This is a genomic window from Acidovorax sp. GBBC 1281, assembly GCF_028473645.1.
Taxonomy (GTDB): Bacteria; Pseudomonadota; Gammaproteobacteria; order Burkholderiales; family Burkholderiaceae_C; genus Paracidovorax.
The window spans coordinates 3,713,663-4,162,574 of sequence record NZ_CP097269.1 but is presented as its reverse complement, the minus strand read 5'-3'; the positions used below and the strand labels follow the sequence as shown (position 1 = coordinate 4,162,574).

Annotated in this window: 422 protein-coding genes, 3 tRNA genes and 5 pseudogenes (2 of these 430 cut by a window edge); 222 read left to right on the top strand and 208 right to left on the bottom strand. The window is 67.3% G+C overall.

What is annotated here, in order from left to right:
* Positions 1-49: the final stretch of a ChrR family anti-sigma-E factor gene (locus M5C96_RS19460; RefSeq protein WP_272564810.1), read on the top strand. The gene continues 611 nt to the left of window position 1, outside the view; only the last 49 of its 660 coding nucleotides appear in the window; the start codon falls outside the window, past its left edge; it ends in the stop codon at positions 47-49.
* A 41-nt stretch (positions 50-90) separates the two neighbouring features.
* On the opposite strand, the gene M5C96_RS19455 is transcribed toward M5C96_RS19460, so the two are convergent.
* From M5C96_RS19455 to M5C96_RS19410, 10 genes are all read right to left on the bottom strand, one after another.
* On the bottom strand, positions 91-510 hold the full coding sequence (locus M5C96_RS19455; protein WP_272564809.1) for a DUF2177 family protein: 420 nt from the start codon (positions 508-510) through the stop codon (positions 91-93).
* A 21-nt stretch (positions 511-531) separates the two neighbouring features.
* A complete protein-coding gene (locus M5C96_RS19450) occupies positions 532-1,197 on the bottom strand; it encodes a DUF6134 family protein (protein WP_272564808.1) in 666 nt (221 codons plus the stop codon).
* A complete protein-coding gene (locus M5C96_RS19445) occupies positions 1,194-2,000 on the bottom strand; it encodes a DUF1295 domain-containing protein (RefSeq protein ID WP_272564807.1) in 807 nt (268 codons plus the stop codon). Before M5C96_RS19445 ends, M5C96_RS19450 begins: the two co-directional genes overlap by 4 nt.
* Positions 2,001-2,010: 10 nt before the next feature.
* Positions 2,011-3,054 (bottom strand): SAM-dependent methyltransferase, encoded by a 1,044-nt coding sequence (locus M5C96_RS19440; protein ID WP_272564806.1) that lies wholly within the window; start codon positions 3,052-3,054, stop codon positions 2,011-2,013.
* Positions 3,055-3,172: 118 nt separating this feature from the next.
* Positions 3,173-4,810, bottom strand: a complete 1,638-nt coding sequence (locus M5C96_RS19435) for a histidine kinase famiy protein (RefSeq protein ID WP_272564805.1) — start codon at positions 4,808-4,810, stop codon at positions 3,173-3,175.
* 119 nt (positions 4,811-4,929) lie between these two features.
* Positions 4,930-5,931, bottom strand: coding sequence for a cytochrome d ubiquinol oxidase subunit II (locus tag M5C96_RS19430; protein ID WP_442867400.1), 1,002 nt, complete (start codon positions 5,929-5,931; stop codon positions 4,930-4,932).
* A 16-nt stretch (positions 5,932-5,947) separates the two neighbouring features.
* Positions 5,948-7,315: a cytochrome ubiquinol oxidase subunit I gene (locus M5C96_RS19425; protein ID WP_272564803.1), complete on the bottom strand. Its 1,368-nt coding sequence runs from the start codon at positions 7,313-7,315 to the stop codon at positions 5,948-5,950.
* A gap of 6 nt (positions 7,316-7,321) precedes the next feature.
* Positions 7,322-7,909 (bottom strand): GbsR/MarR family transcriptional regulator, encoded by a 588-nt coding sequence (locus tag M5C96_RS19420; protein ID WP_272564801.1) that lies wholly within the window; start codon positions 7,907-7,909, stop codon positions 7,322-7,324.
* A 110-nt stretch (positions 7,910-8,019) separates the two neighbouring features.
* Entirely contained in the window at positions 8,020-8,940 is a 921-nt protein-coding gene (locus M5C96_RS19415) for a ZIP family metal transporter (RefSeq protein ID WP_272564800.1), read from the bottom strand.
* Positions 8,941-9,017: 77 nt separating this feature from the next.
* On the bottom strand, positions 9,018-9,983 hold the full coding sequence (locus M5C96_RS19410) for a ferritin-like domain-containing protein (RefSeq protein WP_272564799.1): 966 nt from the start codon (positions 9,981-9,983) through the stop codon (positions 9,018-9,020).
* Positions 9,984-10,226: 243 nt separating this feature from the next.
* Here M5C96_RS19410 and M5C96_RS19405 point away from each other — a divergent pair, with 243 nt between their 5' ends.
* The 7 genes from M5C96_RS19405 (at position 10,227) to M5C96_RS19375 (ending at position 14,726) form a co-directional block, all read left to right on the top strand.
* A complete protein-coding gene (locus M5C96_RS19405) occupies positions 10,227-10,562 on the top strand; it encodes a DUF6172 family protein (protein ID WP_272564798.1) in 336 nt (111 codons plus the stop codon).
* Positions 10,563-11,080: 518 nt separating this feature from the next.
* Positions 11,081-11,605, top strand: a complete 525-nt coding sequence (locus M5C96_RS19400) for a sigma-70 family RNA polymerase sigma factor (RefSeq protein WP_272564797.1) — start codon at positions 11,081-11,083, stop codon at positions 11,603-11,605.
* 156 nt (positions 11,606-11,761) lie between these two features.
* Positions 11,762-12,001 (top strand): DUF4880 domain-containing protein, encoded by a 240-nt coding sequence (locus tag M5C96_RS19395; RefSeq protein ID WP_272564796.1) that lies wholly within the window; start codon positions 11,762-11,764, stop codon positions 11,999-12,001.
* Between the two features lie 126 nt (positions 12,002-12,127).
* Positions 12,128-12,511, top strand: a complete 384-nt coding sequence (locus tag M5C96_RS19390) for a thioesterase domain-containing protein (RefSeq protein ID WP_272564795.1) — start codon at positions 12,128-12,130, stop codon at positions 12,509-12,511.
* On the top strand, positions 12,489-13,181 hold the full coding sequence (locus M5C96_RS19385; protein WP_272564794.1) for a 4'-phosphopantetheinyl transferase family protein: 693 nt from the start codon (positions 12,489-12,491) through the stop codon (positions 13,179-13,181). The genes M5C96_RS19390 and M5C96_RS19385 overlap by 23 nt, the downstream gene beginning before the upstream one ends.
* Positions 13,182-13,314: 133 nt before the next feature.
* Positions 13,315-13,521, top strand: coding sequence for a hypothetical protein (locus M5C96_RS19380; RefSeq protein ID WP_272564793.1), 207 nt, complete (start codon positions 13,315-13,317; stop codon positions 13,519-13,521).
* Positions 13,522-13,667: 146 nt separating this feature from the next.
* A complete protein-coding gene (locus tag M5C96_RS19375; protein WP_272564792.1) occupies positions 13,668-14,726 on the top strand; it encodes a formylglycine-generating enzyme family protein in 1,059 nt (352 codons plus the stop codon).
* 94 nt (positions 14,727-14,820) lie between these two features.
* Here the strand turns inward: M5C96_RS19375 and M5C96_RS19370 are convergent, their stop codons facing one another.
* On the bottom strand, positions 14,821-15,216 hold the full coding sequence (locus tag M5C96_RS19370; protein WP_272564791.1) for a hypothetical protein: 396 nt from the start codon (positions 15,214-15,216) through the stop codon (positions 14,821-14,823).
* A 65-nt stretch (positions 15,217-15,281) separates the two neighbouring features.
* Positions 15,282-16,322, bottom strand: coding sequence for a hypothetical protein (locus M5C96_RS19365; RefSeq protein WP_272564790.1), 1,041 nt, complete (start codon positions 16,320-16,322; stop codon positions 15,282-15,284).
* Between the two features lie 208 nt (positions 16,323-16,530).
* Here M5C96_RS19365 and M5C96_RS19360 point away from each other — a divergent pair, with 208 nt between their 5' ends.
* From M5C96_RS19360 to M5C96_RS19310, 11 genes are all read left to right on the top strand, one after another.
* Positions 16,531-16,752 (top strand): hypothetical protein, encoded by a 222-nt coding sequence (locus tag M5C96_RS19360; protein WP_272564789.1) that lies wholly within the window; start codon positions 16,531-16,533, stop codon positions 16,750-16,752.
* A gap of 249 nt (positions 16,753-17,001) precedes the next feature.
* Positions 17,002-18,045 carry an alpha/beta hydrolase gene (locus M5C96_RS19355; protein WP_272564787.1) on the top strand — a complete coding sequence of 348 codons (1,044 nt, stop codon included), beginning with the start codon at positions 17,002-17,004 and terminating at the stop codon, positions 18,043-18,045.
* A 423-nt stretch (positions 18,046-18,468) separates the two neighbouring features.
* Positions 18,469-18,747, top strand: coding sequence for an MbtH family protein (locus M5C96_RS19350; protein WP_272564786.1), 279 nt, complete (start codon positions 18,469-18,471; stop codon positions 18,745-18,747).
* A gap of 5 nt (positions 18,748-18,752) precedes the next feature.
* Positions 18,753-19,490: a thioesterase II family protein gene (locus M5C96_RS19345; protein ID WP_272564785.1), complete on the top strand. Its 738-nt coding sequence runs from the start codon at positions 18,753-18,755 to the stop codon at positions 19,488-19,490.
* The gene (locus tag M5C96_RS19340; protein ID WP_272564784.1) at positions 19,468-19,791 is read left to right on the top strand and encodes a hypothetical protein; all 324 of its coding nucleotides are present in this window, start codon (positions 19,468-19,470) and stop codon (positions 19,789-19,791) included. The genes M5C96_RS19345 and M5C96_RS19340 overlap by 23 nt, the downstream gene beginning before the upstream one ends.
* Positions 19,728-20,156, top strand: a complete 429-nt coding sequence (locus M5C96_RS19335; protein WP_272564783.1) for a 4'-phosphopantetheinyl transferase family protein — start codon at positions 19,728-19,730, stop codon at positions 20,154-20,156. The genes M5C96_RS19340 and M5C96_RS19335 overlap by 64 nt, the downstream gene beginning before the upstream one ends.
* Positions 20,153-21,142 (top strand): TauD/TfdA family dioxygenase, encoded by a 990-nt coding sequence (locus M5C96_RS19330; RefSeq protein ID WP_272564782.1) that lies wholly within the window; start codon positions 20,153-20,155, stop codon positions 21,140-21,142. The genes M5C96_RS19335 and M5C96_RS19330 overlap by 4 nt, the downstream gene beginning before the upstream one ends.
* Positions 21,143-21,162: 20 nt before the next feature.
* Positions 21,163-26,532 (top strand): non-ribosomal peptide synthetase, encoded by a 5,370-nt coding sequence (locus M5C96_RS19325; RefSeq protein WP_272564781.1) that lies wholly within the window; start codon positions 21,163-21,165, stop codon positions 26,530-26,532.
* Positions 26,532-31,148 (top strand): type I polyketide synthase, encoded by a 4,617-nt coding sequence (locus tag M5C96_RS19320; RefSeq protein ID WP_272564780.1) that lies wholly within the window; start codon positions 26,532-26,534, stop codon positions 31,146-31,148. The genes M5C96_RS19325 and M5C96_RS19320 overlap by 1 nt, the downstream gene beginning before the upstream one ends.
* A gap of 7 nt (positions 31,149-31,155) precedes the next feature.
* Entirely contained in the window at positions 31,156-36,939 is a 5,784-nt protein-coding gene (locus tag M5C96_RS19315; RefSeq protein ID WP_272564779.1) for a non-ribosomal peptide synthetase, read from the top strand.
* Positions 36,940-36,973: 34 nt separating this feature from the next.
* Positions 36,974-38,068: an IS630 family transposase gene (locus tag M5C96_RS19310; RefSeq protein WP_272563777.1), complete on the top strand. Its 1,095-nt coding sequence runs from the start codon at positions 36,974-36,976 to the stop codon at positions 38,066-38,068.
* Here M5C96_RS19310 and M5C96_RS19305 read toward each other — a convergent pair.
* From M5C96_RS19305 to M5C96_RS19285, 5 genes are read right to left on the bottom strand one after another with little or no spacing between them, the layout of a single operon-like run.
* Complete coding sequence (locus M5C96_RS19305) at positions 38,036-38,863, bottom strand: hypothetical protein (protein WP_272564778.1); 828 nt, start codon at positions 38,861-38,863, stop codon at positions 38,036-38,038. The two genes, M5C96_RS19310 and M5C96_RS19305, sit on opposite strands and share 33 nt — an antisense overlap.
* 33 nt (positions 38,864-38,896) lie before the next feature.
* Positions 38,897-39,205, bottom strand: coding sequence for an IclR family transcriptional regulator (locus tag M5C96_RS19300; RefSeq protein ID WP_272564777.1), 309 nt, complete (start codon positions 39,203-39,205; stop codon positions 38,897-38,899).
* Complete coding sequence (locus M5C96_RS19295; protein WP_272564776.1) at positions 39,205-39,432, bottom strand: hypothetical protein; 228 nt, start codon at positions 39,430-39,432, stop codon at positions 39,205-39,207. The genes M5C96_RS19300 and M5C96_RS19295 overlap by 1 nt, the downstream gene beginning before the upstream one ends.
* On the bottom strand, positions 39,429-39,635 hold the full coding sequence (locus tag M5C96_RS19290; RefSeq protein ID WP_272564773.1) for a hypothetical protein: 207 nt from the start codon (positions 39,633-39,635) through the stop codon (positions 39,429-39,431). The genes M5C96_RS19295 and M5C96_RS19290 overlap by 4 nt, the downstream gene beginning before the upstream one ends.
* Entirely contained in the window at positions 39,632-39,868 is a 237-nt protein-coding gene (locus M5C96_RS19285) for a helix-turn-helix domain-containing protein (protein WP_272564771.1), read from the bottom strand. The genes M5C96_RS19290 and M5C96_RS19285 overlap by 4 nt, the downstream gene beginning before the upstream one ends.
* Before the next feature lie 83 nt (positions 39,869-39,951).
* Here M5C96_RS19285 and M5C96_RS19280 point away from each other — a divergent pair, with 83 nt between their 5' ends.
* From M5C96_RS19280 to M5C96_RS19205, 16 genes are all read left to right on the top strand, one after another.
* Positions 39,952-40,455 carry a helix-turn-helix domain-containing protein gene (locus M5C96_RS19280; protein ID WP_272564768.1) on the top strand — a complete coding sequence of 168 codons (504 nt, stop codon included), beginning with the start codon at positions 39,952-39,954 and terminating at the stop codon, positions 40,453-40,455.
* Positions 40,456-40,670: 215 nt separating this feature from the next.
* Entirely contained in the window at positions 40,671-40,829 is a 159-nt protein-coding gene (locus tag M5C96_RS19275) for a hypothetical protein (RefSeq protein ID WP_272564766.1), read from the top strand.
* A complete protein-coding gene (locus M5C96_RS19270) occupies positions 40,826-41,317 on the top strand; it encodes a DUF4124 domain-containing protein (protein ID WP_272564763.1) in 492 nt (163 codons plus the stop codon). Before M5C96_RS19275 ends, M5C96_RS19270 begins: the two co-directional genes overlap by 4 nt.
* A gap of 133 nt (positions 41,318-41,450) precedes the next feature.
* A complete protein-coding gene (locus M5C96_RS19265) occupies positions 41,451-41,726 on the top strand; it encodes a DUF6232 family protein (RefSeq protein WP_272564762.1) in 276 nt (91 codons plus the stop codon).
* A gap of 18 nt (positions 41,727-41,744) precedes the next feature.
* A complete protein-coding gene (locus tag M5C96_RS19260; protein WP_272563652.1) occupies positions 41,745-42,695 on the top strand; it encodes an IS5 family transposase in 951 nt (316 codons plus the stop codon).
* A gap of 39 nt (positions 42,696-42,734) precedes the next feature.
* A complete protein-coding gene (locus tag M5C96_RS19255) occupies positions 42,735-42,932 on the top strand; it encodes a hypothetical protein (protein WP_272564761.1) in 198 nt (65 codons plus the stop codon).
* A gap of 155 nt (positions 42,933-43,087) precedes the next feature.
* Complete coding sequence (locus M5C96_RS19250) at positions 43,088-43,591, top strand: glycoside hydrolase family protein (RefSeq protein WP_272564760.1); 504 nt, start codon at positions 43,088-43,090, stop codon at positions 43,589-43,591.
* Positions 43,588-44,094, top strand: a complete 507-nt coding sequence (locus tag M5C96_RS19245) for a hypothetical protein (protein WP_272564758.1) — start codon at positions 43,588-43,590, stop codon at positions 44,092-44,094. The genes M5C96_RS19250 and M5C96_RS19245 overlap by 4 nt, the downstream gene beginning before the upstream one ends.
* Entirely contained in the window at positions 44,091-44,441 is a 351-nt protein-coding gene (locus tag M5C96_RS19240) for a hypothetical protein (protein WP_272564757.1), read from the top strand. Before M5C96_RS19245 ends, M5C96_RS19240 begins: the two co-directional genes overlap by 4 nt.
* A complete protein-coding gene (locus M5C96_RS19235) occupies positions 44,438-44,758 on the top strand; it encodes a hypothetical protein (RefSeq protein WP_272564754.1) in 321 nt (106 codons plus the stop codon). Before M5C96_RS19240 ends, M5C96_RS19235 begins: the two co-directional genes overlap by 4 nt.
* A 21-nt stretch (positions 44,759-44,779) precedes the next feature.
* A complete protein-coding gene (locus M5C96_RS19230) occupies positions 44,780-45,307 on the top strand; it encodes a DUF3486 family protein (RefSeq protein ID WP_272569784.1) in 528 nt (175 codons plus the stop codon).
* A gap of 38 nt (positions 45,308-45,345) precedes the next feature.
* Positions 45,346-46,767, top strand: coding sequence for a terminase large subunit domain-containing protein (locus M5C96_RS19225; RefSeq protein ID WP_272564753.1), 1,422 nt, complete (start codon positions 45,346-45,348; stop codon positions 46,765-46,767).
* 5 nt (positions 46,768-46,772) lie between these two features.
* The gene (locus tag M5C96_RS19220; protein ID WP_272564751.1) at positions 46,773-48,266 is read left to right on the top strand and encodes a DUF935 domain-containing protein; all 1,494 of its coding nucleotides are present in this window, start codon (positions 46,773-46,775) and stop codon (positions 48,264-48,266) included.
* On the top strand, positions 48,259-49,464 hold the full coding sequence (locus tag M5C96_RS19215) for a phage minor head protein (RefSeq protein ID WP_272564750.1): 1,206 nt from the start codon (positions 48,259-48,261) through the stop codon (positions 49,462-49,464). Before M5C96_RS19220 ends, M5C96_RS19215 begins: the two co-directional genes overlap by 8 nt.
* A 99-nt stretch (positions 49,465-49,563) precedes the next feature.
* A complete protein-coding gene (locus tag M5C96_RS19210; RefSeq protein ID WP_272564749.1) occupies positions 49,564-50,109 on the top strand; it encodes a phage virion morphogenesis protein in 546 nt (181 codons plus the stop codon).
* 227 nt (positions 50,110-50,336) lie between these two features.
* Positions 50,337-50,741: a glutaminase gene (locus M5C96_RS19205; protein WP_272564748.1), complete on the top strand. Its 405-nt coding sequence runs from the start codon at positions 50,337-50,339 to the stop codon at positions 50,739-50,741.
* Positions 50,742-50,960: 219 nt separating this feature from the next.
* Here M5C96_RS19205 and M5C96_RS19200 read toward each other — a convergent pair.
* The 8 genes from M5C96_RS19200 to M5C96_RS19165 form a co-directional block, all read right to left on the bottom strand.
* Positions 50,961-51,048: transfer RNA gene (locus M5C96_RS19200), tRNA-Ser, on the bottom strand.
* A 49-nt stretch (positions 51,049-51,097) separates the two neighbouring features.
* On the bottom strand, positions 51,098-51,769 hold the full coding sequence (ureG, locus tag M5C96_RS19195; protein ID WP_272564747.1) for an urease accessory protein UreG: 672 nt from the start codon (positions 51,767-51,769) through the stop codon (positions 51,098-51,100).
* Positions 51,766-52,506 carry an urease accessory protein UreF gene (locus tag M5C96_RS19190; RefSeq protein ID WP_272564746.1) on the bottom strand — a complete coding sequence of 247 codons (741 nt, stop codon included), beginning with the start codon at positions 52,504-52,506 and terminating at the stop codon, positions 51,766-51,768. Before M5C96_RS19190 ends, ureG begins: the two co-directional genes overlap by 4 nt.
* 11 nt (positions 52,507-52,517) lie before the next feature.
* Entirely contained in the window at positions 52,518-53,189 is a 672-nt protein-coding gene (gene ureE, locus M5C96_RS19185) for an urease accessory protein UreE (RefSeq protein ID WP_272564745.1), read from the bottom strand.
* Between the two features lie 8 nt (positions 53,190-53,197).
* A complete protein-coding gene (ureC, locus tag M5C96_RS19180; protein WP_272564744.1) occupies positions 53,198-54,940 on the bottom strand; it encodes an urease subunit alpha in 1,743 nt (580 codons plus the stop codon).
* Positions 54,941-54,990: 50 nt separating this feature from the next.
* The gene (locus M5C96_RS19175; protein ID WP_272564743.1) at positions 54,991-55,323 is read right to left on the bottom strand and encodes an urease subunit beta; all 333 of its coding nucleotides are present in this window, start codon (positions 55,321-55,323) and stop codon (positions 54,991-54,993) included.
* Positions 55,324-55,355: 32 nt separating this feature from the next.
* Positions 55,356-55,961: a HupE/UreJ family protein gene (locus M5C96_RS19170; protein WP_272564742.1), complete on the bottom strand. Its 606-nt coding sequence runs from the start codon at positions 55,959-55,961 to the stop codon at positions 55,356-55,358.
* A gap of 53 nt (positions 55,962-56,014) precedes the next feature.
* Positions 56,015-56,317: an urease subunit gamma gene (locus tag M5C96_RS19165; protein ID WP_272564740.1), complete on the bottom strand. Its 303-nt coding sequence runs from the start codon at positions 56,315-56,317 to the stop codon at positions 56,015-56,017.
* A gap of 134 nt (positions 56,318-56,451) precedes the next feature.
* Here M5C96_RS19165 and M5C96_RS19160 point away from each other — a divergent pair, with 134 nt between their 5' ends.
* Together M5C96_RS19160 and M5C96_RS19155 are read left to right on the top strand one after the other, a co-directional pair.
* Complete coding sequence (locus tag M5C96_RS19160; RefSeq protein WP_272564739.1) at positions 56,452-60,102, top strand: ATP-binding protein; 3,651 nt, start codon at positions 56,452-56,454, stop codon at positions 60,100-60,102.
* An 11-nt stretch (positions 60,103-60,113) separates the two neighbouring features.
* The gene (locus tag M5C96_RS19155) at positions 60,114-61,175 is read left to right on the top strand and encodes a response regulator (protein WP_442867399.1); all 1,062 of its coding nucleotides are present in this window, start codon (positions 60,114-60,116) and stop codon (positions 61,173-61,175) included.
* A 41-nt stretch (positions 61,176-61,216) separates the two neighbouring features.
* Here the strand turns inward: M5C96_RS19155 and M5C96_RS19150 are convergent, their stop codons facing one another.
* The 4 genes from M5C96_RS19150 to M5C96_RS19135 form a co-directional block, all read right to left on the bottom strand.
* Entirely contained in the window at positions 61,217-62,038 is an 822-nt protein-coding gene (locus M5C96_RS19150; protein ID WP_272564737.1) for a hypothetical protein, read from the bottom strand.
* Complete coding sequence (locus M5C96_RS19145; RefSeq protein ID WP_442867327.1) at positions 62,028-63,941, bottom strand: potassium transporter Kup; 1,914 nt, start codon at positions 63,939-63,941, stop codon at positions 62,028-62,030. Before M5C96_RS19145 ends, M5C96_RS19150 begins: the two co-directional genes overlap by 11 nt.
* Positions 63,942-64,163: 222 nt before the next feature.
* Positions 64,164-64,853, bottom strand: a complete 690-nt coding sequence (locus M5C96_RS19140; protein ID WP_272564735.1) for a DUF3334 family protein — start codon at positions 64,851-64,853, stop codon at positions 64,164-64,166.
* A gap of 62 nt (positions 64,854-64,915) precedes the next feature.
* Positions 64,916-65,593 (bottom strand): GntR family transcriptional regulator, encoded by a 678-nt coding sequence (locus M5C96_RS19135; RefSeq protein ID WP_272564733.1) that lies wholly within the window; start codon positions 65,591-65,593, stop codon positions 64,916-64,918.
* Positions 65,594-66,059: 466 nt separating this feature from the next.
* On the opposite strand from M5C96_RS19135, the gene M5C96_RS19130 reads away from it, so the two are divergent.
* The 12 genes from M5C96_RS19130 (at position 66,060) to M5C96_RS19075 (ending at position 81,444) form a co-directional block, all read left to right on the top strand.
* A complete protein-coding gene (locus M5C96_RS19130) occupies positions 66,060-66,833 on the top strand; it encodes a DUF969 domain-containing protein (RefSeq protein ID WP_272564731.1) in 774 nt (257 codons plus the stop codon).
* Between the two features lie 2 nt (positions 66,834-66,835).
* Complete coding sequence (locus M5C96_RS19125; RefSeq protein WP_272564729.1) at positions 66,836-67,792, top strand: DUF979 domain-containing protein; 957 nt, start codon at positions 66,836-66,838, stop codon at positions 67,790-67,792.
* Between the two features lie 18 nt (positions 67,793-67,810).
* Positions 67,811-68,506 carry a pyroglutamyl-peptidase I gene (gene pcp / locus M5C96_RS19120; protein WP_272564727.1) on the top strand — a complete coding sequence of 232 codons (696 nt, stop codon included), beginning with the start codon at positions 67,811-67,813 and terminating at the stop codon, positions 68,504-68,506.
* Between the two features lie 85 nt (positions 68,507-68,591).
* On the top strand, positions 68,592-69,362 hold the full coding sequence (locus tag M5C96_RS19115; RefSeq protein ID WP_272564726.1) for a LamB/YcsF family protein: 771 nt from the start codon (positions 68,592-68,594) through the stop codon (positions 69,360-69,362).
* On the top strand, positions 69,362-70,981 hold the full coding sequence (gene pxpB, locus M5C96_RS19110) for a 5-oxoprolinase subunit PxpB (RefSeq protein WP_272569782.1): 1,620 nt from the start codon (positions 69,362-69,364) through the stop codon (positions 70,979-70,981). The genes M5C96_RS19115 and pxpB overlap by 1 nt, the downstream gene beginning before the upstream one ends.
* A 51-nt stretch (positions 70,982-71,032) precedes the next feature.
* Positions 71,033-72,775 carry an acetyl/propionyl/methylcrotonyl-CoA carboxylase subunit alpha gene (locus M5C96_RS19105; RefSeq protein ID WP_272564724.1) on the top strand — a complete coding sequence of 581 codons (1,743 nt, stop codon included), beginning with the start codon at positions 71,033-71,035 and terminating at the stop codon, positions 72,773-72,775.
* Between the two features lie 470 nt (positions 72,776-73,245).
* Positions 73,246-73,809, top strand: a complete 564-nt coding sequence (locus M5C96_RS19100) for a cytochrome b (protein ID WP_272564723.1) — start codon at positions 73,246-73,248, stop codon at positions 73,807-73,809.
* Between the two features lie 98 nt (positions 73,810-73,907).
* Positions 73,908-74,483: a YceI family protein gene (locus tag M5C96_RS19095; RefSeq protein ID WP_272564722.1), complete on the top strand. Its 576-nt coding sequence runs from the start codon at positions 73,908-73,910 to the stop codon at positions 74,481-74,483.
* A 77-nt stretch (positions 74,484-74,560) separates the two neighbouring features.
* Positions 74,561-75,139, top strand: a complete 579-nt coding sequence (locus M5C96_RS19090; protein ID WP_272564720.1) for a YceI family protein — start codon at positions 74,561-74,563, stop codon at positions 75,137-75,139.
* Between the two features lie 163 nt (positions 75,140-75,302).
* A complete protein-coding gene (locus M5C96_RS19085) occupies positions 75,303-75,770 on the top strand; it encodes a hypothetical protein (RefSeq protein WP_272564719.1) in 468 nt (155 codons plus the stop codon).
* Positions 75,771-75,845: 75 nt separating this feature from the next.
* The gene (locus M5C96_RS19080) at positions 75,846-76,001 is read left to right on the top strand and encodes a hypothetical protein (RefSeq protein ID WP_272564717.1); all 156 of its coding nucleotides are present in this window, start codon (positions 75,846-75,848) and stop codon (positions 75,999-76,001) included.
* Positions 76,002-76,257: 256 nt separating this feature from the next.
* On the top strand, positions 76,258-81,444 hold the full coding sequence (locus M5C96_RS19075) for a hypothetical protein (RefSeq protein ID WP_272564716.1): 5,187 nt from the start codon (positions 76,258-76,260) through the stop codon (positions 81,442-81,444).
* A gap of 262 nt (positions 81,445-81,706) precedes the next feature.
* On the opposite strand, the gene M5C96_RS19070 is transcribed toward M5C96_RS19075, so the two are convergent.
* Together M5C96_RS19070 and M5C96_RS19065 are read right to left on the bottom strand one after the other, a co-directional pair.
* Positions 81,707-82,099 carry a CARDB domain-containing protein gene (locus M5C96_RS19070; protein ID WP_272564714.1) on the bottom strand — a complete coding sequence of 131 codons (393 nt, stop codon included), beginning with the start codon at positions 82,097-82,099 and terminating at the stop codon, positions 81,707-81,709.
* Positions 82,100-82,222: 123 nt separating this feature from the next.
* Entirely contained in the window at positions 82,223-83,176 is a 954-nt protein-coding gene (locus M5C96_RS19065; RefSeq protein ID WP_272563677.1) for an IS5 family transposase, read from the bottom strand.
* On the opposite strand from M5C96_RS19065, the gene M5C96_RS19060 reads away from it, so the two are divergent.
* From M5C96_RS19060 to M5C96_RS19050, 3 genes are all read left to right on the top strand, one after another.
* Positions 83,163-83,555 carry an HNH endonuclease gene (locus M5C96_RS19060; protein WP_272564210.1) on the top strand — a complete coding sequence of 131 codons (393 nt, stop codon included), beginning with the start codon at positions 83,163-83,165 and terminating at the stop codon, positions 83,553-83,555. The genes M5C96_RS19065 and M5C96_RS19060 overlap by 14 nt on opposite strands.
* Positions 83,530-83,991: a DUF4265 domain-containing protein gene (locus M5C96_RS19055; protein WP_272564211.1), complete on the top strand. Its 462-nt coding sequence runs from the start codon at positions 83,530-83,532 to the stop codon at positions 83,989-83,991. Before M5C96_RS19060 ends, M5C96_RS19055 begins: the two co-directional genes overlap by 26 nt.
* Before the next feature lie 69 nt (positions 83,992-84,060).
* Positions 84,061-85,011, top strand: a complete 951-nt coding sequence (locus M5C96_RS19050; RefSeq protein ID WP_272563652.1) for an IS5 family transposase — start codon at positions 84,061-84,063, stop codon at positions 85,009-85,011.
* 18 nt (positions 85,012-85,029) lie between these two features.
* Here the strand turns inward: M5C96_RS19050 and M5C96_RS19045 are convergent, their stop codons facing one another.
* The 5 genes and pseudogenes from M5C96_RS19045 to M5C96_RS19025 all read right to left on the bottom strand — a co-directional run bounded on the left by M5C96_RS19045 (position 85,030) and on the right by M5C96_RS19025 (position 91,933).
* Entirely contained in the window at positions 85,030-86,121 is a 1,092-nt protein-coding gene (locus tag M5C96_RS19045) for an RHS repeat domain-containing protein (protein WP_272564712.1), read from the bottom strand.
* 370 nt (positions 86,122-86,491) lie between these two features.
* A pseudogene (locus tag M5C96_RS19040) lies at positions 86,492-87,633 on the bottom strand (DUF2169 family type VI secretion system accessory protein).
* Positions 87,630-88,985 (bottom strand): hypothetical protein, encoded by a 1,356-nt coding sequence (locus M5C96_RS19035; protein ID WP_272564710.1) that lies wholly within the window; start codon positions 88,983-88,985, stop codon positions 87,630-87,632. The pseudogene M5C96_RS19040 and the gene M5C96_RS19035 overlap by 4 nt, the downstream one beginning before the upstream one ends.
* Before the next feature lie 118 nt (positions 88,986-89,103).
* Positions 89,104-89,616, bottom strand: coding sequence for a hypothetical protein (locus M5C96_RS19030; protein WP_272564709.1), 513 nt, complete (start codon positions 89,614-89,616; stop codon positions 89,104-89,106).
* Positions 89,606-91,933, bottom strand: coding sequence for a type VI secretion system Vgr family protein (locus M5C96_RS19025; RefSeq protein ID WP_272564707.1), 2,328 nt, complete (start codon positions 91,931-91,933; stop codon positions 89,606-89,608). Before M5C96_RS19025 ends, M5C96_RS19030 begins: the two co-directional genes overlap by 11 nt.
* A 222-nt stretch (positions 91,934-92,155) precedes the next feature.
* On the opposite strand from M5C96_RS19025, the gene M5C96_RS19020 reads away from it, so the two are divergent.
* On the top strand, positions 92,156-92,812 hold the full coding sequence (locus M5C96_RS19020) for an SGNH/GDSL hydrolase family protein (protein ID WP_272564705.1): 657 nt from the start codon (positions 92,156-92,158) through the stop codon (positions 92,810-92,812).
* Between the two features lie 178 nt (positions 92,813-92,990).
* Positions 92,991-93,809: an HDOD domain-containing protein gene (locus M5C96_RS19015; RefSeq protein ID WP_272564703.1), complete on the top strand. Its 819-nt coding sequence runs from the start codon at positions 92,991-92,993 to the stop codon at positions 93,807-93,809.
* Between the two features lie 105 nt (positions 93,810-93,914).
* Here M5C96_RS19015 and M5C96_RS19010 read toward each other — a convergent pair whose 3' ends face one another.
* Together M5C96_RS19010 and M5C96_RS19005 are read right to left on the bottom strand one after the other, a co-directional pair.
* Complete coding sequence (locus M5C96_RS19010) at positions 93,915-95,267, bottom strand: dicarboxylate/amino acid:cation symporter (RefSeq protein ID WP_272564701.1); 1,353 nt, start codon at positions 95,265-95,267, stop codon at positions 93,915-93,917.
* A gap of 286 nt (positions 95,268-95,553) precedes the next feature.
* Entirely contained in the window at positions 95,554-96,162 is a 609-nt protein-coding gene (locus M5C96_RS19005; protein ID WP_272564699.1) for a glutathione S-transferase, read from the bottom strand.
* A gap of 189 nt (positions 96,163-96,351) precedes the next feature.
* On the opposite strand from M5C96_RS19005, the gene M5C96_RS19000 reads away from it, so the two are divergent.
* From M5C96_RS19000 to urtE, 6 genes are all read left to right on the top strand, one after another.
* Positions 96,352-96,810: an Lrp/AsnC family transcriptional regulator gene (locus M5C96_RS19000; RefSeq protein WP_272564697.1), complete on the top strand. Its 459-nt coding sequence runs from the start codon at positions 96,352-96,354 to the stop codon at positions 96,808-96,810.
* Between the two features lie 161 nt (positions 96,811-96,971).
* Positions 96,972-98,240 carry an urea ABC transporter substrate-binding protein gene (gene urtA, locus M5C96_RS18995; RefSeq protein ID WP_272564695.1) on the top strand — a complete coding sequence of 423 codons (1,269 nt, stop codon included), beginning with the start codon at positions 96,972-96,974 and terminating at the stop codon, positions 98,238-98,240.
* A 186-nt stretch (positions 98,241-98,426) separates the two neighbouring features.
* On the top strand, positions 98,427-100,004 hold the full coding sequence (gene urtB / locus M5C96_RS18990; protein WP_272564694.1) for an urea ABC transporter permease subunit UrtB: 1,578 nt from the start codon (positions 98,427-98,429) through the stop codon (positions 100,002-100,004).
* A gap of 65 nt (positions 100,005-100,069) precedes the next feature.
* The gene (urtC, locus tag M5C96_RS18985) at positions 100,070-101,230 is read left to right on the top strand and encodes an urea ABC transporter permease subunit UrtC (RefSeq protein ID WP_272564692.1); all 1,161 of its coding nucleotides are present in this window, start codon (positions 100,070-100,072) and stop codon (positions 101,228-101,230) included.
* Positions 101,227-102,102, top strand: a complete 876-nt coding sequence (urtD, locus tag M5C96_RS18980) for an urea ABC transporter ATP-binding protein UrtD (RefSeq protein ID WP_272564690.1) — start codon at positions 101,227-101,229, stop codon at positions 102,100-102,102. Before urtC ends, urtD begins: the two co-directional genes overlap by 4 nt.
* A 738-nt stretch (positions 102,103-102,840) precedes the next feature.
* The gene (gene urtE / locus M5C96_RS18975) at positions 102,841-103,545 is read left to right on the top strand and encodes an urea ABC transporter ATP-binding subunit UrtE (RefSeq protein ID WP_272564688.1); all 705 of its coding nucleotides are present in this window, start codon (positions 102,841-102,843) and stop codon (positions 103,543-103,545) included.
* Positions 103,546-103,554: 9 nt separating this feature from the next.
* Here the strand turns inward: urtE and M5C96_RS18970 are convergent, their stop codons facing one another.
* Positions 103,555-104,481: a LysR family transcriptional regulator gene (locus tag M5C96_RS18970; protein WP_272564687.1), complete on the bottom strand. Its 927-nt coding sequence runs from the start codon at positions 104,479-104,481 to the stop codon at positions 103,555-103,557.
* Between the two features lie 223 nt (positions 104,482-104,704).
* On the opposite strand from M5C96_RS18970, the gene M5C96_RS18965 reads away from it, so the two are divergent.
* From M5C96_RS18965 to M5C96_RS18930, 8 genes and pseudogenes are all read left to right on the top strand, one after another.
* Positions 104,705-105,718, top strand: a complete 1,014-nt coding sequence (locus M5C96_RS18965; protein WP_272564686.1) for a porin — start codon at positions 104,705-104,707, stop codon at positions 105,716-105,718.
* The gene (locus M5C96_RS18960; RefSeq protein WP_272564685.1) at positions 105,708-106,739 is read left to right on the top strand and encodes a Bug family tripartite tricarboxylate transporter substrate binding protein; all 1,032 of its coding nucleotides are present in this window, start codon (positions 105,708-105,710) and stop codon (positions 106,737-106,739) included. The genes M5C96_RS18965 and M5C96_RS18960 overlap by 11 nt, the downstream gene beginning before the upstream one ends.
* Before the next feature lie 21 nt (positions 106,740-106,760).
* Positions 106,761-108,677: a CocE/NonD family hydrolase gene (locus M5C96_RS18955; protein ID WP_272569780.1), complete on the top strand. Its 1,917-nt coding sequence runs from the start codon at positions 106,761-106,763 to the stop codon at positions 108,675-108,677.
* Between the two features lie 267 nt (positions 108,678-108,944).
* Positions 108,945-109,940 (top strand): adenylate/guanylate cyclase domain-containing protein, encoded by a 996-nt coding sequence (locus M5C96_RS18950; RefSeq protein ID WP_272564684.1) that lies wholly within the window; start codon positions 108,945-108,947, stop codon positions 109,938-109,940.
* Between the two features lie 28 nt (positions 109,941-109,968).
* Positions 109,969-110,289 (top strand): hypothetical protein, encoded by a 321-nt coding sequence (locus M5C96_RS18945; protein WP_272564683.1) that lies wholly within the window; start codon positions 109,969-109,971, stop codon positions 110,287-110,289.
* A 4-nt stretch (positions 110,290-110,293) separates the two neighbouring features.
* Positions 110,294-110,395 (top strand): annotated as a pseudogene (locus M5C96_RS18940) (IS5/IS1182 family transposase); the annotation flags it as partial.
* Between the two features lie 67 nt (positions 110,396-110,462).
* Positions 110,463-111,557: an IS630 family transposase gene (locus tag M5C96_RS18935; RefSeq protein WP_272563777.1), complete on the top strand. Its 1,095-nt coding sequence runs from the start codon at positions 110,463-110,465 to the stop codon at positions 111,555-111,557.
* A pseudogene (locus M5C96_RS18930) lies at positions 111,554-112,405 on the top strand (IS5 family transposase); the annotation flags it as partial. The gene M5C96_RS18935 and the pseudogene M5C96_RS18930, both read left to right, overlap by 4 nt.
* A 184-nt stretch (positions 112,406-112,589) precedes the next feature.
* Here M5C96_RS18930 and M5C96_RS18925 read toward each other — a convergent pair.
* Complete coding sequence (locus M5C96_RS18925; RefSeq protein WP_272564681.1) at positions 112,590-113,300, bottom strand: haloacid dehalogenase type II; 711 nt, start codon at positions 113,298-113,300, stop codon at positions 112,590-112,592.
* Between the two features lie 172 nt (positions 113,301-113,472).
* Between M5C96_RS18925 and M5C96_RS18920 the strand changes: the two genes are divergently transcribed.
* Positions 113,473-114,714, top strand: coding sequence for an MFS transporter (locus M5C96_RS18920; protein WP_272564680.1), 1,242 nt, complete (start codon positions 113,473-113,475; stop codon positions 114,712-114,714).
* A 183-nt stretch (positions 114,715-114,897) separates the two neighbouring features.
* Here the strand turns inward: M5C96_RS18920 and M5C96_RS18915 are convergent, their stop codons facing one another.
* Positions 114,898-115,743, bottom strand: a complete 846-nt coding sequence (locus M5C96_RS18915; RefSeq protein WP_272564679.1) for a phosphatase PAP2 family protein — start codon at positions 115,741-115,743, stop codon at positions 114,898-114,900.
* A 353-nt stretch (positions 115,744-116,096) separates the two neighbouring features.
* On the opposite strand from M5C96_RS18915, the gene M5C96_RS18910 reads away from it, so the two are divergent.
* The 5 genes from M5C96_RS18910 (at position 116,097) to M5C96_RS18890 (ending at position 123,028) form a co-directional block, all read left to right on the top strand.
* Entirely contained in the window at positions 116,097-117,185 is a 1,089-nt protein-coding gene (locus tag M5C96_RS18910) for a diacylglycerol/lipid kinase family protein (RefSeq protein ID WP_272564678.1), read from the top strand.
* Positions 117,186-117,208: 23 nt separating this feature from the next.
* Positions 117,209-118,018, top strand: coding sequence for a metallophosphoesterase family protein (locus M5C96_RS18905; protein ID WP_272564677.1), 810 nt, complete (start codon positions 117,209-117,211; stop codon positions 118,016-118,018).
* A gap of 48 nt (positions 118,019-118,066) precedes the next feature.
* Positions 118,067-119,038, top strand: a complete 972-nt coding sequence (corA, locus tag M5C96_RS18900; RefSeq protein ID WP_272564676.1) for a magnesium/cobalt transporter CorA — start codon at positions 118,067-118,069, stop codon at positions 119,036-119,038.
* 199 nt (positions 119,039-119,237) lie between these two features.
* Positions 119,238-120,353, top strand: coding sequence for a TRAP transporter substrate-binding protein (locus M5C96_RS18895; RefSeq protein WP_442867326.1), 1,116 nt, complete (start codon positions 119,238-119,240; stop codon positions 120,351-120,353).
* Positions 120,353-123,028 carry a bifunctional diguanylate cyclase/phosphodiesterase gene (locus M5C96_RS18890; RefSeq protein ID WP_272564675.1) on the top strand — a complete coding sequence of 892 codons (2,676 nt, stop codon included), beginning with the start codon at positions 120,353-120,355 and terminating at the stop codon, positions 123,026-123,028. The genes M5C96_RS18895 and M5C96_RS18890 overlap by 1 nt, the downstream gene beginning before the upstream one ends.
* A gap of 144 nt (positions 123,029-123,172) precedes the next feature.
* Here the strand turns inward: M5C96_RS18890 and M5C96_RS18885 are convergent, their stop codons facing one another.
* The gene (locus M5C96_RS18885; RefSeq protein ID WP_272564674.1) at positions 123,173-124,081 is read right to left on the bottom strand and encodes a DMT family transporter; all 909 of its coding nucleotides are present in this window, start codon (positions 124,079-124,081) and stop codon (positions 123,173-123,175) included.
* Between the two features lie 134 nt (positions 124,082-124,215).
* Between M5C96_RS18885 and M5C96_RS18880 the strand changes: the two genes are divergently transcribed.
* From M5C96_RS18880 to M5C96_RS18855, 6 genes are all read left to right on the top strand, one after another.
* The gene (locus tag M5C96_RS18880; protein WP_272564673.1) at positions 124,216-125,202 is read left to right on the top strand and encodes a quinone oxidoreductase family protein; all 987 of its coding nucleotides are present in this window, start codon (positions 124,216-124,218) and stop codon (positions 125,200-125,202) included.
* Complete coding sequence (locus M5C96_RS18875) at positions 125,199-126,020, top strand: NUDIX hydrolase (RefSeq protein WP_272564671.1); 822 nt, start codon at positions 125,199-125,201, stop codon at positions 126,018-126,020. Before M5C96_RS18880 ends, M5C96_RS18875 begins: the two co-directional genes overlap by 4 nt.
* 359 nt (positions 126,021-126,379) lie before the next feature.
* Positions 126,380-127,609, top strand: coding sequence for a hypothetical protein (locus tag M5C96_RS18870; protein WP_272564670.1), 1,230 nt, complete (start codon positions 126,380-126,382; stop codon positions 127,607-127,609).
* A 109-nt stretch (positions 127,610-127,718) separates the two neighbouring features.
* Positions 127,719-127,859: a hypothetical protein gene (locus tag M5C96_RS18865; protein ID WP_272564669.1), complete on the top strand. Its 141-nt coding sequence runs from the start codon at positions 127,719-127,721 to the stop codon at positions 127,857-127,859.
* A gap of 236 nt (positions 127,860-128,095) precedes the next feature.
* Positions 128,096-128,227 (top strand): hypothetical protein, encoded by a 132-nt coding sequence (locus tag M5C96_RS18860; RefSeq protein WP_272564668.1) that lies wholly within the window; start codon positions 128,096-128,098, stop codon positions 128,225-128,227.
* Positions 128,228-128,513: 286 nt separating this feature from the next.
* Positions 128,514-128,690, top strand: a complete 177-nt coding sequence (locus tag M5C96_RS18855) for a hypothetical protein (protein WP_272564667.1) — start codon at positions 128,514-128,516, stop codon at positions 128,688-128,690.
* Between the two features lie 53 nt (positions 128,691-128,743).
* On the opposite strand, the gene M5C96_RS18850 is transcribed toward M5C96_RS18855, so the two are convergent.
* Positions 128,744-129,688 (bottom strand): LysR family transcriptional regulator, encoded by a 945-nt coding sequence (locus M5C96_RS18850; RefSeq protein WP_272564666.1) that lies wholly within the window; start codon positions 129,686-129,688, stop codon positions 128,744-128,746.
* A gap of 96 nt (positions 129,689-129,784) precedes the next feature.
* Between M5C96_RS18850 and M5C96_RS18845 the strand changes: the two genes are divergently transcribed.
* Together M5C96_RS18845 and M5C96_RS18840 are read left to right on the top strand one after the other, a co-directional pair.
* Positions 129,785-130,855 (top strand): bile acid:sodium symporter family protein, encoded by a 1,071-nt coding sequence (locus M5C96_RS18845; protein ID WP_272564665.1) that lies wholly within the window; start codon positions 129,785-129,787, stop codon positions 130,853-130,855.
* A 361-nt stretch (positions 130,856-131,216) separates the two neighbouring features.
* Positions 131,217-132,659, top strand: coding sequence for a YopJ family acetyltransferase (locus M5C96_RS18840; RefSeq protein WP_272564664.1), 1,443 nt, complete (start codon positions 131,217-131,219; stop codon positions 132,657-132,659).
* A 54-nt stretch (positions 132,660-132,713) separates the two neighbouring features.
* On the opposite strand, the gene M5C96_RS18835 is transcribed toward M5C96_RS18840, so the two are convergent.
* Both M5C96_RS18835 and M5C96_RS18830 read right to left on the bottom strand, forming a co-directional pair.
* Positions 132,714-132,869: a hypothetical protein gene (locus tag M5C96_RS18835; RefSeq protein ID WP_272564663.1), complete on the bottom strand. Its 156-nt coding sequence runs from the start codon at positions 132,867-132,869 to the stop codon at positions 132,714-132,716.
* Positions 132,870-132,952: 83 nt separating this feature from the next.
* Positions 132,953-133,312 (bottom strand): HPF/RaiA family ribosome-associated protein, encoded by a 360-nt coding sequence (locus M5C96_RS18830; protein ID WP_272564662.1) that lies wholly within the window; start codon positions 133,310-133,312, stop codon positions 132,953-132,955.
* Positions 133,313-133,723: 411 nt separating this feature from the next.
* Between M5C96_RS18830 and M5C96_RS18825 the strand changes: the two genes are divergently transcribed.
* Complete coding sequence (locus M5C96_RS18825; RefSeq protein WP_272564661.1) at positions 133,724-134,680, top strand: BclA C-terminal domain-containing protein; 957 nt, start codon at positions 133,724-133,726, stop codon at positions 134,678-134,680.
* 45 nt (positions 134,681-134,725) lie between these two features.
* On the opposite strand, the gene arsC is transcribed toward M5C96_RS18825, so the two are convergent.
* Positions 134,726-135,118: an arsenate reductase (glutaredoxin) gene (arsC, locus tag M5C96_RS18820; RefSeq protein WP_336297867.1), complete on the bottom strand. Its 393-nt coding sequence runs from the start codon at positions 135,116-135,118 to the stop codon at positions 134,726-134,728.
* A gap of 80 nt (positions 135,119-135,198) precedes the next feature.
* A complete protein-coding gene (locus tag M5C96_RS18815; protein ID WP_272564660.1) occupies positions 135,199-136,869 on the bottom strand; it encodes a Na/Pi cotransporter family protein in 1,671 nt (556 codons plus the stop codon).
* Positions 136,870-137,135: 266 nt separating this feature from the next.
* On the opposite strand from M5C96_RS18815, the gene M5C96_RS18810 reads away from it, so the two are divergent.
* On the top strand, positions 137,136-138,488 hold the full coding sequence (locus M5C96_RS18810; RefSeq protein ID WP_272564659.1) for a hypothetical protein: 1,353 nt from the start codon (positions 137,136-137,138) through the stop codon (positions 138,486-138,488).
* Between the two features lie 56 nt (positions 138,489-138,544).
* Here M5C96_RS18810 and M5C96_RS18805 read toward each other — a convergent pair whose 3' ends face one another.
* From M5C96_RS18805 to M5C96_RS18775, 6 genes are all read right to left on the bottom strand, one after another.
* Positions 138,545-139,387, bottom strand: a complete 843-nt coding sequence (locus M5C96_RS18805) for a phosphodiesterase (RefSeq protein ID WP_272564658.1) — start codon at positions 139,385-139,387, stop codon at positions 138,545-138,547.
* A complete protein-coding gene (locus M5C96_RS26930; RefSeq protein WP_349816795.1) occupies positions 139,384-140,448 on the bottom strand; it encodes an ABC transporter ATP-binding protein in 1,065 nt (354 codons plus the stop codon). Before M5C96_RS26930 ends, M5C96_RS18805 begins: the two co-directional genes overlap by 4 nt.
* Positions 140,438-141,235: an ABC transporter permease gene (locus M5C96_RS18790; protein ID WP_272564657.1), complete on the bottom strand. Its 798-nt coding sequence runs from the start codon at positions 141,233-141,235 to the stop codon at positions 140,438-140,440. Before M5C96_RS18790 ends, M5C96_RS26930 begins: the two co-directional genes overlap by 11 nt.
* A 13-nt stretch (positions 141,236-141,248) precedes the next feature.
* Entirely contained in the window at positions 141,249-142,067 is an 819-nt protein-coding gene (locus M5C96_RS18785) for an ABC transporter permease (protein ID WP_272564656.1), read from the bottom strand.
* A gap of 4 nt (positions 142,068-142,071) precedes the next feature.
* Positions 142,072-143,085: an ABC transporter substrate-binding protein gene (locus M5C96_RS18780; RefSeq protein WP_272564655.1), complete on the bottom strand. Its 1,014-nt coding sequence runs from the start codon at positions 143,083-143,085 to the stop codon at positions 142,072-142,074.
* Between the two features lie 67 nt (positions 143,086-143,152).
* Positions 143,153-144,145: a LacI family DNA-binding transcriptional regulator gene (locus M5C96_RS18775; RefSeq protein ID WP_272564654.1), complete on the bottom strand. Its 993-nt coding sequence runs from the start codon at positions 144,143-144,145 to the stop codon at positions 143,153-143,155.
* 482 nt (positions 144,146-144,627) lie between these two features.
* Here M5C96_RS18775 and M5C96_RS18770 point away from each other — a divergent pair, with 482 nt between their 5' ends.
* On the top strand, positions 144,628-145,572 hold the full coding sequence (locus M5C96_RS18770; protein WP_272564653.1) for a hypothetical protein: 945 nt from the start codon (positions 144,628-144,630) through the stop codon (positions 145,570-145,572).
* A 54-nt stretch (positions 145,573-145,626) separates the two neighbouring features.
* Here the strand turns inward: M5C96_RS18770 and lspA are convergent, their stop codons facing one another.
* From lspA to M5C96_RS18755, 3 genes are all read right to left on the bottom strand, one after another.
* Positions 145,627-146,136 (bottom strand): signal peptidase II, encoded by a 510-nt coding sequence (lspA, locus tag M5C96_RS18765; RefSeq protein ID WP_272564652.1) that lies wholly within the window; start codon positions 146,134-146,136, stop codon positions 145,627-145,629.
* On the bottom strand, positions 146,136-149,030 hold the full coding sequence (gene ileS, locus M5C96_RS18760; protein WP_272564650.1) for an isoleucine--tRNA ligase: 2,895 nt from the start codon (positions 149,028-149,030) through the stop codon (positions 146,136-146,138). The genes lspA and ileS overlap by 1 nt, the downstream gene beginning before the upstream one ends.
* A gap of 109 nt (positions 149,031-149,139) precedes the next feature.
* Positions 149,140-150,180 carry a bifunctional riboflavin kinase/FAD synthetase gene (locus M5C96_RS18755; RefSeq protein WP_272564649.1) on the bottom strand — a complete coding sequence of 347 codons (1,041 nt, stop codon included), beginning with the start codon at positions 150,178-150,180 and terminating at the stop codon, positions 149,140-149,142.
* A 166-nt stretch (positions 150,181-150,346) separates the two neighbouring features.
* On the opposite strand from M5C96_RS18755, the gene M5C96_RS18750 reads away from it, so the two are divergent.
* The 4 genes from M5C96_RS18750 to M5C96_RS18735 all read left to right on the top strand — a co-directional run bounded on the left by M5C96_RS18750 (position 150,347) and on the right by M5C96_RS18735 (position 153,940).
* Entirely contained in the window at positions 150,347-150,904 is a 558-nt protein-coding gene (locus M5C96_RS18750; protein ID WP_272564648.1) for an HNH endonuclease, read from the top strand.
* A gap of 112 nt (positions 150,905-151,016) precedes the next feature.
* Positions 151,017-152,000, top strand: coding sequence for a TRAP transporter substrate-binding protein (locus M5C96_RS18745; protein ID WP_272564647.1), 984 nt, complete (start codon positions 151,017-151,019; stop codon positions 151,998-152,000).
* A gap of 120 nt (positions 152,001-152,120) precedes the next feature.
* Positions 152,121-152,636 (top strand): TRAP transporter small permease, encoded by a 516-nt coding sequence (locus M5C96_RS18740; protein WP_272564646.1) that lies wholly within the window; start codon positions 152,121-152,123, stop codon positions 152,634-152,636.
* 20 nt (positions 152,637-152,656) lie between these two features.
* On the top strand, positions 152,657-153,940 hold the full coding sequence (locus M5C96_RS18735; RefSeq protein WP_272564644.1) for a TRAP transporter large permease: 1,284 nt from the start codon (positions 152,657-152,659) through the stop codon (positions 153,938-153,940).
* Positions 153,941-154,017: 77 nt separating this feature from the next.
* Here the strand turns inward: M5C96_RS18735 and M5C96_RS18730 are convergent, their stop codons facing one another.
* A complete protein-coding gene (locus tag M5C96_RS18730) occupies positions 154,018-155,331 on the bottom strand; it encodes a tetratricopeptide repeat protein (protein ID WP_272564643.1) in 1,314 nt (437 codons plus the stop codon).
* Between the two features lie 215 nt (positions 155,332-155,546).
* Complete coding sequence (locus M5C96_RS18725; RefSeq protein ID WP_272564642.1) at positions 155,547-156,854, bottom strand: glycoside hydrolase family 18 protein; 1,308 nt, start codon at positions 156,852-156,854, stop codon at positions 155,547-155,549.
* 177 nt (positions 156,855-157,031) lie between these two features.
* Between M5C96_RS18725 and M5C96_RS18720 the strand changes: the two genes are divergently transcribed.
* On the top strand, positions 157,032-158,159 hold the full coding sequence (locus M5C96_RS18720) for an esterase-like activity of phytase family protein (RefSeq protein ID WP_272564641.1): 1,128 nt from the start codon (positions 157,032-157,034) through the stop codon (positions 158,157-158,159).
* Between the two features lie 23 nt (positions 158,160-158,182).
* On the opposite strand, the gene M5C96_RS18715 is transcribed toward M5C96_RS18720, so the two are convergent.
* From M5C96_RS18715 to M5C96_RS18705, 3 genes are all read right to left on the bottom strand, one after another.
* Entirely contained in the window at positions 158,183-159,298 is a 1,116-nt protein-coding gene (locus M5C96_RS18715; protein WP_272564640.1) for an acyl-CoA dehydrogenase family protein, read from the bottom strand.
* A gap of 48 nt (positions 159,299-159,346) precedes the next feature.
* A complete protein-coding gene (locus M5C96_RS18710) occupies positions 159,347-160,552 on the bottom strand; it encodes an acyl-CoA dehydrogenase family protein (RefSeq protein WP_272564639.1) in 1,206 nt (401 codons plus the stop codon).
* Positions 160,553-160,615: 63 nt separating this feature from the next.
* The gene (locus M5C96_RS18705; RefSeq protein WP_272564638.1) at positions 160,616-161,329 is read right to left on the bottom strand and encodes a YceH family protein; all 714 of its coding nucleotides are present in this window, start codon (positions 161,327-161,329) and stop codon (positions 160,616-160,618) included.
* Positions 161,330-161,350: 21 nt separating this feature from the next.
* Here M5C96_RS18705 and purN point away from each other — a divergent pair, with 21 nt between their 5' ends.
* Positions 161,351-161,935: a phosphoribosylglycinamide formyltransferase gene (gene purN, locus M5C96_RS18700; RefSeq protein ID WP_272564637.1), complete on the top strand. Its 585-nt coding sequence runs from the start codon at positions 161,351-161,353 to the stop codon at positions 161,933-161,935.
* Positions 161,936-161,962: 27 nt separating this feature from the next.
* Here the strand turns inward: purN and M5C96_RS18695 are convergent, their stop codons facing one another.
* Positions 161,963-162,988 (bottom strand): sensor domain-containing diguanylate cyclase, encoded by a 1,026-nt coding sequence (locus tag M5C96_RS18695; protein WP_272564636.1) that lies wholly within the window; start codon positions 162,986-162,988, stop codon positions 161,963-161,965.
* Positions 162,989-163,341: 353 nt separating this feature from the next.
* Positions 163,342-164,397, bottom strand: coding sequence for a XopAW family type III secretion system calcium-binding effector (xopAW, locus tag M5C96_RS18690; RefSeq protein ID WP_272564635.1), 1,056 nt, complete (start codon positions 164,395-164,397; stop codon positions 163,342-163,344).
* A 256-nt stretch (positions 164,398-164,653) separates the two neighbouring features.
* Between xopAW and M5C96_RS18685 the strand changes: the two genes are divergently transcribed.
* Positions 164,654-165,382, top strand: a complete 729-nt coding sequence (locus M5C96_RS18685) for a response regulator (RefSeq protein WP_272564634.1) — start codon at positions 164,654-164,656, stop codon at positions 165,380-165,382.
* Positions 165,379-166,545 (top strand): ATP-binding protein, encoded by a 1,167-nt coding sequence (locus M5C96_RS18680; RefSeq protein WP_272564633.1) that lies wholly within the window; start codon positions 165,379-165,381, stop codon positions 166,543-166,545. The genes M5C96_RS18685 and M5C96_RS18680 overlap by 4 nt, the downstream gene beginning before the upstream one ends.
* 98 nt (positions 166,546-166,643) lie before the next feature.
* Here M5C96_RS18680 and M5C96_RS18675 read toward each other — a convergent pair whose 3' ends face one another.
* Entirely contained in the window at positions 166,644-167,321 is a 678-nt protein-coding gene (locus tag M5C96_RS18675) for a hypothetical protein (protein ID WP_272564632.1), read from the bottom strand.
* Between the two features lie 192 nt (positions 167,322-167,513).
* Positions 167,514-167,780, bottom strand: a complete 267-nt coding sequence (locus tag M5C96_RS18670; protein WP_272564631.1) for a DUF1653 domain-containing protein — start codon at positions 167,778-167,780, stop codon at positions 167,514-167,516.
* 39 nt (positions 167,781-167,819) lie between these two features.
* On the opposite strand from M5C96_RS18670, the gene M5C96_RS18665 reads away from it, so the two are divergent.
* The 3 genes from M5C96_RS18665 (at position 167,820) to M5C96_RS18655 (ending at position 172,413) form a co-directional block, all read left to right on the top strand.
* Positions 167,820-169,676, top strand: a complete 1,857-nt coding sequence (locus tag M5C96_RS18665) for a M48 family metallopeptidase (RefSeq protein ID WP_272564630.1) — start codon at positions 167,820-167,822, stop codon at positions 169,674-169,676.
* A gap of 52 nt (positions 169,677-169,728) precedes the next feature.
* On the top strand, positions 169,729-171,051 hold the full coding sequence (locus M5C96_RS18660) for an RsmB/NOP family class I SAM-dependent RNA methyltransferase (protein ID WP_272564629.1): 1,323 nt from the start codon (positions 169,729-169,731) through the stop codon (positions 171,049-171,051).
* Between the two features lie 138 nt (positions 171,052-171,189).
* The gene (locus M5C96_RS18655; protein ID WP_272564628.1) at positions 171,190-172,413 is read left to right on the top strand and encodes a DesA family fatty acid desaturase; all 1,224 of its coding nucleotides are present in this window, start codon (positions 171,190-171,192) and stop codon (positions 172,411-172,413) included.
* Positions 172,414-172,477: 64 nt separating this feature from the next.
* Here M5C96_RS18655 and M5C96_RS18650 read toward each other — a convergent pair whose 3' ends face one another.
* Complete coding sequence (locus tag M5C96_RS18650; RefSeq protein ID WP_272564627.1) at positions 172,478-172,894, bottom strand: hypothetical protein; 417 nt, start codon at positions 172,892-172,894, stop codon at positions 172,478-172,480.
* Positions 172,895-173,115: 221 nt separating this feature from the next.
* Here M5C96_RS18650 and M5C96_RS18645 point away from each other — a divergent pair, with 221 nt between their 5' ends.
* A complete protein-coding gene (locus M5C96_RS18645; RefSeq protein ID WP_272564626.1) occupies positions 173,116-174,621 on the top strand; it encodes an aminotransferase-like domain-containing protein in 1,506 nt (501 codons plus the stop codon).
* Positions 174,622-174,744: 123 nt separating this feature from the next.
* Here M5C96_RS18645 and rpmG read toward each other — a convergent pair whose 3' ends face one another.
* The 3 genes from rpmG to trxB all read right to left on the bottom strand — a co-directional run bounded on the left by rpmG (position 174,745) and on the right by trxB (position 176,314).
* Positions 174,745-174,915, bottom strand: coding sequence for a 50S ribosomal protein L33 (gene rpmG / locus M5C96_RS18640; RefSeq protein WP_008904999.1), 171 nt, complete (start codon positions 174,913-174,915; stop codon positions 174,745-174,747).
* 11 nt (positions 174,916-174,926) lie between these two features.
* Positions 174,927-175,160 (bottom strand): 50S ribosomal protein L28, encoded by a 234-nt coding sequence (gene rpmB, locus M5C96_RS18635; protein WP_087496789.1) that lies wholly within the window; start codon positions 175,158-175,160, stop codon positions 174,927-174,929.
* A gap of 194 nt (positions 175,161-175,354) precedes the next feature.
* Positions 175,355-176,314, bottom strand: a complete 960-nt coding sequence (trxB, locus tag M5C96_RS18630) for a thioredoxin-disulfide reductase (RefSeq protein WP_272564625.1) — start codon at positions 176,312-176,314, stop codon at positions 175,355-175,357.
* Between the two features lie 225 nt (positions 176,315-176,539).
* On the opposite strand from trxB, the gene M5C96_RS18625 reads away from it, so the two are divergent.
* Positions 176,540-178,882 carry a DNA translocase FtsK gene (locus M5C96_RS18625; RefSeq protein WP_272564624.1) on the top strand — a complete coding sequence of 781 codons (2,343 nt, stop codon included), beginning with the start codon at positions 176,540-176,542 and terminating at the stop codon, positions 178,880-178,882.
* A gap of 49 nt (positions 178,883-178,931) precedes the next feature.
* Complete coding sequence (lolA, locus tag M5C96_RS18620; RefSeq protein WP_272564623.1) at positions 178,932-179,564, top strand: outer membrane lipoprotein chaperone LolA; 633 nt, start codon at positions 178,932-178,934, stop codon at positions 179,562-179,564.
* 110 nt (positions 179,565-179,674) lie between these two features.
* Here lolA and M5C96_RS18615 read toward each other — a convergent pair whose 3' ends face one another.
* Positions 179,675-180,031 carry a DUF1304 domain-containing protein gene (locus tag M5C96_RS18615; RefSeq protein ID WP_272564622.1) on the bottom strand — a complete coding sequence of 119 codons (357 nt, stop codon included), beginning with the start codon at positions 180,029-180,031 and terminating at the stop codon, positions 179,675-179,677.
* Between the two features lie 251 nt (positions 180,032-180,282).
* Between M5C96_RS18615 and M5C96_RS18610 the strand changes: the two genes are divergently transcribed.
* From M5C96_RS18610 to M5C96_RS18590, 5 genes are all read left to right on the top strand, one after another.
* Positions 180,283-181,587, top strand: coding sequence for a replication-associated recombination protein A (locus M5C96_RS18610; RefSeq protein ID WP_272569777.1), 1,305 nt, complete (start codon positions 180,283-180,285; stop codon positions 181,585-181,587).
* Positions 181,588-181,959: 372 nt separating this feature from the next.
* Positions 181,960-182,889, top strand: coding sequence for a branched-chain amino acid ABC transporter permease (locus M5C96_RS18605; RefSeq protein WP_272564621.1), 930 nt, complete (start codon positions 181,960-181,962; stop codon positions 182,887-182,889).
* A gap of 13 nt (positions 182,890-182,902) precedes the next feature.
* A complete protein-coding gene (locus M5C96_RS18600) occupies positions 182,903-183,982 on the top strand; it encodes an ABC transporter permease subunit (protein ID WP_272564620.1) in 1,080 nt (359 codons plus the stop codon).
* A gap of 19 nt (positions 183,983-184,001) precedes the next feature.
* Complete coding sequence (locus M5C96_RS18595; RefSeq protein WP_272564619.1) at positions 184,002-184,784, top strand: ABC transporter ATP-binding protein; 783 nt, start codon at positions 184,002-184,004, stop codon at positions 184,782-184,784.
* 2 nt (positions 184,785-184,786) lie between these two features.
* Positions 184,787-185,515 carry an ABC transporter ATP-binding protein gene (locus M5C96_RS18590; RefSeq protein WP_272564618.1) on the top strand — a complete coding sequence of 243 codons (729 nt, stop codon included), beginning with the start codon at positions 184,787-184,789 and terminating at the stop codon, positions 185,513-185,515.
* Between the two features lie 128 nt (positions 185,516-185,643).
* Here M5C96_RS18590 and M5C96_RS18585 read toward each other — a convergent pair whose 3' ends face one another.
* On the bottom strand, positions 185,644-186,243 hold the full coding sequence (locus M5C96_RS18585; protein ID WP_272564617.1) for an outer membrane beta-barrel protein: 600 nt from the start codon (positions 186,241-186,243) through the stop codon (positions 185,644-185,646).
* A 291-nt stretch (positions 186,244-186,534) separates the two neighbouring features.
* Here M5C96_RS18585 and M5C96_RS18580 point away from each other — a divergent pair, with 291 nt between their 5' ends.
* On the top strand, positions 186,535-187,182 hold the full coding sequence (locus M5C96_RS18580; protein WP_092740846.1) for a DUF47 domain-containing protein: 648 nt from the start codon (positions 186,535-186,537) through the stop codon (positions 187,180-187,182).
* Positions 187,183-187,218: 36 nt separating this feature from the next.
* Complete coding sequence (locus M5C96_RS18575; RefSeq protein WP_272564616.1) at positions 187,219-188,229, top strand: inorganic phosphate transporter; 1,011 nt, start codon at positions 187,219-187,221, stop codon at positions 188,227-188,229.
* Positions 188,230-188,317: 88 nt separating this feature from the next.
* Here the strand turns inward: M5C96_RS18575 and M5C96_RS18570 are convergent, their stop codons facing one another.
* Together M5C96_RS18570 and M5C96_RS18565 are read right to left on the bottom strand one after the other, a co-directional pair.
* On the bottom strand, positions 188,318-188,764 hold the full coding sequence (locus tag M5C96_RS18570; RefSeq protein ID WP_272564615.1) for a hypothetical protein: 447 nt from the start codon (positions 188,762-188,764) through the stop codon (positions 188,318-188,320).
* Between the two features lie 7 nt (positions 188,765-188,771).
* Positions 188,772-189,290, bottom strand: coding sequence for a GNAT family N-acetyltransferase (locus M5C96_RS18565; protein WP_272564614.1), 519 nt, complete (start codon positions 189,288-189,290; stop codon positions 188,772-188,774).
* A 124-nt stretch (positions 189,291-189,414) separates the two neighbouring features.
* Here M5C96_RS18565 and rpsP point away from each other — a divergent pair, with 124 nt between their 5' ends.
* From rpsP to M5C96_RS18530, 7 genes are all read left to right on the top strand, one after another.
* Positions 189,415-189,666: a 30S ribosomal protein S16 gene (rpsP, locus tag M5C96_RS18560; protein WP_272564613.1), complete on the top strand. Its 252-nt coding sequence runs from the start codon at positions 189,415-189,417 to the stop codon at positions 189,664-189,666.
* Between the two features lie 86 nt (positions 189,667-189,752).
* Positions 189,753-190,325 carry a ribosome maturation factor RimM gene (rimM, locus tag M5C96_RS18555; protein ID WP_272564612.1) on the top strand — a complete coding sequence of 191 codons (573 nt, stop codon included), beginning with the start codon at positions 189,753-189,755 and terminating at the stop codon, positions 190,323-190,325.
* Between the two features lie 69 nt (positions 190,326-190,394).
* Entirely contained in the window at positions 190,395-191,162 is a 768-nt protein-coding gene (gene trmD, locus M5C96_RS18550) for a tRNA (guanosine(37)-N1)-methyltransferase TrmD (RefSeq protein ID WP_272564611.1), read from the top strand.
* A 112-nt stretch (positions 191,163-191,274) separates the two neighbouring features.
* Positions 191,275-191,661 (top strand): 50S ribosomal protein L19, encoded by a 387-nt coding sequence (gene rplS / locus M5C96_RS18545; protein ID WP_272548681.1) that lies wholly within the window; start codon positions 191,275-191,277, stop codon positions 191,659-191,661.
* A 122-nt stretch (positions 191,662-191,783) separates the two neighbouring features.
* Positions 191,784-192,482: a CoA pyrophosphatase gene (locus tag M5C96_RS18540; protein ID WP_272564610.1), complete on the top strand. Its 699-nt coding sequence runs from the start codon at positions 191,784-191,786 to the stop codon at positions 192,480-192,482.
* Between the two features lie 66 nt (positions 192,483-192,548).
* Positions 192,549-193,526 (top strand): CobD/CbiB family protein, encoded by a 978-nt coding sequence (locus M5C96_RS18535; RefSeq protein WP_272564608.1) that lies wholly within the window; start codon positions 192,549-192,551, stop codon positions 193,524-193,526.
* Between the two features lie 104 nt (positions 193,527-193,630).
* Positions 193,631-194,716, top strand: coding sequence for a hypothetical protein (locus M5C96_RS18530; protein WP_272564607.1), 1,086 nt, complete (start codon positions 193,631-193,633; stop codon positions 194,714-194,716).
* Between the two features lie 19 nt (positions 194,717-194,735).
* Here the strand turns inward: M5C96_RS18530 and rsgA are convergent, their stop codons facing one another.
* Genes rsgA through M5C96_RS18515 form a run of 3 tightly spaced genes read right to left on the bottom strand, consistent with a single transcriptional unit; the run spans position 194,736 to position 197,383 of the window.
* A complete protein-coding gene (rsgA, locus tag M5C96_RS18525) occupies positions 194,736-195,710 on the bottom strand; it encodes a ribosome small subunit-dependent GTPase A (RefSeq protein WP_272564606.1) in 975 nt (324 codons plus the stop codon).
* A gap of 18 nt (positions 195,711-195,728) precedes the next feature.
* Positions 195,729-196,067 carry a 4a-hydroxytetrahydrobiopterin dehydratase gene (locus M5C96_RS18520; protein ID WP_272564605.1) on the bottom strand — a complete coding sequence of 113 codons (339 nt, stop codon included), beginning with the start codon at positions 196,065-196,067 and terminating at the stop codon, positions 195,729-195,731.
* Positions 196,064-197,383, bottom strand: a complete 1,320-nt coding sequence (locus M5C96_RS18515; protein ID WP_272564604.1) for a M48 family metallopeptidase — start codon at positions 197,381-197,383, stop codon at positions 196,064-196,066. The genes M5C96_RS18520 and M5C96_RS18515 overlap by 4 nt, the downstream gene beginning before the upstream one ends.
* A gap of 37 nt (positions 197,384-197,420) precedes the next feature.
* Between M5C96_RS18515 and orn the strand changes: the two genes are divergently transcribed.
* From orn to M5C96_RS18500, 3 genes are all read left to right on the top strand, one after another.
* Entirely contained in the window at positions 197,421-197,999 is a 579-nt protein-coding gene (orn, locus tag M5C96_RS18510; protein ID WP_272564603.1) for an oligoribonuclease, read from the top strand.
* A 327-nt stretch (positions 198,000-198,326) separates the two neighbouring features.
* On the top strand, positions 198,327-200,237 hold the full coding sequence (locus M5C96_RS18505; RefSeq protein WP_272564602.1) for a DEAD/DEAH box helicase: 1,911 nt from the start codon (positions 198,327-198,329) through the stop codon (positions 200,235-200,237).
* A gap of 130 nt (positions 200,238-200,367) precedes the next feature.
* The gene (locus tag M5C96_RS18500; RefSeq protein WP_272564601.1) at positions 200,368-201,840 is read left to right on the top strand and encodes a sensor domain-containing diguanylate cyclase; all 1,473 of its coding nucleotides are present in this window, start codon (positions 200,368-200,370) and stop codon (positions 201,838-201,840) included.
* Positions 201,841-201,885: 45 nt separating this feature from the next.
* Here M5C96_RS18500 and M5C96_RS18495 read toward each other — a convergent pair whose 3' ends face one another.
* A complete protein-coding gene (locus tag M5C96_RS18495; protein WP_272564600.1) occupies positions 201,886-203,136 on the bottom strand; it encodes a multidrug effflux MFS transporter in 1,251 nt (416 codons plus the stop codon).
* Between the two features lie 231 nt (positions 203,137-203,367).
* On the opposite strand from M5C96_RS18495, the gene cobW reads away from it, so the two are divergent.
* From cobW to M5C96_RS18475, 4 genes are all read left to right on the top strand, one after another.
* Entirely contained in the window at positions 203,368-204,417 is a 1,050-nt protein-coding gene (cobW, locus tag M5C96_RS18490) for a cobalamin biosynthesis protein CobW (RefSeq protein ID WP_272564598.1), read from the top strand.
* 33 nt (positions 204,418-204,450) lie between these two features.
* Positions 204,451-208,290 (top strand): cobaltochelatase subunit CobN, encoded by a 3,840-nt coding sequence (gene cobN / locus M5C96_RS18485; protein WP_272564597.1) that lies wholly within the window; start codon positions 204,451-204,453, stop codon positions 208,288-208,290.
* Between the two features lie 121 nt (positions 208,291-208,411).
* Complete coding sequence (locus M5C96_RS18480; RefSeq protein ID WP_272564596.1) at positions 208,412-209,554, top strand: ATP-binding protein; 1,143 nt, start codon at positions 208,412-208,414, stop codon at positions 209,552-209,554.
* Between the two features lie 110 nt (positions 209,555-209,664).
* Positions 209,665-210,213: a vWA domain-containing protein gene (locus tag M5C96_RS18475; protein WP_272564595.1), complete on the top strand. Its 549-nt coding sequence runs from the start codon at positions 209,665-209,667 to the stop codon at positions 210,211-210,213.
* A gap of 136 nt (positions 210,214-210,349) precedes the next feature.
* On the opposite strand, the gene M5C96_RS18470 is transcribed toward M5C96_RS18475, so the two are convergent.
* From M5C96_RS18470 to M5C96_RS18460, 3 genes are all read right to left on the bottom strand, one after another.
* The gene (locus tag M5C96_RS18470) at positions 210,350-211,219 is read right to left on the bottom strand and encodes an ABC transporter substrate-binding protein (RefSeq protein ID WP_336297866.1); all 870 of its coding nucleotides are present in this window, start codon (positions 211,217-211,219) and stop codon (positions 210,350-210,352) included.
* Positions 211,220-211,392: 173 nt separating this feature from the next.
* The gene (locus M5C96_RS18465) at positions 211,393-211,869 is read right to left on the bottom strand and encodes a copper chaperone PCu(A)C (RefSeq protein WP_272564594.1); all 477 of its coding nucleotides are present in this window, start codon (positions 211,867-211,869) and stop codon (positions 211,393-211,395) included.
* 138 nt (positions 211,870-212,007) lie between these two features.
* Positions 212,008-212,367: a hypothetical protein gene (locus M5C96_RS18460; RefSeq protein WP_272564593.1), complete on the bottom strand. Its 360-nt coding sequence runs from the start codon at positions 212,365-212,367 to the stop codon at positions 212,008-212,010.
* A gap of 246 nt (positions 212,368-212,613) precedes the next feature.
* Here M5C96_RS18460 and M5C96_RS18455 point away from each other — a divergent pair, with 246 nt between their 5' ends.
* Positions 212,614-213,711, top strand: a complete 1,098-nt coding sequence (locus tag M5C96_RS18455; RefSeq protein ID WP_272564592.1) for an SDR family oxidoreductase — start codon at positions 212,614-212,616, stop codon at positions 213,709-213,711.
* Positions 213,712-213,801: 90 nt separating this feature from the next.
* Here M5C96_RS18455 and M5C96_RS18450 read toward each other — a convergent pair whose 3' ends face one another.
* From M5C96_RS18450 to M5C96_RS18385, 14 genes are all read right to left on the bottom strand, one after another.
* The gene (locus M5C96_RS18450) at positions 213,802-214,218 is read right to left on the bottom strand and encodes a pyridoxamine 5'-phosphate oxidase family protein (RefSeq protein WP_272564591.1); all 417 of its coding nucleotides are present in this window, start codon (positions 214,216-214,218) and stop codon (positions 213,802-213,804) included.
* Positions 214,219-214,237: 19 nt separating this feature from the next.
* Positions 214,238-214,453 carry a DUF3606 domain-containing protein gene (locus M5C96_RS18445; RefSeq protein ID WP_272564590.1) on the bottom strand — a complete coding sequence of 72 codons (216 nt, stop codon included), beginning with the start codon at positions 214,451-214,453 and terminating at the stop codon, positions 214,238-214,240.
* A 627-nt stretch (positions 214,454-215,080) separates the two neighbouring features.
* Entirely contained in the window at positions 215,081-215,830 is a 750-nt protein-coding gene (drmC, locus tag M5C96_RS18440) for a DISARM system phospholipase D-like protein DrmC (protein WP_272564589.1), read from the bottom strand.
* 13 nt (positions 215,831-215,843) lie between these two features.
* Entirely contained in the window at positions 215,844-217,700 is a 1,857-nt protein-coding gene (drmB, locus tag M5C96_RS18435; RefSeq protein WP_272564588.1) for a DUF1998 domain-containing protein, read from the bottom strand.
* Between the two features lie 2 nt (positions 217,701-217,702).
* Positions 217,703-221,653 carry a DISARM system helicase DrmA gene (gene drmA, locus M5C96_RS18430; RefSeq protein WP_272564587.1) on the bottom strand — a complete coding sequence of 1,317 codons (3,951 nt, stop codon included), beginning with the start codon at positions 221,651-221,653 and terminating at the stop codon, positions 217,703-217,705.
* 11 nt (positions 221,654-221,664) lie between these two features.
* Positions 221,665-222,729: a PDDEXK nuclease domain-containing protein gene (locus M5C96_RS18425; protein WP_272564586.1), complete on the bottom strand. Its 1,065-nt coding sequence runs from the start codon at positions 222,727-222,729 to the stop codon at positions 221,665-221,667.
* A 12-nt stretch (positions 222,730-222,741) separates the two neighbouring features.
* Positions 222,742-224,679 carry a BbrUII/HgiDII family restriction enzyme gene (locus M5C96_RS18420; RefSeq protein WP_272564585.1) on the bottom strand — a complete coding sequence of 646 codons (1,938 nt, stop codon included), beginning with the start codon at positions 224,677-224,679 and terminating at the stop codon, positions 222,742-222,744.
* A 13-nt stretch (positions 224,680-224,692) separates the two neighbouring features.
* Positions 224,693-226,564 carry a DUF4209 domain-containing protein gene (locus M5C96_RS18415; protein ID WP_272564584.1) on the bottom strand — a complete coding sequence of 624 codons (1,872 nt, stop codon included), beginning with the start codon at positions 226,562-226,564 and terminating at the stop codon, positions 224,693-224,695.
* Positions 226,561-230,925 carry an Eco57I restriction-modification methylase domain-containing protein gene (locus M5C96_RS18410; RefSeq protein WP_272564583.1) on the bottom strand — a complete coding sequence of 1,455 codons (4,365 nt, stop codon included), beginning with the start codon at positions 230,923-230,925 and terminating at the stop codon, positions 226,561-226,563. Before M5C96_RS18410 ends, M5C96_RS18415 begins: the two co-directional genes overlap by 4 nt.
* On the bottom strand, positions 230,922-232,943 hold the full coding sequence (locus tag M5C96_RS18405) for a DUF2075 domain-containing protein (protein ID WP_272564582.1): 2,022 nt from the start codon (positions 232,941-232,943) through the stop codon (positions 230,922-230,924). Before M5C96_RS18405 ends, M5C96_RS18410 begins: the two co-directional genes overlap by 4 nt.
* Positions 232,940-236,062: a DISARM system SNF2-like helicase DrmD gene (gene drmD / locus M5C96_RS18400; RefSeq protein WP_272564581.1), complete on the bottom strand. Its 3,123-nt coding sequence runs from the start codon at positions 236,060-236,062 to the stop codon at positions 232,940-232,942. The genes M5C96_RS18405 and drmD overlap by 4 nt, the downstream gene beginning before the upstream one ends.
* 17 nt (positions 236,063-236,079) lie before the next feature.
* On the bottom strand, positions 236,080-236,547 hold the full coding sequence (locus M5C96_RS18395) for a very short patch repair endonuclease (protein WP_272564580.1): 468 nt from the start codon (positions 236,545-236,547) through the stop codon (positions 236,080-236,082).
* 20 nt (positions 236,548-236,567) lie between these two features.
* Complete coding sequence (locus M5C96_RS18390) at positions 236,568-237,614, bottom strand: DNA cytosine methyltransferase (RefSeq protein WP_272564579.1); 1,047 nt, start codon at positions 237,612-237,614, stop codon at positions 236,568-236,570.
* A gap of 105 nt (positions 237,615-237,719) precedes the next feature.
* Positions 237,720-238,055 carry a helix-turn-helix domain-containing protein gene (locus M5C96_RS18385; RefSeq protein WP_272564578.1) on the bottom strand — a complete coding sequence of 112 codons (336 nt, stop codon included), beginning with the start codon at positions 238,053-238,055 and terminating at the stop codon, positions 237,720-237,722.
* 55 nt (positions 238,056-238,110) lie between these two features.
* Here M5C96_RS18385 and M5C96_RS18380 point away from each other — a divergent pair, with 55 nt between their 5' ends.
* From M5C96_RS18380 to M5C96_RS18355, 6 genes are all read left to right on the top strand, one after another.
* The gene (locus tag M5C96_RS18380; RefSeq protein WP_272564577.1) at positions 238,111-238,791 is read left to right on the top strand and encodes a hypothetical protein; all 681 of its coding nucleotides are present in this window, start codon (positions 238,111-238,113) and stop codon (positions 238,789-238,791) included.
* A 135-nt stretch (positions 238,792-238,926) separates the two neighbouring features.
* Positions 238,927-239,877, top strand: a complete 951-nt coding sequence (locus tag M5C96_RS18375) for an AAA family ATPase (protein WP_272569774.1) — start codon at positions 238,927-238,929, stop codon at positions 239,875-239,877.
* Positions 239,874-240,518, top strand: coding sequence for a hypothetical protein (locus M5C96_RS18370; protein WP_272564576.1), 645 nt, complete (start codon positions 239,874-239,876; stop codon positions 240,516-240,518). Before M5C96_RS18375 ends, M5C96_RS18370 begins: the two co-directional genes overlap by 4 nt.
* Positions 240,519-240,698: 180 nt before the next feature.
* On the top strand, positions 240,699-241,778 hold the full coding sequence (locus M5C96_RS18365) for a ParB/RepB/Spo0J family partition protein (protein ID WP_272564575.1): 1,080 nt from the start codon (positions 240,699-240,701) through the stop codon (positions 241,776-241,778).
* 291 nt (positions 241,779-242,069) lie between these two features.
* Positions 242,070-243,164, top strand: a complete 1,095-nt coding sequence (locus tag M5C96_RS18360) for an IS630 family transposase (protein ID WP_272563777.1) — start codon at positions 242,070-242,072, stop codon at positions 243,162-243,164.
* A 103-nt stretch (positions 243,165-243,267) separates the two neighbouring features.
* Positions 243,268-243,930, top strand: coding sequence for a hypothetical protein (locus M5C96_RS18355; RefSeq protein ID WP_272564574.1), 663 nt, complete (start codon positions 243,268-243,270; stop codon positions 243,928-243,930).
* Here the strand turns inward: M5C96_RS18355 and M5C96_RS18350 are convergent.
* Complete coding sequence (locus tag M5C96_RS18350; protein WP_272563777.1) at positions 243,898-244,992, bottom strand: IS630 family transposase; 1,095 nt, start codon at positions 244,990-244,992, stop codon at positions 243,898-243,900. The genes M5C96_RS18355 and M5C96_RS18350 overlap by 33 nt on opposite strands.
* Before the next feature lie 69 nt (positions 244,993-245,061).
* Between M5C96_RS18350 and M5C96_RS18345 the strand changes: the two genes are divergently transcribed.
* Positions 245,062-245,589, top strand: a complete 528-nt coding sequence (locus M5C96_RS18345) for a hypothetical protein (protein ID WP_272564573.1) — start codon at positions 245,062-245,064, stop codon at positions 245,587-245,589.
* 14 nt (positions 245,590-245,603) lie between these two features.
* Here M5C96_RS18345 and M5C96_RS26855 read toward each other — a convergent pair whose 3' ends face one another.
* Positions 245,604-245,792: a helix-turn-helix domain-containing protein gene (locus tag M5C96_RS26855; protein ID WP_336297865.1), complete on the bottom strand. Its 189-nt coding sequence runs from the start codon at positions 245,790-245,792 to the stop codon at positions 245,604-245,606.
* Between the two features lie 266 nt (positions 245,793-246,058).
* On the opposite strand from M5C96_RS26855, the gene M5C96_RS18335 reads away from it, so the two are divergent.
* The 6 genes from M5C96_RS18335 (at position 246,059) to M5C96_RS18310 (ending at position 250,068) form a co-directional block, all read left to right on the top strand.
* Positions 246,059-247,177, top strand: coding sequence for a hypothetical protein (locus M5C96_RS18335; protein WP_272564571.1), 1,119 nt, complete (start codon positions 246,059-246,061; stop codon positions 247,175-247,177).
* Positions 247,178-247,259: 82 nt separating this feature from the next.
* Positions 247,260-247,721 (top strand): hypothetical protein, encoded by a 462-nt coding sequence (locus M5C96_RS18330; protein WP_272564570.1) that lies wholly within the window; start codon positions 247,260-247,262, stop codon positions 247,719-247,721.
* Positions 247,718-247,957, top strand: a complete 240-nt coding sequence (locus tag M5C96_RS18325; RefSeq protein WP_272564569.1) for a hypothetical protein — start codon at positions 247,718-247,720, stop codon at positions 247,955-247,957. Before M5C96_RS18330 ends, M5C96_RS18325 begins: the two co-directional genes overlap by 4 nt.
* A 62-nt stretch (positions 247,958-248,019) precedes the next feature.
* The gene (locus M5C96_RS18320) at positions 248,020-248,391 is read left to right on the top strand and encodes a hypothetical protein (protein ID WP_272564568.1); all 372 of its coding nucleotides are present in this window, start codon (positions 248,020-248,022) and stop codon (positions 248,389-248,391) included.
* A gap of 308 nt (positions 248,392-248,699) precedes the next feature.
* A complete protein-coding gene (locus tag M5C96_RS18315; protein ID WP_272564567.1) occupies positions 248,700-249,011 on the top strand; it encodes a DUF4224 domain-containing protein in 312 nt (103 codons plus the stop codon).
* Positions 248,995-250,068, top strand: a complete 1,074-nt coding sequence (locus M5C96_RS18310) for a tyrosine-type recombinase/integrase (RefSeq protein ID WP_272564566.1) — start codon at positions 248,995-248,997, stop codon at positions 250,066-250,068. Before M5C96_RS18315 ends, M5C96_RS18310 begins: the two co-directional genes overlap by 17 nt.
* A 97-nt stretch (positions 250,069-250,165) precedes the next feature.
* On the opposite strand, the gene M5C96_RS18305 is transcribed toward M5C96_RS18310, so the two are convergent.
* From M5C96_RS18305 to M5C96_RS18285, 5 genes are all read right to left on the bottom strand, one after another.
* Positions 250,166-250,241 (bottom strand) — tRNA-Lys (locus tag M5C96_RS18305).
* 126 nt (positions 250,242-250,367) lie between these two features.
* Positions 250,368-251,345, bottom strand: coding sequence for a GMP reductase (locus M5C96_RS18300; RefSeq protein ID WP_272564565.1), 978 nt, complete (start codon positions 251,343-251,345; stop codon positions 250,368-250,370).
* Positions 251,346-251,524: 179 nt separating this feature from the next.
* Positions 251,525-252,244: a hypothetical protein gene (locus M5C96_RS18295; protein ID WP_272564563.1), complete on the bottom strand. Its 720-nt coding sequence runs from the start codon at positions 252,242-252,244 to the stop codon at positions 251,525-251,527.
* A 130-nt stretch (positions 252,245-252,374) separates the two neighbouring features.
* Entirely contained in the window at positions 252,375-253,400 is a 1,026-nt protein-coding gene (locus M5C96_RS18290; RefSeq protein WP_272564562.1) for a Bug family tripartite tricarboxylate transporter substrate binding protein, read from the bottom strand.
* Between the two features lie 61 nt (positions 253,401-253,461).
* Positions 253,462-254,658, bottom strand: coding sequence for a M20 family metallopeptidase (locus M5C96_RS18285; protein WP_272564561.1), 1,197 nt, complete (start codon positions 254,656-254,658; stop codon positions 253,462-253,464).
* Positions 254,659-254,795: 137 nt separating this feature from the next.
* On the opposite strand from M5C96_RS18285, the gene M5C96_RS18280 reads away from it, so the two are divergent.
* Together M5C96_RS18280 and M5C96_RS18275 are read left to right on the top strand one after the other, a co-directional pair.
* Entirely contained in the window at positions 254,796-255,701 is a 906-nt protein-coding gene (locus M5C96_RS18280) for a MurR/RpiR family transcriptional regulator (RefSeq protein ID WP_272564560.1), read from the top strand.
* 54 nt (positions 255,702-255,755) lie between these two features.
* Positions 255,756-258,218 carry a UvrD-helicase domain-containing protein gene (locus tag M5C96_RS18275; protein ID WP_272564559.1) on the top strand — a complete coding sequence of 821 codons (2,463 nt, stop codon included), beginning with the start codon at positions 255,756-255,758 and terminating at the stop codon, positions 258,216-258,218.
* Positions 258,219-258,264: 46 nt separating this feature from the next.
* Here the strand turns inward: M5C96_RS18275 and M5C96_RS18270 are convergent, their stop codons facing one another.
* The 13 genes from M5C96_RS18270 to M5C96_RS18210 form a co-directional block, all read right to left on the bottom strand.
* Positions 258,265-258,795, bottom strand: coding sequence for a phage tail protein (locus M5C96_RS18270; RefSeq protein WP_272564558.1), 531 nt, complete (start codon positions 258,793-258,795; stop codon positions 258,265-258,267).
* Between the two features lie 12 nt (positions 258,796-258,807).
* Complete coding sequence (locus M5C96_RS18265; protein WP_272564557.1) at positions 258,808-260,052, bottom strand: ABC transporter substrate-binding protein; 1,245 nt, start codon at positions 260,050-260,052, stop codon at positions 258,808-258,810.
* A gap of 7 nt (positions 260,053-260,059) precedes the next feature.
* The gene (locus M5C96_RS18260) at positions 260,060-261,109 is read right to left on the bottom strand and encodes a sulfotransferase family protein (protein WP_272564556.1); all 1,050 of its coding nucleotides are present in this window, start codon (positions 261,107-261,109) and stop codon (positions 260,060-260,062) included.
* Positions 261,097-261,942 (bottom strand): aspartyl/asparaginyl beta-hydroxylase domain-containing protein, encoded by an 846-nt coding sequence (locus M5C96_RS18255; protein ID WP_272564555.1) that lies wholly within the window; start codon positions 261,940-261,942, stop codon positions 261,097-261,099. The genes M5C96_RS18260 and M5C96_RS18255 overlap by 13 nt, the downstream gene beginning before the upstream one ends.
* A 34-nt stretch (positions 261,943-261,976) precedes the next feature.
* Positions 261,977-262,873 carry a hypothetical protein gene (locus M5C96_RS18250; RefSeq protein WP_272564554.1) on the bottom strand — a complete coding sequence of 299 codons (897 nt, stop codon included), beginning with the start codon at positions 262,871-262,873 and terminating at the stop codon, positions 261,977-261,979.
* A gap of 128 nt (positions 262,874-263,001) precedes the next feature.
* On the bottom strand, positions 263,002-264,204 hold the full coding sequence (locus M5C96_RS18245; RefSeq protein ID WP_272564553.1) for a DUF1513 domain-containing protein: 1,203 nt from the start codon (positions 264,202-264,204) through the stop codon (positions 263,002-263,004).
* A 4-nt stretch (positions 264,205-264,208) separates the two neighbouring features.
* Positions 264,209-265,315 (bottom strand): imelysin family protein, encoded by a 1,107-nt coding sequence (locus M5C96_RS18240; protein WP_272564552.1) that lies wholly within the window; start codon positions 265,313-265,315, stop codon positions 264,209-264,211.
* Complete coding sequence (locus M5C96_RS18235; protein ID WP_272564551.1) at positions 265,312-266,781, bottom strand: di-heme oxidoreductase family protein; 1,470 nt, start codon at positions 266,779-266,781, stop codon at positions 265,312-265,314. The genes M5C96_RS18240 and M5C96_RS18235 overlap by 4 nt, the downstream gene beginning before the upstream one ends.
* A 7-nt stretch (positions 266,782-266,788) precedes the next feature.
* Positions 266,789-267,988 carry an imelysin family protein gene (locus tag M5C96_RS18230; protein WP_272564550.1) on the bottom strand — a complete coding sequence of 400 codons (1,200 nt, stop codon included), beginning with the start codon at positions 267,986-267,988 and terminating at the stop codon, positions 266,789-266,791.
* A gap of 497 nt (positions 267,989-268,485) precedes the next feature.
* Complete coding sequence (locus M5C96_RS18225) at positions 268,486-270,429, bottom strand: PhoX family protein (RefSeq protein ID WP_272564549.1); 1,944 nt, start codon at positions 270,427-270,429, stop codon at positions 268,486-268,488.
* 324 nt (positions 270,430-270,753) lie between these two features.
* Entirely contained in the window at positions 270,754-271,587 is an 834-nt protein-coding gene (locus M5C96_RS18220; RefSeq protein WP_272564548.1) for a BPSS1780 family membrane protein, read from the bottom strand.
* A gap of 78 nt (positions 271,588-271,665) precedes the next feature.
* Positions 271,666-272,616 (bottom strand): homoserine kinase, encoded by a 951-nt coding sequence (locus M5C96_RS18215; RefSeq protein ID WP_272564546.1) that lies wholly within the window; start codon positions 272,614-272,616, stop codon positions 271,666-271,668.
* A gap of 134 nt (positions 272,617-272,750) precedes the next feature.
* Positions 272,751-273,104 carry a hypothetical protein gene (locus M5C96_RS18210; protein WP_272564545.1) on the bottom strand — a complete coding sequence of 118 codons (354 nt, stop codon included), beginning with the start codon at positions 273,102-273,104 and terminating at the stop codon, positions 272,751-272,753.
* Between the two features lie 60 nt (positions 273,105-273,164).
* Between M5C96_RS18210 and polA the strand changes: the two genes are divergently transcribed.
* Positions 273,165-275,975, top strand: a complete 2,811-nt coding sequence (gene polA, locus M5C96_RS18205; RefSeq protein WP_272564544.1) for a DNA polymerase I — start codon at positions 273,165-273,167, stop codon at positions 275,973-275,975.
* Positions 275,976-276,018: 43 nt separating this feature from the next.
* On the opposite strand, the gene M5C96_RS18200 is transcribed toward polA, so the two are convergent.
* From M5C96_RS18200 to M5C96_RS18185, 4 genes are all read right to left on the bottom strand, one after another.
* Positions 276,019-276,309, bottom strand: a complete 291-nt coding sequence (locus tag M5C96_RS18200) for a hypothetical protein (RefSeq protein WP_272564543.1) — start codon at positions 276,307-276,309, stop codon at positions 276,019-276,021.
* Positions 276,310-276,442: 133 nt separating this feature from the next.
* Positions 276,443-277,075 carry a peptidoglycan recognition protein family protein gene (locus tag M5C96_RS18195; protein ID WP_272564542.1) on the bottom strand — a complete coding sequence of 211 codons (633 nt, stop codon included), beginning with the start codon at positions 277,073-277,075 and terminating at the stop codon, positions 276,443-276,445.
* A gap of 73 nt (positions 277,076-277,148) precedes the next feature.
* A complete protein-coding gene (locus M5C96_RS18190) occupies positions 277,149-277,769 on the bottom strand; it encodes a hypothetical protein (protein WP_272564541.1) in 621 nt (206 codons plus the stop codon).
* Positions 277,770-277,791: 22 nt separating this feature from the next.
* Positions 277,792-278,334 carry a hypothetical protein gene (locus tag M5C96_RS18185; RefSeq protein ID WP_272564540.1) on the bottom strand — a complete coding sequence of 181 codons (543 nt, stop codon included), beginning with the start codon at positions 278,332-278,334 and terminating at the stop codon, positions 277,792-277,794.
* A 263-nt stretch (positions 278,335-278,597) separates the two neighbouring features.
* Here M5C96_RS18185 and M5C96_RS18180 point away from each other — a divergent pair, with 263 nt between their 5' ends.
* Entirely contained in the window at positions 278,598-279,524 is a 927-nt protein-coding gene (locus tag M5C96_RS18180) for a LysR substrate-binding domain-containing protein (protein ID WP_272564539.1), read from the top strand.
* 48 nt (positions 279,525-279,572) lie between these two features.
* On the opposite strand, the gene M5C96_RS18175 is transcribed toward M5C96_RS18180, so the two are convergent.
* Entirely contained in the window at positions 279,573-280,796 is a 1,224-nt protein-coding gene (locus M5C96_RS18175) for a D-amino acid dehydrogenase (RefSeq protein ID WP_272564538.1), read from the bottom strand.
* Positions 280,797-281,070: 274 nt separating this feature from the next.
* On the opposite strand from M5C96_RS18175, the gene M5C96_RS18170 reads away from it, so the two are divergent.
* Both M5C96_RS18170 and M5C96_RS18165 read left to right on the top strand, forming a co-directional pair.
* Entirely contained in the window at positions 281,071-281,958 is an 888-nt protein-coding gene (locus M5C96_RS18170) for an amino acid ABC transporter substrate-binding protein (RefSeq protein ID WP_272564537.1), read from the top strand.
* Between the two features lie 35 nt (positions 281,959-281,993).
* Positions 281,994-282,794 carry an aspartate/glutamate racemase family protein gene (locus M5C96_RS18165; RefSeq protein ID WP_272564536.1) on the top strand — a complete coding sequence of 267 codons (801 nt, stop codon included), beginning with the start codon at positions 281,994-281,996 and terminating at the stop codon, positions 282,792-282,794.
* A 7-nt stretch (positions 282,795-282,801) separates the two neighbouring features.
* On the opposite strand, the gene M5C96_RS18160 is transcribed toward M5C96_RS18165, so the two are convergent.
* The 5 genes from M5C96_RS18160 to M5C96_RS18140 are packed head-to-tail and all read right to left on the bottom strand — an operon-like array spanning position 282,802 to position 285,648.
* Positions 282,802-283,278, bottom strand: coding sequence for a DUF2269 family protein (locus M5C96_RS18160; RefSeq protein WP_272564534.1), 477 nt, complete (start codon positions 283,276-283,278; stop codon positions 282,802-282,804).
* Positions 283,275-283,643 (bottom strand): DoxX-like family protein, encoded by a 369-nt coding sequence (locus M5C96_RS18155; protein WP_272564533.1) that lies wholly within the window; start codon positions 283,641-283,643, stop codon positions 283,275-283,277. The genes M5C96_RS18160 and M5C96_RS18155 overlap by 4 nt, the downstream gene beginning before the upstream one ends.
* Positions 283,640-284,542, bottom strand: coding sequence for an NAD-dependent epimerase/dehydratase family protein (locus M5C96_RS18150; RefSeq protein WP_272564532.1), 903 nt, complete (start codon positions 284,540-284,542; stop codon positions 283,640-283,642). The genes M5C96_RS18155 and M5C96_RS18150 overlap by 4 nt, the downstream gene beginning before the upstream one ends.
* 33 nt (positions 284,543-284,575) lie before the next feature.
* Entirely contained in the window at positions 284,576-285,046 is a 471-nt protein-coding gene (locus tag M5C96_RS18145; protein ID WP_272564531.1) for a thiol-disulfide oxidoreductase DCC family protein, read from the bottom strand.
* 53 nt (positions 285,047-285,099) lie between these two features.
* Complete coding sequence (locus tag M5C96_RS18140; RefSeq protein WP_272564529.1) at positions 285,100-285,648, bottom strand: GbsR/MarR family transcriptional regulator; 549 nt, start codon at positions 285,646-285,648, stop codon at positions 285,100-285,102.
* 188 nt (positions 285,649-285,836) lie between these two features.
* Here M5C96_RS18140 and M5C96_RS18135 point away from each other — a divergent pair, with 188 nt between their 5' ends.
* Together M5C96_RS18135 and M5C96_RS18130 are read left to right on the top strand one after the other, a co-directional pair.
* Positions 285,837-286,745: a dienelactone hydrolase family protein gene (locus M5C96_RS18135; RefSeq protein ID WP_272564527.1), complete on the top strand. Its 909-nt coding sequence runs from the start codon at positions 285,837-285,839 to the stop codon at positions 286,743-286,745.
* Between the two features lie 133 nt (positions 286,746-286,878).
* Positions 286,879-287,739 carry a ZIP family metal transporter gene (locus M5C96_RS18130; RefSeq protein ID WP_272564526.1) on the top strand — a complete coding sequence of 287 codons (861 nt, stop codon included), beginning with the start codon at positions 286,879-286,881 and terminating at the stop codon, positions 287,737-287,739.
* A gap of 111 nt (positions 287,740-287,850) precedes the next feature.
* On the opposite strand, the gene M5C96_RS18125 is transcribed toward M5C96_RS18130, so the two are convergent.
* Positions 287,851-288,597: a LytR/AlgR family response regulator transcription factor gene (locus M5C96_RS18125; protein ID WP_272564525.1), complete on the bottom strand. Its 747-nt coding sequence runs from the start codon at positions 288,595-288,597 to the stop codon at positions 287,851-287,853.
* Between the two features lie 22 nt (positions 288,598-288,619).
* Complete coding sequence (locus tag M5C96_RS18120) at positions 288,620-289,681, bottom strand: sensor histidine kinase (protein WP_272564524.1); 1,062 nt, start codon at positions 289,679-289,681, stop codon at positions 288,620-288,622.
* Positions 289,682-289,731: 50 nt separating this feature from the next.
* Here M5C96_RS18120 and argH point away from each other — a divergent pair, with 50 nt between their 5' ends.
* The 3 genes from argH (at position 289,732) to M5C96_RS18105 (ending at position 293,810) form a co-directional block, all read left to right on the top strand.
* Positions 289,732-291,201, top strand: coding sequence for an argininosuccinate lyase (argH, locus tag M5C96_RS18115; RefSeq protein WP_272564522.1), 1,470 nt, complete (start codon positions 289,732-289,734; stop codon positions 291,199-291,201).
* A 45-nt stretch (positions 291,202-291,246) separates the two neighbouring features.
* A complete protein-coding gene (locus M5C96_RS18110; protein WP_442867325.1) occupies positions 291,247-292,251 on the top strand; it encodes a Bug family tripartite tricarboxylate transporter substrate binding protein in 1,005 nt (334 codons plus the stop codon).
* An 83-nt stretch (positions 292,252-292,334) separates the two neighbouring features.
* Positions 292,335-293,810: a rhomboid family protein gene (locus M5C96_RS18105; RefSeq protein ID WP_272564521.1), complete on the top strand. Its 1,476-nt coding sequence runs from the start codon at positions 292,335-292,337 to the stop codon at positions 293,808-293,810.
* 118 nt (positions 293,811-293,928) lie between these two features.
* On the opposite strand, the gene M5C96_RS18100 is transcribed toward M5C96_RS18105, so the two are convergent.
* From M5C96_RS18100 to M5C96_RS18090, 3 genes are read right to left on the bottom strand one after another with little or no spacing between them, the layout of a single operon-like run.
* Entirely contained in the window at positions 293,929-294,873 is a 945-nt protein-coding gene (locus tag M5C96_RS18100; RefSeq protein WP_272564520.1) for a tetratricopeptide repeat protein, read from the bottom strand.
* 20 nt (positions 294,874-294,893) lie between these two features.
* On the bottom strand, positions 294,894-295,988 hold the full coding sequence (locus tag M5C96_RS18095; protein WP_272563777.1) for an IS630 family transposase: 1,095 nt from the start codon (positions 295,986-295,988) through the stop codon (positions 294,894-294,896).
* Between the two features lie 34 nt (positions 295,989-296,022).
* Positions 296,023-296,427, bottom strand: a complete 405-nt coding sequence (locus tag M5C96_RS18090; RefSeq protein ID WP_272564518.1) for a hypothetical protein — start codon at positions 296,425-296,427, stop codon at positions 296,023-296,025.
* Between the two features lie 113 nt (positions 296,428-296,540).
* Here M5C96_RS18090 and M5C96_RS18085 point away from each other — a divergent pair, with 113 nt between their 5' ends.
* Entirely contained in the window at positions 296,541-297,371 is an 831-nt protein-coding gene (locus M5C96_RS18085; RefSeq protein WP_272564516.1) for an SGNH/GDSL hydrolase family protein, read from the top strand.
* Positions 297,372-297,565: 194 nt separating this feature from the next.
* Here the strand turns inward: M5C96_RS18085 and opgC are convergent.
* Positions 297,566-298,540 (bottom strand): annotated as a pseudogene (opgC, locus tag M5C96_RS18080) (OpgC domain-containing protein); the annotation flags it as partial.
* Between the two features lie 243 nt (positions 298,541-298,783).
* Between opgC and M5C96_RS18075 the strand changes: the two are divergent.
* The 3 genes from M5C96_RS18075 (at position 298,784) to M5C96_RS18065 (ending at position 306,385) form a co-directional block, all read left to right on the top strand.
* Complete coding sequence (locus M5C96_RS18075) at positions 298,784-304,765, top strand: alpha-2-macroglobulin family protein (protein ID WP_272564514.1); 5,982 nt, start codon at positions 298,784-298,786, stop codon at positions 304,763-304,765.
* 59 nt (positions 304,766-304,824) lie between these two features.
* Positions 304,825-305,145, top strand: a complete 321-nt coding sequence (locus M5C96_RS18070) for an STY0301 family protein (protein WP_442867324.1) — start codon at positions 304,825-304,827, stop codon at positions 305,143-305,145.
* 298 nt (positions 305,146-305,443) lie between these two features.
* Positions 305,444-306,385 carry a TRAP transporter substrate-binding protein gene (locus M5C96_RS18065; protein WP_272569771.1) on the top strand — a complete coding sequence of 314 codons (942 nt, stop codon included), beginning with the start codon at positions 305,444-305,446 and terminating at the stop codon, positions 306,383-306,385.
* Positions 306,386-306,433: 48 nt separating this feature from the next.
* On the opposite strand, the gene M5C96_RS18060 is transcribed toward M5C96_RS18065, so the two are convergent.
* Positions 306,434-306,844 carry a hypothetical protein gene (locus M5C96_RS18060; protein ID WP_272564512.1) on the bottom strand — a complete coding sequence of 137 codons (411 nt, stop codon included), beginning with the start codon at positions 306,842-306,844 and terminating at the stop codon, positions 306,434-306,436.
* Positions 306,845-306,952: 108 nt separating this feature from the next.
* Between M5C96_RS18060 and M5C96_RS18055 the strand changes: the two genes are divergently transcribed.
* Positions 306,953-307,846, top strand: coding sequence for a LysR substrate-binding domain-containing protein (locus tag M5C96_RS18055; protein WP_272564510.1), 894 nt, complete (start codon positions 306,953-306,955; stop codon positions 307,844-307,846).
* A 28-nt stretch (positions 307,847-307,874) separates the two neighbouring features.
* Here M5C96_RS18055 and M5C96_RS18050 read toward each other — a convergent pair whose 3' ends face one another.
* Positions 307,875-308,306 carry a TerB family tellurite resistance protein gene (locus M5C96_RS18050; RefSeq protein ID WP_272564508.1) on the bottom strand — a complete coding sequence of 144 codons (432 nt, stop codon included), beginning with the start codon at positions 308,304-308,306 and terminating at the stop codon, positions 307,875-307,877.
* 43 nt (positions 308,307-308,349) lie between these two features.
* Positions 308,350-308,526: a hypothetical protein gene (locus M5C96_RS18045; RefSeq protein WP_272564507.1), complete on the bottom strand. Its 177-nt coding sequence runs from the start codon at positions 308,524-308,526 to the stop codon at positions 308,350-308,352.
* Between the two features lie 230 nt (positions 308,527-308,756).
* On the opposite strand from M5C96_RS18045, the gene M5C96_RS18040 reads away from it, so the two are divergent.
* Positions 308,757-309,098 (top strand): HPF/RaiA family ribosome-associated protein, encoded by a 342-nt coding sequence (locus tag M5C96_RS18040; protein ID WP_272564505.1) that lies wholly within the window; start codon positions 308,757-308,759, stop codon positions 309,096-309,098.
* 172 nt (positions 309,099-309,270) lie between these two features.
* Positions 309,271-309,759, top strand: coding sequence for a nuclear transport factor 2 family protein (locus tag M5C96_RS18035; RefSeq protein WP_272564504.1), 489 nt, complete (start codon positions 309,271-309,273; stop codon positions 309,757-309,759).
* A 66-nt stretch (positions 309,760-309,825) separates the two neighbouring features.
* Here M5C96_RS18035 and M5C96_RS18030 read toward each other — a convergent pair whose 3' ends face one another.
* Both M5C96_RS18030 and M5C96_RS18025 read right to left on the bottom strand, forming a co-directional pair.
* Positions 309,826-310,320 carry a T6SS effector amidase Tae4 family protein gene (locus M5C96_RS18030; protein ID WP_272564502.1) on the bottom strand — a complete coding sequence of 165 codons (495 nt, stop codon included), beginning with the start codon at positions 310,318-310,320 and terminating at the stop codon, positions 309,826-309,828.
* On the bottom strand, positions 310,317-310,688 hold the full coding sequence (locus tag M5C96_RS18025) for a Rap1a/Tai family immunity protein (RefSeq protein WP_272564500.1): 372 nt from the start codon (positions 310,686-310,688) through the stop codon (positions 310,317-310,319). Before M5C96_RS18025 ends, M5C96_RS18030 begins: the two co-directional genes overlap by 4 nt.
* A 630-nt stretch (positions 310,689-311,318) precedes the next feature.
* On the opposite strand from M5C96_RS18025, the gene pbpC reads away from it, so the two are divergent.
* The 9 genes from pbpC (at position 311,319) to M5C96_RS17980 (ending at position 320,523) form a co-directional block, all read left to right on the top strand.
* Positions 311,319-313,628: a penicillin-binding protein 1C gene (gene pbpC / locus M5C96_RS18020; RefSeq protein ID WP_272569769.1), complete on the top strand. Its 2,310-nt coding sequence runs from the start codon at positions 311,319-311,321 to the stop codon at positions 313,626-313,628.
* A gap of 94 nt (positions 313,629-313,722) precedes the next feature.
* Complete coding sequence (locus M5C96_RS18015) at positions 313,723-314,583, top strand: DMT family transporter (protein ID WP_272564499.1); 861 nt, start codon at positions 313,723-313,725, stop codon at positions 314,581-314,583.
* 190 nt (positions 314,584-314,773) lie between these two features.
* Positions 314,774-315,934: an alpha-hydroxy acid oxidase gene (locus tag M5C96_RS18010; protein WP_272564497.1), complete on the top strand. Its 1,161-nt coding sequence runs from the start codon at positions 314,774-314,776 to the stop codon at positions 315,932-315,934.
* A gap of 254 nt (positions 315,935-316,188) precedes the next feature.
* Positions 316,189-317,022 (top strand): MipA/OmpV family protein, encoded by an 834-nt coding sequence (locus tag M5C96_RS18005; RefSeq protein WP_272564495.1) that lies wholly within the window; start codon positions 316,189-316,191, stop codon positions 317,020-317,022.
* 1 nt (position 317,023) lies between these two features.
* Positions 317,024-317,533: a hypothetical protein gene (locus tag M5C96_RS18000; protein WP_272564494.1), complete on the top strand. Its 510-nt coding sequence runs from the start codon at positions 317,024-317,026 to the stop codon at positions 317,531-317,533.
* A gap of 55 nt (positions 317,534-317,588) precedes the next feature.
* Positions 317,589-318,275 (top strand): response regulator transcription factor, encoded by a 687-nt coding sequence (locus M5C96_RS17995; RefSeq protein WP_272564492.1) that lies wholly within the window; start codon positions 317,589-317,591, stop codon positions 318,273-318,275.
* Positions 318,244-319,650 (top strand): sensor histidine kinase, encoded by a 1,407-nt coding sequence (locus tag M5C96_RS17990; protein ID WP_272564491.1) that lies wholly within the window; start codon positions 318,244-318,246, stop codon positions 319,648-319,650. The genes M5C96_RS17995 and M5C96_RS17990 overlap by 32 nt, the downstream gene beginning before the upstream one ends.
* A gap of 139 nt (positions 319,651-319,789) precedes the next feature.
* Entirely contained in the window at positions 319,790-320,404 is a 615-nt protein-coding gene (locus tag M5C96_RS17985) for an MlaA family lipoprotein (protein WP_272564490.1), read from the top strand.
* Positions 320,380-320,523 (top strand): hypothetical protein, encoded by a 144-nt coding sequence (locus tag M5C96_RS17980; RefSeq protein ID WP_272564489.1) that lies wholly within the window; start codon positions 320,380-320,382, stop codon positions 320,521-320,523. Before M5C96_RS17985 ends, M5C96_RS17980 begins: the two co-directional genes overlap by 25 nt.
* 28 nt (positions 320,524-320,551) lie before the next feature.
* Here the strand turns inward: M5C96_RS17980 and M5C96_RS17975 are convergent, their stop codons facing one another.
* Complete coding sequence (locus M5C96_RS17975; protein WP_272564488.1) at positions 320,552-320,728, bottom strand: hypothetical protein; 177 nt, start codon at positions 320,726-320,728, stop codon at positions 320,552-320,554.
* A gap of 176 nt (positions 320,729-320,904) precedes the next feature.
* On the opposite strand from M5C96_RS17975, the gene M5C96_RS17970 reads away from it, so the two are divergent.
* From M5C96_RS17970 to M5C96_RS17945, 6 genes are all read left to right on the top strand, one after another.
* The gene (locus tag M5C96_RS17970) at positions 320,905-321,480 is read left to right on the top strand and encodes an RNA polymerase sigma factor (RefSeq protein ID WP_272564487.1); all 576 of its coding nucleotides are present in this window, start codon (positions 320,905-320,907) and stop codon (positions 321,478-321,480) included.
* A 9-nt stretch (positions 321,481-321,489) separates the two neighbouring features.
* Complete coding sequence (locus M5C96_RS17965) at positions 321,490-322,308, top strand: anti-sigma factor (protein ID WP_272564485.1); 819 nt, start codon at positions 321,490-321,492, stop codon at positions 322,306-322,308.
* 107 nt (positions 322,309-322,415) lie between these two features.
* On the top strand, positions 322,416-323,366 hold the full coding sequence (locus tag M5C96_RS17960) for a DUF3034 family protein (RefSeq protein WP_272564484.1): 951 nt from the start codon (positions 322,416-322,418) through the stop codon (positions 323,364-323,366).
* Between the two features lie 30 nt (positions 323,367-323,396).
* On the top strand, positions 323,397-323,939 hold the full coding sequence (locus tag M5C96_RS17955; RefSeq protein WP_272564482.1) for a group I truncated hemoglobin: 543 nt from the start codon (positions 323,397-323,399) through the stop codon (positions 323,937-323,939).
* A 260-nt stretch (positions 323,940-324,199) separates the two neighbouring features.
* Positions 324,200-326,152, top strand: a complete 1,953-nt coding sequence (locus M5C96_RS17950; protein ID WP_272564481.1) for a methyl-accepting chemotaxis protein — start codon at positions 324,200-324,202, stop codon at positions 326,150-326,152.
* A gap of 70 nt (positions 326,153-326,222) precedes the next feature.
* Positions 326,223-327,455 carry a DNA polymerase Y family protein gene (locus M5C96_RS17945; protein ID WP_272564480.1) on the top strand — a complete coding sequence of 411 codons (1,233 nt, stop codon included), beginning with the start codon at positions 326,223-326,225 and terminating at the stop codon, positions 327,453-327,455.
* Positions 327,456-327,516: 61 nt separating this feature from the next.
* On the opposite strand, the gene M5C96_RS17940 is transcribed toward M5C96_RS17945, so the two are convergent.
* Together M5C96_RS17940 and M5C96_RS17935 are read right to left on the bottom strand one after the other, a co-directional pair.
* Positions 327,517-327,921 carry a ribosomal maturation YjgA family protein gene (locus M5C96_RS17940; RefSeq protein WP_272564479.1) on the bottom strand — a complete coding sequence of 135 codons (405 nt, stop codon included), beginning with the start codon at positions 327,919-327,921 and terminating at the stop codon, positions 327,517-327,519.
* A 204-nt stretch (positions 327,922-328,125) separates the two neighbouring features.
* Complete coding sequence (locus M5C96_RS17935; protein WP_272564478.1) at positions 328,126-329,016, bottom strand: LysR family transcriptional regulator; 891 nt, start codon at positions 329,014-329,016, stop codon at positions 328,126-328,128.
* Between the two features lie 82 nt (positions 329,017-329,098).
* Between M5C96_RS17935 and argC the strand changes: the two genes are divergently transcribed.
* Positions 329,099-330,034, top strand: a complete 936-nt coding sequence (argC, locus tag M5C96_RS17930; protein WP_272564477.1) for an N-acetyl-gamma-glutamyl-phosphate reductase — start codon at positions 329,099-329,101, stop codon at positions 330,032-330,034.
* Between the two features lie 46 nt (positions 330,035-330,080).
* Here the strand turns inward: argC and M5C96_RS17925 are convergent, their stop codons facing one another.
* Positions 330,081-331,157, bottom strand: coding sequence for a porin (locus M5C96_RS17925; RefSeq protein WP_272564476.1), 1,077 nt, complete (start codon positions 331,155-331,157; stop codon positions 330,081-330,083).
* 44 nt (positions 331,158-331,201) lie between these two features.
* Entirely contained in the window at positions 331,202-331,624 is a 423-nt protein-coding gene (locus tag M5C96_RS17920) for a MoaF-related domain-containing protein (RefSeq protein ID WP_272564475.1), read from the bottom strand.
* Positions 331,625-331,816: 192 nt separating this feature from the next.
* Here M5C96_RS17920 and M5C96_RS17915 point away from each other — a divergent pair, with 192 nt between their 5' ends.
* The gene (locus M5C96_RS17915; protein ID WP_272564474.1) at positions 331,817-332,251 is read left to right on the top strand and encodes a winged helix-turn-helix transcriptional regulator; all 435 of its coding nucleotides are present in this window, start codon (positions 331,817-331,819) and stop codon (positions 332,249-332,251) included.
* Between the two features lie 144 nt (positions 332,252-332,395).
* Here M5C96_RS17915 and M5C96_RS17910 read toward each other — a convergent pair whose 3' ends face one another.
* The 3 genes from M5C96_RS17910 to M5C96_RS17900 form a co-directional block, all read right to left on the bottom strand.
* The gene (locus M5C96_RS17910) at positions 332,396-333,391 is read right to left on the bottom strand and encodes a GlxA family transcriptional regulator (RefSeq protein ID WP_272564473.1); all 996 of its coding nucleotides are present in this window, start codon (positions 333,389-333,391) and stop codon (positions 332,396-332,398) included.
* Positions 333,388-333,696, bottom strand: coding sequence for a DUF1272 domain-containing protein (locus M5C96_RS17905; RefSeq protein WP_272564472.1), 309 nt, complete (start codon positions 333,694-333,696; stop codon positions 333,388-333,390). The genes M5C96_RS17910 and M5C96_RS17905 overlap by 4 nt, the downstream gene beginning before the upstream one ends.
* A 62-nt stretch (positions 333,697-333,758) precedes the next feature.
* On the bottom strand, positions 333,759-334,325 hold the full coding sequence (locus M5C96_RS17900) for a cysteine hydrolase family protein (RefSeq protein ID WP_272564471.1): 567 nt from the start codon (positions 334,323-334,325) through the stop codon (positions 333,759-333,761).
* 232 nt (positions 334,326-334,557) lie between these two features.
* On the opposite strand from M5C96_RS17900, the gene M5C96_RS17895 reads away from it, so the two are divergent.
* The gene (locus tag M5C96_RS17895; protein ID WP_272564470.1) at positions 334,558-335,634 is read left to right on the top strand and encodes an extracellular catalytic domain type 1 short-chain-length polyhydroxyalkanoate depolymerase; all 1,077 of its coding nucleotides are present in this window, start codon (positions 334,558-334,560) and stop codon (positions 335,632-335,634) included.
* A 78-nt stretch (positions 335,635-335,712) separates the two neighbouring features.
* Here the strand turns inward: M5C96_RS17895 and M5C96_RS17890 are convergent, their stop codons facing one another.
* Both M5C96_RS17890 and purM read right to left on the bottom strand, forming a co-directional pair.
* The gene (locus M5C96_RS17890) at positions 335,713-336,891 is read right to left on the bottom strand and encodes an AI-2E family transporter (RefSeq protein WP_272564469.1); all 1,179 of its coding nucleotides are present in this window, start codon (positions 336,889-336,891) and stop codon (positions 335,713-335,715) included.
* Positions 336,892-336,916: 25 nt separating this feature from the next.
* On the bottom strand, positions 336,917-337,990 hold the full coding sequence (gene purM / locus M5C96_RS17885; protein ID WP_272564468.1) for a phosphoribosylformylglycinamidine cyclo-ligase: 1,074 nt from the start codon (positions 337,988-337,990) through the stop codon (positions 336,917-336,919).
* A gap of 321 nt (positions 337,991-338,311) precedes the next feature.
* Between purM and hda the strand changes: the two genes are divergently transcribed.
* From hda to folK, 4 genes are all read left to right on the top strand, one after another.
* Positions 338,312-339,010 (top strand): DnaA regulatory inactivator Hda, encoded by a 699-nt coding sequence (gene hda, locus M5C96_RS17880; RefSeq protein ID WP_272548576.1) that lies wholly within the window; start codon positions 338,312-338,314, stop codon positions 339,008-339,010.
* A 61-nt stretch (positions 339,011-339,071) separates the two neighbouring features.
* The gene (locus tag M5C96_RS17875) at positions 339,072-339,773 is read left to right on the top strand and encodes an HAD family hydrolase (protein ID WP_272564467.1); all 702 of its coding nucleotides are present in this window, start codon (positions 339,072-339,074) and stop codon (positions 339,771-339,773) included.
* Positions 339,770-341,434, top strand: a complete 1,665-nt coding sequence (pcnB, locus tag M5C96_RS17870) for a polynucleotide adenylyltransferase PcnB (RefSeq protein ID WP_272564466.1) — start codon at positions 339,770-339,772, stop codon at positions 341,432-341,434. Before M5C96_RS17875 ends, pcnB begins: the two co-directional genes overlap by 4 nt.
* A gap of 17 nt (positions 341,435-341,451) precedes the next feature.
* Complete coding sequence (folK, locus tag M5C96_RS17865) at positions 341,452-341,961, top strand: 2-amino-4-hydroxy-6-hydroxymethyldihydropteridine diphosphokinase (RefSeq protein WP_272564465.1); 510 nt, start codon at positions 341,452-341,454, stop codon at positions 341,959-341,961.
* A gap of 63 nt (positions 341,962-342,024) precedes the next feature.
* Here folK and M5C96_RS17860 read toward each other — a convergent pair whose 3' ends face one another.
* Positions 342,025-342,663 (bottom strand): cysteine hydrolase family protein, encoded by a 639-nt coding sequence (locus tag M5C96_RS17860; RefSeq protein WP_272564464.1) that lies wholly within the window; start codon positions 342,661-342,663, stop codon positions 342,025-342,027.
* Positions 342,664-342,793: 130 nt separating this feature from the next.
* Between M5C96_RS17860 and M5C96_RS17855 the strand changes: the two genes are divergently transcribed.
* Positions 342,794-343,762: a GlxA family transcriptional regulator gene (locus M5C96_RS17855; protein ID WP_442867398.1), complete on the top strand. Its 969-nt coding sequence runs from the start codon at positions 342,794-342,796 to the stop codon at positions 343,760-343,762.
* 93 nt (positions 343,763-343,855) lie between these two features.
* Here M5C96_RS17855 and M5C96_RS17850 read toward each other — a convergent pair whose 3' ends face one another.
* A complete protein-coding gene (locus tag M5C96_RS17850) occupies positions 343,856-344,827 on the bottom strand; it encodes a tripartite tricarboxylate transporter substrate binding protein (RefSeq protein ID WP_272564462.1) in 972 nt (323 codons plus the stop codon).
* Between the two features lie 156 nt (positions 344,828-344,983).
* Between M5C96_RS17850 and M5C96_RS17845 the strand changes: the two genes are divergently transcribed.
* The gene (locus M5C96_RS17845; protein WP_272564461.1) at positions 344,984-345,340 is read left to right on the top strand and encodes a four-helix bundle copper-binding protein; all 357 of its coding nucleotides are present in this window, start codon (positions 344,984-344,986) and stop codon (positions 345,338-345,340) included.
* A gap of 415 nt (positions 345,341-345,755) precedes the next feature.
* On the opposite strand, the gene M5C96_RS17840 is transcribed toward M5C96_RS17845, so the two are convergent.
* Positions 345,756-346,856 (bottom strand): CDP-6-deoxy-delta-3,4-glucoseen reductase, encoded by a 1,101-nt coding sequence (locus M5C96_RS17840; RefSeq protein ID WP_272564460.1) that lies wholly within the window; start codon positions 346,854-346,856, stop codon positions 345,756-345,758.
* Between the two features lie 45 nt (positions 346,857-346,901).
* Here M5C96_RS17840 and M5C96_RS17835 point away from each other — a divergent pair, with 45 nt between their 5' ends.
* Complete coding sequence (locus tag M5C96_RS17835) at positions 346,902-347,849, top strand: NAD-dependent epimerase/dehydratase family protein (protein WP_272564459.1); 948 nt, start codon at positions 346,902-346,904, stop codon at positions 347,847-347,849.
* An 18-nt stretch (positions 347,850-347,867) separates the two neighbouring features.
* Here M5C96_RS17835 and M5C96_RS17830 read toward each other — a convergent pair whose 3' ends face one another.
* From M5C96_RS17830 to M5C96_RS17820, 3 genes are all read right to left on the bottom strand, one after another.
* Positions 347,868-348,551 (bottom strand): DUF4124 domain-containing protein, encoded by a 684-nt coding sequence (locus M5C96_RS17830; RefSeq protein ID WP_272564458.1) that lies wholly within the window; start codon positions 348,549-348,551, stop codon positions 347,868-347,870.
* A gap of 50 nt (positions 348,552-348,601) precedes the next feature.
* Complete coding sequence (locus M5C96_RS17825; protein WP_272564457.1) at positions 348,602-349,168, bottom strand: hypothetical protein; 567 nt, start codon at positions 349,166-349,168, stop codon at positions 348,602-348,604.
* A 157-nt stretch (positions 349,169-349,325) separates the two neighbouring features.
* Positions 349,326-349,658, bottom strand: a complete 333-nt coding sequence (locus M5C96_RS17820; RefSeq protein ID WP_272564456.1) for an antibiotic biosynthesis monooxygenase family protein — start codon at positions 349,656-349,658, stop codon at positions 349,326-349,328.
* A 140-nt stretch (positions 349,659-349,798) separates the two neighbouring features.
* On the opposite strand from M5C96_RS17820, the gene M5C96_RS17815 reads away from it, so the two are divergent.
* Positions 349,799-350,281, top strand: a complete 483-nt coding sequence (locus tag M5C96_RS17815) for a hypothetical protein (RefSeq protein ID WP_272564455.1) — start codon at positions 349,799-349,801, stop codon at positions 350,279-350,281.
* Positions 350,282-350,336: 55 nt separating this feature from the next.
* Here the strand turns inward: M5C96_RS17815 and M5C96_RS17810 are convergent, their stop codons facing one another.
* The 4 genes from M5C96_RS17810 to M5C96_RS17795 form a co-directional block, all read right to left on the bottom strand.
* On the bottom strand, positions 350,337-351,296 hold the full coding sequence (locus tag M5C96_RS17810; RefSeq protein WP_272564454.1) for a chemotaxis protein: 960 nt from the start codon (positions 351,294-351,296) through the stop codon (positions 350,337-350,339).
* A gap of 193 nt (positions 351,297-351,489) precedes the next feature.
* Positions 351,490-353,067 carry a methyl-accepting chemotaxis protein gene (locus M5C96_RS17805; RefSeq protein WP_272564453.1) on the bottom strand — a complete coding sequence of 526 codons (1,578 nt, stop codon included), beginning with the start codon at positions 353,065-353,067 and terminating at the stop codon, positions 351,490-351,492.
* A gap of 201 nt (positions 353,068-353,268) precedes the next feature.
* On the bottom strand, positions 353,269-354,531 hold the full coding sequence (locus tag M5C96_RS17800) for a CaiB/BaiF CoA transferase family protein (RefSeq protein ID WP_272564452.1): 1,263 nt from the start codon (positions 354,529-354,531) through the stop codon (positions 353,269-353,271).
* 136 nt (positions 354,532-354,667) lie between these two features.
* Positions 354,668-355,864 (bottom strand): acyl-CoA dehydrogenase, encoded by a 1,197-nt coding sequence (locus tag M5C96_RS17795; protein ID WP_272564451.1) that lies wholly within the window; start codon positions 355,862-355,864, stop codon positions 354,668-354,670.
* Positions 355,865-356,050: 186 nt separating this feature from the next.
* Between M5C96_RS17795 and M5C96_RS17790 the strand changes: the two genes are divergently transcribed.
* The 6 genes from M5C96_RS17790 (at position 356,051) to M5C96_RS17765 (ending at position 358,767) form a co-directional block, all read left to right on the top strand.
* On the top strand, positions 356,051-356,947 hold the full coding sequence (locus tag M5C96_RS17790) for a LysR substrate-binding domain-containing protein (protein ID WP_272564450.1): 897 nt from the start codon (positions 356,051-356,053) through the stop codon (positions 356,945-356,947).
* Positions 356,948-357,085: 138 nt separating this feature from the next.
* A complete protein-coding gene (locus M5C96_RS17785) occupies positions 357,086-357,304 on the top strand; it encodes a hypothetical protein (protein WP_272548552.1) in 219 nt (72 codons plus the stop codon).
* Between the two features lie 237 nt (positions 357,305-357,541).
* Positions 357,542-357,718: a hypothetical protein gene (locus M5C96_RS17780; RefSeq protein ID WP_272564449.1), complete on the top strand. Its 177-nt coding sequence runs from the start codon at positions 357,542-357,544 to the stop codon at positions 357,716-357,718.
* Between the two features lie 278 nt (positions 357,719-357,996).
* Complete coding sequence (locus M5C96_RS17775; RefSeq protein WP_272564448.1) at positions 357,997-358,134, top strand: hypothetical protein; 138 nt, start codon at positions 357,997-357,999, stop codon at positions 358,132-358,134.
* Positions 358,131-358,343, top strand: a complete 213-nt coding sequence (locus M5C96_RS17770; protein WP_272564447.1) for a hypothetical protein — start codon at positions 358,131-358,133, stop codon at positions 358,341-358,343. Before M5C96_RS17775 ends, M5C96_RS17770 begins: the two co-directional genes overlap by 4 nt.
* A gap of 244 nt (positions 358,344-358,587) precedes the next feature.
* Positions 358,588-358,767, top strand: coding sequence for a CsbD family protein (locus M5C96_RS17765; protein WP_272564446.1), 180 nt, complete (start codon positions 358,588-358,590; stop codon positions 358,765-358,767).
* A 375-nt stretch (positions 358,768-359,142) separates the two neighbouring features.
* Here M5C96_RS17765 and M5C96_RS17760 read toward each other — a convergent pair whose 3' ends face one another.
* The 7 genes from M5C96_RS17760 to M5C96_RS17730 all read right to left on the bottom strand — a co-directional run bounded on the left by M5C96_RS17760 (position 359,143) and on the right by M5C96_RS17730 (position 363,099).
* A complete protein-coding gene (locus tag M5C96_RS17760; RefSeq protein ID WP_272564445.1) occupies positions 359,143-359,784 on the bottom strand; it encodes an integrase in 642 nt (213 codons plus the stop codon).
* A 382-nt stretch (positions 359,785-360,166) separates the two neighbouring features.
* Positions 360,167-360,397, bottom strand: coding sequence for a DUF4224 domain-containing protein (locus tag M5C96_RS17755; RefSeq protein ID WP_272564444.1), 231 nt, complete (start codon positions 360,395-360,397; stop codon positions 360,167-360,169).
* Positions 360,388-360,912 carry a hypothetical protein gene (locus M5C96_RS17750; RefSeq protein WP_272564443.1) on the bottom strand — a complete coding sequence of 175 codons (525 nt, stop codon included), beginning with the start codon at positions 360,910-360,912 and terminating at the stop codon, positions 360,388-360,390. Before M5C96_RS17750 ends, M5C96_RS17755 begins: the two co-directional genes overlap by 10 nt.
* Positions 360,902-361,333, bottom strand: a complete 432-nt coding sequence (locus M5C96_RS17745; protein ID WP_272564442.1) for a hypothetical protein — start codon at positions 361,331-361,333, stop codon at positions 360,902-360,904. Before M5C96_RS17745 ends, M5C96_RS17750 begins: the two co-directional genes overlap by 11 nt.
* Positions 361,330-362,007 (bottom strand): hypothetical protein, encoded by a 678-nt coding sequence (locus M5C96_RS17740; RefSeq protein ID WP_272564441.1) that lies wholly within the window; start codon positions 362,005-362,007, stop codon positions 361,330-361,332. Before M5C96_RS17740 ends, M5C96_RS17745 begins: the two co-directional genes overlap by 4 nt.
* Positions 362,004-362,840: a hypothetical protein gene (locus tag M5C96_RS17735; protein ID WP_272564440.1), complete on the bottom strand. Its 837-nt coding sequence runs from the start codon at positions 362,838-362,840 to the stop codon at positions 362,004-362,006. The genes M5C96_RS17740 and M5C96_RS17735 overlap by 4 nt, the downstream gene beginning before the upstream one ends.
* A gap of 79 nt (positions 362,841-362,919) precedes the next feature.
* Positions 362,920-363,099 carry an Arc family DNA-binding protein gene (locus M5C96_RS17730; protein WP_272564439.1) on the bottom strand — a complete coding sequence of 60 codons (180 nt, stop codon included), beginning with the start codon at positions 363,097-363,099 and terminating at the stop codon, positions 362,920-362,922.
* Between the two features lie 119 nt (positions 363,100-363,218).
* On the opposite strand from M5C96_RS17730, the gene M5C96_RS17725 reads away from it, so the two are divergent.
* Positions 363,219-363,866, top strand: a complete 648-nt coding sequence (locus M5C96_RS17725; RefSeq protein WP_272564438.1) for an Arc family DNA-binding protein — start codon at positions 363,219-363,221, stop codon at positions 363,864-363,866.
* Positions 363,867-364,084: 218 nt separating this feature from the next.
* Here the strand turns inward: M5C96_RS17725 and M5C96_RS17720 are convergent, their stop codons facing one another.
* The 9 genes from M5C96_RS17720 to M5C96_RS17680 all read right to left on the bottom strand — a co-directional run bounded on the left by M5C96_RS17720 (position 364,085) and on the right by M5C96_RS17680 (position 368,573).
* The gene (locus M5C96_RS17720) at positions 364,085-364,900 is read right to left on the bottom strand and encodes a hypothetical protein (RefSeq protein ID WP_272564437.1); all 816 of its coding nucleotides are present in this window, start codon (positions 364,898-364,900) and stop codon (positions 364,085-364,087) included.
* Positions 364,897-365,151: a hypothetical protein gene (locus M5C96_RS17715; RefSeq protein ID WP_272564436.1), complete on the bottom strand. Its 255-nt coding sequence runs from the start codon at positions 365,149-365,151 to the stop codon at positions 364,897-364,899. The genes M5C96_RS17720 and M5C96_RS17715 overlap by 4 nt, the downstream gene beginning before the upstream one ends.
* A 29-nt stretch (positions 365,152-365,180) precedes the next feature.
* A complete protein-coding gene (locus M5C96_RS17710) occupies positions 365,181-365,318 on the bottom strand; it encodes a hypothetical protein (RefSeq protein WP_272564435.1) in 138 nt (45 codons plus the stop codon).
* Positions 365,315-365,572, bottom strand: a complete 258-nt coding sequence (locus M5C96_RS17705) for a hypothetical protein (protein ID WP_272564434.1) — start codon at positions 365,570-365,572, stop codon at positions 365,315-365,317. Before M5C96_RS17705 ends, M5C96_RS17710 begins: the two co-directional genes overlap by 4 nt.
* A gap of 50 nt (positions 365,573-365,622) precedes the next feature.
* Positions 365,623-365,835 carry a hypothetical protein gene (locus M5C96_RS17700; RefSeq protein WP_272564433.1) on the bottom strand — a complete coding sequence of 71 codons (213 nt, stop codon included), beginning with the start codon at positions 365,833-365,835 and terminating at the stop codon, positions 365,623-365,625.
* Positions 365,832-366,110, bottom strand: a complete 279-nt coding sequence (locus M5C96_RS17695; RefSeq protein WP_272564432.1) for a hypothetical protein — start codon at positions 366,108-366,110, stop codon at positions 365,832-365,834. The genes M5C96_RS17700 and M5C96_RS17695 overlap by 4 nt, the downstream gene beginning before the upstream one ends.
* Before the next feature lie 22 nt (positions 366,111-366,132).
* Positions 366,133-367,227, bottom strand: a complete 1,095-nt coding sequence (locus tag M5C96_RS17690) for an IS630 family transposase (RefSeq protein WP_272563777.1) — start codon at positions 367,225-367,227, stop codon at positions 366,133-366,135.
* Between the two features lie 76 nt (positions 367,228-367,303).
* Positions 367,304-367,705: a hypothetical protein gene (locus tag M5C96_RS17685; RefSeq protein WP_272564431.1), complete on the bottom strand. Its 402-nt coding sequence runs from the start codon at positions 367,703-367,705 to the stop codon at positions 367,304-367,306.
* A 115-nt stretch (positions 367,706-367,820) separates the two neighbouring features.
* Positions 367,821-368,573 (bottom strand): LexA family transcriptional regulator, encoded by a 753-nt coding sequence (locus M5C96_RS17680; RefSeq protein WP_272564430.1) that lies wholly within the window; start codon positions 368,571-368,573, stop codon positions 367,821-367,823.
* Between the two features lie 73 nt (positions 368,574-368,646).
* Between M5C96_RS17680 and M5C96_RS17675 the strand changes: the two genes are divergently transcribed.
* Positions 368,647-368,877 (top strand): hypothetical protein, encoded by a 231-nt coding sequence (locus tag M5C96_RS17675; protein ID WP_272564429.1) that lies wholly within the window; start codon positions 368,647-368,649, stop codon positions 368,875-368,877.
* Positions 368,878-368,996: 119 nt separating this feature from the next.
* Here M5C96_RS17675 and M5C96_RS17670 read toward each other — a convergent pair whose 3' ends face one another.
* Positions 368,997-369,263 carry a hypothetical protein gene (locus M5C96_RS17670; RefSeq protein WP_272564428.1) on the bottom strand — a complete coding sequence of 89 codons (267 nt, stop codon included), beginning with the start codon at positions 369,261-369,263 and terminating at the stop codon, positions 368,997-368,999.
* Positions 369,264-369,338: 75 nt separating this feature from the next.
* Positions 369,339-369,590 carry a hypothetical protein gene (locus tag M5C96_RS17665; RefSeq protein ID WP_272564427.1) on the bottom strand — a complete coding sequence of 84 codons (252 nt, stop codon included), beginning with the start codon at positions 369,588-369,590 and terminating at the stop codon, positions 369,339-369,341.
* Positions 369,591-369,619: 29 nt separating this feature from the next.
* Between M5C96_RS17665 and M5C96_RS17660 the strand changes: the two genes are divergently transcribed.
* The 15 genes from M5C96_RS17660 to M5C96_RS17590 all read left to right on the top strand — a co-directional run bounded on the left by M5C96_RS17660 (position 369,620) and on the right by M5C96_RS17590 (position 385,247).
* On the top strand, positions 369,620-370,075 hold the full coding sequence (locus tag M5C96_RS17660) for a hypothetical protein (protein ID WP_272564426.1): 456 nt from the start codon (positions 369,620-369,622) through the stop codon (positions 370,073-370,075).
* The gene (locus tag M5C96_RS17655; protein WP_272564425.1) at positions 370,072-370,542 is read left to right on the top strand and encodes a hypothetical protein; all 471 of its coding nucleotides are present in this window, start codon (positions 370,072-370,074) and stop codon (positions 370,540-370,542) included. Before M5C96_RS17660 ends, M5C96_RS17655 begins: the two co-directional genes overlap by 4 nt.
* Before the next feature lie 34 nt (positions 370,543-370,576).
* Positions 370,577-371,671 (top strand): IS630 family transposase, encoded by a 1,095-nt coding sequence (locus M5C96_RS17650; protein WP_272563777.1) that lies wholly within the window; start codon positions 370,577-370,579, stop codon positions 371,669-371,671.
* 407 nt (positions 371,672-372,078) lie between these two features.
* Positions 372,079-373,077 (top strand): YdaU family protein, encoded by a 999-nt coding sequence (locus M5C96_RS17645; RefSeq protein WP_272564424.1) that lies wholly within the window; start codon positions 372,079-372,081, stop codon positions 373,075-373,077.
* A 28-nt stretch (positions 373,078-373,105) separates the two neighbouring features.
* Positions 373,106-373,945: an ATP-binding protein gene (locus M5C96_RS17640; protein ID WP_272564423.1), complete on the top strand. Its 840-nt coding sequence runs from the start codon at positions 373,106-373,108 to the stop codon at positions 373,943-373,945.
* 139 nt (positions 373,946-374,084) lie between these two features.
* Complete coding sequence (locus tag M5C96_RS17635; RefSeq protein WP_272564422.1) at positions 374,085-374,579, top strand: hypothetical protein; 495 nt, start codon at positions 374,085-374,087, stop codon at positions 374,577-374,579.
* 161 nt (positions 374,580-374,740) lie between these two features.
* Positions 374,741-375,790: a terminase small subunit gene (locus tag M5C96_RS17630; RefSeq protein WP_272564421.1), complete on the top strand. Its 1,050-nt coding sequence runs from the start codon at positions 374,741-374,743 to the stop codon at positions 375,788-375,790.
* Positions 375,787-377,361, top strand: coding sequence for a terminase (locus tag M5C96_RS17625; protein ID WP_272564420.1), 1,575 nt, complete (start codon positions 375,787-375,789; stop codon positions 377,359-377,361). Before M5C96_RS17630 ends, M5C96_RS17625 begins: the two co-directional genes overlap by 4 nt.
* A gap of 2 nt (positions 377,362-377,363) precedes the next feature.
* Positions 377,364-379,478 (top strand): portal protein, encoded by a 2,115-nt coding sequence (locus tag M5C96_RS17620; RefSeq protein ID WP_272564419.1) that lies wholly within the window; start codon positions 377,364-377,366, stop codon positions 379,476-379,478.
* A 12-nt stretch (positions 379,479-379,490) separates the two neighbouring features.
* Complete coding sequence (locus M5C96_RS17615; protein ID WP_272564418.1) at positions 379,491-380,417, top strand: hypothetical protein; 927 nt, start codon at positions 379,491-379,493, stop codon at positions 380,415-380,417.
* 171 nt (positions 380,418-380,588) lie between these two features.
* Positions 380,589-381,689: a N4-gp56 family major capsid protein gene (locus tag M5C96_RS17610; RefSeq protein ID WP_272564417.1), complete on the top strand. Its 1,101-nt coding sequence runs from the start codon at positions 380,589-380,591 to the stop codon at positions 381,687-381,689.
* Between the two features lie 66 nt (positions 381,690-381,755).
* Entirely contained in the window at positions 381,756-382,157 is a 402-nt protein-coding gene (locus M5C96_RS17605) for a hypothetical protein (protein WP_272564416.1), read from the top strand.
* An 82-nt stretch (positions 382,158-382,239) separates the two neighbouring features.
* Positions 382,240-382,590, top strand: a complete 351-nt coding sequence (locus M5C96_RS17600) for a hypothetical protein (protein ID WP_272564415.1) — start codon at positions 382,240-382,242, stop codon at positions 382,588-382,590.
* A 3-nt stretch (positions 382,591-382,593) separates the two neighbouring features.
* The gene (locus M5C96_RS17595; RefSeq protein WP_272564414.1) at positions 382,594-383,265 is read left to right on the top strand and encodes a phage adaptor protein; all 672 of its coding nucleotides are present in this window, start codon (positions 382,594-382,596) and stop codon (positions 383,263-383,265) included.
* A gap of 77 nt (positions 383,266-383,342) precedes the next feature.
* Positions 383,343-385,247, top strand: a complete 1,905-nt coding sequence (locus M5C96_RS17590) for a hypothetical protein (protein ID WP_442867323.1) — start codon at positions 383,343-383,345, stop codon at positions 385,245-385,247.
* Here M5C96_RS17590 and M5C96_RS17585 read toward each other — a convergent pair whose 3' ends face one another.
* From M5C96_RS17585 to M5C96_RS17575, 3 genes and pseudogenes are all read right to left on the bottom strand, one after another.
* A complete protein-coding gene (locus M5C96_RS17585; protein WP_272564413.1) occupies positions 385,248-385,652 on the bottom strand; it encodes a hypothetical protein in 405 nt (134 codons plus the stop codon).
* Positions 385,653-385,741: 89 nt separating this feature from the next.
* Positions 385,742-386,692, bottom strand: a pseudogene (locus tag M5C96_RS17580) (IS5 family transposase).
* A 4-nt stretch (positions 386,693-386,696) separates the two neighbouring features.
* Positions 386,697-386,825 (bottom strand): hypothetical protein, encoded by a 129-nt coding sequence (locus M5C96_RS17575; RefSeq protein WP_272564412.1) that lies wholly within the window; start codon positions 386,823-386,825, stop codon positions 386,697-386,699.
* A 57-nt stretch (positions 386,826-386,882) separates the two neighbouring features.
* Here M5C96_RS17575 and M5C96_RS17570 point away from each other — a divergent pair, with 57 nt between their 5' ends.
* From M5C96_RS17570 to M5C96_RS26925, 3 genes are all read left to right on the top strand, one after another.
* On the top strand, positions 386,883-390,407 hold the full coding sequence (locus tag M5C96_RS17570; protein ID WP_272564411.1) for a PLxRFG domain-containing protein: 3,525 nt from the start codon (positions 386,883-386,885) through the stop codon (positions 390,405-390,407).
* Between the two features lie 282 nt (positions 390,408-390,689).
* A complete protein-coding gene (locus M5C96_RS17565) occupies positions 390,690-391,040 on the top strand; it encodes a DUF1902 domain-containing protein (protein ID WP_336297904.1) in 351 nt (116 codons plus the stop codon).
* Positions 390,950-391,222 (top strand): type II toxin-antitoxin system HicA family toxin, encoded by a 273-nt coding sequence (locus tag M5C96_RS26925; RefSeq protein WP_442867322.1) that lies wholly within the window; start codon positions 390,950-390,952, stop codon positions 391,220-391,222. Before M5C96_RS17565 ends, M5C96_RS26925 begins: the two co-directional genes overlap by 91 nt.
* A gap of 269 nt (positions 391,223-391,491) precedes the next feature.
* Here M5C96_RS26925 and M5C96_RS17560 read toward each other — a convergent pair.
* A tRNA-Leu gene (locus tag M5C96_RS17560) sits at positions 391,492-391,576 on the bottom strand.
* Positions 391,577-391,619: 43 nt separating this feature from the next.
* Between M5C96_RS17560 and cysM the strand changes: the two genes are divergently transcribed.
* From cysM to M5C96_RS17545, 3 genes are all read left to right on the top strand, one after another.
* On the top strand, positions 391,620-392,525 hold the full coding sequence (cysM, locus tag M5C96_RS17555; protein ID WP_272564409.1) for a cysteine synthase CysM: 906 nt from the start codon (positions 391,620-391,622) through the stop codon (positions 392,523-392,525).
* Positions 392,526-392,633: 108 nt separating this feature from the next.
* Positions 392,634-393,179, top strand: coding sequence for an NUDIX hydrolase (locus M5C96_RS17550; RefSeq protein WP_272564408.1), 546 nt, complete (start codon positions 392,634-392,636; stop codon positions 393,177-393,179).
* A gap of 30 nt (positions 393,180-393,209) precedes the next feature.
* Positions 393,210-393,437, top strand: coding sequence for a sulfurtransferase TusA family protein (locus tag M5C96_RS17545; RefSeq protein ID WP_272548545.1), 228 nt, complete (start codon positions 393,210-393,212; stop codon positions 393,435-393,437).
* 126 nt (positions 393,438-393,563) lie between these two features.
* On the opposite strand, the gene galU is transcribed toward M5C96_RS17545, so the two are convergent.
* Both galU and M5C96_RS17535 read right to left on the bottom strand, forming a co-directional pair.
* Entirely contained in the window at positions 393,564-394,454 is an 891-nt protein-coding gene (gene galU / locus M5C96_RS17540) for a UTP--glucose-1-phosphate uridylyltransferase GalU (RefSeq protein WP_272564407.1), read from the bottom strand.
* Between the two features lie 68 nt (positions 394,455-394,522).
* Entirely contained in the window at positions 394,523-397,417 is a 2,895-nt protein-coding gene (locus M5C96_RS17535; protein WP_272564406.1) for a valine--tRNA ligase, read from the bottom strand.
* 295 nt (positions 397,418-397,712) lie between these two features.
* Here M5C96_RS17535 and M5C96_RS17530 point away from each other — a divergent pair, with 295 nt between their 5' ends.
* Positions 397,713-399,563, top strand: coding sequence for a M48 family metallopeptidase (locus M5C96_RS17530; protein ID WP_272564405.1), 1,851 nt, complete (start codon positions 397,713-397,715; stop codon positions 399,561-399,563).
* A gap of 51 nt (positions 399,564-399,614) precedes the next feature.
* On the opposite strand, the gene M5C96_RS17525 is transcribed toward M5C96_RS17530, so the two are convergent.
* Positions 399,615-400,241, bottom strand: a complete 627-nt coding sequence (locus tag M5C96_RS17525) for a VOC family protein (RefSeq protein ID WP_272564404.1) — start codon at positions 400,239-400,241, stop codon at positions 399,615-399,617.
* 222 nt (positions 400,242-400,463) lie between these two features.
* Here M5C96_RS17525 and M5C96_RS17520 point away from each other — a divergent pair, with 222 nt between their 5' ends.
* Positions 400,464-402,218 (top strand): ATP-binding cassette domain-containing protein, encoded by a 1,755-nt coding sequence (locus tag M5C96_RS17520; RefSeq protein ID WP_272564403.1) that lies wholly within the window; start codon positions 400,464-400,466, stop codon positions 402,216-402,218.
* A 94-nt stretch (positions 402,219-402,312) separates the two neighbouring features.
* On the opposite strand, the gene M5C96_RS17515 is transcribed toward M5C96_RS17520, so the two are convergent.
* From M5C96_RS17515 to hemC, 4 genes are read right to left on the bottom strand one after another with little or no spacing between them, the layout of a single operon-like run.
* Positions 402,313-403,590, bottom strand: coding sequence for a heme biosynthesis protein HemY (locus tag M5C96_RS17515; protein ID WP_272564402.1), 1,278 nt, complete (start codon positions 403,588-403,590; stop codon positions 402,313-402,315).
* Positions 403,591-403,612: 22 nt separating this feature from the next.
* Positions 403,613-404,719, bottom strand: a complete 1,107-nt coding sequence (locus M5C96_RS17510; RefSeq protein WP_272564401.1) for a uroporphyrinogen-III C-methyltransferase — start codon at positions 404,717-404,719, stop codon at positions 403,613-403,615.
* A complete protein-coding gene (locus tag M5C96_RS17505) occupies positions 404,716-405,561 on the bottom strand; it encodes a uroporphyrinogen-III synthase (RefSeq protein WP_272564400.1) in 846 nt (281 codons plus the stop codon). The genes M5C96_RS17510 and M5C96_RS17505 overlap by 4 nt, the downstream gene beginning before the upstream one ends.
* Before the next feature lie 31 nt (positions 405,562-405,592).
* Positions 405,593-406,531: a hydroxymethylbilane synthase gene (gene hemC / locus M5C96_RS17500; RefSeq protein WP_272569768.1), complete on the bottom strand. Its 939-nt coding sequence runs from the start codon at positions 406,529-406,531 to the stop codon at positions 405,593-405,595.
* A 175-nt stretch (positions 406,532-406,706) separates the two neighbouring features.
* Between hemC and ppc the strand changes: the two genes are divergently transcribed.
* From ppc to M5C96_RS17485, 3 genes are all read left to right on the top strand, one after another.
* Positions 406,707-409,574: a phosphoenolpyruvate carboxylase gene (gene ppc, locus M5C96_RS17495; protein WP_272564399.1), complete on the top strand. Its 2,868-nt coding sequence runs from the start codon at positions 406,707-406,709 to the stop codon at positions 409,572-409,574.
* Positions 409,575-409,712: 138 nt separating this feature from the next.
* Positions 409,713-411,908 carry a YccS family putative transporter gene (gene yccS, locus M5C96_RS17490; RefSeq protein ID WP_272564398.1) on the top strand — a complete coding sequence of 732 codons (2,196 nt, stop codon included), beginning with the start codon at positions 409,713-409,715 and terminating at the stop codon, positions 411,906-411,908.
* Positions 411,909-412,011: 103 nt separating this feature from the next.
* Positions 412,012-412,410 (top strand): hypothetical protein, encoded by a 399-nt coding sequence (locus M5C96_RS17485; protein ID WP_272564397.1) that lies wholly within the window; start codon positions 412,012-412,014, stop codon positions 412,408-412,410.
* A 37-nt stretch (positions 412,411-412,447) separates the two neighbouring features.
* On the opposite strand, the gene M5C96_RS17480 is transcribed toward M5C96_RS17485, so the two are convergent.
* Positions 412,448-413,074, bottom strand: coding sequence for a LysE family translocator (locus M5C96_RS17480; RefSeq protein WP_272564396.1), 627 nt, complete (start codon positions 413,072-413,074; stop codon positions 412,448-412,450).
* 233 nt (positions 413,075-413,307) lie between these two features.
* Complete coding sequence (locus M5C96_RS17475) at positions 413,308-414,768, bottom strand: AI-2E family transporter (RefSeq protein WP_442867321.1); 1,461 nt, start codon at positions 414,766-414,768, stop codon at positions 413,308-413,310.
* Between the two features lie 173 nt (positions 414,769-414,941).
* Here M5C96_RS17475 and M5C96_RS17470 point away from each other — a divergent pair, with 173 nt between their 5' ends.
* Both M5C96_RS17470 and M5C96_RS17465 read left to right on the top strand, forming a co-directional pair.
* On the top strand, positions 414,942-415,658 hold the full coding sequence (locus M5C96_RS17470) for a hypothetical protein (protein ID WP_272564395.1): 717 nt from the start codon (positions 414,942-414,944) through the stop codon (positions 415,656-415,658).
* Positions 415,655-416,200: a FlgO family outer membrane protein gene (locus tag M5C96_RS17465; protein ID WP_272564394.1), complete on the top strand. Its 546-nt coding sequence runs from the start codon at positions 415,655-415,657 to the stop codon at positions 416,198-416,200. The genes M5C96_RS17470 and M5C96_RS17465 overlap by 4 nt, the downstream gene beginning before the upstream one ends.
* A gap of 188 nt (positions 416,201-416,388) precedes the next feature.
* On the opposite strand, the gene flhC is transcribed toward M5C96_RS17465, so the two are convergent.
* From flhC to M5C96_RS17440, 5 genes are all read right to left on the bottom strand, one after another.
* On the bottom strand, positions 416,389-416,931 hold the full coding sequence (gene flhC, locus M5C96_RS17460) for a flagellar transcriptional regulator FlhC (protein ID WP_272564393.1): 543 nt from the start codon (positions 416,929-416,931) through the stop codon (positions 416,389-416,391).
* A 67-nt stretch (positions 416,932-416,998) separates the two neighbouring features.
* Positions 416,999-417,328, bottom strand: coding sequence for a flagellar transcriptional regulator FlhD (gene flhD, locus M5C96_RS17455; protein WP_092740590.1), 330 nt, complete (start codon positions 417,326-417,328; stop codon positions 416,999-417,001).
* Positions 417,329-417,561: 233 nt separating this feature from the next.
* Positions 417,562-418,461: a sulfurtransferase gene (locus M5C96_RS17450; protein ID WP_272564392.1), complete on the bottom strand. Its 900-nt coding sequence runs from the start codon at positions 418,459-418,461 to the stop codon at positions 417,562-417,564.
* 129 nt (positions 418,462-418,590) lie between these two features.
* Positions 418,591-419,502: a DMT family transporter gene (locus M5C96_RS17445; protein ID WP_272564391.1), complete on the bottom strand. Its 912-nt coding sequence runs from the start codon at positions 419,500-419,502 to the stop codon at positions 418,591-418,593.
* Positions 419,503-419,590: 88 nt separating this feature from the next.
* A complete protein-coding gene (locus M5C96_RS17440; RefSeq protein ID WP_272564390.1) occupies positions 419,591-420,730 on the bottom strand; it encodes an aromatic ring-hydroxylating oxygenase subunit alpha in 1,140 nt (379 codons plus the stop codon).
* A 297-nt stretch (positions 420,731-421,027) separates the two neighbouring features.
* On the opposite strand from M5C96_RS17440, the gene xseB reads away from it, so the two are divergent.
* The 4 genes from xseB to M5C96_RS17420 all read left to right on the top strand — a co-directional run bounded on the left by xseB (position 421,028) and on the right by M5C96_RS17420 (position 425,618).
* Positions 421,028-421,270, top strand: coding sequence for an exodeoxyribonuclease VII small subunit (gene xseB / locus M5C96_RS17435; RefSeq protein WP_272564389.1), 243 nt, complete (start codon positions 421,028-421,030; stop codon positions 421,268-421,270).
* A gap of 8 nt (positions 421,271-421,278) precedes the next feature.
* Positions 421,279-422,220 (top strand): polyprenyl synthetase family protein, encoded by a 942-nt coding sequence (locus M5C96_RS17430; protein ID WP_272569765.1) that lies wholly within the window; start codon positions 421,279-421,281, stop codon positions 422,218-422,220.
* Positions 422,221-422,354: 134 nt separating this feature from the next.
* Positions 422,355-424,244, top strand: coding sequence for a 1-deoxy-D-xylulose-5-phosphate synthase (dxs, locus tag M5C96_RS17425; protein ID WP_272564388.1), 1,890 nt, complete (start codon positions 422,355-422,357; stop codon positions 424,242-424,244).
* Positions 424,245-424,538: 294 nt separating this feature from the next.
* Entirely contained in the window at positions 424,539-425,618 is a 1,080-nt protein-coding gene (locus M5C96_RS17420) for a TRAP transporter substrate-binding protein (RefSeq protein ID WP_272548513.1), read from the top strand.
* 250 nt (positions 425,619-425,868) lie between these two features.
* Here the strand turns inward: M5C96_RS17420 and M5C96_RS17415 are convergent, their stop codons facing one another.
* The 11 genes from M5C96_RS17415 to modA all read right to left on the bottom strand — a co-directional run bounded on the left by M5C96_RS17415 (position 425,869) and on the right by modA (position 441,448).
* Positions 425,869-426,396: a hypothetical protein gene (locus tag M5C96_RS17415; RefSeq protein WP_272564387.1), complete on the bottom strand. Its 528-nt coding sequence runs from the start codon at positions 426,394-426,396 to the stop codon at positions 425,869-425,871.
* Entirely contained in the window at positions 426,393-427,979 is a 1,587-nt protein-coding gene (locus tag M5C96_RS17410; protein WP_272564386.1) for a TRAP transporter large permease, read from the bottom strand. Before M5C96_RS17410 ends, M5C96_RS17415 begins: the two co-directional genes overlap by 4 nt.
* 48 nt (positions 427,980-428,027) lie before the next feature.
* A complete protein-coding gene (locus M5C96_RS17405) occupies positions 428,028-428,567 on the bottom strand; it encodes a TRAP transporter small permease subunit (RefSeq protein ID WP_272564385.1) in 540 nt (179 codons plus the stop codon).
* Positions 428,568-428,935: 368 nt separating this feature from the next.
* Entirely contained in the window at positions 428,936-429,859 is a 924-nt protein-coding gene (locus M5C96_RS17400) for a hypothetical protein (protein ID WP_272564384.1), read from the bottom strand.
* Positions 429,860-430,335: 476 nt separating this feature from the next.
* Positions 430,336-431,058, bottom strand: a complete 723-nt coding sequence (locus M5C96_RS17395) for a mechanosensitive ion channel family protein (RefSeq protein ID WP_272564383.1) — start codon at positions 431,056-431,058, stop codon at positions 430,336-430,338.
* Between the two features lie 63 nt (positions 431,059-431,121).
* On the bottom strand, positions 431,122-434,523 hold the full coding sequence (gene treS / locus M5C96_RS17390) for a maltose alpha-D-glucosyltransferase (RefSeq protein ID WP_272564382.1): 3,402 nt from the start codon (positions 434,521-434,523) through the stop codon (positions 431,122-431,124).
* 15 nt (positions 434,524-434,538) lie between these two features.
* Positions 434,539-436,698, bottom strand: a complete 2,160-nt coding sequence (locus M5C96_RS17385) for an alpha-1,4-glucan--maltose-1-phosphate maltosyltransferase (protein ID WP_272564381.1) — start codon at positions 436,696-436,698, stop codon at positions 434,539-434,541.
* Positions 436,685-438,610, bottom strand: coding sequence for a 1,4-alpha-glucan branching protein GlgB (gene glgB / locus M5C96_RS17380; protein WP_272569764.1), 1,926 nt, complete (start codon positions 438,608-438,610; stop codon positions 436,685-436,687). Before glgB ends, M5C96_RS17385 begins: the two co-directional genes overlap by 14 nt.
* Positions 438,611-438,835: 225 nt before the next feature.
* On the bottom strand, positions 438,836-439,954 hold the full coding sequence (gene modC / locus M5C96_RS17375) for a molybdenum ABC transporter ATP-binding protein (protein ID WP_272564380.1): 1,119 nt from the start codon (positions 439,952-439,954) through the stop codon (positions 438,836-438,838).
* Positions 439,951-440,637 carry a molybdate ABC transporter permease subunit gene (gene modB / locus M5C96_RS17370; RefSeq protein WP_272564379.1) on the bottom strand — a complete coding sequence of 229 codons (687 nt, stop codon included), beginning with the start codon at positions 440,635-440,637 and terminating at the stop codon, positions 439,951-439,953. The genes modC and modB overlap by 4 nt, the downstream gene beginning before the upstream one ends.
* A 46-nt stretch (positions 440,638-440,683) precedes the next feature.
* Positions 440,684-441,448, bottom strand: coding sequence for a molybdate ABC transporter substrate-binding protein (modA, locus tag M5C96_RS17365; RefSeq protein WP_272564378.1), 765 nt, complete (start codon positions 441,446-441,448; stop codon positions 440,684-440,686).
* An 82-nt stretch (positions 441,449-441,530) separates the two neighbouring features.
* On the opposite strand from modA, the gene M5C96_RS17360 reads away from it, so the two are divergent.
* Positions 441,531-442,292, top strand: coding sequence for a TOBE domain-containing protein (locus M5C96_RS17360; RefSeq protein WP_272564377.1), 762 nt, complete (start codon positions 441,531-441,533; stop codon positions 442,290-442,292).
* A 22-nt stretch (positions 442,293-442,314) separates the two neighbouring features.
* Here the strand turns inward: M5C96_RS17360 and M5C96_RS17355 are convergent, their stop codons facing one another.
* The 3 genes from M5C96_RS17355 to M5C96_RS17345 all read right to left on the bottom strand — a co-directional run bounded on the left by M5C96_RS17355 (position 442,315) and on the right by M5C96_RS17345 (position 444,224).
* On the bottom strand, positions 442,315-442,962 hold the full coding sequence (locus M5C96_RS17355) for a hypothetical protein (RefSeq protein WP_272564376.1): 648 nt from the start codon (positions 442,960-442,962) through the stop codon (positions 442,315-442,317).
* Between the two features lie 53 nt (positions 442,963-443,015).
* Complete coding sequence (locus tag M5C96_RS17350; RefSeq protein WP_272564374.1) at positions 443,016-443,597, bottom strand: hypothetical protein; 582 nt, start codon at positions 443,595-443,597, stop codon at positions 443,016-443,018.
* A gap of 258 nt (positions 443,598-443,855) precedes the next feature.
* On the bottom strand, positions 443,856-444,224 hold the full coding sequence (locus M5C96_RS17345; protein ID WP_272564372.1) for a hypothetical protein: 369 nt from the start codon (positions 444,222-444,224) through the stop codon (positions 443,856-443,858).
* A gap of 149 nt (positions 444,225-444,373) precedes the next feature.
* On the opposite strand from M5C96_RS17345, the gene M5C96_RS17340 reads away from it, so the two are divergent.
* Together M5C96_RS17340 and M5C96_RS17335 are read left to right on the top strand one after the other, a co-directional pair.
* On the top strand, positions 444,374-445,015 hold the full coding sequence (locus tag M5C96_RS17340) for an ABC transporter ATP-binding protein (RefSeq protein ID WP_272564371.1): 642 nt from the start codon (positions 444,374-444,376) through the stop codon (positions 445,013-445,015).
* A 135-nt stretch (positions 445,016-445,150) separates the two neighbouring features.
* Positions 445,151-445,783 (top strand): LysE family translocator, encoded by a 633-nt coding sequence (locus M5C96_RS17335; RefSeq protein WP_272564369.1) that lies wholly within the window; start codon positions 445,151-445,153, stop codon positions 445,781-445,783.
* Positions 445,784-445,854: 71 nt separating this feature from the next.
* On the opposite strand, the gene M5C96_RS17330 is transcribed toward M5C96_RS17335, so the two are convergent.
* From M5C96_RS17330 to M5C96_RS17320, 3 genes are all read right to left on the bottom strand, one after another.
* Positions 445,855-446,694, bottom strand: coding sequence for a LytR/AlgR family response regulator transcription factor (locus M5C96_RS17330; protein ID WP_272564366.1), 840 nt, complete (start codon positions 446,692-446,694; stop codon positions 445,855-445,857).
* The gene (locus tag M5C96_RS17325; protein ID WP_272564364.1) at positions 446,691-447,761 is read right to left on the bottom strand and encodes a sensor histidine kinase; all 1,071 of its coding nucleotides are present in this window, start codon (positions 447,759-447,761) and stop codon (positions 446,691-446,693) included. The genes M5C96_RS17330 and M5C96_RS17325 overlap by 4 nt, the downstream gene beginning before the upstream one ends.
* Positions 447,762-447,835: 74 nt before the next feature.
* A complete protein-coding gene (locus M5C96_RS17320; RefSeq protein ID WP_272564362.1) occupies positions 447,836-448,144 on the bottom strand; it encodes a 2TM domain-containing protein in 309 nt (102 codons plus the stop codon).
* A 258-nt stretch (positions 448,145-448,402) separates the two neighbouring features.
* Here M5C96_RS17320 and M5C96_RS17315 point away from each other — a divergent pair, with 258 nt between their 5' ends.
* On the top strand, positions 448,403-448,912 hold the 5' end (the start) of the coding sequence (locus tag M5C96_RS17315) for an efflux RND transporter periplasmic adaptor subunit (RefSeq protein WP_272564360.1). 930 nt of this gene lie beyond the right edge of the window; the window shows 510 of its 1,440 coding nt (coding positions 1-510); its start codon is at positions 448,403-448,405; its stop codon lies off the right edge, out of view.

Below are 448,912 nucleotides of genomic sequence, written 5' to 3'. Positions count from 1 at the left end.
TTTCGATGGTGCCATCGCGCGTTGGGTCGGTGCGCTCGCCGGCATGTGAGCGGATGCGCGCCCCGTCGAAGGGCGCGCCGCGAAAACCAATCAGCGCAGCGGACCGCCCCAGCGCAGGGTGGCCAGGCAAGCGGCCGTGGCGGCTGCGCCCGTGACGAAAGCGCCCCAGCACATGTCGGCGATCGTCACGCTCCACGGCCAGTCTTTCAGGGTGGCCTGGTTGGTCAGGTCGTAGGTGGCGTAGGCGATCAGCCCCAGCAGGGCGCCCATGCCCAGGGCCGATGCCCAGCTGCGCTGCTCCACCGCAGGCAACACCGCCATCACGACCACGCCGGCGACGTAGATCAGGTAGAACAACGCCGCGGGCGCCACCGAAAACTTGTCCTGCATGAGGTGCCCGATGGCGGGGCGGTAAAGGCGGTCAGCCATGGTGGAGAGCCATACGGCGTCGAGCGCCAGGAAGACCAGGGCTGTGGATGCATAGGCGACGGCAAGGGGGCGGATCATCATGGGTGTTCTCCTGGGGGGCGGTTATTTCAATCGGTAGCTGAGTCGGCGGCCGCTGCCCACGGTGGAATCGAGGCCGATCCACGCGCCGTCGGCGGCATACCAGAGGTCAATCGGGTGCGGCAGCCCGGTGATGCGCCAGCGCACTGCCGCCACGGTTTCGCCCCGCACGTCGAGTGTGCCTTCGCCCTGCCGCACCACTTGCACGGCATCGATCTTGCCGGTCTGGGCATTGAGCAACTGCGTCGAGCTGCGGATGGCCGGGTTCCAGTAGGCAAAACTCAAGGTGCACGCGGGCATGCCTTCGGCGGGCGGAGTGGTGCTGCCCGGTGCGGGAAAGCGCAGGTCCACTTTGTTGACCTTGCCGTCGTCCTGCGTCTCCGCGGTGATGGCTTCAAGGCATCCATCTCGCCAAAGTTCACGGGCATCGTGCCGGTAGCGATAGACCACCAGGCCGAGCAGCTTGACGGCAAAGCGTGCTTCGCTGGTCAGCACACGCTCTTGGGCCGCAGGCGCCGACAGGCGAAAGCGGTGTTCGCCGATCGGCGTGCCATCCAGGGCCACCTGGAAATTCCACTCGTTGGCCGCCGGCATTGCCGCGGCTGCAGGCATGGCCGTGGCGGTCCACAGCAAGGCGGCGGCAATGCACCAGGCGGTTTGCCGGCCGCAGGATGCAAGGCGGCCGGTCATCGGGGGCCTCCGGTGCGCGGTGGTCCCGGAATGAAGGCATTGGTGCGCAGCATGTACTCGCGGTAGGCCGGGCGCCGCTCGGCGATGTCTTTTTCCAGCAGCGCCACGCCCGACACGCGCAGCAGCAGGACCGTCATGAGCGCGGGCGACACGATGGTCCACACGCCCGCCCAGCCCGTGCCTGCGAGCGCCAAGAGCCAGAGGCCCCACCAGACGCAGGCTTCACCGAAATAGTTGGGGTGGCGCGTGAACCGCCACAGGCCCCGGTCCATGACCTGCCCCGCATGGGCGGGATCGGACTTGAAGCGCGCCATCTGCGCATCGCCCACCGCCTCGAACACGATGCCGAATCCGGCCAGGGCGATGCCGATCGCATCGATCGTGCCCAGCGGGTGGGGCGATGCCGCCAGACCCGCCAGCAAGGGCGCCGAGACGATCCAGGCCAGCACGCCCTGCAGGCCGAACACGAGGTACAGGCTCTTGAAGGCGAAGTTCGGGCGGTTGCGTTCGCGCATCGCGCGGTAGCGGTGGTCTTCGCCATGCCCCCAATTGCGTGCGGTGATGTAGGCGCACAGCCGCAGTCCCCAGATCCCCGACAGCAGCAGCAACGCAATGCCCCGGGCCCCGAGGCTCGGGGCCAAGGCCCCATACACGGCGCCGCAGCCGGCAATGAGTATGGGCCAGGCCCGATCGGCCAAGCTGGCATCCTTGCGGGCCAGGCTCACCAGCCATGTGGCAATGGACGCGGACAGGGCCCAGGCGAGGCCGTACAGGGCCCAGGTGACGGTAGCCGATGCATTCATGCCGTTCCGATCAGTCGCGCCGGTCGAACAGGTAGTGACTCACCCACCACTGCTGCCCGCCGTCAAAGCCGAAGAGCTCTTCCACCGACAGGAAAAACAGGCGCCACCGGCTCCACCACGCCGGGGCGTCCTCTCCGTAGGTGCGGCGGAACAGTGGCATGAGCGCATCGTGTTGCAGATCCATGTTGTCCAGCCAGGCGCGGGCCGTGCGTTCGTAGTGCGTGCCGTCCCAGCGCCAGCGCCGCCGCAACTGCAGATCGTCCTGGCAGTGCAGGGCCAGATCGTCGCTGGGCATCATGCCACCGGAGAAGAAATGCTTGCTCATCCAGTCACTCGCATCGCGTTCCTCGAACGGATAGGGTGCCTCGCGGTGGGCGAACACGTGCATGAAGAACCGGCCCCCGGGTGCGAGCCAGTGCGATACGTTGGCGAAGGCCTGCGGCCAGTTGCGAAGGTGCTCAAACATCTCCACCGAAACGACGCGGTCGAAGCGGGCCGCAATGTCGAAGCGGTTGAAATCGCAGGTGATCACCTGCACGTTGGACAGACCGCGCCTGGCCGCCTCTGCATCGATGTAGGCGCGCTGCGAGTGCGAATTGGAAACGGCGGTGATGCGGCTGGCGGGGTAGCGCTGCGCCATCCACAGCGTGAGGGACCCCCAGCCGCATCCCAGCTCCAGAATGCGCTGCCCGTCGACCAGTCCGGCGTGCTCGCACGTTCGAAGGAGCGCCGCTTCTTCTGCCTGCGCCAGGGTGGCGGCTCCGTCGCCCCAGTAGCCGCTGCTGTACTTGCGATGCGGGCCGAGCACCGCGCCGAAGAATTCGGCCGGCACCTCGTAGTGCTGCTCGTTGGCCTTGTCGGGCAGCGGTGCCAGCTCGGCCTTGCGCATGGCATCCACGAAGGCCTGCGTCTGCTCTGCCGTGGCTTCGGCATCGCCGCTTCGCATTTCCTGAAGGCGTTCTTTCAGAAGCCGGCGAATGCCGTACCGCACCATCTGGTCGGGCACGATGCCCTGCTCGGCCCATCGAATGGCATTGGCGGTGCTTTTCGGCATGTGCGGCTCCTGGAATGCCGCGTCGGAATGTGCGGCCTGCTTTCTGTACGCAGGCTTGTGGCCGTTGGATTGCTGGCGGCGCGAAATTTCACTGCATAGCGCACCCGGTTTCATGCCGTCAGGTCCGGGTGCCGGTGGCGCCGTCCAGCACCATGCGCACGCTGCGTGCCAGGTCCGCCAACCGATAGGGTTTTTTCAGGATCTCGAACTCCGTCGGCGCCACGTTGGCCAGGCTGCCCATGTCGCGGTCGAACCCTGTAGTGAGCAGGATGTGGATGCCCGCCACGGTCTTGCGCATCTCCCGCGCGAGTTCGTAGCCGTTCAATCCCCCGGGCATCACCACGTCGGTGAAGAGCAAGTCCGGCAGCGCGTCCTGCGGCAACGCCCGCACCAGTTTCAGCGCGGCATGGGCGCTGTGCGCCACGTGCACGGTGTAGCCCAGCCCCTCAAGCATGGCCTGGGCCAGTTCGGCCACCTCGACCCGGTCGTCCACCACGAGGATGGTTTCACTGCCTCCCCGGTTTTTCGGGGTCAGCGATTCGGCCAGATCGGGATGGGGGCGGCCGTGCACGGCAGGGAAATACATGCGCACCGTGGTGCCCAGGCCCACTTCCGAATAGATGGTGACGGCGCCGCCCGACTGCTTGGCAAAGCCATACACCATCGACAGGCCCAGGCCCGTGCCCTTGCCTTCCTCCTTGGTGGTGAAGAAGGGGTCCATCACGCGCGACACCACTTCGGGCGGGATGCCGGCGCCGGTGTCCGTCACGGAGATGGTGGCGTAGTGACCGGACTGCAGTCCGGAGAAGGTGTCGCCATCCTGCGCATCCAGGTGGATGCCCTGGGTTTCCACGCGGATGCGGCCTCCGTTGGGCATGGCATCACGGGAGTTCAGCAACAGATTGAGCACAGCCACTTCGAGCTGCGTCGTGTCCAGCTCGCAGTTCGGCAGGTCTTCGCCGAGCACGTATTCCATCTCGATGGCTTCGCCCAGCGTGCGTTCGGCCAGCGTGGCCATGCCCCGGACGAGGCTGTTGAGATTGACCACCCGACCTTTGAGCTTTTGCTTGCGCGAGAAGGCCAGCAACTGCTGGGTCAGCGTGGATGCCTTGGATACCGCACTGCGAATGCTGTCGATGGAGCGGTCGATGTCCTGCGGCCCCAGGCGGTTGTTGCGGTTCTTGACGCGCATGACGTCCAGGTGCCCGGACATCACTTGAAGCAGGTTGTTGAAGTCGTGGGAGATGCCGCCGGTGAGCTGGCCGAGGGCCTCCATCTTCTGCGCCTGCGAGAGGGCTTCCTCCGCATCGCGCCGCCGGCTCACGTCCAACTGCGAGGCGAAGAAATAGACAAGCTCGCGCCGGCTGTTGTAGACCGGTGAGATGAAGAGGGCATTCCAGAACGAGGAGCCGTCCTTGCGGTAGTTGAGCAGCTCCAGCGAAATTTCGCGCCGCTGTTCAATGGCTTCGCGGATGGCAGCAATGGTGTTGCGGTCGGTCGCCGGGCCCTGCAGGAATCGGCAGTTGTGCCCCATGATCTCCTGGACGGAGTAGCCCGTCATCGCCACGAAAGCCCGATTGCAGAACACGATGGGGTTGTCGGGCTGGCGGGGGTCGGTCACCAGCATGGGCATGCGGGTGGTTTCGATGGCCGCAAAGAAAATGTCGTCCTTGTGGTCGGACACTTCGCCGGGGGCGCCTTCGGCCACGTAGGCTTGCCACGGGCCGGGTACGGGGGGCTTTTCGCTGCTGCTCATGTTGCGGGAATGCTAATGCAATCGTCTTCGCAACGGCCGGCCAAATCTGCCCGGCCGGTGTAGGTGCACACGCCGCCATGGCCCTGATTGCCATGGCGTGACGTGCCCGGGCAGCGATCTCAAAGCCCGTACGTCAGCGCTTTCGCCTTGCCCCAGAACACCCGGTACATGAAGATGGTGTAGGCGACGATGGCCGGCAGTGTGATGCCCACGCCCACCGCCACCACCGCGAGCGATTCGGTCGCGCTCGCCGCCTGCCACACCGTGATGCGGTCGATGACGATGTAGGGATAGAGGCTGTACGCCAGCCCGAAGAACGCGAGGAGGAACACCGCGACGGTGGCGACGAACACGATCCAGCCGTAGCCTGCGTTCACGATGCGCGGGGTGTGCAGCACGTGGTGGATCGCGAACAGCGCCGCGGCGCAGGCCAGGGGAATGGGCAGCAGCACGAAGAGCTGAGGCAGCGCGAACCATTTCTCGAACACCGTGTGGCTGACCAAAGGCGTCGCCAGCGAAATGGCGCCCAAGGCCAGGGCCATGGGCCACAGCACCGCGCGGCCCCACGCCAGCGCCTTGCGCTGCAGGTCGCCCTCGGTCTTCATGAGCAGCCAGCCGGCACCCAGCATGCAGTAGGCCGCGGGCAGCGTGGCGGCAATGCCGGCGGCGAACAGCGTGGGCCACAGGCCGCCTGCGAAGCCGGTCACGTAGGCGCCCAGCATCCAGCCCTGCGCGAGCGTGGTTACCAGCGAGCCGGCGGCGAAGGTGCGGTTCCAGGCGGTCTTGTGGGCATCGCGCGCCTTCACCCGGAAGTCGAACGCCACGCCGCGCAGGATGAGGCCCAGCAGCATCACGGTGGCCGGCGCATAGAGCGCTGAAAGCACCACGCCGTGGGCCATCGGAAAGCACACCAGCAACACGCCCACGCCCAGCACCAGCCAGGTTTCGTTGGCATCCCAGAACGGTCCGATGCTGGAGACCATGGTGTCTTTTTCGGCATCGCTGGCGAAGGGCAGCAGCATGCCCACCCCCAGGTCGTAGCCGTCCAGCACCACGTACGCCAGCAGGGCCAGGCCCATGACCGCCATGAAGGCGAGGGGCAGAACATTGGCAAGGGTCATTTCCATGGCGGGCACCTCAAACGGCTTGCGGTGCCGGCGGGCGGACCGCCGGCGTGGGCATGGCCGCGTGTTCGGCCATGTACTTGATGACGGCGACATAGCTCACCAGCAGCGTGACATACACCGCCAGATAGGCGGCGAGCGACATCGCCACGGTTGAGGGTGGGTGCTGCGCCACCGTGTCGGCGGCGCGCAGCAGGCCGTACACCAGGTAGGGCTGGCGTCCGATCTCGGTCACATACCAGCCGGCCAGCGTGGCCACCCAGCCCGAGAAGGTCATGGCCACCAGGGTGAACAGCAGGGCGCGCGGGAGCGACGCCACGGGCGAGGCCTCCTTGCGGCGGCGCCACAGCGCGAAAGCGCCCCACCATGCCACCGCCAGCATGAGCATGCCCATGCCGACCATCACCCTAAAGCTCCAGAACACGGGCGCGACGGGCGGATGCGCGCCTTGGAATTCGGCGAGGCCCTTGAGTTCGGCCTCGCTGTCGTGCGCCAGGATCAGGCTGGCGGCCTTGGGGATCTGCACGGCGTAGTCGGTGCGGCCCTCTTTCTCGTTGGGCCAGCCGAACAGCGTGAGCGGCGCGCCCTTTTCGGTGTGCCAGATGCCTTCGATCGCGGCGATCTTGGCGGGCTGGTGCTGCAAGGTGTTGAGGCCATGCATGTCGCCCATCAGGATCTGCGCGGGGATGGCCACGGCCACCGCGACGAGGGCGGCGCGCAGCGCCAAGGGCGTGCCGAGCGTGGCTGTGCCGCGGATCAACTGCCAGGCGCTCACGCCGGCCAGCAGGAAACCGGCGGTCAGCGTGGACGCCAGCAGCTTGTGGCCCAGGCGGTAGGGGAAAGAGGGGTTGAAGACGATGGCCAGCCAGTCCACCGCGTGGAACTTGCCGTCGATGATCTCGAAGCCCGCAGGCGTCTGCATCCAGGAGTTGAGGCTCAGGATCCAGAAGGCCGACAGGGTGGTGCCCCCGGCCACGAGCAGGGTGGCGATCAGGTGCACGCGGTCGCTGACGTGCTGGCGGCCGAACAGCATGATGCTCAGGAACGTCGCCTCCAGGAAGAACGCGGTGAACACCTCGTAGCCCAGCAGTGGGCCTGCGATGTTGCCGGCCCGCTCCATGAAGCCGGGCCAGTTGGTGCCGAACTGAAAGCTCATGGTCACCCCCGACACCACGCCGAGGGCGAAGGTCAGCGCGAAGACCTTGGTCCAGAAGTAGTAGGCCTGCTCCCAGCCCTGCGCGGCCGGTGTGCCGGCGGCGGCCCGGTGGCGCAGCCGGAAGTACACCAGGAACCAGCACAGCGCGATGTTGATGGTGGGAAACAGGATGTGAAAGCTGATGTTGGCCGCGAACTGGATCCGCGAGAGCATGAAGGTGTCCATGGCGATCTACCGGTCCTTTCCGCCCTGCTTGCCGGTGCCGCCCTTGCCGGTGAGCCGGTCCTTGAACTCCAGCACCCGCGTGACGGCGGTGCCCATGCCCATGAGCTGCATTGCGGTCTCCGGGGCGAGGCGCTGCACGTCGTCGAACCAGGTCATCAGGCGGTCGATGAGGTCGTGCATGTCCTGCATGCGCTGCTGCGCATGGCGTTCGTCCTCGGACGTGGGCTCTTCCAGCAGGGCCATGCGCAGCATTGACAGCGTGGGCTCGATCTCGCGGCGCCGGCGCTCTTCGGCCAGGGTGCGGAAGATCTGCCACACGTCCTGCGGCGCTTCGAAGTACTCGCGCCGGTCACCTGGCTGGTGGCGCAACTGGACGAGCCGCCAGGCCTGCAGTTCCTTCAGGCCCATGCTCACGTTCGAGCGAGAAAACTCCAGCGTCTCGGCGATTTCATCCGCATTGACAGGGCGCGGCGATAGGTAGAGCAGGGCGTAGATCTGCCCGACGGTGCGGTTGATGCCCCAGCGGCTGCCCATTTCGCCGAAGTGGGCCACGAATTGTCGATTCAGGGAGGGGAGCGGCTTGATCTGTGTCATGCCGCGATTGTGCCTCGGGTTTATTGAATTTTCAGGATTTACTGAAAATTCAATAAGTACATCAGGGCCGAATCATAGGCAGACAGCGCTGCAAAGCCGGAATGGGCCGTTCATCCCAGGGCGGTATCGAGCAGCATCATCACCACGAAGCCCAGCATCAGCCCTCCCGTGGCGAAAGCCTCATGACCCTTGCGGTGGGATTCCGGAATGATCTCGTGGCTGATGACGTACAGCATGGCGCCCGCGGCCGCGGCGAGCCCCCAGGGCAGCAGGCTGGCCGACAGGCCGATCAGTGCCACACCCATGACGGCCGCCACCGGCTCGATCAGGCCGGACACCACGCCCAGGCCCGCGGACATCCAGCGGCCGTAGCCCACGCCGCGCAGGGCCAGCGCCACCACCATGCCCTCGGGAACGTCCTGGATGGAGATGCCCGCGGCCAGCGCCTTGGCCCCCACGCCGTCCGGGCCGGCGAAAGCTACCCCGATGGCCAGGCCCTCGGGCAGGTTGTGAAGGGTGATGGCGAGCACGAAGAGCCAGGCGCGCTTGATGGCGCGGGCCTGCGGGCCTTCCAGCCCTTTCACGAAATGCTCGTGCGGCACGGCGCGATCGATCAGCAGCAACAACAGGGCCCCGCCCAGGATGCCCGCGCCCACGATGCCGCCCGCCCCCCACGGCCCGGCGCCCTGGGACTTCGCCGCGGCCAGGGCGGGAATGACGAGAGAGAACGCACTGGCCGCGAGCATGACCCCGGCGCCGAAGCCGAGCATGGTGTCGTGCGTGCGTTGCGAGAACTTCTGCGACAGCAGCACGGGCAGCGTGCCCAGCGCCGTTGCTGCAGCCGCCATCAGCCCGCCCAGCAGGGCGCCGTGCAGCCGGTCGTCTCCGCTGACCAGGCCACCCATGGCCTGTGCCGAGAGGATGGCCAGGCCCGCGGCCACGATGCCCAACCCCAGCCATTGGCGCCAGGACAGGGCGTGATGCGCGGGCACTTCGGCATGGCTTGCTGGATCATGGGAATGCAATGGCATGGCAAGGACTCCTGCAAGGATGGGCGGGGTGGGCGGAGACCACGGCGGCACGACGCCGCGGCGGTGCCTTCGGGCGGCTACATGTACACGCTACTCAGCCGCAGGCTGCCATTCACGCCGGCCGGAAAGAACCCGCCCTGGCTGGCCGCGTTGGGCGTGAGATAGACGATGTTGAGCACGTCGTCCGGAGAGCGGCTGTAGGCGATGCCGTTGGCGTCCAGCGGAACGATGTTCGATGCCCCGCTGGCGTCGGGCGCGATGCCTTGGTCCAGGTCCTTGGAGTTGTCCAGGGTGTCGCGCGCGTCGGAAATCTTGCCCGCCGCCGCCTGGGCATCGATGCCCTTCGAATACAGCACCGTGCGCACCAGTCCCGCGTGGTAGGCCTCTGCGGCCAGGATGCCGGCAGCGGCCTCCAGGTAGGTCTTGTTCTGGATCAGCGGCGCGGCGCCCTTGTAGGCCGTGACGCCCACGTCCTCGAAGATGAACGCGCCCAGCAGAAAGCTCAGATCGTCCTTGTAGGGATTGAAGGCCGTCCCGGCCGGGATCAGCCCGGAGGCCTGCGCCGCCTTGGAGAAGGCACCGTTCGGGTCGGTGCCGCCCACGTCGATCGATGGCATGGCGACGGCGGACGATCCCAGGGCGGCCCGCAGGAAATTCACATGGGCCAGCTCGTCGGCGGCGATCTCCTTGGCGTAGGCTGCCACCACCGGGTCGGAGAAGGGCACCTTGGTGCCACCGATCACGGTGCCGCGCGTGCCCGTGCCGGTGGTCTGCGCATCGGGCAGGCCGGCGCCGGTCGTGGCGTAGAGGTAGAACTGCGCCTCCAGGTACTCCAGGTTCAGCGCGAAGTTGAGAATCTCCGGGTCGGTGGGCGCGTCGGCGCCGACGGCCGGGCCCGATCCGCCGCCGCACGCGGTGAGGATGGCGCCTCCCGCCATGCCAGCGGCAAAGCCCCCGGTCTTGCGAAAGAACATCCGACGCTCTTTGAGCTTGTCGGAGCGGCGTTGCAGGATTTCAAGGGGCGATGCAGGGATGTCGATCATGGTGGTTCCTGGTGGTGTGCGAAGCACGAAGGTCACATGTCGGTCCAGCGGCAGGGAGCCGTTGCCGGAGAGGCAGGAAAGCGGGGCCGGCCGATGCCCGGCACTGCATGCCATGGATCGCCTCCGCCGTCTTCCTGTGGTGGGGGTACGGGGCTGGTGCAGCAACGGATTCAAGTTTCTTTGCCATGCCGGCCATGCGGTGGCACGGGCATGGCGGGCGGTCCACTGGGGCTACCATCGCCCATGCGAAAAAACTTCACCCTCATTTCCCCCAACAAGCAGCGCGAGCGTGTTCTGGATGGCGTCAAGCATGAAATCCGCCAATACCTGCGCCGCGAACGCAAGCGCGAACTGCCCGCCGGATCGAACTACTGGGACTTCGATTGCCGCTTCGGCCTGACGAAGGAGTCTGCGGAAACCGTGCCGCTGGCCGACTTGATCGATCGCGTGGGCGCTGCGGCGGCGGACGGGGCGGATGCCTTCTATGTGGAGGTGCTGGCACGCCCGGCCGTGAAGGCCGTGCACGAGCGGCGTGCCGCCCCGGACGACGAAGGGGACGACGAGGGCGCGCAGGGGTAGGCCGAAGCAGCGGAGAAGGTCCGCTGGCTGCCATTGGCAGTCATGGCAGTCAAAAGCCTCTCATGCCGGCGGATTGTTTGCCGTTGTTGCTATAAATTCAGTAGCAAAATCTGAAATGAGCGCTCCCGGCTCTGGCTCTGCGGAAGGCGTCGCCCGCCTTCCGAGGGCCCGGGATCGGAGGCGATCCCCGCGCCGCTGTGGCGGCTCGCAGCATTTTCTGACCGAGGCCATGCAGCAGGACGCGTGCGTTGGCGCCTTCCCCCTGTCTTCATCTTCCGCGCTCGCACGTCTTCATGGGTAAGGTCAGTCACCGCGGATTCGCGGTTTCTTTCCGTCACCAATTAATAATAATTCTCATTAACATTTCATGGATGATCGATGAAATAGTTCATGAAAGACCTCTGGTTCCTTCGGCGCTCGATGGGGACGGGAGGCGGGGCGACCTGCCGGGCCTGGGATAAGGCGGCCAGCCGCCCCGGACCATGGCGATTTATTCAGTTCACTGGGAGGTGCTGTACATGTCTTTGCATTCGTCCGGGCCATCGCTCGGAGAGGTGTTCGTGGCCAACCGGGCGCAGCTTTTGCGCGTGGCGCACAAGATCGTTCGCACGATGGATCTGGCGGACGACATCGTGCAGGACGCCTATCTGCGCATCGTCGGCGGTGCGAGCGAACGCAAGATCGACCAGCCCATCGGCTACTGCTGCCAGGTGGTGCGCAATCTGGCGCTCGACCATTGCCGGCGGCAGGCCGTGGAGCGCAACTGCGTTGCCTCCGGCATGGATGTCGAAGCCCTGGAGGTGGCCGGGCCCGAGTCGCCCGACCGCCTGATGCGCGATCGGCAGCTCGTGGGCCTGATCGAAAAGGCGCTGGCGGACCTGCCCACGAGAACCCGCGTGGCATTCCAGCTGTACCGGCTCGACGGCATGACGCAGCGCGACATCGCCATCTCGTTGGGCTGCGCCCTGGGGCTGGTCAACCGGCTGATCGCCGAAGCCACCCAGGCCATTGCCGCCTTGCACCACCTGCTCACGGACGATTGAGCCGTTCGCCACGGCGCCATCGAACTCCGCACTTTCCGAAAAAGCGCTTTGCCCCGCGAGGCCTACTTGCGGTAAGGTGGCCGTCAGCCAGGGCCGGTGCATCCGCATCCGGTCGGTTGGTCCACCGATGCGCCGCGGCGCGAGCGAGTTTGAGGCATGACACAAGCCGACCCCCATTGGGCCGTGGCGTGGGATTGGGTGCAGCGCGAGTACGACCGTGAGGGTTTCGACCCGGCAGCCCGCGAGGCGATGATGCGCTGGCTGACGGCCGACGAGGCGCACCGCAAGGCGTACGACAAGGCGGCGCGGCTCTGGCTGCTGGCCGGTCTGACGGCACCCATGAGCGACCTGCGGGAGACCACCCCGGCGCGAGCCCTGCCCAAGGCGCAGGACTGATCCGTCTGTCTGGCTGCCGGCGTCGTGCGGCCATTTCCTCTCCACCGCCCAAGGACGTATCCATGTCAACCAGCGGCCTCGACTGCGACGACGAGACTTTCCTCGATGCGTGAACCGAATCGGTTCATGGACAAAGGCAACAATGCCGCGCTGATCGCCGACTTGCGGGATCCAGGCGGTACACCGGAGGGGGCCTGGAAAAGCGCCGGGCTGTTGCGCCTCACGCTGGATGCGCTCGCGGTGGCTTACCGGGTGTGCCAGAGCTTTCGCCACACCGAGCCAAGCGCTTTACCCGTGCGGTGGCACGTGTTGGCCGGGCGGCAGGACCGCATCGATCCGTCGAGCATGCAGGCTGGGTCGGCAGAGTCGAGCGCGGCGTGCACGCGCTGCTGGCTAGACGGCGGGCACTTCTCTTCGCGACCACAGGAAAGCCCCTTTCTGGCGTCGTTCGTGTGCCGCCTGGCGCAGACCACAGTGGGGGGTGCGCGTGCCGCTGCAGCGCTTGCTTGAGCCGTTGCCGACGGGCATCGAGGGCTACCGCCTCGACTTCGATCTGGAAAGCGATGGCGCATTGCCCCTGGACGTTCTGAGTCCGGCAGAGCGGGTGCGCACCAGCCGGTTCCTGCGGGCGGCGGATCGCCGGCGCTTTGCCGAAACCCGCGCGGCCACCCGGCGCTTGCTGTCCGACCGCCTGGGCTGCGGGCCCGCCGAGGTGCCGCTGGCGCAGGATGCCCATGGCAAGCCGTTCGTTGACCGGCGTGGCGAGGTGCCGCTGTTCAACGTGTCGCATTCGGGAGGCCATGCCCTGATCGCCGTGGCGGACCCGGGCGCCGTCAGTGTCGTAGGCATCGACATCGAGCGATGCCGCGGAGGACTGGACATCGATTCCCTGGCGCAGACCGTCCTGACCGATCGGGAGCGCGTAGCGGTGGCCCGGGCGACCGATCCGCAGCGCGCCCTTTACCAGTGCTGGGTGGGCAAGGAAGCGGTGCTCAAGGCCATCGGCGTGGGCATTGCCGAACACCTGCGTTGCGTGGGCATTCATCCCGGCCGGGACGGCCGGTGGTCGGTTGAAAGCACCGTGCCGCAATGGTCCGGGCTGGAGGCCATGGCGCTCGCGGCACCGCCGGGCTATGTGGCGGCGCTGGCATGGCGCAGCAAGCTGCCGGCTCCCGTTTAGAAGGCCGAGGTCTACCGCATCCGCCCGCCGCTCGCTGCCTTCAGGGCATGAACGGGCCGGTGCACACCATGGGAATGGACGGGCAGCGCAAGCGGCTGGCGCTGGTGCCTGTCTCGCCGTGGAGGGGGCCCCGATGCTGATGCCCGACGGATGGGTGGACGACCGAGACCTCACCTTTCGCCGCCTTTTCTACACCGAACTGCGCTCGGGCGGGCACCTGCTGGACGTCATCTCCCGCGACAACCGCGACGTCCACCTGGCCGACCGCGTGGTGGCCAGGCAGGCAGGTGGCGTGGCCCAGGCAGGGCAGGGCGGGGTGGAAGGGCGGCGGGCACGGTGAATCGATGAAAATTTGCTCCTATTTTTGTAGCAATATGCCTTAGTGATATATGCCGTGGAAGCCAATTTGGCTTGAACCCTTCGCAGGCCACCCCCGCCCGCATACACTGATCCCCTCCGGTCTCCGGGACCCTTCAGGGAATCGCCATGCGCCCTTCCACGCTCCGTGTTCTGTCTTCCCTGTCGGCGGTGCTGGGGCTGGCGGTTCCGACCTTCGCGCGTGCGCAGCCGCCCGCCGCCGTGGTCTGGACCAATTCGATCGGCATGCCCTTCGTGCGCATCCCGGCCGGCCGCTTTCGCATGGGCAGCGACGAATCCCCCGAGGCCCTGGCGGCGTCCTACCCGCTCATGGAGCGACAGCGCTTCACCCTGCTGGCGGACGAGGCGCCCGTGCACACCGTGCGCATCCGCCGCGCGTTCTACCTGGGCCAGACCGAGGTGACCGTGGGCCAGTTCCGCCGCTTCATCGAGGCATCGGGCTACCGCGCCGAATCCGAGGCCGACGGCACGGGAGGCTATGGCTACAACCCCGGCTACGACCCGGCCAGCACCGCGCGCGGCGACGCCTTCGAGGGGCGCGACCGGCGCTACTCCTGGCGCAACCCGGGCTTTGCGCAGGGCGACGACCATCCGGTGGTCAACATCACCTGGCACGACGCGCACGCGCTGGCGGCATGGCTCAGCAGCACCGAAGGCCACCGCTACCGCCTGCCGACCGAGGCCGAGTGGGAATACGCCTGCCGCGCCGGCAAGCGCACCCGCTATCCGCACGGCGACGATCCTGAAGGCCTGGTGCGCCATGCCAACACGTTCGACCAGGACGCCGTGCCCTACTGGCCCCGCTGGCAGGCCCAGGCGCTCCAAGGCCACGACGGCCATGCCTTCACCGCGCCGGTGGCCAGCTACCCCGCCAACGCCTTCGGCCTGCACGACATGGTGGGCAACGCGTGGGAATGGGTTTCGGACTGGCACGGCGACACCGCCTATGCTGAGTCGGCGCGCGACGATCCGCAGGGCCCCGCGCAGGGCGACGTGCGCGTGCGCCGCGGCGGCTCCTGGCACACCTGGCCGCTGTATGCGCGCTGTTCGTACCGCAACTGGAACAGCCCGGACACGCGCTACACGCTGGTGGGGGTGCGGCTGCTGCGGGAGATCGACGGTGCGGCGGCGTCCCGAAAAAAGGCCGTGCCGCCCACTGCGCGCTGAGGGCCATGGCGGCCCCCGGCCGTGCGCCGCTTGAATGGCGGGCCATCCGCAGCACGGCGACTGTCGGGCAGCGTGGCTTCACGCTGCCATGCCGTCAGTCCGCGGGTGCGGGCTCCTGCACGGATTGAAGAATCGCCAACAGCGGATCGTTCGGGTCGGGCCGATGGGTTTCCGGCCGGGCCGGGTCCCAATCCGGGTTGTTGCGGTTGAGCCATGCGTCGACCACGATGTCGCGCGCCAGCGCCCTGCGCTCCTCGGCCAAGGCTTCCAGGGCCTCCTGCGTGGGAGGGGACTCCGACGACGCATCGGGAGCGGGCTCGGATTCGTACAGCTGCTGTTCCACGTTGGCCACGGCTTGCTCGAAATCGCGCAGCACATAGTGCGCCAGCAGGGCCCGTTCGTCGAACGGGGGCGGCGGTGCATCGCCAGCGGTTTCAAGGGGCGATGCGTCAGAGGTCACAGGGGTTTCGGCGAGGTATTCGGTGGTCATGGCAGGTATTGCGAGATGAGGTGGCCGAGGCGGCGATCAGGTTCGTTGTGAGCAATCGACCGGCATCACCAGCTGGACTGGTATCGCTGGTATTGGTTTGACATGCGGTAAGGGTCGAAATGCGCCATGTCGTGCTTGAACACCGATGCCGCATGCGCGAGTGACTGGTAGGTCTGCGCCGCCGCATGGAACGGGTAGGCTGCCTGGTTGAGCGCGGTTTGCACCCTGTGCTCGGCCCGATAGACGGCCGACTGCACCGCTTGGTCGATGCGATGCCCCATGTTCTGGATCTTGTGTTCCGCCCGGTGCAGTGCGTTGTCCATGCGGTGCAGGCCGGAGTGGACCGCGTATTCCGCACGGTTCACGGCCGACTGGATGGCCTGATCCGCCCGGTACATGGCGTGGTCCACCCTCTGGGCGGCGGAGTGCGCGACCTGTCCCACCTTGTGCCGCGCCGCATTCACGCCATGGGCCACGGCCGCGCCTGCGAGCAGCGCGCCGCCCACGCCCACCATGGCCACCTGAGTCGCCTGGTGCAGGGCTGCGTTGCCATACCGCTTGGCTTGATGGGCCAGCCGGCGCGGATCGAACCGTTCCATCGTCGATGCCAGGGAGGACGCCGCCTGGCGCGCCCCTTGCGACATGCCATGGGCCGTTTCCCCGAAAAACGCACGGGCATGGCCTGCCGCCTGGGAATAGGCTGCCTGCGCGCGTTGCCGATGGTCGGCCTGTGCCAGGCGATGTTCCCCCGCCAGTTGGGGATAGCTGAAGTTCGGACGAGACGCGGCATGGGACTCGGCGCGGAATGCCGAATAGCCGTTCTTGAGCTTCTGCACGTCGTTCTGCATGCCCTGCGATGCTTGGTGCACGGCCCCGTGGGCGTGCATCGCGGCGTTGGAAAACGCCTGCATCATCGGCGAGCGGCCGCGCGGGGCCATGCCACCGCTCTGCGCCGGGTTCTCGCGGCCCTGCAGCCCGTTGAAACCGCTCGAGGACTTGCTTTTGCCGCTCGGCGTGCCGGGTGTGGCGGAAGGTGCCGGGTCGGCCGAAGCGCCTGCTGAACCCATGGCGGTCCGCAGCTTGTTGAAGCTGAATATCGATGTCATTTACCGTATCCCATGCAAAAAGAGGGGGCGACTGCAACCGGACGGCCGGCTTTGTGTCGTGGCTGAAGGGGATGGTGCCGCCTGGCTGCCCGCGTCGCCTGGCGAGGGCCGAACCGATCGGCGTGCAAGCGAAGGCCGTTCAGGCCCCGCGGACTTTTTGCGGCCGCGCCCCGCCACCCGCGGGAACACCGTTTGCCAGGGCATCGGCATGTCCACGCAAGACGACGAAGACCCCATCCAGCGTGCGCGCCGGCTTCGATCGGCCGCGGTGGCGCTGCGGCAATCCCTGCACCAGGCGGCCGAGCGCCTGCATCTCGCGCGCACGGCCCTGGCCGAGCAACAACGCCAACGCGTGGCCCCCGACCGGGTGGAAGGAGGCCCGCGCGCCACGCGGTTACCACACGACCCGACACGGGGCGGGTTCCGCTGAGGCCGGCAGGTCAGGCACGGGCCAATGCCATCGATCCTTTCTTTTTCGCGCATCCCTTCGCGCCCTGGCGTGGCCTGCGTGCGCCCCGTGACCGGGCGCACGGCGCGTGGCTCTGCCCTTGCCGTAAAACTTGCCGTCAAACGCGCCTCCTGTGGCCGCACGCTGCCCCGGCGTGGCGTCTGACGCGGCACTGCCCAAGCCCTCCATAGAGTGGCCGCTCATCCATTCACTGTCTCGAAGGAATGTCCCATGAGCGACGAAAAGCACGGCGAGCCCAACCCCATCGTCAACGCACTGTCCAACACCATCGCCGCGATCCGTGCCGACGATGACCAGCTCGAACTGGCCAAGGCCCACGAAGCCCTTCACCCCAAGGCCATCGAGAAACTCAGCGTGCAGGAAGCCCGCAGCCAGCCCACCGTGGCGGATGCCGTGAAACACCTGCTGACCCAGCAGGGCCGCGCCACCGATCCCACCGCGCTGGTGCCCGGCGTGCGCGCCACGCCCCTGTCCATCGACACCGACCACGGCCCACTGCAGGCCACTGTCTATGCACCGGAAGACGCCACCGGCCAGGGCACCGAGCTGCCCGTGGTGCTGTTCTTTCATGGTGGCGGCTGGGTCATCGCCGACAAGGAGGTCTATGACGGCGGTGCCCGGGGCCTGGCCAAGCAGGCGCACGCCATCGTCGTGTCGGTGGACTACCGCCAGGCACCGGAGCACAAGTTCCCCGCCGCCTGGGACGACGCCCTGGCCAGCTACCGCTGGCTCACCCAGTTTGCCTCCCGCATCGGGGGCGACGCCCGCCGCCTGGCGCTGGCCGGAGAGAGCGCCGGCGGCAACCTGGCCGTGGCCACCGCCATTGCGGCCAGAGACGCCGGCCTGCCGTTGCCCCGGCACGTGCTGAGCGTGTACCCCGTGGCGCAGACCAGCCTCAGCACCGAGTCGTACCTCGAAAACGCCATCGCCAAGCCATTGAACCGCGCGATGGTGAAGTGGTTCGTCGACCATCTGGTGCGCACGGAGGACGACCTGGCCGACCCCCGCCTGTCCCTCATCAACGCCGACCTGCGCGGCCTGCCGCCCGTGACCATCATCAACGCCCGCCTGGACCCGTTGCGCAGCGATGGAGCGAAGCTGGAAGACGCCCTGCAAAAGGCCGGCACTCCGGTGGAGCGCCGGGAATACGAAGGCGTGGCGCACGAGTTCTTCGGTGCGGCCGCAGTGCTGGAGAAGGCGCGGCTGGCGCAGGCCTACGCGGGGGATCGTTTGCGGGAGTCGCTTGCCGTTTGAGTGCCATGCGTGAACACGGCCGCATCGTGCATGAGCGGGTGTGAGAACTCTTTGGATAGGTGGCTTGGGGGAGCCTGATGCGTTCCTCACCGCCTGCACGCCGAACCCGTCGTTCGCAGCATCGATGGCCGGGCAGATGAGGTCTTGCGAGTCGCGGTTGTCAATGCCTGTTCCCCACCGAGAGACAGGAGGGTCGCTGGGGAGGCCCCGCAGAAGCACTCATCCCGGTGCGGTCGAGGAGGGCGGGACGTGCAATTGTGCCCGCTACAGCCCGACCTGCAGCGTGGTCATTTTCCAGCGCGACAAGGCCGGCCAGCCTTGGATGCCTGACTCGGCATGAACAAAAGCAATCTCCGATCGTCTCGTTAGACAAGCGTTGGCCTTGCCGACTCCATCACTGTTTAAGTGCATAAGGACGATCTCATGTCTACAAGCTGCTTCGACCGCGAAGACGAAACCTTCATCGTGCTGGTCAACCATGAAGAGCAATATTCCATCTGGCCCCATTGGAAAGCCGTCCCGGGCGGCTGGACCGCGGTGGAGGGTGTCAAGGGCGACAAAAAGACGGTGCTCGAGTATGTAGACCGGACCTGGACTGACATGCGTCCCAAGTCCTTGCGGGTATGGATGCAAGAGCAGGAGCGTGCTCGTTCGGATGCCGGCTCCCTTCGGCTGGAGACGTCTGATTCTGCTGCCGGTTGACCGGCATGGCTGCCCCCCTGAACCTGCTCTGCCTGCCGTGCGCCGGCGCCAGTGCCACGATGTATTTGCGCTGGCGCCGGCAACTTCCGCAGTGGATGCATCTGGTTCCCGTGGAGTTGCCTGGGCGCGGAGGTCGTTTGGGCGAGCCGGCCGTCGAGGACTTCGCACAGATGGTGGCGTTGGTGTGCCGCGAGCAACGCAGTGCCATGCAAGGACGCTTCGTCCTGTTCGGGCACAGCATGGGCGCGCTCTTGGCCTTCGGCATGGCGCGCCATCTGCGTGCCACGGGGCGCGAACTGCCACTGGCCGTGGTCGCTTCTGGCAGTTCCGCGCCCTCACGCCGCGATCCGGAGCGATTTGCGCGCAAGGGCGACGATGAGGCATTGATCGCCGATCTGCGCAAGCAGGGCGGCACACCCGAAGACGTCTTCGCCAGTCCGGAGCTCATGCGCATCACGCTGGACGTGCTCGGGGCCGATTACCGTGTCTGCGAGAGCTTTGCCTATGCGGCCGAGCCACCGCTGCCCATGCCGCTGCATGTCTTTGCGGGGCGTGAGGATGACATCGCGGCCGAGCGCATGGACGCCTGGTCCGCCGAGACGGCAACGGGCTTCTCGCTCGACTGGTTTGATGGCGGCCATTTCTTCATCAAGCAGCATGAAGCCAGGGTGCTGTCCGCACTGCAGCAACGCTTGGCATGGTCGGTGGCAGGAGAAAGCCATGCATCTCACGCCCATGCCTGATGCGCTGCCGGCGGGCATCGAGATCTTTCGCCTGGATCTCGATCTGCAGGCCGACGCGCAACAGGCACTGCAGCACCTGACACCCGAGGAGCGCAGCCGCGCCTGGCGCTACGTGCGGCGGGCCGACCGGGTGCGCTTCGCGCAAACCCGCAACGCTGTGCGTTGCCTGTTGGGCAGCGGCTGGGCTGCTGTCCTTCCGAAGTACCGCTGTCCATGGGGCCCCATGGCAAGCCTTTCGTGGATGAGGCGCCGCAGTGCGCACCGGTGTTCAACGTCTCGCATTCGGGAGACCACGCATTGATTGCTCTGGCTGATCCCTGCGGCGTCATGCACCTGGGTGTGGACATTGAGCAGCAGCGCAGCGATCTCGATGCGGATGTGATGCTGGGCGTCGTGTGCACGGCTCAGGAGCGCGACAGCGTGCGCCGCGCCCCCGACGTGCTCTCGGCTTTTTACCAGCGCTGGGTGGGCAAGGAGGCCGTGCTCAAGGCCATCGGCATCGGTGTGGCCGAGCACCTGTGCTCCATCGACATCAGTCCCCAAGCGGATGGGCGGCTGGCAATTGCCAGCGAAGTCCCCGAGTGGAATGGTTTTCAAGCAATGGCGCTGCCAGCGCCGCCGGGCTACGCGGCAGCTCTTGCGTGGCGTACCAAGGAATCGACATGAACGAAACCCTTCAGCGCTTCGAGCGCAAGGCACCTGCCGGATCTCTTCTTCCTCTGCTCATGACGCCGGCCCACCGAGGCCAGGACCTGCTTGCCGCGCTGCAGTCGCTGCGCCGCGACATCGGCGAGGCGCTGCTGACCACGGGCGGCGTGCTGTTGCGCGGTTTTTCCGTGCCCGATGTGGAGACCTTCCAGCGCTTTGCTTCCGCCTTCGGCCATCCGTTGCTGAAATACGAATTTGCCTCCACGCCACGCAGCGCGGTCGAGGCATCCAGCGGCGCGGGCGTCTACACCTCCACCGAGTACCCGGCCCACCAGAGCATCCCCCTGCACAACGAGCAGGCCTATACGCGCGAGTGGCCCATGAAGATCTGGTTTCACTGCGTCACCGCGTCGCCCGAGGGCGGAGAGACGCCGATTGCCGACAGCCGCGCGGTCTACCGGCGCATTCCGGCGCATATCCGAGAGCTGTTCAAGCCCGGCATTCTCTACGTGCGCAATTTCGGCGAAATGGACGTGCCCTGGCAGAAGGTCTTCAACACCGAAAGTCGCGCCGAGGTCGAGGCTTTCTGCCGCCATGCGCGCATGGACTGGGAGTGGAAGGAAGACGACGGCCTGCGAACGCGCCAGCTTTGCCAGGCCATGGAAAGCCATCCCGTGACGGGCGAGATGGTGTGGTTCAACCAGGCGCACCTGTTCCACATCTCGGCGCGCGAGCCCGAAGAGCGCGAGGTGCTGGAAGAAATCTACGGCATCGAGAACCTGCCGCGCAACACCTTCTTTGCCGACGGATCGACGATCAGCGACGACATCTTTGCCGAGGTGCGCACCGCACTCGACGCCGAGACCGTCAGCTTCCCCTGGGAGCAGGGCGACGTACTGATGCTGGACAACATGCTCGTGGCCCATGCGCGTTCGCCCTTCAAGGGACCGCGCAAGGTCATCGTCGCCATGGCCGAGCCGCGCAGCAATCTGGATCGTTTCTGAGAACCCGGGAGGCAGCTGACATGCTGAGTGGACAAAGTGCAATCGCAGCAGAGGGGCAGGCGCCGGCCAGCCTGGTCGAGCATCTGAGGGGGCTGGCGCAACAGCGGCCCGATGACATCTGGCTCACCGTGGCCGCCATGCAGGACGGCCACCTGGTCGAGCGCCACCACAGCTATGGCGACTTCGAGCGCCGCGTGCGAGCGCTGGCCGCCCATTTGCAGCACCGTTGTCCTGCGGGCGCGCGTGCCTTGGTGATGATGGACAACGACGAGCACTATGCCGCCAGCATGCTCGCCTGCTTCTACGCCGGCGTCATTGCCGTGCCGGTACCGCCGCTGGAATCACTGCGCGCACAGCATCTGGAACGGCTTTTGGGCATCGTCGGCGACGCTGGCGCCGCCTGCGTGATCAGCACGGCCGAAGTCATTGAAGCCCTGCCCGGGGCCGATGCGCGCTTTGCCGGCATCGCCGCCATGGCCGCCGATCGCATAGACCCCGCTGATGCCCCCGCATGGGTCCCCCATGCACCCACCGGCGCTGACATCGCCTTCCTGCAATACACCTCGGGCTCGACCTCGGCGCCCAAGGGCGTGATGGTCAGCCACGGCAACCTGATCGCCAACGAGGCTGCCATACAGCAGCGCATGGAAATAGGCGCGGGTGATCGCTTTGTCTCATGGGCGCCGCTCTACCACGACATGGGCTTGATCGGCGGCCTGCTGCAGCCCCTGTACCGCGGGCTGCCGCTGGTGCTGACTTCGCCGCGCCTCTTTCTTGAAAGCCCGGTGCGCTGGCTGGAGCTGATCTCGCGCCACCGCGCCACCATCAGCGGCGGCCCCGACTTCGCCTACCGGATGTGCCTGGAGCGCATCAAGCCATCGCAGCTGGCGCAACTGGACCTGTCGAGCTGGCGACTGGCCTATACGGGCGCCGAGCCCGTGCGCGCAGACACGGTCTCGGCCTTTGCGCAGCGCTTTTCCCCCTGCGGCCTGCGGCCCGACGCGGCCTATGCCTGCTACGGCTTGGCCGAAGCCACCCTGTTCATAACGGGCGGCGCACGGGGCGCGGGCGCTGCCGTCACGGCCTTCGATACCGACGCCCTGGGCCTGGGCAAGGCGGAGCCTGCCAGCAACGCTGCTGAGGGTCCCGAGTCTTCCCAGACCTTGCTCGTGGGCTGCGGCCCTGCCGTTCCCGGCCATGCCGTGGAAATTGTCGACCCCGACAGCCTGAAGGTTCTGGAATCCGGCCGCGTGGGTGAAATCTGGGCGCGCGGCCCCAGCATCAGCCAGGGCTACTGGGGCAAGCCGCAGGAGACGCAACAGGCCTTTGTCGAACATGCCGGCCAGCGCTGGCTGCGCACGGGCGACCTGGGCTTTGTGCACGGCGGCCAGGTCCATGTGGCAGGTCGCATCAAGGACCTGATCATCGTGCGCGGCCACAACCTCTATCCGCAGGACATAGAGCGTGTGGTCGAGGCCGAGGTGGAAGCCGTGCGCAAGGGACGCGTGGCGGCCTTTTCGGTGGATGGACCTGCGGGTGAGGGCATAGGTGTGGCGGCCGAGATTTCACGCGGCTTGCAAAAACTGGTGCCACGCCAGGCCCTGGTCGATGCACTGGCCGTAGCCGTGGCCACGGCCTTTGGCGAGGCGCCGGCCGTCGTGGTCCTGCTCGAACCCGGCGCCCTGCCCAGAACATCAAGCGGCAAGCTCCAACGCCAGGCCTGCAAGAAGGGCTGGGCGCAGCGCAGCTTGGACGTCTATGCGGTCTGGGAGCACGGGGCCTTCGTGGAGGCAGTGAATTCCGCGACCAATGCGAATGGCGATGCGGACGCGTCCGGAACGGCCTCCATCGCGCCGCGCGACGAAACCGAGACTGCTCTGGCAGCGATCTGGTGCGAGACCCTGCGCTGCGCCGAGCTGCCTGAGGGTGATCCCCATTTCTTCCTGCTGGGCGGCAACTCCCTTTCGGCCGCGCAACTGGCCGCATGCGTATCGGCGCATTGGGGTGTGGACTTCGCGCCCGGCCTGCTCTTTGACCGGCCCCGCTTCTCCGAATGCGCGGCTGCATTGCGTGAGTTGCATCAGGCGACTGCCCACGCCAATCGCACCACGTCAGGCCCACGCCCAGGCCCCGTGGCGCGCGACCGCGGCGAGGCGCAGCCCCTCTCCCATGCCCAGCAGCGGCAGTGGTTTCTCTGGCATCTGGATCCTGCGGGCACGGCTTACCACGTGGCGGTGGAACTGCGGTTGGGCGGCCTGCTGCATGCGCAACGGCTGCACGCGGCCCTGGAGCGCCTGGTGGCGCGTCATGACGCGTTGCGCACCGTGTTCCGGCCTGCGGCCGATGGCTCTGCCGAACAGCATGTGCTTGACGCGGGCGGCCTGGAATTCAACCTGCTGGACCTGGGCGCCGATCCACAGCGCGCTGGCGACGAGGCGCTCCGCCTGCGTGCCAGGCCCTTCGACCTGGGCCTTGGCCCGCTGTTGCGCGCGCTGCTGATGCGGCTTGGGCCGCATGACCACCGCCTCGTGCTAGTCATGCACCACATCGTGTCCGACGGCGTGTCCATGCAGAACCTGCTGGACGAACTCGCGCAGCAGTATCTCCATCTGCGAGATCCTGCGGCCGCCGCCGAGCCTGCGGCCCCTGCATTGCAGTACGCCGACTACGCGGCCTGGCATGCGGCCTGGCTGGATGGCGGGGTGCGAGAGCGGCAACTGGCCTACTGGCGCCGGCAACTGGGCAGCGATCATCCTGTGCTGGCCCTGCCCAGCGACCGGCCGCGCGCCGCAGTGGCCAGCTACTCGGCCGCCCAGCATGGCTTTGCGCTGCGTGCACCGCTGGTGGATGCGCTGCGCATGCGCGCCGCCGAGTCTGGCGCCAGCCTGTTCATGGTGCTGCTTGCAGGGTTCCAGGCTGTGCTGCACCGCTACACGGGCCAGCCGGTGCTGCGGTTGGGCGTGCCCGTGGCGGGCCGCCAGCATGCGGGCACACAGGGCTTGATCGGCTTTTTCGTCAACACCTTGGTGCTGCAAGCCGAGATCGACGGCCGTACCCCGCTGGCCCAGGTGCTCGCCGCAGCCCGGCGCGCCACGCTGGAGGCTCAGGCCCACCAGGACCTGCCTTTCGATCAACTGGTGGAAGACCTGCAGCCTCAGCGCAGTCTGTCGCACCCGCCGCTGTTCCAGCTGCTGTTCAACCATGTGCATGAGGATCTGCGCGGCTTCGAGCGCATGACGGGCTGCGCGACTGAGGCGGTCGCAGTGCCTGGAGGCGCCGCGCAGTTCGAGCTCTCTCTGGAAGTCCGCGAGCGCGCGGGCGGTGCCGTGCGAATCTGTATGGACTATGCGGCCGAGCTGTTTCTTCCCGCCACCATGGAGCGCCTGGGCCAGCACTATGTGCGCATGCTGGAGGCCTTGGCCTCTGGCCCGGAGGTTGCCGTGGGCGAGGTGGATTTGCTATCGGATGCAGAACGTGCCCAGCTCGTTTCCTGGCAGACGGGACAGGGCGGCCATGCCGTGCCCGAGCTGGTACACGCTCAGTTCGAGCAGCAGGTGCGCCGCGACCCACAGGCAACGGCCCTGGTCTTCGGGGACGGCGCCTGGAGCTATGGCGAACTCAATGCGCGCGCCAACCGATTGGCGCACCACCTGATTGCGCTCGGCGTGCGCCCCGAAGTCCAGGTCGGCATCGCAATGGAGCGTTCGCTGGAGATGGTCGTCGGCCTGCTGGCCATCATGAAGGCCGGTGGTGCCTATGTGCCCATGGACCCTGAGCACCCGGCCGAGCGCCTGCGCTATATGGCCGAGGACAGCGGTATCGGCGTGCTGTTGATCCAGTCGGGCCTGATGGTTCGGCTGCCGCGTGAACTGCAGCCGCTGTGCCTGGCCGTGGATGCTGTCGACCTGTCCACTCAGCCAGCCCATGACCCTGCGGTCGCCATGCAGGGCGAGAACCTGGTCTATGTCATCTACACCTCGGGCTCCACGGGGCGGCCCAAGGGCGCGGGGAACCGCCACCGTGCGCTGTGCAACCGCCTGGCCTGGGACCAGCGACACCACCCGCTGGATGCGCAGGACACCGTACTGCAGAAGACGCCGTTCAGCTTCGACATCTCGTTCTGGGAGTTCTTCTGGCCGTTGTCCACGGGCGCTCGCCTAGCGCTGGCAGGGCCTGGGGAGCACCGCGATCCTGCGCGCATTGCGGCCCTGGTCGAATGCCACGCCGTCAGCTGCATTCACTTCGTGCCTTCCATGCTGCAGGCCTTTCTGTCCAGCGGCCATGCCCAGGCCTGCTCGGGGCTGCGGCACATCGTCTGCAGCGGAGAGGCGCTGTCGGCCGAACTGCGTGACCGTGCGCTGGCCATGCTGCCCGGCGCCCGCCTGCTCAACCTCTACGGGCCCACTGAAGCCGCCATCGAAGTCACCTACCACGATTGCAGCAAGCCCGGCCCTCAGGCAGTGCCCATCGGGCGGCCGCTGGACCATGTGCAGGTGCACGTTGTCGACGCCGGCTTCCACGCCGTGCCGCGTGGCGTGGCCGGCGAGTTGCTGCTGGGCGGTCTGGCGCTGGCACGGGGCTACTGGGGCCGGCCCGCGCTCACGGCCGAGCGCTTCGTGGCCAGCCCCTCGGCCGAGGCCGGCGAGCGTGCCTACCGCACGGGCGACCTGGTGCGCTGGAACGAGCAGGGCGAGATCGAGTACCTGGGCCGCCTGGACCACCAGGTCAAGATCCGCGGCTTCCGTGTCGAGCTGGGCGAGATCGAGGCCGCCCTGCTGGCCGTCGAAGGTCTGCGCGAGGCGGTGGTGGTCGCGGCGCCGACCGAAGGTGGCAGTCGGCTTGTGGCTTATCTGACCGGCGAGGGCGCTGCGCTGCAGGACCCGGGCACGCTCAAGGCGCAGCTGGTACGCAGCCTGCCCGACTACATGGTGCCGGCCCTCTTCGTGCGTCTGGACACGTTGCCGCTCAACAGCAACGGCAAGGTGGACCGCAAGGCGCTACCGGTGCCCACGTTTGCACATGGCGACGGCACGCGGCCGTTCGAGGCGCCCGAAGGTGGCGTGGCCAAAACCATTGCAGCCATCTGGCGCGAGCTGTTGCAACTCGAACGCGTAGGCGCCAACGAAAGCTTCTTCGACCTGGGCGGGCATTCGCTGCTGCTGATCCGCGCGCACCGGCTGATCGAGGATGCGTTGGGTAGCGGTCTCTCGGTGATCGACATGTTCCAGTACCCAACCGTGGCCACGCTGGCGCGTCGCATCGAAGCGCAACGTGGCGCCGGTGTCGGATCTGTGTCTGGCGCTGCGCAGGACCTGCAGGCCGACGAACGCGCCCAGCGCCGTCGCGCGGCGTTGCTGGGCCGCCGCGGCCTGACCGAGGAGGTGAATTGATGCGTGCTCAGGATGCGGGCTACAGTGGCGTGGAAGTCGCCATCATCGGCATGGGCGGGCGGTTTCCGGGTGCGGACGGTGTGGACGCGCTCTGGCGCAATATCCGCGAAGGCCGCGAATCCGTGACCGTTTTCAGCGATGAAGCGTTGCGGGCCCATGGCGCGGACCAGGCCTTGCTGGACGACCCGGCCTGCGTGAAGGCCGGTGTGGTTTTCGAGGGCATGGACTGGTTCGATGCCGGCTTCTTTGGCTACACGCCGCGCGAGGCTGGCCAGATCGATCCCCAGCAGCGAATCTTCCTCGAAAGCGCCTGGCAAGCACTGGAGAACGCGGGCTACGACGCCGAGCGGCTGGATGTGGCGGCCGGCGTGTTCGCGGGTGCGGGCGCCAATCTCTACCTCATGCGACATCTGCTTGGGCGTGCACAGTGGAGCGGCGGCATTGCCGAACTGATCGCCTTGCTCAACGGCAATGCGGCCGATGCGCTGTGCACGCGCGTGGCCTACAAGCTCAACCTGCGCGGCCCGGCAGTGACGGTGCAGACGGCCTGCTCCACCTCGCTGGTGGCCGTGCACATGGCCTGCCAGTCGCTGCTGGGCTTCGAGTGCGACATGGCCCTGGCCGGCGGTGTCTGGCTCAACTTGCTGCAAGGCGCGGGCTACCTGCACCAAGCGGGCGCCATCCTTTCCTCGGACGGCCATTGCCGTGCCTTCGACGTGCGCGCCGATGGCACCATGCTGGGCAGCGGTGCGGGCGTGGTCGTGCTCAAGCGGCTGGACGACGCGCTGCGCGACGAAGATACCGTCCATGCCGTGATCCGTGGCAGTGCCGTGAACAACGACGGCGCACGCAAGATCGGCTACAACGCGCCCAGCGTGGACGGTCAGGCCGAGGCCATACGCGCAGCCCAGGCCATGGCTGGGGTCGATGCGGCTTCCGTGGGCTACATCGAGGCCCATGGCACGGGCACGACGCTGGGCGATCCCATCGAGATCGCAGCCCTGACCCAAGCCTTTGGTAAGACAGGGCGCGCGCCTGGCTACTGTGCCCTGGGGTCGGTCAAGACCAATGTCGGTCATCTGGACGCAGCGGCCGGCGTGACCGGCCTGATCAAGGCCGTGATGGCGCTGCGCCACCGCACGCTGCCACCCAGTCTGAACTTCGCTACACCCAATCCGCGCGTGGACTTCGCCACCAGCCCTTTCCGCGTCCAGACCGAGGCGCAGGATTGGCCTGCCGGCCCGTTTCCCCGGCGTGCAGGCGTGAGCTCCTTCGGCATGGGCGGTACCAATGCGCATGTGGTGCTGGAGGAGGTCCCCGCAACGCTGCAAGCCTCTCCACCTGGGGCAATCGAACAGGCCCCTCAATTGCTGCTGCTATCGGCCCGAACACCCCAGGCGTTGCAGGCTTCGGTCAGCCAACTGGCCCGGCATCTGGAGCAGCACCCGGGGTTGGCCCTGGCCGATGTGGCGCACACGCTGCGTGTGGGCCGCAAGCGCCATGCGCATCGACTGGCCGTGCTGGCTCAGGACGTGCCCCAGGCCATCGAGGTACTGGGCCGTCCGGCGGCCCCGGTGCATTTCAAGGGCAGCGTGCTTTCGCCGCAGCCCGGCGTGGCTTTTCTGTTCCCGGGCCAGGGTGCACAGCATGCGGGCATGGCGCGCTGCCTGCACACGCAGGAGCCCGTGTTCCGCGACATCGTGGACCGCTGCTGTGACACGGTGAGGGGACAGACCGGCATGGACCTGCGGCCCTGGCTGCTGGCGCATGCGTCCGACGAGCAGGCAGCGCGGGCGCTGGCCCGGACCGAAGCCACGCAGCCCGCGCTGTTCATCGTCGAATACGCCATGGCGCGGTTGTGGATGTCCTGGGGCCTGCAGCCCGAGGCCATGCTGGGTCACAGCATTGGCGAATACGTGGCGGCCTGCATTGCGGGGGTTTTCACGCTCGGCGATGCGCTGGATCTGGTCGTTGCGCGCGGCCGCATCCTGCAGTCCACGTCGCCTGGCGCCATGCTGGCGGTCGGCCTGCCCGAGTCTGCCTTGCAGGACTGGCTGGGTCGAGGCTGCGATCTCGCCGCCGTCAATGCGGCCGATCTGTGCGTGCTCTCGGGTCGGCCCGAAGCCGTTGCGGCAGCCGAGCAGGCACTGGCAGGCACAGGCGTGCTGCTGCGCAGGTTGCAGGTGTCACACGCCTTCCATTCTTCGCTGCTCGATCCCGCTCTTGACGCCTTCGCTCAGAAGCTGGCCCGGGTTGCGTTCAGCCGGCCCGCCATTCCCTTCGTCTCCAATCTCAGCGGCCGCTGGATCGGTGACGAAGAGGCCCAGGACCCGCGCTATTGGTTGCGACACCTGCGTGGCACGGTGCGCTTCGCCCAGGGGCTGGACACGCTGCTGGAAAAAAGCGACCGCATCCTGCTGGAAGTCGGCCCCGGCCAAAGTCTCACCAGCCTGGCCCGGCGCCATCCCCAGGCCGGCGCGCGTCCCGTGCTGGCCTCGCAGGCCGGAGTCAATCGCGAGGAGCTCCAGTCCGACCAGCCAGCGCGCTGCTTGGCCCAGCTCTGGACAGCGGGCCTGGAAGCGGCCCAGGCGCCACTCCTGCGCAGCGCGCAGGGTGCGCGTCGGGTGCCTTTGCCTGGCTATCCGTTCGAGCGTGAATCGCACTGGGTTGCCGCTGCAGGACGAGGCCAGGAGACAACGGCGTCTCCGATGTCTTCCATGACGGAGGCCCGCCGCGATCCCCTCGACTGGCTGTATGCCCCGGTCTGGCAACGCGCCTTGCCTAACTCCCAAGCCGCGGTCGCACAGGCTGGCGGCTGCTTGCTGCTGCTGGCCGAGTCCGGATCGGCGCTGGCTGAGTCTTTGGCGCAAGTCTGGTCCGTCACCCAGTCCGCCCCGCTGGTGCGCATCGAGCCCGGCCTGCGCCACGAGCGTCTGGGCGCTGGGCACCATGGGCTGCGCATGGCCGAGCGTGGCGACTGGATGAGCGCACTGGAGCAGATTGCGGCCGAGGTCGGCCCCGTGGCACGCATCTGCCACCTTTGGAGTCTGGGCGCGTTAGATGACGCACAGGCTGCCGAGCGCTGCCTGCTGGCCCCACTGGCCCTGGCCCAGGCGTTGGACTCCCTTCCTGCGGCGCATGCAGCCGATGGGCTGCAGATGCTGCTGGTCACGGACGGGTTGGAGGACGTGACAGGCACCGAGGCCTTGCAGCCTGCCAAAGCCCTGCTTCATGGCCCCTGCCTCGTGATTCCGCAGGAACTGCCGGGCATGGCCTGTCGCATCGTGGATGTGTTGCCTGCGCAGGAGTGTGCGGCTGGTGAAGCCACTGCGCTGGCGCATCGCATCCTCGCGGAGTTCAGCGAGCCCGCACAGGCCTGCGTGGCCTTGCGCGGCCCACACCGCTGGGCCAAGCGCTACGAGCGAATCGCGATGCAGACCTCCTCCACGCCCGCGCCGCGCCTGCGCCGTGGCGGCTGCTATGTGATCACTGGTGGCCTGGGCGGCATGGGGCTTGCGTTGGCCCGGCACCTGGCGGAGCACTGGCAGGCCAGGCTGGTGTTGCTGGGCCGCTCGCCGCTGCCTGCGCGTAGCCAGTGGCAGGCGCTGGTGCAGGATGCGCAGACGGCACCCGCGCTGCGCGCCCGGCTGCAGCAATTGCTGGACATCGAAGGCCTGAGCGCGGAGCTTTGCCTGGTGGAAGCCGATGTAGCCGAAGAATCCCAATTGCGCGCCGCGTTCGCTCAGGTGCGGTGCGCGTTCGGCGAAATCCATGGCGTCATTCACGCGGCCGGTCTGGCTGGCGAAGGCATTCTTGCAGACAAGCTGGCACCCGCCGTGATGCAGGTGCTCGCACCCAAGCTCCAGGGAACGCGGGCCTTGCTGGCGGCCCTGGACGGGCAGCCGCTGGACTTCATGCTGCTGTGCTCTTCGCTGGCCGCCGTGGCGGGTGGCCTGGGCCGCATCGACTACGCGGCTGCGAATGCCTGTTTGGATGCCCTGGCCGTCGCGCATGGCCGCGGGGCCCGCTGGCCGCTGATTTCTGTGGGCTGGGACGGGTGGCGCGGTGTGGGCATGGCTGCGGAGACGTCCATGCCCGAGGGCGTAGGCATCGGGCCGCAGCAGGGCGTGCGCCTGTTCGAGCACATCCTGGCCAGCCCGGTGCGGTCCCATGTCTGCGTATCCACCACAGACCTCGAAGCGCGCCGCCATGCCGACCTCGCCGCGTTGCTGGCTCAGGCACTGCCTGTGGCCTTGGCAGTGGCGGCCGAGTCGCCATGCGTCCAGGCGCGGCCCGGTGGTTTGGCCGGCTTCGTAGCACCTGAGGGCGAACTGGAGACCGGGCTGGCCGCGCTCTGGAGCGGGTTCCTTGGCGTGGCTCCTGTGGGCGCCGAGGACAACCTGTTCGAGCTCGGCGGCGACTCCCTCATGGCCATCCAACTGCTGGCGCGCGTGCGCCAGGCCTATGGCGTCGAAATCCATCCTGCGGCCTTGCTGCGCACGCCCACGGTGCGGCGGCTGGCCGAATTCGTTGAAACCCGGTTGATCGAGGAAATCCAGTTTCTGGACGCCGAAGCCGAGCCCAGTCCGACAACCGCCTCGCCGCTCTATTCGTAAGATTGCCATGACAGCACCGCAAGATATACAGTCCCTGCGCGCCCGGCTCAGCCCCGAGCAGCGCGCCCAACTCGATGCCCGCCTGCGCGGCGGTGGTCGCGCAACGCCACGTGGGGGTCAGGACATTCCGCGCCGGGACCCGGCCACCCCCGCGCTGCTTTCCCATGCGCAACGCAGCCTTTGGTTGACCTGGCAGCTTGCGCCCGAGAGCCCGGCCTACAACCTGGCAGGCAGTCTGGAAATGGACGGCCCCCTCGACGCGTCGGCGCTGAGCGCAGCGCTGGGTGACCTGGTGGCGCGGCACGACATCCTGCGCACGCTGATCACGATCGGTGGCGACGGTCAGGCGCTGCAGGTCGTGCAGCCGCAGGCGAGTGTGCCGCTGCAACTGCCAGTGGTCGATCTGCGGGAGCAGGCCAGGATCGAGGACGCGTTGGCCGACTTCGCGCAGACGCCCTTTGCCCTTGACCGGGAGGTACCGTTGCGCGCCTGCCTGTACCGCCTGGGCGAACAGCACCATGTGCTGGCGCTGTCCATGCACCATATTGCGGCGGATGGGTGGTCGTTGCGCATTCTCGTGGACGAGCTTTTGCAGTGCTACGCCGCCAGGCTCGGCGCCCGTCCGCATGCGCTGGCGCCGCTGCCCATACAGTTCACCGACTACGCGGCCTGGGAACGCCAGCGCCTGGACGGCGGTGAGCGCGAACGACAACTGCGCTACTGGCGCGATCGCCTGGGCAGCGTGCATGAGCCGCTGGAACTGCCCCTGAGCCATGTACGCGGCGCGGTAACGGATGCGGCCGAGGGCCGCCACCGTTTCGTCTGGCCCATTGAATTGTCCGATGCGGTGCGTGCCATGGCGCGAGCGCGTGGTGCCTCGCTGTTCATGGTGATGACGGCATTGCTCGACCTGTTGCTGTACCGCCTGAGCGGCCAGCGCCGCATCCGCGTGGGGACGCCCATCGCCAACCGGGGAAAGGCCGAGACCCATGGGCTGATCGGTTATCTGCTCAACCTCCAGGTGCTGCAGGTCGATGTCGCGCCACAGATGGGCTTTGGCGAGCTGCTGGAGCAGGTGCGGCATGCTGTGCTCGACGCGCAGCAGCATTCCGACCTGCCGTTTGACATGTTGGTCGAGGCGCTCGTGCCGGAGCGCCAGCCGGGCGTGCATCCGTTATTCCAGGTCAAGTGCACGCAACAGGACGCGATGGAGCGCGAGCGCAGCGTCGCCGGGTTGCGCGTGCGCATTCAGGCCATGACCGCAGGCCATGCGCACTTCGATCTGAGCCTGGATTTCACCGACCGGGCCGAAGGCATCGAAGGCGTTTTCATCTACGACACGGGCCTGTTCGATGCGCAGCGGGTCGCGGTCTTCGCGGAAGGCCTGACCCGTTGTGCGCAGCAGGTGGTGACGGCGCCCGACAGGGCATTGGCGGCCCTTGCGCTGACTGACCCGGCCGAGGGCCTGCAGATGGTTGCCGTGCCGCAGCCCGCAAGTCCGCAGGCCACGACGGTGCTTTCCCTATGGGATGCCGCCGTGGCCCGCCAGGGCCAGGGCATGGCGGTGCGTGCCGAATCGCGCACTGCATCGTTCGGGCAATTGGACAGGGCGGCAAACCAGCTTGCGGCACGACTGCGCGCGCAAGGTCTGGGGCCGGAAACCCGCGTCGGGGTGCTGGCACCGCGCTCGCCGGAAATGGTGCTGGGTATGCTGGCCGTACTCAAGGCCGGCTGCGTCCATGTGCCGCTGGACCCCGAGCTGCCGGCCGACCGGCTGGCCTATCAGCTGCGCGACAGCGGCGCCCGCCTGGTGCTGGCCATGCAGCCTCCTGCATGGCAACCGGGGATCCCGGTATGGCCGCTGGCGCTTTCTGAACCTGCAGACCTCGATACCGATGCGTTGGAGACCGCCACCCTTCACCGGGACCAGGCCGCTTACCTCATCTACACCTCGGGCTCCACGGGCCAGCCCAAGGGGGTCGTGATCACCCATGGCGCGCTGGCCAACTATGTGCAGGGTGTGCTGGCCCGGCTGGACCTGCCGGTCGATGCGTCCAGCATGGCCATGGTGTCGACGGTGGCTGCAGACCTGGGGCATACGGTGCTTTTCGGCGCGCTGTGCTCTGGGCGTCTGCTGCACCTCATGTCCCCTGAGCGCGCTTTCGATCCAGACGCCTTTGCGGACTACATGCACACGCACCAGGTCGATGTGCTCAAGATCGTGCCCAGCCATTTGCAGGCCCTGCTGAGCGCTGCCCGGCCTGAGCAGGTCCTGCCGCGCCATCGCCTGGTGCTGGGCGGTGAGGCCACGGGCTGGCCTTTGTATGCACAGATCGCCGCCCTGAGCCCCCTTACCAGAGTGCTCAACCACTATGGCCCGACGGAAACCACGGTCGGGGTGCTGACCCAGGAGGCCGATGCAGCCGTCCGTGAGGCAGGCACGGTGCCGCTGGGCCTGCCGCTGCGCAACAGCTGCGCCCATGTGCTGGACGAATGGCTGAGCCCCGTGCCGCAGGGCCTTGCCGGCGAGCTGTACCTGGGTGGGGCAGGTTTGGCACGTGGCTACGAAGGCAGGCCTGGCCAGACCTGTGAGCGCTTCGTGGCGGACCCCTGGTGCGCGGGCCAGCGCCTGTATCGCACCGGGGACCGCGTGCGGCAACTCAAGGATGGCAGCATCGAGTTCCTGGGCCGGAACGACGACCAGATCAAGCTGCACGGCTACCGCGTCGAGCTCAGTGAAGTGGCCCAGGCGTTGCGAAAGCTGCCCCGTGTCGCGAGTGCCGAAGCCATTGTGCGCGAGGCTGAAAACGGTCAGCAACGCTTGCTGGCCTATGCCGTTGCGCAGGAAGGGCAGGTGATCGATGTGGCCGCGTTGCGCGAGACCCTGTCGCGCACCCTGCCGCCCTACATGCTGCCAGCGGCCATCGTGGTGTTGCCGCGCCTCCCGTTGACCATGAATGGCAAGGTCGATCGCCATGCCCTGCCGGAGCCAGAGACGGCCGAGTGCGGCGGCCATGAGGCGCCGGTGGGGCCGACCGAGCAAACGCTGGCAGCGGTCTGGTCGGAGGTGCTGGGGCGCGAGCACGTCAGCCGCGGGGACAACTTCTTCGAGATCGGCGGAGACTCCATCCTGGCCCTCAAGGTGGTGGCCAAGGCGCGAAAGCACGGGCTCAAGCTGGTGCCCAAGCAATTGTTCGAGCAGGTCAGCCTGCAGCAATTGGCCGAGATGCTGCAGGCACCTCCAGTGGCAGGACAGTCCACGGTGGCCTGTCCGGTGCAGGACCATGACCAAGCGATCCCTGTGCTGGCCCCGGAACTGCGCAACAAGCCGCTCGTGCCGTCGCACGCCCAACTGCGCCAGTGGTTCCTCTGGCAACTGGACCCTCACAGCAGTGCCTACCATATCGCAGGCGCTCTGAAGCTGGCCGGTGAGCTGGACCTGGACGCCCTGCGCATGAGCTTCGATGAACTGGTGGCACGCCACGAATCACTGCGCACGGTGTTCAGCGCAGATGAGCAGGGTCAGGTGTGGCAGCAGGTCCAGGCGCCTGCCGAGTTGCCTGGGGCCGCGATGCCATTGATTGATTTCTCGGCCCTGCCCGAGGACCAGCGTGATGCTGCCGTGCAGCGGCAGGCACTCGACACCATCGCCACGCCTTTCAATCTGTCCCGTGGGCCGCTATTGCGGCTGGCGCTGATCCGCGCGGCACAGCACATGCATGTGCTGGTGGTGGTCATGCACCACATCGTCTCGGACGGCTGGTCCATGCAGATCATTGTCGAAGAGTTCGCGCAGCGTTACCGAGCGCGCCTTGCGGGGCAGCGCCTGACCCTGCCGGCGCTGCGCCTGCAATATGCGGACTACGCGGCATGGCACAAGGGATGGCTGGAAGCCGGCGAAGGGCCGCGGCAGTTGGCGTACTGGAGGGATAGGCTGGGCAACGAGCACCCTGTGATGCAATTGCCTGCCAGCAGGCCACGCCGAGCCGATGGCCGCTACCGGGCAGCTCAGCACGCCATCACGCTGTCCGCAGACCGGGTGCGAGGCCTGCAGCGCAGAGCACAGGCCCAGGGCATGAGCCTGTTTATGGTGCTGCTCGCAGGGTTTCAGGCGCTGCTTCACCGCTACGCGGGCTTGCAGGACATCCGTGTGGGCGTGCCCACCGCCAATCGGCACAGGGCGGAGAGCCAGGGCATCGTGGGCTTTTTCGTCAATACGCAGGTGATGCGGGGACAGCTGCATGGCCAGTTGACGCTGTCCGAATTGCTGGCGCAGGCCCGGGATGCCGTGGCGCAGGCCCAGGAACACCAGGACCTTCCCTTCGAACAGTTGGTGGAGGCGCTGCATCCGCAGCGCAGCCTGAGCGTCAGTCCCCTGTTTCAGGTGATGTTCAACCACCAGAGAAAAGGCCATCAGGTGCTGGAGCAGCTTCCCGGGCTGCGGTTCGAGGGCTACCTGGACATCGAAAGAGCGACCATCTTCGAGTTCATGCTGGACACGGTCGAGTGGGAGGATGGCCGCCTCAGCGCTCAGTTCAGCTATGCGCAGGAGCTGTTCGATGCGCCGATGGTCGAACGCCTGGCGTGCAGTTTTGACCAGATCTTGACGGCGTTGGTGGAAACGCCTGGAGCGCGGCTGTCCGAGATCGGCATCCTCGGTGCCACCGAAATTCGCAAGCTCGATGCGTGGAGCCGGGCAGGTGAGCACGGCGCCGGCCCTGCCTCTCTCGTGAAGATGATCGAGAACCAGGTAGAGCTGCAGCCGCAGGCGGTCGCCATCGAATGCGCGGGGCAAAACCTCAGCTACGGCGAGTTGAACTTTCGTGCCAACCGATTGGCCCATCTGTTGCTGGAAAGGGGCATCGGCCCTGAGCGTCGCGTGGCCGTGGCGCTGGAGCGCGGCGTCGATTCGGTGGTGGCTTTGCTGGCCATCCTCAAGGCGGGCGCCGCCTATGTGCCGCTGGACCTGGAGTACCCGGCCGACAGAATCGCCGTCATGCTCGAAGACAGCCGGGCCGATGCCTTCATCCACCACGCGGACGTGGGGGCTGCTCTGTCGGGTGTCTTCGACGGGTTGGTCGCCATCGACCTTCGCCGCGTGGCATGGGAGCATCTGTCGGGAAGCAATCCGACCGTTGCGCTGAATGCGGACGGTCTGCTGTACATCCTGTTCACATCCGGCTCCACCGGGCGGCCCAAGGGCATTGCGATGCGGCAAGGCGTGCTCTCGCAATTGGCCGCATGGCAGATCGACCGCATGCCGGGGGCCGCGCGCACGCTGATGTTCGCCTCGCCCTGCTTCGATGTGGGCTACCAGGAGGTCGTCGTGACCCTGTGCTCAGGCGCTACCCTGGTCCAAACGGACGCCGCCCAGAGAAGGGATTTTTCCTTGCTGTTGGCCTTGATGGACGAGCGGGTGGTGGAGCGCGTGTATCTGCCCTATGCCGTGCTCCAACTGTTGGCCGAAGCGGCGCTGCGCCTGGACAGAAACCTGCCAGCGCTTCGGCAGATCATCACGGCCGGCGAGCAACTGAAATTGACCGAGGAACTGAGGGCGTGGCTGCAGCGGATGCCCCGGTGCCGGCTGGTCAACCAATACGGCCCCACGGAAACCCACGTGGTCAGCAGCTTCGATGTGGATGCCGGCGATGGCCGGACGCTGCCTCCCATAGGATCGCCCGCCTCGACGGCCATCCTGCGCGTGCTGGATACCGCGCTGCAGCCGGTGCCGCCGGGCGTGGTCGGCGAGCTGTACCTAGTGTCCTGTCCCGTTAATTCGCAGGCACGATAGCTGCATGGTTTCGGGCCATCCTTGAGGTGCCGCCATGCCCAATGCAACGACCCGAACAGAAATTGCGCTTAGTGAAGTGGAGCGCGCGGAACTGACGTCCATGGCGCGATCACGTTCGCTGCCAGCGGCGTTGTCGCTCAGGGCGCGCATCGTGCTGACTTGCGAAGGCACAGATAAAGCCAGCACCGCGGTTGCGCAGGCTCTGGGGATCAGTCGTAGCACTGTCACCAAGTGGCGCGGGCGCTATGCGCGCCATCGCATTGCAGGGCTTTACGACGAGTTGCGCCCGGGTCGCCCCCGCACGGTAGATGACGAGCGTGTTGCTGAGTTGATTACCAAGACGTTGCACACCAAGCCTGCTGATGGGGGTACCCACTGGAGCACCCGCACGCTGGCCGCCGATACGGGCATCAGCAAGAGCACGGTGGCGCGCTATCTGCAGACCTTCAACCTCAAGCCGCACCGGGCCGACAGCTTCAAGCTGTCGACCGATCCGCTGTTCATCGAGAAGCTGCGCGACGTTGTGGGGCTGTACCTGAACCCACCTGACAACGCGCTGGTGCTGTGCGTGGACGAGAAGAGCCAATGCCAAGCTTTGGAGCGTACGCAGCCGATGCTGCCAATGGGGTTTGGCTATGTCGAAGGTGTCACGCACGACTACGTGCGCCACGGCACCACCACCTTGTTCGCGGCCCTGAACGTGATGAATGGCCAAGTGATCGCGCAGTGCCGGCCCCGGCATCGTCATCAAGAGTTCCTTGCCTTCCTGCGCGCCATCGACAAGGCAGTGCCCGACGAACTGGATGTGCACTGCATAGCTGATAACTACGCCAGCCACAAGCATCCAAAGGTGCGCGCTTGGTTGGCCGAGCGGCCTCGCTGGCACATGCACTTCGTTCCGACCTATTCAAGCTGGCTCAATCAGGTCGAGCGCTTCTTCTCGATCATCACCACGCGGGCAATCCGCCGTGGCTCGTTCACCAGCGTGAAGGATCTGATCAACAAGATCGACACATTCATCGCGAATTACAACCAGTCCTGCCAGCCGTTTACTTGGACAGCTACAGCAGACTCCATCCTCGAAAAACTCGCCAGACTATGCGGGCGAATTAACGGGACAGGACACTAGGTAGGCAGCGCTGCTGGCTTGCTCCACCTCCGTTACCAGCGCTTGCTCGGTGGCAGTACGCGCCACCGAACCGGGCAGTGGCTTGAACTTGCGCGAGGCTTGTTCTTCCAGCCGGGTGAGACGGTCGCTTTTGTCGGCCAGGACGCGGTCCTTCGCTTCCAGGGTGGCCTGGGCTTCTTCAACCTGCGTGACGAGGGCTTCTTTTTCTTTGGTGTGGCGAGCGATGATTTCCTCGGCCAGGTCCAGGAAGCCATCCTTGTCCCCCGCCTTGGCCACCTCGATCAGGGCTTGCTTCTGGTCTTCGGGCAGGCGGCGGTACTGGCGCAGTTCGCGGTAGCCGATGCCCATGCGGGACATGGATTCGAGGGCTTCTTCGCCGAAGGCGTTGAGGTTTGCGATGTCGAGATCTGCCTTCTCACGCGACAGACCAAGCAGTCCGCAAAATTCATCCCAGGTACCTGTTAACTGGTAACCGTTACCACTTTCGCGCCCCTTGAGCGCTTGATAAAGCCTTTTTTCCTTCACAAAGGCCAATTTGGAAGTGGTAACCGTTACCGAGAATTTGGCGAACGCATCCGCCATCTGCGCCTGCCCCAGCAACTGGTTCAACAGATCACGCTCCTGTCCATAGGCCGCCTGCACTGCTGCCATTTGGTCCGCTGCCTGGCTGACCTCGGTCAATGCTGCAGGGTGAACGTCAGGAACTTGGGTAGCTGCAGGCGCAGGCTTGCGACCGGGCTTTCCCTTGAGAAAACGGTCTTCGATTTGTGCGTCAGTGGGTTGAGGGCGCGTCATGGTTGTTGGTTTTCTTGAATGGATCGGTGAGGGTCAGGTGCGGCTGTAGCGCTGCACGATGTCGTCGAAGGCCCGGCGTGCCGTGTCCAGGGCCACGGCATGGCGCAGGGATATCTGGATGAGGTGTGGGCTGAGCCGCCAGCGGCCGCCCTGGGGCGTTTGCTCCCCCCAGCCGGCGGTGCGCAGGTTGTCCAGGTCGCGGGTGACGACGCTTGGGGATGCGTTGAGCGCCTTCGCAATCTCGGCGGGTGCCAGCCCCTGCAATTCATGACCCGCCAGCAAGTCGATGAGCTGCAGCAATCGCTGCTGGGCGGCATTGGTGTAGTCAGTGGTGCGGGACATCAGTACGTCCCGTCCCGGCTCACTGTGAAGCCAATGTAGATATGGTTCATGGTGGTGTTAGCCCAGGCATCGTGCGAACCCTGGGGCAGGTTGCATGGCGCATCCAAAGGCGCGAAGTCATCGCGCCAAGGCCAGTCTTCACGGCCCACCAGCACGCTGAGCGCGCGGGGGTGGCCTGTGATGGCATGGCCTGCCGGCTGCTTGACGATGTCGGACGGGCTGGTCATTGCTGCGCCTTGCCCTCGGCCAAGCCGTAGTCGTAGCCGGCGCGCCACGCGTCGTCTTGTGCGCTGCCAATCGGATAGGTGCTGGGCTCCGGCTCGGTGCCGTCGATCGCCTTCTCCAGGCCACGCAGAGCGCCGGTCTTCCACTCCGGGCTGCGTGGGCAGCGCCGGATTTTGGCGTTGTAGATGTGCTGAGCGGACTTCATGCCGATGCTCCAGCGCGATCGCGGCGCAGCTTGGGAGCGGCCGCCTTGGTGGGCCAGATCTTGTCCGCCGGCAGGCCGATAACCTGGACGATGCGGGTGGCGATCCGGGCGCTCTTGGCCTTGCCGTTGATGACGTGCGACACCATCGAACGCGACACCTTGAGCTCGTCAGCAAGCGCAGTAGGCGTCGTGCCCTTCATTCGGATGGCTGCTTTGATTTCTTCTGGGTGCATGGTCTGTTACCCTTCGACTCAACTTGTTTAGGTGCAGCAGGGATTTGCTGCGTTGAGTCGATTATGGGAAAGAAATCTTTCCCTTGCAACTAGTCAGTGGGAAATATTTCATGACCATCGGGGAGAGACTCCGTTCCGAGCGAGAACGTCTGGGGTTAAGTCAGCCCAGCTTTGCCGCAACTGTCGGTACGACCAAACAAACACTGTTTTCTTGGGAGACAGGAAAGACAGCGCCTGACGGTTTTCAACTCGCAGCGCTTGGAGCGATTGGCGTGGATGTGCTCTATGTCGTGAGCGGTGAGAGAAATCCCGCCGCGCCGGCATTGGATGTGGCGGAGCGTCTGCTTATCGATAACTACCGGCGTTGCAACAGGGACGCAAAGGCGCACCTTGTGCAGACCTCTGCACTCTTGGCTGCAGGTATCTCTGCGCCTGAGAAGCCAACCCGTCGCAAGCCGCCAGCTGAACCAGCTGCACCAGCGGCGGCCGCAAACATGAGCAACATGACGATGACCAACAACTCTCCGGGTAGCGTTCAGGTCGGTTACGCCGGAGGCAAGGTTTCAATCAAAAGCAAAGGGAGATAGACCTTGGGAGAGCTACCTAAGCAACTGTTGGCGTGGGTCGCTAAGCTGTTGCCAAAGATGAACAATGAGGGAGCCGGTGCAGTGCAGATCGCAAAGGTTGAAGGTGACGTTTCAACGAACCACTTCACCATCAATCTGATCACGCCGCATCAAGAGCCATCGGCCGACGCCCCACCCGCTCTTTAACTTCGCCGGAGCAACGGGAAGTTTTGCGCTTGATCCGCCAGTTGCACGACAACAAGGGGGTATTTCTTTTCATGGAGAAAACCTTTGGCACTCGCATGGTGATCGATCTGGCCCCCGCGCAGCTATTGCGCGTGCGGCGTTACGTCGAGACAATCCACCGCCGAACTCAAGGGAGGGAAAAGGCATGATCAAGCACGCCGTGCTGCTGATCGCAGCAGTTGCAATTACACCTGCCTGGGCCATTAACAAATGCACCAGCGCAGATGGGAAAACCGTGTTTCAGGACGCCCCTTGCGCGGGGAAAGGCGAAATCATCGACGTGAAACCAGCGAGTGGTAAGGCACCGTTGGCGCCAGCTCAGAGCCAGATCAATGCATTACAAAAAGAAGGCGCGTTCGGGGAGACATGGCGCCGCAAGACTGATCTGGAGCAGCATCTGATCCGCAATGCAAGGGCCGATTTGCAGTCACACTTCACCCGTTGTGAGCAACAGCAGCAAGCTCTTTCGCAGCGCAAAGCACTAGCCAACAACAATCTCGCTGGTGCAACCTTTGAGCAATCTATTTCGGCTGAAATGCAGGCAGCGGCGACAACCTGCGACACGAGGGCGAGAGACCTCCGCGCTAGCTTGGAAAGCCTTGAGAAGGAACTGCGCGAATTGACAGCATCGAAGTAGCCGGCAATCACTGCCACGACATAACCAGAATCTACAAGGGGGGAATTCAACAATGGAAGAACAAGTTTTTTTTGAGCACGGGGGTGTCAAGGTCACGAACGCCAGGTTCGTCGTGGACGCACAAACCTTCGCCATGAGCAACGTCACCTCGATCAATCCGGTGACAGAGCGACCGAGCCGCTTTGCACTCATCGCGTTCCTGATCATCGGAGTACTGATCGCTTTCGCATCCCCGGTTTTCGGCATCATCTTGGCCTTGATCTGCGCGATATTCTTGTACCTGCAAAAAACCAAGTATCACGTGATGCTGCGTACCGCTGGCGGCGAGACCAAGGCGCTGACCACTGATGAGCGAGAGTATTTCAATCAGGTGGTTGGCGCGGCTTTGTTGCACAAATCGCGATGCTGATGCCCGTAGACTGACTGCGTGACAGAGACGAAGAACAGGCAGCGGAGCAAGTACCGCACGACGAACTGGAAGGCGTACAACGCGGCGCTGAAAGCGCGAGGCTCGTTGACGATGTGGCTAGATGAGGGCATGCAGTGGTTTGGCACGCCGACCGGCAGGCGTGGACGCAGCCGAACCTTCTCGGACGCAGCAATCCAGTTCTGCCTGAGCATCAAGTGCCTGTTCGGCCAGCCCTTGCGACAGGCGCTGGGCATGGTGCAGAGCCTGCTGCGGCTGGCAAAGCTGGACTGGCCGGTACCTGACTTCAGCACTGTTTGCCGGCGCCAAAAGACCTTGCAGGTCGAACTGAGCTACCAGCGAACCAACTCGCCGCTGCAGTTGCTGGTGGACAGCACCGGCATCAAGTTCCTGGGCGAAGGAGAGTGGAAACGCAAGAAGCATGGTGCTGAATACCGGCGCGAATGGCGCAAGGTCCATCTGGGCATCGACGCGCAGACGCTGGAAATACGCGCCATCGAGGTGACCAGCAACGCCATTGGGGATGCGCCGATGTTGCCCGGGTTGCTGGCTCAGATTCCCACTGACGAATCCATCGAAAGCGTCAGTGCCGATGGCGCCTACGACACGCGCGCCTGCCTGGACGCCATTGCCGAGCGGCACGCGATGGCGGTGATCCCGCCCCGCAAGAACGCCAGCCATTGGAAGAAGTCGAGTCCGGGCTCGGCGCATCGTAATGAGGCCATTCGGGCGTGCCAGCGCCTGGGTCGCGGCATTTGGAAGAAGTGGAGCGGCTACCACCGGCGCAGCCTTGTGGAGACGAAGATGCACTGCTTCAAGCGACTGGGCGAACGGGTGATCGCGCGCACGTTCGACCGCCAGGTTGTGGAGCTGCATGTCCGCGTGGCCTTGCTCAATCGGTTCAGTCAGATCGGCCGTCCTCACACCGTGTCGGTGACTGCTGTGGCATAGGTCCGTCTGGGGTTGGGGTCATGCCGTCTGCAATTCGATTTGTGCAACAGCGCCATCGCAACCGGAAAGCTGCAGCGCGCGTTGCGAGCCGTCGATTTAAAAACGGTGACAGGTGCGGCGAACGACTGGAGACGGGCTTACACCGCGCTGGAATTAGACGTGGCGGCCTTTGCCGATGGTGTTGTGAACGTTGAGGTTCCTGCAGGCGATTTTCCGGACACGTTGACGCGACATTGAATGCCCTTGCATGGGCTTGGTGCAGTGCTTCAAGATTCATGTCAGTTCGAAGTTCGGCAAATAATGAAGATGCCCGCAGCGTAGGTCTATCGCGCGCACTCTTGACTTTTAAGCGCTTTACTTTTCGCACTCGCGCGCGCGGCATCCTGCCGTGCATGGATAAAAACCGCACCACCGTCGCCGCTCTGGTCGTCTCCGCCGCTTCGCTGGTGGGCATCGCGGGCTATGAGTCTTATCGGGGCAACGCCTACCTCGATTCGGGCAATGTCGCCACCATCGGCTACGGTGCTACGGCGGGCGTCAAGCTCGGCGACACAACCACGCCGGCCCGTGCCCTGATCAGGCTGCACGGCGACGTTTCCGAGCACGCCCGGGCCATTCAGCGGTGCATCAAGGCACCGCTTTTTCAATACGAATTCGATGCGTATCTGAGCCTGGCCTGCAACATCGGCGCAGGCGCCTTCTGCAATCCCGCCAAGCCGGCCGCGCCGCCGACTCTGATCGATCTGATCAATGCGCAGCGCTACGCCGAAGCCTGCGCCCGTATCCGGGAATTCAACAAGTATCGGAACCCCAAGACCGGACAGCTGGAGCCACTGCGTGGGCTCACCAACCGCCGGGAGCTGGAATACCGCACTTGCGTCGGGGATGCACCATGAAGCTGCGCATCGCCGCGGCCGTGGCGCTCACCCTGGCCGTTGTCCTGGGCGTGCGGGCCTGGAATGCACATCTGCTCCAGCAGGGGGATTCGCAGGGCTCTGCACGGGTGCAGTCGGCCTGGGACAAACAAGAGGCCGACCGCAGCGCGGCCACGGCGCGTGACAACGCCACCAAGTTTAGAAACTCCGAAAGGGTTGCAAATGAAGACGCCAAACGCGAGGCCGCGCGCCTGGTGCGTGACGCTGCTGCTGCCGCTGCTGTGCGCGGCCTGCACCACGAGATTTCCCGCCTCAACAAGCGCACCGATCCCTACCCAGCAGGTGATGCCGGCATTGCCGCCTGCACTCGCGATGCCGCCACCGCCCGAGAGCTTTTCGGACACAGCGCGCAAGCGTATTCAGATCTGGCAGCAGCAGCTGACGGACTCCGCGACCAAGTGACTGGGTTGCAGGACTTTGCGCGCAGCGTCTGCCGTGCGCCCATCACCGAGATCGCCCGATGATTTTTGAGCTGACGATGACCAACCTCATCTCTTTGGCAGGCCTGTTCCTGGGGGCGCTGTGGGCGCTTCTCAAGGTGATCGGGCTGCAGGCGGAGAAGCGGGCGAATGAGAAGTTTGAAGCCCTGCAGGTGTCCATCGGCAAGCTGGGAGACGACTTGCGCCGGGAGGCAGATGCAGCGAGGCAACTGGAGACGTCGTTTCTTCGATTCCAGGCCGAGCTGCCCCGTGACTACGTGCGCCGCGATGACTTCGTGCAGGCCGTGGGCGGCATCAATACCCGTATCGATAACTTTGCGCTTCGCATGGAGCGTGCGCTGGACAACAACCGCAGGGGGGAGCATCTGTGAGCCACTATTCGCCTGACATTCTCAAGGTGCGCCGCGAGGCCATCCGCTGGCATTTGCTGTCGGCCATCAATCTTTCGCGCCCAGTGGGCATCTACACCGAGGCCTTGCTGCCCATCGTGCAGTCGGTGTATGTGGATGCCACCCACCAGGAGATCCGGCGCGAACTGGACTACCTCGAGGCCCGCGAGATGTGCGCCATCGTGCGCGATCCGCTGGACCGCTGGTCGGTTGATCTGACGCGCACGGGCATTGACTTCGTGGAGTACACGATCAATGCGCAGCCGGGAGTGGCGCGCCCTCGCATCACGCAGGGTTGACCGATGGCGCCGCGTAGCAAGGTGCACACGTTGCCGCCACAGCTTAAGGAGTGGCTGGATGCCGAGCTCGTCAAGCGCGGATTCAGCGACTACGTGCAGTTGGCGGCGGACCTGCAAAGCCAGGGCGAGAGCGTCTCCAAGTCCGCGCTGCACCGTTACGGCTCGCAGTTCGAAAAGCGCATGGCGCAACTGAAGATGAGCACGGAACAGGCCCGTGCCCTGGTTGACGCGGCGCCTGACGACGAGGACAAGCTGGGCGCGGCCGTCGTGCGCATGACTCAGGAGCGCATCTTCGGCCTGTTGATGGAACTGGACATCGACCCCGAGAGCGTGGACGTGAACAAGCTGTTCAAGAACGCGGCCGAGATCGGCAAGGCGTCGGTGACCCAGAAGAAGTTCAGCCAGTCCGTGCGCAAGGAGATCGAAGAAGCGGCCCGCAAGAAAGCCCTGGAAGACGCCGCGCAGCAGGCCGGTGAAACCGGCCGCCAGCAGGGACTTTCCACCAGCGGCGTCGAAGCGCTGCGCGCGGCGATCATGGGGCAGCTGTGATGCAACCGACCCAGATTGCGCAGGCCACGCGCATCCTGATGCAGTACCAGGTGGACTGGATCGCGGACAAGTCGCAGGTCAAGATCATGGAGAAGTCGCGCCGCATCGGTATCAGCTATGCCGAGGCGGCCGACGATGTGCTCTACGCAGCCAGCGCCGAGGGCGCCAACGTCTACTACATCTCGTACAACAAGGAGATGACGGCGGGCTTCATCCAGGACTGCGCCACATGGGCCCGGGCTTTCAACGCGGCCGCGGGTCAGATCGAAGAGTCGGTGATCGAAGAAGAGGACAAGCAAATCCTCACCTACACGATCAAGTTCGACAGCGGCCACATGATCCAGGCGTTCACCAGCAGCCCGCGCAACTTGCGCTCCAAGGGCCGGCCTGGTGAGCGCCTGGTCGTGGACGAAGGCGCTTTCCTGGATGACATCAAGGAGGTGCTCAAAGCTGCCATGGCCATGACGATGTGGGGCGGGCAGATCCGCATCATCAGTACCCACGACGGCGACGACAACCCGTTCAATGAGCTGATCAACGACGTGCGGGCCGGCAAGTTCCCCTACAGCGTTCACCGCGTCGATCTGGACGATGCGCTGCGCGACGGGCTCTACCGCAAGATCTGTGCGGTCACTGGCCAGGAGTGGTCCCTGGAGCGCGAGGTGGAGTGGCGCCAGACCATGATCAACCGCTACAAGCCCAACGAGGACGAGGAGCTTTTCTGCATTCCGTCCAAGGGCGGCGGCGCCTGGCTGAGCCGCGCACTGATCGAGGCTCGAATGCGCGCCGCACCGGTGATTCGCTTCACGGGCACCGCAGATTTCAACAACGCTCGGCCCGATCTGCGCGAGCGCGAAATGCAGGATTGGATCGATGAGCACCTGATGCCGCTGCTGCGGTTCGTTCCCGAGTTGCGGCATGCACTGGGCATGGACTTCGGGCGCAGCGGCGACTTGTCTTGCATCGCCCCGGCCGAGATCGCCTCTAACCTGCGGGTGCGCATCCCATTTCTGGTGGAGCTCAAGAACGTCCCTTACAACCAGCAGTTGCAGGTGTTGTACGCCATTGCCGATGCACTGCCGAGGCTATCAGGCATGGTGATCGACAGCCGGGGCAATGGCAGCTATGTGGGGGAAGCCGCGCACGACAAATACGGCTCGGTGGTCCAGCGGCTCATGCCCACCGAAGGCTGGTACCGCGACAACATGCCGCCTTACAAAGCGGCCTTTGAAGACGACACCGTGGAGATCCCCAAACATGACGGCCTGCTGCAATCCCACCGGGCCATCCGGCTGGTCCGCGGGGTGCCACGCATGCCCGAGGGCAAGACGACCGATGGCGGTCACGGCGACAACGCAATGGCCTGCGTATACGCGCACGCGGCGACACGCATGAATTTTGGCCCGGTGCACGCCGCGAGCCGTCCCCGCCGCAGCGCGCTATCTCTTGAAGGCTATTGAGCATCATGTCCCGAGGCATCTATGTGTCCCCCACCGAGTTCGTCTCGTTCGCCGAGGCTCGGCAGGGTCCGACCTTGTCTAAGCAGATCGCAACGCGCGAGCGCAGCACCGACTTGGCAGGCTTCGGCTTCCTGTTGCCCAACCCCGACCCGATCCTGAAGCGCCAGGGTAAAGACATCAGCGTATACCGCGATCTGCGCAGTGATGCGCATGTGGGCGGCTGCATTCGTCGACGCAAGGCCGCCGTGAAGGCGCTGGAGTGGCGGGTGCAGCGTGGCAGGGCCAGCGCACGCGCAACGCGCCTGGCGAACGATCTGCTCGCCACCTATGACATGGACACGCTGATCAACGAAATCACCGAGGCGGTGCTGTTTGGCTGGCAACCCCTCGAACTTGTGTGGGGCACGCGCAATGGGGCGAACGTACCGCTGCAGGTAATCGGCAAGCCACCGGAGTGGTTCTTCTTTGACACCCAGGCGCAACTGCGTTTTCGCAGCCGCGAGCAGCCTATGCTTGGCGAGACGCTGGAGCCGCGGAAATTCCTACTCGCACGCCAAGAGGCCAGCTACGCCAATCCCTACGGACATGCGGATCTGTCCATGTGCTTTTGGCCGGCGATTTTCAAGCGGGGCGGGCTCAAGTTCTGGGTGACGTTCACCGAGAAATACGGTACGCCCTGGTTGGTGGGCAAGCAGCCACGTGGCACGCCTGGGACCGAGGTGGATGCGCTGCTGGATAAGTTGGAGGCCATAATTCAGGACGCGGTGGCGGCGATTCCTGACGATTCGAGCATCGATATCCTGGAGGCCGGCGACAAGGGGGCCAGTGCTGACCTCTACGAACGGCTGCTGATGTTCTGCCGCTCCGAGATCAGCATCGCGCTGTTGGGCCAGAACCAAAGCACGGAATCCAACAGCAATCGCGCCAGCGCGGAGGCAGGATTGGAGGTGGCCAAGACGATCCGCGATGGTGATGCCACTCTGGCGGCGGCCACCATCAACCAATTGCTGCGGTGGGTGACCGACGTGAACGAGGGCGAGCAATCACCAGCCCCCACTTTCGAGTTGTTCAAGGAGGAAGACGTCAACACGGAGCAGGCCACGCGCGATGAGACGCTGAGCCGCGCAGGGGTGCGCTTCACGCCGGCTTACTGGCAGCGTGTTTACAAGCTGGAAGCTGGCGACCTCGAAGTGGCTATGCCGCTCGAGCCAGCGACTGGCGAGCTACCCGTGGCATTTGCCGAGCGCGACGTGAAGCAGGCCACCAGCGACACTTTGGCAGCGCTTGGCACGGCAGGCGCGCCGGTGGTGGACAACTGGGTCAAGCAACTGCGCGAACTGGTGGACACGTACGACGAACCCCAGGCGCTGCAGGACGCCTTGCTGGATGCCTATGCCGATCTGTCCACGGCTGACCTGACCGAGCTAATTGCGATGGCTTTCGAGCTGGCCCATTTGCGTGGGCGCGATCAAGCGGCGCAGGAGGCTGGCCGTGGCTGAACTCGGATCTGTGGCCCGGAGCACGGTGGAAGGAGCGCGCCAGCAGTTCCAGGAACAGATCGAGTTCCTTCGGCGCAAGCTGAATCTGCCCAGCGAGTCCTGGCGTGACATTCAACGCGCGGCCCACGACCGCGCTTTCATGGTGGCCGGTGCCGCCAAGGCCGACCTGCTGGCGGATTTGCGCAAAGCGGTGGACCAGGCAGTTCAAGGCGGCAGCATCGGGGAGTTCCGCAAGCAGTTTGCCGACATCGTTGCAAAGCGCGGCTGGACTGGCTGGACGGGCGAAGGAAGCCAAGCTGGTGAAGCGTGGCGCACGCGGGTGATCTACAAAACCAACCTGGCCACGTCCTACGCGGCCGGGCGCCGCGCGCAGTTGCTGGACCCTGCATTGCTTAAGCGCCGCCCGTTTTGGCGCTATGTGCACAGCGACAGCGTGGTGCACCCCAGGCCAATCCATAAGCAGTGGGGCGACATGCGGCTGACCCTGCGCCACGACCACCCTTTCTGGCAAAGCCATTTCCCACCAAATGACTTTGGATGCGAATGCCGCGTGGTGGCAGTGGCAGCGCCTCGCGAGGGCGACTCCAGCGAGCCGCCGGACGGGTGGGATGCCGTTGATCCGCGCACGGGCACGCCTGCTGGGGTTGGCGAAGGCTGGGACTACGCACCAGGTGCGCGGACTGACGACGATCTGCGATCGTTCGTACAGGACAAGCTGATCGACTATCCCCCAGCCATCGGCAAGGCACTGTCGGCCGATGTCAATCGCTATATCAACGTCGAGGATCTGGTGCCCGACTTCGTGCGTAATGTGCTTGCAGATCGACAGCGGCGCGACCCGCTGTGGCTGGGGTTTGTGGAGCGTGCCGACTGGGTCGGCTCCGCAGCTGGTGCCGACGTGCGCGGCTACACGATCCTTCTTCCTGCCGAGGCGCCTCGGCATGTCGATGCTTCGCACGGCTTTGATGGCTCAGGCCAACGCCCTGCCATGCCGCAGGACTATGGACAGCTTGAGTCGGTGCTCAACGATCCCGATGCGCTGCGCGCAGGCGAGAAATCGCGCAACGGCAATCCCACGGTGGTGGCCACCAAGGCGATCAACGGAGAAACGTTCAGGGCGATGTGGGAGGTGTTGGCAGGCAAACGTAATCGGTCGCTGCAACTGAGCTCGCAGGTGATCAAAACGGCTCAGAAATGACAAGGCCTCGCGCTCCGACCACAACGTTCAAGACGAAACCGGTGTTGACTACCGGAGGTCGATGCACAAGGCAGTGCGGATCTTACGAGGAGTGCTTCGATGGCGCAAATGATTGAATTGACCAGCCGCAACGGGCTGGATTACCTGCATGGCCTGCTGGAGAGGGGGCAGGACATGCGGCCTTTGCTGCTGGAGATCGGCGAAGACTTGACCGAATCCACCAAGCAGCGGTTTTCCTCGGCCACGGGCCCGGATGGCACGGCCTGGGCACCGAACAGCGCGCTCACCCTGGCCCGGTACAGCTCAATGTTTGCACGCAAGAAGGATGGCGATTTGACAAAGAGGAGCGCGCAGAAACTGGCCGGCAAGAAGCCATTGACCGGGGAGACCAGAGCACTGGCCACGACGATCAACTACCAGGTCCGCGATGTTGGCGCGGTAGGCATCGGCAGTCCCATGGTCTACGCGGCCACACAACAGCACGGTGCGAAGTCGGGTGAGTTCGGCTTCGGGCTGTACACCACCCGTGTGGGGAGCTTCCCGATCCCGTGGGGCGACATACCCGCCCGGCCATTTCTGGGCGCATCGGATTCAGACAAGGCAAACATCGTCAGTCTGGTGCAGAGCTACCTGATGGAAGGCTGATTGCGGTCCGAATTGGAAAAAGGCGCCAATCCAGCGCCTTTTTTTCTTGAGCTCCGCTATTTCCCGTCAGGAAAGAGAATTGCAGAGTTCCGGGCCCACCTCGCCCCAGTTCTTCCCGGAACTTCCCATTTATCGCACCTCCCTCTCTTCCTTTATCTCACTCCCGTTCAGATGTGGCAAAAGGCGAGTTCGCGTGCGCGCACAGAAACCTGGCGGCTGCGCACCTGATGAAGAGTTTTGGCAATTTCCGCAACCCGGTCGAGGACGTCGTGAAGGCGTATTGCGCCCAATGCGCGATCGCAGCCAGCTGCAAGGACCTGGCGGTGGCCGCGCTGTTTCTTGCCAATGGCGGTGCTGACCTGCGCATGCGCAATGTGCTGGAAGCCCGCCAGGCCCAGCAGGTGTGCGCGCTTATGATGAGCAGCGGGACCTACGAAGCCTCCGGTGAAACCGCATTCAGCATAGGGTTGCCGATCAAGAGCGGAGTCGGTGGTGGCGTCCTCGCCGTGATCCCCCGATTTGGCGCGGTGTGCTCCTGGTCGCCGCCATTGGACGAGAAGGGAAACTCTGTCGCCGGGTTGAAAGCCATCGAGCTTGTTGCCGCCGAACTGGACAGAACGGTTTTTTCTTAACGAAAACCGCAAGCAAACGGGTTGAATCTTCGCCTGGTTCATCCCTGCGCCATGGATGGCGAGCTGCATCGCACCGGCCGTGCCAGACCATGTTTGATCCGATCACCCTACGAAGATGAGTGGTCCCTCACCAGGCCGTTGAGCTTGAAGTTTGCACCCGCGCGCTGAGTGCAAGTCCATGCTTCAAGTCCCAATGCATGGGGTGCTGCTTTTTCGTTGTGGCGGAGACTGTGAGATTCGAACTCACGGACGGTTGCCCGTCGGCAGTTTTCAAGACTGCTGGTTTAAACCGCTCACCCAAGTCTCCGCAAACTGGCGCGTATTCTAGCCGGCCTCCACACACCCGCCCCCGCGCGTCAGGCCGCCTGCAGCAGGCCCTTCTTCTCGATGAAGGCCACCACCTCATCCAGCCCCTGCAGGGTTTTCAGATTGGTCATCACGAAGGGCTTGGTGCCGCGCATGCGCGTGGTGTCCGCGGCCATCACGTCCAGGTTGGCGCCCACGTGCGGGGCCAGGTCGGTCTTGTTGATGACGAACAGGTCGCTCTTGGTGATGCCGGGGCCGCCCTTGCGGGGGATCTTCTCGCCGGCGGCCACGTCGATCACGTAGAGCGTGAGGTCGCTCAGCTCGGGGCTGAACGTGGCCGCGAGGTTGTCGCCGCCGCTTTCGATGAAGACGACGTCGGCGTTCGGAAACTGCGCCAGCATGCGGTCGATGGCCTCCAGGTTGATGGAGGCGTCTTCGCGGATGGCGGTGTGGGGGCAGCCGCCGGTTTCCACGCCCAGGATGCGCTCCGCGGGCAGGGCGCCGCTCACCGTCAGCAGGCGCTGGTCTTCCTTGGTGTAGATGTCGTTGGTGATGGCGATGAGGTCGTGCTTGTCGCGCATGGCCTTGCACAGCATTTCCAGCAGGGTGGTCTTGCCCGAGCCGACGGGGCCGCCGATGCCCACGCGCAGCGGGGGCAGGGGCTTGGTGCGGTGGGGGATGTGGTGCAGTGCGGTGGTGCTGCCGGTGGTGGTGTTGTTCATGATCGGAAGAGGCGGGAGTATTGGGTTTCATGCTGCGCCGACAGGATGGCGAGCATGGGCGAGAAGGCCTGGCGGTCCGCGTCGCCGGTGTGCAGCGCGGCGTCGGTGGCGGCGGGAATGGCGGCGGCCAGCCGGGCCAGGATGCGCTGGCCGGCGCTCTGGCCCAGCGGCACGGCCTTGAGCGCGGCCTGCACCATGTTCTCGGCCCAGCCGAAGGTGTAGGCCAGCAGCACGTCGCGCGCGCCGGCTTCGGTGCCGGCGGCGGCCAGGGCGAAGGCGACAGGGTAGGTGGGGGTGGGCGGCAGGGCGGCGAGCGCGGCCACGTCGTGCAGCCGGGCGGCGTCGCCCGCGTGCTGGTTGCGCAGCCAGTCGGCGAGCGACCGGCCCATCTGCTCGGTCTGCAGGCGCATTTCGCTGGTCTCGCGCGTTTGCAGCACCCAGTCGTTCAATTGGCGCACGCGGGCGTGGTCGGCGGCGCGCCAGGCGGCCAGGGCCTGCTGCAGCACGGCCATGTCGCCGCGCGCCTGGGTGAGCTGCAGTTGCACGGCCAACCATTCGGCGGCGGCGGCTTCGGTGGTGACGCCGGCGCGCTCCACCGCCACTTCCAGCCCTTCGGAGTACGAGAACCCGCCCACCGGCAGCGCCGGCGAGGCCAGCCAGATGAGCTGCAGCAGGCTGGCGGCGGGCAGGGCCGTGGGGGCTTGGGGTGGTGGTGCGTTGCAGTCGGGGGCTGTCATCCCGGCGTCAATCAAGGGTTGTGGTGCGGGTGATCGCACTTCGCATGGTCATGGTCGTGACCATGGGCGTGCGCATCGCCGTGATCGTGGCCATGGCTTGCATGGCTGTGCCCATGGTCATGCCCATCGCCGTGCGCGGGGCCGGCGGCGTCGTGCGATGGGGCTGCGTGGTCGTGGCCATGGGCGTGGCCATGGTCATGACCGTGGTGCCCGTGCCCAGGGTGCCCGCCCGCCGCATAGGCGCCACCCTCGGGCTCGAAGGGGGCGTCGATCGCGTTCACGATGAGGTGCATGGCGCGCAGCATGTCGGCCAGCACGTGGTCGGGCTCGATCTGCAGGTGGGTGGGCGTGAGTTCGATGGGCACGTGCCGGTTGCCCAGGTGGTAGGCGGCGCGGGTCAGATCGAAGGGGGTGCCGTGGTGGGCGCAATGGGTGATGCGCAGCACCGACTGGGGCGCGGCGATCACGCGGACCAGGGCGCCGTCCTCGGCCACCAGCACGTCGCCGCCGCGCACGGCGGTGCCCCGGGGCAGGAAGATGCCCAGTTCCCGCCCGTTGGAGTCGGTGGCGGCGAAGCGGCTTTTCTGGCGCGTGTCCCAGTCGAGTTCGAGGGTGGCGGCGCGCTTGACGAGCACGGGCGCGAGGCCCTTGCCCTGGGCGATGAGTTTGGAGACTTGAAGCATGCGTGCGATCAGAACAGAAAGTAGCGTTGCGCCATGGGCAGTACGGTCGCGGGCTCGCAGGTGAGCAACTGGCCGTCGGCGCGCACGGTGTAGGTCTGCGCGTCGATCTCCATGCGCGGCGTGTAGTGGTTGTGCACCATGTGCTGCTTGCGCACGCCGCGCACGCCGCGCACGGCGCTGAGCTGCTTGGCCAGGCCGAAGCGCTCGCCGATGCCCGCGGCCAGCCCGGCCTGCGACACGAAGGTGAGCGAGGTGCGGGCCAGCGCCCCGCCGAAGGCGCCGAACATGGGCCGGTAGTGCACGGGCTGCGGCGTGGGGATGGAGGCGTTGGGGTCGCCCATGGCGGCCATGGCGATGAAGCCGCCCTTCAGGATCATGGCGGGCTTGACGCCGAAGACGGCGGGCTTCCAGATCACGATGTCGGCCCACTTGCCCACCTCCAGGCTGCCCACCTCGTGGCTGATGCCGTGGGCGATGGCGGGGTTGATGGTGTACTTGGCCACGTAGCGCTTGATGCGCGTGTTGTCGTTGCGAGCGGTGTCGCCATCCAGCGTGCCGCGCTGGGCCTTCATCTTGTGGGCCGTCTGCCAGGTGCGCAGGATGACCTCGCCCACGCGGCCCATGGCCTGGCTGTCGCTGCTCATCATGCTGATGGCGCCCAGGTCGTGCAGCACGTCTTCGGCCGCGATGGTTTCCTTGCGGATGCGGCTCTCCGCAAAGGCCAGGTCTTCGGCGATGGAGGCGTCCAGATGGTGGCACACCATGAGCATGTCCACATGCTCGTCCAGCGTGTTCACCGTGTAGGGCATGGTGGGGTTGGTGGAAGACGGCAGAAAGTTCGCCTCGCCCACCACGCGCAGGATGTCGGGCGCATGCCCGCCGCCCGCGCCTTCGGTGTGGAAGGCGCAGATGCCGCGGCCCGCCACGGCGGCGATGGTGTTCTCGACGAAGCCGCTCTCGTTGAGCGTGTCGGAGTGGATGGCGACCTGCGTGTCGGTGGCGTCGGCCACGTCCAGGCAGTTGCTGATGGCCGCGGGCGTGGTGCCCCAGTCCTCGTGCAGCTTGAGGCCGATCACGCCCGCGTCGATCTGCTCGTGCAGCGCGTCGGGCAGGCTGGCGTTGCCCTTGCCCAGAAAGCCGAGGTTCATGGGAAAGGCGTCGGCCGCCTGCAGCATGCGCTCGATGTTCCAGGGCCCCGAGGTGCAGGTGGTGGCCAGCGTGCCGGTGGCCGGGCCGGTGCCGCCGCCCAGCATGGTGGTCACGCCGGAGGCCAGGGCTTCTTCGATCTGCTGCGGGCAGATGAAGTGGATGTGGCTGTCGATGCCGCCCGCGGTGACGATGTTGCCCTCGCAGCTGATGATCTCGGTGCCGGGGCCGATGACGATGTCCACGCCGGGCTGCGTGTCGGGGTTGCCGGCCTTGCCGATGGCTGCGATGCGCCCGCCTTTCAAACCGATGTCGGCCTTGACGATGCCCCAGTGGTCCAGGATGAGCGCGTTGGTCAGTACCGTGTCCATGGCGCCCCCGGCCGTGGGGCCGGTGCCTTGGCCGTCGCGCGTGCGCTGGCCCTGCGCCATGCCGTCGCGGATGGTCTTGCCGCCGCCGAACTTCACTTCTTCGCCATAGGCGCCGGCGCGCAGCGTGTAGTCCTGCTCCACCTCGGCGATGAGCCCGGTGTCGGCCAGGCGCACGCGGTCTCCGACGGTGGGGCCGAACATCTCGGCATAGGCGCGTTTGGACACAGTGGCCATGGGAATGCTCTCCAGCTCTCGGGCGGTTCGAAAAGGGATGGGGTCGGACTTCAGGCGGCGGCCGGGGCCGGCGGCTCGCCCAGCGGCCCCTGCGTGAGGCCCCGAAAGCCGTACACCGTGCGGTCGCCCGCGTAGTCCACCAGCTCCACGGTGCGCTGCTGGCCGGGCTCGAAGCGCACGGCCGTGCCGCTGGCGATGTTCAGCCGCATGCCGCGCGCGGCGTCGCGGTCGAAGCCGAGCGCGCCGTTGGTCTCGGCGAAGTGGTAGTGCGAGCCGACCTGGATCGGCCGGTCGGCGGTGTTGCGCACCACCAGGGTCAGGGTGCGGCGGCCGGTGTTGAGCGCGTGCTCGCCGTCGTCGATGAGGAGTTCGCCGGGGATCATGGGATGGTGCAGTGGTCGATGCGTTGGGCCACTCAGGCCATGCGCACGAGCAGCGTGGCGCCCAGCAGCGCGGTCGAGGCGCCCGCCACCACGGCCAGCCAGCGGTGGCGCGCCACCACGGCATGGCCCAGGCCGATGCCGGCGGCGTGCAGCGCGGCGGTGGCGATCACCATGCCGGCCAGGGCCAGCCACTGGCCGCTGCCGCCCAGTTCGGTGCCGTGCGCCGCGCCGTGGAAGAACGCGAACGCCCCCGCCAGCCCCGCGGCCAGCGGCAGGGCCAAGTGGCGGCGCCAGGCGACCAGCAGGCCCAGCACCAGCAGCGAGGCGGCGATCATCGGCTCCACCGCCGGCACCGCCACGCCCAGGAAGCCGGCCGTGGCCCCTGCCACCAGCAGCGCCACGAAGGCGGCGGGCGCCAGCCATACGGGGCGCACGGCCAGCGCGCTCCACACGCCCACGGCCAGCATGGCGGCCAGGTGGTCCAGGCCGGTGAAGGGGTGGACCAGGCCGTCGAGGAAGCCGGCGTCGGCATGCAGCGCGTCCTCCGCGCCATGGCCCGGGTGGGCGAAGGCGAGGGCGGGCAACAGCAGCAGCGCGGCGGCGGAGACGAAGGAAAGGGTTTTTGCTTCTTTTTTCATAGCATCAAGGGCAATGGGTACTAGGGCATGAAGGGGATTTGGTTCAAAACCCGTCACACGATGGGCTGGTGCACGGTGACCAGCTTGGTGCCGTCGGGGAAGGTGGCCTCGACCTGGATGTCGGGAATCATCTCGGGCACGCCTTCCATCACGTCGGCCCGCGTGAGCACCGTGCGGCCCTCGCTCATGAGCTGGGCGACGGTCTTGCCGTCGCGCGCGCCTTCCATCACGGTGGCGCTGATGAGGGCCATGGATTCGGGGTAGTTGAGCTTGAGTCCGCGCGTGCGGCGCCGCTCGGCGAGCAGCGCGGCGGTGAAGATCAGGAGCTTGTCTTTTTCGCGGGGGGTGAGTTCCATGGCGCAGCGGGCGGTGGGAGGGCAAAGGGGACGGAATGCCGCATGGTAGTCAGCAATCACCATGCCCGTCCATACGCCGGATGGCGGTGGTGGCCCCGCGTGGCATGGAACCTGCACCCCGCGCCCCTGCCCCCATGACGCCCGCCAGCCCCGCCACCGCCCCCGCGGCCCCTTCTTCTCCAGCGCCCGCCGACCACCTGGCCGCCGTGCCGCAGCAGGTGGTAAAGGTGCGCCGCGACTACAACAGCTGGGTCGCCACCGAGACGATGGAGGACTACGCGCTGCGCTTCACGCCGCAGCGCTTTCGGCGCTGGTCCGAATGGCGGGTGGCCAACACGGCGTTCGGCGCGGCCTCGTTCCTGGTGCTGGAGGCGGTGGGCGCCACGCTGCTGGTGCAGTACGGCTTTTTGAACGCCTTCTGGGCCATCGTGGCCACGGGGCTCATCATCTTCCTGGCGGGCCTGCCGATCAGCGTGTACGCCGCGCGCTACGGCGTGGACATGGACCTGCTCACGCGCGGGGCGGGCTTCGGCTACATCGGCTCGACCATCACCTCGCTGATCTACGCCACCTTCACCTTCATCTTCTTCGCGCTGGAGGCGGCCGTGATGGCCTACGCGCTGGAGCTGGCGCTGGACATCCCGCCGCGCTGGGGCTACCTCATCTGCGCGCTGGCGGTGATCCCGCTGGTCACGCACGGGGTGTCGGCCATCAGCCGGCTGCAGGTGTGGACGCAGCCGCTGTGGCTGGTGATGCTGGTGGTGCCGTTCGTGTATGTGCTGGCGCGCGATCCTGGTGCATTCACCGGGGTGATGCACTACGGCGGGGAATCCGGTGCGGTCTCCACGTTCAATCTGCCCCTGTTTGGTGCAGCACTCACCGTGGGCATCGCCCTCATCACCCAGATGGGCGAGCAGGCTGATTACCTGCGCTTCATGCCCGCGCGCACGCCGGCCAACCGCTGGCGCTGGTGGCTCGGGGTGCTGGCCGGCGGGCCGGGCTGGGTGGTGCTGGGCGTGGTCAAGATGCTGGGCGGCGCGCTGCTGGCGTACCTGGCGATCAGCCACATGGTGCCCGTGGAGCGCGCGGTGGACCCGAACCAGATGTACCTGGCGGCGTACGAATACGTGTTCCCGCACTACGGCTGGGCGGTGGCGACCACGGCGCTGTTCGTCGTCGTCTCGCAGATCAAGATCAACGTGACCAACGCCTACGCCGGCTCGCTGGCGTGGAGCAACTTCTTCTCGCGCCTGACGCACAGCCACCCGGGGCGGGTGGTGTGGGTGGTGTTCAACACGCTCATCGCGTTCATGCTCATGGAGATGAACGTGTTCAAGGCGCTGGGGCAGGTGCTGGGGCTGTATTCCAACCTTGCCATCGCCTGGATGATGGCCGTGGTGGCCGACCTGGTGATCAACAAGCCGCTGGGCCTGTCGCCCCGGGGCATCGAGTTCAAGCGCGCGCACCTGTACGACATCAACCCGGTGGGCGTGGGGGCCATGGCGCTGGCCTCGGGGCTGTCCATCGTGGCGCACCTGGGGCTGTTCGGGCCGCTGGCGCAGGCGTTCTCGGCCGTGATCGCCATGGTGACGGCCTTCGTCGCGGCGCCGCTCATCGCCTGGGCCACGCGCGGGCGCTACTACCTGGCCCGGCCCGCCGGTGCCCAGGCGCCGGCCGTGGGCACGCCCGGGGCCTGGGCGGTGCGGCGCTGCGTGGTGTGCGAGCGCGAGTACGAGGCGCCCGACATGGCGCAATGCCCCGCCTACCGCGGCACCATCTGCTCGCTGTGCTGCACGCTGGATGCGCGCTGCGGCGACATGTGCAAGCCCCACGCGCACCTGGCCGTGCAGTGGAGCGCGGCCCTGCGCTGGGTGCTGCCGCGGCGGGTGTGGCGCATGCTCGACACGGGCCTGGGCCACTTCCTGCTGCTGATGCTGGTGATCGCCCCGCTGCTGGCCGCGGTGTTCGGGCTGTTCTACCACCAGGAGCTGCAGACGCTCACCCCCCTGGCGCCCGACAGCGGCCCGGGCAGCGCCGCCGTGCCGGGCACGCATGCCGCGCTGCGCTCGGGGCTGCTCAAGGCCTATCTGGCGCTGCTGGTCATCTCGGGCATCGTGGCATGGTGGCTGGTGCTGGCGCACAAGAGCCGCAAGGTCGCGCAGGAGGAATCCAACCGCCAGACCCACCTGCTGCAGCGCGAGATCCACCTGCACCGCCAGACCGACCAGGCCCTGCAGGAGGCCCGCCGCATCGCCGAGCACGCGCGCTCGCAGGCCGAGCAGGCGCGCGGCGTGGCCGAGGAAGCGCGCGAGGAGGCCGAGGGCGCCCGGCTGCTGGCCGACCAGGCCAACCAGGCCAAGAGCCGCTACATCAGCGCCATCAGCCACGAACTGCGCACGCCGCTCAACAGCATCCTGGGCTATGCCCAGCTCATGGGCGAGGACGCCGCCGTGCCGCCGCACCGCCAGCAGGCCGTGAGCGTGATCCGCCGCGGCGGCGAGCATTTGCTGTCGCTCATCGAAGGCACGCTGGACATCGCCCGCATCGAAAGCGGCAAGCTCACGCTGCAGGTGCGTCCCATGCGCTTTGCCGACTGCCTGCACGAGATGTGCGACATGTTCGAGCCGCAGGCGCGCGCCAAGGGGCTGGCGTTCCGCTTCGAGCCGCAGGGCACCTTGCCCGAGTGGGTTCGCGGCGACGACAAGCGCGTGCGCCAGATCCTCATCAACCTCATCGGCAACGCCATCAAGTTCACCGCCAGCGGCCATGTGCGGCTGTCGGTGCGGCACGCGCGCGAGCTGGCCCTGATCGAGATCGAGGACAGCGGCCCGGGCCTCACCGAGGCCGAGCGCGCCAGCATCTTCGAGCCTTTCGCGCGCGGTGCGGCCAGCAGCCAGGGCGCCGCGCCCGGCGCAGGCCTGGGGCTCACCATCGCCAAGATGCTCACCGAACTGATGGGTGGCGAGATGACGGTGACCAGCACGCCGGGCGCGGGCGCGCTGTTCCGCATCCGCCTGTTCCTGCCCGAGGTGCACCCGGGCGCGGTGGGCGAGGCCCTGGGCCCCGCGCGCCTGCGCGCGCCGCGCCGGGGCTACGCCGGCCCGCGCCGCCGCCTGCTGGTGGTGGACAACGAAGAGGCCGACCGCGAGCTGCTGGTGCAACTGCTCGCGCCGCTGGGCTTCACCCTGCGCACCGCCGCCAGCGGCCACGACGCGCTGGACCTGATCGCGGCCGGCTACCGGCCCGATGCGGTGTTCATGGACCTCGCCATGCCGGGCATCGACGGCTGGGAGACCATCCGCCGCCTGCGCCAGCTCGAAGCCGCCGTGCAAGGCGCGCAGGCGCCCGCGCACATCGCCGTGGTCTCCGCCAACGCCTTCGACAAGGGCCTGGAGAACGACGTGGGCATCCGCCCCGAGGATTTCATCGTCAAGCCCGTGCGCCACAGCGAGCTGCTGGACTGGCTGGAGCGGCGCCTGGCCCTGGCCTGGATCGAGGACGCGCCGGCGCCGTCCGCGCCACCCGCTCCGGGCCCGACCTCGGAGCCGCCCCGGGCCCCCGCCGCCAAGGCGCTGCCCGATCCGTCCCGTCTTCCGGCCCTGTCCGAAGCCGTCGAGCTGGGCTACTACCGCGGCGTGCTCAACCAGCTGGGCGCCATCGAGGCCGCGCAGCCCGGGTGCTCGGCCTGGGTGGGCGAGGCGCGCGACCATGCGCGGCAGTTCCGGTTCGAGGCCATCGCCCGCATGGTGGCCGAGGCCGCCGCATCCCATCCTTCTTCCCCATGACCGCGACCGCCATGCTCCCCACCCACGCGCCGCCCCTGGATGCCACCGCGCAGGCGCTCGACCGCACCCGCGCCGACGTGGTGCTGATCGTGGACGACGTGCCCGACAACCTCGCCGTGCTGCACGACGCGCTCGAAGAGTCCGGCTACACCGTGCTCGTGGCCACCAATGGCGAGACCGCGCTGTCGCGCGCGGCGCAGGCGCTGCCCGACGTGGTGCTGCTCGACGCGATGATGCCGGGCATGGACGGCTTCGAGGTCGCGCGGCGGCTGAAAGGCCTGCCGGCCACCGCGCACATCCCCATCATCTTCATGACCGGCCTGACCGAGACCGAGCACCTGGTCGCCGCGCTGGACGCGGGCGGCGTGGACTACGTGACCAAGCCCATCAAGCCCAAGGAGGTGCTCGCGCGCATGAACGTGCACCTGCAGGGCGCGCGCCGCGCCCGCCAGGAAATCCGCCAGGCCGGCCAGGCGCGCAACGCGCTCGACGCCTTCGGCTACGCCAGCATCACCGTGCGCGCGAGCGACGGCCGGCTCATGTGGCAGACCGCCTTGGCGCGCGAGCTGCTGCACGGCTACTTCGGTGGCGGTGCGGCCACCGGCGCGGCGGGCGAGGCCGTGCCGGTGCCCGCCTTCGCCCCCGCGCCGGTCACCGAGTGGCTGCAGGCGCAGTTGCCGCGCCTAGCCGATCTGGCCGTGCAGCAGCTGGAGCCGCCGCGCCTGGTGGTGGAGCAGGGCGCGCGCCGCCTGTCGTTCAGCCTGCACCAGCAGACCGGCGACAGCGAAGGTGGCGGCGACTGGCTGATCGTGATGCGCGAGGTGTCCGATGCCGCCGTGATCGAAGCCATGGGTCTGTCGTTCAAGCTCACCGCCCGCGAGGCCGAGGTGCTGTACTGGCTCGTCAAGGGCAAGACCAACCGCGACATCGGCGACATCCTGGGCGCCAGCCCCGCCACGGTCAAGAAGCACCTGGAGCGCGTGTACGTGAAGCTGGGCGTGGAAACGCGCACCGCCGCGGCCGGCATCGCCATGGCGCGCATCCGGCAGACGCACCCGCAGTTCGAGGGCTGAGCGCCACGGCGCGCGGGCCCCGGTGGCTGCAGCGCTGGGCGCTAGAACCGCACCCCGGTGGACACCCGCAGCATGTTCTGCGGCGTGAAGTTGACCTGCGGGTCCCACGCGGCGCGCACGAACCACTCGGGCCAGTCGTAGCCCACCGACAGGCCGGCGCGGCGGATGAACCGGCCGTCCACCGTGCCCTGCTTGGCCAGCAGGTCCACGGTGAGCCGCTGGCCGCCGGGCCGCGGGCTGCGCCACACGAGGTGTAGGTTCTGCTGGTCGGGGTTCTGCCGGTTGTCGCGCACCAACTGCAGCGCCAGGGTGTCGCCGCTGGTGAAGCGGTGGCTGCCGTACACGCTGTAGGCGTCGTTGGGGTCGAAGTTGAGGTTGGCGTAGTTGCGCAGGTTGGTGCGCCCCAGGCCCGCACCCACCACCCAGGTGGTGCCAGTCTCCACGGCCAGGCTGCCGCCGACGAAGCCGCCCGAGGCGATCTGCACCGAGGGCAGCACCCGCCAGTCGCCGAAGGCCACGGTGCTGTCCCACCCCGCGCGCGGCATGGAAAAGCCCAGCGCGGGCGAGCGGAACGCGCCCACCCACCAGTGGTCGTCGCCGCGGGTGTAGCGCAGGTTCACGTCCAGCCCGGGGCCCGAGGGCAGGCCGCCGCTGGACACCTGGTAGAGGCCCGTGGTCAGCTTGAAGGGCAGCGGCGTGTCGGGGTCGGTGTCGGTGGCCGCGCGGGCGGCCGGCGCGGCGAGGGCCGCGGTGCCGAGGGCCGCCAGCGCGGCGGCGCGCGCCAGGCGGCGCAGCGGGGCGGACAGCCGAGTGGAGGGCCGAGTGGGGGGCCGCCGAGGTGAGGGCAGGGCGTCAGCTCGCACGGCGGCCGATCTCGATCAGGCGGTTGTCCGGCAGCCGGAAGTAGTCGGACGCGCGCGCCGCGTTGCGCTGCAGCGATCCGAACACGGCCTTGCGCAGGGCGCCCAGCCCTTCGAGCCGGCCCGTGCCCAGCGAGGCGCGCGAGGTGAAGTACGAGGTGGACATGGACTCGATGTGCAGGCCCTTCTGGTAGGCCAGCAGGCGCAGGTATTCAGGCACGTCCGGCCGCTCCATGAAGCCGTGGCTGGCGGTCACGCACCAAACGCCGTGGCCCAGCTCCTGGGCGTGCAGGCGATCGGCGGCCGGCACGCGCGGCACCGGGCGGGTGCGCACGGCCAGCACCACCACGCGTTCGTGCAGCACCTGGTTGTGCTTGAGGTTGTGCAGCAGCGCGTGCGGCACGCTGTCGGCGTCGGCGGTCATGAACACGGCGGTGCCGCGCACGCGGTGCGGCATGCCGTGCGCCAGGGCCTCGATGAAGGGGGCGAGCGGCATGCGCTCCTGCGCCGCAGCCTGCTCGGCCACGCGCCGGCCCTTGGCCCAGGTGGTGAAGACGAACATGACCAGCGCCGCCACCGCCAGGGTCAGCCAGCCGCCGTCGGCGATCTTCAGGCTGTTGGCCACGATGAAGGTCACGTCCACCAGCGCGAAGCAGCCCACGCCCAGGCCCACGGCCAGCGGGTTCCAGCGCCACAGCCGCAGCGCGACCACGCCGGCCAGCAAGGTGGTGGTGAGCATGGTGAGCGACACCGCGATGCCGTAGGCGGCCGACAGCGCGCTGGAGCTGCGAAAGGCCAGCACCAGCAGCAGCACGCCGGCCATGAGCAGCCAGTTCATCGTGGGCAGGTAGATCTGGCCGATGGCGGTGCCGGAGGTCTGCACGATGCGCATGCGCGGCAGGTAGCCCATGCGGATGGCGTGCGCCGTCATGGAGAACGCGCCCGAGATCACCGCCTGCGAGGCGATGACGGTGGCGCAGGCGGCCAGCACCACCACGGGCACGGTGGCCCAGGGGGGGAAGAGCCGGAAGAACGGGTTGTCGATGGCCGCGGGGTTGGCCAGCACCAGCGCGCCCTGTCCGAAATAGTTGAGCACCAGCGACGGCAGCGCGATGAACAGCCACGCCAGCCGGATGGGCGTGGCGCCGAAATGGCCCATGTCGGCATACAGCGCCTCGCCGCCCGTGAACGCGAGGAACACCGCGCCCAGCACCGCCAGCGACTGCGCCGGGTGCGTGGCCAGGAACTGCACTGCCCAGCGCGGGTCGATGGCCTCCAGCACGTGCGGGTTCTGCGTGATCTGCCAGAGGCCGGACACCGCCAGCACGCCGAACCACAGCACCATCACCGGCCCGAACACGCGGCCCACCGATTCGGTGCCCCGGCGCTGCACGAGGAACAGGCCGATCAGCACCAGCAGCGTGATGGGCACCACGTAAGGCTTGAACACCGGCGTGGCCACCTCCAGCCCCTCGACCGCCGACAGCACCGAGATGGCCGGCGTGATGAGGCTGTCGCCATAGAACATGGCCGCGCCGACCAGGCCCAGCCCGGCGACGGCCTTCCACGCCCACGGGCGGGCGCCGCCGCGCTCCAGCGCCTGCGCGGCCAGGCCCTGCAGTGCCAGGATGCCGCCCTCGCCGTCGTGGTCGGCGCGCAGCACGAACACCACGTACTTGAGGGTGACCACCAGCATCAGGCCCCACAGCACCAGCGACAGCAGGCCCAGCACCGCGGCGCGGTCCAGCGCCACGCCATGCTCGGGGTTCAGGCATTCCTTGAAGGCGTAGAGCGGCGAGGTGCCGATGTCGCCGAACACCACCCCCAGCGCGGCGATCATCAGGGCGGATCGGGCGGCGAAGCCGCGGGCAGCGGGCGCGTGGCCGGGCGCCGGAGTTGAGGTCATTGCGGAGTGCGGGGGCAGTGAAGGGTCGGCGCATTGTGCGCCGGCGGCTGCTCGCGGTCACGGGCGGCGCGAACGGGGTGATGCCGGCGCGCAACGCTGTGGCAAGGCTTGGGGCCGAAAAGGCCTTCAGCGCAATTTCAACTAGGGCGTATTGCTATTAATTAAATAGCGTATCAGTGGCGGTGCCTTCGTGGCCCGCCACCGCATCGGCCCGCCCCGCCGTCACATGCCCAGCGACTTGAGCAGGTCGTCCGTGTCGCTGGACGACGCGGCGGCCGGCACCGGGGTCGCGGCCTTGGGCTCGCCGGCCTGGGCGATCAGCGCGTCGGGATCGGGGGCTTCCTGCGGCTCGAAGTCGTAGAGCTTGATGAACTCGGTGCGGTCGATCGCCAGCTCCAGGTAGAAGATGTGGTTGCTGGCCGTGTAGAAGGTCACTCGGCGCGCCTCGGGCTTGTCCAGGTTGGCGTCCACGCTCAGCATCACCTGCTTGTTCAGCGCCAGCATCTTGGGTTGGTTCTGCGTGATGTGCGTCTGCAGCTCGCGGCGCACCTTGCCGGTGAAGTCGCCCACCACCTGGTTCATCAGCTCGCCCATCACGTTCGACACCTCGTCCGAGGTGTAGGAGCTGGCCAGGTCGTCCTTGGACATGCCCATGCTCAGCAGGTAGCTCTGATAGAGCTCCATCGCCGCTTCCTTCGAGAAATTGATGATCACCAGGCCCGAGAACCCGCCGTCGAACAGCACGAAGCAGCCGATGTCGGGGCGCAGGCAGGTCTTGGTGATGCGCTGCACCATGCCGGAGTAGTGGATGGGGCTCTGCGTGGCCACGCTGAGCACCCGGGTCACCGAGTTGCAGAGGCTGATCAGCAGGTCTTCGGTGCCGTAGACGATGGAGGGGGTTTGTGCGCTCATGGTGTGCAAGGGGAAAGGGGAGGGGGACGAAAAAGGGGCTCTGGAAAAAAGGCCGGGGCGGTTCAGCGCTCCGGGGTGTCGGAGATGCGCCGGGCATACACCGCCAGCACGATGCGCTCCGAATGCACGAGGTACTCGTTGAGCTGGTCCGAGGCCTCGCGCAGTTTGCCCGCCTCGAACAGATCGACGATCCTGACGTTCATGTCCACGTACGGCGCGTGCAGGAACTCGGGGTCGTTCAGCAGCCCGAAGGCCAGCCGCAGTTCGGCCAGGATGTGCGAGAACATCACGTTCAGGCGCTCGCTGTCGGCCAGCTCCACGATGGCCATGTGGAACTCCATGTTGGCCGTGCCCACGCCCTGCCAGTCAGCCGCCTCGCGGCACCGCACCGCCGAATCCACCGCCTCGCGCAGGTGCTTCTTGGCGGGGTGGCGCGGGTAGGCCTGGGCGATGGCCTGGCATTCGATGAGCCGGCGCACGCGGTAGATGTCGATGATCGAGGCGATGCTCGGGATGGCCACCGAGACGCCGCGGTTGGGCTCGTACTTGACCAGGCCTTCCTTGGTCAACAGGCGGAAGACCTCGCGCAGGGTGTTCCGCGAAATCTCCAGGCTTTCGCTCAAGGCGGCCTCGGACAGCCGCTGGCCGGGCGAGAACTCGCCCTTCACGATCTTCTGGCGGATCAGCTCCGCCGTGCGTTCGTTCAGGGTCTGGGCGTTCGTGGGGGTTTCGATGGTCATGCCTGGGCGGTTCGGGGTGGGCGTGCGGCACGGCGTGCGCAGGCCGGGATCGGGTTTCGCACTTTGTAGCAGATCGGCCTGCTTCGCAAGAATCCACTCTGTGGAATACCGTTTTCTAACCGCTTTTCCTAGGGTTTGTCCGGGTCGGTCGCCCGCCATGTTGTTGGGCAAAATCGACCAATCGTGAAACAAATTGGTGCTGGTTGTATCCTCAAGGTGCATCGATTGTTCAACAACTTGAAGTTTTTCAAGGGTTGATCCCCGGTTTGTTGTTCATGGATTGGCATGCAATTTGCGTTGTATGCCGTGCCGGTCCAGACCGCGCTCGGGCAGCAACCTCCCATTGCCCGCGCGCTGCCAGGCTGGCAGTGGGGCCCTACGGTTGTCCGCACCTCTTCGCCAATGGCGGCGAAGCGCACGCGACCACCGGACCGGCCAGGGCTGTACGTATTCAAGGAAGTTCAAGATGCAAAACGTAGTCAATCTGTGGCCGCTCATCGGGGTGGCGGTCATCATCGTGGGGTTCATCCTGCGGTTCAACCCGATGCTGGTGGTGATCGTCACGGCCATCGCGACGGCGTTTGCCGCCGGATTTCCGATCGACAAGATCCTGGCCACCATCGGCACCGGCTTCATCAAGACGCGCAACCTGCCGCTCATCATCCTGCTGCCCCTGGCGGTGATCGGGCTGCTGGAGCGCCACGGCCTGCGCCAGCATGCGCAGAACTGGATCAGCAGCATCAAGTCGGCCACTGCCGGCCGCCTGCTCATCGTGTACCTGGGCGCCCGCCAGATCACGGCCGCCATCGGCCTGACCAGCCTGGGCGGCCACCCCCAGATGGTGCGCCCGCTGCTTGCCCCCATGGCTGAAGGCGCCACCGAGGCGCGCTACGGCAAGCTGCCCGACCGCATCCGCCACAAGCTGCGCGCCTTCTCGGCGGCCACCGACAACGTGGGCCTGTTCTTCGGTGAAGACATCTTCGTGGCCTTCGGCGCCATCGTGCTGATGTCCACCTTCCTGCACGAGGCCGGCATCGACGTCGAACCGATCCACATCGCGCTGTGGGGCATTCCGACCGCGATCTGCGCGTTCGCCATCCACGCCTGGCGCCTGCACCGCCTGGACGGCGTGCTGGCCCGTGAACTGGCCGCGCACGCCGCCGAAACCGCTGCCCGCAATGGCAATGGCAACGGGAACGGCAATGGCGACGGCACCCTCTCCAGCGCCAAGGGAGCATGAACATGACACTGACCATCCAACACCTGTACTACCTCGTCGGCGCCATCCTGGCCATCACCGCGGTGATGACCGTGGCCGACCGTGACAACCCCAAGCGCTTTTCCAGCGGACTGTTCTGGGCCCTGTATTCCCTGGTCTTCCTCATCGGCGACCTGCTGCCGCCCATCTGGGTGGGCGCCGGCGCCGTGGTGATGGCGCTCATCGCCGGCTTCGGCGGCGTGGGCGCGGGCAAGCACACCCCCCGCACCCCGGCCGAGTACCAGACCAGCGCCAAGCGCCTGGGCAACCGCCTGTTCATTCCCGCGCTGGCGATTCCGCTCATCACGATGATCGGTACGCTGTCGGCCAAGCACCTGACCGTGGGCGGCGTGCCGCTGATCGACCCCAAGAACACCACCCTGGTGAGCCTGGGCGTGGGCTGCGTGCTGTCGCTGGCGCTGGCCTGCTGGCTGACCCGCGAGAGCCCCGTGCAGGGCCTGCGCGAATCGCGCCGCCTGACCGACGCTCTGGGCTGGGCCCTGGTGCTGCCGCAGATGCTGGGCATGCTCGGCCTGGTGTTCTCCGATGCCGGCGTGGGCAAGGCCGTGGCGTACATCACCACCAGCTACATCAACATGGACATCCGCTTCGTGGCCTGCGCCGTGTACGTGATCGGCATGGCGCTCTTCACCATCATCATGGGCAACGGCTTCGCCGCCTTCCCCGTCATGACGGGCGGCGTGGGCGTGCCGATTCTGCTGGGCGTGTACCACGGCGACCCCGCCGTGATGGCCGCGATCGGCATGCTCTCGGGCTACTGCGGCACGCTGCTGACCCCGATGGCCGCCAACTTCAACATCGTGCCCGCCGCGCTGCTGGAGCTTCCGGACAAGAATGCGGTGATCCGCGCACAGGTGCCGACGGCCCTCGCGCTGCTCACCTGCAACGTGTTCCTGATGTACTTCCTGATGTTCCGATAGTCCGAAGAAAGGCCGCCCGTGTCCGACGCCGCCCCCCACACTGTGCTGCTCACCGGCTTCGAGCCCTTCGAGCGCGATCCGGTCAACCCCTCGTGGGAGGTGGCGCGGGCGCTCGACGGCTGGCAGCATGCGGGCGCCACGGTGCGCTCCGTGCAGCTGCCCTGCGTGTTCGGCAAGGCCGCGCAGGCGCTCGATGCGGCGCTGGCGCAGTGGCGGCCCTCGCTGGTGATCTGCCTGGGCCTGGCCGGTGGCCGCGCCGAGGTGTCGCTGGAGCGCGTGGCCATCAACCTGGACGATGCGCGCATCGCCGACAACGCCGGGCAGCAGCCGGTGGACACCGCCGTGGTGCCGGGCGCCCCGGCGGCGTACTTTTCCACGCTGCCCATCAAGGCGATCGTGCGCGACCTGCGCGCCGAAGGGCTGCCGGCCGCGGTGTCCAACACCGCGGGCACCTTCGTGTGCAACCACATCTTCTACGCGCTGATGCACCGCCTGGCGCAGCAGGCCGCGGGCACCGCCACGCTGCCGGGCACCGCGGCGCCTGCGCGCGGCGGCTTCATCCACGTGCCGTACCTGCCCGAGCAGGCCGCGCGCGTGGGTGGCGGCGCGCCCAGCATGGCGCTGGACACGCAGGCACAGGCCCTGCGCGCCGTCATCCGCACGGCGCTGGCCGTGCGCGAGGACGTTCGCGAAACTGCCGGGCAATTGCATTGACCGGCATGGTCATATGGACGGGGCGCTGCGCGCAGCGCTCCGCGGGTTTGAGATATCGGCGGCACCGACCGCCAGGAGAACGACGATGAAAATGGATCTGAACAGCGACCTGGGCGAGAGCCTCGGCGCATGGCGCATGGGCGACGACGCGGCCATGCTGGGCATCGTGAGCAGCGCCAACGTGGCCTGCGGCTTCCACGCCGGCGATGCCGCCGGCATCCTGCGCACGCTGCGCGAGGCCCAGGCCCGCGGCGTGGTGGTGGGGGCGCACGTGGCCTATCGCGATCTGGTCGGTTTCGGTCGCCGCAACATGGACGTGGAAAGCGCCGACCTCGTGGCCGACGTCATCTACCAGATCGGCGCGTTGCAGGGCCTGGCCAAGGCCGCCGGCACCGAAGTGCGCTACGTGAAGCCCCACGGCGCGCTCTACAACACCATCGTCCACGACGCCCGCCAGGCGCGCGACGTGATCACCGCCCTGCGCGAGATCGACGACCGCCTGGTGCTGGTGGCGCTGGCCGGCTCGCCATTGATCGGCTGGGCGCGCGACGCCGGCCTGCGCGTGGTGGCCGAAGCCTTTGCCGACCGCGCCTACACCCCGGCCGGCACGCTGGTGTCGCGCCGCGAAAAGGGCGCCGTGCTGCACGACGCCGCGCTGATCGCCGAGCGCATGCTGCGCCTGGTGTCCGACGGCGTGATCGAGGCCATCGACGGCAGCCAGGTGCGCATCGTGGCCGACTCGATCTGCGTGCACGGCGACAGCCCCGACGCCGTCGCGATCGCGCAGCAGGTGCGCCAGCGCTTCGAGCAGGCCGGCGTGACCATCACGTCGTTCGCAGGGCAGCCCGCAGCATGATGCGCTTTCTGCCCGTCAACCTGAATGCGGTCATGGTCGAGCTGGACGACCTCGACCAGACGCTGGCGCTGCTCGCCTCGCTGCGGCGCGAGCCCATCGACGGCATCGAGGAAATGGTGCCCGCCGCGCGCACCATCCTCATCCACTTCCGCCCCGCCGTGCAGTCGCTGCCCGCGCTGGTGGACGCCATCGCCCGGCGCGACGTGAGTGCGCAGGCCGAGCGCAGCACCACGCTGATCGAGATCCCCGTGCACTACGACGGGGAAGACCTGGCCGAAGTGGCGCACATGCTGGGCATCACCCCCGAAGAGGTGATCGCGCGCCACACGGGCAGCGAATACACCGTGGCGTTCACCGGCTTCGCGCCGGGTTTCGGCTACCTGACCGGCGGCCACCCCAGCCTGAACGTGCCGCGCCGTACCACGCCGCGCACCCGCATCCCGGCGGGCGCGGTGGGGCTGGCGGGCACCTTCAGCGGCGTCTATCCGCAGGCCAGCCCGGGCGGCTGGCAGATCATCGGCACCACGCCCACGGCCATGTGGGACCTGGGGCGCTCCGTGCCGGCGCTGCTGCAGCCCGGCGACCGCGTGCGCTTCGTGGATATTGCTACTAAAAATGTAGCAGAACGCCCTAGTGGAACATGCGCTGAGGGCCAAAAAGGCGCTGAACCTGCACCGGCACCCGCCGTGCCCCCTGCGGCCACCGCGCTCGAAGTGGTCTCGGCCGGCCTGCAGACCCTGTTCCAGGACGTGGGCCGCCACGGCCAGGCGGGCCAGGGCGTATCGGCCTCCGGCGCCATGGACCAGGCCGCCTGCAAGGCCGCCAACCGCCTGGCCGGCAATGCCGGGGGCGGCGCCTGCCTGGAGACGGTCAACGGTGGCCTGCAGCTGCGCAGCCGCGGCGACACCGTCGTGGCCGTGACCGGCGCCGATGCACCGCTGACCCTCACCAACGCGGCCGGCCTGCGCTGGCCCGTGCCGAACTACCAGCCCATCGCCCTGGGCGACGGCGACACGCTCACCGTGGGCGAGCCGGTGGCCGGCACGCGCTGCTATGTAGCGGTACGCGGCGGCTTCGCTGTGCAGCCGGTGCTGGGCAGCTGCGCCACCGACACGCTGGCTCGCGTGGGCCCGGCGGCGGTGGCCGGCGGCGACGTGCTCGGCGTGCGGCCCGTGGTGGGCAGCGCCGTGGTCGGCGCGCCCGAGGTGCCGCCGGCCGGCCTGCCCACGGTGCATGAAGACATCACGCTCGACGTGGTGCTCGGCCCGCGCACCGACTGGTTCACGCCCGATGCCGTCGCCCTGCTGGCGGCGCAGCGCTGGCGCGTCACGCCGCAGTCCAACCGCGTGGGCATCCGCCTGGCGGGCGACGAGCCGCTGGCGCGCGCCGTGGGCGGCGAGCTGCCCAGCGAAGGCACCTGCATCGGCGCCATCCAGGTGCCGCCGAGCGGCCAGCCCGTGCTGTTCCTGGCCGACCACCCGCTCACGGGCGGCTATCCGGTCATCGGCACCGTCGCGCCCCACCACCTGGACCGCGCGGGCCAGATCCCGGTCAACGCCTGGGTGCGTTTCAACCCGATCCGTGAATTCGAAGCCATCACGCGCGGCGCTGCCGCCTGACGGGCCTGAACGAGCACCCCCTTACCGAACACCGATTACCGAGCCCCTGACATGAAAAAAGTCCTCATTGCCAACCGTGGCGAGATCGCCGTCCGCATCGCCCGCGCCTGCGCCGACTACGGCGTGGCCTCCGTGGCCGTCTATGCCAACGCCGACATCGACGCCGTGCACGCCCGCATGGCGGGCGAGGCCTACGGCCTGGACGGCGACCGGCCGGCCGACACCTACCTGAACATCGAAAAGCTGCTGGCCGTGGCCCAACGCAGCGGCGCCGACGCGGTGCACCCGGGCTACGGCTTCCTGTCGGAAAGCGCCGCCTTCGCGCAGGCCGTGATCGACGCGGGCCTGACCTGGATCGGCCCCTCGCCCGAGGCCATCGCGCGCCTGGGAGACAAGGTCGAGGCCCGCAAGATCGCGCTCAAGGTCGGCGCGCCGCTGGTGGCCGGCACCTCCGAGCCCGTCAAGGACGCCAGCGAGGTCATCGCCTTCGCCGGGCAGCACGGCCTGCCCATCATCATCAAGGCCGCGTTCGGCGGCGGCGGCCGGGGCATGAAGGTCGCCTGGCGCATGGATGAGGTGGCCGAGCTGTACGACTCCGCCGTGCGCGAGGCCGTCACCGCCTTCGGGCGCGGCGAGTGCTTCGTCGAGCAGTTCCTCGACCGTCCCCGCCACATCGAAGCGCAAGTGCTGGCCGACACCCACGGCAACGTGCTGGTGCTGGGCACGCGCGACTGCTCGCTGCAGCGGCGCAACCAAAAGCTGGTGGAAGAGGCGCCCGCGCCTTTCCTCTCCGACGACCAGCGCGCGCGCATCCACCAGGCCGCGCACGACATCTGCGCAGAGGCGGGCTACGCCAGCGCGGGCACGGTGGAGTTTTTGCTCAGCGGCAGCGGCGCCATCTCGTTCCTCGAAGTGAACACGCGCCTGCAGGTGGAGCACCCCGTGACCGAGCAGACCACGGGCATCGACCTGGTGGTGGAGCAGTTGCGCATCGCCGACGGCCACCCACTGGCCGTCACCGAAACGCCGCGCCCGCTGGGCCATTCCATCGAGTTCCGCATCAACGCCGAGGACGTGGGCCGGGGCTTCCTGCCCACGCCCGGCCCGGTCGTCTCGTTCTCCGCGCCGTCCGGCCCCGGTGTGCGGGTGGACAGCGGCGTGCAGTCCGGCTCCACGGTGCCGGGCACGTTCGACTCGCTGATGGCCAAGCTCATCGTCTCGGGCGCCACGCGCGAGCAGGCGATCGCCCGCGCACAGCGCGCGCTGCGCGAGTTCAAGATCGAAGGCGTGGCCTCGGTGCTGCCGTTCCACCGCGCGGTCATCGGCCACCCGGATTTCGTGGGCGGCGACGGCTTCAAGGTCCACACCCGCTGGATCGAGACCGACTTCGCCCCCGACCTGGCCGCCGCCCTGCGCGCCGAGCCCGTGGCCGACACCACCCTGATCCGCACCGCGATGGAGATTGACGGGCGCCGTGTCTCCCTGGGCCTGCCGCCCGAGCTGCTGCGCGGCCTGCAGTCCGTGCCGGGCGGCGCCCCGGTTGCACCGGGCGCGGGCGGCAGCGAAAAGGCGGAGCAGGACCCTAATGCCGTCGGCGCCCCCATCGCCGGCACGCTGCAGACCTGGAAAGTGGCCGAAGGCGACACCGTGGCCAAGGGCGACGTGATCGCCGTGATGGAAGCCATGAAGATGGAGATGCAGGTCACCGCGCACCGCGCGGGCAAGATCGCCCTGAGCGCGGCGGCCGGCAGCTACCACGCGGCCGGCACGGCCATCGCGCGCATCCAGGACTGAAGAAGCCCTGGCGCCTGAAAGGAGCGGCCTTTGGAGCCTTCCTCCAACAGGGCTTTTCGGCGATCCGTCGCCGGAAAGCCCATCCTTCGATTGCTGCCCGCGCTGGAGGTCCCGGCGTCGGCGGCTATTTTTTTGTTGAAGGGTTCGCGCTGTGTGCGCGCTTCTCGCTTTCTTGCGCTCGCCCTAACGAAGTGCAGTCGGGTCGGCGGGCCGCCATGGCGGCCCCTCGTGGAGGGCTTGGCCGATGGCGCGGGGGAGGGTAGTCTTCGGGCTCGGCTGCGAGCCGGTGCTGTCCTCGCCGCTCCTTGCGGGCGCCTTCAGCGCTGCGGCCCAGGCGGGTTGAGCATTCACATTTTTTGAATCATTGCGTCAATTCCATTGAAACTTGGCGCACAAAAGGCTATCTACACTGCGCCATGCCTGAGTGTTGCGTCGCAGCATTCCACCCCACGAAACCCAGATCACCGCCCATGACGCCTCCTCTGCCACGATCGTCCCGCTACGGGGCCACGGCCATCGCCCTGCACTGGATCCTCGGTCTGGCGCTCATCGGCATCTTCGCGGTGGGGTTGTACATGACGGGCCTGCCGTTCTCGCCCCAGCGCTTGAAGCTCTACAACTGGCACAAGTGGGCCGGCGTGACGATCCTGGCGCTGTCCACCCTGCGACTGATCTGGCGCCTCACGCACCGCCCCCCCGCGCTACCGCCGGCCGTGCAGGCGGCCATGCCCCGCTGGCAGCACATCGCGCACCACGGCACGCACCACCTGATGTACGCGCTCTTTTTCATCGTGCCGCTGGTCGGCTGGGCCTACAGCTCGGCGGCCGGCTTTCCCATCGTGTTCCTCGGCGTGCTGCCGCTGCCCAGCTTCGTGTCCGTGAGCCCCGAGCTGGCCGAGGCCATCAAGCCCTGGCATGAAATCACCGCCTATGCCCTGGCGGCGCTGGTCGTGGTGCACGTGGCGGCCGTGGTCAAGCACCAGGTCATCGACCGCGACGGCCTGCTGTCGCGCATGCTGCCGGGCCGGGGCTGATCGATCGTTTCGCTGGCCGTGCAGGCGCCGGGGTTTCCGGCCTTCCGGCCGGTTCCTCCTGAATTTTTGGTTTGTTGTTGACTGACGGAGTCCTGTCCATGAAATATTCGATGACGCTGGCTGGCCTCGCGCTGGCATCCACCACGTTGCTGGCGGCCGCACCGGCATTCGCCCAGCAAAAGCTCGTGCCCGAGCAAAGCGAGATCACCTTCGTGAGCAAGCAGATGGGCGTGCCGGTGGAAGGCAAGTTCAAAAAGTTTGATGCCCAGGTCGCGTTCGATCCGGCCCAGCTGGCCACCAGCAAGATCGCCTTCACCGTCGATACCGGCAGCGCCACCCTGGGCGTGAAGGAGTCCGACGCCGAACTGCCCAAGGCCACGTGGTTCAACGTGCCCAAGTTCCCGCAGGCCACGTTCCAGTCCACCACCATCAAGGCCGTGGGCGCCGGCAAGTACGAAGTGGCCGGCAAGCTCAGCATCAAGGGCGCCACGCAGGACGTCACCGTGCCCGTCACGCTGGCCCAGAGCGGCGCGACCACCACGGCCACCGGTGCCTTCGCCATCAAGCGCCTGGCCTTCAAGATCGGCGAGAACGAGTGGGCCGATACGTCCATGGTGGCCGACGACGTGCAGGTCAAGTTCAAGCTCGCGCTGACCGGCGTGGGCAAGCTCTGAGCCTTGGCTTTCGTCCGCTGAACCCCGTTTCTTGTTTCTTGTTCCCGTTTCTGTTTTTTCAACCCGGAGATATCGACATGCGCAAATCCCTCTTCGCCCTCGCCGCCGTGGCTGCAACCCTGGCCGCCGGCGCCGTGCAGGCCCAGACCGCCACGTATGCCGTGGACCCGACCCACACCTTCGCCACGTTCGAGATCAGCCACTTCGGCGCCAGCGTGAACCGCGGCCGCTTCGACAAGAAGGAAGGCACCGTGCAACTGGACAAGGCTGCCAAGACTGGCAAGGTGGAGTTGACCATCGACATCACCTCGATCAACACCGGCACTGCACCGTTCGACAAGCACCTGCAAGGTCCGGACATTTTCGACGCCGCCAAATACCCCACGGCCAAGTTCGTGGGCGACAAGTTCACGTTCGACGGCGACAAGCTGGTGTCCGTGGCGGGCGAGCTGACCATCAAGGGCAAGACCCAGCCCGCCACCTTCAAGGCCAACCAGTTCGCCTGCTACCAAAGCCCCATGCTCAAGCGCGAAGTGTGCGGCGGCGACTTCGAGACCACCATCGACCGCACCCAGTTCGGCGCCGACTACGGCGTGCAGTACGGCTTCCCCAAGAACGTGCGCATCGTGGCGCAGATCGAAGCCGTCAAGCAGTAAGCCTTTCCACCCATGGCCTTCAGGCCATGGGGCCACGGCCGATCCCGCGTGCACGCTGCGCAGGGCTGGCCGTTTTTCATGGTGCGTGCGCTGGGCGGCGGGTCAAGCACCCGCCTTGGCGTGGGCGATCCTGGTTCAGCGTTGTCAAGACAGTGAGAGATTCATGAATTCGTTGATTCATCGGCGTGCTTCGGTGGCGCGCAGTGCGCTGACGGCTGCATTTTTGTTGGCCGGTGCATCGGCATTTGCCGGGGCTGCCGACGAGGCACCGCGCGTTCCTGCCATCAAGCTCTACAACACGCCTGACCACAAGGCTGCGTTCATGCGCGGGACCGTGCCGGCGCTGCACAAGATCCAAAGCCAGCAGTTCTGGCTGAGCCAGTCGGTGGAAGCGTGGGAGCAAAACACCCATCCGGCCCCCCGCCGGCAGTACGTGATTCCGCTGCAGGGTGAGCTGGAATTCCGGGTGGGCGACGGCTCCACGTTCCGTTTGGCGCCCGGAACGGTTTTGCTGGCCGAAGATACCGAGGGAGAAGGGCACAGTTGGAAAATGGTTTCCAACGATAAGGCCTGGGTGCGGGTCTATATTCCCATGGTGTCTGAAAATGATGAATTTGAACCACAGAAATAGATTTTCATCATTTAATTTTTAATAGATGAAGTAAATGTCAGATTGATCTGAATCCGCAAGAGGTAAGAAAAGCCGGTGTCTGCAATGCAGGGGCCGGCTTTTTTTATTGGTCCAATTGAAAATGTTAATGGGCAATGTTATGAAAACGAAATGAATTTCGCTTTTCTGGCGCTTGTTTCGCGTGGAAAGCATGGAGCTGTCGGTGGCGATCAAGAATTAATCAGGGTTTAAAACCCATCTTTACTAATTACTGAAAGATATGATGAACACCGTCAAAAAGTTTTCTGCATCCACTTCGCGCATCCCACCGTCTGGTACCCAGAAAGACGGTGCTCCGCTGCCTAAGAAATCATCGTCTTCAAAACTGAGTTCTCACGGCGTCTTCGACGGGTTGCGATCCATGATGGGCAGGGGGAAAACTTCTTCCGTCCCGTCCGCTGGCAAAAGCGCCACCGTCGTACCGCCTCAGAGTTTCAGCGATGGCAGCATGCGCCCCGACTCGCTGGTCGCCAAGCGCCACAGCGCAGCCGTGCTGCATAACGCGAAAACGGGTGAGCCCATCACCACGGGCAATCACTTCGATGTGCCGGCCTTCGCCATGTCGAGCGGCCTGGAAGCGCACAGCGACAGCCACATGCATCCCACCAACTACGTGCAGCGCGGCCTGAACCCGCAGCAGTTGCTGAAGATGATGGACGACATCGGCGTGCGCAACACCACGCTGATGCCCATCCCCACGTCGCTGCTGCAAGCCAAGCTGCCGGGTGACGATGGCGCGACCACGGCCCTCAACCCCCACGAAATCTCCGAACAGATCGGCGGCGGCGAACACGCGCACCATTGCGGCCCGCTCGAGTTCTATTACGTGCCCAAGAAGATCGAAGACCGCGTGCTCGCCGGCCGCACCAGCGAAGAACTGGCCAGCCGTCCCAAGCTGGACATCGACGACTTCCGCAAGGACCCGGGCCTGATCAAGGAGATCGTCGATGAGTCCCTCCTGTACGTGGACACGGCCGTCAATACCGATCTGGCCACGGCCATCAAGAATTCCGGCATGAGCCAGGCACAGCGCAGCCGCCTGGACCCCATGATCACCGGCCTGCACCTGGGCGACCCGCGCGTGAGCGACCGCCTGCTGCACGAGTTGTACAAGACCAAGGGCACCTTCACCGGCATCGGTGAAATCACGGTTCACAAGGAATTGGTGGAAGACATGTTCGCGGGTGGCCGGTTGCAGGCCAGCACCCAGACCCCGCGCATGGAGCCGCTCACGAAGCTGATGGAAGTGGCCGGGGTCATCGGCACGCCCGTGGTGCTGCACTGCGACATCGACAACCTGCACGATCAGATCGAAGATTTCAACAGCAAGGGCAAGGGCAAGGGCAAGGGCAAGGCCTCCGAAGCGCGCCTGCCGGCCAACCTGGAGGGCCTGCGCAAGATGTTCAGCGATCCGCGGGTGAAGGACACCAAGATCGTCTGGGCGCACGGCGGCGGCCTGGGCCGTTTCGTGCAGCAGGGCGAGGGCCATCTGGACGCGCTGGAGAAGCTGCTGGCGGACTGCCCCAACCTGAACCTGGACATCTCGTGGAGCGAAGTGGCCAAGCAGATCGGCAAGGACGACCAGTCGCTCACCGCCTGGCGCGGCTTCATCGAGAAGCACAGCGAGCGCATCTGCTTCGGCTCCGACACGCTGGCACCCAGGGAAACCGGCACCTGGGAAGCCACCAAGAAGATGTACGACGAAGGCCTGTTCCAGGGCATGAGCGCCAAAGCCAAGCACGACGTGCTCAACGGCACCTACGACCGCGTGTTCGTGGCATCGCGTAAGCAGGTGCGCGAGTTCGAACAGAACGTGTTGACCAAGCAGTTCATGGAAGCGCACGTCACCCAAGTCGATGGCGATCCGGTCACCGCCAAGACTCTGAAGGACTTGAAGGCTGAAGCCCTGAACCAAGGCACCCCGACAGCCGGTGAAGACAGTACTGCCGCGGAGCAACCCAAGCGCCGGAAATCGTTGAAGGCAAAGATCGCCAGCAATCTCAAGAAAGCGGTGGGGATTAAATCTTCCGCATCCAGCGCGCAGGCGGCACCAAAACCCGCTGTCAGCGAATCCCGCGGTGAAGCTTTGAAACGACCTGCCAGGCAAGAAGAAGCGCTCAAGAAAAATTCCTTGAGCGAGCTGTTGAAAGCCGCAGCACAGGAAGATTCCGTCAGCGGTTTGCCTACCGGCGCTGGCACCCACGAAGCACCGGAATTGAATGAGGAAGACGACGAGGTCTTTTTCACCCCCCCTTCCTTACCATCGAGGCTTGCTCCCATCAGCGAAGACGGAGACGAAGACATGGACGATGGCGGCGAAAGCAGCAGCGTCCGCAACAGCCAGGGTTCCAGCACACCGTCCAACGCAGAACCATCGGTCGAGCCAACCCCTGTTCAGGACCTGCGGCGCCAGAGTGGACTGTCCAAGCTGAAGAAGGTCACCGAAGACATCAAGGAAGGCGCTTTCAAAAACGGATTCGGCTTCTCCAGCACGACGGTATCGCCTGTCTGGAACCCTTTCCAGAGCAAGGTGTCGTCGGCCAAGCCCAAGATGGGCAGCTTTCTCGGGCAGGACGGCGTCGAGCCGCCCAAGGTGCCCAAGGCGCTGCAGAATGCCGCCCCGCGCGTGGGCCGCACGATGCCCCAGGAAGGCGCTGCGCTGCAGAGACTGAAAAAGGAATCGACGATCAATGGGGCCATCACGAGCCACTTCGACGGTCCGGCGAACCGGAAAGCGGCGTTGCTGGCCAGCGTCATGCAGTTGAAAGAGGCCACTGGAATGTCGGCGGGAGAAACCACCGTCCTGGTCAAGGCGCTGGCCCGCCACAACAAAGACACGGCGCAGGCCGAACGCATTCTGCAAGCGTTGCCGCAGGTCCGGCTGGTGGGCGACCTGCTCACGCCGCGCCCCGCTGGGGAAATCACGGCCGATGTGCAACTCGCCTGGAAATTCGCGGCGGAAATCGAAAGCCTCAAAGGCGGCAAGGGGCTGGACCTGCTGAGCAAGGTCACCGCCAAGCCCGATGGCGCGGCCGATGGCGCACCCGCCCTGGCGGCTGCGCAACGCGGCCCGATGCGTGCTTACCTGCGCGCTGCTGCCGAGGTGGCACGGGCCGCTGGCAGAAACGCACCGGCGTTGGACCCGAGCAGCATGTTCGCCCATGGCAAGCTGGGCGACGCCGTGCGGGCCACGCCGAACGGCTGGCCAGGCCGCGCGGGTGCGCCGATCGCCCATGGCTCCTCGCTCACTCTGGCTGAAAAAGCGCTGCTGGCCGTGCGCGACGAACTCGACCCCGCGATCACCGAAATCCATGGATGCCGCTTCGCCGTGCAGATGGCGCGTGGCGGCATGGTGACCGACAAGGCACGCAACCCCGACGGCACCAAGAGCGAGTTTCAGAAGGTCGAATCGCGGGCCTCCAAAACCATGGGCATGCATTTGAACCGTGCCATGGCATCGCGCACCGGCTTTCAACGCATTGCAGACACCCTGCGCTACGGCACGCTGCACCAAGGCAAAAGCCCGTTCTACGGCTACGACGCCATCGTGTCCTCGCGCGGCAAGAACATGGGATTCGAGCTGTCGCACATCGGCGGCATTCACGAAGGCCGCGCCATGAAGGACATGGTGGACGTGCTGGAGTCCACCCTCAAAGCCCGCGGTGGTGCGGGGGGCGCGGGCTTGCCCACCGCGCAAAATGCGGTGGACGGCCAGGCGCTGCTGGATGACGCTGGCGGCGGTGGCACGCTGCTGCGCAACATGGTGCGGTCCGAGATCCTTCAACGCGCCAAGACGGAAGCGCTGTTGCTGCCGCGCCTTGCGCGGGGTGACAACCTCTCCGAGAGCGCGATCGCGCAGGTGCGCACGGCCGTACTCGCCGCTATCCAGTTGCCCGAGTCTTCTTCGGGAGAGTCGGCGGTCGCCGATCAGGTGCAGGAACTGCTGACGGCAGCCCTGACCGAGCAGAATGTTCCGCTAACGCCCGCCCGGCTGCTCGCCTGGGCTGGCGATGCAGGAGGCCCGACCGACCCCGAATCGGTGCAGGAAATGCGAACCTCGCGCCATGAGGACGGCGAACCGGACTGGAAATCGTTCTCGACCGCGTTCGACCGGCTGGTGAACAAAGACGTCCGCGTTCCGGCCAATACGCCCATCAAAGGCAAAAACCGCGCTGAAACCGCAGAAATCCTCGCCTCCATGATCCGTGGCGAAGAACTGGGCTCGGGCTTTTCGCTGGCCAATGCCGGCAACACGCAGGGCACCACCCGCAACGTGACCGAAGTCATCTCGGGGGTCTTGTCCGGCGCCACCATGTCGGTTCGCGCGGACTTGGGGGGCGGGCGCACGCGCATCGTCTCCTTCGAGTCCGGCGTGTCCACGGACCGCAGTTCATTGCGCATGAGCGTATCGACCGTCCGCCGCAATCAGGAAGGAGCGGGTGCCTCGTTCGGCTTCCGTCTCGGCCAGGAAGAGGCCGCCTCTTTTTCGGCCTTCATCGGCGGTGACGTGGGCCACAGCTTCGAGCTGCTGGAGCAAGAAGGCGCCGTGTTCGGATTTCCGCGCCACAAGACGGGCGGCGTGGGCGGCGACCGAGACCTGGCCCAGCAAAAAGCGCGGCTCATCAAACTGCTGATCGGCGTGCCTGACGAGGCTGGGCCCTATCAGGCGCCCGGCAACCCGGAAGACAAAACCTCTTTGGTCAAGCGCGCCTACCAGGAGTTCGGCGACGCCATTTCCATCGGTGCCTTCGAGGTCCGGCAGAAAGACCATCGCTTTACGGGAAGCTCGTCGGCCGGCGCGGGTGCCACCATCGGCAGCCTGCGGGTGGGGCTGCCGCAAGCCGGCGTGGCCGGCGAAACGCGCCTGGGGACGCTCGAATACAAAGACACCTCCGGCACGCTCAAAGTCATCCGTGAGTCCGAATCGAAAGCGTTCAAAGCCACCGCCACCGGGGCCCTGGCCGCACTGAGCGGACTGATCGAAGGCGCCACCTCCCCGACACCCGCCCCGGGCGAAGTCGCGGCCGACGCCGTGACCAGCATGACATCGCTGGCGGTTGCCAATATCGGATCGATGTCCACCGATTTCTTCCGGGACGGCGAAACGCGCACCACCACCCGCATCCTGTACGACGATCAGGAACTGCCCACGAGCTTTGCCACCCAGACGCTGGCCACCAGCAAGGACTTCGTGCAGAACCTGGCGGCCGACGTCGAAAACTTTGCGGAAGACAAAGCCAAGAAGTTCTTCCCCGCCCGCCACAGCGCCGACCGCGACCAGGCCGTGCAGACCGAAAAGAAAATCCTGGGCGAATTCGCCGGCCACTTGCGCCAACACCGCGATATGACGGGCACCTCGCAGCTGTACTGGGAATGGGGCCCCAGTCACGTGGATGCCAGCAATCTGCTGGAAGCGGACCGCGAACTGTCCGAAAAACTGGGCGACAAGGAAGGCGCCAAACATGCGAAGCGCGACATCGACACGATCCACAAAGACCCCGGTTACCGGGAAGCGCGCTTCCTGATCAACGCCAACGAACAGTCGGCCAGCGACGTGAGGGGCGTCAACGGAATGATGGGCGTGCGCCACGATGTGAGAACGAGCGCGAATGTTCGCTCGTTGAACTTCACTTGATGGGGCGATCCGCGCCACGCCGAACGGCGAGGGGCGGCGTCCTGGCCTTGACCATGACACCGATAGGTGCTCCAGCCAAATGCGAAATGGTTGGGCTGTGAAGCACCTGTGCAGGCGCCTCTTGCGATGCCATCCGCCTACGCGGGTGGCATCACTGCCAATGGATGCCTGCACGCACTGCACACGGAGCCGGCTGCCATCGTGATGAAGTCCGGCTAGGCCTGCTGTCGTCCATCCGGCGGGCCAGACTCACTCCTTTGCCTCAAGGCTTTCCGCCGAACTGCCCTTTGTTGCGGTTGTTGGCCTCGTTGGTCTCCTGAACCGTGTTGGACCGGTCCGCCATCGCCTCGTATTCGGCTTGCGAAAGCAGGAACCCGGTCTGAACCGACAGCGCCACCTGCTGACCGGGTTGAAGCGCTGGGATCTTGGGGCTGAACACCTTCAAGCTGCCGCCGGGCGGCACGACGCGCAGCGCCAGGTAGCAGGCAGCCGAGGGCCCTGGGCCCTGGTTCTTGACCTGCACCGTGATGACACCGCCATGGAGGTTGGGTGAATCGACGCTGGGCACCACCAAATCAGGCAAGGCCTGTGCCGAGGTGGCGCAGGCCAGCGTGAGCGATGCGCAGAGAAATACGTACTTCGAAGAGGACTTCATGGTTCGGACTCCTGGTGTGTGTGTCGCACTGGGGAGTAGTACGCGGCTGGTGCGGCGGCAACTGCGCTAGGCTTTGTTGCACAAACCGAATCGAGCGCGTTATGACCCCAGCCCCAGGCGCACTCATGCCACAGCCGCCACCGCGACGGTTTCAGGCCGTCCAAGCTGGCTGAACCGGTTCAGCAGCGCAACTCGGACATGCAGCTCAACCACCTGACGCTCAAACGTTCGTGCCATGACCCGCTCGCCCAAGCGCTTGAAGCAGTGCATCTTGGTCTCCACCAGGCTGCGCCGGTGGTAGCCGCTCCAGCTCTTCCAGATACGCCAGCCCAGGCGCCTGCAGGCCCGTACGGCTTCGTTACGGCTGGCTGACCCGGGACTGGCCCGTTTCCAGAAACTGGCGTTCTTGCGTGGCGGGATCACGGCCTGTGCACCTCGTCTGGCAATGGTGTCCAGACAGGCCCGCGTGTCATAAGCTCCGTCAGCACTGACACTGACACTGGCGATGGGCTCATCGACCTCAATTTGCGCCAGCAACTGCGGCAGCATGGGCGCATCTCCAATGGCGTTGCTGGTGACCTCGATGGCCCGGATCTCCAGTGTCTGAGCATCGATGCCCAAATGAACCTTACGCCATTCGCGCCGGTATTCGGCCCCGTGCCTTTTGCGCTTGCATTCACCTTCTCCCAGGAACTTAATGCCTGTGCTGTCCACCAGCAGGTGCAGCGGTGAGCTCCTCGGCTGGTAGTTCAGTTGGACTTGCAGATCCTTTTGGCGCCGACAGACCGTGCTGAAGTCAGGGACCGGCCAGTTCACCCCAGCCAGCTTGAGCAGGCTTTGGACCATGCCAAGCGCTTGGCGAAGGGGCTGACCAAACAGGCACTTGATGCTCAGACAGAACTGGATCGCGGCATCCGAGAACGTTTGGTTGCGACCGCGTTTGCCTTTGGGCTCAGCCAGCCACTGCATCCCCCTATCCAGCCACATCGTCAGCGATCCACGGGCCTTCAATGCCGCGTTGTACTGTGCCCAGTTTGTCGTGCGGTAGCGGGTCCGCATCTTCTTGCCTTCACTCATCTGGTCAGACTACCAGCGAGCTGCATCGCTTTGTGCAACAAAGCCATTCGGACTGGTCAAATTTACCCCGAAGACAAAAAAAGCTATTCTTCAAGAAAATGAGGAATTCTTTGGTGTTAAAAAATGCGAAAAGTGTAAATGCCAAGTTCAAAAGCCCGCCAAAAGTATGAAAGGGGTTACTCCTCCTTCTGATGAATGGCAAATTGATCATATTGAAGCAGAGTCTTCTGGTGGTCCAGCTACTGAAGTGAATGGTCAGGTGCTGTGCAGAAAGTGCAATCGTGACGATTGGCATAAGAAAAAGCCAAACTATAAGAGGAAAAATAGAAAAATGAATAAGAAGCCAAAGAAAAATGGAAAAGGAAATTGCGGTGAATGATCGGGTCAAAATTATATTTTCGCTTGTGCCTGATGAAGATGGGTATCCACCATTCGATTACGAAAGTGTGTGGGCTAAAAAATTGAATGAGAACTTGTGGAAAATAGATAATATTCCATTCTTTGTCACTGATGTCAGTAGCGGAGACATAGTTAGAATAAAAAGAAGAAAATCTGGGGAGAATCATTTTTTGGAGGTCGTGGAAAAGTGCGGGCATAGTACGTTGAGAATCTTTTTTAACGAAGAGAGTTCTGTTAAAGAAGTTCGGGATCAGTTATTAAAAATGGGCTGCTCAACAGAGGCTTCCAATATTAAAAAGTTGATCTCTATCGATGTTCCTCCTGAGGTGTCTATAAATAAAGTTAAAAGTTATCTGGAATTGCTGAATAAGCAAGAAATTCTCGATATTGAGGATGGGTGCTTGCAGCACCCATAACAGAGCGGAATACGAAGCCGTAGGGCTTTGTTGCACAAATCGCGATGCTGATGCCCGTAGACTGACTGCGTGACAGAGACGAAGAACAGGCAGCGGAGCAAGTACCGCACGACGAACTGGAAGGCGTACAACGCGGCGCTGAAAGCGCGAGGCTCGTTGACGATGTGGCTAGATGAGGGCATGCAGTGGTTTGGCACGCCGACCGGCAGGCGTGGACGCAGCCGAACCTTCTCGGACGCAGCAATCCAGTTCTGCCTGAGCATCAAGTGCCTGTTCGGCCAGCCCTTGCGACAGGCGCTGGGCATGGTGCAGAGCCTGCTGCGGCTGGCAAAGCTGGACTGGCCGGTACCTGACTTCAGCACTGTTTGCCGGCGCCAAAAGACCTTGCAGGTCGAACTGAGCTACCAGCGAACCAACTCGCCGCTGCAGTTGCTGGTGGACAGCACCGGCATCAAGTTCCTGGGCGAAGGAGAGTGGAAACGCAAGAAGCATGGTGCTGAATACCGGCGCGAATGGCGCAAGGTCCATCTGGGCATCGACGCGCAGACGCTGGAAATACGCGCCATCGAGGTGACCAGCAACGCCATTGGGGATGCGCCGATGTTGCCCGGGTTGCTGGCTCAGATTCCCACTGACGAATCCATCGAAAGCGTCAGTGCCGATGGCGCCTACGACACGCGCGCCTGCCTGGACGCCATTGCCGAGCGGCACGCGATGGCGGTGATCCCGCCCCGCAAGAACGCCAGCCATTGGAAGAAGTCGAGTCCGGGCTCGGCGCATCGTAATGAGGCCATTCGGGCGTGCCAGCGCCTGGGTCGCGGCATTTGGAAGAAGTGGAGCGGCTACCACCGGCGCAGCCTTGTGGAGACGAAGATGCACTGCTTCAAGCGACTGGGCGAACGGGTGATCGCGCGCACGTTCGACCGCCAGGTTGTGGAGCTGCATGTCCGCGTGGCCTTGCTCAATCGGTTCAGTCAGATCGGCCGTCCTCACACCGTGTCGGTGACTGCTGTGGCATAGGTCCGTCTGGGGTTGGGGTCATGCCGTCTGCAATTCGATTTGTGCAACAGCGCCCTTCCACTCGAAGCCCATCGCATCGCGCAGCGTCGTCACCAAGTCCATCGCGTTGTACTGCAGCGCAGTGGACTGCCCCAGGGCGTTGGTGATCTGCGTGAGGTTGCCACGCGCGTCATGGCGCAGCGTGGTGCGGCGGCCCAGCGGATCGGTGCTCCCTTTGGCCGTGCCGGTGGCATCGAACGGCGTCTCTTCCCTCAATTCCTCGGGCGTGCCCTCGGCAGTGACGGTGGCCACGATGTTGAAGCGCGCATCCCAGTGGTAGGCCGTCACGCGGCCCAGGCCATCGGTGTGGCGGGTGATGCGTTCGTGCGGCAGATAGGTGAAGCGGTCATCGTCCTGGCTGGGGATGGGCGCATCGGCGCACCATGAGCGCAGCACGCGGCCCTGCGGGCCTTCCGCGTCGTACTGGGCGAAGTAGCGGTGGCCGCTGGCCTTGCGGTAGCCGACCAGCACGCCCGAGCGCCAGGCGTACTGGCGGTAGGGCAGGTCGCCGTGGTGCGTGGCGACGAGCTGGCCTTGCGCGTCGTAGGCATAGCGGGCCAACACCTGGGGCGCGGATTGGCCGGGCGCCAGCAGCTCGACGGTGGCCAGGCGTGCGCCGCGCAGAGGATCGGTGGCGGGTGCTTCGGCCGTGGGTGCGGTCCAGGTCAGGCGCAACTGCCGCCCCGCCGAATCGGACAGGCCGACGAGGCGCGGCAGCGCGAAGGGTGCGGCGAACGCCCCTGCACTGGCCGCACTCACGCCGCCATCGGCCATGGCCTGCTCGCGGGCCTGCCGCGCGCTCCAGGTCAGCACCTCGCCCGTGGCGGTATCGGTGTCGCCCGCCGCCCAATGCAGCGCAATCGCATTGCCGTTGGCATCCTGCAGCCGGGCCAGTGGCAGCCGCCATTGCTCAGGCGCATGCTGGCGGTAGTGGTGCTCCAGGCCCCCCTTGTGCACGACGATCCACAGGCCGTCCTCTGGATGGCGCACGGTGAACTTCTCATACGGGTCGAACCACTCGCCGCCCAGGGCGACGTGGGGCGCCCGAGTTCGGCCAGGGCCTGCTGCCAAAGCTCGGCGCCGTCGCGGTCGTTCAGCCGCTCGGGCAGGGCCAGCGCGATGCGGCTCGGGGCCGCCCCCGCCAGATCGGTCTCCTGCGGCGCCATCGAAGACACCATGTCGGCCAGCGCCGCGCCGAGCAGCCGGGCCAGGCGGGGGAGATCCGTTTGGCCGGCCGTGATTTCAGGGCACGGTGCGGTGGTGATCGCCTGGGGGCCGATGCCGGGGTGGATCTTTTTCTGGAACCGCTTTTGCAGACCGACCCAGGACGCGGCGGATTGCCAGGCGCTGGTGCCGGCCGAGGTGATGGCGCCGGCGTGCGCGATGTGCCAAAGGCCTGGCTTGGCGGGGGCCGTGGAAGGGGTGGGCATGTCGAAGCGATTCAATTCAGGGAGAGGGCCGGAGACGAAGAGGCCGCTTGCGGCGCGCGGGCGTGGGCCGTGACATGGACCAGGCCGAGCCGCTCCAGCGCGGGAGGCACGATCACGGCGCGCCACAGCAGCGAGGCGCGCTGCGTTGCGGTGTCCATCAGCAGGGTGTCCCAACGCAGTTCCTGGGGTGGGAGCAGGGTGCCGCCCGCGGTCTCCGCCTGCACGGTCAGCGCGAGCGGGGGCCAGGTGAAATACAACGGGCCCCCTTCCGACATGCCATGCAGGGCCAGGGCATGGCGCGGGCGGGGGCTTTCGCGCAGTTGCAGCGCATCGGGCGCGGCGTTGTGGTGGCGTGGGTCGAAATCCTCGGGCAGGTCGGGCGCGCGGGTCGATTGCCAGGCGTCGCCGAAGGTGCCCTGCAGGTCGCGGCGTGGGACGTGGTGGGGGGCACGTGGCCGAGGGCGATGGGTTCGAGGGTGTCGTCCCAGGTGGTGATGGCCCGGTCCAGCGGTTCAAGCCACGGCAGCGGCGCGCCCCGGGCGGCGGCCGCGCTGCGGTACCAGCCCATGCCCTCCGGGTTGGGCTCGAAGGCGTTCACATGGCCCGTCTGCGGGTCTTTCTCCTGCCCGCCGAAGGCGAAGGGGCGCAGCAGCGGAATGCGCGACGCGGTGGCCTCGCCAGAGGCCCGCAGCCTGCCGATGGCCCCCAGTTCCGGCAGCCAGGTGCGTGGCGCGAACGCGCGCAGTTCGATCAGGCGCCGCGACCCGCCATGGGCCAGGTAGTCCACTGCGGCGTCGATGCTTGGCACGGGCCGGCCTTGCGGTGCGACCGCCCAGCCGTTCACGATGCAATCGAAGCGGGGCTTGGGCGGCACGTACTCGGATTCCAGGCAGGTCCAGAGTTCATGCGCGCGGGGTGCGATGGCGGCGGCCTGGGCGGCGCCCAGGGGCAGGCTGCCGAGTGTCTGGCGCTCGCCCTCGCGGGAGATGGCGGCCTGGTCCTGTGCCGCCGCGAGCCGGGGCGGCAGGCCCGGGGCGGCCGCCAGCTGCCACGTGCCCTTGACGATCACCAGGGCCGCGCTGCGCCGCTCGGCATCCCGGTGCGGAAAGACCTGCGCGCGGAACGGCGTGTGGTTGAGAACCGGACACGTCATGGTGCGGGCGGATCGGCTTGCAGGCTGTCCATGAGCTGCACGGTTTCCACAGCGGCCATCTGCCGTGCGGCAAGGTCCTCGTGGGACAGCGGAAACGGGCGGTGGGTCACCGCCGCATGCTCCACGTAGAGCCAGCTTCGCAGCGCATGGCCGACGTCGAAGGTTGGTGCGAGGCGATGGGTCTGCGTGATCGGCCCGCCCGAACGAATGCGGATGGCATCGAGCGCCCAGAGGCGGTCCTTGAGCGCGGCGTCCGTCCAGCGGGTGATGTGGGCCGGCTCCAGCCCCGTGCAGCCGTTGGCCGCGAACACCTGGCAGGCGAGGACGCGCAAGGCGCGCTGGCGCTCGCGGGCCGTGCCTTGGGTGTTCGTCAGCTCGCCCGGCACCTGCCCGAACACCAGCCGCAGCAGGTCGCGTTCGCCGGGCTCCACGGGCCGGTCTTGCCGCTCGATGAAATCGAGCACCGGCAGCAGCCCTTCGATGCGCCCCGCGAGGGCGGCGACCCGCAGCGCGGTGTCGTTGGGCACCCGAAGCCCTTGCAGGACGGCGCCCAGGGCCGTTTCGGGTTCGCGCGCGGCCCATAGCGCCAACGCTGCGTCGGCCGCGGCGGCCCAGCCCACGGGGTGCGATTGCTCGGTGGGGTCGTCTGCGGCGGTGATGCGGTCGATGTAGTGCCGCAGTTCCGGCTGCAGCCGATGGCCGCCCATGGTGCCCAGAGCCTGCAGCGCGGTGATCTGCCGGGCGAGGTCCTGACCCTGCAGCACGGCCTTCCATTGTTCTTCTGCCCGGGGTGGCACCTGCCCCATGCGCGCGCAGGCCAGCAGGCAGGCATCCGGGTCCGCGCCGCGCACCGCTGCCGCGTGCACCCCGGCGATGTGCTCCGGCAGGGCGAGCCGCCCCGCCAACTCGACACCGCAGGCCAGCAGGTGCGCGTCGTCCGATGCCAGCAGGTGGCCGCAGGTTGGCGGCGCGGCATAGAACCACAGCGCGTCCCGAACGGACATGGGTTGGGCCGCGAGCAGACGGGCGATCCCCTCCAGTCGCACGGACGCATCGGGTTCGTGCCGCTCCGCGAGCGCGATGCGCACGAAGGCCGCCCCCGCGATTTCTTCGGGGCGGGTCTGCGCCTGCGCCTCCACGCAGGCCACTTCGTCCAGGCACGCCGGCCCGTAGTAGCGGCAGACGTCCATCAGCGCGTCCAGCCGCTGATCGACGGCCTTGAGGGCCCGGACGGTGTAGGCCGGGCGAAGAAGCCCCGCCCGGCGCCCATAGGCGCGCACGGCGATGCCCATCTGCCGGGCCAGCATGCCGGGCAGTGGAGGGGGCGCGGAAGGGCGAAGGCGAGTGATCATGGGCCAGGCGAAGAAAAGCACGCAGGCAGCGGCACCGTCGGAAACTCCATCGGAACCGGAGAGGGCGGCCAGGGCATCGCGCAGCGGGCGCAGGCGCGACGCATCGCGGCGAACCGGGTCAGTTCAACTCGATGGAGCCGCCTTCGATGCGATGGGTTTCGACGGCGGCCGATGTGATCTGGTGACCCCGGGTCTCGACCGATCCGTCCTGGGAAAACTGCATGCGCGCATCGGCGCAGCGCAGCAGCACGCGGCTCACCGCACTCACGTCCAGGTGGGTCACTTCGAGCGACAGCGCGCCGGTGGCCCGGTCGAACTGCCAGGGCGGTGTGGCCGGCGCGCCGGGGCAGGGCCAGGCGGCAACGATCAGCGAGGGCAGGGGCCCGCCACCCGGTGCCGGTGCTTCCTGGCCGGAGCCCAGCGCGGCCAGCACGAACTGGCCTTCGATCACGCCGGGTACTTGAGAGGCCAGTTCCGCGCGGTGTTCGCGGCCCTGGCAGCGAAGGACCACGGTTCCATCCGCATCCTGGCGCAGGACCTGGGCGGGCTGGAGCGACCACGCGGTGGCGGGATCTGCGGCGGGTCCGTCCACAGGCAGGGTGCTTCGGAGCATGCGGGAATCAGTTTTCATGGATGCCTCCGGAAAGCGTGGTGACGTCGCTTGCGCCGATGAGGCGGATGCTGTTGCCGTTGACGGTGATGGTGCCGTCGGCCTGGAGGATGAGCGAGCTGGAGCCCACCTTCATGGTGATCGTCTCGGCATCCATGGTGATGCTGGAGCCGGCTCCGCCGCCGCCTTCGCCACCGCCCGAGGGCGCGGTCACGTTCTTGGCCATGCCGCCGCCGCCGGCATCTCCGCCGCCCCCGCCGCCTCCTCCCACGTTGAGGCTGTACTTGGTGCCCACCACCGTGCTCTGGTTGGTGCCGACCTTGACGTCCTGGTCGCTGCCCACGGTGGTGCTCTGGTTCTTGCCCACGATGGTGGCCATGATGGCGCCCACGTTGAGGTTGTAGACCACGCCCACGTTTTCCATGCGGCCGACGCCCACGTTCTGCATCGAGGCGATGCCGATGGTCTCGGTCTTGAACTTGCCGACCTTGATCGACCAATTGCTGCCGATCTTGTCCTTCTCGTTCCTGCCGATGGTCTTGGTGCGGTTCTTGCCGATGCTCACCGTCTCTTCGATGCCCACGTCCTCGCGCCGGTTGTCGCCGATGCTGATTTTTTCGTCGTGGTCCACCCGCTCCGTGCGGTTGTTGTGCAAGGTGATCTTTTCATCGCGGTCCACCGTCTCCGTGCGGTCCCGGTGGATCACGTTGGTTTCGTCCCGGTCGATGGTCTTGCGCCGGTCGTTGCCGACCCACTTGTCCTCGTCGTTCTCGACTTCGGTGAGCTGGTCCTTCTGCGCATGCAGCCACAGCTGCTCGGCCCCGGCCTTGTCTTCGAAGCGCAGCGCGTTCGCGTCGCCGGCGCCGTTCTTGAGGCCCGGGCCGAAGGCGCCGCCCTTGCTCGATTTGGTCTTGATGCCCGACTGCGTCGCGTTGCCGGGCAGGCCCCAGGGCGGCATGTTGTCGGCGTTGTACACGCAGCCCAGGATGATGGGGTAGTCGGGATCGCCGTTCAGGAAGTCGACGATCACCTCCATGCCGATGCGCGGAATGAACACGTTGCCGAACTGCGGCCCCGCCCAGGTGGAGGACACGCGCACCCAGCAGCTGGAGTTCTCGTCCATCGCGCCGATGCGGTCCCAGTGGAACTGCACTTTCACCCGGCCGTACTGGTCGGTCCAGATCTCCTCGCCCGGCGGGCCCACGACCACGGCCGTCTGCGGGCCCGTGGTGCGAGGGCGGGGCGTGGCGACGACGGGGCGATAGGGCATGGCGGTGGGGTGCACCTCCATCAAAAAGCGCTGGATCGAGCCGCCCTGGGTCTGGCCCACGCCGTTCAGGCCCAGGCTGGCCTGGGCGTTTTCTTCCAGGTAGTACTCGACCGACACCACCAGGTACTGCTGGTTCTGGTCTTCGCGCGGGTAGTTGTCCAGCACGATGGTGTAGCCGGGGGCGATGCTGCGCTTGTTCAACTTCGCCTGGGCGCGGTGGTGGCTGGCCAGGCCGGTTTCCATCTGCAGCCGGGTGTAGGTTTCCCCGTCGGAAAACTCGGTGTAGCCCCCGGGCCACTCGTACCTCTCGTAGCTGTCGTGGGCATGCCCTGGCGGGGACTGGCGCATGTCGGACAGATCGGCGCGCGGCTTCTTGAAGTCGTAGTCGTCCAGGTAGGCCCGGCCGGGCTGCACCTGCTGGCCCATGTGCCAGGAAAAGATGTGTTCCCGGTCGGCCAGGGCGGCCTTGCCCGGTGGGTGGAAGGGAATCACGTGGCCGCCCGGCAGCGGGCTGTGCGAGCCCATCACGTCGTCGGCGAACACCAGCGTGTGGCTGCCGGGCTGGTGTTCGAAATACCAGTAAATGCCTTCGGATTCGCACAGCCGCGCGATGAAGGCGAAATCGGTCTCGTGGTATTGCACGGTATAGGGCCGCACGCGATAAGCCCGGGAGAGCTTTTTCTGCATCGGCTGGCCGTATTTCTGCAGCACGCTCTCCACGATATCCGGGACGGTCATTTCCTGGAAGATCTTGAAATCGCTGCGCCGCGTGGCCAGCCACAGCCAGGGGCGCAGCACCATGCGGTAGGCGTAATTGGCCGAGGTGTCCTGGCCCTGCATGCCAAAGCCCGTGGCAATACCGTCCAGGTAACGCCGGCCCAGTCCTTCTGTTTCCACCACGACCGTGCTGGCGAGGCCCAGCAAGGCTTTCGGGTCGATGCCCTTGTTCTTGGAAATCAGGTCGATCTCGAATTCAAACAAAGCGGACAGTGCCTCGCTTCCTTTCAATTGCCTGAATTGCAACGCCTCTCCCAAAGGCGTTTGAATTGTTACGCGGCGATTAGTCATGCGAGAAATTGTTTCTTAGCTTTGAATCGGGTCCGCATTATGCTGGCGAGGCCTGCCCATCGGCACCGCGCGTTTGTGCGGCGCAACAGCCTAAATTGCATCCAGATGTTCGTGGGGTTATCTGCCACTGCGTCCGTTGTGGTTTCAGCGGGGTTGTGGTGGACTGCGAAGTGATCCGGCAGCAGTCGCCGGGTGCTACGCAACCAGATAAAAAGGGAATCCATGGGAGATGCAGTTTTCGGCCCGCAGCGGCCATGCTCGGTGGAGCTTGACGGCGACAGCATTCTGTTCGGCTTCGATCCCGCGTCCACGACCTGGCGGCACGCGCAAACGCCGGCGCAGCGCATTTTGGCCAGGCGCCCGCGCTGGGTGATTGACGACCGCACGGCGGCCGGCCTCCAGGCGTACGACCTGGTGCGAGGCTACGACGCGCCTTTCGACAGCGCGCCGCCCGAGCTTTTCCCCCGCGGGCCGCAGGGCCCGTTCGATACAGAGCCGCACCCGTCGCGCATCGTGGTCCTGCAGGTGGGGGTGAACGACCACGCACGCCCGGGCTTCGACATCGAGGCGTTTGAGGACGATTACCGCGGCCTCATCCGCTGCGTGCATTCGCTGGGGCATGCCGCCGTGGTCACCGGGATCACCCCGGTCTCCGACAAGATCTTCGGCCCCGCGGCGCTCGCCACCATGCAGGCGATCAATGCGGCCATCCGCCGGGTGGCGGCCGACACCCGCACGGTGCATGCGCACTGGGATTCGATGCCGTTCTCGGTGGACAGGGACACGACCGACGGCATCCACCCCACGCAGGCCGCCTCGAACCGCCTGGCCGACCGCCTGACGGTGGCGCTGGAGCGCACCTTCCGGCTGGGCGTATAGCGCAAGCGGCCATGGCCTGCAAGGGCGTGGGCAGGGCTGCGGGGTCCGCCGTTGCGAGGGCAGCACAAACCCGCGGGCTGGTGAATTCCCTGCCCGGCGGGCGCCGAGACGGTGATACAAAAACACCAGCGGGCTGGAAGGCCGGCCTGCACACCCCCTTCAAGAAAAGGTCGTCCGCATGCCCGCACTCGCCGCTTTCCTCCAGGAGGTCAAGCTGCCCACCATGCCCGAGGTGGCCCGCAGCCTGATCCAGACCCTGCACGACGACGACATCCCCTTCGAGAAGGTGCGTGCCGCCATCTCCAAGGACCCTTCGCTCACCGCCAAGCTGGTCCGCATGGCCAACAGCGCGCGGTTCGGGCTGCCGCGCCAGGTCTCCTCGCTCGACGACGCCATCAACATGGTGGGGCTCAACCAGGTGCGCACGCTGGCCCTGGCGGCGTGCATGACGGGCTCGTTCGCCGACGCGCCGGGCGTGGACCGGCAGGAGTTCTGGAAGGAAAGCATGGCCTGCGCCGGCTACGCGCAGTGGCTGGCACGGGCGCTGGGCACCGACGTGCAGCAATCGTGGCTCACGGGCTTCATGGTGCGGCTGGGCGAGCTGATCATCGCCCAGAAGGCGCCGAGCGAGATCGTGGAGATCGAACGCCTGCCGCACCTGCCCGGCGGACGCTGGCAGCGCGAGCAGAGCCTGCTGGGCTTCACCGAAGGGCAGATCACGGCCGAACTGGCGCGGCAGTGGAAATTCCCCGACGAGGTGGTGCGTGCGCTGGAGACGGCCTCCGACCCGCTGGCCAGCCCATCGTTCTGCCGCCTGGGCGCCATCGTGCACGTGGCCACGCTGCTGGCGGAGATCGCCGTCGGCCCCAAGGCGAGCGTGGCGGAGACGATCGGCGCGTTGCCGGACGAACTGCTGCAGGCGCTGCAGCTCGATCCCGGCTGGCTCGCCGACCACCTGCCGGACCCGACCGTGTTCACCGACACGTCGGCGCTGTAAACGGATCCATCCGCCCATCAGCGGCGTCTACGCAGACGGCAATGAAAAGGCCGGCGAAAGCCGGCCTGACGGGGTGGGGCGCAAGGCCCCATGGAGCCTGCCGCCTCAGCGGTGGCCGCTCGTGTCCATGCGTTCGGTCTTCGCGTCCAGCAGCACCTCGGGCTCCTGCGCGTCCACCCAGTTCGGGTCGTTCAGGCGCTGCTTGAGCTTGTTCTCGTCGAGGTCGCCGGTCCACTTGGCGACCACGATGGTGGCCACGCCGTTGCCCACCAGGTTGGTGAGCGCGCGCGCCTCGGACATGAAGCGGTCGATGCCCAGGATGAGCGCCAGGCCCGCCACCGGCACGTGGCCCACCGCCGACAGCGAGGCCGCCAGCACGATGAAGCCGCTGCCCGTGATCCCGGCCGCGCCCTTGGAGGTGAGCAGCAGCACCAGCAGCAGCGTGATCTGGTGCGTGATGTCCAGTGGCGTGTTGGTGGCCTGCGCGATGAACACGGCGGCCATGGTCAGGTAGATGGAGGTGCCGTCCAGGTTGAACGAGTAGCCGGTGGGAATCACCAGGCCCACGGTGGTCTTCTTGGCGCCCAGGTTCTCCATCTTTTCCATCATGCGCGGCAGCACGGATTCGCTGGAGGACGTGCCCAGCACGATCAGCAGCTCTTCCTTGATGTACTTGATGAACTTCCAGATCGAGAAGCCGTGGAAGCGCGCAATGGCGCCCAGCACGATGAAGATGAACAGCAGGCAGGTCAGGTAGAACGAGCCCATCAGCTTGCCCAGCGACAGCAGCGAGCCCACGCCGTACTTGCCGATGGTGAACGACATCGCACCGAAGGCACCGATGGGCGCCACCTTCATGATGTAGCCGACGATGGTGAACAGCACGTGCGAGGTCTTCTCGATGAAGTCGAACACCAGCGTGCCGCGGCCGCCGAAGCGGTGCAGGGCGAAGCCGAACATCACGGCGATCAGCAGCACCTGCAGGATCTCGCCCTTGGCGAACGCATCGACCACCGTGGTGGGGATGATGTTCATCAGGAAGTCGGTGGTGGTGCCCATCTTGCCGGGCGCGGTGTAGGCGGCGATCGACTTGGTGTCGATGGTGGAGGCATCCACGTTCATGCCGGCGCCGGGCTGCAGCACGTTGACCACGATCAGGCCGATGATCAGCGCGACCGTGCTCACGATCTCGAAATACAGCAGGGCCAGGCCGCCGGTGCGGCCGACCTTTTTCATGTCTTCCATGCCCGCGATGCCGATCACCACCGTGCAGAAGATGATGGGCGCGATGATCATCTTGATCAGCTTGATGAAGCCGTCGCCCAGCGGCTTCATCTGCTCGCCCAGTGCGGGGTAGAAGTGCCCCAGCAGCACGCCGACGACGACGGCGAAGAGCACCTGGATGTATAGCGAGCGGTAAAGGGGTCTCTTGGGGGGGAGCGTGCGTGTCTCTTGCATAGGTCTGCGCGTACCGTCGCCAGCAGCGCTCATTTTGGAGGTGCGTGAATGTATGCCTGTGCCATGGCCTGCGCGATTGTGGAAATCCACATGGTGGGAAATACGTACATGCAGCGCGCGCCGGGGTGGCGGGAGGCTGCGCGCACCCTGCCACCGCGGTGGAATGCGCCGGTTTTGGGGCGGCGATCCGGTGCATGCAGGCCGCGCGGGCGGGTCGCCGGATCGCCGATATGTCAGCCAGGTGACAGACTTCGCGGCCGGTGGAACGTGCGCCGGCGCGCAGCCCTCAACGGGCCGGACAGGCGAGAAACGCCGGCAGCCGCTCCGCCTGTTCCGCATAGGCGGCCAGGGCGGGGTGGTCGGCGGCCAGGACGGTATCGGCGACCATGCTCTGCATGAAGTCCCACGCCACGGCGATGGTGACGCCGGCATCGGTGATGGCCTGCTCGGGCGCCGGCAGGGGGGCCTGGGCCAGTTCGGCTTCGAGCTGCCCGCAGGCCGCCAGCAACTGGCCGCTCACGCGGTCGATCCAGGGGGCATGCTGCTTGTCCGCAGGACGCAGGTTCTGTTCGTACACCCGCTGCACGGCCTTCTCGCAGGCGGCCAGCGCCAGGCCGGTGAGGCGCAGATCGCGCAGCAGCGCGGACCCGTCGAGCGGCTGAAGGCGGTGGCGCGACAGGGTGCCTGCCCACTGCAGGATCAGCCCCGAATCCATCAGCACCGTGCCGTCGTCGGCCACCAGCGTCGGGGCCTTCACCACCGGGTTGATGCGGCCGAAGGCCTCGAAGGTGCTGAACACCGAGAGGGGCAGGTGCTCGAAGGGCAGTTCCAGCAGCCGCAGCGACACAGCGACACGGCGCACATAGGGGGAGTCCAGCATTCCAACCAACTGCATGGGAAGGGTTCCTTGAGAAAAGGGGCCAAAGAAAGCCAGGGCGCGGTCCGCGAGGACGCCGGTGGCACGGCCTTGCACGATAGGCGCGCGGCCCCTGCCGGCGAAGGGAGGGGCATCGGAAATGCCGCCTCCAAACCGATGGATGATCGGAACATCCCTTCCCGAACCCGCAACCCCCGGAGCGCTGGCATGACCCTCGACAAGAAAGACTGGCTGATCCTGGAAGCCCTGCAGACCGATGCCCGCCAGAGCCTGGCCGCGCTGGGCAAGCGCATCGGCCTGTCCCAGCCTGCCATGAGCGAGCGGGTGCGTAAGCTGGAGGACGCGGGCGTGATCGAGGGCTATGGGGCGCGGGTCAATCTGCGCGCCATCGGCGTGCGGCTGCAGGCCATCATCCGCGTGCAGACCGAACATACCGGCATCGCGCCCTATGTGAAGCTCTTCGAGTCCATGCCCGAGGTCCTCGAGGCCGATCGCGTGACGGGCGAGGATTGCTTCATCGTGCGCTGCGCCATCGCAGAGCCCGAAGACCTGCAGTCCGTGGTCGATGCACTGGCCCAGCACGGCGCGGTGACCACGTCGCTGGTGCTGTCGAGCCCCGTGCGCAAGACCACCACGGTGCACGCCCTGCGGTCCCCGCGGCGCTGAGCGGGCCAGTCGGGCCGGCCCCGCGGCATCGGGGCCGTGTACGCCACTTGGCGTATTTGCGGCCCGGGGGGCAGTCTCCAGAATCCATTCCATCGACCGAACACAGCCCCCATCCGGGGGGCCGGGCGAGCGGTTTGAACCCCATTCATCGGAGCTGCACCATGCAACGTCGTTACTCTCTCAAGGCCCTCGCGGCCATCGCCACGCTGGCCGGCCTGTCGGCGCTGCCGGCCCATGCCGCCGACACCATCAAGGTGGGCGTGCTGCACAGCCTGTCGGGCACCATGGCCATTTCGGAGACCGTGCTGAAAGACACCGTGCTCATGGCCATCGACGAGATCAACGCCAAGGGCGGCGTGCTCGGCAAGAAGCTCGAACCCGTGGTGGTGGACCCGGCCTCCAACTGGCCCCTGTTCGCCGAGAAGACCAAGCAGCTGCTGGGGCAGGACAAGGTCTCGGTCATCTTCGGCTGCTGGACCTCGGTGAGCCGCAAGTCCGTGCTGCCCGTGGTCGAGGAAATGAACGGCCTGCTGTTCTACCCCGTGCAGTACGAAGGCGAAGAGCTGTCCAAGAACGTGTTCTACACCGGCGCCGCGCCCAACCAGCAGGCCATTCCCGCGGTGGACTACCTGATGAGCAAGGACGGCGGCGGCGCCAAGCGCTGGGTGCTGCTGGGCACCGACTACGTGTACCCCCGCACCACCAACAAGATCCTGCGCGCCTACCTGAAGTCCAAGGGCGTGAAGGACAGCGACATCGACGAAAAGTACACGCCCTTCGGCCATGCCGACTACCAGACCATCGTGGCCGACATCAAGAAGTTCAGCCAGGGCGGCAAGACGGCGGTGGTCTCCACCATCAACGGCGACTCCAACGTGCCCTTCTACAAGGAGCTGGGCAACGCGGGCCTCAAGGCCAAGGACGTGCCGGTGGTGGCCTTCTCGGTGGGTGAGGAAGAACTGCGCGGCGTGGACACCAAGCCGCTCGTGGGCCACCTGGCGGCATGGAACTACTTCATGTCCATCAAGAACCCCACCAACACCGCCTTCATCAAGCAGTGGAGCGACTACGCCAAGGCCAAGAAGATCCCCGGCCACATGGACAAGCCGCTCACCAACGACCCGATGGAGGCGACCTACATCGGCATCCACATGTGGAAGCAGGCGGTGGAGAAGGCCAAGAGCACCGATGTGGACAAGGTCATCGCCGCCATGGCCGGCCAGACCTTCCAGGCGCCCAGCGGCATCGTGAGCAAGATGGACGAGAAGAACCACCACCTGCACAAGAGCGTGTTCATCGGCGAGATCAAGGCCGACGGCCAGTTCAACGTGGTGTGGAAGACGCCCGGCCCGGTCAAGGCCAAGCCCTGGAGCCCGTACATCGAAGGCAACGACAAGAAGAAGGACGAACCCGACGGAAAGTCGAAGTGACACCCCCCTGAGGCGCTGCGCGCCTTCACCCCCTCTCTCGCTGCGCGGGAGGGGGGACGACGCCAGCGGCCCGGCAGAGCCGGTTCCACGGCGTCTGCTGGTTTCGGGCCGCGCTGGTGCCGGCGGCGTGGCGAAGTCAAAGCCGTGGTGCAGTCCTTTCTTGTTCGTGACGACCTTCCCCTCACCATGTTTCTCACCTTCTTTCACCGCCTGATCGCCTGCCTGCTGCTGTGTGCGGCCGTGCAGGCGCACGCGCTCACGCCGCAGGCCGCGCGTGCCATGGCGGCGGGCGAGACCGACGAGCGCATCGCCGCGCTGCAGCAGGCCATCGCCACGCCCGACGATGCGACGCTGGCCTTCATCCGCGCGATGGCCGACGATGCGGTCAAGATCGCGGGCGACCGTGCCATCACCATCAAGGACGGCAAGGGGCTGGACCCCGCCACCGGTGCCGAGGTGCCGGTGCCCGACGATGCGGAGGACATCGTCAACAACAACCGCATGCGCGGCGAGTTCGACGCTGCGCTGGCCTCGCTGCAACTGCTGTCGCCCGACGCGGCCCAGCGCCGCGCCGCCATCGAGTCGCTCAAGGAAGAGACCGACGCCGCGCGCCTGCCCCTGATCGAAAAGGCCCTCGCCGCCGAGAAGGACGCCGGCCTGCGCGGGCGGCTCGAAGCCATCCGCGCGCGCATGCTGCTGGCCGACAGCGACGCGGCCCACCGCCTGGAGGCCGCGCAGTACCTGGCCGGCAGCGGCAACCCCGCCACGCGCACCGTGCTGCTGGAGCAACTGCGCCAGGAGGCCGATCCCAAGGTGAAGGCCGCGATCCAGTCCGCGCTGGCCTCGGTGGAAGGCCGGCTGCAGTGGGGCGAGAAGCTCGCCGCGCTGTTCTCGGGCGTGAGCCTGGGGTCCATCCTGCTGCTGGTGGCGCTGGGGCTGGCCATCACCTACGGGCTGATGGGCGTCATCAACATGGCGCACGGCGAGCTGATGATGATCGGCGCCTACGCCACCTACGTGATGCAGGGCCTGTTCCAAAAATACCTGCCCGGCGCCTTCGACTGGTACCTGGTGGCCGCCGTGCCGGCCGCGTTCTGCGCCTCCGCCCTCATGGGCGCGGCGCTGGAGCGCAGCGTGATCCGCTTTCTCTACGGCCGGCCGCTGGAGACGCTGCTGGCCACCTGGGGCATCAGCCTGATGCTGCAGCAACTCGTGCGCACCGTGTTCGGCGCGCAGAACGTGGGCGTGGAAAACCCCGCGTGGATGAGCGGCGGCGTGCAGCTCATGGACAACCTGCAGCTGCCCTGGAACCGCGTGATCATCGTGGCCTTCGCGTTCGCCGTGCTGGGCGGCGTGGCCTACCTCATCGGCCGCACGCGGCTGGGCCTGTTCGTGCGCGGCGTCACGCAGAACCGGCCCATCGCCTCGTGCATGGGCGTCAACACCGCCCGCGTGGACACCTATGCCTTCGCGCTCGGCTCCGGCATCGCGGGCCTGGCCGGCTGCGCGTTAAGCCAGGTCGGCAACGTGGGGCCCGACCTGGGGCAGGGCTACATCGTCGATTCGTTCATGGTCGTGGTGCTAGGCGGCGTGGGCCAACTGGCGGGCACCGTGTACGCGGCGCTGGGCCTGGGCGTGCTCAACAAGTTCCTCGAAGGCTGGACGGGCGCCGTGCTGGCCAAGATCGCGGTGCTGGTCTTCATCATCGTGTTCATCCAGAAGCGGCCGCAGGGCATCTTCGCGATGAAGGGGAGGGAGGCATGACCGCCTGTCGCCGTCGTCATCACCGCCCGCCGCGCCACCTGCCTCTGCCTGCCTAGAAGAAGCCCATGCCCCATCGAGACATCTCCCTTCCTGCGCCAGCGCCGCTGCTCACGCGGTCCGGCTGGTCGGCCTTCATCGTCGCGCTCATCGCCGTGTGCGCGGTGGCGCCCGTGCTCAACCTGTGGCTGCCCGCCGGGAGCCCGCTGCACCTGTCCGACTACGCGGTGGCGCTGCTGGGCAAGATCATGTGCTACGCCATCTGCGCGCTGGCCATGGACCTCATCTGGGGCTACACCGGCATCCTGAGCCTGGGCCACGGCCTGTTCTTCGCCCTGGGCGGCTACGTGATGGGCATGTACCTCATGCGCCAGATCGGCCGCGACGGCAACTACCAGAGCGACCTGCCGGACTTCATGGTGTTCCTGGACTGGAAGGAGCTGCCCTGGCACTGGGCGCTGTCGGACAGCTTCGCCGCCACCTTGGTCCTCGTCGTGGCCGTGCCGGGGCTGGTCGCCTTCGTGTTCGGGTACTTCGCCTTCCGCTCGCGCATCAAGGGCGTGTATTTTTCGATCATCACGCAGGCCATGACGTATGCCGCCATGCTGCTCTTCTTTCGCAATGAGACAGGCTTCGGCGGCAACAACGGCTTCACCGATTTCAAGCGCATCCTGGGGCAGCCGATCGCCACGCAGAACATGCGCATGCTGCTGTTCGTGCTCACGGGGCTGGCGCTGCTGGGCTCGTTCCTGCTCGGGCGCTGGCTGGTGCGCAGCAAATTCGGCCGCGTGCTGCAGGCGGTGCGCGATGCGGAGACGCGCGTCATGTTCTCGGGCTACTCGCCGCTGCCCTACAAGCTCACCATCTGGACCATCAGCGCCATGATGTGCGGTGTGGCCGGCGCGCTCTACGTGCCGCAGGTCGGCATCATCAACCCGGGCGAGATGAGCGCCGCCAACTCCATCGAGATCGCCGTGTGGGCGGCCGTGGGCGGGCGCGCCACGCTCATCGGCCCCATCGTGGGCGCCTTCCTGGTGAACGGCGCCAAGAGCTGGCTCACCGTGACTGCACCGGAGTTCTGGCTGTACTTCCTGGGGGCGCTGTTCATCGCCGTCACCCTGTTCCTGCCCAACGGCATCGTGGGCCTGCTGCGGCGCCCGCGCAAGGCGGATGACGACGCGCGCCAGCCCCTGCGCGGCAGCGCCAAGCCAAAGGAGGGCGCGCAATGACCCCCGATCTGATGGAAGAAGGCGCGCGCCGCATCGCGGGCGACGCCCCAGCGGCACGCACGGGGCAGACCGAGTCCGGGGGCCGCGCGGCCGGCTTCTCGCGCGTGGCCGTGCCCGGCGAGGTGGACGTGGCCCACGGCCGCATCCTGTACCTGGAAGACGTGCACGTGAGCTTCGACGGCTTCAAGGCCATCAACGGCCTGAACCTGGACATCGCGCCCGGCGAGCTGCGCTGCGTGATCGGCCCCAACGGCGCGGGCAAGACCACGATGATGGACATCATCACCGGCAAGACCCGCCCGGACCGCGGCACCGTGTTCTTCGGCAGCACGATCGACCTGCTGCGTCACAACGAGCCGGAGATCGCCGGCTTAGGGATCGGCCGCAAGTTCCAGAAGCCCACGGTGTTCGAACAGCTCACCGTGTTCGAGAACCTGGAGCTGGCCTTGAAGACGCACAAGGGCGTGGCCTCGAGCCTGTTCTTTCGCCTGGATTCCGCGCAGTCGGACCGGCTGGCCGAGGTGCTGCACACCATCCACCTGGCCGGCAGCGTGGCGCGCATGGCGGGCAATCTGAGCCATGGGCAAAAGCAGTGGCTGGAGATCGGGATGCTGCTGATGCAGGACCCGAAGCTGCTTCTGCTGGACGAGCCGGTGGCGGGGATGACGGACGAGGAGACGGCGCGGACGGCGGAGCTGTTCCTGACCTTGAAGGGGCGGCATTCGCTGATGGTGGTGGAGCATGACATGTCGTTCATCCGGACGATTTCGGAGAAGGTGACGGTGTTGTGCGAGGGGGCGGTGTTGGCGGAGGGGACGCTGGATCAGGTGCAGGGGGATGAGAGGGTGATTGAGGTTTATCTGGGGCGGTGATGGGTTGGGTTGTTTTTTGCGTTTGCTGTTTAGTTACGTTCCGGGGCCGGGAGTTGCGCCCGGCGGCGCACTCACTTTCTTTTGCCTCGCCAAAAGAAAGTAAGCAAAGAAAAGGCGACCCTGCTGGCTGCGTCCCTGCGCTTCGCTCCGGGCAACCTGCGGTGCTCGTGCGCGGGGTGCGCCGTGGAACTCGCTTCGCGCTGCGCGCTGCGCTCGGACAACCACGGCGAGTCAGTTCACGAAGCAGGTGTGTCCTACGGCACACCTGCCCACCCCGCGCCCTGCGCTCCTCGGCGCATCCAGAAGGGAACCCGCCAGACGGGCCATCGCTGCGCTCGGCCAAGCGTGCGCGGCGCAACGCGCTCGCGCACCGGAGGCCGAGCGAAGCAATAGCCCGTGTGGGCAGTTCGGCTGTCGGGTTCCCTTCTGGCCGTGCCGAGGAGCGCAGCGGCTGGCGGAAAAAGGGCCGCGCGCTGTTTGAGCGCAACGCAGTGGAGCGAGTTTGCGCGGACCCCGCCAGCCGCGAGCACCGCAGGTTGCCCCGGAGCGAAGCGCAGGGGACACGGACAGTAGGGTCGCCTTTCTTTTGGGTACGTTTCTTTGGCGAAGCAAAGAAAAGTACCTCGGCCGCCGGGCCGAGACCCGGCCCCGAAACCCAAACCAGCAAGCTACTATAAAAACAATAGCAGCCAGACCAATGAACACTAGGGCATCAAGCCCAAAAGACATCAAAAACCCATGCTCACCGTCCAAAACCTCCACCAGTACTACGGCGGCTCCCACATCCTGCGCGACGTGAGCCTCACCGCCCCCCCCGGCAAAGTCACCGTCCTCCTCGGCCGCAACGGCGTCGGCAAAACCACCCTGCTCAAGAGCCTCATGGGCCTCGTCCCCATCCAAAGCGGCACCATCACCTGGGAAGGCCACCCCATTCAGGCCAAAACCCCCTACGACCGCGCCCGCGCCGGCATCGGCTTCGTCCCCCAGGGCCGCGAGATCTTCGGCCGCCTCACCGTCGAGGAAAACCTGCGCATGGGGCTGGCCTACAAGAGTGGCTCCACCCCCGTGCCGCCCCATCTGTACGAACTCTTTCCGGTGCTCAAGCAGATGCTCGGCCGCCGCGGTGGGGACCTGTCGGGCGGGCAGCAGCAGCAGCTCGCCATCGCGCGGGCGCTGGCGCCCAGCCCGCGCCTGCTGATCCTGGACGAGCCCACCGAAGGCATCCAGCCCAGCATCATCAAGGACATCGGCCGGGTCATCCGCCAGCTGGCCGACCACGGGCTGGACGGGCATCCGGTGTCCATCCTGCTGTGCGAGCAGTACTACGACTTCGCCGAGGAACTGGCCGACGAATACCTCGTGATGGAGCGCGGCGAAGTCATCGCCCGGGGCCCGGGCAGCGAGATGCAGGCGAAGGGCATCCGCCACCTCGTGGCGATCTGAACCCGCGCCCTAGGCCTGCTGGGCCGTGGCCGCCCCGGCATCCCCCGGGGGCGAAACCAGCCCCTCCATCAGGAGCTGCGTGAACGTGTCGTGCAGGGGCGATGCCGCCGCCTGGGCCACCGTGGCGATGCCCAGCTGGTAGGCGATGCGGGGGCGGAACGGGCGCGAGGCGATCGCAGCGTGCGGGCAGTGCTGCGCCAGCAGGGCGTTCACGATGGAAACGCCCAGCCCCTGGGCGACGTGGGCGCAGGCCTCGCTGATGGAGTGCACCTCCAGGGCCACGCGCGGCTGCACCCGCCGCTGGCGAAACGCCATGTCGATGTCGTGGCGGATCTGCCGCTGCCGGCCCAGCAAGATCAGGCTGGCGTCGATCAGGTCGGTGGCGCCGACCTCTTTCAGGCGTTCCAGCGGGTGGCCCTTGGGCATGATGCACACGGCCTCGGAGTCGAGGCGGGCACGGGTGGCGAGCCCGGGCATTTCCATGGGCAGCCGCACCAGCCCGATGTCCGCGTCGCGGCTGAGCAGTGCGCGCTCCGCGTCGTTGTACGAGCCCGACAGCACTTCCAGCACCACATCGGGATGGGCCTGCATGAAGCGCCGGGCCAGCACGGGCATGAGCGTGGTCGCCAGGGTGCTGGGCACCGCCACCTTGAGCAGCCGGCGCTTGAAGCCGCCCAGGCGCAACTGCTCGGCATGGCGGCGAAAGCACTGGGCCGAATCCATCAGGCCCTGGGCGTCGTGCAGCAGCGCGTGGGCTTCGGCGGTGGGGCTCAGGCGGCCTTTCTCGCGCACGAACAGGCGCAGGGCCAGGTCCTCCTCCAGCTGGGCCAGCAGCCGGCTGATGGCGGGCTGCGACAGGCCCAGGCGCTCGGCCGCGCCGGTGGTGGAGCCGCTGAGCATGATGGCGTGGAAGGCTTCGAGTTGCTTGAAGTTCATGGGCATGGAACGGTGCGCCGGCCCCCGGGATGCGCGCGCCAGCCAACGGGCGCGCGGGGCCGTCCCGCATCTTTGCACTGGTCGCGGCGCGGCGCAAACATGCGACCGGCTGCATAGGGTCATCCGCCTTTGTCATAGCGTTGTGGCGAAGGACCCCGCTCCACAGAATCGGCAGCGTCATCCGCCAACACCGGCACGACGCCACCCCAAGGAGCAAGACTTTATGAGGCCCCCATTTCCCTTCGCGCTGGCTGCCTGCGGCCTGTTCTTATCGGCCGCATCGCCCGCTTGGGCGCAGGACCTGCAGGCGTACGGGCAGGTGCGCTTGACCGTCAACCACGTCAAGACCGGCAATGCGGGCTCGGTGACGGAAGAGCGCGACAACGCATCGCGCCTGGGCTTTCGGGGCAAGGAGGACCTGGGCGACGGCATGGCCGCCCTGTTCGGTGTGGAGATGGGGCTGGACGCGGACACCGGAGCCGCCACCACGCCCGCCTACCGCAACAGCTATGTGGCTTTGCGCGGCGGCCTGGGAACGGTGGCGCTGGGCCGGCTGGATTCCGCCAATCCGACCGGGTCGCCCCTGTATTCGCAGGTCACGCGCATCACCTCGTTCGCCGCCAACGACGCCGGGGCCACGGCCGTCGGCACGTCCATTCTCAACGCACGCAACCGCACCTCGAACGCGGTGGGCTACCAGAGCCCCACGTGGGGCGGCGTCAACGTGCGGGCCCGCTATTACCTGCGCGGCGACACCCGGACGCCGGATCAGGAAAACGGCGCCAAGTCGCTCGACCTGGGGCTGAACTACGCGGCCGGGCCCTGGTCGGCGGGCATCGGCTACGGCCGGGACACGCGCCCGGGCGGCCTGCTGGCCAACGAGTTTTCGAGCAAGTGGCAGGTGGGGGTGCGCTACGACTTCGGTGCCATCGAGCCCTATGTGCTGCTGGGCCGCGATGCGTATGCGAAGGCCTCGGCCACCGCGCGCACCGATGTGGACTACTGGCTGGTGGGCAGCCGGTTCTCCGCCGGCCCGCACGCGCTGGTGGTCAACGTGATGCAGCGGGACGTGCAGGCCTCCGTGCGGGGCCTTCGCAAGCGCCAGCAGGTGGCGTATACGTATGCGCTGTCCAAGCGCACGGAGTTGCAGGCGTTCATCGACCGCGACGGAATCGATTCGAGCCGCAGCAATGTGGCGGTGCGCGCCGTGGGCGCAGGAGTGCGACATGATTTCTAAGGCAAGCTGTGCGGCCCTGCGGGCCTTCTTTTCGCGCCCCGTTGCCGGGAGCCGGGTCCGGCCGTTGCTGGCGGCCGGGCTGGCGGGCCTGGCGCTGTGGGGAGGCGGCACCCAAGCGGCGCCGGCCGCCGAGTTTCCCGACAAACCGGTGCGCATCGTGATTCCGTTCCCGGCGGGGGCCGCGGCCGACACGGCCATGCGGGTGGTGGCGCGCAAGATGTCGGAGCAGTGGCGCCAGCCGGTCATCATCGACAACCGGCCCGGGGCGGCCGGCTTCCAGGCGGTCGCATCGGCACCGCCCGACGGCCACACCCTGCTGATGGGGGCGGGCTCGGGCATGGTGACGGCACCGCTGCTGTCCAGCAAGCTCACGTACAACCCGTCGCGCGACTTCGTGCCCGTGGGGCGGGTGGTGGTCAACGTGCCCATCCTCACCACGCACCCGAGCCTGAAGGTCCGCACGGTGCAGGAACTCATCGCGCTGGCCCGCAAGGACCCGGGTGCGCTCAACTACAGCACCAGCGGCAACGGCAGCCCGGGGCACCTGTCGATGGAGTTGTTCCAGGCCGCCACGGGCACGCGCATGGTGCAGATCCCGTACAAGGGGGGTGGCCCGGCGGTGAACGAGCTGGCGGGCGGGTACGTGCAGCTGGGCATCAACGCCGTTCCCAGCGTGGCGGCGCAGATCAAGGCCGGCAAGCTCGTGCCGCTGGCGGTGGCCAGCGCCAAGCGGTCGCGCGCTTTCCCCGAAGTGCCGACCATGGCCGAGGCCGGTTTGAAGAACTTCGAATACGACATCTGGTATGCGCTGTTCGCCCCCGCGGGCACGCCGGCGGATCGGGTGCAGAACATCAGCAAGGTGCTCGGCGCAGCGCTGAACGACGCCGAGGTGACCGCCCTGCTCGTGGCGCAGGGGGCCGAGCCGGCACCCACCACGCCGCAGGAGCTGGCGCGCTTCATGCAGGAAGACACGGCCCGCTGGGCCAAGCTGGTCAAGGACCGCAACCTCAAACTCGACTGAGGCGAGCCGTCCATGAACACGATGACGATTCCGTCGGCGGACGCCGCCACCAGCGCCGCCAACGCCAACGCCGCAGCCAGCGGCGTGACCCGGCACACCTGCTGGGTCCCCATGCGCGACGGGGTGCGCCTGGCCACCGACGTGTACCTGCCGGCCCCCGGCGCCGGCCCGCTGCCGGTGTTGCTGGAGCGCACGCCCTACGGCAAGGATGCCGAAACCCGGCGCGAGCGCACGGCGGCCGACCCCACGCCGATGCGGCGCGGCGAAGTGGCCGAGCGGTTCGCACGGGAGGGCTACGCGGTGGTGGTGCAGGACTGCCGCGGCCGCTTCGGCTCCGAAGGGCAGTTCACCAAGTACCTGGGCGAGGCCCACGACGGCGCCGACACCATGGCGTGGATCACGGCGCAGCCCTGGTGCAACGGCGCGGTGGGCACCTACGGGCTGTCGTATGCCGCCCATACCCAGACCGCGCTGGCCAGCCAGCGGCCGGCGGGGCTCAAGGCGATGTTCCTCGAATGCGGCGGCTTCGCCAACGCCTACCGCGGCGGCATCCGCCATGGGGGCGCGTTCGAGATGAAGCAGGCGGTCTGGGCGCTGCGCAATGCCCTCAGCGGCAGCAACCGCATCAGCGAATCGGCACGCCAGGCGCTGGAGCAGGCTGACATCGGCGAATGGTTCCAGCGCCTTCCCTGGACGCGGGGCGACTCGCCCCTGCAGTGGGCGCCCGAGTACGAAGACTATCTTTTCGGGCAATGGGAGCGCGGCCGCTTCGACGACCACTGGCGCCAGCCCGAGCTGTATGCGGCAGGGCACTACGCCGCGTTCGAGGGCGTGGCCGTGCTGCTGATGTGCGGCTGGTGGGACCCGTACGCCCAGACCACCACCGACAACTATCTGGGCCTGTCGCAGCGCTCGCACGGCGACGTGCGCATGGTGCTGGGCCCCTGGACCCACGGCGAGCGCAGCGTGCCGTACGCGGGCGATGTGGACTTCGGGCCCGACGCGGTGCTCGACGGCACGCTGGCACCCGACTATGTGCAGATGCGGCTCGCCTGGTTCAACCACTGGCTGCGCGGACAACCCCTGCCCGAGGGGGAGGCCGATGCCGTGCGCTACTTCCGCATGGGCGGGGGATCGGGGCGGCGCACGCCCGAAGGCCGGCTCGATCACGGCGGGGCCTGGCGCCGTGCCGCCGACTGGCCTCTGCCGGGCACCACCCTGGCGCCGTGGTACCTCGCGCCGGGCGGGCTGCTGACCCGGGCCGTGCCGGAGCGGGCGGATGAGGCGACCTTCCGCTTCGACCCCGCGAACCCCGTGCCCACCATCGGCGGCTCGGTCACCTCCGGGGAGCCCCTGATGGTGGCCGGCGCCTACGACCAGTGCACGCATGGCGGCGTGTTCGGCGCGCGGGCGCCGTTCGGGCCGCTGGCCGGACGGGACGACGTGCTGGTGTTCCAGACGCCGCCGCTCGAGTGCGACGTGGAGGTCACCGGCCCCGTGGTGATCGAGCTGTGGGTTTCGTCCACGGCACCCGACACCGACTTCACGGCCAAGCTGATCGACCAGTACCCGCCGAGCGAAGACCATCCCGAGGGGTATGCGATGAACCTGACCGACGGCATCCTGCGCTGCCGCTACCGCGACTCGTGGGAGCACCCCGGACTGATGGTGCCCGGGGAGGCCGTGCAGATCACGATCGAGCCCATGCCCACGTCCAACCTGTTCCGCCGGGGCCACCGGATCCGGCTCGACATTTCGAGCAGCAACTTTCCGCGGTTCGACGTCAATCCCAACACCGGTGCGCCCGAGGGAAGCGCGGGGCCCCGGGTGGTGGCGTTCAACACCGTGCACATGGGGCCGGGGCGCGCGTCCCGCGTGGTGTTGCCGATGCAGGCCGTGGGTGGGGCGCCTGCCGCGGGGGGCGGCACGGGCGGATGACGCTGGCCCGGCTGGGGGCGAAGGCGCTGTAGGGGAGAATGGCCGCCCGCCTTGACCATGGCAACGCGGGCCCTCTATGCTTGCCGTGCGAGCGCCTGCCGCGCGGCCGGGTGCCCTCCCGCCGTCCTGCGAAGAAGGCCGGCGCGTCGCCCGCAGTTCCCAAAGGCCACCCCGAAGAGAAAGCACCGCGCTCCCATGTCCTCTTTCCCCCCTGGCGACGCCCCGGCACCCCCCCTCCCGCACCCGCACACCTCCGTTTCCCCTTCCTTGCCCCCCGCCGCCGGCCCGCACCTGCAGCCGCGCGAGGTGACGCTGCTCAAGATCGGCCTGCGCGACTTCTCCCAGCTGGCCGCCCAGTTGCCGCCCGACCAGTCCCTGGCCTGGGTGGAGCGCATCCTGGCCTGCCTGCACGGCGTGCTGGCGCGCTACGGCGCCGAGGTGGACCACCTCACCGGCGATGCCGGGACGGTGGTTTTCGGGCTGGGGGCGCCCGCCGATGCGCCGGGCGCCGATCCGGCCAGGAGCGGTGGCCCTGACGACGACGTGCACCGCGCCGCCATGTGCGCCCTGGCCCTGCAGATGGCCACGCGCGATCTCAACGACGCCTTCCTACAAGACCGCCTGCCGTCCATCTACCTGGGCATCGGCATCGCCTGCGGCCCGGCCCTGGTGGGGGGCTTCGGCGGTGCGCCGGGCGTGCGCCAGTCGCCCGTGCTCTTGGGCGACGTGGTGGTCGAGGCCCAGCAACTGCGCACCTTCGCCCTGCGCGGGCAGGTGCTGGTCAGCGAGGCCGTGTACCAGCGCTGCTGGAGCATGGCCTCGGTGGCCCCGCCCATGCAGGTCTTCGTGAAAGGGCGCGATGAGCCGCTGTCCATGCGCGAACTGGTGGCGGTGCCCAGCCGCAAGCTCAAGGTGCCGCGCCAGGAGTTTCGCCGCAGCCACCGCGTGGAGGCGCGCCTGCCGTGCAGCTGGCAACTGGTGCAGGACGGCATGGTCATGCCCCATGCCGTGCCCTGCATCCTGCGCGACATGGGCTACCACGGCGCGCTGCTGGAGCTGAACGGCACCGTGCCGCTGCATGGCGAGCTGCGCCTGGCCTTCGACCTGCCGTTGGTGCACTACCCGGCCCGGGACGTGTACGCCCGTGTGGTCACTCTCAAGCCGGTGGGCGATCAGGTGCTGGCGGGGGTGGAGTTCACCGCAACCAGCGCGGAGTTCGATGCGCGCGTGCGGCGGTTCGTGCAGGGGATGGTGGCGGGTTGAGGGAGATCGCGCTTTCTTGGGCTGACCTTTGGGCTTTTTGAAACGAAGCTTTCTTCAGTGCGCCGCCAAGCAAACTGCGCTTTGCAGGACATTATTTCGCATTGAGGCGAATGCGGTTTTCCAAGCTCTGCATGATGGTTTGACCTATCTTGGTTATGAGCGTATGGACAACTCTCGCATAGCAAATAAGCACCGGCCGTCAGTCAATTTGGCATCCTCGAATTGGGAGCCGAAAGATGCCAAAAAATCAATTGGAAGCGGCTCATCGAATTCTCAGCAGTCAGATTTGACTTTGGGCGGTCTTCCAGGCTTTGTTGCACAAATCGCGATGCTGATGCCCGTAGACTGACTGCGTGACAGAGACGAAGAACAGGCAGCGGAGCAAGTACCGCACGACGAACTGGAAGGCGTACAACGCGGCGCTGAAAGCGCGAGGCTCGTTGACGATGTGGCTAGTGTCCTGTCCCGTTAATTCGCAGGCACGATAGCTGCATGGTTTCGGGCCATCCTTGAGGTGCCGCCATGCCCAATGCAACGACCCGAACAGAAATTGCGCTTAGTGAAGTGGAGCGCGCGGAACTGACGTCCATGGCGCGATCACGTTCGCTGCCAGCGGCGTTGTCGCTCAGGGCGCGCATCGTGCTGACTTGCGAAGGCACAGATAAAGCCAGCACCGCGGTTGCGCAGGCTCTGGGGATCAGTCGTAGCACTGTCACCAAGTGGCGCGGGCGCTATGCGCGCCATCGCATTGCAGGGCTTTACGACGAGTTGCGCCCGGGTCGCCCCCGCACGGTAGATGACGAGCGTGTTGCTGAGTTGATTACCAAGACGTTGCACACCAAGCCTGCTGATGGGGGTACCCACTGGAGCACCCGCACGCTGGCCGCCGATACGGGCATCAGCAAGAGCACGGTGGCGCGCTATCTGCAGACCTTCAACCTCAAGCCGCACCGGGCCGACAGCTTCAAGCTGTCGACCGATCCGCTGTTCATCGAGAAGCTGCGCGACGTTGTGGGGCTGTACCTGAACCCACCTGACAACGCGCTGGTGCTGTGCGTGGACGAGAAGAGCCAATGCCAAGCTTTGGAGCGTACGCAGCCGATGCTGCCAATGGGGTTTGGCTATGTCGAAGGTGTCACGCACGACTACGTGCGCCACGGCACCACCACCTTGTTCGCGGCCCTGAACGTGATGAATGGCCAAGTGATCGCGCAGTGCCGGCCCCGGCATCGTCATCAAGAGTTCCTTGCCTTCCTGCGCGCCATCGACAAGGCAGTGCCCGACGAACTGGATGTGCACTGCATAGCTGATAACTACGCCAGCCACAAGCATCCAAAGGTGCGCGCTTGGTTGGCCGAGCGGCCTCGCTGGCACATGCACTTCGTTCCGACCTATTCAAGCTGGCTCAATCAGGTCGAGCGCTTCTTCTCGATCATCACCACGCGGGCAATCCGCCGTGGCTCGTTCACCAGCGTGAAGGATCTGATCAACAAGATCGACACATTCATCGCGAATTACAACCAGTCCTGCCAGCCGTTTACTTGGACAGCTACAGCAGACTCCATCCTCGAAAAACTCGCCAGACTATGCGGGCGAATTAACGGGACAGGACACTAGATGAGGGCATGCAGTGGTTTGGCACGCCGACCGGCAGGCGTGGACGCAGCCGAACCTTCTCGGACGCAGCAATCCAGTTCTGCCTGAGCATCAAGTGCCTGTTCGGCCAGCCCTTGCGACAGGCGCTGGGCATGGTGCAGAGCCTGCTGCGGCTGGCAAAGCTGGACTGGCCGGTACCTGACTTCAGCACTGTTTGCCGGCGCCAAAAGACCTTGCAGGTCGAACTGAGCTACCAGCGAACCAACTCGCCGCTGCAGTTGCTGGTGGACAGCACCGGCATCAAGTTCCTGGGCGAAGGAGAGTGGAAACGCAAGAAGCATGGTGCTGAATACCGGCGCGAATGGCGCAAGGTCCATCTGGGCATCGACGCGCAGACGCTGGAAATACGCGCCATCGAGGTGACCAGCAACGCCATTGGGGATGCGCCGATGTTGCCCGGGTTGCTGGCTCAGATTCCCACTGACGAATCCATCGAAAGCGTCAGTGCCGATGGCGCCTACGACACGCGCGCCTGCCTGGACGCCATTGCCGAGCGGCACGCGATGGCGGTGATCCCGCCCCGCAAGAACGCCAGCCATTGGAAGAAGTCGAGTCCGGGCTCGGCGCATCGTAATGAGGCCATTCGGGCGTGCCAGCGCCTGGGTCGCGGCATTTGGAAGAAGTGGAGCGGCTACCACCGGCGCAGCCTTGTGGAGACGAAGATGCACTGCTTCAAGCGACTGGGCGAACGGGTGATCGCGCGCACGTTCGACCGCCAGGTTGTGGAGCTGCATGTCCGCGTGGCCTTGCTCAATCGGTTCAGTCAGATCGGCCGTCCTCACACCGTGTCGGTGACTGCTGTGGCATAGGTCCGTCTGGGGTTGGGGTCATGCCGTCTGCAATTCGATTTGTGCAACAGCGCCCTATTCCGGAAGTTCTCATTTTGCCGATGAGGGCTTAAAAATCATCCAAAGCGGATGACCCGACGTCATGGCTGTTTGGCGTAGACGAGGATCAATGTTTGAACTTTGGCATCACCGAACTGGCTTTGGGTCATATCTCCATTTGTTCAGCCAGCCCCACCAAGCTCTCCGCATGCCAGTCGTTCCCCGCCTGCGGTGACACATCCTTGGGCCTCGTCCTTCCAAACTCCCAAGGCCGCTCGATGTACGCCGTCCGCAGCCCGCATTCCCGCGCCGCCGCCAGGTCCTCGTGGTGGGCCGCCACCATCATCACCTGCCCCGGCGCCAGGTCGAACGTGCGGGTCACGCCCTGGTACACCGAGGGATCGGGCTTGTACGCGCGGAACACCTCGGCGCTCAGGATGCAGTCCCAGGGCAGGCCGGCGCGCTTGGCCATGTTCGTCAGCAGCCCGATGTTGCCATTGGAGAGCGTGGTGATCGTGTAGCGGCGCTTCAGGCGCTGCAGGCCCTCAACGCTGTCGGTCCAGGGGTCGAGCCGGTGCCACACGCGGTTCAGGTGCTGGCGCTCGGCCTCGGTCAGGTGCTGCAGGCCGAAGCGGGGCAGCAGGCCGTCCAGGATCAGGCGGTGCAGTTCGTCGATGCGGGTCCAGCCCAGTTCGCCGCTGCGCACGCGCTGCATGGCGGGCTGGTACCCCTCGCGCCAGGCCAGCGCGAAGGCGTCGGCGTCCACGTGCGGGTAGAGGGCCTGCACCTCGCGCACGATGCTGCCGTGCCAGTCCACCACGGTGCCGAAGATGTCGAAGGCCAGCACGCGCACGCCGTGCCAGGGTTGGTCGTTCATGGGGGCTCCTTGGAGGGGATGGATGCGAGGCGGCTCACCGGAGGGGCAGGCCGATGCAGCCGCAGCATAGCGGGGTGTGGGGCGATGCCCCCGGGCCTGCGGAGCACTGCGGGGCGTGATATGGTCTCCGGCCTGCGGGTTAACCCTGATCCGCCCCGCCGGCCATTTCTTCATGACCACGCCTTCCATTCCCTCCCCATCCCCCGACGCCCTGGCGGCCACACCTTCTCCCGCCGCCCCCGCCAGGGACGATCGCACGCTGCTGCGCGCCGTGCTGGCGCTGGGCCTGGGCGGGTTTTCCATCGGCACCGGCGAGTTCGTCATCATGGGCCTGCTACCCGAGGTGGCGCGCGACATCGGCGTGAGCATCCCGCAGGCGGGCCATGTCATCAGCGCCTACGCGCTGGGCGTGGTGATCGGCGCGCCGGTGCTGGCCGTGCTGGCGGCGGGCTGGGGCCGGCGGGCGTTGCTGATCGCGCTGATGGGGGTGTATGCGCTGGGCAATTTCGCCTCGGCGATGGCGCCCGGGTATCTGTCGCTGAACGTGCTGCGCTTCGTGACGGGGCTGCCGCACGGCACGTATTTCGGCGTCGCGGCGCTGGTGGCGGCGTCGCTCGCGCCGCCGGGACGGCGCGCCCACGCGGTGGGGCTGGTGATGCTCGGGCTGACCGGGGCCACCCTGCTGGGGGTGCCGATCGCGGCGTGGCTGGGGCAGGTGTTCGGCTGGCGCGCGGCGTTCGTCTTCGTAGGGCTGATCGCGGTGGCGGCCATGGCCATGGTGCGCCGGGGCGTGCCCTACCAGCCGCCGGCCGAAGGTGCCAGCCCCTGGCGCGAGCTGGGCGCCCTGCGGCGCAAGCAGGTCTGGCTCACGCTGGGCATCGGGGCGATCGGCTTCGGCGGCATGTTCTCGGTGTTCAGCTACATCAAGCCCACGCTGACCGAGGTGGCCGGGCTGCCGCTGGCCGGCGTGCCGCTGGTGCTGGCGCTGTTCGGCGCGGGCATGGTGGCGGGCAACCTGGTGGGCGCACGCCTGGCGGACAAGTCGCTGATGCGCACGATCGGCGGGCTGCTGCTGTGGTCCATCGTGGTGCTGGGCGGCTTTGTGTTCGCGGCGCACCATGTGGTGACGGCGGCCGCGGCGACGTTCCTGCTGGGCACGATCGTCGCCATCGGCCCGGCACTGCAGATCCGGCTGATGGACGTAGCCGGCGAGGCGCAGACCCTGGCCGCGGCCCTCAACCACTCGGCCTTCAACTGCGCCAACGCGCTGGGCGCCTGGCTGGGCGGCGTGGCGATCACGGCCGGGCTGGGCTGGACCTCCACCGGCTGGGTGGGCGTGCTGCTGGCGCTGGGCGGGCTGGCGGTGTTCGGGTGGTCTCTGGCGGCGGACCGCGCCGGGCGCGCGGCGGGCTGAGGCCCTCAGAATGTGCCCAATGCCTTTTGGGAGATCGCTCCAACCCGAAGGGCCAGCGCCTTTTCGGGCGTTGTGCGGCGTTGCGGCGCTGGCCAATAGCCCGCGCTATTGGCGGCGCACCGCGCCTTGCATCCCCTCCCGAAAAGACACTGGCGCGACTCCAAAAAGACATGGAACACGTTCTCAGGCCACGGGCGCGGCGCGGGAGCGCCGCCAGTGGCCGATGCCCGACATCACCATCACGCAGCACACGATCCATGCCCCGCCGGTGAGCCAGCCGGCGAGCACATCGCTGGCAAAGTGCACCTGCAGCACCACGCGGCTCCAGCCCACGGTGAACACGGTGGCCACCGCCAGCAGCACGGCCGGCAGGTGCCAGCGTGCGGGCAGCAGGCGCAGCGCCAGATAGACCAGCATGCCGTAGGCCACCAGCGAGCTGCTGCTGTGCCCGCTCGGAAAGCTGAAGCCGTCGGCCATGGCGATCTCGTGCGTGTGCACCGGCCGCACGCGTTCGAAGGTGTGCTTGAAGCCGCGCGTGAGCAGCCCGTTGCCGGCCAGTGCCGCCGTCCAGCCCAGGGCCAGCAGGCGGTAGCGGCGCAGCCAGAGGGCGGCGGCCACCGCCACGGCCAGCACCGTCAGCACGGCGGTGTCGCCGGCGTGGGTCAGGTTCGCGAACAGGGTGAGCGTGGCCACGCTGGCGGTGGCGCGCAGCGTGGCGGCCAGGGTGTCGTCGAACAGCGCCCACGCGGTGGGCGCGGCCCATTCCGCGGCGATGGCGGCCAGCGCCTGCGCGCACGCCAGCAGCAGCAGGGCAGCCACGCACAGGGTGGCCAGTAGCCGCGCGCTGGCGTTTTGCGGCGCGCCCCAGCGCTCGGCCCAGGGGGCGACCCACCGGGCCCCGTGCGTGTGCAGCGGCCCGTTGGCCGCCCAGGCCGCAGCGGCGGCCACCAACGCGATGACCAGGCCCCCGGTCCAGACGGTCAGGGGGTGCGATCCGGCCCACAGGGCCATGGCCTGGACGTCCATCATGCGCGCGCCTCCGGCGGGGCGGGCCGCGGGTTCGGGCGTGGCTGCGCAGGGCGGGCAGGGCAGGGATGGCGGCGGGGCAGTGGCATGGATCGCGCAGCAAGGGAGTGGATCAGGGCGGCAATGGTGGCAGGCGCGTGGCGAGCGGCCAATCCCATTTCCTGGCGATCCGTCGGGGTTTGCGGGCGGCGCCGAGGCGTGTCGGCCATGGCTGACAAGGGGTGCGCCTGCCTGCCGATGCCCCCCTGCCCGGGCCGTGTGCAGAATCGGGCGTCCTGCGGTGCGGGCACCGCCCCCCGAGCCCGATCGGATCCAGCCCTGCGCAGGGTGATACTCCCCTCGAAAGCCTTCCCGACATGCCATCCAACGACCTGCCAGCGTCCATGCCAAAGGGCCGTGGCCCGATCCATCTGGTGGTGCCCCACCGGCCCGGTGCCGACCATGGCCAGCTGCGAGCCCGCCTCGAGGGCCTGGCACCCCTGCAAAGCAACGCTGTGCAATGGCACGTGCCCGCGCAGCGCGCCGGCATCGTCCAGGCGGCCGAAGAGGCCGCGCTCGCCGCCCAGGCCGACGGCGGCCTGGTGGTGGCCGCGGGCGGGGACGGCACCATCAACGCCGTGGCCACCGCCGCCTGGAAGCACCAGGTGCGCATGGGCGTCATTCCGGTGGGCACCTTCAACTATTTCGCGCGCGAGCAGAGCCTGTCGCTCGACCCCGAGCAGGCGGCCAACGACATCCTGGCCGCCATGGACTCGGGCGACGCACGGCCGGTGAGCGTGGGCTTCGTCAACGACCGCATGTTCCTCGTCAACGCCAGCGTGGGGCTGTACCCGCGCCTGCTGGAGGAGCGCGAGCTGGCCTCGCGCCGCTTCGGCCGCTCGCGCTGGGTGGCCATCGTGTCGGCGGTGTGGAGCTTCTTCCGTCCGGCCTCGGCGCGCCGCTGGCGCGTGGCGCTGCGCCAGCACCGGGTGGCCGATCCCACGCGCGAAGAGTTCTTCGCCTCCACGTTGTTCGTCGGCAACAACCCCCTGCAACTGGAACGCCTGGGCATTCCGCAGGCCCAGGACGTGGCCGACGGCGACCGCCTGGCGGTGCTGCTGCTCAAGCCCCAGAGCCGCGCTGCCACCGCGCGCACCGTGTGGAATGCCGCCGTGGGCCAACTGGCGCGCGACGAGGCCGTCATCAGCCTGGCCTGCGCCGAGATGGTCGTGGAGCCCACTTGGCGGCCGCACCGCGTGAAGGTGGCCTTCGACGGCGAGCGCGAATGGATGGCGCCTCCGCTGCGTTTTCGGGTGGAAGAGCGCCCGCTGTGGCTGGTGGCCCCCACCGCCACGGCGCGCGACGACGATCCCGCCGCCGAGGGTGCCGTGCCCGTGGCCGCTCCGCCCCCCACCGCCGTCCCGGAGGGCGCCCCGGTGGCCGTGCCCGGCCTGGCGACCGGCTGAGCCGCCCGCCCCGAAGGCCGCCCATGAGCGTTCTCATGCACCTGTCGGACCTGCACTTCGGTGCGCACGATCCGCGCGTGTGCGCGGCGGTGGCCCGGCTGGTCAAGACGCTGGACGTGTCGCTGCTGGTGGTGTCGGGTGACCTCACGCAGCGCGCCACGGCCGAGCAGTTCGCGCAGGCACACGCGTTCATCGCCGGGCTGGGGGTGCCGCGCCTGCTGGTCATGCCCGGCAACCACGACGTGCCGCTGTTCGCCTGGTGGGAGCGGCTGGGCCGGGCCTACCGCCGCTACGAGCGCTGGTGGGGGTGCGACCTGGAGCCCGTGTGCGACGTGGACGGCTTCCTGGCCGTGGGGGTCAACACCACGCGCCCCTGGCGGCACGAGCGCGGCAGCCTGTCGCATGCCCAGATCGACGCGGTGGCGCAGCGCCTGGCCGCGGCCCCGCGCGACCGGTGGCGCATCGTGGTCACGCACCACCCGCTGGTGGTGCACCCCACGAGCGACACCGAACACCGGCCCCACCGCGCGGGCGAGGCCCTGGCGCGCTGGCGGGAGGCGGGTGCGCAACTGCTGCTGTCCGGCCATGCGCACGAACCGGGCCTGGCCGAGGTGCTGCCCGGCCTGTGGGCGGCCCGGGCGGGCACGGCCGTGTCGGTGCGCCTGCGCGCCCATGCGCCCAACAGCCTGGTGACGCTGGAGCACCCGGTGCCCGAGCGGTCCGGCACCGAGGCGCTGCCCGCGCACCACCGGCTGACGCGCTGGGACTACGACGCGCGGCTGCAGGCTTTTTTGCCGCTGCCGCCCCGGGACCTCGGGAGCGCCGCAACGTAGCGCCGGCATGGCAAGATCCAGGGCGTTGCCGTCGTCCTGAATTGCCCCATGCTGATCAATTGCGTTGCCTACCAAAACGGTGCCAAGCTGGCCGATATCTCGGTCGACCACATCAGCGATTACGTCTCCCTGCCGGGCTGCTTCGTCTGGGTGGCCCTGGCCGATGCCACGCCGCAGGAACTTGAAGAGATGCAGCAGGAGTTCGGCCTGCACGAACTCGCCGTGGAGGACGCCCAGCACGGCCACCAGCGCCCCAAGATCGAGGAATACGGCAATTCGCTGTTCGCCGTGCTGCACCTGGTCGAGCCCGACCCGGAGCAGGGCGGCATCAACGTGGGCGAGGTCGATGTCTTCGTGGGCAGCAACTACGTGCTGTCGGTGCGCAACCGCAGCAAGCTCGGGTTCCTGGGCGTGCGCGAGCGCTGCGAGCGCCAGCCCGAACTGCTGCGCACCGGGTCGGGCTTCGTGCTGTATGCCCTGCTGGACGCGGTGGTGGATCGCTACTTTCCGGTGATCGACGCGCTGGAGGTGGAGCTGGAGCAGATCGAGCAGCAGATCTTCACCAAGGGCGCGCCGCACAACAACATCCAGCGCCTTTACGAACTCAAGCGCCACGCCATGGTGCTCAAGCGGGCGGTGGCGCCGCTGATGGAGGGGGTGGGCAAGCTGCACGGCGGGCGCGTGCCCCAGGTGTGCATGGGCTCGCAGGATTATTTCCGGGACGTGCTCGACCACCTGAGCCGCATCAACGGCTCGATCGACGCCATGCGCGACACCATCGGCACGGCCATCCAGGTGAACCTGTCCATGGTGACGATCGAGGAGAACGAGATCACCAAGCGCCTGGCGGCCTGGGCCAGCATCTTCGCGGTCTGCACCGCGTTCGCCGGCATCTGGGGCATGAACTTCGAGGGCATGCCCGAGCTGAAGTGGACCTACGGCTACCCGGCGGCGCTGGTGCTCATCCTGAGCGTGTGCGGCTACCTGTACTACCGCTTCCGGCGGGCGGGCTGGCTCTGAGCCGCGGGTTGGTGAACGCGTGCCGGCGGCGGCCGGCCGCGGGGCATCCGGTGGCGCGCCGTGCCGGACGCGCGGGTGTTGTCAAACGGATCGCTCCTGGGTCGCTGCCCATTGGTCAAATCGCAGCAAGATGGTACAAAAGCCGGGGAGGGAGAAATCTCTGGCGGCGACACGGCAACAAGAACCACGGCGTTCCTTCATGCAACACCTTTTCCTGACCCGCGCACTGTGCCGACTGGCACTGGCCTGGCTCTGCTGCGCTCCCCTGGCAGGGCACGCCCAGAGCCCCCCGGCCGCCGGCGGACCGGGCGCATCGGCCCCGGCCCCGACCCCCGCGCCGTTCATGCTGCGCGTGGTCGGCAGCCTGGGCGCCCTGTCGCAGTACACGCAGCGCGAGGCGCCGTTCTGGACGCAGGAACTCGCCCGGCTCAGCAACGGCCGGTTCTCTTCCACCATCGTGCCGTTCGATCGCGCGGGCGTGCCGGGCATGGAGATGCTGCGACTGGTCGAGCTGGGCGTGGTGCCCTTCGGCACCGTGCTGATGAGCTCCCTGACCGCGCAGTACCCGCAGTACACGGCGCCCGATCTGCCGGGCCTCAGTCCCGACATCGCCAGCCTGCGCACCACGGTCGCCGCGTTTCGCCCCTATCTGGAGGCGTCGCTGCGCCAGGAGCGCAACATGGAGATGCTGGCCATCTACGTCTATCCGGCCCAGGTGATCTTCTGCAAGAACGCCATGACGGGCCTGGCCGACCTGTCCGGCCGGCGCATCCGCGTGGCCTCGGCCTCGCAGGCGGACTTCATCAGCGCGGTGGGCGGTATTCCGGTGCACACGGGCTTCGGCCAGATGGTGGCCAGCCTCAAGGCCGGCGACAGCGAATGCGCCGTGACCGGCACCATGTCGGGCAACACCATGGGGTTGTACGAGGTGACCCAGTACGTCTATCCCATGCCGCTCACCTGGGGCCTGTCGATCTTCGGGGCCAACCGCGATGTGTGGAACTCGCTGCCCCCCGACCTGCGCACCCTGCTGCAGCGCGAGGTGCCCCGCCTGGAGGCCGCCATCTGGGCCGATGCCGAGCGCGAGACGACCGAGGGGCTCGCGTGCAACACGGGCCGGCCCACCTGCGTGAAGGGCGCCAAGGGGGCCATGGTGGTGGTGCCGGTGTCGGCGGCCGACGATGCGCGGCGCGTGGAGATCCTGCGCACCACCGTGCTGGCGAACTGGCAGCGGCGCTGCGGCCCCGCCTGCGTGGATCTCTGGAACCGCACCGTCGGCCCTGCGCGCGGCATCACCGCCCCCCGGGCCCCGTGATGCCGTCCATTTCCAGGCGCATCCGCATCGCCGTCGGCAGTGTCGTGGCCGTGTTTCTGCTGGCCCTGGCCGGGGCGGCGGCATGGCTGGTGTGGAGCACGCGGCACTCCGCGCTGGCCGAGAGCGAGGCGCAGGTCACGCGCTTTGCCACCGGCGCCGAGGCTGCGGTCAACCGGTCGCTGCTCGGCCTGGATGTGCTGCTGGCCAGCACCGCCGACCTGATGGCGATGCGCGAGCAGGTGCACGAATCCCGCGATCCCGGCGCGGTGAGCCAGCTGCTGCGCGCGGCCGCGCGCCAGAACCTCATGGTGCGCTACGTGGCCCTGCTGGACGGGCAGCGCAAGGTGGTCGCCTCCTCGGATACGGCCGGCGGGCGCGTGGGGATGGAGCTGCCCTCGGGTTTCTTCGAAGAGGTCATGGGCCAGCCTGTGCCCACGCTGGCGATCAGCGTGCCGACCATCAGCTTCGCCAGTTCCGAGCGCGTGCTGTACGTGGCCCGCCACATGCGCGCGCTGAACGGCGAGCGTTTGATCGCCGTGGCCCAGGTGCCCACCAGCATGCTGGTGTCGGTGCTCACGCAGGCGGTGGACATTTCCGGGCTGGAGGTCACGCTGGAGCGCGGGCAGGGGCAGATGCTGCTGGGGTTCTCGGGCCGGGGCGATGCGCGCCACCGTACGCGGGTGCATCCCCTCAGCGAGGTCGGCGTGCCCATCAGCGCCTGGGGCCAGGGCGCGCGCATCACCGGCGTGTCGTCGCTGGTGGTGGCGCGGCCCATCCTGTACCCGGATTTCTGGATCTCGGCCAGCCTGCCCGAAGCGGCGGCGCTGTCGGCCTGGCGCAGCGAGCGCACGGCCATCGTGCTCGTGGCGCTGTTCTTTGGCGTGACCGTGGCCGTGGCGGGCCTGTTCACCATCGCCTACCTCACGCGCATGAACCGCGCGCGCATGGCGCTGGCCAGTTCCAAGTCCACGCTCGACCAGGCGCTGGGTTCCATGGTCACCGGCTTCGTGCTGCTGGGCCGCGACCTGGAAGTGCTGCAGTGGAACCGCCGCTTCGAGGACATGTTTCCCTGGCTGCGCGGCGTGATGACCAATGGCCTGCCGTTCCGCGCGCTGCTGGAGGCGACGGTGCTGCACCACCTGCCCGAGGCCAGCGAGCGGCAGCGCCGCGAATGGGTCGACCAGCGCCTGGCGCTGCAGCGCCACCCGCACGGCACGCACGAGCAGATGCTGCCCAACGGCCACTTCATCCAGATCACCGAGCGCGCCACGCCCGAGGGCGGTCTGATGATCTCCTACCACGACGTGACCGACCTGCGCCTGGCCAGCGCCGAGATCGAGAACCTCGCCTTCTACGACCTGCTGACCGGCCTGCCCAACCGGCGCCTGCTGCTGGACCGGCTCAACCAGGCCGCCGCCACGGCGGCGCGCTCGCGGGAGCTGGGGGCGCTGCTGTTCCTCGACCTGGACCATTTCAAGACCCTCAACGACACGCAGGGCCACGAAGTGGGCGACCTGCTGCTGCAGCAGGTGGCGGTGCGCCTGAAGGATTGCGTGCGCACCACCGACACCGTGGCGCGGCTGGGCGGCGACGAGTTCGTGGTCATGCTGTGCGACCTGGCGCGCGACCCGCAGGAGGCCGCCACGCTGGCGCGGCGCATCGGCGAAAAGATCCTGCTGGCGCTCAGCAAGCCCTACCAGTTGCGGGCGCAGACGCACCACAGCAATTGCAGCATTGGCGCCACCGTGTTCGGCGACTCGCGGCAGTCGGCGGCCGAGCTGCTCAAGCAGGCCGACATCGCCATGTACCAGGTCAAGGCCCGGCGCGGCCACGGCCTGTGCTTTTTCGATCCGCAGATGCAGGTGGTCATCACCCAGCGCGCGCAGCTCGAAGTGGACCTGCAGGTCGCCATCCAGCAGGGCCAGTTCGTGCTGCACTACCAGCCGCAGTTCACCTTGCCCGGCACCATGGTGGGCGTGGAGGCGCTACTGCGCTGGCAGCACCCCGAGCGCGGCCTGGTGGCCCCCGGCCACTTCATCGCGGTGGCCGAGGAGAGCGAGCTGATCGTGCCCATCGGCATGTGGGTGCTGCGCACGGCCTGCGAGCAGCTGGCCGAATGGCAGCGCGATCCGCGCCTGCGCAACGTGCACGTGTCGGTGAACGTGAGCGCACGGCAGTTCCGCCACCCCGACTTCGTGGCGGGCGTGGTCGAGGTGATCCAGGAGACCGGCATCCGCCCGCACCTGCTGGAACTGGAACTGACCGAATCGCTGGTGCTGGACAACGTGGAAGACTCGGTCGCCAAGATGCACCTGCTGCGCACCAAGGGCGTGCGGTTCTCGGTGGACGATTTCGGCACCGGCTATTCGTCGCTGGCCTACCTCACGCGGCTGCCGCTGCACCAGCTCAAGATCGACCAGTCGTTCGTGCGCAACCTGGGCGTGCGTCCCACCGACGACGTGATCGTGCAGACCATCATCGGCATGGCGCGCAACCTGGAGCTGCAGGTGATCGCGGAAGGCGTGGAGACCGCCGAGCAAAAGGACTTCCTGGCGCTGCACGGCTGCGACCTGTACCAGGGCTACCTCTTCGCACGCCCCCTGCCGGTCGAGGAACTGGTGGAGCGCTTTGCCGGCACCGCCGCGCCGAGCGCGCCCCAGCCCGGGCCGCTCTGAGCCGCTCTGACCGGCGGCGCCTGTGCTTCGGGCCGGCCGCGTCAGCGAACCAGTCCACGGGCGGATTGTTGGTTTGCTATATTTTTAATAGCGACATGCCCTAGTATCGATTGCGCTGGAGGCCGTTTTGCCTCAGAGGGCCGGTTAGGCCTTGTGGGGCCGGGACGAGGCGACGATGCCGCCCACGATCAGCAGGAACGCCGCCGCGTGGTAGGGGCGCGGCGTCTCGCCCAGGAATATCGCCGACATCACGGCGGCGAAGAGCGGCGTGAGGTTGATGAAGAACCCTGCCACCGCCGGGCCCGCGCGCTGCACGCCCACGCCCCAGCACCGGTAGGCCAGGATGGCCGGCCCGAGCGCGATGAAGGCCAGCGCCGCGGCCAGCGGCCAGCCCCATTCGATGTGCGTGTGGCCCAGCGCCCATTCGCCGCTGGCGAAGGCGCCCGACCAGGCCAGGCCGAACACCATCTGCGCCATCAGGAACGCTGCCCAGTCCGAGCGCACCGTGGCCGGCTCGTGCGTGCGCGACAGCAGCCAGCTGTAGAACGCCCAGGAGATCGTCGCCAGCACCATGAACAGATCGCCGGGCACCAGGCGCAGCGCGAGCAACTGGCCCCACTCGCCCCGGCTCAGCACCAGCAGCACCCCGGCCATGGACAGCACCGCGCCGATCAGCTGCGGGCGCCGCACGGGCGCGCCGAAGCACAGTGCGCCCACTGTCAGCATCCACAGCGGCAGGCTGGAGCCCACGAGCGTCACGTTCAGCGGCGTGGAGGTCTGCAGCGCCATGTACTGCAGCGCGTTGTAGCAGCCGATGCCCAGCAGCCCGAGCGCCGCATAGCGCCGCCAGTGCGGCCACAGCGGGCTTTGCGGCCCCAGCACGCGGAACGCCAGCGGCAGCAGCACCAGGAACGCCAGCGCCCAGCGCATGAAGTTCAGCGTGACGGGCGGCACCAGCGTGTGGACCAGCCGGCCCACCACCGCGTTGCCGGCCCACAGCAGCGGCGCGGTGGCCAGCAGGGCGATCGTGCCCGGGGTGAGTCGTTGCGTCATGGGCGAGGACTGTAGCGCCTCGCTCCGGCAGGCCGCGGCAAAACATGGCAGGATTCACCCGCTTTCCGTCAGCCGGTCGCCCGCTTTTCGTTCTCTCGTTCCTTCCCCCTTCTCAGCTTGCAGGAGTGTTTCCCATGAGCCTTGCCGTCCAGATCCGCCAGCATGGCGGCCCCGAAGAACTCCATGTCGTCGATGTGGCCGTCGGCGACCCCGGCCCGGGCGAGATCCGCATCCGCCACCATGCGGTGGGCCTGAACTTCATCGACGTGTACCACCGCACGGGCCTGTACCCGCTGCCCATGCCGGCCACCATCGGCATGGAGGGCGCAGGCATCGTCGAAGCCGTGGGCGAGGGAGTCACGCACCTGAAGGCCGGCGACCGCGCGGCCTACGCCAGCAACCCGCCCGGCAGCTACTCCGAAGTGCGCGTGATGCCCGCCAAGACCGTTTGCAAGCTCCCCGACGCCATCGGCTTCGAGACCGGCGCGGCCATGATGCTCAAGGGCCTCACGGCGCAGTACCTGCTCAAGAAGACGCTGCCCGCCGAGGGCCTGCAGTCCGGCGACCACGTGCTCTTTCACGCGGCCGCCGGCGGCGTGGGCCTGATCGCCTGCCAGTGGGCCAAGGCCCTGGGCCTGCAGCTCATCGGCACGGCCGGCAGCGACGAAAAATGCCGCCTCGCGCTCGCCAACGGCGCGGCGCACGCCATCAACTACCGCACCGAGGACTTCGCCGCGCGCGTGAAGGACATCACCGGCGGCAAGGGCGTGAAGGTGGTGTACGACTCCGTGGGCAAGGACACCTGGGAGAAGTCGCTCGAATGCCTGCGTCCCTTCGGCCTCATGGCCACCTTCGGCAATGCCTCGGGCCCGGCGCCGGCATTCCCGCCCGGTGTGCTGGGCGCCAAGGGTTCGCTGTACGTCACGCGGCAGACGCTCTTCACCCACATCGCCACGCGTGAGGCCACGCAGGCCATGGCGGACGACCTGTTCGCGGTGGTGCAAAGCGGCGCAGTCAAGATCCACATCGAGCAGCGCTACCCCCTGCGCGACGTGCAGCAGGCGCACCGCGACCTGGAGGCCCGCAAGACCACGGGCTGCACCATCCTCACCCTCGAATGAGCGGGCAACCCGTGCCGGGCTGGGTGCCCGCCGCGCGCCGCCAGGCGCAGCAGCCCCCCGCCGCGCCGCGCCTGCCGTTCCTGGTGGCCGGGCATGCCGTGGGCTCGGTGGCCGAGGGCGTTCTGGATGAAATCGCCCTCACGCCGGGAGATTCTTTGCCTTGGTTGCTATTAAAAAAGGAGCATCTCGGTGCGCCTGCATGGCACCTCGATGCCCCGGCGGGCGACGCGACCGCCGCCCTGGCGGCCCTGGCGCAGGCGCTGCGCCAGGCCGGCCGCTGCGGGGCCTGGCGCGACGAGCAACTCGCCGTGCGCAACGCCGCCGGCGAGCGCATCGGCACCGTGGAGCGCGGCGCCGTGCGCCCCTTGGGGCTCGCCACCCAGGCCGTGCACCTGGTGGGCAGCGCGCCGGGGGGCTGCCTGTGGGTGCAGCAACGCGCCTTCGACAAACCCACCCACCCTGGAAAGTGGGACACGCTCATGGGCGGCATGGTCAGCGCCGCCGACACGCTGGACGCGGCCCTGGAGCGGGAAACCTGGGAAGAGGCGGGCCTGCGCACCAGCGCGCTGCACGGCATGGTGCACGGCGGCCACGTGGACTTCGCCCGGCCCAGCAGCGACGGCGAAGGCGTGGGCTACATGGTCGAGCGCATCGATTGGTTCCACGCCACCGTGCCCGAGGGCCTGGTGCCCGAGAACCAGGACGGCGAGGTGGAACGGTTCGAACTGCTGGAGACGGCCGAAGTGCACGCACGGCTGGAGCGCGGCGAGTTCACGCCGGAGGCGGCGCTGGTGCTGGCGGGGTTCTACGGCTGGTAGCGCGCGAGGGCCCTGGCAGGTCTCGCTTCGGTGCGCCGCAAGGCGTTTCGGGCTGGGGTGGGGGATTGAGGCCATCCGCTGGTCAGATCGGAAACACGGGCCCAGCCCCGTTTTCCAAGGAAATCACCATGCTCGGTCTCGGTCACATCAAGCGCAAACTCACCGGCGGCTCTTCGTCTTTGGAGCGGCCGGCATCGCCCCCCGCTTCGCCGCCGCGCACGTCGCCCCATCGGCACGCATCTCCCCACGGAATGCCGCCATCGCGGCAGACGGGGGCGGGGCCTGTGGCCGGGCAAATGGGGCAGCCGCGGATCGACCTCCAGGCACAGCGCAACAGGACTGCACGCCTGGATTGGAGCGTGGCTTCCCAACTCTACGATCACCGCGTCATTTCAGCCGAGAGGAACAAGATCGGGAGCCAAATGTTCGCGCAGGCGACTGGCAGCGAGACATTCGTTCCAGATCGCGCGGCCCTTGATAGAGCGGTCAAGGAGAACCTGACGGCGCGCGCCAATGCGAGCAACTGCTCGACCGAAGAGGTTTTCCGACGCACGGCGGCCGACCCGCATCTCAAAGCGGAATACGAGGCAGTGTGCGCAAAGATGAGCACCATCAACAACCAGGGGATCAGTTTCCATCGATTTGAAATGCTGCACATTGCCGCTGAGAATCTCGCGGCCCGCCAGCGGGCGGGGCAGCGGCAAAACCTGCAAGGAGGCGCTCACCAGCCGACCGCCAGCACTCCCGCATACCAATCGCAGCGCCTGCGCAGGCAGCGCGATGAAAGTCCGGCGCCCCGGCCCGGGACGTCGAGCGAAGGGGCTGGGCCCTCGCGCCCACAGGAAGCCATTCGCCGGCCGGGCAAAGAACCCGTGCAGCCCGAGGCCCCTTTGGAATCCTCCAGTCCGAATTCGCCTTCGGCGACCGGCTGGCGGGCCGCGACGTCCCGAAGGACACGGCCTGCATCACCGCCGCCCCCGGAATCCGTTGCCGCCCCGGTTCCTGCCTCGCCTGCCAGCGCCGGCGCGCCATCCGACGCGACCGGCCCGTCCGTGACGGCAGGGGAGGGGCCGAAGCTCAGCCGCAGCACCCAGTTCCAAGGCCGGCGCTTCAACGCGGAGTACGCAGCGGTCCGGCCGCAAGGTGGCGCCGAGCCGGCCGCTACGGTCGCCGGCGCTCGCCGGAAGGTCCAGTTTGCCGAGTACGCGGTGAGGGAAGGGATCGCTGAGAAAACGGATGGCACGAAAGGAAAGCCCGCACCGCTGCCCGGTGAGCTTCGGGACGGCAGTCTCTTGGAAATCAATCAGCAGATCCACAGAAATAAGTTCATGGAAAGCCAGGGCATGCTCCCGCCCGATGACGAAGACGATGCAGAGACATCCGCATCGTCAGAAGCGGACAGTCGCCGCACATCCGAACCCCTGACGCTGGAAAGTTTCGGTTTTTCGCTGGAGCAGGACAGCGATTCGGACACCATCTCCAACCACGGTCTGGCAGACGAAGAAGCCATGGAGGTCAGCGAAGAAGACCGGGCGACGATTGGATCGATGGGGGTCCGCATGTTCACCCGGCCGGGCGTAGGACGCTGATTGCCGATGCGATGCCCCGTGCATTGCTGAGTGAATCACGCCGCTGTAACAAGCACGTCTCGGTGAACGGGAGCGTGCGGCAGGTTCGCCCCCCGGCCTCGTGGCGGGCGTGGTCGAGGCGATCCAGCAGACCGGCATCCGCCACCACTTGCTGGCACTGACCGAATCGTTGGCGCTGGACAACGTGGAAGACTCGGTTGCCAAGAGGAACATGCTGCGCATCAATTTTCTAATGCTATTGTTTTTATAGCGATATGCCCTAGTATTTATTGCGGCGGAGGCCTTTTAGGCTCTTCATGCCTCCGGTTGGTGCGCAGCCGGTTCACGGCGGAGGCGGCGCTGGTGCTGGTGCGGTTTACTGGCCGCAGAAGTGAAGGCCAAGGCCAGTCGATTGCGTTTTGCAACGCACTGCTTCGGATGGTTTCGGCGCCCATCTGGCGCATGCCTAAAGTGGAGCCATGTTCCACACTGCACGCAAGGATTCCCATGTTCAACGGCATCACCCATAAATTAGGCATAGGTCGCAGCAAGTCCAGCGACACGCAGGCCCATCCGAAAGATGGGTTCAGGCAAATCCTCGGGGAGTTCGTCAGGAAAGACATCGCGCCATTCGCATGACGCTCCACCCGGAATGCCTTCTTCTCGTGCCCAATCGGGAGCCGCTGCGTCTGAGCAGGGCGCTCGCCGCCGCACGCAGATCGGTGGGGACTCGTCTTCGGGCCGCCCACTCAGCGTCAAGGAGCAACGGCATCAGCAATTGATGGCGGATGCGGCCATGGTGGGGGGGCTCTATGCGCAGACCAGCCACACGCCCAGACCGAAAACTGAAAAACCGCCAGCCTCTGTGCCTTCTCCGTCCTCGAGCTTCACGCGTCAGGAGTCTTTCGACCCCGACATGCAAACCATGATGTTCAACACGCCCGATGCGAAGGAGTTTTATCAGCACATGGTGAACCCTGGCGCGCAAGCCCAAAGCAGTGCGTCTGCCGACGCTGCCGCGCCACCGAGCGGTCGTGTTCTTGGACGCAGCGGGCCGATCCAGAACCGCGATTACAACGCTGGGCCGGCGCCTCAGCGTTAGGGCGCTGGCGCAAGCCGCTGGGAGCGGGTTTCGAAGGCTTGGCGATGCAAGTCTTATGACGTCGCTTCGGTCGAGTGCCTTGGCTCTGCACGGGGCGGACTTCTTGTCTGCCGCTCCCGGGCCACCGTCCGTACCAAGTCCCACGCGGCCTGGGCCACCGGCGCCAGCGCCCGGTTGCGGCGGTGGACGAGCACGATTTCGCGGTCCACGCGCGGGCGCAGCGGGCGCACGGCCACCCCGGGCAGGCCCTCTGGCGGCAAGGCCAGCGTGGGCACCACGGTGATGCCCAGGCCCGCGGCCAGCATGCGAAAGATCGTGGTCGGGTGGCCGACCTCCTGCGCCACGGTGGCGGCCACGCCCTGGGCAGAAAACGCCTGATCGATAAGGCGGCGGCTGCCCGAGGCATGGTCGAGCAAAACCAGCGGCTCGCCCGCCAGATCGGTCCAGCGCACGCTGCGCCGGCGCGCCAGCGGGTGGCTGGGCGGGCAGGCCACGCAAAAGGGCTCGGTGAGGATGGCCTCGCAGGTGAGTGCCTCGCGCTCGCCAGGGTCGATCACCACGCCGAAATCCACTTCGCCCGACAGCACGCTCGCCAGCACGTCGTTCTGGATGCGGTCCAGCAGCACGATCTGCAGGCCCGGAATCTCGCGCTGGCAGCGGGCGATGCAGTCGGGCATCAGGTGGGCCGAAAGTGTGGGGCTGCTGGCCACACGCACCCGGCCCCGCCGTTCGGACGCCATGCCGCGCACGTCCAGCAGCACCGCGTCCAGGTCTTCCAGCACGCGCTCCAGGCGGGCGGCGAGGCTGCGGCCCGCCTCGGTCAGCTCGACCTCGCGCGTGGTGCGGTTGAGCAGCTGCAGGCCCAGTTGCGCCTCCAGTTCGGTGATGCAGCGGCTCACCGCGGGTTGTGTGAGGCCGATCTGTTCGCCCGCGCGGCTGAAATGGCGTGTGGCGGCGACCGCGCGAAAGACATAAAGCTGGCGCAGCGTGACATTCATGATTTCCCATCATAAAACCATCAGATAAATCCATTTCTCTTTGGATCGCGCCCCGGGCCTAATGGCGGCCATCCGATTGCAAAGGTTCAGTGTTCCATGGCCCGCTCCCGTTTCCTTCCCGACAATTTCACCCTCGCGCTGCTCGCCACCGTGGCGCTGGCCAGCCTGCTGCCTGCCTCGGGGCGGGTGGCCCAGGGCTTCGAGCAGGCCACGCTGGCCGCGGTGGCACTGCTGTTCTTCCTGCACGGTGCCAAGCTGTCGCGCCAGGCCATCGTGGCCGGCCTGTCGCACTGGCGCCTGCACCTCGTGGTGGTGGCCTCCACCTTCGTGCTCTTTCCGCTCATCGGCTGGGCCCTGCGGCCGGTGCTGCAGCCGCTGGTCACGCCCGAGCTGTACCTGGGCGTGCTCTTCCTGTGCGTGCTGCCGGCGACCGTGCAGTCGGCCATCGCCTTCACCGCCATGGCGCGCGGCAACATGCCTGCCGCCGTGTGCGCGGCATCGGGCTCGACGCTGCTGGGCATCGTGATCACGCCGCTGCTGGTGGGCTGGCTGCTGCCGGGCGTTCCCATGGCGCATGGCGCGGGCGGCGCAGCGGGTGGGGGCACGCACGATCTGCTGGCCAGCATTGGGCGCATCACGCTGCAATTGTTCGTTCCCTTCCTGTCGGGCCATCTGCTGCGTCCGTGGATCAGCGGCTTCGTGCAGCGCCGTGCCGCGGTGCTCAAGTTCGTGGACCAGGGCTCGATCCTGCTGGTGGTCTATACGGCCTTCAGCGCGGCCGTGATCGAGGGGCTGTGGCGGCAGATTCCACTGCCGGCGCTGGCCGGTCTGCTGGTCGTGTGCGCGGTGATTCTGGCCATCGCCCTGGCGGCCACGACGTGGATCAGCCGGCGGTTCGGGTTTTCGAAAGAGGACGAGATCACCGTGGTGTTCTGCGGCTCCAAGAAAAGCCTGGCCAGCGGCGTGCCCATGGCCAAGGTGCTGTTCGCATCGCACGCGGTGGGGGCCATCGTGCTGCCGCTGATGGTGTTCCACCAGTTGCAGCTCATGGTGTGCGCCGTGCTCGCCCAGCGCTACGCCCGCCGACCCGAGGGCCTCGCCCCCGCGGATCGCATCGCTGCCCATGCGGCAGCGGCCCGCGCGGCCGAGGCGCCGCGGGTTCCGTAGGGGCGACGGAAGGGGCTGATGGAGGGCGTTGCGGGGCCGGGTGGCTGGCAGAGACGGCGCACCCCCGCTTCGCTTGGCGCGCAGCCGGTTCGCGCGGGTGGGGGCGATGGCGCCCGGGGCGTGCCATCTTGCCCTGTGCCCGCCGATGGCTGGGGGGCGTCCCTCCTCCCCCGACCCCATGCCCAGCCCCGTTCCTTCTGTTCCTTCGTCGTCCCGCCGGCCCCGTCCCGCCACTGCGCAGGAAGCCGCGACTTCCGTGGATCAACGCCCCGCGCAACGACCGCGCCTGACCGGTCCCTCGTCCCTGCCGAGGCAGGCCGGTCCGCCTCTGCCGCCGCGGCGTTCCGGGCCCGCGCTGCCGATGACGCCCGCCCGCACTGCGCTGTGGCGCTGGGCGCGAGCCCATGCGGATGCGCCGTTGCTGAACAATGCGCCCGCGCTGTCGCGCCTGGGCATCGAGCCCGCCCGCCTGCTGGCGCCCGCGCCCGATCGCCCCGGCGCGCCCACGCCCTCGGTCCTGCCCGGTGCCCTGTGCCTGCCCATGGGGTTGCCCCTCCCCGCGGCTCCCCGTGTCGCCCTGCCAGAGGGCGATGCGGCGGCCGTGCAGCGGCGGCAGGTGGTCGATTGGTTAAGCGAACTGCGTGGGGTGGTTGCCGGCCTGCACGGGGAAGGTGCCAGCCCGGACGACGAGCCCGATGCCATCCGCAAGCTGGCCATGCCGGCGGTGGTGGCCGCGCTCAATGCGGAGGACCCGCAACTGCGCCTGGTCTATGCGCACGTCAACGAGCCCAACGACCGGGGCGTGGTGCCCGACAACGAAGGCTTCGGCTCCGCGGAATGGACGCAGTTCCTGAAGGCTGCGCCGCCGGGGCGCTGGCGGGCCGTCCTGGACAACTCGGCCCACGACCTTGCGCTGGACGTGCGGATCGACGGGTTGCCGGGTCAGCCCGGCCGCCGTGGCTCGATCGTGCACCTGAGCCCGTCCTTGGCGGGGAACGCCGAGCCGCTCATCACGGCCGCCGAGATGGCGAGCCATCTGCACCTGCCGGACGATTGGCCGCTGGTGCTGCTGGACGTGCCAGCCCAGAAGAGCCTGCGCTCCTGCAGGATCTTTGCGCTGTCGATGGCCCTGAAGTGCCACCAGGATGCTTCCATGGATGCCCTGCATGACCAGCGCCTGCGCGGCGCGGCGCTGCCGTTCGACGCGGTGCCGGTCGAGGCCGAGTTGCTGCAGCCGGCCGAATACTCCAGCGACGACGAGAGCTTCGGCAGAGAAAGCGATGGTGACAGCGTGGCATCCTCGGATGCAGAATCCGATGCCGATTCTTCCTCGCGGCTGCGGCGGGACGCCGGCAAGCGCGGTGCGAGCGCCGTTGCGCAAGACCGGCACCTTGCGTCAGCCGACCCTGCCGTGCCTCCGAAGGGGCCGCGGACAGGCCTGTTGGGGCACTATGCCCTGGACGCAGCGGCCTGGGTCGGTCTGCCATTCATGAAGCACGCCCAGTCCCGCAACGAGGTGCTGGCCTATTTGGCCCGGAGCCCGATGAACCCATCGGATCCCTTGAACCGCAAGGGGCAAACGCTGGTGCAGCGCCACGATGCCCACCGGGTCGCTCGCTGGCCGCAAGCCGATGCGCGGCACTCCGGCCCGCTGATGCAAAGCGCATCGATCGAGCTCAAGCGCATCGCCTTCCTCGACAAGGCCTTGCAGCATGCCGCCATTTGCCCGCCGGGAGAGGTGCATGACTTGTGCGCGTTCATGGACGGCGTGGACCGCCGTTGGCAGGACCGTTACCGCAATTGAACGCGCTGCGGCGCCCATCGCCGCGCGGGCGGGCCCGGGTGGCGGGCACCGGCCTCATTCCTTTTCTTCGCCGGGCGGCACCTTCAGGCGGTCGTTGCGGACCTCCTTCATCATGGCTTCGTCATCGGGGTCTGTGTCGTCCACCGGCACGCTGTCTTCCTGGGTGATTTCCGGCTCGTCATCGCCGTGGGGGTGCTTGGGGGTGTTCATCGTGTCTCCTGGGACGGAAATACAGGCCGGGCAGGCCCTGGCAGGGCTGGCCCGGGCGGTCGGCGAGCGCCGACTGTGCTCGATCAAGGCTGCAGCAATTCCGGCTGCGTGCGGATCGAGGTGCGATCGCGCTGGTCCTTGAGCTTGCCGAGGGCGCTGTCCAGTGCGCGTTGCAACTTGGCTTCGGCGCCGCGGAAGGCTTCGTCCACCGTGGGTGCGTTGTGGGTGGCAACGACAGGCGCATGCTGGGGCACCAGCGCTTCGATCACGCAGCGCTTGTCGTCTGCGCCGCCCCGGTCATGGTTAACGTCCGACAGGTGCACCTCGACGCGCCGCACGCCTTCGTTGAACCGCGACAGATTCTTGCGGATCTCCGCATCCGCCCAGCGTTCCAGGCTCTCCCGGTTGTCCATGCCATTGCCCATGTTGATGTGAATTTCCATGAGATCTCCTGATGCAGATAAGAGCGCCCAGAGTGCCTTGGGCGGTCCCGCCGGCCTGTAGGCCGAGGGAGCATGGGGCCGTGCGCAGGGTCCTTTGTCACGTTGCGTGACACCTGGGCTGAAGCGCCCCTCACATCGCTCAGCCGTGGCGCTGTGCCCCGTGGAAATCGAAAAAAAATCCATGCGGGTGCCTTGGCATGGGGCGGATTCGCCTGTTAAATTTCGTAAGAGGGGTGAGAGGTGCTACAGGCGTCGAGCCATGCACCAGGAGCGGAAGACGCAGGCGGTTTTCCGGACAGCGGCCCCGAGTCTTTGCCGCGACCCGAGCGTCGTTGCACGCCCTGTCTCCCGGTTCGGGAAGGGGCATCCGGCAAAGAAGTCGTTTCTCAAAAAATCAGAACGGGTTGCGCCATGCACACGATTTCCTCTTGCCCGCGGCATCGCCGCCATGCCATCGCGGCGTTGATCGCCTGTACGGTTTCTCTGCATTTCGCCGCGGCGAATGCCGCCGATGTCAGCATCACGCTGCCCCCTGGCGGCGGCTTCAGCGTGCGCAGCAGTGGCGGCACCGATGAGCGCCTTCGGGTGCAGTCCGATGGCGCGGTCCTGTTGCCTGCGCTGCCTGCCTCGCCGCAGCAGGGCCAACTGGCATGTTTCGATGGCGCTTCGGGCCGCCTGGGAAGTTGTTCCCCGGCCGCTGCTTCGGCGTTGGCGGGGCCCACCGGCGCGACCGGTCCGGCCGGGGCTGGCGGAGCGACAGGTGCCACGGGCGCGCAGGGGGCGACCGGCGCAACCGGGTCATCGGGCGCGACCGGCGCGACGGGGCCCATCGGATTGGCCGGCGCCACCGGTCCGGCGGGCCCGCAAGGCCTTCAGGGCGTGATGGGGGCCACGGGCCCGACCGGTGCGGCGGGCGCCACCGGCACGGCGGGTGCGACCGGCCCTGCGGGCACTGGTGGGGCGGTGAGTGCGGTGTCGATGGCTGCGCACAACACGGCCGGCTCCACCATCGCCGTCCTGCTGGGGGGCACCAATGTGCCGATGCCGCAGGCGCAGAACCTCGGCGGTGGCTTTCTCGCCAATGGTTCCAGCGACGTCTTCACGGTGCCCACCACGGGCCGCTACCGCGTGAAATACGCCATGCGCACCACCGCCGCCACCCTGGCGAGCGCCCGGGTGCTGATCAATGGCGCCTCCTATCCCGCCTTGACCGAGGTGCCCAGCACATCGACGAACCGGTATCTCGGCGAGACCATCGTGACGCTGATCGCGGGCTCCACCTTGCAGGCCCAGTTCTATGGGATGTTGGGCTCGGTGACCTTGGACGGCGGGGCGGGCGCGACCCTGATCGTCGAGCAGATGGACTGACCCCATCCGATGGGCGCACGGGCGGGCACCGGGCCCACCGCTTCGCTAGCGGGCGGGCAGAAGATCCGCCACCCGTTCGGCGGGCCGGCACAGGCGCACGCCCCGCGGCGATACCACGATGGGTCGGTTGATGAGTGCGGGGTGGGCGGCCATGGCATCGAGCAACCGGGTGTCGTCCAGGGCCGGATCGGCGAGTCCCAGTTCGGCATGCAGTGGGTGTTTCTCGCGCAGCATGTCGCGCGCCGGCACGCCTGCCCGCGTGACCAGCCATGCCAGCATGGCACGCGAAGGCGGGGTCTTCAGGTACTCGACCACATGCGGCTCGATGCCGCTCGCACGGATCAGCGCCAGCACGTTGCGCGAGGTGCCGCATTCCGGGTTGTGATAAATGACGACGTCGGGTTCGAAGGCGCGGTCGGGCAGGGCAGGGGAGGTCACAGGCGGGGCTTTCGGCAAGGGGTCGGGCTGCGCCAATGGCGCGGCACTCGGAAGGGGCGCGTGCGTGGGCGGCAAGCCCGTCATTTTCCGATCGTGGCGTCCTGCGCCGCGCCGGTGGCCGAGCGCAGGCGGCTGGGCGCCAAGGCACCGGCCGAGTCCAGGATGGGATAGGCGATCGAGCAGATGTGCGAGTTGATGCGCTTGAGTTCGCTGATCAGGTCGATGTGCAGCGAGCTGGTTTCCATGCTCTGCACCGTCTTGTCCGCCAGGCGCACCAGGTGGGTGGCGGCGTAGGCGCGCTCCAGGTCGCGAAAGCGCGCTTTTTCTTCGAGCAGCTTCTGCGCGTCGCGCACCGTGCCGTTGAGGAACACGCTCATTCCCAGGCGCAGGTTGTTGATCAGGCGCTCGTGCAACTCCGTGATCTCGGCCATGCCGGCGTCGGAGAACTGGCGGCCCTTTTTGATCTTCTTGTCTTCGATGTCCAGCAGCACGCGTTCGATGATGTCGCCGATCTGCTCCATGTTGATGGTGAAGCTGATGATGTCGGTCCAGCGCCGGCTCTCGTCCTCGCCCAGCGCCTCGCGGGAGATCTTGGTCAGGTAGTACTTGATGGACGAATACAGCTCGTCCACCTCGTCATCCATCTTGCGCAGGCGTTCGGCCAGTTGCACATCATTCTTCTTGATCACATCGAGCACACCCAGCAGCATGGTCTCCACCACGTCGGCCTGGTGCAGCGCCTCGCGGGCGGCGCAGGAAATGGCCAGCGACGGGGTGGACAGGGCCGAAGGGTCCAGGTGGTGGGGCCGCAGGCTCTGCGCGCCCACGGGCTTTGGCAGCAGCCGGGTCACCCAGGTGGCCACCCATTGCGTGAAGGCGATGAACCCCAGGCTGATGACCACGTTGAAGCCCAGATGGAACAGCACCACCCCCTGTGCCGTGCCCGGCATGTGGGGCTGTACGTAGCGCAGCCAAAGCCCCGCGAACGGGGCCACCAGCGCCACGCCCATCAGCTTGAAGACGAGGTTGCCCACGGTCACCTGCCGCACCTCCACGGCCGATTTGGCCGTGGTCAGCACGGCCAGCAGGCCGCTGCCCAGGTTGGCCCCCAGCACCAGGCCCAGGGCCACGTCCAGCGGCACCACGTGCGAGGCCGCCATGGCCGAGATGAGCAGCACGATGGCCAGGCTGGAGTACGCGATCACGGCCAGCACCGCGCCCATGACGATCTCCATCACGATGTCGCTGTTGAGCGAGCCGAGCATGGCCTTGATGATGGGGGAAGCCAGCATGGGGCCGCTGGCCTGCACGACCATTTCGAGCGCCAGCAGCATCAGCCCCAGCCCGATGAGCACGCGCCCCACGCGCCCGGCCGAGCTGGACTGGCGGGTGATGAACAACACCACGCCCACGAAGATGAAGAGGGGGGACAGCCACGACAGGTCGGTGGAGAACAGCACCGACATGAGGGCAGTTCCCACGTCGGCCCCGCGCATCACCGCCAGCGCGGCGGGCAGGGTGATGAGCCCCTGGCCCACGAACGACGAGGTCATGAGCGAGGTGGCCGTGCTGGACTGCACCAGGGCCGTCACGCCGATGCCCGACAGCGCTGCCGTGAAGCGGTTGCCCATGCTGCGGGCGAGCATGGTGCGCAGGTTGGCGCCGAACACACGCAGCACGCCCGTGCGCACCAGGTGGGTGCCCCAGACCAGCAGTGCCACGGCGGCCAGCAGATTCAACAGGTGCTTCATGAAAGGGATCGGATGCTTCACCCGGGGGCGGGGCACAGGGCTCCTGGCCTGCCTGCCGTTCCGGGAGTGACAGCATACTCCTGAATCCATAGCAGCCCGCCAGCAACCACGGGCCTGGGCGGGTCGGATCGGTGTGCCGGGTGGCCTGGATGGCACGGGATGGCCCGGGTTTTGCGCGCCGGGCAAGGGCTTCGGGCGCTGCGGCGCGGTGGGTAAGGCCCGTTCCTACCCTCGGCCCTTCCATTAAAGCATTCAAGGGAGAAGCCATGGTCCACCTCAAAGAAATCACGTCTCCGCCGCGCGTTGCCCCCTCCGTTGCCGAACGCGGAAAGCAAGCCGTCCCGGCGGCAAGGTCGAGTTCCATGCCGCAGACTGCGCTCGCGCTGCAAGGCAGGGCTGGGCATCCACGCACATCCACCGGGGACGCCGGGGCGCCACCGACGCATGCGGCCTCCCACGTGAACCGTCCCCGATCGAACGTGGGCATCCGCATCCAGTCATCGCCGGCTGGCACCGGGGACGTGTCGAAGACTTCCGCCGCCACCGTGGCAAAGTCCCTGGACGCGGTCCTTCATCAGCACGATCGGGCGGCGCAAGGAATTCTCAAGATGTGGGGCGAGCCGAAAGGGTATGTCGACGATGCGCAGAAGTCGGTGACGGACAACCTCGCGGCGGTGCAGGCCCAGATTCGGAATCTGCAAGACATGCTGCGGTTCAGAGACGCTGCGCTCGGTGCGCAGGCAGAACTGCGCAAGGAGATCAACCAGTTGGACGGCCACGAGCAACGGGAGCGCTACAACCAGTGGGCCCAGGCCGCATCGGTGAACCTGGAGGCGGTGTTCCAGGAAGCGGAGGCCGCGGTGAGCGCCATGCAGGCGCGACTGGCGGGGACCCCTGAATCGGACGCTGACTCGGATACGGACGTCTTCATGGACGCGCTGTCGGATTGGGATGCGGATCTGGCAATGGACACGGAAACAGAAGCAGCGACGGAAACGGAAACGAAGGAGAGCGTGGAGATCGAAGTCGAGGTGGAGGCGAGCGTGGCGTCCATCCAGTCCGAACCGCCGAAATCGGCTGCCAGCCCCCGTGTCGGTGAAGCGAACGCATCGACCCAGCCGGTGGCCAGCGCTTCTTCGACCGAGGGCTCCGCGCCAGCTTCCCCCACACATGTTGCCAGCACGGCGGCTGCCGAATCAGCCGCCGCGCTGGCACAGAGAGCGGCAGACGAAAAGCGCCACGAAACGGCGCAGGCCCTGTTGTCGCTCCGCACCATGAACATGACATATCACGTCAGTGGCGTGCTGGAGCTCCTCGAAAACGTCCAGGCGATGGGCAGAAAGATCCAAAACCTGGAGCAGGTGCTGGCGAGTAGAGATGAACTGCTTCAAGGCCATGGCGATCTGGTGGAACAACTGGCCGACGAAACGGTGAGCGCCCGGCTGGATCTTCGGCAGTTCAAGCAGTGGCGCGATGCGGCGGCCATGAACCCTGGAACGAAATTCAGTGAACTGGCGGCATCGATCAGCGACATCAAAGCCCGCATGCGCAACGGCGTGGAGCATCTGACCACGATCGAGGGCTACTCCATGGCAGAGATTTTTCCGAGGAGCCGATGAGCGAAGCCGTGCCGAGCGGCCCCATCGCGGCGAATGGGTTTCGGTGGACGAGATCCTCAATCGATGAGTTGCCCCGCCTCATGGAACGGATACGGCCCGGGATACGTCCCGCTGGCCGCGATGTGGCTGACCAGCCGCCCGTCCTGCGGCAGCGCATGCACCGCAAAGCCCGGCGGCTCCAGCGTCCAGGCCGAGGCGGCGTCGGGCGCCAGGTCCAGGCACACCTGGTGCGCGGGCGATGGCACGGTCGCTGCCAGCGTCCCCCCGAAGCGCACCTGGATGGCGCGGTGCAGGTGGCCGCAGACCACCCGCTCCACGTTGGCGTGCCGCGCCACGATGGCCTCCAGCGCTTCGGCGCCTTCCAGCAGGCCGATGGCGTCCATGTGGCCGATGAGCGTGCGAAACGGCGGGTGGTGCATGGCGATGACCACGGGCCTGCCGCGGTGCGCTTCCAGTTGGCGCTCCAGCCAGGCGAGCCGTGCCTCGCACAGGCCGCCTTCGCTGGCGCCGGGCACCACGGTATCGAGCGCGATGAGCTGCAGCCCGCCCACCGGCACGCTGTATTGCACGAAGCCTTCTTCGCCCAGGTAGGCGTGCTCGGGAAAGCTGGCGCGCAGTTGCTCGCGGTCGTCGTGGTTGCCGGGCAGCAGGTAGAGCGGCATGGCCCCGAGCGGCGCCAGCAGTTCGCGCAGGTGGCCGTATTCCGCAGGCCGGCCGAAGTCGGTCAGGTCGCCGGTGACCACGACGGCATCCGGGCGCTGCGGCATGCGCAGCACCGTGTCCACGGCCTGGCGCAGGTAGGGAGCGGTGTCCAGCCGGCCATAGGCCAGTCGGCCGGGCTCGCGGATGTGCAGGTCGGAGAGCTGCAGGAGCAGGGTGGTGGTGTTCATGCGGGTCATGCGCTGAGGCTTTCGGTGACGGACAGCAGGCGGTGCGTGGCGATGCGAAAGCCTACCTGCTCGCCTTCGCGTGCGGGATGGTCGCGGTGCACATCGGCCAGGAGGGGCGCATGCCCCGAAACGGCCAGCGTGAGCTGCACGCGGTCGCCCAGGAAACTGCGGCGCGTCACGGCGGCGCTGCCCCAGTCGGGCAGGGTCGGGCCCACCTCGACGTCCTCGGGTCGCACGAGCAGCGCGTCGGCCGAAGCCGAAAGGGCGTCGCAGGCCTGCAGCGCCGTGAGGTGCGGCAGTCCCCGCGCTGCGCTGGGGTCCACGGCCGGCACGATGCGGTTCACCCGGCCCAGGAACGTGGCCACGAACGGGTGGCTGGGCGTGCGGTAGAGCGCCTCGCCGTCGCCCACCTGCACGATGCGGCCGGCATGCATCACGGCCAGGCGGTCGGCAATGGCCAGGGCTTCCTGCTGGTCGTGGGTGACGTGGATCGCCGTGATGTGCAGGCGGCGCAGCAGGTCGGCCAGTTCGTCGCGCAGCGATTCCTTGAGCTTGGCATCCAGCGCGGTGAGCGGTTCGTCCAGCAGCAGCACGCGCGGCCGCGCGGCCACGGCGCGGGCCAGGGCCACCCGCTGGCGCTGGCCGCCAGAGAGTTCGGCCGGGCGTTTTTTCTCCAGGCCGCCCAGGCGCACCAGATCGACGAGTTCGCCCACGGTGCGGCGGCGCTCGCTTTCGGCCACGCCGCGGATCTTGAGGCCATAGCCGATGTTGGACTCCACCGTCATTTGCGGAAAAAGCGCGTAGTGCTGGAACACCATGCCCACGCCGCGCTGCTCGATCGGCATGCGGGTCACGTCGGTGTTTCCGAAAGCGATGCGGCTGCCCGCATCTGGGGCCTCCAGCCCGGCGATCAGGCGCAGCAGCGTGGTCTTGCCGCAGCCCGACGGTCCGAGCAGGGCCATCACCTCGCCGGGCTCCACGGTCAGGTCGGTGGGCTGCAGGCCGCGGGTACCGTCGGCATAGGTTTTGGCGCACTGGACCACGTCCACGCGCGTGCGTTCAAGTTCCATGGTGTTTCTCGATGAAGGTGCCGATGGCCTGCAGGCCCCACAGCATGGGAAGAATGACGATCAGAAAGACCAGCGTGTAGGCCGAGCCGATCTCGATGCGCATCGATGCATAGCTGTCGGCCAGCCCCACGGGCAGCGTGCGGGTGAGCGGGGTGTGCAGCATCCAGGTGAGATTGAATTCGCCCACCGAGAGCGTGAACACCATCAGGCTGCCCGCCACGATGGCCGGCAGCACGGCCGGCACCAGCACGCCCAGAAAGCGCTGCGCGAAGCTGGCGCCCAGCGAGCGCGCGGCCTCTTCGAGCGAGCGCAGTTCGTTCTTCTGGAATGCCGATCCCACGGTGCGCACCATGAAGGGCAGCGTGAACACCATGTGCCCCACCAGGATGAAGGCGAAGCTCTGGCGAAAGCCCGAAAGCTGCCCGTAGGCGAGGATGAGCGCCAGCGCGCTGGCCAGTCCCGGCACGGCGACAGGCAGGGTGAGCAGTTCTTCGAACAGCCGGGCCCAGCGGGAGCGGCTGCGCGCCAGGGCATAGGCGCAGGGCACGCCCAGCAACAGGTTGCCCAGCACGCACAGCAGCGCGAGCACCAGGGACCAGCCCACCGTGCCGCCGTAGTTCTCCCACACCTCGCCCAGCCAGCGCAGCGTGAGCCCGCTTTTCAGGCCCACGCTGTAGTTGTTGACCAGCCCGGCCACCACCGAGAGGGCGATGGGCGCGATCATGAACAGCGCGACCAGGGCGGTCAGCGCCATCAGCAGCGCCGGGGCCTGTCTTGCGTTTCGCATGGTTTCGGCTCCTTCAGAAAGCGGTGGTGCCGGACACGCGGCGCGACACCCACAGCACCATCCAGGTGATCAGCCCGAGCGTGATCGACAGGCTGGCGGCCAGCGCGAAGTTGGCATAGTTGGTGAACTCGTTGTAGATGGTGATGGGCAGCACCTCGAACTTGGCTGACAGCGTGAACGCCGTGCCGAACGCGCCCATGGCCGTGGCGAAGACGATCGCGCCGCAGGCCAGCGTCGTGGCCGCCAGTTCGGGCACCCACACATCGCGCGCCACGCGCCAGCGCGAGGCACCCAGGGAGCGGGCCGCTTCTTCCAGCTGCGCATCCATGCTGCCGGCTGCCGCCGTGTAGGTGGCGATGGCCCGCGGCAGCGAGAAATACAGATACGCCAGGAACAGGCCGGTGAGCCCATAGGCGAACGTGGTGCGGCCGGCGCCCAGCGCCTCCGACAGGTCGGCCACCAGCCCCTGCCGACCGCCCAGCAGGATCATGAAAAAGCCGACGATCACGCCGGGGAACGACAGCGGCAGCGTCAGCAGCGACAGCAGCAGCGCACGGACATGAAAGCGCTGGCGCGCCAGCGTGATGCCCACCAGCGCACCCAGCACCAGCGTGGCCAGCGTGACGGCGAGCGACAGTCCCAGCGTCTGCAGCAGGCTCTGCAGATAGCGCGCATGGGTCAGCACCGCGAAGTAGGTGTCCCAGCCCTTGGCCGCCGGCAGGGCCAGCAGCAGGGCGACGGGCAGCAGCCAGAACGCCGCAAAGAACGCCACGGCAGGCGCGGCGCACGCCAGCAGCACCGGGCGCGACGGAGCGGAACCACCGTGGCCCATGGCGTTACTGCACTTCCTTCAGATAGCGATCGGAGAACGCCTTCTGCGCAGCCGCCATGCGGCCGTAGTCCACGGTCTTGGCGCGCGCGTAGTCGCTGGCCGGCAGGAAGCGGGCCTGCACTTCCTTGGGCATGGCATTGGCGCGCACCGGGCGCAGGTAGGCGTTGGCCCACAACGCCTGGCCTTCGTCGGACAGCACGAAGTCCAGCACCTTCCTGGCATCTGCCGCATGCGGGGCATTGGCCACCAGGCTCATCACGTAAGGCACGACCACGGTGCCTTCCGCAGGGATTACGAACTGCACGTTGGCCTGGTCCTTGTACTTGGCGCGGTAGGCGTTGAAGTCGTAGTCCAGCAAGATGGCGATCTCACCCGACAGCACGCGGGCGTAGGCCGTCTGCTTGGGCACGATGGGCTCGTTCTTCTGCAGTGCCTTGAAGTAGTCGATGCCGGGGGCGAAGTTGTCCATGGAGCCGCCGCGGGCCTGGTTGACCGCCACTGCGCCCACGTAGCCCACGAAGGCCGAGGCCGGGTCGAGGTAGCCGATCAGGCCCTTGTAGTCGGGCTTGAGCAGGTCGGCCCACGATTTGGGCACCGGCTTGCCTTTGAGCGCATCGACGTTCACCATGAAGCCGAGCGTGCCCGAGTGGATGGTGAACCAGTGGCCCGCCGGGTCCTTGAGGCCTTCCGGAATGTCCTTCCAGCCGGCGGGCTGGTAGGTGCCCACCACGCCGTCTTTCTGCGCCTGGATGGCGAACGTCACGCCGAGGTAGGTCACGTCGGCCACCGGGCTTGCACGCTCGGCGACCATCTGGGCAAGGGCTTGGCCGGAGTTCTTGTTGTCCGGCGGCACGGTCACGCCCGTGCGGGCCTTGATGGCCTTGAGCTGGCTGCCCCAGTCGGCCCATTCGGGCGGGCAGTTGTAGCAAATGGCGGTTTGCGCCATCGCGGCGGCGCCGGAGGCCAGGCCGAAGGCCAACACGGTGGTGCGGATCAGGGTTTGCAAGGTGTGTTTCATCGAGGGCTCCAGAAAAGCAGAACGAAGGAAGGGATGGGTTGGGGGAGTGGGTTGCGGGATCTGTCGGTCAGGCGCCTGCGCAGGATTCGCCGGCACGGAAGCGATGGGGCAGCGTCAGGCTGGCCTGTGGCGTCAGCGGCGCATCGGCGGCCATGGCCTGGATCAGCAGTTCCACGCTGCAGCGGCCGATGTCGGCATTGGGCTGGGCCACGGTGCTCAGCACGGGGGTGAGGTCCTGCCCCAGCGCGATGCCGTCGAAGCCCACCACGCTGAGATCGCGCGGCACGGCGAGGCCCGCCTGGTGGGCGGCCCGCAGGCAGCGGATCGCAATCAGGTCGTTGGAGCAGACCAGGGCGGTCGGGCGCTCGGCCCCGCGCAGCCACTGCGCCACGTCCTCCACCGCGGTTTCCACGAAAGGCACTTCGATCACCGGCGCCTGCGCCAGCCCGGCAGCGGCCATGCCGCGTCGAAAGCCGCGACAGCGCTGCTGTGCGCGGTCCGAGGCGGCCAACTGGCCGCTCACCATGGCGATGCGCCGGTGCCCCAGGGCCACCAGCCGTGCCACCAGGTCGGCCACGGCGCCTTCGCTGTCCACCGAGACGCAGGGGTGGCCGGGGTGCCGGTTGTAGGCCAGCACGTAGGGCAGGGCGGATGCCGCGAGGCGTGCGAGCGCCGTGGAGGACTCGGGCTGCGAGACCACGAGGATCATGCCGTCCACGTCGCCCGCCAGCAGCAGATTCACGGCGCGCTCTTCCTGCGCGATCACGTAGTCGGTGGTGAACGGCAGGATGGCATAGCCCGCCAGCGCCGCGGCGCGCGCGATGCCTTCGAGGCATTCCGCGAACACGGGATTGAGCAGTGTGGGCAGCATCACCCCGATGACGCGGCTGCGCTGCGTGCGCAGCGTGCGGGCACTGGCGTTGGGCGCGTAGCCCAGGCGCTCGGCCACGCCGAGCACGAGGTCGCGCGTGGCGGGGGTGACCTTGTCCGGCAGATTGAACGCGCGGGACACGGTGGCGACCGAAACCCCGGCTTCGCGGGCGACGTCCTGGATGGTCATGGGGATGGAATGGGCTGCAAAAGGCCATGTAATCGATTTCATGGCATTGGAGCGGGGCGGCGTGACGGCGTGATGACAGTCGCGCGCGGTGGGAGCAAAGTCCGCGGGTTCGTCCGCCCACGGGTGTCTTCGCGGCACGCATGGAGGAAGGGCGATTTCGTGCTTAACCTGCGTGTTCCAGTTCCGCATGAGGCGGATTCGGATGGTCGAAGGACGCATGCCCTGGTCCGGCGCCTGCGGCCTTTCCCTTTCAAAACCGGGCGCCAAAATCGAGGAGCCGACTTATGGTGTCACCGCTTTCATCCCGGGGCGGTCCGCCTGCCGCGCTGGCGCCCAGGCCGGGTGTCGGATCCCCTTCCACTGGTAGAGACCCCGCCTGCGGCGGCGAGGTAGCTGTCCACGGACTGCATTCGCGTAAAGCCGCTGGTATCGCCGTAATAGAAGAAGGCCTGCTTCGCCCTCGCCAAACCCTGTCCCCCGCAGTGGACCGGCAGTTGCGCGGCTATGTCATGGCCCGGGCCATCGATGGCCGGCATGTGGAAGGGCCTGACCTCACGCGCCTGCGCAACGCCACCGCCACGGTCGAGCAGGTCCGCGCGCTGTTGCCGAGCGGTCGTGGCAACGTCAAAGACGACATTGCGCAATTCGGTCACGAAAGCTCCAGGAGGGTCGAAGCGGGCCGGCTTGTGAAGAACATGCTGGTGGAGCACGGCCTGCCGCGAGTTGTGGCCTACGCTGCCGGAGGAATTCTGGCCCGGGCCGGCAATTGTGCAGAGTTCGCTGCCTTGACCATCATGCTGCATGTCCCTCTGTTGAAAGAAGCCAGCTCAGGCACCGACAAGGGGGAGTGCATTTACCTCGTGAAGTCGCAGTGGATCGACCACGACTGGGCAGAGCTGAGGGACGGGCGGGGGCCGGATTACCACATGGTATTGGACCCTTGGCTTCGCGGACCCGCAGTCTTTTCTGCAGACAGCCAATGGGCAGGTGATGCCGGCGACTTCACCCTGAGCCTGGAGCACGGCCATGCCACGGGCTTGAAAGACAGGGCTGAAATGGAGACGGCTTTGACCGGGAACTCGCCATCTCTGCTGGCCCGCTTCGACCAGGGCTTGCGCGAGGTCGGGCCCACGATGCGCTACGCGCCACACACGGTCTTTCCTTCCATGGCGGTGGTGGGCCGGGGGTTCGAGCGGCGAGTGCAACTCAAGCTACAGGCCCCCGTTGATGTTGCCAAGGCCCGCGTTCCTCCTGAAGTGCGGGCCGTGAATCCCAACCTTCGCCGGGCCCAGCGCGCTCTGCTCAATGAGGTGCTGGCCGTGGGCGTCGCGCGGCAGATGGACGTCGGCGCAGGCATACGAAGCGCAACGCAGGAAGTGCCCGGGTTGCTGGATGCCGCCAGGCGGCTGCGTGACAAAGGCGCCTGACGCTTGCCGCAGCCAGCGTGTTGCCGGGCAGGGCGCGCTGTCGGCGCCCGGTCTTCAGGACGAGCGCTTCACCCGCAGCAGTTCATCCAGGATCAGGCAGGCCGCTCCCACCGTGATGGCCGAGTCCGCCAGGTTGAAGGCCGGAAAGTGCCAGCCCCGCGCGTGGAAGTCCAGGAAGTCCACCACGTAGCCGTGCATCATGCGGTCCACCACGTTGCCCACGGCGCCGCCCAGGATGCTGGACAGCGCGAAGCAAAACAGCTTCTGCCCGGGATGGGCGCGAAGCTGCCACACGATGAACAGCGTGGCCGCCACGCCGATGCCCGTGAACACCCAGCGCTGCCAGCCGCCCGCATCCGCCAGGAAGGAGAACGCCGCGCCCGTGTTGTGCGCACGCACGATGTTGAAGAAGCCGGTGATGTAGGTGGCATCGCCCAGCCGGTAGTAGCCCAGGATCAACGTCTTGGTGAACTGGTCTGCGATCAGGATCAGCAGTGCCCAGACGAGCCAGGGCCACATCTTGCCGCCCGCGGAGGATGAAGACGAATAGCTGCTGCGGGCCATCACGCGTGCTCCCGCGCTTCGCCGGCGCCATACAGGTTGCTGGTGCAGCGGCCGCACAGCGTCGGGTGGGCCGGGTCCTGGCCCACATCGCTGCGGTAGTGCCAGCAGCGCTCGCACTTGGTGTCGGTACTGGCCTGCACGCTGATCCGCAGCGCATCGCCCGCCACCAGTTCGATCGCGGACGTGATGAAGACGAACTTCAGGTCTTCGCCCAGGCTGGCGAGCAGCGCGTGGTCTTCGGGGGCGGCGGTCAGTGTGACGGTGGCCTGCAGCGACGAGCCCACCTGGCCGGCCGCGCGCAGCGCCTCGATTTCCTTGTTCACCGCATCGCGGATGGTGCGCAGGCGGGCCCACTTGGCGAGCAGCCCTTCGTCGGCGCCCGCGATGGCGCCGTAGGTTTCCAGGAAGATCGATTCGGACGTGCCGAACACCTTCCACGCCTCTTCCGCCGTGAACGAAAGGAAGGGCGCCATCCAGCGCAGCATGGCGTGCGTGATCTGATAGAGCGCGGTCTGGGCGCTGCGGCGTGCCAGGCTCTTGGGCGCCGTGGTGTACAGGCGGTCCTTGAGCACGTCGAGGTAGAAGCCGCCCAGGTCTTCCGAGCAGTACAGCTGCAGCTTGGCCACCACGGGATGGAACTCGTAAACCTGGTAGTGGGCCAGCACTTCGGCCTGGAATTCGGCGGCCCGCGTGAGCGCATAGCGGTCGATCTCCAGCATCTGGTCGAACGGCACGGCGTCGGCCTTCGGATCGAAGTCGCTCACGTTGGCCAGCAGGAAGCGCAGCGTGTTGCGGATGCGGCGGTAAGCGTCCACCACGCGCGCCAGGATCTTGTCGTCGCCGGCGATGTCGCCCGAGTAGTCGCTGGCGGCCACCCACAGGCGGATGATCTCGGCGCCGAGCTTCTTGTTGATCTCCTGCGGGTCGATGCCGTTGCCCAGCGATTTGCTCATCTTGCGGCCCTGGCTGTCCACGGTAAAGCCGTGGGTCAGCAGGCCCTTGTAGGGCGCGCGGCCCTCCAGGGCGCTCGCCAGCAGCAGCGAGCTGTGGAACCAGCCGCGGTGCTGGTCGTGGCCTTCGAGGTACAGGTCCGCCTCGGAGCCGGTGTCGTGGTGCACGTTCGGGTGCGTGCCGCGCAGCACGTGGAAGAAGGTGGAGCCGGAGTCGAACCACACTTCCAGGATGTCGGTGCTCTTGGTGTAGCAGGCCGCATCCTCGGCACCCAGGATGTCTTCGGGCGTCACGCGGCTCCAGGCCTCGATGCCGCCCTTCTCGACGATATCGGCCGCCTGGTCCATGATCTCCATGGTGCGCGGATGCAGTTCGCCCGAGTCCTTGTGCAGGAAGAACGGGATGGGCACGCCCCAGCTGCGCTGGCGCGAGATGCACCAGTCGGGCCGGTTGGCGATCATGTCGTGCAGGCGGGCCTTGCCGTTCTCGGGGTAGAAACTGGTGTGCTCGATGGCCTCCAACGCCGTCTGGCGCAGGGTCTTGGGCGCCTTGTCCTTGGTGAACACGCCTTCGCCTTCGTCCATGCGGATGAACCATTGCGCGGCGGCTCGGTAGATCACCGGGGTCTTGTGGCGCCAGCAGTGCGGGTAGCTGTGGGTGATGTCCTTGGTGGCCATCAGGCGGCCAGCGTTGCGCAGCGCCTCGATGACGACCGGCACGGCCTTCCAGATGTGCTGGCCGCCGAACAGGGGGAAGTCGGCCGCGTAGGTGCCGTTGCCCTGCACGGGGTTCAGGATGTCGTCCAGCGCCAGGCCGTGTGCGCGGCAGGAGTTGAAATCCTCCAGGCCGTAGGCGGGGGAGGAGTGCACGATGCCGGTGCCGTCGTCCGCCGTGGCATAGTCGGCCAGGTACACGGGCGACAGGCGCCGGTAGCCATGGCTGCCGTCTTCGCTTTTCACGTCGTAGAGCGGGTGCTCGAACTCCAGCCCGCCGAGCTTTTCGCCCAGCGCCGTGGCGAGCACCTGGCCGGTGAGGCCGTAGCGTGCCATGCAGTCTTCCACCAGCGATTCGGCCAGCACCAGCAGGCCGCGCTCGGTGTCCACCAGCGCATAGGTGATTTCGGGGTTCAGGTTCAACGCCTGATTGGCGGGGATGGTCCAGGCGGTGGTGGTCCAGATCACCACGAAGGCGTCTTTGGACAGGCTACCGGAGGGGCCTTCCTGTCCTTGCAGGCCGAAGGCGGCGGCCAGCTTGGCAGGCTCGTGCGCCTTGAAGGCCACGTCCAGCGTGGTGCTCTTCTTGTCCTGGTACTCGATCTCGAACTCGGCCAGCGACGAGCCGCAGTCGAAGCACCAGTACACGGGCTTCAAGCCCCGGTACACGAAGCCGCGCTCCATCACGCGCTTGAACGCCCGGATTTCGCCCGCTTCGTTGGCGAAGTTCATCGTCTTGTAGGGGTTGTCCCATTCGCCCAGCACGCCCAGGCGCTGGAAGTCGCCCATCTGCTGGGCGATCTGCTCGGTGGCATAGGCGCGGCTCTTGGCCTGCATGTCGTCGCGGCTCAGGTTGCGGCCGTGCTTTTTCTCGATGGCGTTTTCGATCGGCAGGCCGTGGCAGTCCCAGCCGGGCACGTACAGCGCGTCGAAGCCTTCGAGCTGGCGCGCCTTGGTGATCATGTCCTTCAGGATCTTATTCACCGCATGGCCCATGTGGATCTGGCCGTTGGCATAGGGCGGGCCGTCGTGCAGGATGAACTTCGGTGCGCCGCAGCGGGCGTCGCGCAGCTTCTTATAGATGCCTTTTTCGTCCCATTCCTTCACCCAGCCCGGCTCGCGCTTGGGCAGGTCGCCGCGCATCGGGAAGGCGGTGTCGGGCAGGTTGAGCGTGGCGCGGTAGTCCGTGCCGGTGGAAGGGGTGGGGGTGGCGTTCGTGTTCTCGGACATGGCAAGACCTAAGGAGCGGGCCGTTCCGGGCCATGGCCTGGAACGCAGGAAGAGAAAGAAGATGAGGGGGCGGACGGGGCCGCAGGGCTGCGCTGCGGCACGGGGACCGTCAAATTCGGTCGCGCGTGGTCTGGCGACGGGTCTCGGCGTGCGTGGAGGCGGAGAAATACGCCCGCGCGTCATCGCAGTCCCTGGCGATGCCGCGGGTGAGGGCGTCGAAGCTGTCGTATTTCAGCTCGTCGTGCAGTTTGTGCAGGAGTTCCACGCGGACGATTTTACCGTACGCCCCTTCGGCCCCCAGATCGCGGGGCCAGTCCAGACAGTGGGTCTCCAGCAGCACGCGGCCGCCGTTCACGTCCCGGGGATCGAGCGACGGGCGCACGCCCAGGTTGGCCACGCCCGGCAGGGGCTCGGCAGCCAGGCCGTGCACCCGCACCACGAAGATGCCGCCCGCAGCGGGTTTCCAGTGGGCAAAACGCAGGTTGAGTGTGCGAAAGCCGTCGCCGGCGCCCTCGCGGCTGGCGCCCAACTCACGGCCGAGCTTGCGCCCGTGCACCACGTGGCCCGAAATGGCGTAGGGCCGGCCCAGCAGCCGCGCGGCGTCTTCCATGCGGCCGGCGGCCAGGGCCTCGCGCACGGCCGAGCTCGATACCCGCAGGCCGTGCACCTCGTAGCTGTTCATGCGGGCCACTTCGAAGCCCTGGCTGCGTCCGGCGCCGTCCAGCATGGCGTAGTCGCCCGCGCGCTGCGCGCCGAAGCGGAAGTCGTCGCCCACCAGCACGTAGCGCGCGCCCAGGCCGCGCACCAGCACGTCCTCGATGAACGCCTGCGGCGGCTGGCTGGCCAGCCGTTCGTTGAAGGGCAGCACGACCGTCTGCTGCACGCCGCAGCGGCGCAGTTCGTCCAGCTTGTCGCGCAGGGTGCCGATGCGGGCGGGGGCCAGTTCGGGGCGCTGGCGGGCGCCCGCGAAGTAGTCGCGCGGGTGGGGCTCGAACGTCAGCACGCAGCTGGGCACGCCGCGGTGGGCCGCCTCGTTGTTCAGCAGCGCCAGCATGGCCTGGTGCCCACGGTGCACGCCGTCGAAATTGCCGATGGTGAGGGCGCAGGCCGATGCAATGTCGGGGTGATGGAAGCCTCGAAAGATCTTCATCGGAGTGCTTTACTTTTGATAGCGCCGTGCGCAGGTGTATCAAGCGCTGGACGCCAATTTGTCATGAACGGAGTATATTGTGAGCCACAGGCCGGCCTTGGCACGCCGCCCGTGAGACATCAGCGTTCCGAATCCTTGTGTGCATCGTTGTTCCAGGAGGCGAGTTGTGAAGGTCTTGAAGTTGTCGGCCCAGGGGCTGCCCCAATCGTGGATTTCGCTGGAACAGGCGGTCATTCACTATGCCGCGGGCGAGGTGCGCTGGGAATCCGGCGCGCAGATCGCCCGGTTCCGCGGCGGCCACAACGCCGTGACGGGCGAGCAGTCGGTCGTCGGCGTCAACAGCATCATCGGCACCAAGGGCGTGCCGTCCATCAACCCGTTCAACCTCAAGCCCAGCCTGACCAACGGCAAGCTCTTCGCCCGCGACCGCAACGTCTGCGCGTATTGCGGCGGGCACTTCCACGAAGAGGACCTCACGCGCGAGCACATCGTGCCCTATGCGCGCCAGGGCGTGGACCACTGGATGAACGTGGTCACGGCCTGCCGCCCCTGCAACCACCGCAAGGGCCCGCGCACGCCCGAGCAGGCGCACATGCCGCTGCTCTATGCGCCCTACGCGCCCAGCCTGTGGGAGGACTTCATCCTGCGCAACCGCCGCATCCTGGCGGACCAGATGGAGTTTTTGATGGCGCACGTGCCCAAATCGTCCCGCCTGCTGGACTGATCGAAAAAAAGCCTTCGCAGGTACTTTCCCCGAGGGCCGGGGGCCGGGGCTGCGGGAATAATCCTGCCTCCTTTGTCACAACGCCCCCTGGGGCTCAGATCGGACCGTTTCCATGCGCATTGCTTCCCGCCGCCTGTTGCTGGCCGCCGCCGTTGCCGGCTTGCCCATCCTTCCCGTGTTCGCCCAGCAGGCCAAGGAAATCAAGGTCGGCTATGCGCTGGCGATCAACTCGCATTACGGCGCGGCCGCCCAGGCCTGGGCCGACACGGTCGAGAAAGGCACCAACGGCGCCTTCAAGTTCAAGCAGTTCCCCTCCAGCGCCCTGGGTGGCGAGCGCGAGCTGATCGAAGGCCTGCAGCTGGGCACCGTGGAAGCGGTGATCGTCTCCACCGGCGCCCTCAGCAACTTCGTGCCCGATGTGGGCGTGGTGGACATTCCCTTCCTGTTCCGCGACACGGCCCACGCCCGCGCGGTGCTGGACGGCCCGTTCGGCCAGGACCTGCTGGGCAAGTTCAAGGGCCGGGGCCTGATCGCCCTGGCCTGGGGCGAGCAGGGCTTTCGCCACCTGACCAACAACAAGCACCCGGTGAGCACGCCGGCAGACCTCAAGGGCCTCAAGATCCGCGTGACCGAGAACCCCGTGCACATCACGGCCTTCCGCACGCTGGGCGCCTCGCCCACGCCCATGTCTTGGCCCGAGGTGATCGGTGCGCTGCAGCAGGGCACTATTGATGGCCAGGAAAATCCGATGTCGGTGATCGTTTCCGCCAAGCTGCCGCAGGTGCAGAAATACCTTTCGCTGACCGGCCACGTCTATGCGCCCATGGCGCTGATCGTGTCGCCCAACCTCTGGTCGAGCCTCAGCGATGCGCAGAAGGCCAGCTTCACCCAGGGTGCCAAGGCGGGTGCGGCGGCCTCGCGCAAGTTCGTGGACGACGTGGAGCAAAAGGGCCTGGCAGACGTCAAGGCGGCCGGCATGCAGGTCGTGGAGTCGGTCGACAAGTCGGCCTTCCAGAAGGCCCTGGAGCCCGCCTACAAGCAATACGCCACCAAGTTCGGCCAGAAGACGCTGGACCAGATCACCGGCACGAAGTGATGGTGGCCGGCGCGACCGGAGCCTGTCTGGCGTGCGCTTTTCCTCTGCCCGGCCTGGCCGGGCTTTTTCCTTTGTGATTGACCGACCGATAGATTGGCACCGGCAGGTGCCCTCCCTCCCATGCTGAACCGATTCAAGCGCGCGCTGGTGGCCTGCAACCGCTGGCTGCTCATCATCTTGCTGCTGGCCATGGCCTGCATCGTCTTCGCCAACGTGGTGCTGCGCTACACCACGGGCGATTCCATCGTCTGGGCGGAGGAGGTGGCCCGGCACCTGATGATCTGGGGCACGTTCCTCGGGGCCGGACTGGTGCTGCGCTTCGGCGGGCACGTGGCCATCGACAACCTGCACCACACGCTGGGGCAGACTGGCGCGCGCTGGCTGCGTGGGCTGATCGTGGCGGGGCTGGGCGTGTTCTTTCTGGTGATGGCGTGGTTCTCGGTGCAGTATGTGTGGGCCACGCGGTTCCAGACCACGCCGGCCACCGACATCGCGTTCGCCTGGATCTATTCGGCGATGCCGGTGGGCTTCCTGCTGCTGTTCGTGCACCTGCTGTTCATGGCCCGGGGCTATGTGATTCATGGCAGCTATGTCGAGTCCGACGAGATGGACGCCGAGTCCGCTGCGTCGCTGTGATGTTCCGAAGGACCTGACCCATGGCCATCACCCTCTTCGTTTCCGCCATCGTCCTGATGGCGCTGGGCTTTCCCGTCGCATTCGCGCTGGCCATGTCGGCCGCGATCGCAGTGTTCGTGGGCGGGCGCTATCCGCAGCTGATCGTGTTCAAGGAGATGTTCACCGGCATCGACAGCTTCCCGCTGATGGCGGTGCCGTTCTTCATTCTCGCGGCCGAGATCATGTCCGGCGGCGCGCTCACCGTGGTGCTGCTGCGCTTCGCGGCGCAGTTCGTGGGCCACCTGCGCGGCGGGCTGGGGCATGCCAACATCCTGTCGCTCACGCTGTTCTCGGGCATCTCGGGCTCTGCCCTGGCCGATGCGGCGGGGCCCGGCTCGATGATGGTCAAGATGATGGACAAGGCCGGCTATTCGCGCGCCTACGCGGCGGCGCTCACCGCCAGCACCGCCATCGTGGGCCCCATCATTCCGCCCTCGATCATCATGATCATCTATGCGCTGCAGGACGAGCAGGTGTCGGTGGGGGCGCTCTTCATCGCCGGCTTCGCGCCCGGGCTGCTGATTGCCGCGGCCATGGCGCTCGTCAACTGGCGCGTGTGCGTGCGCCGCGATTACCGATCGCGCGAGCCGCGGCCGAGCCGGGCGGAGATGCTGTCCAACAGCATCCGCGCCATCCCGGCGTTGATGCTGGTCGTGCTGATCCTGGTGGGCATCCGCTTCGGGATCTTCACGCCCACCGAGGCGTCGGTGGTGGCGGTGTTCTATGCGCTCATCTGCGGCAAATGGATCTACCGTACGCTGGAATGGAAGGCGCTGCCCCACATCGCCGCGCGCTCGGCCTTGCTGACGGCATCGGTGCTGCTGGTGGTGGCCGCGTCGGCCGCTTTCGCCTGGGTGCTGACGATCGAAGGCATTCCCCAGCAACTGGCGGAGACCATCGTGGGGTGGAACCTGTCGCCCGTCACCTTCCTGATCGCGGTGAACATCCTGCTGCTGCTCTTCGGCATCTTCATGGAGCCGCTGCCGGGCGTGATGATCCTCGTGCCGATCCTGGCGCCCATCTCGGCGGCGCTGGGCATCGATCCGATCCACTTCGCGATGGTGGTGATCGTCAATCTCACCCTGGGCATGATCACGCCGCCCGTGGGCGGGCTGCTGTTCGTGACCTCGGTGGCCACCAAGGTGCCGCTGGCGGCCCTCACGCGGGAGCTGCCGCCCTTCCTGCTGGCGCACCTGGCGGTGCTGATCCTGCTGACTTTCGTGCCGGCCATCTCGACCTGGCTGCCGCACGCGCTGGGGTTCTGACCCCACGCACGAGGGCATGAAAAAAGCGCGGCAACGGCCGCGCTTTTTCTTTGTGGGGCGCCGTGGGCGCCCCGCCGTCAAACCGCCTTGCGCGCCGTGACGATGAAGCCCTGCACGGGCGCGTTGTTCTCGTAGCGCAGCACGGTGTCTTCCACCTCCACGGTCTCGAAGCCCGCTGCCTTGCACAGCGCCACCACGTGGCTGCGCTTGTGGGCGTAGCGGCCGCTGGGCTGCAGCACCATGTCCGGGCCCGCTTCGTCCGAGGTCTCGCACGAGAAGATCAGCTCGCCCTGGGGCACCAGGATGCGCAGGGCGTTGGGAACGGTCTCGGTGAGGTCGCCGGTGTAGATGAACACGTCCAGCGCGGCCAGCACGTCGTAGATGGCGTCGGGCGTTTCCTGCAGCGCGTCGAGCAGGTTGACGTGGTGGAAGCGGTCGTACACGTTGTGGCGGCCGGCCTGCTCGATCATCTTCATCGAGATGTCCACGCCGATCAGGAAGCCGTCCAGCCTGCCCAGGCACACGCCGAGCAGGCCCGTGCCGCAGCCCAGGTCCAGCAGGTTGAGCTTCTTGTCCGGAAAGCGTTCGAGGATCTTGTCCGCCACGCGCTTGGGCAACTGGTAGCGCAGGCCGCGCACCATGTGCTGGTCGTACATCTCGGCCAGGCTGTCGAAGAGGCCGCGGTTCAACTCCGGCGGCTGGTGCTTCGGCGTCACGCCATGGGCCAGCGCGGCGTAGTAGGCATAGACCGAGTCGCCAGGGGCCAGTTCCAGCAGCGTGGTGGTGTCGGCGACGGCACGGGCGGGCGTGCCCGCGGCAAGGTGCGCCTTCACGCGGCCGAGCAGCGATTCGGTGTCGGCCGGGTTCTCTGCGATCAGGCCGCTCCACAGCTCGACGGATTCGGCGTGCGCGCCCTGGCCGCTCAGGTCGCGCGCTAGCTGGCGGCGCAGTTGCGCATCGCCCGGCACGAGTTCCAGCCCGCGGCGCAGGTGGCGCACGGCCATGTCCAGTTGGCCCGCGCGGTGTGCGACGTCGATCACGCCGGCCAGCACCACCAAGTTGTTGGGTTCGATCAGGGCAACCTTCTCCGCGGTGCTCACCGCTTCGTCGAACTGGTTCTGGCGCGCCAGCAGCAGGGCCAGTTCCAGCAGGCCAGGGCCCCAGTCCGGCGAGATCGCCACGGCATGGCGCAGCGCCTTGAACGCCTTGGGCAGGTTGCCGGCCTTCTCCGCCATCAGGCCCGCCAACATGAACACGCGCGGGTCGTTGGGGGACTGCTGCTGGGCCTTGTTCAGCGTCAGCGCGGCTTTCTGGAGTTCGCCCTGGGCGATCTGCGTCCTGGCGGTTTCAAGGTGTTGGCGGTTGGGGTCTGCGAGGGGTGTTGCGCTCATGTCGGGAGGGGCAAATAGGGGGAAGCGCGCATGCTCGGCGCCTTCAGGATGGGTGGACGATTATCCCGGATTCGCTGCGGGTCCCGTTCGGGCATTGGCCGCGCTGCGACGAGGGCGTTGCACCACGCCTGCGCGGGGCCGGCCCAGGCCTGAAAAAAGGCCGCTGCGACCCGACGGGCGGCAGCGGCCTTCCACCTTGGGCGAGCAGTGATCGTTCAGCGCGAGAGTTCGTCGCCCACGGCGCGCACCAGCTCGCCGCCATCGCCCGACAGCTCCCAGAACATCATGCCGCGCAGGTGGGCCAGCTTTACGAAGCGCGCCTTCTCGCGCAGGGTCTGCGCATCGTCGAAGGTCCAGAACGTGGTGCCGTCGAACAGCCAGGCCGAGCGCGCATGGGCATCCCAGTAGCGGGTGAAGCCCGGCTTGGCCTGGAGGGTCTGGTAGTCCTCGATGCCCGCCTCGTACGTGCCGGCGGGAATGCCCGTGGCCGGCTGGTACAGGCCGCGCTGGGCGTTGGTCACGCCCGTCCAGCCGCGCGAATACAGCGGCGCCCCGACGACGATCTTGTGCGCGGGCACGCCCGCCTGCAGGTATCTGCCCACGGTCTCGACCACCGAGAGTTTCTGCGCGCGGGCCGGGTCGTTCGGGTTCGGCGCGAGCGCGGCCTGGTGGTTGGTGGTGCTTTCCCAGGCGCCGTGCAGGTCATACGCCATCACGTTGATGAAGTCGAGCGACCGGGCCACCTCGGCCAGTTCGATCTTGGCGGCGGTCTGCGGGCCGGCTGGCGCGGCGATGGTCAGGCGCAGCTGCGGATCGACCGCGTCGAGCTGGCGGCGGAACTCCTGCAGCAGCAGCGTGAAGTTGCGGGTGTCTTCGGGCCGAACGGTGTTGCCCTCGGCGCCTTCCGCGGCCGGGTATTCCCAGTCGATGTCGATGCCGTCGAACACGCCGGCGGCCGGCCCGTTGCCCGCGGTGCTGCCGTCGGTCCGGCCCTTGATGAACAGGTCGATGCAGGAAGTGACCAGCGCGCTGCGGGATTCGGCGGTGAGCGCGGCATCGGAGAACCATTTCGATCCGTTCCAGCCGCCCAGTGCGATCAGGACCTTGGTGCCGGGGTAGGCCCGCTTGAGTGCGAGCAGCTGCTGGAAGTTGCCGCGCAGCGGCTGGCTGGCATCGACCGCCTGGCCGTCCACGCTCTCTTCGGCGGCCCAGGCGCGCTCCACGTCGGCGTAGGCATCTCCCAGCTGGCAGACCACCGGGCCGGCGCCGCCGGCCTGCGCGGGCTGAACGTTGCCGAACGCGTAATTGATGGTGGTCACCGCGGGAACGCCTCCCTGGGCGACCAGGTCCTTGACCTTGAAGTTGCGCGCATAGATGCCCCACGAGGTGAAGTAGCCGACGACTTCGCGCGGCGGGCTGCCGTTGCCTCCGCCAGGGCCGTGGCCCGGTCCGTGGCTCCAGGCGCTGGTGGCCATGAGGGCCATCAGGGGAATGGCCGCAATCTGTTGGATCAAGGTGCGCATGGCGGAAAAACCTCCGAGATGTTGTTGGGGCGGCCACTATAGCGAAATTCCACCTTTTGGAATGTTTGAAATTTCCCTGCAAAATGCCGGGCCGCGAGCGCCATCAACTTGTCATGCGGGCCCGCTAAGGTCCGGCGCTGTCCATCCCTGCCATCTACCTTGTCCGAAGAGCCGTCCATGTTCAGACCCCTTGCCTGCGCTGCCATCCTCTCCGTGTGCCTTGCCGCCTGTGGGGGCAGCGACGGCGGTGCCCGCGACATCAGCGTGCGCCTGATCGGCGAGCAGACCGTGCCGAACACGCTGCAGGTGGGCGGCACGCTGGTGGGGGGGCTTTCGGGCATCGACTACGACGCCGCGCGCGACACCTGGGTGCTGGTCAGCGACGACCGCTCGGACAAGAACCCCGCGCGCTTCTATACCGCACGCCTGCAGTTCGACCCATCCACATTCGCGCCCGTGCAGTTCCTGGGCACCATGCCGTTGCGCCAGGCGGACGGCAGCGTGTACCCCGCGCGCACGGCCTCCACGGCGACCAGCCCCGTGCCCGATCCAGAGGCGATCCGCATCGATCCGCGCGATGGCAGCCTGTGGTGGACCAGCGAGGGCGATCGCAGCCTGGGCCTGGACCCGTTCGTGATGCACGCCGATGCGAGCGGCCGGGCCCTGGGCGCGTTGCCCTGGCCTGCGGCTTACCGCATGTCGCCCACGCAGGCGACCGGCGCGCGCAACAACCTCACGCTGGAGGGGCTCAGCTTCTCGGCCGACGGCGCATCGCTGTGGGCCGCCATGGAGGCGCCGCTCTATCAGGATGGGCCGGTGCCCACGCCCACGGCGGGCGCGTATTCACGCCTGCTGCAGTACAGCCGCAGCGGTGCGCTGCTGCGTCAGGTGGCCTATCCGGTCGATCCCATCCAGGCGGTGCCGGGCACGGGCAAGAACGCGGACAACGGCGTTTCGGAAATGCTGGCGGTGGACGACCACCGCTTCCTGGTGCTGGAGCGCTCGGGCGTGCAGGGCAGCGACGATCTGTACCGCATGTACATCCGCCTGTACGAGATCGACACCGAAGGCGCCAGCGACGTGAGCGGCATGGCCTCGCTGGGTTCGGGCGGCTTCACGCCGGTGCGCAAGCGCCTAGTGCTCAACCTGAACACGCTGGGCCTGCGCACGCTGGACAACATCGAGGGCATGGCCTGGGGGCCGCGTCTGGCCAACGGCCACCGCAGCCTGGTGATGGTGTCCGACAACAACTTCAACGACACGCAGATCAGCCAGTTCCTCGCGTTCGAGGTGCTGTCCGAATAGCCGGCCGCGCTAGGCCCGCCCCGTCAGGCGAAGACGCCAGCCGTGTCCTGCATGCGCGCCGATACCTCACCCAGGTGGTGCAGCGTGTCGCCGTACGTCATCTCCAACTGGGTGAGCGTCTTGAAGTAGTGGCTGCCGATGTATTCGTCGGTCACGCCGATGCCGCCGTGCAACTGCACCGACTGCTGGCCCACGAAGCGCATCGACTGGCCCAGCTGCACCTTGGCGCGGGCGATGGCGCGGCGGCGCTCGTCCGCCGGCGCGTTGAGCTTGAGGCTGGCGTAGTAGCTCATCGAGCGCGCCAGCTCCAGCTGCATCTTCATGTCGGCCACGCGGTGGCGCAGGGCCTGGAAGCTCGCGATCACCACGCCGAACTGCTTGCGCTGGTTCATGTAGTCCACGGTGAGCGATACCGCCTGGTCCATCACGCCCACGGCCTCGGCGCACACGCCGGCGATGCCGGTGTCCACCGCCAGGGCCAGCGCGGCCAGGCCGTCGGTAGTGACGAGCGTGGCGGGTGCGTCGGCCAGCTGCACCTCGGCCGCGCGGCTGCCGTCCTGCGTGACGTAGCCGCGCGTGGTGACGCCCGGGGCGCTGCGTTCGACCAGGAAGAGGGCGATCGCGCCCTCCCACTGGGCGGGCACCAAGAAGGCGTCGGCCTGGTCGCCGGCCGGGACGATGCTTTTGATGCCGGTCAGCGCATGGCCTGATGGCGCCGCTGTCGCCGTGGCTTCGCACACGTCGAGGCGGTAGCGGGCCTTGCGCTCCTGCTGCGCCAGCACCACCAGGGTCTCGCCGCTGGCGATGCGTGGCAGCCAGTCGGCCTGCACGGCTTCGGGCGCGTACTGGCCCAGCACGCTGCTGGAGATGAAGGCCTGGGCGAGCGGCTCCAGCACGATGCCCCGGCCCAGTTCCTCCAGGGCCACCATGGCGTCCACCGGGCCCTGGCCCAGGCCGCCGTGCGCCTCGGGCACGGTCAGGGCCGTGAGGCCCAGCTCGGCCAGTTCGTTGTAGGCCGCGCGGTCGAAGCCGCCGGCCGCGACGATGCCGCGGCGGCGCTCGAAGGTGTAGCCCTTGTCCACCCAGCGGCGCACCGCGTCGCGCAGCGATTGCTGGTCGTCCGAGAAATCAAAGTCCATTTTTTTCACTCCTGGCGAAGTTCTCGCCCTGGCGGGAGGGGGTGGGGTTCAGCCCAGAACGGTCTGGGCGACGATGTTGCGCTGCACCTCGTTGGAGCCGCCGTAGATGGTGGTCTTGCGCAGGTTGAAGTAATTCGCGGCCAGCGGTGCGTTGGCCACCTCGCCGCCCGGGAATCCGCCCAGCGCGCCGGCGCTCGCATCGCCCTGCCAGCCGGCCTCCATCGCCTCTTCGATGAAGGGCAGGCTGAAGGGGCCGGCGGCCAGCATCATCAGTTCGGCATAGCGCTGCTGGATCTCGCTGCCGCGGATCTTGAGCAGGCCCGCGATGTCCAGCGAGTTCTTGCCCGATTTTTCGGCCGACAGCACCCGCAGCACCAGCATTTCCAGCGCCACGATGTCCACCTCCAGCAGGGCGATCTGGTCGCGAAAGCGCAGGTCGTCGTACAGCCCCTCGGCGCGGGCGATGCGCTTCAGGCGCTCCAGTTCGCGCTTGCTGCGGTTCACGTCGGCGATGTTGGTGCGCTCGTGGCTCAGCAGGTGCTTGGCGTAGGTCCAGCCCTTGTTCTCTTCGCCGATCAGGTTTTCGGCGGGCACCTTCACGTTGTCGAAGAAGACCTCGTTGACCTCGCACTCGCCGTCCAGCAGCTTGATGGGCCGCACCGTGACGCCGGGCGACTTCATGTCGAGCAGCAGGAAAGAGATGCCGGTCTGCGGCTTGCCCTCGTTGCTGGTGCGCACGAGGTTGAACATCCAGTCGCCGTATTGGCCCAGCGTGGTCCAGGTCTTCTGGCCGTTGACTACGTAGTGGTCGCCCACGCGCTCGGCGCGCGTCTTGACCGAGGCCAGGTCGGAGCCCGCGCCCGGCTCGCTGTAGCCCTGGCTCCACCACACCTCGCCGCTGGCGATGCCGGGCAAGAAGCGCTTTTGCTGTTCGGCATTGCCGAAGGCCATGATGACGGGCGCCACCATCACCGGGCCGAAGGGGATGATGCGCGGCGCGCCGGCCAGGGCGCATTCCTCTTCGAAGAGGTGCTTTTGCACGGCGGTCCAGCCCGGGCCGCCGAACTCCTTGGGCCAGCCGAAGCCCAGCCAACCCTTCTTGCCCAGGATCTTGGCCCAGCCCTGCATGTCGCCCCGCGTCAAGCGCAGGGCGTTGTGCACCTTGTGGGAAATCTCCGGGGGGAGATGCTCTTTGACCCAGGCGCGAATCGTTTCGCGGAAGGCCTGTTCTTCGGGGGTGAATGCGAGATCCATGCGGTGTGTCTCCTCGGGCTGCCGGTTCGAGCCGATCCGCCGGTTGTAGCACGGTCGTGCTTTTTACTCCTGTCCGGGCGGAGACACGGACGCAGCGCCTTCCTGCTCCGGTGCCTCCAGCCCCAGTTCCTGGCACAGGCGCTGCACCGTGGCGCGCAACTGGGTCACTTCGGCCTCCAGGGCGGCCACGCGCGGGGCCAGTCCCTGGGCGGCGGGGGCCTCGGCGGCCGAAGCACCGGCGGCGTACTGGCTCGCATCGACCGGGCCGCACAGCAGGTGGGCCCAGCGCTGCTCGCGGGCGCCGGGCGCGCGCGGCAGCTGCACCACCAGCGGGCCGCCTTTTTCTTCGCTGCGCGACTGCAGCTCGTCCAGGAAGGCCTCCACCGAGGAGATGTCGGCGAACCGGTGCCAGCGTTCGGAGTTGATGCGCAGCTCGCCCGCGGTCTGCGGCCCGCACAGCATCAGCAGGGAAAGCAGCACCGCCGACTGGTCGGGCACGCCGATGCCGCGCGGGAAGTTGTGCTCGAATTTCGTCGCCCGGTTGCCGCCGATTTCGACCGCCAGCGTGCGCAGGCGCAGCGAATCGAGCGCCTCCTGCGCCTCGGCGTCGGTCAACTGCATCACCGGATCGCGGCTGCTCTTTTGGTTGCAGCCGGTCAGCACGCCGTTGAGCGTGAGGGGGTAGCTGTCGGGCACGGTGCGGGCCTTTTCCATCAGCGTGGCGAGCACGCGGGCCTCGGTTGGCGACAGGGGGCGGGTGCGGGGATCGAAGGGCATGGCGGGGGATAATTTCCGGCAATGAAGAACATCGTGATTTTGATCTCCGGCAGCGGCTCCAACATGGCAGCCATCGTGAATGCTTCGCGCCAACAGGATTGGGCCGGCCGCCACGGCGCCCGGGTGGTGGCCGTGCTGAGCAACAAGGCCGACGCCGCGGGCCTGGCCTGGGCCCGGGCCGAAGGGATCGCCACGGATTCGCTGGACCACCGGGCGTTCGATTCGCGCGAGGCCTTCGATGCGGCGCTGGCCGAGCGCATCGATGCGCATGCGCCGGCGCTGGTGGTGCTGGCGGGGTTCATGCGCATCCTGACGCCCGCGTTCGTGGCGCGCTACGCCGGGCGGCTGGTCAACATCCATCCCTCGCTGCTGCCCGCCTTTCCGGGGCTGCACACGCACCAGCGCGCCATCGATGCGGGCTGCGAGGTGGCCGGCGCCACCGTGCACGAGGTGACGGCCGAACTCGATTGCGGCCCCATCCTGGCCCAGGGCGTGGTGCCGGTGCTGCCCGGCGACACCGCGCCGGTGCTGGCCGCGCGTGTGCTGGCGCAGGAGCACGCCATCTACCCGCGCGCCGTGCTCAAACTGCTGCACCGGCTGGGCTGATCCGGACCGCGGGGCGGCGGCCCCCGCTCAGGACCAGCCGTCGAACACGCAGACCCGGTTGCGCCCCGAATCCTTGGCCACGTAGAGCGCCCGGTCGGCCCGCGCCAGCAGTGCGTGGGGATCGCTCACCTCTTCGAATCCCGCCGTGGCCACCCCGAAGCTGGCGGTGACCGGCCGGTACGGCCAGGTGCTGGCATTCAATGCCGCATGCAGCTTCTCGGCCACGAGGCGGGCGCCGGTGGCGTGCGTCTGGGGCAGCACCACGCAGAATTCCTCGCCGCCGAAGCGGGCCACGAAATCGCCCGCCCGCACGTGGCTGCGGACCACCTCGGCCGCATGCCGCAGGATGGCGTCCCCGGCCGGATGGCCCAGGTCGTCGTTGACGCTTTTGAAGTGGTCCAGGTCCACCATCACCAGGCTCAGCGGCTGTCCGGCCCGCTTGCCTTCGTCCCAGCTGGTGCGCAGCTGGCGGTCCAGGCAGCGCCGGTTCCACAGCCCGGTGAGCCCGTCGGTCATGCTCTCCAGTTCGAGGCCGGCCATGGCCTGGCGCAGCTCCAGCTGGGTCACCACCTGGCGGGCCAGCGATTCGAGCGCGCGGCGCTCGGCGTCCGTCAGGGTGCGGGGCTCGCGGTCGATCACGCAGACGGTGCCGATGGGCATGCCGTCCGAGGTCACCAGCGGCGCGCCGGCATAAAAGCGGATGCCCGGCTCGCCGGTGACCAGCGGGTTGCCGGAAAAACGCGGGTCCAGGTGCGCATCGGGCACCTCGAACACATAGTCGGGCTGCAGGATGGCATGGGCGCAGAAGGCCAGCTCCCGCGGCGTCTCGGGCGTGTCGATGCCGGTGCGCGACTTGAACCACTGCCGCTCCGCATCGATGAGCGAAATCAGCGCGATCGGCGTCTGGCACACCGCCGACGCCAGCATGGTGAGGTCGTCGAAGGCCTGCTCGGGGTTGGTGTCGAGCACCCGCAGCTTGTCCAGGGCCTCCAGGCGCTGCGCGTCGTTGAAGGGCAGGGGGGCGCCCTGGGACGGGTCGGGGGCCGGGGGCATGGCGTCGGCGGGAGCGTCGGGTTTCTGGTTGGGGGGCATCAATGGCTTCACTGAAGGAACGACAGTGAGTGTGTACGCAGCATCCGGCCATTCCGTTGTATCCATTTGATACGGCTAGGGTCTTTTCCTGGGTCACCGAACGACAGCAGCGTGGGCGTGCGGATGCTTTTGCTATTAAAAATATAGCGATATACCATAGAAGATATTGTGCTGGAGCCGCTTTTGGCCCGAAGGCCTGCAGCGCAGGGTACCGGTCCACGCAGCTCGTCCACTGACGGGCTGTGCAGCACTGCGTGGACCGGCAAAACCAGGGGCCGGTCGCCCCGTGCCTGCGGGCGCGGCCGGCAGCCCTCTCAGGCCATGGCGCTCAAGGTGCTGGCGTTGCTGCTGGTCGTCCACGCGCTGGCGGTGGCCGCGTATTGCCGGCGTGCCTGTTCGGCCAGCTGGGCCAGGTCCAGCCGCTGGCCGCTGCGGGAGGCGGTGCCGTCGTCCTGGCCGGTACCGCTGCTGCTGCTGCTGGCCGTGTTGGTGGCATTGGCCGTCGCCCACTGCGTCAACTGGTCGATGAACGACGACGACTCGCTGGCGCTGAGCTGCTGGTCGCCGTCGGTGTCGATGGCATTGAACAGCGCGGTGACCGCATCCGTCGTGCTGCCGGACGTGTTGGTGGTGCTGGCCGCCGCCAGTTCCGAGGCCGACACGACACCGTCTTCGTTCGTGTCCAGCACGTCGTAGGTGGTGCTGCCGGAGGATGCGCTCGCGCTGCCGGCGCCCCCCGCTCCCCCCGGCCCGCCTGGGCCACCCGGTCCGCCTGGCGGGGGCGGCATGCCGCCCGCCTGCGGTCCGCCCGCGCCGCCCTGGCCCGAAGGCCGGCCGGCATCGAACTCCGCCTGCGACAGGCTGCCGTCGCCGTCCGCGTCCAGCTGGCCGAACAGTTCGTCGCTGCTGGTGCCGGTGGCGCTGGCCGTGCCGCCGGAGACTTTCTCCAGCAGGAACTGCAGTTCGTCCTGGCTCACCTTGCCGTCACCGTCGCCGTCCACCTTGCCGAACAGGTCGTCGCCGGCCTGGCCGGTGGCGCCGCTGCCGGCGTCGCTGCGCGACTGGGCGAAGTCCATGGTGGAGCGCTGCGGCAGCACGCTTTCCAGCGTCTTGGACAGCTCGTCGCTGCTCAGGCTGCCGTTGCCGTCGCTGTCGTACTTCTGGATCAGGTCCGAAGCGCTGGTGCTGCTGTCCACACCGCTTTTCTTCGCCACCTTGTCCAGCAGCCCCTGCAGCTCGGTGCCGTCAACGCCGCCGCTGCCATCGGCATCCAATTTTCCGAACAGGCGCTCCGGCGAAGGCCCGGGGCGCGAAGCCCGCTGGACGCTCGCACTGGACCACGCGCTGCCGACACTACTGATGGTCGTCATCATCGTTCCTTTCGTTCCAAGGGTTGGCGGCTGCCGCGCCGTCGTGCGTCCCGGGAGCGGGGCGCGCGCACCGGCAGCAGCCTGCAGCCCATTCTTGGAAGCGCCGGTAACGGCGGTTTGTCCCGTTTGTATCGGGCCTGGTACGAAAGGGTTCGCCATGGCGCGAACAGCGGGGAAAAAGCCCGCCAGTTCCCGCGCAACGCCGCGCGGTCGCTGCGTACACTGGGGCGGCAACCCCGCTTTTCCGCCCGCTCCCATGCAACACATCTTGGTGGTCGATGACGACGACGACATCACCGCGCTGCTGACGCAGTACCTCGCCCGCTTCGGCTATGCCACCCATGCGGCGCGCGATGCGCAGACCCTGCGCGAGCGCATGGCCGCGCAGGCCATGGACCTCGTCGTGCTGGACATCATGCTGCCCGGCACCGACGGCATCACCCTGGCGCGCGAGCTGCGCGAGCGCTCGGCCGTGCCCATCATCATGCTCACCGCGCGCGCCAATCCGTACGACTGCGTGCTCGGGCTGGAAATGGGCGCCGACGACTACATGAGCAAGCCCTTCGAGCCGCGCGAGCTGGTCGCGCGCATCCAGAACGTGCTGCGGCGCGCGGCGGGCCGTCCCGCCGCCGAGCCCGCGGTGCCGGACGACGTGGTGCGCTTCGACGGCTGGGCGCTGCACAGCGTGGAGCGCCATCTCGTCTCGCCCTCCGGCGTCACCGTGCCGCTCACCAACGCCGAATACCGCCTGCTGTGCACCTTCCTGCGCATGCCGCGGCGCGTGTGCAGCCGCGACCAGCTCATGGAGCATGCGCGTGGCCGCACCATGGATTCGTTCGAGCGCAGCATCGACCTGCTGGTCTCGCGCCTGCGCCACAAGCTGTCGGACGACCCGCGCGCACCCGCCTTCATCCGCACGGTGCGCGGCGTGGGCTACCTGTTCCATACCCAGACCGTGCAGGGGCTGGCGGGCAGGGCGCAGTGACGCAGGCCGCGGCCACCGCGCCGACGGCGCCCGCGCGCACAGGGTGGCGGCGCTGGCTGCCGGACACCCTGTTCGGCCGGCTGGCGTTGCTGCTGTTCGTGGCCGTCACGGCCAGCCACGTGCTGGCCCTCACGCTGATGTTCGAGCTGCGCCCGGCCGGCATGGGCCCGCCACCACCACCGGAGGCCGCCATGGATGGCGATGCCGCGCGGCGCCCGCCACCCGCCCGGCCACCCGAATCCGGTGGCCCCTCGCGAGAACGCCGCCCCGGCTTCCTGCACGCGGGCCTCGCGCTGGACATCGGGGTGCGGCTGCTGGCCCTCATGCTCGCGGCCTGGTGGGGCGCGCGCTGGCTGTCCCAGCCCATCCATCGGCTGGCCCGCGTCGCGCGCGACCTGGGCGGCGATCTGCACGGCCCGCCGCTGCCTGAGGACGGCCCCGCCGAATGCCGCGAGGCCAGCCGCGTCTTCAACCAGATGCAGGCGCGCATCCGCCAGCAACTGGCCGAGCGCGACGGCTTCGTGGCCGCCGTGTCGCACGACCTGCGCACGCCGCTCACCCGGCTGCGGTTGCGCGCCGAAACCCTGCACGACGACGGCGAGCGCGAACGCTTTTGCCGCGACATCGGCGAGATGGACGCCATGATCACCGCCACGCTCGACCACCTGCGCGGCGTGGCCCATGCCGAGCCGGTGGCGCCGCTGGACATCGGGGCGTTGCTGCAGAGCCTGGTGGACGACGCGCAGGACTGCGGCCACGCCGTCACGCTGCAGGGCAGCGCGCGGCCGCTGCCGGCGCGGGTGGGCGCGCTGCGCCGCTGCATCGGCAACCTGGTGGGCAATGCCGTGCGCTACGGCGGCGGCGCCGAGATCACGCTGAGCGACGATGGCGCCGCGGTGCGCATCGCCGTGCGCGACCACGGACCCGGCCTGCCCGAGCAGGAGCTGGACCGGGTGATGCAGCCCTTCTACCGCGTGGAAGGCTCGCGCAACCGGCACAGCGGCGGCGTGGGCCTGGGGCTGTCGATCGCGCACGACATCGCGCAGCGCCACGGCGGCAGCCTGCAGCTGTGCAATGCGCCGGGCGGCGGGCTGATCGCCACCGTGACCCTGCCGCGCGGGGGCGGGGCCGGCCAGGCAATGTGTTTGCTACAAAAACAATAGCTACGGAGGCAATCAACCTCCTGGCGCTGGTACGTCGGCGCATCGAATCGCCCTGGCAGGGGCCCGGCAGGGAATGGCCCGCGTCGCCCGCGCTCCGGCTAAGACCGTTGGAAGAAATGGCGCAGCCGCTGCGCGATTCCCCCGGAGGAGGCATGCGCTGGCGCGGTGGAGGCTGCCGCCGCGGCCGGCAAGCGGGCTTGCGCTTTGGCCTGGGCCTTGGCCCGCGCCTTGTCCTCGGCATCGAACAGATCCTGCAGGGTGACCCTCGTCGCTTGTGCCTCCAGCTCGGGCTCCTCGGCGATGGTGAACAGGGTCCGGCCTTGCAGTCGGGCCATCGCGGCTTGCACCTCGGGGCTCTCGTCGGTCTGGATCTCCTCGGCGTGTGCCGAATCCGGTACAGGCTGCGCTGCGGGCGGCGGTTCCTGCCGGATCTCCGGGTGCGTCCCGGAAGGGGCTTGCGCCGCCGGTGGCTCCACTGCGGGGCGGGGGGGCGATGCGGCAAAAGCCAGTCCGGCGCTCACGTTCATGTAGCTAATGGCGGAGTCCACGTCGGACGCCCGCTGGCTGGCGGTGCTGTCCAGGGGCTGGCGCGGCCGGGGCGCCGCCTGTGGCTTGGAATGGCGCCCCACCAGGCCGGACAGCAGGCCGCCACCGCCGTGGCTGCTGCTGCGGCTGCTGCTGGCCTTGGGCGCCATACCCGCTGTTGTCCCGGACGCGGACGACGGCGGCGCGTTGGGGGTGGGACGGGAGTGCGGCAGCAGTTTGGAAAATTTCACGGGCCAGGCCTTTGCTTCGACTGGCACAGGCCAGAAGATGAAGGAGGATGGTGCTCCCGCCGCAGTGGAATTTGCTTTGCCGCACGAACACGCCGTGCTCCGTCCGAAGCTGGCGTATCGCAACGCATCAGAATTAATCTGCTATAAAAATAATAGCTATCAAGGCAATCGGATCTAGGGCATTAGGCACTTCTATGGCTTGGCCGTGGGCACGGCTTCCGGCGATGCCTGCACCCGCTGAAAGCGCGGCTGCGCCCGCCCGTCGATCACCACGGTTTCCTCGAACATCGTGGCGGGCCGCACCCACAGCCCCCGCTCGCCGTAGAGCGCGCGGTACAGCGTCATGGGCTCCAACGTCTCGCTGTGGCGGGCGGTGTCGATCACCTCGTACAGAAGGCCCTTGTAGTGGCGATAGAGACCGGGCGGGGTGGGGCGCAGGGCGGGAAGGTCGTCGGTCATGGATACGATGGCGGATTGGCAAACGGGGGATGGCGGGACATGGACCAGGCGGATTTCGTGCACATGGTGCGCATGAGCGAGCACGCGAGCGCTGAAGACTCCAGCGCGTACCGGCGCAGTGTCGCCGCTTTCGCGGCCCTGGGGTACGCCTGGGTGGTGGGTTGCCTGCTGTTGTCGGTGGGGCTGCTGGCCTGGGTGTTGCCCCAGTTGCTGCATGGCCGCTTTCGCGTGGCCTACGTGTGGGTGGTGCTCGGGGCGGGCGGCCTGCTGTGGACCTGCCTGCGCGCGCTCTGGGTGCGCATCGATGCGCCCGATGGCCTGCCCATCACGGCGGCCGATGCGCCCGGCCTGTTCGAGGCGCTGGAGCGCATCCGCACCAAGGTCAAGGGCCCGGCGCTGCACGGCGTGTACCTGGACGGCGACTTCAACGCCAGCATTCGGCAGACGCCGCGCTGGGGCCTGTTCGGCGGCGCGGTCAACCACCTCACCATCGGCCTGCCGCTCGTCATGGCGCTGGACAAGCCGCGCCTGATGGCCGTGCTGGCGCACGAATACGGCCACCTGCGCGGTGGCCACGGCCAATTCACCGCCTGGATCTACCGCACGCGGCTGGGCTGGCTGCGCCTGCACGAGGGCCTGCGCGACGGCAGCGGGCCGGTGGCGGCGGCCACGCAGGCCTTCCTGCATTGGTACTTCCCGCGCTTCGCCGCGCGGACGTTCGCCCTGGCGCGCCAGGACGAATACGAGGCGGACCGCATCGCCGGCCGGTTGCTGGGACCCGACGTGGCCGCCGCGGCGCTGGCCGAGATCGAGATCAAGGCGGCCTGGCTGGCGGACGAGTTCTGGCCCGGGCACTGGCGCACGGCAGCCGCCCACCCGCTGCCGGCGGGCCCCTACGGCGCCCTGCGACGCCTGCTGGCGCTGCCGGTCGAGGCCGGCTTCGCCCAGGAGGCGCTGCGCCAGGCCGTGCGGCGCATCAGCGGCGTGGACGACACCCACCCGGTGCTGCGCGACCGGGTCGAGGCGCTCACCGGTGCGCGGCCCGCCCTGCCCGAGGGCTCGCGCCGCGGCGCCCTGTCGCTGCTGGGCCGCGATCCGCAGCGCTGGATCGACCATTTCGACCGCCTGTGGTGCCAGGAGAACGCCAGCGGCTGGAAGCAGCACCACGCCTGGCTGACCCGGGTGCGCGAACGGGCCGAGGCGCTGAAAGCCAGCGCAGCCCGCAACAACGCCGACGAAACCGTGGAATGGGCCACGCTGCTGCGCCACCTGGACCCCGCTGCCGATGTGCGCCCCCTGTACGAGGCGGCCCTTCAGCGCAGTAGCGAGCACGCCGGCGCGCTGCAGGGGCTGGCCCGTTGCCTGCCGGCCCCCGACCGGGAGGCCCGCCTGGCCGTTCTGGCGCGGCTGTGGGATGCGGCGCCGGCCCGGCGCTGGTGGGCGGCCAATGCCGCCGTCGCCGAACTGGAGACGGCGCGCCCGGGCCTGGAATACGACGCCGAAGCCCTCAAGCACTGGCGCGAGCGGTTGCGCCAGGCGGGCGAGGCCGAGGAGCGGGCCTGGGAGGAGCTGTCCACCCCGCCGTACTTCAGCCGGGTGGCGCGGCACGATCTCTCGCCGTTCGAACTGAGCGAGGTGCAGTCCGAACTGGCCCGTTGCCGCCCGGTGGCGAAATGCTGGATCGTGTGCAAGGCCCTGCGGGAGTTTCCGCAGCGGCGGGCCTACCTCGTCTTCGTGCTCCTGCCGGCCATGGACGATGAGGACCGCTACGGGCTGTGCCGCTGGCTGGAGCGAAACCTCAGTCTGCCCGGGCCGGCGCTCGTGCTGTGGGCGGGGGAGTCGCCCACGCTGCAGGAGATCGAGCGCTCGGCCTTCGCTCCGGTGCTGTCGAGATAGCACCGGCGAGGGCCTCGGCGGGCCGGGGCGGCGCCAGTGGGACAATCGGGCGATGCACCCCAAAGCCCTTCTGGACGCCTGCGCTGAACTCGTCAGGCTGACCTTGACCCTCGAACACCCCGCCGACGCGGTGGTGTCCCGTTTTTTCCGTGACAACCGCTCCCTCGGCCCGCGCGAGCGCGCCACCCTCGCCGAGACCGCCTACACGGTGCTGCGCAAGAAGCTGCTGTTCGAGCAGCTCGCCCGTTCGGGCAGTGGTCCCAAGGAACGGCGCCTGGCCATCCTCGGCTTCGCGCACAGCCAGGACGAGCAGGCCCGCCGCACAGGCAGCGGCAACGCCTCCGGCGCGCGCGACTTCCTGCGCGGCGCCCTGAACGATCAGGAAAAGAACTGGCTCGACCAGTGCGATGCCGTGCCGGCGGACGACCTCATGGACCGCCACCGCCACAACCTGCCCGAGTGGCTGGTGGCGCCGCTCAAGAGCCAACTGGGCGATGGCTTCTGGCCCCTGGTGGACAGCCTCTCGCAGAGCGCGCCGCTCGATCTGCGCGTGAACGCGCTGCAGGAAAAGCGGGCCGATGTGCAGAAGGAACTGGCCAAGGCCGGCATTCCGGCGCAGGCCACCCCGTACTCCCCCTGGGGCCTGCGCGTGGACGGCAAGCCCGCGCTCACCAAGCTCGATGCCTTCACGCGCGGCGCCGTCGAGGTGCAGGACGAAGGCTCGCAGTTGCTCGCGCTGCTGCTCGATGCCAAGCGCGGCGAGATGGTGGTCGACTTTTGCGCGGGCGCCGGCGGCAAGACGCTGGCCATCGGCGCGGCCATGCGCAACACCGGGCGCCTCTATGCCTTCGACGTGTCTGCCCACCGGCTCGACGCACTCAAGCCCCGGCTGGCCCGCAGTGGCCTGTCGAACGTGCACCCCGCTGCCATCGCGCACGAGCGCGACGACCGCATCAAGCGCCTGGCCGGCAAGATCGACCGCGTGCTGGTGGATGCGCCGTGCTCCGGCCTGGGCACGCTGCGCCGCAACCCCGACCTGAAGTGGCGCCAGAGCCCCCAGGCGGTGCAGGAACTGGTGGCCAAGCAAACGGCCATCCTCGCGAGTGCCGCGCGCCTGCTCAAGCCGGGTGGCCGGCTGGTGTACGCCACCTGCAGCGTGCTGCCCGAGGAGAACGAGGCCATCGCCGAGGCTTTCGGTGCCGCGCACCCCGACTTCGTGCCGGCCGATGCGGGCGAACTGCTCACCCAGCTCAAGGTCGAGCAGGCCAGTGCGCTGTGCAGCGGAACGGAATCGGGCACTGGTTATCTGCGCCTTTGGCCCCATCTGCACCAGACCGACGGTTTTTTTGCCGCCGTGTGGACGCGCAAGCCCTGAAAGCCGCGCCGCGCACCCCCGCAAGACACCGGCGGTGTTGCGGGTATGCGCGGCTTCGTGCCTGCATCGCCCCCTAAAATCATTCAGTTGCCCCCGAAAGGGGGCGGCATTCACTTTGTTCGCTAGCGAAGGCTCCCTATGCTGTTACCCGACTGGGCTGTTCTGAACGCTGCCATCGACTGGCTGGGCTCCGGCCTGTGGAACCTGTCGTGGTGGCAGGTGGTGCTGTACACGCTGTTCACCACGCACATCACCATCGCGGCGGTGACCATCTTTCTGCACCGCGCGCAGGCCCATCGTTCGGTGGAGTTGGGCGCGGTGCCCTCGCACTTCTTCCGCTTCTGGCTGTGGCTGGGCACCGGCATGGTGACCCGCGAGTGGGTGGCCATCCACCGCAAGCACCACGCCAAGTGCGAGACCGAGGAAGACCCCCACAGCCCGCAGACCCGCGGCCTGGACACCGTGATGTGGCGCGGCGCCGAGCTGTACCGCGCCGAGGCGAACAATGCCGAGACGGTGCGCAAGTTCGGCCACGGCACGCCCGACGACTGGGTGGAGCGCAACGTGTACAGCCGGTTCGCCTGGCAGGGCGTGGGCCTCATGCTTATCATCAACCTGGTGCTGTTCGGCGGCCTGGGCGCTACGGTGTGGGCCGTGCAGATGCTGTGGATTCCCTTCTGGGCGGCCGGCGTGGTCAACGGCATCGGGCATTTCTGGGGCTACCGCAACTTCGAGGCGCAGGACGCCAGCACCAACCTCGTGCCCTGGGGCGTGGTGATCGGCGGCGAAGAGCTGCACAACAACCACCACACCTATCCGACCGCGGCCAAGTTCTCGGTCAAGCCCTATGAATTCGACATCGGCTGGATGTACATCTCCCTGATGCGCGCCGTCGGCTGGGCCACGGTCAAGAAGGTGCCGCCCAAGCTGCGCCTGGGCGCCGTCAAGCCGGTGGCCGACGAGCACACGCTGGAGGCGCTCATCGCCAACCGCTACGAAGTGATGGCCGGCTACGCCCGTGGCGTGCGCCAGGCCTGCCGCGAGGAGCTGGCGGCGCTCAAGGCCCGCAAGGCCCGCAAGGCCGATGTTTCCGTGCTGCGCGCCGCCCGCCGCTGGGCCCACCGCGATGCCGAGAAGGTGCCCGCCCGCGCCAAGCCGCACCTGGCCCAGGCCCGCGCCGCCCATCCAGTGCTCGACAAGATGATGACCATGCGCGAAGAGCTGCGCCAGCTGTGGCTGAACACCTCGCAGTCGCGCGAGCAGCTCACGGCCGACCTGCAGGCCTGGTGCCACCGCGCCGAGGAAAGCGGCGTGGCGGCCCTGCGCGAGTTTTCGCTGCGGCTGCGCGCGGCGCAGGTCTGACCCTCACGGACTGCCGGGTCGGCAACGCTTCGGCGTCCCGGGGCCGACCCGTGTCGGCTGCCGCTCAGTGCGCTGCGCCGACCTCGCCGGACGCCCGCGCTCCGCTGGCCGCGGCAGCGTGCCACCGGGCCTTCATCCATCCCCAGGCCTGCGCCAGGGCGCCGGGCTGCGGCACCGCTTCGATCAATACGGCGCGCACCGGCCGGCGGCCCAGGTTTCCCAGGCGGACCCAGGCGGTGGGCGCACCGCCGTCCTGGGTGAGCGCTTGCCCGGCCACCAGCGTCTGCTGGCCCACATGCAGCACCTGCCCGCAGACCAGCGGGCCGAAGCCCAGGGCGATGTCGCCTTCCAGCGCCCGGAGCGTGCTGGCCGGGGGCAGGCAGGCCAGCACATGCTGTCCTGGCGCGATGTCCAGAACAAGGCGCAGGGCAGAGGTGGCGGCGGTGGTGGCAGTGGCGGTCGGGCGGGGGGCTTGCGTCATGGCGGACTCCTTCGGATGAGGGCTCCAGCGTAAGAAAAGCCGGCCTTTTGGGGCAGGTACAAGCGCCACCTGCGGCAGGTAGAACAGCCGCGATCGCCAGGGGGCTGTTATGGTTCGCCATGTTCCATCCTGTATCTGTTCCGGTGTACCGTGCCTGGGCATGATGGGATTCCCGCTTGCCGCGCGCGGGGCCTGGCGCGCGGGTTCTTCCGATGCCTGCCATGTCCCGCTCTGCCGATCCCCGAGAGACCACCCCCCTGTACCGCCAACTGGCGGCCCTGTATGAGCAGGCGATCGCCGCCGGCAGTTTGCAGCCGGGCATGCGCATGCCGTCGGTGCGAGAGCTGTGCCAACGCCACCAGGTGAGCCTGACGACCGCGCTGCAGGTGCTGCGGCACCTCGAATCCCAGGGCAGCGTGGAGGCCCGCGAGCGCGTGGGCTACTTCGTGCGCGAGCCCGGCGGCATGGCGCTGCCCGGCGCGCGCGAGCCCGAGTTGCTGGAGCCGCTGCCGGACGACCCGAGCGTGTTCGCCGGCATCAACGAGCGCATCTCCATGTTCCTGGAAAAGGCGCGCCGCGCCGGCCCGGTGCCGCTGGACCTGGGCAGCGCCATGCCGGCGCCCAGCCTGTTCGATGCCCGTGCGCTGAACCGGCTGGCGCAAAGCCTGCTGCGCGAGCAGCCCGACATCCTCGTCTATGGGCCCTCGGCGCCCACCACCCACGTGGAGTTCCAGCAGGCGATGGCCCGCCATGCGCTGACGTTCGGGGTGTGCCTGGCGCCCTCCGACATCGGTGCCACCCATGGCAATTCGGAGGCGGTCACGCTGGCGCTGGATGCCATCGCCGAGCCGGGCGACGTGATCGCGGTGGAGTCGCCGACGTTCTTCGGCATCCTGCAGGCCATCCAGGTGCGCGGCCTGAAGGCGCTGGAGATTCCCTGCAGCCCGCACACCGGCATTTCGCTGGAGGCGCTGGAACTGGCGGCGCGCAACGAGCCGCGCTTGAAGGGCGTGGTGGTGGTGCCCCACCTGCAGATGCCCCAGGGCAGCGTGATGCCCGATGTGCACAAGGAGCGCCTGGTGGCGCTGTGCGTGGAATACGGGCTGGCGCTCGTCGAGGACGACATCTACCGCGAGTTCGTCGAGTCGCCCCGCGCGCTGCGGCCGGCCAAGGCCTGGGACAAGGTGGGCGATGCCGGGCAGGTGATCTATTGCGCCTCGCTCAGCAAGAGCTTCGCGCCCGGCCTGCGCCAGGGCTGGATGAGCGCCGGGCGCTGGCAGGCCCGGGTGCAGATGCTCAAGTTCGCCCGCACGCGCAACATGCAGACCTGGTCCCAGTTGCTGGCCGCGCGCAGCGTGGACTCGCCGGCCTACGAGCGGCACATGCGCCGCATGCGCACCCAGTTGCGTGTGCAGCGGGAGCATGCGGCGCGCGCGGTGGCACGGTACTTTCCGGTCGGAACGCGCCTGAGCCTGCCGCCGGGCGGGATCAGCCTGTGGCTGGAACTGCCTCCCGACATTTCCACCACGCGCCTGTATGACCAGGCCCTGCAGTGCGGCATCCGCATCGCGCCGGGCCCGATGTTCTCCAACACCGGGCGCTACGAGAACTTCCTGCGCCTGAGCTGCGGCATGCCGTTCACGCCCGAGGTGGAGGAGGCCTACCGCACGCTGGGCACGCTCATGGCCCAGCAGCGCGCCGAGCCGGCCCTGCGCCGCGCGGCCTGAGGCGCCCGCCGCCGGGGGCGGCACCGATGGGGAGCACGCCGGCCGGTGATCATGAATGGCGCAAGCGGGCATAAAAAAACCGCCCGGGGTGCCGGGCGGTTTTTGAAGGGGCCTGAGGCTGAATTACTTCAGCTTCATTTCCTTGTATTCGACGTGCTTGCGAGCTTTTGGATCAAATTTCATGATCAGCATCTTCTCGGGCATCGTCTTCTTGTTCTTGGTGGTGGTGTAGAAGTGGCCGGTACCCGCAGTGGATTCCAGCTTGATCTTGTCGCGTCCGCCTTTGCTTGCCATGGTGCTTCTCCTTAAGCTTGGCCACGTGCGCGCAGGTCTGCGAGCACGGAGTCAATACCGTTCTTGTCGATCAAACGCAGGCCGGCGTTGGAGATGCGCAGGCGCACCCAGCGGTTTTCGCTCTCGACCCAGAAACGGCGGTATTGCAGGTTCGGCAGGAACCGGCGCTTGGTTTTGTTGTTGGCGTGGGAAACATTGTTCCCGACCATCGGGCCCTTGCCCGTGACTTCACATACGCGTGCCATGAGGACACTCCAATGTTTTCAACGGCCTTCGAGCGGGTGCCCTGCGGATCCGCCAGCGAAGAACGCTTTGGATCGCAAGGCCTGCCGTCGGCCTCACCTCGCCAGTTCAGGGTGGCGGTAACCCGATTGCCGTGTCCAGGATGGCGCAAAGCCCGCCCAATTTCAGCAAAGCCGCGGATTATAGCCCGCTTTGTTCAGATGACGCCATCCTGCTCGAGAAAGCGCTGCGCATCGAGCGCGGCCATGCAGCCCGTGCCCGCGCTGGTGATGGCCTGGCGGTACACATGGTCCTGCACATCGCCTGCGGCGAAGATGCCCGGCACGCTGGTCTGCGTGGCGAAGCCCTTGAGGCCGCCCTGCGTGACGATGTAGCCGTTCTCCATGGTCAACTGGCCTTCGAAGATGGCGGTGTTGGGCGAGTGGCCGATGGCGATGAAGCAGCCCTGCAGCGCGATGTCCTCGGTGCGGCCGTCCACCGTGCTCTTGACGCGGATGCCCGTCACGCCGCCGTCGTTGCCCAGCACCTCGTCCAGCGTGTGAAAGAGCTTGAGCTCGATCTTGCCGGCCGCCACCTTCTCGTTGAGCTTGTCCACCAGGATGGGCTCGGCCTTGAACCGGTCGCGGCGGTGCACCAGCGTGACCTTGCGCGCGATGTTGGACAGGTACAGCGCCTCTTCCACGGCGGTGTTGCCGCCGCCGACCACGCACACGTCCTGCTCGCGGTAGAAGAAGCCGTCGCAGGTGGCGCAGCCCGACACGCCGCGGCCCATGAAGGCCTCCTCGGACGGCAGGCCCAGGTACTTGGCCGAGGCGCCGGTCGCCAGGATGAGCGCGTCGCAGGTGTAGGTGCCGCTGTCGCCCTTGAGCGTGAACGGCCGCTGGCTGAAGTCCACCTGGTTGATGTGATCGAACACGATCTGCGTCTTGAAGCGCTCGGCATGCTCCAGGAAGCGCTGCATCAGGTCGGGGCCCTGCACGCCGTGCACGTCCGCCGGCCAGTTGTCCACTTCCGTCGTGGTCATCAGCTGGCCGCCCTGGGCGATGCCCGTGATGAGCACGGGGCTCAGGTTGGCGCGTGCTGCGTACACGGCGGCGGTGTAGCCGGCGGGGCCGGAGCCGAGGATCAGGACTTTGGCGTGTTGCGTGTTGGACATGGAAGGAAGGTAAATGTTTGTATGCGCCCGCGGCCGGGCTGGATGGGCAGATGGGACCGCAGCCGCGGAGTATCAACCCGCCGCCACGGGCGGCAGGCGCCGCTTTTTCAATCGCGCCCATTGTAAGAAGCGATGAAAAGCCGGGCGCTCCACCGGGGCGCTCGGCGCCGCGGCCGGTGGAAAAACCGCGCAATGCGCATGGGGTAAGCTTGGCCGCGCACGTTTATGACCTACTCCCTCAATACCCTCAATGCCTCCGCAGGCAAGTCGCCGCCCCGCAGCGGGGCCGCACGTTTCGGCCACGAGATCAGCCTGGTGCTCGGTCTCGTGGCCCTGGTTTTCTGGCTGCTGGCGTTGGCGACCTATTCGGGGCAGGACGCCGCCTGGTCCACCTCTGGCGTGGGCGACGGCCGGCTGATGGCCAACTGGGCCGGCCGCTTCGGTGCCTGGCTGGCCGACAGCAGCTATTTCGCGCTGGGCTTTTCGGTCTGGTGGTGCGTGGCCGCGGCGGTGCGGGCCTGGCTGTCTTCCCTGGCGCGCTGGATGCGGGGCGGCGAAGACGCCGGCGCCAATGCGCACAGCCCGATGGTGCGGCGCGCGATGTTCTGGGGCGGCCTCGTCGTGTTGATGGCGGCCAGCACCGGGCTGGAGTGGTCGCGCCTGTACCGGCTGGAGTCCCTGCTGCCCGGCCATGCGGGCGGTGCGATCGGCTACCTCACCGGGCCTGCGGGCGTGAAGTGGCTGGGGTTCACCGGTTCGGGCCTGGTGGGCGTGATCCTGGTGGTGCTGGGCGCGGCACTGGTGTTCCGCTTCTCGTGGGGCCACGTGGCCGAGCGGCTGGGCGGGCGCATCGATGCGCTGGTGCAACTCGGCCGCGCCAAGCGCGAGAAGGCCAAGGACGTGGCCGTGGGCAAGCGCGCTGCGCGCGAACGCGAAGAGGTGGTGCTGGAGGAACGCCACGAGGTCGAGCAGCACCATCCGCAGCCGGTGCAGATCATCGAGCCGGTGCTGTCCGACGTGCCCCAGAGCGCCCGCGTGGTGAAGGAGCGCCAAAAGCCCCTGTTCACCGACATGCCCGACAGCCGCCTGCCGCAGGTCGATCTGCTGGACGGCCCGCCTGCGCAGCGCCAGGAGACGGTCTCGCCCGAGACCCTGGAGATGACCAGCCGCCTCATCGAGAAGAAGCTCAAGGACTTCGGCGTGGAAGTGCGCGTGGTCGCAGCCATGCCGGGCCCGGTCATCACCCGCTACGAGATCGAGCCCGCCACCGGCGTGAAAGGCTCGCAGATCGTGGGCCTGGCCAAGGACCTGGCGCGCTCGCTGTCGCTGGTCTCCATCCGCGTGATCGAGACGATCCCGGGCAAGAATTTCATGGCGCTGGAGCTGCCCAACGCCAAGCGGCAGTCGATCCGGCTGTCCGAGATCCTCGGATCGCACGTCTACCATGAGGGCAAGAGCATGCTCACCATGGGCCTGGGCAAGGACATCGTGGGCAACCCCGTGGTGGCCGACCTGGCCAAGATGCCGCACGTGCTGGTGGCCGGCACCACCGGCTCGGGCAAGTCGGTGGGGATCAACGCCATGATCCTCTCGCTGCTCTACAAAGCCGAGGCGCGCGATGTGCGCCTGCTGATGATCGACCCCAAGATGCTGGAAATGTCGGTGTACGAAGGCATTCCGCACCTGCTGGCGCCCGTGGTCACCGACATGAAGCAGGCCGCCCACGGCCTGAACTGGTGCGTGGCCGAGATGGAGCGCCGCTACAAGCTCATGAGCAAGCTGGGCGTGCGCAACTTGGCCGGCTACAACGTGAAGATCGACGAGGCCAAGGCGCGCGAGGAATTCATCTACAACCCGTTCAGCCTCACGCCCGAAGAGCCCGAGCCACTGCAGCGCTTGCCGCACATCGTGGTGGTGATCGACGAGCTGGCCGACCTGATGATGGTGGTGGGCAAGAAGATCGAAGAGCTGATCGCCCGCCTGGCGCAAAAGGCGCGTGCGGCCGGCATCCACCTCATCCTGGCCACGCAGCGCCCCAGCGTGGACGTGATCACCGGGCTGATCAAGGCCAACATTCCGACGCGCATCGCCTTCCAGGTGAGCAGCAAGATCGACAGCCGCACCATCCTGGACCAGATGGGCGCCGAGGCCCTGCTGGGCATGGGCGACATGCTCTACATGGCCAGCGGCACCGGCCTGCCGGTGCGCGTGCACGGCGCCTTCGTGTCCGACGAAGAGGTGCACCGCGTGGTGAGCTACCTCAAGAGCCAGGGCGAGCCCGACTACATCGAGGGCGTGCTGGAGGGTGGCACGGTCGATGGCGACGACGGCCCGCTGGGCGAGGGGGACGGAGGCAGCGGCGAGAAGGACCCCATGTACGACCAGGCCGTGGAAGTGGTGCTTAAGGACCGCAAGGCCAGCATTTCGTATGTGCAGCGCAAGCTGCGCATCGGCTACAACCGCTCCGCCCGTCTGCTCGAAGACATGGAGAAGGCCGGCCTCGTGAGCGGCCTCACCACCAGCGGCCAGCGCGAAGTGCTGGTGCCTGCCCGCGGCGGCGGTGAATGAGCCGGCGGCCCTGGAAGAGCCGGCACCCGGCCTCAGATACCGAGAACCCATGAAAAAAATCATCCTCACCGCCCTGATCGCGGCCGCTGCCCAGTGCGCCAGCGCCGACGGCCTCAAAAGCCTCGAGTCCTTCATGAAGGGTGCGGCCGCCGGCCGTGCCGATTTCACGCAGACCGTCACTGCTCCCCCGAAGGACGGCGAGGCGGCGCGCACCAAGACGTCCAGCGGCACCTTCGAATTCCAGCGCCCCGGGCGTTTTCGCTTCACCTACCAAAAGCCCTTCGAGCAGACCATCGTGGCCGACGGCAAGACGCTGTGGCTCTACGACGCCGACCTGAACCAGGTCACCCAGCGCGCGCAGGCCCAGGCCCTGGGCACCACGCCGGCGGCGCTGCTGGCCTCGGCCCCCGACCTGCAGGCGCTGCGCGCCGACTTCGCTCTGGAGTCGCAGCCCGAGCAGGACGGACTGCAGTGGGTACTGGCCACGCCGAAGGCCAAGGACGGGCAGCTCAAGAGTGTGCGCGTGGGCTTCCAGGGCGAACGGCTCGCGGCGCTCGACATCCTGGACAGCTTCGGCCAGCGCTCGGCCATCCGCTTCACCAACGTGCAGTCGAGCGCCTCGCTGCCGGCCTCGACGTTCGACTTCAAGCCGCCAGCGGGCGCGGACGTGGTCAAGCAGTGACCGGCTAAAAGTCCTTTTGCTATCTTATTTGTAGCGTAATGCCCTAGTGTTGATTGCGCTGGCGGCCATTTTGATGCAGGGCCTGCACCCTGGCGCCGCAGCGCGCCGGATCAGGCCAGCAGCACGAGGGCCAGGCCCACGGCGGCCGGAATGGCCTGGATGAACAGGATCTTGCGGGACGCCGTGGCCGCGCCGAACACGCCGGCCACCAGCACGCACAGCAGGAAGAACACCTTCACGCCCAGGCCGGCGCCGCCCAGCCACAGGCCCCAGAACAGGCCCGCCGCGAGAAAGCCGTTGTACAGCCCCTGGTTGGCGGCCAGCACCTTGGTGGCGGCGGCCCGTTCGGCGCTCTGCCCGAAGGCGCGCAGGCCGGCGGGCTTGTCCCACAGGAACATCTCCAGCACCAGGATGTAGACGTGGAGCAGGGCGATCAGGGCGACGACGGCATTGGCAGCGATGGACATGGGGGTCTCCTCCTTGGGTTTTCGAATCGAAACGGGCGCCGCGGCATTGTGCGGGAAATTCCCGCACGCCCATGGGGACGACGCGCCCGAAGAGGGGACGGAGAATAATCGGGCGTCGCGGGGCCATGCCGCCTGCCTTGCCGAGCTTCCTCCCTCGTAACCCCGCGCCCGGCCCGCCGCCGGTGGCCCTTGGTCTTTTGCCCCCATCGCGTTCACTTCTTCACTGAGCCTACCCATTGACCCCCAAGCCCATGGCCGATCTCTTTTCCTCCGCCCCCACCGCGCCGCTCGCGGAGGCCCTGCGCCCGGCCAGCCTGGACGAGGTCATCGGCCAGTCGCACCTGATCGGTGCAGGCCGGCCGCTGCGGCTGGCGTTCGAGTCGGGCAAGCCGCATTCGATGATTCTCTGGGGCCCGCCCGGCGTGGGCAAGACCACGCTGGCGCGGCTCACGGCGAGCGCGTTCGGCTATGAGTTCATCGCCCTGTCGGCGGTGTTCTCTGGCGTGAAGGAAATCCGCGCCTCGATGGAGCAGGCCGAGCACAACCTGGCGCTGGGCAAGAAGACCATCCTGTTCGTGGACGAGATCCACCGCTTCAACAAGAGCCAGCAGGACGGCCTGCTGCCGTTCGTGGAGTCGGGCCTGGTGACCTTCGTGGGTGCGACCACCGAGAACCCTTCGTTCGAAGTCAATTCGGCGCTGCTCTCGCGTGCCCAGGTGTATGTGCTGCAGGTGCTCACCGACGACGAGCTGAAGCAACTCGTGCGCCGGGCGCAGGACAAGGTGCTCACCCACCTGCAGCTGGACGACGCGGCGGTGGACACGCTCGTGGGCTATGCCGACGGTGATGCGCGGCGCCTGCTCAACCTGGTCGAGCAGACCGACACCGCCGCGCGCGCCGCCGGGGTGCAGCAGGTGGACGCCGCTTTCCTGGAGAGCGCGCTCACCCTCAACGCGCGCCGCTTCGACAAGGGCGGCGACAACTTCTACGACCAGATCTCGGCGCTGCACAAATCCGTGCGCGGATCGCACCCCGACGCGGCGCTGTACTGGCTCAGCCGCATGCTGGATGGTGGAGCGGATGCGAAATACCTCGCGCGCCGCATCGTGCGCATGGCCTGGGAGGACATCGGGCTGGCTGATCCGCGCGCCATGCAGATCGCCAACGACGCGGCGCTCACCTACGAGCGCCTGGGCTCGCCCGAGGGCGAACTGGCGCTGGCCCAGGCCGTGATCTACCTGGCGGTGGCGCCCAAGAGCAACGCCGGCTACATGGCCTACAACCAGGCCAAGGCGTTCATCAAGAAGGACAAGTCGCGCGAGGTGCCCAACCACCTGCGCAACGCGCCCACCAAGCTGATGAAGGAACTGGGCCACGGCAAGGCCTACCGCTATGCCCACGACGAGCCCGGCGGCTACGCGGCGGGCGAGACCTACCTGCCCGAGGACATGCCCGAGCCCGGCTGGTACCAGCCGGTGCCCCGCGGGCTGGAGGCCAAGATCGCCGACAAGCTGGCCCAGTTGCGCCAGCTGGACCAGGACGCGGCCAAGGATTGAGGGCAAGGGGAGGGTACTGCGAGGCTGCGCGCCCCCGGTCCCTCGCCGGGCGGCGTCACCGCCCGGCCCACCGGCCGCCCCCTCGGCGGGGTGGTTTGCGGCTGCTGAACCGTATAAGCCACCGGGGCCAATCCCACGGCTGCATCACGCCGACTAATGGTGACGTCGCCCCGCTGATGGCGCGCGAGTCCAAGGGAAAACCCCGCCAAACGTGCTAAAGACGCACGGTTTCGACTGGCTACAATCCCGTCCACCAAACCCGCACAGCTTTGCTCCTGGCGGGTTTTTTGCTAGGTGGCATTGGGGGCTCACAAGGCACTGCCGATCTTGGCTTGCGAAGTGCGCGCGTTACAAACACGAAGGACTTTTTTTATGGACATCTTGCTGCAGCAGATCATCAACGGTCTGGTTCTCGGCAGCATGTACGCCTTGATAGCCTTGGGCTACACGATGGTGTACGGCATTATTCAGCTGATTAATTTTGCCCATGGGGAAGTGCTGATGATCGGCGCTCTCACCAGTTGGAGTTGCATTGGCCTGATGCAAGAGGCCATGCCCGGGGCTCCGGGCTGGATCATCCTTCTCCTGGCCACCCTGATCGCCTGCGTCGTCGCCGCGGCGCTGAACTTCGTCATCGAGAAGGTCGCCTACAAGCCGCTGCGCAGCAGTCCGCGCCTGGCGCCCCTGATCACCGCCATCGGGATGTCGATCCTGCTGCAGACGCTGGCCATGATCATCTGGAAGCCCAACTACAAGCCGTATCCCACCCTGCTGCCCACGACCCCGTTCCAGGTCGGCGGTGCGGTGATCACCTCCACCCAGGTGCTGATCCTGAGCGTGACGGTGGTCGCACTGGCTTCGCTGGTGTATCTGGTGAACTACACCAAGCTCGGCCGCGCCATGCGCGCCACCGCGGAAAACCCCCGCGTGGCCTCCCTGATGGGCGTGAAGCCCGACATGGTGATCTCGGCGACCTTCATCATCGGCGCCATCCTGGCGGCCATCGCCGGCATCATGTATGCCTCCAACTACGGCACCGCGCAGCACACCATGGGCTTTTTGCCGGGCCTCAAGGCCTTCACGGCCGCGGTGTTCGGCGGCATCGGCAACCTGGCCGGCGCGGTGGTGGGCGGCATCCTGCTGGGCCTGATCGAGGCCATCGGCTCGGGATACATCGGCACCCTGACAGGCGGCCTGCTGGGCAGCCACTACACCGACATCTTTGCATTCATCGTGCTCATCATCATCCTCACGCTGCGCCCCTCGGGCCTGCTGGGCGAGCGTGTGGCCGATCGCGCCTGAGGAACCCATTGTCATGAAGCAAAACAAAACCGCACAGTGGATCGTCGGCGGCATCGCGCTGCTGCTGCTTCCTTTCATGCTGCAGTACTTCGGCAACGCCTGGGTGCGCATCGCCGACCTGGCGCTGCTCTATGTGCTGCTGGCCCTGGGCCTGAACATCGTGGTGGGCTACGCCGGCCTGCTGGACCTGGGTTACGTGGCGTTCTACGCCGTCGGGGCCTACCTGTTCGCGCTGATGGCATCGCCCCACCTTTCGGAGACCTTCGCGTCGTTCGCGGCCATGTTCCCCAACGGGCTGCACACGTCGCTGTGGCTGGTCATACCGCTCGCGGCGCTGGTGGCCGCGATCTTCGGGGCGGTGCTCGGGGCGCCCACGCTCAAGCTGCGCGGGGACTACCTGGCCATCGTGACGCTGGGCTTCGGCGAGATCATCCGCATCTTCCTGAACAACCTGGACCACCCCGTCAATCTGACCAACGGCCCCAAGGGCATCGGGCAGATCGATTCGGTGAAGGTGTTCGGGCTCGACCTGGGCAAGCGCCTGGAGGTGTTCGGGTTCGACATCTCGTCGGTCACGCTGTATTACTACCTGTTTCTGGTGCTGGTGGTGCTGAGCGTCATCATCTGCTATCGCCTGCAGGACTCGCGCATCGGCCGCGCCTGGATGGCCATTCGCGAAGACGAGATCGCCGCCAAGGCGATGGGCATCAACACCCGCAACATGAAGCTGCTGGCCTTCGGCATGGGCGCTTCGTTCGGCGGCGTGTCCGGCGCCATGTTCGGTGCCTTCCAGGGCTTCGTGTCGCCCGAATCGTTCAGCCTGATGGAGTCGGTCATGATCGTCGCCATGGTGGTGCTGGGTGGCATCGGCCACATCCCCGGCGTGATCCTGGGGGCCGTGCTCCTGTCGGCCCTGCCGGAAGTGCTGCGCTACGTGGCCGGTCCGCTGCAGGCCATGACGGACGGCCGCCTCGACTCCGCCATCCTGCGCCAGCTGCTGATCGCGCTGGCCATGATCATCATCATGCTGCTGCGTCCCCGCGGCCTGTGGCCCGCGCCCGACCATGGCAAGAGCCTGACGCAAAAGACCTGAACAGCACTGAAAGTTAGAAATGGTAGAGAAATCCAACGATGTGGTGCTGAAGGTCGCCGGCATTTCCAAGCGCTTCGGCGGCTTGCAAGCCCTGTCCGACGTCGGCATCACCATTGAACGGGGTCAGGTCTACGGCCTGATCGGTCCCAACGGCGCCGGCAAGACCACGTTCTTCAACGTGATCACCGGTCTTTACACACCCGACAGCGGCAGCTTCGAGCTGGCAGGCAAGCCCTACCAGCCCACGGCCGTGCACGAAGTGGCCAAGGCGGGCATCGCCCGCACGTTCCAGAACATCCGCCTCTTCGCCGAAATGACGGCGCTGGAGAACGTGATGGTGGGGCGGCACATCCGCACCAAGTCAGGGCTGCTGGGCGCCGTGCTGCGCACCAAGGGCTTCAAGGAAGAAGAGGCCGCGATCGCCCGCCGGGCGCAGGAGCTGCTCGACTACGTGGGCATCGGCAAGTTCGCCGACTACAAGGCGCGCACCCTGAGCTACGGCGACCAGCGCCGCCTGGAGATCGCCCGCGCCCTGGCCACCGACCCGCAACTGATCGCGCTCGACGAGCCGGCCGCCGGCATGAACGCGACCGAGAAGGTGCAACTGCGCGAGCTGATCGACCGCATCCGCAACGACAACCGCACCATCTTGCTCATCGAGCACGACGTGAAGCTGGTGATGGGCCTGTGCGACCGCGTCACGGTGCTCGACTACGGCAAGCAGATCGCCGAAGGCACGCCTGTCACCGTGCAGAAGAACGAAAAAGTGATTGAGGCCTACCTGGGCACCGGAGGACATTGAGAATGGCCGAAAAATCCAACAACGTGTTGCTCAAGGTCTCGGGCCTGAAGGTGGCATACGGCGGTATCCAGGCCGTGAAGGGTGTGGACTTCGAGGTGCGCGAGGGAGAGCTGGTGTCGCTGATCGGCTCCAACGGCGCCGGCAAGACGACCACCATGAAGGCCATCACGGGCACGCTGCCGTTCGCCGATGGCGACATCGAGTACCTGGGCAAGAGCATCCGGGGGCAGGGCGCCTGGGACCTGGTGAAGAAGGGCCTCGTGATGGTGCCGGAAGGCCGGGGCGTGTTCGCGCGCATGACCATCACCGAGAACCTGCAGATGGGCGCCTACATTCGCAACGACAAGGCCGGCATCGCGGCCGACATCGAGAAGATGTTCACCATCTTCCCGCGCCTGCGCGAGCGCAAGGACCAACTGGCCGGCACCATGTCGGGTGGCGAACAGCAGATGCTGGCCATGGGCCGCGCGCTGATGAGCCAGCCCAAGGTGCTGCTGCTGGACGAGCCCTCCATGGGCCTGTCGCCCATCATGGTGGACAAGATCTTCGAGGTGGTGCGCGACGTGTACGCCCTGGGCGTGACCATCGTCCTGGTGGAGCAGAACGCCAGCCGCGCGCTGGCACTGGCCGACCGTGGCTACGTGATGGAGTCGGGCCTCATCACCATGACGGGCCCGGGCCAGCAGCTGCTGAGCGATCCGCGCGTGCGCGCCGCCTACCTGGGCGAGTGAGCCCGTCTCCCGTTGCCTCCACGCGCCGCAAACCGGCGCATGGATCGGGATGAAAGCGCGTGAAGCGCACGAAAAAAGGGCCCTGCGAAGGGCCCTTTTCGTTGGGGTACGCGTGCGTGCCCGCGCGCTCAGTATCGGTACTGCACGCCCACCGTGGTCATGTCCACATCGGACTTGCCGTCGGCGAAGTTCAGGCGGTGGCGCTCCCATTCGACCACGGCCGCCCACTGCGGGTTGAACGCCCAGCGCACGCCGGCGCCATACGACAGTCCGAAGCCGTTGTCGTCGCCGGTCGTCACGCCAAAGCCGGGGTTGCCCGAGGTCTTGGTGCGGCCGTAGGTGGTACCGACCTTGCCGAACACGTCGAACTGCTCGCTGAGCGGCAGGTGGCCGACCAGGCTGAGGTTCAGGCCCTGCGCCTTGGTCTCGCCGCCCACGCGGGTGGCATTGCCGAAGTTCAGGTAGCCGAACTCGATGCCGAAGTTCTGGTTGAAATAGCCGCCGGTGTAGATTTTCCAGGCGGTGTCGTTGTCGTCGAACGCGAAGCCGCCCGTGCCGCTGCGCAGATCGTATTTGGACTGGCCGCCGCTCAGGCCGACGTAGCCTTGCTGCGTGCTGGGAATGAACGAGTCGCGGTTGGAGGCGCGATTGGCCGTCTGCGCGTGGGCGGTGACGGCACCGAACGCAAGCGCGAGAACGCACGGAAGAACGCGAAGCGTGTGTTTCATGGGGAAATCCTTTGGCATGGCGATGTAAGAGGCGGTTGCGTCTGAGCGTCTGAAAGAGGGCGGATCAAAGACTGCCGATTCAATGTAAGCCGCGACTTGCCAGGGTCATGTGGGCAGCGCGGCGCGATGTTTGTAGGAGTTGCCTGACACGCCCGCCGCCGCCCGTCGGCACACGATAGGCCGGAGTGCATGCAAACGGCGCGGTTAAACTCGCGCCTTTCGCAAAAGTGTCATCGTCCTGTCACATCCGTGGCGACCGTGGGCGATGGGTCCGTCTGTTCAGGAGTCCGCATGTTTTTTGGAAAGCTGTTGCCCCGCGAGGGCAATTTTTTCGAGATGTTCAATCAGCATGCTGACCGCATCGTCGAGGCCGCCCGCGCGTTTTCGCAGTTGGTGGCCAACTACAACGATCCCCACCTGCGCGACAAGTACAACCAGGACGTGGACAACGCCGAGCGCGCCGCCGATCGCGTGACCCACGAGGTCAACCGCTCGCTGCACAAGACCTTCATCACCCCCATCGACCGCGAACAGATCCATTCGCTCATCAACACGATGGACGATGTGGCCGATCTGATCCAGGACTCGGCCGAAACCATGGCGCTGTACGACGTGCGCCACATGACCGAAGAGATCACCCGCCTGACCGACATCAGCCTCAAGTGCTGCGAACGCGTGCGCGACGCCGTCAAGCTGCTGGAGAAGATCGCCGATCCGGCCGTGGCCGAGGCCGCGCTCAAGACCTGCGAGGAAATCGACCGCCTGGAGGGCGATGCCGACCGCGTGATGCGCAGCGCCATGAGCAAACTGTTCCGCGAAGAGCCCGACGTGCGCGAGGTGCTCAAGCTCAAGGCGATCTACGAACTGCTCGAGACGATCACCGACAAGTGCGAAGACGTGGCGAACCACATCGAGGGCATCATCCTCGAGAACTCCTGATCCCGGCCTGCCAGAAGAAATACACGCTCTCTACGCATGGAAACCGTCCAAACCGCCCTGTGGGTCGTGATGCTGCTGGTGGCGCTGGCCATCCTGTTCGACTTCATGAACGGGTTTCACGACGCCGCCAACTCGATTGCCACCGTGGTCTCCACCGGGGTGCTCAAGCCGACGCAGGCCGTCCTCTTCGCCGCGTTCTTCAACGTCATCGCCATCTTCATCTTCCACCTGAGCGTGGCCGCCACCATCGGCAAGGGCATTGTGCAGCCCGGCGTGGTGGACACGCACGTGATCTTCGGGGCCCTGGTGGGCGCCATCACCTGGAACGTCATCACCTGGTACTACGGCATTCCGAGCAGCTCGTCGCATGCGCTGATCGGCGGCATCGTGGGCGCGGTCATCGCCAAGGCGGGCGCGGGGGCGCTGATCTCGGCCGGCATCCTGAAGACGGTGGCGTTCATCTTCGTCTCGCCGCTGCTCGGCTTTCTACTGGGCTCGCTGATGATGGTGGCGGTGGCGTGGATCTTCCGCCGCGCGCGTCCGAACAAGGTGGACAAGTGGTTCCGCCGGCTGCAGCTGCTGTCCGCGGGCGCATACAGCCTGGGCCATGGCGGCAACGATGCGCAAAAGACCATCGGCATCATCTGGCTGCTGCTGATCGCCACGGGCTACGCGTCGGCATCCGACGCCTCGCCGCCCACCTGGACCATCGTGTCGTGCTACCTGGCCATCGGGCTGGGCACCATGTTCGGCGGCTGGCGCATCGTCAAGACCATGGGCCAGAGAATCACCAAGCTCAAGCCCGTAGGCGGCTTTTGTGCCGAGACGGGTGGGGCGATGACGCTGTTCGTCGCCACGGCGCTGGGCATTCCGGTGTCCACCACCCACACCATCACGGGCGCCATCGTCGGCGTGGGCTCCACCCAGCGCGCCAGCGCCGTGCGCTGGGGCGTGGCGGGCAACATCGTCTGGGCGTGGATCCTGACGATTCCGGCCAGCGCGTTCGTGGCGGCCATCGCCTACTGGGTCAGTCTGCAGCTCTACTGATCGCGATCCAGGGGTGGTTTGCTATTGTTTTTATAGCTGCTGCCGCATGATTTTCTAGGGCGTCGGGCATGTTGGATGCCCAATGCCGTCACTGGGAGATCTTGCGGGCCTCTTCGATCTGGTATTCGAAGTAGCGCTGGAAGCTGAAGGCCAGGCTGGCCATCAGCACCGCGGTGCCCACCAGGAGCGACAGGGCGATGGCGAAGATCGTGAACCAGTGCGTGCGCCCCGGAGCGGCATCCGGTGCCGCGGCCGGGTTGAAGCGGGCGTTCCATTTCTCGGGCGTCATCAGTCCGTAGAGGATGGCGCGCAGCGCGCAGCCCGCGATGGTGAAGCCCAGCAGCGGGATGAGCAGCCAGCTGGCGTGGTCGTCCTGCCCCATCGCTTGCACGCGCTGGATGCCGTAGATGCCCAGCGCCGTGGGAATGGGCAGGAGCCAGCCCAGCATGTCCGACAGGCCGTGCAGATAGAAGCGGTGCAGCCCCAGGGGCCCACCGACGAAGGCCAGCCACGCGGCGACGGTCTTGTTCTTCATGAGGGGTTCATTCCGGCGACGTGGTGTCGCCCGCGCCCAGGGTCTTTTCCATCAGCACGATGTCGCGCCAGGCGCCGAACTTCCAGCCCACCGAGCGCATCACGCCGATCTCGGTGAAGCCGGCAGCGCGGTGTACCCCGATGGAGCCGGCATTGGCGGAATCGCCGATCACCGCGAGCAGCTTGCGAACCCCCGCCGCCGCCTGCTGCGCCAGCACATCGAGCAGCTTGCGGCCCAACCCCATGCCCCGGGCGGTGTCGGCGACATAGATGGAGTCTTCCGCCGAGAAGCGGTAGGCTGGGCGGGGCTTGAACCAGTTGGCGTAGGCGAAGCCGAGAACCTGGCCATCCTTTTCCGCCACGATGTAGGGCAGGCCCCGGGCCAGCACGTCGGCGCGGCGGGCGGCCATGTCGGTTTCGGTCGGTGGGTCCACCTCGAAGGTGCCGGTGCCGTGCAGGACGTGGTGTTGGTAAATGGCGGTGATGGCAGCGATATCTTCGCTGCGGCTGTCGCGGATGGTAGGCATGTGGGGTGAAGTGGCTATAATCGCGGGCTTTGCAGCGTGTCGCTGGCCGGGTGGCCATGTCGCGTGTCTCAAACGCAGCAAAAAACCATGCAGCTTTACGCTGCGACCACCCGAAGGATTCATTATGGTCGTTATTCGACTCTCCCGCGGCGGCTCCAAAGGTCGTCCGTTTTTCAACATCGTCGTGGCCGACAAGCGTGTGCGCCGCGATGGCCGATTCATCGAGCGCCTGGGTTTCTACAACCCCACGGCCAAGGAAAGCGAAGAAGGCCTGCGCATTGCGCAAGACCGTCTGACCTACTGGAAGAGCGTCGGCGCCCAGTCGTCGCCCACCGTGGACCGTCTGATCAAGCAGGCCGCCAAGAAGGCTGCCTGATCCGCGTCCTCCGGACAAAAGGCGGGTTCCGTTGGTTTTTCTGACGGGCCCCGCCTTTTTTCATTTCCGAAACCCCGTTGCACACCATGCCCAATCTGCCCGTTCTTGAGTCTGCCGAATTGCCGTCCGATGCGGTGGAGATCGGCCGCATTGCCGATGCCTGGGGTGTGAAGGGCTGGTTCAAGGTGCTGCCTTACAGCGCCGATCCGGAAGCGCTGTTTTCCTCCAAGCGCTGGTTTCTGCAGCCCAGCGAAAAGGGCGCCAAGAGCTTTTTCGAAGGCACGGTGGTGCTGGCGGTGAAGCAGGCGCGAGAACATTCCGATACGGTGGTCGCCACCGCCCAGGGCGTGGATGATCGCGATGCGGCCGAGGCGCTGCGCGGCGCGCGCATCTTCGTGCCCCGCTCGAGCTTTCCGACCGCCGCCGAGGACGAGTACTACTGGGTCGACCTGATCGGCCTGGCGGTCGTCAACCGCGAGGGCGTGGATCTCGGCACGGTGCGCGAGCTGCTCTCCACCGGCCCGCAGACCACGCTGGTGCTGGCTTACGAACACGAGGGCAAGGCGCAGGAGCGCATGATTCCCTTCGTCTCGGCCTTCGTCGACAAGGTGGAGCTGGCCGAGCGCCGCATCACAGTCGATTGGCAACCCGACTACTGATGGATCGACCGACCGATTGAAGGACGGGCCGCGTCGCCATTCCTTCGGCGGCCCTGGCCCTCTCTGCCCATGCGTTTCGACGTCATCACCCTGTTTCCCGAGCTGTTCGCGCCGTTTCTGGCCAGCGGGGTGACGCGGCGCGCGTATGCGTCGGGCCAGGTCGAGGTGCGGCTGTGGAACCCGCGCGATCACGCCGAAGGCAACTACCGCCGGGTGGACGATCGGCCCTTCGGGGGCGGCCCCGGCATGGTGATGATGGCCGAGCCCTTGTCGCGGTGCCTGGCGGCCATTCGGGCCGACCGGGCCGAGGCGGCCGTGCAGACGGCCCCGGTGGTGCTGTTCTCGCCGATCGGGCAGGTGCTCGATCACGCGGGCGTGACCCGCTGGTCCGGCAGCGCCGGCGCCATTTTGCTGTGCGGGCGGTATGAGGGCATCGACCAGCGCTTTATCGACGCGCATGTGCAGATGCAGCTCAGCCTGGGCGATTTCGTTCTGTCGGGCGGCGAGATCCCGGCCATGGCCCTGCTGGACGCTGTGGCACGCCTGCAGCCGGGCGTGCTGAACGATGAGGGCAGCCACCAGTTCGACAGCTTCAACGAAGCGCTCGACGGCTTGCTCGACTGCCCCCACTACACCCGGCCCGAAGAGTGGGAGGGCCTGCGGGTTCCTGCGCCGCTGCTCTCCGGCCACCATGTGCAGATCAAGCGCTGGCGCCGGGATCAGCGCCTGTCGATCACTGCGCAGCACCGTCCCGAGCTCATCGACGCGGCGCGCGCGCGGGGGCTTTTGGGTAAGGCGGACGAGGCCGTTTTGGCAAAGAACGGCAACTTGCTATAATCGAGGGCTTTTCGATCCTCTGGCCGGCCGCTTTCGCCTTTGCTGCGAAAGCACCCCACGTCAATCCCGACGCTTGCCAATCTTGGCGCGGACATGATCGTTGGATGCAAACATGAATCTGATCCAGACTCTCGAGCAGGAAGAAATCGCCCGCTTGAACAAGACCATTCCCGAATTCGCCCCTGGCGACACGGTCATCGTGAGCGTGAACGTGGTGGAAGGTACCCGCAAGCGCGTGCAGGCCTACGAAGGCGTGGTGATTGCCAAGCGCAATCGCGGCCTGAACAGCGGCTTCACGGTGCGCAAGATCTCCAGCGGCGAAGGCGTGGAGCGCACGTTCCAGACGTACAGCCCCCTGATCGCCAATATCGAAGTCAAGCGCCGTGGCGACGTGCGCCGTGCCAAGCTGTACTACCTGCGTGAACGCAGCGGCAAGTCGGCACGTATCAAGGAAAAGCTGCCTTCGCGTGTCAAGGCCGCGCCGGTCGCAGCCGCATAAGGCGCCTTGCGCACTGCCCCGAAGCCGCTACAGCGCAAGCCGTAGCGGCTTTTTCTTTGGCCGCTTGGCTGACCAGGCCCACTCCAATGACGCCGCCAGATTCTTCGCCTCCTTCACCTTCCATGCCTTCGGTGATCGCTCCGCTGTCTTCGCTGCCACAGTTCGATCCGCGCCGCGTGCCCGTGCTGGGGGTGGACGCCCATCTCCCCCGCGTGCCTGCTGCGGTGCAAACGGCGCAAGCGCTGCGGCTGCGCTTCGCCTCGGCGCCGGCGTGGGTGCCAGAGGTCGTGCATGAGCGTGCCTTCACCGACCGGCCGCTGCGCCATGCCGCCGTGCTGATCCCGATCGTGATGCGCGAACGCGCGACGGTGCTTCTCACCGAGCGCACCGTGCACCTGTCCACGCACTCCGGCCAGGTGGCCTTTCCCGGCGGGAGCGCCGACCCGGAAGATGCCAACCCTGCCGCCACGGCGCTGCGCGAGGCCTGGGAGGAGGTCGGCCTGGAGGGGCGGTATGTGGAGGTGCTGGGGGAACTGGCCACGTACAGGACGGGCACCGGGTTCAGCATCACCCCGGTGGTCGCTCTGGTGGAGCCCGATTGCACGCTGAATCCCAATGCCTACGAAGTGGCGGACGTGTTTGAGGTCCCGCTGGACTACCTGCTAGATCCGTCGCACCACCGGCGCCATGCGTTCGAATGGGAAGGGGTCACCCGCGAATGGTTTTCCATGCCCTATGAGGATGCCGCCGGCAAGACGCACTTCATCTGGGGCGCGACGGCGGGCATGCTGCGCAATTTCTACCGGTTCATGCTCGCCTGACATCGGGCGATCTTTCCGGTGGCGACGACGGCTGGGCACCGAACCGGGCCGCTATCATTGCCCACCATGAGTTTCTTTGCCATCCTGTTCGCGTTGCTGATCGAGCAGGCACGCCCGCTGGCGCGCAGCAACCCCATCCATGCGGGCGTTCGCGCCTGGGCGCTGTCGATCAGCCGCAACTTCGATGCGGGCAAGGCCCACCACGGATGGGTGGCATGGGCGCTCGCCGTGCTGGTGCCTTCGCTCGCGGTGCTGGCGGTGCACTGGCTGCTGTTCTACGGCGTGGGCTGGCCGGCGGCGGTGGTCTGGAATGTCGCGGTGCTTTATGTCACCCTCGGGTTCCGGCAGTTCAGCCACCATTTCACCAACATCCGCGATGCGCTGGAAGAGCGTGACGAAGACAGCGCGCGGGCCCGGCTCGCGGCCTGGCAGCAGGTGGATGTGGGCCAACTTCCCCGCAGCGAGATCGTGCGGCACGTGGTCGAGTATTCCGTCATCGCCGCGCACCGCCACGTGTTCGGCGTGCTCGCCTGCTTTTCGGTGCTGGCCGCGTTGGGGCTGGGGCCCACCGGTGCGGTGCTTTACCGGCTGGCTGAATTCGTCTCGCGCTACTGGAAGGCCGGCAGCCCGCATCCTGCCAGCGCATCGTTGCAGCGTGCCTCGGCGCGGTCCTGGACTGTGATCGACTGGTTGCCTGCCCGCCTGACGGCCCTCAGCTTCGCCGTGGTGGGCAGCTTCGAAGAGGCCATCGATGGCTGGCGCTTCCATGCGCAGCGCTTTCCCAACGACAACGATGGCGTCGTGCTGGCGGCCACGTCCGGCGCCATCAACGTGCGCCTGGGCGGTGAGGCTTTGCGGGCGCGGGTGGACCCGCTCTCGCCCGCCGGCTTCGATGGTGACATCGAGGCCACAAGCAGCGACGTCACGCCGGGGCGGGAGCCCGAAGTGGGGCATTTGCGCAGCGTGGTCGGCCTGGTCTGGCGCTCGGTGGTGGTATGGATGCTGCTGCTCGCCCTGCTGACCCTGGCCCGGTTGCTGGGCTGAGCCGGGCTTCTTTTTGAAGTTTCGCGGCGAAGTCGCTCCGCCTTTGACGCGGCCTTGTTCGTTACCGATGCCCTGCCCCCGAGCAGGTGCCACCAGGACTGTCCATGAACCGATCTGAATCCCCCTCCCGCGAGCCTTCCACGCAGGAGATGTCCGCCGCCGCGGACCGCTTCTGGGCTGCGGTCCTGGGCGAACGGGCCGATTTGCAGGGCCTGGAGTCCGTTCCGTTCATGGAGCGCCTCAATGCCCTGCTGGAGCCTTGCGTTCGCGGGGTCACGGTGGAGGTGGCCGGCGCGGGCAAGGAGGGGCCCGTGGAAGGCCAGGCCCGGCTGGTTTTCACGGCCCACGGGAGTGCCGAGCGGTTTGCCGATGTGCAAGCGTTGACCGCACAGGCACCGGCGCAGTTGCCATGGCGGGTGGAGGCCTTCCGCCAGCGGATGCCCGGTGGCTTCGGCATGCGCATGGACGGATTCGATCTGGCCACCCATGAGCTGCTGGTGCGCGTGGGCCAGATCGATGGACGCATCGCATTGGCGCTGTCGTTTTCCAAGCCCGTGCCCATGGACCTGCAGGACCATGCCCGCCACATGGCGTTCATCTTGCTCGACCACATGCTGGGCGAGTACGATTTTTCGGTGAAGGTCGGGGTGGTGGAATTCGACACCGATGGGCTCAGCGACGACGCGGGCTTCGAGGACTGGGAGCCCGCGTCGCTCGATGACAGCGTTTCGCGCATCGACACCTTCTGGCGTGAGACCCTGGGCCGCTCGGCGGTCTATCCGCCCGAGCCGGTGCGCTGGGCCGCGCTGGAGGGGCGCGATGCCCAGGGCGATCCCATCATGGTGCAGGTCAATCTGAGCGCCAACGCCTTGGTGTCCCGCGCGGATTTCGGCTGGCGCGTGCAGGCCAGCCTGCCGGCGCAGGACAAGTCCGCGCTGCAGCAGGCGCAGGATTTCGAGGACGCCTGGGTCAATGCGGCCACCATGTACCAGCAAGGCATCTGCAGCCACATCGTGCTGCGCGGTGGCACCCGCACGGTGCATTGCTACGTGACCAGCGCCGACCACGCCCTGGAGGCCGCGCGGCGCGCTGCCGAAGCGGTGCCGGGCATGGCCCCCCCCGTGCTGGAGGCCGAGCACGAGCCGGCCTGGAGCGACTATCTGGGGTGGTACGTAGAGTGCCGGGACTGAGCGCCGCCGTTCCGTCCCATCACCAATGCCGGTGCTCGCTCAGCTCGGCAAACAGATTGCTATAAATCTGATAGCGATTCGCGCTGATGGAATCTGCGCCGGTGCGTGATTCGCCTTGCAATCCGTCCACCTGCGCCATGACCGCGCAGCCGGGCTCGTGTAGGTGCGTGCAGTTGTAGAACTTGCATCCCTGGGCATGCAGGCCGATGTCGGGCATGTAGCGCGCCAGATCGGCCGGTCCGATGTGGTGCAGGCCGAATTCCTGGAAGCCGGGCGAGTCGATCAGGGCGGTGCGGCGTTCGGCGTCCACCCAGTACCAGGTCGTGGTGGTGGTGGTGTGCTTGCCGGAATTGAGCGCTTGGGAGATCTCGCCCGTGAGCGCCGTGGCGCCCGGCACCAGCAGGTTGATGAGCGTGCTCTTGCCCGAGCCCGACGGGCCGAGCACCAGCGTGGTCTTGCCCGACAGGCGCTCCATCAGTGCGGCCTTGTCCACCTCGCCCGATTCGGACAGCGACAGCGGCATCACGCCATAGTGGTGGCCGTCCGCCGCGCTACCGCCCATGTGGCGGTAGGGCAGCAGCCGCTCCCACGCGCGGGCGAAAGGCTCGACCAGGTCGCTTTTGTTCAACGCGATGATCGGCGTGATGCGCTCGGCTTCCGCTGCGATCAGCGCACGGGCCAGCTGGCTTTCCGAGAACACGGGTTCGGCGGCGATCAGGATCAGCACCTGGTCCAGGTTGGCGGCAAAGGATTTGGTGCGGATTTCGTCCTGCCGGTAGAACAGGTTGCGGCGCTCCTTGACCTTCTCGATGGTGCCTTCGTCTCCCTGGCCGGCTGGCGCGGCCTGCCAAAGGACGTGATCGCCCACCACGGCCTGGCTCTTTTTCCCGCGGGGATGGCAAATGCGGCGCTGGCCGTCGGGCGACTCGACCAGGCAATGGCGGCCGTGGCTGGCCACCACGATGCCGTCGAAAAGGGCGCTGCGCTCAGCCATGGCGGGGAAGGGGTGTGGTCATGCGGCGAGCAGGCCATCGAAGCGCGATGCGCATTCGATGTCGGTCGCCGAGATGCCATTCACGTCGTGCGTATTCAGTCGCACCACGCAGCGGTTGTAGTGCACCGACAGGTCCGGGTGATGGTCCTGCGCGTTGGCGACGAAGGCCACGGCGTTCACGAACGAGATGGTCTCGTAGTAGTTGGCGAAGCGGTAGGTCTTTTCGATGGCCACATCTGCGCCGTCACCTGCCAGTTTCCAGCCGTCGAGGTCGGCCAGCTTGGCGACGATTTCCGTCGCCGTCAAAGCACGTCGCGTCTGCGTGGACCAGTCTTTTTTCTTGAGCATCGAAGTCATGGTGTCGGGGCCAGGTTGGGCATGCGCGCCAGCCGTTCGGTGGCCGGCGGATGCGAGTAATAGAACTTCACGTACACCGGATCGGGCGTGAGGGTGGAGGCATTGTCTTCGTAAAGTTTCAGCAAGGCCGTGGCGAGGTCGCTGCCATTGGTCTGGGCCACGGCATAAGCGTCGGCCTCGAACTCGTGGCGGCGCGACAGCTGCGCAAACAACGGGGAAATGAAGAAGGTGAACACCGGCACCGCCAGCAAAAACAACAGCAGCGCCAGGGCATCGTTGGGCGCAGAGCCGGCCACGCCTTCCAGCGACAGGTTGGGCAGCACGCCCAACCCCGTGTAGAACCAGCCCTGCGTGGAAAGCCAGCCCAGCAGCGCAAAGCCCGCGAGGCTCAGCGCGAAAAGGCTCACGATGCGCTTGACGATGTGGCGGTGCTTGAAATGCCCCAGCTCGTGGGCCAGCACCGCCTCGACTTCGCCGGGGGACAACTGGCGCAGCAGGGTGTCGTAGAACACCACGCGTTTGGCTGCGCCGAAACCCGTGAAATAGGCGTTGGCATGGGCGCTGCGGCGGCTGCCGTCCATCACGAAAAGCCCTTTGGCTGCAAAGCCGCAACGCTGCATGAGGGCCGTGACGCGGGCCTTGAGGGATTCGTCTTCCAGCGGCTGAAATTTGTTGAACAGCGGCGCGATGAAGATCGGATAGACCACCATGAGCAGCAGGTTGAATCCCATCCACGCGCCCCAGGCCCACAGCCACCACAGGGGGCCGGCCGCGCCCATGAGCCACAGGATCAATGCCGCGATGGGCAGGCCGATGGCCGCGCCCATCAAGGTGGACTTGGCCAGGTCTGCCAGCCACAGGCGCGCCGTCATCTGGTTGAAGCCAAAGCGTTGTTCGATCACGAAGGTTTGGTAGAGCGTGGCGGGAAGGTCGATCAACCCGCTGATGGCCGCGAAGGCTGCCAGCAGCGCCAATTGCTGCACCATGCCGCCACCCAGTGCATCAAGCAGGAACTGGTTCAGTGCATCCAGTCCGCCCAGCAGGGTCCAGCCCAGCAGCACCGCGGCGCCCAGTGCCATCTCCAGCAGGCCGAAGCGGGCCTTGGTGATGGTGTAGTCGGCCGCTTTCTGGTGGGCCGCGAGCGGTATGCGGTTGGCGAACGCGGCAGGCACGGCGTCGCGGTGCCGTGCCACATGGCGGATCTGGCGCGATGCCAGCCAGAACCGGAGTGCGAGTCCCGCCACCAGAAAGGCGGCGAACAGCAGGGTGAGAAGGGTGGAGGGCGCGAGCAGCGCGGAAGGGGCAGGGGTGGGCATGTCCGGTGAGTTTAGGCCATCGGCGACAATGCCGGCCATGTCCGATATCGCCAACCCCACTGTGCCTGTGCTACCCAAATCCGACCAAAACCTCGTCTGGCTTGACTGCGAAATGACCGGTTTGAACCCGGAAACCGACCGCCTGCTGGAGATCGCCGTCGTGGTCACGGGACCGACCCTCAGCCCTCGTGTTGAGGGCCCCGTGTTAGCCATTCACCAGTCGGATGCGCTGCTCAACGGAATGGACGCATGGAACAAGGGCACACACGGCCGCAGCGGCCTGATCGACAAGGTGCGCGCCTCCACGGTGACCGAAGCCGAGGCAGAGCAACAGATCATCGAATTCCTCTCGCGCTATGTGCCGAAGGGCACGGCGCCCATGTGCGGCAACAGCATCGGACAGGACCGCCGTTTTCTGGTCCGGTACATGCCGCGGCTGGAAACGTTTTTCCATTACCGCAACCTGGATGTCAGCACCCTCAAGGAACTGGCCAAGCGCTGGAAGCCCGAGGCCTACACCACCTTCAAGAAGGCGCAGCGGCACACCGCCCTGGCGGATGTGCACGAGTCGATCGACGAACTCGCTCACTACCGCACCCACCTGCTGGCGCTGTGAGCGCTGGGGGCACTCATGGCGGGGCTGCAACGCACGCGGATCGTTCGATTCGGGCAGGGCGGCTCTAACGCGTTATTTAACCGATTGCATTGCGGGAAAACCCCAGCCGTGCAATAATCGCCGGCTGCGCGGAAATATCGCGCAGTTTGTGCATCTCCCTTCACACACTGGGCCTGCGGCCTGCTGAACCCTTCAGCCTGGATCCCGCGCTAATGCCCACCTGCCCAGCAACATGCTGGCGCTGGTTTCGTTTGATGGTTGATGTTTTTTAACCATTGACGAAGCCTCCGCAGGCCACGCCTGCGGCCGTCTTCGTGTGAGAAAAATATGACCGACACTTTGCAAGTGCAGGGCGAATTCGCGCCTGCTGAATCTTCCATGGCCGTTGAAACGCTGGAATCGTCCGCGATCGAATCCACTGAATCCGCCGCCGTGGCGGAAGACGCGGCACCCGCGTTGCCCAACGGCTTCGTGCGTCTGGGCCTGGCCCCCGAGCTGGTGCAGGCCGTGGCCGACTTGGGCTACACCCAGCCCACCGGTGTTCAGGAGCGTGCCATTCCCCTGGCCATGGGTTCGGGCGATGAGTCCAGCCAGTTCATCGACCTGATGGTTTCGAGCCAGACCGGCAGCGGCAAGACCGCCGCGTTCCTGCTGCCCGTGCTGCACACGCTGATCCGCCAGCAGGCCGAAGCCGATGCGGCCGCCCGCGACGAGTTCGACCGTTCCGTTGCCGAAGCCCTGGCCCGTGGCGAGCCGGCCCCCAAGCGTAAGCGCAAGGACCCGACCAATCCCCGCAATTTCAAGGCCGCCACCCCTGGCGCCCTGATCCTGTGCCCCACCCGCGAACTGGCCCAGCAAGTGGCCCATGACGCCATCGAACTGGTCAAGCATTGCCGCGGCCTGCGCGTGGCCAATGTGGTGGGCGGCATTCCGTACCAGCTGCAGATCGCCAAGCTTCAGAACGCCAACCTCGTGGTGGCCACGCCCGGCCGCCTGCTGGACCTGCAACGCTCGATGCAGATCAAGCTCGACCAGGTACAGTTCTTGGTGGTGGACGAAGCCGACCGCATGCTCGATCTCGGCTTCTCGGACGATCTGGCCGAACTGAACCAGCTGACCGCCCAGCGCCAGCAGACCATGATGTTCAGTGCCACGTTCGCACCGCGCATCCAGCAACTGGCCATGCGTGTGATGCACGACAACGGCGCTTCGGTGAAGAAGATCCAGATCGACTCCCCGCAGGAAAAGCACGCCAACATCAAGCAGGTGCTGTTCTGGGCCGACAACGCCCAGCACAAGCGCAAGCTGCTGGACCACTGGCTGCGCGACACGACGATCAACCAGGCCATCGTGTTCGCCAGCACGCAAGTCGAATGCGACGGCTTGGCCAACGACCTGCAGCAGGAAGGCTTCTCGGCCGTGGCGCTGCATGGCGCCCTGAGCCAGGGCCTTCGCAACCGCCGCCTGATGGCGCTGCGCAGCGGCCAGGTGCAGGTGCTGGTGGCCACCGACGTCGCTGCCCGCGGCATCGACGTGCCCACGATCACGCACGTGTTCAACTACGGCCTGCCGATGAAGGCTGAGGATTACACCCACCGCATCGGCCGCACCGGCCGTGCAGGCCGCGATGGCCTGGCGGTGACGTTCGCCGAGTTCCGCGATCGCCGCAAGATCTTCGACATCGAAGGCTACAGCAAGCAGCAGTTCAAGTCGGAAGTGGTGCCTGGCCTGGAGCCGCAGCAACGCGCGCCGCAGGCCCGCCCCGAGTTCGGTGGCCGTGGCCGTCAGGGTGGCTACGAAAGCCGTGACGGCTTCTCGCGCGATCGCAAGCCGGCCGGCGCAGGCCGTGGCGGTTTCGGTGGCGGCTTTGCGGGCAACGACCGCAGCGGTTTCGGTGGCCGTGGCGCTCCCGCTCCCCGTGCTGCTGGTGGCGGCTACCAAGGTGCTGGCGGCCATGCCGCTCCGCGCGATGACCGCGGCTTCGGCGGCGGTGCCCGCCGCGATGGCGATGGTTATGGTCGCAAGCCCGGCTTCGGCGACGCAGCCCGTGGCAATGGCTTCGGCGGTGGCCGCAACGAAGGCGGCGCTCCGCGCGGCGACTTCGCTCCGCGTGGTGATTTCGCTCCCCGTGGCGAGTTCGCGCCCCGCAAGCCGGCGTTCGCGAAGCCCGGAGCCGGCGGCGGCAAGCCTTTCGTGCCGCACGATGCACGCAAACGCCCGGCACGCCCTGCCCGCTGATCGGCGCGCGGACTGCCGCTGACTGCAAAAGCCAACCCTTCGGGGTTGGCTTTTTTTATGGGCGGACCACACGATGGAACGGTGCCGTCGGCGTCTGCCCGACAATCGTCCGCTTGATTGGAGGTTCCCGATGCCGTCTTCTTTGCCCTCGTCCTCGGACGCGGACTTCGAACACATGTTCGACCTTGCGCCCGTGTCGCTCTGGCTGGAGGACTACAGCGCGCTCAAGCAACTCTTTGCCCGCTGGCGCAGCGAAGGGGTGCAAGACATCGCCGAGCACGTCCGAAACGACCCCTCCTGCCTGCGGCAGTACAGCCATTGCCTCAAGGTCATCAAGGTGAACCAGCGGACGCTGGAGCTGTTCGCCGCGCCGGACCAGGCCACGCTGGAGGCCTCTCTCGGTCAGGTGTTTCGAGACGACATGCACGAGCAGGCCTTGCCCGAGATCCTGCAGCTGTGGTCCGGGGCGACCGAGTTTTCCAACCAGGCGGTCAACTACACGCTCGATGGCCGCCGGCTCGACGTGCAGATCCGCGGACGCATCCTGCCCGGGCATGAGGACGACTGGAGCCGCGTGCTGGTGTCCCTGGAGGACAACACCGCGCAGCACCAGGCAAGCCGTGCCCTGAAGGAGAGCGAACTGTATGCGCGCGGTCTCTTCGAGAATTCGCCGGTGTCGCTGTGGGTGGAGGACTTCAGCGCGGTCAAGCGGTTGCTGGATGACGTGCGTTCGCAGGGCATCCGCGATTTCAAGACCTTCCTCAAGGTGCACCCCGAATTCGTGGTGCGGTGCATGCACGAAATCCGCGTGATCGACGTCAATCAGGAAACCCTGTCGATGTTCGGGGCCGACTCCAAGGAGATGCTGCTGCACCAGATCGGCAAGGTGTTTCGCGGGGAAATGCAGGAGTCCTTTGCGGAGCAGTTGCTGGACTTGTGGGACGGCAGGCTCTTCCAGCAGCGCGAGGTGGTGAACTACTCCCTCTCCGGCGATGCCGTGAACATCCACATGCAATTCGCCATCCTGCCCGAGCATGCGCACGACTGGAGCATGGTGCTGCTGTCGCTGGTGGACATCACCGCGCGCAAGAAGGCAGAGGCGTACCTGGAATACCTGGGCAAGCACGACGTGCTGACCCAGCTGCGCAACCGGGCCTTCTATGTCGAGGAACTGAACCGGCTCACGCGCAAGGGCCCCTGGCCGGTGGCCGTTCTCGTGATCGACATGAACGGCCTGAAGTCGATCAACGACGAAGAAGGCCATGCGGCCGGCGACGCCATGCTGCGCCGCGTGGGCGAGGTGCTGGCCAAGGCCGTGGATGCGCCGGCATGCGCCGCGCGCATCGGCGGCGACGAGTTCACCGTGCTGATGCCCGCCACCGACGAACGCGGTGCCCATTCCCTCATGGAGCAAATCAGTTCGCTGCTGGACCTGAACAACCAGTTCTACCCCGGCCGGCCGCTGAGCCTGTCCATGGGAACGTCAAGTGCCTCGTCGGGCGACCAGCTAGAGGCCGCGGTGAACCGGGCGGACCAGGCCATGTACGCCGAGAAGATGCGCTATTACCAGGCCCGCGAGACGGATCGCCGCCGGGGCAACTGAGCCGGCGGCTCGCGCTGCGCCCGGCGGGGCATGCTTCGATCCGGGTCAGCCCGCCGATGCCGTGCGTCCGACGTCCGGCCAGCGGTGATGCAGGTAAACCCAGGCACCCAGCCCCACGCACATCATTCCCAGTGAGGCCCCGGCCAGCCACAGCGTGGAATGCATGACCAGCGGCGCGACGACCCCCGCCACCAGGCCGTTGGCGGACGACCCCACGAAGGCCTGCAGCGACGAGGCCATGCCGCGCCGCTCCGGATGCAGGTCCAGCACCAGCAGGGTGACCACGGGCACCATGAGCGCCCAGCCGAACGCGAACACGGCGATGGGCAGCAACGCCCAGGACACGTGCGCCTTGAACAGCCAGTTCGCCAGCAGGTTCAGGATGGACATCGAGAACATGATCAGAAAGCCGTGGCGGATCTGCCGCTTGGGCGCGATGCGCCCTGCCAGCCGCCCGCTGAGCCAGGCGCCGCCCATGATGCCCGAGATCGTCAGCACGAAGAACCAGAAGAAATGCGTGGGAGCCAGCCCCAGGTGGTCGCCCAGGAAGGCCGGCGCGGCCAGCACGTACAGGAACATGCCGTTGAACGGCACGCCGCTGGCCAGTGCCAGCAGCAGGAAGCGGGGGCTCGAGCCCAGCTCCCAGTAGCCCCGCAGCAAGTGCCGCGCATTGAAGGGCTGGCGCTGCTCGGCATGCAGCGTTTCCGGCCGCAGGCGGTAGTTGGCCAGCCAGAGCGTCGCGCCGACGCCTGTCAGGAACCAGAACACGCTGTGCCACCCCGCGTGCACGAACAGCCAGCCGCCGATGATGGGTGCGATGGCCGGTGCCACGCCGAAATAGATGGTGACCTGGCTCATCACCTGCTGCGCCTGGGCGGGCGGGAACATGTCGCGGATCACCGCGCGCGACACCACGATGCCCGCGCCCGCCGAAAGGCCTTGCAGCGCGCGGAAGATGACCAGCTGGCCGATGCTCTCCGACAGGGCGCAGCCGGCCGACGCCAGGGTGAACACTGCAATGCCCCACAGCACCACGGGCCTGCGCCCGAAGCTGTCCGACAGCGCCCCGTGGAACAGCGTCATGAAGGCGAAGCCGAACAGGTAGGCCGACAGCGTCTGCTGCATCTCCACCGGCGATGCGCCCAGCGCGGCGGCGATCCCCGAGAACGCGGGGATGTAGGTGTCGATCGAAAATGGGCCCAGCATGCCCAGCATGCCCAGCATGCCCAGCAGCGCCAGCAGGACGGCCAGGGCCCAGCGCGGTGCGCGCCAGATGTTGTGGGCTTCAGGGTTCATGGATTCGGTGTGGAGCAGGGGACGGGCGAAAGGGCCGTGCCGCCGTGGGGTGGGAGCGCGGTCCGCATGCCTGTGGGCACGCCCCGTCGCCGCAGGGCACAGGGTCACGATTATGGTGCAGGCTCCACTTTGGGAGGTGTGCAGCCCAAGCCGCCTGTCCCGCGGGAGACGGCTTGGCGGGTTCCCGGATAATTCCGCAGTCACGCCGTCTGCGGCACCGAAAGAACCGATATGCAAACGTCCAAGATTCCCGCCACCATCGTCACCGGCTTCCTGGGCAGCGGCAAGACCACGCTGCTGCGCCACATCCTCGACAACGCCGACGGCCGCCGCATCGCGGTGATCGTCAACGAGTTCGGCGAACTCGGCATCGACGGCGAGATCCTCAAGGGCTGCGGCATCGGCTGCGACGACGCGGGCAACGAGCGCGAAGGCGCCCTCTACGAATTGGCCAACGGCTGCATGTGCTGCACGGTGCAGGAAGAGTTTTTCCCGGTGATGAAGCTGCTGGCCGAGCGGCGCGACCAGATTGATGCGGTGCTCATCGAGACCTCGGGCCTGGCTCTTCCCAAGCCACTGGTGCAGGCCTTCCAGTGGCCGGAGATCGCCAACGTGTTCACCGTGGATGCGGTGGTGACGGTGGTGGACACGCCGGCCGCTGCCAGCGGCCAGTTCGCCGCCAACCCCCAGGCCGTGGATGCCCTGCGCCGCGCGGACCCCAATCTCGACCACGAGTCGCCGCTGCATGAATTGTTCGAGGACCAGCTCGCCGCCGCGGACCTGGTCGTGCTCAACAAGACCGATCTGGTGGACGCCGACGCGCTGGCCCGCGTGCAGGCGCTGGTGCGCGAGGAGATTCCCTCGTCCGTGAAGGTGGTGCAGTCCGAGCAGGGCCGCCTGCCGCTGGATGTGCTGCTGGGCCTGTCCAAGGCATCCGAGGCCTCCATCGACCAGCGCCAGAGCCACCATGACCATGAAGAAGACCACGACCACGACGAGTTCGACGCGCACGTGATCGACCTGCCGGCCGTGGACCGCGACCGCCTGTTGACCGCCTTGGCGGGCCTCGTGGAGCAGCACGCCATCCTGCGCGTGAAGGGCTTCGCCGCCATTCCGGGCAAGCCCATGCGCTGGCTGCTGCAGGGCGTGGGCCGGCGCCTGGATCACCACTTCGACCGCGCATGGCGCGAGGGTGAGGACCGCCGCACGCGGCTGGTGTTCATCGGCCAGGCGCTGGATGCCACCGCGCTGCGTGCCGGGCTCGACGGCGTGGCCGCCTGATGCGGGCGCGATAGTCCGGCCCGGCCCGCCCGCATGCACCTGCTGAGCACCCGCCCGGGCGGCTTCGTCGAGGACGAAACCGTCATCACCCGTCTGGACCAGAGCCCGGCGGACATCGTCGTGCTCAGTTCGGCCGACACCACGCTCGCGCTGCTTTCGGCCGCCTGTGCCGAACTGGCGCGCACGCAGCCGGGCTTTCCCTCGGTGCGGGTGGCCAATCTGCTGTACCTGCGCCAGCCCGCGTCGCTGGACCTGTATTTGGACGAAGTGCTGCGCCACGCGCGCGTGGTGATCGTGGACCACCTGGGTTCCGAATCGGCCTGGCCCTACGGCATCCAGCAGATCGGCGCGCTCGCGCGCCGGCAGGGGCAGCGACTGGCCATGTTCTCGGGCGACCTGCAGGAAGACCCGCACCTGGTGGAGCGCAGCACGCTGCCCCCTTCGGTGTGCCATGGGCTGTGGCAGTACCTTCGCGCCGGCGGCGCGGGCAATGCGCTGCAGTTCCTGCGCGCGGTGGCCTTCCACGGGCTGGACCATGGCGATGCGCCGCTGCCGCCGCGCAGCCTGCCGCAGGCCGCCGTGCATGTGCCGCCGGCGCTGGGCGTGGCACGTCCGGCGGGGCACACCGTGCCCGGCATCGACGATCTGCGCGCGGCCTGGGCGCCGGGCGCGCCGGTGGTGGCGCTGGTGTTCTACCGCTCGCACCTCATGGCGGGCAACACCGCGGCGTTCGACGCGCTGGCGCTGGCGCTGGCCGGCCAGGGGCTCAATCCCTTGCCGGTGGCGCTCGATTCGCTCAAGGACCCGCTGTGCCTGTCCACCCTGCAGGACCTGTGCCGCCAGCATGCGGTGCAGCTCGTGCTGAACACCACGGCCTTCGCGGCGCTGGAGGAAGGGGCCGCGCTCGCGGGCGATGCACCGGTGCTGCAGGTGATCGCCAGCGGCGGAAACCGCGAGGACTGGTGGGCGGACAGCCAGGGCCTGCGCCCGCGCGACATCGCCATGCAGGTGGTGCTGCCCGAGATGGACGGGCGCATCGTCACCCGTGCCATCAGCTTCAAGGGGCTGTCGCACCGCTGCGCCTTCACGCAGGCCGACGTGGTGGCCTACCAGCCCGAGCCCGATCGGGTGGCGTTCGTCGCTGCGCTGGCCCAGCGCTGGTGCCGGCTGCGGGGCCTTCCCAACCCGGACAAACGGCTGGCGCTGGTGCTGGCCAACTACCCCGGCAGCGAGGGGCGCCTGGGCAGCGGCGTGGGCCTGGACACACCCGCGTCGGTGATCGGCATCCTGCAGCGCCTGCGCGCCGAGGGTTACGCCCTGGGCGACGCCGCGGCCGTGCCGGCCGATGGCGATGCGCTCATGCGCGTGCTGCAGCAGGGCATTGCGAACGACCCCGCGCAGTGGCCGCTGCGTCCCGCATGGCAGAGCTACGCCCTGGCCGATTACCGCGCGCGGCTGGACGCGTTGCCGGAGGGCATGGCGCAAGCCATCCACGACCGCTGGGGCCCGCCCGAGGCCGACCCGCTGCTGCGCCAGGGCCGCTTCATGATCGCGGGCCTGCGGCAGGGGAATGTGTTCATCGGCATCCAGCCGGCGCGCGCCAATGCGGCGGCGCCAGAGCAGGACACTGCCGGTGCGCAGGACTACGCAAGCTACCACGATGCCGAACTGGTGCCGCCGCACGGCTACCTGGCCTTCTACTTCTGGCTGCGCGACGTGTTCGCCATCGACGCGGTGGTGCACGTGGGCAAGCACGGCAACCTCGAATGGCTGCCCGGCAAGAGCCTGGCGCTGTCGCAGGCGTGCTGGCCCGATGCGATCCTGGGGCCGCTGCCCCACCTGTACCCCTTCATCGTGAACGACCCGGGCGAGGGCGCGCAGGCCAAGCGCCGCAGCCAGGCGGTCATCATCGACCACCTCATGCCGCCGCTCACCCGCGCCGAAAACCACGGCCCGCTGCAGGACCTGGAGCGCCTGGTGGACGAGTACTACGACGCGCTGCTGGTGGACGCGCGCCGCGCCACGCTGCTGCGCCGGCAGATCCTGGATGCGGTGCGCCGCCAGCACCTGCTTGAAGAGCTGGACCTGGCCGCACCGGCCGGCAGCGCGCCGGACGACGATGCCATCCTCGCGCGCATCGACGCCTATCTGTGCGAGCTGAAGGAAACGCAGATCCGCGATGGCCTGCATGTCTTCGGCGCCTCGCCGACGGGGCGCCAGCGGCGCGACACGCTGCTGGCGCTGGCCCGCTACCCGGCCGGCGACGGGCAGGGCGCTCAGGCCGGGCTGCTGCAGGCCCTGGCCGACGACCTGCTGCCCGGCGATCCCTTCGACCCGCTGCAGATCGAGGCGGCGCAGCCCTGGCAGGGCCCGCGGCCCCAAGCGTTGCAGGCAGTGGATGCCAGCCCCTGGCGGCACCACGGCGACACGCGCGAGCGGCTGGAGCTGCTCGCCCAGCAACTGCTGGAGGACGGCGCGCCGGCCGCAGCCTGGCCGCGCACGCAGGCCGTGCTCACGCGGGTGCAGGGCACGCTGGCGCCCGCGCTGGACGCGTGCGGTGGCCAAGAGTTGGGCCAGCTGCTGCGCGGCCTGCGCGGGCTGTTCGTGCCGCCGGGCCCGAGCGGCTCGCCGTCGCGCGGCCGGCCCGACGTGCTGCCCACGGGGCGCAACTTCTACACCCTGGACACGCGCGCCATTCCCACCCGCACCGCCTGGGAGCTGGGCCAGCAGTCCGCCCAGCGCATCCTGGAGCGCTACCTGCAGGAGCACGGCGAGTACCCGCGCACGCTGGGCCTGTCGGTCTGGGGCACGGCCACCATGCGCACGGGCGGCGACGACATCGCCCAGGCCTTCGCGCTGATCGGCGTGCGGCCCCGCTGGGCGGCGGGCAGCCAGCGCGTGGTCGATTTCGAAGTGGTGCCGCGCGTGGGGCTGGGCCGCCCGCGCATCGACGTCACCCTGCGCATCTCCGGCTTTTTCCGCGATGCCTTCCCAGGCACGGTGCAGATGTTCGATGCGGCCGTGCAGGCCGTGGCGGCGCTGGAGGCCGAGGACGCCGAGGAAAACCCCATCCGCGCCCGCATCCTCGAAGAATGCGCCGCGCTGCAGCAGCGGGGCGTGGATGCGGCCGCTGCACGCCGCCAGGCCGGCTGGCGCGTGTTCGGCGCACCGCCCGGCCACTACGGCTCGGGCCTGAACGGCCTGTTCCAGACCGGCGACTGGCAGGACGACGGCGATCTGGCCCGCGCCTACGTGGGCTGGAGCGCCCATGCCTACGGGCAGGACGCCGCGGGCGAGCCTGCGGGCGATGCGCTCGCGCGCCGGCTGCAGGGCCTGGACGTGGTGGCGCAGAACCAGGACAGCCGCGAACACGACCTGCTCGACTCCAGCGACTACTACCAGTTCCAGGGCGGCATGGCCGCCGCCGTGCGGCACCTGTCGGGCCGGCAGCCTGCCCTGTACCACGGCGACCACGCCAACCCGCAGGCGCCCCGCATCCGAACCCTGAAGGAAGAGATCGGCCGGGTGGTGCGCGCGCGCGTCACCAACCCCAAGTGGATCGACGGCGCCAAGCGCCACGGCTACAAGGGCGCCTTCGAAATGGCGGCCACGGTGGACTACCTGTTCGGCTTCGATGCCACCACGCGCCAGGTGAGTGACCACCACTACGCTCTGGTGGCCGATGCCTATGTGCTGGACGCTGGCACGCGCGACTTCGTGCGCACCCACAACCCCGCCGCCTTGCGCGACATGCTCGAGCGCCTGCTAGAGGCCATGCAGCGCGGCCTGTGGCAGGAGCCGGGCGACTACCGCCAGGCGCTGCAAGACCTGCTGCTGGAGCACGAGCAAGCGCAGGAGGGCGCCCGCGGATGACACCCCACGCACCCCGATCTGCACAACAGGCCGCAACACGGCCCACAACACCGCCCCTGCCAGCCGGACCGCATGGTCAAGGCCGCGATCGACGCTGACATCGCCTTCCCCACCCCTCCGCATGCAAGACGCCACTCCTTCCCTGCCCGCGCTTTTTCCCTTCGCCGCCGTTGCCGGCCAGCCGCAACTGCGCCAGGCGCTGTTGCTCGCCGCCATCGATCCGCAACTGGGGGGCGTGCTGATCGAAGGCCCGCGCGGCACGGCCAAATCGACCGCCGCGCGTGCCCTGGCCGAGCTGATCGAAGGCGCGCCCTTCGTCACGCTGCCGCTGGGCGCATCGCTGGAACACCTGGCCGGCACGCTGGACCTGGAGCAGGCCATGGCCGGCAACGCGGTGCGCTTTGCGCCGGGGCTGCTGGCGCGCGCACACGGCGGCGTGCTCTACGTGGACGAGATCAACCTGCTGCCCGATGCGCTGGTCGATGTGCTGCTGGACGCGGCCTCCAGCGGCGTCAACGTGGTGGAGCGCGACGGCATCTCGCACCGCCATGCCGCGCGCTTCGTGCTCGTGGGCACCATGAATCCGGAAGAGGGCCAGTTGCGCCCGCAGCTGCTGGACCGGCTGGGCCTTTGCGTGCGCCTGGCGAACGTGGTGGAGCCGGCCGAGCGCCAGGCCATCGTGCGCTCGCGCCTGGCGTTCGACATGGACCCGGAAGGCTTTCGCGCGCGCTTTGCCGACACCCAGGCCGACCTGTCGCAGCGCCTGCGCGCGGCGCGCGAGCGCATCGCCCAGCCCGGCGCGCTGCCGTGGCCGGATGCGGTGCTGGCCGATGTCGGCGAGCGCTGCATCGCCGCCCGCGTGGACGGGCTGCGCGCGGACATCGTGATGCTGCGCGCCGCCCGCGCGTTGGCCGCGTGGGAGGGCGCCTCTGCCGTGGAGGCCTGCCATGTGGCACCGGTGGCGGAGCTGGTGCTCGCGCACCGCCGCCACGCGGATGCCGAGGCGCCGCCACCGCCCCTGCCGGCCCCGGGGCCGAGCGTGGAGAAGCCCCCGGACACGCAGCGGGAAGGCCGCCCGAGCGAAAGCGCCACACCAGGGGATGGGAGCGAGGGAGATGGCCCTGCCGACAGCGGCGGCACCCTTTCCGCCGGGGCTGCGGACTGGGGCGCCTTGCCCCCCGAGCCCGTGGGCACCCAGGCCTTCAAACCCGTGCGGCCGCTGGTGCCGCGCGGCGAGCAGGACAGCGCACCAAAAAAAGCCTGAGCCCCCGCCCCGGGCGTGCCGCGGCGCGCCAGGGAGACCGGGGGCGGGGCGATGCAACGCCTGACCTGCGCGGCGGCGAGCCGGGGCCCTGGGACTGGCCGCGCACCTTCATGGCGCGGGGTGCGTCCGTCCAACTGCGGCGGGAGCACCTGCGGCACCAGCCCGCACAGGCCCGCACGGGGCGGCTGCATTGCTTTGTGCTGGACTGCTCGGCCTCCATGGTGGCGAGCGGTGCTCTGGCGCGCGCCAAGGGCGTGCTGCTGGCGCTGATGGGCGAGGCCTACCGCCACCGCGACGACGTGGCGCTGCTGTGCTTCGGTGGCAGCGGCGTGCAGTTGCGCGTGCCGCCCCAGCGCGCGCCCGCCTGGAGCGACGGCTGGGTATCGCCCATCGGCGGCGGGGGCGGCACGCCGCTGCATGGCGCGGTGGACCGGGCGGCCCAGGTGCTGCAGGGCGCGCGCGACCGGCAGGGGTGGCTCTGGCTGCTCACCGACGCCCGCACGCGCGAGCAGCCGGGCCGGCCGGCGGTGGCGCGCGAGGCCTGCGTGGTGGACTTCGACGTGGCCCGCGTGCCCTTGCACCGGGCCGAGCGGCTCGCGCAGTGGTGGCAGGCGCGCTATTGGAGGGCGGATGGCGTTCCCGCCGCTATGGAAAGGTGAGCTGCCACCGCTGAATCAGCGGCGTTCTCCATGCCAAAATGGCTTGAAGGACAATTGATACTAGGGCGTATTGCTATATTTTTAATAGCATCCCTGTATGTCCGTGCCATCGCTGCCCCCATGGCCGCCACGGCCCTTAAGGCGGCGTGGAGCGCCGGTCCATCGATGCCAGGCAATCCAGGATTTCCCTCGCCGCCTCGTCGAGGCGCGGACCCGGCCGCACCATCACGTCGAAGTGCGATTCGGCGATGCGGCAGAACCGACCGCGCTGCACCGCCTCCATGGTGCCCCAGCCGGGGCGCGCGGTGATCGGCGGCGTGCCCCGGCCTTCGTTGGTGATGAGCAGATCGGGCTCGGCCCGCACCGCGTATTCCGGGCCCAGCTTGGGAAACGCGCCCAGGCTGCCGGGCACCACGTTGCGCAGTCCCAGGCGGGCCAGCGTTTCGCCGATGAACGAGGCCTCGCTCGCCGCTGCCGAGCCGCCGTGCAGTTCGAAGTACACGCGCCGGCCTTGCCATGCGGCCGGCACCCAGGCGCGGGCTTCGTTCAGCCGCACGTCGGTGCGGTGCCACAGCGCTTCGCCCGCCCCCGGCTTGCCGATGGCCTGTGCCACCGCCTCCATGTTGCGCCGCATGTCCGCATGCGTTTTGGCGTCCAGCGCCAGTACCTTGATGCCCAGGCCCTCCAGCCGCTCGACCACGCGGTTGCGCGGGCGCACCAGCACCAGATCGGGCCGCAGCGCGATGATGCGCTCCACGTGCGCGTCCGCCAGGCTGCCCACCTGCGGCAGTTGGCGCACCGACTCGGGCCAGTTGGAATGCCGGTCCACGCCGACGAGGCGATCGCAGGCGCCCAGGGCGCAAAGCGTCTCGGTGAGCGAGGGCTGCAGCGACACGATGCGGCCGGCGGGCCGTGGCAGCTCCACGGTCTGCTGCCGGTCGTCGGCGATGCGGATGCCCGCGTGCGCGGCGCCCGCCATCCACCAGGCCAGCAGGCACCACCGCACAGCGGACGATCGAAAGGGGTGGGAAGGGCGCAAGGCGGTAGGCAAGGGGTGGGGCGGCATCGTGGGCGAGCGCGGTATTGTGCCGGTCCGCGGCCCTGGCCCGCGCCTTGGCCGAGCGGGCGGCCCAAAAAGGCATGGCGTGCTGCGCACTGCACGCCATGCCGCTCGCCAGATCAGTGCTTGTGGTCGCCGTGGGCCGCCGGTGCCTGGCTGGCGCTCACCGCGCGCGCCTGGGCCTTCACCTCCAGGGACTCGCGCTTGCCGTCCTGGCCTTCGAAGACCAGCGTGAGCGGCACCGTGTCGCCTTCCTTCACAGGCTTGGTCAGGTCCATCAGCATGACGTGGTAGCCGCCGGGCTTGAGGTCCACGGCCTTGCCCGCGGGCAGGTCGATCGCGGGCACCTCGCGCATCTTCATCACGTCGCCTTCCATCTTCATCTCGTGGATTTCCGCCAGCGGCGCGGCGGGCGAGCTGACCGATACCAGGCGCGTGCTCTTCGCGGCATTGAGCCGCATGAAGGCGCCGGTGGCCTTCTGGTTCGGCACCGAGGCGCGCACCCAGGCGTCCTGCACGGTGACTTGGGCATGGGCGGCCGTGGCCGTCAGAAGGGCCATGGCGATGGCGAAAGCGGAAAAAGAGGTCTTGGGCATGAAAGCTCCTTGAATGCGGAAAACGGATCAACGGCCTGCGCGGGGCTGCGCAGAAAACCAATGCCCGCAGCGGTCCGTTAACGGGGTGGCGGGGGCAAGGCGACGGGCCGGTCAGCACGCTGGGGACCGGCCCGGTGTTCATGCCGCCAGCGGAGGTGCCCGAGGGGGAAAGGGCGCACCGGCCAGCGTGGTCGACGGAGCGCGGTAGAGCGGCGCGGAAAGGTGCGTCGGCAGCGCCTGGGCATGCGCGCTCGCCTCGATCGAGGGCGGCGGCAGGACCGTCGGCAGGCACAACGGACACTCCAGGCCGTGGTGCGCAGGCACGGCGGCATCTTCGCCCGCGCCGGCCACCATCCACCGCGGCTCGCCACCCGCCGAGCACACCCATTCGATGCGCTGCGGATGCACCAGCGGTGCGGCCACCGCCACGCCGAGCGACGCCACGAACCACGCCAGGATCAGGCGGGCGAGGAAGCGGACGTGGCGCAGGGAAGGCATGTGCGCTGCATTATCGCCGCGTGCTTTATTGGGCCTGAAACGCGCTGGGTCCAGGGGTTGGTGCGCCCCCGAAGCGGGCACCCCGTCGATCGCAAGGCCGTCCCCGAGGGACCGCTTGTATTCGGACGGCGCGTTTTCCGACGCGATCGCCCGGGCTGCGCACGCAGCCTTGGGCGTCTTCGTCGGCCGGCCCGCCCTTCAGCGGGCGCGCCGTGCCACGGTCCGCCATTCCCTCAGGAGCCTTTCATGCCCACCTCTCCCTCCTCCAAAGCCAAGACCCGCAACGGCACACCCGGTGCCACCAAAGCCCGGGGCAATGCCGGCACGGCGGAGAGCCCGGACACTGAAGCGGTCGCACGCAAGCAGGTGCGAATTCAGCGCGAGCAGGACGTGAAGGACCAGGCCAAACCCTCTCGATCTGCCGCCCCAGCCAAGAAGGGCGCTGCGGCCAAGACTGTCGCCCCCGGCGCCGGCCGCGCAGCCCCCGTGCCGCCCATGCCGCCCATGCCGCAGCAGCATCTGGAAAAGCCGGGGCGTGAGGCCGACATGGAACTGGCGCCGCAGTTCGAGGCGCCCCAATACCGGGGCAGCGGCAAGCTCGAAGGTTTCTCCGCCATCGTCACGGGCGGCGATTCCGGCATCGGCCGGGCGGTGGCTGTTCTATTCGCCCGCGAAGGCGCCGACGTGGCCATCGTCTATCTCAACGAACACGATGATGCCGAGACCACGCGCCAGCATGTCGAACAGGAAGGGCGCCGCTGCATCCTGATTCCGGGCGATGTGAAGAGTGCGGCCTTCTGCCAGCGGGCCGTGCGCAAGACGGTGTCGGCGTTCGGCAAACTGGATGTGCTGGTCAACAACGCGGCCTTCCAGGAGCATGCCGAATCCCTGGCGGACCTGACCGAAGAGCGCTTCGACGAAACCTTCAAGACCAACGTCTATGGCTATTTCCACATGGCCCAGGCAGCGTTGCTGCACCTCAAGCGCGGAGCCGCGATCGTCAACACCGGCTCGGTCACCGGACTGCGTGGCAGCAAGGAATTGCTGGACTACTCCGCCACCAAAGGCGCGATCCATGCGTTCACCAAAGCGCTGGCCAGCAACCTCGCGGAGCAAGGCATCCGCGTCAACGCCGTGGCGCCCGGCCCCGTGTGGACGCCGCTGAATCCGGCAGACCGTAGCGAAGAGGGCATCGCAGAATTCGGCAGCAAGACCCAGCTGGGCCGGCCCGCGCAGCCGGAAGAGATTTCGCCGGCCTACGTGTTCCTCGCCTCGCCCGTGTGCTCCAGCTACATCACCGGCATCGTGCTGCCGATCACCGGCACGGCGGGCGACGGGGGCTGATGCCCTCCCGGGCCTGCACGGTGATGGGCTGCTGCAGGCGCCCTGCGTGTGCAGACCCGCCCGGGTGCGCCAAGTGGTGGCGCTATGGCGTCAGACGGTGATGTCGCCACCGTCTTCGCCATCCCAGTAGTGGATGCGGGAGGCTTTCACCCGGATCATCACCAGCCCCTGTGTGTCGATGCCATCCTTGAACCAGTGGTCCAGGTCGGGCGTCCAGTGCTCGGCGAAGGCGGTCCGGTCACGCACCAGCTCGGCGTTCCCCTGCACGGCCACCAGGAAGGCCTTGGCGCCCTGGAAGGCGAGCGATACCTGGGGCGCACGTTCGATGTCGGCCACCATGCGGGATTGCTCCCAGGTGAAATAGCACGAAGTGCCGTCGTAATCGACCTCGCGGTTGTTGCTCATCGGCCGGCCGGCAATGGTGCCGCCGTCGGTGTGGGTGGACAGCATGGCGATGTCGATGTCGCGCATCTTCTCGGCCAGATCGGCCAGGGTCTTTTGGGTCATGGAGGGCGATCGGCGGGGTTCAGCGATCAGCGCCGAGCTGTTCCACGCGGTCATCGTTGGTGATGCTGCGTGAACCCTTGAGGTGCATCTCCACATCGGCCGCCTTGTCGCCGACGGCTTGCACGGCCTCTTTCAATTGCAGCTCGCTCACTGCGAGCTTGTCGGCCCATTGGGTGACGAGGGCGGCGTCGTTGACGTCGATGCGATCGGGTTGCACACCTGCGGCTTGGTTCATGTCGGTCTCCTGAAGAAAAGAAGGGGGAAGACATGAACCTAAGGCGCACGCAGCGGCGGCGGCTGTAGGCAGAACGCGCCCACTGCCGGAGGGATTGCCCGACAGGACGCCGTGGCGTGCATGGAATGCAGAGGTGCTGGGTGCTTTCCACGAAGCGGCGGCGGAAATGCAAAAAGCCGGCGCTATGTTTGATAGCGTCGGCTTTTTTTGCCTTGCGGCTTGTATAAGTGGTGGGTCCTGAGTGACTCGAACACTCGACCTACGGATTAAGAGTCCGCTGCGTTCAGGGAGCTAAGTAGTTGATTCTGATTGGATTTTTCGGAATCAGCTTCTAATACTTTTGCCCAGTTCCACCTTCGTTCTACGAGGAAGCCATCGGGCGTATTAGATGATTTTACATCGTCTGGGCTTTGAAAACTTGGAGCTTTGAACCACCCTCCGCACGCTTGAGATGTTGCATATCTCGCATACACCCGCTGGGGTTGGCAGCTCCACCTGCTTCGGGCATCGTTGACGCGCCGGCCACTTTGGGCCTTCGCGCAGGGCCGTAGCATGCTCGTGCTGACGCTCCCATTCCAACAGCGGCCGAGGAGAGGCTCCGGCGTGTTCCAACGACCGGAGCCAGCTCTAAACACGTGCAACGGTCTTCGTGTCCACCAAGGCCTGCAGATGGGCGAGCAAGAGCTTTGGAAGTGGCCCGCCAGTGAGAAGCACACCCGCTTCCATGTTTTGGTCCATTGCATGGCCGGTCAGGTTGGCGCTGGTGATGAAGCACATGTCTCCGTCGGCCGCCGCGACCTTGGCATGAACCCGTCCGCTGGCGAATGGAGCCGCCCGGTCACGCCATGCGTGAAGCTCCGCCGAGGGAACCAGTGCGCGCATCGTGCTTATCACGTCGAATGAAATGCTGCCGCCATGATTTTGCGAAGATTCGAGCAGCATCAAGATGCGCACACCGCGTGTGCTCGCGTCGTTCAACGCCTTCACGATGGTCGAGACGTCGTAAGCCACGAAGCTGGTGACAAACAAGGTCTGCTTGGCCGCGCCGATAACTTGCAAAAGCGCCTGCTCGGTGCGACGTGCGGAGACGAAAGGCGTCGTCGGTCCCGTCCACACGAGTTCGGTGGACTGGTGCTTCGACACGTTCTCGAATGCATGGCTGGCGGCGAGCAGCATCGAGGCCAGTTCGCCGGAATCGATCGACGTGGCCCGCCATGCTTCGACGAGCTGCTCGACGACGGCTTTGGCCGCAGCCGTGCCGACGACATCCGACAGCGCGACGTTCGCCTTCGCGCCCCCGAGCCGCCGAATCGCGCTTGCCAGGGCCCGCACCTTCTCAGGCGACACGAGAGAGACCACGGCTGTGACGGCGTCCAACAGCCTTTCCATGTCATAGCCCCGCGAAGAACGCGGCATCGCCTCGGTCGAGGGTCTGCACCAGCAACGATCTGTCGAGGTATCGGTTGCCTCGTTCGCACGAGGTTTCGGCGACCAGACTGCACGCATGGCAGGCTGCCGCGTGCAACGAACGGTCTTTGCCCGGATCGTGCTCCGAACACAGCGGATCGGACGAACAGATCTTCGACCGGTTCAGCGCCTGCCGGAGCAGCCGACCGAGGTTCTCGGGCTTGCCGAGATCGACGAGTCCGCCCAGCGTCCCATCGGAATCAGCGGCCGCCGTGTAGATGAGGATGCCCGCCTGCGGATTGGCGCTCGACACGTCGGCATAGATGCGTTCTCTGATGCTCGCCGCGTTGTAACCGCACTCCAGCGCCAGTTCGCGGATGAGCAGGTGCGAGAGCGTGTGGAGCATGGCGTAGCGGATGCCGGGGTAACCCTCGTTCGGGTCGAGGTGGCGTGAATTGCGCCACCCACCATGACCTGCCCTGAGCATCGCGTCCACGCGATGGACGCCAACCTGCACCTCCCACGTCCGCAGCGCCGCTTCGTCGAACTGGATGAAGATGCCTTCGCCGTGAACCTGATTGGCGGGCACCCAATCCGGCTTGCGGCGCGCGAGGCCTGCCATCTGCGGGCGCTCGTTCTGGTCACTTGATTCCTCGGGCGCTTCCACACGGGTGAAGCCCAATAGGGCATTGACCTCGCGCAGCCGCTCCAGCAGAAGCACTCTGGCGATCCGGTTCTCGAAGCCCGCGGGTGTGCCTACCTTTTTGCTCATGAAGTGCGGGTAGTCGGCAGGCGGGTTGGCCACCGTCAGCACTTCCCACTCCGGCCCCTTGATGTCGGCTTCGCCGACCGTCTCCTGAGCACCGCCGTTGCGATGGGCCTCGATGGCCGCCCAGATGTCCGATGCCGAATGTTTATCGATGCCGGGAAGTCCGCCCGTAACTTTCAGGGTCTGCACCACGATCGGCACCATCGTCTCTGCCGTGATTCCCTGAAAGACCGCCCACCCATCCTGAATTAGTTGGCCAAGTGGGTCTTTGGCCTGCGGGATGGCAAGCGCCGACAGCGTGATCGGGAACCAACTGTTCGTCGAACCCAGCAGAACGGCTCGCGCTTCCTCGTCGCACTCTTCGTCGAAGTGGTCGAGGTGCGGATGCCTGCCCCGGCAACTCGGCAGGTTTTCCTTCCCGGCCTTGCCAAAGGCGTGGGCCATGCTGCGCGAAGCCCCACAGGAATCGCACTTCACCCACAAGTTCTCGGTTTGCAACGAAGCGCCACTCTCGAAGAAGCGCAGCGAACCCTTGCACGAGGTGTTGCCGCCGTGCACGAAGTAGTGCCACGGGAAGTCGTCGAGGTGACCATCGCGGCAGGCCAAGAGAAAACGCGCGGGAACGGCATCTGCATCCTTCGCGGGTTGGTCTCCCTTGGAACCACGGCAGCCCTTGTGGACGAAGCGGGTGCGTTCCGGGCGGAAGCGGCTTTCCTTGATCTCGAACAGTCCCGCGTCGAAGGGCGATAAGAGACCGCACTTTACGCAGCGCATCCAGCGCGGAAACGGGCGCACGGGGACGCCGATGTTCGCCTCCGCCGACCACGGGTCGACGAGTTCGCTCTTCTGGAACGGCGGCATGCGCAGGCTCTCTACTTGCGGCCCGAGAACCTTTTGGACGGCAGCGAGAAGGCGTGGCTCACTGATGGGCTGGCAGCGATCCTTCTCCCACTGGTCGATACCCAACGTCACCACCGAAAGACTGGGCAGGTCGATGAGCGCACCGGGGCCATATGTCCAGAGCAGTTGACTCGGGCGGACTTCCCCGACGGGTGTTCTATTGGTAATCATGGTCAGTCTTCATCCTGTTGCACTGGACGCGGCTTCCACCCGTGCTCATCCGGCATGTGTCCCGTGTTCATGATCAGACGCACGCCCGGTTCCACTTCGCGCATCGACATCGGCACGGTCCAGTTGTCCCACGCATGGATGCCTGGCGACTTGATCAATCCGACCATCGTTGCGGCCTGCGCACCTCGTTTTTCGTAAGCCAACGTGCGGCCGGGAACGCTTACGGCCTTGGCCCACTCGTCAGCACGTTCCTTCAGCTCACGCTCGGCCAGATTCTTGATGGTGGGCGTCTCGCTGACGTTCCACGCGCGCCGTACCAGCACGTCGATGACTTCGGTGATCTCGGGCTTGTCGGACTTCGCCAGCTCGCCCGCGCCCACGTTCGGGCTGAAGGCGTCGTTCTCCAGACGCATCAGGGAAAGCAGTGCACCGGTCAGGCCGCGGTCCATCGCGCGCGGCGAGAAAGGCGTCACCGACTGCGCTTCTACATGCTTGTAGAAGGTCGCGTGGTAATGCTCGAAGGTCTCGTAGTGCGAGAGGTCGCGTGGACGCGCCCACGTGAGCACAGTGCAGACCAATCCAGGGAAGGAACGACCGACGCGGCTGGTAGCCTGGATGTATTCCGCCGTGCCCTTGGGCTGGCCGTTCACCGCCATCAACCCCAGCCGGTTCACGTCCACGCCGACCGACAGCATATTGGTCGCCAACACCACGTCGATGGCGCGGGTGTCCCCCTCGTTCCACTTCGTCACGAACTTACCGGTGGCCGCATTGAGTGCAGCCTTGAACTTGACCTCCAGATGGTCGAGATACTTCGGGATGTCCTGACTGGAAACGCGCGAGGTCAGCTCACGGATGTTGTTGACGCTGCGCTGCGCGAGCGCGGGTCGCTCGACCATGCTCATCTGCACGCGGTAGGAACGTGTCTGCACGTCGTCCTCGGCCAAGCGCCGCATCCCGCCCAACTCGCGCAGCGAGTTGAAGTAGCCGACCATCGTCATGTACGGGTCTGCGGGTTCGCCGAAGCGGTCGAACACGGCTTGGGCGGCGGTGAGGAAAGCGGTATAGACGCGGATCAGCATCGCGGGCCGCGAGCTGCCGGGCGAGCACACGCCGAGATAGCGCCGTCCGGGGCGTTCCTCGATGGGGCGCTGCACCGAGAAGTAGTTGTCCTCCACGTCCAAGCCGTGCGGCGGGAACACCGACACGCGCCGCATGAACACGTTGTTCACCTGCTCCTGGGCTTTGCGCACCGTTGCCGTGGACGCGACGATCTTGGGCTTTACCGTCTTGTCTCCGAGCGTCCAACCGGAAAGTTCATCGACGGCAGATTCGTACAAGCCGACCATCGTGCCCAACGGACCACTGATGAGGTGGAACTCGTCCTGGATGATCAGATCGGGCGGACGGATCGGCGCGACGTTCTTGACCTTGACCGCAGGCAGACCTTTCCCGGCAGTGTGATTCCCTGTGCAATCGCAGTCGGGCCACAACAGACCGTGGCGTTCACATTCCTGATGCACACGACCGAACAGCGTGCGCACCTGCCCACGCCAAGCCATCATGGCGAACTTGTCCACGGTGGCGATCATCATCGTCGGCGGTCGGTGGTAGATCTCCTCGTCCACAGTCAGCACGGGGATGCCGGGGTGCGGCGACTTGCTGGACTTGCCGCGCGAGAACTCGCAGCGGCCCTTCTTGTCGCCGCAATAGACGAGCGTCCGCCCGTGCTGCTTATCGACATCCACCTCACGCCCCGGCGCGATGTCGGAGCCGCACCAGGGGCAACTGGTCAGTTGCACGGGCGATGCCGCTCCGGCGTGGTGTCTACCGGGGTTTCGGATGTCCTCGATGGCGCGGTGGCTGTCCTCGGTCGTGCCCGGCGTCACCTTGTTGCCGACCCACAGGCCGATGGTGAACGGCTCATGGCCCAAAGCGGAATCGCCGCTGGCGAGCGCCTCGCGCCGCAGCACCTCCATCGCGCAAATCAGCGCGGTGGCGCGCTGGAATTGCTGCAAGGTCAGCAGGCGCAGCGTGTAGCGCATGATCACGGCCAGTCCGCGCGAGGCGTCGTAGCCGCCGAGCTTGCCTTGCAAACGGCGAATCGCCATCGTGAACGCCGCCACGCCCAGATACGCTTCCGTTTTGCCGCCGCCGGTGGGGAACCACAGCAGGTCTGCGTGGGCTTCCATCGGTTGCACGCGATCCGGGTGCGTGGGATCGGCCAGCGACGGGATCGATAGCAGCAGGAACGCCAACTGGAACGGGCGCCAGCTCCGGTTCTTCGGCTGGTCGAACTGATCGACTGTCACGTCACGCCCGCGCCGCACTTCCAGCGCGTACTGACTGCGCACACGCTGGATCGCCATCGCTTTGTTGGCGAAGCGGAACGCGGCCAGTGCGTTGCCGTCGTTCTTCAGCGTGTCGATGCCCTGTTGCAAGCGCATCTGGATTGCCTGGCACCGATCCAGCGCCTGCGCGGCCTGCGTGTCATACCCGACCACGTCCGCACCTATGCGCCCGCGCTGCTCGGTGATCCACGCGGCGTAGTCCCTCGTCAGCACGCTCAGGGCATCGACCAACTCGGTGACGCCCAAAGCGGCGAGCCGTTGCATGTCGAGCAGGCCACTCGCCAGCATATCCTTCATCGCTGGACGGTCGGCGGGGTCGAGGCCTGGTGTCTCCGTGACCTGCACTTCGTACTGCGGCAGCACGATAGTGCGTACCTCAGTCGCCAGCGTCAGGTCGTCCGCCGTCTCGGCATGGACGGCGACGCCGTGCCCGACAGCGAACTCCACGCGGTTGCGGTAGATCATCTCCAGCGATTCGCGCTCTGGGTCGTTGCCATCGGTATCCAGTACGGGGCGACGGCGGAAGATGGCGCGCTTGGACACCTCCGCTTCCGCTCGCACGATGAGTTCCGGCTGGAACAGCCACGCCGTATCGCGGTTGGTGTCGGGTTCTTCCTGCGCGTTGATCAGGAACAGCGTCACCAAGCGGTCGCCGTTGGCGCTCTTGGCGCGGATGGAGCCTTGAATCCGCACCGCCGGACGATCGGTGTCCGGTGCCTGATGCGGAATCCCACCTTCGGTGAGCGGCAGCACCAGCGTCCCGCCGCAGGGAATGCGCTGCCAGACCTTGGCCTTCTGCCCGTTGGGCCGGGTCAGTTCGTGCTCCCCGTTGGGCACGCGCTCGTAGCTGCCCCACCGCGCCTCGACCTCGATGCGTTCAGCGTCGCCATCGACGCAGAAGGTCATGCCGAAGCTGCTTGGAACCAGCGATTGATTGCTGGCGGCGTCGATTTCGTCAGGCGGTTCGCTGTCCGGGGAACCTTTGGGAATGGGAGCACCAGATTTTTCCTGCTGCACTTTGACGACCAAGTCCTTGGGATCGTCCTCGACTTCGTTCGGGTCAACTGGAAATTCTTGTCCACGCTCTGCCGCTTCACGCGGTGCCAGCTTACCGACCAGATAGCGGTCGCGCACGCTCATGTCCACGATGTGCTCGCGCGGGCCGCCCGCCGGGCCGAGCAGATCGTCCACCACGGCCAGTTGCAGGAGTTCGCGGATGTAGCTCTGATCCTTGATCGACGGCACACCGTCCACGGTCTGATGCAGCGCCGTGGACAAAGCCGTGACGAACTCACTCCACTGGATGCGCCCGACGTTGCCCGACGACGGTGGGGTCAGCGAAGCGCTGAAGATCGGAACCGGAGCGTCGGCGACCGAAATTCGGTCGAAGAAGATCGTGGTGGTTTCGAGGCCGGAGCGAAGCCGCAGTACGCGCCCAGCGCGGGCGATCTCCCCGGCCGGGTTCAGCACGAGCACCCAATCGTCCACGGCGATGGCCTGATACAGCGAGCGGTCGCCCTTCAAGACGAGGGTGTAGGGTGCGAGCCTGCGATCCGTATCGAAAACGTGATCGACGGCGATCCACGCGTTGGCGTCACTCATGGGTGCCCCATTCATATGCTCTCCAGTAGGCGTGCAATGGCTTCCGGAGACGGCAACTGGTCTTTCAGCTTCTTCGGCAGCGTCTTGGTGATTTCATAGGTCGCCACGCCGATGGGCTTGCGCGCGTCGCGCAGCGCGTATTCGACGATGGTGCGGGTCTTCTCCTTGCACAGGATGATGCCGATGGACGGGTTCTCGTCCTCTTGCCGCACCTGCGCGTCCAGCGCCGCGAGGTAGAACTGCATCTTGCCGACGAACTCTGGCTCGAACTCGCCGATCTTCAGCTCAATGGCCACCAGCGCATGCAGCCTCCGGTGGAACAGCAGCAGGTCGATGAAGAACTCCTTGCCTTCCACCTCCAACCGGTACTGGCTGCCCATGAAGGCGAACATGCCACCCATCGCGCGCAGGAAGTCTTCAATGCGGGCAATCAGCGCGCGCTCCAGTTCACGCTCGCTGTGCTGCTCGCCCAGTTCGAGGAAGTCGAAGGCATACTCATCCGTCACCGCCAACTTGGCCTGCGCGCGCAGGGCCTGGGTCAGCGTTTGGTCGAAGTTGGTCTGGCCCAGCAGCGATTTCTCGTAGCTCTGGTTGTCGATCTGATGCGCGAGCACGTTCTTCGACCAGCCGAACTTGCACGTCATGCGCAGGTAGAACTCGCGTTCCAGAGGGTCTTGACACCGCTCCAGGATCAGCAGGTTGTGACTCCAGCCGATTTCTCGCACCAGTGGTGCGAGTTTTTCCGCACCGCTGTAGGTCTCGAAGAAGCTCTTCATCCGCCACAAGTTGGAGGCCGAGAAACCACCCGTACCTGGAAAGGCCGCTTGAAGGTCGGCGGCAAGCTGCGCCACCACCGCCTTGCCCCAGCCTTCCCTTTGCTGACGCTCCACGATCAGCCGACCGATGTCCCAATACAGCCCGACCAGTTCCTTGTTCACAGCGCGCAACGCCGCGTATTGGGCGGACTGGATGCGTGCCTTCACCTCGGCTAGTAGGACCGAGTATTCCTGCGCTGTCGCGGCTTCTCGCACTGCTGGTGCGAGTTTCTTGCCGGTGGTCTTCTTGCTCGTCGTCATGCTGCTGAGACCTCAAATCCTGTTCACGATGTTCTCGAGCTTGTCCAGCGCCTTGGTTTGGTCGATGTAGGCCGAATAAGCTTCCTGCGCTCCCCGGATCAGCGTGTCGTAGTGGACGATGCGGCTACCCGGTGCGATGGATTCCATCGACGACTTCAGTCGATCTGGGTTGGTGGCTTCTTCGTCGACCGTCTTGCCGATCACGAAGATCACCTCAATGTCCGGCGTCGCCACGTTCTGCTCACGCAAAATCTTCCTGAGCTTGTCCACGTAGGTCTGGCCCTGCTCGACAAGTTCGAGCAATCCCATCTTGCGGCCGACCTTTTTGAGCTCGACGATGACGTGCTTACCCGCCTGCGTGCGATAGGCGATGTCCACGCGGCCCAGACGTTCTTTCTCGGTCAGGTCTGCAACCAGGACGCCTTCGGTCGTTAGGCGGGACTCCATGATCTGGCTACCCGTGGCACGCTCCCACGCCGGATCGAGTAGCCAGAGATGGTCGAACAGATACTTCTGGAGCACCCGTTCCTTCGCGTCTTCGTCGATGATGGTCTGGAAGTCGCGAATTGCGTCCAGACGCGACTTCACGATGTCACGGTACAGTGAGGCTTCCAGTGCGTCGCGATCCGCGAGCACGGCCAGCAGCCGGTCGGCACTCTCCACGCTCGTCACGAACTCTTCCGTCGAGCCACGGAGCTTCATGCGCTCGAAAGCCAGAATGCCGTGCCGATACATGAGCTTGCGGTCGTCCTCGTCGTCTACCGGCAGCGCGCTCAATTTAGCGATCAGAGTCTCGGCACTCTTTCGGTAGCCCTCCGGGAGGGTCTCCAACCACTCGGCCAGCGCCGGAGAGGTTTCCTTGGCCTTCTCCACCTCATGTTTCCTGCGCCATTCATTCCAGCGCTTTTCGAGCTGGTTGAGCCGTGACCTGAGGAATGCGATCAATTGGGTGTATCGCTCATCGTCCTCCTGCACTCGCTGCCGGTCACTGGTGGCGATGTCCGGCTGATCATCATCGTCCAGGAAGTCCGCCTCGATCTGGCCCGTAAGGTACTTGGTGTAGAGCCGACCGTCGTTCAAACGGTCGAGGACGTTCTCATGGAACAGGCGGCCTCGAGCGAAAACCACGATGCCATTCAGATTACCTGCTTCGTCATCGTCGAGATCCTTGGGCTTGCGCGCAGTGCCGAGCCAGCCACTCACTCGCCAGGTTGAATCCCAAGCTTCGAACCGTGCGGGGAGCGATTCGCGTTCTTTGACGTGCGAGATGGCATTGGCTTCCGGCTCGGATCCCTCGAAGGTCCAAAGGAACTGGACTTTGGGCAAGTCACCGCGATCCGCCGCCGTGATGGGCAGGCCGTCGATCTCGATGTCGAATCCATTGGCCTGACCGATGATCGAGAAGCGACGAGCCAGACGCTTGCGCAGCGCGGCGACGCCCTTGCCGAGCCGTTGCCGCTTGATCTCGCGCAGCACCAGCTTCGTGCCCTGCGTCACCGTGAGCACATCACGCGCAAGCGGTTCAGGGTGATACTTCTGCTTTTCGTGGACAGCCTTCTTGATGTCCGGCACAGTCATACGAAAGCCGTGCCTATCGCCGTTTTTGGCGGATTGCACTTCGATGACGTCGGCAATGGAAAAGAGAGACAGCTTTCCCAACCCCTTGCGACCCATCACGGGTCGGCCTTTGGCTGTCTTGCGTCCGTGTTCCGCATCTTCATCGTCGCGGCGGCGGTAGCCGACACGCAGATACCTGCCGTTCAAATCATCGACGGACATGCCGATGCCGTCGTCCTCGATTTCGACCCATTCGTTGTTCGGATCGACGCGAACCCGAACGCTCGACGCATCCGCGTCCCATGCGTTGGCCACCGCTTCGGTCAGGACGGCAGCGATGTTGCTGTAGAGATTAATGCCGAGATGTTCGAGGACGTTGAGATCGACGGTCATCTCGAACTTTTTATCAGTAGTCTCCATTTAGTCCGTCCTCAATTTCGTTTGCATGCGCCGCGTTCCACCACGTATTGAACGTCAGTCGCAGCGTCAACCACCACGCATAGATGGCAAATGGTGACCGACATGCACTCTCGCTAAGTAGCCCATGGGCAAGTTCATTGCGTAGGTTCGGTCCGAACGCGTCGCAGAACAGCGATCTGAGTTCAAAGGCCAGGTCTTTGCCAAACACCTGTTCGACCTCCGGAAGATCCATCAAGGTGCTCATCCCGTTTTCGTTCTGAATGCCATCCTTGTCGAGATTCGTGGTTTTGGCCCCCGCTTGTTTGAGATGCACACGAACCATGTGCTCTATCTGGGGAATGAGGATGTGAAGTGCTGTGACGAAATCGCGCTCGTAGCCTGCAAACAGAGCCTTCCCGAAAAGCCCAACGCGATCCTTTGGAAGGATGGGTGAATGGCGAGCCAAGTCGATGAAATCGGCCTCACGTAACCGGTGCTCCAGCAGAAGAACCTCATGCGCAGGCCAGATATGACCTTGCACTACGATGCCCACCAACATGCCGTAGTCACGAACCATCTCCGCACGGATGGCAATTTCGTCGCTCGCCGTCAGCTCACTCCCCCAGCCCATTGCCGGGCGCTTCGCAATTACCCGCCCATCTGGGCTCATCACAGTTGCCGAAGATAAGAACTGCAAGGGAAAATCCCGCATCCGCCCCACGACTCTTTTACGCAGGTTCTCCACGTTCTCCCCCTGATGGATATTCGCAAACGAGAGCAGAGCCTCCTGGAGAGGCTTTCCGGCAACCGACTTTCGTGCGTTCTCGACCAGTTCCGTGATATCGACACCAGGCGTTCTGATGACGCCCATCTCTCCCAACGACCTCTGCCCGGAGTCGTTCAGATGGGTTCGCAGCTCAGCAATTCGCTCATCCACTCGATGCGCAGCGCGTTCCTTTTTGGGGATGGCTCGATAGGTTTGGATGGCGTTTTCGTAGAAGCTGGCTGCAACCATGTGGCTCGGACTGGATGACGAAGCCTGAGCGATGGCTTCCTTGACCCAACCTTCGGCGACTGACGCCGTCATTTCGGCAGCTTTGGCAACGTCTGGGACGACGCCGTACCACTCGGCAGCGGCGGAAAAATACTCTCGCGCTCTGTGCAGGTCGCCTTGTCGATCGAACTCACGGCCCAATGCTTCCAACTTCTTGGCCAAATCGGCGCGGTGCGTTCTCCCCAACCCGCCCGACTTCAGAAGGTCGGCCAACCAGATTCTAAGAAACCCGTCGGCCTCCGTTGCTGCATTGAAAGCAACGATGATCGACGCTTCCATTTTTGCCAACCGATCCCCAGCGCCAGCCTTGAGCATCCGCACCAGATTGATGGCTCTAGGCCAGCAGTCACGACCACCATGAATCCAGGTTTCCGCATCAAGCGGCATGGATCGGTAAGCGTCGATGGCCTTGAGAGCAAACGAGGCATCACGCGGGGTCTTCTTCAGCCAAACCAAGTCGGCGAGACGTGCCTTCAACCAGATATCGTCTATCGCATCGACCACGTCGGCGAAGAATCCAATATCGGTGTCGCTCAAATCATCAGGGATCACCGAGCGCTGTCCGCCCATCACCATGAATGGCTTGAATGGTTCATTCTGGCTCGACGGCGACAGCATCATCGAGCAGGCATCGGCCAGCAACCACAGCACTTTCCCACGCTCTGCGTTGCCTTCGTCCATTGCCGTGCGGGCAGCGGCAGAGAATGCTTGCCACATTGATGGATACCCATCGCGCGGTGATTGGTCCAGTGCCTCCTTCCAGCCCGAGTTGGTGAAATCCTGAGCCGAGATGGCCAAATCTTCAGGGTAGCGCTGCTCGCTCATTCACCAGTCCCTGCGAGAAATCGGTAGCGTGCGCCGCGCCGCTCACCGTGGCGCTCGACATTGCCGCTGGAGATCAGGTCGGTGATCGCGGCGTTCCATTGGCCGTCCGTGATGCCGGTGGCGGCGAGGATGCCGGCTTTGGCGTGCCAGTCGTCCCGTGCGCTCAGGAAACCGAGGATCGCCGTGGTCGGCGTTGCGCCATTGGCACTCGCGGCGGTCCTTGCCCCGAAGTCGAGCGACGGCTGGGCCGCTGTGGCATTGGTGGTGCGACTGACGCGCGGGGCACGGGTCGAAGCGCGTGGCGTGGCGCTGCCGTGCAGACCCTGCGCGACTTCTTCCTCGTATCGCTGGCGGTTCAATTCCGACAGCCGCCGCAGCACTTCGACGCGCGCAGTCTCCGAGATCGTGAAGCGGACGCGGTCGTTTTCAGGCAGGTACGGAACTTCTTGGAAGCCGTGTCGAAGGTCGATGTCGTTCCAGCCGTAGGCGTGCGCGACGGCGGTGTCCATTTCGCGCTGCAATACGCGTAACGCTTCAATGCGAGGATCGCGTTCGGTTTCGGTGTGAAAGCGGTTGTAGAGCTTGGTGAGGCCTATCGGGTTATCGGCATCGGTCATTACCTCACAGCGCGCTCGAAGGTACTCCCGTCCCAGCGCCTCGAACGAGTCCAGTACATCTGACGCCAGAAACGGGAGGGTTTCCACGGCATCTGAGGGTGAAAAGCTTAAATCCAGCTTCAAACGGGCCGATTGCTTCCAGACCCATGCTTGTATCGGCGACGAGTTGAAGAATGCGGCGAGCGCATTGGCATTGGCTCCGCCAAAGACGATGCATTTGTGATTGAAGATAGCTTCATTTGGAACGACGGGTGGATTGAAATACTTACCAACGAGTGCTGAGATTAGAACCTCACCGTGTGGCTTCTTTTCCGAGTTCCAGCCATCGGGATGCTGATCGAACAGTTTCCCTCGTCCGACTGCGTGGTAAAGGCCGGGTCGTTTATCACCGTATTGCCACCACCGTTGTGGTAGTGGCTTTCGCAATACATATTCACCGTTTTCATTGCATCGCTGACGCTCGGGCTGCACCTGCTCCTCAATCCATCGCCAAGGCTTCTTGTAAGAGCGCGCCTTCTCTTCGGGCCAATCCCAGAAGCAGATTACCCAGCGGCTCGGCTGGTGTATCGGGTCTTGATTGATATTTTCGCCACTCAGATAGGGAAAGACGACATCTTGATTGCGAGGATCTGCATCAAGCATCTCCTGAGCTTGCTCAGACGTGAGGACGAAGCCCATCCCTACCACAACCGAGCCTTGAAATGTGGTGCGCTCGTAGGTCTTCAGTCTTTTGGGACTCCATTCCTCACGGTCGGACAAGAAGGCCGATATGAAGGAAGCTGGTCGTCCAAGCAATGAGCGTTCACCCGACCACTCACCTTTGTGGACATGCACGCGACTTGTGACGACCGCTGCCTTTCCGGGCCACGGTTCGTTCGGGTAGGCCGTATGGATGACAGCACCTGCGCCAACCATCGCTTCCAGCCCGACCTGCCGCGTGTCGCCTTCAGCGATGGTGTTCACCGCGAGCAGCCCGAACCCGCCACCTTCGCGCATCAGGGGCCAAGCGCGCAGAAAGAAATAGGCGACCAGATCCGCCGAGCCGCGCCGCCCCTCGGCTATGTGAGCGACCAACCAATCGCGGAAAGCAGTGCCCGCAACACCGGTGATGCGCTTTCCTCCCAAGAAGGGTGGATTGCCGACGATGCCATCGAAGCCTCCACGTTCGCGAGCGAATACCTCCGGAAACTCCAACGGCCAATGGAAAGAGCGACGCGCAGCTTTGTCGGCGGGCAGATCGGCCGAGAGCGCGGCAGCCGACCTCCGACGCATCGAGATGAGCACGTCGCGGTCGCCATCAATGGCCTGCCCGGCTTGGATGGTCAGCGAGGCCAGCGTGTTTTTCAGTCCCACGCCATTGCCGCTCGATGCGAAAATTTCTGCGATGAACGCATCCGCGATGCTTTCCGGCACTTCGAGCCTGCGGCGCGCGTCGGCGTCCAGATGCGCAATCGCTTCCACGTCGCGGATGTCCCGGATGGGCATTTCGCGCAACCGTTGCCGCAGTTCGATGGCCTCGCGCACGGCCTGCTCAATGTTCTGCCCGAAGAGCCGTAGCTGTCCTTGGCCGGTGGGGTTCATCGAAAGCTGCGTGAGCTGATCCAGCCGATGGATGCCCAGCAGGCTGTCGCCGCAACGCAGGTTGTGGTCGAGGAAGCCGAAGGGGCGGCCCTTGGCCAGCGTCACCAGCCAGATCGAGAGCTTGGCCAACTCGACCGCCAGCGGATTCAGATCAACGCCGTAGAGGCAGCGTTCGGCGATGAGGCTGCGGGCGACGATGGTGCGCGCCTCGGTATCGCGCAGCAGCGCCTCGACGTTGACGCCGGCGTCCAACACACGCCCGTCGATGCCGATGGTGTGCCCCTGCGCCTCGGCCTGCGCCCATGCTTCCACCAGCCGGTCGGCCAGCCACCGGCAGGCTTGCACGAGGAACGCGCCCGAACCCATCGCAGGGTCGCAGATCTTCAGGTCGAGCAGTTCGGCGGGTGATTTCAGCGCCCACTCCGCGCGGGGCGTGCCCTGCGACGGGCCGACGTAGGCGATGGGCGTGAGCGTCTCGACGACGATGGCCTCGGTGAGCGATTTCGGTGTGTAGTGGGTACCGGTCTCGCGCCGGTCGGAACCGGTGGTGACGATGAAGGCTCCGGCGGGATAGACCAGCGGGTAGCCCCACGGGTCGGTGCGCACCAGATGGCCGAAGGGTTTGATGCTGTCGCGCAGCGCCATGTCGCCGTGGCAGGCCGTCAGCACGCGGTCGGCGAGCGCATCATCCACGGGGCGGGCCAGATCGTTGCGCACGCGGCTGGCAGAACTGCCGGAACGCTGCTGGAGCAGTTCGGCCAAGCGCGCGGCACCGTCCAACCGCGCGGATTCGAGTTCGGCCAGCGTGACCCAGGGCGACTGTGCGCTCTTGGTGCCGTCGAGTTCCAGCGTTACCTCGGCGGTGCGCTTGACAGTGCGTTCCAGCAGGCCCTCGTAGACGTAGCCGATCTGCTCTACGTCGAGCGCCCGGTATGACAGCGTGCGCCCTTGGAATTGCTGAATGGCTTCGAGCAACAACAGGACGGTGCGGTTGTCGATGGGCAGCGGTTTGGCGACGTCGGTGCGCCAGTCGGAGCCCTTCGCGCGGCCTTCGAGGAAGGAGAACCGATCAGGGTCGAACAACGAACCGCCCAACGCGGGCAGGCGCAGGTTTTCGTGCTCGATGCCGCCATACACGGCGCGGAAGACGGCCAGCAGGCGCGACCATGCATCCCAGCGGCGCTCCAGAATCTCCTCTGATTCGGCACGCAACTGCATGCGCAGGGTTGAGAGCGCGTAGTTCGCCTCGTAGCGTTCGTCGCCCAAGAGCAGCAGGCCGCGCTCCTCGGCGGAAAGCAGAAAAACCAGCCGCATCATCACCGTCAGCGCAGCTTCGTAGAGTTCGGCTTCCTTCACGCCGCGCAGCAGTTCGCGGTCGCGGTCTTGGTCGGCCTTGTCGAGCGACTGGATCAGCACCTCGACCGCGCGCCGCACCTGCTCGCCCAAGGCGTCGGTCACTTCGTCTTGGAACTTCAGCGAACGGTCGAACAGCGCGGGCAGCCGTTCCGCTTCATCCACGAAGAAACGCCGGATGCCTAAGAGGTGAACGAAAGCTTGCAGGGTGACAGCTTCCTGCACCCAGATGCGCGCATACCAACTGGCGAAAGTGGTGACCGCGCCCACCGGTGCATCGACCAGCAGCCAGCGCTCGCCGTTGGTGACCAAGCCGAGACGGCAGCCCGTGGCGCGGCAGAGCCTGACCATGCGTTCCGCTGGCGTGCTGGCCCAGCCGCCCAGTTTCTGGGTAGCGTCGAGATCGACGTCCTGCGCGCAAGCGTGGACGAGCATCAGCGGCGCGTCGCCATTGCCGACGACGGCGAAGTCGGGCGACAGGCTGACGCCGTGTTCGGCCAGCGCGACGGTCAGGTGAGTGGCGCACCAGTCTCCCTGCCTGAGCACGTCGCCCCGACCGTCGTCGTCGAGTTCCAGTCCGCGTGACAACACTTCGTCGATCCATGCCGCGTGCAATTCGGCAAAGCGGGGATCGTCGGTTTCCAGCGCCTCGCGCCATTCGTCATAGGCTTGCCGCAGCCGCTTGCGCTTGGCCGCATCGAGTTCTTCCAACCCTTGCGGGAACACTTCCTTCAGGACGGGAACGGCGAGGAACGGGCCGGAAATCTCGATGAGCGAGAGCCAGTGGTGGTGATGATTGCTTTGGCTCATGCCTGAGCTCCTTCGAATTCCTGTCGGAGCTCTGGCACGCCGGCCGCCTCAAGCAAACTCCGGACCCGGTCGAGTCTGACCGGGTCGAGCGTCGAGTCACCTGCTTTGCCTTCAGGTATCCAGATCACCATACCGAGACGTGCGCGCGTGAGCAGCACCCGATAGCGATTGCGTACATACGTACGCTCGGAGTCGCCGCGTACCTGCTGCCAGGCATTGCCGCGAAACTTGCGGTATTCCCAGCCGCCAGTATTAGAGGGCGTCAGATCGCTGCCCCAGCACAAGCCTACCCAGTCGAGCTCAAGCCCTTGGCATTCGAACTCCGAAGCCGCCACCTCGAGAGCATGGCTCGAACGGACGTCCGCGGGCTGCATCAAGAACCACTTCTCGAACGAGTAGTCCAGACGGAAGGCGCTGGAGCGTTCTAGGCCGTAGGCGCGCAGACGTTGATCCTCCGAAGTGGCGATCAAGCCTGCGCGCTGGCCATTGCCCGGGTCGCTCCTCGCACGCAACCAGGTTCTAGCGGCTTCGAGATTTCGAGTGAAATGGAGCGGGAACTCACGCCGATCCGGCACCAGAGACCGTGCGCGTTCGGTATCGAGGGTGAGCACTGCATCGACCCACTCTGCCAGTCGTTGAGCGCGAAAGCTCCGCACGCCGACACTCAGGTGCGCCAATGGCTCCGGTTGGAACTCGATGCCAGGGGGAACGCCATCAGCAAACAAGCGGTGTCCAGATACGCTGGATCCCCCGGAGATTACTTCAGGAGAAGCGACGACTCGCCAATCAGGCCGAACGGCGACGGCTCGCCCCCATTCCTCCAGCCCCGCCTCACCGAGGAAGATCTCTTGTCCGCCACCGACGAGCGCGATGATCACGGCCCACCCGTCCAGGCGTTCCATCACGTCGAAAAGTTCGGCGACTTCCGAACGGTCTACCCCTTGCTTGCGCTGCATCTGCTCGCGATTCCATGCACGTTGGGCCTCGTCGAAGACGACGACATGCTCGTGTGGCAAAGCCGTGGAGTGCTCGCGGTGATAGCGCAGGAACTGGTGAACGTTCTGGATGAAGGTGGAGACTTCGTGTGCACTGTCCTGACGCCGACGCCCAGCGCGCTGCTGACTCAACACCAAAGCCTCTCGGACGACCTTGACCAGGGGACCGTTGCCGGACAAGAAGATGCCTGACGGGCCGCCTTCCGCACGTAGGGATGGGTCATGGACGACGTTGAGCCCCGTCAACGTCTTGCCTGCGCCCGGGACGCCGGTGACGAAGCACACGTAACGTCGGTTCTGTGCACGTGCTTCTTTGATCACCTCCGCCAGCAGGTCCGTCGTCGCGTCCAAGTTGCTGGCGTAGCTGTGGCTGATTTCGCGAACATCGTGGTTCGCGTAAAGGCGTTCAGCTGCTTCGATGACTGACAGCGTAGGGCGATATGGCGCGTCGACCCAAGTGTCGGCATTGATGGGCACGCTATCGAGATCGTGCTGCGTCGAATAGGCCGACAGCAGTACGTTAGCTAGATCGCCGGCATTCGTGAGCCGTGTGGGCGCTACACGCGAGTTCGAAATGGGGGGCGAACTGGTGACACTTGGCGCGGCCGTGGAGCAAAGCACTGGCACGATCGCGCGCCCGGAACTTTCACCGTGGAAGTCACGCAAGTTAAAGCAGTAATCTTCTACTTGCCAGCGGGACGACGCGTCGTGAGACGTGGCCCCGACCTTGAACTCGACTACCAGAATCACGTCCTCAGCTAGCAAGATCGCGTCCGGGCGCTTCTGCCGACGCGGCAGCTCATACTCGAGGATCAAGTGCCAGTCATTGGCCGCCTCGTGCCGTTCGATTAGATCATACGCACAGCGTTTAAGAAGAGTGATCTGGGTCTTCCACGTCTCGACTTGGGTCGTGCGTGTGCTTTGTATCCCGGTCGATGCAACCGCGTCGGTGATTTCGCCCAACAACCGCGCATCGTCGGCAAGCGTAAACCCAGATAGCGAGTGACGAACTCCGCGGCTCATCTCGTGCTGCCTTCCGGCACGATGAAAATCACCGCGACTGGGAAGGTGCGGTCGTCAAGGTTGGCGTAGCGGGCTTCGATGGCCTGCGTCTCGATCCCGCGCTCGTCGGGGATGCGCGCGAGACGTGCTTCCAGCGCGGCGATGTCGCGTCGCAGTTGCGTACGCTCGTCCTCGGTGAAGAGCGTGAGCTGTTCGGGCTGCTCGCCCTTCTTCAATTCGGACTGGATCGCCTTCTCCAGTTCGTCGAGCACGGTGCCAATGTCACTGACTTCCTGCTGCTTGCGGGTCTGAAGCGTATTGCTCAGGTAGCGGAGACGTTCTTTGGAACGGGCATCTACCGCTTTCAGGATGGCGTCCTGCTGACGATCGAAGCGGACGCGCAATGCATCGAACAGGGACGGGGCCGCCGTGATCGGTTTCGATTCATCCAGCCACTGCTGGACGCGGGCGACGCCTTCTTCGCGGCGAAAGGACTGATCGCGCAGGTAGCCGCCCGACAAGGTCAGTTCCTCGTGCAGTCGATGATGGTTGCCTCCAGTGACGACCAGCCGAGAAACGACCACTACGGCGGGGCCATCTACGAGCGCCTCCGGCACGGTGCGGACGGTGACGCGGTGCAGTTTCTTCACGTCGTCCTGCGCCCAAATTTCGGCGCGCAGCAAGCGTAGGCACATCTGCACCAAGCGATGGTTCAGGTGGACGAGAACGACGTCGTCGCGGCCGCTGGCGACGGCGTGGTCGAAGGTGATGGGCCGCATCTTCTGGGTGTGCGGGTGGCGCAGCCCTTCCAGACAGCGTGCCCACGAGCCGGACAACGCGGGCATGCGGAAGACGCTGCCTGAGGGTGCGCCCGCCAGTTCGAACGGCTCCAGCGGCGGACGGCCCGCCAGCGCGAGGCCGGTTTTCACAGCCATTGAGACGTGGTCGGGCGTGAGATGGAAATCCTGCTTGGTGGTGAGCAGGCGCTCGTGCAGCTTGGTGACGCGTTCCTTCAATTCACGTTCGGCGCGCATGAAGTTCTTGGCGCGAGCGATTCGCGCCTCGGCCAAGCGGGTGTCCAAGTCCTTTAGCGAGCCTTCGATGAGGCCGGACATCTGCGGCGCGATGACCGGGTTGACGCTGCCCATGTCGGCACGCATCGAATCCAGCTTTCGCAAAGCGCGCAGGATGTCCTCACCGTGGCCGCCGACCGATGTGCCGTTGTCGCCGTCGCCATCGACCGGGTGCCAGATCAGCACTTCTTTCTCGCGCTGGCCGTGGCGGTCGATACGCCCGTTGCGTTGCTCCATCACGTTGGGGTTGTAGGGAATCTCCAAGTGGATGAGCCGATTGCAGTGGTTCTGCAAGTCGATGCCTTCGGACGCTGCATCGGTGGCGAGCAGTATGCGGACGGGCGAATCCTGCGGAGACGCTTGGAACGCCGCCTTGATGGGTTCGCGTTCTTCTTGGGAGATGCCGCCGTGGAGTTGGGCAAGGCGCTCGCCGCCGAAACCGTGGCCGGCGAGTATTTGATGAATCCACTGGTGCGTGGTGCGGTATTCGGTGAACAGGATCACCCGGCGGTCGTTCCACTCGCCGTTGGGCTTGAGATGGGTGGTGAGCCAGTCGAGGATGGCTTGGGCCTTGGAGTCGGCCTGATTCCGGGCGCGTTGCGCCCACTCGCGCAAATCGTTCAGTGTCGCCCGCTGCTCCGGTGTTAGCGGCATTGAGCGGCGCGTGGCTTCCTCGATGGCTTCGGCTTGGGCGTTCTCGACTTCGCTGTCGTCGGCATAGTCCTCGTCGGCTTTCAGGATGGCCTTATAGAGAATTCGGTCGGCCAGCGTGTCCGTCTTTGCGGGCCGGACGTCGGACAGCGATGCGACGTGCTTCTCGACAGTGGATGCAAATGCCGCGGGCGATGAGAGAAGACGCTTTTTGAGGAGGCGATTCACGAAGGCCGTGCCAAACCCACTGCCAGCCTTCCCGGCGTCTTTCTCACGGCTGACGCAGTAGTCGTCTAGCTTGCGATGAATTTCGCGTTCTTCCGCCGTGTACGGTATTTCGAGCACCAGCAAGGTACGTCGGGCATACAACGGGTTGCCCTGCGCATCGACCAAATCGCTCTTCAGGCGGCGGATCATCGCCTGACTCAGGCGCTTTTCGTCAGGAAGGATATTGCGTGCGAAACGCTGGTCGTCGAGCAATTCCAGCAGCGAGGTGAACGATTCGGTGTAGCCGTTGTGCGGTGTCGCGGTCAGGAACAGGCGATGCTGGAAGTGCGGGCCGATGGCGCGAATGAAGCGAGTACGCTGGCTTTCCAGCGCATAGTGCGCGCCAGCGGCGGGCGCGACGTTGTGCGCCTCATCCACGACCAGGAGATCGAATTTGCGGGGGTGGCCGACCTGCGAGGGAAGCACGTCGCGCATTGCACGCAGGCCTTCGCCGGCCTTGGCCCAATCCATCGACGTGATGAGGCGCGGATGGGAAGTCCACGGATTGGCGTGAATGCCGCGCTCGCGTCGCAATTGCTTCACGTAATCGGTGTCCACCACGCGGAAGTCAAGGCCGAACTTCTCCAACATCTCGACGCGCCACTTCCCCTGAAGAGACGCGGGGCAGACGATCAAAACAGTGCGCGCACGATGCCGCAGCAGCAACTCCTGAATGACCAGACCAGCCTCGATGGTCTTGCCGAGGCCGACGTCATCGCTGATGAGCAGATTGACGCGAGCCATGTCGATGGCGCGCACCAGCGGGTCGAGTTGGAAATCCTCGATGCTGACGCCGCTGCGGAACGGAGCTTGAAGAAATCCTCGGTCAGCGTTGGTGGCAGCGCCCCATCGCACGGCGTCGAGGAAGGCATCGAGCGTGGCTGAGTCGTCTTGTCCGGTAATCGAAGGCAGGCCAGCCCGTTCGATGACCTGGGCACCCGGCTCGATCTCCCAAATCACTTCGAGTTCTTCGCCGAGACCATCTTCGTCGATCGACGATAGCGTGACGCAGTGCTGAGGTGTGCCGGTCTGCAGTCCGGCCGCATCGACCTCGGCTACCACCCACTGCCGACGGCGCACTTCGACGAGTTGGCCTGGGTCCGGGCGAGCGCGGTATGTCTGTTGTTGCCGTTCATTCTGGACTCCCATGGGTTGCCATTTCCTCGTCAGTTCTCGTCGCTAGCAGCAGACGACGAGGCGAGACGCGTCGCGTCGACCTGGGCGACTACGCGCGCAACGGCTTTGGCCGCTTCGTTTGGAGACTCATGCGACCAGAACCGAAGCACTGTCCAGCCATTGGCTTCGAGCCGTGCCGTCGTATCTACGTCCCGTCGGCGATTAGCTTCGATCTTCTGCCGCCAAAAATCCGCGTTGTTCTTGGGCCAAGTGGCGTGTTGCGGGCACCCGTGCCAAAAGCAGCCGTCGACGAAGACGGCGATCTTGCGGCCTGGGAATGCAACGTCAGCGACACGGCGCGGTTGCTTCAAGACCTGGAAATCGATCCGATAGCGCAGACCGAGGCGATACATTTCCCGGCGCAAAGCCAACTCGGCGTCCGTGCCCTTCTGCCTCACCTTCGCCATCCGGCGACTGGTGTCGGATGAAGTGGGCACGAGTTTGCTGAGTCTGGCCATCGTTCAGGACCCCTCGCCTGTCAGCGTACGACCGCTGCAAGGTGCTGGTCGATGCTGCGGGCAATGGCACGCCCGAGATCGACGGGCACTGCGTTACCGATGAGGCGTCCAAGCACTTTGAAGCAGACTTCGCCATCCCGCGGGACGAACGCGTAGTCGCGCGGGAAACTCTGCAAGATCGCGGCCTCCCGCAAGGAGATGGCCCGATGCTGTTCCGGGTGGCCAAAGCGGCCGTTGCCGAACCCATAGCATTGAGTCGTCATCGTCGGCGCGGGCTTGTCCCATTCCATGCGCCCATAGACACCCGGATAAGTGCGTCCGCTCTCGGCTCTATGACATTCCGCAACCAGATGCGGGGGCCAGTCGCGCCACGTTCCGCCAGGCTTGGAAACTTTGATCCGTTTGAGGTTGGTATCCGACAGAGTCGAGGTGACGTGCAACTTGTCCCGAGGTGCGGATTCACCAGCGCTGAGCGCGCGCAAATGCGAAATGGCTTGCCGCACGGTCTTCGGCTTTTCATGGGTCGGCGGGATCATCTCGATGCGGCCATGCTTTGAGGCCAGCAGCACCATCCGACGCCGCATCTGCGGAACTCCATAGCGGGAGCTATCGACGACGTCGTGCCAAACCTCGTAGCCGAGCCGTTTCAACGTATCGACGAAGTCGTGAAAGACCTCGTGCTTGGCGACGGTGGGCACGTTCTCCATCGTGATGACGTCAGGCATCGAACCTTGGGCGAGGCGCGCGAATTGATAGAGCAGTCCCCATTTGCCGTCTTTCCCATCCAGTTCATACCGCTGGGCATAGGTGGAGAACGGCTGACAAGGGGCACAACCCGCCAAGATCGTCAGATCTGCATCGCTAAACAGACCGTCAAGCTCCTCGGTTGTGACTTTGCTGATGTCGCGTTCCATGAAGCGGGCTTGCCCGTTGTTCGCTTCGTAAGGGAAGCGGCAAGCGGGATCGAGGTCGATGCCTGCAACGACGGGAAGGCCCTCCAAGATGAAACCATGGGTCAGTCCGCCCGCTCCGCAGAACAAGTCGACACAAGCAATTTTCTTCTTCACGTCAGTTCTCCAATCTTCATCTGCGAGCGGCGCGCGAGGCAGTCGGACCCAGCACAAGGAAAGTCCGAAGGGGCAATAGCACTTGATGCATCTCATGCACTTGCATCAGCTGAGCTTCCCTGACCTACGCATAGGCACTTGGTCACTCGAACTTTTTTCGCCTACCGAGGCGGCACCTTCGGGCTCTGGCACGTACTCCAGGAGGTCGGCAACACCACACTGGTAGTGCTGACAGATCGCGTTCAACGTTTCAATGTCGAGTCGACTGGTCGTCTCGTGATAAAGGCCAGCAACGGTGTTGCGCGCCAAGCCCGTCGACCGGATCAAGTCAGCCAATTTCTCTTTGTTCTCGCCCAGTAGGCGGGAAAGATGAATCCGAATCATGCGTGCCTCGTTGCTAAAAGACAACAAGCTGATCGAAATGATCTTGTAGCTAATCATTTTCGTCCGCTAAAGTGTCAACAAGCTGATGACGTTGATCAGCTAGGAGCACATTATGAGCATGAAGTACGACGGCGGATTTTCAGGGGTTGCAGTCGAGGGTGACTGCAACTCCCAAGGAGCGTTGCCTGCACGAGTCGAAGGCGTATTCCGAGGTACACCGATCCAGCCCCCGGCTGGTGGCCAGGGCCCCTCTGGACCTGCACAGACCGGAATGACGGCAGGGATCAATCCAGATTCTGGGGCGTGCCACACTAGGGTCGGCCATGCGCTCAGCCCGATCTCTCAGCGCCGCCACGCCGAAGAAGCCGACCTCGGTTGGGCCGCCGGCGTCATGGACGGCGAGGGCTGCATCCACATCGCCCGCCAGACCTATGGGGTCAGCGGGCGCCGGCCGACCTACCGCCTGAGGCTGAACGTCAGCCAGAACGACGAGCTGATGCTGCGAGAGTTCTCGTGGGCCGTCGGCGTTCAGGGGCGTCTGTACAGCCCCAAGCCAGTAGGCAAGCAAAACCGGGTTTGCCACAACCTGGTCTACGACGGCGTCGGCGCATTCACCGTCCTGGAGCGACTGCACAAGTACCTTCGGCGCAAGCAGGCGCAGTCGGCGCTGGCGGCAGAGTTCCGCGAAAAGTGCGATATCCACCGTCACACGGGCCCGGAAGGCTGCCCGCGCGAAGTATGGGAGTTGCGCGAGTGGTACTACGAGCGCATGTCGAGCATGAAGCGCAGCTGAGCCATGGCCAGTGCATCGAGAAGTGGCTCTGCCCGCAGTGCAGACCGTGCCCAACTCAGTTTCTACGTAGAAACATTGCTCGACGGTGCGCGGTCCGCTGCCGACGCGCAGCGACAAGAGCCAGCCTTGTCCAACATGGTCGAGGTCTATGCGCCCGAAGACCTCGAGCAGTTGAAAGTATCCTCGGAAAGCGAAACCGGCAATGCCGGCAGAAGCGTCAAGCGCGTGCTGAACATCCTCGCTGACCGAGGGGCGCATTGGCCCAGCAGCGCTACTCCCCAGGATGGCTCCCTGCTCGACCTGGGTCGGCGTTTCCCCAACTTTGCCGCGCCCATCGAAGACATCCGCCGCGCTGCGGCATTGGCGCGCTTGGCACCGGGCAGCCCGCTGGTGCTTGCGCCCATGCTCCTCGACGGCTCTCCGGGCATCGGCAAGTCCCACTTCGCGAGGGAGGTCGCGGCAGCCTTGCGCGTTCCGATGCAGACGTTTTCGATGGCGCAGGCCACGGCGTCGTTCGGCTTGGGCGGATTGAACACGCAGTACGACAGTGGCGGTCCTGGCTACCTCGTGCGCAGCTTCGCCGACGGTGGCGTACCCGACCCTGTCGTCGTGGTCGACGAGTTGGATAAGGCGGCCGTCTTCTCCAGCCACGACCCGACGAGACCCTTGTACGAACTGCTGGAAGCAGGTACTGCAGCCCGCTTCGTCGATGACGGCCTGCGCATGCCGCTGAACCTCGGCGCCATCCGTTGGATCGCCACGTGCAACGATCCGGATCTGATCGCAGAGCCGTTGCGGTCGAGGTTCCTGCACTACGAGATCCAGCGGCCCACGCCAGCGCAAATGCGCGACATCGCGGCACGTGCCTACCGTGAAGTCGTCACGGCCGGCGCCTGGTCACGGCACTTCGACTCGGAACTTCCAGATGACGTCGCGGATGCGCTCGCCACCGGCGTGCCGCGTGATCTCGCGCGTACGCTGCGTGCCGCCCTCGGCGCGGCGGCCTTGGCTGGCCGCTCGACCATCCGCGTCGGCGACATGCCGTCGACGCGCTCCACCGCCCGCATGCGGATGGGATTCGCATGAGCGCGCAGGACGCGATGTCGTCGGACACGGCAACCGAGTCAAGCACCTACTGGTTCGAGTACGCCGCCACGACTGAAGACGCGATCACCATCGCGATGAACATCTATGGTGCGGTTCCACCGGGATGGCAGCGTCTGTGGCGAGACACGGTCCGTCAACTGCTGGCAGTTCGGACGCCCGCACGCGAACGGTCCCTGGGCAACCTGTTGCCGGACTTCGACACGGACTCACTCGACGTGACTATGCCCTTCGCGGACCGCGTGATGCTCGGCATCGCGCGTCGTTGCACGCAACGTTCGCGCTGCACCTGCCGCCAGTGCGGTCGACCCGGCCGGCCGCGATGGTTCAATGCGCACGAGGCGATGGTGCTGTGCCCACGCTGCGCCGCGCCCGAACTGCTGCGCCGTGCCATCGATGATCTGGTGCGCTATCCCGGACTCATCGCCGTCGGTGGTTGTGTCGACGGGCCTGAACGCGTCCCGGAAGTGCTGCGTCGCGCGTTCCGGCGCCGAGCCGAATACTTGGTGGCGAATGGCACATTGAGCGAGCCTTCCATGAAGCGTTCCACGCTGGATGCGTGGACCCGCGAACTGAAGTGCCTTCAGCGTTTTCTTCCGCCGTCCTGCATCCCCGTTCCGTAGCGCGATCAATCGCATCGACCGGCCTATCCGAGGGGCCTGAAATGAGCAGGGGGTAAACCGGCCGTTTCGGCCCACAAGCCGCCCTCTTCTCGGTACTGTTTCCTCTGGTCCATCGTGGCACCACGGCGCGATGGCCGGGGTGTCTGCGATGGCTTCGTATCCATCGATCAGGAACCTCCTATGCCCAACGCTACCGTCCACACCGCCGTCCCTATTCCACCGATGAAGCCCGTACTTGCGGGCGAACTCGACATCCTGCTGTCCGACGACACAAATGTGGTTGCGTCCGAGCCGTCCGTTGCCACTGCCGGCATCATCCTGCTGCTCGATCCGCACAGCATCGTCATTCCGAAAGACCCGAACCGCCTGCCTCGCGACCCTGAAGACGAGCGCGACCAGGAACTGCTGCGCGGCATCCTGGCTGGTGGTTGCAATCTCGTGCCCATCCAGGTGCGCCAGATCAACGTCGAGCCTAAACGCTATCAACTCGTCTCCGGCGAGCGGCGTCTGCTCGCGTGCATTGCCGCACGGTTACTGGTACGGGCCATGATCGTCACCTCGGACGAGCCGTCACATGACTGCCTTGACCGTCTGCGCGAGAACCTCGGTCGTGCGGACCTGAGCCCGTGGGAGTTCGGCCAGCAGGTTCGGCATGCGATGCAGGCAACGCAGATGTCCCAGACCGACCTGGCCACCACGCTCGGCGTCAGCCTCTCGAAAGTGAACCGAGCCTTCGACCTCAGCGACCTGCCGCAGCTGATGGTCTCCGCTTTCGCGTCGCCCAACGACATCCGGGTCAAAGACATCAAGCGGCTCAAGGATGCGTGGGCGACAGACCACGAAGCGGTAGGCCTGGAAGTTGCCAACATCCGCGAAGAAGGTGGCGCGCTCGCCGGCCCGAAGGTGATCGACAGGATCGAGAAGGCGGTGGCGGCGGCGAAGACGACAGTGGATGCTCCAAGCGAGCCCGAGGTTGCACCGTGCAAGCTGTCCCTGCAGGTTGAAGGAAAGGCCGAAATCGGCCACGCACAGCCGAACGCCGAGGGTGGCTTGGATGTGCACATCACGGCCCGGATGTCCGACCTGCAGCGCGCAACCATCGCGCGGCAGATCGTCAACATCGTGGACCTCGTGGTGCTGACGGAGCCGCAAGACAGGAAGACGGGCAGCACGGCCAGCAAGCGTCGCGCGCAAAGCGACGCCGCCAAGGCAGAAACCGCGCCGACAGCGCCAGCGTCACCCGCGCAGCCAGGAGCATGACCATGGCGCTGGGCTACGACAACGAAGAAAAAACCGAGGCCGAAGGGGCTTCAACGAAAACGAAGAACAACGATCGCGAAGCGTGCGCCAGCACATTACCGGACGGTGCGGAACATCACAGTAATCCTGCAACGTTCCGTCCGGTAATGTACGCCGCACCCCCTGGCTTGCCAGGGGGGCCGCGAAGCGGAGGCGCTGTGGTGTCGGAGTCTGCGGGTGGCCTAGTGTCCTGTCCCGTTAATTCGCAGGCACGATAGCTGCATGGTTTCGGGCCATCCTTGAGGTGCCGCCATGCCCAATGCAACGACCCGAACAGAAATTGCGCTTAGTGAAGTGGAGCGCGCGGAACTGACGTCCATGGCGCGATCACGTTCGCTGCCAGCGGCGTTGTCGCTCAGGGCGCGCATCGTGCTGACTTGCGAAGGCACAGATAAAGCCAGCACCGCGGTTGCGCAGGCTCTGGGGATCAGTCGTAGCACTGTCACCAAGTGGCGCGGGCGCTATGCGCGCCATCGCATTGCAGGGCTTTACGACGAGTTGCGCCCGGGTCGCCCCCGCACGGTAGATGACGAGCGTGTTGCTGAGTTGATTACCAAGACGTTGCACACCAAGCCTGCTGATGGGGGTACCCACTGGAGCACCCGCACGCTGGCCGCCGATACGGGCATCAGCAAGAGCACGGTGGCGCGCTATCTGCAGACCTTCAACCTCAAGCCGCACCGGGCCGACAGCTTCAAGCTGTCGACCGATCCGCTGTTCATCGAGAAGCTGCGCGACGTTGTGGGGCTGTACCTGAACCCACCTGACAACGCGCTGGTGCTGTGCGTGGACGAGAAGAGCCAATGCCAAGCTTTGGAGCGTACGCAGCCGATGCTGCCAATGGGGTTTGGCTATGTCGAAGGTGTCACGCACGACTACGTGCGCCACGGCACCACCACCTTGTTCGCGGCCCTGAACGTGATGAATGGCCAAGTGATCGCGCAGTGCCGGCCCCGGCATCGTCATCAAGAGTTCCTTGCCTTCCTGCGCGCCATCGACAAGGCAGTGCCCGACGAACTGGATGTGCACTGCATAGCTGATAACTACGCCAGCCACAAGCATCCAAAGGTGCGCGCTTGGTTGGCCGAGCGGCCTCGCTGGCACATGCACTTCGTTCCGACCTATTCAAGCTGGCTCAATCAGGTCGAGCGCTTCTTCTCGATCATCACCACGCGGGCAATCCGCCGTGGCTCGTTCACCAGCGTGAAGGATCTGATCAACAAGATCGACACATTCATCGCGAATTACAACCAGTCCTGCCAGCCGTTTACTTGGACAGCTACAGCAGACTCCATCCTCGAAAAACTCGCCAGACTATGCGGGCGAATTAACGGGACAGGACACTAGTCGGGGGCGTCGGTGCGCCAGCACCGGTGCCCTCGGGCGGGCCGGTCGCAGCAGGCGAAGCCTCAAGGCATGCGCAGCATGCCGCAGTCGAGGAGCCCACACCATGAAGCACATCGCGATCGAAGCTGCCTTCGCTTTCGCAAGGCTGCATTCGCCAACGAAGGACAACGCACTCGAAGCAACGAAAACGGTGCTCAGCGCTCTCGAAGCAGAACGGCAACGGCGGCACGCCACGTTGCCCAAAGCCTCGACGGTGGAGGACTACCGATGCAAGGTCATCCGCGTCGAAGAGGCGATGGAGGAATTCGACGGCGGCTGGGCGGAAAAGCTGACCATGGCCGTCGGACGGCTGTCCGGTGCCAAGCAGTCGTTCACGGCATACCGGTCGGCACTGCGTCACTTCGCCATCGAGGAGGTGAAGACCAGCGCAGGCGCCATCCAATCTGTCGGCCGCGACTTGTTCGGTTTGCTGCCCCAGATGCTCACGCGGCTGCAAGGGGAGATGCGGAGGTTGGCGCATCTGGTCAACCTGGACCGCGAGTCCTGTCTGGAAAGGGCAGGCGAGACGACGCGGACGCCCCAGCCGAAGTCGCGCATGCTCAAGTACCTTCCTGATGGTTGGCGCGAGCAGTTCCTGGACGCGGTGCAGTTCTCCGATCATGCGATGCCGTGCGCGCTGCTGAATGCGTGCGGATTGCGGCCGGTGGAATTGCAAAGCGGGGTGCAGTTGTCGCTAGTGTCCTGTCCCGTTAATTCGCCCGCATAGTCTGGCGAGTTTTTCGAGGATGGAGTCTGCTGTAGCTGTCCAAGTAAACGGCTGGCAGGACTGGTTGTAATTCGCGATGAATGTGTCGATCTTGTTGATCAGATCCTTCACGCTGGTGAACGAGCCACGGCGGATTGCCCGCGTGGTGATGATCGAGAAGAAGCGCTCGACCTGATTGAGCCAGCTTGAATAGGTCGGAACGAAGTGCATGTGCCAGCGAGGCCGCTCGGCCAACCAAGCGCGCACCTTTGGATGCTTGTGGCTGGCGTAGTTATCAGCTATGCAGTGCACATCCAGTTCGTCGGGCACTGCCTTGTCGATGGCGCGCAGGAAGGCAAGGAACTCTTGATGACGATGCCGGGGCCGGCACTGCGCGATCACTTGGCCATTCATCACGTTCAGGGCCGCGAACAAGGTGGTGGTGCCGTGGCGCACGTAGTCGTGCGTGACACCTTCGACATAGCCAAACCCCATTGGCAGCATCGGCTGCGTACGCTCCAAAGCTTGGCATTGGCTCTTCTCGTCCACGCACAGCACCAGCGCGTTGTCAGGTGGGTTCAGGTACAGCCCCACAACGTCGCGCAGCTTCTCGATGAACAGCGGATCGGTCGACAGCTTGAAGCTGTCGGCCCGGTGCGGCTTGAGGTTGAAGGTCTGCAGATAGCGCGCCACCGTGCTCTTGCTGATGCCCGTATCGGCGGCCAGCGTGCGGGTGCTCCAGTGGGTACCCCCATCAGCAGGCTTGGTGTGCAACGTCTTGGTAATCAACTCAGCAACACGCTCGTCATCTACCGTGCGGGGGCGACCCGGGCGCAACTCGTCGTAAAGCCCTGCAATGCGATGGCGCGCATAGCGCCCGCGCCACTTGGTGACAGTGCTACGACTGATCCCCAGAGCCTGCGCAACCGCGGTGCTGGCTTTATCTGTGCCTTCGCAAGTCAGCACGATGCGCGCCCTGAGCGACAACGCCGCTGGCAGCGAACGTGATCGCGCCATGGACGTCAGTTCCGCGCGCTCCACTTCACTAAGCGCAATTTCTGTTCGGGTCGTTGCATTGGGCATGGCGGCACCTCAAGGATGGCCCGAAACCATGCAGCTATCGTGCCTGCGAATTAACGGGACAGGACACTAGTGGAGAGCAACGTTCTGGTGCGGATCAATGGCGGTAAGGTCCGCGAGCACACGGGCCAGCCGTGGCGGCAATTCCAACTCACACGTGGCGTGTTCCCAGATTGGGCCTACGAGCAGGTGCGCGCGGCCGGCGGCATGACGGTGCACGCCGAGCCCGAGCCGCTGCGCAAGTTCATGGCACGCGTGTCCGAGAAGATGTTCCCGCGGCACAAGCCGCCCAGGCCGAGCGATGTGCTGCTGTCGCCCTACCTGTTCCGGCACGCTGTCGTCAGCGACATGCGGGCAGAGGACTGGGACGATGAGGACATCGCTGCGGTCATCGGCGAGAGCTCGGCGGCAACGGTGGCATGGTACGGGCTGAACTGGAATGCGGGTGGGCGCAGGTCGCACAAAGCGCGCGCCGTGGCAATCGTGCGGGACTCGGTGGAGACGGCACGGCCGGTCAGGCCGGTGGCGGAGAAGGAAATGCCGGACTTCATCAAGCGCAAGAGCCAGGGGCGCAAACGCGGCCCTGGTCGGGCGCCTTGACGCGTCGAATCGGACTATTTGCCGTTGTCGCCTGCAGCCACGAGTTGGCGTTCGAACTGCTGCACGAGCGCTGTGGTGATGCAGCCCAGAGCGGTGGCGATCTTAACGATCGCCACCAGATTTGGAACCCGCTCCCCGCGTTCGATCCGTCCCATGTGCGCACGCTCGATGGATGCCTCCATCGCCAATGCGAGTTGGGACATACCGTGGGCGGTGCGCATCTCGACGACCGCCTTGCCAAACGACGAGGCAACGACAGGATCGAATGTCGTCGACCCCAGGGGCCGACCCCTTGGAAGGTTGGCTGACATGTCGGTGAGGGTCGCTTTATGGGCATATAAAAACGACGCTTAATAAAACGCAAATCAGCTATATTCGATTTGTTGAAAACCAGAATGCGGTGGAGGAAAGTCGTGAGCTTCTGCAGTGCGATGCCAAGGCGACGCGAGGAATCGTGGGGTGGCGGGCGGTGAGTCAGCCCCTGCCAAGTAGTCCGCAGCCCGGCAGCGACGTCTTCTCGGAAGCGGCGCGCGCCGGCCTCACCGCGTTGAACGCGACGGCCCTCGTCGTCTGCACGACCGTCAGCGCAAGCCTGAGCCTGTACGCAGACTTGGCGGGACAGGCCGCGCAGTTCACTGGCTACGTCGCGCTCGCCGGCTGGCTATTGAGCATCGGGCTGGCCCTCTATCTCGCCGGAAAGAGTTCAGCAAGCGCGCGGTCGCGGAGCGTCACTGGCGCAGTCGCCCAGGGTCTGCGGATGGCCCGCGCTCGCCCAGGCTTTGCGTCCATCGTCCTGCTGCTGTCGCTTGGCGCGACATTCACTGTCTGGTCGCGCGCCCGTGCCGATCATGGCGGACTGCTGACCTCCATCGGATGGAATGCGAAGCGCGCTGCCGTCGCGGCGGAATCGGCAAGTGCCACTGCGGACGCAATCAAGGAGGACACGCAGGCGATCCGCGATGCCGTTGTGCGTCCGGCATCACCCGTCGAACTGCTGGCGCGCCAGGGTTTCAGCCTGGCACCACACGATGTCTGCCGTGCCATCACGCAAGGCAACCTCCAGGCAGCTCGCCTTTTCAAAGAGGCAGGCGTCACGGTCGCGAAGGTGTCGGTAGCCCTGGGCGGCGGGCAGTCGGCGTTCTGTCTGGAATCAACATTTCTGTCGGGCGGCAAGGATGGCGCCATCGGCGCGGCGCTCGACGCCTTGCCGATCGATTCGGACGATTTGCAGCGCTTGTACGTGATCCAGACATTCGGCGTGGGCAATGAAGGCGTGCTGCAGCCTTTGGCGCTGTTGCCAAAGGTCGACGTCAAGACGGCTGGCCGTACGCGGTTGAGCTCAGTGCGCGCGACACCGCTGATGCTGGCCGTTTGGGGCGGTGACGTGGCCTTGGTCGACGCCCTTTTGACGCAGGGTGCCAACGCAGATCAAGGTGGCCGGTACGACTTCGGCGTCGGATCGCAAATGTTGACCATCAGCGTATCGCCGCTCGCAGAAGCGCTGCGACTCGGCCGATTCGAGGTTGCGCAGCGCTTGAAGGCTGCTGGCGGGCGATCGACGACAGCACGCATCCCGTATTTCACATAGCTCGGGAGAACGTTCTTGGAGCGGCTCCGCGCATCGACCCCGTTCTCCACTTCATATCAACCAACGACAGAGAAAACAAGAAATGGCCATCGCGATTTTCACGGGCATTCTGAAGGAATTGGGGCCCAGCGTGCAGGAGGCGGGCGAGCGGTTCGGCTCGACTGTGTATTCATATATCGAACTCGGCGATGGGCAGATGCTGCGCAACGTCAGCGTAGTGGGCGGTCTCGATGGCAAGTTGGGTGCCGCGCTGGACAGCGGGGAGTCCGTCGAGCTGCACGTGATGCAAGGCGGGAAGAAGACCGATCTGCTGGTGGCAGTGAGGGGTGGCGATGGCAAGCTCTTCGCAACGGACCTCGGTGGCAGTTCGGTGATGGGCTACGCCATGGTGATGGGCATCATGATCCTCGGCTTGGGCTTGGTACCGCTGTTCGGCGTGGGGCTCGTTTTTTTGTGGGCCGGATGGCGCTCGTGGCACGGCATCCGGCTCGTCGATCTTGCACGCAAGCACGTGCGTGCGCTGCCCGGCGCGATTCTCGTATGACGAAGGCAACAGATGGCTCGGCCATTGCTGACGAAAGTTGTATTCGGCCCGACGCGCTGAGTGACGAGCGTGGCGCTGCGGCATCCGGCGCGGGAAGTCCACAAGCTTCACTTGACCAAGTCGAACTGAACACGGCCTTGCATTTGCGTCTTCTGCGAAATGGTGGCGTGCGCGCGTCGACCTATGCATCCGCGATGCAGACACTCGAAGAACTGCGTCGAAAGCGCAACCGCTGATCCAACCGGCGCAGACGTGCCCGATCAATACCGAAGCCACTAAACCTGACCGAGACATCACCATGCAGTTCACCGTGTACAGCGTTCTTGTGCCTCGCGCCGCCGCGCTCTCGTTCGGACTATTCACGCTGACCTGCGTTCACGCCGCAGATCCTGGACCGATCACCTACGACGGCTTGAAGAAGATCATCGGCCAAACGCAAGGCGACGTCGTCAAGACCTCCGCGCAGGTCGTAGGAAAGCCCATTTCGGTGAAGCTGAAGTCATCGAGCGATGCCTTGTTCGTGAATGCCAAGGACGGGATCTACTTCATTTGCGACAAGCGCCCGGCTTCGTTCAGGGGCGGCAGCGTGACGGCGATGGTGACGAAGTATGGGCTGACGCCCGACGGTGATGTATCCGTGGGGCTGGAGCGCTGCGACAGCAACCAGTAAAGGTCGGTTGCCTTTCGGCTTCTTCGAACGGGAACCTCGTCCGAGGAACGTTGAAATTCGAGGGGTGTTTCGCAGCGCAGTTCGCGTTTTTGGATACAAGACGGTGAGAAATTAGAGGCATCCAAACAACGCGTCCTGCGCAACGAGCCAATCATGACCCCGTGCAAAACCAGTCGAGTTGCTGGCGCAGGAGTTCATGGCTGTGGCCGACGGATGCAGTCTCTCCGCGACAAATGTCGTGAGCGCCGTCTTCGTGGCGGCGAGAAGAAGTTCGAGAACGCGGACGGTGTCGTCAGAGGGAGGGTCCCGTGATCCCCCCATTTCTCCTGGAGGCCGAAGTGGCTGCACTGACGAGTCCTCTCACACAGGCCGCAGCCCAGAAGCGCTTCTTGAAGCGTATCGGGGTGCCATTTGTTCCGGGCGCTGATGGTCGCCCGCTGGTCTCCCGCACCGCCGTGGGTGACCGATTGGCGCTGGGCGATCGACCGCCGTTGGGTGGCAACTCCGCAGCAGCACAGATCGTTGTGGCCGGAAGCCAGGAGCCAAACAGGGACGCGCTGCTGGCGCGGCTCGCATCACGAAAAAAGAAAGGGGCGAAGGCAGATGGGAAGACCGCGTAAAAATCCTGAGCAAGGGCTGCCCAAGCGACTGACGCTCAAGTCAGGGCAGTTCTATTACATCCATGCCCCAGATCAAGAAGGCAAGCAGCGCTGGGAGGGGCTGGGCGCCGACCTGGAGGCGGCAAAGGCCATCGCCGCCGGTTACAACGACGGTGCCTCGGTGCGCGGGACGATGGCCTGGTGGATGGACGAGTGGTTGAAGTTCATGGAGGGCCAGGTGGCAAAGGGACTCAACAAGCCCCGGACGCTCAAGGACTACAAGAAGGCCGTGCCGTTGCTCAAGGACTTCTTCGGCACCATGATCCCGCGGTCTGTGGAGGCGCCCCATGTCGCTGAGTACCTGGCCATCGGTGCAGCCGAGGAGAGGCCGGTTCAGGCCAATCGCGACAAGGCCGCGTTGAGTTCCTGCATGAGTTGGATGATTCTGCAGACGGGCAGCGGAATCAAAGGAAACGTCTGCCTCCAAGTCCCGCGAAACCCAGAGACCGAGCGTGATCGCTACATCTCGGATGCCGAATACAACGCGGTCTACGACGTCGCCTCAGCGCCGGTGCGGGCATGGATGGAACTGATGTACCGGACGCTCCAGCGCCCGGCTGACATCCTGACGTGGACGAAGGCCAACATCATCGAAGAAGGCGGCCAACGAATTCTGTCGTTCCGGCAGTCCAAAACCGGTGCCAGGCTGAAGATCCTGGTGACTGCGACGCTCCAGCGCTGCTTCGACGAAATGGCGGCCGCGCGCGCCGCACAGAAGCGCAAGGTGACGTCGATGTACCTCATCTGCACCCGCGACGGGCACCCTTACACGCAGATGGGCCTGAGCTCCATGGCACGGCGCCACATCGCTGCCTGCAAGATCGCCGACTTCGCGCCGTACGACGCCAAAGCCAAAGGGGCGACTGACATGTATCAGGGTGGCGTGCCGCTCGAAGAGATCTCGGCGCTCTGCGGCCACGACAGCGTCACGACAACCGAAAAGTACATCAAGCGGCACTTGACCAAGGTCATCGCGCCCAACGATCGACAGCCCGAACGGACCGAGAAGGCAGCCTGACAGTCAGCCGCGTATTAGAAAGCGGGGGACGAAGTATTAGAAGGCAAGAAAAAAGCACTTAGGCTTGTGACCTAAGTGCTTGATTCTTCTTAATTTTTGGTGGGCCCTGAGTGACTCGAACACTCGACCTACGGATTAAGAGTCCGCTGCTCTACCAACTGAGCTAAGAACCCACTTTCTGAAAAGTTGTCTGCATCGCTGCAGAGCCTCGAATTATGCACCAAGATTTGAGGCGTCTGCAAGTCCCGCAGAAAAAATTGCCGTCATCACGTGCTGATCGCCGGCCGTCCGGCGGTCTTTCACATGAGCAGATGCTCGCCCGCGTTGTCGCCGCCCAGGATCACGTAGTTCACCTTCCGGATGTCCATCAGCTTGCGGCCGCCGGAGTAGCTGATGGAGCTTTGCACGTCCTGCTCCATCTCCACCAGCGTGCTGGCCAGCGTGCCCTTGATGGGCTCAAGGATGCGCTTGCCCTCCACGTGCTTGTACTCGCCCTTGTTGAAGTCGCTGGCCGAGCCGTAGTACTCCTTGAACAGCGCGCCGTCCACTTCCACCGTCTGGCCCGGGGACTCTTCATGGCCGGCGAACAGCGAGCCGATCATGACCATGGTCGCGCCGAAGCGGATGCTCTTGGCGATGTCGCCATGGTCGCGGATGCCGCCGTCCGCGATGATGGGCCGGGTGGCCACGCGCGCGCACCATTTGAGCGCCGACAGCTGCCAGCCCCCGGTGCCGAAGCCGGTCTTGAGCTTGGTGATGCACACCTTGCCCGGGCCGATGCCCACCTTGGTCGCATCGGCACCCCAGTTTTCCAGGTCGATGATGGCCTCGGGCGTGCCGACGTTGCCGGCGATGACGAACGCGCCGGGCAGCTTGTCCTTGAGGTAGCCGATCATGTTCTTGACCGTGTCGGCGTGGCCGTGGGCGATGTCGATGGTGACGTACTCGGGCACGAGGCCGGCGGCGGCCAGCTGGTCCACGGTGTCGTAGTCGGGCTGCTTCACGCCCAGCGAGATGGAGGCGAAGCACCCCGCCGCTTGCATGTCGCGCACGAACTGCACGTTGTCCAGATCGAAGCGGTGCATGACGTAGAAGTAGCCGTTCTGCGCCATCCAGCGGCAGATTTTCTCGTCCACCACCGTTTTCATGTTGGCCGGCACCACGGGCAGGCGGAAGCTGCGCTGGCCCAGCGTCACGCTGGCGTCGCACTCGGAGCGGCTTTCCACGCGGCATTTGCGCGGCAGCAGCAGGACGTTGTCGTAGTCGAAGATTTCCATCAGATTTCCAAGCTCCATTGAAGGACGCGGCGGAAGGATTTCCGCCACGGTGGGCGCTTGGCTTGCTGACCGGCTCTGCGGGTGCCGCCGCAATGGACGGCACCGGACCCTGCTGTGCGCAGGCACAAAAAAACCGGGCGTCAAGAAACTTGGGCCCGGTGACTGATTCTACCCGCCGCTCAAGACCCTGCTGCGCAGCGGGACTGCGCCGCGGCCACGATGCGGCCCTGCGCATCCTGCAGCCAGCCGGCGACGAACAGGCGCTCGGCATCGGTACCTTCCGGGGTTCGCATGGAGCGGTTGTCGATCCAGGCGGATTGCTCCTTTTTCGATAGCGGGATGCCGGCGTTCCAATTGCCCTGGAGGGCATTTCGAACCACATACCGTTCGACCGGTGTCCCTGCGGTGCCCGCAGGCACCCTCTCCACCAGCACCAGCGTGTACGCGTAGCGGCCCGCCGGCAGCAGACTGCGGGGCGCGGGCTGGAAGGCGATGCCCGTGCCGAGGTAGTCGTTCATCGCCAGGCCGTTGGCCACGCGCAGCCGGCCGGGCAGGGGCTGCACCTCGGCGGTGTGGGTGTCTGAAAATGACGGCACGCCGCGGCCGAGGTCCTGCAGTCGCTGCAGGGCATCGCGCGTGGCGGCGGCGGACAGGGGGGCATCGTCCGCCAACCCACCGGGCACGATCCAGTCGAGCACCAGTGCACTGGCGCCGGGCGCGTGCGCAGGCGGCCCGGCCCAGCACGATTCGCAGTCGGCGTTGATGAAGCGTTCGTACAGCGCCACGGGCTGCGCCACGCCGTCGCTGGAACAGGACGCCTGGGCCTGGGCCAGCAGCGGGGCGCCGCCGAAGGTGGCCAGCAAGGCTAGGGCGGTCAGGGAGTGAAGGGGTGGGCGCATGGGCAGCGGAGCAGCGGCAGTGGTGTTGCGCGCCATGTTCCCACAGATGCGCCGGGCTCGGGTGCAGCCCGCGCATGTGGCGCCCCGGTCCCGAAGCGCCGTGGGCGGGGCGGGAGGCCGGGTCTGCGGCCTACTCGGGCTTGACGTTGGCGCGGCGCACCACGTCGCCGTAGGCCACCAGGCGCTCGGCCATCATCTTCTCGAAGCCGGCCGGTGCCATGTCTTCCGGCGCGATCACGCCGCGGCCGCGCAGGTTCTCCAGCATGGAGGGTTCTGTGGCCGCCGTGCGGATGGCCTTGTGCAGCGTGGCCACGATGGCGGGCGGCGTGTTGGCGGGCGCGGCGATGCCGGTCCACGACGTCTGGTTGAGCGGGGCCTGGCCCAGTTCGGCGAAGGTGGGCACGTCGGGCAGTTGCGGCAGGCGCTGGGGCGACGCCACGGCCAGCGCGCGCAGCTTGCCGGCCTGGATGTGCGGCAGGAAGATGACCAGGTTGTCGAGCGTGAACTGCACCTCGTTGGCCAGCACGGCGGTGATGAGCGGAGAGCCGCCGCGGTAGGGCACGTGCACGGCCTGCGTGCCGATGGCCAGCTGCATCATTTCGACATTGAGCTGTCCCATGCTGCCAGCGCCGGCGCTGCAGAAGTTGAGCTGGCCCGGGCGCTGCTTGGCGTAGGCCACGAACTCGGCGAAGGTCTTCACCGGCAGGCTGGGGTGCACGACGAGCACGTTGGGCTGGCGGCCCAGGATGGCGATGTTGTCGAAGTCCTTGATGGGGTCATAGCCCAGGTTGGGCTGCACGAGCGGATTGGCCAGGTGGCTGCTTTGCGACGAGACCACGAGCGTGTAGCCGTCGGCCTTGGAACGGGCCACGAACTGCGCGCCGATCGATCCGCCCGCGCCGGGCTTGTTGTCGATGACCATGGGCACGCCCAGGATGCGGCCGAGCGGCTCGGCGTATTGCCGCGCCATCACGTCCACCGAGCCGCCGGGCGGGAAGGGCACGACAAGCGTGATCGGGCGCGCGGGGTAGGTCTCTGCCGCGTGGCTGTCCACGGCGGGCAGGCCGGCCAGGCCCAGCCCGAGGCTGGAGGCCAGGATCTGGCGGCGGGTCAAGTGGCAGGCGTCAGGCGAGGAAGGGGCGGTGCGAACAGGCATGGCAGGGGCAATGGCAAATGAAAAGACAAAGGTGGAAAACAGGGCGCGGCCTGGCCCGCCGTCAGCCCAGCGCGAGCAGGGTGAGGGCCAGCGCCTGGGCCCGTGGCACGAAGGTGGTCAGGTCGCAGAACTCGCGCTCGCTGTGGGCGTATCCGCCCACCGGGCCCAGCGCGCACAGCGATGGGATGCCCATCGACGAGGTGATGCCGCTGTCGGCGGCCCCGCCGGTGAATTCGCCCTCGACCGCGAAGCCGACCTGCGCCGCGCTGCGCTGGTAGGCGGCCAGCAGGTCGGCCGGGGTTTTGGCCATGGGCAGCGTGCCCGTCTGCTCCACGATGCGGCCGCTGGTGCGGGGCAGCGATTCTTCTTCGATCACCGCGCGGATGCGGGCCAGCACGGCCTCGAGGTCGTTCTCGGCCGTGTAGCGCAGGTCCAGATGGGCCCGTGCCAGCGGCGCGACCACGTTGGAGGCCATGCCGCCCTGGATGAAGCCGACGTTGAGCGTCACGCCCGGCTCGCAGCCGTTGAGCGCGTGCAGTGCCACCGTCTTGCGCGCCAGGGCCTCGATGGCGCTGGCCCCTTGCGCGGGGTTGATGCCCGCATGCGCGGCCACGCCCTGCACCTCGAAATCGATGCGGTACGAGCCCTTGCGCTCGACCACCACGTTGCCCGTGATGCGGCCGGGCTCGGCGTTGAGCACGGCACGCGCGCCCTGGGAGATTTCGCGGATCACCGTGCGGCAGGCGGGCGAGCCCACTTCTTCGTCGCATGAGAAGAACAGGTGCACGGGCGAGGCGTTGCCGCCGAACCGGGCCAGCGCCTCGGCCACGAAGACGTTCATGACCAGGCCGGATTTCATGTCCGCCACGCCGGGCCCGAAGGCCTTGCCGGCCTCCACCCGCCAGGGGCGCTCGGCGGCCGTGCCCAGGGGGAACACCGTGTCCATGTGGCCCATGAGTTGCAGGTGGCCTGCGGCCGCTGGGTTGCTGCCCGGAATGCGGGCCAGCAGGCATTCGCCCCAGCCCGGCTGCGGCAGGGTCTGCACGGCGATGCCAGCCGCTTCCAGCCGCCCGCGCAGCAGGGCTGCGACCTGCTGCACGCCTGCCACATGGCCGCTGCCGCTGTCGGTGTCCACCACCTGCCGCAGCAGATCGAACATGGCACTTTCCTGCGAGGCCAGCCAGGCCAGCAGGGGTTGCGCAGCCGGCGGCAGGGCCTGGCCGGTGGCAGGGGAGGCGGCTTCGATGGGGGTGGTCATGGGCATCGCGAGTGAAATGAATATTTCAATAATCATATATTCATGAAACAGTCATTGCAATGTGCTCGCGGTGCTTCGCCATGCGGGGCTGCGCTGGATTACCCTCACCCATCCCCGTCGACTTCCCCATCCCTGCCATGCTCCTGACCGAACGGCTCGTCCTCCACGCTCCCACACTGACGGCCAGCGAACGTGCGCTGGCGGACGACCTGCAGCGCCACTACCCCGATGGATTGCTCGACTCGGCCAGCGCCATGGCCGCGCGCGCGGGCACCAGCGCCTCCACCGTGGTGCGGCTGTTCGCCAAGCTGGGCTATGCCAGCCTGGCCGAGGTGCGCCGCGAAGCCCGCAGCGAGGTGACCGTGCTGCTGCAGACGCCCGCCCAGCGCACGCGCGCCACCATCGGCAGCGACCGCACCCTGGCCGAGTGCGTGGACGATGCGCTGCTGCACGACCAGCACAACCTCACCGCCACCCGGCAGGGCCTGGACATGGGCGTGTTCGGGGCGGTGGTGCAGGCCATCAGCGGCTGCCAGGGGCGCGTCTTCGTGATGGCCGAGAAGAACAGCGTGCCGGTCTCCTCCTACCTCACCACTCACCTGAACATGTGCCGGCCGCAGGTGCTGGAACTGGGAGCGGGCGCGCCCTTCGCGGTGGACCGGCTGCTGTGGACCGAGCCGCAGGACGTGCTGCTGGTGTTCACCATCCGCCGCTATTCCAACGGCGCGCTGCTGGCCGCGCAGCATTTCCGGCAGCAGGGGTGCACCGTGGTGGCGATCACCGACAGCGCGGCGGCGCCCATCGTGGCCTGCGCCCACCACAGCCTGCTGGTGGGCACGGCCAACGCGTCCCCGTTCGACTCCTACACCGCCGCGTTCTTCCTGTGCAACGCGCTGGTGTCCGCCGTGGCGCAGCAGCGGCATGGCGAGGTGGCGCAGACCCTGCAGCGCCGCGACGCGCTGTGGAAGGACTTCGAGGCCGACGCGGTGGACGGCCTGCGCCGCATGCCGCCGCACCCGGCCCGCCCGCGCAGCGGGGGGTAGCGCCGAGCAGCCCCACGGCGGAGGGCGGCCGGTGGAGGTTCCTACAATGGCGCCATGCTCCCACACGACCTGTTTTCCGGCGCGCCAGCGCCTTTCGGTGCTGGCGACGCCGGCCCCGCGCCCCAGTCCGATGCCGCCTCGCCCCTGCTGCAGAACCTGAACGACGAGCAACTGGCCGCGGTCACGCTGCCGGCCGGGCACGCCCTGATCCTCGCGGGCGCAGGCTCGGGCAAGACCCGGGTGCTCACCACCCGCATCGCCTGGCTGCTGCAGAACGGCTACGCCACGCCCGGCGGCATCCTGGCCGTCACCTTCACCAACAAGGCCGCCAAGGAGATGGTCCTGCGCCTGTCGGCCATGCTGCCGGTGAACGTGCGCGGCATGTGGATCGGCACCTTCCACGGGCTGTGCAACCGCCTGCTGCGGGCGCACTACAAGCTGGCCGGCCTGCCGCAGGCCTTCCAGATCCTGGACACGCAGGACCAGCTTTCGGCCGTCAAGCGGCTGTGCAAGCAGTTCAACATCGACGAGGAGCGCTTTCCCCCGAAGCAGGTGCAGTACTTCATCAGCGGCTGCAAGGAAGAGGGCCTGCGCCCGGGCGACGTGGACGCACGCGATGCCGATGCCCGCAAGAAGGTCGAGCTGTACCAGCTGTACGAAGAGCAGTGCCAGCGCGAGGGCGTGGTCGATTTCGGCGAACTGATGCTGCGCAGCTACGAACTGTTGCGCGACAACGATCCGGTGCGCGCGCATTACCAGCGGCGCTTCCAGCACATCCTGGTGGACGAGTTCCAGGACACCAACAAGCTGCAGTACGCCTGGCTCAAGCAGCTCGCGGGCGACGTGGCGGACGGCCAGTTCCAGCCGCGCGGCAGCGTGATCGCCGTGGGCGACGACGACCAGAGCATCTATGCCTTTCGCGGTGCGCGCGTGGGCAACATGGCCGACTTCGTGCGCGAGTTCGACGTGCAGCGCCAGATCAAGCTGGAGCAGAACTACCGCAGCTACAGCAACATCCTCGATTCGGCCAACGCCCTCATCAGCCACAACAGCAAGCGCCTGGGCAAGAACCTGCGCACCACGCAGGGCCCCGGCGAGCCGGTGCGCGTGTTCGAGGCCACCACCGACCTAGCCGAGGCGCAGTGGATGGTGGAGGAGATCCGCCAGCTCGTGCGCAGCGATGGTTTCGAACGCAAGGAAGTGGCCGTGCTCTACCGCAGCAATGCGCAGAGCCGGGTGATCGAGTCGGCCCTGTTCAATGCCGCGGTGCCTTACCGCGTGTACGGCGGCCTGCGCTTCTTCGAGCGGGCCGAAATCAAGCACGCGCTGGCCTACCTGCGCGTGCTGGAGAACCCGCACGACGACACGAGCTTTCTGCGCGTGGTCAATTTCCCGCCGCGCGGCATCGGCGCGCGCACGGTCGAGGTGCTGCAGGACGCGGCGCGCAGCGCGGGCTGCTCGCTGCACGATGCCGTCACTGCGGTGCCGGGCAAGGCCGGCGCCAACCTGGGCAGCTTCGTCGCCCTGGTCGACGTGCTGCGCGAGCAGACGCAGGGCATGACCCTGCGCGGCATCATCGAGCAGATGCTGGAGTCGAGCGGCCTGCTGGAGCACTTCCGCTCCGAAAAGGAAGGCGCCGACCGCATCGAAAACCTGCAGGAACTGGTGAACGCGGCCGAGAGCTTCGTCACGCAGGAGGGCTTCGGTCGCGATGCCATCGCGCTGCCGGTGGACGAGCACGGCACGCCGCTCACGCAAAGCCCGGCGAGCCAGGGCCTGGACCCGTCGCTGCCCACGACCGACGAGCCGCTGCCCAGCGGCGTGGCGGGCATCGTGGACACCGATACCGGCGAGACACTCTCGCCCCTGGCCGCCTTCCTGACCCACGCGGCGCTGGAGGCGGGCGACAACCAGGCGCAGGCCGGCCAGGATGCCGTGCAGCTCATGACCGTGCACGCCTCCAAGGGCCTGGAATTCGACGCCGTGTTCATCGGCGGCATGGAAGAGGGCCTGTTCCCCCACGAGAACGCGATGAGCGACCGCGAAGGGCTGGAGGAAGAGCGGCGCCTGATGTACGTGGCCATCACCCGCGCGCGAAAGCGCCTGTACCTGAGCCATTCGCAGACCCGGCTGCTGCACGGCCAGACGCGCTACAACATCAAGAGCCGGTTTTTCGACGAACTGCCCGAAGCCGCGCTGAAATGGATCACACCCAAGCAGCAGGGGTTCGGCACGTTTGCTCCTAATTCAGGAGCGGGCGGTGCATATGGATCTAACGCGAGAGGCGGATTTGGATCCAAGTCGGAATCGTTCGCCAGCCCGCCGGTCCCGGTGCAGAAGGCCGCGCCGTCGCACGGGCTGCGCGTGGGGCTGGGCGTGTTCCACACCAAGTTCGGCGAGGGCAAGGTGCTGGCGCTGGAGGGCACCGGCGACGATGCGCGCGCCCAGGTGAACTTTCCCCGGCATGGCACCAAATGGCTGGCGCTGTCGGTGGCCAAGCTGACCGTGGTGGATTGATTGCGCACCATGGGGCGGGCCAGCATGCGCTGCCCCGCGGCGTGCCTCAATTTCGCGCCGGAAAGGTCCCTACGAGCGCGATGATGAAGTTGAGGGAGAGATAAGGCTGCATGTTCTCGTGCGGCACGCTGTTTCCGGCCAGCCCCGTCGTAATGCCGGCCAGGTTGCCGTCGGGGGCCTGGTTGGTGTATTGGTTGTCGCGCCGGTCGGAAGCGGCCAGATACCGGCCGTTGGGCGCTGCCGAGTTGCCCGCGCCGCTGTTCACCGCCACGGTCGTGGTGTGGTTGTGCATCGGCATGTTGTTGATGTTGAGCGTGACGCTCTCCTGCCCGCCCATCTGCCCCTGGCTGTAGAAGCTTCCGCCAGGCAATTGGCCCATGCCCAGCGGTATACGGCCGCGCAGATCGGGCAGCGCAAAGGTGGTCTGGCCATTGCCGCCGTAGGTGGTGCCCAGCAGCGAGAACAATGCGCTGTTGCTGGAGATCGCCAGCAGCTGGCCCCAGCAGAAAGCCCAGTTTCGGGGCGCGTAGTTGCCTGCGAACACGGAGATTTCACCGAGGAATGGGTCTGCAGCCATGATGTTCTTCCATTAAGTCACGAGATAAGGGGTGGCCCAGCCGCTGCAGCCGGGGGCTCCGAGCGGTGCCGGGGTGCCGCGCGTGGCCCATGCCAGCTCGGTGGCAACGCCCGTTGCGGGCGTGCCGCCGCGAAGCCAGTGGGTGCCGTTGCGCTCGCCGCTCACCAGATCGTGGGGCTGGACGCCGCGGGGGCCATTGTCCGGGGCCGCACACAGGAGGGCCAGTTGTTCAACCCCCGCGCCGTTGCTCTGCCACTGCGCGAAGCGCTGCCCGGCCTCGAAGCCGAGCAGGGCCGGGCCGCTCAGGTCCGTTAGCGAACCGGCGCCCCGAGGCGTGCAACGGGCGGCGATCGACCGGCAGGCATCGGACCCGGCGTTCCAGGAGGCCACGCTGGCCCAGCCTCTCGGCAGCGCCTGGACAGCGTCCGCCGGCCCTTGCGAAAAGAGGGTGCCCACCACGGGGGGCGGGCTGTGCGGCTGCAACTGGCTCCACTGCCGCTGAAAGCGCAAGGCCTGCGCGCCGGAATACAGGCCCACCACGAAGTCGGCGCGGGCGGAATGCCAGGCCGAACGCAAGCCGGCGAACTCGTCGGAGCCGTCGGGCAGGCCGGAGACGTGCACTGCGGACACCGTGCCGCCTGCGGCCTCGAACGCGCGGCGAAATTCATGCGGAAAGTCGTAGCCGCTTTCCAGAAAGCCCATGCACAGCAGGGCGCGGCTGCCCCAGCGCCGCGGGGCTTCCTGCCCCAGCACCGCGCAGGACTGCCACAGCCCCAACGTGTGCGCAATCAGCCACGGCGAGCGGGCGGCCAGCCGTGTGGGCAGCCGGTCGGCCCCCGTGTCGCTGGCCAGAAAAGGCACCTGGTTCGCTTCCAGGAGCGGCACCAGATCCCGGGCCGACTGCATCGGCAGCCATCCTGCCAGCGCGTCGACCGCACCGGATCCGACGGCGTCACGCGCCTGCCGCAGCGCGGCCTGGGGACTGCGCCCGTAGGGCAGCGGCAGCCAACGCGGGGGGTGTTCCGAGGCGTCGGCGCCCGCTTCCAGGCCGGCCAGGAACTCCGCGGAAAGGGTGGGGTAGCGCGACGATTCCGGCAGCAGGACGCCGACCGTCCGCCGGATGCCGTGTCGTGCCGGGTCCGTCGGCGTTGCCAGGGCCGGCGCGGCGGCGCAGGCCACGGTCGCTGCCGTGGACACGGAGGCGCCCAGGAAGCCACGTCGGCCGAGTCGCGCAGGGGAGGGGGGCGAAAAAGTCATTGCGTGGTCAACCGGCTTCAAGGGCTTCGGAAGGGGTTCCGCCGGCGTGCATGGAAGCCTTACCTGCCGCCGCGCGCATGGCTTCCAAAGCGCGGTAGTGGGGATCGATCCATTGCATGGCCAGTTCGTGCAGGCGAGGCGAAGCCTGGCTGCGCTTGCGCTGCGCGTCGGGTGCGAACGGGTGGTTGGGGTGCTTCGCATGGACAGCGAAGGTGAGTTCGGCCTGCTCGGTGGCCGCAGCGTCGAGCGCCATGCCGAAATGCGGCGCGACCTCCGTGAGGATGGCCGATGGAAGCTGCCGGTAGTCGAGCAGCAGCGTGCGCTCCGGCCGGAACTGCTGCACCATGGTTTCGTAGAGTGCGCCCAGGCTGCGGGCGCAATAGGCTTCGGGCCCCATGTGCAAGGCATCGTCGAACGCGATGCCGGCGGGGTTGACGCCGAGGGGCCCGCCCGCGATCAGGTAGGCCGCGCGCTGCTGCAATTGGGACACCAGCACTTCCAGCGGGTCCCGGTACAGGAAAAGCCATGGGGTGTCGGGCCAGGCTTGCGCGATCTGGTCCGCATAGCCTGTGGCCCAGCAATCGCATTTGATGACGAGGTGGCTGCGCCTTGCCCCGTGGCCCGGCCGCAGCGGCTGCGACCAGGCGCTGGCCACCGCCCTGGCCGCGGGAACCGCCAGTGCCCGATCCATGCCGGGCAGCAGGGAGTTCGCGCGCATCAGATCGTCCAGCAGTGGAGGCTCCGATAGGGTGACGTGGCTGTCCAGCGCCGCGAAGGCCTGCGTCACGAGCGTCGAGCCGCAGCGCGACACGTGAAAGACGATGCCCGAGGGCGCCAGGCCTGGCGAAGCCTGCGCCCAGTCGAGCAGATCGGACAGCGGTGTCTGCCGGCGAAACCCCTGGTGGAAGGGGTGATGCATCGCATCCTGCACCCCGTCCGAGAAGAAGGGTGCGCGCGTGACCTCGGGCGGCGCGCGCATCCAGTCCACCAGCGTCTCTCCGCCGGCCCCCGGGTAGATGCGGATGGGCGACCAGCCCTCGAAATTCAGACGACCCATTGCTGCATCCATGCCTGCCGCCCGGAGGCCATGGCGGACAGGACTTCCGCCTCGGTGAAGGCCCATCCACGGGCCTGGCCCAGTTCCATGCAGGCCTGCGCGAATGCCTCCCGCGAGTGGATGCCCAGCAGGCGGTCCTGCAGCGCCGGTTCGTCGAAGACCTGTTCCCGAAACCGCGCGAACCGCCACTGCGGGTCCTGTTCGGGCGGGTAGGGCCGCCCGGTATCGCCCGCGGCGATGGCTTGGCGCAGGCGGGGCGTCGCCTCGCAATCCACCACCAGGTGCAGCCGCTCGACCGTGCCCCGGTTGCAAACCCGGTGCGGCAGGGAGAAATCGGCATACCACCACTCGCCCGTGCGCATGGGCACCCGCTGGCCACCCACATGGAAAAAGACTTCGTCATGCGTCTGCAGCGGCAGGTGCAAACGCACCTCGCCATCGCGCAGCCCCACGCCGGCATCGGCGTGTTCCAGGATGGTGCCACCGGGCGCCAGGCGCAGCACGCGCACCGATTTGAGCGGCGCGCCTTCCGTGATGCCGGCCACCAGGGTCCGAATGGCGGGGCATTGCGCCATCGTGGCTTCGTCCTGGAAGAAGTCCGCGGCGAACTCGCCTGGCGCGGCAGGCGGCGGCGAGCGGGACGTGCTGCGCAGGGCCGCCACGTGCCAGCCGCCGTTGTGCTTCGCCAGATTGAAATGCGGGCCCCAGAGGCTGTCCGGCAATGCATGGACCTCTTGCAGCGCCGCAGCCACTTCGGCCATGCCGTGCGCCAGCCGCCGCATGGGCGGGAAGTCGTTGGGCGCAAGGGGTGCCACGGTGGGCTGGGCGGTCATGGGGCGATGCGGGCCGTGGGTGAAGCCAGCGCCGTTACTGGGCGCAGATCGCGTAGGCCGTGCAGCTTTGCAGGTCCGAGCGATAGGAGTTGAGGGCGCGGATCGTCCAACCGAAGGTGCCCGCATTGCCGCCGCAATTGGCCACCGGGCGGCTCTCGCCCAGATAGACGCCGATGTCCTCGGGCGATGTCTGGCCGGTGCTTGCGGAATGGCCGCCGCCCAGCACCTTCTCGCCCGCATTGCAGCAGGAGGTGACGGCGCAGGCCTGTGCATTCACCGGTTGCAGCGTGATCTCGCGCACGGTGACTCCCGTGCTCACCGAGCCTGCCGCGCCGGTCGGGCCCGCAGGGCCGGTGCCACCGGTGGAGCCTGTGGCGCCCGTGGCGCCTGCCGATCCCGTGGGGCCCGTGGGCCCGGCCACTCCCGCGCTGCCCGTGGGGCCGAGGGCCCCCGTCGCTCCGGTGGTGCCCGTGGGTCCTGTCACGCCGGTCGCCCCGGTGGGCCCGGCACTGCCTGTGGCCCCGGTGGCGCCGGATAGGCCGGTGGTCCCTGTCGGGCCGGCGATGCCCGTGGGGCCGGTCGGACCCGCGATGCCGGTCGCCCCGGTGGCGCCAGCCGGGCCTGTAGCGCCCGTGGCACCTGTCGCGCCGGTGGCCCCCACCACGCCCGCACAGTTGCCGAGGGCGCCTCCGGGGCCATGGCACACCGGCGTCGCCTGCGACGGCGCCGACGCCAGTCCGGGCACCGTCACGGAGCCTGACGCCTCGTCCACGCGCAGGCGGATCTGGGTTTTGTCGGTGTTGGTCACCGTGAAGCCGCCATTGGGCGGCGGTGCAAGCACGATGTCCGCCGCCATCACTGCATGGCAGTGCAGGGCCCCAGCCACCAGGGCCGCGATCAGGTGTTTGCGTTGCGGAGGAAGAAAGGACATGGGCACCCCGTGATAACCGGCGGAGTGTAAGGAAAAGTCCTAAATTTTTGCCATTTTGTAATGAGTTCGATAGTTTTTATTTTTGGTGTTCCGCGATGCAACATCTCTCAAGAGGGCGTGTGCAGGGTTTACCCGGTGATGTACCAGTGGTTGTCCACACGCGCTTTGGCCAAGCCGCTGCGGTGGAGATGGGGCTGCGGTGCGGCGCCGCGGGCGTCTTCGAGGGTGTGGTCCAGTCCGGCAGCCCAGAGCGCGGTGCCGTTCACGGCGAGTGCGCAGACCTCGGGCAACGCCACCAGGCGCTGCCATTCCCCTTGTGGGCTGAAGGTGGCGATGCCCTGGGCGCGAGGGCAGCTCACGGCCCATCCCTCGGGGGTGGCGGCGATGCTGCCGCCATACCCCCGCAAACCGCCTTGCAAAACGCCCTGTGGACCGCCGGGTCCCTGCGCGGGGACGGGCGCGGTGGCCCGCAACGCCTTGCCATCAAAGAGCGCCAGCACGGGCGCCGCCTCCCGGTCCGGCTGGCCGTCGTGCTCGGCTTGCAGGGCGATGCCCAGCACGCGGCCATCGGCGCTCCAGGCCAGGTGCCGAAGGCTCAGCCGCCGGTCGTCCAGCCGCCATTGGCCCAGCACGTCGCCGGTGCGGCCATGCAGCCGTACGACGGACGAGTCCATGGTCTCCAGCGCGCGTTTCACGCGGCCGGTCTCCGGCGCGGTGGGCACGCCGCCGTTGGCGACGATCAAGGTGGGCGCGCCATCGGCGAGCGTGTGGCGGTCCCAGATGAGTTCGTGCGCGTCGATGCCCTGCGTGGGCCATTCGCTCACCGCCTCCAGCCGCTCGGCGCTGCGCTGCACGACGAGGCTCTGGCCGGTGTCGGCATCGGTCTCGGTCGTGTAGAGCAGGCGTCCGTCCGGCGATGCGATCACGTGGCCGTTGAACGAGCGGGTGCCGTCCGTCCACTGCCAGACGGGTTCGCGCGGGGTGCCTGGCCACCAGCGCACCAGCCAGTCGCCGGGCCGGCGCGACGCCGCCACGATGCTGCCGTCCGGCAGGGGGCACAGGCCGTGGGCACGGGTGGGAATGTCCAGGGTGTGCGTTGCGCGCAGCGGTGCGTCCTGGCCGGGCCGGGCCTGCAGCACACCGATGCGGTAGCTGCCGTCTTCCTGTTGCCATGCCGCTGCCAGGCGCAGTGAGCCCGCGGCGGCGGCCGGGCCGGCCCAGGCGGCGGCCAGCGGCACGGCCAGCCCCAGGCCTGCGCCGAGCCGCAGCGCCTGCCGGCGCGACAGCGGTGCCGAGGCGGCAGGGATGCGTTCCGGTCGCTTGGTTGGCATGGCGTCAGTCCCCGTCGGCGTCCGAAAACCCGATGCTCACCTGCAGCGCCGGCGCGATCTCGGCCTCGGCCAGGCGCTTGAGCGCGGTCAGTTCCTTGGCCGCCTGCAGCACCTGCGGCCCGGTGTTCTTGCTGGGCTGCGCCAGGGCGGCAAAGGCGGTGTCGATGCGCTGCGTGGCCTGCAGCAACTGGTCGGCCAGGGGGTTCAGGCCGCGGCCGCGCAGGTAGGTTTCCAGCGGCACGAGGGACTCGCCCGGCTTGGGCAGCGCGGCGCCCTGCGGCAGCACGGCCAGCGTGCGCAAGGCCTTCCATTCGGCGGCCCAGGCTTCGGGCGTGAGGCCGCTGGCGGCGCGGGGGTAGTCCGGCGTGCGGCCGCCCTGGGCGGCGCGCAGCGGCTTTTCCATGTGGGCCCAGCGCAGGCGTTCGATGCCGCCCACCCACTGGTTGATAAACTCGCCCATGGCCTGGGTGGAGCGCTCCTGCTCGTCCTCGGCGGCCCAGTCGGTGGTGGCGGCGCCGTCGAACGCCGCCTTGAGCGCCACGGCCTCGCGCTCCACGTCCAGCGCCGTCTCCACTGCGTACCGGCAGGCCGGCGTGGCGGGCTGGGCCGGCTGTGTCCACAGCAGCCATTCGAGGGCGGGCAGGCCCTTGGCGGGCGTGCCCACGCGCTCGAACGCCTTGGCACCCTGCGGCTGGGCCTTGATGGCGCGCTCGATGAGCGGGGGTCGGGTGGGTGCGAAGTCGATCTGGCGCTGCGTGCGCCGGGCGATCACCGGGCCCACGGCCACGGCGCCCAGGCTCTCCCACGCGAGCATGGTGCTGCGCCAGGCGCCGCGGGCGGCGTCCAGCGCCGCGCCGGCCTGTGCGGGCGGCGCATCGCACAGGGCCCGCAGCGCGGGCGGCAGGGCCTGCGCCGCGGTGGCGAAGTCGCCCGCGCGGGGCAGGGCCCAATGGCCGTAGAGGCTTTGCAGGGCGTGCGTGGTGTCGTAGAACGGCACAGCGTCGTGCCGCCAGTTGGTCTGCGCGGTGGCGGTGGCCGCAGCGCCCGCCAGGGCGCACAGCGCCACCGCGGCCAGGCGGGGCAGGGGGCGCAGAGCAGGGAATTTCGTCATAGCGACTCCACGAATTGCACGAGCGCGTCGCGCTCGGCCTTGTTCATCTTGAGCACGTTCTGCTTGGCTTCCTCGGCCTCGCCGCCGTGCCACAGGATGGCTTCGAGCACGCCGCGCGCGCGGCCGTCGTGCAGCAGGCGGGTGTGGCCGTTCACGTCCTGGATCAAGCCCGTGCCCCACAGCGGGGGCGTCTTCCACTGCCGGCCGTTGGCCGCGAAGTCGGGCCGGTGGTCGGCCAGGGCTTCGCCCATGTCGTGCAGCAGCATGTCGGTGTAGGGCCAGATGCGCTGGCCCGAGACGGCCTTGCTGGTCAGGCGCGGGAACGGCCCTTCCTTGGTGACGTAGCTGGGGCGGTGGCAGGCGGCGCACTGGGCCTGGGCGAAGAGCGCCTGGCCGCGCTGCACCTGCACGTCGTTCACCTTTCGGCGGGCGGGTGGGGCGAGCGTGGCCTGGTAGAACACCACGTCGTCGAAGGTCTTGTCGTCGATCTCCACGCCCGGCTGGCCCTGGCGGCCCGCGCTCTTGCCGCTGGGCGCGGCCAGGCAGTCCTTTTGCGCGGGCGTGCAGGCCTCGTGCGGGAAGTGGCGCGAAGTGATGCCCATGTCGCCCACGAAAGCGCCGCCGGTCTGGTGCGCGATGGTGGCCACGTTGCCCTTCCAGCCGAAGCGGCCGATCATCATCCGGGCCGATGGCGCATCCCACACGCGGTTGGGCACGCCCTTGATGGGGCCGGGCGCCTTGGCCTGGTCGGCGGCATTGGCCAGGATGTCGGCCTCATCGATGGCCTCCAGCAGGCCCACGCCGATGATCTGCGGCGCGATGCGCGGGCTGACCATCACGTCCGGGTGCATCGGCCCGTACCCTAAGTCGGCAAAGCCGTATTTCGGGTCGAGCAGGGTGTAGGGCGTGCCGTCGGCGAACTGGCCCTGGATGGTCTGGTAGCGCAGGGTGACGCGGCCCTCGGGCTTCACGCCGGTGATGCCCGCGTTGTTGAACTGGTCGCCGTACACGGGCTCGTGCAGCGGTCCGCCGTGGCCGTCGGCACCGGGGATGGACAGGCGGATCAGCAGCGCCACCGTGGGGTCCTTGGTCTCGCCCAGGCGGTTGAAGATCTCGGGCGGCGCGCCCCGGCCGTCCTGCACATGGCAGCCGCCGCAAGAGCGCGCGATGAAGTGCGGCCCCAGGCCGTCGCGCGCCTTGGTCGAGGCGGGTGCCTCCACCCAGTTGCGGCGAAAGAACGAGTTGCCGATGACGAAGCGCGTGCGCTCGTCGTCCGGCAGGTTGGCCGCGGGGAACGAGAAGGCGTTGCGCCCGGTGGCGAACACGGTGGTGTCGCCGCCGGGCTTCTCGCCCAGCGGGTCCGGGTGGCCGCTGGCCACGAGGCCCGTGGCGGCCGCCGCCAGGCCTGCACTGGCGGTCGCGAGGCGCCAGGTGCGGCGACGGTGGAAGGCTTTCAGGAAACGCATCGCGGGATCAGGGTTGCACGAGAGTCAGCCGGGTGATGCCGATGGCGTTGGCGGCGGCGACCAGGTCCTTGGACTGCGCGCTCAGGCTGTCGATGGTTTTCTGGATGCGCTGGCGGCCCGGCGCGTCCTTCTCGCCGATGATCTCGCGGTCGAACGGCGCCTGGATGGCCTCGGCCGCCTTCACCGACGCGGCGATCTGCTGCGTGGTCTTCTCGGCCAGGGCGGCGTCCTTGGCGGCCACCAGGTCGCGCAGCGAGGGGCCCTGCACCTGGCTGCCATCGGCGCGCCGGTACTGGCCCAGCCACACGTTCTGGATGCCCTGGGCATTGGTCACCGCGTCGCGGTGCGTGTTGTCGGAAAAGCAGGAGTGCTCGTCTTCCTGGTCCTGGCTGTTGAGCGCGACCTCCAGCCGCTCGCCGGCCAGTTCACCGCGCGAGAGCGAGCCCAGGCCCACCAGCATCTTGCGCACCGATTCCTGCCCGCCCTTGGCGAACTTGGCGCGGTAGTTGTTCTTGGCCTTCGGGTCCCAGGCCTTGACGAGGAAGGTGAGGTCGTCGATCAGCAGGTCGGTGACCACCGTCAGGTACTGGCGGCGGCGGTCGGCGTTCTTGCCCTTGCCATCGACGAAGTCCTCGAAGTTGCGGTCGCCCGGGCCGGTGTCCGAGAGGTCCTGGCCCCACAGGAAGAACTCGATGGCGTGCCAGCCGGTGGCGATGTTCTCCTCGCCGCCGCGCTCGTTCTGCGCGGCGAGGTTCTTCTTGGTGATGGCGAATTGGCGGTTGTTCACCAGGCCGGCGTCGGGCTTGCCTTCGACGCTGTCCACGTACGACTCGTCCATGGGCCAGGCGTTGATCTGGCCTTCGGGGCCCTTGTCGTCGTCGATCGGGCCGCCGTAGAAGCGGAACGCCTCGGTCTGGCCATAGAACTCGCGCGCGGCCAGCCAGGTCTTGCGGGCCTCGGCCAGCGTCTCCACCGACGGCTTGGCCGTGAAGGCCTTGATGGCGGCGTGCATGGCCTTGGCTGCGTTCAGCGTGTCTTCGTAGTTGGCGTGCACCAGCGTGGCGTAGTGGGCAGCCACGGCATTGGCGGTGGCGGGCTGGGAGGCCTGGACGGCGGTGCCTTGTGCCTGGGCCACGCCCACGGCGCCGAGCGGACTGGCGGCCAGCAGGGCGGCGAGGGCGGCGGTTCTGAACAAGGGGGTCGTCATGGGCATCTCCAGGTTGGGTAAAAACGGACCGGGCGGACGCTTTCCGGCCTGCCGGAGGCAGGGCGCCGGGCCGCGCGCCGCCGGGCTCGGGCCGGGGGCAGCGGCCGGTGGAAGCGGCAGCGGGAACAGGCGGCAAGGTGGGGGCATCCGGCCGCCGGTCGGCAGCACGGCGCCCGGGGTGCGCCTGAGTGAGCGGGCATTATAAGAATGCGATTTATTATCATTTGAAGACAACCCTTCGCCCCGTACCGCCATGCGCGGAGCGGCCGGAAAGGGCGGGTCTCCATGGGAGACGCTATTTGCTATTATTTTTGTAGCTGCATGCCATAGAAGAATATGTGCTGGAGCCGGTTTTTGCTCCAATATTCTGTGGCGGTGCGCCATGGGTGCTGCCGTGTGCCAATCCCATGAAAAAAAGCGAGGCCAGGGCCTCGCTTTTGGGTGGGCACCGGCCGTGCCGCGCTGGCACGGCTCCGATGCCGGGAGAGCGGCTGCGCTCAGCTCAGCTTCATCTGCGACGGCGTGCCCGTCAGGTAGCCCACGGCCGAGCCGAACTTGTCCTTGTAGTTGGCGCGCACCAGCGGGTCCAGCGTGTCCTTGACCTTGCTGTGGATGCTGCCCCAGTCGCCGGCGTGCTGGAAATTGCTCATGATGTAGGTGAAGCCGTTGATCTCGTCCACCGCATGCAGGCCGGTGGATTCGCCGCCTGCGGGCACCGACATCAGGCGCGACAGCTGCTTCGTGTCCACGTTGTACGCCCACAGGAAGTTGTTGACGTGCTGGCTGCTGTCCTCGCCGATGAACAGCGTGCGCAGCTTTTCGGAGAACTTGAGGTTGTCCGGGTTGGCGATGTTGTTCGGGTTGGCGGTGTTGCCGAGCGCGTCGGCCGTGATGTCTTCGCCGGCCAGCAGGGCCTTGGTGTCCACGGGCATCCAGTCGCTGTTGATCGCGGCGCCGGTGGTGTCCTTCTGGCCGCCGCGCAGGTTCAGCGCCATCACGGCGCCGGCCACGAGCTGCTTGGGCACCGAGATGCCGTTGCCCGGCACGTTGGCCGCGTTGCCCGCCACCATCGAGGTCTGGATGTTCTGCAGTGCCGAGTAGGCGATCTTGTCCTTGGCGTTGACCGTGGTGCCTTCCATCTTGGTGAAACCCAGGCTGGCGCCCAGCAGGGCGGCGTAGCGGTGGGTTTCCAGAAAGGCGGCGGCCTTTTCCATGCCGGCGTTCAGCTTGATCCACTCGGTCTTGCCGTTGGCGACGATCTTGGTGAAGGTCGTGTCCTTGGGGTCGGCGCTGGCCACGGTCATGATGTCCGTGGGCTTGAGCTTGCCGGCCAGGGCCTCGATCTCGGCGCTGGTGGCGGAGCCCAGCTTGATCCAGGTGAGCGGCGCGGCGGTGGTGGCAGCGGGGTCGATGGAGAAGCCCGCGCCGACCTTGGCGGCATACAGCGTGCCGGAGGACAGGTCCTTTTCCTTGTCGGCCACGAAGACGAAGTAGGCGCTGTTGGTGGCGTCGTCACCCATGAGCGCGGTGCGCTGGTCGGGCATGACCTGCACCAGCTCGTGCGAGATGCGGCCCATGCAGAAGTGCTTCTTGATGCTGGCCGTGCCGTCGGCGTTCACCGTCACTTCGGGCATGTGGCCGTAGTGGTAGGGGTTGGCCGCCGTCTCGCTGCCGTACAGGTTCTTGCTGTAGGCCTTGAACTGCGCGTTGGAGGCGATGGTGAAGGCGTCCGGCTCGTACTCTTCGCTGGACAGGTGGGTGCCCCAGGGCGACAGGCTCGCGCCGCAGGTGATCCACAGGCCGTGCACCTTGGAGGTGTCCACGTTGTGGTACTTGACCAGCGACAGCTTGCCGGTGGCGGGGTCCTGGTCCAGGCTCAGCACGGCGATGGGGGAGGGCAGCTTGCCGTACATGTCGGTCTTGCCGTCCTGCGCCCAGGTGGTGTATTCGAACTGCACCACGGCGAACACGGGGTTGCCCTTCACGCCGTCCACCTTGGCATTGGCCACGGTCAGCAGCGAGGTGCCGTCCGGCGAGTCGGAGAAGAACTGGCGTTCCTTGCCGGCCACGGTGGTGTCGGTGATGGCCTTGTTGTTGATGTCCACATAGCCGCCCGCGAGGATCTTGCCGCCCTTGCCGTCGGACACCATGTCGCCCGTCACGAAGAAGGGCTGGTAGGCCAGCTGGTAGTTCTGCACCGAGTTGTCGCTGAACTTCACGCTCATCGTGGAGCCCACGGACGTGGTCGCCATGGCAGCCGGGTTGGACAGCGTGGGCGCGGCCATCGAGCTGAAGCTGGCCGATGCGAACGTGGCGCCATCGCTGCCGCCGCCGCAGGCGGTCAGGAAGGATGCGGAGGCGCTGGCGCCCAGCGGCAGCATCGGCACGCCGGCGAGGAATTGCAGGGCCTTGCGGCGGGTGGGCATCGGGGTGTGGGACATCGTTTTGTTCCGGAAAGGAGAGGGGTGCGATACGCCGCCGGCAACGGCCGTGGGGAGCGGCATGCCGGCGAGCCAAACGCGGAAACGACGCAATGCCGCTTCCACTGCCCGGATGCTAGGAATCGCCCGTGACAGCGATTTGAAGGAATGGTGACAGCCGTGTGACGCTGGCGGCTGCATTGACCGCTGCATCGCGCCCCATGCAGGGGATCGGAGCGATCGACGGGCGAATGCGGGACCGTCGGCCGGACCGGACTGCGCTCGTCCGGCCGGCGGTGGCCCGGGGACTTTTGCCCCGTGGCCTGGCCCCGAAGGGCATGCGCGTCAGAGCGGGCCGGGCGGCTCGGCAGCGGCCTCGGACGGAGTCGGGACCAGGCGCCGCTCCGGTGGCTCGAAGCAGTCGCGGAACGAAAACACCACCGAGGTGAAGAACATCGCCGCCAGCATGAGCGCGGTCGCCACCATGATGCCGCCTGCCACGCCGCTGCCCAGGCCCAGGAGCGCCAGCAGCGTAACGCCGATGCTGACCACGATGCCCGCGCCCAGGAACACGCCCGTCCACACCAGGCCATAGACGGTGAATGCGCTGAAGTTGCGCAGGCACGCCACCATGCTGAAGAACAATGCCTTCACGGGCGGCACGCCGTGCCAGTGCACCAGGCCCGGCGCATGCCAGAACAGCAGCGACAGCGGCACGTACAGCGCCAGGGCAAGCCACATGGCGGCCTGGAAATCCCCCGCCTCGGCCACCTCGCGCGTGAGCTGCTCGCCGCCCAGGTACACGCGGGCGAACTGCCCGTCGTCCACCAGCGCCGAAATCGCCATCACCGCCAGAAAGCCCATGGCGTACAGGGCGCCCAGGATGAGCATGTCGCGCAGCCGCTGGCGCCCGGTGCGAAACGCCACCAGCAGCAGCGCTGGCGTGGGAAAGCGCCCCTGCGTGGCCTCGCCCGCGGCCACCATCATGGCCAGCGTGGCCGAGGGCAGCAGGGCCAGCGCGACGGCCGGGCCGATCAGCGGCAGCAGGGTGGCCAGCGACATCGCGGCCATGGTCATGAAGAACAGGGCCGCCAGCGCCATCGGCTGGCGCCAGAAGACGCGGATGCCGAGCCGGACCCAGTCAAGGCCGGCACGGGCGGGAACGATGTGGAGTTTCATGGGTGGATTGTGGTGGAGGGGCCCCAAGCCGTGCACGGGCCAGGGACATGCGGCCGGCGGCGGGCCGCCCGCGTCCGTTCAGGCATGCACGGGGTGTGCCAGGCGTTCGCGCAGCACGCGCTCGAAGTGCGTGGGGTCGTGCGGCGTCAGCAGCGAGGCCTCGCGCGGCAGGTGGAAATCCCACAGCCGCGAGATCCAGAAACGCAGCGCGCCGGAGCGCAGCATGGCGGGCAGCAGGGTGCGCTCGTCGGCGGTGAGCGGGCGCACGCTTTGGTAGGCGTCCAGCATCGCGCGGGCCCGCACGTCGTGGTGCGCGCCCGTGGGCAGGTCGATGCACCAGTCGTTCAGGCACACGGCCAGATCGAAGAGGAAGGTGTCCACGCCCGCGAAGTAGAAGTCGAAGAAGCCAGTCAGCTCTTCGCCGTCGAACATCACGTTGTCGCGGAACAGGTCGGCATGCACCGGCCCGCGGGGCAACGCGGCATAGCCGGCGGAGGCCGCCACGTGGTTCTGGTAGGCCAGCTCGGAGCGCAGCAGCACGGCCTGTTCCTCGCCCACGTGGGGCAGCACGGCGGGAACGGTCTCGTTCCACCAGGCCAGCCCGCGCAGGTTGGGCTGGCGGCGTTCGTAGCCGTGCCCGGCGAGGTGCATGCGCGCCAGCGTGGCGCCCACGGCGGCGCAGTGCGAGGCTTCGGGCGCCAGCTGGCTCTTGCCGCGCAGCTTGCTCACCACCGCGGCCGGCTTGCCGGCCACGCTGTGCAGGATGTCGCCGTGCTTGTCGGCCCGCGGGTCGGGCACGGGAATGCCGGCGTGCGCCAGGTGCTTCATCAGGTGCAGGTAGAACGGCAACTGCTCGGCGGTGAGCCGCTCGAACAGCGTGAGGACGTACTCGCCCTGGTCGCTGGTGAGAAAGTAGTTGGTGTTCTCGATCCCGCCCTCGATCCCGCGCAGCGATACCAGCGTGCCCAGTTGCAAACGGCGCAGCAGGTCGCGCGCCTCTTTCTTGGAGACTTCGGTGAAGACGGCCATCGCTCAGCGCAAACGAAGAAAAGGAAAAAGGAGGGGAGAGGAAAAAGGCACGGAAGTGCGAATGCAGGGAAGGCAGCCGAAGCCGCCGCGCGCCGGATCGCCCGGTGGCCGCGCCGTGGCGGGCGGCCGGGGGCTCAGAACTTCATCACGTTCCACACGCGCGGTGCGGTGTTGGTCTCGGCGCCGTTGCGTGGGCGGGTGCGGGCGCCTTCGCCGGGCTGCACTTCGTATTCGGGCATGCTGCCGGTCTTGGGCTGCACGGTGATGCTCTGCGTCTGGCCGCCCACCCGCAGCTCGTTCACGCGGCTGCCTTCGTCTTCGACCTGGATGCGCTCGACGCGCTGGTTCTGGCGGCCTGCCGATTGCTCCTGATTTGGTAGCTGCTCGCGCTGACCAGTCGTGCGCTGGGCCGCGTTTTGATTGGGGGTCTGGGCCAGGGCGGGGCCGGCGATGAAGGCCAGCAGGAGGAGGGTGTGGGCAGCGCGCATGGGGCGGATTGTAGAGCGCTGCACCTGGGGGGCGCGCAGCGCGGGGCACAATCTGCGGCTATGAGCAAACCCAAGACCCTGGTGCTGGTAGACGGCTCCAGCTATCTGTACCGCGCCTACCATGCCATGCCCGACCTGCGGGCCGTGCCGGGCGACCCCGCCAGCCCGGCCACGGGCGCCATCCGCGGCATGGTCAACATGATGCAGGCCCTGCGCCGCGAAGTGCGCGCCGACTATGCGGCCTGCGTGTTCGACGCCTCGGGCAAGACCTTCCGCGACGACATCTATCCCGAATACAAGGCGCAGCGCGCGCCCATGCCCGACGACCTGCGCAGCCAGATCCCGGCGATCCACGAGGTCGTGCGCCTGCTGGGCTGGGCCGTGCTCGACGTGCCGGGCGTGGAGGCCGACGACGTGATCGGCACGCTCGCCGTCACCGCGGCGCGGCAGGGCGTGGAGGTGATCGTCTCCAGCGGCGACAAGGACATGAGCCAGCTGGTGGATGCGTACATCACCATCATCGACACCATGAGCGGCAAGAAGCGCGACATCGCCGGCGTGACGGCCGAGTTCGGCGTGCCACCGCACCTGATGGTGGACTACCAGACCCTGGTGGGCGACACCGTGGACAACGTGCCCGGCGTGCCCAAGGTGGGCCCGAAGACGGCCGCCAAGTGGCTCATGGAATACGGCTCGCTCGATGCGCTGATGGAGCGCGCCGCCGAGATCAAGGGCGTGGCGGGCGAGAACCTGCGCAACGCGCGCGACTGGCTGCCCACCGGGCGCCAACTGGTCACCATCCGCACCGACTGCGACCTGGAAGGGCATGTGGCCGGCCTGCCGTCGCTGGACGCGCTGACCACCGGCGCGCAGGACGCCGCGGCCCTCAAGGCCTTCTACGAACAGTACGGATTCAAGGGCCTGGCCCGGGCCATCGACATCCAGGAAACTGCCCCGGAACTGCTGGAGGAAGGGGCCGCCAAGGCGTCCAGGGGACGTGGCGGCGCCATGGACCCCACGCCCGGCCTGTTCGACGAGCCCGCCGAAGTGGCTGCGGCCAAGGTGAGCAACCTGCAGTACGACACCGTGCTCACCTGGGAGGCGTTCGATGCCTGGTTCGCGCGCCTGCAGGCCGCCGAACTGGTGGCGATCGACACGGAGACCACCTCGCTCGACGAGATGCGCGCCGAGATCGTCGGCATCAGCTGGAGCGTGGAGGCGGGCACGGCCGCCTACGTGCCGCTCATGCACGACTACCCCGACGCCTCGGCGCAACTGCCCCGCGACGAAGTGCTGGCGCGGCTCAAGCCCTGGCTGGAGGACGGCACGCGCAAGAAGCTCGGCCAGCACGTCAAATACGACCGCCATGTGCTGGCCAACCACGGCATCGAAGTGCAGGGCTACGCCCACGACACCATGCTGCAGAGCTACGTGCTCGAAGTGCACCGGCCGCACGGCCTGGGCAGCCTAGCGGAGCGGCACCTGGGGCGCAGCGGCATCCACTACGAAGACCTGTGCGGCAAGGGCGCCAAGCAGATTCCTTTCAGCCAGGTGTCGATCGAACTGGCGGCCGAGTATTCGTGCGAAGACTCCGACCAGACGCTGGACGTGCACCGCGTGCTGTGGCCCCAGCTGCAGGCCGACGACAAGCTGCGCGGCATCTACGAACTGGAGATGGCCAGCAGCGAGGCGCTCTACCGCATCGAGCGCAACGGCGTGCTGGTGGACGCGCCCATCCTCGCGCAGCAAAGCCATGAGCTGGGCCAGCGCATCCTGCAGTTGGAGACCGAGGCGTACGAGATCGCGGGCCAGCCCTTCAACCTGGGCAGCCCCAAGCAACTGGGCGAGATCTTCTTCGACAAGCTGGGCATGCCGGTGGTCAAGAAGACTGCCACCGGCGCGCGCAGCACCGACGAAGAGGTGCTGGAAAAGCTGGCCGAGGACTATCCGCTGCCCGCCAAGCTGCTGGAGCACCGCAGCCTGTCCAAGCTCAAGGGCACCTACACCGACAAGCTGGCGCAACTGGCCCATCCCTCCACCGGCCGCGTGCACACGCATTACGCCCAGGCCGTGGCGGTGACGGGGCGCCTGTCCAGCAACGACCCCAACCTGCAGAACATTCCCATTCGCACGGCGGAAGGGCGGCGCGTGCGCGAAGCCTTCGTGGCGCCGCCCGGGCGTGTGATCGCCAGCGCCGACTACAGCCAGATCGAGCTGCGCATCATGGCCCACCTGAGCGGCGACGCCTCGCTGCTGCATGCCTTCACCGAAGGGCTGGACGTGCACCGCGCCACGGCGGCCGAGGTGTTCGGCGTCGAGGTCGGCCAGGTCAGCAGCGAGCAGCGGCGCTACGCCAAGGTCATCAACTTCGGGCTCATCTACGGCATGAGCAGCTTCGGCCTGGCCAAGAACCTGGGGATCGAGACCAAGGCCGCCGCGGCCTACATCGACCGCTATTTCCAGCGCTATCCCGGCGTGAAGCAATACATGGACGACACCAAGGCCCTGGCCAAGACCAAGGGCTACGTGGAGACCGTGTTTGGCCGGCGCCTGTACCTGCCCGAGATCAACTCGCCCAACGGCCCGCGCCGCAGCGGCGCCGAACGCGCCGCCATCAACGCGCCCATGCAGGGCACCGCCGCCGACCTCATCAAGAAGGCCATGGTTGCCGTGCAGGACGTGCTGGACGCCGAAAAGCCGGGCGTGCTCATGATCATGCAGGTGCACGACGAACTGGTGTTAGAGCTGCCCGAGAGCGAGGTGGACTGGGTGCGCCGCGAGATCCCCCGGTTGATGGCGGGTGTGGCGGACCTGAAGGTGCCGCTGCTGGCCGAGGTCGGCGTGGGGCCGAACTGGGACAAGGCGCACTGACGCGGGCGGGCTGGGGCCGGTCAGGGCCGGCCCGACTCCGGCTTTACTGCCCCATCAACGCAGGCAGCGCCTTTTCGCACGCGGCCTGGCAGAGAAACCGCTGCGTCTGGCCGGTGGCCTCGGCCGTCAGGTAACCCGCTCCTGCTGCGTGGATGCGCCACGCGTATTTCGCCCCGCCTTTCATGAGCGTGCCGGAGAAGCTGCACGGAAGGATGATCGATTCGGCATGGAATGTCGCGGCAGAGACTTCCTTGGCGCTCGAGAAATAGGTGGCTACGTCTTTTGGCGTGAGGGACAGCGTTTCGCAGCCCATGGTGTCGGCTGCGTTGTCCACCTGTCGCTCTATATCGATGACAGCAAGCCTGGTATTTGTTGGCCCGGGCCGGCTGATGTGGGTGCCTAACACAGCCAGAAGGGCTGCACTGACTAAGACAAATAGGACGGAGGAGATTCTTAGATCCTGCATCTCATGCGCCACTGAAAAGATATTTGAGCAACTGCGCGCCTTCTGCAGGTTGTTTTCGGGCTATGGCGCCGTGTGAGTAGACGTCCGCATTCAGCTTGAGGCCATACTCAGTCAATAAAAGTTGGGTAAGCCATTTGGTCTGATATAGCTGTGCGGAAGTCGGCGTCTCATAGACCTGATTGCCGGTTAGAAAGAGACCCACCACCTCGATCCCGATAGAGTCGCTGTTGGAGGGGTAACGCAGCGGGTAGACCTTCCGATTTTCGGAATCCGACACATTGGTGGCCCTGCGCCCAAAACTCATGCCCCGCTCGTGCAACATTGCATTAATGGTTTTTAGATCTTCTGGTGCGCAGCTGTTTTCATTGAGACAGCGAGGTTGCAAAATGCCAACATGCCAGCACGTTTTCAGCAGGCTGGCCGTTTGATAGATTTTTCCTGATTTGTCTATCAGGAAATGTGCCCCGGTCTTTTGACCTGCTTTGTATGCGTTCAGCGAACTGCTCGCTGTCGACGAATCGGTGCGATGCAAGACAATGGACGTGACCTTTTTCAACGCGTCATGCTCGATGGACGGGAATGTTTTTACTTCAATGTTTTTGTCTGCAATCAATCCGTTTTCAAATTTCCCCAATTTCTTCCTCCCTTGATTTTTGAAGCGGCCCGAATTCTAGAGGGATCGGTTTGCCCGCTTCATCACAGAAGAGTCAAGGAGGGCAATCCGGCGTTACGTCCGCTCCCAGCGGAAGGTAGTAATGCGCCTTCGGCACCCATTGCCCCTTGGCGCCGCTCTCTGCGACCTTCACGTGCATGCCTTCGCTGGACAGGCAATGGTCCACGCGCACGCGGGCCTTGCGGTCCGGCCATCGCAGCACCACGCGGTGGGCATTGGTGCGGGAGACCACGGCGTTGTTCGCCAGCAGCAGGCCCACGAAGCCTTCTTCGGGCGCCTTCTGGAATTTCGCATCCCGTTCATCCGCAGGGACCGCGTCTTCACCGCGGTATTGCAAGATGGAAGCGTCCTGTACTGCCGCGCCCGCCTGAACGCAGCACTCCGGCGTCTTGCCCATGGGCGGAGACAACCGAAGGTAGTGAAGTGCCTCGCCTTCAGGCTGCGGCTGGCCCAGCACCAGCCGGGGTGCGTCGGGCCGGCGGGCGTCGAGAAGGCCCACGCGCGATGACACGGGCGATGCCGAAGGCACGGGCTGCGCGGTGTCGGCCTGCGCGCTGGTGCCGCCGAGGACCAGCCCCGCCAGCGCCAGAAGGACCGAGGCCGTGGACCGGCTGAAAAAACGGCCGTCGGCCATCTGGCCTGCCGTACCGCTCAAGGGGCGGCGGGTGCTGTTGCGCTCAGTGGCCATCATCGGACCAGTGCGGCGGGTCGGACGTGAGCTTGTAGACCCCGTAAGTCGCGCCCAGGGCATGCAATTGCGCAGCGGTGGTGACAGTGGTGCTGGTGCCTGTGGCATCTTTGAAGGCCTTCCCTGAATAGTTGGTGATCGTCATGTCGATGGCGCGGCCCTCGGAATGGCGCGAGGTGAGTGCGGGCGCATACACGATGCCATAGCCTGCCACCATCTGGTTGGCGGCGACCCGGGCAGCGCCCGCATTGACCGCGCCCGTGGCACCGCGGTGGACCCATTCGATGTCCACACCCGCCATCGCGGGCACCGTGGCGGCGTCCGCGTTTTCGCGGGCGATGCGCCAGGCGTGATGCATGAGGTAGGCCCGCTCCGGCGGGCGCAGCGTGGCGGAGATGGAGACCGAGGCGCCCCCGGCTTCCAGCGCGGCGATGAACGTGTCCACCTTGGTGCGGAAACTGGCGATCAGATCGCTGGTGGAGGTACTGGTCGGGAACCGGGCAACCCACGCGCTGCCACTTGAATCTGCCATGCCTTGTCTCTTTCTGAACGGAGGGAGGGGTGCTGGATGCAATCCAGAGGAATGGGCAACGCGGCGCGCCGACGGGATCGAAAGACGGCAGGCCTCCCAGAGCCACCTTGGCCTTGGGTTGTCACGTACCACGGCGAGCCTATCCGTACCGGATGACCGCACCGCGACATTTGTTTCCAATTGCGTCCAGCTTACAGCGGGTGCTGATGCTTTTTGATGCAATATGGTCGGCTTCGCTTCTTTCGAAAAAGCCTGCCTTTGCCATGCGCCTGCGCCACATCGAAGTCTTCAATGCGGTGATGCTCACCGGCAGCGTGAGCGCCGCCGCGCGGCTCATCAACGTCACCCAGCCGGCCGTGAGCCGCATCCTCGCGCATGCCGAACTGCAGTTGGGTTTCGCGCTGTTCCACCGCATGAAGGGGCGGCTCGTGCCCACGCGCGAGGCGCAGACCCTGTACCCGCACATCGAGCGGCTGTTCAACCAGCTCGACGACGTGCAGCGCCTGGCCAACAGCCTGCGCGGCCAGCAGCGCGAAGGCGAATTGCATGTGCTGAGCGTGCTGGCCCTGAGCCACGAGGTGATGCCGCGCGCGCTGCAGGCCTTCCGTGCGCAGCACCCGGACGTGGTGGTGCGCATCGATGCGTTGCACTCGCCGCAGATCGTCTCGGCCCTGGTGCTGCAGGAGGCCGACATCGGCTTCGTGTTCAGTGCGCTGGTGCACCCCTCGCTGGCGCAGGAGACGCTGGCGGAAGGGCGCGTGGTGTGCATCGCTCCCAAGGGCACGCTGGGTGCGGACGTGGTGCAGGCCGGCGTGGTGCACCTGGCCGATCTGGCCCACACGCCGGTGATCCGCCTGGAGGCGAACGACCCGCTCGGCACGATGGTGAACCACGCCAGCCGCGAGGCCGACGTGGGCCTGCAGGCGGCCTTCACGGTGCAGACCTACCACGCGGCGCTCGCGCTCGCGCACCACGGGTTGGGCGTGGCGCTGGTGGATGTGTGCACCGCGGCGTCGGCCGACCGCACGCGGGTGGACGTGCTGGCGCTCGCGCCGCGCATCGCGGTGCCCGTGAAGGCGCTGCGCATGGTGAACCGGCCCGCATCGCTGCTGGCGGACACCATGGTGCGCTGCATGCGCGATGCGGTGGCGCAGACGCTGGCGTCGGCCGGCCTGGCAGAGAGCGACTGACAAGCCGAGCACGGCGGCGAACGCGCGCCGGCCTCCCCCCGCCGTGACTCAGGTGGGCGCGCAGGCCTGCAGCATCTGCTCGGCCACGATGGCCGCGGTACCGAACGCCAAGGTGAAGCCCAGTGCCCCGTGCCCCGTGTTGAGCCACAGGTTGTCGGCCTCGGCGGCGCGGCCGGCGATGGGCAGGCCCGTGGGCGTGGCGGGGCGCATGCCGGTCCAGGGGTGCAGCGATGCGGCGGGCGCTTCGTGCCCCAGCACGGTGCGCACCGTGGCGCGCAGGCTGTCGATGCGTTCGGGGTGGATGCGGCGGTCGTCGCCCACCAGCTCTGCCATGCCGGCCACGCGCAGGCGCTGGCCCAGGCGGGCGAACACGACCTTGCGACCCGCGTGCGTCACGTTCATGCGGGGCGCCCAGGGTGCATCGGCCAGGGCGTCGAGGGTGATGCTGTAGCCCTTGATCGGATAGACGGGCAGGTGCACGCCCACCATCCGGGCCACCGCCACGCTGCCGCTGCCCAGCGCCAGCACGAAACGGTCGGCCTCGATGGTGCCGGCGCTGGTGCGCACCGCCGCGATGCGTCCCTGTACCCGGTCGAACCCCTGTACCTGCGCACCCAGTTCGAAGCGCGCGCCGCGCTGGGCCAGCAGGGCATGCAGCCCATCGCACACCTTCTGGCAATCGGCCGCGCACTCGCTGGGCGTGTGGATCGCGCCGGCAATGTGGGGCGCATGGTGGGCGAGCGCCGGTTCCAGTTCCACGCAGCGCTGGGGGGACACCGAGGCCTGCTCGCTGCCCCAGGCCCGCTGCAGTTCCATCTGCCGCTCGGCCGCGGCCAGGCCATCGCGCGTGCCGTACAGCACGAGCTTGCCGGTGCTGGAGAAGTCGCATTCCAGCGCCTCGCGGGCGCGCATGGCTTCGAACCCGGCGCGGCTGCGGGCCGCCAGCGCGAGCAGTTGCGCTGTGGTGCTACGCGAGGTGGCGCCGTTGCAGGCCGCCAGAAACTGCAGGGCCCAGCGCCACTGGTGCGGGTCCCGCTGCAGTCGCACCTGCAGCGGCGATTCGCGCGACAGCAGCAGCTTGGGCAGTTGCGCCCACAGGCTGGGGTCGGCCAGGGGCTGCACGTAGCTGTAGCTCAGCTGTGCGCCATTGCCGCCGCTGGCGCCGCCGCCCACGGGGCCCTGGTCGATCACCGTGACGCGCATCCCCTGGCGCTGCAGCGCGTAGGCCGTGGCCAGGCCCACGATGCCCGCACCCATCACACATGCATCCATATCGCTCGATTCCCGTTGGTTGTCCGTCCTGGGCACTCTAGGGACGGGCGCGGCCTTTGAACAATGCCAAACCGCGGGGCAGGCATGCCGGGAAGTTATGCGCCGGCGCCGGGCGCGAAGATTGCATGGGGACCCCCTGGCCGATGCGGATGGCATAACTTTTCGTCATGGCCCATGCTGCCGAATGAATTGTTCAAAGCCGCACCGAGTTCCTAAAGTGCCTGGGCACCTGCACCGTTCCATTCCCTTTTTTGTTCCCGTCAAGGAGTTCCCCATGAAGCCATTCCTGTCTGCCGCAGTCCTCGCTTGCGGCGTGTGCGCTGCGGCCACCGCGGCCCACGCCGACACCCTGCAGAAGATCGCCGACTCGGGAAAGATCACGCTGGCCTACCGTGAATCGTCGGTACCCTTCAGCTACTTGGCGGGCCCGGGCGAGCCGATCGGCTTCTCGGTGGACATCTCCAACGCGGTGGTGAATGCGGTGCGCGCCAAGCTCAAGAACCCGGCGATCAAGGTGGAGCTGCAGGCCGTCACGTCGCAGAACCGCATTCCGCTCATCACCAACGGCACGGTGGACCTCGAATGCGGCTCCACCACCAACAACTCCGCGCGCGGCAAGGACGTGCAGTTCGCCGTGAACTATTTCTACACCGGCACCCGGCTGCTCACCAAGAAGACCTCGGGCGTGCAGAACTACGCTGACCTGGCCAAGAAGAAGGTCGCCAGCACCAGCGGCACGACCAATGCGCAGGTGATCCGCAAGTACAGCCGCGAGAACAACCTTGAGATGGACATCGTGCTCGGCAAGGACCACGACGATTCCATGCTGCTGGTCGATTCGGGCCGTGCCGAGGCGTTCGCCATGGACGACATTTTGCTGTTCGGCCTGAAGGGCAATGCGCGCAACCCCGCGGACTGGGTGGTGGTGGGCGATTCGCTGCAGGTCGAGCCCTATGCCTGCATGCTGCGCAAGGACGATCCGCAGTTCCAGGCGCTGGTGAACGGCGTGATCGGCGGGATGATGAAGTCCGGCGAGTTCGAGAAGCTCTACACCAAGTGGTTCATGTCGCCCGTGCCGCCCAAGGGCCAGAACCTGGGCCTGCCCATGTCCAAGGAACTGCGCGACAACCTGGTGGCGCAGAGCGACAAGCCCGCCAACTGATCGCCCCCTGCGCCAGCGCTTTCCAGAGGTTGTCCATGACACCGTCGATCCCCCCGATCTCCCCGGTGCCCCGCATGGTGGGCATTCTGGGCGGCATGGGGCCGGCCGCCGGGGCCGATTTCGTGCGGCTCTTCGTGGAGGCGTGCACGCGGCGCATGGCCGCGCTCGGCATTCCCGTGCGGGATCAGGCCTATCCGGAGCACTGGCTGGCGCAGGTGCCCATTCCCGATCGCACGGCGGCCCTGGGCGACCGCACGTCCGGCGCCCACCAGCCGGCAGAGCCGATGGCGCAGGCCACGGGTCGACTGGTGGCGCTGGGGGTGCAGGCCGTGGCGATCGCATGCAACACGGCCCATGCCTGGCATGGGGAGCTGCAGCAGCGGTTTCCGCAGCTGCAGGTGTTGCACGGCATGCGCGAAGTGGCGGCCGGGCTCGCGGCCGCGCAGGTTCCTCGCGTGGCGCTGCTGGCCACGCAAGGGTCTTACGACAGCGGGCTGTACCAGGCCGAACTGCAGCGCCACGGGGTGGCCTGCGTGCTGCCGCAGCCTGGTGAGCGCGAGCAGCTCATGCAGGGCATCTACGACGGCGTGAAGGCCGGCGACTATGCACTGGCCCGCCACCGCTTCGCGGCGGTGGCACAGGCGCTGCGCGAACGCGATGGGGTTTCGACCCTCATCATGGGCTGCACCGAAATCCCGCTGGCCCTGGACGAGGCCGCGGCGGGCGCTCGCCTGGTCAACCCGTCGCAGGTGCTGGCCGAGGCACTGGCGCGCTGCGCCTATGCCGGGATCGAGCCGCGAACGCCCGCGCGTGCGGGCGCCGACGCCATCGCCTGAACAACCATCAGCCCCACAGCGCGGGCTTGTGCACCATCAGGAAGAACACGGCCAGCATGGCCACGAAAGCCGGGTAGCCCAGCGCCTCCCACCAGCGCGCATAGCGGGTGTAGAGCGCCGGCATCGGCGTGCCTTGCGCGGCGGCGTCCCGTGCCATGGCAGCCATGCGCCACTGCAGCCACAGCACCGGCAGCCAGCACAGGCCGGCTATTGCATACAGCGCGATCGAGGTGGCCAGCCATGGCGTGGACAGCGGCCAGCCGGCCATCATCGCCATGGCGACGCCGGTCACCGGCTGCACGATGCCGGCCGGCGTGGTGAACCACGTGTCGGCCCGCACCACCAGCCGCGACACCACGGCCTGGGCGGCCACGCTGCCGCTGCGGTTGGCGAAGAACAGGTAGAACGCCGAGCCGAAGCCCGTGCCCACCAGCAGCACGCTGGACAGGATGTGGATCCATTTGAGTGCGAGATAGGTGTTCATGTGCGTGGTGCTTTCAGCAGGACGACGAGGATGGCGGCAATGGGCAGGTTTTTGAGCAGCGGCCCCAGCGGGTCCAGCCACAGCGCGGGCAGCAGCACCGTGGCGACCACCGTCATCACGCCCATCAAGGCCAGTGCCAGGGCATCGGTGGCCCGGCCGGGGCGCAGCCACAGCGCGAGCCCGATGGCCGTGTCGGCAGCGATGCCGTCCCACACCAGCGCCTGGATCCAGGCTTCGCTCTGCAGCCCGCCACGCACCAGCAGATCGCGGCCCTGGCCTTGCGATTCGATGGCACTGGCCAGTGCGGTGCCCAGCCACACCAGGACGAGGCTGGCGCGCAGCCAGCGGGTGGTTTCGGCGTTCATCGTGCGGACGGCGCCCAGGCGCTTTCGACCAGATGGCGGTAGTGCGTCGCTTCATGGCCCAGCAGGCGCTGGAACGCGGCCGGGTCCGCCGTGTTGTCGCTGCCCAGCAAGGCGAGCGTTTCGCTGCACCAGGGCAGGGCCGGCACCTGGTCGCCCAGGCGGGCGCTCAGGTGGCTGAGCGCATCCGGCAGGCGCAGTACGCGGGCGGGCCCGTGGCCCGATTGCTGGCGCAGGCTGGCGATCAGTTCGGCCATGGGCACTGCCTCGGGCCCGCTGCATTCGATGAGTCCGGTCGTGTCCAGCGCGGGGCCCATCAGCGCGGCCACCGCATCGGCCAGATCGTGAACCGCCACGGGCTGCACGCGGGCCTGCAGCACCGGCCCGGGCAGCACCAGCACCGGCAGGCGTGCCAGGTTCATGAAGAGCGCGCTGCTGGCGCCACCCCGGCCGAACACGATGCTGGGCCGCAGCACCACGCCCGACACGGCCCCTTGTGCGGTCAGACCGAGCAGGTGGGTGTCGGCCGCGCGTTTGGTGGTGGCGTAGCGTGTGGCGCTGCCGGCAATGCCCAGCGCCGAGATCTGGACGATGCGCCGCACGCCGGCCTGGGCGCAGGCGTCGAACAAGGCCACCGGCGTGTGCTGGTGCAAGGCGTCGATGGGGCGTGCGCGGGTGTCGCGCAGCACGCCGACGGCATTCACCACCGCGTCGATGCCTGCCAGGCGCGGCAGCCACGCGGCGGGCGCCGTGTCGTGTGCGAAATCCATGGCGACCTGGCCGGGGCGGCCTGCCGCGCGGCGCGGCGAGACGCCGCCGTGCACGGTGTGGCCCGCACGTTCGAGCGCGCGTTGCACCGCGCGGCCGATGAATCCAGTGGAGCCGGTGAGAAGGATGTGCATGGAACTGCTCCGTGAAAGGTGTGAGGGGCGTCGTCAGAGCCGGCACTGGTCGTCGCCCTGCCCGCAGCGGCGGGCCGCGGCCCGGCGGGCGGCCGCGCCGCTGGCCTTCTCGAACAGGCCGTGCACCAGCCACTGCGGCAGGCGATAGCGGTTGCGTGCCAGCACCGGGTACACCCGGTCGGCCAGCGGCCCGATGACGGGCCAGCGCGTGGCGGCGGTCAGCCAGCCCAGGCCCACGGCCTCGTAGGCCGCGCGGAACACCGCGACGCCGCGCAGCAGCCGGCCGTCGGCCTGGCGCGCATGGATCAGGGTGAGCAGGTCGTCCCGCGTGGTGCCTGCCGGCGGGCCTTCGAAGTCTGGCGCCCACACGTCGGCAAAGCGCAGCAGGCCGCTGGTATTGCGCAGCATCAGGTTGCCCATCTCGGCGGCGCACAGGCGGCAGCGCGAGTCGAAGTAGAGGGTGAGGGGATAGATGGCGGGGTTGGGGGTGGCTGCGGCATTCATGTTCAATCCTTCCGAAATTTCATTCAAAACAGAAATATCAGGGCAAAAAAAGCCTAGCCCGGGGATGCCTTGTCGGCCGATCCGTCGCGCACGAACTTCTGCACGCTGGCCCCCAGGCGCAGCACCTTGTCGAGCGTGGCGGGGGACAGGCGCAGCATTTCGTCGGCCCAAACCCCCAGCGAATCCATGAGGTGCAGCGTCTCGCGCACGCGGTCCTGGGCATCGGCGGTTTCGCTGGCGAAGTCGGGGCGGGCCACCAGTTCGCGCAGCATGCGCACGGTGGGGTCGAACTCGCGCTCCTTGCGTTCGCGCACCACGGTGCGAAACAGCTCCCACACGTCGGTGGAGGTTTCGAAATAGTCGCGCCGGTCGCCCAGCACGTGGGTGGTGCGGATCAGGTTCCAGTTGAGCAGCTCCTTGAGGCTGTTGCTGGCGTTGGAACGGGCCACGCCCAGCGTCTCGCAGATTTCCTCGGCGTGCAGCGGGCGGCCATGGAAGAAGAGCAGCGCGTGGATCTGGGCCACGGTGCGGTTCACGCCCCAGGCGGTCCCCATCTCTCCCCAATGGACCACGAAGCGTTGGGCGATGTCGGTCAGTTGCATGGGGGCAGTTTAGTTTTCTTTTATTTCTGTCAATACAGAAATAAGAGCCGCGCCATCACTGCACCTTTGCTGCACCGGCCCTGGGTGAACGGCGGCAAACCCGTTCAGCCCTGCGGGTCATGCCGCCGCGCGCCGCAGGCCCTAGACTCTTGCGCTGCCGATCCTTTCACCCAACCAGGAGCCAGACCATGCTGCGTGATGACCTCAAGACCGATTTCGACGCCCTCTTGCCGGGCCAGAGCACCGAGGCGGGAGCCACCCGCCGAACCGCGATGCGTGTCGCCCTGGGTGCCGGTTTCGGCGTGGGCTATGCCGCCGCGGCCATGCCCGTGATGGCGCAGACCGCGATCCAGACGCCCGCGGACGGGCTCACGGCGGGCAAGGTCAGCATCGAGGTCAACGGCTTCAAAGTGCCGGCCTACCGCGCCGCGCCCGCCGGCAAGACCGACCTGCCGGTGGTGCTGGTGATCCAGGAGATCTTCGGCGTGCACGAATACATCGCCGACACCTGCCGCCGTTTCGCCAAGGCCGGCTACCTGGCCATCGCCCCCGAGCTGTATGCCCGCCAGGGCGATCCGCTTCAGTACACCGAAGCCGCCAAGCTGATGAGCGAGCTGGTCTCCAAGGTGCCCGATGCGCAGGTGCTTGCCGATCTGGACGGCACCGTGAAGTGGGCGGGCGAGAACGGCGGCGACCTGAAGAAGGTCGGCATCACCGGCTTTTGCTGGGGTGGCCGCATCACTTGGCTATACGCCGCCCACGGCCCCGTCAAGGCGGGCGTGGCCTGGTACGGCCGGCTGGTGGGGCAGGCCAGCGAGCTCACGCCCAAGCACCCGGTGGACATCGCCCCGATCCTCAAGGCGCCGGTGCTGGGCCTGTACGGCGAAAAAGACAGCGGCATCCCCCTTGACACGATTGATAAGATGAAAGCGGCTCTCCAGACCGGCTCCGCTGCCGCCAAGGCGTCGCAGTTCGTCGTGTACCCCGACGCGCCCCATGCCTTCCATGCCGACTACCGGCCCAGCTTCCGAAAGGAAGCGGCCGAGGACGGATGGAAGCGGGCGCTGCAGTGGTTCAAGACACACGGCGTGGCCTGAGAGACCATCGCCGGCGGCGTTCCTGCCCCAGCGGTCCCGCCAAAGCCCTTCGGGGCTTTTTTTGCGCGCCGTGCGCGCCGAATCGATTCGATACAAAAGGCCGACAGGCCTTGCAGGGAAAGCACGAGAAGCCATGACTTTGGTAGCAATCATCCTGGCCACGCTGGCGGCCGGCATCGGCAGCGTGTGGGTGGCCGCCCTGTTGATGCGTGCGGGGCTGGGCGACGGCCGGCGCGGCGTGGGGCCGCAGCACCTGCTGAGCCTGGCGGCCGGCGCGCTGCTGGCCACGGCCTTCATGCACCTGCTGCCCGAGGCGTTCGAGAGCCAGGCCGGTGCGCACGACCTGTTCGCCACGCTGCTGGTGGGGCTGGTGTTCTTCTTTCTGCTCGACAAGGCCGAGCTGTGGCACCACGGGCACGAGCATGGCCACGGACACGGCCATGCGCATTCGCACGGGCATGCCCATGGCCATACGCAGGGGCACGGCCACGCCCATGACCACGCGAACGGTGACGCCCATGCCGAAGGCGAAGCGCGGCGCAGTGGCGGCGGCTGGGCGCTGCTCACGGGCGACAGCGTGCACTGCTTCGGCGACGGCATCCTGATCGCCTCGGCCTTCATGGCCGACCTGCGCCTGGGCGTGGTGGCGGCCCTGTCGGTGCTGGCGCACGAGGTGCCGCACCACATGGGCGACTTGGTGGTGCTGCGCCAGGCCAGCGCCAACCGCCGCATGGCGCTGCTGAAGGTGTCGCTGGCCGGTGCGGTCACCGCCCTGGGCGGGGTCGTGGGGTATTTCCTGGTCGGCGAGCTGCAGGACTGGCTGCCTTACTTCCTGGCCATCGCCTCCAGCAGCTTCATCTACGTGGCGCTGGCCGACCTGATCCCGCAGCTGCAAAAGCGCCTGAGCGCGGGCCAGACGGTGGCGCAGATCGCCTGGCTGGTGGCGGGCATGACGGTGGTCACGCTGGTGAGCGGCATGGCCCACGCGCACTGACCGGCTGTGGGGCCCCGGTGCGGCGGCGCGTCAGGGCCTGGGTTTGCTATTAAATCAATAGCGGTATGCCGGCAATTTGATTGTGCTGGCGGCCCAAAACACCCTCGGTCTTCAGCCGGCCAGTTCTTCGCGCACGGCCGCCACCTGCCGGCGCGACACGGCCAGCAATTCGGTCAGCCCGTGCAGCCGCACGGCCCAGCCTTCGCCCTCCTCGGGGTCGTAGTGCTTTTCCAGCGCCCGCACCGCGCGGCGGGCCACCAGCGCGTTGCGGTGGATGCGCAGGAATCGGTCGCCATGGCGCGCCTCCAGCTCGCTCAGCGAGCCGTCCAGGATGTAGCTGCGCACAGCGGTGCGCACCGTCAGGTATTTTTGCTCGGCCTTGAAGTACAGCACCTCGGCCAGCGGCACGCGCTCGGTGCGGCCCCGGTCCTGGATCAGCAGAGTCTCGCCATCGGGAATGGGCGCCGTGGGCGCGGGCGGGGCGCCCGGGTGCCGGGCGCGCAGGGCCTTGCCCAGGGCTTTTTCCAGCCGCTCGCGCCGCACGGGCTTGGTGAGGTAATCCACCGCGTCCAGCTCGAACGCGCTCACGGCGTGGTCCGCATGGGCCGTCACGAACACGATGGCCGGCGGGTAGGGCAGGGTGCGCATGGCATGGGCCAGGGCCAGGCCGTCCTGCCCGGGCATGTGGATGTCCAGCAGCACGGTGTCGAAGGCGCGGCCGCCCGAGGGCTGCAGCTGCGCCAGCGCGTCGGCGGCGTTGGCGGCCTCGGCGGCGGTGTGCCGCGCGTCGCAGTCGGCCAGCAGGGTGCGCAGGCGGCTGCGGGCCAGGGCTTCGTCGTCAACGATCAGGATGTGCATGGCAGGGGCGAAGGGGGAAAGGTCAGGACCGCGCGGGCAACGAAATGCGCACCTGGTAGCGGCCATTTTGCATGCCGGCGCTGAACTCGCACTGCACGTCGTGCAGCAGCCGCAGGCGGTCGCGCACGTTGGCCAGCGCGATGCCGTGGCCGCGCGGCCTGCCGCCCTCGCGCTGCGGCGCGGCGGGCACGGTGTTGGTGATGACCACGATCACGCGGCTGCCGCGCAGCTCGGTCACGATGCGCAGCCGCCCGCCCGTGGCGCTCGGCTCCACGCCGTGCTTGACCGCGTTTTCCACCAGCGGCTGCAGCAGCAGCGGGGGCAGGCGGGCACCGTCGGCGCGGGCGTCCAGCGACCACTGCACGCGCAGCCGTTCCTCGAAGCGCACCTGCTCGATGTCCAGGTAGCGGCGCGCCAGGGTGATCTCTTCGCCCAGCGTGGCCGACTCGCCCTGATCCACCAGCGCGTGGCGGAACAGATCGCTCAGGTCCTCCAGCAGCGCCTCGGCCTTGGCCGGTTCGGCCCGCACCAGGGCGATGGCGCTGTTGAGCGTGTTGAAAAGAAAATGCGGACGGATGCGCGACTGCAGCTCCGACAGCCGCGCCGTGGTGGCTGCGGGCGTGCGGGCGCGGGCGCGCAGCACCAGCGCCGCCACCAGCGCTGCCGACAGCAGCGCGCCGCTGGCGGCACTGGCCAGCCAGGGCGGGTCGGCCGCCACGCCCACCAGCGCGAGCATGCCGCAGGCATACAGCCCGGACAGCGTGCCCAGCGCCACGCCCGCCGCGTATTGCAAGGCCACCGGCAGGCGCTGCAGCACGGTCTTCAGGCTGCAGGCGGTGACCAGCCAGGCCAGCGTGGCGGGCAGGACGCCGCCCGTCAGCAGCGACAGCCGGCCGAGCCATTCCAGGGGCGTGGCGGTGTTGAAGAGGGCGCCCACGCCCAGCACCGCCTCCACGAAAAGCACCGCGCGCAGGATCACCCCGACATGGCAGGCGTCGAACACCAGCACCCGCCGGCCCAGGGGCTGGCGGGGGTCTTCGGTCAGGGCCTGCGGCTGGGTCGATAAAATTTGCGTCTCTTGCATTGCGGCATCCGGGTGTTCCGGGTGTCTGAACCACCGGATTATTGCCCTCCATGTCCACCAGCCCCGCCTCCAGCCCAGCGTCCGCCCCCTCCCACAACCAGCTCGACACCAAGGCACAGGCCTGGTCGGCGCTGTTTTCCGAGCCCATGAGCGACCTGGTCAAGCGCTACACGTCGAGCGTGTTCTTCGACAAGCGCCTGTGGCAGGCCGACATCGCCGGCAGCCTCGCGCACGCCGACATGCTTGCCGCGCAGGGCATCATCTCGGCTGCCGACCACGCCTCCATCCAGCGCGGCATGGCGCAGATCAAAGAGGAGATCGAATCCGGCGCCTTCGAGTGGAAGCTCGACCTGGAAGACGTGCACCTGAACATCGAGGCGCGTCTCACGCAACTGGTGGGCGACGCCGGCAAGCGCCTGCACACCGGCCGCAGCCGCAACGACCAGGTGGCCACCGACGTGCGCCTGTGGCTGCGCGGCGAGATCGACCTGATCGCCGACCTGCTCAAGGAACTGCAGGTGTCGCTGGTCGACGTGGCCGAGCAGAACGTGGAGGTGATCCTGCCCGGCTTCACCCACCTGCAGGTGGCGCAGCCGGTGAGCTTCGGCCACCACATGCTGGCCTACGTGGAGATGTTCGCGCGCGATGTCGACCGCATGCAGGACGTGCGCCGCCGCGTCAACGTGCTGCCCCTGGGCGCCGCCGCCCTGGCCGGTACGACCTACCCGCTGGACCGCGAGCGCGTGGCGAAAACCCTGGGCATGGACGGCGTGTGCCAGAACAGCCTGGACGCTGTGAGCGACCGCGACTTCGCCATCGAGTTCACCGCCGCCGCCAGCCTGTGCATGGTGCACGTGAGCCGCCTGTCGGAAGAGCTCATCATCTGGATGAGCCAGAACTTCGGCTTCATCAAGATCGCCGACCGATTCACCACGGGCTCGTCGATCATGCCGCAGAAGAAGAACCCCGACGTGCCCGAACTGGCACGCGGCAAGACCGGCCGCGTGGTCGGCCACCTGATGGGCCTCATCACGCTGATGAAGGGCCAGCCCCTGGCCTACAACAAGGACAACCAGGAAGACAAGGAACCGCTGTTCGATACCGTGGACACGCTGAAGGACACGCTGCGCATCTTCGCCGAGATGGTCGGCGGCCAGCCGAACCCGGCCACGGGCAAGAAGGAAGGCGGCATCACCGTCAACGCGCCGGCCATGGAGCAGGCCGCGCTCAAGGGCTACGCCACCGCCACCGACCTGGCCGACTACCTCGTCAAGAAGGGCCTGCCGTTCCGCGATGCGCACGAGACCGTGGCCCATGCCGTGAAGGCCGCCGTGTCGCACAACGTGGACCTGTCGGAGCTGCCCCTGACCGTGCTGCAGGGCTTTCACCCGCAGATCGAAAAGGACGTGTTCGACGCCCTCAGCCTGCGCGGCTCGCTCAACGCCCGCAACACGCTGGGCGGCACCGCGCCGGCCCAGGTGCGCGCCCAGCTGGCCCGCCATCGCGCCCGCCTGGCCTGATCGCTGCTCACCTCCCCCCGTCCGCACACTTTCACGGAGCCCACCATGCATCGTTCTTCCTCGCGCCGCCACTGGGTCTTGCGCATGGCCCGCGCCGCGGTCTGGGCCGAAGCCACGGCGGTCGCCGCCGTGGCTTCGGCCCAGACGCCGCCGGCCGGCCCGCCGATCCGCATCCTGGTGGGCTTTCCGCCGGGCGGGGGCACCGACGCGATCGCGCGGCTGCTGTCCGACAAGCTCAAGGACGAGCTGGGCGCTCCGGTGGTGGTGGACAACCGCCCCGGCGCGGGCGGGCAGATCGCCGCCCAGGCCCTCAAGGCCGCGCCGGCCGACGGGCACACCGTGTTCCTGTCGCACGACCACACCATCTCCATCCTGCCGCAGGTGGTCAAGCACCCGGGCTACGACCCGGTGCACGACTTCGTGCCGGTCGGCGGCGTGGCCACCTTCGTGAATGCCTTTGCCGTGTCCGGCGCGTCGCCGGCCAGGTCGTTCAACGACTACGTGCAGTGGGTCACCACCCAGGGCGGGGGCAAGGGCGCGGTGGGCATCCCGGCCCCGGCCTCCACGCCGGAGTTTCTGGTCAAGCTCATCGGCGAGAAGTACCGCATCGACCTGGTGGCGGCGCCGTATCGGGGCAGCGCGCCCATGATCGCCGACATGCTGGGCAACCAGATTCCCGCCGGGGTGGCCTCGGTGCAGGACTTCATCGAGAACCACAAGGGCGGCAAGGTGCGCGTGCTGGCCGTGCTGGGCACCCAGCGCCAAGCCGCGCTGCCGGACGTGCCCACGTTCGACGAGCTGGGGCTGAAAGGCTTCGAGGACCTGCCCTACTATGGCTTCTATGCGCCCACCGGTACGCCGGGCGCGTTCGTCACCCGTTTCTCGCAGGCGCTGGCCAAAGTGGTCGCCCAACCCGATGTGAACCGCCAACTCACGGCCCTGGGGCTCACGGTGGCGTCGATGACACCCCAGCAGCTGGCGGCGCGCCAGCAGGCCTACACCCAGGCCTGGACGCGCATCATCCAGCGCAGCGGCTTCGTGCCCCAGTGAGGGTTGCGTGCTTTCCTGCCGCGGCGCCGCAGGCCGGCCCGCGGGGCCCGGCGTTGCCTGTCTTGAGGTGACGCAGGCCCGCCATGTTCTATGCCATCCCGCTGGACAACCGCCCCACCTGGCGCAACCCGCCATGGATGACGGTGCTGATCATTGTGGTGAACCTGCTGGTCTTCTGGGGCCCGCAGCGCTGGGAGGCCAAGGCCGTGGACCGGGCGGCGCAGGTCTATCTGGACAGTCCCTTGCCCGGCATCGAACTGCCGCCTTTCGTGCAGTGGCTCAAGGACGCCGGCCACCGCGATGCCGAGCAGGCGCGGCGCATGCTGGCAGCGCACCGGGAGCACGCGCTGCTGCGGTGGATGGAGCACGAGGAGGGCTTTCAAAAGCGCCTGCACGCCGGCCTGGTCGTGCGCGCGGACGACCCGCAGTACGCCGACTGGAAGGCCGCCCGCGCCCGGTATGAGGCGGCGCTGCCCGAGCCCTTCACCCGCCGCTGGGCGCAGAGCTACGAAAAGGACGCGCCCCCGCGGCCCGTGACCTGGATCACCGCCGCTTTCCTGCATGCCAGCACGGGCCACCTGCTGGGCAACATGGTGTTCTTGTTCCTGTTCGGCTTTTCGGTCGAGCTGGCCCTGGGGCGGTGGCGGTACCTGGCCTTCTACCTGCTGGGGGCCGTGGGCGGTTCGCTGATGGCCGGGTGGGCGTATGCAGGCCAAGGCAGCTACGGCCTGGGGGCGTCCGGTGCGGTGTCGGCCCTCATGGGCATGTACGCGGTGCTGTACCGGCTGCGCCGCGTGCGATTCTTCTACCAGCTGTTCTTTTATTTCAACTACGTCACCGCGCCCGCGCTGCTGCTGTTGCCGGCGTGGATCGCCAACGAGTTGCTGCAGCACTGGCTCAGCGGCCGGGGCGTGGCCTACATGGCCCACCTGGGCGGGCTGCTGACGGGCGCCGCGCTGATGTGGGGCGCCGGTCTGGTGCGGCGCAAGGCGATCGAGGCACCGCCGCCCGAGGCGCCCGCCGCGCCGGACGACGGCTTCGATGCCCACGTGGCCCAGGCCCGGCAGTCGGCCCAGGCGATGCAGTTCGAGCGCGCCCTGGTGCAGTGGCGGGCGGCGGCGCAGTTGCGCCCGCGCGATGTGCCGGTGCTGAGCGCCTGGTTCAAGACCGCCAGCCTGTGGCCGGCGGGCGAGGATTTTCACCGCGCCGCCCGCCGCATCTTCCGGCTGCCGGGGCAGGACGCCGCCACGCTGGACTTCCAGCACGCCAGCTACCGCACCTACCTGGACAACGCCCGGCCCAGCGCCCGCCTGGTGCCCGACGACATGGCAGGCCTGGCGCGCCGCTTCGTGCGCGCGGGGCAGTGGAGCGACGCCGAGAAGCTGCTCACGGCCCTGCACCGCACCGCGCCGCAGCATGCGGCGCTGGGCGAACTGGTGGGCATGCTGGTCACGGCGCTGCTGCAGTCCGGGCGGCGCGAGCAGGCCATGGCTTGGCTGCCGCAGTTGCAGCAACTGGCACCCGGCAGCGCGCCGCTGCGGCTGCTCGAAGGCCGGTAGGGCGGGCCGCCTGCCAGGCAACCCTGGATTTGAAGTAAAAACCCGTTCCAGCACAATCAGTACTAGGGCGTATTGCTATTAATTCAGTAGCAAATCGATGGCGCCTGCCTGCGTCGCCTCAAGGCGTGGAGGGCGCTTCGCCGCCTGCCGCCGGCTGCGGCAAATGGGCGCGCAGCAGCCATTGCACCTCCGCCACCGAGGGGCTGTCCGCATGCCGCGCCTGCAGGGTGGCGAGCACCTTCAGGGCCATGTCGGGGCGGTTCATGCCCTGCAGCAGCACGCGCGCGACCAGTTCGTAGGCCTTGGGCACCAGCGCATGCCCCTTGAAGCGCCGGTCGAACCCGCCCAGCAGCGCGATGGCCTGCCTGGCATCGCCGCCGTTCCACGCGGTGTTGGCCAGGGCCAGGGTGTGGCCCGCGTCGGTGATCACGAACTGCGCGTCGCGCTCGCGGCAGGTGAGGAACGCCTTGAGCGCCTCGGTCGTCTGGCCCGCGTTCAGCAGCAGCGGGATGAAGCGCTGGGCATGCAGCAGCAGGGTGTCGGTCTTGTCGGTCAGCGCCAGCACGCGGTGGTAGCGGCGCTGGGCGGGCAATTCATCCCCATGCATGCGCTGGTCTTCGTAGGCCGTGCCCAGGGCACCGGCCAGGTCGCCGTCGGTGATCTGCTGGGCCACCAGCGCGTCGGTCGCCTCCTGCGCGATCTGCCGGGGCGTGCGCCGGTCGGGCGGGGCATCGTCGTCCAGCCCGCCGCCGGGCAGCAGGTCGATGCCGAAGGCCTCGTGGTTCTGGTACATGGCGTAGCCCAGCAGGCTGCACATCACCCAGCCGAAATAGATGAACAGCCAGTTGCCCAGCGGCAGCAGCAGCCAGCCCTTGAACAGCGGCATCAGCAGCGCCAGCGCGATGGCCGCGCCCTGGCTGAGCAAAAACAGGAAAAAGCACAGCAGACCATAGGGCCAGCCGATGATCCGCACCACGCCCCAGGCGGCGGCAGGGTTCAGCGACGCGAACAGGCTGCCCGTCTGCACCAGCAGGATCATGGTGGCCGGCAGCAGGAAGCTCACGGCCAGCCAGGCGAGTTCCGCTAGTGTCCTGTCCCGTTAATTCGCCCGCATAGTCTGGCGAGTTTTTCGAGGATGGAGTCTGCTGTAGCTGTCCAAGTAAACGGCTGGCAGGACTGGTTGTAATTCGCGATGAATGTGTCGATCTTGTTGATCAGATCCTTCACGCTGGTGAACGAGCCACGGCGGATTGCCCGCGTGGTGATGATCGAGAAGAAGCGCTCGACCTGATTGAGCCAGCTTGAATAGGTCGGAACGAAGTGCATGTGCCAGCGAGGCCGCTCGGCCAACCAAGCGCGCACCTTTGGATGCTTGTGGCTGGCGTAGTTATCAGCTATGCAGTGCACATCCAGTTCGTCGGGCACTGCCTTGTCGATGGCGCGCAGGAAGGCAAGGAACTCTTGATGACGATGCCGGGGCCGGCACTGCGCGATCACTTGGCCATTCATCACGTTCAGGGCCGCGAACAAGGTGGTGGTGCCGTGGCGCACGTAGTCGTGCGTGACACCTTCGACATAGCCAAACCCCATTGGCAGCATCGGCTGCGTACGCTCCAAAGCTTGGCATTGGCTCTTCTCGTCCACGCACAGCACCAGCGCGTTGTCAGGTGGGTTCAGGTACAGCCCCACAACGTCGCGCAGCTTCTCGATGAACAGCGGATCGGTCGACAGCTTGAAGCTGTCGGCCCGGTGCGGCTTGAGGTTGAAGGTCTGCAGATAGCGCGCCACCGTGCTCTTGCTGATGCCCGTATCGGCGGCCAGCGTGCGGGTGCTCCAGTGGGTACCCCCATCAGCAGGCTTGGTGTGCAACGTCTTGGTAATCAACTCAGCAACACGCTCGTCATCTACCGTGCGGGGGCGACCCGGGCGCAACTCGTCGTAAAGCCCTGCAATGCGATGGCGCGCATAGCGCCCGCGCCACTTGGTGACAGTGCTACGACTGATCCCCAGAGCCTGCGCAACCGCGGTGCTGGCTTTATCTGTGCCTTCGCAAGTCAGCACGATGCGCGCCCTGAGCGACAACGCCGCTGGCAGCGAACGTGATCGCGCCATGGACGTCAGTTCCGCGCGCTCCACTTCACTAAGCGCAATTTCTGTTCGGGTCGTTGCATTGGGCATGGCGGCACCTCAAGGATGGCCCGAAACCATGCAGCTATCGTGCCTGCGAATTAACGGGACAGGACACTAGGCCTGTGCTGACCCGCTGCAGCCAGCCCACCACGATGCCCTGCACGAGCAGGATGCCGAACAGCTTCCAGGGCAGGGCGGTCCACTCGTCGTCCAGCCGGTCGGGGAAATCCTCGGCGCGCTGCAGGCCGCGCGAGCCCATCGCCACCACCTTGAAGCCGTAGCGCGACGCGGCCAGCAGGATGCCGACCTCGATGAGCAGCACGGCCAGCACGTCCGGCAGGAAGAACAGCACACCGTACAGCATGCTGCACACGGCCAGCACGGTGCTGTAGAACAGCGGCTTGCGCTGCAGGGGGAAAGCGAAGAATTGGTTGAGCCGGTGCCAGAACGGCACGGGGCCCGCTGGGGCCTGGGAAGCGGAAGACATGTCGATGGAAACCCGGCGGTCGGTGTTGGTGTAAATTTGTAAAAATTGTATGCTTGCGGAACGCGGGCCAGCACAATCGCTCACACGCCGCTGCAGTCCTTTTTGGAGTCGCCATGCATTCTCTTCGGGCTTTCCCGACGCGTTCCCTTGTGACCCTGGCCCTGGCCTGTGCGGGATTCGCCGCCCAGGCGACCCCCGCCGACTCTACCGCTCCATCGGCGGTTGCCACGTCGCCCTCGGCCTATGCGCGCTGGCAGTCCAGCATGGACGCCTTCGCCGCCGCGGACAAAGAGCGCCTCCCGCAGGCCGGCGGCGTCCTCTTCGTCGGCAGCTCGACCATTCGTTTCTGGACCGACGTGGCGGAGGACTTCCGCCAGTTGCCCGTGGTGATCAACCGCGGTTTCGGCGGCTCCACCATGGCGGACTGCAACCATTTCGTGAAAAACCTGGTGCTCCAGTACCGCCCGCGCCATGTGATGGTCTATGCAGGCGACAACGATCTGGCCGAGGGCCGCACGCCCGAGCAGATCCTGGAGAGCTTCCGGTCCTTCGTGCAGACGGTACGCACCGAACTTCCCGACACCCGCATCAGCTACATCTCCATCAAGCCCAGCCCTTCGCGCGTGGCGCTGATGCCCCAGATGCAGCAGGCCAACGCCCTGCTGGCGCAGTACGTGCGCACGGTGCCCAACAGCGACTACATCGACGTCTTCTCGGCCATGCTCGATGCCTCCGGCCAGCCGCGGGCGGAGCTCTTCGGCCCCGACCGCCTTCACATGAACGATGCCGGCTACGACCTGTGGCGCACGGTGATCGGCGCGTTCGTGGCGCCGGCCCCCGCGATGCGGGCGGGCGGCGCTTCGCCCACCGCCACGGCCGCCATGCCTGCCGCCACGGTAGTCACCGGCAACCCCGCGCTGGTGCGGGTGAGCACCGGGCGCTGAGACCCGCTCGGGTCGTCCCGGCCGGCACTGGCGCCGCCTGGCGGCAGTGCGCCGCTGGCCCCCGCGGCTGAGGGGCCGCCGCCGGCATCGGGTGCGGGCTGCACCGGGCGACCATCGTCGTTGGGCGGCTTGTCCACCCACAGGCTCACGCGGGCCACGGCATAGAGGGTGGCAAAACAGGCGATCAGCAGGGCGATGTCCTGCGGCCAGGGCCGCTCGTAGTCCGCCCCCATGAACACCAGGGTGAGCAGCACCACCACCAGATGGGCGCAGAACACCGGCAGCGAGGCCGCGCCCAGGGTTTCCAGCCAGTGCTGGCGCGGCAGCTTCGCCGCCAGCATCGGCCCGAAGCGGATGGTCAGCGCCGTGAGGGCCATCAGGTCGATCAGGCGCAGCGGGCCCAGGGCCCATTTGTCGAACAACAGGTTGAGCTGCGGGTTGGCGTCTCCGAACGGCACCTGGCCGACCACATGCCGCCACACCATGCACACCACGGCGATGGCGCCGGCCACCCACAGCGACCAGCGTGGGAACTCGAACGGCGGCGCCTCGGGGTCGTTTCGGCTCGCGCCCATCCACAGGCCCAGCACCCACAGGAACTGCCAGCTCCACATCACGAAGGCGCCGGTTTCGGTGAAGGGGATCGGCATGGGCAGCACCGCCGCGAAGCCGTCATAGAACCAGCGCGACAGCCCGAACTGCGCCAGCAGCCACAGCAGCACGCTGCCGGCCATGATCGGCGCCCAGCCGCGGCGCAGCGCGAACGTCATCAGCCAGGGGCTGGCCAGCATGAACAGCACGTACAGCGGCAGGATGTCCAGCAGCGGCGGTTCGTACACCAGCAGCAGCCCGCCCACCAGGGCCTCCAGCGGGTGCAGCAGGTAGAAGGTCATCATGCCCTTGATGGCGGGCTCGTCCACGCGGATGCCGATGAAGGCGATCACCGTGAACAGGAAAAGCAGCGTGGCCGCCTGGCAGCCGTAGATCTTGAGGGCACGGCGCCAGAAGGCCTGGCGCATGTCCGCCACGGTCTTCCGCCAGGCGAGCCGGCCGTAGACCATGCCGGCCATGTACGCCGAGAGCAGCACGAAGCCCTCGGCCGCCGAGACGAAGCCGAACGGCTGACCGAGCGGCTGCGTGAGCCGGGTGGGCAGGTGCGTGACGGTCATCAGGGCGAGCATCAGGCCCCGGACGGCATCGATTTCCCAGCGGCGGGTGGAGGAGGGGGGTGGCATGGGCGCGCCCGGGGTGGAATTGAAACCATTCTCACGGAGCGAGGGGGCCGGGCGGTGTAGGCCATTTACAACTGCGTCACTGCGCTGGTGGTTCGCCGCCTGCCGATGGGCTACGCTGCCGGGTTCGAAAGGGTGCCGGTCCGTTGGGCCGGGCCCGTCGCCGTTTTTGCAAAAGCCATGACAACAACAACGCATTCCTTCCGCGCCCTGGCGCTGGCCTTGGCCCTGGGCGCGGCCGCCCAGGCCCATGCCCTGTCCATCATCAGCTTCTCGCCCCAGGGCGAGGTGTCCCGCGTCCGGCAGGCGGTGGCCAAGTTCGATGGCCCGGCGGTCAATTTCGGCGACCCCAAGGCCCCGGCCCCGCTCTCCGTGAGCTGCTCCGACGCCGAAGCCGGCCAGGGCACGGGCCGCTGGACCAGCGAGCGCGAATGGGTCTACGACTTCAAGGGCGACCTGCCGCCCGGCGTGCGCTGCACGGCCCAGGTGAAGTCGGGGTTCAAATCGGCCGCCGGCGCCGAGCTGTCGGGCACGAAGAGCTATGCATTCAATACCGGCGGCCCGTACGTCCAGAACATCCGCCCCGGCACCTACCAGCCTATCGACGAAGAGCAGTTCTTCATGCTGCAGTTGAACGGCCCGGCGACCCTGGCCAGCGTGCAGGCCAACGTCTGGTGCGTGGCCGATGGCGTGGGCGAGCGGGTTCCGGTGCGCCTGATCGAAGGCGCCCAGCGCGAGGGTCTGCTGGCCTCCCAGGGCCTGGACAAGACAGCCGCCAAGGAGCCGCTCAAATACGTCACCCTGGCCTGCAACCGGCGGTTGACCTCGGGCGGGCGGGTGCAACTCGTCTTCGGCAAGGGCGTGGCCACGCCGAGCGGCGTCGGCAACACCATCGAAAAGCGCTACGAGTACAAGGTGCGCGAGCCCTTCGCCGCCGATTTCCGCTGCGAGCGCGAGAACGCCCAGTCGGCCTGCCTGCCGATCCGCCCGATGTTCCTGTCGTTCAACGCACCCGTGCCGCGCAAGCTGGCCGAGGCGGTGCGCCTGCGCTCGGACAAGGAAACGCTCAAGCCCCGGATCGACGGTGAGGGCGATGGCGACACCGTGGTGAACGGCGTGCGCTTCGACCCGCCCTTCACGGCGCAGACGGCCTTCACGGTGCAATTGCCCAAGGACTTCAAGGACGCCTCGGGCCGCACGCTGCGCAATGCCGACAGCTTCCCGCTCAAGGTGGGAACGGGGGCCATGCCGCCCCTGGCCAAGTTCGCTGCCTCGCCATTCGGCGTGGTGGAGCGCTATGCGGAGGGCCCCAAGGAGCCCGCCTTGCTGCCCGTGACCTTGCGCAACGTCGAGGCCGCGCTCAAGGTCCAGGGCCTGGACGCCGGCAAGCCCGCCGATGGCGCGGCGCCCGCCAAGGTGAGCACCCTGCAGCCCGGCAGCGACGCCGACATCATTGCCTGGTACCGCAAGGTGCGCCGCTACGACGGCTACCTCGTGAGCCGCAAGAGCGCCCGCCGCGACGTGAAGGGCCCGCTGCCCGCTGCGCTGGAGAGCGACAGCAGCGAGTACGTGCAGTCGCGCATGGTCTCGCTGCTGTCCGGCCAGGGTGGCGTGAAGACGCTGGACCTGCCCAAGCCGGTCAACAACGACCCGCGGCCCTTCGAGGTGGTGGGCATTCCGCTGCCCACGGGCTTCCATGTGGTGGAGATCGCCTCGCCGCTGCTCGGCAAGTCGCTGCTGGACGAGCGCCACGGCGAAGGCCGCACCATGTATGTGCGCACCTCGGCGCTGGTGACCAATCTGGGGGTTCATTTCAAGCTCGGCCGCGAGAATTCGGCCGCCTGGGTGACCACGCTGGACAAGGGCCAGGTGGTGGCGGGCGCCAAGGTGCGCGTGTCCGACTGCAACGGCCGCGAACTGGCCACGGGCACGACCAACGCGCAGGGCGTGGCGCTGTTCGACGGCCTCTCGCCCGAGCCGCCGTCCTGCCAGGGTGACGATGGCGGCGAGCAGGCTTACTTCGTGAGCGCGCGCGCTCCGGGCGCCGATGGCGTGCAGGACATGGCCTTCACCTGGAGTGACTGGCAGCGCGGCATCGAGCCCTGGCGCTTCAACCTGCCCACCAGCATGGAACCCCGCCCCGACGAGCGGGCCCACACCGTGTTCGACCGCACGCTGCTGCGCGCCGGCGAAACCGTGTCGATGAAGCACCTGCTGCGCACCGAGAACCGCAAGGGCTTCGGCCTGCCGGACGAGCAGCCCGACACCCTGGTCATCACCCACGTGGGCAGCGGCCAGCAATACACGCAGGACCTCACCTGGCGCAAGACCGCTACGGGGGGCTTGAGCGCAGAGAACACCTTCGCCGTGCCCCCTGCCGCCAAGCTCGGCGTGTACCAGGTGCAGTTGCAGGGCGGCTCGCACAGCCGCAACAGCTTCGAGTCGGGCCAGTTCCGGGTCGAGGAGTTCCGCCTGCCCGTGCTGGAAGGCCGCATCACGCCCACCGATAAGAAGCCCCTGGTGCGCGTGCGCTCGGTGCCCACCGACGTACAGGTGAACTACGTGGCCGGTGGCGGCGCCGCCAACCTGCCCGTGCGCGTGTCGGCGCTGGTGCGCGGAAAATCTGCCCAGTGGAGCGATTTCGACGCCTTCAGCTTCATGCCGCCCAACCAGCGCGGCGCGCAATCGCAAAGCCACAGCGACGACGAAGAAGCGGCCGCCGGCCAGGACGCCCGCGTCATCGCCGACAAGCTGGCGCTGACGCTGGACAAGAACGGGGCCGGCAAGCTGGCCATCGACAACGTGCCCCTGGCGCGCCGGCCGCAGGAGCTGGTGCTGGAGGCCACCTACGCCGACCCGAGCGGCGAGGTGCAGACGCTGCGCAGCACGCAGACCCTGTGGCCCGCTGCCGTGGTGGCGGGCATCAAGACCGAAGGCTGGGTCTCCGCCGCGCAGAAGATCCGCTTCCAGGCGCTCGCGCTGGGGCTGGACGGCAAGGTGCAGGAGGGCGTTCCGCTGCAGGTGCAGGCCATCGCCCGCATCACCACCACCAGCCGCAAGCGCATGGTGGGCGGCTTCTACAGCTACGACAACAAGACCGAGACGAAAGACCTGGGCACCGTCTGCACGGGCAAGAGTGATTCGCGCGGCCTGCTGCTGTGCGAGACCAAGCTCGAAGAAGCCGGCGAAGTGGAGCTCGTGGCTACCGCGCGCGACAAGGACGGCAACACGTCCGAGGCGGCTTCGTCCGTCTGGGTCACGCGCCAGGGCGAGATCTGGTTCGGCGGCGAAGACCACGACCGCATCGACCTGCTGCCCGAAAAGAAAACCTACCAGCCCGGCGAGACCGCCAAGCTGCAGGTGCGCATGCCGTTCCGCCACGCGACGGCGCTGGTGAGCGTGGAGCGCGAAGGCATCATCGACACGCGCGTGGTGCAGCTCAACGGCCAGGACCCGACCGTGCAGGTCAAGATCGAGGAGGGCTGGGGCCCCAACGTCTACGTGAGCGTGCTGGCCCTGCGCGGCCGCCTGCGCGAGGTGCCGTGGTACAGCTTCTTCACCTGGGGCTTCAAGGCGCCGACCGAGTGGTGGAGCGCCTTCTGGTACGAGGGCAAGGAATACGTCGCGCCCACCGCCATGGTCGATCTGTCCAAGCCCGCCTACCGCCTGGGCGTGGCCGAGATCCGCGTCGGCACGCAGGCCCACCAGATCCAGGTGAAGGTGGTGGCCGACAAGGAAAGCTACCCCGTGCGCGGCAAGGCGCAGGTCACCATCACCGCCACGCTGCCCGGCGGCAAGCCCGCGGCCGGCGCCGAGGTGGCCCTGGCCGCCGTGGACCAGGCGTTGCTGGAGCTGATGCCCAACACCAGCTGGAACCTGCTCGATGCCATGCTGCAGCGCCGCTCCTGGGGCGTGCAGACCTCCACCGCGCAGATGGAAATCATCGGCCGGCGCCATTACGGCCGCAAGGCCGTGCCAGCGGGCGGCGGGGGCGGCCACAGCCAGGCGCGCGAACTGCTCGACACGCTGCTGCTGTGGCAGCCCGCGATCCAGCTCGATGCCAACGGCCAGGCCAAGGTGACCGTGCCGCTCAACGATGCACTCACCACGTTCAAGATCGTGGCCGTCGCCGATGCCGGCACGGGCCTGTTCGGCACCGGTGCGACCCAGATCCGGGCCACGCAGGACCTGCAGATCATCAGCGGCCTGCCGCCGCTGGTGCGCGAGGACGATCAGTTCCGCGCTCAGATCACCCTGCGCAACACGACCCAGGCCGCCATGAAGGTCGAGGTGGCCGCCCGCGCCACGCTGCTGCAGCTGGACAAGCAGAGCGTGGACATCCCGCCCGGCGAATCCCGCGAGGTGGCCTGGACCGTGACCGCCCCCGCGCAGCTGGCGCAGACGCGCACCGAGGCCATCCTGTGGGAGATCGAAGCCCGCGACACCGCGGGCGCCAACGGCGCGCGCGATGCGCTCAAGGCCACCCAGCGCATCATCCCCGCGGTGCCGCTCACGGTGCAGCAGGCCACGCTGGTGCAGGTGGACGGCAGCTTCAACCTGGACGTGAACCCGCCAGCCGATGCGCTGCCGGGCCGCGGCGGGCTGAAGATGTCGCTGCAGCCCAAGCTGGCCGAAGGCCTGCCGGGCGTGCGCGACTGGTTCGCCAACTACCCCTTCGCCTGCCTGGAGCAAAAGACCAGCAAGGCCGTGGGCCTGCGCGACGGCACCCTCTGGCAGACCGTGGTGGCGCAATTGCCCACCTACCTGGACGCCGATGGCCTGGCCAACTACTTCCCGCCCCAGGCCGGCAGCGCCAACCGGGGCAGCGACACGCTCACCGCCTACCTGCTGTCGGCGGCGCACGAAGCCTCCAGCCTGCACCCTGAGTTCGCCCTGCCGGACGAAGCCCGTGCCGCCATGGAACGCGGCCTGACCGCGTTCGTGGAAGGGCGCATCCAGCGCGACTTCTGGAGCCCGCGCAAGGACCTGGACATGCGCAAGATCGCGGCCATCGAGGCGCTGTCGCGCTACGGCAAGGCCTCCGGCCGCATGCTGGGCAGCGTCACCATCGCGCCCAACCAGTGGCCCACGCACACGGTGATCGACTGGCTGAACGTGCTCAAGCGCGTGAACGACGTGCCCCAGCGCGACCAGCGGCTGGCCGAGGCCACGCAGGTGCTGAAGGCCCGCCTGAGCTACCAGGGCACCAAGCTCATCTTCAGCACCGAGCGCGACGACTACTGGTGGTGGCTGATGCAGAACGGCGACGTCAACACCGCCCGCCTCATGCTCGCGGTGATGGACGACCCGGCCTGGAAGGACGACATGGGCCGCCTGGCCAACGGCTTCATCAGCCGCCAGCAGAACGGCGCATGGCACACCACCACCGCCAACCTGTGGGGCGGCCTGGCGCTGGAGAAATTCAGCGCCAAGTTCGAGGCCACGCCCGTTGCCGGCGTCACCCGCGCGGCCCTGGGCAGTGGCAACGCCAGCGTGGACTGGGCGAAGGTCGAGCGCGTGAAGGCGAGCGACGCCACGGGCGCGGCACACCAGACCACCTGGTTCGGCGCACCCGCATCGCCCGGCAACTTCAAGAACAACGGCATGTTCCTGCCCTGGTCGGCCACGGGCGGCAAGGAGAACCTGGCAATCACCCACCAGGGCACCGGCAAACCGTGGCTCACGCTGCAGTCGGTCGCGGCCATCCAGCTCAAGGCGCCGTTCGCGGCCGGCTACGCCATCAAGAAGACCATCACCCCGGTCGAGCAGGCCGTTCCCGGCAAGTACACGCGCGGCGACGTGCTGCGCGTGACGCTGGAGGTGAACGCCAGCGCCGACATGACCTGGGTGGCCCTGACCGACCCGATCCCGGGCGGCGCCACCATCCTGGGCAGCGGCCTGGGGCGCGATTCCGAGATCGCCACGCAGGGCGAGAAGCGCTCGGGCAGCGCCTGGGCGGCCTTCGAGGAGCGCAGCTTCGAGGCCTACCGCAGCTACTACGAGTACCTGCCCAAGGGCACCATCAAGGCGGAATACACCGTGCGGCTGAACAACGTGGGCGACTTCGCGCTGCCCCCGAGCCGCGTGGAAGCCATGTACGCGCCCGAGATGTTCGGCGAGACGCCGAACGCCCGGGTGAAGGTGGAAGCTGCCGCCCGCTGAGCGGGCACCTTCCGCGCTGCACGCGATTGCCCATGCCATGGGTCCGGCCGATCCTGGGTGTGCTGCTGTTCGCCGCCGCCAACGGCGGCATGCCGACCGCCCAGGCGGCCGAGGTCTGCCCCGCGCAACCCGGCCAGCCTTTGCGGCAGGTCGATGTTTTCGATGGCCCGGTCGAAGACTTGGCGACCCTGGTGCCCGACGTCGCGAAGGAGCGCGCGGGGCACTGGCAGCTCGGGTACGTGTATTCGGTGGGGCGCACCGTCCACGTGCGCTGCCATTACGCCGATGCGCGCACGGTGGATGTCGCATTGCCCCAGAAAGTGGAACGTTGCGACTACCGCATCGACGCCCGCAAGACGCTCGATCTGCGCTGCAAGTAAGCCGCTCCATGAAGCCGGTGGAGAAGCCGGCGCGGCAGCGGTCAGCGCCCGGGCTATCACATCCCGCCCCGCTCGCCAACTGCCCCTTTCGAGCGGTTGTGGTTTGCCCGTCGCACCTTCCGCGCGAAGCGCTTGCTACGGCTGAGTCCCCCTCGGAGAATGCGCAGGCCATGCCGGTGCGCCCCCAGCGAAATGCGCTGCCAGGGCACGATGCCGTGCTGGCGGACAGGCATTTTTCGAACACTTGGGGGACACGATGCGCAAGATGAATTTTCCGGTGCTTGCATCGGCGGCGGTGATGGCCATGGCGGCGGCGGTACCCGTGGGGGCCCAGACGCCGCTGCGGGCCTGGAACACCCACCCTGACGGCTACCCGGTCACCGAGGCGATGAAAAGCTTCATCAGCGAGGTGGAAGCCTCCACCCAGGGCCGCTACACCATCAAGCTGTTTTCCGATGCGGTGCTGGGCGACCAGGGCAAGGCGGTCACGATGATGAAGGCCGGCGAGATCGACCTGGCCGAATTCAACCTGGGCCCGCTGGCCGAGGCCGCACCCGGCCTGCAGGCGTTCAACCTGCCCTTCCTGTTCGGCGATGCCGCCCACATGTTCCGCTACCTCGACGGCGCCATGGGCGAGCGCCTGTCCGAGAAGCTCAAGGCCTCCGGCTTCGTGGTCCTGGGCTGGTACAACGGCGGCGCGCGCTCGTTCTACTGCGCCAACAAGCCGATCACCCGGCGCGAAAACCTGGCGGGTCAGCGGGTGCGCGTGCAGCAGTCGGAAACCTCCATCGAGATGGTGAAGCTGCTCGGCGCCACCCCCGTGGTCGTCCCCTACAAGGAGGTGCTCGACAGCTTTCGCAACGGCACCATCGATTGCGCCGAAGGCAACCTGGTCTCCTTCGAATCGACCGGCCACTACAAGCTGGCCAAATACATGCTGCTGGACCAGCACACCATCTCGCCCGAGGCCCTGGTGGTATCCACCAAGCTCTGGAGCCGGCTGAGTGCGCAGGACCAGCAGGCCTTTCAAAAAGCGGGCAAGGCCTCCGCCGTGCTGATGCGCAACCTGTGGGAAAAGCGGGTGGTCTCGGCACGTGCCAATGTGGCCAAGGAAGGCGTGCAGTTCGTGACTGTGTCCGACTTCTCTCCCTATGTGCGCCGCATGGCGCCGCTGTACAAGAAGTACACCGACAACCCTGATGTGCGGGGCGATCTGCTCACCATCATCTCCAACCAGTGAGCACCGCCCGGCCCCGGCGCAGGGCGCGCGGGGGGGGGGGCGGGCCTGTTACTGGACGACGGTGGCGCGCGGCGCGCCGTGCGCGGTCCGCTGACCCTTGAGCAGCGCGATCAGGACGTGGACCCCGAAGGCAACCGCCAGCAAGATCACGGCGCCCAGGCCCCACAAGGCCCAGGCCAGCACGGTCACGGCGCCTGCCAAGGCGGGCACGGTGTCCAGCGCCGCCTGAACCATCGGGCCGGCGGAGGCGATCATGGCTGCGAACTCCCGGGCCAGCTCGGGCGGTATCCAGCCCCTGATCCAGTCGGGCACCACCACAGCATTCATGGCAGACGTGCCCCCGGCCAGCGCGCCTGCGCTGGACACCGCCCAGACCGCCATGGCATGCATGCCCCAGCAGGCCAGCGACCAAAGGGCGAGAAGCGTTAGAGAGAGAAACCAGCTGATGGCATAAAACATGGAGGTTGTCCTTTCGAATGGGCGAGCGCCCAGTATGGCCATGGCGGCATTCGATGGACACCAGCTTTTATCGAACATAGCATTCGGTTTTTCCGATCCGGAGGCCGCATGTTGAACTACCGCCATCTCTACTATTTCTGGATGGTCGCCAAGGAAGGCGGCTTCGCCCGCGCCGCGGACCGCCTGGAGATGGCAGTGCAGACCATCAGCGCGCAGGTGCGGGATCTGGAGAAGGATCTGGGCCACCAGTTGCTCAAGCCCTCGGGCCGAGGCATGGTGCTGACCGAGGCGGGCCAGGCGGCCTATGCGCGGGCGGAAGAGATCTTCCAGCTGGGGCAGGGCATTCCCGACGAGGTGCGCGAGGCGGCCAGCGCCAAGGTTGCCCGGCTGTCGGTGGGGCTGTCGGACGGCATCTCCAAGCTGGCGGCGCATGCCCTGCTGGAGCCGGTGCTCGCCACACCGCACCTTCGCCTGGTGTGCCACGAGGGCGAGTTCGACGAGCTGCTGTCCGAGCTGGCCCTGCACCAACTGGATGTGGTGCTGGCCGGGCAGGCCGCGCCGCGCAACCCCAACCAGCGCCTGACCAGCGAGCAGATCGCGCGGTCCACGCTGCAGTGGTACGGGCCGGCATCTTTGGTCAGGAAACACGCGCGAGACCGGTTCCCCCAGTCGCTGCAGGACCTTCCCGTGCTGTTGCCCACGCCCCATTCTCCGCTGCGGTCCACGCTGGACCATTGGTTCGATGACCTCGGTGTGCGGCCCCAGGTGGTGGGCGAGTTCGAAGACAGCGCGCTGCTCGCGGTGTTCGCGGCCCGCGGGCTCGGGGTGTTTCCCGTGAGCCAGCTGGGCGCGCAGGACGTGGGGCTGGTGCGGGGCCTTCGCCTGCTGGGCGACTGCCCCGACATCGGCGAGGAGGTGCACGCCATCTGGTCGCGCCGCGGGCAGCACCATCCGCTGGTGCGCCAGATGGTCGCGGCGGCCCACGCGGTGGCCGCGGCCTAGCCTTCGGCGGGCCCGTGCGCGGCCCTGTTCAAAGGCCGGCCGCGACCGGCGCGGCCTCGGGCGGATCGGATGCCTCGCCCATGCGCCAGTGTTTGAGCGCGGCTTCCATGATCCAGGCCTCGGCCGCCGCCACGTGGTGGTCCGCGGTCGCCGCCGCGCAGGCGAAGTGCAGCACGCGCTGCTGCAGTTCCGGTTCGGTCACCTCGGCCATCAGGGCGGCCAGGGCGGCTTCGTCGAGGTTTCCGGTCAGCAGGCGGCGCTCGCGCGCCCCCATCAAGAGGTCTTCGCACAGCGCGTGCAGCACCTGGGCGAAGTCGCCGGGCGCCAGGCCGAGTTCGCGTTCGATGTCCAGCCGCTGCAGGGCATCCGTTTCCGAACGGCTGACGTGGCCGTCCGAGATCAGCAGCAGGCCGACGATCCGGGCCGCTGCTTCGGGGCTGTTGGTGGGGTAGCTGCGCATGGGGTGTTCCTTTGTGAAGTGTTGTGGGGGCGATCAGGCGGCGTCAGTCGCGGTAGCGGCGGTGGCGCGCCGGCTGCGCAGGGCGTGCGGGGTCGATCCGCACGGGAACGCGAGCCGGTGCACGCAACGCGCCGCTGCCGTGCGACACCTGCTGCAGCCACTGCAGGGCCCGGGCGCGCAGGGAGGAGAGCAGGTGGGAGACAAGGGGCAATGACTTCATGGGGCGATTCATGGGGGTTTTCTGTGGTGGTGACAGCCTTGAATGTGCGGCCGGTTGACCGATGGAAGAAGCAGGTTTTCCGAGATGGCTGCATCGGTTTGACCGAAGCCGTGCAGCCTACGGTCTGGCTGCAAGGCAGCAGGTTTTTCAGAGGGTGTTGGCAGAGGAAAACTGCTGTGCCCCTGCAGGCGTGCGGGCTAAGGTGCCTGCTCCAACGAAGGAGAACGCTGATGCAGATTTTTTTCCAGTCCCGCCATCCCGAAGCGACCGCGATGCGCGATACCGTCGATCGCCGCGTGCGCTTCGTGCTCCGGCGCCTGAGTGCGCAGGTGCCGCGTGCCGATATTCAGCTGGCCGACGTGAACGGCCCCCGGGGCGGGGTGGACAAGCGCTGCCGGATCGAGCTGCGCACCGACGGCGCGGGCCCCGTGGTGGTCTCGTCGGTGGCCAGGGACTGGCGCACTGCGCTCGACGAAGCCCTGGCCCGCGCGGCCCGGCATGTGCTGCGCGTGTGGCGCCGCGCGAACGCGGCACGCAGGCCGAGCCAGCGTTTGCCTGAGATAGGGCCATGACGGCCTGCCGGAGAGCCTTGGGCTATACCCCAACGCACGACGTTTGGCTAGGGCACTGAGCAAATTTGAGGATTGAAACATTGCCTCACCACAAAGATCGGCGGGCCCGCGCCGCCGGCGTGGCCGGCAGATATAAATCCGCTGTGTCCATCGATTCTGGAAGGGGAGTTTCATGAAGCAACTATTGGCCCGCTGCGTTCTCGCGGCGGCGATCGTCCTGCCGGTGGCGGCCCACGCCCAGGTGCCGGTGGTGGAGCAGCCCGACCACGAGCAATTGCTCATGAGCCACGACTGGCGGCTGGCGTGGAACAAGCGGCTGGTCTACAACTTCTGGCGCGAGGTGTTCGAGGCGGGCCACATGGACCTGGCGCCCAAGTACATGGCGGAAGACTACATCCAGCACAACCCCACGGTGGCCACGGGCCGCGCGGCCTTCATCGCCTTCTTCTCGCAGTTTGTGCCGCCCACGCCCATCGAGCCGCGCGTGAAGGCGCCTTTGGTGGCGATCACGGCCGAGGGCGACAAGGTCATCCTGAGCTTCGTGCGCGAAATGACGGACCCGCAGGACCCGACCAAGAAATACACGACGACCTGGTTCGACATGTTCCGCATCGAGAACGGCAAGATCGCCGAGCACTGGGACGCGGCCACCAAGAACTGACGCGGTCGCCCCGACGGACCCCGGGCGCGGCACGCGGCCACGCAAAGTGGCCCGCGCTGCCGCCCTTCAGTCCAGCGGCCAGAACCAGATTTCCTTGGAGTCGAAATAGCAGGCCGAGCTGCAGACTGCTGCGGCGTTGGTGGACTCCACCAGATCGATGTGGCCGCCGTTGTAGCTGGCCATCTTCCAAAAGAAGATCACGCCGCGCTTTCCCTGGATCTTTGCCTGCACGTTGTCGGGCGTGAGGATCTGCGGGTAGCACAGTACGCCCCGCTGCATGAGCTGGTCGGCCAGCAATTTCGCGCCCGGCTCCACGAACCGGCCTTTGAGCGGGCCTTCCTTGATTTTCAGGCGCCCGGTGATGCCGGTGCCCGACTTCAGCAGCGCCAGGCTCATGCGGACCGCGCAGGTGTTTTCGTAGCCGGCGTTCTGCCGCTTCAGCTGGCTCATGTCGTATCCGATCTCGCGGTACACGCTGTCGCCGTCCATGAATCGGGTCGGCTGCATGCGGTCGGAAGAATAGTGGTGGGACTTGAGGTTCTCGAAGATGGGCTTGGTCAACGCGGGCTCCGGCAAGGGAATTGCTTGGACAGGATGGCGACCAGGGTTTTGGAGGCGCGCTGCTGCAGGGCCGGGCCTTCGACCTTTTTCAACTCCGTGAACAGGCGCTCGTCGATGGTGATGGTCTTGAGCGTGGGGTAGCCGCACCACGCACGCCCCTCGGTGGCGTCGAGCACGCCCGTGAGGTAGAGCTCGGCCTGCTGCCGCACCTGCGGCGCCGGGCTGACGTAGGCCTGCCGGAAATCGTCCGTCGTGATCTGCGTGTTGTTGATCATCGCGTTCTGCGTGGTGGGCAGCGGGGCCGACAGGCGCGGTGGCATGGCTTGGGCGAACGCGGCGCCGCCGGCCAGGCCGGCGGCGGTTGCCATGGCAGCGGCCAGGAAGCGGGGTGCGGTAAAGCAAGGCAAAGCAGTGGCCTTTCAATGGGGTTGTGCGCAGGTGCGGGGCGTGTGCCGCACGGTTCAGAAGGGCGCATGGAGGGCCCGCCAGCGCAGCGCGGGCTGCGGCCCGGGGCACGGCGAACATGAAAGCGGGAGGTCCCCTGGGGCATGGCACCAAGGCCCGCCGGAGAGGACCCGCCAGCTGGCTCCGTGACCAATGCCGGAGCGAAGTGGCGTTGCGCCAAAGGTTACACGAGGGTGCGGCGCGATGCGCGAAAGTCCCCAGGGTCCGTTCGGGTCCTGCGCGGCGCGCGGCGGCTTCTGCGCGAGAATCGGAAGGGCCCGCCCTGCGTCTGCGATCCGGGGCGCGGCCATCGCCCGGTGCAACGCCGGGTGGGACGGCGTCACGGGAGGAGGCGACAATCCCCGGTCGCCGCCGGCCTGCGGGCCGGCCTCCGCTCTCTTTTTCTCCGACCCATCCTCCTTCTTCCCATGTCCATGGACTTTCTCGCGGTCGTGCGCAGCATCGCCACCTGGCGTCGCAATGGGCGGGGCCGCCACGAGGGCTGCGCCGGTATCGGCACCGCCACCGTCCGCCATGGCGCAGTGGCAGTGGCCGTGGGGCGGGCGCTGCTCGCGCTGGGTCTGGCCTGCATCGCCGCCCCGGCCGCCTGGGCCTTGCCCACCTTCAACGAGGTGCGTGCGGACTATCGCCCCTCCGACACGCTGGTGCTCTCGCGCGAGGGCGAGGTGCTGCAGCGCCTGCGCACCGATGCCACCGTGCGGCGCGGCCAGTGGGTGCCGCTGGCCGAGGTCTCGCCCGCGCTGCGCACGGCGCTGGTGCTCAGCGAGGACAAGCGCTTTTACGAGCACAGCGGCGTGGACTGGCGCGCGGTGTCGGCCGCCGCCTGGGGCAACCTGTGGAACCAGCGCACGCGCGGCGCGAGCACGCTCACCATGCAATTGGCCGGCCTGCTCGATGGCGACTGGCGCCAGGGCGCGGGCGGGCGCAGCGTGGTGCAAAAGCTGGGGCAGACCGTGGCCGCCCAGGTGCTGGAGCGGCGCTGGCGCAAGGACCAGGTGCTGGAGGCTTACCTCAACCTGGTGCCGTTTCGCGGCGAGATCGTGGGCATCGACGCGCTCTCGCGCACGCTGTTCGGCAAGGCCGCGCACGGGTTGGACGAGCGCGAGGCCGCGGTGGCCGCCGCGCTGGTGCGCGCCCCCAATGCCCGGCCCGCCCTGGTCGCGCAGCGCGCCTGCGGGGTGCTGCGCGAGATGCAAAAGCCGGTGGTGCCGTCCTGCGATGCGCTGGACCTGTTCACCACCGCCGCGCTGCAGCGCCGGGCCTTCGACGGCGCCGATGGCGTGGCCCCGCACTTCGCGCGCTACCTGCTGCGCCAGCCCGTGGCGGCGCAATCGGTGCCGTCGGATACCCCGGCCGCGGATGCCGCCTCGCCGCGCCGCGAGCGCGTCACCTCCACCCTGAGCGCGCCGCTGCAGCGCTTTGCGGTGCAGACGCTGCACCAGCACCTGCGGGAGCTGCGGGGCCGCAACGTGGAGGACGGCGCCGTGGTGGTGCTGGACAACGCCACGGGCGAGGTGCTGGCGTGGGTGGGGTCGTCCGGCGCTTTGAGCCAGGCGGGCGAGGTGGACGGCGTGCTGGCCCCGCGCCAGCCGGGCTCCACGCTCAAGCCGTTCCTGTATGCGCAGGCTTTCGCCGAGCAGCGCCTGACGGCGGCGTCCCTCATCGAGGATTCGAGCGCGCACATCCCGACGGCCAGCGGGCTCTACATTCCGCAGAACTACGACCGCCAGTTCAAGGGCTGGGTGTCCGCGCGCACGGCGCTGGCGGCGTCGCTCAACGTGCCGGCGGTGCGCACGCTGGTCATGGTGTCGCCCGATGCCTTCTTTCGCCAGTTGCGCGCGCTGGGGCTGCCGCTGCGCGAAAGCGGCGACTATTTCGGCTACAGCCTGGCCCTGGGCAGCGCCGAGGTGCCGCTGCTGCACCTGACCAACGCCTACCGGGCGCTGGCCAACGGCGGGCGCTACGGACCGGTGGCCGTGACGCCCGTGCAGCAGGGCGCCGGTGCACCGCGCGCGGCCACGCCAGCGGCGCCGGCGATGGACCCGCGCGCGGCCTTCCTGGTGGGCGACATCCTGTCGGACGGCAATGCCCGCGCGCGCACCTTCGGCACCGACAGCGTGCTGGCCACCCGCTTCTGGACCGCCGTGAAGACCGGCACCAGCAAGGACATGCGCGACAACTGGGCGCTGGGCTGGTCGCGCCGCTACACGGTGGGCGTGTGGGTGGGCAACGCGAGCGGCGCGCCCATGCACGACGTGAGCGGCACCAGCGGCGCCGCGCCCGTGTGGGCCGAGATCATGGGCTGGCTGCACCGCGCCGGCGCGGGCGTGCGCAGCCGCCCGCCCGCACCGCCCGAGGGGCTGGTGCAGGCGGCCGTGCGCTTCGGCCCCGAGCCCGGTGGCGCGCGCCTGATCGAAAGCGCGCGGCAGGAGTGGTTCATCGCCGGCACGCAGCAGCCCCTTTTTGCTATCGATAACGTAGCAGAACAACCAATGAAAGCCCTGGCGTCCGGCCAAAATCGCCCCAACCCGGCCGCCAGCGCATCCGAGGACGGCCTGCAGGCCCCGTCGCCGCGCATCCTCTCGCCCGCGCCCGGCACCATCGTGGCGCTGGACCCGGACATTCCGCCCGACCGCCAGCGGCTGCAGTTCGCGGCGACCCCGGTGCAGCCCCAGGCGCACGCCGGCCTGCGCTGGCGCATCGATGGCCGGGTGCAGGGCCGGGGCCCGCAGTGGGCGTGGCTCCCGTGGCCCGGGCGGCACCGCGTGGAGTTGCTGGACGGCGGCGGGCAGGTGCTGGACACGATCAGCCTCGAAGTGCGGGGCGCAGGACTCAAGAAATGACACCATGCTTTGCGTTCGGCGCCTGTGCGGCGCTCCCCGGCGGCCGGTGCATGCGGCGCCGCCGGGCGCCGGCCGTGGCGTGCGGGAGGGTGGCATGACCGCCATCGCGCCGCTGCTCTTCGTCGTCATCTGGTCCACGGGCTTCCTGGTGGGGCGGGGCGTGTCGGCGCACGCCGATCCGTTCTGGTTCCTGGCCGTGCGCTTCATCGGCGTGGCCGTGCTCTTCGGCGCGGCCGCCCTGTGGGCGCGCGTGCCGTGGCCGCGCGGGCCGCGCCGCATCGCGCTGCACCTGGTGGCCGGGGCGCTCATGAGCGGCCTTTATGTGGGGCCGAGCTGGTGGGCCATGGCGCAGGGCCTGCCCTCGGGCGTGATGGCGCTGATCGGTGCGCTGCAGCCGCTATTCACCGCGCTCATAGCGGTCACCTTGCTGGGTGGGCGCCTGCGGGCGGCCACCTGGGCGGGCCTCGCGCTGGGCTTCAGCGGCGTGGCGATGGTGCTGTGGCCGCGGCTGGCGGTCAGTGCCGGGGCGGCCGGGCTGACGCTGCCGGTGCTGCTCGCGGCGGCCGGGAGCATCCTGGCGCTCACGGTGGGATCGATGGTGCAGAAGTCGCCGCTGGCCGCTGGCGACCTGCGCAGTGCCAGCGCGGTGCAGAACGTGGGGGCCGTCACGGTGCTGGTGTTCATGGCGCTGGTCTTCGGCGAGCCGCGCTGGGACGGCTCGCCGCTGCTGTGGGGCTACCTGGCCTATGCCGTGCTGGTGCTGTCCATCGGCGGCGCAACGCTGCTGATCTGGCTCATGCGCCACGGCGAGGCCACGCGCACCGCGGCGCTGGTGCTGGCCGTGCCGCCGCTGTCGGCGCTGCAGGCGTGGTGGATCTTCGGCGAGACGCTCACCGGCCTGCAGATCGTGGGCTTCGTCGTCGCCATCCTGGGCGTGGCGCTGGCACGCCGGTAGGCCGCCCGGCGCGGCAGGGGCCGGGCAGGGCCCGCGCGTCTGGCCGTCAAAAAATCTCAGGGGCCGGGGAAAAGTCTTCAGCACCCGTCCGGCGGGGGCGCCGCTACGATGCCCGTGTGCCGCGCTTTCCCTTCGCCGTGGAGGGGCGAGGCCCTTCCCCATTCCATAAAAACACCCAGGAGCGTTTCCCTTGGCCGACCTGTCCAAAATCACCTGCATCGAAGACCTGCGCGTGGTCGCCAAGCGCCGCGTGCCGCGCATGTTCTACGACTACGCCGATTCGGGCTCCTACACCGAAAGCACCTACCGCGCCAACAGCGAAGACTTCCAGCGCATCAAGCTGCGCCAGCGCGTGGCGGTCAACATGGAAGGCCGCACCACGCGCACGCGGATGGTGGGGCAGGAGACGGCCATGCCCGTGGCGATCGCGCCCACGGGGCTCACGGGCATGCAGCATGCCGACGGCGAGATCCTGGGCGCGCGCGCGGCCAAGGCGTTCGGCGTGCCGTTCACGCTGTCCACCATGAGCATCTGCTCGCTGGAGGACGTCTCCACGCACGCCGGGCCGGGTTTCTGGTTTCAGGTTTACGTGATGCGCGACCGCGATTTCATCGAGCGCCTGATCGACCGCGCCAAGGCGGCGGGCGTGTCGGCGCTGCAGCTCACGCTGGACCTGCAGATCCTCGGCCAGCGGCACAAGGACATCAAAAACGGCCTGTCCACGCCGCCCAAGCCCACGGTGGCGAACCTGCTCAACCTGGCGACCAAGCCGCGCTGGTGCCTGGGCATGCTGGGCACGCAGCGGCGCAGCTTCGGCAACATCGTGGGCCATGCCAAGGGCGTGGGCGATCTGTCGTCGCTGTCGTCGTGGACGGCCGAGCAGTTCGATCCGCAGCTCAACTGGCGCGACGTGGAGTGGATCAAGAAGCGCTGGGGCGGCAAGCTGATCCTCAAAGGGATCATGGACGCCGAGGACGCCCGCCTGGCCGTGGCCAGCGGCGCCGATGCGCTGATCGTCAGCAACCACGGCGGCCGCCAGCTCGACGGCGCGCCCTCGTCGATCCACGCGCTGCCGGCCATCGTCGAGGCGGTGGGCCAGGAGATCGAGGTGTGGATGGACGGCGGCATCCGCGGCGGGCAGGACGTGCTGAAAGCCTGGGCGCTGGGCGCGCGCGGCACGCTCATCGGTCGCAGCTTCCTGTACGGGCTGGGCGCGTTCGGCGAGGCCGGGGTGACCCGCGCGCTGCAGATCATCCAGAAGGAACTGGACGTGACCATGGCCTTTTGCGGCCACACGGACATCCACCGCGTGGACCGCTCGATCCTGCTGCCGGGCACCTATCCGGCGTGAGGTGCGGCGGGCCGCTGCCTGCCGGTAGGGCTCCCCAGGGGCGTTTGGAGCGAAAAAGGGCTCCAGCGCATTTTTTACTAGGGCGTATTGCTATAAAAAATATAGCTGTATGCCCCCTGCGCCGGCGGGCGCTCGCCGGCCTCTCTGGTTTTGTGCCGGCACACCGGCGTGTTCGCGGCGGGAAGGGCGCCCAGTAAGTCGCCGGTAATGCGGGAGCGCCGAACATCGGTTTTCCAGCAACCCTGTTCCCGCCCATGACCCTCTCCCTCACGCCCCTCAAGAAATGCCCGCGCGCCTGCCTGGGCGCCGCCACCGCCACCCTGTGCCTCCTGGCCGCGACGCAAGCCGCCGCGCAGGAGCGGCGCACCGAGGCCGCATCCGCCGCCGGTGCGCCGGACGCTGCGTCCAGCTGGGGCATCGGCATCGGTGCCTCGGCCGTGCGGCGCCCCTACGCGGGGGCGGAGAGCAAGAACATCGCCGTGCCGCTGCTGTTCTACGAGAGCCGCTGGCTTCGCGTCAGCGGCGCCACGGCCGACGTCAAGCTGCTGCAAAAGGAGTTCGGCCCGCAGAGCAGCATTGGCCTGACGGGGCGCCTCAAGTACGAGGATGGCGGTTACGAGGCCGGCGATTCGCCCCGGCTCGCCGGCATGGCCGACCGCGATGGCAGTGTCTGGGGCGGCGCGGCCGTCACCTGGAACACCGGCTTTGCCCGCGTTTCGGGCGAGTGGCTGTCCGACCTGTCCAGCAAAAGCAAGGGCCAGAAACTGCAGCTGCAGGTGGACCGGCGGTTCGGCTTCGGCAGCTTCGGGCTGACGCCCCGGGTGCAGGCGCAGTGGCTCGACGAAAAATACGTGGACTACTACTTCGGCGTGCGGCCCAACGAGGCGCAGCCCGGCCGTGCGCAGTACACCGGCAAGGCGGCCACCACGATGGAGCTGGGGCTGCGGCTGGACTACGCGATCCGGCCCCGGCAGATGGTGTTCCTCGACGTCAGCGCGACGAGCCTGCCCGACGAGATCAAGAACAGTCCCATCGTGGGGCGCTCGAGCATGTCGCGCGCCACCGTCGGCTACATCCACCGGTTCTGAGATGCGTGGCGCTGCGCGCATTCCAGGCGGCCCCTTGACGGGCGGGGCGGCCTTCGGGCCGGGCAGCGGCCTGCCCTGGGGGCGATCCCCTGGCCGGGCGTGCGCGCGTCGGGGCTGGCGCGGCGGGCCGAAGGGCTTTTCCGAGGAGGTCTTCGACGACTACGTGGCAGACTTTCGCCGCTTCCTGGACGACGCCCTGGCCGCCGAGCCCTGCGGCCCGGCGCGGCATCTGCGGGCCTACCTGCGCGCCATGGGGGCGAGCCTGGCGGCCCTGCGCAGCTACCAGCGCCGGGCGGTGGCCGCCGTGCTCGGCGATCCGCAGTATCCGGCGATCTGGTCGGATTTCGTCGAGGAGATGTGCGCCACGGATTCGGTGGACCTCGCCACACACAGGGTGTGCCGGTATGCCATCGAAGGCCTGCGGCTCGACCTCGTGCAGGGGCGGGTGTCCGGCGATGGCAGCAGCATCGGCCCCCTGGTGGACCGGCTGCTGTCGCTGACGGCCCGCTGATTTTCGGGGCCTGCGCCGCGCGCAGGCCGCCAGGTATTTTTGGATGGACCCGAGGATGAACCGCATCGCACTGGTAGAAGACCACGAACGGCTGGCCGATCTCATCCGCCAGGCCATGGCGGGGGCCGGCATTGCCGTGGATGCCTTTTCCGACATCGAATCGGCCTGGCTCGCACTGCGCGACATTCCCTACGGCGCCTTGGTGATCGATCGGGGGTTGCCGGACGGCGACGGCCTGCAGCTGGTGCGGCGGCTGCGCGCGCGCGACCAGGCCGTGCCCTGCCTGATGCTGACGGCCAGGGACGCGCTGCACGACCGGGTCGACGGCCTCGAATCCGGCGCGGACGACTACCTGACCAAGCCGTTTCCCATGGAGGAGCTGATCGCCAGGGTGCGGGCGCTGCTGCGGCGACCCTCCCACCTGAAGGCGCTGGACCCGGTGTACGGCGACCTGCGCCTGGATGCGGGCCGGGGGTGTCTGGTGTGCGGCGGGGAGACCGTGGCGCTGCCGCTCACCGAGGTGCAGATCATGCTGTGCCTGCTGCGCAAGACCGGCCAGGTGGTGCGCCGCTCGGAGCTGGAGGCCGCCGCCTGGGGCATCGCCGAGGCCGTCACGCCGAACGCGCTGGACGTGGCGCTGCACCGGCTGCGGCGCAAGCTCGTCGCGGTGGGATCGAGCGTTCAGATCGCCAACATCAGGACCCATGGATATGCCGTCCGCGAAAAGCCACTGGCCCCGTAGCTTTCGCGGGCGCCTGCTGCTGCTGTACGTGGCCGGCATGCTGCTGAGCGGCGGGCTGGTCATGGCCGTCGTCATGGTGCTGCTCGAACCGCTGGAGCGGTACATGCTGCAGCACAGCGTGATCGAGCGGGCCGAGTCGGTCGCCAGGATCATCCGCTTCGACGGCGCGGGACTGCCCGTGGGCCTGGACCGGTCCCGCATCGACGAATGGCCTTTCGCCAGCCTGAGCGAAGAGGTGGTGCTGCGCATCGTCGATCCGCACGGCGAGGTGTTCTACACCACCGACGGGAAAAGATTCCCGCTGGCGCCCGAGGGCCTGGGGTTCGATCCGCAGCGAAAGGGCTTCGTGCTGCAGCGCGACGGCGTGGCGATGCATGCCGCCACGGTGCCCCTGCAGCGGCCCGACCGGCTGTGGTACGTGCAGTTCGCCATCAGCGACCGCATCGTTTTGCTGCTGCAGCACAGCATCGGGTTGCCGGCGTTGCGCAAGGGCATCGTGGCCACCTGCCTCACGTTCCTCGTGACTTTCGTGATCGCCATGCACTTGACGCTGCGCCGGGTGCTCGAGCCGCTGCGCATCGCATCGCTGCAGGCGCAGCGCATCACGCCGCAGTCCCTGGGCGACCGGCTGGCGCTGGGGGATCTGCCCAGCGAACTGGTGCCGCTGGTCGATGCCTTCAACCGGGCGCTGGAACGCGTGCAACTGGGGTTTCAGACGCAGCAGGAGTTCCTGGCGAACGCCGCGCATGAATTGAAGACCCCGCTGTCGCTGATCCGCGCGCAGGTGGAACTGGGCGGCCAAGGCGGTGGCAAGGGCAGTGGCAGCGAGCACAGCCGCTACCTGCTCCAGGACATCGACCGCATGGCGCGCCAGGTGCAGCAGCTGCTCCACCTGGCCGAGGCCAGCGAGCAGCGCAACTACCGGATCGAGCGGTGCGACCCGCGCTCCGCGATCCTGGAAGCCAGCGATTTCATGGACCGCGTGGCCGAGCGCAGCCAGGTGCAGATCGCGCTGTTCTTCGACGAGGGCGTGGGACTCTGGGACGCCGACCGGGGCGCGCTCTTCACCCTGCTCAAAAATCTGCTGGAGAACGCCATCCAGCACAGCCCACCGCATCGCGTGGTGCGGCTGCAGGTGCATGGCCGGGGGGTCGTGGTGTCCGACGAAGGGCCGGGGGTGGCGCCGGAGCACCTGGGCAAACTCTTCGAGCGCTTTTGGCGGGGTGCGTCCCGGCGCGACGAAGGGGCCGGGCTGGGCCTGTCGATCTGCCAGGAGATCGTCGCCGCCCATGGCTGGACCATCGAAGCGCGCAACGGCGCGGTGGGGCTGGAAGTGCGCGTGACGCACGCATCGGCGCCCGGCCCCGGCCAGTAAGGATTCAGCAATGCGGGCGCGGTGACGATGGCGGCCCATGGGATGCGATGCACTCCATCCCTCAAGTCTCCATCACCCACTGTCACCGGAGGTACGAATGCCCTCTCGCCTGCATCTCTCAGCGCCCTGGAATCGCCGCATGCCGAATGCCCGGTATGCCGTCTGCGCCTTGGCGGTTCTCAGTACCGGATGCGCCTCCCTGGCGCAGCCGGATCCGCTGGAGCCCGTCAACCGCAAGATCTTTTCCTTTAACGAAGGCGTGGACAAGGTCGTCCTGCAGCCGGCCGCCAAGGCCTACAAAACCGTGGTTCCCGACGTGGCCCAAACGGGCGTGAACAACTTCTTTTCCAATTGGCAGAACCCGTGGTCGTCGGTCAACCTGATGCTGCAGGGGCGGTTGGGCGAGGGCATGACGACCCTCGCGCGCTTCGGCACGAACACCACGGTGGGCGTCCTCGGCCTGGTGGACGTGGCCAGCGGCTGGGGCATGCCGCACCGCAAGGAAGACTTCGGCCTGACCCTGGACACCTGGGGCGTGGGCACGGGGCCGTATCTGGTGATGCCGCTCTTCGGCCCGTCCAATGCGAGGGACGTGTTCGCATCGCAGGTCGATGGCCTGGGCAACCCGAAGAACCAGATCTCCAGCGTCTCTGTGAAGAACAGCCTGACTGCCGTCCAGGTGGTCAGCCAGCGCGCCAACTATCTGGGGCCAGCGAATGGGTGGACCAGGTGGCCCTGGACAAGTATCTGCTGATGCGCGACGCCCATCTGAAAAAGCGCAACCGCGCCGCCCAGGCGAAAGAAGCCGTCGCCCAGGTGGCCATGGAAGAGGCCGGCGACGTCAGCGAGGGCGGGCCTTTGGTCCGTCGCTAGTGAGTCGGCCCCGGCAGGCGCCGGGCGATCAGCCGGTCACCGCCTGCACGGCCGCGCCCGCGGCCGGCAGTTCGTGCGCCACCGCGCTCTTGCCGGCGTAGAACGCGCCGGCGGCCAGCAGCAGCGCGCCGGCAGCGAAGGTGGCGCGGCGCTTCATGGAACGCAGGTCGCCGAGGGGAAGGGCCTTGGATCGGTTGTCTCGCATGCTGTCTCCTGGTGGGTCGGGAAAGAGGGCTGCGTGCCGCAGGTGTCCTTCATACGCCGGCCGTGGCCGATCGGATTCAGAGTCCTTGTCCGAAGGAGGGCTTTGTATCCGCCAACCCACACCCACCGTATCCCGCTGCATGGCTGAGACCGCACTTTTTCTCACACAATGCGTGCATGAGCACCTCCCTCACGGACACCCAACTGATGGCCCTCATTGACCAGGTCGCGGGACGCGACGATGCCGCCCTCAAGCGCTTGTACGACCACACGTCGTCGCGCCTGTTCGGCGTGGCCCTGCGCGTGCTGCGCAACCGCGAGTGGGCCGAGGACGTGCTGCAGGAGGCCTACCTCACCATCTGGCGCGTGGCCGGCAGCTACCGCGAAACCCTGAGCCCGCCGATGGCGTGGATGGGCCTGATCGTGCGCAGCCGGGCGCTGGACTTTCTGCGCCGGCGCACGGCCGACCGGGCGCAGCTCACGCAGGAGTTCGATGACGAACTGGCGCAGACACTGCAGGCGGACCAGCCCTCGCCGGCGGACATCGCGCAGGCCAGCGAGCAGGCGACCGCGCTGCACCAATGCCTGGGCCGCCTGGAGCACCGCCATCGCGAAGTGGTCAGCCTGGCGTACCTGCGCGACCTGAGCCACGGCGAGCTGGCCGAGCAGTTGAAGCTGCCGCTGGGCACGGTCAAGACGTGGATCCGCCGGGGGCTGGGCCAGTTGCGCGACTGCCTGTCGCGCTACGCGTGAGGTGCTGCCATGAATCTTTCGCAATCCCCTGAACTGCTGGACCGCCTGGCGGCCGCCTATGCGCTGGGCACGCTGCGCGGCGGTGCGCGGCGCCGCTTCGAGACCCTGGCGCGCGAGCATGCCGGCGTGCGGGCGGCGGCGCTGGTGTGGCAATCGCGCTGGTCCGGCCTGACCGAGCTGCAGGCCGAGCAGGCCCCGCCGCCCGAAGTGTGGCTGCGCATCCACAACCTGGTGCAGGCCGAAAAGGAACGCGAGGCCATGCGCGCGGCGCGGCAGGGGGCCGTCCCGGCGCGGGCCGAGGGCGACGGCCACCGTGCAGGCCCTGGCGGGTGGCTGCGCAGCGTGCGTCTGTGGCGCGGCGCTGCGGCGCTGGGCGCGCTGGCCACGGTGGCTGCCGTGGTCGTCGGGCTGCAGACGCACCAGCGGCTCCAGCGGGACAGCGGGGCGCAGATCGCCCAACTGCGCCAGCAACTGGCCGCCACGCCGCAGGTGCGCTACGTGGCAGTGCTGGCCGATGCGAAGGCCGCGCCGTCCATGCTCGTCACATTCGATGCGCAAAAGAACGCGCTGGTGCTGCAGCGCGTGGGCGGTTTCCAGGAAGGCAGCGACCATTCGCTGCAGCTGTGGGCGCTGCCACCCGGCAGCGGCCCGCGCTCGCTCGGCGTGCTGGGGCCGCAGGCGCTGCTCACGCTGGCCACGCCGGAGAGCGCGGTGAAGAACGTGCCCACGCTGGCCATCAGCCTGGAGCCGCAGGGCGGCGTGCCGGGCGACAAGGGGCCGACGGGTCCGGTGCTGTTCACGGGCGCGCTGATCGAACGCATGCTGTAGCGAAACGGCCTCATATTCTGCTTTGCGGAATGGGGGTTTCGTCGGTCGTCGATTTGGGTAACACTCTGCTACAGCGCAGGTTGGCGCTCCTTTGCGGACGAACCCCCATGCACCCCATTCACTGGATCTCCACGGTGGCCTGCACCACCGGACTTTGCGCACTGCTGGCCGCCGCCGGCACCGCGCGGGCTGAAACCGGCAAGCTGCTGCTGACGGGCGGCGTGAGCAGCATCTCCGGCTCGGCCGGCGGCGGGCTCACCCCCTGGGCGGTGGTGGGCTCGAATGCCACCGAGGGCGAGGTCGGCATGAGCGCCTTCACCACCCGCACCCGCACGCGCGATTACGGCCTCACGAGCTACGGCGCGGCGATGGGCTGGAACGAGCGGGTGGAGGTGTCGGTGGCGAAGCAGGATTTCGATGCCGCCCCCGCCGTCGCGCTGAACGGCATCGCGGCATTCGGCGTCGAGCCCGATCTGCACCTCAAGATGGACATCATCGGGGTCAAGGTCCGTCTGCTCGGCGATGCGGTGCTCGAGGCCGACAGCGCCATGCCGCAGGTGGCGGTGGGCGTGGAGCACAAGCGGCTGCACCCCGCTTCGGCCAGCAGGGTCATCGAGTTCCTGGGGGCCGACACGAGCGGCACCGATGTCTACGTGACCGCCACCAAGCTGCTGCTGGACCGCAACCTGGTGCTGAGCGCCACGCTGCGCTCCACCAACGCCAACCAGAACGGCCTGCTGGGCTTCGGCGGCTCGGCCCCGGGACGCAGCCGCCGCAGCCTGCAGCCCGAATTTTCCGTGGCCTACCTGCTGCGCCGTGACCTGGCGATCGGCGCCGAATACCGCTTCAAGCCCAACAACCTGCAGGCGATCGGCGCCTCGGCGGGCCTGGGCGCCGCGCTGCGCGAGGACGACTGGCGCGACCTGTTCATCGCCTGGGCGCCCAACAAGCACATGTCGATCACCCTGGCCTACGTCAACCTCGGCCTCATCGTGCCGGGCGTGACGGGCTACCGCCGGCAAAACGGCTTGTACCTGTCGGTGCAGGCCGCGTACTGAGCCGCTGGCCGAAAGACGAGAGGAGGCCCCATGCCCATCCCTGCCACCCCCCGATTCGCGGTGCCGCCATGCCGCGCGCCGCGCGCCGCCGCCCTTGTGTTCGCGCTGGCCGCAGCCCTCGCCACGGCCGTGCCCGCTGCGGCGCAGCAGCCTGCCGCTGGTGCCACGCCACCCGGGGCCGCGGCGTCTGCTGCGGTGCCGGCCACTGCCGCGCCGGAAGGTCTCTACGACGCGCTGGGCGGCAAGCCCGGCATCGCCCGCATCATGAATGGCCTGGTGGACCGGGCATTCAAGGACGAGCGCATCGGCCCTCTGTTCAAGGAGACCAAGCCCCAGGCGCTCAAGGACAGTCTGACGGACCAGATCTGCGTGCTCTCCGGCGGCCCATGCCGCTACGAAGGGGCCGACATGAAGTCGGCGCATGCCGATTTGCCCATCCGAAAGCGCGACTTCAACGTCCTGGTTGAGTTGCTTCAGGATGCCATGGACGAACAGGGCATTGCGTTCACCCAGCAAAGCCGGCTGCTGGCGCTGCTGGCCCCCATGCACCGGGACATCATCACCGTGCGCTGACTGGCACCAAGGCGGTGCGCTCATTGCGAATGCACCGATCTGGTGAAAAGTCAAATTTTTTGGTATCTTTGTGTATCTGTACGCCTAGTGCGTCAGCTGTCGGTGTGCGTCCGGTCGAATCAATAAAATGATGGAATCGCTAAATTTAGCTGGCAATCGGCGAAATAAGGCGTTCTCCTACGGCCCAGCATTGGATGTTTCTATCAAATCCGTGGTGTTTTAATTTTTACAACTGGTGACGCTGTTGCCAGTGAAGACCTATGACCCATTGGATCAACAACCTCCGGATTTCGCGCAAGTTCTTGCTCATCGGCGCACTGGCGTTCTTCATGTTCGCCATTCCCACCACCCTTTTGGTGCATCTCAACTGGGACACCCTGCGCACGGTGGAGCGTGAAAACCTGGGCATCGCCCCCGCCAAGGAACTGCTCAAGCTGGTGCAGCTCACGCAGCAGCACCGGGGCCTGTCGGCGGCCTTCCTGGGCGGCGATGCCGCCTTGAACACGCCACGCCAGGCCAAGCAGTCCGAGGTCGAAGCCGCGATCGTGCGGGCCCAGGCTGCCGCTGCCGGACTGCAGGATCGGGAGCTGTCCGCCAGGCTGGACGCGCTGGCCGGCGAATGGCGCACCCTGGTTGCCGGCGTCGGGAGCAAATCCGTCACCGGTGCCCAAAGCAATGCCCGCCACGCCGCGCTGGTGGCCGGCGAATTGGGATTGATCGACGATGTGGCCAACAGCTCTGGCATCTCGCTGGATTCGGAGCCTGCCAGCTACTTTCTTCAGCGGGCCGCGCTGAACCATCTGCCGCACCTGACCGAATCCCTGGGCCAGATGCGGGCGCGCGGGGCCTTGGTGCTCGCACGCGGCGACGCATCGCCCGAAGAGCGCGCGCGCATCGAAACCCTGGCCGACCGGGCCCGTCAGCATTACGGCGATGCCCGCAAGACGCTGGAACTGGCCTCGGGCGGCAAACTGCCGCCGCAAGTGGAAGCCGCACGCAAGGCCGCGCTGGCGGCGGCGGAAGAGGGCTTCAAGCTCGCGGACGACAACATCGTGCAGGCGGCCACCTTGTCGATGCCTTCCACGCAGTGGGTGGCGCAGATGACCCGCATCATCGACACCCAGTTCGCGCTCGTGGCGGTGTCGTTCGACGTGCTGAGCGACACGCTGGGCACCCGGATCCAGGCGCTGCGCCGCGACATGCTGCTGATGGTGACCGCCGTGGCCCTGCTGGCCGCGCTGGCGGCCTGGGTGATGTGGATCGTCACCCGCGCCACCACGCGCTCGGTGGCCGTGGCCGTGCAACTGGCCGAGGCCGTGGCGCAGGGCGACCTGAGCACCAGCGTGCGCACCGAGGGCCGCGACGAGATCGCGCGCCTGCTGCAGGCCCTGGCCACCATGAACGACCGGTTGAGCGCGGTGGTGGATTCGGTGCGTGGCAATGCCGAAAGCGTGGCCAACGCCAGCGTGCAGATCGCGCAGGGCAATGCCGACCTGAGCCAGCGCACCGAAGAGCAGGCCAGTTCGCTGGAAGAAACCGCCGCGTCGATGGAAGAGCTGGGCTCGACCGTGCAGCACAACGCCGACAGTGCGCAGCAGGCCAACCAGCTGGCACGCAGCGCCTCCGGCGTGGCAGTGCGCGGCGGCGAGGTGGTGGGGCAGGTCGTGCAGACCATGAAGGGCATCAACGACAGCTCGCGCCGCATCGCCGACATCATCAGCGTGATCGACTCCATCGCCTTCCAGACCAATATCCTGGCGCTGAACGCGGCCGTGGAAGCTGCCCGCGCCGGCGAGCAGGGCCGGGGCTTCGCCGTGGTGGCCAGCGAAGTGCGCAGCCTGGCTGGACGCTCGGCAGACGCCGCCAAGGAGATCAAGGCCCTCATCACCGACAGCGTGGAGCGCGTCGAGCGCGGCACCGCCCTGGTGGACGAGGCCGGCACCACGATGAGCGAGATCGTGTCGTCGATCCAGCGCGTGAGCGACATCGTGAGCGAGATCAGTGCCGCCACCGCCGAGCAGAGCTCGGGCGTGTCCCAGGTCGGCGAGGCCGTGAGCCAGATGGACCAGGTCACGCAGCAGAATGCGGCGCTGGTGGAGGAAAGCGCCGCCGCGGCCGAAAGCCTCAAGGCACAGGCGCAGCAACTGGTGGACACGGTGGCCGTGTTCCGCCTGGCCGGCCACGGCCAGCCGGGCGCGCTGCGCGTGCGCTGATCGCCCGTCGCGCAGGCGCTTGCGGGAGCATCCCGCCGGGCCCACGCAACTGCCGGGGAGCGCGTGGACAATGGCGGACGTGACCGCCCCCGAAGAGCCCGCCGCACCCCTGCTACGCCGCATCGCCCACTTGGACATGGACGCGTTCTATGCCTCGGTGGAGTTGCTGCGCTACCCGCAGCTCAAAGGGTTGCCCGCCGTCATCGGTGGTGGCCGGCGGGCGCAGGACGAGGCCCTGGTGGCCGAGTACGCCGGCCGCGAGGCGGAGATTCCCGTCGCGGCCTTCCCGCTACTCAAGGACTATGTGGGGCGGGGCGTCATCACCACCGCCACCTACCCTGCGCGGCAGTTCGGCGTGGGCTCGGCCATGGGGCTCATGAAGGCCGCGCGCCTGTGTCCCCAGGCCATCCTGCTGCCGGTGGACTTTCCCTCGTACCGGCGCTTTTCGCGGATGTTCAAGGAGGTGATCGTGTCCATCGCGCCCGTCATGGAAGACCGCGGCGTGGACGAGGTGTACATCGACTTCACGCACGTGCCGGGCGGCCAGCGCGACGGCGGCTGGTCGCTCGCGCGGCTCATCCAGAAAAGCATCCTCGACGCCACCGGCCTGACCTGCTCGATCGGCGTGGCGCCCAACAAGCTCCTGGCCAAGATGGCCAGCGAGTTCAACAAGCCCAACGGCATTTCCGTCGTCCACGAGGGCGACCTGGAAACCCGGGTCTGGCCGCTGGCCTGCCGCAAGATCAACGGCATCGGCCCCAAGGCCGACGCCAAGCTGCAGTCCCATGGCATCCACACGGTGGGCGAGCTGGCCGCGCGCCCGCGCGACTGGCTGGTGCGCCACTTCGGCAAGGCCAGCGGCGCCTGGCTGCACGATGCCGCCTGGGGCCGCGACGACCGCCCCGTGGTCACCGAAAGCGAGCCCGTCTCCATGAGCCGCGAGACCACCTTCGACCGCGACCTGCACGCCGTGCGCGACCGCGCCGAACTGGGTCGCATCTTCACTGACCTGTGCGAGCGCGTGGCCGGCGACCTGCAGCGCAAGGGCTACGTGGGCAAGACCATCGGCATCAAGCTGCGCTACGACGACTTCAAGATCGCCACGCGCGACCTCACCATCGACCACCCCACGCAGGACGCGGCCACCATCCGCCGGGCGGCCGGGCAGTGCCTCAAGCGTGTGCCGCTGGACAAGCGGCTGCGGCTGCTGGGCGTGCGCGTGGGTAACCTGCTGACCGAGCAGGCCGCGCGCGACGCGCCGGTGGCCCGCCAGGGGCCGATGACGCCGGGGCTGTTCGACTGAGTGAGCCAGGCTTGCGGGCATCCGGACGGGCAGGGGCCTTTGCGCAGGGCCTCCCGGCCGCTCAATCGGGACGTGCCGCTTGGCTCTCAGTCCTTCGGCGCAGCCAGGCCCGGTAAAGCATGTCGAGCCCCAGGCCGACCGCCACGCCCACGGCATAGGCCGCCAGGTCCATCGTGTTGAACCGCGATCCCAGTACCAGGTGGCCCGGCGTGGTGCTGCGGATCGCGTTGATCCACGGCGCCTGGTACCGCTGCGAGAACTCCACCGCGAACGAGGTCGCCAGCGCCAGCAGGGCCAGCCGGCCCGGGGCCATGCGCGGCCAGAGGCAGGCCCAGCCGAACATCACCATCAGCGCCCACAGCGCATCGCCGGGGTACTTGCCCAGCGCTTCGGGAAACAGCACGCCGGGCCACCGGCGCGAGGCCAGTCCCAGGGCGATGCAGAGGGCGATGCCTGCCAACAGCACGGCGCGATGGCGTGGAGTGGGCGATGTGAGCGGATGGTCCATGAAAAGGCTGGAAAAGCAGGGGGCAGAAAAGCGGGTGGAGGAGGGCTGCTGAAGAGGCGGCGGTGCGCAGTATCCACCGGCAACGCCGTGCTGGCGCCCGGTAGCTGTCCGGTGTTTCGCCCCGTTGCCATCGCCGCCCAGCGAACGGCATTCAGTGCCGGCTCACGCTGCCGGGCCCTTCTCCGGCAGCAACGCCTCCAGCACGAAACGCGTCGGCCCGCTGGCCCCCCGGTCGCTCACAGCGAGGCCGAGCTGTCGCCACAGCGCCGGGCGGAGCGGGCGGATGGCGATGCGCGGGTCGCGCGTGGCCTCGTACGACTCCTGCGGCAGCAGCGCCGCTCCGTAGCCGGCGGCGACCAGCGTGCGGATCGCGTCGTTGTAGTTGAGTTCGATGCGGGGCCGGCAATGGACGCCTGCTGCCGAGAACCATTCCGCGGTCTGCCGGTACAGGCGGGTGGAGGCGTCGTTCATGATGAGCGGCCGCTCCGCCAGCCATTGCGCCGTGAGCCGCTGCGGCGCCTTCCAGGCCGATGGCAGGAAGGCGACCACCGCCTCGCGCCGCAGGGGCGTGACCTGCACGCCGCGCACGGCCGGCTGCGGCAGCGCCACCACGGCCAGGTCCAGGCTGCCGGCCGCGAGCCGGGCCATGCTTTCGTTGGAGGTCAGCACCTGCACGTTCACATCGACCCCGGGGTGTTGCCGGGCCAGGCGCTCGAGCGCGGGCGGCAGCAGGTGCGCGATGGCGCCGGTCGAGGCCCCCACGCGCACGCGGCCCGTCTGGCCGGCGAGCTGGCGCCGAACGTCCTCGACGGCATCGTCCGCGTCTGCCAGCAGCCGGCGCGCCCGCGCGATGAACCGCTCGCCCAGGGCCGTCGGTTGCGCGGGCCCCCGCCCGCGAACGAGCAGCTGGCCGCCCAGGCGCGACTCCAGCTCCGCGATCTGCACGGTGACGGTGGGGGCCGCCAGGTGAAGGGCGCGCGCCGCGTTGGCCAGGGAGCCGAGATCGGCGATGGCAACCAGGGTGCGCAAGTGGTCCAGGCTCAGTTCTCGCATGCCGGCAGTTTAATTTTTCTTAACTTTGGGTTGCCGATATTTCGCTGGAGCCATCGAGGCGGTCTCCCTACGATCGCGTTCCATGAACCACCAAATCTTCATCGACGGCGACCAGGGCACCACGGGCCTGGACCTGCAGAACCGGCTCCGGGGCTCGGAATTTCGCATCCATACCTTGCCTGCGGGCCTGCGCAAGGACCCGGCCGCGCGAAAGGCGGCGATCAACGATTGCGACATCGCCATCCTGTGCCTGCCCGATGCCGCGGCGCGCGAGGCCGTCGCGATGATCGACAACCCCGGCGTGCGCGTCATCGACGCCAGCTCCGCCCACCGCACCAGCCCCGGCTGGGTCTATGGCCTGCCGGAACTGGATGCGCAGCAAGGCGAACGCATCGCCAAGGCGTCGCGGGTCACCAACCCGGGCTGCTACCCCACCGCCGCAGTCGCCCTGCTGCGGCCCTTGACGGATGCGGGCCTGCTGCCCGCCGACTATCCGCTCACCATCCATGCCGTCTCCGGCTATTCCGGCATGGGCCGGTCGGGGGCCGAAGCGCACGAAGCGGGAGTGGGCGCGCATTCGCTCAAGGTCTACGGCCTGGCCCTGGAGCACAAGCACGTGCCGGAGATCCAGGCCTATGCGGGCCTGGTCGAGGCGCTCCTCTTCGTGCCGGCCTACGGCAGCTACCGGCAGGGCATCGTGCTTACCATCGGGTTGCATGCGCGAATGCTGCCCGCACAGGCTTCGGGCTCGCGCATCCACGAATGCCTGGCGGAGCGGTACCGCGATGCGGCGCATGTGCACGTGCTGCCGATGTCGTCGGCCGAGCCGATGACCGAACGGGACCCGCAGATCCACAACGGATCGAACGACATGGGCCTGGCCGTGTCGTGGAATGGGCGCACGGGCCAGATCGTCTTGAGCGCGGTGCTGGACAACCTGGGCAAAGGCGCTGCGGGCGCGGCTTTGCAGAACCTGAGGTGGATGGTGGGCGCCGGCGCTGGGCAGGCCGCGTCGTGAGTCCGGCGTGGTGGCGGCACGCACGCCCTCTGTGCGGTGCCCACCCTCAAAAGGTCATTCGCACTCCAACAGCGAGGGCGGAGGGTGAGGTTCCCGGCCCGGGCGTACCGTGGGGCGACTGGTACAGCGCCACATTGGATCTTTCGCTGTTGCGATTGCGCGCATAGCTCCAGTAGCTCACGGTCCTTCGTGCAAGCGGATGCTCGTAGGTGAGGGACACATTGCGCACATGCGCCGCCGCCGCGGTGCGGTCGGTGGACCAGAGGAGCTGTGCCATCACCTGTCCGTGCAGCCATGGCAGGGAGGCTCCCAGCGACGTGTTGCTGCGATCGATACCCGCTGCGCGGTTCCGGGTCCGGTGCAACGAGGAAAACAGCATGGCGGTGCCGATCCGGAACGTTCCCCCCAGCACCTGCGCGGTTTGCTGCGCCACCGTTCCGGCGCTGGTGGTGCCTGCGGAGGGTTGGGAGCGGTGGAATGCGTAGCCGATGAACCACGGGTCCTGGCCGTATCCGGTGCCGAACCCCACGTGGCGTCCGGAGGCGCCCTCGGCGCCCTGGCCCGGTGCCAGCAGTGCCGCCAGGCTGAACCCGGCCCTCGGCGCGGGCGCGTCCATCGCCGTGGCGTAGCCAAGGGAATACGTCAACGCGCCACTCACCCGTGCGGGCATTCCGCCTTGCAGCGCCTGAGTGGTCGTGATGGCGCCCAGGTAATTGGCGCCCAGGGGGGCCAGCGCACCCGCCGATACGGCGAACAACGGCGTGTACTGGCGGCCCACCGCGACCATGCCCGCATCGGCGTTTCCGGCCCCCACCCAGAGCTGGCGCCCCCAGCTGGGCGCGGGGGCGCCTGTCGCCAGCACGTCGCCGGTGTCCACGCTGATCCCCATCTCGGCCATGGCGAGCAGGTGCAGGCCCTGACCCAGGTCTTCGCGAGAGCGAAAGCCGACCCGGGAGCCGCGCGAGAGGCCTGAGCCGATGCTGGTTTCCGTGCCGGCGCCGTTGTGGTCCACACGCACATTGGCATCCACCACCCCGTAGAAGCTGGCCGACGACTGCGCCACCGCGGCGGCCTGCAGGAGGGCCAGGGCTGCGCTCAGGGCGGCCGCGCGGACCAGGTTCATGTCACGGCCTCCAGGGCTGGCGCAGACGCGGTGATCCGAAAGGCTCAGGGAATTTGGACCAGGGTGCCCTTGCGGCGGGACGCCGAGCCATCGGGCAGGAAGATGTTGGTGTAGGCCACGCCGTTGCGGAAATCGTCGACATGCACGACATGCTGGCCCGCGCGGCGCGACCAGTAGATCATGTAGACGTCATTGCCCAGTGCCGTCACCTGGATGTCGACGTTCGCGATGTTCTTGCCATCGGGCGATGTGAAGACCATCTCGCGCGCGGACTTGAAGTCGAGGCGGAACTTCTGGTCGCCGAAGTCCACGTTGTAGGACTTGCCCGTTGCCACGAAATCGGCATCGGCGACCTGTTTGACTGCGTGGGGGTCGGCGGCCTGTGTCTGGGCGGCGACCCATGGGGACGCGCACAGCGCACAGGCAGCAATGGCCAGGGAAGACAAGAAACGCGAGACGTGAGCCATGCGGCACCTTTCGAAATCAGGAGAACCCAGGGGGAAGGAAGGAATGGACCTCCCTGGACGACCGGCGCGGGCGAGTGCATGGGCTGCATCCATGCCCCACCAGTTTCCAAAAGAGACTGGGTGTATTCTCGAAATCTTTGGAGAAATCCGGAACAACGCACTTCGACGACACCAGGTATCCCGGAGGAAACCATGCCCCCCCAGAACGCTCCCACGCTCAATCCGACGCGGTATGCCTACAACGTGTACGAAGACCGGTGCCCCACCAGGCAGGTGCTGGAGCGCCTGGCAGACAAATGGGCCCTGCTCATCTTGGACCGCCTCAAGGACGGGCCGATGCGCTTCAACTCGCTGCGCCGGGAGATCAAGCAGATCACGCAGAAGGTGCTGACCCAGACGCTGCGCCGCTTGGAGCGCGACGGCTTCATTGCGCGGGAGGTGCAGGTCACCCAGGTGCTGATGGTGGAGTACTCGTTGACGCCCCTGGGCGAGACGCTCACGGACACGGTTTCGGCGCTGGCGCACTGGGCCGAGACCCACATGGACGCGGTGCTGGAATCGCAGGCGGCCTACGACCGGGCGCAACAGCAGCTGAGCGAAGCCGCATCGGCCATTCACCGGCTCTGAGGCACACCGTGCCGTTGGGCACCTCACCCCGTGAGGCCCTGGCAACGCACCTGCGAGTCCATCGCCAGCCTGTTCCACGCATTTGCGTGATCCATGGGCGGGCCGGCGTGGATTCTGGATTGGCTGGCCCCTGGCCAGACGCTCCTACCCGCCCGGATGCCCCATCTGCGACGGCGTCCCACCCCGCCCGAACTGCTTCCACGCCCGGCGCAGCTGCGTATCCGAACTGAACCCCGCCATCGCCGCCGCCTCGGTCACGTTGCGCCCCGCCCGCAGCGCGGCCTCGGCGGTGGCCAGGCGGATGCGGCGCAGGTACTGCAGCGGCGCGATGCCGGCGTGGTCCAGGAAGAGGCGGGTCAGGTGGCGCGGCGAGGCGTGCGCCACCTCGGCCATGGCGGGCACGCTCCAGTCGGCCTGGGGCTGCTGGGCCACGGCGTCCTGCACGCGGTGCAGCGCGCCGTGCAGGTGGTTGCGGTGGTGCAGGAAGGGCGACATTTCCGGGTCGTGCGGGCCGCGCCGCAGCGCCACTACCATGGTCTGCGCCACCTCGGCGGCGATGGCCGGGCCGCAGGCGTCGGCGATGCGGTGCAGCACCAGGTCGATGCCCGTGGTCACGCCCGCGCTGGTGTGCAGGGCGCCATCGGCCACGAAGACGCGGTTGGCCACCACGTCGCAGCGGGGCTCCACCTCGACCAGTTCGGCCAGGTGCTGGTGGTGCGTGGTGGCGCGCCGGCCGGCCAGCAGCCCCGCGTGCGCGGCCAGCACGGCGCCGGCGCACACCGTCACCAGTTCCAGTCGGCCCGTGGCCAGCCGCAGGCCGCGCAGCCAGTGCAGCAGTTCGCGCGCCTCGCTGCGCTGCACGTCGATGCGCTGCCCGGGCAGGCCCACCAGTACCACCCAGGCGGGCTGCGGCAGCGTGGCCGGCAGCGGGGCCAGCCCGGTCAGCGATACGCCGACCGAAGTGACCGATTCGGGCGCCGGGTTGACGAAGTGCAGCACGAAGCCCGGCGGCCCGCCCCGCGCCTGCAGCACCTGGTTGGCAATGCGCAGCGCCTCGGCGGGCCCGGCCCAGTCCAGCACCAGGCTGTCGGGCAGCAGCGCGAAGAAGACGTGGATGGGCGCGCCGGGGCCGCTGCTCATCGCTGTGCGGGCGGAATCTGCCGCAGGGCGGCGGAGAAGGCCGCGTGGGCGGCCGGGTCCACGGGCCGGTGGCGCACCACGGTGCTGGCGGGGTCGTTGCCCAGGAAGTTGTTGCCCTTGTGGTTGTGCGCCGGCCGGATCGGGCGAGGGGCGAAGCCGCCGCCGCAGTTGGGGCACACGTTGCCGAGCACGTGGTCCACGCAGTCGGCGCAGAAGGTGCACTCGAAGCTGCAGATGCGCGCATCGGGCGAGGCGGGCGGCAGGGCGGTGTTGCAGTGTTCGCAGGTGGGGCGCAGTTCCAGCATGGCGGGTCTTCTTTCGTCGTGATGGCAGAGGGGCAGGGTGGACGGGCGGGGCGGGGGAGGGATCAAGCCGCGGCGGCCGCGCGCTCCAGCGCCTGGGCGGCGGTGCACACGGTGGCGAAGCGGTCCTGCAGCACGGTGGCCGTGCGGTCCCGGATGTCGGCGGCGGTGAGTGTGCGGCCGTCGGGCTGCACCATGTCCCAGGTGAGCGTGGCATCGAGGGCGTAGTCCACCTGCCAGCCCAGGTCGGAGGCATGGCGGGTGGTGGTCTCGCAGCACTGCTCGGTGCGGATGCCGCTCACGATCAGGCGCTGGATGCCGTGCTGCGTCAGCCAGACGGCCAGGCCCGTGTCCACCAGCGCGCTGTGGCGCGATTTGGTGAAGGTGGCGGCGGCGTCGAACGGCGCCAGGCCCTCCAGCGGGCGCACATGGCCGGACTCGATGGCGAACGGGTTGCCGGCATCGGCGGGACCGTCGCTGTGGAAGATGCGCACCACCGGCACGCCCCGGGCCACGCAGCCCTCGATGAGTGCGTTCTGCGCGGCGAGGTAGGGCGGCAGGCTCTGCGCGGTGAAATAGGGACGCTGGCGGAAAGATTCCTGCGCGTCGATCACTATGAGACAGGTTCTCATGGGGGCGATTCGATGGGTGGTGGAGTATGGCGCTGATTTTGAAAGTGGTGGCGGCCTGCGTCCGGCCTGGGGCGGCCAGGGATCGATCATTTCAGGACATGTTTCGATGGCACGCGGCCGACTGGTTTGTAGGCCATGGCGCCCAATTCCAGTTCTGGCAGGCCCAAAAAATGCTGCACTGCAACAAAACTGGTATGGTGAACCCGCTACCCCGCCGATTGGACGACCGCCCATGCCCCGCAGCTCCCGCCTGTTTTCCCTGTCCGTTTTCACCCGGGCCTACCAGCGCAACCTGAAGGCGCTGGCCCGCGCCACGCGCCCCGCGCGGGTGAAGGCGGCCGCCAAGCCCCTGCTGTCGCTGGTGAATGCCGCCACCCCGAAGGCCCGGGCGCCGCGCAAGGTGCCGCCCGGGGCCGGTGAATGGATCGGCGGCATCGCCCCCGGCCCGGCCGGCGCGCGGCGCTTTCACCTGCACATTCCCCCGGGCCTGGCCCTGGGCGCGGGCGAAAAGCTCCCCATGATGGTGATGCTGCACGGCTGCGGGCAGACGGGGGCCGATCTGGCCGCCAGTTCGCGCATGAACCGGCTCGCTGCCCGCGAGCGTTTTCTGGTGCTGTACCCCGAGCAGGAGCGCATCGCCAACGCGCAGGGCTGCTGGAACTGGTTCTCGCACCGCAACGGCAAGGCCCACGCGGAAGCGGCCACGCTCATGGCGGCGGTGGACCAGGTGGCGCGGCGCCATCCGGTCGATCTCACGCGCGTGGCGGTGGCCGGCCTGTCGGCCGGCGCGTGCATGGCGGTGCTGCTGGCGGCGCGCTATCCGGAACGGTTCTGCGCGGTGGCCATGCATTCGGGCGTGGCGCCGGGCACGGCGGAGTCGTCCGCCCAGGCGCTGGCCGCCATGAGCGGGCGCCGCGAGGCCCTGCTGCCCGAGCCCGCGCCGCCGGTGCTGGGCATGGGCCCGCCCCCGCCCGAAGGCCCGCTGCCCTTGCCCCCGCTGCTGGTGCTGCACGGCGAGGCCGACGGCGTGGTGTCGCCCCGCAATGCCTGCACCACGGCCGAGCTGTGGGCGCAGGCTTTGGGTGCCAAGGCCGGTGACCAGCGCATGCAGCAGCGCGGCAAGCGGCATGCGACGCGCCTCACGGAGTTCAAGCGGCAGGGCCGCACCGTGGTGGCGCTGCGCGAAATCCTGGGCCTGGGGCATGCCTGGAGCGGCGGCCTGGCCAGCGTGCCCTACAGCGATCCGGACGGCCCGGACGCCTCGGCGCTCATCTGGGCGTTCGTGGCGCGGCAATTCCAGAAGGTTTGAGCCAAAAGGGCCTCATGCCCTAGAACTTATTGGTTGTTTTGCTATATTTTTGGTAGCAAATGCCATCCGGTCGGCCGGTCACACCAGCTGCGCTGCCTGCAGTTCCTTCTTGAGGTACGCGTAGAACAGCGGCGCTGCCACCAGCCCGGCAGGGCCGAACACCGCTTCGGCCACGAACATCACCGCCAGCAGTTCCCACACGCCCATGTGGGTGCGCTGGCCGACCACCTTGGCGTTGATGACGTATTCGGCCTTGTGGATCAGGATCAGGAACGCCAGGCAGGCGATGGCCGCGGCCGGCGACACCGACAGCCCCACGATGGTGATGACCGCGTTGCACAGCAGGTTGCCGACGATCGGCACCAGCCCCGCCAGGAAGGTGAGCGTGATCAGCGCGGGCGTGTACGGCAACTGCATGCCCCACAGCGGCAGCACGCCCAGCAGGAAGATCGCCGTCAACAGCGTGTTGAACGCCGCGATCCAGAACTGCGCCGCCACGATCTGGCGGAAGGCCTCGCCGAACCAGGTGATGCGCGCGGAGAGCGCCTCGGCCAGCGGCCCGCGGGGCCCGTCCAGCGTGCGCACGGCCGCCAGGGCCCCGATCAGCAGGCCCACGTAGGCATGCAGCAGGCCGCTGAGCCACGCGCGGCCGGCCATGGCCAGCGCGCCCGCCTTGGCGCCCAGGTAGCCGGCGATGGTGCGCTGGATCTCCACCGCGCCTTCGGGCAGGTGCGAGGCGATGTCGGGCGGCAGCTTGAGGCGCAGCTCCAGCACCGTGCGGGCGAGAAAGTCGAGCAGTTCGCGGTACTGCTGCGGCGCCTCGACGATGTAGCTGCGCGAATGCGAGGCCGCCAGCACGATGAGCGAAAGCGGCGCCAGCATGACCACGGCCGCCGCGATCACCTGGCCCGCCGTGGCGCCGCTGCCGGACGGCCGGTGCACGCTGCGCCCCGGCGGCCAGGCCAGCCGCGGCGCCAGCCAGCGCGTGAGCAGAAACCCCAGGCAGGCGCACAGCAGGCCGGGCAGCAGGCCCTGCCACATCACCAGCAGCAGGGCCGCGGCCATGAGCACGTAGCTGGCCGTGACCACGCCGCGGGGCCGGGCGGGGGGCGTGGCGGCGAAGGTCGGCGGGGGCGGGGCCACTGCCGCGGTGCCCGCAGGCACGCCGGCACCGGCCGCGCCGGGCGCCGTGGGGGCCGCCCGCACGGGGCCGGCGGCGGAGGGCGGAACGTCGTGCGGTGCGAGCGGCTCCATCATGGGCGGCGGGGTGCGGCTGAGGGGGTCAGCCCACCACCACGGGCGCGCCGTCGCCGCGCTCGGCGATGGTGCCGATCGTGTAGACCGTCTCGCCCAGCGAGCGCAGCGTGGCGGCCGTGGCTTCGGCCTCGGACGCCGAGACCACCACCACCATGCCGATGCCGTTGTTGAAGGTGCGGTTCATCTCGATGTCGTCGATGCCGGCCGTCTTCTGCAGCCAGGCGAACAGCTCGGTCTGCGGCCAGCTGCCGGCTTTCAGGTGGGCGGCCAGGCCCTCGGGCAGCACGCGCGGGATGTTCTCCAGCAGGCCGCCGCCCGTGATGTGGGCCAGGGCCTTGATGCCACCGGCCGATGCCGCATCCTGCGGCGCGGGGTGCTTGGCCAGCGCGGCCAGCACGTTCTTCACGTAAAGGCGCGTGGGTTCCATGACGGCTTGCTTGAACGGCTTGCCGTCCAGCGTGGCGGGGGCCGAATCGCCGGCCCGCTCGATGCACTTGCGCACCAGGCTGAAGCCGTTGGAATGCACGCCGGCCGAGGCCAGGCCCAGCACCACGTCGCCGGCCGCCACGGTCTTGCCGGTGAGGATCTTGGATTTTTCGACCGCACCGACCGCAAAGCCGGCCAGGTCGTACTCGCCGGCGGGGTACATGCCGGGCATTTCGGCCGTCTCGCCGCCGATCAGGGCGCAGCCCGACAGCTCGCAGCCCCGGGCGATGCCGCCCACCACGGCCGCGGCCGTGTCCACGTCCAGCTTGCCGCAGGCGAAGTAGTCGAGGAAGAACAGCGGCTCGGCACCCTGCACCAGCACGTCGTTCACGCTCATGGCCACCAGGTCGATGCCCACGGTGTCGTGCATGTTCCATTCGAAGGCCAGCTTGAGCTTGGTGCCCACGCCGTCCGTGCCGCTCACCAGCACCGGCTCCTGGTAGCGCTTGGGCACCTCGAACAGGGCGCCGAAACCGCCGATGCCGGCCAGCACGCCCTCGCGCATGGTCTTCTTGGCGAGCGGCTTGATGCGCTCGACCAGCGCGTCGCCGGCATCGATGTCGACGCCAGCGTCTTTGTAGGAGATGGGGGTGGAGGAGTCGGAGGAGCTCATGGAAGGGTTCGTGAGTGCTGGTGGGCCCGCGCGGCGGGCTGGAGCGGCGGATTTTAAAGGCCCCGCCCGCCTGGCCCGCCAATGCCCCCGCGGGCCGGCGGATGGCGTGGCCGCGGGTGGCCCGTGGCGCCGTGGCCGGACGGGTCGCCGCGGCAGACTAAAATTCGCGCCGGCGTGTCCCGCGCGCCCTGCCATCCGGCCCTTTGCCATTCCCACTTCCATGCCGCCTCGCCCCCCACTGCCGCCCTTCGTCCCGCACCGCGCCTGCCGCTGCGGTCCGGGTGCGCGGCGCGTGCGGGCCGCCGTGCCGGGGCACGGCGCATGAAGCAGCTCGCGCTCGACATCGGCCTGGCCACCGGGCCCACGCTGTCCCGGTTCTTCGCCGGCACCAACGAGGCGGCCCTGCAGCACCTGCGGCTGGCCGTGGGCGATGGCGCCGTCGAGGTGCTGCGCTCGCCGGTGCCCACCTACCTCTGGGGCGAGTCGGGCAGCGGCAAGACCCACCTGCTGGAGGCCGTGCGTGAGGCGCTGCGCGAGCAGGGCGCCTCGGTCGGCTGGCTCGATGCCTCGGTGGCCGAGCCGACGGCGTTCGACGACCGCTGGTCCGCCGTGCTGCTGGACGAGGTGCACCTGTACAACACGGCCCAGCAGGCCGCCGCCTTCAACTGGTTCGTCAATGCCATCAGCCCCGCCGTGGGCGAGCCCCGCTGGGTGCTGGCTGCCGGCCAGACGCCGCCGGCCGACCTGCCGCTGCGCGACGACCTGCGCAGCCGCCTGGGCTGGGGCCACATCTTTCAGCTGCACCTGCTGGGCGAGGCCGAGCGCCGCGCGGTGCTGCGCCAGGAGGCCGACGCGCGCGGTATCTTCCTGGGCGACGATGTGATGGACTACATGCTCAAGCGCTTCTCGCGCGATCTGGGCAGCCTCATGCAGTTGCTGGACCAGTTGGACAGCTTCGCCCTGCGCACCCAGCGCGCCATCACCATTCCCCTGCTGCGGGCCATGCTGGAGTCCGAATAGCGGCGCACGCTGCCGGCTTTGCCTCCCTCCGCCCGCCCCCTTTTTCCACACCCCACACCGCATGAACCCTGAACCCCCGGCGCAACGCCCTCGGCTGGCCCTGTTCGACCTCGACCACACGCTGCTGCCGCTCGACTCCGACTACGAGTGGGGCGAGTTCACCATCCGCATTGGCTGGAACGACCCGGTGGAGTTCGGCCGCCGAAACGACGAGTTCTACGCCCATTACCAGGCCGGCACGCTGAACGTGCACGACTACGTGCGCTTCGCCATCGAGGCCGTGCGCCAGCGCGGGCCCGAGGCCGCCGCAGCGGCGCATGCGCAGTTCATGCGCGAGGTGATCGGGCCCGCCATCCATCCGCAGGCGCTGGAGTTGGTGCGCCAGCACCAGGCGGCGGGCGACCAGGTGGTCATCATCACGGCCACCAACGAGTTCGTGACCGGCCCCATCGCCCAGGCGCTGGGCGTGGACGAGCTGCTCTCCATGGGCCTTGCGCGCGACGCGCAGGGCTGGTACACCGGCGCCATCGAGGGCACGCCGACCATGCGCGAAGGCAAGGTGCGGCGCATGGAAGAATGGCTGGCGGCGCGCGGCCTGGCCTGGAGCGGCGTGGAGAGCACGTTCTACAGCGACTCCATGAACGACGTGCCGCTGCTCGAAACCGTCGATCACCCGGTGGCCACCAACCCCGACCCCCGCCTGCGGGCGCTCGCGCAGCAGCGTGGCTGGCGCATATTGGATCTCTTTCCCACCCAACCATGATCAAGAAGTTCATCGACAAACTGCTGGGCAAGGGCGCCCCCGGCGCCGGCCGCGGAAAGAACCGCTTCGGCAAGCGCGAGGAAGTGCCTGCCTCGGTGCACGGCATCAACCCCGAACTGGTGGACCGCCGCGCGGCCGACGTGGTGCGCACGCTCAAGGCGGCGGGCTATGAGGCCTACATCGTGGGCGGCGCCGTGCGCGACCTGCTGCTGGGCCTGCGGCCCAAGGACTTCGACGTAGCCACCAACGCCACGCCCGAGCAGGTCAAGGGCCTGTTCCGCCGCGCCTTCATCATCGGCAAGCGCTTTCGCATCGTGCACGTGGTGCACGGCCGCGGCCGCGAGCACGAGGTGATCGAGGTCTCCACCTTCCGTGCCTACCTGGACAACACCGCCATCGAGCAGCAGGTGAGCGGCAACGAAAAGACCAGCAAACAGCAGCTGGTGGGCATGCAGCACGCCGTGGACGCCAGCGGCCGCGTGCTGCGCGACAACGTCTGGGGCCCGCAGGACGAAGACGCCACGCGCCGCGACTTCACCGTCAACGCGATGTACTACGACCCCGAAACGCAGGTCGTGGTGGACTACCACAAGGGCATCCAGGACGCGAAGAAAAAGCTGCTGCGCATGATCGGCGACCCGGCCACGCGCTACCGCGAAGACCCGGTGCGCATCATCCGCGCCGTGCGTTTCTCGGCCAAGCTCGCGGGCCTGGGATTCACCATCGAGCCCAAGACGGCGGGCCCGCTGATCGAGTCGCAGGCGCTGCTGGCCGACGTGCCGCAAAGCCGCATGTTCGACGAAATGCTCAAGCTGCTGCAGACGGGCCACGCGCTGGCCACGATCGCGCAGCTCAAGAAGCTGGACATGGCGACCGGCATCTACCCGCTGCTGGACGTGGTGGTCGAGCGCGCCGACTCCTCCTTCGTGAGCGCCGCCCTGGCCGACACCGACCGCCGCGTGGGCGAGGGCAAGCCCGTGGCGCCGAGCTTCCTGCTGGCCTGCGTGCTGTGGCAGGACGTGAAGACCGGCTGGGACCGGCGCATCGCGCAGCGCGAGCAGCCGTTTCCCGCGCTGCAGGACGCCATCGACGACGTGTTCGAGCGGCGCATCGGCGACGTGTCGGGCCGCGGCAAGCTGGCCGCCGACATGCGCGAGATCTGGGTCATGCAGCCGCGTTTCGACAAGCGCGTGGGCTCCACGCCCTACAGCATGGTGGCCCAGGCACGCTTTCGCGCCGGCTTCGACTTCATGCGCCTGCGCGCCGATGTGGGCGAGGTCGAGGAGGCGCTGGCCGAATGGTGGCAGGAGTTCCAGCACGCCGACGACATGCGCCGCGACGACATGATCGACCAGGCCCGCGAAGAGCAGAAGTCCCGCCAGCGCAAGGCCCAGCCCGTCGTGCGCCGCGTGCCCCGGCCTGCGGCGGAGGCGGACGGCGCTGCCGCCTCCCCTGGCGAGGGCCGCCCGGCCGCAGCCCCCTCCCGCGGCGATCAGGAAGGGCAGGACGGCCAGGACCATGAACACGATGGCGGCGAAGACCCGGCCGGCGACGGCCAGGCCGCCCCCAAGAAGCGCCGCCGGCGCCGCCGCAAGCCTTCGGGCGGTGGTGGCGGCGAGGGCGCGGCCCCCGCGGCCTCGTCCGGCCCTTCGGGCGATTGAACGGGGCGGGGCACGGCATGGCGGCGGTGTACTTTCCCGCGGGCGGCCCCGGCACCCCGGTCTCTGCCTGGATCGGTCTGGGCGCCAACCTGGGCGATGCGCGGGCAGCGCTGCTCGGCGCGCTCGATGCGATGGCGCAATGGCCCGGCAGCCGTTTGCTGCGGGTGTCGTCGCTGTACCGCAGCGCACCGGTGGATGCCGGTGGCCCGGACTACTGGAATGCCGTGGCCGAACTGGCCACCCCGCTGGCCGCCATCGACCTGCTGCATGCTCTGCAGGCCATCGAGCAGGCGGCCGGCCGCGAGCGCCCCTACCGCAACGCGCCGCGCACGCTGGACCTGGACGTGCTTTTGTACGGCGACGAGCGCATCGACACCTCGGAACTCACCGTGCCCCATCCGCGCATGGGCGAGCGGGCCTTCGTGCTGCAGCCCCTGGCCGAGATCGCACCGGGGCGCGTCGAGCCCGCCCGCCTGGCCACCGTGCAGTCGCAGCGCATCGAGCGGCTCGGGCCCTTCTGGCCCTGAACAACCCCCCGCGCTCCGCAGGGAGCGCCGACAGGTCGGTGTTCGCCGCTACTGCGCTACTGTTCAGGCGGCCTCGCGCCCGCGCTGGTTCGACGAATACACATCGCCCTTCGGCAGGGCCTGGCCGGCCTGCACGGCCGCCAGCCAGCCCCGGGTCGTCGCCACCGCCGCGAAGTTGCTGTGGAACACCACGCTGAACACGCGGTGGATTTCCTCGGCGCTCACGCGGCCGGCCGCATTGGCATAAGGCAGGGCACCGCTGGCATCGCTCAGGAACTCCACGGCCAAACCCCGGTGCGCCGCTTCGAACACCGTGCTGGCGTCGCAGTTGTGCGTCATGTAGCCCACCACGGTCAGCGTATCGATGCCGCGGGCAGCCAGCCAGTCGGCCAGGTCGGTGTTCGCAAAGACGCTGGCGAGCTGTTTTTCGATGCGGTGGTCGGCAGGCCGGCGCGCCACTTCCGGGTGCAGTTGCCAGCGGTCCGTGGCCTTGTCGAACACGGGCGCGCCTGTGGGCGCGGTGTGCTGCACCACTACCACCGGCACGCCGGCGGCCTGTGCGGCGTCCATGGCGCGGGCGATGTTGGGCAGCGTGTCCGCCACCGGGGGGTATTCGATGGGCAGGTTGCCGCCCGCGAAGTACTCGTTCTGCACGTCGATGACGACCAGGGCGCGGCGGGGAGGGGTGGGGGTGGTGGGCATTCTCGAAGTCCTTTTGAAGGGTGGTTGCCTGAAGCGGCGAAAGGGTCGGAGGTGATTGTTCGCCTTCTGCGCCATCGCTGAAAGTGGCTGGATTGAAACCGATCGATAGAATCGGGCCATTATGCGCAGCATCTCCCAGCCCGCCCCCGACACCGTGGCCGTCGTGGCCTTCGACGGCATCAGCCCCTTTCACCTTTCGGTGCCCTGCCTGGTGTTCGGCGAGGACCGCACGGCGCAAGGCGCACCGCGCTACCGGCTGCGCGTGTGCGGCGTGGCGCCCGGCCCGATGCGCACGTCCGCCGGGTTCGGCATCGACGTGGCGCACAGCCTTGCGGTGCTGCGGCGCGCGCAGATCGTCGTGGTGCCGTCCTGGCACGAGAACCTGGCCCCCGCGCCCCCCGAGCTGCTGGCCGCGCTGCGGGCCGCGCACCGCCGCGGCGCGCGCATCGTGGGTCTGTGCCTGGGGGCGTTCGTGCTGGCCGAGGCGGGGCTGCTCGACGGCCGCGCCGCCACGACCCACTGGGCGCTGGCGCAGGCGTTCGCGCAGCGCTACCCGCAGGTGGCGCTGCGGCCCGAGGTGCTGTATGTGGAAAATGGCACGGTGCTGACCTCAGCCGGCACCGCAGCGGGCATCGACTGCTGCCTGCACCTGCTGCGCCAGCAGCATGGTGCCGAGGCCGCCAACTGCGCCGCGCGCCGCATGGTGGTGGCCCCGCACCGGCAGGGCGGCCAGGCGCAGTACATCCAGCAGCCGGTGGCGCCCTCGGTGCGGGGGGATCGGCTTGCGCCGCTGCTGCAGTGGCTGGGCGAACACCTGCACGAGGCGCACACGCTGGAGGCGCTGGCCGAGCGTGCCGTGATGAGCCCGCGCACCTTCACGCGCCGCTTTCGCCAGTCCACCGGGACCACGGTGGGGCAATGGCTGCAGAACCAGCGCATCGCGCTGGCGCAGCGCCTGCTGGAGGGGGGAGATCAGTCGATCGATGCCGTGGCCGTGGCGTCGGGCTTCGGCTCCGCCGTCTCGCTGCGGCAGCATTTCTCGGCGGCGGTGGGCATTGCGCCCTCCGCCTACCGGCGGCAGTTCCGCGCCGCCGCCTGAAACGATTTGCTATTGAAAATATAGCTGCCGGAGCACGATGGGTATGCGCCGGTGGCCGTTTCGATCCAAGGGCGGTTGCGTGCCCTGGCCTGGTCAGTCGACCTTCGCGCCGGAAGCCTTCACCACCTGCTGGTACTTGGCACGCTCCGACGCCATGAAGGCATCGAACTGCTCGGGCGTGGTGCCCACGGGCTCGGCCATGAGGGCTGCGAAGCGCGTCTTGGTCTCCGGCGCATTGAGCGCGGCGACGAAGGCCTTGTTCAGCTTGGCGATGACGGGCTTGGGCGTGCCGGCTGGCGCCACGAGGCCCCACCACGTCTCGATCGCAAAGCCCTTGAACGTGGCCGACAGCGGGGGCACGCCCGGCAGCATGGCGCTGGCCTGCGGCGAGGTCACTGCGAGCGCCTTGAGCTTGCCCGAGCGGATGTTGGGCGCGGCGGCGGCCAGGTTGTCGATGTTGAAGTCCACTTCGCCGGCCAGCAGCGCCAGTTGCGCGGGACTGGCACCGCGGTAGGGAATGTGCAGGGCGTAGATGCCGGCGCGCTGCTTGAACATTTCGCCGGCCAGGTGGCCTGCGCTGCCGTTGCCGCCGCTGCCGTAGTTCAGCTTGGCGGGGTTGGCCTTGGCGTAGGCGATCAAATCGGCCACGGTGTTGATCTTGAGTTCCGCCGCCTTGGCCGCATTGATGACGAGCACGTTGGGCACGCTCACCATCTGCGTGATGCCGGCGAAGTCCTTGGCCGCGTCGTAGGGCATGCGGCTGTAGAGCCAAGGGTTGACGGCATGCGTCGCCGTGGCGGCCAGGCCGATGGTGAGGCCATCCGGCGCGGCCTTGGCGACGGCATCGGCGCCAATGTTGCCGCCCGCGCCCGCCTTGTTGTCGATGATCACCGTGCCCAGCGTGTCGCGCACCCGCTCGGCCAGCGCGCGGGACGTGACGTCCAGCGGCCCCCCGGGTGCGTAGGGCACGATCAGCCGGATCGGCGCATCCTGCGCGTAGCCCAGCGGGGATGCAAACGCCGTGGCGAGGGCGGCGGCCGAGAGAAGGAGGTTTCTGCGATTCATGCTGCCATTGTGCAAAAAATTGAAAGGGGGTCCGGCGGTGCGAGGTCGCAGCGCCGTCCTACAGGGCCCGGGAGGGGGCATTTCTATAAACGTCGAAGCCGTTTCCCAGTTTGCACCCCATCACGCGCCGCCGCACCGGCGGAAAAAGGACATTCCATGCCGCAGGCCGCCCCACACGACACCGTCACCGCATCGCGCTATGCCGAGTGCATTCGCGCCTGCAACGAATGTGCCGATGCGTGCGACTACTGCGCGGCCGCGTGCCTGCGCGAGCCCGAGCCCCGCTGCATGGTGCAGTGCATCGCCCTGGACATGGACTGCGCCGCGCTGTGTCGCGTGGCTGCCGCCGCCATGGCCCGCGAAAGCGCCCACGCACCGGAGATCTGCGCCCTGTGCGCCCGCCTGTGCGACAGCTGCGCCAACGAATGCGCCCGGCACGGCATGGCCCACTGCCAGGCCTGCGCCGAAGCTTGCCGCCGCTGTGCCGAGGCCTGCCGCGCGCTGTCGCGCTGAAGACGGTCCACCGGTGCCGATGGATGGCTATTACCGGTTGTTACTTCTGCGATACCGTGCAGAAGTGACTGCTTAAGGTCCGGGGCGTTGAATGGCGTCTCGGACCCCGCACCAAGGAGCCACCATGTCCATCCGCCTCATCACCCTCGCCGCCGCTGCGGTGGCCACCAGCCTGCTCACCGGCTGCGTCGTGGCCCCGGTCCTGGGTCCGGCTATTACGGCGGGCTGGGCTACTACCAGACCGAATCCGTGTACTTGGCGCCGCCGCCCGTGGTGGTGGCGCCGACCATCGGCTTCTTCGGCGTCTATGGCCGGGGCGGCTATGGGCGCGGCTATTACGGCCGGCCGGGCTGGCGCCGCTGAAGGCCGCGCACCGGGTGCGCGCTCCTTGCTGCAAGCTGGCGCCCGGACCGCGTTAGCCTGAGGTGGCTCCGGAGGGTTGGGCGGAAGGCTCGCTCGCCCCGTGCTTGTCGGCCTCGGATGTAAAGGCATCCGCGTAGAACTCATCGGGGGGGAGCTGGCGCTCCGCGCTGTACACCACCCGTGCCGTATCGACCACGATGGGGGCGCCGCAGGCATAGACCTGGTGGCCCGACAGGTCGGCATGGTCGTCCATCACCGCCTGGTGCACGAAGCCCGTGCGGCCCGCCCAGGCGTCTTCCGGCAAGGCATGGGACACCACGGGCACATAGGCCAGTTGGGGCATCGTGGCCATGCGCTCGCGCACCCAGCCATCCATGTACAGATCGCCGGGACGGCGGCCACCCCAGTACAGCGTGACCGGGCGCTCGATGCGCTTGGCCTGAATGTGTTCGAGCAGCGCCTTGATCGGGGCGAAGCCCGTGCCCGAGGCCAGCAGGATGATGGGCTTGGGGCTGTCCTCGCGCAGGAAGAAGCTGCCGAAGGGGCCTTCCACGCGCAGGATTTCCTTTTCCTTCATGGCGCCGAACACGTGGTCGGTGAAGCGCCCGCCCGCCATGTGGCGGATGTGCAGTTCCAGCCCCGGCGCGTCGGCCTGGGTGTGGGGCGCGTTGGCCATGGAGTACGCGCGGCGCGCGCCGTCGCGCAGGATGAATTCGATGTACTGGCCGGCGTGGTAGCGGAACGTGTCCGCTGCGGGCAACTGCAGGCGCACCTGCATGACGTCGTGCGACACCCGCGTGAGCGTGGACACGCGCACCGGCAGCTTCTTGATGGGGTAGGAGCTCTCATCGGTCACCTGGCGCGATTCGAGCACCACGTCGGTCAGCGGCTGGGCGCAGCAGGTGAGCACGAAGCCCGCGTCGGCCTCGGCCGCGCTCAGGGCCTTGGACTGGTGCTCGCCATGGGCCACGGAGCCGCTGAGCTTCTTGCACTTGCACGAGCCGCAGGCCCCATCCTTGCAGCCATAGGGCAGGCCCACGCCGCTGCGGATGGCCGCGGCCAGAATGGATTCGCCGGGCTGGGCGGCAAAGGCCCGGCCGCTGGGCTGTACGGTGATCTGGTGGGCGGCTGCGGCCGTCTCTGCGGGGGTCATGGAGTGGGTATCCTTGGAGGTTCTTCTCGCCAAACGGATCCGATTTTGCCCTCAAACCAAAGCCCCCTCGGGGCCCTGCCGGCCCGCTTTCGCCGCCAGCGCGTGCTCATCATCGGCTGTGGCGACGTGGGGCTGCGGGCCGCCCGGGTGCTGGGTGCATCGGCCGGCGGGCCCCGGCCCCGGGTGCTGGCCCTGACTTCCAGTCCTGAACGCATGGCGCCGTTGCGCGCCGCCGGCATCACTCCCCTGCTGGGCAACCTGGACGATGTGCCCAGCCTGCGCCGCCTGTCCGGCCTGGCCACCCGCGTCCTGCACCTGGCGCCCCCGCCGGGCGATGCGGTGGCCGGCGCCGCCAAAGGGTATGACGGCCGCACGGTCGCCCTGGCGCGGGCGCTGCGCCTGCGCACCTTGCCGCGCGCGCTGGTGTACGGATCGACCAGCGGGGTGTATGGCGATTGCAGCGGCGCGTGGGTGACCGAGGTGCGCCCCGTCGCGCCCGCCACCTCCCGCGCGCAACGGCGGGTGAATGCCGAGCGCGCCGTGCGCCACCTGGGCCGCAGCGCCGTGCGCGCCAGCATCCTGCGCATTCCCGGCATCTATGCGCCCGACCGCGAAGGCGGCACGCCTGAAGCCCGCCTGCGCCGCGGCACCCCGGTGCTGCTGCCCGAGGACGATGTCTACACCAACCACGTCCATGCCGACGACCTGGCTCGCGCCTGCGTGGCGGCCCTGTGGCGCGGCCAGCCGCAGCGCGTGTACCACGTGAGCGATGCGAGCGACATGAAGATGGGCGATTACTTCGATCTGGCCGCAGACCTGTACGGGTTGCCGCGCCCGCCGCGCATCGCGCGCAGCGATGCGAAGGCGCAGTTGCCCGCGCCGCAACTGAGCTTCATGGGCGAGTCGCGCCGGCTGGATGCCACGCGGCTGCGCAAGGAGCTGCGCGTGGTGCTGCGCTACCCGACCGTGACCCAGGGCCTGCGCGCAACCTGACGCGCCCACCCGCACGCATCAGCGCGGGTGGACGTTTCCTTGCTGGTCGTAGCAGCGGAACACGTTGCAGTGCGAAATCGGCGCGGAGGGCACCGGGAGCGCCGGCTGGACCACCACCGGGCGCCGGGGCGGCAGCACCACGACGGCGGGGGGCGCGTAGTAGTCGCCACTGCCGCCGCTGTAATTGCGTGACCGTTCGACTTCCGCGTAGCCCTGCGGGCCGAGGCAGTCGAGGTCCATCTGGCGCTGGGCGGCCGTCAGGCGGGCCTGGCCGTCGTAATTGCCCCCGCCCGATTCGCTGGCCACCCGGTCGAGGTTGCGGCGCGAACGGGCGCATTCGGGGGATCGGGACGGATCGGCCGGGGCCCGGGCGGCGGCGCGCTCGCGTTCCTGGCGTGCCTCCTGCTGGGCTTCCTGGCGCTCGATCTGCTGGCGCTGCTGCTTGAGCTGCAACGCCTGCAGGGCCTGGGCCCGCTCCTCCTCGATTTCCTCGCGGCTCTTGCGGGCCTCGACCTCGCGTGCGGCCGTGCCTTTGTCGCAGGCTCCGTCGGTGTAGGTGACCTTGCCGGAGACGGGGTCGGTGCAGCGCATCACCTGGGCATGGGTGGCCAAGGGGGCCGCAGCGCACGCCGCCACCGCCAGCGCGGCGCCAAGGCGCCATGCGGCAGAGCGAGGGGCTAGGAAGACAGGGCGCTGGATCATGGCCGTTTCCTGTGGGCGATCGGTCGGTTCAGGTCGGTGGAGCCGGGCGGTCAAGGCCGGTTCTGGGGATTTTGCTCCAGGCGCCAACCCGGTGCCGGCCGCTGGTCTTGCGCGCCCGGCGGGCGGCGGTCCTCGCCGCGCTGGCGGTCGGCCTGTTCGCGGCGCTGGCGATCCAGTTCAGCGCGCTGACGATCCATCTCGGCGCGGCGCCGGTCGGCATCCGCACGCTGGCCGTCCCGGTCCCTGTCGCGGCGGCGGTCGGCGTCGCGCGCTTCCCGGGCCTCGCGGTCCCGGCGGTCGCGCCAGGCGCGCTCGCGGTCTTCGCGCATCTGCCGTTCACGCCAGTCGTCCCGGCGATCGTCACGGCGGTCCCAGCCATACGCCGGCACGGGCGTGGGTACATAGACGGGGTAGGCGGGCCGGCTGTAGCCATAGGCCGGCTGTTCGTACACGGTGATCGACGTTGAGCCATTGGTCGGGTAGGGATAGGATGGCGTTGCCGGATAGTTGGCAGACGGATAGGCGGGCTCGTAGTAGGGGTCGCCGGGCACCGCGCAGCCCGTGGCCAGCACGGCCAGGGTGCCGGCGGCAAGGATTCGGAGGGCGGGGTGGAACATGGAAAGGCCTCGCTGGCTGGTGGCCGCGCTGCAGGGAGCGTCTGGCGGCCGATGGGTGACGGCGGCGGTCAGGCGACACGCCGCGCCCGTGTGTGACGCGCTGATGACCATTTTGGTTGACCTTGCGCGGGCGCCATTGTCAGGCTTTGCCCCGTCTTCACACGGTGGCGGCGTGGGGCGCGGCAGGGGCATTTTGCAGGCCGGCTACGGGGGCGTAATGCAGCACGGTCGGGAACGGATCGTAGAAACCGTGCAGCAGCGACTTCCACGCGTGGTATTGCGGTGACTGCCGAAAGCCTTGTTCGTGCGCCTCGACCGTGGTCCAGCGCACCAGCAGCAGGTATTCCTGCGGGCGCTCCACGCAGTGGTGCAGTTCGTGCGAAAGGTATCCGGGCATGCGGGCGATGAGGCCCTGCGCCTCGGCGAAGGCCTGCTCGAAGGCGGCGTTCTGCCCGGGGCGGATGGTGAGCGGAGCGGTTTCCAGGATCATCCGGGCAGTCTATGCGACGGCCTCCCGGATGGATGGAGATGGATCGGGCCTCTGGAGGTGTGCCATGCGCGTCCCGCTCTACACTCTGCGGCTTTGCCTTCGGACGGCCTCGGTGCGGCCGAAGGCCCCAACTGGCCGACATGACCGAAGACTCAGAACCCACCCCCGTGCAGGAACCCCGTCTGTGGAGCGATGAGCGCTGGACCGCGCGCGTCGTCAAGAACGAAGACGACGACGGCTGGGCCGTCGAGATGACGCTGCGGGGAGAGTCGGAGCCCGCGCTGGTCGGCCCCTGGACCATGGGGCGTGACAAGAAGAATCCCAAGCCGCTGGATGTCTCGGCCTTCCACACGCTGGTCAAGACCGCGTCGGAGGTGCTGCGCCGCCATGAGCAGCAACTGCATGCCCAGTTGAACAAGAGCGTCACGGTCACCGTGCGGGACCAGCGCGTGCGCGTGTCGCTGGCCATCGAGCCGGACGATGAGCATCCCACCGCAACGCTCAGTGCGCATTCGGCACCGGACGACGAACTGCTGGCCCGCGTGAGCGTGTCGCCCGGCTTCGTGCTCACCAACGCCAGCGCGGCGGCCTGGGTGGAGAACGGCTACCCGCGGCCGCGCTGAGCGGCGGCGAGGCCGCTGTGGCCCCTGCGGCGCTGGGTTGGCTGGATTGATTGACTTACTTGGGCAGCACGCGGCGCATGGTCTCGGCCAGGTCTTCCGCGACGAACTTCGCCACGTAGCCATCGGCCCCCACGCTGCGCACATGGTCCTCGTTGGCCGAGCCCGACAGCGAGGAGTGGATGACCACCGGAATCTTGTTCAGGCGCGCATCCTGCTTGATGTTGCGGGTGAGCGTGAAGCCGTCCATCTCGGGCATTTCCAGGTCAGTCAGCACCAGCGCCACGCGATCGGCGGCGGTCTTGCCATCGGCCTCGGCGGCGCGGGCGATGGCGTTCAGCCGGTCCCACGCTTCCTTGCCCGACTTGGTCATTTCGTAAGGTGCGTGCAGGGCCTGCAGTTCCTTTTCGATGAGCGAGCGGGCCACGAACGAATCGTCGGCGGCCAGGATCATGGTGCCGGGCTTGAGTTTGAGGCGGGGGCCGACCTTCTCGGGATCGACCTTGTGCTCGTCGGACGGCGAGACCATCTGCAAGATGGCTTCCACGTCCAGCACCTGCGCCAGACGGGAGCCGTCGGTGTTGCCGTCCAGCCGCGCGATGCTGGTCACCAGCTGGCCGCCGGTGCCGCTGGCTTCGGCGGAGAGCACCTGCTTCCAGTCCAGGCGCACGATGTCTTCCACCGATTCCACGGCGAAGGCTTGCGTGGTGCGCGCATATTCGGTCACCAGCATGATGTTCAGACCGGTCTGCGGCTTGCAGCCGACGATGGAGGGCAGGTCGAGCACCGGAATGATCTGGCCGCGCAGATTGACCACACCCAGCGAGTGCGGCGTGGCGCCTGCGATGGGCGTGATGCTGGGCATCGCCACGATCTCGCGGATCTTGAAGACGTTGATGCCGAACAGCTCGGACTTGCCCAGGTTTTCGTCGATGCCCAACCGAAAGAGCAGCAACTCGAATTTGTTGGTTCCGGTGAGGTTGGTCCGCTCGTCAATTTCCTGCTGCACTGCCTTCATCGCTGCCTCCTTCGCATTGGATACGCGTGTTTACAAATTTTAGAGCGTGATGGTGTAGGCCCGGTCCTAATATTTTCCCGTGTTGCGCCCGCGCTCCGATTCGAGGGAGTGCGATGCAATCTTCTTGCCAGCGAGAGCGGCAATGGGTATCACGCGGGGGCTCCATAGCCTGGAGTCCTTCCGGGCTCACAGCTCACGCGGCCTTCAAGGTGCCCCCCGGCCGGGAGCCCGAGGGATCGCCGTGGGGGCGCAATCGGAAGACCGCCACGGCCTGTACCAGTTGCTGCGCCTGCTGCTTCAGGCTGTCCGCCGCCGCGGCGCTCTGTTCCACCAGCGCGGCGTTCTGCTGGGTGGCCTGATCCATCTGCATGACGGCCTCGCCCACCTGGGACACACCGGCGCTTTGTTCGCTGCTGGCGGCGCTGATCTCGGCCACGATGTCGGTGACGCGCCGGATCGACGCGACCACCTCGCCCATCGTAGTGCCCGCCTCGTCGGCCAGCACCGATCCCTGCTGCATGCGCGTGACGCTGGCATGGATCAGGGTCTTGATTTCCTTGGCGGCCTCGGCGCTGCGCTGGGCCAATTGGCGCACCTCGCTGGCCACCACCGCGAAGCCGCGCCCTTGCTCGCCGGCCCGCGCTGCTTCCACGGCGGCGTTCAATGCCAGGATGTTCGTCTGGAAGGCGATGCCGTCGATGACACCCACGATGTCGGCGATCTTGCGGCTGCTGTCGTTGATGCCGCGCATGGTGCTCACCACTTCCGACACCACATCGCCGCCCTTGGAGGCCACGGTCGATGCGTTCAGGGCCAACTGGTTGGCCTGCCGGGCGTTTTCCGCGTTGGCCGTCACGGTGGAGCTGAGTTCCTCCATGGAGGCCGAGGTTTCCTCCAGGGCGCTGGCCTGCTGCTCGGTGCGGGCCGAAAGGTCGTTGTTGCCCTGCGCGATCTCGCTGCTGGCGCTCGCCACGCTGTCTGCGTTATCGCGCACTTTGCTCACCACCTGAGACAGGCTGGTCTGCATCGCATGGAGTGCGTTCAGCAACTGGGCGATTTCATCCTGTCCGCGGGTGTGGGTGGCCTGGGTCAGGTCGCCGGAGGCCACGGCTTCCGAAATGCGCACCGCGTTGCCCAGCGGTTGCGTGACGGTGCGGCTGAACAGCACCGCGCCGAAGACGCTGGCCCCGCACACGACCAGCATCACGGTCAGGCTGATCCAGTTGGCCTGGCGCGCCGCCGTCGCAGCCTCCAGGGACACGGCCGCGCTGGCTTTGCTGATCAGGTCGCCCGTCTGCTCCAGCAGTTGCGCCGGTTCCCGGTCCATTCCCTGCACGGCTTGATCGCCCGCGGCCGGGTCCCGGCCCGATGCCTTGAATGTTTCGAACCCTTTGCGGTAGGCCACCCCCATGCGTTCGTGTGCCGTCAGGAACTGGCCCACCCGCTCACGCGCATCGCCCGCGGGCAAGTCGCCCAGCAGCTTGCGCGCCTGGGCTTGCACGGCCCCTTCGCTTTTCGCGAAGGCAGCCCAATAGCGCGACAGCTGCGCATCGTCCTTGCCCCGCAGCAGTGTGTTTTTCCACTCCTGTACCTGGACCCGGAAGTCGCCCAGCACGTCGGCGGCCATCCGCTCTTGCTGGGTATGGGTGGAGACCGTGGTCTGGTAAGTGGTCAGGGCCGTGTTCAGCCGGCCAAGGCCGAACAGCGCAGCGGCGAAGAGCAGCAAGAGGGCCAATGTAAAAACGAGCGGGAGTTTTCGGCTGAGCTTCATCGGAAGATCCCTGAGGGAGTGGGAGGGCACCCCTTCGTGAGGAGCGCCCTGGGCTATCGGATGGATGGAGTGTATTGAAATATCATTTTTATCATAAAAATCATTTTTCACTTTCCACCCAGCGGAGCGCGCCATGAAAAAAGCCTTGCGCGAAGGCAAGGCTTTTTTCTGGGGAGGCCGATGCCATCGGCCTGGGACGGGCTAAACCACGTTCGCCGCGCGCAGTTGCGCAATGCGTTCGGCGTCCAGCCCCAGGCCCGCCAGCACCTCGTCGGTGTGCTGTCCCAGGGCCGGGGGCGCCCGGTGCAGCACCGGCGGCGTGGCGGACAGCCGCAGCGGGCTCGCCACCCCGGCGATGCGGCCGATGCCGTCGCCGGGCTCGCCCTGTGGCCACCGGGCCTGCTCCACGCGCAGGCCCCGGGCCTGCACCTGCGGGTCGTCGAACGCCTCGGCCAGCGTGTTGACCGGGCCGCAGGGCACGGCCTTGTCCTGCAGCAGGGCAATCCAGTCGGCCGTGGTACGGGTGCGGGTGACCTCCTGCAGGGCAGGGACCAGCTCGGCCCGGTGCTTGACCCGCAGCGGGTTGGTGGCGAACCGGGCGTCCTGCGCCCATTCCGGCCGGCCGGCCGCCGCGCAGAACCGCGCGAACTGCCCGTCGTTGCCGATGGCCAGCAGCATGGCGCCGTCGGCGGTGGGAAAGTCCTGGTAGGGCACGAGGCTGGGGTGCGTATTGCCCTGGCGGGTTGGCGCCTGCCCGGTGGCCAGGAAGCCCGAGGCCTGGTTGGCGAGCACGGCCATGCCCACGTCCAGCAGCGCCATGTCGATGTGCTGGCCTTCGCCGGTGCGCTCGCGCACGTGCAGCGCAGCCAGGATGGCGTTGCTGGCGTACAGCCCGGTGAACAGGTCGATCACGGCCACTCCCACGCGCAGCGGGCCGGCGCCGGGCTCGCCATCGGCCCGGCCGGTGATGCTCATCAGGCCCGTCATGGCCTGGATCATGAGGTCGTAGCCGGCGCGCTCGGCGTAGGGCCCGTCCTGGCCGAAGCCGGTCACCGAACAGTAGATGAGCCGCGGGTTGGCCGCGCGCAGGCTGGCGTGGTCCAGTCCGTACTGGCGCAGACCGCCGACCTTGAAGTTCTCCACCACCACGTCGGCCTGCTGCGCCATCTGGCGGATCAGCGCCTGCCCCTCGGGCGTGGCCATGTCGATGGTGACCGAGCGCTTGTTGCGGTTGCAGGCCGTGAAGTAGGCGGCCTGCGCCGTGTCGTTGCCCGCATCGTCCTTCAGGAACGGCGGGCCCCAGTGGCGCGTGTCGTCGCCCACGCCGGGGCGTTCCACCTTGACCACGTCCGCCCCCAGATCGGCCAGCACCTGGGTGCACCAGGGGCCGGCGAGCACGCGGGACAGATCGAGCACGCGGATGCCGGCGAGGGCGCCCGCCGGGGCTTGGGGGGTCGTGGTCATGCAGAAATCGCTTTGCTATGAAAAATGTAGCAATACGCCCTAGTACTGATTGCGCTGGAGGCCTGAAAGGCCATGAACTGCCCCGCAGCGCCCGCCCTGGCGGTCCAGGCCGGGGCGCGTGGGTCGGTTTGCCGGTTCAGTTCGCGAAGGCAGCGATGCCGGTCTGGGCCCGGCCCAGGATCAGCGCGTGCACATCGTGCGTGCCCTCGTAGGTGTTGACCACCTCCAGGTTCACCAGGTGGCGCGCCACGCCGAACTCGTCGCTGATGCCGTTGCCGCCCATCATGTCGCGCGCCATGCGGGCGATGTCCAGCGCCTTGCCGCAGCTGTTGCGCTTGATGATGGACGTGGCCTCGACCGAGGCGGTGCCGTCGTCCTTCATGCGGCCCAGGCGCAGGCAGGCCTGCAGGCCGATGGCGATCTCGGTCTGCATGTCGGCCAGCTTCTTCTGGATGAGCTGGTTGGCCGCCAGAGGCCGGCCGAACTGCTTGCGGTCCAGCGTGTACTGGCGGGCGGTGTGCCAGCAGAATTCCGCCGCGCCCAGCGCGCCCCAGGCGATGCCGTAGCGGGCGCTGTTCAGGCAGGTGAAGGGGCCTTTGAGGCCCTGCACCTCGGGAAAGGCGTTTTCCTCGGGCACGAACACTTCGTCCATCACGATCTCGCCGGTGATGCTGGCGCGCAGGCCCACCTTGCCGTGGATGGCAGGGGCGCTCAGGCCCTTCATGCCCTTTTCGAGCACGAACCCGCGGATCGGGCCGACCGCGCCGGCCTCGGACACTTCCTTGGCCCAGACCACGAACACATCGGCGATCGGGCTGTTGGTGATCCACATCTTGGCGCCCGACAGCGAATAGCCGCCCGGCACCTTCTTGGCGCGCGACGCCATGCTGCCGGGGTCGGAGCCGTGGTCCGGCTCGGTCAGGCCGAAGCAGCCGATCCACTCGCCGCTGGCCAGCTTGGGCAGGTACTTCTGTTTTTGCGCCTCGGTGCCGAACTCGTGGATCGGCACCATCACGAGGGAGCTTTGCACGCTGGCCATCGAGCGGTAGCCCGAGTCCACGCGTTCGACCTCGCGGGCGATGAGGCCGTAGGCCACGTAGTTCAGGCCGGGGCCGCCGTACTGCTCGGGAATGGTGGGGCCCAGCAGGCCCACTTCGCCCATCTCGCGGAAGATGGCGATGTCGGTCTTTTCATGGCGGAACTGCTCCAGCACGCGCGGTGCGAGCTTGTCCTGGCAGAAGGCGGCGGCGGCGTCGCGAACCATGCGCTCGTCGTCGGTCAGTTGCTGGTCGAGCAGGAACGGGTCGCTCCATTGGAAGGCGGCGTGGGCCATGGGGGGGGTGTCTCCGGGGAAGGTTGGTTCGGATCGGTGCCGGTGTGCGAAAAGCGCATGGGCGGCCGGGTTGATGCGATGGTAGGCGCATGGATCGCGCGGTGCAAGCGAGGATGCTGCATCCAGACATGCGATCAATTCATATCTGAATGGCCAGTGGGGTCGGGGTTTCGGCACAATCGCGCCATGCGCCGAACCTTGCCCTCCACCCAGTCCCTGGCCTGCTTCGAGGCTGCGGCCCGCCATGAAAGCTACACCCGCGCGGCCCAGGAACTGGCGCTCACCCAGGGCGCCGTGTCGCGGCAGATCATGGCACTGGAGGATTTCCTGGGCGTGGCGCTGTTCCGCCGCACGCGGCACGGCGTGGCGCTCACCCCGGCGGGCACCCATTACGCGCGGCAGGTGGGCCGCTGGCTGCAGGGGCTGGAGCGCGACACGCTGGACGTGATGGCGCACCAGGGGCAGGGCGGGTCGATCGCGCTGGCCGCGGTGCCCACCTTCGCCACGCGCTGGCTGATCCCGCGCTTGCCCCTGCTGGCCCAGGCGCATCCGGACATCGTCGTGCACATCGAGACGCGCACGCGGCCCTTCCTGTTCGCCGACACCGGATTCGACGCCGCGCTGTATGCCGGCACGCCCGAGCAGGTCAGCAACTGGCCGGGTACGCAGGCGATGCGGCTCTTGCAGGAAGACGTGGTGCCCGTGTGCAGCCCGCGCCTGTTGCCCGGCGGGCGGCCGCTCGAACCCCAGGCGCTGGCGGGCCTGCCGCTGCTGCAGCAGACCACGCGCCCCTACGGATGGCGGCAATGGTTCGAGGCGATGGACGTGCAGGCGCCGCGCGCACTCGACGGGCCGCGCTACGAGCTGTTTTCCATGCTGGCCGTGGCCGCTTCGCACGGGCTGGGCGTGGCGCTCATGCCCCCGTTGCTGATCGAGGCCGAGCGGGCCCGGGGCGAACTGGTGCTGGCCTGCGAGCGGCCCCTGCGCGGCGAACGCGCCTACTACCTCATCACCCCGGCGCAGCCCCAGCCCCCCGTGCTAGCCGCCTTCGCCCACTGGTTGCAGGACATGGCCGCGAGTTGAGTCCTCGGGCGCCTTCCGCTCCGCCGGCCGATTGCGCGCGGGTGACAGCGCGGCTACCCTTTGGTCAGCTGCAGCTCAAGCGCTAGGCCGTGGACCAACGAACTGCAGCGTCTGTGCAACCAACAAGGAGAAAGCTTCATGGGAACCGTTTATCACGCACCGCATTTCGACCCCACGGTGGATGAGCTCGAAGCGCTCAAGCAACTGGAGCTGGGCCGTGCCATCAGCGTGCCCGAGGCGCTCACGCACCACCTGTCCGGACGGCTCTACGAACGCGGCTACGTGGCCAAGAATCCGGCCGGCGATCTGGCCATCACCGACGCGGGCCGCCAACTGATCCGCCGCCAGGAAAGCTGACCGCCAGCCTTCGCCCATCGATCCGACCCGGCCCCATGCCGGTGTCCGCACCCGGCGCCGCCCCTCCAGCCATGGAGAGGCCGCCGGGTTTTTTCCATGGTGCCCGGGTCCTGAGACCCTGCTGCAAACGCCTTCGTCCTACAGACGACCCGCGGGGGCGGTTTTAAGGTATCGCCTGTGCTGCTTCACGGCGTGTTGAACCCCAAGCGGCACGACAAACCCATCCGAGGAGCAGCCATGCCAAGAGGTGACAAGTCGGCGTACACAAACAAGCAAAAACGCCAAACCGAACACATCGAAGACAGTGATGAACACCAGGGTCTCAGCGAGCCGGAGGCCAAGCGCCGGGCCTGGGCCACGGTGAACAAGAATTCCGGCGGTGGCAAGCAGTTCGGCAGCGGACCCACCCGCTGACATAAGGAGATTCTTCTCACCCTTTTTGTGCCCCCAGCGTCGTGGATGCCAGTCATAGCTTGCTTCCGATGGTCTGTTCCTATTGAAGGATTGAACATATGAAAGAAACTCTGACTGTCCTCGCCGGATTCATGCTGTTTTCCAGCCTTGGAATCGCCTACTTGGCCGCTTCGGTCATGAGCGGTCTCTGAGCTGCAGGAAACAGAGCATCTCGGTCCGCATCCCGACGCCGGCACCCGGCACGCTGTACCGCCCGCCAACAACCTTTCCATCCTCCCATGGCCTCCCATCCTCCCGCTCCTGGCAAGGCCGATCTGCCCGTCGAGCCCGATGTGCCCGCGCCCCCGCCCGAACAGGCGGATGAACCACCGCATGTGCAGTACGCGAGCGGCCATGCTGCAGGGAGCCTCCGATGAATCGCGGAGGTACCGAGCGGGAGGTGTCCGACGCGGAAAAGCGTGTGGGTGCCGTGCTGGAAAAGCTGGAAGAGCAGACGGACTCCGAGGTGGAGAAGATCGCCCTCGAAGACGTGGTGGACACCAATGCGGAAACCGGCCGCCCCGAAGTGCGCAAGGCCGTGGACATCCGGGTCAAACCCAAGGTGCAACGCAAGTGGACCAAATGAGCCTTTCAGCCGCTTGAGCCCAGTACTGCATCGAACAATCAGTGCCGCGATCCAGTTTTAATTGAAAACTGCTTTCGAAATCTGCCGACCCGCACGCCACCCGCGCTGCGGGTTTTTTCTTGTGTAGGCAGTTGCTGACGCCAACGGATGGCTTCCGCCCGCGCGGGCCCTGCGGATCGGGTCTTAGCCTTCAGGTCATGCAAAGCCATTTTGTTTTGCACTTACCTCACCGAAAGGAATCACCATGAACACCGATCAAGTCAAGGGCGCATTGAAGGACGTGGCAGGCAAGGTTCAACAAAAGACCGGCGAGCTGATCAACAGCCCCGAGCAGCAAGCCAAGGGCGTTGCCAAGCAGGTCGAGGGCACCACCCAGAAGAACTATGGCGACGTCAAAGAGAACATCAAGGATGCCGTGAAGTAATGCCTGCGGAGGCGATGCCTCTGCGGATGAGAAAGCCCCGATGCGGCAACGCATCGGGGCTTTTTGTTTTGAGTCGGGGATCCGAGCACGGTGCCTGGCTATGTACTGTCGAGAGGGCCGGGCTGCTGAAAGCAAAAAGCCCACGAAAGCGGGCCATTCATTCAGAGTATGCAGGATGTGCACCGAGGAACAAGCTGCTGTGCATTCATGGCAAGAAAGCCATGGTGCCCGGGGCCGGAATCGAACCGGCACGCCTTGCGGCGGGGGATTTTGAGTCCCACGAGAAATTGAGGATTCATGCGGGTTTGCGGGCAATCCGTTCCGCATTTCGCACCTTCCAGCTCCCTTCGGTAAAAGCCAAAAGCGGAACAGGTTTCAACTCACCGGTTTCAGCTTGCGCACGCCCCCGTAGTGGCGCTCTGTGATGCGCTTGTCCGAGTGCTGCAGCAGTGCCGAGGCCGCCTCCAGATCCTCCGACTTCTGGGCCGCCCGCTTGCGCATGTCGCGTAGGTACAGCGCCCGAATGGCGCGCACCAGGTCATCGTCGTTGGCCAGGCCGGCTACCACCACCGCTTGCTCGCGCGCCGTGTCCCAGCGGTAGCGCAGCCGGGTGAAGTTCAGCGGCTTGCCGTCCGGACAGGACAACAGCATCAAGTGGTCGGCGTTCATCGCGCGGCGGCGCGCTAGCAGGCCTGGCAGCGTGGCCGACAGGCTCAGGTCCCACTCTGCCTCTTTCCCGGTTTTGCTGGCCTCCATGTGCAGCACATCGCCCCGCGGCATCAGTACGGTAATGCAGTCGGTCAGCCGCATCCCAGTGGCCGAGCCCAGGTCCATGCAGTCCCGCAGTGGCTGGTCGGCCTGCGCATAGATCGCCTCGTACAGGTGGTCCGGCACCTTCATCTTTCGGGGCTTCTCTTTGTTGCGCCACTTGCTGCGCTCCATGCCAGCAGCCGGCCAAGGCAGCGCCGTATAGCCTTCACCCCGGGCCCAGTTCCAGATGATCGACAGCAGGGCCATTTCCCGGTTTCCTTGGGTCTTGGCCGTGCGCTTGAGCAGGTAGGCCTTGAGGATGGGCAGCGTGACCTGATCCCATGTGCTTGGCCCGAAAACACTGGCCGAATGCGGCGCAAGTGCTTCGAGTAGCCGGCCTTGGTCACCTTGCTGTCGTACTTGGGCAGCACCTCCAACTCCCAGCCCGCAAATGCCTCCTCAAGCGTGCCGGCGATGGACGGGCCTGTGTCGTGGTACAGCTCGGCCCACTTCCTCATTGCCACGTCGTAGTCGGCGCCCAGAGGGATGTCGGGCACACCCTCTGGGCGCCGGTCGTAGAAGTAATAGGTCACCACCTTCCCGCTTGCGCGCTTGCGCGTGTGGGATCGCAGGCGAGGGTGCGCGTTGGTCATACCACGGCCGCCAGGTTCACGCCGCGCGCGGGCGTCACGACCCGGCCCGCCAGCCATTCGCGGGTGTGGTGCCGGCTGACCAGCATGCGATTGCCGCGGCGTCGGTAGGGAATGCCGTCCTGGGTCAGGATACGCTCCTGTTCGTCGATTTTCGACGTGCCTGTAAGGTCCCGCAGCTCTGACGGCTGCAGCAGTTCGGTGGCCAGCGGCTCAGGCTTCAAAGACATTCTCGCTCTCCTCGCCCGCGTCTGGCTGCGCGTTCTTCCGCCTGCGCTTGTCTGATGGCGTTGACCTTGCGTAGCGCGGCGCGCGCAGCGTCGCGGGTTGCACGCTCGGCGTGCAGGTCGTCCAGCGTGAAGCCCCGCCGCTGACAGTCCTTGATCACTGCGCCCTGTGCCTCGACCGCGTGCCAGAGCGCCTTCGTGTCGTCGCGTGTGAGCTTCGTGGTGTTGGCCTGCTCCTCCTGCGCCGCCCGCCGTAGCGCGGGCACCTCGGCGCGGGAAGCAGCGTACAAAGCGTACGGGATGCTGCCCACGCCGCCGCGGCCGGCCACCACCAGATGGCGGGGATCCACATTCCGGGCGTGGGCGAGCAGCGCCTGCAATGCCATGTCGTAGCCTCGCTGGGTTGCTCCGTCTACCTTGCCCAGACACCGCGCCAGCTTTCGCGTTTCGTGCAGCAACTCGTGCACAAGCCACTCGTGCTCGGAGAGCCACTCGGCTTTGTCATCGTCATCCAGCATGGTCAGGGCCTTTCGTTTCGCTCTGCAGCGCGGCCAGTTCTGCCCGCGTGCGGACCAACTCGAGAAGGAGCGCGGAGACCTTGGCCCGGGCGGTGGCGAATCGCTCGAAGGGAATAGTGTGAGTGCCGTCCTTGGCCAGCAGCGTGGGCAGCTCGTACCCCACGATCTCGCGAGCATGCAACAGCAATGCTGCCAGGGCCTCGTTAACCTCTCTGTCCTCTGCGCCCGGCGGCAGAGTGGCTGCCCGAACGGCTAGGTGCAGCAGGCGGTGGGCCAGTTCGGCGTGTTGGTCGTACCATGCCGCGGCATCGATGTGAGGCTGGCCGTGCGGTATGGCGCAGATGGATGCGGCCGCTGCCGCAACCGGACCATCTGAGGGGCGCGCGACCATGCTGCCCGGTTTTGAAGGCTGGTCTGTCATGCGCTTTCTCCTCCAGCCCACGCGATCGGGCCGCCGCAGTAGACAGAGCCACATGCTTCATCAGCAATTGACCCGATGAACTCGGCAACGAGCTGAGCCATCAGCAAATCCCCGACCGCCTGGAGGTTACCGGCACCCTCGGCACGCATCCGCGCTGCGACGAGGAAACTGCTCAGGGTGTCGGCCTGCACAGCCACGACTCCCAGCACCCGGGTGTGCTGATTGGTTTGCCACGCCGGCCCTTTGGACTGCGGGTAGGTCTCCCAGCCATTGAGCACGGTTGGGTCGTTGGTCAAGGCCACGAGTTGTACGCGAGCTTGCTCAATCAATCCGCGACGTTCCTCCGAGGGTGTATCGCCTGGCACCTGCAATGCGGCTTTGATCAATGCCGCAATGGTGTGCGCACTGTTGGCGATCGTTCCATCCGACCACAAGCCGGCTGCGGGTCCGATCATTCGACCCGCCAACTCGTGCGCCACGCGCAGCAACCGGTCGCTTTCACCCGTCCAAGAGGCAGTTTCCTCCGTCTCGGCCGCCTGCCCAAGCGCGATCCGTAGCACCTCAATGCAGTGCTCGGTCTTCAGGTGCTCCGCGGCTGCCGCTTTATTCGCCGTTTTTTCTGATGCCCGGGCTTTCGATTGCTGTGCGTTTGTGGGGGTAGTGACGGCGTTCATGCTGCACTTCCAGCTTTGAGCAGCGCGCCGACGGCCTGCTGGTGTTCATACACTTGATCGCTCACGAAGTCTGCAAAGTCAGCGACGAAATCGCCGTCTGGCCCATCGTTCGTACCAATCTTGTTGACCAAGTAGGCGAGCATGAGGTTGAGGCAGGCGGCCTGCGAAGCGCTCTTTTCCACGAATTTGATCAGGCATGCTTTGCTTTCGAAAAGCACGTAGCCGGGCATGTTGCGCCCGATCACTGCGACTGCTCCGGTGGCTTCAGCTAAGTTGTCCTCGTAGTCGTGACCGACCCGGACGGGCTGATGGGGATTTGTGCGGATTGGCATGGGCACGACCTCCTGCAGCCGCGCAGCCATGGCGGCCAAGTCGTGGGTGAGCTCCAGCGCAGCGCAGACGGCTATCAACCGATTGCTGACGACCGAGTACGCCTTCGCCACAGTGCATGCGCCGGTGGCCTGCTGCTGCAGAATGGCTGCCGCTTGCATACTGAAGCAAGGCCAATCTAATGCGGCGATCGCAGTGATGTCGTCTTCCCACGGTGCGGCGGTGTCCTCCGCCACCAGCATGTCGCGAATTGCAACCTCTGCCTGCGAGGAAAGCTCAGACGGTAAACCGGAAGGCGGTGGTCCATCGGTGGCATGCAATGCGGTTGCGAGAAGTTCGTAGGCTTGATCAAGCTCGTGGCGGATCAGGTCCCTCCAGTCGGAGAGATCTTTGGATTGGACCGCTGCCGGCGCGGCGGCAGGAGCAGTCTTTTTTCCATATGTCCGTGCCGCCGATGTGGCTCGGGTTGCGCCCACAGACGGGCGCGCGATAATCGCGGTCATGATTCGTTCCTTGCAAGGGTTCTGGATCTAGAAGCCCGAGAGCAGGTGAGAGCGCTCTTGGGCTTCGCCGTTTGTGGAGCTACTGTGGGCGATTGACCTCAGCTAATGCTTGCTGGCGAGCACGGCTTTCTTCCAGCCGCAATTCGATCTCTGCCGTCAGGCTTCTCTTCGCTGCGTTGGCCTGCTTTTGCAGCCACTCTTTCAAAGGCTGCTGCAGCCGTACCTTGAATTGGCAGGCTTCAGTTTTGGTGTCGCTCACTTGGCGCCTTTCTGAACCACCGTGGTCCATTGGTTGCATCGTAAACCACCGTGATCCACGCTGCAATAGGTTGATGAAGTTGTGGGGGTTTTGAACCACCGTGGTCTATCATTCGATCCATGAGCCGCGAAGATCCCCAAATGAAGATCCGCCTTCCTGAAGCGCTGAAAGCTCGCATTGAAGCATCTGCGCAGGCTGGCGGGCGCAGCATGAACTCTGAGATCGCGGCCAGGCTTCAACAGACATTTGAAAAGGTCGCCGTAGATGAGGGGCGGCTTATCGCTCTTGAGGCGGAGGCAGATGCTCAGCGGGCGCTGGCCAAGCAATTCAGAGCTGTGGCTGAGATGTCTGACGATGTTCGAACCCTGCTGGCCACAATCCTGCTGTCGACGCTCAGCCGAATACCTGTCGAATCCGAGCGCGATGAAGAGGACCGGCGACTCGCCAAATCCACCGCCGAGTGGCTGTCCGAACGAGACCAGCGTGGAGCTGTCCATTCCTTGTTGAAAATCATCGACGGATCCGATGCGGGCAAAGTCGAGCTTCTGCGGAACTTCGCCAGCCATCTTGAAGACCTTGACGACAGCGCGCCTTCTGCAGATCTCGACGCACCCATGAAAAAGGTCATCATCGTGGGCAATATCGGCCGGCTTATGGACGCAAGGGAGGAACGCTTCGGCCTTCTGGGAGAGGGTGATCCCGCCACTCCGCAGCCGAGACAATACGGTCCGCAGCGGAGTACCAATGCTCGCAAGCCCAAGCCCTGATTTGGCCTGCTCACCCGGTTCAGGGGTCAGATCGGACCTGACCCCTTCGGCCGGATTTCGGACGAACTGACCAGCCGTATGCGATACGTCCGCTTAGAATGATCCAAAACCGCTGCGGTGGAGGTTTTGGACCACTACGAAACTTTCGTAGTGCTCGCGAAGCTCTCCCAGGAAGGGGCGCTTTCTGCAAGGGATGGGGGAAATCACCATGCCCATAATTACTTCCACCCTCCGGCGACCAGGTTGCGCAGGATCGCTGGCGATTCGGTGTGGTCGTGTGCCTCCTCGGCATCGAGGTAATCCAGAACCGCAAGGGCTTCCGCCTTCGAGTTAGGGGGGATGCGCGCCATGGAGCGGAAGCAGTAGTCCTGGTGTTCCTGGAACTGATCCCAGTGGTCTCCTGCGTTGTCGGAGCACGCATGACGCAACCAGTACAAGGTATTGCCGAACGACCGCGCGAAGATGCAGTCAGCCAGCGTATGCACGGCAAGATCAGGGCTCTGCTCGAATCGTGAGTCGGCCTGGGCGGCGTCGTATTCCGGAAACGGCCAGTCGGACCGTTTGACGCGCTTCAAGCCGCGGAGCGCCGCCTTGCAACGAGTCTCGGCGGGGATGTCTTTCAACAGGTTCTCGATGCTCCCGAAACGGGCAACTGCGTCGTGCTGCTGTGCCGACTTCTCTACCGAACTCTTGGCCAGGCTCTCGAGATCGGCAAAGCCAAAGGCCTTGAGCACGGCGCCGAAGTTGTTGCCTGAAAGTCTGGCGAGGTAGGCTGTGTAGCGCTTCTCCAATTCATCCGCCGGCGTCTTGACCTTCTTGAACGTTTCCAGAGCCTTCTCGATCAACACCGGGTGCGCGGTCGTGATGCAGTCGCGCAGCCAAAGCACAGCGTCGAGTTCGCGATCGCCGGTGACCACCAGCGGCGCTGGTGCTTCGGGCACCGTCAGCGCGGTACTCGTGCTGGGCTGGATGGGAGGCAGCGAGAACAGCGCGCGCAACGCAGCGTTGTCGCGGCTGGTCGTCTCGGCCGTCATGCCTGCGCTCCTGTGCCCTGAATGTTCGGCTGATCGTCCAGCGTCGCAGGCCAGCGCTTCAAGCGCTTCAGCGCGCGGCTGACGGGCAGCACGCGGTAGGCCGCGAGCACGCCGCCCAGGTTTCGAAGCACGATGTAGTCGAGGCCGCCGGCCGTGGCTGGGCCGCTCAGGTCAGCAGCTGGCTGCTGAGCGCCGAGTTTGCCGGTGTAGAGCTTGATGGCACGCTGGGTGAGTTCGTCGGAGGTGGGCATGGATGATCCCTTGAATGGTTTGGGAAGGGTTACGGCCGCGCGTGGCGGTGCGAAAAGGCGGGTGGGGCATTGAAGATGCGCCACAGCAGGCCGACGGCCATGCGCAGGGAGTTCCGTGGGCCGTTGCCAGCGCGGCGGTACAACTGGTATAGGCGGAAGCCGTTCATGGACGCCTCGCTTTCACGCGGGCCACGAGCTGCTCGGCATCCTGAGCAGAGAGCAGGATGCGAAGGGTCTCGGCGCCGCTGCCTTCCAGTCGCTCGGACCAGTCGACGATCAGGCACGCCAGTACACGGAGAAAGAAGTCGGCCTTCTCCGCAGTGAGGCCTTCCAGGGTGTCCACGGTGTTGGAAAGCATCAAGGCCAGGATCATCGGATCGCGCTCAATGTCCTCACGCGGCATCTCGACTGCCATTTCCATTGCCGCTCGGAAGCACCTGCCGGAAAGTAGGGGAAGCTGTGCGAGCGACATCAAACGGCCTTTCCATTGAAGCCGAAGCGCAGGTCGAACAGCCTCGCCGCCGCCTGCAGCATCTGCAGGTTGGCCTCTGCGGCAGCGACGCTGTCGGCCATCATGGCTCGCTGAATGCGGAGCGCGGTGGGCAGGGGGATGGTCGAAAAATCGACGTCTTCCCACAGATCGTGCTCAGCGGTTGGTTCCGGTGCTGGTAGTGCGCTGCTCATGCTGTAGCTCCAGCGTCGCGCGCATGGCTGACCAGTTTGCGCACGCCTTCAGTTTTGAATCCGTAGACTCCAGCGTCTCGCGCACGGCTGACCAGTGCAGCCTCGCACTGCTGCGCGATCTCGATGACGCGACGCTCGTGGCGGCGGGCGTGGTGCTCACAGCGGCCTGGCGCAACTGCTGCGTCTTTCGCGATCTTCATGCGGCGCCAATAGCGCGACTGCTGAGCGTGCCACTGAGCGTTGTTGAACGCGAATTCGCCAGCGGCCGCGTCCATGAGGAGTGGTGTGCGGTGGGTGCTAGTGTCCTGTCCCGTTAATTCGCCCGCATAGTCTGGCGAGTTTTTCGAGGATGGAGTCTGCTGTAGCTGTCCAAGTAAACGGCTGGCAGGACTGGTTGTAATTCGCGATGAATGTGTCGATCTTGTTGATCAGATCCTTCACGCTGGTGAACGAGCCACGGCGGATTGCCCGCGTGGTGATGATCGAGAAGAAGCGCTCGACCTGATTGAGCCAGCTTGAATAGGTCGGAACGAAGTGCATGTGCCAGCGAGGCCGCTCGGCCAACCAAGCGCGCACCTTTGGATGCTTGTGGCTGGCGTAGTTATCAGCTATGCAGTGCACATCCAGTTCGTCGGGCACTGCCTTGTCGATGGCGCGCAGGAAGGCAAGGAACTCTTGATGACGATGCCGGGGCCGGCACTGCGCGATCACTTGGCCATTCATCACGTTCAGGGCCGCGAACAAGGTGGTGGTGCCGTGGCGCACGTAGTCGTGCGTGACACCTTCGACATAGCCAAACCCCATTGGCAGCATCGGCTGCGTACGCTCCAAAGCTTGGCATTGGCTCTTCTCGTCCACGCACAGCACCAGCGCGTTGTCAGGTGGGTTCAGGTACAGCCCCACAACGTCGCGCAGCTTCTCGATGAACAGCGGATCGGTCGACAGCTTGAAGCTGTCGGCCCGGTGCGGCTTGAGGTTGAAGGTCTGCAGATAGCGCGCCACCGTGCTCTTGCTGATGCCCGTATCGGCGGCCAGCGTGCGGGTGCTCCAGTGGGTACCCCCATCAGCAGGCTTGGTGTGCAACGTCTTGGTAATCAACTCAGCAACACGCTCGTCATCTACCGTGCGGGGGCGACCCGGGCGCAACTCGTCGTAAAGCCCTGCAATGCGATGGCGCGCATAGCGCCCGCGCCACTTGGTGACAGTGCTACGACTGATCCCCAGAGCCTGCGCAACCGCGGTGCTGGCTTTATCTGTGCCTTCGCAAGTCAGCACGATGCGCGCCCTGAGCGACAACGCCGCTGGCAGCGAACGTGATCGCGCCATGGACGTCAGTTCCGCGCGCTCCACTTCACTAAGCGCAATTTCTGTTCGGGTCGTTGCATTGGGCATGGCGGCACCTCAAGGATGGCCCGAAACCATGCAGCTATCGTGCCTGCGAATTAACGGGACAGGACACTAGGCATGGTCACACCCCGGCCGCGTGCGAACGCTGCACATTGGCCATGGCGCGCCGCGTGTGCACGGCATGCTCTCGGCCCAGGTGGTGGGCCAGGGCCAGCAGGCCAGCCTCGAGCGCTTCGATCGTCACCGGTCCAGCCTGCTCCAGCAACGTGCCGGGCTCGGCGATTTCGACCAGCGTTGGAGCCACGGTTGAGGCGATGCGGCCACTCTCGGCCTCTGCATCACACCGGTCGGCCAGCTTTATTGCCTTGTCAGCCCACTCACGGGCCATGGCAGAGGCATGACGCAGGCCGCACGCCGCGGCGGGCCAGCGGCCGTCAGCCGCTGCGCGACGAGCCAACGCGCTGCGGCGCTGGTGATCCGCCGGCGACGCCAGCAGGAGGGCGTCAAGTTCGATTGCGTCCATCTTCGCTCCATTTGAGCGCCACGGGATGCGGCGCGATGGAGCTAGTTTAGCCTGGGCTAATAAAAAGTAAATAGCCTAGGCTAAATTTTCTGTTCGATGTGTTGTCCCCTGTGTATCAATATTGCTCGCTGCGCCACACCGTTAATACCTTCCCCAGCACTTCGAAGTGCTGGTTCTTCGGCGAAATGTCGTAGGGCGGGTAGTCGGGGTTCTTGGAGATGATCCGCAGGCAGAACCCGGGCCCATCGAACTCGGGCACTCGCTGGATCATTTTGATGAAGCCTTCATCGCCAACCCGGAAAAAGTAGACGCCCTCATGGTTGACCACCCGAACCCCGGTGTCCACCAGCAGCGGATCGCCTGGGTTGAACATCGGCCGCATTGACGGCCCGAACCCTGTCACGATGCAGAGGTTTCGCAAGCCTGAGTGGTTGGGCACGTTCAACCGCAGCCATTCTTGCGTCACGCGCCAGCTCTTGATGATGCCTGGCTGCTCTTCCAGAAGCAGTTGACCCCGAGTGCCCATGCCGCAACCCGTAGCGTATTCGGTGATGACGAGGTCTGTAGGCTCACCCAGTTCGTCGCTTGGCGCCTCGTGCGGAGCTGGAGCGAGCGGAGGTGACGGGCCATCGGCTGATGTTTTCGGCAGCTTTCCCTCCGCGAGCCACGCAGGAGACACGGACAGCCGAAATTCAGCAACCAGCTTCTCCGCGTTCTCACGGCTGATTGTGGTCACCTTCTCCGGATTGCTGAACCAGTTCGACACGCTCGCGGCAGACACGCCGCATAGCCGCTGAATCTGGGCTTGCAGGCCGCGTGGCTTCGGGTCCGGAAACATCTCAGCCAATCTGCTTTGCAACGTAGTCATTAGCCTAGCCTAACAAGTTGATTATTAGCCTGGGCTTGTGTGTTATTTTAGCCCAGGCTAAGATGAACGCCTTATGAATGCTCAAGCTACCCAAATCATTCGAGCGCTCGGCGGTTCCTCCGCCGCTGCGCGCCTGTTCGGCATTGCGGTGCCAAGCGTGACGAAGTGGAAGAAAAGTGGCATTCCACGGCCGCGAATGATGTTCTTGGAGCTTGCGCGACCGGATCTCCTTGTGGACATCGACATCAATGCTGCGACCTCCAAAGCAGAGGCTCCCGCGGTTCAGGACGTCGCCCATGCCTGACCAATTGCCCCCTTCGCGCCCAAGCGAGCCAGAGCCTGAAATGGCACTGCCGAAGCTATCCCGCCCGCCCGCCGCCGGGGGCGCTGCAGCACCCACAGACCCTGTTCGGCTCCGCCCGATCAGCCGGGCGGTGGGCCGTATGGCTGCGCATCTGGGTCTTCCGGGCCGACCAACTCCCAGCTCACATGGAACGCTTCCAGAGCCCGGTCTGGCATTGGCCCGTTGGTCAAAAGCACCAGCGTCTCCTGGTACTCGCGGTGAATTGCGGCGAGTAACGCGTCTGGATGGGGGTGAGTCTTGATGAGCGCCCGTATCGCCGTGCCAAGGGCCACCTGTGCGCCTGCCAAGTCCGCTTTCAGGTTCAGGATCTCTTCGTCTTGGGTCATTTCGCCCGCTCTCTTTCGTGATGGTTGCCTGAGAAACACCATCGTAGAGCGGAAGAGGGCGGGCACCCATACCCATCACTGCTCCCCCCGCCGCCAGCGCGGCATGGGCCTCATATCGCCCCTGTCAACCAGCTTGGTCCGCGTCACCCGGCCCCGCAGTAACAGCTCACCGCTTTGCCAAGCCATCTCAATGCTGGATGTGGCGAGCAGCCGTGTACGCAGGCCCGTGGTTGGGTCGATGTTGGTGGACATCTGGGTGCGGGTGCTGGTGTGGAAAAGCCGGGCGCTGGGTGCCGCGGCGAAGTCGGAATGGCGTGGTGTGGTCATGACCCGCATTGTTTTTTTTCGCCTCTTTGATGTCATTCCTCGGCGTTCCCAACTTTTGGGAAGGACCGCGAACGGTGCATTTTCTGGAGCAGATCATGGGTGAGTACGAGAGCTTCAATCAGGCGCTCATAGAGTGTGTGAAAGTCGCTGGCGGCAGCAAGGTTGTTGGGCACAAGCTGTGGCCTGAGAAGGCGGTGGACGCTGCCCAGCGTCATCTACTGGCCTGCTTGAACGAGGACAAGCCTGAGCGTCTGTCGCCCGAGCATCTGTTGATGCTGTTGCGCTTGGCGCGCGACAAGGGTTGCATGGCAGGCATTGATTTCATGCTGAGCGAATTGAGCTGTGCACCCGCGCAGCCGATCGAACCCAAGGATGAGATGGCCGAACTGCAGCGCGCGTTCATCGAATCAGTGAACGTGCAAGCCAAGCTTGCGGAGCGGATGGAGCGCGCTGCGGGCCGAGTCAGCATGAGGGCCGTGGTATGAGCGGCGCCGCATGGGTGAGCATCAGGCGGCGCGCCGCAGCATGCAACGCCGAGGTGTTCAGGACAGATCCGGCGGATGGTCAAGTGGTTTACCTGTGGTCCTGGCTAGGTGGAGACGGCGTTAAGAGCTTCCCCGAACTGGCACAACTGAGAGTCCATCTCGAAGATGTGGAGATGAAAAAAGAGGAGGAGGCGCGCTGGAGATCGTCCTGGCGCCCCATGACTCCCGAAGAGCTGCACATTCAGTCCTTGCAAAGCCAGATTGGCGGCTTGGGCTCCACCATCTACGCACACTCCAAGCAACTTGCAGGGGAGCGTCCCATCGGGCGAATCACCCTTGTGATGGCGCAAGCGGAGGGCCGGAACCACCTGCAGGACCTCGAGAGTAAGCGTCGCACGGCAATCCGGGAGCGCCTGCGCATCGCCGACGAGCTAGTGTCCTGTCCCGTTAATTCGCAGGCACGATAGCTGCATGGTTTCGGGCCATCCTTGAGGTGCCGCCATGCCCAATGCAACGACCCGAACAGAAATTGCGCTTAGTGAAGTGGAGCGCGCGGAACTGACGTCCATGGCGCGATCACGTTCGCTGCCAGCGGCGTTGTCGCTCAGGGCGCGCATCGTGCTGACTTGCGAAGGCACAGATAAAGCCAGCACCGCGGTTGCGCAGGCTCTGGGGATCAGTCGTAGCACTGTCACCAAGTGGCGCGGGCGCTATGCGCGCCATCGCATTGCAGGGCTTTACGACGAGTTGCGCCCGGGTCGCCCCCGCACGGTAGATGACGAGCGTGTTGCTGAGTTGATTACCAAGACGTTGCACACCAAGCCTGCTGATGGGGGTACCCACTGGAGCACCCGCACGCTGGCCGCCGATACGGGCATCAGCAAGAGCACGGTGGCGCGCTATCTGCAGACCTTCAACCTCAAGCCGCACCGGGCCGACAGCTTCAAGCTGTCGACCGATCCGCTGTTCATCGAGAAGCTGCGCGACGTTGTGGGGCTGTACCTGAACCCACCTGACAACGCGCTGGTGCTGTGCGTGGACGAGAAGAGCCAATGCCAAGCTTTGGAGCGTACGCAGCCGATGCTGCCAATGGGGTTTGGCTATGTCGAAGGTGTCACGCACGACTACGTGCGCCACGGCACCACCACCTTGTTCGCGGCCCTGAACGTGATGAATGGCCAAGTGATCGCGCAGTGCCGGCCCCGGCATCGTCATCAAGAGTTCCTTGCCTTCCTGCGCGCCATCGACAAGGCAGTGCCCGACGAACTGGATGTGCACTGCATAGCTGATAACTACGCCAGCCACAAGCATCCAAAGGTGCGCGCTTGGTTGGCCGAGCGGCCTCGCTGGCACATGCACTTCGTTCCGACCTATTCAAGCTGGCTCAATCAGGTCGAGCGCTTCTTCTCGATCATCACCACGCGGGCAATCCGCCGTGGCTCGTTCACCAGCGTGAAGGATCTGATCAACAAGATCGACACATTCATCGCGAATTACAACCAGTCCTGCCAGCCGTTTACTTGGACAGCTACAGCAGACTCCATCCTCGAAAAACTCGCCAGACTATGCGGGCGAATTAACGGGACAGGACACTAGCTCTACTGGGCAAGAAGCCGCCGCGATACGCCGAATACCTCGCTGCGGCGAAGGCTCTTGATATAGGGGGCTCAGCCGATGGCCACTGATGCACGAATTTCCACGGGCCTGCCAGGCCACCCGAAAACCAAAAAGCTGGTGCGCCGGCTTGGTGGCGATGCCGGGTGGCGCCTGGTCTGCCTCTTCCTCTGGGCGGCATCGCATCGGAGCGATGGTGATCTGTCAGGTATGACCGATGAGGACATTGAACTCGCCGTCGACTGGAGCGGGGAGAAGGGCGTTTTCGTCCAAGCTCTCGCTGAACTCGGATTCCTGGGTGGCGGGGAACGCTTTCGTGTTCTCAGAGAGTGGGGGCTGGGTTCTAAGCACGCAGTGGCGTCTCCTGGCGCGCGTTGGGAGGGCGATCGGTGAACTATTACGAGCACCACATTGGCGACTATGCCGAAGCGACGCAGCACCTGAGCATTCTGGAAGACGGGGTGTACAGCCGGCTGCTGCGCAAGTACTACGCGACTGAAAAGCCTCTCCCCGTTGATGTGATCGCTGTCCAGCGATTGGTAGTGGCTCGCTCCAAAGAAGAGAAGGCGGCCGTCGAGGTTGTTCTGCAGGAGTTTTTCGACCTGCGAGAGGATGGATGGCACCAAGCGCGCTGTGACGACGAGATTGCACGGTACATGGCCGGTGAGCCCGAACGGGAAGCGAAGAAGGCCAACAAAGAGAACCGTCTCCACCGTCACAGGCAGGAACGTGCAGAACTCTTCGAGAAGCTCACGAGCGCGGGCCTTCACGCTGAATGGAACATTCCGATCAAGGAGTTGCGGGTGCGCGTTGCAGATCTTACAGCTGGCGTTTCAGGTGGGAGCAACTGCGAGGGGAGAGATGTTGCACCTGAAACGCCTGCAACACCTGAAACGTTTCAGGTGACAGAAACTGAAACGGCACCTGCGACGCCTGCAACGGCTACCCAGACACCAAACACCAGACACCAATCCCCAGACACCAGTCACCATTCACCAAGTAGTAGAGGAGATACACCGCGCAGGCGCGGCAGTACATCTGCCTCCATCGCATCCATCCCCGGCGTGGACGACAAGCTGATGGCCGACTACCTGATCATCCGCAAGAGCAAAAAGGTTGGCCCACTCACCGAGACCGCGCTGCAGGGCATCCAGCGGGAAGCCGAAGCCGCAGGCCTGTCGGTGGCCGATGCACTGAGGGCGTGCTGCGAACACGGATGGGCGGGTTTCAAGGCGACCTGGTACGCAAACGCAGCAGGGCACGGCGTTCAACACCGCGGGGCTCAGCCAGGCACGCGCGTCAACAACCGAACACCGCTCCGCCACACCGATTTCGACAAAGTCGACTACTCAGCAGGACTGAACGAAGATGGAACCCTCCCAGCCTAACCCCAGGCCGAGCGGCCCCAGCAGAGCCGTGGCCGATGCGCAACCCGCTGTAGCCACGCTGGCGACATGCGACAAGCATGGGCCCTATGAAGCCAAGCCCTTCTTTCCCAACTCGCGCAAGTTGGCCGGGTGCCCAACCTGCGAGAGGGAAAGACAGGCCGCAGAGGAGCGCGAGGCGAAGGAAGCGATGGCAGCTGGCCGGCTGGCGCGACGACTTGCCAAGAGCGGCCTGCAGCCCCGGATGCTCGCTGCGTCGTTCGAAAACTTCGTGTGCGACAGTGACGAGCAGCGCAGAGTGCTGGCGGCCTGCCGGAACTTCGCGGAAACGTTCGACGAAGCCAGCGGTGGTGGCCTATGGCTTATCGGCGCGCCCGGCACGGGCAAGACCCACTTGGGCAGCTCCATGGTCCAGCACGTGATCCGCGCGAAGCACGAGATGGCCGGACTGTTCAGCGCCCGCCAGATCATCAACATGCAGCGCGCCAGTTGGGGCGGCGTGAAGGGTGGGCACCGCACGCACAGGGCCTCAGACCCCTGGGACATGCCGGAGGACGACGCATTCGCGGATCTGCGCACAACCTCTGAGGTGGTGGACTTCATGGCCGAGCTGCCGCTGCTGGTGCTGGACGAGGTCGGCGTCGGGTTCCAAAGCAACGCAGAGCAGGTGCAGCTCTACGACGTGATCGACATGCGATACCAGCACTGCCGGCCCACGGTCGTCATCTCCAACCTGCCGCCAGCCGAACTGAAAACCGTCCTGGGCGACCGAAGCTACGACCGCTTGCGCGAGGGCGCAAAAGTCCTGGCTTGCAACTGGCCGAGTGCGCGGGGTGTCAACCGCGCTCCTTGTCCGGCCGGGGAGGAATAACGATGAAGGCACACGGTATTGAGTTCACCCACCCGACCAGCCCGCAGCCCGACGGAAAGGCTGCGCTTTGAGCGCGCGGCCAACCCATTTCATGCCAGTCAACGTCCGACCTGATTCAGCATTTCGAGGAGACCTACCCATGATCGAGACACAGAGTGCGGAGATTCCCGCTGCGCTGGGTCGGCCAGCCGGAAAAGAGAAAGCCGGGCCTACAAAGGCTACACGCCAGCGGATCTGGGAAGCCATCACGGAAATGTTCCACGCAGATCAGGTCGTAACGCGTGAGTGCCTCGTTGAAGTCACAGGCCTGAAGATGACCATCATCGACGATCACGTCGGCCGGATGGTCGAAAGCGGTGAGCTGCGGCGAGTGCGTGCTGGGGTGTTCGTTCCAGTTCCCCGGTATTCACCACCGCGGCCGGTCTACGGCTCGATGACCACCGATGGATTCTTCGTCCTGGAGGTGGGGGATCAGAAGGTCGTGATGCAGCCGCGGGAGGCGCGACAGGCTGGGGCACTGATGGCAGGCCAGTTCATGCAACTCGCGGCGATCCAGATGGGCCACGACACCAACCTCATGGTGAACGAGCTGCACCGAGAACTCAAGCAGCTGAAGAGGGATCTGGGGGAGTGATCTACGGGCCGATACCAAGCCGCGAAAGCTGAGCGAGCCTGGTTCGTGGAAAAGTGACTTCCGATCCATGATGCGGCTCCAGAGCTGCGCGGCTGCAATTTTGCCAGCCGCCCCCCGCTAGAGTTTCCAAGTTTCGCGGGTGTGCCAGACCATGCGTGTAAATGGCAACTGGCAACCGCAAGACCCCCAAATCCGCACCCAGCATCAAGGCAGGCAGCAAGGCCGCGCCCACGTCCCCCATCAACTGGACGGGTGTGAAGAAGGCCTACTGCGGTAGCCATCAGTCCACCCGCGCCATCGGCAGCCAGTTCGGCGTCTCCCACACCATGGTGGCCAAGCGCGCCGCCGCCGAGGGCTGGGAGCGGCCCCCCAAGGAAGAAAAGGCCGAGCGGGCGAAGGTAAATACCCGGAAAGCGGGGAATTCCGCACCTACTCCCGAAAATGGGGCGGTCGGCTTGGACGCTCGGGTGCAGCGCTTCGTCTCCGAATTCCTGATCGATCTGAACGGGAGCCAGGCGTACATGCGCGCCGTGCCCGGAACGGTTGAGAAGACTGCGCGGACCATGGCTTCCCGCCTGTTGGCGAGAGTGGACGTGCAGGCAGCCATCAAGGCCGGCCAGACGCACCTGCAGGGGGTCGCCCAGGTCTCAGCAGCCCGCGTGATCCAGGAGATCGCCCTGATCGCATTTGCCGACCCCCGCGAGCTTGTCGAGACCAAAGTCGGCTGCTGCCGGCACTGCTGGGGCACCAACTTCCTGCGCCAGCGCACCCAGGTCCAACGCGACACTGACTTCGAGCTGTGGCGCAAGAAGGCCAAGCCGGACGAGGTGTTCGACGAGGAGGGCGGTACCGGTTTCAACCCGCACCTGCCGCCCAACCCTGAATGCATTGAGTGCTGTGGGGACGGTCTGTCGCGCGACGTGATCAAGGACACCCGCTACCTGAGCCCAGCGGCCGCGGCTCTCTATGCCGGCGTGCGCCGCACGAAGGAGGGCTTTCAGGTCCTCACGCAGGACAAGGGCGCGGCGCTGGACCGCCTGGCCCGGCACCTGGGCGTGTTCGAGAAGGACAACGGCCAGAGAAACGACCCGCTGGCTCTGCGCTCGATGTCCGACACCGAGCGCGCGGTGCGAATGTCGGCCGTCCTGCAGGGAAACCCGGCGCTGCTGGCGATGTTCGCGCAGCTGACGGGCGGAGGTGAACAGCAATGAAGCTGGCCGTCCCCACGCCCGAGCAGATCCTGGCCACCTTCAAGGGCATGACGCCTGAGATGCGTGCGGCGGTGGACTCCTTCCTGATGATGGCCAGTCCGGCCATCTGGGTGCCGCAGGCCGGCCCGCAGTCGGCGGCCTACCATTCGAAGGCCGACATCGTCTTCTACGGTGGCAGCGCGGGTGGGGGCAAGTCGGAGCTGCTGCTGGGACTGAGCCTGACCGAGCAGGAGCACAGCATCATCTTCCGCCGCGAGGCCGTCCAACTGATCGGCCTGGAAGAGCGCATGACAGCCATCCTCGGGTCGCGGCTCGGGTACAACGGCCAAGACCACCTCTGGCGCCTGCCGGACAAGAAGGTGCTGGAGCTGGGCAGCGTGCAGAAGCCTGACGACTGGATGAAGTACCAAGGCCGGCCGCACGACTTCAAAGGCTTCGACGAGATCACCCACTTCACGGAGATGCAGTTCCGCACGCTGATCGGCTGGATGCGGACTGACAACCCGGATGTGCGCCAGCGGGTGGTGGCCGCTGGGAACCCGCCAACCACGGCCGAGGGCGAGTGGGTGAAACGGTACTGGGCCGCATGGCTGGATCCGCAGCACCCCAACCCAGCCAAGCCGGGAGAGTTGCGCTGGTATGTGACCAATGAGCGCGGCGACGACCAGGAGGTGCCAGACGCTACGCCGGTCATGGTGGGCGGCGAGCTCATGGAGCCCAAAAGCCGCACGTTCATCCCCTCGCGCGTCGACGACAACCTGTTCCTGACCACCACCGGCTACAAGTCCACCCTGCAGGCGTTGCCCGAGCCGCTGCGCTCTCAGATGCTGCGCGGCGACTTCAACGCCGGCTCTGTGGACCCTGTCTGGCAACTGATCCCCACCGACTGGGTGAAGGCGGCTCAGGCCAGGTGGCGGGATCGAGACGCCAAGGGCCTGATGACCGCCATGGGCTTCGATCCGTCGCGAGGTGGCCAGGACAAATCGTCTGCCGCCCGCCGGCACGGCCAGTGGTTCGACAAGATCGTCTCGGCCCCTGGTGTGGTCACGAAGGACGGCCCATCGGCGGCCGGGTTCGTCGCACCGCTGATCCGTGATGGCGCGGTGGTGTGCATCGACTCCATCGGCATCGGTTCATCGGCTCTGGACTTCATCAAGGGCCTGGGCCTGCACGTGCACGCGGTGGTGGGCTCCGAAGGCAGCACCCTGATGGACAAGTCCGGCCAGCTGCACTTCCGCAACAAGCGGGCCGAGATGTACTGGCTGCTGCGGGAGGCGCTGGACCCCACGAACCCTGATCCGATCGCGCTGCCGCCCGATCAGGAACTGGCGGGCGACCTGACGGCCCCCCGATACAAGGTGGTGACCATGGGACGCAGCGCGGCCATCCTGATCAGCAGCAAGGACGACATCCGCCTGGTGCTAGGCCGCAGCCCAGATAAGGGCGACGCGGTCGCCATGACGTTCGCCGCCGACATTCCGAAACCAGTCCCCAAGCCAAGAGCCAAGACTTGGCGCGACAGCCTGGCCCAGCACCGATCTCTCTCCTCCGACGACCAGTCGGCCTACTGATCATGACCAGCACCACCATCTCCCCACTGACCACGCTCGCAGACGACCCAGCGCGCGAGAACTGGGACCGTTACCAGTACGGCAAGGACCGCGGCCACCTGGAGTACAGCCAGCACGCCGCTCGCTGTGAGGACATGTACATGGGCCAGGGAAAGCAGTGGCTGGCCGCCACGCGCGCCCAGATGGCGCTGGAGCGTCGGCCGCTGTACGAGTTCAACGAGATCAAGCCCAGCATCAATTCGGCCATCGGGCACCAAATCCACAACCGGATGGACATCGCGTTCAAGCCGCGCGGCGGGGACTCGGATCTCCACACCGCGACGATCTTGTCGAAGGTGACCATGCAGGTGGCAGCCCAGGCCGCGCTCCACTGGAAGGAGACCCAGGTCTACGGCGACGGCCTGATCGAGCAGCGCGGGTACTACGACCTGCGCATGGACTTCGACACCAACATCAAGGGCGAGATCGCTGTCAGCACGCGCGATCCCCGGGACGTCATCCCCGATCCTGACTCGAAGTCCTACGACCCGGATGAGTGGGCAGACGTCACGATCTCCCGCTGGCTCACCCTGGACGAGATCGAGCAACTGTGGGGAAAGGACGCCCGCAAGAAGGCCGAAGTATCGGGTGACGAGGGGCCTGACTTCGGCGACACCGATGAAGAGGCGGAGCGGCCCAAGTTCGCCAGCCGGCGCACCGGCACCACCTATGACGCCCTGGGTCGCCAGGCGGATGGGCTCAAGCGCTATCGGGTCATTGATCGTCAGAAGTTCGTCTACGAAATGACGCCCTGCATGGTCTGGCCGCAGTCGGGCGATGTGCAGGTCGAGGCCACCATGGCGGCGGACTCTGTGGCGGACGCCCTGGCAACAGGCGCCGTGCGGGCCAGGCGGATGCGGCGCCGCGTCAAGTGGATTGTGAGCACGTTCACTGCCACGCTGCACAACACATACAGCCCCTACGACCACTTCACCATCGTCCCTTACTTCGCCTACTTCCGCCGCGGGCGCACGGGCGGCATGGTGGACGATGCTATCGGGCCGCAGGAGGTTCTCAACAAGGCCGTGTCTCAGGTGGTGCACATCGTGAACACCAGCGCGAACAGCGGCTGGACGGTGGAGGAAAACTCGCTCACCAACATGTCCACCGAAGACCTCTCCAAGAACGGCGCCAAGACGGGCTTGGTGATCGAGTACAAGAAGGGCTCCAAGCCTCCCCAGAAGATCCAGCCGAACCAGATCCCGACGGGTGTCACGCACCTCATTGATCGGGCAGACAAGGCGTTGAAGGACGTGACCGTGCCGGAGTCGATGCGCGGAACCCAAGGCCCGGAGACGTCAGGGATCGCCATCCAGGCCAAGCAGTTCGCGAGCCAGCAGCAGCTGGCTGTGCCCCTGGACAACCTGGCGTACACGCGGCACCTGCTCGCCCACCGAATCCTGAAGCTGATCCAGCGCTACTACGACAGCTACCGGGTCTTCCGCATCACCGAGACCAACCCCTTGACGGGAAAGCCGAAGGAGGAGGTCCTGGAGATCAACAAGTTCGACCCGGCCACTGGTGGCTACATCAACGACGTGACCATCGGCACCTACGACGTGGTCATCACCGAGCAGCCGATGCAGGTGACCTTCGAGAACAGCCAGTTCCAGCAGGCCATCGAGATGCGGCGCGAGGGCGTGCGCATCCCTGACACGGCGGTGGTGCGCTACTCGGCGCTGTCGGACAAGCACGAGCTGCTGGAGTCGATGCAGAGCGCCCAGCAGCCGCCCGCGGATCCTACGGTCGAGGCGCGTGTGCGCCTGCTCGATGCGCAGACCCGAAAGGCGGACGTTCAGGCCACCGATACGCAGGTCAAGAGCCAGTTCAGCGCCATCCAGACAGCGCAGGTCATTGCTCAGACGCCTGCCACCGCTGCGCTGGCAGACGGCTTGCTCAAGTCGGCGGGCGCGGTGGATCACGACAGGGGCCCCATCGTGCCCCAGCCGCCGAGTGGCCTGCCCACGGTGGACCTGCCGCAGAACACAGACCCCTTGAACCCAGCGAACCCGGCCAGCCCTGCTGCGGGCGCGAGCGAAGGCATTGAAACCCTGGCCGCTGATGGCCTGCAACCCTGAAGGAGAAAAAGCATGCCCAACCCGAACGATCCAGATGACAGCACCCCTGCGTTGGAGATCACCGCTGACGCCGGCGAAGCGGAGCGCGCTGCGCCGGTAGACCGTGGCGATGTGTTGACCGAGGCGTACACCGGGAAACCGGCCAGCCCAGCGGCGGCGGCACCCGTTGCAGCGCCTGCAACTCCGGCGCCCGCAGAGCCAGGCGAGGGCGCGGGTGGTCCTCAGAACGTGCCCTACGCGCGCTTCCGCGAAGTGAATGAGAGCCGGCGGCTGTTGGAGGAGCAACTGGCGGCAACCCAGCGGGAAGTCCAAGCCTTGAAGGCCAGCCAACCGTCGGCGCCTGTGCCTGCGCCTTCACCCTCGGCTGCCCCGGCCCCCGAATTCGATGTGGACGCTGCCGAGACCGAGTACGCCCAGGCGCTGCTGGATGGCGACGCGAAGGGCGCGGCGGCGATCCGCAAAACCATCAACCGCCACATCGAGAACGCCGCCGTGCAGCGGGTCGAGCAGGCTTCGATCCAAAACGAGGTGACGGCCAAATCCGAGGCGGTGGTGGCCAACGCCATGGCGGCCTATCCCTGGCTGGATCAGGAAGAGGGCGCTGAAGCGCTGGACCTCATTGCTGCTTCGGTGCGGGCAAAGGTGGCGGACGGGGTTCCTCACCATGTCGCCCTGGCCAACGCCATCGCCACCATCGCACCGCGTTTCGCGCCAGACGGGACCCCCAGTAGGGGATTGCCTGCAGCCCCGGCCCCTACCGATACTCGCCCTGCGAGAGCGATACAGCGCAATGCTGCGGATTCCCTGCTGCAACCGCCGTCGGTTCAAGCAGGCATCGGCAACCGCTCCGAGTCGAGCAGGCTGGACGTGCGCCAACTGACCGACGAGGAGTACCAGGCGCTGCCATTGGCCGAGCGCAAGAAGCTTCGCGGCGACTGAGTCGCGTGGCTCCTGGCCAGCAGGGATTCACCCAACCTGCTGGCGACATTCCGGGTTGCCGTCCTGGGCCGACATAAACGCCGCCTGACGCTCTTGGCCGTCCGATGCCATGTATCTCGCAGATGGGCGGCGACATGTCCCGACAAGTACCTCAACTTTTTGGAGCATGTCATGGAAACCAATTTCGCAGCACTGCTGCCTGTGCACAAGATCGCCTGGGAGCGTGAAGTCTGGAGCGCCGCGCGCGACGCGATGTTCCTCAAGAACTTCATGGGCACCGGCGAGAACAACGTGGTGCAGCGCATCACGAGCCTCACCCAAACCGAGAAGGGCGATCAAGTCATCATGCAGCTGGTGGCCGACCTGGTGGGCGATGGCCAGATCGGTGACAACGAGCGCGAGGGCAACGAAGAGGCCATGCAGAACTTCGCCCAGATCCTCAACATCGACCTGATGACGCACTCGGTGCGCAACAAGGGCAAGCTGGCCGATCAGAGCTCCACGATCAACTTCCGCGAGCAAGGCCGCGACAAGTTGGCTCACTGGCTGGCCGATCGTACGGATCAGCTGGCATTCCTGACCATGTCGGGCATCAGCTACGCATTCAACAACGACGGTTCTGCGCGGGTGGGCTCGCCTTTCCCCAGCCTGTCGTTCGCGGCCGATGTGACGGCACCCACGAGCAAGCGTGCACTGATGTGGGATGGCACGGGCCTGCAGGTGTCCAACACTGCGAGCATCACGAACGCCTACCTGCCGAAGTACGCCATGATCGTGGACGCCATCGCCTACGCGAAGTCGCACCGCATCAAGCCGCTGAAGAAGGACGGCAAGTCCTACTACGTGATGTTCGTGCAGCCCGGCACGCTCGCCGCGTTGAAGAAGGACCCCGACTACCAGCGTGCTGTGGTGCAGGTGGCGGCCAAGTCCGGCATGGACTCGCCCTGGTTCACGGGCGCCGCCGTCACGGTGGATGGCGCTGTGATCCACGAATTCAACCTGGTCTTCAACAACAAGGGTGCGCCCAACGGCTCGAAGTGGGGTGCTGGCGGCAATGTCAACGGCACCCGCACGCTGCTGTGCGGCGCCCAGGCGCTCGGCATGGCCGACATCAGCCTGCCGACCTGGACTGAAAAGCTTTTCCAGTACGACAGCGTGTGCGGCATCAACGTGGACAAGATGCACGGCCTGCTGAAGCCCAAGTTCTACAGCATCTACGACAAGTCGGAGGAGGACTTCAGCGTTCTCACGATCGACCACTTCCTGCAATAAGCAGCTGCCCGGGCGGGGCCGATGGGTCTCGCTGTCTTCCCCCCTTGTTGTTGAAAGGAGCCCATCGTGGCCATCAAGAAAAACGCATCGCGCCAAGAGCTGATCGTGGCGCATCTGAACATCGGCTATGCCGATCCCACCACCTACGGCAACGCCGAGAACGCCTTCGACCTGCCGGGCAACGCCATCGTCCTCGGTGGCGATGTGGTGGTCAAGACGCCCTGGAACAGCGCCACCACCGCCACGCTGAAGCTGGGCGACGCCGTCGACGATGACCGCTACACCGCCTCGCCCATCGACCTCAAGACCGCCGGCCGCACCGCGCTGACCCTTTCGGGCTACACGCACACGGTCGCCGAAGCGCTCAAGGCAACGATCGCGCAGACCGGCGCCGGGGCCACCGCAGGCGCGGCGCGCATCACCATCAGCTACTACGTTGAGGGCCGCTCGGCATTCACGCAGGGGTAACCGTTCTCCTCAGTGGTTGGGCCTGGACGGCCCTTGAACCCGGCGGCTGATACCCGCCGGGTCTTTTTGAAGGACATTCATCATGAAACTCTGCTCCCCCTCCTCTGAACCGCTGCACGTCGCCCTGACCAGTGGCCACATGTGCGTAATCGGGCCCGATGGCACCGACGTTCCGAAGATCTTCATCCGCGAGGCGCTCGCACGCGGCGCAGTAGCGCCCGACGAGACCCAGACGTCCTCGGTGAACGTGCAGATCCAGGCCCGCCAGATGGCAGTCTCCGAGGCGCTGCAGGCCATGATCACCGGCCAGGACAAGGAAGACTTCACCGCTGATGGCAAGCCGAACCTGATGCGGCTCAAGTCGCGTGCGGGCTTCGCCGTCACCCGCGAGGAGGCCGACGCCATCTTCGCTGAGCTCACGGACAAGGTGTAAGCCATGAAGGTAGAGGACTTCATCTCCGATTTCCGAGCGACAGTCGACGATGTCGAGCTGCCGTATCTCTGGTCGTCGGAGTTGATCGTCCGCTACCTGAACGAGGCGGTGCAGGAGGCCTGCGAGCGAGCCAAGCTCATCGAGGACCGCCTGACACCCGCTGTCAGCACGATCACCCTGGAGCCCAACGTTTCCACCTATCAGCTCCACCCGAGCGTCTTCGAGATCAAGCGCATCACGCTGCGTGGCAAGCCGCTGGACGAGACGAGCGTGGAGGCGCTGGACGAGGACTGCTGCGGCTGGGAGAGCATGAAGGGTCTTCCCCGGTGGTATATCTTCGAGCAGGCCAGTGGCACGCGATCCGCCAGCTTGCGCCTGGTGCGCACGCCCACTGAGGCCGACACGCTGGCCCTGACGGTCTACCGCGGCGCCCTCAAGCCGTTGTGTGCCGACCTTGACCAGGGCCGCCCCGAGATCCCAGAGCGCTTCCACGAGCGGCTGATGGATTGGGTGCTGCACCGGGCCTACCTCAAGCAGGACGCCGACACATTCGATCCCGGGAAGGCCGCAGAGTCCCTCGCCCTGTTCGTCCAAGCCTTCGGCGAGCGACCCGACGCGAACGTGCAGCGCAAGCAGCGCGACCGCAGGCCCCCCATCGTGCGCAGTAACTGGTGAGGCTCGCGCCCCGGTAGGGGTTGGCGCATCCGCCCTGGTCCGGAAGAATTCCCCAAGATTTTCCAAAGGCCACCACCATGCGCAGAACACTCGCCCAGATCGCCACCGCAACCGCCCCTCAGCACTACCGCGACGGCGGCCATGTCCGCGGGCCCGGCACGGGCACCAGCGATTCCATCAAGGCCAGACTCTCCAACGGCGAGTTCGTGCTTCCCAACGACACGGTGCGCAAGGTCGGCGTGCGCCGCCTGCAGGATCTGGTGCACCTGACCCACGAACCGAGCGGCAAGGCTGCGCGACGCGGGAAGTTTGCTGATGGTGGCCTGGTCGAGGACGAGACAAAGCGCCCGAACAGCTTCGGAGACGCGCCCGCTGCTGCAGCCAGCCCAGGGGTGACGCAGGTGGGCGCCGCCGTGCCTCCGGCTCCTGCACCAGCCGCACCAGCACCAGCGCCCTCTGCCGCGCCACGCCAGGCCTCGGTGGCCGACATCCCGACGGGTGGCATGAAGGCGCCGGCGGCGGACGGTTCGCAAGACAGCTGGGCGAATACTGAAACCGGGCGCAACCTGTCGAACATCGCCGCGGCACTGCCCGGCTCCCTGGGGGGCTCTATTCCCGCAGTGGCCAAGACGGGCGGCGCGATCAGCGGCGGCATCAACGCGGCGAGTCGGCTGCTGAACGCCGGTGCCGGCGCCGCCGCGATCAGTGCGTTGCCGAGCTCTGTTGCCGCGCAGACTGCGCCCGCATCGGCTGCAGGGGCCGGGCGCGGCGTGGTGAACCCGGCCTTCGTGGACCCTGCGGCACCGCCACCCGTGGCTGATTCATTCCCCACCGCGGGGAGTAGCTCCAGCCCCAGCACCACGGGCAATGTCACCCGAGTGGGCAACGCCTATTCGGGCAGCAACGTGGCCGGCGATATCACGGTCAACGGCCGCGCCCCTGGCGGCGGCTTCATGAACACCGGCGACACCTCTGCACCACGCTCGCCAGTCGGGATGTCGCCCGACGCTGCAGCACAGGCCGGCCTGGTCACCAGCGCCACGCCGGTGGGCTACAACCCCGCCTATGACACGAGGATCACAGGGCAGGGCGCACGGGATCGTCTGATGGCAACTGCGACTGGCCAGGCGCCGGGAGGGCAGATCAGCCAGCAGAACCTGGCGGCCGCCGACAATCTGGTCGCTCGGCAGGACCAGGGCGCACGTGGCCGGCTGATGGCGTTGGTTGCTGGGCCAGGCGCCGGCCCCGTCGAGGCCGGCAGCCTCACTGGCGGCTTCTCAGGCAGCATCGGATCGAGCAGCACCTACGGCAACATGCTGGGTCGCTCGCCCGGGCAGCGCCTGCGCGATGCAGGGGTGGCCGCCAGCAGCATCACCAACCAGTCGAGGTGGGCCGGGCGGGGCGCGGAGAACAGCGCCGCGATGCAGGAATACCGGGCCGCGCTGCAGCAGGACAGCAACATCCGGCAGAACCAGGCCGGGCAGGATCTCGAGTCGTTGCGTCAAACCGGCGCGCTGACGCGCGAAGGCCTGCAACAGTCGGGGGAGACCCAGCGTGCAGGCCTCCGTGCCCAGGGCGTGAACGATGCCAACCAGATCGCGCGCGGCCGGCTCTCGCTCGAGCAGATCGCCGCGGGCTACACCAACCGGTCAGCAGACCGCATCGACCGTGCGCAGGTGGAGCTGGAGACCGCCAAGACCCCCGCGGCTCAGCGGTCAGCGCGCGAGCGCCTCATGGCTCTTGCAGGGAAGGCCCCGCAGAATGAATGGGGCGTTCAGGTGACACCCGCCACCAAGAATGCCGATGGCAGTTCTACGCAGGGCAGCGTGTGGCGGTACAACAAGCAGACTGGCGAGACGGTGCAAGTCGACGGTGGCCAGCGGATGGACATCAGTAAGGACCCCCGTGCATTGGCGATTCGGGATAACCCAAAGCTCACCTACGATCAGAAAAAAATCGCGCTTGCTCAGCTCGGTTTCTGATCACTTTTTGCAGCCGCCCAGGAAAGCGTCGATATCGGAACAAGCAGGGTTGGCGAGAGGTGCGGGGCGGGCGCTTGTGGAATCGGCACCTCGTCCGCCCTTGCCTTCCACCGCCAGCTTGCCAACCAATACTGGCCCGACGATCGCCAGCGGCACCAGCAACACACCCAGCACCAGCCAGCCTTTCGACGTGTGGGTGGACCCCTCGCGGTCGGCGGGCCACTTCAAGAACGACACGAACCACAGGACCAGGATGCCCACGATGGGCACCAGCATCAGCAGGGCCCACGCACCGTTGAACCCGGCGCGCTGCAGGATTCGCCAAGTGGGCACCACCAGCAGCGCCAGCAAAGGGGTGGCCATGGCCAAGACGATGATCCAGTGGATCGGGCTGAATGTTCCCATGTGGCCTCGTGAGAAGAAGATTGCGGGTGAGAGAGGGCGCTGTTGCACAAATCGAATTGCAGACGGCATGACCCCAACCCCAGACGGACCTATGCCACAGCAGTCACCGACACGGTGTGAGGACGGCCGATCTGACTGAACCGATTGAGCAAGGCCACGCGGACATGCAGCTCCACAACCTGGCGGTCGAACGTGCGCGCGATCACCCGTTCGCCCAGTCGCTTGAAGCAGTGCATCTTCGTCTCCACAAGGCTGCGCCGGTGGTAGCCGCTCCACTTCTTCCAAATGCCGCGACCCAGGCGCTGGCACGCCCGAATGGCCTCATTACGATGCGCCGAGCCCGGACTCGACTTCTTCCAATGGCTGGCGTTCTTGCGGGGCGGGATCACCGCCATCGCGTGCCGCTCGGCAATGGCGTCCAGGCAGGCGCGCGTGTCGTAGGCGCCATCGGCACTGACGCTTTCGATGGATTCGTCAGTGGGAATCTGAGCCAGCAACCCGGGCAACATCGGCGCATCCCCAATGGCGTTGCTGGTCACCTCGATGGCGCGTATTTCCAGCGTCTGCGCGTCGATGCCCAGATGGACCTTGCGCCATTCGCGCCGGTATTCAGCACCATGCTTCTTGCGTTTTCACTCTCCTTCGCCCAGGAACTTGATGCCGGTGCTGTCCACCAGCAACTGCAGCGGCGAGTTGGTTCGCTGGTAGCTCAGTTCGACCTGCAAGGTCTTTTGGCGCCGGCAAACAGTGCTGAAGTCAGGTACCGGCCAGTCCAGCTTTGCCAGCCGCAGCAGGCTCTGCACCATGCCCAGCGCCTGTCGCAAGGGCTGGCCGAACAGGCACTTGATGCTCAGGCAGAACTGGATTGCTGCGTCCGAGAAGGTTCGGCTGCGTCCACGCCTGCCGGTCGGCGTGCCAAACCACTGCATGCCCTCATCTAGCCACATCGTCAACGAGCCTCGCGCTTTCAGCGCCGCGTTGTACGCCTTCCAGTTCGTCGTGCGGTACTTGCTCCGCTGCCTGTTCTTCGTCTCTGTCACGCAGTCAGTCTACGGGCATCAGCATCGCGATTTGTGCAACAAAGCCGGGGCGGCGATACCAGGCGAGGGCCGCATCGTCCTCGTGGCCTCCGCTCACGGGAGTGCTGACGCTATCGCTGAGACGGTTTTCCATGAGATGTTTCACCTGGGGGTGCGCAATGTGTTGCCAGCACCCGATTATGTGCAGTCCATGCTGGACTTGGCAAAGCGGGACAGCCGCGTGCAGGAGTACGCGGACCGGTGGAAGCGCGAGGCGCCGGACGCGCAGCAGCAGCTGCAGGCCCTGCGCGACCAGGGGCACACCGGCAGCGAACTGACGGCCCAGTACCAGGCCCTGGCCATCGAAGAAGGCCTGGCAGTGGTGGCTGAGGATCTGCGCGCCCAGAAGCAAGCCGGCACCCGCCTGGGTCTGCGTGTGCGCACCTTGGCCAACTGGCTGGCCGGCGTCGCCGAGCGCATGGGGATGGATGCCTTGGCCAAGCGGATCCGAGGCATGACCTACAACGAGGCCGAGCGCTTCGTGCTGCGTGCCATCGAGCACGCCGGTAGCGGCACTGGCGGCCCCGCAGGCGTGCGGTTCCGTGCGGTGGGCCAGACCCAGAGCCTGGCGTTTCAGCGCTGGTTCGGCGACAGCAAGGTGGTGGACGGCAATGGCCAGCCGCTGCGCGTGTTCCACGGCACGGGCGGCGACTTCAACGAATTCAGCCAGTCCCGGGCGGGCACCACGACGGGGGCGGCCAACGCCGGCATGGGGTTCTTCTTCACCGACCGCCCGGAGGTGGCCGGGACCTACGCGCGCATGGCGGGAGGAGCGCAGAACATCCTGCCGGTGTACTTAGCCCTGAAGAACCCGCTGCGGCTGGAGGCCAAGAACATGATGGAGGCTGATCGCATGCTGCAGTCCGGCCTGCAGGAGCGCCACGACGGCGCCGTCATTCAGGTGGCCATGCGTGATGGTGGCAGCCAGACGGTCTACATGATCCGCGAGCACGGGCAGGTCAAGTCCGCTACGGGTAACCGGGGCACCTTCGACCCGAACAGCGCCGACATCCGGTACCGCGCGCGCGACGAGAACCCGACGGCCGAGCGGTTGGGCAAAGCGCTCCAGTCCGTGACCATGACCAACCTCAAGCAGCAGGCCGACTACAAGGCCGCCGACTACCGTGGCCTGGGCCTGCAGCTGCTGGGCCGCCGGCAACTGGTCGACGTGTACGGCGGCCTGCTGCCCCAGCTGCGCACGTACAGCGACCTGATGGCGCGTATGGACGCCGACAAGAACGAGGCCGGCTCCGGCGCCGACCAGTTGGCGCAGGACTGGGCCAAGCTGCCCGACGAGCGCGCGCTGGCCGAGCTGATGCACGACTCCACCCTGGCGCAGATCGACCCGTCGCGTGACTTCGTGGAGGGCGACAACAAGATCGACTGGACCAGGCTGCAGGCGCGCTACAACGCCCTGACGCCTGGCGCCAAGGACGTGTACGCCCGTGCGCGGGACACCTACCGCCAGCACATGCGCGACGTGCGCGGCGCGATCAAGGAGCGCATCAAGCGCACCGAGCTCAGCTCAGAGCGCAAGGCAGCCATGCTCAAGCGTATGGACGACGAGTTCTTCGGCCACATCAAGGGCGTGTATTTCCCGCTGGCCCGCTTCGGCCAGTACGTGGTGGTGGTCAAGGACGCCGAGGGCAAGGTGGCCAACGTGAGCCGGGCTGAAACCATGGCCGAGGCGGATGCCGCGCAGGCACAATTGCAAAGCGCGTTCCCGACCAGCAAGGGTTACACGGTGGGCAAGGTGCTCAAGGCCAAGGACTTCGTGGCCGAGCGTGACAGCGTGGGCCGCGGCTTCATGGAGCAGCTCTACGGCGTGCTGGACAAGCAGGGCATGGACAGCAAGCAGCGCGCCGAGCTCGAGGATGCGCTGGGCCAGCTGTACCTGTCCTCGCTGCCCGACCTGTCGTGGGCCAAGCACGGGATCCATCGCAAGGGCACGCCCGGTTTCAGCCAGGACGCCCGCCGGGCCTTCGCTCAGAACGTGTTTCACGGCGCCAGCTACTTGGCCAAGCTGCGGTACGGTGACCGCCTGCAGGACGAGCTGGGCGAGATGCAGCGCCGCGTGGATGCCGGCTCGACCGACAGCGGCTTCGACTCGGTGAAGGCACAGCAGGTGGTGGACGAGATGGTCAAACGCCACGATGCCGCCATGAACCCGAAGACGAACGCGGTGTCCACTGCTCTCACCAGCCTGGGCTTCATGTTCCATCTGGGCCTGTCGCCGGCGTCGGCCATGGTGAACCTGACCCAGACTGCGCTGGTGGCCTACCCGGTCATGGCGGCGAAGTGGGGCTTCAAGAAGGCCAGCGCCGCGCTGCTCAAGGCCTCGGGCGAGGCCGCCCGCGGCAAGAACGACATCACAGCCAGCCTGAGCGCGGAAGAAAAGGCCGCCTTCGACGAGGCGGTGCGCTCCGGGGTGATCGACGTGACCATGGCCCACGACCTGGCCGGTATCGCTCAGGGCGAGGACCAGAACGTGTCGTACAAGCTGCGGCCGGTCATGCGCGCTGCGAGCTTTCTGTTCCACCACGCCGAGAAGTTCAATCGCCAGGTGATGTTTGTGGCGGCCTACCGTCTGGCGCGCGAGGCCGGCGCGGGCGAGAAGGCAGCGTACGAGCAGGCTGTGCAGGCCACCTACGACGGCCACTTCGACTACAGCTCCAACAACCGCCCCCGGGCCATGCAGGGCAACGTGGCGCGGGTGCTGCTGCTGTTCAAGCAGTACGGCCAGAACATGGTCTACACGCTGGCGCGCAATGTCCACCAGTCGTTGAAGGGCGCCACGCCCGAGGCGCGCGCACAGGCGCGCAAGGCGCTGGGCGGCCTGCTGACCATGCACGGCCTGGCCGCAGGGGCCCTGGGCCTGCCCATGGTCACGACGCTACTCGCCGCAGCCTCGATGCTGGGGGGTGACGACGATGAACCGTGGGATGCACAGGTGGCGCTGCAGAACATGCTGGCTGACACCTTCGGGCAGAAGCCGGCCGAGGTGCTGGCCCACGGCCTGTCTCGGCTGACCCCGTGGGACGTCTCGGGCCGGGTGGGCTTGGACAAGCTCATTTTCCCGGACGTGCAGGAGGGCCTTGAAGGGCAGCGCCTGGGCGAATCCGCCATGGCCGCCGCCCTGGGGCCGGTTGCCGGCATCGGAATCAACGCCCTGAAGGGCGTGCAGTTGATGGGCGAGGGCCAGTACCTGCGCGGTCTGGAGTCGATGGCACCGAGCGTACTGCGCGGGCCGCTGAAGTCGCTGCGCTACGGCTCCGAGGGCGTGCGCGACAAGTCGGGCATCGTGGTGCAGGACGAGGTGGGCAGCGCCGCGCTGCTGGGCCAAGCCGCCGGGTTCTCGCCGTCCTCCGTGCGCAATGCATACGAAGGCAAGTCGGCCATCGTGCAGCACGACCGGGCGTTGCAGGCGCGGCGCAGCGCCTTGGTCGAGCAGTTCGCCATGGCGGCCATGGCCGGAGATGAGGAGGGCAAGGCTGCTGCCCGTGAGGACATCGCCAGGTTCAACGAGAAGAACCCCAACCGCCGGATCCAGGCGATGCAGCTGGCCCAGAGCGTGAACCAGCGGCAGAAGCGAATCCGGGAAGCGGAGGAGGGGGTCTACCTGCCGAGCAAACGGCGAGACGCGCTGGAGGCCGGGCGGTTTGCGGCGCCAGACTGAGCGCGTCCGAAATCCGGACGCGCCTGATCGCCCTATGCAGTGGTTAAAACCGGCGCCGTGTCGGATTTGCCTTGGCCAAGTCGCAAGACGGCCACCTTCGCGCACCGGCTTCAGCGGCACGTTGCAAACGCCGCCAGATCAAGCGCGCAGGATTGTTGGAGAGCACCCGAGATAGAGAGCTGCTCACGGGGCAGCGCACAACATTGCCAATGTGGTCGGAGCGTAAGAAAGCAACGAAACCCGAACTTGTTGATTACCCCTAATGCCCCTTATGGCCCCTTAATGACCCTTAATGCCACCATAGTGATACCATTTGGTTCGTCGAGACGTTCTCGGCGCAAGGGTTTAGCAGGAGAAATTACTATGTACCGAGTTGGCTTTCCGGGGTGGAAGGTCGCTGCCCGTTTGGGCATTCCATTGCTTGTCAGGGTGGAAGTGGTGGAGGATCGTCAGGCAGGTGTATTCGTGGCGACCAGCCCAGATTTACAGGGCCTTGTAGTTGAGGCCCCATCTGTTGGGGAATTGCTCAAATCCCTGTACGAATGCACAGATATGCTCCTGGAGGAGACTCTGCAGAAACCATTGAAGAAGCGTCCCGTCGCAGCTTGGGACGGGGCAGTGCTACCTGCATGAACGGGTACTACAACCAAGTCGCAGCCGTACTTAAACAGTACGGCTTTTTTGTTTCCAGACAGAAGGGGTCTCATCAGACCTGGACCAATGGGGCAATAGCGGTGACAGTCTCAACGAACTGCGCTTCTCGTTTCACTGCCAATGCGATCATGAAACAGGCTGGGCTGTCGGAGCGCTTTTAATCGGAGAGGCCTGCTTCGGCGGGCTTTGTGCTTTCTGGTGTCCACCGATGGGCTTTGCCTTCTGCGCCGACTGGCAAAGTGTGGCTCGCGACACACCCAACGAGTGGAGTTCTTCGAATTCAGATCGAAAAAGTCTGCTGTCTTTTAGCCTGAAGGCCTGCCAGCAGCGAGCGAAGAGTAGGAGGCGGAACGTCCAGCCGTCTCCACTTTGCGGAACACGTGCGGAACTAAATGCGGAACGCATTCCTAAAACCATAGCAATGCGGCCATGGTGCCCGGGGCCGGAATCGAACCGGCACGCCTTGCGGCGGGGGATTTTGAGTCCCCTGCGTCTACCAATTCCACCACCCGGGCGACGCGAAGATCGAAGCCGCGAATTATGGCACAGTAGCGCGCTATGAAGACCTATCCCACCATCGAAGACGCGATTGGACACACCCCCTTGGTCGCGCTGCAGCGCATCGGCGCGCAAGAGAACGCAGAGCGCGGCACCGTGGTGCTGGGCAAGCTGGAGGGCAACAATCCGGCCGGGTCGGTCAAGGACCGGCCTGCGCTGTCGATGATCCGCCGGGCGCAGGAGCGCGGAGACATCCGGCCGGGCGACACGCTGATCGAGGCCACCTCGGGCAACACCGGCATCGCGCTGGCCATGGCCGCGGCCATCAAAGGCTACCGCATGGTGCTGGTGATGCCGGAAGACCTTTCGGTGGAGCGCGCGCAGACCATGAAGGCCTTCGGCGCCGAGCTGATCCTCACCCCCAAGAGCGGCGGCATGGAGTACGCCCGCGATCTGGCCGAGACCATGGTCAAGCAGGGCAAGGGCGTGGTGCTGGACCAGTTCGCCAACCCCGACAACCCGCGCATCCATTACGAGACCACGGGCCCCGAGCTGTGGGAGCAGACCGAAGGGCGCATCACCCACTTCGTGAGCGCCATGGGCACCACGGGCACCATCACGGGCGTGTCGCGTTTCCTGAAGGAAAAGAACCCCGCCATCCAGATCATCGGCGCGCAGCCCAAGGAGGGCTCGCGCATTCCCGGCATCCGCAAATGGCCGCAGGAATACCTGCCCAAGATCTACGACCCGAGCGCGGTGAACGAGACGATCAACGTGGGCCAGGACGACGCCGAGGACATGTGCCGGCGCATGGCGCGGGAAGAGGGCATCTTTGCCGGCATCTCGGCGGCGGGCGCCTGCTGGGCCGCGCAGGAGATCGCGCGGCGCGAATCCAATGCGACCATCGTCTTCGTGGTCTGCGACCGGGGCGACCGCTACCTGTCCACGGGTGTGTTCCCGGCGTGAGCCGGCCGCTGGGATGCCCTGGATGGGACGCCGCCCCGGTGTTCAGGCTGAAAAAGGCCGCATGCCGGGGTATTCATTGCCTTATCTGCTATTGAAAATGTAGCGCCTATGTACGAAACCCGTTTCTGCACCCACTGCGCCACGCCCCTGGCGCGCATCACGGTGGCCGAGGATGGCGGCGATGTGGAGCGCCTGCGCTGCCCGGCCTGCGGCTGGACGCACTGGAACAACCCCACGCCTGTGCTGGCGGCGGTGGTGGTGCGTGACGGGCAGGTGCTGCTGGCGCGCAATGCGGCCTGGGCGGGCAAGCAGTACGCGCTGATCACGGGCTTCATGGAGGCGGGTGAGACGCCGCAGGAGGGCATCACGCGCGAGATCAAGGAGGAGACCAACCTCGACGTGAGCGCGCTGGCGCTCATCGGCGTGTATGACTTCCAGCGCATGAATCAGGTCATCATCGCCTACCACGCGGTGGCGCACGGCGAGGTGCGGCTGTCGCCCGAACTGGTGGACTACCGCCTGCTGGCGCCCGAGGCTGTGAAGTGCTGGCCGGCCGGCACCGGCTACGCCCTGGCGGACTGGCTGCGAACCCAAGGCATCGAACCCGAATTCGTGGATCTGTTCCGCAGCGGCGCAGCCCCTTCCGCTGCTTAGAATGGGGCTCATTCGCCCAGGAAGCATGTGATGGACATCCACAAGGAAATCGACACCCGCGGTCTCAATTGCCCGCTGCCTATTCTCAAGGCCAAGAAGGCCCTGGCCGACATGGTGAGCGGCCAGTTGCTCAAGGTGGTCTCCACCGACAACGGCTCGCTGCGGGACTTCCAGGCGTTCGCCAAGCAGACGGGTAACGAGCTGGTCGAGCAGCAGACGGTGGGCGACGAATTCATCCACCTGCTGCGCCGGCGCTGAGCGCCAGCAGGGCGGCCTTTCCGTTTCAGCCGCTGATCCGGCCCGGCACCGCGCCGACGCAGCGGTGGCCGGGCCAATTTGCGTCTGGGCCCTCAGTGCTGGGCCGCACCGGGCCCCGCGCCTGTTTCAGATATCCACGGTCTTGAGGTATTCGCGGAAGGCGGCACCCACCTGAGGGTGCTGCAGCGCCAGTTCCACCGTCGCCTCCAGAAAGCCTTCCTTGCTGCCGCAGTCGTAGCGCTTGCCTTCGTAGCGGAACGCGTACACGGCCTCACGCGCCATGAGGCGGGCGATGGCATCGGTCAGCTGGATCTCGCCGCCCACGCCCTGGGGCTGGTTGCGGATCTCGTCGAACACGCCGGGCGTGAGGATGTAGCGGCCGGCCACGCCCATGCGCGAGGGGGCGTCTTCCGGTGCGGGCTTTTCCACGATGCGGTCGATGCGGATCAGCGGGCCGCCGGCGGGCTCGCCGGCCACGATGCCGTAGCGGCGCACCTGGTCGGCGGGCACTTCCTGCACGGCCAGCAGCGAGCGGCCCTGCTTGCGGAATGCGGTGGCCATCTGCGCCAGCACGGGCTGGCCGCCGGGCAGGCCGACCATCAGGTCATCGGCCAGCAGCACGGCGAAGGGCTCGCGGCCGACCAGCGGCTCGGCGCACAGCACGGCATGGCCCAGGCCCAGCGAGCGGGGCTGGCGCACGAAGGCGCAGTCCATGTCGCTGGGGGCGACCGAGCGCACCAGTTGCAGCAGGTCGTTCTTGCCGGCGGCTTCGAGTTCGTTTTCCAGCTCGTAGGCGGTGTCGTAATGGTCTTCGATGGCGCGCTTGCTGCGGCCGGTCACGAAGATCATGTGGCGGATGCCGGCGGAATAGGCTTCCTCGACCGCGTACTGGATCAGGGGCTTGTCCACCACGGGGAGCATTTCCTTGGGGGATGCCTTGGTGGCGGGCAGGAAGCGGGTGCCCAGGCCTGCCACGGGGAACACGGCTTTGCGGATCGCTGAAGTGTTGTCGGTCATCGATGGTCCTTCTTGGGGTCGGTCAGTCGGTGTCGTAAAGGGTGAACGTGGGGGCGAAGCCCGCGCTATCAAGCCAGCCGGGCCAGCTGGTCGCGCAGGCGGGCCAGCGTGGCGCCGAAATCGGCCACGCGCTTTTTCTCCTGGTCGATCACGGCGGGCGGTGCCTTGGCCACGAAGGCCTCGTTGGACAGCTTGGCCTGCGCCTTGGTGATCTCGCCGTCGATGCGGGCGATCTCCTTGGACAGGCGGGCCTTTTCGGCCGCCACGTCGATCTCCATGTGCAGGCACAGGCGGACGTCGCCCACCACGGCCACGGGCGCGGCCTGCGCGGCAGCGGCCCAGGCGGCATCGTCCTCGAACACCTGCACCTCGCTGAGCTTGGCCAGGGCCTGCAGCGCGGGCGCGGCCGAGCGCATGAAGGCCGCATCGCCCACGGCATAGAGCGGCAGGCGCGTGGCAGGCGAGACGTTCATCTCGCCGCGCAGCGTGCGGCAGGCGTCCACGAAGGCCTTCAGGCGCGCCACGTGGGCGATGGCGGCTTCGTCGACCTTCTCCAGCTGCGCCTGCGGGTAGGTGGCGATGCTGACCGACTCGCCCGCACGGCCGGCCACGGGCGCGACCTTCTGCCACAGGGCTTCGGTGATGAACGGGATCAGCGGGTGCGCCAGGCGCAGGATGGTTTCCAGGGTGCGGATGAGCGTGCGGCGCGTGGCGCGCTGCTCGGCCGGCGTGCCGGTCTGGATCTGCACCTTGGCGATTTCCAGGTACCAGTCGCAGAATTCGTTCCAGACGAAGTCGTAGATCGTGTTGGCCACGTTGTCCAGGCGGAACTCGGCAAAGCCCTTGGCCACTTCGGCCTCGACCTGCTGCAGCAGCGAGACGATCCAGCGGTCGGGCTGGCTGAAGGCCAGATAGCCGCCGCCTTCGCAATCGGCCGGGGTGTGCTCCTGCAGGCCGCAGTCCTGGCCTTCGCAGTTCATCAGCACGAAGCGGCTGGCGTTCCAGAGCTTGTTGCAGAAGTTGCGGTAGCCCTCGCAGCGCTTGCTGTCGAAGTTGATGCTGCGGCCCAGGCTGGCCAGCGCCGCGAAGGTGAAGCGCAGCGCATCGGCGCCGTAGGCGGGAATGCCCTCGGGGAACTCCTTTTGCGTGTTCTTGCGCACCTGGGGCGCGGTTTCTGGGCGGCGCAGGCCGGTGGAGCGCTTTTCCAGCAGGGGGTCGAGCGCGATGCCGTCGATGAGGTCCACCGGGTCGAGCACGTTGCCCTCGGACTTGCTCATCTTCTTGCCCTGCGCATCGCGCACCAGGCCGTGGATGTACACGTGCTTGAACGGCACGCGGCCGGTGAAGTGCGTGGTCATCATGATCATCCGGGCGACCCAGAAGAAGATGATGTCGTAGCCCGTCACCAGCACCGAGGAGGGCAGGTAGAGGTCGTAGTCCTTGGTGGCGTTTTGATCGTCAAGCGCTTCGGGCCAGCCGAGCGAGGAAAAGGGCACGAGCGCGGCGGAATACCACGTGTCCAGCACGTCCTCGTCGCGCGTGAGCCGGGCGCCTGCACCGGCCTGAGCCTGCGCCTCGGCCTCGTCGCGCGCCACGTACACGTTGCCCGCTTCGTCGTACCACGCCGGGATCTGGTGGCCCCACCACAGCTGGCGGCTGATGCACCAGTCCTGGATGTTGTTCATCCACTGGTTGTAGGTGTTGACCCAGTTCTCGGGCACGAACTGCACCTCGCCCGAGACCACGGCGTCGATGGCTTTCTGCGCGATGCTCTTGCCGGTCGGGTCTTGTTCGCTCACTTTGCCCATCGCGACGAACCACTGGTCGGTCAGCATGGGTTCGACCACCTGGCCCGTGCGGGTGCAGATGGGCACCATCAGCTTGTGCTTCTTGGTCTCGACCAGGGCGCCCGCGGTTTCCAGGTCGGCCACGATGGCCTTGCGGGCCACGAAGCGGTCCAGGCCCTGGTACTTGGCCGGCGCGTTCTCGTTGATGGTGGCCTGCAGGGTCAGCACGATGATCATCGGCAGGTTGTGGCGCTGGCCGACCTGGTAGTCGTTGGGGTCGTGCGCGGGCGTGACCTTGACCACGCCGGTGCCGAATTCCTTGTCCACGTAGGCATCGGCAATGATGGGGATCTCGCGGCCCACCAGCGGCAGCGTCACCGTCTTGCCGATGAGCGTGGTGTAGCGCTCGTCCTCGGGGTGCACCATCAGCGCCACGTCGCCCAGCATGGTCTCGGGGCGGGTGGTGGCCACCGTGAGGCTGCCGCTGCCGTCGGTCAGCGGGTAGGCGATGTGCCAGAGCGAGCCGTCCTTCTCTTCGTTTTCCACTTCGAGGTCGGACACGGCGGACTGCAGTTTCGGGTCCCAGTTCACCAGGCGCTTGCCGCGGTAGATCAGGCCCTGCTGGTACAGGCGCACGAAGGTGTCGGTGACCACCTTGGAGAGCTTGTCGTCCATGGTGAAGTATTCGCGGCTCCAGTCCACGCTGTCGCCCATGCGGCGCATCTGCGTGGTGATGGTGTTGCCGCTGTGTTCCTTCCACTCCCAGACCTTGGCGACGAAGTTCTTGCGCGCCTCGGGCGGTGTCGGGCCCATGTCGTGACGGCTGATGCCCTGCTCCTGCAACTGGCGCTCCACCACGATCTGCGTGGCGATGCCCGCGTGGTCGGTGCCCGGAATCCACGCCGTGTTGAAGCCCTTCATGCGGTGGTAGCGCGTGAGGCTGTCCATGATGGTCTGGTTGAACGCATGGCCCATGTGCAGCGTGCCCGTCACGTTGGGCGGTGGCAGTTGGATGGAGAAGGCGGGCTCGCCCGCCTGGGCCTGGCGCGAGCCACGGTAGCCCGCATCGCCATAGCCCCGGCGTTCCCACTCGGGGCCCCAGTGGGCCTCGATGGCAGCGGGCTCGAAGGATTTGGACAGGCTTTCAAGGCCGGGTTGGTTCAGGGGCGAGCTCATGGGGTCTGGTGGGTGCAAGAAGAGGCCAACGGGCAGGCGGCTGCCTGGGCTTCGGGTCAGGAAGGGGACCGGGCATTTTAAGGCAGCGGCACCAGCGCTCCGCGGGCGCTGGGCCCGGCGGGCGGGCCGGATCTGCTATCGCTTTGTTACCTTTTACCGAAGGCTGCAAGGGGATGTGAGCAAGATGGCTGCCGATAATCGTCGGCCTCGGAGCCATCGGGCGCACCCGCCAGGGGGTGGCCGGCTCCGTGCCGTGCCGCCAAGGTCCCATTCCCATTCCAACAAATCCGCACCCATGGCCCTTCATCCCTCGCTGCGCGCCGGTCTCGGCAAAGCCTTTCTCTGGTCGGTGCTGTCGCTGTTCGCGGTGCCGCTGGTCACCCTGTTCTTCGCGAACCATGTGCAGCGCGACCTGGACGCCAGGTTCCTGGTCGCCATCGAATCGCGCATCGACGCCGCCACGGACCTGTCCCCGGCGAACCGGCAGGAACAGAAGGACTACTACCGAGCCCATCCGCCCTCCACGATCTGCACCGACCGCACGCCCGATGCGCAGGAATACCGCGAGGCCATGTGCCCGCCGTACTCCAACAATTGGCAGTTCTTCGTGGCGCGCACCGTGGCGCTTTGGACGTTGGTGGCCGGCGCGCTGGTGCTGGTGGCCGCGCTGGCGCTCGGGGCGCTGGCCTTCGTCAACCGCCGGCTGCAGCATGCGAGCTTCGTGGCCGGCTGGCGCCTGATGACCGCCGCGAGCGCGCTGGAGGTGGTGGTGCAGGGCGCGATGGTGGCCTGGCTGTCGTTCTGGGTGACGGCGTATTTCTGGCACCGCTATTCGCCCAAGCTCATCATGGCGGTGGCGATCGGCGTGGCGGTGGCCGTGGTGCTGGCGGTGGTGGGCATCTTCAAGCGGGTGAACCGCCACAGCGAGGTCGAGGGCGAGCTGGTGCAGGAGGCCGACGCGCCGCTGCTGTGGCAGCGCATCCGCCACATGGCCGCGCGGCTCCAGACCGCGCCGCCGCAGCACATCGTGGCCGGCATCGACGCCAATTTCTTCGTGACCGAAGCGCCCATCCACGTGGCGGGGCAGGCGCTCACCGGGCGCACGCTGTTCGTCAGCATTCCGCTGCTGCGCCTGCTCGACCAATCCGAGGCCGACGCGGTGTTCGCCCACGAGCTGGCCCACCTGGGCGGCGGCGACACCGAAAGCAGCGCGCGCCTGGGGCCGAAACTAGTGCAGTACGACCAGTACCACCATGCCATGCGCACCTCCGGCCTGACGGCGGTGGTGTCCCCGCTGCTGGGCCTGTACCGCCTGATCTTCGAGTGGGCGCTGGCCCGCGACAGCAGGGCGCGCGAGTTCCAGGCCGACCGCATCGCCGCGCAGCTGGTGTCGCCCCAGGCCATCGGGCAGTCGCTGGTCAAGATCGCGGCCTATGCCAAGTACCGCCACAAGATCGAGAGCGACCTGTTCGACAAGGAAGAGCAGCTGGCGGGCGATCTGGGCATCGCGCACTTCATCTCGAGCGGGCTGCCGCCCTATGCGCAGTCGGCGGAGTTCCGCACCGCGATGCAGACGGCCAACGTGCCCCATCCGTTCGACACCCACCCGCTGATGCCCGAACGCATCCGCAACGTGGGCTGGGTGCTACCCGAATCGGACTACGGCGCCATCGTGGTGCGGCCGCCCGAGCGCACCTGGGCGCAGGACATCCTCACGGCAGACGCCATCGAGCAGCGCCTGTGGAGCGACTACGAGCAGGCCTTCGCGCAGGGCCATGAACGCAGCCTGGCCTATCGCTACGAGCCGGCCACCGCCGAGGAACTGGCGGTGGTGCTCAAGTACTTTCCGGCCCGGTCGTTCGCGCTGAAAGGCGGCCACACGGTGCAGGTGAGCCACGAAGGCATCGCCACGTCGGCCGATGGCACCACGGTGCCCTGGGACGCGGTGAAGGCCATGGCCTTCAAGGACAGCATCCTGGGCGATTCGCTCACCATCACGCACCCGGAAAAAAGCCTGCTGCGCGCCAAGAGCACGAAGCTCAAGCTGCCGGGCCTCAAGAAGGACAAGCAGCGCTTCAAGGCGACGCTGGAGCACTACTGGGAGCGCCACCAGGTCATGCGCGGGCGCGAAACGCTGGACGATTGAGCGGCCAGCCCCGGCCCCGGCCCCAGGCCGAGGTGCCGTGACGCGGGCCGGTCAACCCTTGGCGTACTCCGGCCGGTCGTTCTGCGCGGGCTTGAGCGGCGCGGCGCTCTTGCCCTCGGCGCGCTCCTTGCGCCACTGCTCCTTGCGCGCGGTCCACTCGTTCAGGCGCTGGTGGGCCACCGTGCTGTCCTTTTCCATCTGCTGCGCATCGGCCAATTGCGCCGACAGCTCCAGGCGAATGCCGTTGGGATCGAAGAAGTAGATGCTCTTGAAGATGTGGTGATCGGTCACGCCGAGCACTTCGACGCCATGCGCCTCCAGGCGGGCCTTGGTGTTCTCCAGCTCCTGCACCGTGTCCACGCGGAACGCGATGTGGTTGACCCACAGTGGGGTGTTGGGCGAGGGCTCGGCCTTCACGTCGTCGCCCAGGTCGAAGAAGGCGATGAACGAGCCGTCCTTCAGCCGGAAGAAGAAGTGCGTGTAGGGGCAGTACTCGCCCGTGCTGGGCACGTGGTCGCTCTGGATGATGTGGTAGAGCGGCAGGCCCAGGATGTCTTCGTAGAACTGCCGCGTCTCCTCGGCGTCGCGCGCCTTGTAGGCGTAGTGGTGCAGCTGCTGCACGGCGGCGGGCGGGGGCAGGGTGGACAGGTCGGGTTTCGGTCTTGGCACGGCGTTCATGGCGGTCTCCGTCGGGTGGATCTGAAAATTGTACTATTCGTAATGCATTTCACCTAAGTGAATTTGCGTTGCCGGTCCTGCGGCCGTATAGTCCGGCCCTTCGATCGCTCCGATCGCCGCCACCGAGGTTCTTCACCCATGCGCCTGTAAGCCCCCTCCGTCCGTTCCGCTTTCCCCCTCCGATCCGGGGAGGCGGCCGATTCGATGGCTTGGAGCTCGACCATGGCGACATTCAACGCGGACGCCCGTCCGCACCGCGGTGCAGCGCGCACCGCATCCGTTTCCCTTTCCTCTTCTTCCACGTCTTCTCCCCTGGCGGCTTGCGCGCCGGTGCGGGAGGGCGCGCTGCTGCGCCTGGCCCGGGTGCAATGGCGGCGGCCCGACGGCGAGGCGCTCTGGGCCGAGCCGCCCACACTCCACCTCGCCCCCGGCATCACCGGCCTGGTGGGCGACAACGGCGTGGGCAAGAGCGTGCTGCTCGCCCTGGCGGCCGGCACGCTGGCGCCGGCTTCGGGCACGGTGGAGCGGCCGGGCCGCCTGCACGCGGTGGACCAGCACCGCCCGGGTGGCACCGTGGCGGCGCTGGCGGGCATCGACTCCGTGCTGGGGGCGCTGGCCCGGCTGGAGGCCGGGCAGGGCGATGAAGCCGACCTGCTGCTCGCGGACGGGCAGTGGGACTGCGCGGCCCGCTGGCAGCGCGCGCTCGACGGCGTGGGGCTGGGCCACCTGTCCCCGGATCGCGAAGCGGCCTGCCTGAGCGGCGGCGAGCGGGCCCGCGTAGCGCTGGCGGGCGCTTTTCTTTCGGGTGCCGACGTGCTGCTGCTGGACGAGCCCACCAACCACCTCGATGCGCCCGCCCGGCGCTGGCTGCTGTCGGCCCTGGCGGACTGGCGGGGCGCGGTGCTGGTGGCCACGCACGACCGCGCGCTGCTGGAGGCGGTGGACCGCATCGCCGAGCTCACCCCGCAAGGCCTGCGCCACTACGGCGGTGCGTGGGATGTCTATGCGGCGCAGCGCGATGCCGAGGCCCAGGCGGCCCAGGCCGCGCTGCACCATGCGCGCGCCGAACGCGATGCCGCACAACGCGATTTGCGGCGGCAGCACGACGCGCAGATGCGGCGGGCCGCCCGCGGCCGCGCGGCAGCGCAGGACGCGAACCAGTCGCCGCTGCTGCTGGGCCTTCAAAAAAGCCGTGCAGAGGCCTTCGCGGGGCGGGAGCATGTGCGCCGCGAAGAGTCGGGCGAGCGGCTGGATGCCGCCGTGCGCGAGGCTGCCGGCCGGTTGGCGCCCGCTGCGGCCCTGGCACTGCCGCTGCCGGCCAGCGCCATCCCGCTGGCCAAGCCGGTGCTGCGGCTGGAGCGCGCCGTGCCGCCCCTGCCGTGGTCGCCACGGCGCAGTAGCCAGCCCCAGGCGCTCGACGGGGTGTGGAGCGGGCCGGTGCGCATCGCCATCACCGGCCCGAACGGCTGCGGCAAGACCACGCTGCTGCGCATGGTGGCGGGGCATCTCGCGCCCGCCTCGGGCCGGGTGCAGTGCATGGTGCGCACCGCCTGGCTCGACCAGCACAGCGCGGCGCTGCTGCCGCCGGGGCTGAGCGTGCTGGAGCGGCTGGCGCAGACCGGCTCGCCGCTGTCGCCCGCCGCCTTGCGCACCCGTCTGGCGCAGCTGGGGCTGGACGCCGCCTGCGTGCAGCGGCCGGCGGGCACCTTGAGCGGCGGGGAGCGCATCAAGGCCGCGCTGGCCTGCGCGTTGTGGAGCGGCGATCCGGCGCAGGTGCTGCTGCTGGACGAGCCCACGAACCACCTCGATGCGCGGGCCGTGGCGGCGCTGCAGTCCGCGCTGGCGTCGTTCACCGGCGCATTGCTGGTGGTGTCGCACGACCGGCATTTTCTGCAGGCGATTGCGCCGCAGGTGGTGTGGACGTGGGAGGAGGGCGGCTGGAATCTGGATGCGGCACCGTCAGTCGCGCTGGCGTAACGCGTCCCACGGCCAAGAGCGGAGCGCGGCCTTGAGCGGCCGCAGAGGGGGCGGAGGGCGCAGGCCCCGGCACGGCGCCTGGGCCCGGCTTGTGTCAGGACGCCAGGACCGCGTTCTTCCAGGCCGCGGCCGCCGCCGTGGCGTCGCCGCGCTGCTCGGCCAGTTCGGCCAGGTGGCGCCACGCGCTGCAGCGCAGGCTGGCATCGCCCAATTGCCCCGTGGACTGGGTGAACAGTTGCTGCGCCTTGCCCCACAGCTGGCGCCGCAGGCAGGCCATGGCGGCCAGGTACTGCAGGCGCGCATCGCGGGGGTTGGCCTGCTGGGCCGATTCGATGCGGGCGAGCCAGGCGGCGTCGAGCGCGTCCAGGTTGTTTTCCAGGGCGCGCACCAGCTTGAGCGCCTGGTGGTCGGGAATGGCGTGCGGCAGTTCCACCATGCGTTCCCACACGGGCAGCAGCCACTGGCGTACCTGGCCGGCGTCGCCGCCCAGGGTGCTCAGGCGCTGCGCCGCGTGGATGGCCAGCTCGGGCATGGCGCGTTCGGCGGGCTCCAGCGACATCCAGACCTGTTGCAGCTGGGCCGGGTCGTGCGCGCCGTTCAGCAACTCCATGGCCAGGCCGCGCACGATGCTCTGCGCCGCGGCGGGTGAAAACGCCCGGTGCTTGCCCAGCAGCCGCGCGGTCTCCAGGGCTTCCTGCGTTTGATGGGCCAGGCGCGTGGCCTTCAGGCGCGCGCGCAGCGCCAGCGTGCGCCGGGCCGCGCCTTGGGGCAGGGCGGCCAGGCGTTCGAGCGCGGCGTTGGCATCGCGCTCGTCCAGCGACCAGCGGGCCGCGCGCAGGTGCGCGCCTTCGCGCAGCTCCAGCTCGGTGACCGGCGCGCGGTCGGGAATGTTGTTGAGCGCGTTCTGCAAATGCGCCTCGCGCGTGGCGCGGTCCTGCAGGGCGTGCGAGCTTTCGGCGGCCACCAGATGGGCCAGCGTGCGCAATTGGCGACCGTGCGGCACGGCCTCGCCCGAGGCCTCCAGCGCGCTCTCCTGCGCGAGGGCGGCGGTGGCGGCCTTGCGCGAGCGGATGAAGCGCCCGGCCAGCAGCTGCGACAGCGCATCGAGCAGCGCCGCGTGCATGGAGCGCTCCTTTTGCTGGGCGCGCCAGCGCCGCGCCTGACGAGGCAGCTCCAGTAGCGCGGCCAGGGCACGCAGCGCCGCATACAGCGTGGCGAAGCCACCGACCAGCAGCAGCAGGACGAGGTTGAGCGAGAGATCGACGCGGTAGGGCGGCCAGAACAGGGTCACCGTGCCCTGGTTGTTGCCCGCGAACAGCGCGGCCGCGACGGCCACGCCAAAAAGTGCCAGAAACCAGAGTGCGGCGCGCATGGGTGGGCGGTCCTCCGGCGGCTCAGCGGCCCGCCGCGGCCGTGGCCAGGGCGGACAGGGTTTCGTCCAGCGGCGGCAACTCGGCCGTGCGGATGTGCGACTGGGCCTGCTGCAGCACCGTGGCGGCCATCTGCGTGCGGCGCGACGCGGGATCGAAGTAGCGGTTGAGCGCGGCGCTGGCGGCGGCCAGGTCGGCGCGGGCCGAGTCGAGCTGGCGGGCCAGCACGCCCAGGCGGGCGTTCATGAGCTTGAGCTTCAGGTTCTCGCGCAGGAAGAACGCCTGGTCGGGCGACACCAAAATGGCCTCGGGCCGATCGATGCGGCTCACGCGCAGCAGGCCGCGGGCCTCGTCGCGCACGACCTCCCACGCGCGCTGCAGCGCGGACTGCCACCAGGGGTTGGGGGCCGCAGCCGGCGCGGCGGCGTCGCTCGCGGACACCTGGGCGTTCATGCGGCGCGTGGCCGCGGCCTGGGCGACGGCGTTCTGCAGGGGCAGCTCGTCCACCTGCCGCACCAGATCGTCGAGCCGCGCGAGCAGGCCGGCGGTGTCGGTCACCTGGGCGGCGCCGATGCGCTCCAGGTCGCGACCGATGGCGCGCGACAGGGGTGCCAGGCGGGGCTGGGCGGCGCGTTCGATGCGCTGGTTGGCGCTCTTGAGGGCGGCCACCAGCGGCTCCAGGCTGCCGGTCAACTGGGCCTGCTGCTGGGCCAAGCGGATGCCGGATTCGATGTCCACCACCAGGTTCTCGTCGCGCGAGCGCGACAGGCTTTGCATCAATTCTTCGAGCTGGGCGCGCTGCAGGGCCACTTCGCTCACGCGGGTTTCGTTCACGGTGAGCCGCGCGGCGGTTTCGCGAGAGACGTCCAGTGCCTGGTGGGCGAGGGTGCGGGCTTCGATGGCCTGGGTGCCGGAGTCGGCGGTCTGCCGCGCCAGCTGTTCCTGGATGGTGTTCAGGCGCTGCCACAGCAGCACGCTGCCCAGCAGGCCGGCCGCGGCCACGAACCCCAGGGTCCAGAGCGCGTAGCGGTTGCCGCTGGCGCCTTTCGCGGGCGCTGCGGGCACGGCCGCACCGGAGGGCGGGGCGGCCAGCGGTGGGGCGGCGGGGGCGGAAGCGGGCTCAAAACTCATGGGTGCGATTCTATCGAGGCGACCACGTCGTCCAGGGCGGGCCGGCACTGGCGCACGGCCCCGAAGCCCAGGGCGTCGGCGGCCTGCGCGATGCGGGGGTGGGTGACCAGCGCGCGGGCCTCGCGCCAGTCCTGGCCGGGCAGCGCGGCGGCGAGATGGGCGATGGCTTCGGAGCTGCTGAACAGCCAGAGCGAGCCGTCCGTGGCGGCCTGCGTGGCCAGGGCCTGCTGCGCGGGCGTGAGCTGCGGCGCGGCGCGCTCGTAGGCGGCGACGAACTCCACCTGCCCGCCGGCCGCGGCGATCTGCTGCGCCAGCCATTCGCGCCCGGTGCCGCCCTGGGCGGCGTCCGACGGGCCGTCGGCCTCGCCCTGCGCGCCGCGCACGATCAGGATGCGGTCGCCGGGCTGCACCTGCGGCTGCACCCGCTCCCACAGCGATTCGGAGTCGAACTGCCCGGCCGTGGCCGCGGGCTGGTCGATCCGCGCGGCGGGCATGCCGCCGTCCCGCAGCGCCTGGGCGGTGCCGGGGCCTGGGGACCATGCTCTTGTTTTTATAGCGATATGCCCTAGTGGATCATGCGCTGGAGGCCGATTGGACTCGAAGAAATAGCGCACGGCATTGGCGCTCACGAACATCACCGCGCGGTAGTCGCCAAAGCCCTCGCGCGCCCGGCGCAGCGCGGCGACCGCGTCGGGGTGGCTGCAGCCGGCGATGGCGATCAGGGGCAGGGCCGTGGCCTCGATGCCGCGCGCGTGCAGGGCCACGACCCATTGCGCGGCATCGCGCTCGGGCCGCGTGACGATGGCGCGGCGGGTGGGGGGCGTGCGGGCGGCGAGGCTCAAGGGCGGCACCAGGGGCTGGCGGGCGTGGGGCTCAACCCGCGGGCCGCGCGCCCTGCGCGCACAGTTGCGCCGCGGCGTCGCTGCCCAGCGCGTCGGCCTGCGCCAGCGTCTGCACCGCACCGGAGACGGTGGCGCGCACCAGCGGCAGCACGCCGTGCGGGTCGCCCCAGGCGGCGTCGAGCTGCAGCGTGCCGTCGGCCCGCCAGTGCGAGTGCGCGGCCAGCGGCATGGAGCAGCTGCCGCCCATGGCGCGGCTCACGGCGCGCTCGGCCGTCACGCCCAGCCAGCTGGGCAGGTGGGCCAGGGGCGCCAGCGCGGCGATCACGTCCTGCCGGTGGCTGCGCACCTCCAGGCCCAGCGCGCCCTGGCCGGCGGCGGGCAGCATTTCGGCGGGCTCGAACGTGGCCCGGATGCGGTCGTCCAGGCCCAGGCGCTTCAGGCCCGCGGCGGCGAGCACGATGGCGTCGTACAGCCCTTCGTCGAGCTTGCGCAGGCGGGTGTCGAGGTTGCCGCGCAGCGGCTCGATCTTCAGGTCGGGCCGCAGGGCCTGCAGCAGCACCTGGCGGCGCAGGCTGGAGGTGCCCACCACCGCGCCCTGGGGCAGGTCGGCCAGGCGCGCGAAGCGGTTCGAGACGAAGGCATCGCGCGGGTCCTCGCGCTCCATCACGGCGGCCAGGTGAAAGCCGTCGGGCAGCTCCATCGGCACGTCTTTCAGCGAGTGCACGGCGATGTGCGCGCGGCCTTCCTCCAGCGCCACTTCCAGCTCCTTCACGAACAGGCCCTTGCCGCCCACCTTGCTGAGCGTGCGGTCCAGGATCTGGTCGCCCTTGGTGGTCATGCCGAGCAGCGTCACGGTGTGGCCGCGTGCCTGCAGCAGGGCGCGCACGTGCTCGGCCTGCCACAGGGCCAGGCGGCTTTCGCGGGTGGCGATCACGAAGGGGAAATGGGTGGGGGTTTCGAAGGGGTTCATCGCGGTAGGAGGGCCGCCGGGCACGGGAGGAAGGCAGGGGGTGCGCGGGGCGGGTGCGCCGGGCGGCGCGGCGGGTGCGCCGGGCGGCGCGGGCAGCGGGGATGCTAGCATGGGCCCGCAGCAGCCGCCGCCCTCTGTCCATGATGCGCCCGAGCGCGCAGGAGACCTTTTCCGCATGAACGCGACCCCCCGCAAGACCGACGCCGCGCCCGCACCGGCCGCCCCCCGCAGGACCGACAAGGACCTGCCGCTGATTCAGGACATCCGGCTGCTGGGCCGCATCCTGGGCGACGTGATCCGCGAGCAGGAAGGGGTCGCCGCCTACGACCTCGTGGAGCAGGTGCGCAAGCTGTCGGTGGCCTTTCGCCGCGATGCCGACCAGGAGGCCGACAAGGCGCTCAAGAAGCTGCTCAAGGGCCTGTCGGGCGACCAGACGGTCAGCGTGATCCGCGCCTTCACCTATTTCAGCCACCTGGCCAACCTGGCCGAGGACCGCCACCACATCCGCCGCCGCACCGTGCACGAGCGCGCGGGCAGCGCGCAGGAGGGCAGCATCGAGGTGGCGCTGGCGCGCATGCGCTGGGCGGGCATCGCGCCGCGCACCATCTCGCAGACGCTGGCCAGGAGCTACGTGGCGCCGGTGCTCACCGCCCACCCGACCGAGGTGCAGCGCAAGAGCATCCTGGATGCCGAGCGCGACATCGCCCAGTTGCTGGCCGAGCGCGGCGACATCCAGGTGCGCGCGCAGCTGTACAACAGTGCCAAGGACGCGCTCACCCCGCGCGAGCTGGCGGCCAACGAGGCGCGGCTGCGCGCCCGCGTGGCCCAGCTGTGGCAGACGCGCCTGCTGCGCTATACCAAGCTCACCGTGGCCGACGAGATCGAGAACGCGCTGTCGTACTACGAATCGACCTTTCTGCGCGAGATCCCCAAGATCTATGCCGATCTGGAGCGCGAACTGGGCAACCAGCCCGTGGCGAGCTTCCTGCGCATGGGCCAGTGGATCGGCGGCGACCGCGACGGCAACCCCAACGTCAGCGCGGCCACGCTGTCGCTGGCGCTGGGCCGGCAGGCCGAGGTGGCGCTGCGCCATTACCTGACCGAGGTGCACTTTCTGGGCGGCGAGCTGTCGCTGTCGGCCCGGCTGGTGCAGGTCTCGCCCGACATGCAGGCCCTGGCCGAGCGCTCGCCCGACCACAGCGAGCACCGCCAGGACGAGCCGTACCGCCGCGCGCTCACCGGCATCTACGCCCGGCTGGCCGCCACACTGCGCAACCTGACCGGCGGCGAGGCCGCGCGCCATGCGGTCGCGCCGCAGAACCCCTATCCCGATGCCGAGGCCTTCCTGGCCGACCTGCGCGTGATCGAGGCCTCGCTGCGCTCACACCGCGGCGCGGCGCTGGCCGCCGAGCGCCTGCACCCGCTGGTGCGCGCGGTGGAGGTGTTCGGCTTTCACCTGGCCACCGTGGACCTGCGCCAAAGCTCCGACCAGCACGAGAAGGTGATCGCCGAGCTGCTGGCCACGGCGCGCGTGGAGCCCGATTACGCGGTCCTGCCCGAGGCCGACCGCCGCGCGCTGCTGCTGCGCCTGCTGGCCGATGCCCGGCCGCTGCGCGTGGTGGGCGCCACGTATTCCGAGCACACCACGGGCGAGATCGCCATCTTCGAGACGGCGCGGCAGATGCGCGAGCGCTTCGGCCCGCAGGCCATCCGCCACTACATCATCAGCCACACCGAAACCGTGAGCGACCTGCTCGAAGTGCTGCTGCTGCAAAAGGAAGTGGGGCTGATGCACGGCACGCTCGATGCCGTGCCGCCCGTGCCGGGCAGCGGCGCCCGCGCCGCCACCACCGACCTCATCGTGGTGCCGCTGTTCGAGACCATCGAAGACCTGCGCAACGCCGCGCCCATCATGCGCGAGCTGTACGCCGTGCCCGGCTTCGCCGCGATGGTGCGGGCCAGCGGCGCCGAGCAGGACATCATGCTCGGCTACAGCGACAGCAACAAGGACGGCGGCATCTTCACCAGCAGCTGGGAGCTGTACCGCGCCGAGATCGCGCTGGTGGAGCTGTTCGACGAACTGGCGGCCAGCCACCGCATCCAGCTGCGCATGTTCCATGGCCGCGGCGGCACCGTGGGCCGCGGGGGCGGGCCGAGCTACCAGGCCATCCTGGCGCAGCCGCCCGGCACCGTGCGCGGGCAGATCCGCCTGACCGAGCAGGGCGAGGTCATCGCCTCCAAATACGCCAACCCCGAGATCGGCCGGCGCAACCTGGAGACCCTGGTCGCCGCCACGCTGGAGGCCACGCTGCTGCAGCCCACCAAGCCCGCCACCAAGGACTTCCTGGAAGCGGCGGCGCAGCTGTCGGTGGCCAGCATGGGCGCCTACCGCGCGCTGGTGTACGACACCCCGGGTTTCACCGATTACTTCTTCAACTCCACGCCCATCCGCGAGATCGCCGAGCTGAACATCGGCTCGCGCCCGGCCTCGCGCAAGCCCAGCCAGCGCATCGAAGACCTGCGCGCCATTCCCTGGGGCTTCAGCTGGGGCCAGTGCCGGCTCACGCTGCCGGGCTGGTACGGCTTCGGCGCCGCGGTGGAAGCCTTCGTCAAGCAGCCCGGCCAGGACCCCAAGGCGCAGATGGCCCTGCTGCAGAAGATGTACCGCCAGTGGCCGTTCTTCGGCACGCTGCTGTCCAACATGGACATGGTGCTGGCCAAGAGCGACCTGGCCCTGGCCTCGCGCTACAGCGAACTGGTGGCCGACACGCGCCTGCGCAAGAGGGTCTTCGGCGCCATCGAAGCGGAATGGCAGCGCACCGCCGATGCGCTCACCCGCATCACCGGCGACAAGCACCGCCTGACGCACAACACTGCCCTGGCCCGGTCGATCCGCCACCGCTTTCCGTACATCGACCCGCTGCACCACCTGCAGGTCGAACTGGTGCGCCGCTGGCGCGGCGGGCAGGGCGACGAGCGCGTGCAGACCGGCATCCACATCTCGATCAACGGCATCGCGGCGGGGCTGCGCAACACCGGCTGACGGCGGGGGATTGGGCGCGGCACGGGAGGGGCCGCGTGCCGTGGTATGGAATCTGCTTGGGTTCCCGCCATCCGGCGCGGGCCCGCGCCATGGTTTTTTCTTTCTCTCTCCGGGGTTGATGCGATCTTGAAAACGGCAATGGCAGGGTGGGCAAGGCGCCTGTGGGCGCAGGATGCGCTGGTGTACGGCGTGCGCGTGTTCATCGCGCTGAGCGGCGCCATGGCCGTGTGCTGGTGGCTGGACCGCGTGCCGCTGGTCACGCCGATCTTCCTGGGCATCATCGCCAGCGCCATCGCCGAGACCGACGACAACTGGCGCGGCCGGCTGAGGGCGCTGCTCGTCACGCTGGCCTGCTTCGCCACCGCCGCGTTCTCGGTCGAGGCCCTGATGCCGTGGCCCCTGTGGTTCGTGGCGGGCATGGCCGTGTCCACCTTCGGCTTCACCATGCTCGGCGCCGTGGGCGAGCGCTACCGCGCCATTGCACTGGCCACCGTCATCCTGGCGCTCTACACCGCCATCAGCGTGGCGCCCGGCTCCCAGCGCGGGGGCGGCCCGGCCTTGGGCTTCAGCGTGCCCACCTGGCTGCTGGCCGGCGCCACTTGGTACGGCCTGCTGTCGCTGCTGTGGTGCGCGCTGTTCCCGCACCAGCCCGTGCGCCAGAACCTCGCCAAGCTCTACGGCGTGCTCGGCGCCTACCTGCGGCTCAAGGCCAGCCTGTTCGAGCCCGTGCGCGGCGTGGATGTGGAGCGCCGGCGCCTGGCGCTCGCCCAGACCAACGGCCGCGTGGTGTCCGCCCTCAACACCACCAAGGAAAGCATCTTCAGCCGCCTGGGCGCGCGCCGCGAGGCGCCGCCCCCCACCGGCCGGCTGCTGCGCCACCTGAACCTGTACTTCATCGCGCAGGACATCCATGAGCGCGCCAGTTCGTCGCACCACCACTACAACGACTGGGCCGACGTGCTGTTCCACAGCGACGTGCTCTACCGCTGCCAGCGCGTGCTGCAACTGCAGGGCGTGGACTGCACCCGCCTGGCCGAGGCCCTGCAGAGGCACGAGCCCTTCGTGCGCGACCCCGCCGGCGAGCGCGCCATGGCCGACCTGCACGACTCCATCGCCCACCTGGAAAGCCAGCGCCAGAGCGCCTGGCAGCGGCCCCTGCGCAGCCTGCGCGCGCTGGCCCGCAACCTCGCCACGCTCTCCGGCCAGCTCGACGCCGCCACCCACCCCGATGGCGGCGAGCGCCTGGGCGACAGCAGCCTGCTGGACCGATCGCCCCGGTCGCTGGCCGATGCCTGGGGCCGCGTGCGCGCGCAGCTGCACCCGGGCACGCCGCTGTTCCGCCATGCCACGCGCCTGTCGCTGGCGCTCGCGGCCGGCTGCATCGCCATGCAGCTCATCGACCCCGTGCACGGCTACTGGATTCCGCTGGCCACGCTGTTCGTGTGCCAACCCACCTACGGCGCCACCGTCACGCGCGTGTCGCAGCGCGTCGCCGGCACCGCCATCGGCCTGGTGGTCGGCTGGGCGCTGCTCAAGCTCTTTCCCAGCCCGCCGCTGCAGGCGCTCTTCGCAGTGGCGGCGGGCGTGCTGTTCTTCGTCACCCGCACCACGCGCTACCTCACGGCCACCGCCGCCATCACGCTGCTGGTGCTTATGTGCTTCAACCAGGCCACCGGCGAAGCCCACGCGCTGATCCTGCCGCGCCTGCTCGACACCCTGATCGGCAGCGCCATCGCCACCGCCGCCATGATGGTCGTGCTGCCCGACTGGCAGGGCCGGCGCCTGGCCGCCGTGGCCGCGCAGGCCCTGCAGGCCAACGGGCAGTACCTGCGCGAGATCATGTCGCAGTACGCCACCGGCAAGGACGACGACCTCGACTACCGCCTGGCCCGCCGCACCGCCCACAACGCCGACGCCGCCTTCTCCACCGCCCTGTCGCACATGCTGCGCGAGCCCCGCCACGTGCGCTCGCATTCGCAGGCCGGCATGCGCATGCTGGTGCTGTCGCACACCCTGCTCAACTACCTCTCGGCGCTGGGCGCGCACCGCGGCCAACTCGCCGAAGGCGTGGACGACCCACTAGTACAGGAGGGCGCCCGCTACGCCGTCGAGCGCCTCGAAGCCGTCGCCCGCGCCCTGCGCACCCGCGACGCCCTGGAGGGCGACGCAGCCCACGGCGAAACGCTGGCCACCGCGCTGGAACAGGCCGCCGATGCCGCACCGGACACCTTGCGGCTGGTGCAGACGCAACTGGCCCTGGTGTGCCGGCAATTGGCGTTGCTGCAGGCCCTGGCTACGCAGCTCTCGGCGCGCGCGCCGGTGGCGCAGGCATAGCGGGGGCGGGGTGCCCCGGCTGGTGGACCCTTACGCCATGGGGCTCGCAGCCGGTCACCGTGCACCGTGTTCATCTTCTGTTTCCCATCAAATTGGATTGGCAATGAAGCTGAATGATTTCAGGAAAGTCCCATGCATCGTCTGGTGCTTGGCATTGAATGCACTTGTTTTTCTGGCTTGGTACGCTGCGACGCCCACTTTTTTTGACAGTGAAAACAGCCCTCAGCGCGTCTATCGCCTTGAGTTTCACAAAGCGTCTCTCGTTCAGCGCATCATTCATCACGACTACAAGATGCCCTACGTGGTGCGTTTGTACCGCGTGAATTCCAGAACCCTCCTGGGTGAAAGTCAGGTCGTCGATCTTTGGATGAATGGAGAAATCCATTGGTGGTTGAGTCCGCCCAACAATGCGGTACAGGTCGGCAATGACGTGGCTTTCGAGAACATTCCTCCAGAATGCTCCGATCCATCGCCCCCTCCGGCCTGCGACGCAAAGCATTGATTAATGCTCTGCCCGCCCTGATGGATGGCCTCTTACCTCACCCAGGCCGGCGCGCCGTCAACGCCCAGACCCCCGCAGCCGCCAGCAGCGAACCGCCCGCGACATGGAAGCGCCGCTGTGCCCGTGGCGATGCGAGCAGCTTGCGCGCGCTGCCAGCGAACACGGCATACAGCGTCGCATTGGTGGCGGCCAGCACCACGAAGGTGACGCCCAGTATTCCCATTTGCTGCGTCGCGCTGGCGGCGGGGCTGAGGAACTGGGGCAGGAAGGCCACGAAGAAAACGATGCCCTTCGGGTTCAACGCGGTCACCAGGTAGGTGTTCAGGAACAGGCGCCAGCGCGATGCCGGAGCGGCGGGTGCGGCGATTTCGGTGGCGGAGATTCCGGCACGCAGCAGGCGGATGCTCAGATACAGCAGGTACAGCCCGCCGACCCACTTCACCGCGGTGAACCAGAAGGCGGAGGTTTCCAGCAGCGCGCCCAGGCCCAGCAGCGACATCAACAGCGCGGTCGAATCGCCCAGCGCCACGGCCAGCACTAGCGGCACGTTCGCGCGGCGGCCGTGCGACATCGAGTAGCTGATCACGGTGAGGATGGTCGGGCCGGGGATGACCAGCATCACGGCCGAGGCCGCGACGAAGGCGAGCCAGAGTTCGATGGGCATGGTTTTTTGCTCCTGTGGGCTGGTGTGCGACACGCCTGCGGGGGAAGGCATCGATCGATGGGTCCGAGCAATGCGTGGATGTGCCGATGGCGCCATGCACACCGGCGCCCCCATCATGGAGATTCAGGCGGGCGGACGCAACCCCGGCGACAGGCGAATGGCCCTGATCGAAGACGGGCCCGGCCCGGCTGCGGTGCTTGGCCTTGGCCGGGCGCGTCAGACCTTCCTTCCCTTCAATCCCCCAGCAGTTCCCCCACCGCCCGCAGATCCTCCACCCGGTCGCAGATCGCCTTCACGGCCATCATCACCGGAATGCCCAGCAGCAGGCCCCACAGCCCCCACAGCCAGCCCCACACCAGCACGCTGACGAACACGGCCACGGGGCTCATGCGGCTGGTCTTGCTGGTGAGCCAGGGGGTGAGCAGATTGCCCACCAGGGTGTGGATGACGAGCGATGCGCCGCCGATGGCCAGCGCCATGTCCACGGTGCCGAACTGCAGGAAGGCGACCAGCGCCGAGGCGCCCGTCACCACCACCGAGCCGATGTAGGGCGCGAGGTTGAGCACCCCGGCCACCACGCCCCAGACGGCGGGGTTTTCCAGCCCGAGCAGGGCGTACACCGCGCCGGTGGCCACGCCCACCAGCACGCTGGTGAGCAGTTGCACCAGCAGGTAGCGCTGGATCTGGCCGGTGATGTCGTCCAGCACCGCCATGGTCACCTTGCGCCGCTCCAGGCTATGCCCGGCGATGCGCATGAGCTTGCGCCGGAACAGGTTGCCCGATGCGAGCGCGAAGAAGGTCAGGAAGATCACCACGGTGAGCTGGCCGGCGGCAGACGCCAGGCCCATGGTGCCGCTCCACACGTAGTCGCGAATGTTGAAGGGCGCGCGCTCGATCACCACGCGCTGCACGCCGCGGCGCGTCTGCGGCGGAATGCTCTCGGTGGCGGCCTGCTCGATCTGCGTGGCGGCCTTCTGCATGGTGTCCAGCGGGCTGGGCCCGCCCACGCGCTGGCGCATGGCGTCGCGCACCTTGCGCGCGGCCACGGGCACCGAATCCACCAGCTCGGCCGCGCCGTCGCTGAGCGACCAGGCCGCGCCGCCCAGGTTGCCGACGATGCCCATCAGCAGCACGCCGGCCCCGAGCCAGCGCGGGATGTGCCAGCGGTGCAGGGCGGTGACCGCGGGATGCAGCGCGGTGGTGAGCAGCACGCTCAGCATGAGGGGAATGAACACGGCGCTGGCCCAGTGCAGCAGCGCGACGGTGGCGAACAGGGCCAGCAGGGCGAGCGACATGTTGCGCACGTCGATCGGCATGTTCAGCATGAAGCCCGGCGCCCCGGGCAGGGCCGCGGCGGCAGCGGCCGCCGAGGGCATGGCGGGTGCCGGGGATGGTGATGGGTGCGGTTCGGCGTGCGGTGCTGCGGGCGAGGCCGGCAGCGCGGCGGTTGCGGAAGGGGCCGTGGAGGCGGGCGACGTGGCCGATGCCTCCTCAGCCCCGGAGGCCAGGGGTTCGAGCGGCACGTCGTCGCCGGGCTCGGGCGCGGCGGTGGGGTCGGATGCGGGGTTGGATGGTGAGGTGTCGGAATGGTCGGGCGGGTCGCCGGCCGGAAGCTGCCCTGTCGTCGCGGAGGTGGGTGGAAGTTGGCGCGCCAGGGGCGGCGTGGGGGGCAGGGGGGCGGCGGGGCGGGACATGCGCGGATTTTGTCGCAACGCCGCTCGAACGCCGCGTAGGCGAGCACCGCAGCAGCGGGGCCGGCGCGTGCGGGAAACCCCGGGTGAAGAGGCCCCCAAGCCCCCTGGCAACGGGGGAAAAGCCGCGCTGTTCGGCCGATGCCTTGCCCGGGCGGCCGCTAGCATTTGCGGTTATGGAATCTCTCGAAAAACGTGCACGCCCGGCCGCCCGGGCCCCGGCGCAGGGCCGCGAATCCGCTGGCGTGGAGCGTCTGGCACCTGCACGCCGGCTGGCGGGCGGGTGCCTGCTGTCCGCTGCCGCGCTGCTGGCCGGCTGCGCGGCGCCCGATCTGCCGCGCGACGAATTGCACGCGCCCTCCGCGCAGAAAACCGCGCGCGCCGTGCAGCACTGGGACGTGCTGGCCCGCGACGTGGCGGAGCGCACGACGGTGCGGCTGCGCGACTGGCCGCCGGGGGAGTACCCGATCTATCTGCTTCCCGCGCAGGGCGACGGCTTCGACGCGGGCTTTCGCTCGCTGCTGGTGACGCGCCTGGTGGACCGCGGCATCACCGTCTCGACCCAGCCGACGGGCGTGCGCATGGCGGTGTCCACGCAGGTGGTGCAGCACCAGGGCGGCGGTGTGTACGCGCCGCCGCGGGTGCGGCTGTCCGAGGGCGTGGCGGTGGTGCGCGATGCGTCGGGCGCCTACGTGCCGGCGCCGGACGTGCTGCTGGCCAGCGGCACGGCGCGCACCGAAATTTTGGTGACCACGTCCATCGAATCGGACGAGCGCGTGCTGGCGCGCACCAGCGACGTCTATTCCATCGACCAGGGCGACGTGGCGCTGTACCTGCCGCGCGTGCCGGCGGTGGCGGCCACGCCGGTCAAGACGTGGCGGGTGGTGCCATGAGGCGCCGCACCGTGCTGGCCGGCGCGCTGGCGGGCGCCGCGGTGGTGGCCATGCCGGGTTGCGCGCGTTTCTACTACGGCAGCGCGGCCGCAGGCGGCGTGCAGACCGACCTGCTCGAATTCAACCAGAAGGCCGCGGACATGCTGCTGCAGGGCGCGCCGCTCGATCCGCGCCAGCCGGTGCTGGTCTCCACGCTGGTGCACCTGGACCGGCTGAACGAATCGTCCCGGCTGGGCCGCCTGTGCTCCGAACAGATCGCCGGGCGGCTGGTGCAGCGCGGCGTGCGCGTGACCGAACTGAAGCTGCGCGAGAACCTGGTCATGCGGCCCGGCGACGGCGAACTGCTGCTCTCGCGCGAAGTGCGCGAGGTGAGCCGCGCCCAGGCGGCGCAGGCGGTGGTGGTGGGCACGTACGCGGCCACCCCGCAGACGGTGTACGTGAGCCTCAAGCTGGTGAGCCCCGAGGGCAACGCGGTCATGGCGGCCTACGACTACGCGCTGCCGGTGGACTCGGACATCCGCATCCTGCTGGCGATGCGCTGACGGGCCGGTGGGCGGATGGGGGCTGGGGCTGTGGGCGGTGGCGTCCCGACCATCCCGGCGCGCCCATGAAAAAACCCGGCCAGCGCCGGGTTTTCGAATATTTGATTTGCTATTGATTTTGTAGCGATATGCCCTAGTGGAATATGCGCTGGAAGGCTTTTTGGCTCAAAGCCTGGTGGTGCAGGGGCTCAATGCAGCATCAGCGCGCCGGCCGATTTGCTCTTGCCGGCACGGGCGGGCGGGTTGCACAGGCCGCAGGTGTAGTTGCGGGCGTTTTCGTACAGCTCGGTGACGAACTGGCCGCTGCACTGCGAGCAGGCGGTGCGGGTCAGCATGCCGGCGTCCACGAACTTCACCAGTCGCCAGGCGCGGGTGAAGGACAGCAGGGGTTCGATCTCGGCGGTGGTGACCTGCTCGTTGTACAGGCGGTAGGCCTTGGTGAGCAGTTCCACCGAATCCAGGTCCACGCCCTTGGACAGGTATTCGTAGATGTTCAGGAACAGCGAGCTGTGGATGTTCTCTTGCCAGGTCAGGAACCAGTCGGTCGAGAAGGGCAGCTGGCCCTTGGACGGCGACTTGCCGGCGATCTCCTTATACAGCCGGATCAGGCGCTCGTAGGACAGCGTGGTTTCCGACTCCAGCACCTGCATGCGGGCACCCATCTGGATCAGCATGGCGGCGCGTTCGATCTGCTTGGATTCGTTGAGGACGCTCTTGACGGGTGCGGACATGGCTGGCTTTCGAAGAAGGGTGGGCGGCGGCAGGTGGGCGAGGCGGTGAGGGCGGCGGGCGCTGCGCTCAGAGCACTTCGGACACGCGGCTGGCCATCAGGATGTTGGCGTGCAGCGTGTTGGTCGCTTCGTTGCCGACCTTCTTCGGGGTGTTGTGGTTGGTGAGCAAGCTCCACACCAGGTTGTCGTCCACCCGGAAGCTGCACAGCAGCGTGTTGCGGGAGGCCAGCTTGAGCACCTGCGCGGCCGACAGCGAGGCGAGGATGTCGGCGGCGTCTTCGTTCAGGCCCAGACGGAAAACAGCTTCCGCCTTGTCCTGGCGGATCAGGGTCTGTGCCAACATCAGGTAGGTGAGGTTGGCTTCGCGGATTTCAGCGAGAAGTTGTTCGGAGGTCATGGTGAATCCTTTTCCTTTAACCGATCTGGCGGGGTTCATGCGGTTTGCATGGTTTCGCGATCCGTTGAAATGGATTGTGAATTCAGCCCAATCAAAAATTAAGTCGGGGTTTGGATGTGCAGCGTGTCTGGTCGGCACACCCGGCGTGTAGGAATTTGCCTTACAAAATCCGCGGCGGGTGTCCGACCCTGGAGAGGGGAAGGCCTGCTGCACGGCCGGCCCTCCCACAGGGGTCAGCCGCGCTCCACGGGGCGGTCAGGAACGCTGCACCATTCGCTCCAGCTGCCGGCAAACAGCGTGGTTTTTCCGAAACCGGCCAGTTCCATGGCCAAGACATTGGGAATGGCGCTCACCCCGCTGCCGCACTGGTGCACCACCGTGCCGGGCGCGCGGGCGCCGAGCAGGGCCTCGAACTCGGCGCGCAGTTGCGCGGCGGGCTTGAAGCGGCCATCCGGCCCGAGGTTTTCGCTGAAAGGGCGGTTCAGCGCGCCCGGAATGTGCCCGGCCATGGGGTCCAGCGGCTCGACCTCGCCGCGGTAGCGGGCGGGCGCGCGGGCGTCGATCACCGTCTGGCGGTCCTGCCCCAGGGCGGCCTGCACGTCCGCCGCGGTGGCCAGCTGGCGCAGGGGCTCGCCCAGCTTGAAGTTGGACTGGAAATGCGCCGGCTCGTCGCCGCTGGCGAGGTCCCCGCCCGCCGCGGTCCAGGCCTGCAGGCCGCCGTCCAGCACCGCCACCGCATCGTGGCCGGCCCACTTGAGCATCCACCACAGGCGGCCACAGTAGTTGGCGCCGTTGCGGTCGTAAACCACGGCCTGCATGCCGTTGGTGAAGCCGATGCGCGAGAGCCAGGCTTCGAGCCGGTCGCGGTTGGGCAGGGGGTGGCGCCCGCCCGATGCGGACTGGTCCGCCTCGGTGGCGACGATGGTGCCGCCCGCGCCGGGCGCGCCGTGCTTGGCGCTCAGGTCGCGGTCCAGGTGCGCGTAGAGCGCGCCGGGAATGTGCGATTCGCGGTATTGCTGCTCGCCCAGCGAGGGCTGCGTCAGGTCGAACGTGCAGTCGAAGACCATCCGCGGCGCGCCGCTGGCGATGAGGGATTGCAGTTCGGCGGCGGAGATCAGGGTGGTGTACGGCATGGGACTGAATCAATCGGTGGCGGACAAGCCCTTATTGTGGTCCGGTGCGGCGGGGCCGTGCGTCGGACAGGCCTGACGGGCGGGCGCGCCCTGGGGCCACGCAGCTGCGGCACCGCCGGGCCGGTGGCCTCAGTGCTCTTCGGCCGGCGCCCCGGGGGCCGCGCGCGCCCGCAGCACGGTGGCCACGATGCCGCTCACCACGATGAGCGCCATGCCGGCCCAGCCGATGGCGGGGATGTCGTCGCCGAACAGCAGCACGCTGTACAGCCCCGCGAACACAATGCCTGAATACTGCAGGTTGGCCACCACCAGCGTGCCGCGCGAGGTGCGCGCGCTGGCATAGGCCCGCGTCAGGCACAGCTGGCCGCCGGCGGCCAGCACGCCGATCGGCAGCAACCACAGGCTGGGCCAGCCCGGCCAGTCGGACATGCCCGTGAGCAGCAGGCCCGCGCCGCCAGCCACCGCCGAACCCACGGCGAAATAGAACACCGTGCGCGTCTCGGGCTCGCCCAGGCGCGACAGCGCCATGACCTGCATGTAGGCGAACGCGGCGGTGAGGCCCGACAGCAACCCGATCAGGCCGGCGAACATCTGGTGCTGGTCGAGGCTGGGACGCAGCATCATCACCACGCCGGCGAAGCCCACCATCACGGTGAACACCAGCGTGCCCTGCAGCGGCGGGCGCGAGCTGCTGCTCGAGGGCCGCCAGGCCAGCAGCGCGCCACCGACCAGAAACGCCGCGATCCACACGCTGCTCATGTAGTTGAGCGTCATCGCGGTGGCCAGCGGCAGGTGTGCGATGGCGTAGAACCACGAGCCCAGCGAGACCACCCCCACCAGGCTGCGCCACGCGTGCATGCCCGGGTAATGCGTGCCCAGCTTGACCCGTTGCGAGCACGCCAGCGCCCACAGGATCGCCATGCCGATGATGCCGCGGTAGCACACCAGTTCGGCCGAGTTGAAGTAGGCCGACGCGACCTTGACGCACACGCCCATGCTGGCGAAGAGGAACGCGGCCAACACCATCCAGAGCGCTTGCATGGGAATGAGGGGTTTTGAGTGAAAAAGGCCGCATGCCCTAGTGGATCATGCGGCGGAAGCTATTATTTTTATAGCAATCGGATCGGCGTCAGCGCTGGGGCGCCGCATCGCCCATGGCGGCGCGGTACCACTCGTGGAAGTGCTGCATGCCGTCTTCCATCGGGCTCTGGTAGGGACCGACCTCGTTGTCGCCGCGCTCGTAGAGGGCGCGGCGGCCGGCGTCCATGCGCTCGCCGATCTCGTCGTCCTCGATGCAGGTTTCCATGTAGGCGGCCTGCTGGGCCTCGACGAACTCGCGCTCGAAGGCGGTGATCTCCTCGGGGTAGTAGAACTCCACCATGTTCATCGTCTTCGTCGGGCTGACGGGATGCAGCGTGGAGACGGTGAGCACGTGCGGATACCACTCCACCATGATGTGCGGGTAGTAGGTGAGCCAGATCGCGCCGCGCTCGGGCAGCTTGCCTTCGCGGTACCGCAGCAGCACGTCGTGCCATTGGCGGTAGACGTCGGAGCCGGGCTTGCCGAAGGTGGAGGCCACGCCGACCGTCTGCACCGAATAATGCTTCTGGAACTCCCAGCTCAGATCCTCGCAGGTCACGAAGTTGCCCAGGCCCGGGTGGAAGGGCCCCACGTGGTAGTCCTCGAGGTAGACCTCGATGAAGGTCTTCCAGTTGTAGTTGCACTCGTGCATTTCCACGCGGTCGAGCGAAAAGCCGTCGAAGCTCAGTTCGGCGCGCGGCCCCATGCCGGCCAGGTCGGCGCCGATGTCGCGGCCGTTGTCCTCGAACAGGAGGCCGTTCCACTCGCGCAGGCCGTAGTTGTTGAGGTTCAGGCAGGGGTCCTGCGCGAAGTGCGGGGCGCCGAGCAGCTGGCCGCCGGGCGAATACGTCCAGCGGTGCAGCGGGCACACGATGTTGCCGCCCGCATGGCCCTTGCCGTGGCCCTGCAGGGTGCCGCGGCCCTTGAGCATCACGGCCTGGCGGTGGCGGCACACGTTGGAGATCAGCTCGACGCCGCCCTGCGCGTTGCGCACGAGCGCACGGCCTTCGCCTTCCTGCGGCAGGGCGTAGTAGTCGCCCGCATCGGGCACGGAAAGCTGGTGCCCCACATAGCGGGGCCCGCGCTGGAAGATGGTCTCCAGCTCGCGCTGGAACAGCGCTTCGTCAAAGTAGCTTGAAACTGGTAGTTGGCTTGCGGCCTGCTGCAGTTGAAGACTTAAATCAGACATGGGTGACCTGACCTAAAGACTCCCCACAGGGAGGGTGCGTGAAGTGCACACGGAAAAAAAGAAACCGGCATGCAAGCCGGCCCGAAGGGAATGGGATTGTAGCCGGTGGGGTTATTTCCGCTCCCCCCGTATGTGTATTGGCCGGACATGCTTGAGCGCGCCGGGCAAGGCTTGCGCGCCGATGGTGTCGCCAAGGTGCCAGCCATTTTCCACGTGCCGCCCACCCGCCGCCGCCCGCCCGAAGGAGGGTGCGCCTAAAATCGACCGTTTTACCTGCGCGTTCGCCGCCCCCGTTCCATGCCCAAGGCCTCCGCCGTTCCCCCGAAACTCCCCGAACCCGCCAGCTACGAAGCCGCGCTGGAAGAGCTGGAGCAACTCGTGGGGCGCATCGAGTCGGGCCAGTTGCCTCTGGACCAGATGCTCGCGGGCTACCAGCGCGGCGCGCAGCTGCTGGCCTTTTGCCGCGGCCGGCTGGAAGCGGTGCAGGACCAGATCAAGGTATTGGACGAAGGAGCGCTGCAACCATGGACGCAGGAGTGACCCCCACCATGGCGGTAGTACCCACCCCTCTGGGCCCATCCACCGTGCCCACCGCGCTTCATCCCCCGTTCGACCTCGGCGCATGGAGCCACGCGCAACTGGCGCGCGTGGAGGACGCCCTGTCGCGCTGGGTGTGCAGCGATGCGCCCGCGGGCCTGGGCGAGGCCATGCGCTACGCAGTGCTCGACGGCGGCAAGCGCCTGCGGCCCCTGCTGGTGCTGGCCGCCTCGGAGGCCGTCGGCGGCCTGGACGAAGCGGCCCTGCGCGCGGCCTGCTCGGTGGAGCTGATCCACGCCTATTCCCTGGTGCACGACGACATGCCTTGCATGGACAACGACGTGCTGCGCCGCGGCAAGCCCACGGTGCACGTGCGCTTCGGCGAGGCCCGCGCGCTGTTGGCCGGCGATGCGCTGCAGGCGCTGGCCTTCGGCCTGCTCACGCCGGAGGGGCCGCAGGTGCCGCCCGCGATGCAGGCCACGCTGTGCCGCATGCTGGCGCAGGCCGCCGGTGCCGACGGCATGGCCGGCGGTCAGGCCATCGACCTGGCCAGCGTGGGCCGCGCTTTGAGCGAAGCCGAACTGCGCCAGATGCACCGGCTCAAGACCGGCGCGCTGCTGCAGGGCAGCGTGGTGATGGGTGCGGCCTGCGGGCAGGCCGCGCCGGCCGCCCTGGCCGCGCTGTCGCAGTACGGCGCCGCGCTGGGGCTGGCCTTCCAGGTGGTGGACGACATCCTCGACGTGACGGCCGATTCGGCCACGCTGGGCAAGACCGCCGGCAAGGACGCCGCGAGCGACAAGCCCACCTACGTATCGCTGCTCGGGCTCAAACGCGCCCAGGCGCACGCCGGCGAGCTGCGGGTCGAGGCGCACGCCGCGCTGGCCGCGAGCGGCCTGCCCGACACGCGCGCGCTGGCGGCGCTGGCCGACATGGTGGTGAACCGCTCGCACTGATGATGGCGGCGTGCTGCGTGCCCTGTGCCGCCATCCCCGCAGACCTCCCCGGTGGCCCCGGCGCACCGGCCCGCACAATGAACGGTCTGCAGCGCTTGCCTGCATGGCGCAAGCAGCTCCTCAAAAAATAGCCTATGTCCACGAATTCCTTTCCCCTGCTGCAGACCATCAACGACCCGGCCGACCTGCGCCGCCTGTCGCGCGCCGAGTTGAAGGACCTGGCCACCGAACTGCGCGCCTTCGTGCTCGACAGCGTCTCCAAGACCGGCGGACACCTGAGTTCCAACCTGGGCACGGTGGAGCTGACCGTGGCGCTGCACACCGTGTTCGACACCCCGCGCGACCGCCTCGTGTGGGACGTGGGCCACCAGACCTACCCCCACAAGATCCTGACCGGCCGGCGCGACCGCATGGGCACGCTGCGCCAGTTCGGCGGGCTGTCGGGCTTTCCGCAGCGGGCCGAGAGCGAGTACGACACCTTCGGCACGGCGCACTCCAGTACCAGCATCTCGGCCGCGCTCGGCATGGCGCTGGCCGCCAAGCAGCGGGGCGAGAACCGCCATGCCGTGGCCATCATCGGCGACGGCGCCATGACGGCGGGCATGGCCTTCGAGGCGCTGAACAACGCCGGCGTGGCCGATGCCAACCTGCTGGTCATCCTCAACGACAACGACATGAGCATCAGCCCGCCCGTGGGTGCGCTGAACCGCTATCTGGCGCAGCTCATGAGCGGCCATTTCTACGCCGCCGCCAAGAACGTGGGCAAGACCGTGCTCAAGCCCGTGCCGCCGCTGCTGGAGTTCGCCAAGCGGCTGGAGCAGCAGGCCAAGGGCATGGTGGTGCCGGCCACGCTGTTCGAAAAGTTCGGCTTCAACTACATCGGCCCCATCGACGGGCATGACCTCGACTCGCTCATTCCCACGCTGGAAAACATCAAGGGCCTGAAGGGCCCGCAGTTCCTGCACGTCGTTACCAAGAAGGGCCAGGGCTACAAGCTGGCCGAGGCCGATCCGGTGGCCTACCACGGCCCCGGCAAGTTCGACCCCCGCGTGGGCCTGACGCAGCCCGCCACGCCCCCGAAGCAGACCTTTACCCAGGTCTTCGGCCAATGGCTGTGCGACATGGCGGCCAAGGACGAACGGCTGGTGGGCATCACGCCCGCCATGCGGGAGGGCTCGGGGCTCGTGGAGTTCGAAAAGCGCTTCCCCGGCCGCTACTACGACGTGGGCATTGCCGAGCAGCACGCGGTCACGTTCGCCGCCGGCATGGCCTGCGAGGGCGTCAAGCCGGTGGTGGCGATCTACTCGACCTTCCTGCAGCGCGCCTACGACCAGTTGATCCACGACGTGGCCCTGCAGAACCTGCCCGTGGTGTTCGCGCTCGACCGCGCGGGCCTGGTCGGCGCCGATGGCGCCACGCATGCCGGCGCCTACGACATTCCGTTCGTGCGCTGCATTCCCAACATGAGCATGGCCTGCCCCGCCGACGAGCGCGAGTGCCGCCAGTTGCTGACCACCGCCTTCGAGCAGGACCATCCCGTGGCCGTGCGCTACCCGCGCGGCAGCGGCGCGGGCGTGGTGCCCCTGGCCAGCCTGGAGGGGCTGCCGTTCGGCAAGGGCGAGGTGCGCCGCATGGGCGCCGCGCCGCAGGGCCAACGCATCGCCATCCTGGCCTTCGGCACGCTGCTGTACCCCGCGCTGCAGGCGGGCGAGGCGCTGGATGCCACGGTGGTCAACATGCGCTGGGCCAAGCCCATCGACACGGCCCTGCTGCTGGAAGTGGCCGCGAACCACGATGCCCTGGTGACGCTGGAGGAGGGCACCACGCTGGGCGGCGCGGGAAGCGCCGTGTGCGAGGCCCTCAACGCCGCGGGCGTGGTGCGGCCGGTGCTGCAACTGGGCTTGCCCGATGCGTTCATCGAGCATGGCGACCCCGCCAGGCTGCTGGCGCTGCAGGGGCTGGATGCGGCAGGCATCGAGCAGGCCGTGCGCGCGCGGTTCCTGGCACCGTCCGCTGCGGCCTGAGACCGCCGGACCCATTCCGAGACGGCCCGAGGTGGATGGGCCTTCGCAGACGCGGCACGGGCGCTGATGCATAGGTCCCCGAGGCGCCCGCTGTCGATCTCCACGAAGGGCGCGCGCCCGATGCTTGCAGAACCCTGAATGGGCGAAACGGGTGGGTTCTTTCACGGGAAAACCCGCAAAACCCGCTGGGGGCATGTTCCTACAATCGTCCTCGGCCCACACAGTTTCTTGCCCTGGGCGCACGGTGCCCACCAGCGCCGGGTTCTGCCAACAATATCTCGGAGATCAATCCTCATGGATCGTCGTTCAATCATCAAGCACGCCGGCATCGTCGGCGTGCTGGCCGCGGGCGCGGCCCCTGCAGTGCATGCGCAGGCCAACATCCGCTGGCGCCTCGCTTCGAGCTTCCCCAAGTCGCTCGACACCATCTACGGAACGGCGGAGGTGTTCTCCAAGAAGGTCAGCGAAGCCACGGGCGGCAAGTTCCAGATCTCGGTGCATGCCGGCGGAGAGCTGATGCCCGCCTTCGGCGTGGTGGACGGCGTGCAGAGCGCCTCCGTCGAAATGGCCCACACGGCCCCCTACTATTTCTACGGCAAGGACCCGACGTTCTGCCTGGGCTGCGCCGTGCCGTTCGGCCTGAACGCGCGCCAGATGAACGCATGGATGTACGAGGGCAACGGCCTGAAGCTCATGCGTGAGTTCTACGCCAAGTACAACATCATCAACCTGCCGGGCGGCAACACGGGCGCGCAGATGGGCGGCTGGTTCCGCAAGGAAATCAAGTCGGTCGCCGACCTGAAGGGCCTGAAGTTCCGCACCAACCCTTTTGCGGGCAAGGTGCTGGAGCCGTTCGGCGTGATCCCCCAGTCCATCCCCGGTGCCGACCTGTACCCCGCGCTGGAAAAGGGCACGATCGACGCGTTGGAGTGGGTGGGACCGTACGACGACCAGAAGCTGGGCTTCAACAAGGTCGCGCCGTTCTATTACTACCCCGGCTGGTGGGAAGGCGGCCCGCAGCTGGACTTCTACATCAACACCAAGGCCTGGGAAGGCCTGCCGGCCGAATACAAGGCCGTGGTGGAAGCCGCCGCCTCGCACGCCCACGTGACCATGCTCGCCAAGTACGACGCCCGCAACCCCGTGGCCATCAAGCAACTGGTGGGCTCCGGCACCAAGCTGCGCCCCTTCACGCAGGACGTGATGAACGCGGCCTTCAAGTCGGCCCAGCAGATCTACTCGGACCTGAACAACAGCAACCCCGAATGGAAGAAAATCTACCCCGACTACTCCAAGTTCCTGGCCGACCAGAACGCCTGGTTCCGCTTCACCGAAGGCACGTTTGACCGTTTCATGCAGCAGCAGAAGCTGTAACTCCGCAATCCTCCGGAGCCGCCGTGTGAACGGCGGCTTTTTTTTGGGTGCCTGGTTTGCGCGCAAGCACCAACGCAGAGTGTCTGTCGCGTCCCTCGCGGGATGTGTGGGTTGAAACGGGAGCAGGGGCTCCAAAGTTCGAATCCTGGTACCGGTCGCGCCCCCGTGGGCGCGTGGATCATGCGCCTTGCCGCACCACGGCCATGGCTGCACACCGCAGGAGCGGCTGGTGGCATTTCCGCCCGGTGATTCAGCGAGTTGTCGGGGGCTGGTCTTCAGAGCTGGCTTGTGGATTGCTGCCCTGCCGGACCACCGCCTCGCCGAAGGCCACCAACAAGGCCGGGTCGGCCGAATGCACCCAGGCGATGCTGCCGTTGCGCCGGCGCACGAGCATGCGGGGCGCGACGATGCCGCTCAGCCAGGGCCAGTGCACGATCTTGAAGGTGGCCACTTCGCGGATGTGCACCTTCTTGTCCCACAGCCACGATTGCAGCAGGGCGTCGCCCGTGAAGCGCGTGCGACTGAACACCATCCACCAGCCCACCCAGGCGATCAGCACCCCGGCCAGGCAGAAGGTGGCCAGGCTGGTGAAGGACCACTGCGCGCCGCGCAGCGCGGGCACCGACCATGCCGCGAACGCGCCAAGCGCCACGACGATGGTCACGGCCAGCCCGCGCACCGCCGGCGGGTAGGCGGCGCTTTCCAGCCAGGCGCCACCGGCACCGCCCGGTGCGTCCGTTGCATCCGCAGGGGGCACGTTCGGGGAGTTGCCCGTCATTGCGGCGTGCTGGCCGCGCCTTCGGCGGGTGCGGCGTCCGGTGCTGGCTCGGGCACCGGCATGGCGGGCTCGGCACCGGGTTCGGCGGCCGGGGCGGCGCTGCCCGCTGCGGGCTTTTCACCGGTGCCGAACGGGTCATCCATGTTGATGGTGGGCTCGGCGGACGAGTCGGCCGGCATCTCGAGCTGCACCTTGTCCAGGTCGACCACCTGCTCCTTGTCCAGGAAGACGGTCACCGTCTGCGGGAAGAAGATCACGATCGCCACCAGGATCAGCTGCATGATCACCCAGGGGATGGAGCCCAGGTAGATGTCGCTGGACTTGACCGGTCTGTCGATGCGTTTTTCCTTGAACAGTGTGTCCGAGATGCCGCGCAGGTAGAACAGTGCGAAGCCGAAGGGCGGGTGCATAAAGCTCGTCTGCATGTTCACGCACAGCAGCACGCCGAACCACACCAGGTCGATGCCCAGCTTGTGCGCCACGGGGCCCAGCAGCGGCAGGATGATGAAGGCGATCTCGAAGAAGTCGAGGAAGAACGCCAGGAAGAAGATGAAGATGTTCACCACGATCAGGAAGCCGATCTGGCCGCCTGGCAGGTCGCTCAGCAGGTGTTCGATCCAGATGGCGCCATCCACGCCCTGGAACACCAGCGAGAACACCCGCGAGCCGATCAGGATGAACACCACCATGGCCGTGAGCCGCATGGTGCCGTCCATCGCTTCCTTGATGAGCTGCCACGTGAGCCGCTTGTGGATGGCCGCCAGGATCAGCGAGCCCACCGCGCCCATGGCGCCGGCCTCGGTCGGCGTGGCGATGGCGTGGTCCATGAAGGGCAGGCCGCCCATGGAGCCCAGCACCGCGAAGATCAGGATGGCCGAGGGGATGATGCCGCGCAGGCACTTGCCCCACAGGGCCCAGCCGTGCAGCGTGCGCGCCGTCTTGGGCAGGCCGGGCACGTACTCGGGGCGGAAGCGGCCCAGCAGGAAGGTGTAGATGGCGAAGATCAGCACCTGCAGGATGGCGGGGCCCCAGGCGCCCTTGTACATGTCGCCCACCGAACGGCCGAGCTGGTCGGCCATGACGATCAGCACCAGCGAGGGCGGCACCAGCTGCGTGATGGTGCCCGAGGCCGCCAGCACGCCGGTGGAGTAGCGCATGTTGTAGCCGTAGCGCATCATCACCGGCAGCGAGATCATGGCCATGGCGATCACCTGGCCGGCCACGGTGCCGGTGATGGCCCCGAGGATGAAGCCCACGATGATGACCGAGTAGCCCAGCCCGCCGCGCACCGGGCCAAACAGCTGGCCCATGGAGTCGAGCATGTCCTCGGCCAAGCCGCATTTCTCGAGCACCGCGCCCATGAGCGTGAAGAACGGAATGGCCAGCAGCAGGTCGTTGGACAGGATGCCGAACATGTTGATCGGCAGGTTCGCCATGAAGTTGGCCGGGAACCAGCCCATCTCGATGGCGAAGAATCCGCTGAACAGGCCCAGGGCCGCGAGCGAAAACGCGACCGGGAACCCGATCAGCATGATCACGATCAGCCCCGCGAACATGATCGGGGCAAAGTTTTCCATGTGCATTCTGGTGTCGTCCTGAGAGAAGTCGGTGGGGCAGGGGCGGGCGGGTGCTTACTGCACCGGCTTCTCGTAGTGCGTGTTCATCTGGATGTCGCCGCGCAGGTAGGCCACGCGCTTGATGATCTCTGCCACGCCTTGCAGGAACATCGCGCCGAAGCCCAGGGGCATCAGCAGCGCGGCGGGCCAGCGGATCAGGCCGCCGATGTTGCCGGACATCTCGCCAGACACCAGCATGTGCCAGAAGAACGGCGCCGTCAGCCAGGTGAGCAGGCCCATCACCGGCAGCAGGAAGACGATCAGGCCGAACAGGTCCACCAGCACGGGCTTCTTGCCGCGCAGCCGGCCGTAGATGATGTCCACGCGCACGTGCTCGTTGAGCTTGAGCACCAGCGGCGCGCCCAGCATCACGGTGGTGGCGAAGAGGTACCACTGGATCTCGAGCCAGGCGTTGGAACTCATGTCCAGGCCGTAGCGGATGATCGCGTTGGTGGCGGAAATCAGAGCGGCGGCGAGCACGGCCCATCCGGCCACCTTGCTGAGCTTGGTGGAAATCCAGTCCATGCCCATGGCCAATTTGAGGAGTCCTGACACGGTTTGTCTCCTGGAGAACTTGGGGAATTATCGAAATACGGCGGCCCGGCCGCTGCGTGCGGACGCAGGGCCGGGAGTGGCGCTGATCGTACTCCCCGGCTGCTGAAAAAAGCCTGACGTTCGGGGGTGGGGTTTTCCCGTGCGGCGGGTGGGTTCCGCCTCTCGGATGGGCTTGGTGCGGTGGACGGCGTCCAAGACCTGTCTGTCGTCAAGCGTTGAACAGAACCTCGTTGCGGAACACTCGCGTTTTTGTGATATGCGGACGCTTTAGCCACGGCGTGCTCTTGCATGCCAGCAGCGCGCGTGCCTTGATAAGTACCGCGAAAAAGAACATCTGGAGTCGCCGCATGCAGGGCATGTCCCCAGGGTCAACCGTCCTGCTTACCAAGAAAAATCACCTTCAAGGTGACGTCTTCGAGAGGACCATCCGGCGTGCTGAAAAACTCGCTCGACTCGACGCACTCCAGGCTGGTGCCGTGGAATGGATCGCGGATCGAGAGGTACCTCTGTCCATACTCCTCGCGCACACCGTCCAGCATTACGACGTGGCCGATTTTGGACAGTATGCAGGGACCGGCCTCATCGATCATGTTGGCGATATTGTGCCAAGCAGCCGTGCGATCTTCTTCATACCCGCTTTCGTAGCTGAAGTCGTATTCCATGAGCGTGGGCTCGATCCCGGTACGCTGTTGCAACGACTCCACAAGGTTGGACATGGTTAGGCGCTCCCCGAGGTCGGGCGCCTCGTACCCATGCCCCACGTTGGGGGTCAGAAGACCGTTGTCCAAGAGCAGCATCAGTTCGCACGCGTGCGAACAATCCTTGAATCCGGGCTGCGGAACAAGGAATCGTCCGTTGGCCAGCGGATAAGCCTCGAAACTGCCGATCTCGAACGGCCGGACGGCCTGGCCGTGCACCATGAAGGCAGCATAGGCATGATCGGAGGTTGCCGCGAAGCCGCCGAAATGCTGTGTCACTGAATGAGACGGAGAGTCGCTGATGAAGCCCTGACGCAATTGACTCTCGTAATTGGAGATTTCCTGCAAAGATGGACGGGGGTAGCGGCGGTTGATCCCATCGGCGCAGCGCAATATCGGTTCGGCATAGAACTCCGGGGGAATGCCGGGCGAGGGCTGCCCAGACTTGGCGATGACGCCGATGACATTTCCATGTCGAGAAAACAGCGCGTAGTCGCTGGCGGGTCGAAGCACCTTGTGGGTCTGCGAACTGCGAACGGCATGGTGCTGGACCTTCTTCGGCGGCAACCGGGAGGAATTGCCCCGCGGAGCCATGCTCGTCCCGGAACTGGAAGACGCCCTTTGTGGAAAATCATGTGACGGAGTCGCCCGCGCGCTCGACGAAGCTGAAGTCTGTGCCCTGGGTGATGTGGCTGCTGACCATTCCGATGGCGATTGATTGCGAGAGCTAATGCTCCCGCCAGCGCTACAGCAAGAATTTCCCATGGCTTTTCCGAAAGAGGACAAAGACCGGGATGTTCTTGCAACGGCGATTCCTCCCATGGCTTGGATGTGAAGGGATTTTTCAGAAAACGAAAGTGATGATCTCCTCCTGAGAAAGATGGAGATCCCCTCGGCCCGCACCGTTAGGCTCAATCCAAGAGCTTGTCGCGCGCTGCGGCCTATGGCTTTTCTTGATGACCGGCGCCTTGGCACCACACATATCCCTGGGTCAACAGCCTACGCTTAGTGATACATCGTTTGTCAAGGCGCCAGGGCAGCATGGCGGCTCCGGCGTCTGGGCTCCGGCGTCAGGGCACGGGGGGCCGCGGCGGACGATCTTCGGTATGAGCGGGCGGCGTGATGGGGAGCTTGCGCGGCCACCAGTGCTCGATGCACTCGGCCGCGCGGTCCTTGCCCCCCAAGCCGAAGGCCAGCGCCAGGGCGAACACCGCGCCGCCCAGCACGATGAGGAAGCTCTGGCGCACGATGTCGCCGCCGATGCGCAGGTGGTCGAGCGCGATCAGCACGACGAAGGCCACGATCGCGTACTGGGCCAGCTTGCCCAGCAGCACGGTTTCCTTCAGGCCGCTGCGCCGGCCCTGCGCGGCCACCATCTCGCCGACGAAGCGGCCGAAGTACGCGCCCAGCGCGAGGATGATGAGCGCGATGAACAGGTTGGGCACGAACCACACCACGCGGCTGAGCAGCGCGGTCACGTAGCTCAGGCCCAGGCCGTTGAAGGCGATGAGCAGCGAGGCGAGGATGACCAGCCAATAGACCAGGATGCCGAAGATGCTGGTGGTGTCGCCCTGCACGCCGCCTTGCTTCAGAAAGCCGTCGAGCCCGGCGCGCTGCGTGAGCACCTGGAAGTTGATCGCGCGCAGCCCGCGGGTCACGGCGAAGCGCGCCGCCTTGGCCACCAGCCAGCCGGCTGCGACGACGAGCAGGGCGATGAGAAGCCGCGGCAGGAATGCGCTGACCTGCAGCAGCATGGCGCGGGCCGGTTCCAGATGAATGCTGAAATTTTCCATGGAGGGTGCTCTCAATTGATCGGGTGAACGTGGACGGTCGTTGGCGGGCCGGGTGACCGGCGCCTACGGTGCCGCAGGGGCGGGCGAGGGCGAGGCCGCGGCGCCGATGAGCGCCAGCAGCCCCTGCAGCGGCACCTGCGCCCAATCGACGCGGTTGCCGAGTTCGTAGCGCAGCTCGTACAGCGCCTTCTCGATCTCGAACAGCGCCACGATGGCGCCGTCCGGCACGGGGGCCACCTCCAGATGGGCGCCGGGGTGGGTGGCCGGGGCGCTGGCCTCGGCGGCATAGGCCTCGAGAAACGCGGCGCGCGTCTCGCGTTCCCATTGCTGGGCCGCTTCGTCCAGGCGCAGCATCTCCTCGGTGGACTGTGTCATCCGCTTGAGCGCGGCCCAGCGGGCGTAGTTGAACGAGCGCAGCATGCCCGCCACGTCGCGCAGGGGCGAGCTCTTGGCGCGGCGCTGCTCGAAGGTGCGGCCGGGTTCGCCCTCGAAGTCGATGATGACGAAGTCGTTGTCGGTCACCAGCACCTGGCCCAGGTGGTAGTCGCCGTGGTAGCGCGTCTTGTGGCCGGACGGGGTCACGCCGGTGCCCTGGCCGATGCGGTCCATGAGGGTGGCGCGCCGGGCCAGCAGGGCCTGGGCATCGGTGCGCGCGGCGGGGGGCAGGTCGGCCATGCGCTGCTCCAGCAGCGCCAGCGTGTCGGCTGCCTCGGCCAGGGCGCGCTCATGGAAGGCCTGAACGTCCTGCGCGGTGACCGGCTCCGGATCGAACGCCGGGTTGCCGGTGCGCAGCGCGAGCGCCCGGTGCAGGCCGGCGGTGCGGCGGCCGAGGGTTCGCACCAGCGCGAGGAAGCCTCCGTGCACGTCCGCCGTGGCGCCCGAAGCGATGCGCGTGTCTTCCAGAAACCGCTCCAGGTAGCCCAGGGTGTATTCCCAGCCGTCGCCCTGGTTGGACACGTAGGACTGCACCAGGGCCAGCGTCATGGTCGTACCGTCGCCCGCGACGTACTCGACCGCGCCGCCCACCGGCACGCAGTGCTCGAAGCGCGCGGCCTCGGTCAGGAAGCGGCCCACCTCCAGTTCGGGATTGACCCCGTTGCGCACGTGCCGGTAGCCCTTGAGGAACAGCTTTTCGCCCAGGGTGACCACGGTGTTGCTGCTCTGCGCGCCCGGGCGCCCCACAGTGAGGTCATCCAGTCCCTGCGCCATTCCGGCGAAGGCCACGGTGCTGCGAAAACGCAGCGTGCCGCCACGGTCGGTTCCCAGCTGCTCGTTGGCACCGATGGCCCGCACCACCGCGCGGCAGAAGGCCTCGTCGTGGAAGGCGTCGCCCATCACGCCCACGTTGGCCTGCTGGCGCACGCGCGCCACGCCGCCGGGCGAGAGCCGGCGCATGCGCTCTTCATCGCCTTCTTCCCAGGCCAGGGCCAGGGGAACGAAGTACGAGGCGGGCGGCGCGGACGGGGCCTCGACATTCAGGATCGGCAGCATCCATTCGTAGCCGCCATCGGTCTTCCACACGGTGTGGTCCTGGATGCGGGCGCGCTCGATGGCCGTGCCCTTGCCGGCGTACCAGCGCTGCAGTTCGATGTAGCGCGGCAGCGTGTCGGACTCGAATTGCACGCGCATGCGTTCGGCCATGCCGATGCGCCAGGGCATCACGTTTTCGCGGAAGAAGCTGGTCCAGCCGTCGAACAGCACCAGCACCGGGCGCTCCTGCAGGTCGAGCCCGTCCTGGTGCCAGGACGGCACCTGCGCCTCGGTGGAAAGGCGGAACCAGTAGAACCCGTAGGAGTGCAGCGTGAGCAGGTAGGGCAGGTCGCCGATGGGCGGGAAGGTGACCCGGCCCAGCATTTCCAGCGGCGCGCGCCCCTTGTAGGCCGACAGGTCCAGCTCCACCGGCTGGGCGGCGCGAGACAGGTTGAACACGGTCAGGATCACGTCGTCGCCGTGTTCGCTGATGTAGGCGAGGATCTTGCGGTTGCCCGGCTTCAGGAAGATGCGCCGGCCACGCCCGAAGGCCCGGCTGGTCTTGCGCACGGCCAGCATGCGGCGGGTCCAGTTGAGCAGCGAGCTCTGGTCGCTGGCCTGGGCCTCGACGTTCAGCGCCTCGTAGCCGTACACGGCATCCATGATGGGCTGCAGGTACAGCCGCTGCGGGTCTGCGCGCGAGAAGCCGGCGTTGCGGTCGGGGTTCCACTGCATCGGCGTGCGCACGCCGTTGCGGTCGCCCACGAACACGTTGTCGCCCATGCCGATCTCGTCGCCGTAGTAGATGATGGGCGAGCCGGGCATGGACAGCAGCATGCCGTTCATGAGCTTCACGCGGTCGATGTCGTTTTCCATCAGCGGCGCCAGGCGGCGGCGGATGCCGAGATTGATGCGCGCGCGCATGTCGGCGGCGTACATGGTGTACATGTAGTCGCGTTCCTTGCTGGTCACCATCTCCAGCGTCAACTCGTCGTGGTTGCGCAGGAAGATCGCCCACTGGCAGCCGTCGGGGATGTCGGGCGTCTGCTGCAGGATCTCGACGATGGGGTGGCGGTCTTCCTGGGCGATGGCCATGTACATGCGCGGCATCAGCGGGAAGTGGTAGGCCATGTGGCATTCGTCGCCATCGCCGAAATACTCGCGCACGTCCTCCGGCCACATGTTGGCCTCGGCCAGCAGGAAGCGGTTCTTGTATTCGGCATCGATCGCGGCGCGCAGCCGCTTGATCACCGCGTGCGTCTCGGGCAGGTTCTCGTTGCTGGTGCCGTCGCGCTCGATCAGGTAGGGGATCGCGTCCAGCCGGAAGCCGTCCACGCCCATGTCGAGCCAGAAGCGCATGGTCTTGAGCACCGCCTCCATCACCAGCGGGTTGTCGAAGTTCAGGTCCGGCTGGTGGCTGAAGAACCGGTGCCAGTAGTAGGCCTTGGCCACCGGGTCCCAGGCCCAGTTCGACGTCTCGGTGTCGGTGAAGATGATGCGCGTGCCTTGGTAGATCTGGTCGGTGTCGCTCCACACGTAGAAGTCGCGCTCGGGCGAGCCGGGCGGCGCGGTGCGCGCGCGCTGGAACCAGGGATGCTCGGCAGAGGTGTGGTTGATGACCAGCTCGGTGATCACGCGCAGGCCGCGCTGGTGGGCCGCGTCCAGCATTTCGCGGAAGTCGTCCAGCGTGCCGTACTGCGGGTGGACGTCTTCGTACTCGGAGATGTCGTAGCCGTCGTCACGCAGCGGCGATGGGTAGAACGGCATCAGCCATATCGTGTTGACCCCGAGGTCCTTCACGTAGTCGAGCTTGGCGGTCACGCCCTTGAAATCGCCCACCCCGTCGCCGTTGGTGTCGAAGAAGGCCTTGACGTTGAGCTGGTAGATGACCGCGTCCCGGTACCACTGGGGATCGTCGCTGGTGTCGATCTCCGTGTTCTCGGGGGTGACGGCCGGCTCCGGCTCGGGCAGGGGGTGGACCAAAGGTGCATTCATGGGCGGCTCTTCTTTTTATTCAAAATGGTCGAAGTCGTCGTGGCGGCCGACGCGCCGGCGCACGACGAACACGTGGGCGGGCGAGCGGTGAGGGTCCAGCAGCACGTAGTGCGCATCGCCCTGCCAGACGAATCGCTGCTGACTCAGCAGGTCGTGCATCTGCCAGTCAGTGGGCAGGGGTGCGGGCTTCGAGGCCGGCATGTCGGACGTGGAGGGGTCGGTGGCTGCGATGTCCGCCGCCGACAGCCGCAGCCAGCCCGACTGCGGGTGGTGCGGGTCCAGGTTGACCACGGTGACCACGATGTTCCGTCCGTCGGCGGAGTGCTTCATGTAAGCCAGCAGCTGGTCGTTGTCCACATGCAGGAAGCGCAGCCTGTGGTCCGCATGCAGGGCCGGGTTCTCGCGCCGGATCTGGTTCACGCGGGTGATGAAGGCGCGCAGGTTGCCGGGGCGCTCCAGGTCCCAGTGGCGCAGCTGATACTTTTCGGAGTCGAGGTATTCCTCGCTGCCCGGCCCGCGCGGCAGGTGGTCCAGCAGCTCGTAGGCCGGGCCGTAGATGCCGTAGTTGGCGGCCAGCGTGGCGGCCAGCACCAGCCGTGCCATGAAGACGGCCGGCTCGCCGCCCTGCAGGTGCTCGTGCAGGATGTCCGGCGTGTTGGGCCAGGCGTTGGGCCGGAAATACTCGCGGCCCGGTCCGGTGGACAGCTCGGTGAAGTACTCCGTCAGCTCGTGCTTGGTGTTGCGCCACGTGAAGTAGGTGTACGACTGGGTGAAGCCCCGCTTGGCCAGCCCGTGCATCACCTTGGGCCGCGTGAAGGCTTCGGCCAGGAAGATCGTGTCCGGGTGGTCGCGCTGAATCTCGGCGATCACCCATTCCCAGAACGGAAAGGCCTTGGTGTGCGGGTTGTCCACCCGGAAGATGCGCACGCCCTCGCCGATCCAGTGCTCGAACACGCTTTTGAGTTCGCTCCACAGGCCGCGCCAGTCGTCGCATTCGAAGTTGAAGGGATAGATGTCCTGGTACTTCTTGGGCGGGTTCTCGGCGTACTGCACCGTGCCGTCGGGGCGCCAGCGGAACCAGTCGGGGTGTTCCTTCACGTAGGGGTGGTCCGGTGCGCACTGAAAGGCGATGTCCAGCGCCACTTCCAGGCCCTGCTCCTTGGCGGCCACGACCAGACGGCGAAAGTCCTGCACGGTGCCCAGTTCGGGCAGGATGGCCTTGTGCCCACCCTCCTTCGCGCCGATGGCCCAAGGGCTGCCCACGTCGTCGGGCCCCGCGGCCAGGGCATTGTTCTTGCCCTTGCGCTGCTCCCGCCCGATGGGGTGGATGGGCGGGAAGTACAGCACGTCAAAGCCCATGGCCGAGATATCGGCCAGGCGCGCCTCGACGTCGCGGAACGTGCCGTGCACGCCCGCGGTGGGTGCGGCGGAGCGGGGGAACAGCTCGTACCAGGTGCTGTAACGGGCCCGCTCGCGGTCGGCCCGCAGCGGCAGGGCGTCGGGGTAGCGCACCTCGAAGCGGCGGTCAGGGTGGCGGCGCATCGCCGCGGCGGCGGCTTCGTCCAGCGCCAGGGCCTTGAGCATGTCTGCATCGCCCTCGGCCTGGGCGCCGCGTTCTAGGGCCTGGGCCCAATCGGTCAGGTCGCTGCGGTCCTGGGCGGCGCTGGCACGCTGGGCGGCCGCCAGGGCTTCCGCCGCGCCCACGCGCGCGGCGACGCGGATGTCCTGCGGATCGACGCGGCGTTCGAGTTCCCGGCGCCAGGATTCGAACGGGTCCACCCAGGCCGACACGGTGTAGCGGTACAGGCCCGGCTCGGGCGGCGTGAAGTCGGCCACCCATTCGTCGTTGCCGCTGGCCTCCATGGCCACTTCAGTGGCGTCTGCGGGGGCTGCAGTGGCGTTGCCATCCCGATCGCGCCACCACTGCAGCGCCACGCGCAAGACGTCTTGCCCGTCGGTGAAGCAGTGCGCGGTGATGCGGGCCGGCTCGCCGGCCACGCGCTTGGCGGCAAAGCGACCGCCGTCCACGCAGGGGAGCACGGCTTCGACCACGGCGCGCACGCGGCCGTCTGCGCCGCCGACCGGGGTCAACAGGGTGGGCGGGCTCGCTGGCGACGCCGGAGAGGCATTGGCCGCAGGGCGGAAAGAAGAGGGCAGGGTGTCAGGCTTTGGCATGGCGCGCAGGCTCCTGTCGGAAGATGAGGGTGGAGAGCGGCGGCAGCGTGAGGCACAGCGATTGTTCCCACTGGTGCGACCGCACAGGCGCGGCCTCCACGCCGCCCAGGTTGCCCCAGCCGGCGCCGCCGAACTCGCGCGCATCGCTGTTGAGCAACTCCTGCCAGTAGCCGGAGGACGGCACGCCCACCAGGTAATTGGTGCGCGGCACGGGCGTGAGGTTGCAGACCACCAGCACCGGGCCGGCGCCGTCTTCCCGCGCCGCCCGATGGCTGGGCTTGCGCAGGAAGGCGATCACGCTCTGCCCGGCGTCGTCGGCCTCCACCCATTGAAAACCCTCCGCCGAAAAGTCCACTTCATGCAGAGCGGGCTCGCTGCGATAGACGCGGTTGAGTTCGCGGATCAGGCGCTGCACGCCACCGTGCAACGGGCTGTCGCACACCCACCATTCGAGTTCGCCTTCATGTGTCCACTCGCGGCGCTGGCCGAACTCGCCGCCCATGAAGAGCAGCTTCTTGCCCGGGTGCGACCACATCAGGCCGAACAGCGCGCGCAGGTTGGCGAACTGCTGCCACTCGTCGCCGGGCATCTTGTTGATCAGCGAGCCCTTGCCGTACACCACTTCGTCGTGCGAGAGCGGCAGCACGAAGTTCTCGTTGAAGGCATACACCAGCGAGAACGTGAGCTTGTGGTGGTGGTATCGACGGTTGACCGGGTCTTCCTTCAGGTAGGCCAGCGTGTCGTGCATCCAGCCCATGTTCCACTTCATGCCGAAGCCCAGGCCGTTCATCTCCACGGGGCGCGAGACCATCGGCCAGGCGGTGGATTCCTCCGCGATGCTGACCGTGTCCGGGTGGTCGCGGTAGACCGCTCGGTTGAGCAGCCGCATGAACTCGATGGCTTCCAGGTTCTCGCGACCGCCGTGGCGGTTGGGTATCCACTCGCCGTCCTTGCGGGCGTAGTCCAGATAGAGCATGGACGCGACCGCATCCACGCGCAGCCCGTCCAGGTGGTACTTGTCGAGCCAGAACAGGCCGGAGGAGATGAGAAAGCTGCGCACCTCGTGCCGGCCGTAATTGAAGATGGCCGAGCTCCATTCGGGGTGGAAACCCTGGCGCGGGTCTGAATGCTCGTACAGGTGGGTGCCATCGAACTCCGCCAGCCCGTGGGCGTCCACCGGAAAGTGGGAGGGCACCCAGTCCAGCAGCACGCCGATGCCGCGCTGGTGCAGGTGGTCCACGAAGTACATGAAGTCCTGCGGGGTGCCGTAGCGCGAGGTGGGCGCGAAGTACCCGGTGGTCTGGTAGCCCCAGGAGCCATAGAACGGGTGTTCGGTGATGGGCATCAGTTCCACGTGCGTGAAGCCCAGGGATGTCACGTAGTCCGCCAGTTCATGGGCCAGTTCGCGGTAGTTCATGAACTGGCCGTTTCGGCGGCGCCAGGAGCCGGGGTGCATCTCGTAGATGGACATCGGTGCATCCAGCGCGTTGCGCGGCCCGCGCGATGCCATCCAGTCGCTGTCGCCCCATTCGTAGTCGAGCGACCAGATGCGCGATGCGGTGTTGGGAGGCAATTCGGCACACCCTGCGAAGGGGTCGGCCTTTTCGAGCACGCGGCCCCCGTTGTGCGACACGATGCGGTATTTGTAGGCTTGGCCGTGCGCGGCGTGGGGGGAGGCTCCCTCCCAGATGCCGCTGCCATCGGACCGGGCGTGGAGCACATCCGCATCGGGGTTCCAGCCATTCCAGTCGCCGATGACCGAGACCGATGCGGCGTTGGGTGCCCAGACGGAAAAGTCCGCACCGCCGCCCTCGCTGCGCAGGTGGCAGCCCATGGCCTGGTAGAGGCGTGAATGCGTTCCTTCGCGAAGGAGATAGGCGTCGTGGGCGGTCAGCAGGGCGGTGTGGGGCAAAGGCACGGGCTTGGATCCTTGGGGGAGTGGGCGCTCCGCGGCGCAGGGCGCGCCAGCGCAACCGGTTCACAAAACCCATTGGGGCACGTCCCGCGGGGTCGTCGCTGCGCGGGAGTGGCGCTTGGGTTTGTAGGACAGCGCCTATTCGGGGGGCATTGGGAACGCATGGCCCGATAGTGCCTTCCCTCGGCGCGCAGCGGCCGTGCCGCCCCTGCACGGCAGGGGTCAAACGAGCAGCGCCACGCCCTTGATCTGCGCGAAAACCGGCAGGCCCGGGGCCAGCCCCAGGGTGCGTGCCGAGCGCTGGGTGACGCGGGCGAGCAGGGGCGTGCCCTGGGCATCGAGCGCCACCATGGCCAGCCCCGGGCCGTCCTCGCGCAGCGCCACCACCCGCGCCGGCAGCACGTTCAGCACGCTGCTGCGCACCGGCGCGGCCAGCGCCACCGTCACATCGCGCGCCTGCACCCGAAAGCGCACGGCCGTGCCCGGCGGGTGGGGATGGGCGGTGGCCACCAGCAGCGCGCCGCCCCCGGGCAGGCGAACGTCCATGAGTTGGTCCGCCGCGTCGTAAACGTGGACCCTGCCCTCGGCCACGGTCGCCGCCGTGTCGCCCTGGGCGAGCGGCAGGTCCAGCCGCGCCAGGAGGGCCGGCGCGGGGCCGCTCGCCAGCACCCGACCGCCGCCAAGCAGCATCAGGTGCTGCGCCAGCCGGGCCACTTCGTCCTGCGCATGGCTCACGTACAGCACGGGAATGTCCAGTTCGCGCTGCAGGCGCTCCAGATAGGGCAGCACTTCGGCCTTGCGCTGCGCGTCCAGGGCGGCCAGGGGCTCGTCCATCAGGAGCACGCGGGGGCTGGCGGCCAGGGCCCGGGCCATTGCCACCCGTTGGCGTTCGCCGCCCGACAGGGTGCTTGGCTGGCGGGCCAGCAGGGGTTGCAGCCCGAGCAGTTCGACGGCCTGCTCCAGCGACACCTTCCTGCGCGCCGGGGGTGTGCGCCGCAGGCCGTACTCGAGGTTGCGGCGCACGTCCAGGTGCGCGAAAAGGCTCGATTCCTGGAACACATAGCCCAGCGCCCGCTGGTGGGTCGGGAGCCACAGGCGCTGTGCGTCGTCCTGCCACACCTGCCCATGAACGGCCACGCGCCCCTGTGCCCGCTCCAGGCCCGCCAGGGCCCGCAGGCAGGTCGTCTTGCCGCAGCCCGAGGGACCGTAGAGCGCCGTGACGCCCCGGCCGGGAAGGGACAGGTCCAGGTCCAGCGCGAAGCCGCCCGGGCGATGCAGCCTCAGGCGGGCCTCGATGGTGCCTTCGCCCGTGCAGGGCAACCGTCCCGCACCGGCCGTCATGCCGCGCCCCTGCCGGGCCGTGCGGGCTGCAGCCAGTGCAGCAACAGCAGCACCACGAACGAGAACACCACCATGCTCCCCGCCAGCCAGTGGGCCTGCAGGTATTCCATGGTCTCCACGTGGTCGTAGATCTGCACCGACACCACGCGCGTCACGCCGGGAATGTTGCCGCCCAGCATGAGCACCACCCCGAACTCTCCCACCGTGTGCGCGAAGCTCAGCACCCCCGCCGTGAGAAAGCCCGACCGCGCGAGCGGCATCCCCACGGTGAAGAAGCGGTCCCACGGGCCCGCGCCCAGCGTGGCGGCGGCTTCCATCGGCCGCGCACCCACCGCCTCGAATGCCCGTTGCAGCGGCTGCACCGCGAACGGCAGCGAGTACACGACCGATCCCACCAGCAGACCGGCGAAGGTGAAGGGCAGGGTGGCCAGGCCCATCGACTGCATCGCGCGGCCCACCGGGCCGTTGGGTCCCAGCGTGAGCAGCAGGTAGAAACCGATCACCGTGGGGGGCAGCACCAGTGGCAGCGCCACCACCGCCGAGACCGGGCCGCGCCAGCGCGACGGCGTGTGCGCCAGCCACCAGGCCAGTGGCGTGCACAGCACCAGCAGCGTGAGCGTGGTGAGCGCGGCCAGCCGCAGCGTGAGGCCGATGGCGGCCAGGTCCTGCGCAGAAAAAGGCATCGGCAGCGTGTCGGTCCGGCAGGGTCTGGCGGGGGCGTGCGGGGACTCAGAGCCCGTAGCCGTAGGCCCGGATCACCTCGCGCGCCGCGTCGCTGCGCAGGAATTTCATCAGGGCAATGGCGGCGGGCTGGTCCTTGCCCGTGGCGAGCAGGACGGCATCCTGCCGGATGGGGTCGTGCAGCGCCTCTGGCACCTGCCAGGCCGAGCCCTTGGCGATCTTGCCGCCTTCCATGACCTGCGACAGCGCCACGAAGCCCAGCTGCGCATTGCCCGTGGCCACGAACTGGTAGGTCTGCGCAATGTTCTCGCCCGTCACGAAGCGCGGCTGAAGGCGCTCGCCCAGGCCGAGCTTTTCCAGCGTCTGCACGGCCGCCAGGCCATAGGGCGCGAGCTTGGGGTTGGCGACGGCCAGATAGGTGAAATCGCCCGTCTTGAGCACCTGGCCCTGGTCGTCCACGTAGCCCTCGCGCGGGCTCCACAGCACCAGCCGTCCCACGGCATAGGTGAAGCGCGATCCCTGCACGGCCTGGCCCTCCTGCTCCAGCCGCGCGGGCGTGGTGTCGTCGGCGGACAGCAGCACCTGGAACGGTGCGCCGTTCTTGATCTGCGCATAGAACTTGCCGGTTGCCCCGAACGACAGCACGGCCTTGTGGCCGGTGGCCTGCTCGAACGCCGCGGCGATCTTCTGCATCGGCGCCGTGAAATTGGCCGCGACGGCGACGGGCACCTCCCCCGCATGGGCGTGGGCCAAGCCCGCCAGGGCCATGCCGGCAGCGGCCAGCAGTCGGATAAGGGGGGAGGCAAATCGCATGGCGCTATTCCTTGGATGAATAGCGGTCGAGTATAGCGACGGGTTTTCCGGGCGGCCCTGGACAGCGCGGCATGATGCGCCCATGACAAAGCGGCTTTCCCTCTCCGATGCGCTGGGCCAGGGCATGGCGGACCGGCGCATCGACATCCTGCGCCAGATCGGCGTGGGCGGATCGATCTCGCAGGCCGCGCGGGCCGTGGGCGTGAGCTACAAGGCCGCCTGGCAAGCAGTGGATGCGCTCACCAACCTGGCGGGCGTGCCCCTGGTGGCGCGCGCCGTGGGCGGCACCGGTGGCGGCGGCGCGCAGTTGACCCCGGCGGGGCTCGAATTGCTGAATGCGGCCGATGCGCTGGAGGAGGCCCGCCGCGAAGTGCTCGGTCGGCTGGCGCACGGCCCGGGCGGCGTGCCGGCACTGGCCCGGCTGGCGTTGCGCACCAGCCTGCGCAACCAGTGGCCCTGCACCGTGCGGGCGCTGGAGCCGATGGGGCCCTTGGTGCGCGTGCATCTGCAGGGCGAGGCGGCGCCCGGCCTGGCGCTGCGCGCGCGCATCACGCGCGAGAGCGCCGAGCTGCTGGCGCTGCGTCCGGGCCTGCCCGTGCTCGCGCTGTGCAAGGCCGCGGCCGTGCGCGTTCAGGCCGGTTTGCCGGCATCGGCTGCCGACAACGCCTGGCCGGCCAGGGCATCGCGCGTGTCGCGCGGGCCGGCGGGCGACGAGGTCTCGGCCACGCTCGATGCCGGGGTGCACATGGTGGGGTTCGCGCCCCCGTCGAGCGGCCTGCGGGCCCGTGCTCGTGTGGCGATGGCGGTGGACGAGTCGGCCGTGGTGCTGGCCGTCACGGGGTGACCGGATTTCGACTGGGCCCGGGTCACGGAGCGGTCTTGTCCAGGCTGCGCCGAAGCGCCTCGATGTCCTTCGGCTGCAATGGCATGAACTCACGCACCGTGGGGGCTTCTGGTGGGGGGTGGGCGAGTTCGTTTTCGCAGCGATCCAGGTTGCCCCGGATGGCCGCCCGCGTTGCCGCCGAAAGGGTGTAGCGCTCCCGCTCCACGGCCCGGAAGTATTCGGCCAGGGTGAGGTGGGCGCATTGGGTGAGCAAGGGGATCTGTGCGCTGGCTTGATCCAGGCTGAACGCGCTGCAGGGGGGCGGGGAAAGATACAACTGGAACAGCCGCAAATGGGCATCGGGACTGGTGCGGACCACGCGCTGCATGACGGACTCCACCGTGCGCGCGTCGAAGCCGGGAACCTTGTCGCAGTAGGCGTCCATGCTGCGACGCAACTCCAGGCCGATGCGCGCGCCGTGCATGGCTTTCAGATGCCACTCGTAGGCTTGGTCGAAGGGCGGAATGCCTGCCAGGTAATTGCCGTAAGCCCACTGCGCAGGGTTGTCGCCGCTTTCGGCGCGGCGTTGCAACTCCATCAGGCAAAAGCCGTGATACGAGTATTCATCCTGCTGGTCGCAGGTGACGGCGCTATCGATCCACCACCACGCGGTCCAGGCGCCGACCAGCAAGGAAAGGACCAGAGCGATTCGGGTGCCTGCCCCCCATTTTTTCCACCGGCGAATCATCGGCGCTTCCCCATTTTCTGCATCAAGGCCCCTTTCAGCAGATCGCCGGTATCGCGCGGAGAGGTCGGGGCCGTTGCAATGGGTTGTCCATCGGGCCCCCAGGTTCGCCATACGCCTAGACGCAACAGGTCGGGCATGGGGAGCATCGCCAATACGCCCGGGAGCTTCTCGAAGGCCCCTTGCCCCACCGCAGAACCGCCCAGCGGGTAATTCCAGGTGGTTGTCGTGGGCGCCGTGACATGCGTTCGCAACACTTGGGCCAATTCACTTGCGATGCCATCGGACGTGGCTCCCGCATTGCATGCGTCGATCAAAACCGGCTCTCCGTGCCAGAGGCCGCTGCGCCGGATCGTGTCGGCCACTTCCATGCCATGGATCATTCCCTGAATGCTTTTTGCTGTGGCATGGGCAAATACATACAAATAACCCGCAACACCCTTTTCCCTGAGTCCGGATTGATAGAGCACCTTATCCCCGGGCTGGATCAGGATGATCTTCTTCCTGATCGGGTCGATGGTCGCGATTTTTCGGACCCTCTTTTGCGAAGCATCGAGGCCTTCGAAGACCTGTTTGATCATTCCCTTTCCTGGTCCATATTGCATTCGCCCGTTGACCACGGGTTCTGCGGGCTCGCTCCGCAGCCATTGTTTCCATGCCATTGAAATTCGATTCGTGATGCCGTGACATGGCGAACCGCACGGGTCTTTGAATGCCACGCTCACGATTCACCTCCCTTTTTTTCTGCCCGTCTTCGCAGGCCGCGGGATGATAGCGGCATGCGCAATGGGGATGGCGGCCGGGGATCGCTGGCCCGCGCCCACGGCTTCATCGGGTGCTCACTCGCCTCCGAAGCGCGGTCGGAATTCCTCGCAGAACGCCGCGTTCCCGCTGATCGAGAGCGTCACCGTATGCCGCGGTGCCGCGGGTGTGCCGGGTGTGGAAACGAGGCGCCGGGTGGCCTCGTCGAAAACCAGGGACTGCACGGTGGAGACCTCCCGCACGGCCTGCAGGTCGTAGTCCCAGGCGGCGCCGTCCTCGATGGCGCCGTTCTGGTTCGGGAAGGTGGCGTGGGCCCAGCCCAGCACCTGTGCGATCTCCGCGTGCAGGGCCTGCAAGTGCTCTTCGGTCACGCTGGCCATGGCATCCCAGGTGCCGGTGCCTTCGTCGTCCTCGCTGTAGTCGAATTCCAGGTAGCGCAGGGTCATGGGGCTTCAGGTTCTTGAAAGGAAGGCGCCGGGGGTGGCGCAGCAGGGGATATTTTCGGGCAGGTTCGGACGCGCTTTGCCACAGAATGTGCAGCGCCCACGCACGTGGGCGGCTCCCTCGATCACTCTTCGCCCCTGTGAACCCCGCCATGCCTGACTCGACGACACTTTCTGCCACTTTGCTGTGCGACGGCCTGCGCTTTGCCCATGTGCAGGGCCCGGCCGTATTCGACGGCTTCACCGCCCATGCCGCGCCGGGCGCGACGCTGGTGCGGGGCGATGAGGGCTCGGGCAAGACCACGCTGCTGCGCCTGCTGGCCGGAGAGCTGCAACCCCAGGGCGGCACCGTCTGGCGGAGCGGGCGAGCGTGCAGCGACCGGGCCGCGAAGGAGGCAGGCGCGGTGTTCTGGGCCGACCCGCGCGCGACGGCGCTCGATAGCACCAGCCCAGCGGCATGGTTCGGTGCGCTGGCCAGCCACCATCCGGCGTGGGACGCTTCGGCGCTGCAGGGGCATGTGGCGGGGTTCGGGCTGGAGAGCCACCTGCCCAAGGCGATGGAGCAGCTGTCCACCGGCACGCGGCGCAAGGCGCTTTTGGCGGCCGCTTTCGCGTGCGGGGCGCCGCTGGTGCTGGTGGACGAGCCGGTGGCCGGCCTGGACCGCCCGTCGGTGCAGTACCTGCAGCAGGTGCTGGCGCAGCGGGCGGCGCAGGGCGGGCCGGGCACCGTGCTGGTGGCGCACTACGATGCGCTCGCGGGCGTGCCTTGGAACGCGGTCATCGATTTGTCCTGAGGGTGCCCGGCAACGCCGTGCACCGCCCGCCGCCGCGCGGGCTCGCAGCCGGCGCCTTCCCGGCCTACACTGCGATCCTTCTGCGCACTTTTCCTGCTTGTTTCTTTCCCTTCCGTTGCCATTCAGGAGCCTGGTATGGACGCCCTTCTTTTCGCACCCGTGGCCGTGGCGATCGCGCTCACGCCCGGCCCCAACAATTTCTGCGGCCTGAACAACGGCATCCGGGCCGGCGTGGGCACGGCGCTGGTGGCCACCATCGGGCGTGCGGCGGCGTTCGCCATCTTTTTGACGGTGTCCGCCGTGGGCCTGGGCGCGATGCTGCTGGCTTCCGAGGCGGCCTTCACGGTCGTGAAATGGGTGGGGGCGTGCTACCTGTTCTGGCTGGGCTGGAAGGCCTGGCGCAGCCAGGAGTTCGGCGGGCTGGAACTGGTGGAGGGCAGCGAGGCCACGCCCTCGGCAACTGCGGTGCCGATCCGCTCTCTGATCCTGCAGGAGTTCCTGCTGGGCATCACCAATCCCAAGGCGATCATCCTGTTCGCCGCGGTGTTTCCCCAGTTCATCGACCCCGCCCAGCCCGCGGCGCACCAGTTCCTGGTGCTGGGTTCGGTGTACCTGATGGCCGAGTTCGTCTCCACCGCCGTGTACGCCACGGGCGGGCGGCAGATTCGCCGGGTGATCCGGTCGCAGCGCGGCGTGGTGCGGCTGAACAAGGCGACGGGCGGATTCTTCATGGGCGCCGGCGGGCTGCTGCTCGCGGCCAACCGCTGACTTTGTGATTCGGCGGGCCGGCGGCGTTTGCTGCCGGGTCGCTTCGCCTCGGCTTTCGTGGCGCTCGGGCGCTACATCGCCTTGAAGCGGTGGGCGTAGAGCCGGCTCACTGCCAGGGTTTCGGGCCGCTCGCGCAGGCGCAGGTGCAACCGTCCTGATTCGTCGCGCATAGCTGAGGCGATGGCGCTGGCGCGCACCAGGGTGCCGCGGTGCACCTGCCAGAAAGTGTTCGCGTCGAGCTGGGCGGCCAGTTCCTTGAGGGGCGTGCGGATCAGGTACTCCTGCGTGGCGGTCAGCACGCGCACGTACTTGTCGGCCGCCTCGAACACCACGACGTCCGCCACCGGCACCAAGTGGATCTGCGCGCCGCTGCTGGCCTGGATGACGGTGAGCGGGGCGGGGTGCGCCGCCGCACCGGCCATGCCCGGCGCAGCGGCCCCGGGCAGCGCCACCAGTGCGCGCAGGCGGGCCAGCGTGGCCTCGAAGTCCAGCGCGGCGGGCGCGGCCTGCCGTGCGAGGGTGGCCTGCAGCTTCTGGACGGCCTTGCGCAGCCGCTCGGGCTGCACGGGCTTGAGCAGGTAGTCCACGGCCTGGGCCTCGAAGGCCTGCACGGCGTACTGGTCGTAGGCGGTCACGAACACCAGCGCGGGAAAGGGCGTGTCGGCCGGCCAGGCGTCGGCCAGCTCGGCGGCCGCCTCCAGGCCGCTCTGGCCCGGCATGCGGATGTCGAACAGGAGCACGTCGGGCCGCAGGTCCAGCGCCTGCTGCACGGCCGCGAGCCCGTCGCCCACGGTGGCGGCGATCTGAAGGTCCGGCCAGGCCCGGGCCAGCTCCTGGCGCAGGGCAGCGGCCAGCAGCGGTTCGTCTTCGGCGATCAGGGCGCGGGGCGCGCGGGAGGGCGGCAGGTTCATGGCAGCGGGGGATTCAAGGGAAATACGGCCCTGGCGCATGTTCCACTAGGGCGTTGTGCTATCAAATTAATAGTGCCTTGCTCGCCGTACAGCGTGTGCAGCCGCTCGCGCACCTGCTGCAGCCCGAAGCTCTGGCGCGCCGGGCCGGGTGGCCCGGGCGGTGCGGTGCCGCCCGCGGCCAGCCCGGCGCCCGAATCCTGCACCAGCAGTTCCAGCAGGCCGTCGGGCAATGGCCGGGCGGCGATGTGGATGCTGCCGCCTTCCACCTTCGGCTCCAGGCCGTGGCGGATGGCGTTTTCCACCAGCGGCTGCAGCAGCAGCGGCGGCACGGGCACGCGGGCGAGCGCTTCGGGCAGGTCGAGCGTGTAGGCCAGGCGCGGGCCCATGCGCACCGACATCAGCTCCAGGTAGTCGCGCAGCCGGGCGAATTCGTCGGCCAGCGGGTGCAGCGTGGCCCGCGAGGCGCCGAGTGTGGCGCGCAGGTAGTCGATCAGGTGGTCCAGCATGGCCTGGGCGCGGGGCGGGTCGGCGGCGATCAGCACGCGCAGGTTGGACAGGGTGTTGAACATCATGTGCGGCTCCAGCTGCGCCTCCAGCAGTTTGAGGCGCGCCTCGGCGGCGTCGCGTTCGACCTCGGCGATCTTGCCTTCCAGAAAGCGCGATTTTCCCTGGGCGTAGAAGAAGAACGACAGCGCCAGGCACGCCAACACCGTCGTCACCATGGCCGAACTGGGGCCGCCTGCCGACGCCAGGGTCAGGCCGGGGTGCATGCTCTCGCGGTAGGCATCGCCCAGGGCCGAGCCGAACTGAAAGCCGATGGAGCCGCCCACCGCGACCAGCGCCCAGCCGCGCCAGCCCAGGGGCCACGGGATGGGGCTATGGCGTGAGAGCCACAGGCGGCCGATGTCGATCAGCAGCCAGCTCGGCAGGCCGATGGCCAGGGAGTACACGAGCTGCACGTCCCACGGTCCCCGGCCGTAGGCGAGCTGGATGCCGGCGATGGCGGCGCAGAACGCGGCGATCACCAGCCCGTGGCGAATGGATTGGCGAAGGCTGAAGTGCTGCATGGCGGCGCTGGAGAAAGGAAAAGCTTCTGGTGGGCCGATTGTGGGGGCACTCCTGGCGGCGGCCGTGCGCCCGGTCAGCGCCGCTGCAGGGCCTGGCGCAGGGCGGCGCGCTCGCGCTCCAGCAGGCGGGCGTGCAGCCGCCCGCCCGGCAGCGCCAGCCACACCGCCGCGCCATGGATCGCCAGGCCCAGGCCCCAGCCCAGCGCGGGAAACACCGCCCAGTGGCGCCCCTGGTAGGCGGCGAGGGCGGCCAGCGCCAGGTTGACGCACAGGTACACGCAGGCGTGCAGCAGCCAGCCCATCTTGGCACCGGCCCGCTTGCGGGCCAGGCGGTCCAGGTCGTCCTGGGGGGCGAGATCGTCGGGGGTGTGGAAAGCGGGCATGGCAGCTCCTTGGGGATCGGGGTGGTCGTGGAGGGAATGGCCGCACTGTGCGCCCGGCCGCCCGGTCCGGCCAGCGCCATGCGACGAACCGCCCGCCGCGCGGCGCGAACCGCTGCGCCGGGCGACAGATTTACCTTTCTTCGCACAGCAGCCAGACAATCGGTACGCAGAGCCCCTACGATTCGGCGTGCCCCCCGTGCTGCCCCGCCGGCCGCCCGGGACGGACCTTTTCCGCGACACGCCACGCCAGCCATTTCCATGAATCCACACCCACACGACGCGCCCGTTCCCAACCCGCCGCCTTCCGCCCACCGGCCGCCCTCGCGGCGGTCGCGCTGGCTCGGCACGCTGCTGATGCTGGCCGTGGTGGTCCTGCTGGGCGGCGGCGCCTGGTATCTGGTGCAGCGCAGCACCGCCCCGGCGGGAGCGATGCGGGGCGCGGGCGGTCCCGGGGGGCCGGGCGCGCCGGGCGGGCCCGGTTTCGGCGGCGGCGGGCGGGCCATGGTCACGGTGGGCGAGGCCACGGCACGGCAGGCGTCGCTGCCGGTGGTCATCGACGCGCTAGGGACGGTCACGCCGGTCACCACGGTCACCCTGCGCCCGCAGGTGTCGGGCGTGCTCACCCAGGTGCTGTTCACCGAAGGGCAGATGGTCAAGAAGGGCCAGGTGCTGGCGCAGATCGACCCGCGCCCCTACGAGCAGGCCCTGATGCAGGCGCAGGGCACGCGCCAGCGCGACGAGGCGCAGCTCGACAATGCCCGCATCACC

Excerpts from the sequence above, each read along its gene's own strand:
- M5C96_RS19455 (WP_272564809.1), bottom strand. The coding sequence starts at position 510 with ATGATGATCCGCCCCCTTGCCGTCGCCTATGCATCCACAGCCCTGGTC.
- M5C96_RS19450 (WP_272564808.1), bottom strand. The coding sequence starts at position 1,197 with ATGACCGGCCGCCTTGCATCCTGCGGCCGGCAAACCGCCTGGTGCATT.
- M5C96_RS19445 (WP_272564807.1), bottom strand. The coding sequence starts at position 2,000 with ATGAATGCATCGGCTACCGTCACCTGGGCCCTGTACGGCCTCGCCTGG.
- M5C96_RS19440 (WP_272564806.1), bottom strand. The coding sequence starts at position 3,054 with ATGCCGAAAAGCACCGCCAATGCCATTCGATGGGCCGAGCAGGGCATC.
- M5C96_RS19435 (WP_272564805.1), bottom strand. The coding sequence starts at position 4,810 with ATGAGCAGCAGCGAAAAGCCCCCCGTACCCGGCCCGTGGCAAGCCTAC.
- M5C96_RS19430 (WP_442867400.1), bottom strand. The coding sequence starts at position 5,931 with ATGACCCTTGCCAATGTTCTGCCCCTCGCCTTCATGGCGGTCATGGGC.
- M5C96_RS19425 (WP_272564803.1), bottom strand. The coding sequence starts at position 7,315 with ATGGACACCTTCATGCTCTCGCGGATCCAGTTCGCGGCCAACATCAGC.
- M5C96_RS19420 (WP_272564801.1), bottom strand. The coding sequence starts at position 7,909 with ATGACACAGATCAAGCCGCTCCCCTCCCTGAATCGACAATTCGTGGCC.
- M5C96_RS19415 (WP_272564800.1), bottom strand. The coding sequence starts at position 8,940 with ATGCCATTGCATTCCCATGATCCAGCAAGCCATGCCGAAGTGCCCGCG.
- M5C96_RS19410 (WP_272564799.1), bottom strand. The coding sequence starts at position 9,983 with ATGATCGACATCCCTGCATCGCCCCTTGAAATCCTGCAACGCCGCTCC.
- M5C96_RS19405 (WP_272564798.1), top strand. The coding sequence starts at position 10,227 with ATGCGAAAAAACTTCACCCTCATTTCCCCCAACAAGCAGCGCGAGCGT.
- M5C96_RS19400 (WP_272564797.1), top strand. The coding sequence starts at position 11,081 with ATGTCTTTGCATTCGTCCGGGCCATCGCTCGGAGAGGTGTTCGTGGCC.
- M5C96_RS19395 (WP_272564796.1), top strand. The coding sequence starts at position 11,762 with ATGACACAAGCCGACCCCCATTGGGCCGTGGCGTGGGATTGGGTGCAG.
- M5C96_RS19390 (WP_272564795.1), top strand. The coding sequence starts at position 12,128 with ATGGACAAAGGCAACAATGCCGCGCTGATCGCCGACTTGCGGGATCCA.
- M5C96_RS19380 (WP_272564793.1), top strand. The coding sequence starts at position 13,315 with ATGCTGATGCCCGACGGATGGGTGGACGACCGAGACCTCACCTTTCGC.
- M5C96_RS19375 (WP_272564792.1), top strand. The coding sequence starts at position 13,668 with ATGCGCCCTTCCACGCTCCGTGTTCTGTCTTCCCTGTCGGCGGTGCTG.
- M5C96_RS19370 (WP_272564791.1), bottom strand. The coding sequence starts at position 15,216 with ATGACCACCGAATACCTCGCCGAAACCCCTGTGACCTCTGACGCATCG.
- M5C96_RS19365 (WP_272564790.1), bottom strand. The coding sequence starts at position 16,322 with ATGACATCGATATTCAGCTTCAACAAGCTGCGGACCGCCATGGGTTCA.
- M5C96_RS19360 (WP_272564789.1), top strand. The coding sequence starts at position 16,531 with ATGTCCACGCAAGACGACGAAGACCCCATCCAGCGTGCGCGCCGGCTT.
- M5C96_RS19355 (WP_272564787.1), top strand. The coding sequence starts at position 17,002 with ATGAGCGACGAAAAGCACGGCGAGCCCAACCCCATCGTCAACGCACTG.
- M5C96_RS19350 (WP_272564786.1), top strand. The coding sequence starts at position 18,469 with ATGTCTACAAGCTGCTTCGACCGCGAAGACGAAACCTTCATCGTGCTG.
- M5C96_RS19345 (WP_272564785.1), top strand. The coding sequence starts at position 18,753 with ATGGCTGCCCCCCTGAACCTGCTCTGCCTGCCGTGCGCCGGCGCCAGT.
- M5C96_RS19340 (WP_272564784.1), top strand. The coding sequence starts at position 19,468 with ATGCATCTCACGCCCATGCCTGATGCGCTGCCGGCGGGCATCGAGATC.
- M5C96_RS19330 (WP_272564782.1), top strand. The coding sequence starts at position 20,153 with ATGAACGAAACCCTTCAGCGCTTCGAGCGCAAGGCACCTGCCGGATCT.
- M5C96_RS19325 (WP_272564781.1), top strand. The coding sequence starts at position 21,163 with ATGCTGAGTGGACAAAGTGCAATCGCAGCAGAGGGGCAGGCGCCGGCC.
- M5C96_RS19320 (WP_272564780.1), top strand. The coding sequence starts at position 26,532 with ATGCGTGCTCAGGATGCGGGCTACAGTGGCGTGGAAGTCGCCATCATC.
- M5C96_RS19315 (WP_272564779.1), top strand. The coding sequence starts at position 31,156 with ATGACAGCACCGCAAGATATACAGTCCCTGCGCGCCCGGCTCAGCCCC.
- M5C96_RS19310 (WP_272563777.1), top strand. The coding sequence starts at position 36,974 with ATGCCCAATGCAACGACCCGAACAGAAATTGCGCTTAGTGAAGTGGAG.
- M5C96_RS19305 (WP_272564778.1), bottom strand. The coding sequence starts at position 38,863 with ATGACGCGCCCTCAACCCACTGACGCACAAATCGAAGACCGTTTTCTC.
- M5C96_RS19300 (WP_272564777.1), bottom strand. The coding sequence starts at position 39,205 with ATGTCCCGCACCACTGACTACACCAATGCCGCCCAGCAGCGATTGCTG.
- M5C96_RS19295 (WP_272564776.1), bottom strand. The coding sequence starts at position 39,432 with ATGACCAGCCCGTCCGACATCGTCAAGCAGCCGGCAGGCCATGCCATC.
- M5C96_RS19290 (WP_272564773.1), bottom strand. The coding sequence starts at position 39,635 with ATGAAGTCCGCTCAGCACATCTACAACGCCAAAATCCGGCGCTGCCCA.
- M5C96_RS19285 (WP_272564771.1), bottom strand. The coding sequence starts at position 39,868 with ATGCACCCAGAAGAAATCAAAGCAGCCATCCGAATGAAGGGCACGACG.
- M5C96_RS19270 (WP_272564763.1), top strand. The coding sequence starts at position 40,826 with ATGATCAAGCACGCCGTGCTGCTGATCGCAGCAGTTGCAATTACACCT.
- M5C96_RS19265 (WP_272564762.1), top strand. The coding sequence starts at position 41,451 with ATGAGCAACGTCACCTCGATCAATCCGGTGACAGAGCGACCGAGCCGC.
- M5C96_RS19250 (WP_272564760.1), top strand. The coding sequence starts at position 43,088 with ATGGATAAAAACCGCACCACCGTCGCCGCTCTGGTCGTCTCCGCCGCT.
- M5C96_RS19245 (WP_272564758.1), top strand. The coding sequence starts at position 43,588 with ATGAAGCTGCGCATCGCCGCGGCCGTGGCGCTCACCCTGGCCGTTGTC.
- M5C96_RS19240 (WP_272564757.1), top strand. The coding sequence starts at position 44,091 with ATGATTTTTGAGCTGACGATGACCAACCTCATCTCTTTGGCAGGCCTG.
- M5C96_RS19225 (WP_272564753.1), top strand. The coding sequence starts at position 45,346 with ATGCAGTACCAGGTGGACTGGATCGCGGACAAGTCGCAGGTCAAGATC.
- M5C96_RS19220 (WP_272564751.1), top strand. The coding sequence starts at position 46,773 with ATGTCCCGAGGCATCTATGTGTCCCCCACCGAGTTCGTCTCGTTCGCC.
- M5C96_RS19210 (WP_272564749.1), top strand. The coding sequence starts at position 49,564 with ATGGCGCAAATGATTGAATTGACCAGCCGCAACGGGCTGGATTACCTG.
- M5C96_RS19205 (WP_272564748.1), top strand. The coding sequence starts at position 50,337 with ATGAAGAGTTTTGGCAATTTCCGCAACCCGGTCGAGGACGTCGTGAAG.
- ureG (WP_272564747.1), bottom strand. The coding sequence starts at position 51,769 with ATGAACAACACCACCACCGGCAGCACCACCGCACTGCACCACATCCCC.
- M5C96_RS19190 (WP_272564746.1), bottom strand. The coding sequence starts at position 52,506 with ATGACAGCCCCCGACTGCAACGCACCACCACCCCAAGCCCCCACGGCC.
- ureE (WP_272564745.1), bottom strand. The coding sequence starts at position 53,189 with ATGCTTCAAGTCTCCAAACTCATCGCCCAGGGCAAGGGCCTCGCGCCC.
- ureC (WP_272564744.1), bottom strand. The coding sequence starts at position 54,940 with ATGGCCACTGTGTCCAAACGCGCCTATGCCGAGATGTTCGGCCCCACC.
- M5C96_RS19175 (WP_272564743.1), bottom strand. The coding sequence starts at position 55,323 with ATGATCCCCGGCGAACTCCTCATCGACGACGGCGAGCACGCGCTCAAC.
- M5C96_RS19170 (WP_272564742.1), bottom strand. The coding sequence starts at position 55,961 with ATGAAAAAAGAAGCAAAAACCCTTTCCTTCGTCTCCGCCGCCGCGCTG.
- M5C96_RS19165 (WP_272564740.1), bottom strand. The coding sequence starts at position 56,317 with ATGGAACTCACCCCCCGCGAAAAAGACAAGCTCCTGATCTTCACCGCC.
- M5C96_RS19160 (WP_272564739.1), top strand. The coding sequence starts at position 56,452 with ATGACGCCCGCCAGCCCCGCCACCGCCCCCGCGGCCCCTTCTTCTCCA.
- M5C96_RS19155 (WP_442867399.1), top strand. The coding sequence starts at position 60,114 with ATGCTCCCCACCCACGCGCCGCCCCTGGATGCCACCGCGCAGGCGCTC.
- M5C96_RS19145 (WP_442867327.1), bottom strand. The coding sequence starts at position 63,941 with ATGACCTCAACTCCGGCGCCCGGCCACGCGCCCGCTGCCCGCGGCTTC.
- M5C96_RS19140 (WP_272564735.1), bottom strand. The coding sequence starts at position 64,853 with ATGAGCGCACAAACCCCCTCCATCGTCTACGGCACCGAAGACCTGCTG.
- M5C96_RS19135 (WP_272564733.1), bottom strand. The coding sequence starts at position 65,593 with ATGACCATCGAAACCCCCACGAACGCCCAGACCCTGAACGAACGCACG.
- M5C96_RS19130 (WP_272564731.1), top strand. The coding sequence starts at position 66,060 with ATGCAAAACGTAGTCAATCTGTGGCCGCTCATCGGGGTGGCGGTCATC.
- M5C96_RS19125 (WP_272564729.1), top strand. The coding sequence starts at position 66,836 with ATGACACTGACCATCCAACACCTGTACTACCTCGTCGGCGCCATCCTG.
- M5C96_RS19115 (WP_272564726.1), top strand. The coding sequence starts at position 68,592 with ATGAAAATGGATCTGAACAGCGACCTGGGCGAGAGCCTCGGCGCATGG.
- pxpB (WP_272569782.1), top strand. The coding sequence starts at position 69,362 with ATGCGCTTTCTGCCCGTCAACCTGAATGCGGTCATGGTCGAGCTGGAC.
- M5C96_RS19105 (WP_272564724.1), top strand. The coding sequence starts at position 71,033 with ATGAAAAAAGTCCTCATTGCCAACCGTGGCGAGATCGCCGTCCGCATC.
- M5C96_RS19100 (WP_272564723.1), top strand. The coding sequence starts at position 73,246 with ATGACGCCTCCTCTGCCACGATCGTCCCGCTACGGGGCCACGGCCATC.
- M5C96_RS19095 (WP_272564722.1), top strand. The coding sequence starts at position 73,908 with ATGAAATATTCGATGACGCTGGCTGGCCTCGCGCTGGCATCCACCACG.
- M5C96_RS19090 (WP_272564720.1), top strand. The coding sequence starts at position 74,561 with ATGCGCAAATCCCTCTTCGCCCTCGCCGCCGTGGCTGCAACCCTGGCC.
- M5C96_RS19085 (WP_272564719.1), top strand. The coding sequence starts at position 75,303 with ATGAATTCGTTGATTCATCGGCGTGCTTCGGTGGCGCGCAGTGCGCTG.
- M5C96_RS19075 (WP_272564716.1), top strand. The coding sequence starts at position 76,258 with ATGCGCCCCGACTCGCTGGTCGCCAAGCGCCACAGCGCAGCCGTGCTG.
- M5C96_RS19070 (WP_272564714.1), bottom strand. The coding sequence starts at position 82,099 with ATGAAGTCCTCTTCGAAGTACGTATTTCTCTGCGCATCGCTCACGCTG.
- M5C96_RS19065 (WP_272563677.1), bottom strand. The coding sequence starts at position 83,176 with ATGAGTGAAGGCAAGAAGATGCGGACCCGCTACCGCACGACAAACTGG.
- M5C96_RS19055 (WP_272564211.1), top strand. The coding sequence starts at position 83,530 with ATGGAAAAGGAAATTGCGGTGAATGATCGGGTCAAAATTATATTTTCG.
- M5C96_RS19035 (WP_272564710.1), bottom strand. The coding sequence starts at position 88,985 with ATGATCACTCGCCTTCGCCCTTCCGCGCCCCCTCCACTGCCCGGCATG.
- M5C96_RS19030 (WP_272564709.1), bottom strand. The coding sequence starts at position 89,616 with ATGAAAACTGATTCCCGCATGCTCCGAAGCACCCTGCCTGTGGACGGA.
- M5C96_RS19025 (WP_272564707.1), bottom strand. The coding sequence starts at position 91,933 with ATGACTAATCGCCGCGTAACAATTCAAACGCCTTTGGGAGAGGCGTTG.
- M5C96_RS19020 (WP_272564705.1), top strand. The coding sequence starts at position 92,156 with ATGGGAGATGCAGTTTTCGGCCCGCAGCGGCCATGCTCGGTGGAGCTT.
- M5C96_RS19015 (WP_272564703.1), top strand. The coding sequence starts at position 92,991 with ATGCCCGCACTCGCCGCTTTCCTCCAGGAGGTCAAGCTGCCCACCATG.
- M5C96_RS19010 (WP_272564701.1), bottom strand. The coding sequence starts at position 95,267 with ATGCAAGAGACACGCACGCTCCCCCCCAAGAGACCCCTTTACCGCTCG.
- M5C96_RS19005 (WP_272564699.1), bottom strand. The coding sequence starts at position 96,162 with ATGCAGTTGGTTGGAATGCTGGACTCCCCCTATGTGCGCCGTGTCGCT.
- M5C96_RS19000 (WP_272564697.1), top strand. The coding sequence starts at position 96,352 with ATGACCCTCGACAAGAAAGACTGGCTGATCCTGGAAGCCCTGCAGACC.
- urtA (WP_272564695.1), top strand. The coding sequence starts at position 96,972 with ATGCAACGTCGTTACTCTCTCAAGGCCCTCGCGGCCATCGCCACGCTG.
- urtB (WP_272564694.1), top strand. The coding sequence starts at position 98,427 with ATGTTTCTCACCTTCTTTCACCGCCTGATCGCCTGCCTGCTGCTGTGT.
- urtC (WP_272564692.1), top strand. The coding sequence starts at position 100,070 with ATGCCCCATCGAGACATCTCCCTTCCTGCGCCAGCGCCGCTGCTCACG.
- urtD (WP_272564690.1), top strand. The coding sequence starts at position 101,227 with ATGACCCCCGATCTGATGGAAGAAGGCGCGCGCCGCATCGCGGGCGAC.
- urtE (WP_272564688.1), top strand. The coding sequence starts at position 102,841 with ATGCTCACCGTCCAAAACCTCCACCAGTACTACGGCGGCTCCCACATC.
- M5C96_RS18970 (WP_272564687.1), bottom strand. The coding sequence starts at position 104,481 with ATGAACTTCAAGCAACTCGAAGCCTTCCACGCCATCATGCTCAGCGGC.
- M5C96_RS18965 (WP_272564686.1), top strand. The coding sequence starts at position 104,705 with ATGAGGCCCCCATTTCCCTTCGCGCTGGCTGCCTGCGGCCTGTTCTTA.
- M5C96_RS18960 (WP_272564685.1), top strand. The coding sequence starts at position 105,708 with ATGATTTCTAAGGCAAGCTGTGCGGCCCTGCGGGCCTTCTTTTCGCGC.
- M5C96_RS18955 (WP_272569780.1), top strand. The coding sequence starts at position 106,761 with ATGACGATTCCGTCGGCGGACGCCGCCACCAGCGCCGCCAACGCCAAC.
- M5C96_RS18935 (WP_272563777.1), top strand. The coding sequence starts at position 110,463 with ATGCCCAATGCAACGACCCGAACAGAAATTGCGCTTAGTGAAGTGGAG.
- M5C96_RS18925 (WP_272564681.1), bottom strand. The coding sequence starts at position 113,300 with ATGAACGACCAACCCTGGCACGGCGTGCGCGTGCTGGCCTTCGACATC.
- M5C96_RS18920 (WP_272564680.1), top strand. The coding sequence starts at position 113,473 with ATGACCACGCCTTCCATTCCCTCCCCATCCCCCGACGCCCTGGCGGCC.
- M5C96_RS18915 (WP_272564679.1), bottom strand. The coding sequence starts at position 115,743 with ATGATGGACGTCCAGGCCATGGCCCTGTGGGCCGGATCGCACCCCCTG.
- M5C96_RS18910 (WP_272564678.1), top strand. The coding sequence starts at position 116,097 with ATGCCATCCAACGACCTGCCAGCGTCCATGCCAAAGGGCCGTGGCCCG.
- M5C96_RS18905 (WP_272564677.1), top strand. The coding sequence starts at position 117,209 with ATGAGCGTTCTCATGCACCTGTCGGACCTGCACTTCGGTGCGCACGAT.
- corA (WP_272564676.1), top strand. The coding sequence starts at position 118,067 with ATGCTGATCAATTGCGTTGCCTACCAAAACGGTGCCAAGCTGGCCGAT.
- M5C96_RS18895 (WP_442867326.1), top strand. The coding sequence starts at position 119,238 with ATGCAACACCTTTTCCTGACCCGCGCACTGTGCCGACTGGCACTGGCC.
- M5C96_RS18890 (WP_272564675.1), top strand. The coding sequence starts at position 120,353 with ATGCCGTCCATTTCCAGGCGCATCCGCATCGCCGTCGGCAGTGTCGTG.
- M5C96_RS18885 (WP_272564674.1), bottom strand. The coding sequence starts at position 124,081 with ATGACGCAACGACTCACCCCGGGCACGATCGCCCTGCTGGCCACCGCG.
- M5C96_RS18880 (WP_272564673.1), top strand. The coding sequence starts at position 124,216 with ATGAGCCTTGCCGTCCAGATCCGCCAGCATGGCGGCCCCGAAGAACTC.
- M5C96_RS18875 (WP_272564671.1), top strand. The coding sequence starts at position 125,199 with ATGAGCGGGCAACCCGTGCCGGGCTGGGTGCCCGCCGCGCGCCGCCAG.
- M5C96_RS18860 (WP_272564668.1), top strand. The coding sequence starts at position 128,096 with ATGTTCAACGGCATCACCCATAAATTAGGCATAGGTCGCAGCAAGTCC.
- M5C96_RS18855 (WP_272564667.1), top strand. The coding sequence starts at position 128,514 with ATGATGTTCAACACGCCCGATGCGAAGGAGTTTTATCAGCACATGGTG.
- M5C96_RS18850 (WP_272564666.1), bottom strand. The coding sequence starts at position 129,688 with ATGAATGTCACGCTGCGCCAGCTTTATGTCTTTCGCGCGGTCGCCGCC.
- M5C96_RS18845 (WP_272564665.1), top strand. The coding sequence starts at position 129,785 with ATGGCCCGCTCCCGTTTCCTTCCCGACAATTTCACCCTCGCGCTGCTC.
- M5C96_RS18840 (WP_272564664.1), top strand. The coding sequence starts at position 131,217 with ATGACGCCCGCCCGCACTGCGCTGTGGCGCTGGGCGCGAGCCCATGCG.
- M5C96_RS18835 (WP_272564663.1), bottom strand. The coding sequence starts at position 132,869 with ATGAACACCCCCAAGCACCCCCACGGCGATGACGAGCCGGAAATCACC.
- M5C96_RS18830 (WP_272564662.1), bottom strand. The coding sequence starts at position 133,312 with ATGGAAATTCACATCAACATGGGCAATGGCATGGACAACCGGGAGAGC.
- M5C96_RS18825 (WP_272564661.1), top strand. The coding sequence starts at position 133,724 with ATGCACACGATTTCCTCTTGCCCGCGGCATCGCCGCCATGCCATCGCG.
- M5C96_RS18815 (WP_272564660.1), bottom strand. The coding sequence starts at position 136,869 with ATGAAGCACCTGTTGAATCTGCTGGCCGCCGTGGCACTGCTGGTCTGG.
- M5C96_RS18810 (WP_272564659.1), top strand. The coding sequence starts at position 137,136 with ATGGTCCACCTCAAAGAAATCACGTCTCCGCCGCGCGTTGCCCCCTCC.
- M5C96_RS18805 (WP_272564658.1), bottom strand. The coding sequence starts at position 139,387 with ATGACCCGCATGAACACCACCACCCTGCTCCTGCAGCTCTCCGACCTG.
- M5C96_RS26930 (WP_349816795.1), bottom strand. The coding sequence starts at position 140,448 with ATGGAACTTGAACGCACGCGCGTGGACGTGGTCCAGTGCGCCAAAACC.
- M5C96_RS18790 (WP_272564657.1), bottom strand. The coding sequence starts at position 141,235 with ATGCGAAACGCAAGACAGGCCCCGGCGCTGCTGATGGCGCTGACCGCC.
- M5C96_RS18785 (WP_272564656.1), bottom strand. The coding sequence starts at position 142,067 with ATGGGCCACGGTGGTTCCGCTCCGTCGCGCCCGGTGCTGCTGGCGTGC.
- M5C96_RS18780 (WP_272564655.1), bottom strand. The coding sequence starts at position 143,085 with ATGAAACACACCTTGCAAACCCTGATCCGCACCACCGTGTTGGCCTTC.
- M5C96_RS18775 (WP_272564654.1), bottom strand. The coding sequence starts at position 144,145 with ATGACCATCCAGGACGTCGCCCGCGAAGCCGGGGTTTCGGTCGCCACC.
- lspA (WP_272564652.1), bottom strand. The coding sequence starts at position 146,136 with ATGGCCCGCAGCAGCTATTCGTCTTCATCCTCCGCGGGCGGCAAGATG.
- ileS (WP_272564650.1), bottom strand. The coding sequence starts at position 149,030 with ATGTCCGAGAACACGAACGCCACCCCCACCCCTTCCACCGGCACGGAC.
- M5C96_RS18755 (WP_272564649.1), bottom strand. The coding sequence starts at position 150,180 with ATGAAGATCTTTCGAGGCTTCCATCACCCCGACATTGCATCGGCCTGC.
- M5C96_RS18745 (WP_272564647.1), top strand. The coding sequence starts at position 151,017 with ATGCGCATTGCTTCCCGCCGCCTGTTGCTGGCCGCCGCCGTTGCCGGC.
- M5C96_RS18740 (WP_272564646.1), top strand. The coding sequence starts at position 152,121 with ATGCTGAACCGATTCAAGCGCGCGCTGGTGGCCTGCAACCGCTGGCTG.
- M5C96_RS18735 (WP_272564644.1), top strand. The coding sequence starts at position 152,657 with ATGGCCATCACCCTCTTCGTTTCCGCCATCGTCCTGATGGCGCTGGGC.
- M5C96_RS18730 (WP_272564643.1), bottom strand. The coding sequence starts at position 155,331 with ATGAGCGCAACACCCCTCGCAGACCCCAACCGCCAACACCTTGAAACC.
- M5C96_RS18725 (WP_272564642.1), bottom strand. The coding sequence starts at position 156,854 with ATGCGCACCTTGATCCAACAGATTGCGGCCATTCCCCTGATGGCCCTC.
- M5C96_RS18720 (WP_272564641.1), top strand. The coding sequence starts at position 157,032 with ATGTTCAGACCCCTTGCCTGCGCTGCCATCCTCTCCGTGTGCCTTGCC.
- M5C96_RS18715 (WP_272564640.1), bottom strand. The coding sequence starts at position 159,298 with ATGGACTTTGATTTCTCGGACGACCAGCAATCGCTGCGCGACGCGGTG.
- M5C96_RS18710 (WP_272564639.1), bottom strand. The coding sequence starts at position 160,552 with ATGGATCTCGCATTCACCCCCGAAGAACAGGCCTTCCGCGAAACGATT.
- M5C96_RS18705 (WP_272564638.1), bottom strand. The coding sequence starts at position 161,329 with ATGCCCTTCGATCCCCGCACCCGCCCCCTGTCGCCAACCGAGGCCCGC.
- purN (WP_272564637.1), top strand. The coding sequence starts at position 161,351 with ATGAAGAACATCGTGATTTTGATCTCCGGCAGCGGCTCCAACATGGCA.
- M5C96_RS18695 (WP_272564636.1), bottom strand. The coding sequence starts at position 162,988 with ATGCCCCCGGCCCCCGACCCGTCCCAGGGCGCCCCCCTGCCCTTCAAC.
- xopAW (WP_272564635.1), bottom strand. The coding sequence starts at position 164,397 with ATGACGACCATCAGTAGTGTCGGCAGCGCGTGGTCCAGTGCGAGCGTC.
- M5C96_RS18685 (WP_272564634.1), top strand. The coding sequence starts at position 164,654 with ATGCAACACATCTTGGTGGTCGATGACGACGACGACATCACCGCGCTG.
- M5C96_RS18670 (WP_272564631.1), bottom strand. The coding sequence starts at position 167,780 with ATGACCGACGACCTTCCCGCCCTGCGCCCCACCCCGCCCGGTCTCTAT.
- M5C96_RS18665 (WP_272564630.1), top strand. The coding sequence starts at position 167,820 with ATGGACCAGGCGGATTTCGTGCACATGGTGCGCATGAGCGAGCACGCG.
- M5C96_RS18660 (WP_272564629.1), top strand. The coding sequence starts at position 169,729 with ATGCACCCCAAAGCCCTTCTGGACGCCTGCGCTGAACTCGTCAGGCTG.
- M5C96_RS18655 (WP_272564628.1), top strand. The coding sequence starts at position 171,190 with ATGCTGTTACCCGACTGGGCTGTTCTGAACGCTGCCATCGACTGGCTG.
- M5C96_RS18650 (WP_272564627.1), bottom strand. The coding sequence starts at position 172,894 with ATGACGCAAGCCCCCCGCCCGACCGCCACTGCCACCACCGCCGCCACC.
- M5C96_RS18645 (WP_272564626.1), top strand. The coding sequence starts at position 173,116 with ATGTCCCGCTCTGCCGATCCCCGAGAGACCACCCCCCTGTACCGCCAA.
- rpmG (WP_008904999.1), bottom strand. The coding sequence starts at position 174,915 with ATGGCAAGCAAAGGCGGACGCGACAAGATCAAGCTGGAATCCACTGCG.
- rpmB (WP_087496789.1), bottom strand. The coding sequence starts at position 175,160 with ATGGCACGCGTATGTGAAGTCACGGGCAAGGGCCCGATGGTCGGGAAC.
- trxB (WP_272564625.1), bottom strand. The coding sequence starts at position 176,314 with ATGTCCAACACGCAACACGCCAAAGTCCTGATCCTCGGCTCCGGCCCC.
- M5C96_RS18625 (WP_272564624.1), top strand. The coding sequence starts at position 176,540 with ATGACCTACTCCCTCAATACCCTCAATGCCTCCGCAGGCAAGTCGCCG.
- lolA (WP_272564623.1), top strand. The coding sequence starts at position 178,932 with ATGAAAAAAATCATCCTCACCGCCCTGATCGCGGCCGCTGCCCAGTGC.
- M5C96_RS18615 (WP_272564622.1), bottom strand. The coding sequence starts at position 180,031 with ATGTCCATCGCTGCCAATGCCGTCGTCGCCCTGATCGCCCTGCTCCAC.
- M5C96_RS18610 (WP_272569777.1), top strand. The coding sequence starts at position 180,283 with ATGGCCGATCTCTTTTCCTCCGCCCCCACCGCGCCGCTCGCGGAGGCC.
- M5C96_RS18605 (WP_272564621.1), top strand. The coding sequence starts at position 181,960 with ATGGACATCTTGCTGCAGCAGATCATCAACGGTCTGGTTCTCGGCAGC.
- M5C96_RS18600 (WP_272564620.1), top strand. The coding sequence starts at position 182,903 with ATGAAGCAAAACAAAACCGCACAGTGGATCGTCGGCGGCATCGCGCTG.
- M5C96_RS18595 (WP_272564619.1), top strand. The coding sequence starts at position 184,002 with ATGGTAGAGAAATCCAACGATGTGGTGCTGAAGGTCGCCGGCATTTCC.
- M5C96_RS18590 (WP_272564618.1), top strand. The coding sequence starts at position 184,787 with ATGGCCGAAAAATCCAACAACGTGTTGCTCAAGGTCTCGGGCCTGAAG.
- M5C96_RS18585 (WP_272564617.1), bottom strand. The coding sequence starts at position 186,243 with ATGAAACACACGCTTCGCGTTCTTCCGTGCGTTCTCGCGCTTGCGTTC.
- M5C96_RS18580 (WP_092740846.1), top strand. The coding sequence starts at position 186,535 with ATGTTTTTTGGAAAGCTGTTGCCCCGCGAGGGCAATTTTTTCGAGATG.
- M5C96_RS18575 (WP_272564616.1), top strand. The coding sequence starts at position 187,219 with ATGGAAACCGTCCAAACCGCCCTGTGGGTCGTGATGCTGCTGGTGGCG.
- M5C96_RS18570 (WP_272564615.1), bottom strand. The coding sequence starts at position 188,764 with ATGAAGAACAAGACCGTCGCCGCGTGGCTGGCCTTCGTCGGTGGGCCC.
- M5C96_RS18565 (WP_272564614.1), bottom strand. The coding sequence starts at position 189,290 with ATGCCTACCATCCGCGACAGCCGCAGCGAAGATATCGCTGCCATCACC.
- rpsP (WP_272564613.1), top strand. The coding sequence starts at position 189,415 with ATGGTCGTTATTCGACTCTCCCGCGGCGGCTCCAAAGGTCGTCCGTTT.
- rimM (WP_272564612.1), top strand. The coding sequence starts at position 189,753 with ATGCCCAATCTGCCCGTTCTTGAGTCTGCCGAATTGCCGTCCGATGCG.
- trmD (WP_272564611.1), top strand. The coding sequence starts at position 190,395 with ATGCGTTTCGACGTCATCACCCTGTTTCCCGAGCTGTTCGCGCCGTTT.
- rplS (WP_272548681.1), top strand. The coding sequence starts at position 191,275 with ATGAATCTGATCCAGACTCTCGAGCAGGAAGAAATCGCCCGCTTGAAC.
- M5C96_RS18540 (WP_272564610.1), top strand. The coding sequence starts at position 191,784 with ATGCCTTCGGTGATCGCTCCGCTGTCTTCGCTGCCACAGTTCGATCCG.
- M5C96_RS18535 (WP_272564608.1), top strand. The coding sequence starts at position 192,549 with ATGAGTTTCTTTGCCATCCTGTTCGCGTTGCTGATCGAGCAGGCACGC.
- M5C96_RS18530 (WP_272564607.1), top strand. The coding sequence starts at position 193,631 with ATGAACCGATCTGAATCCCCCTCCCGCGAGCCTTCCACGCAGGAGATG.
- rsgA (WP_272564606.1), bottom strand. The coding sequence starts at position 195,710 with ATGGCTGAGCGCAGCGCCCTTTTCGACGGCATCGTGGTGGCCAGCCAC.
- M5C96_RS18520 (WP_272564605.1), bottom strand. The coding sequence starts at position 196,067 with ATGACTTCGATGCTCAAGAAAAAAGACTGGTCCACGCAGACGCGACGT.
- M5C96_RS18515 (WP_272564604.1), bottom strand. The coding sequence starts at position 197,383 with ATGCCCACCCCTGCCCCTTCCGCGCTGCTCGCGCCCTCCACCCTTCTC.
- orn (WP_272564603.1), top strand. The coding sequence starts at position 197,421 with ATGTCCGATATCGCCAACCCCACTGTGCCTGTGCTACCCAAATCCGAC.
- M5C96_RS18505 (WP_272564602.1), top strand. The coding sequence starts at position 198,327 with ATGACCGACACTTTGCAAGTGCAGGGCGAATTCGCGCCTGCTGAATCT.
- M5C96_RS18500 (WP_272564601.1), top strand. The coding sequence starts at position 200,368 with ATGCCGTCTTCTTTGCCCTCGTCCTCGGACGCGGACTTCGAACACATG.
- M5C96_RS18495 (WP_272564600.1), bottom strand. The coding sequence starts at position 203,136 with ATGAACCCTGAAGCCCACAACATCTGGCGCGCACCGCGCTGGGCCCTG.
- cobW (WP_272564598.1), top strand. The coding sequence starts at position 203,368 with ATGCAAACGTCCAAGATTCCCGCCACCATCGTCACCGGCTTCCTGGGC.
- cobN (WP_272564597.1), top strand. The coding sequence starts at position 204,451 with ATGCACCTGCTGAGCACCCGCCCGGGCGGCTTCGTCGAGGACGAAACC.
- M5C96_RS18480 (WP_272564596.1), top strand. The coding sequence starts at position 208,412 with ATGCAAGACGCCACTCCTTCCCTGCCCGCGCTTTTTCCCTTCGCCGCC.
- M5C96_RS18475 (WP_272564595.1), top strand. The coding sequence starts at position 209,665 with ATGGCGCGGGGTGCGTCCGTCCAACTGCGGCGGGAGCACCTGCGGCAC.
- M5C96_RS18465 (WP_272564594.1), bottom strand. The coding sequence starts at position 211,869 with ATGCCCAAGACCTCTTTTTCCGCTTTCGCCATCGCCATGGCCCTTCTG.
- M5C96_RS18460 (WP_272564593.1), bottom strand. The coding sequence starts at position 212,367 with ATGCCTTCCCTGCGCCACGTCCGCTTCCTCGCCCGCCTGATCCTGGCG.
- M5C96_RS18455 (WP_272564592.1), top strand. The coding sequence starts at position 212,614 with ATGCCCACCTCTCCCTCCTCCAAAGCCAAGACCCGCAACGGCACACCC.
- M5C96_RS18450 (WP_272564591.1), bottom strand. The coding sequence starts at position 214,218 with ATGACCCAAAAGACCCTGGCCGATCTGGCCGAGAAGATGCGCGACATC.
- M5C96_RS18445 (WP_272564590.1), bottom strand. The coding sequence starts at position 214,453 with ATGAACCAAGCCGCAGGTGTGCAACCCGATCGCATCGACGTCAACGAC.
- drmB (WP_272564588.1), bottom strand. The coding sequence starts at position 217,700 with ATGATTACCAATAGAACACCCGTCGGGGAAGTCCGCCCGAGTCAACTG.
- drmA (WP_272564587.1), bottom strand. The coding sequence starts at position 221,653 with ATGAGTGACGCCAACGCGTGGATCGCCGTCGATCACGTTTTCGATACG.
- M5C96_RS18425 (WP_272564586.1), bottom strand. The coding sequence starts at position 222,729 with ATGACGACGAGCAAGAAGACCACCGGCAAGAAACTCGCACCAGCAGTG.
- M5C96_RS18420 (WP_272564585.1), bottom strand. The coding sequence starts at position 224,679 with ATGACCGTCGATCTCAACGTCCTCGAACATCTCGGCATTAATCTCTAC.
- M5C96_RS18415 (WP_272564584.1), bottom strand. The coding sequence starts at position 226,564 with ATGAGCGAGCAGCGCTACCCTGAAGATTTGGCCATCTCGGCTCAGGAT.
- M5C96_RS18410 (WP_272564583.1), bottom strand. The coding sequence starts at position 230,925 with ATGAGCCAAAGCAATCATCACCACCACTGGCTCTCGCTCATCGAGATT.
- M5C96_RS18405 (WP_272564582.1), bottom strand. The coding sequence starts at position 232,943 with ATGAGCCGCGGAGTTCGTCACTCGCTATCTGGGTTTACGCTTGCCGAC.
- drmD (WP_272564581.1), bottom strand. The coding sequence starts at position 236,062 with ATGGGAGTCCAGAATGAACGGCAACAACAGACATACCGCGCTCGCCCG.
- M5C96_RS18395 (WP_272564580.1), bottom strand. The coding sequence starts at position 236,547 with ATGGCCAGACTCAGCAAACTCGTGCCCACTTCATCCGACACCAGTCGC.
- M5C96_RS18385 (WP_272564578.1), bottom strand. The coding sequence starts at position 238,055 with ATGATTAGCTACAAGATCATTTCGATCAGCTTGTTGTCTTTTAGCAAC.
- M5C96_RS18380 (WP_272564577.1), top strand. The coding sequence starts at position 238,111 with ATGAGCATGAAGTACGACGGCGGATTTTCAGGGGTTGCAGTCGAGGGT.
- M5C96_RS18375 (WP_272569774.1), top strand. The coding sequence starts at position 238,927 with ATGGTCGAGGTCTATGCGCCCGAAGACCTCGAGCAGTTGAAAGTATCC.
- M5C96_RS18370 (WP_272564576.1), top strand. The coding sequence starts at position 239,874 with ATGAGCGCGCAGGACGCGATGTCGTCGGACACGGCAACCGAGTCAAGC.
- M5C96_RS18365 (WP_272564575.1), top strand. The coding sequence starts at position 240,699 with ATGCCCAACGCTACCGTCCACACCGCCGTCCCTATTCCACCGATGAAG.
- M5C96_RS18360 (WP_272563777.1), top strand. The coding sequence starts at position 242,070 with ATGCCCAATGCAACGACCCGAACAGAAATTGCGCTTAGTGAAGTGGAG.
- M5C96_RS18355 (WP_272564574.1), top strand. The coding sequence starts at position 243,268 with ATGAAGCACATCGCGATCGAAGCTGCCTTCGCTTTCGCAAGGCTGCAT.
- M5C96_RS18350 (WP_272563777.1), bottom strand. The coding sequence starts at position 244,992 with ATGCCCAATGCAACGACCCGAACAGAAATTGCGCTTAGTGAAGTGGAG.
- M5C96_RS26855 (WP_336297865.1), bottom strand. The coding sequence starts at position 245,792 with ATGTCCCAACTCGCATTGGCGATGGAGGCATCCATCGAGCGTGCGCAC.
- M5C96_RS18330 (WP_272564570.1), top strand. The coding sequence starts at position 247,260 with ATGGCCATCGCGATTTTCACGGGCATTCTGAAGGAATTGGGGCCCAGC.
- M5C96_RS18325 (WP_272564569.1), top strand. The coding sequence starts at position 247,718 with ATGACGAAGGCAACAGATGGCTCGGCCATTGCTGACGAAAGTTGTATT.
- M5C96_RS18320 (WP_272564568.1), top strand. The coding sequence starts at position 248,020 with ATGCAGTTCACCGTGTACAGCGTTCTTGTGCCTCGCGCCGCCGCGCTC.
- M5C96_RS18310 (WP_272564566.1), top strand. The coding sequence starts at position 248,995 with ATGGGAAGACCGCGTAAAAATCCTGAGCAAGGGCTGCCCAAGCGACTG.
- M5C96_RS18300 (WP_272564565.1), bottom strand. The coding sequence starts at position 251,345 with ATGGAAATCTTCGACTACGACAACGTCCTGCTGCTGCCGCGCAAATGC.
- M5C96_RS18295 (WP_272564563.1), bottom strand. The coding sequence starts at position 252,244 with ATGCGCCCACCCCTTCACTCCCTGACCGCCCTAGCCTTGCTGGCCACC.
- M5C96_RS18290 (WP_272564562.1), bottom strand. The coding sequence starts at position 253,400 with ATGCCTGTTCGCACCGCCCCTTCCTCGCCTGACGCCTGCCACTTGACC.
- M5C96_RS18285 (WP_272564561.1), bottom strand. The coding sequence starts at position 254,658 with ATGACCACCCCCATCGAAGCCGCCTCCCCTGCCACCGGCCAGGCCCTG.
- M5C96_RS18280 (WP_272564560.1), top strand. The coding sequence starts at position 254,796 with ATGCTCCTGACCGAACGGCTCGTCCTCCACGCTCCCACACTGACGGCC.
- M5C96_RS18275 (WP_272564559.1), top strand. The coding sequence starts at position 255,756 with ATGCTCCCACACGACCTGTTTTCCGGCGCGCCAGCGCCTTTCGGTGCT.
- M5C96_RS18270 (WP_272564558.1), bottom strand. The coding sequence starts at position 258,795 with ATGGCTGCAGACCCATTCCTCGGTGAAATCTCCGTGTTCGCAGGCAAC.
- M5C96_RS18265 (WP_272564557.1), bottom strand. The coding sequence starts at position 260,052 with ATGACTTTTTCGCCCCCCTCCCCTGCGCGACTCGGCCGACGTGGCTTC.
- M5C96_RS18260 (WP_272564556.1), bottom strand. The coding sequence starts at position 261,109 with ATGGGTCGTCTGAATTTCGAGGGCTGGTCGCCCATCCGCATCTACCCG.
- M5C96_RS18255 (WP_272564555.1), bottom strand. The coding sequence starts at position 261,942 with ATGACCGCCCAGCCCACCGTGGCACCCCTTGCGCCCAACGACTTCCCG.
- M5C96_RS18250 (WP_272564554.1), bottom strand. The coding sequence starts at position 262,873 with ATGTCCTTTCTTCCTCCGCAACGCAAACACCTGATCGCGGCCCTGGTG.
- M5C96_RS18245 (WP_272564553.1), bottom strand. The coding sequence starts at position 264,204 with ATGCCAACCAAGCGACCGGAACGCATCCCTGCCGCCTCGGCACCGCTG.
- M5C96_RS18240 (WP_272564552.1), bottom strand. The coding sequence starts at position 265,315 with ATGACGAAATTCCCTGCTCTGCGCCCCCTGCCCCGCCTGGCCGCGGTG.
- M5C96_RS18235 (WP_272564551.1), bottom strand. The coding sequence starts at position 266,781 with ATGCGTTTCCTGAAAGCCTTCCACCGTCGCCGCACCTGGCGCCTCGCG.
- M5C96_RS18230 (WP_272564550.1), bottom strand. The coding sequence starts at position 267,988 with ATGACGACCCCCTTGTTCAGAACCGCCGCCCTCGCCGCCCTGCTGGCC.
- M5C96_RS18225 (WP_272564549.1), bottom strand. The coding sequence starts at position 270,429 with ATGTCCCACACCCCGATGCCCACCCGCCGCAAGGCCCTGCAATTCCTC.
- M5C96_RS18220 (WP_272564548.1), bottom strand. The coding sequence starts at position 271,587 with ATGAAACTCCACATCGTTCCCGCCCGTGCCGGCCTTGACTGGGTCCGG.
- M5C96_RS18215 (WP_272564546.1), bottom strand. The coding sequence starts at position 272,616 with ATGGCCGTCTTCACCGAAGTCTCCAAGAAAGAGGCGCGCGACCTGCTG.
- M5C96_RS18210 (WP_272564545.1), bottom strand. The coding sequence starts at position 273,104 with ATGCGCGCTGCCCACACCCTCCTCCTGCTGGCCTTCATCGCCGGCCCC.
- polA (WP_272564544.1), top strand. The coding sequence starts at position 273,165 with ATGAGCAAACCCAAGACCCTGGTGCTGGTAGACGGCTCCAGCTATCTG.
- M5C96_RS18185 (WP_272564540.1), bottom strand. The coding sequence starts at position 278,334 with ATGGCAGATTCAAGTGGCAGCGCGTGGGTTGCCCGGTTCCCGACCAGT.
- M5C96_RS18180 (WP_272564539.1), top strand. The coding sequence starts at position 278,598 with ATGCGCCTGCGCCACATCGAAGTCTTCAATGCGGTGATGCTCACCGGC.
- M5C96_RS18175 (WP_272564538.1), bottom strand. The coding sequence starts at position 280,796 with ATGGATGCATGTGTGATGGGTGCGGGCATCGTGGGCCTGGCCACGGCC.
- M5C96_RS18170 (WP_272564537.1), top strand. The coding sequence starts at position 281,071 with ATGAAGCCATTCCTGTCTGCCGCAGTCCTCGCTTGCGGCGTGTGCGCT.
- M5C96_RS18165 (WP_272564536.1), top strand. The coding sequence starts at position 281,994 with ATGACACCGTCGATCCCCCCGATCTCCCCGGTGCCCCGCATGGTGGGC.
- M5C96_RS18160 (WP_272564534.1), bottom strand. The coding sequence starts at position 283,278 with ATGAACACCTATCTCGCACTCAAATGGATCCACATCCTGTCCAGCGTG.
- M5C96_RS18155 (WP_272564533.1), bottom strand. The coding sequence starts at position 283,643 with ATGAACGCCGAAACCACCCGCTGGCTGCGCGCCAGCCTCGTCCTGGTG.
- M5C96_RS18150 (WP_272564532.1), bottom strand. The coding sequence starts at position 284,542 with ATGCACATCCTTCTCACCGGCTCCACTGGATTCATCGGCCGCGCGGTG.
- M5C96_RS18145 (WP_272564531.1), bottom strand. The coding sequence starts at position 285,046 with ATGAATGCCGCAGCCACCCCCAACCCCGCCATCTATCCCCTCACCCTC.
- M5C96_RS18140 (WP_272564529.1), bottom strand. The coding sequence starts at position 285,648 with ATGCAACTGACCGACATCGCCCAACGCTTCGTGGTCCATTGGGGAGAG.
- M5C96_RS18135 (WP_272564527.1), top strand. The coding sequence starts at position 285,837 with ATGCTGCGTGATGACCTCAAGACCGATTTCGACGCCCTCTTGCCGGGC.
- M5C96_RS18130 (WP_272564526.1), top strand. The coding sequence starts at position 286,879 with ATGACTTTGGTAGCAATCATCCTGGCCACGCTGGCGGCCGGCATCGGC.
- M5C96_RS18125 (WP_272564525.1), bottom strand. The coding sequence starts at position 288,597 with ATGCACATCCTGATCGTTGACGACGAAGCCCTGGCCCGCAGCCGCCTG.
- M5C96_RS18120 (WP_272564524.1), bottom strand. The coding sequence starts at position 289,681 with ATGCAAGAGACGCAAATTTTATCGACCCAGCCGCAGGCCCTGACCGAA.
- argH (WP_272564522.1), top strand. The coding sequence starts at position 289,732 with ATGTCCACCAGCCCCGCCTCCAGCCCAGCGTCCGCCCCCTCCCACAAC.
- M5C96_RS18110 (WP_442867325.1), top strand. The coding sequence starts at position 291,247 with ATGCATCGTTCTTCCTCGCGCCGCCACTGGGTCTTGCGCATGGCCCGC.
- M5C96_RS18105 (WP_272564521.1), top strand. The coding sequence starts at position 292,335 with ATGTTCTATGCCATCCCGCTGGACAACCGCCCCACCTGGCGCAACCCG.
- M5C96_RS18095 (WP_272563777.1), bottom strand. The coding sequence starts at position 295,988 with ATGCCCAATGCAACGACCCGAACAGAAATTGCGCTTAGTGAAGTGGAG.
- M5C96_RS18090 (WP_272564518.1), bottom strand. The coding sequence starts at position 296,427 with ATGTCTTCCGCTTCCCAGGCCCCAGCGGGCCCCGTGCCGTTCTGGCAC.
- M5C96_RS18085 (WP_272564516.1), top strand. The coding sequence starts at position 296,541 with ATGCATTCTCTTCGGGCTTTCCCGACGCGTTCCCTTGTGACCCTGGCC.
- M5C96_RS18075 (WP_272564514.1), top strand. The coding sequence starts at position 298,784 with ATGACAACAACAACGCATTCCTTCCGCGCCCTGGCGCTGGCCTTGGCC.
- M5C96_RS18065 (WP_272569771.1), top strand. The coding sequence starts at position 305,444 with ATGGCCATGGCGGCGGCGGTACCCGTGGGGGCCCAGACGCCGCTGCGG.
- M5C96_RS18060 (WP_272564512.1), bottom strand. The coding sequence starts at position 306,844 with ATGTTTTATGCCATCAGCTGGTTTCTCTCTCTAACGCTTCTCGCCCTT.
- M5C96_RS18055 (WP_272564510.1), top strand. The coding sequence starts at position 306,953 with ATGTTGAACTACCGCCATCTCTACTATTTCTGGATGGTCGCCAAGGAA.
- M5C96_RS18050 (WP_272564508.1), bottom strand. The coding sequence starts at position 308,306 with ATGCGCAGCTACCCCACCAACAGCCCCGAAGCAGCGGCCCGGATCGTC.
- M5C96_RS18045 (WP_272564507.1), bottom strand. The coding sequence starts at position 308,526 with ATGAAGTCATTGCCCCTTGTCTCCCACCTGCTCTCCTCCCTGCGCGCC.
- M5C96_RS18040 (WP_272564505.1), top strand. The coding sequence starts at position 308,757 with ATGCAGATTTTTTTCCAGTCCCGCCATCCCGAAGCGACCGCGATGCGC.
- M5C96_RS18035 (WP_272564504.1), top strand. The coding sequence starts at position 309,271 with ATGAAGCAACTATTGGCCCGCTGCGTTCTCGCGGCGGCGATCGTCCTG.
- M5C96_RS18025 (WP_272564500.1), bottom strand. The coding sequence starts at position 310,688 with ATGGCAACCGCCGCCGGCCTGGCCGGCGGCGCCGCGTTCGCCCAAGCC.
- M5C96_RS18015 (WP_272564499.1), top strand. The coding sequence starts at position 313,723 with ATGACCGCCATCGCGCCGCTGCTCTTCGTCGTCATCTGGTCCACGGGC.
- M5C96_RS18005 (WP_272564495.1), top strand. The coding sequence starts at position 316,189 with ATGACCCTCTCCCTCACGCCCCTCAAGAAATGCCCGCGCGCCTGCCTG.
- M5C96_RS18000 (WP_272564494.1), top strand. The coding sequence starts at position 317,024 with ATGCGTGGCGCTGCGCGCATTCCAGGCGGCCCCTTGACGGGCGGGGCG.
- M5C96_RS17995 (WP_272564492.1), top strand. The coding sequence starts at position 317,589 with ATGAACCGCATCGCACTGGTAGAAGACCACGAACGGCTGGCCGATCTC.
- M5C96_RS17990 (WP_272564491.1), top strand. The coding sequence starts at position 318,244 with ATGCCGTCCGCGAAAAGCCACTGGCCCCGTAGCTTTCGCGGGCGCCTG.
- M5C96_RS17985 (WP_272564490.1), top strand. The coding sequence starts at position 319,790 with ATGCCGAATGCCCGGTATGCCGTCTGCGCCTTGGCGGTTCTCAGTACC.
- M5C96_RS17975 (WP_272564488.1), bottom strand. The coding sequence starts at position 320,728 with ATGCGAGACAACCGATCCAAGGCCCTTCCCCTCGGCGACCTGCGTTCC.
- M5C96_RS17970 (WP_272564487.1), top strand. The coding sequence starts at position 320,905 with ATGAGCACCTCCCTCACGGACACCCAACTGATGGCCCTCATTGACCAG.
- M5C96_RS17965 (WP_272564485.1), top strand. The coding sequence starts at position 321,490 with ATGAATCTTTCGCAATCCCCTGAACTGCTGGACCGCCTGGCGGCCGCC.
- M5C96_RS17960 (WP_272564484.1), top strand. The coding sequence starts at position 322,416 with ATGCACCCCATTCACTGGATCTCCACGGTGGCCTGCACCACCGGACTT.
- M5C96_RS17955 (WP_272564482.1), top strand. The coding sequence starts at position 323,397 with ATGCCCATCCCTGCCACCCCCCGATTCGCGGTGCCGCCATGCCGCGCG.
- M5C96_RS17950 (WP_272564481.1), top strand. The coding sequence starts at position 324,200 with ATGACCCATTGGATCAACAACCTCCGGATTTCGCGCAAGTTCTTGCTC.
- M5C96_RS17945 (WP_272564480.1), top strand. The coding sequence starts at position 326,223 with ATGGCGGACGTGACCGCCCCCGAAGAGCCCGCCGCACCCCTGCTACGC.
- M5C96_RS17935 (WP_272564478.1), bottom strand. The coding sequence starts at position 329,016 with ATGCGAGAACTGAGCCTGGACCACTTGCGCACCCTGGTTGCCATCGCC.
- argC (WP_272564477.1), top strand. The coding sequence starts at position 329,099 with ATGAACCACCAAATCTTCATCGACGGCGACCAGGGCACCACGGGCCTG.
- M5C96_RS17925 (WP_272564476.1), bottom strand. The coding sequence starts at position 331,157 with ATGAACCTGGTCCGCGCGGCCGCCCTGAGCGCAGCCCTGGCCCTCCTG.
- M5C96_RS17920 (WP_272564475.1), bottom strand. The coding sequence starts at position 331,624 with ATGGCTCACGTCTCGCGTTTCTTGTCTTCCCTGGCCATTGCTGCCTGT.
- M5C96_RS17915 (WP_272564474.1), top strand. The coding sequence starts at position 331,817 with ATGCCCCCCCAGAACGCTCCCACGCTCAATCCGACGCGGTATGCCTAC.
- M5C96_RS17910 (WP_272564473.1), bottom strand. The coding sequence starts at position 333,391 with ATGAGCAGCGGCCCCGGCGCGCCCATCCACGTCTTCTTCGCGCTGCTG.
- M5C96_RS17905 (WP_272564472.1), bottom strand. The coding sequence starts at position 333,696 with ATGCTGGAACTGCGCCCCACCTGCGAACACTGCAACACCGCCCTGCCG.
- M5C96_RS17900 (WP_272564471.1), bottom strand. The coding sequence starts at position 334,325 with ATGAGAACCTGTCTCATAGTGATCGACGCGCAGGAATCTTTCCGCCAG.
- M5C96_RS17895 (WP_272564470.1), top strand. The coding sequence starts at position 334,558 with ATGCCCCGCAGCTCCCGCCTGTTTTCCCTGTCCGTTTTCACCCGGGCC.
- M5C96_RS17890 (WP_272564469.1), bottom strand. The coding sequence starts at position 336,891 with ATGATGGAGCCGCTCGCACCGCACGACGTTCCGCCCTCCGCCGCCGGC.
- purM (WP_272564468.1), bottom strand. The coding sequence starts at position 337,990 with ATGAGCTCCTCCGACTCCTCCACCCCCATCTCCTACAAAGACGCTGGC.
- hda (WP_272548576.1), top strand. The coding sequence starts at position 338,312 with ATGAAGCAGCTCGCGCTCGACATCGGCCTGGCCACCGGGCCCACGCTG.
- M5C96_RS17875 (WP_272564467.1), top strand. The coding sequence starts at position 339,072 with ATGAACCCTGAACCCCCGGCGCAACGCCCTCGGCTGGCCCTGTTCGAC.
- pcnB (WP_272564466.1), top strand. The coding sequence starts at position 339,770 with ATGATCAAGAAGTTCATCGACAAACTGCTGGGCAAGGGCGCCCCCGGC.
- folK (WP_272564465.1), top strand. The coding sequence starts at position 341,452 with ATGGCGGCGGTGTACTTTCCCGCGGGCGGCCCCGGCACCCCGGTCTCT.
- M5C96_RS17860 (WP_272564464.1), bottom strand. The coding sequence starts at position 342,663 with ATGCCCACCACCCCCACCCCTCCCCGCCGCGCCCTGGTCGTCATCGAC.
- M5C96_RS17850 (WP_272564462.1), bottom strand. The coding sequence starts at position 344,827 with ATGAATCGCAGAAACCTCCTTCTCTCGGCCGCCGCCCTCGCCACGGCG.
- M5C96_RS17845 (WP_272564461.1), top strand. The coding sequence starts at position 344,984 with ATGCCGCAGGCCGCCCCACACGACACCGTCACCGCATCGCGCTATGCC.
- M5C96_RS17840 (WP_272564460.1), bottom strand. The coding sequence starts at position 346,856 with ATGACCCCCGCAGAGACGGCCGCAGCCGCCCACCAGATCACCGTACAG.
- M5C96_RS17830 (WP_272564458.1), bottom strand. The coding sequence starts at position 348,551 with ATGATCCAGCGCCCTGTCTTCCTAGCCCCTCGCTCTGCCGCATGGCGC.
- M5C96_RS17825 (WP_272564457.1), bottom strand. The coding sequence starts at position 349,168 with ATGTTCCACCCCGCCCTCCGAATCCTTGCCGCCGGCACCCTGGCCGTG.
- M5C96_RS17820 (WP_272564456.1), bottom strand. The coding sequence starts at position 349,658 with ATGATCCTGGAAACCGCTCCGCTCACCATCCGCCCCGGGCAGAACGCC.
- M5C96_RS17815 (WP_272564455.1), top strand. The coding sequence starts at position 349,799 with ATGACCGAAGACTCAGAACCCACCCCCGTGCAGGAACCCCGTCTGTGG.
- M5C96_RS17810 (WP_272564454.1), bottom strand. The coding sequence starts at position 351,296 with ATGAAGGCAGTGCAGCAGGAAATTGACGAGCGGACCAACCTCACCGGA.
- M5C96_RS17805 (WP_272564453.1), bottom strand. The coding sequence starts at position 353,067 with ATGAAGCTCAGCCGAAAACTCCCGCTCGTTTTTACATTGGCCCTCTTG.
- M5C96_RS17800 (WP_272564452.1), bottom strand. The coding sequence starts at position 354,531 with ATGACCACGACCCCCCAAGCCCCGGCGGGCGCCCTCGCCGGCATCCGC.
- M5C96_RS17795 (WP_272564451.1), bottom strand. The coding sequence starts at position 355,864 with ATGGCCCACGCCGCCTTCCAATGGAGCGACCCGTTCCTGCTCGACCAG.
- M5C96_RS17790 (WP_272564450.1), top strand. The coding sequence starts at position 356,051 with ATGCGCCGAACCTTGCCCTCCACCCAGTCCCTGGCCTGCTTCGAGGCT.
- M5C96_RS17785 (WP_272548552.1), top strand. The coding sequence starts at position 357,086 with ATGGGAACCGTTTATCACGCACCGCATTTCGACCCCACGGTGGATGAG.
- M5C96_RS17780 (WP_272564449.1), top strand. The coding sequence starts at position 357,542 with ATGCCAAGAGGTGACAAGTCGGCGTACACAAACAAGCAAAAACGCCAA.
- M5C96_RS17775 (WP_272564448.1), top strand. The coding sequence starts at position 357,997 with ATGGCCTCCCATCCTCCCGCTCCTGGCAAGGCCGATCTGCCCGTCGAG.
- M5C96_RS17770 (WP_272564447.1), top strand. The coding sequence starts at position 358,131 with ATGAATCGCGGAGGTACCGAGCGGGAGGTGTCCGACGCGGAAAAGCGT.
- M5C96_RS17765 (WP_272564446.1), top strand. The coding sequence starts at position 358,588 with ATGAACACCGATCAAGTCAAGGGCGCATTGAAGGACGTGGCAGGCAAG.
- M5C96_RS17760 (WP_272564445.1), bottom strand. The coding sequence starts at position 359,784 with ATGGCCCTGCTGTCGATCATCTGGAACTGGGCCCGGGGTGAAGGCTAT.
- M5C96_RS17755 (WP_272564444.1), bottom strand. The coding sequence starts at position 360,397 with ATGTCTTTGAAGCCTGAGCCGCTGGCCACCGAACTGCTGCAGCCGTCA.
- M5C96_RS17750 (WP_272564443.1), bottom strand. The coding sequence starts at position 360,912 with ATGCTGGATGACGATGACAAAGCCGAGTGGCTCTCCGAGCACGAGTGG.
- M5C96_RS17745 (WP_272564442.1), bottom strand. The coding sequence starts at position 361,333 with ATGACAGACCAGCCTTCAAAACCGGGCAGCATGGTCGCGCGCCCCTCA.
- M5C96_RS17740 (WP_272564441.1), bottom strand. The coding sequence starts at position 362,007 with ATGAACGCCGTCACTACCCCCACAAACGCACAGCAATCGAAAGCCCGG.
- M5C96_RS17735 (WP_272564440.1), bottom strand. The coding sequence starts at position 362,840 with ATGACCGCGATTATCGCGCGCCCGTCTGTGGGCGCAACCCGAGCCACA.
- M5C96_RS17725 (WP_272564438.1), top strand. The coding sequence starts at position 363,219 with ATGAGCCGCGAAGATCCCCAAATGAAGATCCGCCTTCCTGAAGCGCTG.
- M5C96_RS17720 (WP_272564437.1), bottom strand. The coding sequence starts at position 364,900 with ATGACGGCCGAGACGACCAGCCGCGACAACGCTGCGTTGCGCGCGCTG.
- M5C96_RS17715 (WP_272564436.1), bottom strand. The coding sequence starts at position 365,151 with ATGCCCACCTCCGACGAACTCACCCAGCGTGCCATCAAGCTCTACACC.
- M5C96_RS17710 (WP_272564435.1), bottom strand. The coding sequence starts at position 365,318 with ATGAACGGCTTCCGCCTATACCAGTTGTACCGCCGCGCTGGCAACGGC.
- M5C96_RS17705 (WP_272564434.1), bottom strand. The coding sequence starts at position 365,572 with ATGGAAATGGCAGTCGAGATGCCGCGTGAGGACATTGAGCGCGATCCG.
- M5C96_RS17700 (WP_272564433.1), bottom strand. The coding sequence starts at position 365,835 with ATGAGCAGCGCACTACCAGCACCGGAACCAACCGCTGAGCACGATCTG.
- M5C96_RS17695 (WP_272564432.1), bottom strand. The coding sequence starts at position 366,110 with ATGGACGCGGCCGCTGGCGAATTCGCGTTCAACAACGCTCAGTGGCAC.
- M5C96_RS17690 (WP_272563777.1), bottom strand. The coding sequence starts at position 367,227 with ATGCCCAATGCAACGACCCGAACAGAAATTGCGCTTAGTGAAGTGGAG.
- M5C96_RS17685 (WP_272564431.1), bottom strand. The coding sequence starts at position 367,705 with ATGGACGCAATCGAACTTGACGCCCTCCTGCTGGCGTCGCCGGCGGAT.
- M5C96_RS17680 (WP_272564430.1), bottom strand. The coding sequence starts at position 368,573 with ATGACTACGTTGCAAAGCAGATTGGCTGAGATGTTTCCGGACCCGAAG.
- M5C96_RS17675 (WP_272564429.1), top strand. The coding sequence starts at position 368,647 with ATGAATGCTCAAGCTACCCAAATCATTCGAGCGCTCGGCGGTTCCTCC.
- M5C96_RS17670 (WP_272564428.1), bottom strand. The coding sequence starts at position 369,263 with ATGACCCAAGACGAAGAGATCCTGAACCTGAAAGCGGACTTGGCAGGC.
- M5C96_RS17665 (WP_272564427.1), bottom strand. The coding sequence starts at position 369,590 with ATGACCACACCACGCCATTCCGACTTCGCCGCGGCACCCAGCGCCCGG.
- M5C96_RS17660 (WP_272564426.1), top strand. The coding sequence starts at position 369,620 with ATGTCATTCCTCGGCGTTCCCAACTTTTGGGAAGGACCGCGAACGGTG.
- M5C96_RS17655 (WP_272564425.1), top strand. The coding sequence starts at position 370,072 with ATGAGCGGCGCCGCATGGGTGAGCATCAGGCGGCGCGCCGCAGCATGC.
- M5C96_RS17650 (WP_272563777.1), top strand. The coding sequence starts at position 370,577 with ATGCCCAATGCAACGACCCGAACAGAAATTGCGCTTAGTGAAGTGGAG.
- M5C96_RS17635 (WP_272564422.1), top strand. The coding sequence starts at position 374,085 with ATGATCGAGACACAGAGTGCGGAGATTCCCGCTGCGCTGGGTCGGCCA.
- M5C96_RS17630 (WP_272564421.1), top strand. The coding sequence starts at position 374,741 with ATGGCAACTGGCAACCGCAAGACCCCCAAATCCGCACCCAGCATCAAG.
- M5C96_RS17625 (WP_272564420.1), top strand. The coding sequence starts at position 375,787 with ATGAAGCTGGCCGTCCCCACGCCCGAGCAGATCCTGGCCACCTTCAAG.
- M5C96_RS17620 (WP_272564419.1), top strand. The coding sequence starts at position 377,364 with ATGACCAGCACCACCATCTCCCCACTGACCACGCTCGCAGACGACCCA.
- M5C96_RS17615 (WP_272564418.1), top strand. The coding sequence starts at position 379,491 with ATGCCCAACCCGAACGATCCAGATGACAGCACCCCTGCGTTGGAGATC.
- M5C96_RS17610 (WP_272564417.1), top strand. The coding sequence starts at position 380,589 with ATGGAAACCAATTTCGCAGCACTGCTGCCTGTGCACAAGATCGCCTGG.
- M5C96_RS17600 (WP_272564415.1), top strand. The coding sequence starts at position 382,240 with ATGAAACTCTGCTCCCCCTCCTCTGAACCGCTGCACGTCGCCCTGACC.
- M5C96_RS17595 (WP_272564414.1), top strand. The coding sequence starts at position 382,594 with ATGAAGGTAGAGGACTTCATCTCCGATTTCCGAGCGACAGTCGACGAT.
- M5C96_RS17590 (WP_442867323.1), top strand. The coding sequence starts at position 383,343 with ATGCGCAGAACACTCGCCCAGATCGCCACCGCAACCGCCCCTCAGCAC.
- M5C96_RS17585 (WP_272564413.1), bottom strand. The coding sequence starts at position 385,652 with ATGGGAACATTCAGCCCGATCCACTGGATCATCGTCTTGGCCATGGCC.
- M5C96_RS17575 (WP_272564412.1), bottom strand. The coding sequence starts at position 386,825 with ATGGAAAACCGTCTCAGCGATAGCGTCAGCACTCCCGTGAGCGGAGGC.
- M5C96_RS17570 (WP_272564411.1), top strand. The coding sequence starts at position 386,883 with ATGCTGGACTTGGCAAAGCGGGACAGCCGCGTGCAGGAGTACGCGGAC.
- M5C96_RS17565 (WP_336297904.1), top strand. The coding sequence starts at position 390,690 with ATGACCCTTAATGCCACCATAGTGATACCATTTGGTTCGTCGAGACGT.
- M5C96_RS26925 (WP_442867322.1), top strand. The coding sequence starts at position 390,950 with ATGCACAGATATGCTCCTGGAGGAGACTCTGCAGAAACCATTGAAGAA.
- cysM (WP_272564409.1), top strand. The coding sequence starts at position 391,620 with ATGAAGACCTATCCCACCATCGAAGACGCGATTGGACACACCCCCTTG.
- M5C96_RS17550 (WP_272564408.1), top strand. The coding sequence starts at position 392,634 with ATGTACGAAACCCGTTTCTGCACCCACTGCGCCACGCCCCTGGCGCGC.
- M5C96_RS17545 (WP_272548545.1), top strand. The coding sequence starts at position 393,210 with ATGGACATCCACAAGGAAATCGACACCCGCGGTCTCAATTGCCCGCTG.
- galU (WP_272564407.1), bottom strand. The coding sequence starts at position 394,454 with ATGACCGACAACACTTCAGCGATCCGCAAAGCCGTGTTCCCCGTGGCA.
- M5C96_RS17535 (WP_272564406.1), bottom strand. The coding sequence starts at position 397,417 with ATGAGCTCGCCCCTGAACCAACCCGGCCTTGAAAGCCTGTCCAAATCC.
- M5C96_RS17530 (WP_272564405.1), top strand. The coding sequence starts at position 397,713 with ATGGCCCTTCATCCCTCGCTGCGCGCCGGTCTCGGCAAAGCCTTTCTC.
- M5C96_RS17525 (WP_272564404.1), bottom strand. The coding sequence starts at position 400,241 with ATGAACGCCGTGCCAAGACCGAAACCCGACCTGTCCACCCTGCCCCCG.
- M5C96_RS17520 (WP_272564403.1), top strand. The coding sequence starts at position 400,464 with ATGGCGACATTCAACGCGGACGCCCGTCCGCACCGCGGTGCAGCGCGC.
- M5C96_RS17515 (WP_272564402.1), bottom strand. The coding sequence starts at position 403,590 with ATGCGCGCCGCACTCTGGTTTCTGGCACTTTTTGGCGTGGCCGTCGCG.
- M5C96_RS17510 (WP_272564401.1), bottom strand. The coding sequence starts at position 404,719 with ATGAGTTTTGAGCCCGCTTCCGCCCCCGCCGCCCCACCGCTGGCCGCC.
- hemC (WP_272569768.1), bottom strand. The coding sequence starts at position 406,531 with ATGAACCCCTTCGAAACCCCCACCCATTTCCCCTTCGTGATCGCCACC.
- ppc (WP_272564399.1), top strand. The coding sequence starts at position 406,707 with ATGAACGCGACCCCCCGCAAGACCGACGCCGCGCCCGCACCGGCCGCC.
- yccS (WP_272564398.1), top strand. The coding sequence starts at position 409,713 with ATGGCAGGGTGGGCAAGGCGCCTGTGGGCGCAGGATGCGCTGGTGTAC.
- M5C96_RS17485 (WP_272564397.1), top strand. The coding sequence starts at position 412,012 with ATGAAGCTGAATGATTTCAGGAAAGTCCCATGCATCGTCTGGTGCTTG.
- M5C96_RS17480 (WP_272564396.1), bottom strand. The coding sequence starts at position 413,074 with ATGCCCATCGAACTCTGGCTCGCCTTCGTCGCGGCCTCGGCCGTGATG.
- M5C96_RS17475 (WP_442867321.1), bottom strand. The coding sequence starts at position 414,768 with ATGTCCCGCCCCGCCGCCCCCCTGCCCCCCACGCCGCCCCTGGCGCGC.
- M5C96_RS17470 (WP_272564395.1), top strand. The coding sequence starts at position 414,942 with ATGGAATCTCTCGAAAAACGTGCACGCCCGGCCGCCCGGGCCCCGGCG.
- M5C96_RS17465 (WP_272564394.1), top strand. The coding sequence starts at position 415,655 with ATGAGGCGCCGCACCGTGCTGGCCGGCGCGCTGGCGGGCGCCGCGGTG.
- flhC (WP_272564393.1), bottom strand. The coding sequence starts at position 416,931 with ATGTCCGCACCCGTCAAGAGCGTCCTCAACGAATCCAAGCAGATCGAA.
- flhD (WP_092740590.1), bottom strand. The coding sequence starts at position 417,328 with ATGACCTCCGAACAACTTCTCGCTGAAATCCGCGAAGCCAACCTCACC.
- M5C96_RS17450 (WP_272564392.1), bottom strand. The coding sequence starts at position 418,461 with ATGCCGTACACCACCCTGATCTCCGCCGCCGAACTGCAATCCCTCATC.
- M5C96_RS17445 (WP_272564391.1), bottom strand. The coding sequence starts at position 419,502 with ATGCAAGCGCTCTGGATGGTGTTGGCCGCGTTCCTCTTCGCCAGCATG.
- M5C96_RS17440 (WP_272564390.1), bottom strand. The coding sequence starts at position 420,730 with ATGTCTGATTTAAGTCTTCAACTGCAGCAGGCCGCAAGCCAACTACCA.
- xseB (WP_272564389.1), top strand. The coding sequence starts at position 421,028 with ATGCCCAAGGCCTCCGCCGTTCCCCCGAAACTCCCCGAACCCGCCAGC.
- M5C96_RS17430 (WP_272569765.1), top strand. The coding sequence starts at position 421,279 with ATGGCGGTAGTACCCACCCCTCTGGGCCCATCCACCGTGCCCACCGCG.
- dxs (WP_272564388.1), top strand. The coding sequence starts at position 422,355 with ATGTCCACGAATTCCTTTCCCCTGCTGCAGACCATCAACGACCCGGCC.
- M5C96_RS17420 (WP_272548513.1), top strand. The coding sequence starts at position 424,539 with ATGGATCGTCGTTCAATCATCAAGCACGCCGGCATCGTCGGCGTGCTG.
- M5C96_RS17415 (WP_272564387.1), bottom strand. The coding sequence starts at position 426,396 with ATGACGGGCAACTCCCCGAACGTGCCCCCTGCGGATGCAACGGACGCA.
- M5C96_RS17410 (WP_272564386.1), bottom strand. The coding sequence starts at position 427,979 with ATGCACATGGAAAACTTTGCCCCGATCATGTTCGCGGGGCTGATCGTG.
- M5C96_RS17400 (WP_272564384.1), bottom strand. The coding sequence starts at position 429,859 with ATGGCTCCGCGGGGCAATTCCTCCCGGTTGCCGCCGAAGAAGGTCCAG.
- M5C96_RS17395 (WP_272564383.1), bottom strand. The coding sequence starts at position 431,058 with ATGGAAAATTTCAGCATTCATCTGGAACCGGCCCGCGCCATGCTGCTG.
- treS (WP_272564382.1), bottom strand. The coding sequence starts at position 434,523 with ATGAATGCACCTTTGGTCCACCCCCTGCCCGAGCCGGAGCCGGCCGTC.
- M5C96_RS17385 (WP_272564381.1), bottom strand. The coding sequence starts at position 436,698 with ATGCCAAAGCCTGACACCCTGCCCTCTTCTTTCCGCCCTGCGGCCAAT.
- modC (WP_272564380.1), bottom strand. The coding sequence starts at position 439,954 with ATGACGGCCGGTGCGGGACGGTTGCCCTGCACGGGCGAAGGCACCATC.
- modB (WP_272564379.1), bottom strand. The coding sequence starts at position 440,637 with ATGCCTTTTTCTGCGCAGGACCTGGCCGCCATCGGCCTCACGCTGCGG.
- modA (WP_272564378.1), bottom strand. The coding sequence starts at position 441,448 with ATGCGATTTGCCTCCCCCCTTATCCGACTGCTGGCCGCTGCCGGCATG.
- M5C96_RS17360 (WP_272564377.1), top strand. The coding sequence starts at position 441,531 with ATGACAAAGCGGCTTTCCCTCTCCGATGCGCTGGGCCAGGGCATGGCG.
- M5C96_RS17350 (WP_272564374.1), bottom strand. The coding sequence starts at position 443,597 with ATGATCAAACAGGTCTTCGAAGGCCTCGATGCTTCGCAAAAGAGGGTC.
- M5C96_RS17345 (WP_272564372.1), bottom strand. The coding sequence starts at position 444,224 with ATGACCCTGCGCTACCTGGAATTCGACTACAGCGAGGACGACGAAGGC.
- M5C96_RS17340 (WP_272564371.1), top strand. The coding sequence starts at position 444,374 with ATGCCTGACTCGACGACACTTTCTGCCACTTTGCTGTGCGACGGCCTG.
- M5C96_RS17335 (WP_272564369.1), top strand. The coding sequence starts at position 445,151 with ATGGACGCCCTTCTTTTCGCACCCGTGGCCGTGGCGATCGCGCTCACG.
- M5C96_RS17330 (WP_272564366.1), bottom strand. The coding sequence starts at position 446,694 with ATGAACCTGCCGCCCTCCCGCGCGCCCCGCGCCCTGATCGCCGAAGAC.
- M5C96_RS17325 (WP_272564364.1), bottom strand. The coding sequence starts at position 447,761 with ATGCAGCACTTCAGCCTTCGCCAATCCATTCGCCACGGGCTGGTGATC.
- M5C96_RS17320 (WP_272564362.1), bottom strand. The coding sequence starts at position 448,144 with ATGCCCGCTTTCCACACCCCCGACGATCTCGCCCCCCAGGACGACCTG.